388 protein-coding genes, 9 tRNA genes and 1 riboswitch (2 of these 398 cut by a window edge) are annotated in these 461,373 nt (G+C 41.3%); of the genes, 134 read left to right on the top strand and 263 right to left on the bottom strand.

Annotated features, from left to right (window positions below; genetic code table 11):
- Positions 1–1,228: the 3' portion of a hypothetical protein gene (locus BUC20_RS12855; RefSeq protein ID WP_143166777.1), read on the top strand. The gene continues 5 nt to the left of window position 1, outside the view; 1,228 of the gene's 1,233 nt are visible here — the last part of the coding sequence; its start codon lies beyond the left edge, outside the window; its stop codon occupies positions 1,226–1,228.
- Positions 1,229–1,307: 79 nt separating this feature from the next.
- Here the strand turns inward: BUC20_RS12855 and BUC20_RS12850 are convergent, their stop codons facing one another.
- From BUC20_RS12850 to BUC20_RS12820, 7 genes are all read right to left on the bottom strand, one after another.
- A complete protein-coding gene (locus BUC20_RS12850) occupies positions 1,308–3,494 on the bottom strand; it encodes an alpha-galactosidase (RefSeq protein WP_234994515.1) in 2,187 nt (728 codons plus the stop codon).
- 44 nt (positions 3,495–3,538) lie between these two features.
- Positions 3,539–3,856, bottom strand: coding sequence for a hypothetical protein (locus tag BUC20_RS12845; protein ID WP_073231385.1), 318 nt, complete (start codon positions 3,854–3,856; stop codon positions 3,539–3,541).
- Positions 3,857–3,884: 28 nt separating this feature from the next.
- Positions 3,885–5,438 (bottom strand): RagB/SusD family nutrient uptake outer membrane protein, encoded by a 1,554-nt coding sequence (locus BUC20_RS12840; protein ID WP_073231383.1) that lies wholly within the window; start codon positions 5,436–5,438, stop codon positions 3,885–3,887.
- A gap of 70 nt (positions 5,439–5,508) precedes the next feature.
- Positions 5,509–8,859: a TonB-dependent receptor gene (locus BUC20_RS12835; protein WP_159441095.1), complete on the bottom strand. Its 3,351-nt coding sequence runs from the start codon at positions 8,857–8,859 to the stop codon at positions 5,509–5,511.
- Positions 8,860–9,127: 268 nt separating this feature from the next.
- Positions 9,128–10,285, bottom strand: a complete 1,158-nt coding sequence (locus tag BUC20_RS12830; protein ID WP_073231379.1) for a FecR family protein — start codon at positions 10,283–10,285, stop codon at positions 9,128–9,130.
- A 74-nt stretch (positions 10,286–10,359) separates the two neighbouring features.
- Positions 10,360–10,938, bottom strand: coding sequence for an RNA polymerase sigma factor (locus BUC20_RS12825; protein WP_073231377.1), 579 nt, complete (start codon positions 10,936–10,938; stop codon positions 10,360–10,362).
- Between the two features lie 65 nt (positions 10,939–11,003).
- The gene (locus BUC20_RS12820) at positions 11,004–11,273 is read right to left on the bottom strand and encodes a hypothetical protein (RefSeq protein WP_084528802.1); all 270 of its coding nucleotides are present in this window, start codon (positions 11,271–11,273) and stop codon (positions 11,004–11,006) included.
- Between the two features lie 163 nt (positions 11,274–11,436).
- Between BUC20_RS12820 and idi the strand changes: the two genes are divergently transcribed.
- Positions 11,437–11,982, top strand: coding sequence for an isopentenyl-diphosphate Delta-isomerase (gene idi, locus BUC20_RS12815; protein ID WP_073231375.1), 546 nt, complete (start codon positions 11,437–11,439; stop codon positions 11,980–11,982).
- Here idi and corA read toward each other — a convergent pair.
- From corA to BUC20_RS12770, 9 genes are all read right to left on the bottom strand, one after another.
- Positions 11,953–12,849, bottom strand: coding sequence for a magnesium/cobalt transporter CorA (corA, locus tag BUC20_RS12810; RefSeq protein WP_073231374.1), 897 nt, complete (start codon positions 12,847–12,849; stop codon positions 11,953–11,955). The two genes, idi and corA, sit on opposite strands and share 30 nt — an antisense overlap.
- Positions 12,850–12,914: 65 nt before the next feature.
- On the bottom strand, positions 12,915–13,826 hold the full coding sequence (locus BUC20_RS12805; RefSeq protein ID WP_073231372.1) for a helix-turn-helix domain-containing protein: 912 nt from the start codon (positions 13,824–13,826) through the stop codon (positions 12,915–12,917).
- Between the two features lie 185 nt (positions 13,827–14,011).
- Positions 14,012–15,010: a discoidin domain-containing protein gene (locus tag BUC20_RS12800; RefSeq protein WP_084528800.1), complete on the bottom strand. Its 999-nt coding sequence runs from the start codon at positions 15,008–15,010 to the stop codon at positions 14,012–14,014.
- Positions 15,011–15,022: 12 nt separating this feature from the next.
- On the bottom strand, positions 15,023–16,168 hold the full coding sequence (locus BUC20_RS12795) for a DUF1735 and LamG domain-containing protein (protein ID WP_073231368.1): 1,146 nt from the start codon (positions 16,166–16,168) through the stop codon (positions 15,023–15,025).
- A gap of 39 nt (positions 16,169–16,207) precedes the next feature.
- On the bottom strand, positions 16,208–17,182 hold the full coding sequence (locus BUC20_RS12790; protein ID WP_073231366.1) for a glycoside hydrolase family 18: 975 nt from the start codon (positions 17,180–17,182) through the stop codon (positions 16,208–16,210).
- An 18-nt stretch (positions 17,183–17,200) separates the two neighbouring features.
- The gene (locus tag BUC20_RS12785; RefSeq protein ID WP_073231364.1) at positions 17,201–18,850 is read right to left on the bottom strand and encodes a RagB/SusD family nutrient uptake outer membrane protein; all 1,650 of its coding nucleotides are present in this window, start codon (positions 18,848–18,850) and stop codon (positions 17,201–17,203) included.
- A 10-nt stretch (positions 18,851–18,860) separates the two neighbouring features.
- Positions 18,861–22,163: a SusC/RagA family TonB-linked outer membrane protein gene (locus tag BUC20_RS12780; RefSeq protein ID WP_073231813.1), complete on the bottom strand. Its 3,303-nt coding sequence runs from the start codon at positions 22,161–22,163 to the stop codon at positions 18,861–18,863.
- 199 nt (positions 22,164–22,362) lie between these two features.
- Positions 22,363–23,556, bottom strand: coding sequence for a FecR family protein (locus BUC20_RS12775; protein WP_073231362.1), 1,194 nt, complete (start codon positions 23,554–23,556; stop codon positions 22,363–22,365).
- A gap of 90 nt (positions 23,557–23,646) precedes the next feature.
- Complete coding sequence (locus BUC20_RS12770) at positions 23,647–24,246, bottom strand: RNA polymerase sigma factor (protein WP_073231361.1); 600 nt, start codon at positions 24,244–24,246, stop codon at positions 23,647–23,649.
- 183 nt (positions 24,247–24,429) lie between these two features.
- On the opposite strand from BUC20_RS12770, the gene BUC20_RS12765 reads away from it, so the two are divergent.
- Together BUC20_RS12765 and BUC20_RS12760 are read left to right on the top strand one after the other, a co-directional pair.
- Complete coding sequence (locus tag BUC20_RS12765) at positions 24,430–25,119, top strand: OmpW/AlkL family protein (RefSeq protein ID WP_073231359.1); 690 nt, start codon at positions 24,430–24,432, stop codon at positions 25,117–25,119.
- A 112-nt stretch (positions 25,120–25,231) separates the two neighbouring features.
- Positions 25,232–25,504 (top strand): hypothetical protein, encoded by a 273-nt coding sequence (locus tag BUC20_RS12760; protein ID WP_143166776.1) that lies wholly within the window; start codon positions 25,232–25,234, stop codon positions 25,502–25,504.
- 14 nt (positions 25,505–25,518) lie between these two features.
- On the opposite strand, the gene BUC20_RS12755 is transcribed toward BUC20_RS12760, so the two are convergent.
- The 7 genes from BUC20_RS12755 to BUC20_RS12725 all read right to left on the bottom strand — a co-directional run bounded on the left by BUC20_RS12755 (position 25,519) and on the right by BUC20_RS12725 (position 30,770).
- On the bottom strand, positions 25,519–25,872 hold the full coding sequence (locus BUC20_RS12755) for a hypothetical protein (RefSeq protein ID WP_073231355.1): 354 nt from the start codon (positions 25,870–25,872) through the stop codon (positions 25,519–25,521).
- Positions 25,873–25,962: 90 nt separating this feature from the next.
- Positions 25,963–26,700: a helix-turn-helix transcriptional regulator gene (locus BUC20_RS12750; protein WP_073231353.1), complete on the bottom strand. Its 738-nt coding sequence runs from the start codon at positions 26,698–26,700 to the stop codon at positions 25,963–25,965.
- A gap of 5 nt (positions 26,701–26,705) precedes the next feature.
- Positions 26,706–27,572 (bottom strand): AadS family aminoglycoside 6-adenylyltransferase, encoded by an 867-nt coding sequence (locus BUC20_RS12745; RefSeq protein WP_073231812.1) that lies wholly within the window; start codon positions 27,570–27,572, stop codon positions 26,706–26,708.
- Between the two features lie 89 nt (positions 27,573–27,661).
- The gene (locus tag BUC20_RS12740; RefSeq protein ID WP_200800935.1) at positions 27,662–28,435 is read right to left on the bottom strand and encodes a type 1 glutamine amidotransferase domain-containing protein; all 774 of its coding nucleotides are present in this window, start codon (positions 28,433–28,435) and stop codon (positions 27,662–27,664) included.
- Between the two features lie 112 nt (positions 28,436–28,547).
- Positions 28,548–29,114 carry a Crp/Fnr family transcriptional regulator gene (locus tag BUC20_RS12735; RefSeq protein ID WP_073231351.1) on the bottom strand — a complete coding sequence of 189 codons (567 nt, stop codon included), beginning with the start codon at positions 29,112–29,114 and terminating at the stop codon, positions 28,548–28,550.
- A 46-nt stretch (positions 29,115–29,160) separates the two neighbouring features.
- The gene (locus BUC20_RS12730) at positions 29,161–29,985 is read right to left on the bottom strand and encodes a penicillin-binding transpeptidase domain-containing protein (protein ID WP_073231350.1); all 825 of its coding nucleotides are present in this window, start codon (positions 29,983–29,985) and stop codon (positions 29,161–29,163) included.
- A gap of 68 nt (positions 29,986–30,053) precedes the next feature.
- A complete protein-coding gene (locus BUC20_RS12725; protein WP_073231348.1) occupies positions 30,054–30,770 on the bottom strand; it encodes a hypothetical protein in 717 nt (238 codons plus the stop codon).
- Between the two features lie 113 nt (positions 30,771–30,883).
- On the opposite strand from BUC20_RS12725, the gene BUC20_RS12720 reads away from it, so the two are divergent.
- On the top strand, positions 30,884–31,189 hold the full coding sequence (locus BUC20_RS12720; protein ID WP_073231346.1) for a hypothetical protein: 306 nt from the start codon (positions 30,884–30,886) through the stop codon (positions 31,187–31,189).
- 8 nt (positions 31,190–31,197) lie between these two features.
- Here BUC20_RS12720 and BUC20_RS12715 read toward each other — a convergent pair whose 3' ends face one another.
- On the bottom strand, positions 31,198–31,713 hold the full coding sequence (locus BUC20_RS12715) for an SPFH domain-containing protein (protein ID WP_084528796.1): 516 nt from the start codon (positions 31,711–31,713) through the stop codon (positions 31,198–31,200).
- A 310-nt stretch (positions 31,714–32,023) separates the two neighbouring features.
- Positions 32,024–33,319 (bottom strand): esterase-like activity of phytase family protein, encoded by a 1,296-nt coding sequence (locus tag BUC20_RS12705; protein ID WP_073231340.1) that lies wholly within the window; start codon positions 33,317–33,319, stop codon positions 32,024–32,026.
- Positions 33,320–33,515: 196 nt separating this feature from the next.
- Between BUC20_RS12705 and BUC20_RS12700 the strand changes: the two genes are divergently transcribed.
- Positions 33,516–33,944, top strand: a complete 429-nt coding sequence (locus BUC20_RS12700) for an NUDIX hydrolase (protein ID WP_084528794.1) — start codon at positions 33,516–33,518, stop codon at positions 33,942–33,944.
- Here BUC20_RS12700 and BUC20_RS12695 read toward each other — a convergent pair.
- The 3 genes from BUC20_RS12695 to BUC20_RS12685 all read right to left on the bottom strand — a co-directional run bounded on the left by BUC20_RS12695 (position 33,931) and on the right by BUC20_RS12685 (position 38,078).
- Positions 33,931–36,321 (bottom strand): ABC transporter permease, encoded by a 2,391-nt coding sequence (locus tag BUC20_RS12695; RefSeq protein WP_073231338.1) that lies wholly within the window; start codon positions 36,319–36,321, stop codon positions 33,931–33,933. The genes BUC20_RS12700 and BUC20_RS12695 overlap by 14 nt on opposite strands.
- 376 nt (positions 36,322–36,697) lie before the next feature.
- Complete coding sequence (locus BUC20_RS12690) at positions 36,698–37,390, bottom strand: DUF2461 domain-containing protein (RefSeq protein WP_073231336.1); 693 nt, start codon at positions 37,388–37,390, stop codon at positions 36,698–36,700.
- A 25-nt stretch (positions 37,391–37,415) separates the two neighbouring features.
- Positions 37,416–38,078 (bottom strand): NAD-dependent epimerase/dehydratase family protein, encoded by a 663-nt coding sequence (locus BUC20_RS12685; RefSeq protein ID WP_073231334.1) that lies wholly within the window; start codon positions 38,076–38,078, stop codon positions 37,416–37,418.
- Between the two features lie 141 nt (positions 38,079–38,219).
- On the opposite strand from BUC20_RS12685, the gene BUC20_RS12680 reads away from it, so the two are divergent.
- Together BUC20_RS12680 and BUC20_RS12675 are read left to right on the top strand one after the other, a co-directional pair.
- The gene (locus BUC20_RS12680) at positions 38,220–38,489 is read left to right on the top strand and encodes a hypothetical protein (protein ID WP_073231333.1); all 270 of its coding nucleotides are present in this window, start codon (positions 38,220–38,222) and stop codon (positions 38,487–38,489) included.
- 404 nt (positions 38,490–38,893) lie between these two features.
- A complete protein-coding gene (locus tag BUC20_RS12675) occupies positions 38,894–39,124 on the top strand; it encodes a hypothetical protein (protein WP_073231331.1) in 231 nt (76 codons plus the stop codon).
- An 18-nt stretch (positions 39,125–39,142) separates the two neighbouring features.
- Here BUC20_RS12675 and BUC20_RS12670 read toward each other — a convergent pair whose 3' ends face one another.
- Complete coding sequence (locus BUC20_RS12670) at positions 39,143–41,182, bottom strand: sensor histidine kinase (protein ID WP_084528792.1); 2,040 nt, start codon at positions 41,180–41,182, stop codon at positions 39,143–39,145.
- 61 nt (positions 41,183–41,243) lie between these two features.
- Positions 41,244–43,106, bottom strand: coding sequence for a LuxR C-terminal-related transcriptional regulator (locus BUC20_RS12665; RefSeq protein WP_073231327.1), 1,863 nt, complete (start codon positions 43,104–43,106; stop codon positions 41,244–41,246).
- A gap of 204 nt (positions 43,107–43,310) precedes the next feature.
- On the opposite strand from BUC20_RS12665, the gene BUC20_RS12660 reads away from it, so the two are divergent.
- Positions 43,311–43,652 carry a magnetosome magnetite crystal formation protein family gene (locus BUC20_RS12660; protein ID WP_073231325.1) on the top strand — a complete coding sequence of 114 codons (342 nt, stop codon included), beginning with the start codon at positions 43,311–43,313 and terminating at the stop codon, positions 43,650–43,652.
- A gap of 17 nt (positions 43,653–43,669) precedes the next feature.
- Entirely contained in the window at positions 43,670–44,176 is a 507-nt protein-coding gene (gene tssD / locus BUC20_RS12655) for a type VI secretion system tube protein TssD (protein WP_073231323.1), read from the top strand.
- A 75-nt stretch (positions 44,177–44,251) separates the two neighbouring features.
- Here the strand turns inward: tssD (BUC20_RS12655) and BUC20_RS12650 are convergent, their stop codons facing one another.
- The 14 genes from BUC20_RS12650 to BUC20_RS12585 all read right to left on the bottom strand — a co-directional run bounded on the left by BUC20_RS12650 (position 44,252) and on the right by BUC20_RS12585 (position 57,904).
- On the bottom strand, positions 44,252–44,596 hold the full coding sequence (locus tag BUC20_RS12650) for a cupin domain-containing protein (RefSeq protein WP_073231321.1): 345 nt from the start codon (positions 44,594–44,596) through the stop codon (positions 44,252–44,254).
- Positions 44,571–45,050 carry a DoxX family protein gene (locus BUC20_RS12645; protein WP_200800934.1) on the bottom strand — a complete coding sequence of 160 codons (480 nt, stop codon included), beginning with the start codon at positions 45,048–45,050 and terminating at the stop codon, positions 44,571–44,573. The genes BUC20_RS12650 and BUC20_RS12645 overlap by 26 nt, the downstream gene beginning before the upstream one ends.
- Positions 45,051–45,121: 71 nt before the next feature.
- A complete protein-coding gene (locus BUC20_RS12640) occupies positions 45,122–45,913 on the bottom strand; it encodes an AraC family transcriptional regulator (RefSeq protein ID WP_073231317.1) in 792 nt (263 codons plus the stop codon).
- Between the two features lie 61 nt (positions 45,914–45,974).
- Positions 45,975–46,640 carry a hypothetical protein gene (locus BUC20_RS12635; RefSeq protein WP_073231315.1) on the bottom strand — a complete coding sequence of 222 codons (666 nt, stop codon included), beginning with the start codon at positions 46,638–46,640 and terminating at the stop codon, positions 45,975–45,977.
- A 6-nt stretch (positions 46,641–46,646) separates the two neighbouring features.
- Positions 46,647–49,460 carry an outer membrane beta-barrel protein gene (locus BUC20_RS12630; protein ID WP_084528790.1) on the bottom strand — a complete coding sequence of 938 codons (2,814 nt, stop codon included), beginning with the start codon at positions 49,458–49,460 and terminating at the stop codon, positions 46,647–46,649.
- Between the two features lie 88 nt (positions 49,461–49,548).
- Positions 49,549–50,235 carry a response regulator transcription factor gene (locus tag BUC20_RS12625; protein ID WP_073231311.1) on the bottom strand — a complete coding sequence of 229 codons (687 nt, stop codon included), beginning with the start codon at positions 50,233–50,235 and terminating at the stop codon, positions 49,549–49,551.
- The gene (locus tag BUC20_RS12620; RefSeq protein ID WP_159441094.1) at positions 50,232–51,545 is read right to left on the bottom strand and encodes a sensor histidine kinase; all 1,314 of its coding nucleotides are present in this window, start codon (positions 51,543–51,545) and stop codon (positions 50,232–50,234) included. The genes BUC20_RS12625 and BUC20_RS12620 overlap by 4 nt, the downstream gene beginning before the upstream one ends.
- 183 nt (positions 51,546–51,728) lie before the next feature.
- Complete coding sequence (locus BUC20_RS12615; RefSeq protein ID WP_073231308.1) at positions 51,729–52,700, bottom strand: 3-keto-disaccharide hydrolase; 972 nt, start codon at positions 52,698–52,700, stop codon at positions 51,729–51,731.
- A gap of 58 nt (positions 52,701–52,758) precedes the next feature.
- Positions 52,759–53,379, bottom strand: coding sequence for a hypothetical protein (locus BUC20_RS12610; RefSeq protein WP_073231306.1), 621 nt, complete (start codon positions 53,377–53,379; stop codon positions 52,759–52,761).
- A gap of 73 nt (positions 53,380–53,452) precedes the next feature.
- Positions 53,453–55,777 (bottom strand): multicopper oxidase domain-containing protein, encoded by a 2,325-nt coding sequence (locus BUC20_RS12605; RefSeq protein WP_234994512.1) that lies wholly within the window; start codon positions 55,775–55,777, stop codon positions 53,453–53,455.
- A gap of 3 nt (positions 55,778–55,780) precedes the next feature.
- A complete protein-coding gene (locus BUC20_RS12600) occupies positions 55,781–56,245 on the bottom strand; it encodes a heme-binding domain-containing protein (protein WP_073231304.1) in 465 nt (154 codons plus the stop codon).
- Between the two features lie 9 nt (positions 56,246–56,254).
- Complete coding sequence (locus BUC20_RS12595) at positions 56,255–56,824, bottom strand: DUF3347 domain-containing protein (protein ID WP_073231302.1); 570 nt, start codon at positions 56,822–56,824, stop codon at positions 56,255–56,257.
- Between the two features lie 34 nt (positions 56,825–56,858).
- Positions 56,859–57,335 (bottom strand): DUF3347 domain-containing protein, encoded by a 477-nt coding sequence (locus tag BUC20_RS12590; RefSeq protein WP_073231300.1) that lies wholly within the window; start codon positions 57,333–57,335, stop codon positions 56,859–56,861.
- A gap of 74 nt (positions 57,336–57,409) precedes the next feature.
- A complete protein-coding gene (locus BUC20_RS12585) occupies positions 57,410–57,904 on the bottom strand; it encodes a hypothetical protein (protein ID WP_073231298.1) in 495 nt (164 codons plus the stop codon).
- A 184-nt stretch (positions 57,905–58,088) separates the two neighbouring features.
- On the opposite strand from BUC20_RS12585, the gene BUC20_RS12580 reads away from it, so the two are divergent.
- From BUC20_RS12580 to BUC20_RS12545, 8 genes are all read left to right on the top strand, one after another.
- Positions 58,089–58,667, top strand: coding sequence for an RNA polymerase sigma factor (locus BUC20_RS12580; protein ID WP_073231296.1), 579 nt, complete (start codon positions 58,089–58,091; stop codon positions 58,665–58,667).
- Between the two features lie 95 nt (positions 58,668–58,762).
- Positions 58,763–61,153 carry a hypothetical protein gene (locus tag BUC20_RS12575; RefSeq protein ID WP_073231294.1) on the top strand — a complete coding sequence of 797 codons (2,391 nt, stop codon included), beginning with the start codon at positions 58,763–58,765 and terminating at the stop codon, positions 61,151–61,153.
- A gap of 82 nt (positions 61,154–61,235) precedes the next feature.
- Complete coding sequence (locus tag BUC20_RS12570; protein WP_073231292.1) at positions 61,236–62,381, top strand: FecR family protein; 1,146 nt, start codon at positions 61,236–61,238, stop codon at positions 62,379–62,381.
- Between the two features lie 158 nt (positions 62,382–62,539).
- Complete coding sequence (locus BUC20_RS12565; protein ID WP_084528788.1) at positions 62,540–65,872, top strand: TonB-dependent receptor; 3,333 nt, start codon at positions 62,540–62,542, stop codon at positions 65,870–65,872.
- A gap of 27 nt (positions 65,873–65,899) precedes the next feature.
- On the top strand, positions 65,900–67,546 hold the full coding sequence (locus tag BUC20_RS12560) for a RagB/SusD family nutrient uptake outer membrane protein (RefSeq protein ID WP_073231288.1): 1,647 nt from the start codon (positions 65,900–65,902) through the stop codon (positions 67,544–67,546).
- Between the two features lie 52 nt (positions 67,547–67,598).
- A complete protein-coding gene (locus BUC20_RS12555) occupies positions 67,599–69,254 on the top strand; it encodes a discoidin domain-containing protein (protein ID WP_084528786.1) in 1,656 nt (551 codons plus the stop codon).
- A gap of 130 nt (positions 69,255–69,384) precedes the next feature.
- Positions 69,385–70,347, top strand: a complete 963-nt coding sequence (locus BUC20_RS12550; protein WP_073231807.1) for an MBL fold metallo-hydrolase — start codon at positions 69,385–69,387, stop codon at positions 70,345–70,347.
- A gap of 55 nt (positions 70,348–70,402) precedes the next feature.
- The gene (locus BUC20_RS12545; RefSeq protein WP_073231286.1) at positions 70,403–73,681 is read left to right on the top strand and encodes a TonB-dependent receptor; all 3,279 of its coding nucleotides are present in this window, start codon (positions 70,403–70,405) and stop codon (positions 73,679–73,681) included.
- A 67-nt stretch (positions 73,682–73,748) separates the two neighbouring features.
- On the opposite strand, the gene BUC20_RS12540 is transcribed toward BUC20_RS12545, so the two are convergent.
- Entirely contained in the window at positions 73,749–74,393 is a 645-nt protein-coding gene (locus BUC20_RS12540; protein ID WP_073231284.1) for a bactofilin family protein, read from the bottom strand.
- Positions 74,394–74,431: 38 nt separating this feature from the next.
- On the opposite strand from BUC20_RS12540, the gene BUC20_RS12535 reads away from it, so the two are divergent.
- Positions 74,432–75,208: a hypothetical protein gene (locus BUC20_RS12535; RefSeq protein ID WP_073231282.1), complete on the top strand. Its 777-nt coding sequence runs from the start codon at positions 74,432–74,434 to the stop codon at positions 75,206–75,208.
- A 4-nt stretch (positions 75,209–75,212) separates the two neighbouring features.
- Here the strand turns inward: BUC20_RS12535 and BUC20_RS12530 are convergent, their stop codons facing one another.
- Positions 75,213–76,115, bottom strand: a complete 903-nt coding sequence (locus tag BUC20_RS12530) for a hypothetical protein (protein WP_073231280.1) — start codon at positions 76,113–76,115, stop codon at positions 75,213–75,215.
- Between the two features lie 135 nt (positions 76,116–76,250).
- Between BUC20_RS12530 and BUC20_RS12525 the strand changes: the two genes are divergently transcribed.
- From BUC20_RS12525 to BUC20_RS12515, 3 genes are all read left to right on the top strand, one after another.
- Positions 76,251–78,164 (top strand): SPFH domain-containing protein, encoded by a 1,914-nt coding sequence (locus BUC20_RS12525; RefSeq protein ID WP_073231278.1) that lies wholly within the window; start codon positions 76,251–76,253, stop codon positions 78,162–78,164.
- 10 nt (positions 78,165–78,174) lie between these two features.
- Positions 78,175–78,825 (top strand): carbonic anhydrase, encoded by a 651-nt coding sequence (locus BUC20_RS12520; protein ID WP_234994511.1) that lies wholly within the window; start codon positions 78,175–78,177, stop codon positions 78,823–78,825.
- Positions 78,826–78,959: 134 nt separating this feature from the next.
- Positions 78,960–81,137, top strand: a complete 2,178-nt coding sequence (locus BUC20_RS12515; RefSeq protein WP_073231276.1) for an outer membrane beta-barrel family protein — start codon at positions 78,960–78,962, stop codon at positions 81,135–81,137.
- Positions 81,138–81,198: 61 nt separating this feature from the next.
- Here BUC20_RS12515 and BUC20_RS12510 read toward each other — a convergent pair whose 3' ends face one another.
- From BUC20_RS12510 to BUC20_RS12480, 7 genes are all read right to left on the bottom strand, one after another.
- The gene (locus BUC20_RS12510) at positions 81,199–82,371 is read right to left on the bottom strand and encodes a DUF3095 domain-containing protein (RefSeq protein WP_073231274.1); all 1,173 of its coding nucleotides are present in this window, start codon (positions 82,369–82,371) and stop codon (positions 81,199–81,201) included.
- Positions 82,372–82,479: 108 nt separating this feature from the next.
- The gene (locus tag BUC20_RS12505; RefSeq protein ID WP_234994510.1) at positions 82,480–83,238 is read right to left on the bottom strand and encodes an SDR family oxidoreductase; all 759 of its coding nucleotides are present in this window, start codon (positions 83,236–83,238) and stop codon (positions 82,480–82,482) included.
- A 51-nt stretch (positions 83,239–83,289) separates the two neighbouring features.
- The gene (locus BUC20_RS12500) at positions 83,290–83,697 is read right to left on the bottom strand and encodes a helix-turn-helix domain-containing protein (RefSeq protein ID WP_073231270.1); all 408 of its coding nucleotides are present in this window, start codon (positions 83,695–83,697) and stop codon (positions 83,290–83,292) included.
- A 50-nt stretch (positions 83,698–83,747) separates the two neighbouring features.
- A complete protein-coding gene (locus BUC20_RS12495; protein ID WP_073231268.1) occupies positions 83,748–84,710 on the bottom strand; it encodes a TonB family protein in 963 nt (320 codons plus the stop codon).
- Positions 84,711–84,745: 35 nt separating this feature from the next.
- A complete protein-coding gene (locus BUC20_RS12490) occupies positions 84,746–85,387 on the bottom strand; it encodes a class I SAM-dependent methyltransferase (RefSeq protein ID WP_073231266.1) in 642 nt (213 codons plus the stop codon).
- A complete protein-coding gene (locus BUC20_RS12485) occupies positions 85,384–86,298 on the bottom strand; it encodes a UbiA prenyltransferase family protein (RefSeq protein WP_073231264.1) in 915 nt (304 codons plus the stop codon). Before BUC20_RS12485 ends, BUC20_RS12490 begins: the two co-directional genes overlap by 4 nt.
- A gap of 60 nt (positions 86,299–86,358) precedes the next feature.
- Positions 86,359–87,435: a lipase family protein gene (locus BUC20_RS12480; protein ID WP_073231262.1), complete on the bottom strand. Its 1,077-nt coding sequence runs from the start codon at positions 87,433–87,435 to the stop codon at positions 86,359–86,361.
- 167 nt (positions 87,436–87,602) lie between these two features.
- On the opposite strand from BUC20_RS12480, the gene BUC20_RS12475 reads away from it, so the two are divergent.
- Positions 87,603–88,391: a M12 family metallopeptidase gene (locus BUC20_RS12475; protein ID WP_143166775.1), complete on the top strand. Its 789-nt coding sequence runs from the start codon at positions 87,603–87,605 to the stop codon at positions 88,389–88,391.
- 119 nt (positions 88,392–88,510) lie between these two features.
- On the opposite strand, the gene BUC20_RS12470 is transcribed toward BUC20_RS12475, so the two are convergent.
- Positions 88,511–89,095, bottom strand: a complete 585-nt coding sequence (locus BUC20_RS12470; RefSeq protein WP_073231258.1) for a murein L,D-transpeptidase catalytic domain-containing protein — start codon at positions 89,093–89,095, stop codon at positions 88,511–88,513.
- 135 nt (positions 89,096–89,230) lie between these two features.
- Here BUC20_RS12470 and BUC20_RS12465 point away from each other — a divergent pair, with 135 nt between their 5' ends.
- The gene (locus BUC20_RS12465; RefSeq protein WP_073231256.1) at positions 89,231–89,710 is read left to right on the top strand and encodes a DinB family protein; all 480 of its coding nucleotides are present in this window, start codon (positions 89,231–89,233) and stop codon (positions 89,708–89,710) included.
- A gap of 61 nt (positions 89,711–89,771) precedes the next feature.
- Here the strand turns inward: BUC20_RS12465 and BUC20_RS12460 are convergent, their stop codons facing one another.
- Positions 89,772–92,537 carry a TonB-dependent receptor gene (locus BUC20_RS12460; RefSeq protein WP_073231254.1) on the bottom strand — a complete coding sequence of 922 codons (2,766 nt, stop codon included), beginning with the start codon at positions 92,535–92,537 and terminating at the stop codon, positions 89,772–89,774.
- Between the two features lie 543 nt (positions 92,538–93,080).
- Between BUC20_RS12460 and BUC20_RS12455 the strand changes: the two genes are divergently transcribed.
- Together BUC20_RS12455 and BUC20_RS12450 are read left to right on the top strand one after the other, a co-directional pair.
- Positions 93,081–96,149, top strand: coding sequence for a SusC/RagA family TonB-linked outer membrane protein (locus BUC20_RS12455; RefSeq protein ID WP_073231252.1), 3,069 nt, complete (start codon positions 93,081–93,083; stop codon positions 96,147–96,149).
- 16 nt (positions 96,150–96,165) lie between these two features.
- Complete coding sequence (locus tag BUC20_RS12450; protein WP_073231250.1) at positions 96,166–97,677, top strand: RagB/SusD family nutrient uptake outer membrane protein; 1,512 nt, start codon at positions 96,166–96,168, stop codon at positions 97,675–97,677.
- Between the two features lie 133 nt (positions 97,678–97,810).
- Here the strand turns inward: BUC20_RS12450 and BUC20_RS12445 are convergent, their stop codons facing one another.
- From BUC20_RS12445 to BUC20_RS12430, 5 genes are all read right to left on the bottom strand, one after another.
- Positions 97,811–99,043, bottom strand: coding sequence for a BamA/TamA family outer membrane protein (locus BUC20_RS12445; protein ID WP_073231248.1), 1,233 nt, complete (start codon positions 99,041–99,043; stop codon positions 97,811–97,813).
- Positions 99,044–99,138: 95 nt separating this feature from the next.
- A complete protein-coding gene (locus BUC20_RS12440) occupies positions 99,139–99,996 on the bottom strand; it encodes a hypothetical protein (RefSeq protein WP_073231246.1) in 858 nt (285 codons plus the stop codon).
- Between the two features lie 115 nt (positions 99,997–100,111).
- A complete protein-coding gene (locus BUC20_RS34280) occupies positions 100,112–100,234 on the bottom strand; it encodes a DUF7832 domain-containing protein (RefSeq protein WP_262497415.1) in 123 nt (40 codons plus the stop codon).
- Positions 100,235–100,256: 22 nt separating this feature from the next.
- Complete coding sequence (locus tag BUC20_RS12435; RefSeq protein ID WP_143166774.1) at positions 100,257–102,602, bottom strand: glycoside hydrolase; 2,346 nt, start codon at positions 102,600–102,602, stop codon at positions 100,257–100,259.
- Positions 102,603–102,612: 10 nt separating this feature from the next.
- On the bottom strand, positions 102,613–103,224 hold the full coding sequence (locus BUC20_RS12430) for an SMI1/KNR4 family protein (RefSeq protein WP_073231244.1): 612 nt from the start codon (positions 103,222–103,224) through the stop codon (positions 102,613–102,615).
- A 118-nt stretch (positions 103,225–103,342) separates the two neighbouring features.
- Between BUC20_RS12430 and BUC20_RS12425 the strand changes: the two genes are divergently transcribed.
- On the top strand, positions 103,343–104,323 hold the full coding sequence (locus tag BUC20_RS12425) for a helix-turn-helix domain-containing protein (protein WP_073231243.1): 981 nt from the start codon (positions 103,343–103,345) through the stop codon (positions 104,321–104,323).
- Positions 104,324–104,325: 2 nt separating this feature from the next.
- Complete coding sequence (locus tag BUC20_RS12420; RefSeq protein ID WP_073231241.1) at positions 104,326–105,327, top strand: helix-turn-helix transcriptional regulator; 1,002 nt, start codon at positions 104,326–104,328, stop codon at positions 105,325–105,327.
- Here BUC20_RS12420 and BUC20_RS12415 read toward each other — a convergent pair.
- The 3 genes from BUC20_RS12415 to BUC20_RS12405 all read right to left on the bottom strand — a co-directional run bounded on the left by BUC20_RS12415 (position 105,324) and on the right by BUC20_RS12405 (position 106,536).
- The gene (locus BUC20_RS12415) at positions 105,324–105,635 is read right to left on the bottom strand and encodes a CBS domain-containing protein (protein WP_073231239.1); all 312 of its coding nucleotides are present in this window, start codon (positions 105,633–105,635) and stop codon (positions 105,324–105,326) included. The two genes, BUC20_RS12420 and BUC20_RS12415, sit on opposite strands and share 4 nt — an antisense overlap.
- Before the next feature lie 112 nt (positions 105,636–105,747).
- Positions 105,748–106,194: a hypothetical protein gene (locus tag BUC20_RS12410; RefSeq protein WP_073231237.1), complete on the bottom strand. Its 447-nt coding sequence runs from the start codon at positions 106,192–106,194 to the stop codon at positions 105,748–105,750.
- Between the two features lie 102 nt (positions 106,195–106,296).
- On the bottom strand, positions 106,297–106,536 hold the full coding sequence (locus tag BUC20_RS12405; protein WP_073231235.1) for a hypothetical protein: 240 nt from the start codon (positions 106,534–106,536) through the stop codon (positions 106,297–106,299).
- Between the two features lie 113 nt (positions 106,537–106,649).
- Here BUC20_RS12405 and BUC20_RS12400 point away from each other — a divergent pair, with 113 nt between their 5' ends.
- The 3 genes from BUC20_RS12400 (at position 106,650) to BUC20_RS12390 (ending at position 110,281) form a co-directional block, all read left to right on the top strand.
- Positions 106,650–106,955, top strand: coding sequence for an isochorismate lyase (locus tag BUC20_RS12400; protein ID WP_073231234.1), 306 nt, complete (start codon positions 106,650–106,652; stop codon positions 106,953–106,955).
- The gene (locus BUC20_RS12395) at positions 106,952–107,290 is read left to right on the top strand and encodes a hypothetical protein (protein WP_143166773.1); all 339 of its coding nucleotides are present in this window, start codon (positions 106,952–106,954) and stop codon (positions 107,288–107,290) included. The genes BUC20_RS12400 and BUC20_RS12395 overlap by 4 nt, the downstream gene beginning before the upstream one ends.
- A 105-nt stretch (positions 107,291–107,395) precedes the next feature.
- Entirely contained in the window at positions 107,396–110,281 is a 2,886-nt protein-coding gene (locus tag BUC20_RS12390) for a TonB-dependent receptor (protein WP_073231230.1), read from the top strand.
- Between the two features lie 56 nt (positions 110,282–110,337).
- On the opposite strand, the gene BUC20_RS12385 is transcribed toward BUC20_RS12390, so the two are convergent.
- On the bottom strand, positions 110,338–111,306 hold the full coding sequence (locus BUC20_RS12385) for a helix-turn-helix transcriptional regulator (RefSeq protein WP_073231228.1): 969 nt from the start codon (positions 111,304–111,306) through the stop codon (positions 110,338–110,340).
- A gap of 79 nt (positions 111,307–111,385) precedes the next feature.
- Between BUC20_RS12385 and BUC20_RS12380 the strand changes: the two genes are divergently transcribed.
- The 10 genes from BUC20_RS12380 to BUC20_RS12335 all read left to right on the top strand — a co-directional run bounded on the left by BUC20_RS12380 (position 111,386) and on the right by BUC20_RS12335 (position 126,600).
- Positions 111,386–112,018 (top strand): CatA-like O-acetyltransferase, encoded by a 633-nt coding sequence (locus BUC20_RS12380; protein WP_073231804.1) that lies wholly within the window; start codon positions 111,386–111,388, stop codon positions 112,016–112,018.
- Positions 112,019–112,118: 100 nt separating this feature from the next.
- Positions 112,119–112,796, top strand: a complete 678-nt coding sequence (locus BUC20_RS12375) for a hypothetical protein (RefSeq protein ID WP_073231226.1) — start codon at positions 112,119–112,121, stop codon at positions 112,794–112,796.
- A 36-nt stretch (positions 112,797–112,832) separates the two neighbouring features.
- Positions 112,833–113,879: an efflux RND transporter periplasmic adaptor subunit gene (locus BUC20_RS12370; protein WP_084528776.1), complete on the top strand. Its 1,047-nt coding sequence runs from the start codon at positions 112,833–112,835 to the stop codon at positions 113,877–113,879.
- Positions 113,880–113,926: 47 nt separating this feature from the next.
- Positions 113,927–117,055, top strand: coding sequence for an efflux RND transporter permease subunit (locus BUC20_RS12365; RefSeq protein WP_073231803.1), 3,129 nt, complete (start codon positions 113,927–113,929; stop codon positions 117,053–117,055).
- 97 nt (positions 117,056–117,152) lie between these two features.
- Positions 117,153–118,433: a TolC family protein gene (locus BUC20_RS12360; protein ID WP_073231223.1), complete on the top strand. Its 1,281-nt coding sequence runs from the start codon at positions 117,153–117,155 to the stop codon at positions 118,431–118,433.
- Between the two features lie 174 nt (positions 118,434–118,607).
- Positions 118,608–119,510: a helix-turn-helix domain-containing protein gene (locus BUC20_RS12355; protein ID WP_143166772.1), complete on the top strand. Its 903-nt coding sequence runs from the start codon at positions 118,608–118,610 to the stop codon at positions 119,508–119,510.
- Positions 119,511–119,696: 186 nt separating this feature from the next.
- On the top strand, positions 119,697–121,901 hold the full coding sequence (locus BUC20_RS12350; protein WP_073231220.1) for a peptidase domain-containing ABC transporter: 2,205 nt from the start codon (positions 119,697–119,699) through the stop codon (positions 121,899–121,901).
- 26 nt (positions 121,902–121,927) lie between these two features.
- The gene (locus tag BUC20_RS12345) at positions 121,928–123,238 is read left to right on the top strand and encodes a beta-barrel domain-containing protein (protein ID WP_073231218.1); all 1,311 of its coding nucleotides are present in this window, start codon (positions 121,928–121,930) and stop codon (positions 123,236–123,238) included.
- Positions 123,239–123,296: 58 nt separating this feature from the next.
- A complete protein-coding gene (locus BUC20_RS12340) occupies positions 123,297–124,340 on the top strand; it encodes a hypothetical protein (RefSeq protein ID WP_073231217.1) in 1,044 nt (347 codons plus the stop codon).
- A gap of 433 nt (positions 124,341–124,773) precedes the next feature.
- Complete coding sequence (locus BUC20_RS12335; protein ID WP_073231215.1) at positions 124,774–126,600, top strand: M60 family metallopeptidase; 1,827 nt, start codon at positions 124,774–124,776, stop codon at positions 126,598–126,600.
- Positions 126,601–126,688: 88 nt separating this feature from the next.
- On the opposite strand, the gene BUC20_RS12330 is transcribed toward BUC20_RS12335, so the two are convergent.
- Entirely contained in the window at positions 126,689–127,447 is a 759-nt protein-coding gene (locus tag BUC20_RS12330; protein ID WP_073231214.1) for an MBL fold metallo-hydrolase, read from the bottom strand.
- Between the two features lie 96 nt (positions 127,448–127,543).
- On the opposite strand from BUC20_RS12330, the gene BUC20_RS12325 reads away from it, so the two are divergent.
- The gene (locus BUC20_RS12325) at positions 127,544–127,927 is read left to right on the top strand and encodes a winged helix-turn-helix transcriptional regulator (protein ID WP_073231212.1); all 384 of its coding nucleotides are present in this window, start codon (positions 127,544–127,546) and stop codon (positions 127,925–127,927) included.
- Here BUC20_RS12325 and BUC20_RS12320 read toward each other — a convergent pair.
- Genes BUC20_RS12320 through BUC20_RS12310 form a run of 3 tightly spaced genes read right to left on the bottom strand, consistent with a single transcriptional unit; the run spans position 127,901 to position 131,887 of the window.
- The gene (locus tag BUC20_RS12320; RefSeq protein WP_073231211.1) at positions 127,901–129,490 is read right to left on the bottom strand and encodes an MFS transporter; all 1,590 of its coding nucleotides are present in this window, start codon (positions 129,488–129,490) and stop codon (positions 127,901–127,903) included. The two genes, BUC20_RS12325 and BUC20_RS12320, sit on opposite strands and share 27 nt — an antisense overlap.
- A 2-nt stretch (positions 129,491–129,492) precedes the next feature.
- Positions 129,493–130,545, bottom strand: a complete 1,053-nt coding sequence (locus BUC20_RS12315; RefSeq protein WP_073231209.1) for an HlyD family secretion protein — start codon at positions 130,543–130,545, stop codon at positions 129,493–129,495.
- Positions 130,546–130,555: 10 nt separating this feature from the next.
- Positions 130,556–131,887, bottom strand: coding sequence for a TolC family protein (locus tag BUC20_RS12310; protein WP_073231802.1), 1,332 nt, complete (start codon positions 131,885–131,887; stop codon positions 130,556–130,558).
- Between the two features lie 88 nt (positions 131,888–131,975).
- On the opposite strand from BUC20_RS12310, the gene BUC20_RS12305 reads away from it, so the two are divergent.
- The gene (locus BUC20_RS12305) at positions 131,976–132,785 is read left to right on the top strand and encodes an AraC family transcriptional regulator (protein WP_073231208.1); all 810 of its coding nucleotides are present in this window, start codon (positions 131,976–131,978) and stop codon (positions 132,783–132,785) included.
- A gap of 3 nt (positions 132,786–132,788) precedes the next feature.
- On the opposite strand, the gene BUC20_RS12300 is transcribed toward BUC20_RS12305, so the two are convergent.
- The 3 genes from BUC20_RS12300 to BUC20_RS12290 all read right to left on the bottom strand — a co-directional run bounded on the left by BUC20_RS12300 (position 132,789) and on the right by BUC20_RS12290 (position 138,241).
- Complete coding sequence (locus tag BUC20_RS12300; RefSeq protein WP_073231206.1) at positions 132,789–134,999, bottom strand: beta-N-acetylhexosaminidase; 2,211 nt, start codon at positions 134,997–134,999, stop codon at positions 132,789–132,791.
- A 155-nt stretch (positions 135,000–135,154) separates the two neighbouring features.
- On the bottom strand, positions 135,155–137,290 hold the full coding sequence (locus BUC20_RS12295; protein ID WP_073231204.1) for a response regulator: 2,136 nt from the start codon (positions 137,288–137,290) through the stop codon (positions 135,155–135,157).
- A gap of 126 nt (positions 137,291–137,416) precedes the next feature.
- Positions 137,417–138,241 carry a hypothetical protein gene (locus tag BUC20_RS12290; protein WP_084528772.1) on the bottom strand — a complete coding sequence of 275 codons (825 nt, stop codon included), beginning with the start codon at positions 138,239–138,241 and terminating at the stop codon, positions 137,417–137,419.
- Positions 138,242–138,292: 51 nt separating this feature from the next.
- Here BUC20_RS12290 and BUC20_RS12285 point away from each other — a divergent pair, with 51 nt between their 5' ends.
- Positions 138,293–138,781, top strand: a complete 489-nt coding sequence (locus BUC20_RS12285) for a GNAT family N-acetyltransferase (protein WP_073231202.1) — start codon at positions 138,293–138,295, stop codon at positions 138,779–138,781.
- Positions 138,781–139,257: a MarR family winged helix-turn-helix transcriptional regulator gene (locus BUC20_RS12280; protein WP_073231200.1), complete on the top strand. Its 477-nt coding sequence runs from the start codon at positions 138,781–138,783 to the stop codon at positions 139,255–139,257. The genes BUC20_RS12285 and BUC20_RS12280 overlap by 1 nt, the downstream gene beginning before the upstream one ends.
- Before the next feature lie 15 nt (positions 139,258–139,272).
- On the opposite strand, the gene BUC20_RS12275 is transcribed toward BUC20_RS12280, so the two are convergent.
- From BUC20_RS12275 to pepE, 5 genes are read right to left on the bottom strand one after another with little or no spacing between them, the layout of a single operon-like run.
- A complete protein-coding gene (locus BUC20_RS12275; RefSeq protein WP_073231198.1) occupies positions 139,273–140,451 on the bottom strand; it encodes an NRAMP family divalent metal transporter in 1,179 nt (392 codons plus the stop codon).
- On the bottom strand, positions 140,448–141,248 hold the full coding sequence (locus BUC20_RS12270) for a LamB/YcsF family protein (RefSeq protein ID WP_073231197.1): 801 nt from the start codon (positions 141,246–141,248) through the stop codon (positions 140,448–140,450). The genes BUC20_RS12275 and BUC20_RS12270 overlap by 4 nt, the downstream gene beginning before the upstream one ends.
- Positions 141,241–142,209, bottom strand: a complete 969-nt coding sequence (locus BUC20_RS12265) for a 5-oxoprolinase subunit C family protein (protein WP_073231195.1) — start codon at positions 142,207–142,209, stop codon at positions 141,241–141,243. The genes BUC20_RS12270 and BUC20_RS12265 overlap by 8 nt, the downstream gene beginning before the upstream one ends.
- On the bottom strand, positions 142,199–142,915 hold the full coding sequence (gene pxpB, locus BUC20_RS12260) for a 5-oxoprolinase subunit PxpB (protein WP_073231194.1): 717 nt from the start codon (positions 142,913–142,915) through the stop codon (positions 142,199–142,201). Before pxpB ends, BUC20_RS12265 begins: the two co-directional genes overlap by 11 nt.
- 58 nt (positions 142,916–142,973) lie before the next feature.
- Entirely contained in the window at positions 142,974–143,681 is a 708-nt protein-coding gene (gene pepE, locus BUC20_RS12255; protein WP_234994508.1) for a dipeptidase PepE, read from the bottom strand.
- 149 nt (positions 143,682–143,830) lie between these two features.
- Here pepE and BUC20_RS12250 point away from each other — a divergent pair, with 149 nt between their 5' ends.
- Complete coding sequence (locus tag BUC20_RS12250; protein ID WP_073231192.1) at positions 143,831–144,634, top strand: glycoside hydrolase family 16 protein; 804 nt, start codon at positions 143,831–143,833, stop codon at positions 144,632–144,634.
- A gap of 65 nt (positions 144,635–144,699) precedes the next feature.
- Here the strand turns inward: BUC20_RS12250 and purL are convergent, their stop codons facing one another.
- Complete coding sequence (gene purL / locus BUC20_RS12245) at positions 144,700–148,365, bottom strand: phosphoribosylformylglycinamidine synthase (RefSeq protein ID WP_073231799.1); 3,666 nt, start codon at positions 148,363–148,365, stop codon at positions 144,700–144,702.
- A 210-nt stretch (positions 148,366–148,575) separates the two neighbouring features.
- On the opposite strand from purL, the gene BUC20_RS12240 reads away from it, so the two are divergent.
- Together BUC20_RS12240 and BUC20_RS12235 are read left to right on the top strand one after the other, a co-directional pair.
- A complete protein-coding gene (locus BUC20_RS12240; protein WP_073231190.1) occupies positions 148,576–150,168 on the top strand; it encodes a hypothetical protein in 1,593 nt (530 codons plus the stop codon).
- A gap of 8 nt (positions 150,169–150,176) precedes the next feature.
- Positions 150,177–150,593, top strand: coding sequence for an immunity 70 family protein (locus BUC20_RS12235; RefSeq protein ID WP_073231188.1), 417 nt, complete (start codon positions 150,177–150,179; stop codon positions 150,591–150,593).
- 62 nt (positions 150,594–150,655) lie between these two features.
- On the opposite strand, the gene BUC20_RS12230 is transcribed toward BUC20_RS12235, so the two are convergent.
- From BUC20_RS12230 to BUC20_RS12165, 14 genes are all read right to left on the bottom strand, one after another.
- A complete protein-coding gene (locus BUC20_RS12230; protein ID WP_073231186.1) occupies positions 150,656–151,156 on the bottom strand; it encodes a hypothetical protein in 501 nt (166 codons plus the stop codon).
- A gap of 27 nt (positions 151,157–151,183) precedes the next feature.
- Positions 151,184–151,834: a hypothetical protein gene (locus BUC20_RS12225; protein ID WP_073231184.1), complete on the bottom strand. Its 651-nt coding sequence runs from the start codon at positions 151,832–151,834 to the stop codon at positions 151,184–151,186.
- A 211-nt stretch (positions 151,835–152,045) separates the two neighbouring features.
- Positions 152,046–152,807 carry a glucosamine-6-phosphate deaminase gene (locus tag BUC20_RS12220; RefSeq protein ID WP_317042778.1) on the bottom strand — a complete coding sequence of 254 codons (762 nt, stop codon included), beginning with the start codon at positions 152,805–152,807 and terminating at the stop codon, positions 152,046–152,048.
- 10 nt (positions 152,808–152,817) lie between these two features.
- Positions 152,818–154,005, bottom strand: coding sequence for an N-acetylglucosamine-6-phosphate deacetylase (nagA, locus tag BUC20_RS12215; protein ID WP_073231798.1), 1,188 nt, complete (start codon positions 154,003–154,005; stop codon positions 152,818–152,820).
- A complete protein-coding gene (locus BUC20_RS12210) occupies positions 153,992–156,571 on the bottom strand; it encodes a family 20 glycosylhydrolase (protein WP_143166771.1) in 2,580 nt (859 codons plus the stop codon). The genes nagA and BUC20_RS12210 overlap by 14 nt, the downstream gene beginning before the upstream one ends.
- 31 nt (positions 156,572–156,602) lie before the next feature.
- Positions 156,603–158,150: a beta-N-acetylhexosaminidase gene (locus tag BUC20_RS12205; RefSeq protein ID WP_073231178.1), complete on the bottom strand. Its 1,548-nt coding sequence runs from the start codon at positions 158,148–158,150 to the stop codon at positions 156,603–156,605.
- A 50-nt stretch (positions 158,151–158,200) separates the two neighbouring features.
- On the bottom strand, positions 158,201–159,709 hold the full coding sequence (locus BUC20_RS12200; protein ID WP_143166770.1) for a CBM96 family carbohydrate-binding protein: 1,509 nt from the start codon (positions 159,707–159,709) through the stop codon (positions 158,201–158,203).
- A 12-nt stretch (positions 159,710–159,721) separates the two neighbouring features.
- Positions 159,722–161,179 (bottom strand): RagB/SusD family nutrient uptake outer membrane protein, encoded by a 1,458-nt coding sequence (locus tag BUC20_RS12195; RefSeq protein WP_073231175.1) that lies wholly within the window; start codon positions 161,177–161,179, stop codon positions 159,722–159,724.
- Between the two features lie 4 nt (positions 161,180–161,183).
- Positions 161,184–164,276, bottom strand: a complete 3,093-nt coding sequence (locus BUC20_RS12190; RefSeq protein ID WP_073231173.1) for a SusC/RagA family TonB-linked outer membrane protein — start codon at positions 164,274–164,276, stop codon at positions 161,184–161,186.
- A gap of 137 nt (positions 164,277–164,413) precedes the next feature.
- Positions 164,414–165,193: a family 16 glycosylhydrolase gene (locus BUC20_RS12185; RefSeq protein WP_073231171.1), complete on the bottom strand. Its 780-nt coding sequence runs from the start codon at positions 165,191–165,193 to the stop codon at positions 164,414–164,416.
- Positions 165,194–165,306: 113 nt separating this feature from the next.
- Entirely contained in the window at positions 165,307–165,984 is a 678-nt protein-coding gene (locus BUC20_RS12180; protein ID WP_073231170.1) for a carbohydrate-binding family 9-like protein, read from the bottom strand.
- Between the two features lie 36 nt (positions 165,985–166,020).
- A complete protein-coding gene (locus BUC20_RS12175) occupies positions 166,021–167,307 on the bottom strand; it encodes a sugar MFS transporter (protein ID WP_073231167.1) in 1,287 nt (428 codons plus the stop codon).
- A gap of 111 nt (positions 167,308–167,418) precedes the next feature.
- Positions 167,419–168,480 carry a LacI family DNA-binding transcriptional regulator gene (locus BUC20_RS12170; protein ID WP_073231166.1) on the bottom strand — a complete coding sequence of 354 codons (1,062 nt, stop codon included), beginning with the start codon at positions 168,478–168,480 and terminating at the stop codon, positions 167,419–167,421.
- A gap of 153 nt (positions 168,481–168,633) precedes the next feature.
- Positions 168,634–168,710 (bottom strand) — tRNA-His (locus BUC20_RS12165).
- Between the two features lie 177 nt (positions 168,711–168,887).
- Here BUC20_RS12165 and rnhA point away from each other — a divergent pair.
- Positions 168,888–169,361 carry a ribonuclease HI gene (rnhA, locus tag BUC20_RS12160; RefSeq protein ID WP_073231164.1) on the top strand — a complete coding sequence of 158 codons (474 nt, stop codon included), beginning with the start codon at positions 168,888–168,890 and terminating at the stop codon, positions 169,359–169,361.
- An 18-nt stretch (positions 169,362–169,379) separates the two neighbouring features.
- Here rnhA and fbp read toward each other — a convergent pair whose 3' ends face one another.
- The 3 genes from fbp to BUC20_RS12145 are packed head-to-tail and all read right to left on the bottom strand — an operon-like array spanning position 169,380 to position 171,644.
- Positions 169,380–170,435, bottom strand: coding sequence for a class 1 fructose-bisphosphatase (gene fbp / locus BUC20_RS12155; RefSeq protein WP_073231163.1), 1,056 nt, complete (start codon positions 170,433–170,435; stop codon positions 169,380–169,382).
- A gap of 22 nt (positions 170,436–170,457) precedes the next feature.
- Positions 170,458–170,949: a metallophosphoesterase family protein gene (locus BUC20_RS12150; RefSeq protein WP_073231161.1), complete on the bottom strand. Its 492-nt coding sequence runs from the start codon at positions 170,947–170,949 to the stop codon at positions 170,458–170,460.
- Positions 170,950–170,993: 44 nt separating this feature from the next.
- Positions 170,994–171,644 (bottom strand): tRNA1(Val) (adenine(37)-N6)-methyltransferase, encoded by a 651-nt coding sequence (locus tag BUC20_RS12145; RefSeq protein ID WP_234994506.1) that lies wholly within the window; start codon positions 171,642–171,644, stop codon positions 170,994–170,996.
- A gap of 929 nt (positions 171,645–172,573) precedes the next feature.
- Here BUC20_RS12145 and BUC20_RS12140 point away from each other — a divergent pair.
- Positions 172,574–174,760 (top strand): glutamine synthetase III family protein, encoded by a 2,187-nt coding sequence (locus tag BUC20_RS12140; protein ID WP_073231159.1) that lies wholly within the window; start codon positions 172,574–172,576, stop codon positions 174,758–174,760.
- A gap of 117 nt (positions 174,761–174,877) precedes the next feature.
- Entirely contained in the window at positions 174,878–176,059 is a 1,182-nt protein-coding gene (locus BUC20_RS12135; RefSeq protein ID WP_073231158.1) for an AIR synthase related protein, read from the top strand.
- Positions 176,060–176,589: 530 nt separating this feature from the next.
- On the opposite strand, the gene BUC20_RS12125 is transcribed toward BUC20_RS12135, so the two are convergent.
- From BUC20_RS12125 to BUC20_RS12110, 3 genes are all read right to left on the bottom strand, one after another.
- Positions 176,590–176,925: a hypothetical protein gene (locus BUC20_RS12125; RefSeq protein ID WP_143166769.1), complete on the bottom strand. Its 336-nt coding sequence runs from the start codon at positions 176,923–176,925 to the stop codon at positions 176,590–176,592.
- A 368-nt stretch (positions 176,926–177,293) separates the two neighbouring features.
- Positions 177,294–179,456 (bottom strand): S46 family peptidase, encoded by a 2,163-nt coding sequence (locus BUC20_RS12115; protein ID WP_073231152.1) that lies wholly within the window; start codon positions 179,454–179,456, stop codon positions 177,294–177,296.
- Between the two features lie 65 nt (positions 179,457–179,521).
- Positions 179,522–180,742 (bottom strand): MFS transporter, encoded by a 1,221-nt coding sequence (locus BUC20_RS12110; RefSeq protein ID WP_073231150.1) that lies wholly within the window; start codon positions 180,740–180,742, stop codon positions 179,522–179,524.
- A 95-nt stretch (positions 180,743–180,837) separates the two neighbouring features.
- Between BUC20_RS12110 and BUC20_RS12105 the strand changes: the two genes are divergently transcribed.
- Positions 180,838–181,710: a LysR substrate-binding domain-containing protein gene (locus BUC20_RS12105; RefSeq protein WP_073231149.1), complete on the top strand. Its 873-nt coding sequence runs from the start codon at positions 180,838–180,840 to the stop codon at positions 181,708–181,710.
- Positions 181,711–181,819: 109 nt separating this feature from the next.
- Here the strand turns inward: BUC20_RS12105 and BUC20_RS12100 are convergent, their stop codons facing one another.
- The 11 genes from BUC20_RS12100 to BUC20_RS12050 all read right to left on the bottom strand — a co-directional run bounded on the left by BUC20_RS12100 (position 181,820) and on the right by BUC20_RS12050 (position 194,363).
- Positions 181,820–182,941: a metallophosphoesterase gene (locus BUC20_RS12100; RefSeq protein ID WP_073231147.1), complete on the bottom strand. Its 1,122-nt coding sequence runs from the start codon at positions 182,939–182,941 to the stop codon at positions 181,820–181,822.
- A gap of 6 nt (positions 182,942–182,947) precedes the next feature.
- Positions 182,948–184,414, bottom strand: coding sequence for a RagB/SusD family nutrient uptake outer membrane protein (locus BUC20_RS12095; RefSeq protein WP_073231146.1), 1,467 nt, complete (start codon positions 184,412–184,414; stop codon positions 182,948–182,950).
- 20 nt (positions 184,415–184,434) lie between these two features.
- Positions 184,435–187,665, bottom strand: coding sequence for a SusC/RagA family TonB-linked outer membrane protein (locus BUC20_RS12090; protein ID WP_159441093.1), 3,231 nt, complete (start codon positions 187,663–187,665; stop codon positions 184,435–184,437).
- 317 nt (positions 187,666–187,982) lie between these two features.
- Complete coding sequence (locus BUC20_RS12085; protein ID WP_073231142.1) at positions 187,983–189,131, bottom strand: FecR family protein; 1,149 nt, start codon at positions 189,129–189,131, stop codon at positions 187,983–187,985.
- Positions 189,132–189,200: 69 nt separating this feature from the next.
- Entirely contained in the window at positions 189,201–189,779 is a 579-nt protein-coding gene (locus tag BUC20_RS12080; RefSeq protein ID WP_073231140.1) for an RNA polymerase sigma factor, read from the bottom strand.
- A 125-nt stretch (positions 189,780–189,904) separates the two neighbouring features.
- Positions 189,905–190,411 carry a ClbS/DfsB family four-helix bundle protein gene (locus BUC20_RS12075; protein ID WP_073231139.1) on the bottom strand — a complete coding sequence of 169 codons (507 nt, stop codon included), beginning with the start codon at positions 190,409–190,411 and terminating at the stop codon, positions 189,905–189,907.
- A gap of 24 nt (positions 190,412–190,435) precedes the next feature.
- A complete protein-coding gene (locus BUC20_RS12070; RefSeq protein ID WP_073231137.1) occupies positions 190,436–191,785 on the bottom strand; it encodes an MBL fold metallo-hydrolase in 1,350 nt (449 codons plus the stop codon).
- Positions 191,786–191,871: 86 nt separating this feature from the next.
- On the bottom strand, positions 191,872–192,285 hold the full coding sequence (locus tag BUC20_RS12065) for a DUF6691 family protein (protein WP_073231136.1): 414 nt from the start codon (positions 192,283–192,285) through the stop codon (positions 191,872–191,874).
- Positions 192,286–192,298: 13 nt separating this feature from the next.
- Positions 192,299–192,856, bottom strand: coding sequence for a YeeE/YedE family protein (locus BUC20_RS12060; RefSeq protein ID WP_084528768.1), 558 nt, complete (start codon positions 192,854–192,856; stop codon positions 192,299–192,301).
- A 4-nt stretch (positions 192,857–192,860) separates the two neighbouring features.
- Positions 192,861–193,652, bottom strand: a complete 792-nt coding sequence (locus BUC20_RS12055; RefSeq protein WP_073231134.1) for a sulfite exporter TauE/SafE family protein — start codon at positions 193,650–193,652, stop codon at positions 192,861–192,863.
- Between the two features lie 63 nt (positions 193,653–193,715).
- Positions 193,716–194,363, bottom strand: a complete 648-nt coding sequence (locus tag BUC20_RS12050) for a Crp/Fnr family transcriptional regulator (protein WP_073231132.1) — start codon at positions 194,361–194,363, stop codon at positions 193,716–193,718.
- Between the two features lie 75 nt (positions 194,364–194,438).
- Between BUC20_RS12050 and BUC20_RS12045 the strand changes: the two genes are divergently transcribed.
- The 3 genes from BUC20_RS12045 to BUC20_RS12035 all read left to right on the top strand — a co-directional run bounded on the left by BUC20_RS12045 (position 194,439) and on the right by BUC20_RS12035 (position 199,039).
- The gene (locus BUC20_RS12045) at positions 194,439–195,302 is read left to right on the top strand and encodes a helix-turn-helix domain-containing protein (protein WP_084528766.1); all 864 of its coding nucleotides are present in this window, start codon (positions 194,439–194,441) and stop codon (positions 195,300–195,302) included.
- Positions 195,303–195,367: 65 nt separating this feature from the next.
- On the top strand, positions 195,368–195,946 hold the full coding sequence (locus BUC20_RS12040; protein ID WP_073231130.1) for a DUF417 family protein: 579 nt from the start codon (positions 195,368–195,370) through the stop codon (positions 195,944–195,946).
- Positions 195,947–196,051: 105 nt separating this feature from the next.
- Entirely contained in the window at positions 196,052–199,039 is a 2,988-nt protein-coding gene (locus BUC20_RS12035) for a glycoside hydrolase domain-containing protein (RefSeq protein WP_073231128.1), read from the top strand.
- 77 nt (positions 199,040–199,116) lie between these two features.
- Here BUC20_RS12035 and BUC20_RS12030 read toward each other — a convergent pair whose 3' ends face one another.
- Positions 199,117–202,491: a TonB-dependent receptor gene (locus BUC20_RS12030; RefSeq protein WP_073231127.1), complete on the bottom strand. Its 3,375-nt coding sequence runs from the start codon at positions 202,489–202,491 to the stop codon at positions 199,117–199,119.
- 332 nt (positions 202,492–202,823) lie between these two features.
- Between BUC20_RS12030 and lpdA the strand changes: the two genes are divergently transcribed.
- From lpdA to BUC20_RS12015, 3 genes are all read left to right on the top strand, one after another.
- Positions 202,824–204,212, top strand: coding sequence for a dihydrolipoyl dehydrogenase (lpdA, locus tag BUC20_RS12025; RefSeq protein WP_073231125.1), 1,389 nt, complete (start codon positions 202,824–202,826; stop codon positions 204,210–204,212).
- 82 nt (positions 204,213–204,294) lie between these two features.
- Entirely contained in the window at positions 204,295–205,134 is an 840-nt protein-coding gene (locus BUC20_RS12020; protein WP_073231795.1) for an MBL fold metallo-hydrolase, read from the top strand.
- Positions 205,135–205,421: 287 nt separating this feature from the next.
- Entirely contained in the window at positions 205,422–205,751 is a 330-nt protein-coding gene (locus BUC20_RS12015) for a YegP family protein (protein WP_073231123.1), read from the top strand.
- Positions 205,752–205,823: 72 nt separating this feature from the next.
- Here BUC20_RS12015 and BUC20_RS12010 read toward each other — a convergent pair whose 3' ends face one another.
- Positions 205,824–205,967, bottom strand: a complete 144-nt coding sequence (locus BUC20_RS12010) for a helix-turn-helix domain-containing protein (RefSeq protein WP_084528764.1) — start codon at positions 205,965–205,967, stop codon at positions 205,824–205,826.
- A gap of 476 nt (positions 205,968–206,443) precedes the next feature.
- On the opposite strand from BUC20_RS12010, the gene BUC20_RS12005 reads away from it, so the two are divergent.
- Both BUC20_RS12005 and BUC20_RS12000 read left to right on the top strand, forming a co-directional pair.
- Complete coding sequence (locus BUC20_RS12005) at positions 206,444–207,304, top strand: sigma-70 family RNA polymerase sigma factor (RefSeq protein WP_062547391.1); 861 nt, start codon at positions 206,444–206,446, stop codon at positions 207,302–207,304.
- A 107-nt stretch (positions 207,305–207,411) separates the two neighbouring features.
- The gene (locus BUC20_RS12000; protein ID WP_073231120.1) at positions 207,412–208,860 is read left to right on the top strand and encodes a glyceraldehyde-3-phosphate dehydrogenase; all 1,449 of its coding nucleotides are present in this window, start codon (positions 207,412–207,414) and stop codon (positions 208,858–208,860) included.
- Between the two features lie 70 nt (positions 208,861–208,930).
- Here BUC20_RS12000 and BUC20_RS11995 read toward each other — a convergent pair whose 3' ends face one another.
- Positions 208,931–209,914, bottom strand: coding sequence for a potassium channel beta subunit family protein (locus tag BUC20_RS11995; RefSeq protein ID WP_073231118.1), 984 nt, complete (start codon positions 209,912–209,914; stop codon positions 208,931–208,933).
- 144 nt (positions 209,915–210,058) lie between these two features.
- Here BUC20_RS11995 and BUC20_RS11990 point away from each other — a divergent pair, with 144 nt between their 5' ends.
- Complete coding sequence (locus BUC20_RS11990) at positions 210,059–211,021, top strand: M20/M25/M40 family metallo-hydrolase (RefSeq protein ID WP_073231116.1); 963 nt, start codon at positions 210,059–210,061, stop codon at positions 211,019–211,021.
- A 3-nt stretch (positions 211,022–211,024) separates the two neighbouring features.
- On the opposite strand, the gene BUC20_RS11985 is transcribed toward BUC20_RS11990, so the two are convergent.
- The 5 genes from BUC20_RS11985 to BUC20_RS11965 form a co-directional block, all read right to left on the bottom strand.
- Positions 211,025–211,291, bottom strand: a complete 267-nt coding sequence (locus BUC20_RS11985; protein ID WP_200800933.1) for a hypothetical protein — start codon at positions 211,289–211,291, stop codon at positions 211,025–211,027.
- Positions 211,292–211,438: 147 nt separating this feature from the next.
- Entirely contained in the window at positions 211,439–213,088 is a 1,650-nt protein-coding gene (locus BUC20_RS11980) for a S41 family peptidase (RefSeq protein WP_073231112.1), read from the bottom strand.
- Between the two features lie 87 nt (positions 213,089–213,175).
- Complete coding sequence (locus BUC20_RS11975) at positions 213,176–213,784, bottom strand: HAD hydrolase-like protein (protein ID WP_073231111.1); 609 nt, start codon at positions 213,782–213,784, stop codon at positions 213,176–213,178.
- A 17-nt stretch (positions 213,785–213,801) separates the two neighbouring features.
- Positions 213,802–214,296 (bottom strand): ATP-grasp domain-containing protein, encoded by a 495-nt coding sequence (locus tag BUC20_RS11970; protein ID WP_073231109.1) that lies wholly within the window; start codon positions 214,294–214,296, stop codon positions 213,802–213,804.
- A 9-nt stretch (positions 214,297–214,305) separates the two neighbouring features.
- Positions 214,306–214,956 (bottom strand): ABC transporter ATP-binding protein, encoded by a 651-nt coding sequence (locus BUC20_RS11965; protein ID WP_073231107.1) that lies wholly within the window; start codon positions 214,954–214,956, stop codon positions 214,306–214,308.
- 65 nt (positions 214,957–215,021) lie between these two features.
- Between BUC20_RS11965 and sucC the strand changes: the two genes are divergently transcribed.
- Complete coding sequence (gene sucC, locus BUC20_RS11960; RefSeq protein WP_073231105.1) at positions 215,022–216,212, top strand: ADP-forming succinate--CoA ligase subunit beta; 1,191 nt, start codon at positions 215,022–215,024, stop codon at positions 216,210–216,212.
- A gap of 426 nt (positions 216,213–216,638) precedes the next feature.
- Here sucC and BUC20_RS11955 read toward each other — a convergent pair whose 3' ends face one another.
- On the bottom strand, positions 216,639–217,973 hold the full coding sequence (locus BUC20_RS11955; protein ID WP_073231103.1) for a sensor histidine kinase: 1,335 nt from the start codon (positions 217,971–217,973) through the stop codon (positions 216,639–216,641).
- Positions 217,974–218,115: 142 nt separating this feature from the next.
- Between BUC20_RS11955 and asnS the strand changes: the two genes are divergently transcribed.
- Positions 218,116–219,564: an asparagine--tRNA ligase gene (gene asnS, locus BUC20_RS11950; RefSeq protein ID WP_073231101.1), complete on the top strand. Its 1,449-nt coding sequence runs from the start codon at positions 218,116–218,118 to the stop codon at positions 219,562–219,564.
- An 849-nt stretch (positions 219,565–220,413) separates the two neighbouring features.
- On the opposite strand, the gene BUC20_RS11945 is transcribed toward asnS, so the two are convergent.
- Positions 220,414–222,072: an FMN-binding glutamate synthase family protein gene (locus tag BUC20_RS11945; protein WP_073231100.1), complete on the bottom strand. Its 1,659-nt coding sequence runs from the start codon at positions 222,070–222,072 to the stop codon at positions 220,414–220,416.
- Between the two features lie 77 nt (positions 222,073–222,149).
- Here BUC20_RS11945 and BUC20_RS11940 point away from each other — a divergent pair, with 77 nt between their 5' ends.
- Complete coding sequence (locus BUC20_RS11940) at positions 222,150–222,770, top strand: L-threonylcarbamoyladenylate synthase (protein ID WP_073231098.1); 621 nt, start codon at positions 222,150–222,152, stop codon at positions 222,768–222,770.
- Between the two features lie 39 nt (positions 222,771–222,809).
- Entirely contained in the window at positions 222,810–223,997 is a 1,188-nt protein-coding gene (gene nhaA, locus BUC20_RS11935) for a Na+/H+ antiporter NhaA (RefSeq protein ID WP_073231096.1), read from the top strand.
- On the opposite strand, the gene trpA is transcribed toward nhaA, so the two are convergent.
- The 4 genes from trpA to trpD all read right to left on the bottom strand — a co-directional run bounded on the left by trpA (position 223,987) and on the right by trpD (position 227,670).
- A complete protein-coding gene (gene trpA, locus BUC20_RS11930) occupies positions 223,987–224,754 on the bottom strand; it encodes a tryptophan synthase subunit alpha (RefSeq protein ID WP_073231094.1) in 768 nt (255 codons plus the stop codon). The two genes, nhaA and trpA, sit on opposite strands and share 11 nt — an antisense overlap.
- Before the next feature lie 8 nt (positions 224,755–224,762).
- Positions 224,763–225,944 (bottom strand): tryptophan synthase subunit beta, encoded by a 1,182-nt coding sequence (trpB, locus tag BUC20_RS11925; RefSeq protein WP_073231092.1) that lies wholly within the window; start codon positions 225,942–225,944, stop codon positions 224,763–224,765.
- Between the two features lie 83 nt (positions 225,945–226,027).
- Positions 226,028–226,684 (bottom strand): phosphoribosylanthranilate isomerase, encoded by a 657-nt coding sequence (locus tag BUC20_RS11920; RefSeq protein WP_073231090.1) that lies wholly within the window; start codon positions 226,682–226,684, stop codon positions 226,028–226,030.
- The gene (trpD, locus tag BUC20_RS11915; protein ID WP_073231088.1) at positions 226,684–227,670 is read right to left on the bottom strand and encodes an anthranilate phosphoribosyltransferase; all 987 of its coding nucleotides are present in this window, start codon (positions 227,668–227,670) and stop codon (positions 226,684–226,686) included. Before trpD ends, BUC20_RS11920 begins: the two co-directional genes overlap by 1 nt.
- Before the next feature lie 199 nt (positions 227,671–227,869).
- On the opposite strand from trpD, the gene BUC20_RS11910 reads away from it, so the two are divergent.
- Positions 227,870–228,814, top strand: a complete 945-nt coding sequence (locus BUC20_RS11910) for an ion channel (RefSeq protein ID WP_073231086.1) — start codon at positions 227,870–227,872, stop codon at positions 228,812–228,814.
- Positions 228,815–229,371: 557 nt separating this feature from the next.
- Here the strand turns inward: BUC20_RS11910 and BUC20_RS11905 are convergent.
- Positions 229,372–230,187, bottom strand: coding sequence for an SDR family oxidoreductase (locus BUC20_RS11905; protein WP_073231084.1), 816 nt, complete (start codon positions 230,185–230,187; stop codon positions 229,372–229,374).
- 5 nt (positions 230,188–230,192) lie between these two features.
- Positions 230,193–230,810 carry a recombination mediator RecR gene (gene recR / locus BUC20_RS11900; protein ID WP_073231083.1) on the bottom strand — a complete coding sequence of 206 codons (618 nt, stop codon included), beginning with the start codon at positions 230,808–230,810 and terminating at the stop codon, positions 230,193–230,195.
- Between the two features lie 78 nt (positions 230,811–230,888).
- Here recR and BUC20_RS11895 point away from each other — a divergent pair, with 78 nt between their 5' ends.
- Complete coding sequence (locus tag BUC20_RS11895; RefSeq protein ID WP_073231081.1) at positions 230,889–232,397, top strand: sodium:solute symporter; 1,509 nt, start codon at positions 230,889–230,891, stop codon at positions 232,395–232,397.
- 18 nt (positions 232,398–232,415) lie between these two features.
- The gene (locus BUC20_RS11890; RefSeq protein WP_073231079.1) at positions 232,416–233,123 is read left to right on the top strand and encodes an LOG family protein; all 708 of its coding nucleotides are present in this window, start codon (positions 232,416–232,418) and stop codon (positions 233,121–233,123) included.
- A gap of 335 nt (positions 233,124–233,458) precedes the next feature.
- Here the strand turns inward: BUC20_RS11890 and BUC20_RS11885 are convergent, their stop codons facing one another.
- Positions 233,459–234,049, bottom strand: coding sequence for a DUF502 domain-containing protein (locus BUC20_RS11885; protein WP_073231077.1), 591 nt, complete (start codon positions 234,047–234,049; stop codon positions 233,459–233,461).
- 9 nt (positions 234,050–234,058) lie between these two features.
- Positions 234,059–236,518 (bottom strand): bifunctional UDP-N-acetylmuramoyl-tripeptide:D-alanyl-D-alanine ligase/alanine racemase, encoded by a 2,460-nt coding sequence (locus BUC20_RS11880; protein WP_073231076.1) that lies wholly within the window; start codon positions 236,516–236,518, stop codon positions 234,059–234,061.
- 504 nt (positions 236,519–237,022) lie between these two features.
- On the opposite strand from BUC20_RS11880, the gene BUC20_RS11875 reads away from it, so the two are divergent.
- The 6 genes from BUC20_RS11875 to BUC20_RS11845 all read left to right on the top strand — a co-directional run bounded on the left by BUC20_RS11875 (position 237,023) and on the right by BUC20_RS11845 (position 241,108).
- A complete protein-coding gene (locus BUC20_RS11875) occupies positions 237,023–237,859 on the top strand; it encodes a GNAT family N-acetyltransferase (RefSeq protein ID WP_073231074.1) in 837 nt (278 codons plus the stop codon).
- A 76-nt stretch (positions 237,860–237,935) separates the two neighbouring features.
- Entirely contained in the window at positions 237,936–239,372 is a 1,437-nt protein-coding gene (locus BUC20_RS11870) for an aminotransferase-like domain-containing protein (protein ID WP_073231072.1), read from the top strand.
- A gap of 67 nt (positions 239,373–239,439) precedes the next feature.
- Positions 239,440–239,928: a regulatory protein RecX gene (locus tag BUC20_RS11865; RefSeq protein ID WP_073231071.1), complete on the top strand. Its 489-nt coding sequence runs from the start codon at positions 239,440–239,442 to the stop codon at positions 239,926–239,928.
- 137 nt (positions 239,929–240,065) lie between these two features.
- Positions 240,066–240,138 (top strand) — tRNA-Gly (locus BUC20_RS11860).
- Between the two features lie 49 nt (positions 240,139–240,187).
- Positions 240,188–240,272, top strand: a tRNA-Leu gene (locus BUC20_RS11855).
- A 197-nt stretch (positions 240,273–240,469) separates the two neighbouring features.
- Entirely contained in the window at positions 240,470–241,108 is a 639-nt protein-coding gene (locus tag BUC20_RS11845; RefSeq protein ID WP_073231067.1) for a class I SAM-dependent methyltransferase, read from the top strand.
- A gap of 323 nt (positions 241,109–241,431) precedes the next feature.
- Here the strand turns inward: BUC20_RS11845 and BUC20_RS11835 are convergent, their stop codons facing one another.
- Entirely contained in the window at positions 241,432–242,502 is a 1,071-nt protein-coding gene (locus BUC20_RS11835) for a WG repeat-containing protein (RefSeq protein WP_073231063.1), read from the bottom strand.
- Positions 242,503–242,530: 28 nt separating this feature from the next.
- Positions 242,531–243,310, bottom strand: a complete 780-nt coding sequence (locus BUC20_RS11830; RefSeq protein WP_073231062.1) for a hypothetical protein — start codon at positions 243,308–243,310, stop codon at positions 242,531–242,533.
- Between the two features lie 171 nt (positions 243,311–243,481).
- On the opposite strand from BUC20_RS11830, the gene BUC20_RS11825 reads away from it, so the two are divergent.
- Entirely contained in the window at positions 243,482–243,826 is a 345-nt protein-coding gene (locus tag BUC20_RS11825) for a hypothetical protein (protein ID WP_200800932.1), read from the top strand.
- Between the two features lie 42 nt (positions 243,827–243,868).
- Here the strand turns inward: BUC20_RS11825 and BUC20_RS11820 are convergent, their stop codons facing one another.
- Entirely contained in the window at positions 243,869–244,987 is a 1,119-nt protein-coding gene (locus BUC20_RS11820) for a hypothetical protein (RefSeq protein WP_073231060.1), read from the bottom strand.
- A gap of 79 nt (positions 244,988–245,066) precedes the next feature.
- On the bottom strand, positions 245,067–246,077 hold the full coding sequence (locus BUC20_RS11815) for an AraC family transcriptional regulator (RefSeq protein ID WP_073231059.1): 1,011 nt from the start codon (positions 246,075–246,077) through the stop codon (positions 245,067–245,069).
- A 200-nt stretch (positions 246,078–246,277) separates the two neighbouring features.
- On the opposite strand from BUC20_RS11815, the gene BUC20_RS11810 reads away from it, so the two are divergent.
- Positions 246,278–246,673 carry a nuclear transport factor 2 family protein gene (locus tag BUC20_RS11810; RefSeq protein ID WP_073231057.1) on the top strand — a complete coding sequence of 132 codons (396 nt, stop codon included), beginning with the start codon at positions 246,278–246,280 and terminating at the stop codon, positions 246,671–246,673.
- Positions 246,674–246,788: 115 nt separating this feature from the next.
- On the opposite strand, the gene BUC20_RS11805 is transcribed toward BUC20_RS11810, so the two are convergent.
- Entirely contained in the window at positions 246,789–247,187 is a 399-nt protein-coding gene (locus BUC20_RS11805; protein ID WP_073231056.1) for a hypothetical protein, read from the bottom strand.
- Between the two features lie 5 nt (positions 247,188–247,192).
- The gene (locus tag BUC20_RS11800; RefSeq protein WP_073231054.1) at positions 247,193–248,602 is read right to left on the bottom strand and encodes an MFS transporter; all 1,410 of its coding nucleotides are present in this window, start codon (positions 248,600–248,602) and stop codon (positions 247,193–247,195) included.
- A gap of 85 nt (positions 248,603–248,687) precedes the next feature.
- Here BUC20_RS11800 and BUC20_RS11795 point away from each other — a divergent pair, with 85 nt between their 5' ends.
- The 3 genes from BUC20_RS11795 to BUC20_RS34170 all read left to right on the top strand — a co-directional run bounded on the left by BUC20_RS11795 (position 248,688) and on the right by BUC20_RS34170 (position 252,864).
- Entirely contained in the window at positions 248,688–249,545 is an 858-nt protein-coding gene (locus tag BUC20_RS11795) for an AraC family transcriptional regulator (protein WP_073231052.1), read from the top strand.
- Between the two features lie 114 nt (positions 249,546–249,659).
- The gene (locus tag BUC20_RS34175) at positions 249,660–251,792 is read left to right on the top strand and encodes a chemotaxis protein CheB (RefSeq protein WP_234994505.1); all 2,133 of its coding nucleotides are present in this window, start codon (positions 249,660–249,662) and stop codon (positions 251,790–251,792) included.
- Positions 251,731–252,864 carry an ATP-binding protein gene (locus tag BUC20_RS34170; RefSeq protein ID WP_234994504.1) on the top strand — a complete coding sequence of 378 codons (1,134 nt, stop codon included), beginning with the start codon at positions 251,731–251,733 and terminating at the stop codon, positions 252,862–252,864. The genes BUC20_RS34175 and BUC20_RS34170 overlap by 62 nt, the downstream gene beginning before the upstream one ends.
- Before the next feature lie 18 nt (positions 252,865–252,882).
- On the opposite strand, the gene BUC20_RS11785 is transcribed toward BUC20_RS34170, so the two are convergent.
- From BUC20_RS11785 to BUC20_RS11770, 4 genes are all read right to left on the bottom strand, one after another.
- Complete coding sequence (locus BUC20_RS11785; RefSeq protein ID WP_143166767.1) at positions 252,883–255,576, bottom strand: TonB-dependent receptor; 2,694 nt, start codon at positions 255,574–255,576, stop codon at positions 252,883–252,885.
- Complete coding sequence (locus BUC20_RS11780) at positions 255,569–256,534, bottom strand: FecR family protein (RefSeq protein WP_143166766.1); 966 nt, start codon at positions 256,532–256,534, stop codon at positions 255,569–255,571. Before BUC20_RS11780 ends, BUC20_RS11785 begins: the two co-directional genes overlap by 8 nt.
- 180 nt (positions 256,535–256,714) lie before the next feature.
- The gene (locus tag BUC20_RS11775; RefSeq protein WP_073231047.1) at positions 256,715–257,296 is read right to left on the bottom strand and encodes an RNA polymerase sigma-70 factor; all 582 of its coding nucleotides are present in this window, start codon (positions 257,294–257,296) and stop codon (positions 256,715–256,717) included.
- 191 nt (positions 257,297–257,487) lie between these two features.
- Positions 257,488–257,841 (bottom strand): hypothetical protein, encoded by a 354-nt coding sequence (locus BUC20_RS11770; RefSeq protein WP_073231046.1) that lies wholly within the window; start codon positions 257,839–257,841, stop codon positions 257,488–257,490.
- A gap of 131 nt (positions 257,842–257,972) precedes the next feature.
- Between BUC20_RS11770 and BUC20_RS11765 the strand changes: the two genes are divergently transcribed.
- The 3 genes from BUC20_RS11765 to BUC20_RS11755 all read left to right on the top strand — a co-directional run bounded on the left by BUC20_RS11765 (position 257,973) and on the right by BUC20_RS11755 (position 259,201).
- Positions 257,973–258,839, top strand: coding sequence for a helix-turn-helix domain-containing protein (locus BUC20_RS11765; protein ID WP_159441092.1), 867 nt, complete (start codon positions 257,973–257,975; stop codon positions 258,837–258,839).
- Between the two features lie 154 nt (positions 258,840–258,993).
- A tRNA-Gly gene (locus tag BUC20_RS11760) sits at positions 258,994–259,066 on the top strand.
- A gap of 50 nt (positions 259,067–259,116) precedes the next feature.
- Positions 259,117–259,201: transfer RNA gene (locus tag BUC20_RS11755), tRNA-Leu, on the top strand.
- Between the two features lie 59 nt (positions 259,202–259,260).
- Here the strand turns inward: BUC20_RS11755 and BUC20_RS11750 are convergent.
- From BUC20_RS11750 to BUC20_RS11745, 3 genes are all read right to left on the bottom strand, one after another.
- Entirely contained in the window at positions 259,261–259,989 is a 729-nt protein-coding gene (locus BUC20_RS11750; protein WP_073231043.1) for a siderophore-interacting protein, read from the bottom strand.
- Between the two features lie 3 nt (positions 259,990–259,992).
- Complete coding sequence (locus BUC20_RS33900; RefSeq protein WP_159441091.1) at positions 259,993–260,169, bottom strand: hypothetical protein; 177 nt, start codon at positions 260,167–260,169, stop codon at positions 259,993–259,995.
- Positions 260,170–260,249: 80 nt separating this feature from the next.
- Entirely contained in the window at positions 260,250–261,104 is an 855-nt protein-coding gene (locus BUC20_RS11745; RefSeq protein WP_073231041.1) for a helix-turn-helix domain-containing protein, read from the bottom strand.
- Positions 261,105–261,319: 215 nt separating this feature from the next.
- Here BUC20_RS11745 and BUC20_RS11740 point away from each other — a divergent pair, with 215 nt between their 5' ends.
- Complete coding sequence (locus BUC20_RS11740; protein ID WP_073231039.1) at positions 261,320–262,885, top strand: serine hydrolase; 1,566 nt, start codon at positions 261,320–261,322, stop codon at positions 262,883–262,885.
- 228 nt (positions 262,886–263,113) lie between these two features.
- Here the strand turns inward: BUC20_RS11740 and BUC20_RS11735 are convergent, their stop codons facing one another.
- Complete coding sequence (locus BUC20_RS11735; protein WP_073231037.1) at positions 263,114–264,307, bottom strand: outer membrane protein assembly factor BamB family protein; 1,194 nt, start codon at positions 264,305–264,307, stop codon at positions 263,114–263,116.
- Positions 264,308–264,382: 75 nt separating this feature from the next.
- Between BUC20_RS11735 and BUC20_RS11730 the strand changes: the two genes are divergently transcribed.
- The gene (locus tag BUC20_RS11730) at positions 264,383–265,054 is read left to right on the top strand and encodes an O-methyltransferase (protein ID WP_073231035.1); all 672 of its coding nucleotides are present in this window, start codon (positions 264,383–264,385) and stop codon (positions 265,052–265,054) included.
- A gap of 57 nt (positions 265,055–265,111) precedes the next feature.
- Positions 265,112–266,299, top strand: coding sequence for a hypothetical protein (locus BUC20_RS11725; protein ID WP_073231034.1), 1,188 nt, complete (start codon positions 265,112–265,114; stop codon positions 266,297–266,299).
- Between the two features lie 11 nt (positions 266,300–266,310).
- Here the strand turns inward: BUC20_RS11725 and BUC20_RS11720 are convergent, their stop codons facing one another.
- The 15 genes from BUC20_RS11720 to hxlB form a co-directional block, all read right to left on the bottom strand.
- A complete protein-coding gene (locus BUC20_RS11720; protein ID WP_073231032.1) occupies positions 266,311–266,631 on the bottom strand; it encodes a hypothetical protein in 321 nt (106 codons plus the stop codon).
- A 17-nt stretch (positions 266,632–266,648) separates the two neighbouring features.
- The gene (locus BUC20_RS11715) at positions 266,649–267,026 is read right to left on the bottom strand and encodes a hypothetical protein (RefSeq protein WP_143166765.1); all 378 of its coding nucleotides are present in this window, start codon (positions 267,024–267,026) and stop codon (positions 266,649–266,651) included.
- A 20-nt stretch (positions 267,027–267,046) separates the two neighbouring features.
- On the bottom strand, positions 267,047–267,511 hold the full coding sequence (locus tag BUC20_RS11710; protein ID WP_073231029.1) for a hypothetical protein: 465 nt from the start codon (positions 267,509–267,511) through the stop codon (positions 267,047–267,049).
- Positions 267,512–267,528: 17 nt separating this feature from the next.
- Positions 267,529–268,005, bottom strand: coding sequence for a hypothetical protein (locus tag BUC20_RS11705; protein WP_143166764.1), 477 nt, complete (start codon positions 268,003–268,005; stop codon positions 267,529–267,531).
- A gap of 249 nt (positions 268,006–268,254) precedes the next feature.
- Positions 268,255–269,481: a hypothetical protein gene (locus BUC20_RS11700; protein ID WP_073231026.1), complete on the bottom strand. Its 1,227-nt coding sequence runs from the start codon at positions 269,479–269,481 to the stop codon at positions 268,255–268,257.
- 108 nt (positions 269,482–269,589) lie between these two features.
- The gene (locus BUC20_RS11695; RefSeq protein WP_073231793.1) at positions 269,590–269,964 is read right to left on the bottom strand and encodes a glyoxalase superfamily protein; all 375 of its coding nucleotides are present in this window, start codon (positions 269,962–269,964) and stop codon (positions 269,590–269,592) included.
- Positions 269,965–269,989: 25 nt separating this feature from the next.
- Positions 269,990–271,165 carry a DUF418 domain-containing protein gene (locus BUC20_RS11690; RefSeq protein WP_200800931.1) on the bottom strand — a complete coding sequence of 392 codons (1,176 nt, stop codon included), beginning with the start codon at positions 271,163–271,165 and terminating at the stop codon, positions 269,990–269,992.
- 64 nt (positions 271,166–271,229) lie between these two features.
- Complete coding sequence (locus BUC20_RS11685; RefSeq protein ID WP_073231025.1) at positions 271,230–271,787, bottom strand: hypothetical protein; 558 nt, start codon at positions 271,785–271,787, stop codon at positions 271,230–271,232.
- A gap of 30 nt (positions 271,788–271,817) precedes the next feature.
- The gene (locus BUC20_RS11680) at positions 271,818–272,327 is read right to left on the bottom strand and encodes a DUF302 domain-containing protein (RefSeq protein ID WP_073231791.1); all 510 of its coding nucleotides are present in this window, start codon (positions 272,325–272,327) and stop codon (positions 271,818–271,820) included.
- Between the two features lie 139 nt (positions 272,328–272,466).
- Positions 272,467–273,399 carry a helix-turn-helix domain-containing protein gene (locus tag BUC20_RS11675; RefSeq protein WP_073231023.1) on the bottom strand — a complete coding sequence of 311 codons (933 nt, stop codon included), beginning with the start codon at positions 273,397–273,399 and terminating at the stop codon, positions 272,467–272,469.
- A 98-nt stretch (positions 273,400–273,497) separates the two neighbouring features.
- Positions 273,498–274,217 carry a LytR/AlgR family response regulator transcription factor gene (locus tag BUC20_RS11670; RefSeq protein ID WP_073231021.1) on the bottom strand — a complete coding sequence of 240 codons (720 nt, stop codon included), beginning with the start codon at positions 274,215–274,217 and terminating at the stop codon, positions 273,498–273,500.
- Positions 274,214–275,257: a sensor histidine kinase gene (locus tag BUC20_RS11665; RefSeq protein WP_073231020.1), complete on the bottom strand. Its 1,044-nt coding sequence runs from the start codon at positions 275,255–275,257 to the stop codon at positions 274,214–274,216. The genes BUC20_RS11670 and BUC20_RS11665 overlap by 4 nt, the downstream gene beginning before the upstream one ends.
- Positions 275,257–276,663 (bottom strand): alpha/beta hydrolase family protein, encoded by a 1,407-nt coding sequence (locus tag BUC20_RS11660; RefSeq protein WP_073231018.1) that lies wholly within the window; start codon positions 276,661–276,663, stop codon positions 275,257–275,259. Before BUC20_RS11660 ends, BUC20_RS11665 begins: the two co-directional genes overlap by 1 nt.
- Before the next feature lie 197 nt (positions 276,664–276,860).
- Positions 276,861–277,496 carry a 3-hexulose-6-phosphate synthase gene (gene hxlA, locus BUC20_RS11655; protein WP_073231017.1) on the bottom strand — a complete coding sequence of 212 codons (636 nt, stop codon included), beginning with the start codon at positions 277,494–277,496 and terminating at the stop codon, positions 276,861–276,863.
- Between the two features lie 137 nt (positions 277,497–277,633).
- The gene (gene hxlB / locus BUC20_RS11650; RefSeq protein ID WP_073231015.1) at positions 277,634–278,209 is read right to left on the bottom strand and encodes a 6-phospho-3-hexuloisomerase; all 576 of its coding nucleotides are present in this window, start codon (positions 278,207–278,209) and stop codon (positions 277,634–277,636) included.
- A gap of 205 nt (positions 278,210–278,414) precedes the next feature.
- On the opposite strand from hxlB, the gene BUC20_RS11645 reads away from it, so the two are divergent.
- Positions 278,415–279,269 carry a helix-turn-helix domain-containing protein gene (locus BUC20_RS11645; protein WP_073231013.1) on the top strand — a complete coding sequence of 285 codons (855 nt, stop codon included), beginning with the start codon at positions 278,415–278,417 and terminating at the stop codon, positions 279,267–279,269.
- Here BUC20_RS11645 and BUC20_RS11640 read toward each other — a convergent pair.
- A complete protein-coding gene (locus BUC20_RS11640) occupies positions 279,246–279,848 on the bottom strand; it encodes a Crp/Fnr family transcriptional regulator (RefSeq protein ID WP_073231012.1) in 603 nt (200 codons plus the stop codon). The two genes, BUC20_RS11645 and BUC20_RS11640, sit on opposite strands and share 24 nt — an antisense overlap.
- Before the next feature lie 145 nt (positions 279,849–279,993).
- Here BUC20_RS11640 and sufB point away from each other — a divergent pair, with 145 nt between their 5' ends.
- The 7 genes from sufB to BUC20_RS11605 all read left to right on the top strand — a co-directional run bounded on the left by sufB (position 279,994) and on the right by BUC20_RS11605 (position 286,172).
- Complete coding sequence (sufB, locus tag BUC20_RS11635) at positions 279,994–281,439, top strand: Fe-S cluster assembly protein SufB (protein WP_073231010.1); 1,446 nt, start codon at positions 279,994–279,996, stop codon at positions 281,437–281,439.
- Between the two features lie 29 nt (positions 281,440–281,468).
- Entirely contained in the window at positions 281,469–282,233 is a 765-nt protein-coding gene (sufC, locus tag BUC20_RS11630; RefSeq protein WP_073231008.1) for a Fe-S cluster assembly ATPase SufC, read from the top strand.
- Between the two features lie 27 nt (positions 282,234–282,260).
- Positions 282,261–283,565, top strand: a complete 1,305-nt coding sequence (sufD, locus tag BUC20_RS11625) for a Fe-S cluster assembly protein SufD (protein WP_073231006.1) — start codon at positions 282,261–282,263, stop codon at positions 283,563–283,565.
- 1 nt (position 283,566) lies between these two features.
- On the top strand, positions 283,567–284,811 hold the full coding sequence (locus BUC20_RS11620; RefSeq protein WP_200800930.1) for a cysteine desulfurase: 1,245 nt from the start codon (positions 283,567–283,569) through the stop codon (positions 284,809–284,811).
- Positions 284,811–285,254, top strand: coding sequence for a SufE family protein (locus tag BUC20_RS11615; protein ID WP_073231004.1), 444 nt, complete (start codon positions 284,811–284,813; stop codon positions 285,252–285,254). The genes BUC20_RS11620 and BUC20_RS11615 overlap by 1 nt, the downstream gene beginning before the upstream one ends.
- 3 nt (positions 285,255–285,257) lie before the next feature.
- Entirely contained in the window at positions 285,258–285,572 is a 315-nt protein-coding gene (locus BUC20_RS11610) for an iron-sulfur cluster assembly protein (RefSeq protein WP_073231003.1), read from the top strand.
- Positions 285,573–285,707: 135 nt separating this feature from the next.
- Positions 285,708–286,172, top strand: a complete 465-nt coding sequence (locus BUC20_RS11605) for an RrF2 family transcriptional regulator (RefSeq protein WP_073231001.1) — start codon at positions 285,708–285,710, stop codon at positions 286,170–286,172.
- 4 nt (positions 286,173–286,176) lie between these two features.
- Here the strand turns inward: BUC20_RS11605 and BUC20_RS11600 are convergent, their stop codons facing one another.
- From BUC20_RS11600 to BUC20_RS11590, 3 genes are read right to left on the bottom strand one after another with little or no spacing between them, the layout of a single operon-like run.
- Positions 286,177–287,082, bottom strand: a complete 906-nt coding sequence (locus BUC20_RS11600) for a hypothetical protein (protein WP_073230999.1) — start codon at positions 287,080–287,082, stop codon at positions 286,177–286,179.
- An 11-nt stretch (positions 287,083–287,093) separates the two neighbouring features.
- The gene (locus tag BUC20_RS11595; protein ID WP_073230997.1) at positions 287,094–288,290 is read right to left on the bottom strand and encodes a family 16 glycosylhydrolase; all 1,197 of its coding nucleotides are present in this window, start codon (positions 288,288–288,290) and stop codon (positions 287,094–287,096) included.
- Between the two features lie 35 nt (positions 288,291–288,325).
- Complete coding sequence (locus BUC20_RS11590; protein ID WP_073230995.1) at positions 288,326–290,179, bottom strand: glycoside hydrolase family 30 beta sandwich domain-containing protein; 1,854 nt, start codon at positions 290,177–290,179, stop codon at positions 288,326–288,328.
- Positions 290,180–290,506: 327 nt separating this feature from the next.
- On the opposite strand from BUC20_RS11590, the gene BUC20_RS11585 reads away from it, so the two are divergent.
- Positions 290,507–290,577: transfer RNA gene (locus tag BUC20_RS11585), tRNA-Cys, on the top strand.
- Positions 290,578–290,723: 146 nt separating this feature from the next.
- Here BUC20_RS11585 and BUC20_RS11580 read toward each other — a convergent pair.
- The 9 genes from BUC20_RS11580 to BUC20_RS11540 form a co-directional block, all read right to left on the bottom strand.
- The gene (locus BUC20_RS11580) at positions 290,724–291,107 is read right to left on the bottom strand and encodes a VOC family protein (RefSeq protein ID WP_073230993.1); all 384 of its coding nucleotides are present in this window, start codon (positions 291,105–291,107) and stop codon (positions 290,724–290,726) included.
- Between the two features lie 4 nt (positions 291,108–291,111).
- Positions 291,112–292,134, bottom strand: a complete 1,023-nt coding sequence (locus BUC20_RS11575) for a WD40/YVTN/BNR-like repeat-containing protein (protein WP_073230991.1) — start codon at positions 292,132–292,134, stop codon at positions 291,112–291,114.
- Positions 292,135–292,566: a DUF2147 domain-containing protein gene (locus tag BUC20_RS11570; RefSeq protein WP_073230990.1), complete on the bottom strand. Its 432-nt coding sequence runs from the start codon at positions 292,564–292,566 to the stop codon at positions 292,135–292,137.
- A gap of 241 nt (positions 292,567–292,807) precedes the next feature.
- Complete coding sequence (locus BUC20_RS11565; RefSeq protein ID WP_159441090.1) at positions 292,808–294,544, bottom strand: sensor histidine kinase; 1,737 nt, start codon at positions 294,542–294,544, stop codon at positions 292,808–292,810.
- 116 nt (positions 294,545–294,660) lie between these two features.
- Entirely contained in the window at positions 294,661–295,413 is a 753-nt protein-coding gene (locus tag BUC20_RS11560) for a LytR/AlgR family response regulator transcription factor (RefSeq protein WP_073230986.1), read from the bottom strand.
- Entirely contained in the window at positions 295,394–296,518 is a 1,125-nt protein-coding gene (locus tag BUC20_RS11555) for a sensor histidine kinase (protein ID WP_073230984.1), read from the bottom strand. The genes BUC20_RS11560 and BUC20_RS11555 overlap by 20 nt, the downstream gene beginning before the upstream one ends.
- Before the next feature lie 8 nt (positions 296,519–296,526).
- A complete protein-coding gene (locus BUC20_RS11550) occupies positions 296,527–297,525 on the bottom strand; it encodes an NAD-dependent epimerase/dehydratase family protein (protein WP_073230983.1) in 999 nt (332 codons plus the stop codon).
- On the bottom strand, positions 297,526–298,320 hold the full coding sequence (locus tag BUC20_RS11545; RefSeq protein WP_073230981.1) for an SDR family NAD(P)-dependent oxidoreductase: 795 nt from the start codon (positions 298,318–298,320) through the stop codon (positions 297,526–297,528).
- 9 nt (positions 298,321–298,329) lie between these two features.
- Positions 298,330–298,896, bottom strand: coding sequence for a hypothetical protein (locus BUC20_RS11540; protein WP_073230979.1), 567 nt, complete (start codon positions 298,894–298,896; stop codon positions 298,330–298,332).
- A gap of 298 nt (positions 298,897–299,194) precedes the next feature.
- Here BUC20_RS11540 and BUC20_RS11535 point away from each other — a divergent pair, with 298 nt between their 5' ends.
- Positions 299,195–300,616 carry an inorganic phosphate transporter gene (locus tag BUC20_RS11535; protein WP_073231789.1) on the top strand — a complete coding sequence of 474 codons (1,422 nt, stop codon included), beginning with the start codon at positions 299,195–299,197 and terminating at the stop codon, positions 300,614–300,616.
- 41 nt (positions 300,617–300,657) lie between these two features.
- Positions 300,658–301,482 carry a universal stress protein gene (locus tag BUC20_RS11530; RefSeq protein WP_073230977.1) on the top strand — a complete coding sequence of 275 codons (825 nt, stop codon included), beginning with the start codon at positions 300,658–300,660 and terminating at the stop codon, positions 301,480–301,482.
- Positions 301,483–301,497: 15 nt separating this feature from the next.
- Here BUC20_RS11530 and BUC20_RS11525 read toward each other — a convergent pair whose 3' ends face one another.
- Complete coding sequence (locus BUC20_RS11525) at positions 301,498–301,704, bottom strand: SymE family type I addiction module toxin (protein ID WP_073230975.1); 207 nt, start codon at positions 301,702–301,704, stop codon at positions 301,498–301,500.
- Positions 301,705–302,052: 348 nt separating this feature from the next.
- On the opposite strand from BUC20_RS11525, the gene BUC20_RS11520 reads away from it, so the two are divergent.
- Positions 302,053–302,634: a YceI family protein gene (locus tag BUC20_RS11520; RefSeq protein ID WP_073231788.1), complete on the top strand. Its 582-nt coding sequence runs from the start codon at positions 302,053–302,055 to the stop codon at positions 302,632–302,634.
- 95 nt (positions 302,635–302,729) lie between these two features.
- On the opposite strand, the gene BUC20_RS11515 is transcribed toward BUC20_RS11520, so the two are convergent.
- Entirely contained in the window at positions 302,730–303,182 is a 453-nt protein-coding gene (locus BUC20_RS11515) for a DoxX family protein (protein WP_073231787.1), read from the bottom strand.
- A 591-nt stretch (positions 303,183–303,773) separates the two neighbouring features.
- Positions 303,774–304,304 (bottom strand): NAD(P)H-dependent oxidoreductase, encoded by a 531-nt coding sequence (locus BUC20_RS11510; protein ID WP_073230973.1) that lies wholly within the window; start codon positions 304,302–304,304, stop codon positions 303,774–303,776.
- 164 nt (positions 304,305–304,468) lie between these two features.
- Between BUC20_RS11510 and BUC20_RS11505 the strand changes: the two genes are divergently transcribed.
- Positions 304,469–304,822, top strand: a complete 354-nt coding sequence (locus BUC20_RS11505) for a winged helix-turn-helix transcriptional regulator (RefSeq protein ID WP_073230971.1) — start codon at positions 304,469–304,471, stop codon at positions 304,820–304,822.
- Positions 304,823–304,869: 47 nt separating this feature from the next.
- Here BUC20_RS11505 and BUC20_RS11500 read toward each other — a convergent pair.
- From BUC20_RS11500 to BUC20_RS11485, 4 genes are all read right to left on the bottom strand, one after another.
- Positions 304,870–304,953 (bottom strand) — tRNA-Leu (locus BUC20_RS11500).
- Positions 304,954–304,974: 21 nt separating this feature from the next.
- Entirely contained in the window at positions 304,975–305,739 is a 765-nt protein-coding gene (locus BUC20_RS11495; protein WP_073230969.1) for an MBL fold metallo-hydrolase, read from the bottom strand.
- A gap of 93 nt (positions 305,740–305,832) precedes the next feature.
- Positions 305,833–306,483: an outer membrane lipoprotein periplasmic chaperone LolA1 gene (locus BUC20_RS11490; protein ID WP_073230967.1), complete on the bottom strand. Its 651-nt coding sequence runs from the start codon at positions 306,481–306,483 to the stop codon at positions 305,833–305,835.
- An 18-nt stretch (positions 306,484–306,501) separates the two neighbouring features.
- A complete protein-coding gene (locus tag BUC20_RS11485; protein WP_073230965.1) occupies positions 306,502–309,105 on the bottom strand; it encodes an FtsK/SpoIIIE family DNA translocase in 2,604 nt (867 codons plus the stop codon).
- 321 nt (positions 309,106–309,426) lie between these two features.
- Here BUC20_RS11485 and BUC20_RS11480 point away from each other — a divergent pair, with 321 nt between their 5' ends.
- Complete coding sequence (locus BUC20_RS11480) at positions 309,427–310,077, top strand: ankyrin repeat domain-containing protein (RefSeq protein ID WP_073230963.1); 651 nt, start codon at positions 309,427–309,429, stop codon at positions 310,075–310,077.
- 14 nt (positions 310,078–310,091) lie between these two features.
- On the opposite strand, the gene BUC20_RS11475 is transcribed toward BUC20_RS11480, so the two are convergent.
- Genes BUC20_RS11475 through pyrF form a run of 4 tightly spaced genes read right to left on the bottom strand, consistent with a single transcriptional unit; the run spans position 310,092 to position 313,366 of the window.
- Entirely contained in the window at positions 310,092–310,316 is a 225-nt protein-coding gene (locus BUC20_RS11475; protein WP_073230962.1) for a PspC domain-containing protein, read from the bottom strand.
- A 1-nt stretch (position 310,317) separates the two neighbouring features.
- Positions 310,318–311,598, bottom strand: a complete 1,281-nt coding sequence (locus BUC20_RS11470) for a DUF2851 family protein (RefSeq protein ID WP_073230960.1) — start codon at positions 311,596–311,598, stop codon at positions 310,318–310,320.
- 44 nt (positions 311,599–311,642) lie between these two features.
- Positions 311,643–312,539 carry a DMT family transporter gene (locus BUC20_RS11465; RefSeq protein ID WP_073230959.1) on the bottom strand — a complete coding sequence of 299 codons (897 nt, stop codon included), beginning with the start codon at positions 312,537–312,539 and terminating at the stop codon, positions 311,643–311,645.
- On the bottom strand, positions 312,536–313,366 hold the full coding sequence (pyrF, locus tag BUC20_RS11460; RefSeq protein WP_073230957.1) for an orotidine-5'-phosphate decarboxylase: 831 nt from the start codon (positions 313,364–313,366) through the stop codon (positions 312,536–312,538). The genes BUC20_RS11465 and pyrF overlap by 4 nt, the downstream gene beginning before the upstream one ends.
- 272 nt (positions 313,367–313,638) lie before the next feature.
- On the opposite strand from pyrF, the gene rho reads away from it, so the two are divergent.
- Complete coding sequence (gene rho, locus BUC20_RS11455) at positions 313,639–315,318, top strand: transcription termination factor Rho (RefSeq protein WP_073230956.1); 1,680 nt, start codon at positions 313,639–313,641, stop codon at positions 315,316–315,318.
- Positions 315,319–315,337: 19 nt separating this feature from the next.
- A complete protein-coding gene (pssA, locus tag BUC20_RS11450) occupies positions 315,338–316,042 on the top strand; it encodes a CDP-diacylglycerol--serine O-phosphatidyltransferase (protein ID WP_073230954.1) in 705 nt (234 codons plus the stop codon).
- Here the strand turns inward: pssA and BUC20_RS11445 are convergent.
- Positions 316,039–316,416: an Hpt domain-containing protein gene (locus BUC20_RS11445; protein ID WP_073230952.1), complete on the bottom strand. Its 378-nt coding sequence runs from the start codon at positions 316,414–316,416 to the stop codon at positions 316,039–316,041. The genes pssA and BUC20_RS11445 overlap by 4 nt on opposite strands.
- 16 nt (positions 316,417–316,432) lie before the next feature.
- Complete coding sequence (gene folK, locus BUC20_RS11440; protein WP_073230951.1) at positions 316,433–316,927, bottom strand: 2-amino-4-hydroxy-6-hydroxymethyldihydropteridine diphosphokinase; 495 nt, start codon at positions 316,925–316,927, stop codon at positions 316,433–316,435.
- Positions 316,928–316,984: 57 nt separating this feature from the next.
- Here folK and sppA point away from each other — a divergent pair, with 57 nt between their 5' ends.
- The 5 genes from sppA to BUC20_RS11415 all read left to right on the top strand — a co-directional run bounded on the left by sppA (position 316,985) and on the right by BUC20_RS11415 (position 322,733).
- Positions 316,985–318,760: a signal peptide peptidase SppA gene (gene sppA, locus BUC20_RS11435; protein ID WP_073230949.1), complete on the top strand. Its 1,776-nt coding sequence runs from the start codon at positions 316,985–316,987 to the stop codon at positions 318,758–318,760.
- Between the two features lie 143 nt (positions 318,761–318,903).
- Entirely contained in the window at positions 318,904–320,580 is a 1,677-nt protein-coding gene (locus BUC20_RS11430) for a DNA polymerase/3'-5' exonuclease PolX (protein ID WP_073230947.1), read from the top strand.
- 19 nt (positions 320,581–320,599) lie between these two features.
- Positions 320,600–321,202: a DUF4254 domain-containing protein gene (locus tag BUC20_RS11425; protein WP_073230945.1), complete on the top strand. Its 603-nt coding sequence runs from the start codon at positions 320,600–320,602 to the stop codon at positions 321,200–321,202.
- 3 nt (positions 321,203–321,205) lie between these two features.
- Positions 321,206–322,270 carry a glycosyltransferase family 9 protein gene (locus BUC20_RS11420; RefSeq protein ID WP_073230943.1) on the top strand — a complete coding sequence of 355 codons (1,065 nt, stop codon included), beginning with the start codon at positions 321,206–321,208 and terminating at the stop codon, positions 322,268–322,270.
- Positions 322,230–322,733: a SixA phosphatase family protein gene (locus BUC20_RS11415; protein ID WP_073230942.1), complete on the top strand. Its 504-nt coding sequence runs from the start codon at positions 322,230–322,232 to the stop codon at positions 322,731–322,733. Before BUC20_RS11420 ends, BUC20_RS11415 begins: the two co-directional genes overlap by 41 nt.
- On the opposite strand, the gene BUC20_RS11410 is transcribed toward BUC20_RS11415, so the two are convergent.
- The 5 genes from BUC20_RS11410 to BUC20_RS11390 all read right to left on the bottom strand — a co-directional run bounded on the left by BUC20_RS11410 (position 322,730) and on the right by BUC20_RS11390 (position 327,596).
- Complete coding sequence (locus BUC20_RS11410; RefSeq protein ID WP_073230940.1) at positions 322,730–323,590, bottom strand: AMP nucleosidase; 861 nt, start codon at positions 323,588–323,590, stop codon at positions 322,730–322,732. The genes BUC20_RS11415 and BUC20_RS11410 overlap by 4 nt on opposite strands.
- A gap of 151 nt (positions 323,591–323,741) precedes the next feature.
- On the bottom strand, positions 323,742–324,983 hold the full coding sequence (gene clpX, locus BUC20_RS11405; protein WP_073230938.1) for an ATP-dependent Clp protease ATP-binding subunit ClpX: 1,242 nt from the start codon (positions 324,981–324,983) through the stop codon (positions 323,742–323,744).
- Positions 324,976–325,677 carry an ATP-dependent Clp endopeptidase proteolytic subunit ClpP gene (clpP, locus tag BUC20_RS11400; protein WP_069380235.1) on the bottom strand — a complete coding sequence of 234 codons (702 nt, stop codon included), beginning with the start codon at positions 325,675–325,677 and terminating at the stop codon, positions 324,976–324,978. The genes clpX and clpP overlap by 8 nt, the downstream gene beginning before the upstream one ends.
- 196 nt (positions 325,678–325,873) lie before the next feature.
- Positions 325,874–327,220, bottom strand: coding sequence for a trigger factor (tig, locus tag BUC20_RS11395; RefSeq protein ID WP_073230937.1), 1,347 nt, complete (start codon positions 327,218–327,220; stop codon positions 325,874–325,876).
- A gap of 294 nt (positions 327,221–327,514) precedes the next feature.
- Positions 327,515–327,596: transfer RNA gene (locus BUC20_RS11390), tRNA-Leu, on the bottom strand.
- 471 nt (positions 327,597–328,067) lie between these two features.
- Between BUC20_RS11390 and BUC20_RS11385 the strand changes: the two genes are divergently transcribed.
- On the top strand, positions 328,068–328,448 hold the full coding sequence (locus BUC20_RS11385; protein WP_073230935.1) for a nuclear transport factor 2 family protein: 381 nt from the start codon (positions 328,068–328,070) through the stop codon (positions 328,446–328,448).
- 38 nt (positions 328,449–328,486) lie between these two features.
- Here the strand turns inward: BUC20_RS11385 and BUC20_RS11380 are convergent.
- From BUC20_RS11380 to BUC20_RS11325, 12 genes are all read right to left on the bottom strand, one after another.
- A tRNA-Leu gene (locus BUC20_RS11380) sits at positions 328,487–328,568 on the bottom strand.
- A 177-nt stretch (positions 328,569–328,745) separates the two neighbouring features.
- Positions 328,746–329,543 (bottom strand): ABC transporter substrate-binding protein, encoded by a 798-nt coding sequence (locus tag BUC20_RS11375; protein ID WP_073230934.1) that lies wholly within the window; start codon positions 329,541–329,543, stop codon positions 328,746–328,748.
- Positions 329,544–329,557: 14 nt separating this feature from the next.
- Positions 329,558–331,936: an ABC transporter permease gene (locus BUC20_RS11370; protein ID WP_073230932.1), complete on the bottom strand. Its 2,379-nt coding sequence runs from the start codon at positions 331,934–331,936 to the stop codon at positions 329,558–329,560.
- Positions 331,937–331,954: 18 nt separating this feature from the next.
- On the bottom strand, positions 331,955–334,372 hold the full coding sequence (locus tag BUC20_RS11365) for an ABC transporter permease (protein WP_073230930.1): 2,418 nt from the start codon (positions 334,370–334,372) through the stop codon (positions 331,955–331,957).
- Between the two features lie 55 nt (positions 334,373–334,427).
- Positions 334,428–335,117: an ABC transporter ATP-binding protein gene (locus BUC20_RS11360; RefSeq protein ID WP_073230928.1), complete on the bottom strand. Its 690-nt coding sequence runs from the start codon at positions 335,115–335,117 to the stop codon at positions 334,428–334,430.
- A gap of 33 nt (positions 335,118–335,150) precedes the next feature.
- Entirely contained in the window at positions 335,151–337,550 is a 2,400-nt protein-coding gene (locus BUC20_RS11355; protein WP_073230927.1) for an ABC transporter permease, read from the bottom strand.
- Positions 337,551–337,570: 20 nt separating this feature from the next.
- Entirely contained in the window at positions 337,571–339,949 is a 2,379-nt protein-coding gene (locus tag BUC20_RS11350) for an ABC transporter permease (protein WP_073230925.1), read from the bottom strand.
- A gap of 24 nt (positions 339,950–339,973) precedes the next feature.
- Positions 339,974–342,355 (bottom strand): ABC transporter permease, encoded by a 2,382-nt coding sequence (locus tag BUC20_RS11345; protein ID WP_073230923.1) that lies wholly within the window; start codon positions 342,353–342,355, stop codon positions 339,974–339,976.
- Positions 342,356–342,379: 24 nt separating this feature from the next.
- Entirely contained in the window at positions 342,380–344,746 is a 2,367-nt protein-coding gene (locus tag BUC20_RS11340) for an ABC transporter permease (RefSeq protein WP_073230921.1), read from the bottom strand.
- Positions 344,747–344,768: 22 nt separating this feature from the next.
- Complete coding sequence (locus BUC20_RS11335; RefSeq protein ID WP_073230919.1) at positions 344,769–347,144, bottom strand: ABC transporter permease; 2,376 nt, start codon at positions 347,142–347,144, stop codon at positions 344,769–344,771.
- A gap of 5 nt (positions 347,145–347,149) precedes the next feature.
- The gene (locus tag BUC20_RS11330) at positions 347,150–347,848 is read right to left on the bottom strand and encodes an ABC transporter ATP-binding protein (RefSeq protein WP_073230917.1); all 699 of its coding nucleotides are present in this window, start codon (positions 347,846–347,848) and stop codon (positions 347,150–347,152) included.
- A gap of 101 nt (positions 347,849–347,949) precedes the next feature.
- On the bottom strand, positions 347,950–349,194 hold the full coding sequence (locus BUC20_RS11325) for an efflux RND transporter periplasmic adaptor subunit (protein WP_073231786.1): 1,245 nt from the start codon (positions 349,192–349,194) through the stop codon (positions 347,950–347,952).
- Between the two features lie 293 nt (positions 349,195–349,487).
- On the opposite strand from BUC20_RS11325, the gene BUC20_RS11320 reads away from it, so the two are divergent.
- Positions 349,488–350,858, top strand: a complete 1,371-nt coding sequence (locus tag BUC20_RS11320; RefSeq protein ID WP_073230915.1) for a sigma-54-dependent transcriptional regulator — start codon at positions 349,488–349,490, stop codon at positions 350,856–350,858.
- Positions 350,855–352,216 (top strand): ATP-binding protein, encoded by a 1,362-nt coding sequence (locus BUC20_RS11315; RefSeq protein WP_234994503.1) that lies wholly within the window; start codon positions 350,855–350,857, stop codon positions 352,214–352,216. Before BUC20_RS11320 ends, BUC20_RS11315 begins: the two co-directional genes overlap by 4 nt.
- Positions 352,217–352,223: 7 nt before the next feature.
- Here the strand turns inward: BUC20_RS11315 and BUC20_RS11310 are convergent, their stop codons facing one another.
- Entirely contained in the window at positions 352,224–353,495 is a 1,272-nt protein-coding gene (locus tag BUC20_RS11310; protein ID WP_073230914.1) for a glucose-1-phosphate adenylyltransferase, read from the bottom strand.
- Between the two features lie 14 nt (positions 353,496–353,509).
- Positions 353,510–354,916: a glycogen synthase gene (locus BUC20_RS11305; RefSeq protein ID WP_073230912.1), complete on the bottom strand. Its 1,407-nt coding sequence runs from the start codon at positions 354,914–354,916 to the stop codon at positions 353,510–353,512.
- Positions 354,917–355,498: 582 nt separating this feature from the next.
- On the opposite strand from BUC20_RS11305, the gene BUC20_RS11295 reads away from it, so the two are divergent.
- Together BUC20_RS11295 and BUC20_RS11290 are read left to right on the top strand one after the other, a co-directional pair.
- Entirely contained in the window at positions 355,499–356,479 is a 981-nt protein-coding gene (locus BUC20_RS11295; RefSeq protein WP_073230908.1) for a GlxA family transcriptional regulator, read from the top strand.
- Positions 356,480–356,580: 101 nt separating this feature from the next.
- Complete coding sequence (locus BUC20_RS11290; protein WP_084528762.1) at positions 356,581–357,297, top strand: DJ-1/PfpI family protein; 717 nt, start codon at positions 356,581–356,583, stop codon at positions 357,295–357,297.
- Positions 357,298–357,507: 210 nt separating this feature from the next.
- Here BUC20_RS11290 and BUC20_RS11285 read toward each other — a convergent pair whose 3' ends face one another.
- Genes BUC20_RS11285 through BUC20_RS11260 form a run of 6 tightly spaced genes read right to left on the bottom strand, consistent with a single transcriptional unit; the run spans position 357,508 to position 364,734 of the window.
- Entirely contained in the window at positions 357,508–358,761 is a 1,254-nt protein-coding gene (locus tag BUC20_RS11285) for a sulfate adenylyltransferase subunit 1 (protein ID WP_073230907.1), read from the bottom strand.
- A complete protein-coding gene (cysD, locus tag BUC20_RS11280) occupies positions 358,761–359,666 on the bottom strand; it encodes a sulfate adenylyltransferase subunit CysD (RefSeq protein ID WP_073230905.1) in 906 nt (301 codons plus the stop codon). The genes BUC20_RS11285 and cysD overlap by 1 nt, the downstream gene beginning before the upstream one ends.
- Before the next feature lie 10 nt (positions 359,667–359,676).
- On the bottom strand, positions 359,677–360,381 hold the full coding sequence (locus BUC20_RS11275) for a phosphoadenylyl-sulfate reductase (protein ID WP_073230904.1): 705 nt from the start codon (positions 360,379–360,381) through the stop codon (positions 359,677–359,679).
- A 2-nt stretch (positions 360,382–360,383) separates the two neighbouring features.
- Positions 360,384–361,853, bottom strand: a complete 1,470-nt coding sequence (locus tag BUC20_RS11270; RefSeq protein WP_073230902.1) for a TSUP family transporter — start codon at positions 361,851–361,853, stop codon at positions 360,384–360,386.
- 5 nt (positions 361,854–361,858) lie between these two features.
- The gene (cobA, locus tag BUC20_RS11265; RefSeq protein ID WP_073230900.1) at positions 361,859–362,647 is read right to left on the bottom strand and encodes a uroporphyrinogen-III C-methyltransferase; all 789 of its coding nucleotides are present in this window, start codon (positions 362,645–362,647) and stop codon (positions 361,859–361,861) included.
- Complete coding sequence (locus BUC20_RS11260) at positions 362,647–364,734, bottom strand: HEPN domain-containing protein (protein ID WP_073230899.1); 2,088 nt, start codon at positions 364,732–364,734, stop codon at positions 362,647–362,649. Before BUC20_RS11260 ends, cobA begins: the two co-directional genes overlap by 1 nt.
- Before the next feature lie 451 nt (positions 364,735–365,185).
- On the opposite strand from BUC20_RS11260, the gene BUC20_RS11255 reads away from it, so the two are divergent.
- Positions 365,186–366,373 carry a metallophosphoesterase gene (locus BUC20_RS11255; protein WP_073230897.1) on the top strand — a complete coding sequence of 396 codons (1,188 nt, stop codon included), beginning with the start codon at positions 365,186–365,188 and terminating at the stop codon, positions 366,371–366,373.
- 145 nt (positions 366,374–366,518) lie between these two features.
- Here the strand turns inward: BUC20_RS11255 and BUC20_RS11250 are convergent, their stop codons facing one another.
- Positions 366,519–367,682 (bottom strand): cysteine desulfurase family protein, encoded by a 1,164-nt coding sequence (locus BUC20_RS11250; protein WP_073230895.1) that lies wholly within the window; start codon positions 367,680–367,682, stop codon positions 366,519–366,521.
- 99 nt (positions 367,683–367,781) lie between these two features.
- A riboswitch (SAM riboswitch) is annotated at positions 367,782–367,885 on the bottom strand.
- 204 nt (positions 367,886–368,089) lie between these two features.
- Between BUC20_RS11250 and BUC20_RS11245 the strand changes: the two genes are divergently transcribed.
- From BUC20_RS11245 to BUC20_RS11230, 4 genes are all read left to right on the top strand, one after another.
- Entirely contained in the window at positions 368,090–368,815 is a 726-nt protein-coding gene (locus BUC20_RS11245; protein WP_073230894.1) for a CDP-alcohol phosphatidyltransferase family protein, read from the top strand.
- Positions 368,815–369,261 (top strand): GtrA family protein, encoded by a 447-nt coding sequence (locus tag BUC20_RS11240; protein ID WP_073230892.1) that lies wholly within the window; start codon positions 368,815–368,817, stop codon positions 369,259–369,261. Before BUC20_RS11245 ends, BUC20_RS11240 begins: the two co-directional genes overlap by 1 nt.
- Positions 369,262–369,365: 104 nt before the next feature.
- Positions 369,366–370,235, top strand: coding sequence for an AraC family transcriptional regulator (locus BUC20_RS11235; protein ID WP_073230890.1), 870 nt, complete (start codon positions 369,366–369,368; stop codon positions 370,233–370,235).
- Positions 370,236–370,246: 11 nt separating this feature from the next.
- A complete protein-coding gene (locus BUC20_RS11230; RefSeq protein WP_234994502.1) occupies positions 370,247–370,687 on the top strand; it encodes a DUF983 domain-containing protein in 441 nt (146 codons plus the stop codon).
- A gap of 57 nt (positions 370,688–370,744) precedes the next feature.
- On the opposite strand, the gene BUC20_RS11225 is transcribed toward BUC20_RS11230, so the two are convergent.
- Entirely contained in the window at positions 370,745–371,545 is an 801-nt protein-coding gene (locus BUC20_RS11225) for a helix-turn-helix transcriptional regulator (RefSeq protein ID WP_073230888.1), read from the bottom strand.
- 95 nt (positions 371,546–371,640) lie between these two features.
- Between BUC20_RS11225 and wrbA the strand changes: the two genes are divergently transcribed.
- Entirely contained in the window at positions 371,641–372,852 is a 1,212-nt protein-coding gene (gene wrbA, locus BUC20_RS11220; protein ID WP_234994501.1) for an NAD(P)H:quinone oxidoreductase, read from the top strand.
- Here the strand turns inward: wrbA and BUC20_RS11215 are convergent.
- The 18 genes from BUC20_RS11215 to BUC20_RS11135 form a co-directional block, all read right to left on the bottom strand.
- Entirely contained in the window at positions 372,833–373,300 is a 468-nt protein-coding gene (locus tag BUC20_RS11215) for a DUF1572 family protein (RefSeq protein WP_073230886.1), read from the bottom strand. The two genes, wrbA and BUC20_RS11215, sit on opposite strands and share 20 nt — an antisense overlap.
- A gap of 117 nt (positions 373,301–373,417) precedes the next feature.
- Positions 373,418–373,891 (bottom strand): acyl-CoA thioesterase, encoded by a 474-nt coding sequence (locus tag BUC20_RS11210; protein WP_073230884.1) that lies wholly within the window; start codon positions 373,889–373,891, stop codon positions 373,418–373,420.
- An 84-nt stretch (positions 373,892–373,975) separates the two neighbouring features.
- Positions 373,976–374,578, bottom strand: a complete 603-nt coding sequence (locus tag BUC20_RS34390; RefSeq protein ID WP_317042783.1) for a YeiH family protein — start codon at positions 374,576–374,578, stop codon at positions 373,976–373,978.
- Positions 374,579–374,598: 20 nt separating this feature from the next.
- Entirely contained in the window at positions 374,599–374,907 is a 309-nt protein-coding gene (locus BUC20_RS34385; RefSeq protein ID WP_317042784.1) for a hypothetical protein, read from the bottom strand.
- A gap of 72 nt (positions 374,908–374,979) precedes the next feature.
- Entirely contained in the window at positions 374,980–375,876 is an 897-nt protein-coding gene (locus BUC20_RS11200) for a LysR family transcriptional regulator (RefSeq protein WP_073230882.1), read from the bottom strand.
- Between the two features lie 72 nt (positions 375,877–375,948).
- Positions 375,949–376,593 carry a hypothetical protein gene (locus tag BUC20_RS11195; RefSeq protein ID WP_073230880.1) on the bottom strand — a complete coding sequence of 215 codons (645 nt, stop codon included), beginning with the start codon at positions 376,591–376,593 and terminating at the stop codon, positions 375,949–375,951.
- 62 nt (positions 376,594–376,655) lie between these two features.
- Entirely contained in the window at positions 376,656–377,051 is a 396-nt protein-coding gene (gene tssD / locus BUC20_RS11190; RefSeq protein ID WP_073230878.1) for a type VI secretion system tube protein TssD, read from the bottom strand.
- Between the two features lie 49 nt (positions 377,052–377,100).
- Positions 377,101–377,496 (bottom strand): type VI secretion system tube protein TssD, encoded by a 396-nt coding sequence (gene tssD, locus BUC20_RS11185; RefSeq protein ID WP_073230876.1) that lies wholly within the window; start codon positions 377,494–377,496, stop codon positions 377,101–377,103.
- 116 nt (positions 377,497–377,612) lie between these two features.
- Positions 377,613–378,008, bottom strand: coding sequence for a type VI secretion system tube protein TssD (tssD, locus tag BUC20_RS11180; RefSeq protein WP_073230874.1), 396 nt, complete (start codon positions 378,006–378,008; stop codon positions 377,613–377,615).
- Positions 378,009–378,047: 39 nt separating this feature from the next.
- Positions 378,048–378,443 carry a type VI secretion system tube protein TssD gene (gene tssD, locus BUC20_RS11175; protein WP_069377473.1) on the bottom strand — a complete coding sequence of 132 codons (396 nt, stop codon included), beginning with the start codon at positions 378,441–378,443 and terminating at the stop codon, positions 378,048–378,050.
- A gap of 178 nt (positions 378,444–378,621) precedes the next feature.
- Positions 378,622–379,191, bottom strand: a complete 570-nt coding sequence (locus BUC20_RS11170) for an NAD(P)H-dependent oxidoreductase (protein ID WP_073230872.1) — start codon at positions 379,189–379,191, stop codon at positions 378,622–378,624.
- Between the two features lie 145 nt (positions 379,192–379,336).
- On the bottom strand, positions 379,337–380,728 hold the full coding sequence (locus tag BUC20_RS11165) for a DUF5458 family protein (RefSeq protein ID WP_073230870.1): 1,392 nt from the start codon (positions 380,726–380,728) through the stop codon (positions 379,337–379,339).
- 38 nt (positions 380,729–380,766) lie between these two features.
- Positions 380,767–381,213 carry a hypothetical protein gene (locus BUC20_RS11160; protein WP_073230869.1) on the bottom strand — a complete coding sequence of 149 codons (447 nt, stop codon included), beginning with the start codon at positions 381,211–381,213 and terminating at the stop codon, positions 380,767–380,769.
- Between the two features lie 74 nt (positions 381,214–381,287).
- Positions 381,288–383,804 carry an ATP-dependent Clp protease ATP-binding subunit gene (locus BUC20_RS11155; RefSeq protein WP_073230864.1) on the bottom strand — a complete coding sequence of 839 codons (2,517 nt, stop codon included), beginning with the start codon at positions 383,802–383,804 and terminating at the stop codon, positions 381,288–381,290.
- 10 nt (positions 383,805–383,814) lie between these two features.
- Positions 383,815–386,172 (bottom strand): type VI secretion system protein TssR domain-containing protein, encoded by a 2,358-nt coding sequence (tssR, locus tag BUC20_RS11150; RefSeq protein WP_073230862.1) that lies wholly within the window; start codon positions 386,170–386,172, stop codon positions 383,815–383,817.
- Between the two features lie 8 nt (positions 386,173–386,180).
- On the bottom strand, positions 386,181–387,125 hold the full coding sequence (locus BUC20_RS11145; RefSeq protein ID WP_073230861.1) for a PKD domain-containing protein: 945 nt from the start codon (positions 387,123–387,125) through the stop codon (positions 386,181–386,183).
- Positions 387,126–387,155: 30 nt separating this feature from the next.
- Positions 387,156–387,644, bottom strand: coding sequence for a type VI secretion system transmembrane protein TssO (locus BUC20_RS11140; RefSeq protein ID WP_073230859.1), 489 nt, complete (start codon positions 387,642–387,644; stop codon positions 387,156–387,158).
- Between the two features lie 5 nt (positions 387,645–387,649).
- Entirely contained in the window at positions 387,650–388,168 is a 519-nt protein-coding gene (locus tag BUC20_RS11135) for a type VI secretion system TssO (protein WP_073230857.1), read from the bottom strand.
- Positions 388,169–388,320: 152 nt separating this feature from the next.
- On the opposite strand from BUC20_RS11135, the gene BUC20_RS11130 reads away from it, so the two are divergent.
- Together BUC20_RS11130 and BUC20_RS11125 are read left to right on the top strand one after the other, a co-directional pair.
- Positions 388,321–388,755: a GPW/gp25 family protein gene (locus BUC20_RS11130; protein ID WP_073230856.1), complete on the top strand. Its 435-nt coding sequence runs from the start codon at positions 388,321–388,323 to the stop codon at positions 388,753–388,755.
- Between the two features lie 83 nt (positions 388,756–388,838).
- Complete coding sequence (locus BUC20_RS11125) at positions 388,839–390,692, top strand: type VI secretion system baseplate subunit TssF (RefSeq protein ID WP_073230854.1); 1,854 nt, start codon at positions 388,839–388,841, stop codon at positions 390,690–390,692.
- Here the strand turns inward: BUC20_RS11125 and BUC20_RS11120 are convergent.
- Positions 390,689–391,627 (bottom strand): type VI secretion system baseplate subunit TssG, encoded by a 939-nt coding sequence (locus tag BUC20_RS11120; protein WP_073230852.1) that lies wholly within the window; start codon positions 391,625–391,627, stop codon positions 390,689–390,691. The genes BUC20_RS11125 and BUC20_RS11120 overlap by 4 nt on opposite strands.
- 119 nt (positions 391,628–391,746) lie before the next feature.
- On the opposite strand from BUC20_RS11120, the gene BUC20_RS11115 reads away from it, so the two are divergent.
- Both BUC20_RS11115 and BUC20_RS11110 read left to right on the top strand, forming a co-directional pair.
- Entirely contained in the window at positions 391,747–392,640 is an 894-nt protein-coding gene (locus tag BUC20_RS11115; RefSeq protein ID WP_073230850.1) for a TssN family type VI secretion system protein, read from the top strand.
- A 9-nt stretch (positions 392,641–392,649) separates the two neighbouring features.
- Complete coding sequence (locus BUC20_RS11110) at positions 392,650–393,807, top strand: hypothetical protein (RefSeq protein WP_073230848.1); 1,158 nt, start codon at positions 392,650–392,652, stop codon at positions 393,805–393,807.
- A 286-nt stretch (positions 393,808–394,093) separates the two neighbouring features.
- On the opposite strand, the gene BUC20_RS11105 is transcribed toward BUC20_RS11110, so the two are convergent.
- The 11 genes from BUC20_RS11105 to BUC20_RS11055 all read right to left on the bottom strand — a co-directional run bounded on the left by BUC20_RS11105 (position 394,094) and on the right by BUC20_RS11055 (position 409,303).
- A complete protein-coding gene (locus tag BUC20_RS11105; RefSeq protein WP_073230847.1) occupies positions 394,094–394,657 on the bottom strand; it encodes an NAD(P)H-dependent oxidoreductase in 564 nt (187 codons plus the stop codon).
- A gap of 72 nt (positions 394,658–394,729) precedes the next feature.
- Entirely contained in the window at positions 394,730–395,863 is a 1,134-nt protein-coding gene (locus tag BUC20_RS11100; protein WP_073230845.1) for a S1C family serine protease, read from the bottom strand.
- Between the two features lie 155 nt (positions 395,864–396,018).
- Positions 396,019–398,385 carry a PDZ domain-containing protein gene (locus BUC20_RS11095; RefSeq protein ID WP_073230843.1) on the bottom strand — a complete coding sequence of 789 codons (2,367 nt, stop codon included), beginning with the start codon at positions 398,383–398,385 and terminating at the stop codon, positions 396,019–396,021.
- Positions 398,386–398,408: 23 nt separating this feature from the next.
- A complete protein-coding gene (locus BUC20_RS11090) occupies positions 398,409–399,857 on the bottom strand; it encodes a RagB/SusD family nutrient uptake outer membrane protein (RefSeq protein WP_073230841.1) in 1,449 nt (482 codons plus the stop codon).
- A 19-nt stretch (positions 399,858–399,876) separates the two neighbouring features.
- Complete coding sequence (locus BUC20_RS11085; RefSeq protein ID WP_234994500.1) at positions 399,877–403,155, bottom strand: SusC/RagA family TonB-linked outer membrane protein; 3,279 nt, start codon at positions 403,153–403,155, stop codon at positions 399,877–399,879.
- 289 nt (positions 403,156–403,444) lie between these two features.
- The gene (locus tag BUC20_RS11080; RefSeq protein WP_073230838.1) at positions 403,445–404,602 is read right to left on the bottom strand and encodes a FecR family protein; all 1,158 of its coding nucleotides are present in this window, start codon (positions 404,600–404,602) and stop codon (positions 403,445–403,447) included.
- A 126-nt stretch (positions 404,603–404,728) separates the two neighbouring features.
- Entirely contained in the window at positions 404,729–405,316 is a 588-nt protein-coding gene (locus BUC20_RS11075) for an RNA polymerase sigma factor (protein WP_073230837.1), read from the bottom strand.
- 137 nt (positions 405,317–405,453) lie between these two features.
- Positions 405,454–406,269: a class I SAM-dependent methyltransferase gene (locus BUC20_RS11070; RefSeq protein ID WP_073230835.1), complete on the bottom strand. Its 816-nt coding sequence runs from the start codon at positions 406,267–406,269 to the stop codon at positions 405,454–405,456.
- 66 nt (positions 406,270–406,335) lie between these two features.
- Positions 406,336–406,770, bottom strand: a complete 435-nt coding sequence (locus BUC20_RS11065) for a SufE family protein (protein ID WP_073230833.1) — start codon at positions 406,768–406,770, stop codon at positions 406,336–406,338.
- A 26-nt stretch (positions 406,771–406,796) separates the two neighbouring features.
- Positions 406,797–408,050 carry an aminotransferase class V-fold PLP-dependent enzyme gene (locus BUC20_RS11060; RefSeq protein WP_073230831.1) on the bottom strand — a complete coding sequence of 418 codons (1,254 nt, stop codon included), beginning with the start codon at positions 408,048–408,050 and terminating at the stop codon, positions 406,797–406,799.
- Between the two features lie 320 nt (positions 408,051–408,370).
- The gene (locus tag BUC20_RS11055) at positions 408,371–409,303 is read right to left on the bottom strand and encodes an AraC family transcriptional regulator (RefSeq protein ID WP_073230829.1); all 933 of its coding nucleotides are present in this window, start codon (positions 409,301–409,303) and stop codon (positions 408,371–408,373) included.
- Between the two features lie 138 nt (positions 409,304–409,441).
- Here BUC20_RS11055 and BUC20_RS11050 point away from each other — a divergent pair, with 138 nt between their 5' ends.
- From BUC20_RS11050 to BUC20_RS11035, 4 genes are all read left to right on the top strand, one after another.
- The gene (locus BUC20_RS11050; RefSeq protein ID WP_073230827.1) at positions 409,442–410,947 is read left to right on the top strand and encodes an aldehyde dehydrogenase family protein; all 1,506 of its coding nucleotides are present in this window, start codon (positions 409,442–409,444) and stop codon (positions 410,945–410,947) included.
- Positions 410,948–411,014: 67 nt separating this feature from the next.
- On the top strand, positions 411,015–411,389 hold the full coding sequence (locus tag BUC20_RS11045) for a DUF779 domain-containing protein (RefSeq protein ID WP_073230825.1): 375 nt from the start codon (positions 411,015–411,017) through the stop codon (positions 411,387–411,389).
- A gap of 86 nt (positions 411,390–411,475) precedes the next feature.
- On the top strand, positions 411,476–411,736 hold the full coding sequence (locus tag BUC20_RS11040) for an Ada metal-binding domain-containing protein (RefSeq protein ID WP_073230823.1): 261 nt from the start codon (positions 411,476–411,478) through the stop codon (positions 411,734–411,736).
- Between the two features lie 31 nt (positions 411,737–411,767).
- A complete protein-coding gene (locus BUC20_RS11035; RefSeq protein ID WP_073230821.1) occupies positions 411,768–412,634 on the top strand; it encodes an ATP-grasp domain-containing protein in 867 nt (288 codons plus the stop codon).
- A gap of 103 nt (positions 412,635–412,737) precedes the next feature.
- Here the strand turns inward: BUC20_RS11035 and BUC20_RS11030 are convergent, their stop codons facing one another.
- The 5 genes from BUC20_RS11030 to BUC20_RS11010 all read right to left on the bottom strand — a co-directional run bounded on the left by BUC20_RS11030 (position 412,738) and on the right by BUC20_RS11010 (position 420,622).
- Positions 412,738–413,820 (bottom strand): TlpA disulfide reductase family protein, encoded by a 1,083-nt coding sequence (locus BUC20_RS11030; RefSeq protein ID WP_073230819.1) that lies wholly within the window; start codon positions 413,818–413,820, stop codon positions 412,738–412,740.
- Between the two features lie 12 nt (positions 413,821–413,832).
- The gene (locus BUC20_RS11025; protein WP_143166763.1) at positions 413,833–415,230 is read right to left on the bottom strand and encodes a RagB/SusD family nutrient uptake outer membrane protein; all 1,398 of its coding nucleotides are present in this window, start codon (positions 415,228–415,230) and stop codon (positions 413,833–413,835) included.
- Between the two features lie 4 nt (positions 415,231–415,234).
- On the bottom strand, positions 415,235–418,558 hold the full coding sequence (locus BUC20_RS11020) for a TonB-dependent receptor (RefSeq protein WP_159441089.1): 3,324 nt from the start codon (positions 418,556–418,558) through the stop codon (positions 415,235–415,237).
- 287 nt (positions 418,559–418,845) lie between these two features.
- Complete coding sequence (locus BUC20_RS11015; protein ID WP_073230813.1) at positions 418,846–419,979, bottom strand: FecR family protein; 1,134 nt, start codon at positions 419,977–419,979, stop codon at positions 418,846–418,848.
- Between the two features lie 73 nt (positions 419,980–420,052).
- Complete coding sequence (locus BUC20_RS11010) at positions 420,053–420,622, bottom strand: RNA polymerase sigma factor (protein ID WP_073230811.1); 570 nt, start codon at positions 420,620–420,622, stop codon at positions 420,053–420,055.
- Positions 420,623–420,932: 310 nt separating this feature from the next.
- Here BUC20_RS11010 and BUC20_RS11005 point away from each other — a divergent pair, with 310 nt between their 5' ends.
- Complete coding sequence (locus BUC20_RS11005; RefSeq protein ID WP_073230810.1) at positions 420,933–421,844, top strand: DNA-binding transcriptional response regulator; 912 nt, start codon at positions 420,933–420,935, stop codon at positions 421,842–421,844.
- Here the strand turns inward: BUC20_RS11005 and BUC20_RS11000 are convergent.
- From BUC20_RS11000 to BUC20_RS10935, 14 genes are all read right to left on the bottom strand, one after another.
- Complete coding sequence (locus BUC20_RS11000) at positions 421,816–422,322, bottom strand: hypothetical protein (protein ID WP_073230808.1); 507 nt, start codon at positions 422,320–422,322, stop codon at positions 421,816–421,818. The two genes, BUC20_RS11005 and BUC20_RS11000, sit on opposite strands and share 29 nt — an antisense overlap.
- The gene (locus BUC20_RS10995; protein WP_073230806.1) at positions 422,315–423,586 is read right to left on the bottom strand and encodes a phthiocerol/phthiodiolone dimycocerosyl transferase family protein; all 1,272 of its coding nucleotides are present in this window, start codon (positions 423,584–423,586) and stop codon (positions 422,315–422,317) included. Before BUC20_RS10995 ends, BUC20_RS11000 begins: the two co-directional genes overlap by 8 nt.
- The gene (locus tag BUC20_RS10990; RefSeq protein WP_200800929.1) at positions 423,583–424,839 is read right to left on the bottom strand and encodes a condensation domain-containing protein; all 1,257 of its coding nucleotides are present in this window, start codon (positions 424,837–424,839) and stop codon (positions 423,583–423,585) included. Before BUC20_RS10990 ends, BUC20_RS10995 begins: the two co-directional genes overlap by 4 nt.
- 17 nt (positions 424,840–424,856) lie before the next feature.
- A complete protein-coding gene (locus BUC20_RS10985; RefSeq protein WP_073230803.1) occupies positions 424,857–426,059 on the bottom strand; it encodes a glycosyltransferase in 1,203 nt (400 codons plus the stop codon).
- A 10-nt stretch (positions 426,060–426,069) separates the two neighbouring features.
- Positions 426,070–427,278, bottom strand: a complete 1,209-nt coding sequence (locus BUC20_RS10980; RefSeq protein WP_073230801.1) for a glycosyltransferase — start codon at positions 427,276–427,278, stop codon at positions 426,070–426,072.
- A gap of 12 nt (positions 427,279–427,290) precedes the next feature.
- Positions 427,291–428,052, bottom strand: a complete 762-nt coding sequence (locus tag BUC20_RS10975) for an alpha/beta fold hydrolase (protein WP_073230800.1) — start codon at positions 428,050–428,052, stop codon at positions 427,291–427,293.
- Positions 428,043–428,342 (bottom strand): acyl carrier protein, encoded by a 300-nt coding sequence (locus tag BUC20_RS10970; RefSeq protein ID WP_073230798.1) that lies wholly within the window; start codon positions 428,340–428,342, stop codon positions 428,043–428,045. The genes BUC20_RS10975 and BUC20_RS10970 overlap by 10 nt, the downstream gene beginning before the upstream one ends.
- Positions 428,330–432,628: a type I polyketide synthase gene (locus BUC20_RS10965; RefSeq protein WP_073230797.1), complete on the bottom strand. Its 4,299-nt coding sequence runs from the start codon at positions 432,626–432,628 to the stop codon at positions 428,330–428,332. Before BUC20_RS10965 ends, BUC20_RS10970 begins: the two co-directional genes overlap by 13 nt.
- A 2-nt stretch (positions 432,629–432,630) precedes the next feature.
- Positions 432,631–439,638 (bottom strand): type I polyketide synthase, encoded by a 7,008-nt coding sequence (locus BUC20_RS10960; protein ID WP_073230795.1) that lies wholly within the window; start codon positions 439,636–439,638, stop codon positions 432,631–432,633.
- A 512-nt stretch (positions 439,639–440,150) separates the two neighbouring features.
- The gene (locus BUC20_RS10955; RefSeq protein WP_073230793.1) at positions 440,151–441,053 is read right to left on the bottom strand and encodes a polysaccharide lyase; all 903 of its coding nucleotides are present in this window, start codon (positions 441,051–441,053) and stop codon (positions 440,151–440,153) included.
- Positions 441,054–441,297: 244 nt separating this feature from the next.
- A complete protein-coding gene (locus BUC20_RS10950; protein ID WP_073230791.1) occupies positions 441,298–442,284 on the bottom strand; it encodes a glycoside hydrolase family 43 protein in 987 nt (328 codons plus the stop codon).
- A gap of 42 nt (positions 442,285–442,326) precedes the next feature.
- Complete coding sequence (locus tag BUC20_RS10945) at positions 442,327–442,992, bottom strand: hypothetical protein (protein ID WP_073230789.1); 666 nt, start codon at positions 442,990–442,992, stop codon at positions 442,327–442,329.
- A 147-nt stretch (positions 442,993–443,139) separates the two neighbouring features.
- On the bottom strand, positions 443,140–445,602 hold the full coding sequence (locus BUC20_RS10940) for a TonB-dependent receptor (RefSeq protein ID WP_073230788.1): 2,463 nt from the start codon (positions 445,600–445,602) through the stop codon (positions 443,140–443,142).
- Positions 445,603–445,839: 237 nt separating this feature from the next.
- Positions 445,840–446,376, bottom strand: a complete 537-nt coding sequence (locus BUC20_RS10935) for a class I SAM-dependent methyltransferase (RefSeq protein WP_073230786.1) — start codon at positions 446,374–446,376, stop codon at positions 445,840–445,842.
- A 273-nt stretch (positions 446,377–446,649) separates the two neighbouring features.
- Between BUC20_RS10935 and BUC20_RS34450 the strand changes: the two genes are divergently transcribed.
- From BUC20_RS34450 to BUC20_RS10910, 6 genes are all read left to right on the top strand, one after another.
- A complete protein-coding gene (locus BUC20_RS34450) occupies positions 446,650–446,703 on the top strand; it encodes a hypothetical protein (protein ID WP_394334164.1) in 54 nt (17 codons plus the stop codon).
- 194 nt (positions 446,704–446,897) lie between these two features.
- Positions 446,898–447,389: a DUF6985 domain-containing protein gene (locus tag BUC20_RS10930; RefSeq protein WP_073230785.1), complete on the top strand. Its 492-nt coding sequence runs from the start codon at positions 446,898–446,900 to the stop codon at positions 447,387–447,389.
- Between the two features lie 46 nt (positions 447,390–447,435).
- The gene (gene dapB / locus BUC20_RS10925) at positions 447,436–448,248 is read left to right on the top strand and encodes a 4-hydroxy-tetrahydrodipicolinate reductase (RefSeq protein ID WP_073230783.1); all 813 of its coding nucleotides are present in this window, start codon (positions 447,436–447,438) and stop codon (positions 448,246–448,248) included.
- Between the two features lie 95 nt (positions 448,249–448,343).
- Positions 448,344–449,231, top strand: coding sequence for an oxidoreductase (locus BUC20_RS10920; protein ID WP_073230781.1), 888 nt, complete (start codon positions 448,344–448,346; stop codon positions 449,229–449,231).
- Between the two features lie 84 nt (positions 449,232–449,315).
- Entirely contained in the window at positions 449,316–450,134 is an 819-nt protein-coding gene (locus BUC20_RS10915; RefSeq protein WP_073230780.1) for a helix-turn-helix domain-containing protein, read from the top strand.
- A 52-nt stretch (positions 450,135–450,186) separates the two neighbouring features.
- Entirely contained in the window at positions 450,187–451,275 is a 1,089-nt protein-coding gene (locus tag BUC20_RS10910; protein WP_073230778.1) for a metallophosphoesterase, read from the top strand.
- A gap of 52 nt (positions 451,276–451,327) precedes the next feature.
- On the opposite strand, the gene BUC20_RS10905 is transcribed toward BUC20_RS10910, so the two are convergent.
- On the bottom strand, positions 451,328–451,942 hold the full coding sequence (locus tag BUC20_RS10905) for an alpha-ketoglutarate-dependent dioxygenase AlkB family protein (RefSeq protein ID WP_234994499.1): 615 nt from the start codon (positions 451,940–451,942) through the stop codon (positions 451,328–451,330).
- Positions 451,943–452,128: 186 nt separating this feature from the next.
- Between BUC20_RS10905 and BUC20_RS10900 the strand changes: the two genes are divergently transcribed.
- Positions 452,129–452,536: a transcriptional regulator gene (locus BUC20_RS10900; RefSeq protein WP_073230776.1), complete on the top strand. Its 408-nt coding sequence runs from the start codon at positions 452,129–452,131 to the stop codon at positions 452,534–452,536.
- 94 nt (positions 452,537–452,630) lie between these two features.
- Complete coding sequence (locus BUC20_RS10895; protein ID WP_073230774.1) at positions 452,631–453,197, top strand: sugar O-acetyltransferase; 567 nt, start codon at positions 452,631–452,633, stop codon at positions 453,195–453,197.
- A 42-nt stretch (positions 453,198–453,239) separates the two neighbouring features.
- On the opposite strand, the gene BUC20_RS10890 is transcribed toward BUC20_RS10895, so the two are convergent.
- The 5 genes in view from BUC20_RS10890 to BUC20_RS10870 are tightly spaced (at most 50 nt apart) and all read right to left on the bottom strand, a layout consistent with a single transcriptional unit that may run on beyond the window.
- Positions 453,240–455,072: an arylsulfatase gene (locus BUC20_RS10890; protein ID WP_073230773.1), complete on the bottom strand. Its 1,833-nt coding sequence runs from the start codon at positions 455,070–455,072 to the stop codon at positions 453,240–453,242.
- Positions 455,073–455,080: 8 nt separating this feature from the next.
- Complete coding sequence (locus BUC20_RS10885; protein WP_073230771.1) at positions 455,081–455,794, bottom strand: rhodanese-like domain-containing protein; 714 nt, start codon at positions 455,792–455,794, stop codon at positions 455,081–455,083.
- A gap of 50 nt (positions 455,795–455,844) precedes the next feature.
- On the bottom strand, positions 455,845–457,461 hold the full coding sequence (locus tag BUC20_RS10880) for an arylsulfatase (RefSeq protein ID WP_084528756.1): 1,617 nt from the start codon (positions 457,459–457,461) through the stop codon (positions 455,845–455,847).
- Between the two features lie 24 nt (positions 457,462–457,485).
- Entirely contained in the window at positions 457,486–459,036 is a 1,551-nt protein-coding gene (locus BUC20_RS10875) for a RagB/SusD family nutrient uptake outer membrane protein (protein WP_073230770.1), read from the bottom strand.
- A gap of 19 nt (positions 459,037–459,055) precedes the next feature.
- On the bottom strand, positions 459,056–461,373 hold the 3' portion of the coding sequence (locus tag BUC20_RS10870) for a SusC/RagA family TonB-linked outer membrane protein (RefSeq protein WP_084528754.1). The gene runs 892 nt beyond the window's last position; the window shows 2,318 of its 3,210 coding nt (coding positions 893–3,210); its start codon lies beyond the right edge, outside the window; its stop codon occupies positions 459,056–459,058.

Genomic DNA, 461,373 nt, shown 5'->3' with positions numbered 1-461,373 from the left:
GCACTTAAGAACTTTATCAATATTACTGGCTACCACTCTTCTTAACCTTTCCTGTCTGGAAAATAGGAATTCCAATAATGGTAATAAGGTTGATTTAAATATTAAAACGATACTATCCGATCAAATAGAAGCTGGGAATGATCAAACTTATGGGAGTTTCGATGAGTATGGAGAAAAAGATCTTAATGCTCTGGTATTGGTAGAAGACACCATATTAAATAACCACGGTTATAAAAAAATAGACCGAAAACTATTTAATCAGCGAATCGAAGTCATTTTTGGTAGAACAATAGATGGGAATTCAAAAAAATCATATATCAAAATAGACACATATATTGACAATATATGCAATAAAGAACTACTTTTCGCTCCATATTCTGGGGATGCTCAATACATTTATGTTGCAAAAAAAGAGCAATTCCTAACTAACTTCCACCCGCTGCCTAAGATTTTAGACTATCTAAAGTTATACCCTGAATTAGCCGAATTTGAAAAAAAAGACATTGAAATTTACGATGCAATAGAGGAAGAAACAACGCGCGCCTCTCAATGGAAAGATCACATAAAGGAGCTTCCCGGAGAACGTCAAAGAAACATCAAAACCTTGGTCCATCGTAACAAATACTTGTTCAACGATGATAAAGCTAGTCTGGACTGGCTCCTCAGGAATGATGATAGTTTTCTAGCACTTTTGTTAATTGGTTATGGCTATGACCAGGAACCAAGAATCAATAAAATGGTATTAGATTCCATTTACAATCTAAATACACAGACAAGTCCTACTTCAGAAGAAAAAATAGCTGATTTGTTCTTTGTTAAAGACTGTAATGGCAAATTAAAAATAAGAAAAGGCCTGTTAAAATATGTAGAGGATAATACCAGCTCGACGGACAATAGATTTATTTATGCCTTAAGCAGCTATCCATATTTTCTGTATTCTGAAGATTTGGATAAAGTCTTCGATGAAGAGCCTTCTAAAAAATTCAATGCAGTAGAGAAAGCAAAAATTGTAGCTTACATAGCTAATATAGAAAACCCGGCTATAGACAAATATAAAACATTTGAGTCTTCAGAGGTATGGACCAATGCAGCATCAACCTTATACAACTTGTCCGTTTCTCATCCTGAAATCATCAAATTAATAGAACAAAACAATTATTTCGGCCTGCCTAAGATGAAAGGTATTATAGGTAAATTAAAATTAGAAGGTCAAGGTGAACCAGAATAAAGATTAACAAACAGCCATAAAAAAACAGGTACGCCGACCAAAGCGTACCTGCAACCTTACCATTAAGAGCGTATATTTTTTATTCAATAACTACCCAGGTATAACTTTCCGGCTCCAGCGTGCAGGTATATTCTATTTCATAATTCCTGTTCAGGGTATAATTTTTCAGCCCTTTCCCCTTCTCCATTACCTTGGCCACGGTAGTTAATCCCGTATAATAAAGAGGGACCTTGATCGTTCTGGTAATTTTCTCTTTTAATGGATTGTACAACATCATCATTCCTTTATTTTTCAGCTTAGGGTTCACATGAAGTAAGCCATCCCAATCCCTGCCATCAGCTCTGCGCAAATGAATAATGTCTGAATTCAGAATATCGCGGTACTTCTTGTACCAGTCTATTACTCCAGCCACCATCACCCTCGTCTCTTCCGTATCATACAACCTTGGTCCACGATAACAGGCTTGAACACCTGCACCATAATACTGAGCCATCAGCTGCTCATAATCCTTCAGATGGTCTTTTAAAGGCTCCAGCACGGCTTCAGGCCCTCCACCCTGATACTTTGTCAACGGAACAAAACCCCAGCTCATGGAAGCCGTCTTTTCCCAGGTACCATCAAAGATATTCTGGCGGTTCAGGATCAACTGGTTTTCCCTTGGAAGAGAGAAGTTAACTTCCCGGTAGCCGATTCCGATTTTATGTGTACCATCCAGAAAGTACCAGTCTGGCGCATTGATATATACTCCTCTACCGTTTAGCCAGTGATACAATTCTTTCTGAATATTGATCTGCTTCCATTGAGAATCTTCCAGACCATGGTGTCCAGGGTGGGTTGTAGAAGCGCAGACATCTCCAGGATAAGGTCCGTCATTTTCCCAGATATCAAATCCTGTTTTCGAATAAAATGTTTTGATCTTATCGCGATACCCCAATCCCCATTTACTTCCAAAACATGGTGCATTTCCAAAAAAAGCACCTCCTGGTTTCCCCGTTTTCGGACTGATGACATCATCTTCATCGCTGATCTTTCTCGAGCTGAACAAGGAATAGCTACCGATAAACACCTTCTTTTCATGCGCATAATCAGCAAGTTCTTTCCATCTCTTAATATTTGTAGCACTGGTATCCTCCATATTGCAATGACTTCCAAAGCTCAGAATTAAGGCTTCATAACCTGTTGCAGCACATTGATCAATAGCCGTACGGACTTCTGTATCATTCTTGCTGACCAGATGCATGAATATCGGATTTGCCGTTGTCCATGGGGCAACGATATGGTACATTTTCCGGATTGCCAGTGCCCTTCTTTCCCTGTCGTAACTGTCCATCAGTAATTCATAAGTACGTACTGAGTTGAACGTTTCCCCCTTTTTCAATTCAATTCCGGATACTTTATCAGGATAAATTTCCAGTAAACAAGGGGTTTGATAATCGTAATTTACCTGCGATGTATAAGTTGAATCTACTTTCCAATGGGTGGTCTGATCGCTCAGATCATACCTCATGGCATTGTTAAAAGCATAATTCGTTTCAAAATAGATGCCCTGAGGTTTCGCCATTTTATCGAGTCCTCCGACCACCGCACTTTGTTCTTCTACCATTCCTAAGATCTCATTTACGACTCTTCCAACGGCAAAATCTTTATCCCCTTTATTATGGATAGATAGAGATTTGACAATTAAAGGAAGCCCGTCATAGAGCTCATAGTTTACACTGACTTCTAACCCTGATAATTCGGGCGCAACGGCGCGATAATGAAATGCAAGCACCTTTCCTGTTGGCTGATTGTGGTTTGATGCCCAGAATTTACTTTTCCAGTTCAATTGCGGAAGGATGGGTTTCACATCATAGGTCGTTAGCTTAAAATCCTGGTCACCAGGTGTAAAGCGGTCCAGCCATTCCGACAGGATATAAGCATTTTCTTTCTGCCCTTTCAATCCACCAATATGGTAAACTTTACCATTGATCGTAACTCTTGCTTCTGGTTTTACCGACCTCAGCAGTTGCTGCCCGTTCACCTGGTTCAGGTAATCAATACAGACTACATCCGGTGCAATTCTAAATGTTCTTTTGACCAGGCCGTTATCCAGTGTAACTTCCTTTTTGGCTTCATTTGTTTTAACCGCAGCGGTATAGCTCGTTGAATTTAACAGCCAGTCGGTTTTTGTCGGTTTTTGCGCCAGCAAAGATGATGCTGAAGCAAAGACTCCAAAACCAATCAGGGTGATCCCCCGCATGACCTGCTCAATGGTAATTGTTTTCATTCGTGTTTATTTGTGTTTGTGGTTTCCTGTTTTAATCTTTTCTATTATTGTACAGCAATTTCTCTGCTCGCTGTCTGACCAGCTACCGCTACTGTTACTTTGGCATTTGTATTTCCAAACATAATGGTCACTTTAGAGCTCCCCTGTCCGCTTGATATGGCAGCATCTCCGCTTACCGTCCATACATAAGTGCCATTGACATAATAAGTAGCAAAATCAACGCTGTTATTCTTCTTTACTTCCGAAGGGCCAGAGATCACCAGTGTCTTAGGCGCTTCATATCCACCCTCCTCATAATTCTTTTTGCAGGCACCAATTGTTAAGGTAACCAGCATTAATATTGCTATGAATAGATTTTTCATGTCTTGTTGAATTTATATAAATAATTACTTAATAACCAGTATTTTGAGTCAGGTTCTTATTCAGATCCCGTTCCTGTTGCGGAATCGGCCATAAATACCTGAAATCAGCCCAATTGCTAATGATCCAGTTGACACCGGGATTTCCAAGATGTTTATTTTCCAAAGCAGACTTTAGCGTCTTCCAGCGAACCAGATCTTCAAACCTTGCCGATTCTCCTGCCAGCTCAACTCTACGTTCATGGCGGATTTTATCCCTCATTGCATCCTTCGTTAAACCTAATGCAAGATCCGGATTGGTCAGACCAGCACGTTTGCGGATTTCTTTGATCGCAGCATAAACCGATGGATCCGGACCAACTGCTTCATTCTGTGCTTCAGCATAAGATAAATAGGCTTCTGCATTTCTGAGTACAATCCAGTTATAAGGAATCGTGTTTTTGGGAAGGGTATTGAGTACTTCGTTTGAAATGGTATACTTCTTCCATCCGTACATTGTTGGTGTCCAGGTCCTTTTCCATGGGATTCCGAAGTAATCAGAACCTGCATAATTGATGGTCGCGGCCATACGGGGATCTCTGTTCTGGTATTGAGTCAAGTCTGTTCTCACATCCCTGTTACCAAGGACAAATGGAGTACCGTCAGCATTGTCGTATTCGTTAACGAGGTTTTGTAGTACCTGTCCCCAGTTCCAGCCTCCCGGAGCAGAAGTTGCCTCCCCATTGTCCGTATAGCGGGTATTGATCTGAGAGCCAAAATCACCGGCATTATTTCCCCATTGGATCTCAAACAATGATTCCGGCAGGTTTTCTGTACCTGGTTTATTGAACAGGTCACTATAGCTGTTATTTAATCCATAGTTCAGATCCAAACAGGCTTTTGCCGATGCCGCAGCTGCTGTCCACATTTGATTGGACATCTCGACCCTGGCTTTTAGCACCAATGCCGCACCTTTTTTTACCCTGCCGATATCTACTCCTGTATGTTCTTTTGGAAGGTATTGAGCGGCAAAATTAAGGTCATCAAAAACAAGCTTCAGGACCTCTGCTTTAGCAGCTCTTGAAGGTAGAAGTACATCGTCTGAAGGCAGTTTCGTCATTAATGGAACATCTCCGTAACGCATCAGCAACCGCTGATACATAAAAGCCCTGAAGAACCTGCATTCGGCAAGTAATCTGTTCTTTAATGCTTCGTCCATTTCGATGCCCGGGATTTTTGCGATGGCTACATTTGCTCTCGCAATTGTTGCATAAGACGCGTTCCAGACCCTTCTTACATAACTGTTACTGCCTAATGCGGTTTCAATCCCGCTGGCTACTCCCCCATAGAGCGCAGGTGAGCCTTCACTGTCCCATCTTTCATCATCTGTTAGTACACTTTCCCAGATGTACACCCAGCCAAAGTTATCCTTACGGTACATGCTGCCATATACTGAGTTTGTAGCCAAAACAGCATCATTAGCCGTTTTATAGAAATTCTCCTCATTTACATTGTTTGGATCCTGCACATTCAGCAGGTCTTTTTTACATCCCCAGAAGCTAACTGCAAGGAGGAGGAGAAATATGTTGAAATAGTAAGTTTTCATTTGTTTCTAATTATTTTAAAGGTACTGAAGCTTGCTACGCAGGTTTCATCTTAATTTTTTGCTTTAATTATTAAAAAGTAACATTCAAACCAAGCGTAAAGGTCCGTGCCTGAGGATAGTTGATCGCATCTCTTCCAAAGGTGTCCTTTTGCTCAGGATCAAGCCCATAATACTTAGTGAAGGTCAGCAGGTTGTCTGCTCCGGCGTAAACCCGTAATGCCGAGATCTTAATTTTGCCAAGTAAAGACTGAGGAAGGGTATAGCCCAGTTCCACATGTCTTAACCTGATGTAAGAAGCGTCTTGTACAAAGTAGGAAGAAACTGTATTGGCAAGGTATTCACTTCCGGCAATCAGCCTAGGATGCTGGTTGGATGTTCCTTCTCCATGCCACCTGTTTAAAGCATAAGCATAGTTGTTGTTGTTTTGCAGGTAGTATTCAAAATAACCGTAACCATATTGCAGAAAGTCCTTTTTCAAATCTCCCTGAAGTAAAAAATTGAAGTCAAAACTTTTATAGTTTAGTCCGCCAGACAGGCCTAAAGTATACTTGGGAATGCTGTTGCCCAGAATCGTACGATCAGCTTCATCTACTTTTCCATTGCCATCAACATCCTCGAACCTGAGATCGCCTGGCTGGTCATTTACCCGATGTGGGTTTGCAGCAATTTCTGCGGCATTCTGCCATACACCAACAGACTTAAATCCAAAAATTGACCTGTACGGCCGGCCAATCTGATTCACATATTCACCTGCCGGGCCCAAGATTTGCTGATCCGTAAGCCCATTAAACCTCTGCAATTCATTTTGATTGTAAGAACCACTGAAACTAAGGTTATAGCCCAGGTCTGAATTGATCTTATCTTTCCAGCTGATAAACAATTCAATACCCCTGTTTTTTAGAATTCCTACGTTCTGATATTGTGTTCCCAAAACTCCTTCGTCAGTGGAGATCCCCGTGGTAGCCGGGATACTCACCTGTGTAAGCAGGTCCTCTGACTTTCTTTGGTAAGCATCCAGTGTGATATTTAAACGTTGATTCAACAGAGCCGCGTCAAAGCCAATATTAAGGAGCTTATTGGTTTCCCATCTGATGTTCTTATTGGGCATGCTGTTAAAAGATCCGATCTGTACTGCGTTATTGTTAAAAACGTATTTATCTTCAATCACCACATTGGAATTAAATCCAAAATCAGGTATCCCACTATTTCCGGTCAGACCATAACTCGCCCTGAACTTCAGATCATCAACTATAGTTTTTAAAGGACTAAAGAATTCTTCGGCTGAGATTCTCCAGCCCACAGAAGCAGATGGAAAAAATGCCCAGCGGTTATTAGGTGCAAATTTTGAAGATCCATCTCTTCTTGCTACAGCTTCGAACAGGTATTTTCCTTTATAATCGTAATTAATACGTCCGAAAACCGACCTGATCGCACTAGTCGTTGGGATAATTGAACTGTCATTAGGATCCATATGAGAAACCGTAACCCCAGTGGTGGCGTTTACGCCAATATTCAGAAAATCATTTGTGGGATATCCTCCAACACGGCTCATATACATCACATCCCAGTTTGACTTCTGCTCTTCGTAACCCGCAACCGCTTTCAGGTTATGGTCTTCGTTAAAAGTTTTATTAAATTCCAGGGTATTGGTAATCAGGTATCGGTCATTCTCAACATACAGCTCTTTAAAAGTCCTGTTTGCAGGTAAACGGCCGGCAGAAGCAATGAGTTCTCCTTCGTAGTTTCTAAACTCGTAGCTCGGATCAAAAGTTTTCCTGAGAGAGGTAGACCTTTCATAAGTAACATTGGAACGAAGCTTTAATGAGGGAATAAAACGGTATTCGGCATAGGCAGTAGCCAACAGGAAATTTTTCGGAGTATTGTTGTGATATCCAAGGGTAAGTTCCCTGTTTGCAACCGGGTTAAGTCCCATAGATACCGCTCCTGAAGGATCATATTTACTGTAAACACCCGGTCTGCCATCCGGAGTTCTCAAAGGAATGGTTGGCGAAAACGTCGTCGCATTTGTAAAACTTGCTCCTTCCTGGCTTTTGCTAAAGGTATATTGTGCCTGTATTCCCATGCTGAACTTTTCACCAACATGAGCATCCACTTTTGTCCTCACATTTAACCTTTTATACCAGGAATGGATGGCAATACCTTTCTCGTCCAGATAATTCGCAGATACCAGGTAATTCACTTTTGGGGCGCCACCGGAAACACCTACATAATGTTCCTGACGGATGCCTGTTTGTAGAATCTGATCCCTCCAGTTTGTTCCTTCGCCCATATTGCGGATCTGATCATCGCTAAACAAAGGCATTCTGCCGGAATTGATTCTGGCTTCATTTTGCAGTAAGGCATATTCTGTGGCGTTCAATAACCTCGGCATGTTAGCAGCTTCATTAAAACCTGCTTTATAAGAATAATTTAGTTTTGCTTCTCCTTTTTTTCCGCTTTTTGTAGTCACCATGATGACCCCATTGGCACCATTAGAACCATATATTGCAGCGGCAGAAGCATCTTTCAGAATGGTCACGGTCTCTACCTCATCGGGACTGATTAAATCAAGACTTCCCGCCGGCACCCCATCGATAACAATTAAAGGCGCATTATTGATAAAGGAACCTACTCCACGGATATTAATGGAAACCCCTGCTCCTGGCGCACCACCATCTCTGTAAATCTGCACTCCGGCTGCACGTCCCTGGATGGCCTGACCAATTCCTGTAGCACTCTGTCCTTTAAAGTCTTTCGCATCAATCTGTGTAACCGCAGCCGTCAGGTTTGCTTTTTTCTGTGCCCCATATCCTACGATTACCAGTTGTGCAAGCTCGGCAATATTTTCTTTGAGCTCTGCATTTACAGTCAGTTGCTGTCCGGATTTAACCGTGATCTCTTTCACTAACTTTTCAAATCCGATACTGCTGAATGAGATTTTATAACTTCCTTCAGGAACAGCCGGGAAACGGTAATTTCCGTTATTGTCTGTCATAGCCGTTTTAGACCAGGTACCATTTTCTATTTTAATGGTTACTCCCGGCAAAGCATCCCCTTTTTTAGGGTCCTTTACCTGTCCGCTTACCACTCCATCCGCATAGGTTACAGTGGATTCCTTTATGGCCTCTTTAGGTCTTACAATAATCGTCCTGTCGGTGATGCTGTAGGTTAAGGCTTTCCCTTCCAGACATTTTTCCATCACTTCGTCCAGAGAAGTACCGGAAAAGTCTACACTGATTCTGGTCGCTGTATTCAACATCCTTCCGGAAACAAGGATATTGTATCCGGTCTGACGCTTAATTTCGCGAAATACCCGCTCCAGGGAGGTATTTCGTTCCTTAAAGGATACTTTTTGTGCCTTCCCGATGGTGGCATTCACTTGCATAATGACAGCAATCAATAAAATAGCTGTGAGTTTCATAACCAGCAGAAATTTAGTCATGTAGGCGGAGCACCTACAATTTTTTATAGTATAATTTTTATACATTTGATTGTTTGGTTTAAGTTGATGGAATTGTTCGTACAATAAGAAATTGATTATAATCAAGCATATACAGAACCAGGAGGGCAATCCGGGTTCTGTTTTTTTTTGTTATAACCAAAGCTAAAATCAAGGAGATCTTTTGTGGTTCATATCTGGTTGTTTATTTGGTTTATATTGGTTTATTCTATTGTTGATGAGTATTGATCTAGGGCATTGCCGTAATTTGCTTCCCTTCTATCCGGAAATGCACATCCCCTGTCATCTCCAGCATTCTGAGCAATTCAGAAACCTTAACTGACCTGGATATGGTTCCCCAATAGGTATTCTTCCTGATCCCTTCAGTCGAGTATTTGATCTCTACATTATACCATCTTGATACCTTTTTCATAATGCTTTCCAGCTCTTCGTTATTAAACATAAAAGTGCCATCTTTCCAGGCCACCACATCACTGGTTTCTACAGGAACCACGCTCAGCTCCTCTCCTGAAAGCACAGATTGCTGATTAGGTTTAAGTATCCTGCGACTGGCGTTTTTTTGATTTCTGGTGATTGCTGAGACCGATACTGCGCCTTCCAGCAGGGTAGTCTTTACTGTCGGTTCATCTGCATATGCATTGACATCAAAATGGGTCCCTAAGACTTCTACGCTTTGCCTGTTCGTCTTGACGATAAAGGCTTTTGCTTTATTCCTGGCGACTTCAAAATAGGCTTGTCCGCTGAGCACAACCACACGTTTGTCGGTATGATCAAATGATACCGGAAATTTGATCGAAGAGGAAGCATTTAACCAGACTTTAGATCCATCCTGAAGGATGATCTGATGCTGGCCTCCACGAGGTGTTTCAACTGTATTGTAAGTGGAAATACCTGTTGTGGAATGGCCTTGATCCAGCACTTTATAAACCAGCTGACCGTCTGCAGTTTTAGCGATGCTGATGCCGGTCTGTTTGGCCAGCTCTCCATCAGAAACATCAGTTAAACTGATTCTTTTTCCATTTGCAAGTGTCAGCACCGCCTTATTACTACCCGGAAGAACGTCCTGAGCATAGGCGATCGTCTCATTTTTCAATGGATCTTTGTGCTCCAGATAATAGAATAATCCTGCACTAAAGACAAAAAGAACCGAAGCCACAACAGCAATACGCTGCCAAAGTATACGTTGTTTATTTTTTATCAGTATTGATTGTTTTTTTCTGATTTTGGCGAGGATCTCATTTCTGGTCTGCGTATAATCGGGCATAGGAGCTTCTTCCAGGTCCTTAAACTCCTGGTTATACCAGCTCTCCACCTGAGCAATCTCCTCAGTAGTACAGTCGCCTGCTAAATATTTATTCCATAAATCACGCGCCTGCTGGTTATTCATAAAGTTTCGGTATTTGGTCTTATGGTTAAGACAGGTCAGGAAAGCAGAAGTACCATTCGGATTGAAAAAAAAAATCAGGGATGGAGGAAAAGGTATAATAACGCCAGTCCGCCAAACTTTAACCTCAGGATCTTTATGGCCTTACTGATTTGATTTTTCACGGTACTATCTGCCAGCCCCAGTTGTTCTCCGATCTCTTTATAGGAAAGGTTCGATTTTCGGCTCAATTCAAATACTTCGCGCATTTTCTCTGGCAGCGCCGCAATTTCTTTTTCAATCAGTGCAGCAAGCTCATTTTCGCGAATGCGATTATCAGTGGTGTACTCGCCATTGAGAAGAAAGCTACCCAGGGAAGAGATGTATTTCTCTTTAATTTTTCCATGATCCAGATAGTTAAAAATCCGGTTACGGACAGCAGCATATAAATAGGAGGATAAGGAAGAACTGAGTTCCAACTCCTGCCCTTTTGTCCATAAGTTAACGAAGATTTCCTGGATAATGTCACTTACTTCGTCGTCGTTGTACAATATTTTACGGGCATGGCGATATAAGATACCCCAATATCTATCATAGATTTCCGTAAATGCATCATCGTTCCCCGACTTTAAAAGGGAGATCAGTTGCTGATCTGTGCAGGACTGGTATATTGACATTTTAATTCCCCCATGATAAATGTATTGATTATATCATTATTTGCCAGAAAAAAGATCAAATGCCTTTATTCCCAAACCCTGAAATCAGGTGTACAAAATCCGGTAATGATATCCAGTGCATCGTCAGCATGGTCTTTCAGCACTTCATTACCCGCAAAAATCGTTTCCTTCAATGAAGTAACATAGCTTTCTGCCCGTTGTTGCGTTCCACCTGCGTTTTTATACGCTATTAACAGATCACGGGTCTCATAGTTGAAACAATTGCCCTTCTCAATAAAGCTTTTTAATTTTTCAAATATCAATTGTTCTGTCATAGCCCCATAGTCTGCTTCCATAACACTGCATTCGAAGAACTTCTATCGATTCCACTAATGGCAGGTTTGCGAATATAATCATGATGCCCAATCCAACCAAGCGCCCTTCATTTTTAAATTATAATGAGGATATCCATGAATACTGAGTACTTTTGCGGGCAGCAGGAGCGTAAAGGAATAGTTTATGACAGAAGAAGAAGTAATACTGGTAAATGAAAATGATGAAGTTATAGGAACAATGCCTAAAATGGAAGCGCATCTTCAGGGTAAGCTTCACCGGGCATTCTCTGTTTTTATTTTTAACTCATCCGGACAACTCCTCCTGCAACAACGGGCAGTTGATAAATACCATTCTGCCAGAAAATGGACGAATACCTGCTGTAGTCACCCTAAACCTGAGGAAGAAACCGCTGATGCTGCTGTAAGAAGGTTGGACGAAGAAATGGGGATGCAGTGCAGGTTGACCCCTGTTTTTAATTTTTGCTATCAGGCAGAAGTTGGGAATGGCCTGATCGAAAATGAGTATGATCATGTATATTTCGGAACAACTGATCAGCTGCCACATCCCAATCCGGAAGAAGTCAGCGCTTTCAGATACATAGATATGGACGAGTTAAAAGCCGATCTGACTGAACATCCCGAAAACTACACGGCCTGGTTAAGAATATCATTCGAGCAGCTCTTGTTTCATCACAATTTATTAAAGCCATCCTTTTCTTTTAAACCATAGGTAAATCAATACCGTCACCAGTACCATCAATCCCATTACCCCCGGGTATCCCATTTTCCATTTCAATTCCGGCATAAATTCAAAATTCATTCCGTAAACTCCGACAATAAACGTCAATGGCATAAAGAAAACAGAGAAAATGGTCAGTACGCGCATGATCTCATTGGTTTTCTGCGAAGAAGCAGAGAAATAGATCGCCAGTAACTGATGGATATTTTCGGCCAGTGCATCAAACATATTCTGGAATTTCACATATTGATCCCGGATGTCCCTCGTGTTTACATCTCCATCTTTAGAATCTATGGCATCAATGATCTCAAATGAAAGGATCAGCATTCTTTTCAACAAATCGACTTTACGTTTCAGATAATATAACCCCTTTAACAAGGGGATTTTCTTAGGCCTGAGAAAGACAATCTCTTCATAATAGTCCACAGATTTTGACAGCTTACTTAGTGGGCTTTCATAAGTATTCAGACAAGCACTGATCAGGGAGTTCAGCAATTCCGTACTGTTACTACATTTTTCAGATTGCACCAGCTCGATTAAACGTTCAAATAAATCCAGCTTTCTCCTGTGGATAGTGAGAATGAACTTTTCTCCATAAAAGATCGCAATCTTATGCGTCATCAGCTGGACAGTATCCGCTTCGGCCACATCATTATCGGAGTGAATCCTGAAGATGATAAAAGAATAGTTTTCCATTCTTTCATATTTAGGAAGATGATCAGGTTGTAAACAATCATTGACCAGAGCAGGATGCAATTTGTATTTCTCTGCAATTTCTGCAAACTCCTCTGTAGAAGGATCATGGATATCAATCCATTCAAAGCCATTGTCTTTAGTGGTAGCGATATGATTCAGCATAATTATGATCAGGTGAAAGTTCAACAATAGCCCGGCCCAAATAGTTTGCCGGCATCACATAAATATCAGGACCTCAGGTTTGATTTAAATAAGTTGGGGCTTTCCCCTACTTGTTTCTTAAAGAAATTATTAAAATTCTGCGGATGTTCAAAACCTAAACTATAAGCTATTTCTGAGATGTCCCAATCGGTATACCTCAACAGGTTTTTAGCTTCTTTAACCATCTTTTCCTGAATTATTCTGGAGGTAGGTTTCCCGGTATACTTCTTAACACTGTTGTTCAGGTGATTGACATGTACACAAAGCTGCCTTGCAAAATCAGCAGGAGTTTTAAGCAACAGGGAATGACCTGGTGCATCAATTGGGAACTGACTTTCAAGCAAGTTGAGAAATTTATGAACCAGACGGTTTGGAAGGGTATTTCTTGCAGGCGGACAAGCATCTGACCGGATCTTAATGCTACTGTAAATGATCAGTTTCAGCGCACTTTCTATCATCTTATCTTTATGTTCAAAATTCTGCTGATACTCCGTTTGCATCAATTGAAAGTAATGCCGAAAGGCATCAAATTGTGCAGGATCTAAGAAAAGGAAAGGATAAGGGCTGTTTTCAAAGGTTACATACAAAGTATCCAGTTCCCTTTTTAGTTCAGTGCAGATGTATTGTTCATTGAAAAGACAAACATATCCTCCTTGTTCTTCAGAAACATTTTTCCAGCCAAATTTCAGGTCTGGCTTTGAGAAGAAAACGGCTGGCTGGTTGATTTCCACAGTCCCGTTATCGGTATTTAAAATTGCCTGCCCTGTGGTAAGACAGATCTTGTAATAATTTTTTCTGTTAAAAGGGATGCTTACGGCACACTGGTCACGTTTCAATACGTTAAAATGGCTGCCTGTACCATTTGAACATTGCAGATCAAACGGCAATGCCCTGTTCGTAGCCTGATAATAATGTATAAGGGTTTCTTGCTTATCCATAGCTCAAAATTACATATTCTGATCACTTTTTCCTTTTCATCATTGCCAATAAGATGATACAATCGATCATTCCTAAAATCAACATTCCCCAGTGATAAAGCTCCATTTCCACATCCTTCAAGGTTAAAAAATAAGATTTTTAAGAACAGACCGGAGCAAACCAGCCTGTTCTTAAAAAAATTGGCTTATTGTACTGCGTTTAGTTCCGCCATACCGGCATAGCTTCCATCTGTAGTCGTCGTAATATTAAACTTAAAATATCTGGCCTTTACAGGCGAAATAAATCTGACCATTTTAATCTCAGGGTTAGCAGCTGTTGAGCTGGAACTTGTAGCAGTTCCGTTATAGGTTCCCTGCGATTTCCAGGTTTTACCATCACTGCTCGACAATACTTCCATCGTGATGAAATTATCATTTTTGTATTCATAACTTGGAACGATAGGAAAGCCCTTAACCGTATTCTCGGTGGTCATATCCAGCTGCACCCAGGCAGGCAGCTTCCCATCAGAATCCCAGGCCGTTTCATTTTTACCATCCAGCACCCTTGCAATTCCATTACCAGAATAGCTTCCGCTTGCGGTAACGACCCAACCCGTACGCAGCAAAGTTGTTCCGGTCAACCCCGCATTAGAAGGGTCAACGTTATTAAATTTACTACTGATCAATACATAAATGGTACGGTAATTAGCGCTTGAACTAATTCCTTTATCATCGCTTGATACTTCGCTGATTACTAATGGAAGGATATAACCTTTATCATCTGTCAGTTTCACCCTGTCTGTCACCTGTAGTATCAAAGAATCTGCAGACACACTTGCTCCCGCTTTAATGTTCAGTTTTCCATCACCCTGAATTTTATAGTTTGTAGCGGGTAACAATACAAATTCAGTTTTGTTGCTGCTATTGTAAGCAGCAACAAGTGACTCATCTGAGGCCACCGTAAGCGAAACATCTTTCGAAGATTCCCTGGTCAGGTAACCGGCAAATTTCACAATCGAATCTCCACTTACCGCAACCGCTGTCCTGTTGAAGCTAAGCCTGATCTGATGAGGGTCTCCCCCATCTGCTTTAATAAATGCCAGCAGTTCTTTCGAATTTACGCTACCATCTTTCTTGCAGGATACCAGCACCCCACAGCAGATCATAGCTATGGAGATATATAGAATTGAATTATTTTTTTTCATGTCTTTTCTTTTTTATTTACACCTCACATCAGGCACCCATGTTACATTACCACTTGCAGTAGCATCATGTCCATGTCCGGTAACATCTTTGGCTACGTTTCCTGATCCTTCGTTAAATTTCCAGTAGGCAATCAAACCTTTACTGGCGGGATCTACTCCGCACATTCCATCCATGATCTCTGTTGGTGACAATGCTTTTGACCATAACCGGCATTCGCTTACCATCCCATCCAGATATCTGCCATTAGCAGAACTACCAATCAGGAAGCCTGTACCATAAGCTCCGGCACCTAAAGACTGGAGGATGTTAATGTTGTTACTGTCTGAAGTTGTACCAGCCAAAACCCCGTTGATATAGAGCTTCGTAGTAGATACATCATGTACCACCGCAACATGATACCAGGTTCCGGTAGCAAATTCCTGAGGAGCTGTTAAGGCAATTCCTCCGGCACGCTGAATCTGATTCGGTCTGATGGTTACATCTCCGAAACGCAATAGAAAGTGCTCTTCTATTCCCATAAAAGAGCTGATAAAAGGAGAAGAAGCTGCAAATTTGTTAACAAAAACCTTTCCTTCCATTGTTACCGTGCTCAGGCTGGTGTAAGCAGCAGCATTGGCATCCGTGAAGCTAGGCTTAAAATAGATGTTTTTTAAACTGGCCACCGCCTGTACAATCACTGGTTTAACAACATAGTAGATCGTTTTGCTGGATTCAAGCACCTTTCGGTCACTGTTCACACTCGTAATTGTAACGGGCATCATGTACGCAGATCCTGGTTTAAACCCCTTGATAGATTTCACCCTGAAACTGATCGCATCAGAAATATTGGTCCCCGCTTTAATCGTAACACTGCTGCCCGACAAGTCGTAATCACCTTCCGGAACAGGCAGGTAATTTTTCTCATTTAAGCGGTTATAAGTGGCAATTAAGCCAGGATCTGTCTGCAGGCTGGCCGTAATATCAGTAGTAGCCAGGTCAGAAGATGTAATGCTGACCCCTATGCTTGAAATTGTACCATCTTCGGCTGACAGCATACTTAGCGGGCTGACTTCCGTTCCGGTCAGGTAAATAACGTCTTTGTATTTCTCTTTTTTACAGCTTCCAAGAAGTAGTATGCCAAAAACAGAAGCATACAGTAATTTATAAATTGTCTTCATGATGATCTCTTTAATGATAATTAATATCCTGTTCAAAAATTACCGCACAGCAGGGTTCATAATCTGAATCGCCTGTCTGATAAATTTGTAATCCGGGTTATTGGCATATTCATACTCCATATGATAGCTCCCCATCCCTCCTTTTCTGCCCTGGGTAGGCTGCCAGTAAGCCATCCCCAATAAGGAAGGAATGGTGCCCCTGACAGGGTCAGTATAATTGATACCACCAACCCTCCAATGGTCTTCGAAATTTTCAGTGACCACAAATTTTTCCGGTGGAATTCCATAACCACGTGCAGTATTGTACCTTCCCTGCAGACTACCCGGAGATGAAGTATTATAGGCCTGAGAAACGTAATAATTGATGTAAGGCTCTACGCCCGCTGTCATATACCCATCTACAATTAAGAGCCTTCCGGTTCCTGATTTCGGTCCGAAGTAAGGAGAAAGCGCTTTAACCAATCTTTCCAATCCGCCTGGTTTAGCAAACAGACTATTTCTTTCACTGGCTTCGCCTGGTTCGTAATCGATATCCAGGCCATTCAGTTTATACTTGGAAACAGTATCGGAAAATGCTTTGGCTACTGCATCCACTCCCTCCTGCTCCGGCAAGCCTGAAAAGTTCTTCTTAATCAGGGCATCAAAACCGGAAATGAAATTCACCTGTGTTACGAGAATCCCCTTTTGTTCCTGAGCAAACCTCATTGCAGCCATCTGAGGAGAACCTTCCTGCGGAATACCGCCCCACAAGCTCACGATATCCATACTATCAGGTACGCTCTCCCATCTTTTCTCCATGGAAGGAAATTTACCATCACCACCGGATCCGCCCATCCATCCAAAAGCAATCTGATGATTACTTTTCTTATAGGCTCTGAGGTTGGCCAGGTATTCTTCTGTAGAGACAGGAGGCTTCTGTAATTGCAAAGCCTCCGGAGTATTCTGTTTCTTACATGATATTGCAGACAGCACAATCAGTAAGGGTAATATATAATTGAAAACTAAGTTCTTCATATCTTAAATATTTAAAGGTTAAGGTCTTTTATCCCACCATAGCGGAGTTCCTCCATGATCAGGACCTCCAAGAAGTGATATGCCCTGACTAACTGCAGCGCTGTTATTTAAGTATTCATTTTGCGGAAACGGACTTCTTCTGATTTGCTTATCAGAGCTGATCAGTCCGTTGCTGAGGTTGTTTACTACCGGAAATATCTTCGGAAAACCTGTACGACGGAATTCAGACCACGCCTCTTGCCCATCAGGATAAAGTGCGATCCATTTTTGAGTGATGATGCGCTCCAGGTTCACATTGAAACTGCTCCCGGCATTCCATTTGATGGTGATGGTACTCAGGTTCGGACTGTTGGCAGCAACACCATTTCCCGGAGTTTTAGGATCTGCATAAGCAGCTGGCTTACTTGTTCCATCATTGATATAGGTACTGGCGTCACCTGCAGCTTTCCCATCTCCACCAATGTTCTGGCTAAATGCGGTTTTGATCCCTGTTTCGTATAAAGCCTGGGCTGTACCACCGGCACTCCAGTTTCTCAATGCTGCCTCTGCACGAAGGAAGTAAACCTCTGCTGCAGTCATCCATTGAACAGGTGTATTTAATTTCACGTTTAGCGTTGAAAAAGAACTATAATCACGGCCAGAAAACCTGCTTCCATTACGGATGCCATGATAATCCTCTACTGAACCTGCCGGTAATGCACTTTTATTAAAAAGCAATCCGATACGGGGATCTTTAAAGCCTTTCAAAAATGACTCCATATTGGCGCCCATCCTGGTATCATTATAAGCATAGGTAATGGTGAATAAAGGATTTACAGTGCTTACCCCATTTACTTTTAATAAGGCATTATCATCATTCCCCAACATTACACCTGCACTGATGGCCTCTTCCGCAGCAAGTTGCGCTTTTGCAGGATTTACATTGGCAATCCGCATCGCCAGTCTGAGTTTTAAGGAGTTGGCAAACTTTAACCATTGTACAAAATCGCCTCCATAAATGAGGTCAAACTTAGCAAGTGGTTTGGCTCCCGGGTTTTTCTGAACAAAGTCTTTAAGTGTAGCAATTGCCACATTTAAATCTTCGAAGAAAGAATTATAAATCACCTCCTGAGCATCATAAGGGGTACTGATACTCCCTTTGCTGAATTTCAGATAGGGTAATGGTCCGTAAGTATCCGTAATCCTGTGCATGCCCATTACTTTAATGATCTGAGCTAATGCGTATGTACTTGGTGAAGAAAGTTCCGATCTTCCCTTAATGTCGAACCATGGTGACATCACATTGGTATAAGCATTGGCAAATGCGGCCCCATACCAGTCGGGAACCATGGCATAGGTACTGTTGTTGACGCCATTGTTGTTAAATGCATTAGAGGTGCCCTGATGTCCGGAATAAATATCCCCCATCAGGCTATAAATCAATTGGTAATTGTTTACATCCGCATTTTCTTTATTATTCAATACCGGGAAAATTTCCGTTTGCATTTGCGTAATGAATCCACCAAGGCCAAGGTTATCGTATTTTAATTGCTCATTGGTTGCCTTCCCCGGATCTGTATTGTGCTCCAGAAAGTTCTTGGTACAGGCACTCAAAAAAAGGAGTATAAACACGGGAAAACAGCGCAGGCTGATCCCGGTTTTTATAGTAGAGAATTTGTTGCTGTTCATAATTTTAAGTTTACAGGTTCACTTTTACGCTGAAGCCAATGCTTCTAAGACTAGGTAACATGAAATAATCTATCCCCTGAAAATAAGTTCCGGTAGAGGCAGTACTCTCCGGATCGAAAGGGGCTTTATTATAAAACATAAACAGGTTACGCCCGATCAGGGATACCGTCACGTCCTGTAATTTATTGCCAAATACTTTTGCCGGAATGGTATAACCCAAAGAAGCTTCTCTCAACCTGACATTGGTAGCGCTATAAACATATTGGGAAAGAACCCCGTTTCCAAGGCCAACCGTTTCATAATATTTTTTGGCATCCATAGGAAAACCATTCACGATTGCCCCTCCGTTGTCCCTGGCATCTGCACTGGCTTTCGAGGTCCCATACCCATCCATCAGGGCCTGAGTGGCGGAGACACCTACTCCACCAATCCTGCTGTCGATCAGGAAAGCAAGGTTGAAGTTTTTATAACTGAAACTATTCCTGAATCCAATATTATACCTCGGATTGGCATTACCGGCTTTCAATAAGTTGTTGTTGTCGATCGCGAGCGCTCCTGAGGAAAGCAGGATATAACCGTGATGATCAACGGCCAGTTTGTTCACATAGATGTCCCCGAAAGAACCTCCTTTTTCAATGAAAGACCGGTACGATCCGGTACCTCCCATATCAAATCTGTTATTTGTAAAAGGAACTCCGGTAATGGGATTAATATAATTCTCCACCAGTTCTTTCACTTTATTCCGGTTAAGGGTAAATGTGGCGGTGGAATTCCACTTCAACTGACCTATATTTCCCGAATATCCCAGGGCGGCTTCTATCCCTTTGTTGTTCACTTTACCTGCGTTTACATAATAATTGGCCACCCCACTTCCATCTGGTGCTTTAAAAGTAAACAACTGATTGAATGTATTTGAACTATACAGTGTCACATCTAAACTGATCGCATTGTTCAGGAATTTGGCATTAATACCAACTTCAGATGCCTTTGTTCTTTCCGGTTTCAGATTCGTCAGTGCCAGATTCGAATTTAAAGTAATTCCACTTGGACTTACGGGATAAGATTCCTGCGTAATAAACCTCGGCAGGGTATTTCCTACTTCACTGTAAGAGCCTCTTATCTTCAAAAAAGAAATGATGTTTTCGGGCATCTTAACCATATCGCTAATGATGGCAGACAAACCTACTGAAGGATAGAAAAAGGACAATTTATTGGTATTGGCCAATGCTGAAGACCATTCGTTCCTGGCAGTAAAATCAAGGAATATCCTGCTTTTATAATTTAATTGCGCATTTCCATAAATGGCCTGACTCTGATCGTAATAACCTTCCTGCAATCCTTGCGAGGGCAATACATTATTCAGATTAAACAAATTAGGGACAACAGCCAGACCGCCACCATTTCCATCTATACTATTTCCGGTAAGGTCATATCTGGTATTCGTTAAACTTGCACCGGCATTGACATTTAATCCAAAATTGCTGAATGTTTTATTGGCCGAAAGCAGGAAATCCGCGTAAGTCTGTTTTGTTCTTTCGTTGGCATTCAGATAAGAACCGTTGTTTGAGTTAGAAGCCAGCAAAGGTAAAGTTGAAGCATGATTTTTAATTTCGTTTACATTTGTGGTGTTGTCCATTCGAACCCTTGCAGAAGCACTTAGCCAGTCGAGCACCTTGTAATTCACTGATGCGCCTAGCATGTAGCGATCTTTATCATTTGTATTGGCATCCCTGTTCGTGATCCAATATGGGTTTTGCATGGAAATTCCCATATCGCCATATGGCCAGAACTGGGTCTTGAAATTACGTTCTGGATTGTACCTTTCGAAAGCTTTATACTTCTCGATATCATCCCCTCGTGGGAAAAGGTATAAGGGTACAATCGGGTTGAAATACTGTCCCTGCGAAATCATGTTCTGATTTTGCATCTTCATATACATCAGGTTCAAATCTACCGTCAGACGGTCGTCCAGAAAACTGGTTGTGTTATGTAAGGTAAGGTTGTAACGATCAAAAGTGTTGTTAGGGATAATTCCCCTCGCATTAGCGGATGCGGCAGAGAAATAGGTCTGGTTCTTTTCAGTTCCGGTAGACAAGCTAATGCTGTTACTTACGTTATGACCGGTCTGAAAAAAGTCTATCGGGTCAAACTTAGTAGGTTCGGCTAATTTAGCTCCCCAACTGTCAAATGTCCCTGGGCTGGAGCTGCCATAGGTATTCTGAAACTCAGGCATTACAAAAGGACGGTAAAAGTTGCTGCTGTTGGAAAAGCTGACACGGGTTTTCTCTGTGCTTCCTTTTTTAGTGGTAATCAGAATCACCCCATTGGCGGCCTGACTTCCATAAAGTGCGGCAGAAGCGGCCCCCGTAAGTACAGAAACGCTGACAAAATCCTCAGGATTAAGGCTGCTGATTCCATCTCCACTATCTCCTCCTCCATAAACACCTTTCGGATTGGTACTGGATTTAGAGAAAAGATTGGGAAGCGGGATTCCATCAAGTACATATAAGGCATTGTTATTGCCAAATATGGATTTATCACCACGCATCACTACCCTGGTAGAACCACCAATTCCTGAAGCACTGCTGTTGATGGTAATCCCGGCAACTTTACCAGACAAACTGTTGATAAAACTTGCATCGGGCACTCTTGTCAGTTCTTCAGATTTTATTTCCTGAACGTTGTAGGTGAGCGCTTTGGTAGATTTCTTAATTCCCATCGCGGTAACCACTATCTGTTCGAGTACATTGCCCTCTTCTTTGAGAATGATATTGATATGGTTTTGTTCTCCGAGTACATATTCCTGTCTGGCAAAGCCAATAAAGGAAAAACTGAGTACATCCCCTGGGTTTGCATCGAGACTAAAATTACCAGAACCATCTGTCGAGACGACTTTACGTGTCCTTTTATTCAATACAGATACACCAGGAATGGCCACGCCTGCGGTGTCTTTAACCACCCCTGTAATTTTAATATACATCAGGTTTGCTGCTGATGGCAACTGAGCATTAGCGATTGCTGTTTTTGGAGAAATCACAATGAATTTGTTGCTGATGCTATAATCCAGAGGTTGATCTTTTAAAATCAGGCTCATCGCATCTGTTAAAGTGGTGTTTTGAAGAGACACATCTATCCGGCCGATGTTCTTCAGGGTATTCCGTTCATAAATAAAACTGTATCCGCTCTGTTTTTCAATCTGGCTCAACACCGTTTCTATTTTGGTGTTCTTCAGCTTCAGACTGATCCTTTGAGAATAACTTTTAGCAGTGGCCATACTAATGGCAAGAAAAAGAAAGAGTACAGTAATTCTCATAACGAGCCAGGTTTTTGATTGTCTGAGTGCCTCAAAAAATTCAGTGAATTTTTTGTTCTTAGCATTTAATCGCATAAATTTGGTTAGTTAGGTTAAAAAATATTCCTTCGCGGGAACTATAATAAGGCCTTCAACTTTATAACCGGTTTGCCCGCCAGCAAATCGGTTTTTTAAGTATCAGACAGGGTAAGCTTGTTGATTATCTGGTTATTTTTATGGTTCTCCCTTCTATATTAAAATGAACTTTTTTAGTGAGCTCCAACAAACGGAGCAATTCAGTTAAGGATACGTTTCTTGGTAATTTCCCTACAAATTCTGCCTGCACATCTTCTGTATAAACGACCTTTACATCGTACCATTTCTCCACCTGCTTCATGAGCAAATCCAGATTAATGGCATCAGTACTAAAGAATCCGTTCTTCCAGGCAATCACCTGATTTACATTGACGCCATTAATAAGGCTGATATCCTCCTGATTTCTATTGATCTGTGCCTGCTGTCCGGGAATGATTTGCTCCTTCCGTGATCCTTTCTTGACCATCACAGCTCCTTCTAACAGCGTAGTATTGATCGATTTTTCTTCCTTATAGGCATTTACATTAAAATGTGTTCCCAATACCTGAACCTCAGCATCGTTATTGAGCTTTACCTTAAATGGTTTATGTGCATCTCTGGCGACTTCAAAATAAGCCTCTCCTATCAACTCAACTTTACGTTCAGTCCCCCCAAACAATGTTGGATATTTTAAAACCGTACCCGCATTTAGCCATACCCTTGTACCATCGGGAAGATTTACCTGGTATTGTCCACCGTTTGGTGTTTCTATGGTATTGAAAGAAGGTATACTTCCTTTTTCTTCTTTCAGGTGATAAACGAGCTGTCCATCAGAGGTTTTAGAGATAGAAATCCCATCCTGATGTACAAGTTCTCCGTTAGCCACTTCATCCAATACAATTTTACGTCCGTTACCAAGGGTAAGAACAGCCTTATTCCCACCTGCAGCAATATCTTTACCACTATATTTAGCAATTAAAGGCTGATCTGTAATCCCGGTTTTATAATAGAAGAACAAGCTGATGCCCAGACAAAACACAACAGCTGCAGCAACAGACCAGATCCTGAACCTGGAAAGCTTTACTGTTTTAGCCATAACTACCGGAGTTGTTGTATTTTCTTCAGCCTGAAATACATTACTTAGGATACGTTCCCGTATCTGTGGAGTAAATTCGTTTAAAAGGGATTCGTCTGCCTGATAAGCAGCTTCCATGAGTTCAAAGAGTGGATCATCGACATCCAGCTTTACCACATGCTCCATAAATTCTGCACGCTCTTCAGCAGTTGCAGTTTTATTATAGTATTTGCCGAACAAATAATCTAATCTTGAATATGACATTTGGTTAGAGTTTAAAAGCTACGCAAAAGCTGCTTTTAAACTAAAGACACATCCGGATCAAAAAAGTGGTAATGGGTTTTATTATTTTTTTCAAATAAATATCAACGGACTCAGGAGAACAATCAGCACGGCCTCATCCATATGGCGTTTAACATGTTCTTTAATGGCCTTGTTGGCAAGGAAGACATGCTTTCTTACGGTTTCAACAGATAGATTCAGCTGGGCAGCAACCTGTTCATATTTTAAGCGCTCAAACTTACAAAGCTGGTAAACCTTCTTTTGCTGAGCCGGTAAACTTTCGATGGCCTGGTCTATCAGCAACCGGAAACCTTCGTAAGAATCCTCCTCCTCTTCTATCATTACTTCCGCTCCGGTCTCCTTTTCTAATTTCCGGAAATTAACCTGAGCAGTTGCCTGCTTACGCAAATGATTCAGGGTATGGTTCCTGGATAGAATAAAGATGTAATTACTAAAACTCTTAATGTGAACCAGCTCTTCCCTTTTTAACCATACTTTAATGAAAACATCCTGAACGATTTCCTCTGTAACTTCTAATGATTCGGTTAGCTTATAGATGTACTGCCCTAAGGATTTATAGTAGGCATCAAACAAGATGGTAAAGGCGCGTTTATCACCATTACTGATCTGTCGGATCAGTTCCAGTTCATTTGGAATAGGTGAAATAGACAAGTTTGGTTGAGGTTTGTTTGGGGAAAGATAATTTATTTATACTGATCTGCAAAAAATATTATAATCATCTGATAAGCGGGGTTTTATGAAAGCAAACTGAGCAAGATCATTTTAAAAGCTGTTTTGAGGCATTTTTCTCCCTGTGCTCCTGTTATAGATTTGCTTCAAATAAATATTACTGATATGAAAAAGTTAATGGTAATTATGGCACTGATGATGGCCGGGTTTTACGTGTATCCTCAATCTTCCCAAACCGGAGAAAAATGGAGAGTCAGACTTAGAGGGCTGGCTGTTATCCCTCAGGAAAGCGCTTCAATTGGAGTCATTGGTGGCGATGCTAAAATTTCAAACTCCTTTATTCCGGAACTGGACTTCACGTATTTCTTTAACAAACATTTTGCAGCAGAGCTGATTCTCGGAACAACGAGGCACAAAGTGAGTACCGTAAATTCAGACTTAACTGCGATAGGTGCTTCAAGCACTGCAAACGTAAATCTGGGCAAGGTATGGTTGCTCCCTCCTACACTGACTTTACAATACCATTACCCTGTTGGAAAGTTTAATCCTTATCTCGGTGCTGGTATTAACTACACTATTTTCTACAGTGCAGATGAAGGTCCGGTAGTCAAGGGAATAGACTATAAAAATAAGTTCGCATTCGCTGCACAAGCAGGGTTTGACTATGACATTAGCAATAGACTGTTCATTAATGTTGACCTGAAGAAGATTTTCCTTTCCACAACAGCTAATGTGGATGGCTCAAACCTTACTCCTTCCGGAAGCCCTCAACTGGAACCTGTATTAAAAAACATTGAAGCAGATGTAAAAATCAGACCCTGGTTATTGGGTGTAGGAATTGGCTGCAAATTTTAGAAAAAAGAATCCTTTAGGTACTCATTCGAATTACCTTTCCGGTTTCTCCGGAAAGGTAATCTTCCGTTTTTTAAATTCATCTTATTTTTTATATTTTACAGCAAAAACAGGAATGAAATTTAAAATAACACCATTAAACATCGTTGGGGTACTGGCTGCCGGAACAGCAATTTTTTTCTACCTGACGCTCAAAAGTACCTATCCTAATATGAACCCAAAGGGTTTATACATCTATATTCTGGGCTTTCTTGCCCTCATCACTTTCATTATCGATCTGATACTCCGTTTTATATTTAAAGACATCAGACGGATATGGACAATTGAACTCATACTGATTGTCATCGTTTTGGCGCCTATCCTCTTTTTCAATCTGAAAGATCAGTAAAAAACATTCAGCTTTCATTTCGTTAATGTGATCTCCCTTGTTAACAGGAATAACCTGACAGAGAAGAATAAGGTGATGAGATAAACTATGGTAAGCACCAATACCTGTATTTCCGTAACGACAAAGCATAAAAACAAACAAAACAGGAACATCATAAGGTTCATCAGCATAGCCATCACTTTCACACTCTTTTCCATAGAACTAAGATTCAATACATTGAGAAATACACTTCCTAACATTCCCAGGGAAGCAGAAAAAAACCAGGTCTGTTGTTCCAAAGATCCCGGATTTTCGAGAAAGGTATACATCATGTGACCTATTGAAAACAGGAGTAACAAGATGATCATTGTTTTATAGGCAGTTTTCATGTGTGTCCGGGCTTAAGTATCATTGATTGAATGCTTCAGATACAAAAGTAACAGGCTATAAAAAAAGAATGTTTGTAGAAACACGACATCTTACCCCATGGAGGGGGCAGAGCCAGCATATTTTTTAAATTCCTTACTAAAATGGGCATGGTCGCAGTAGCCTAGATTCAGGGCTAAACTTAACAGCGATTGTTTAACCAACCTGTTTTCCAGCATGCGGTTGGCATATTGAAATCGGATGATATTGCTAAACTGTTTGGGGCTCAATCCAACATATTGTCTGAAATCTCTTTCCAACTGCCTTTCGGTAGTAAAGTTCTGTGCTGCAATTGACCTGACATCTGCAGTTCCATGACTTCCATAAATATATTGCAATACCAGGGAAAGACGGTGATTGGTTGGTTTGAGTATTTTAGCATAAAAAGTATCAAAACCATTTATAATGTCCTGATCCAACTGCTTTAAATCAGGCATTAATTTCTTTGACATTTCAGTACAACCATCTTTAAACAAATGTAAAGAGTCATGCTGCTGAAAGTTTGACAGGCATCCCGGTTTGAACCGGACTCCGATTAACCGGCATTCCAGAGGTATCGGGGTATGGACCGCATGTGTCATTACACCGCCAATATAAACCTTACCATGTTCCAGAATTACATTTTCAGATGGCACTGCAAATCTCTCTCCGGCATTTATAATCAGATCGACACAGCCATCCGGCAGCAAAGAATCAGAAAATTCACTTGCACTGTCTGATCTTAACTCCCAATAGGCCTCAATAAATTCATTTAAGCCATGCTGAGGTTTATAAAAGGTAAAGCCTGCCATCTCCTTTATTTTTCTGATCTATTTACAAAATCCAGGTATTTCCTGATATTTTGCTCCAGTTCTGTCGGATAAGGATACTGCAATTTATGCGCCAATTCCATTCCCAGCTCATGAACCAAATCCCCATAAGCGATTAACGCCTTCCAGTTGTCTTGCAGGTCACTTCCTGAAAAGGTCGCTTCGATCCTTTCCCACATTTCTGCGGACAAGTATTTCTTAAATAACCGGCCATGTTTATTGGTGGTCACCTTCCATTCATGATCAACTGCGATATACCACTCAATTATTGGAACCAGATAATCCGTACGCATATTGTTTTCGGACATAAATTTTGCATAGAAAATATCCTCTCTTGCCAGGCATTTGATCACATAGGTCATGTCCCACCAAAAGTCATTTAACTTCTGTTCAAATTCTGCTGACGAAGGTTTTTCGATCAGACTTACCTGGTGTGTTGCTGGTTTTAAACGGAGGGTGAGTTCATCTTTGTCCAGAATCACTTTATAGCCTATGTCCCAATCTTCAGGGAGTTCATCCGAGTTTACATCTTCCAGAAATTTGGGAATACTATACAGTTTAAAATCAACTTTTTCATAGTCATCGTACAATACCATCCGCATCGCATGCTTACCCTCAAATGCGGTTTCTGTTTCCGAGATCTTGGCAATCACCTGGCCAAATTCAGATAGCCAAAGGTCATCAGCAAGAACTTTTTGTAAGTCTGCAAACACCAATTCCACATCCAGGTCACTGAATTGGTCGACCGGAGCAAGAGGATTAACCAGGGAACTGGTTAGCAATACCGCCCTGACATTGTCATTACTGCTTGCCCAATCTGTGATTTGCTGAAGTTTTTGATCTCTGCTGTTCATCTGCTTATTACCGGTTAGGATTTCAAAAAAAAACACCTGAGCCAAAGGATCTTCCCAGGCTCAGGTGTTGATCTGCTATGAAAAGCAAGTTATAAATTTTCAAGGGCTTTCTTTACTCCTTCACCTACTGCTTTCGCCGATTGTGGATTTTGTCCGGTTACCAATCGCTGATCCGTAACCACATGTTCCTGCCATGGACCCGATTTCTCATAAATTCCGCCACGTTCTTTCAATAGATCTTCCAGTAAAAACGGAACTACCTTTTCCAATTTAACAGCAGTCTCTTCTTCATTCGTAAATCCGCTTACTTTTTTACCGTCGATCAGGAATTTCCCATTGCTCAGCCTGATGTTTACCAAACCGGCTGGTCCATGACAAACGGCGCTGACCACCCCATTGTTCTCATAAATTTTGCTGGCAATAGCGGCGATTTCCTGGTTATCAGGAAGGTCCCAAACCGCACCGTGTCCTCCTGCATAATATATCGCCAGATATTCTTCCGCTTTTATTTCCGAAGGTTTATGGCTATTGCTGATCTTTTGATGATCAACCTGATCTTCCCAAAATTCCTTGTTTACGGCATCTGAAAGGTCAAATCCATCCACTGGTGGATTACCCCCTTTAGGACTTACAAAATCTATTTCATAACCGGCTTCTTTTAATACTTTCCAGGCGTGGCTCACCTCTCCGAGGTAATAACCTGTAGCCTCACCGGTACTTCCTTTTTTGTCATGGCTGGTTACCACAAATAAGATTTTCTTTTTCATCTGATTAGATTTTAGGGTTTGCGCATTTGCTGTATTTACAGAGGAGAAAATGGCACAACATGCAAGAACCATCATTCCCTTTTTAATCATCTTCATCGTATTGAATTTAAATGCCACCTTTATTACAACAGATGACGGCACAAAGTTTCAATAAAAATAGAAGTGGCAAAAGGAAGCTGATCACAAAATTTATGTGATTACAATCACACTAAGGATGACTGAGCCGGCTCAATGTCTCTCTGGAAACGCCTATATAGGCCGCAAGCAAAGTTTTCGGCAAACGCTGCAACAACTTCGGATTCAATTTCAAAAACCGGTTATAGCGCTCCTGTGGATTTTTGTTAAGCAGGAACAAAATGCGTTGTTGCAAGGCAACATACCCGGCATGGGATTTCTTACGGAAAAAATTGGCCATCCCCTTCATCTCATTGCAAAGTAACTCTCTGTCTTCTGCTGAGATGACCAACAGCTCACTGTCTTCAATACAGTCTATATTAATGCTCGCCGGGATATGGTATACCAGGGATTGATAATCTGAGATCCACCAGTCTTCCATTGCAAACTGAAGGATGTGTACCTTTCCATCCTCATCAGTATGGTAAGCTTTAAGCAGCCCTTTGACTACCCAATAATCATGAAGTACTGTTGACCCCTCCTGCACCAGAAACTGATGTTTTTTGAGCTTTTTAACGCTGAATTTAGAAAGTACAACATCAAACTCTGCATCTGTTAATGCAATCATTTTTTCTATATGTTGGCGTAAGGCTAAGCTCATCTTCAAATCTATTTAATTTTTCAAAATAGAAGTACAAAATAAAAAGTTAATCAAATGCCTTCAAATCTCTCAGAATTTCCCTGGTGATTTCTTTTCTCAATTTACTGAAATTGGCGTTTGGTTTTCCAAGCTCCTTTCTTAGCCGGGTAGCGAAAAAATAAGGACGGTCTTTATTAACGATATAACCCACCCACCATCCAATATCCTGACCTTCGGTCCGCGTCCAGCCTGTTTTAGACCTCAGTACATACTCCGCATTACTTTCAGTGATCATTACTTTTTTCAGCAGCTCCGTATTTCTTTTTGAGAATGGGGTCTTACCTTCGTACAACTTCAGGAGAAAACTGATCTGATTTTCAGGACTAATTTTCATAGGGCCAAAATTCCAAAAATCATCTCCCTTTTCTGAAAGATCCAAATTCCCATATCCCGACTGTTTTAAATAGCTCAGATATACAGGACGTCTGATCTTTTTAGCAATTTCAATAAATGCCCAACCCGCAGATACTTCAAAGGCCTCCTTTACTGATATATCTCTATAAATCTCCGGACGGTATCCATACAAGGCGGTATCCGTTTTTCCCGGCCATGGGATAATTTCATTTTCATCCTTAATTGTTCCGGTCTCCAGTGCAATCAGCAAGTTGATGATTTTAAATGTAGAAGCGGACTGCATGGGTATTTTGGCATCGACAGCATCGCTATACAACCATTTTTTGCTTTTATAATCGTAAATCGTGATGCTGCCTTCGACTCCGTAAGTACGAAAAACTTTTTTCAATGCTTCCTGAGCATATCCCGCTACGACGAAATTCATAACCATAACCAATAAAAGAAATCTCTTTTTAAACCTGTTTTTGAATAAGGGCATAAGAATTTGATTAGTTTAGAATTTTCTATAAAATCAACACGATTTAAAATGAAACCATCATAAACCTGTTATGGAAATTTATCGATATTATTTTTTACAAAAGCATATAGGGTGTCCAGAAGCAATGACCTTTTTTCGTTAAAAAGATGATGTTGCGCTGTAAATTCCGGGGTCCAGCTAAGCACCTCTTCTTTTTCTAATATAGCTTTTTGCTGAGGAGCCTGCTCAATAGCAATCGTTCTTGCCTTAATTAAAGTCGTTGCCACTTCAGGCAATAACAATTGATTCTGAATCAGATCGGTTACCACATCCAAATGAAAATAGAGCGCAGATTCAAAGTCTTCCCAACCATCATAGCTGAGCCATTCCATCATCATCACCACACAAAACACTTCTGGTTCCAATTGACCTAACTGATCAGGATGCAGCCAGTATTCCCTGGTTAAGTTCTCTTTTTTTTCGACTGCAGCGGCAATTTTTTCCAAAGCTTCTTCTTTGCGGTCCCCACCCCTTCTGATCATGATTTCGGTAAGGGTAAAACATGCTGCTTCAATTCCTGTTAAGGTAGCGGCAACATCAAAATTGTTCCTTAATAAATGCGTTGAAGCCATCTCCGCAGAAACACCTGTCTTTTTAACGATCAGGTCCAGACGTTCCTCTCTAAAGCAATTTTCAGCCTCTTCTATATTTCCACCGGTTTTCTCAAGAAGGCTTAAACCCTGACTAATCCCTATAGGAATCCGATTCCTTAAAATTTCCAGTTTATGCTTATATATTTCCTTCATTTTTCAGACCATTAAGAGATTTTCGCTAAGGTAATTATTATCAATCTATCCGGAAATTTTCTTTTTTTCGCTATTTTGGGCATTCAATAAATGTCAGGTAAACAGCACAAATTATGGCACTGGATTTCCATCGGCTCGACAATAGCGATTACTTATTTGGACTCGACTCCAGTAAATACACCATGCTGGAAGAGCTCTTAGAGACCTTTCAGCACTGGACAGGACTCGCCATCGATCCCTATGCAGATCAGCGCTTATCCCTCGACCATCAAAAAGTACTGATCAGAATAATTGATGATTACGTTGCAAAAACAGACCTTAACAGGGACAAATTAAAAACAACAGTTATCCTGGAATTCAGAGGATTGTTAAGCTACACTTCAAACAACAACTGGGACATAGAACTTCTAGGGGATTAACATGAACGTTAATCCTGATACAAGTCCTTTATCTGAAGCCTCATCAATTTATAGCCCATATCCTTCATGTATCTTTCCATCTGTAATTTTAAATCAATACTCAGGGCATCGTAATCACTACCCACAATCAGCTTACTCCGGTTAAAAAAGAAATCTGCCACTTTTCTTTTGACAAATTCAGATAGCATTGCTTTTCTTTTAGCACCATCCCTATATAAATAGAACACTCTGGCAACAGTTTCAGCTGCAGTATTGAGTATCTCCCAATCCAATGAAAGGGTCAGATGAATCACTTCAGCAGTTTCTGTAGCTGCGCTAACTTTAAGTGTATCAATTCCGGGTAAGGTAGAGACGAAACCGCTAACCTGCTCAATTAAGGGAATACGAAAATGGGTTCCATGAACTACCGCTTTTTGAAATTTCCCAAATCTTTCAATGATCAGAATGGAATTTGGAGGTACACGAACGATACCCGCAGCCACAATAGCTACACCAACAATCAGCATAATGAAAAGATAACTCATGGAACGATTTCTTTTATAAAGGTTCTGCCCAATTTAAGCATTAATCAAACTGTTCGCTTGAAATCCCGAAATTTCAGGTAAAAACTAATGGTTCAGCAATTACAGCAACACCTTTTTGGGACGAATTGCCCTATTTACCTGTACAATAACTCCTTAAATTTAAACTGTTTTAAGGGACATGCCGAAACCCCTGAAAGCAGTAGGCAAAATTCTAAAGTTTTATTCTTTTTGATCTATAAAAGAAATATAAAAACCCAACCTGAGATCATCCAGGCTGGGTTTTTATATAAATTATTGTAGTTTTTCCTATTTACAACTTAATCTTCACAAAATACAACCTGTTCCGATCTACAGATTTAGTAAACGGTAAAATTTTCTGACTGAAAGTTCCGCCGGGTCCTGGAATCACCCCGAAGTCATCATCATTAGAAATTACCAGCGTATTCCCATTAATCAGGGCCAAACCTTCTGCTTTATCATGAGGGTAAATGGATGGCAACTCTGTTAAAAGATCCAGCACCTGAGATTTGCTTACCGGAACAATCCCTGCTGTAGTAAGACCTGCCTGATCCTTAAGCTCTTCAACCGTCTTATTATCAAATAGTTTACCATTAGGCCCGTTAGCAGAATCAGAAATATCAGTAGCCTTAGACAGATCTATCTTAAATACCCTTTTGAAGGCCGCAGCTCCGGTTAGCGCTCCGGCATATCCACCGTCCCTTTCCAGTGTCAAAAAGGTTGTTGCATTAACAGCTAAAATTTCACTTACACCTGTCAATGATGGGTTGTCCATTAAATAAACATATTGTTTGGTAGTCGCTGTAGCAATATCGAAAGTAAGGATCCTTAAGACAACAGAATTGGTTGTCGTTCCGTTAATAGAATTAGACATTGGCGACTGCATGATGCCTACCAGTGTTTTTCCATCCGGAGTAATGGTCAGCCCTTCCATCCCACGGTTTGCTTTGCGCTTTAGAAAGACTGCCGGAATACTTCTTCCACCAGTCCCGTTACCAAAAGGATTGATCCTTTCTATAGTGCGTCCATTAGCATCCACGTGTAAGAGGTGTGGCCCATACTCATCGCTGATCCAAAAACTGCCATCTGATGCCCTGACCAATCCTTCAGAATCTACTCCATCGATACTTGGACTAAGTATCGTCCCGGTCAGGTCAAGTGCTGTTTCTCCTGTAGATCCTGCTCCTTTCGGGTTAGGTAAACCATTTAATGGCTGGCCGGCGGCATTTTTAAGTTCGATGGTTTGCTCCAGAACCAGTTTTCCATCTTTCAAACGGAATTTTCCAATCTGAGGAACGAAATCAGCCTTGCCAAAAATCTTGATATCTGAACTAGGTCCTTCGGCATTTGGCCCACGGTCTGTTAACAGGTAAAATACATCCGGCGAGTTTGGGTCGATTGCCACCGCAGATCCGAATCCACCATTGTATACTTTCACTCCATTGGATGCTTCAATCAGCAATTTAGGATCAGAAGCCTCTGCCATATCCGGATAACTGACCTGAGGCTCCGTAGGGTCGTTGTGTTTTTTGCAGGAAGCAAAGAGTACCGCAAGGGCGAAAGAAGAAAGTAGTAGTGTTCTTTTCATAGTAAATTTTTATCTGTTTACAAAAAGAGCATCAGACTGTGAACAAATTGTTAAGCCCGGGATAAGTTGTATACCTCAGCATAAAAGAATAATCGTAAAATAATCCCCAGAGATGATATATTTACGGCAGAAGCCGGTTCAGCTCCTGAACCTGGCTGATAAAATAGTCAATGGATAGAAAACTGAAAAGATGATAATGAATACTGAAATTGTAAAATTACATACGGCAGGATTAGTGGTTCTGAAGGATCAAAAATTGCTACTTGCTTTTAGCGGAAATAAAAAAGCCTGGTACCTTCCGGGAGGTAAAATCGATGCCGGAGAAACATCAGTAGAAGCCATAATCAGAGAGGTAAAAGAAGAACTCAACCTCGAGCTTAATCGGGAAAAGCTGGTTTTATATCACCACATCACTGCCCCTGCCTATGGTGAGCACACCCACATTCAAATGGAGCAGGATTGTTTCTTTTATGACCTCACAGAAGAAATTGTACCCAGCAATGAAATTGACGAAGTAGCCTATTTTGATTTACAAACCTATTTGCAGGAACCCGCGCAGGTTCCCGGTGTCCTTATGCTTTTCCAAAGCCTGGAAAGAGATGGTCTGATAGCTACTCATATTTAAGGGCATCTATCGTGTTTGCTATAGCAGTTCTGTAGGACTTCACACTAACTGTAATTAAGGTAATGGTCATAGAAATCAGAAATGCAAATACAAATGGCCAGACGCTAAGATCTACCCGGTACGCATAGGCAGACAACCAATGCGAAACCAGCAAGTAAGCAATAGGCCATGCCAGTAAATTGGCGAGAAAAACCATAATCAGAAAGGAACCATTCAGCATTTTGACCAATTCCAGTGTCGAAGCACCCAGAACCTTTCTGATGGCTACTTCCCGTGTACGTTGTGCAGCGATAAATGAGATTAACCCGAACAAACCTATGAAGGAAATGAAAATGATTACCCCTGAAGCAATTTTAAAAAGTGTCCCTGTCAATTGCTCGGTCTGATAGTAACTATTGATATTATCGTTTAGAAAATTGGCATTGTAAATATAATTGGGATAGGTACTATTCCACAAACCGGCTATTTTCGTCATCGCTGATTTTAGTTGTTTGCTGTCCAGTTTAACAGCAAGTTGATAGTACTCTCCTTTTTGAGGATAAATGACCAGGGGCGAAATGCTTTCTTTAAGAGAAAGGTCGTTGTAATCTTTAACTACACCAGTAACCGGCATCAGAAATCCATTTGCTTTCAGCATTTTACCAATCACCTCCTGCGGATTTGAGATGTTCATCTTTTTTAGAAAAGTTTCATTTACCACACATCCATTGGTGGTATCACTCTTTATAAAAGCCTTACCCGCTATTAGCTTTAAATCAAACAACTTGAAATAGTTTTCATCTGCTTTAGCATTTCTAAGCTCAAAATCAACGTTCTTTTGACCATTATAGCTAAAATCAGTGCTGGTGATGTTATCTGAAGAAGGAGGCGTCTGACAAAAACTAATCATCTCTATTCCTGGAATTTGCATCAACCTTTCTCTAAAGGTATTGTATTTCGCCTGGCTTAAGCTATCGGTTGGCATTTCAACCATTGCGATTGCATCTTTATTGAATCCCAATGGTTTTTCACGTAAATATTTCATTTGGGACATAATAACCAATGTGCCAACAATCAGTACGATAGTAATGGTAAATTGCAACACGACCAGAATTTTCCGCAAGCTTAGTCCACTGGCATTTACAGTCACCTTATTTTTAATCGCTAAAACCGGGCTAAAGCCAGACATGATCATGGCAGGATAAAAACCAGCGAGGAAACTCACCAGCAAGATCATTCCCCCCATAAATAAAAAGATGACAGGTTCTCCGAATAAACTCAAAGGAGTGGGGTCTTTAAAAAGACTGCGCATCCCGGGAACCGCAATCTCGGTCAATATGCAGGCAATGAGCATTGCAACAGCGGTGATGACAAAGGTTTCGGTTAGAAATTGAACCACAAGCTCTTTACGTTTACCTCCTATCACTTTACGTACCCCTACTTCTTTAGAACGGTTAACCGACTGTGCGGTAGCCAGATTAATAAAGTTGATACAGGCGGTAAGAATTAAAAACAAGCCAATAATTCCCAACCCATAAATTTCTGTTTTGCTAATTCCTGCATCAGCAAAACTTCCATATTTCCCATCAAAATGGATATCGGCTAAAGGCTGCAATGCATTAGATTGCCTGCCTAAGGTCCGGCTTTCCGGATAATATTTTTGATTAAATTTTGCTAAAGGCTCTGTTAAATCTGCGATGTTCATCCCCTTTTTCAAGAGGGCATAACACTCCATATTTGAATTTACACCATCCCAGTTCACAAATTTCTTACTATTAAAAGTGGCATAACTGATCACAATCTTTAAGGGAAAGCTGCTGTTTGCCGGCATGTCTTTAAATACGGCGGTCACTTTTAAACTCTTTTGACTGCCCAGCATAAAGCTCTTTCCAATCGCCTTTTCTGTACTGCCAAAAAAACGGATGGCCGTACTTTCTGATAAAGCAGCGGTATTAGGTGCTGATAAAGCCTGTTGAGGTTTTCCCGATAGCCATGGAATATCAAAAATCTCGAAAAAATCAGGTTCTGTATAATATACTGGCTCATTGGCTTTTATAAAATCCAGCCCCTTGTCATCTTTTACATAAATAATTCCCCATTTTTTTATGATCCCTGCAACCTTTTCCAGGCCAGCCAATTCATTTCTTGCCGCTGGAATCAGGGGAAGTGGAATTCCTTTTGAATGATCGTCATAATTTGTATAGCTCCAATTGGTCACAAACCGATAAATCCGATCTGCATTTTTATACCCTTTATCAAAACTAAGCTGATAATTGATAAATATAAAAATGAGCAGGCAGGCCGCAATCCCAATGGATAAACCAGAAATATTGATCAGTGTATATCCTTTATTCTTCCAGAGATTGCGCCAGGCAATTTTAAGATTCAGTAGAAACATAATATTGGTTTTGAGACAAACAACCATTGCCATGCCAGAAACAAAACAACATACAACAGCCTAATTAACAGCAACATGTATTGATGAAACTCCAAGGATGTTCATTTTTGAACAACTATTGAACGATAGCGTACAGCGCTTATACCACTCCTCCTATATCCATTTAACATTTTTTAACTTTTCTTTAACACCTATTAACGCAACTGAGTTGTATTTTTGAGATTCAAAGTTGGTTTACTTTGAGGTTGATAATGGGTCGGAAGGCAAAGGCTTGGTCGCTGTTGCCCTAAGACAAAAATAACCAGGAGCCCCCTCCTGATTGTTTATATCCAAACGGGATAAAAGATGGATGTCTTTTATCCCGTTATTACAGGAACTAGCCGTTCCCATCTGTACTTAATACTTCACTCATATAATCAAAAAACGGGCGCATTTCCAGGAAAGTCTGCCCTACTGCATTTAAAAAACCTTCGGCCAATACCTCCTGATCTGAAAATGGTCTGATGAGCAGGAACTGTTTGTAGCGCAACAAATCAATTGCTTCATGTTCCAGATCAAACCCTTTAGGTTTGGTTTTTAGCTGCTCACCTTTCAATGTTCCAAAATTTGAAATAAAGGAAGGACTATTTATGATTTTTCTCAAAGGAGCATCATCAAAAGAAATGTCATCCCTGATGAGTTTAAGATCTGCAGCTGAAGGACCCCAGAAACCACCGGCAACAAAACTTCTTCCTTGTTCGATGTGGAAATAATATCCACCTCTGCGGAATTTGGTTGCCCGGGTAAAACCGCCTCCCCAATAGGTCTGGTAAGGTGTTTTGTCATGAGAGAAACGGACATCCCTGTAGATGCGGTATAAGGCTCTTTTCCCTGAAGGGGTTTCTATCAGATCATGGGTATTGAGTTGTGCCAGTAAAGCCTCAGTAAAGTCTTCCATAAGGATTTTTTCCTGCTGATATACCAACTTATGCTCATTGAACCAATCCCTGTTGTTGTTATTTTTCAATTGATCTAGAAAGTCGAAGCCAGACTGGTGTACGCGTAACGGTTTAGAAGAATAATTTGCCATAGGGCGGATAGAATGTATTTTAGGTTTATGCTTTAGCAAGCAATTTAATGTCTTTTATTTCGAGTATTTGTTTTGGATAACCTTTCAACACACTATTGATCATCGCCAATCCGACATCATGCATGGTACTTACCCGGTTCGGTATCAATAACTTTAGTAAAGGATACAGTAAGCTGAACGCCTTGTAAAAACTTTTAACATTTTGTTGCCCGGCTGATGGTTTCATAAAACCGGGGCGAAAATTATATACTTTTTTAAAAGGCAACCTCATCAATGCATTTTCAGTCTTCCCTTTTACGCGCGCCCACATGACACTTCCATTTTCAGAACTATCGCTGTGACTTCCCGACACATGACTAAAGACCATCTGAGGATTAAGCGTCAACAATTCTTCTGCAAAATGAACTGTGGTATGATAAGTAATATTACTATAATCTGACTCATTCATACCCACAGAACTTATCCCTGCACAATAAAAACAAGCATCGTATCCGCTTAACTGAGTTGAAAATTCATTCAGATCCAGAAAAGAGGGCACAATACATTCCTTAAGCTTAGGATGCTTCAGGGAGTTGGATTTACGGTTTACCATCAATACTTCCTTTACCTGTGGGTGTTCCAGGCAGTCCAGCAGTACCCCTTCACCTACCATACCGGTAGCTCCTGTCAGGATTACTTTTATTTCCATGATTCAATATACAAATAGGAAGCGAAACATTGAAAAAGTAAAATGGTGGCCTTATCAGTAATATTACAATGCGAACTCTGATTTTGAGCGTTTATTTTTATAGATTGATTAAAACACACTTATAAACCTAATTTACAAACCATGAAAATTACATTAGATCTAAAATCTATTATCATTGGATTTCTCGGTGCAGCTTTGCTCCTCTCTATCATCAGTTTCAAAAATAACGGTGATGAAAATGAGGGAAAATTTAAAACCGTCATGAACGAAACCGGAATAGTGATCCTTGATTCACAAACAGGTGCCTATATCGTCGCTCCTAATATGAGAGACGTTGGCAGAGTCCAATGGATCAAGGGCGACTTTTACAGTACGCACAAAACAGGAAAAGACAATAAAAAAGAAAACTAGGTATATGCTCTGTCCTGATATCCCTATGTAAACTTATCTCAGGAATTCTGGGAACTTCCTGTGAATTCTCCGGGGTTGGAAGGTAATTGGAAGGTATCTGAATGGTTATTGGGAGGTAGTTCCATAGTTGTTTTGCCTTTCAACTACCTCGTAACTACCTTCCAACCCCCTTCCAACACCGGAGCGTGTACGGCGCGTTCCCGGAGCGTATACCAATCTGGCCAGTCAGGACAAGCTTTAAACCCGAAAAAACACCGGTTAAATTTCACTGAAGTAAAATATAAGCCTGTTGCTAAAAATTAAGAATACAAACACCTGTAAATAAAAATATTTATTTTATAAATTAGCAAACAAATTAAACAATCAAACGTTATACAAAGTATAAATACCTAAAATATAAACTAATGAACTCATTTGACATTGAAGTAACAGTAAGCAACAAAAAAGAAACACTACAAGTCCTTCCTATTGAAAAAGAAAGCAGGTACAAGCTACTTAATGGGGAGAAAGAAGTAGGAACTGTATGGCCAGAAAACGGCAACAAAAGTGGTTTATGGAAGTCCGATGTATACATGACCCATCAACAGTTAATTGAAATCGGACAAAAAATTGCACAGCGTAACCTGTATGTATAATACATACAGGTTATTTTTTTAAAGGGGAAGTTCGATATAGAAGACCGAACCTTGATCAGGTTCACTTTCTACCCAGATCCGTCCTCCATGTGTTTCGATAATTTGTCTGGAGATCGCTAATCCAAGCCCATAAGGCTGCTCACCGGCAGTCCCTGATCTTTGTCCTTCTCCTGACATATCAAAGATTTTGGTTTTAATCGCTGCCGGGATACCGATTCCATGGTCTTTCACAGCAATTAAAACCGTTTCTTTTCTCTCCTTTATACTAACGGTGATCGTACTCGATTCCGGACTAAACTTAACTGCATTACCAATCAGGTTACTCATCACCCGCCACATTTTCTCTGTATTCAAGGATATGGTTACATGAACCGCATTCAAAATCAACTGTTGTTTTTTCGCTTCTGCCTTATGGCGTAGCAGATTCACACAATAATCCAGTAACACATATAAATCAACGGGTTCTTTCTGAAGGTTCTCAATCTTACTGTTCACCTTCAGCAGATCATTCACCAGAAGAAGAGAATTCTCACCTGATTTTTTAATCATCTCCAGCATAGTCAGGTCATCCTCCGGACGGTTTTGCTCTACCAGCATTAAATCTGCCATCGCCGTAATGTTTCCAACCGGGTTCCGGAGATCATGGGCAACGATCATCATCATCCTCACATTTTCTTCCTGACTTTGCTCCAGAGAACTCAGTGTCTTTTGCATATTGATGTTCTGTTCAGAAATCTGCTTATTTATTTTTTTGGAATGCCTCAGGTTATACCATATAAAAAAAAGAATAATCATCACCATGACCATACAAATCATAGCAGCAGACAAATAAACCGTTTTCAATTGATTGTCTTTGTTTAGCAAAGCCAAACGATACTTTTGCTCCGCGTCTTTAAATACCTTATCAATATCCAGATTTTTCAGCTCCCGCTCAGCTTTCATAAGGGAGTCACGGGAGGCGTAACTTTTCTGTAAAAATGGATAAGCCAAAAGAGGCTCGCCTTTCTGTTGATAATATTCATATTTCAGCTCCGCCCATTTTAACCTGATGGAATTATTCCTTTGTCCCAATCCGTATTTACCAGATAAATAATCCTGCAATTCATTCAATAGCTTTTCAGCAGCAATAAAATCGGAGCGCCTGATATACAGCTTTGCCAGTTTTGATTTAGCCGTTTGCGCATCCAGAACTTCAGAACCTTCCCCATCATTGATCGCAATACTGAGTTTCAAATATTTCTCTGCCTGCTTATCCTCTCCTTTTTTTGCGTAAACCCCTCCCAAATTTCCATATATCACTCCATTCGCGGCATCAACAAACGCTTTTCTTTTAGGAAAACGTGATTTATTGGCGGAAATAAAACTCAGGGCTTTATGATAATAGATGATGGCACTATCAGGCTGTTCAGATTGCTCAAAACATAAAGCAATTGCATTCAGGTAATTCTGTGGAAAGACAAAAAGGTAATCAAAACCAGCATTGCGCTTACAATCCTGATTTTCAACAAGCGCTGCTTTAAAAAAAGGAATGGCCTTTTGATATTCCTCCTGTATGTACCGGATCATCCCTAATTTATGACTAAAAGTGGAAAGCAGACAATCTTCCAGATTTTCATCTGCAAAGGTTCTTCCGTCATAAAAAGCTTTAAAAGCCTCAGTGTACCTCTTCTCTGCCATTAAAACCTCCCCATCAAAAAACAAAGCATTCGCATACTCATTCTTATAAATGATTTCTTTCCCCTTTAACAACCGAAATGTACTATCGGCATATAACCTTGCTTTAGGAATATTGGTCTCATGATTGAGGTAAAAATTAAATTGGTGTTCATATTTCCGGTAAACATCTTTAACTCCCGGATTCGGAAAAGCCCTATATGCTGAATCCAGATGAGCAACAGCACGTTTTTCCTGCCCATAACACGCATAAGTAGTGGCTTTATTGATCACCGAATCAAAATGCACCTGATGATTGGCGGGCTCTTTCGAAGCTTGTTTGCAGGAGAGCGCCAACAGAATACAAATTAAATACAGGAACAATGAGGTTATTCGGAAAGACATCAGTAGGTTTTATCTTTTGTTCATATCATAAATCATTCCATTGTCATTATGCTTTGTTTTTCTACTCCTGCGACCGGATGAAATTATCCAGACTTTCGTCCTTTTCCAGGCCAAACTTTTGCTTGATCCGGTAGCGTGCCATTCTAATGCTTTTAGGCTCAATGCTCAACCGGACTGATATTTCCTTGTTCGACATACCCATCAAAATATAAGAACAGTATTTCAGGTCAAGACGTGTAAGACTATGGTCTGATTTCTGCTGTAAGCGCTCGAAAAAGGCGGTATTTGTTTCGAAAAAGTCTGTTTTATGATCTTCAAACTCTTTATCCATCTTTTTCTGCTGATTGACAATCCGTTTGATCTGTTCATCAAGAGACAAGTGGCTATCAGTGCTCACTTTTCCTGATAACAAGCCCAGCAATTCATTTTTTTCCTCAATCTGTAAAGTACCTGCCAGCAGTTCTTTTTCTAAACGCTCTTGCCTTTCCTTCATCAGGACCTGCTCGGTCTGTAATTGAATCGCCTCCGCTTCCCTCAATTGTGCCCTTAATTCCGCTTCCTTCTTTTCCTGATCTACCAGTTTCTGTTTCCTTACTGAAGCCTTAAGTTTATAATTATAAGAACTGAGCAATAAAAGCAGGATCACCAGGCCTGTTATACCAAATATGAGGTAAAAGACATTCCTCTTTTTATTAAACGCAGCCTCTTGCTGTAAATAAGCTATTTTTTGTTCTCTTTTTTCAGATTGATACTGGGCATCTATCCGTTGAATGGCATTGATCTTTTCTTCATCAAAAGCTTCCTTTGTATAGGCAATATTCTTCTTCAGGTAATTCAGAGCAGCCGCAGGATCTCCTCTTTTTTCGGCGATGTTGGAGAGTGCCAAAAACATCCTGGCTTTGGTAACCGGCATTTGAATCACCTCTTCTTTAACCTTACTCAATCCCGTTAACAACATTCCTTCGGCCACATCATATTTCCCTTCTCTTAATGCATATTCACTACGCATCCCATAACAATTGAGCAAGACCTCATGAAGATTAGTTCTCGTAGCAATATCAACGGCTATGTCGATGTATTTCTCCGCACTGTCGCGGTAGGCGTTGGGGTAATGTTTGAAATAGCTGTTGGCCGTATTTAAAGCAATCGCAGCGGTATTGCTACGCACCAGCAAGCGTCCCGGTTGTCCTGCCGAAAGATCCAGGGCCTTCTTATAGAAATTCATAGCAGAATCCAGCAACACCCGCCTTCCTGTATCCAGCTTAAAACGATCATAGTAACTCTGGCCAAGGGTGAAGTATGCCGTATTCAATGGTTCAACCTGTTTGCTTTTTATGGCGGTATCATAGCATAAGAGTGCATATTTCCGCTGCTTAGCCGGATCATTTCCATAGCCATATATACTGGCCAGATAATGATAGACCAGATTTTCATATTCCGCAGCATTTTGTCCGTTAAAAAAGTTCAGTGCAGTCAGGAACTTAGCAATAGATTTGTCACTTTCATCATTAACCAGGTCCAGCCATCCATCTCTCATCGAAACAAAACCTTTGGCCAGCGGATCTTTAGTCCGGTTCGCATAGTATCTTGCACTATCCAGGCATTCGTATGCATTTTTCATGTCCTTTTTGCGGACATACAAATGAACAAGTGTAGCAAAAGTCATTGCCTTCCCTCTTCCATCCGTTAGCCTCGCCGCTACAGGTAATGCTTCATTTGCCAGTTTAATCGCCTGAGGCAAATCCTGCTCAAAATTAGCCTTCGCTAATTTACACATGGCCACAGTCCGGCCTTCATCAGAAAGATTTTTATGTAATAACAAACTCTTCAATGAATCTATATAGATCTTTTGTGCTTCCACTTTTGTTAAGAAAACCAGGAGAAAAGCACCTAGCAGGAATAATGATCTGGCAGGTAGTTGCATGAATCAAAAATAGAAAAAAGAAACGCTTTAAGAAACACTAACTATACATAAACAACTGAATAAAAACCATTTAAGATTTTTTAGTAGATGCATTGTAGTCGTCTGGCTCCGATATGGTAGTCATAACGTAGCCAGACTTTACTTGGACCGGGCAATCAGGGGACTTAATTTTGTACTGTACCCTACACTAATCTCTTAATAAACATGAAAAACAAAACTATGGCCATCCTGGCCTACATCACCATCATCGGCTGGATCGTTGCTTACCTGGAGTATAAGAAATCAGCAGAACAAAGTAAGCTGGTTAACTATCATTTGGGACAGGCCCTGGGCGTATTTATTGCTTATCTGGCCATTAGTCTGGCAGGCGGAATCATTTTAGCCATTATCCCATCCCTGGCAATCGTCTTTTATGTAGCCTTATTTATCCCTTTAATCCTTTTGTTGTTTGGTGTCATTACAGCCTTAAATGAAGTGGAACGTCCGGTTCCCCTGATCGGAAAGCTATTTGAAGGCCGGTTTAATTTCTCCACCAAAACAGTGTAAAATTTAAATCAAAAGCCATGAAAACCAAGCCAATTTATACCCTCATCTTTCTCCTGAGCCTCGCTGGTCCATTAAAAATCATTGCTCAGGAGAACAAGAGTGAGGTTATGCTAAAACTAACTGACCCTAAAGACAAAACAGTCCACACTTATCAGCTGAATAGCTTCAGCTACATGTTCTACAGGCCTTTTGATATACCAAATCAAAAACTATCACCTGAAAATGCCTGTACAATCAGTCTGGATCTTGCTCAGGATGTTGATCCCTTTTTGTTAAAATGGGTCTCAGGCGAACTAAAAGAAGCAGATGGACTGATCATCATTTCTGCAGGTTTGGAACGAAAGGCCAGAAGTGTGGCTTTCACTAATGGAATGGTCGCTAACATTGCGGAAAGCTTTATGAACGTAGATCGATCTTCTTCTGCCCAGTTGGCTATTTACATCAAGAGTCTTGTGATAGATCATGTAAAGATTTATACGGCAGTTGATGAACGGCCTGCGCCATCGGGCACACCTGTTCATTGAGGTCTCAAATATTTCCTTTACGGTTAAACAAACTTTCTGATCCGCATAAAAACCACACATGGTTGTTTTTATTGATTATTTTAGGATTACGACTTCTTCCGGAACTACAAACAACATGGTACACCCTGTTTTTGAAAAGGCAGAGTGGGAACTTCCTGGTGGCATATATAAATAATCACCGGCATGTAATTCATCTGCACCAAAGCGCACCTCCCCTTCCAGCACATAAATTTCCTCGCCTGCAGGATGACTATGATTAGGATAACCTGCACCTGCATCAAACTTCAACAGGAAGGTGAGCGGTCTGCGTGTGGCTTCATCCAACCGTAATGCTTTTGAAAATACATCTTTGGTATAAACCCCTTCTTCAGCCAAAGGGATCCAGTCTGTTTCGTTACTTTTTGTAATTTGCTTTTTCATACATATTAGCTTTTTTTGTGTTGTTTCCTTTTTTTAAGATCAGCTCGTCGATGCTCCAGCAGTATTGTGGCATTGTAGATAACAGAAAGGAGCCTGCGCTAAATGCAAACACAGAATAATCCAGCGGATCTTTGAGGCCAAAAGAGTAAGTCATGGCCAATGCGAATGCCAGGGTTAATCCTGCTGCACCTGCTGATGCCCATCGGGTTTGATACCCCATCAGTAATAGTAAAGCAAAGCCGCCCTCTAAAATGGTGCTTGCGATGGCAAAAAGCATAACCATGCTTTCGGGGAGAAATGAATTTACTTTTCCAGCATAGGCCAAGAAATTCGTCCAGCCGGAAGAATGTGTACATAACAGCCCTAGCCTGCTACTCACAGCAGATAAAAACCCTATTGCCAATGCAAATCGTAAGAGTAGTGTTGCGGTATCCTGATATCTTTTCATATTCATTCTGATCAGATATAAAGGTGCAACAAGCCCCTTCCTTAAAGAATAGAGAATTCCGGAAAAAGCATATAAGATTAATTCAAAACGGTCTCCTTGTAAGACTTTGGAGAGATCAGGGTATGTTTCTTGAAGAAATTAGAGAAGTAAAAAGGATCATTAAACCCCAATGCATAGGCCACCTCTTTCACAGATAGCCTCTCGTAGGTAAAGAGCCGTTTTGATTCAGATACAATCAATCCAAAGATCACGTTCTGTGCTGTTTTATTGGTATGAAGTTTTGAAAGCTCATTTAATTTCGCTTCCGTGGTCCCCAGAAGCGAAGCAATATCGTTCACAGACAGGTTGTGCTTAAAATTACCCAATACCGCTTCCAGAAAACGCAGGAATAATGCATCAGGCTTATAGATTTCATCTCCACGGTTAATTTTTGTCCGGTTGATCTCAATCAGGATCAGCTCAATCCGGCTATGCACAGAAATCAGGTATTGATAAGGTCTGCTTAATATTTCCTGTTCAATTTCAGCAAGCTCCTTCATGATCGTTGCTCCGTTTTCAACTTTAATGGCTTCGTTCATTGCAAAATGACAGAACAAGCCATTGTGAAAGATAAGTTCCATATCATGGTCGCCTTTGATAAAAAAATCGTAAGTGAACTCCAGAATGATGCCTTGTGCACCGTCCAGTTTTTTGAAATAATGGATTTGTCCGGAAGTAATGGTAATTACTGTGTTTTCAGAAAGCTCAAATTCATTTTCATCTACCACAATTGTTGCTGTACCTGACGTACAAAAAACCAAAACGTATTTCAAGATACGTTTTGGTTTTTTCAATTCGTTTATCTCCTTAAAGCTCTTTATTTCAATCATCTACCCGACATAAAAACAAGGTTGAATTTAGAAATAAAAACGCAGATCGGCTCCTCATTTGTTATTTCTTTTCTATGGGTAAATCTTTAGGGACAACCAGCTCTTCTGCCTTTACAGGTACATAATCAATTGAAGTTGCATAGGCTTTACCTGTTTTCATATCAAGGCCCAGAATAGCTCCCTCTTTAGAAAATATCCCAAAAGGGCCGATTTTAAATGGCAGCTCCTTAGTGATCCACATGGTAACATCCCCAGCTGCTACACTCTGACAGGTAAAACCTAAAATCTCCTTGGTTTTAGTACGCTGATTTTCTTTGCTGCCCTCCTTCTCATCGCGATTCTCTTTCTTGCCAATTTTAGAATTCATTACCTGCAGGGATTTCTTTCCGTCCTTTTCCAGGAGATTATAGGTCCCCTCAAAGGTACCATCACTATACATTCCTTTCTTGCCACCCTCAAACTCCATTTTTATCTTTACCCCATCCTCTCCTTCCTGTTCTCCGGGACTTACACGTTCAATTTTTGCCAGGTTCCCTTTAAAATAAAGGACTTCTTCTGAGGTAGAAAATTCAGGAATCATGTCCTTGAATTGTAATTGATCAGGTTTTAACGAAGCATGTAAATTTATACTTACCTCATAATTCACTTTACCCTGGGTTTTGTCCTGTGCACTTAAATTAAAGCCTATACCAAAGGTGGCTAACACGAACATCATTTTTGCTTTCATATGATTCTATTTTTTATTTGATTTTGGAAAATGTCTGAATTTGTAAACTGCAGAGAGCTGAAAATACCTGCCGAGGGCATTGTTTCTTTTATCTTCGATATACCCATTCCCTGTGATCCTGCTGACACTTTGATTCCGGTTCAGCAGGTCTCTCGCCTCCGCTTTTATAGAGAATTGTTTACCAATCTCCTTATTTAAGCCACTGTTTAAGACCATCACACTTGTGTTATAACCCTTGCTCAGGCCAGGAGTACTGAAACCATCTATACTACCTTCCAAAGACATTTTAAAAGGAAGGATAACAATGCTCTCCAAACTATAGCTCAACAGCCAGTTTTCTGCTGGTAAGCCTGTAAGCCTGGAAAATTTACGGGTATTCCAGGATGCACTGCCCCGGCCGCTAAGACTGACTTTATTACCCAGATAATAATTAACAGACAGCTCAGGGCTGACAGATAAAGTCTTAATATTGTTTAAGAGGTTGTCGTTCATGAGACTACTTTTTGAATAAGCCCCGTTGACCTCAGCTGTCAGTGAAGAACCATTTGCATCCAGCCTGATTGTTTTCCCCATGTTTAAACCATACCTGTAATTCCCCCTTACATTGACCGGGATAATCAGTTGCTTCCCCGTTGCAGCATCGGTAAGGGTATGATCTGTGATCTGCTGATTAAACCAGTTCAGGTTAAAAGAAGCATAAACAGAATTCCCTGACCCCAGTTGGAAAGAGTTAAAGACCAAAGATAAACGCTGATTCTTTTCCTGTTCCAGATCCGGATTACCTTTGCGGGTAAACAAAGGATCAATGTTGTCTTCAATGGGCTGCAGATTACTGACAGAAGGCATATTGGTTTCCATCGCATAATTCAACACCAGTTTTTCAGAAGCAGTCATTTTATAGGTAGCATAAGCAGAAGGTAAAAAGGCCCGGTAGTGCTGATCTACCTGGTAGTTTCTAAGCTGAGAGTTGCCCCGAACCTGACTTTGTTTGAAACCAGCACCAACTGTATAATTGAACTTCCTGTAGTTACCGGAGACCGATAATTTACTGTTATATTCAATTCTATCAGAAGTGAAATGATCTGATAAAGCAGCAACAGAATCGTCGTAATTGCCGTTCAACGCATTTTTATTATTTACCCGACGGAGGTATTTCCCATGACTGTAATAAAACTGCTGACCAGCCTGCAAAAGATATCTGGAGGACAGGGGCTCCGTATAAACCAGGTTGTTATTAAGGTTATAAATATCGCCGGTACTTAAAGTCTGCTGGTCGGTATTTTCTGTTGTTTTCCTGTTTTCTCCATAAAGGTTATTGGTAGATTGATTCAGGTAATTACCCTTGCTCTGAAAGTATTCAGGAGTCATTTCGAATACCAATGTCCTCCCTGCTTTCGTCAGCCGGTGCCTGAACAGCGTATTGCCACTAACCATATTGTTCCTTGACTTGCTTTTAAACAATTGGGTTCCGTCGTTTATTGGAATAGGATCCGCTCCTATGCTGACTGAACTGAACGTATTCCCTGAGTTTCTGTCAGAATTACTTAAATTAACACGGGGGCTGATTTTGATGGAACTGCGTTTGCTAAGCTTAACATCAGCACTCAAATCAATTCGCTTATTATTGGTATGATCTGTTTTTGTACCAGACTGTAAATAATTATAGGGCGACTGCAGCAGGAGGTATTGTCTTGAATTGTCGAACCGATCCTCTGTTTGGTTGTCATTAAAAAAGTAGCTGCTGCGAAGTTTAAACCGGTCAGACCAGTCGTTGTTAAAATTTAATCCGCCATATTTCGTGTCAGTGAGTCCGGAAGGACGGGCCATTTCCGCAAGCGCTTCACTGCTTCCTTCGATCTTAACAGATTTCATCTTCATCAATTCCGACAATGCAGATGGAGGCAGGCTGTTGAACATCTCCGGATTTTGAGTCAGTAGCTTGATCAGCTCGGTCGCACTGAAGCCTGATTTATTGACGTTATTGCCTTTGAGAATTAAAGACATCTGCGCTTCATTCACAAAGCTATTTACATTCAGCCCGGCTTCATAGCGACTTGCATCACCGAGTCCCCCATTTAAATTGCCAAAATATCCCCGCTTTCTGTTTTTCTTGGTAATGAGATTGATGGTCTTCATTTGTTTCCCGTCGGCGACTCCGGTAAATTCAGCCATATCGCTGTTTTTATCAAGAACCTGAACCTTTTGTATCATATCCGCAGGCAGGTTACGGGTTGCGACAGAAGGGTCACTACCAAAAAACTCTTTCCCATCTACCAATACCCGCTGCACCACCTCCCCCTGGGCTTTGATGGTTCCGGTTTTATCGATATTCACCCCCGGAAGCTTCCTCAACAAATCCTCTACTACCGCATTGTCTTTGGTTTTGAATTTTGTCGCATTGTACTCTATGGTATCACCCTTCATACCAACAGCGGGGCCATCATCCTTGATAACAACTTCCTTTAACTGAATTCCACGATCTGGCCGGAGATATACGGTACCTGGAAATGCAGGGAACTTACCCGTTGGAATGCTGAAATGAATCAATGTATCGACATAACCCACAGCGTGAACCTGAAGTTTATAATCTCCTTTTTGAACTTGATTAAATACAATTAAGCCCGTTGAATCAGTTAGCCCCAACTTGCTGATAGTGGAATCCTTGTGATCAACAACTTTAATGGTGATGTGCTTTAAAGCTCTGCCAGAGTTGGCATCAACAATAAACGACCTGAGATCCTGTTGTGAAAATGCAGGGCTAATCCATCCCAACAAGATCAGCATCATCAGCCCCCAAAATTTATTATTCTTACTCATCATGTCACAAAACTAGTGTGACAATTTTCTAACCTTGGTTAATGAACGTTGATATAACCTTAACAAAAGTTAGAAAAGAACCCCCAGAAGATTACACGATTAGTTTGTATCCTCTCCCCCGGACATTCACGATCTGTACGTTTACGTCCTGCGATAAGTATTTGCGAATTCTGGTGATATAGACATCCATACTGCGCGTATTGAAAAAACTATCGTCTCCCCAAAGCTCAATGAGCATTTCTTTTCTGGAGGTAATCTCATTTAAATGATTGGCCAGGCTTTTTAGAATTTCAGCTTCCCGCTGAGACATGCGCTGAACTTCACCACCAAAATGTAACTCCTGGCGATTGGAATCAAATATATAATTACCAAGATAATAAAGATCAGGAGTTGGATTTCCTGTGGTTCTGCTTCTTTTAAGTAAGACCTGAATACGCATCAACAATTCTTCCACACTAAATGGCTTCTTCATATAGTCGTCGGCTCCGGCATGAAAGCCCCTTAACACATCCTGGATTTCGCTTTTTGCAGTAAGTATGATCAGTGGAATATGCTTATTCCTGGTTCTGATCTCTTCGATCAGAGATAAACCATCCTTCTGCGGCATCATGATATCGATGATGCATAAATCCGGGTTAAAGCGCTGAAAATGATCCAAGCCTTCCAGTCCATTGCTGGCATGACTTACCTTATAACCTTTCATTTCCAGTGTTTCTTTGACTACCCCGGCAAGTATTGGCTCATCTTCGACCAATAACAACTTTACTTCATCATTCATTTCTTATTCAATTGGACGGTAAATACTGATCCTTTTTTTAATTGACTGACTACCCGAATCTCCCCCCCCATCTTTTCAACCAGGCTTTTCACATGACTGAGTCCCAATCCATACCCTTTGACCTCATGAATATTCCCCTGTGGAACACGGTAAAACTTATCAAAAATATAAGACTGATGCTCCTCACTGATTCCCATTCCGAAATCAGTGATACTAAAAAAATAATGCTTTGAATCCTGACTAACAGTAATTCCGATCAATTTGTCGTTTCCGGGAGTATATTTGATCGCATTGTCCAGCAGATTGGAAAGTACTGTTTTTAACGCATCCGGCCAGACGCTCACCAATTCATTAGGAACTTGCAAATCAAGCGTTATTTCTACCCCTTGCAACTCCATAAAGCGGGAAGAAACCACCTTTAGCAAGTCATGAAGGTAAATCATTTCTGGTTTTCCAAGTCCATGCTCACTATGCTCCATTTTGCTGAGTGAAAGTATTCCGTCAATCAGTCCCTGTAATTTATAGAGTTCATCTTTGCTTAATCTCAGGTATCGCTCTGTTTTTTCCTGATCTTTTAAACCATCAAAATTTAATAGTACATCATTGGTTGTACTCAGAATGGCCAGGGGTGTTTTAAGTTCATGACTGATATTGCTGATGAAATCATTTTTCATGTTCTCCAGTTTTTTCTGCCTGTAAATGATCCGGGCCAAAAGGGAGATGCATCCTGTAATCAGTACCACCAGCAAAAACGAAAGCACAATAGGCCATAAGATATTAACCAATAACAATTTACTTACTCCGGAAAACTCTGCGGCTACCACCTGATTTTTATTTTTCAGCTGAACAAGAATATTCCCGGGAGAAGGATTGATTTTAGTTCCTTTCTTAAGGATGGATAATCTGAAAGGAAGGGGAATTTTTCGGTTTTTAAGCTCTTCCCGATAGCTTTTATTCAACTCTGCGGGACTCAATTGAGAAAAGAAACTCATCGAAAGGACTTCAGACAAGAAACTGTTCATGCCCTCTGTTGGTTCCTTAACGGTAAATACAGTATCCGATTTAATAGGTTTTGACCCGGAAATTAATTTTTGCAGACTTTTGCGGTCAAGTTTTTCTAAATTCAGATTTGTTGTAGATAACTTAACAGAACTGGCCTCTCCAAATACTGCTTTTTTTCCTGCTAAGGAACTTAGAATTGCACTATCATAGGCTTTTTGTAAAGCATCAGTTGCCAGTTGTTCGAAGCTGACCTGCTGATTTACATAAGTAACGCGTAACCAGTATAATTGAAATATCAAAACTGCCATTGCAGTTGGGATAGTGATATACCATATGCGCTTAATAATAAAGTCCATTCACAAATATAAGCCAATGGACACTAAACAATTAGCTTGTTAACATTCGTTAACAAAACTGCAACAATCCTTAACTCAGAACTGAAGGTCTAAAAAGACCAGAAAGGATATGCTACCTATTCTGGTCTCTAAATTTTATTTCGCAGGCGTAATCACAATTTTCCTGAATTCAATCGGCCCATGATCTCCCTGAATATATAGCGGTCCCGCTTCACCTTCATTGCTATCCAGCGCACCTCCGGTGATTCCCGGAATCTCCTGGTTACTGATCACGGTCTTACCATTCGCCACCACGGTTACCATACGGCCAACCAGGGTAATATCGTAGCTTTGCCATTGGTCTGGCCCTAAAGCCGCAATTTCATTTGGCGGTAAGAAGCCATATATTCCGCTAAACAATACGCTTGAAGGATGTGCATCTTTTGGGCTATCTTCGATCTGTGCTTCATAACGGCCTCTTAGATAAACACCACTATTGCTGCCTTTCTGATACCTGAACTCTACATGCAATTTAAAGTCTGTAAACTTCTGCTCTGAGATGAGATTCGCACCAGACTGAGGGCTCGTCAAGACACCATTTTTAACTAACCATTGGTTTTTACCCAATGCCTTCCAACCACTAAGGTCCTTTCCATTGAACAGGTTTATTGGCTTAGCCCATGCAGTTACTGTTCTTTTTAATGCGGGTGCTTTTACGCCCTTCCAGGTATATTTTTTTCCTTCACTGCTCAGTAAAGTACCATGAATTTCAGTTCCAGACACTTCTCCTTCGATCACAAAATCCTGATCTCCGCTTTCCCATTGAGGTGGGATGGTGAAACTGAACTTCCCTTTATCAAAATTCACTTTTGCAATCGGACGGGCACTTCCGGATACCCCAACAAAATAACCAACCAATGTCTTATAACCGGAAAGTTTGACTTCCAGCCAGGAAGGAACAGGTTTTCCATTGTCGTCCATGGTAATGTCCCAGCGGCCGATTAAATCTTTTGCAGTCACTTCCTGCTGAAGACTGCTGATTGGGGAATGGTCTGCTGCAAATAACGTATTTGCCGACCCAAATGTTAACAGGCTGCTTAGCCCTAATAAGAGAAACTTTTGATGCATCTGATTAGAATGATTAGGTTATCGAAAGATAGGGTTTATTCAGTTTTTGCACAAGGCTTTATTTCTTCATTAACAATCTTAGGTCACTCAGGTCTTTTTTTAAACCCTTGATCAGCTCCGTTAATAATTCTACGGTTTGGTTATCCTGATTCAACAATCTGAAACTTTCCTCATCCGGAAGGTTGAGCCGCTTTTTGAGTACCAGAGGAATCTTATAACTTTCGGCTGTCAATGCACAGGCATATAAATACAAGCTCTCGATAAACTCAGACAAGGAACGTTCATAATAAAGTTTTAGTTTTTTATAACTTTTAGAACGTTTAAATACCAACATGTAGGGCCTGTAACGCAATGCCTGCACTGACATTAAGGGGTCTTCCAGATCCTCTACTTCATCTATCCCAAATCTTAAAGTCAGCTCCACTTTACAGTCAATCAGTCTTTGCTGGGCACTCAGGCAATTTTGTACAAATGGATCTTCAATTTTTTCAAAAAAGTCCAGGTGTTCAATCGCCTGTTCCCAGGGGTCGTTGAAATCTTTGGCGTAGGATTTCATCGATTTCTTAAAAGTCATGTAGTAGATGTATTCATAAAGATCCGAATGCATCTGGGTCAGCAACACCCCTAAACCTCTGATAAACAAGTCTAAATCATATGGGTCATTTCTGGAAATTTTCATACTGTTTTATTTTCTTAAGCCTCCCACAAGCGGGATTTAACTGAATTTTAAACTTAAAAATAAAAAAGCATACTTAATAACTTAATGTGATTCCTCCTCCATACCCCATATCGCTATCATAATGGGTAGACAAAGAGAAATACTTGGTCACGATATAACGGAAACCAGTCATGTATTCTTTGTCTGTATTGGCAGAAAAATTAAACCTTAACCTGTTTGTAATGGGAACATCTTCGCGTTTCAGCTGGAAACGCAGTTTGCCCTTACTATCCACCCTTGCTTCGGCTACGATCAACATGGGCAAGGTGTATTGGATACCTGCAGTCAGTGCTTTCCTGTTCTTCTGATTGCTCAGCTGCCCGAACATATTCTTCTCGCTTTCATCTCTTACCGGATTATAATGGTAATCAAAACCTATAAAAGGAAACAACCATTGTGTTTTGCCCAAATACTTACCGAAATAAGTTTCACTTTCCATACCGTGGTGTGCTTTGAATCCAAGCCTCCATTCTGTAGAAAGACGATAACGGGTATTTGCCACCATAAACTGCCCGTCACTTCCATTACTTTCCAGTCCGGCCATCCCCATCAGGTGAAACATCCGGTCATCACTGTTTAACCTCCTTTGTGCATACTTCGGATCTGGAATTTCAGGGTTTGGAGGAGAGTTTTCATAGCTGAATACCCTTCCCATCCCACTCATCATATGGTAAAGGATATGACAATGGAAGAACCAATCCCCACTTTCAGTTGCCGCGAATTCCAGGGTATCCGTTTCCATTGGCAAGATATCAAGTACATTTTTCAAAGGAGCGTATTCCCCCTGTCCGTTCAATACCCTGAAATCATGCCCATGTAAATGCATAGGATGGCGCATCATAGAGTTGTTGTAAAGGATAATTTTCACGTTTTCTCCTTTTTTGATCAGAATCCGGTCTGACTCCGAAACTGTTTTATTATCCAACGTCCAGACATAACGGTCCATATTTCCGGTGAGTTCAAATTTCAGCAACCTTTCCGGCCCTTTTCTTAAGGTCGTTTTTTCTGTAGCACGTAACATTCCATAATTCAGTGTCACAAGATCAGCAGCATCATCCGGACTTCCCATATCCATCCCCTTCATGTTTCCCATAGCCTTCATATCATGTCCTTTCTTTTCGGTCTTTTTCTTAGACTTAGCGGTTTCTTCTCCTGTAATTTCCGGATACATGACATTGTTCATGTCCATTTGCTGGTTACTCATTTCCATTCCTTCCATTGGAGCCATGCTCCCATCCATCTTCATCATGTCGTTCATCATCTTCATCCCTTCGAAATATTTCAGTTTTCCTAAAGGTTTTGCTGGCATTTTCATTCCGCTTCCCAACCATATAGAGGTAGAATTGGTACGGTCTTCGGCCGTCGATAAAAACTCATACTGCATGTTTTGGGGAATGGTAACGATCACATCATAAGTTTCAGAAGGAGAAATGATCAGCCGGTCTACCTCCACAGGTTCCACATCATTACCATCATTTCCCACCACAGTGATCTTGCCACCCGAATAGCTGAGCCAGAAATAAGTAGAAGCCCCACCGTTAATCATCCTCAGTCTGACCTTATCCCCAGCCTTAAATTGTGTATAACTAAGCGCAGGTTTCCCATTGCTCAGGAACTTTTCATAATAAACATCACTCACATCCATCGCGCTCATCCGCTTCCATTCATTGGTCAGTTTAGTTTTAAAATGTCCTTTTTGTATCGCTTCAGCATAGCTTTGGGTAGTTCCTTTTTTAATGGCAGACCAATCGTTCGCATTGTGTAAAAACCGCTCTACTTCCATAGGGTTCATGTCCGTCCAATCACTCAGTACCACGGGGATGGTCGGAATATCAGGTTCATTTACCTTATTAAAAATCAAAGCTCCATACATACCGCTTTGCTCCTGCAACTCTGTATGACTATGGTACCAATAGGTCCCATTTTGGATGACAGGAAACTTATAAACAAAGGTAGAATGAGGTTTGATCGGCATTTGCGTCAGATAAGGAACGCCATCATAGCGGTTCGGCAGGAAGACTCCATGCCAGTGGATCGAAGTTTCCATGTGCATGAGGTTGTGCACATAAACCACCGCGGTATCTCCTTCCGTAAAAGTCAACACAGGTCCCGGAATACTTCCATTAATGGCGATTGCTTTTTTCTCTTTACCTGAATAGTTAACCGTTGTATCGTTTACATACAAATCGTAACGCACTGATTTTGGCTGTGCTTTTACTTTTGAGCTGCTCTTGTCAAATGAGGGCTTTTTCAACTCCGGTTTCTGCGCTGGTTTTGCCGGCATCTGATGTCCTTCGTGTTGTGCAAAGAGCATTTGCGAAAAACCAAACATCAGTACCGCTATTAATATCTTTTTCATATCCTATTTGTTTAATGAAATGCTGTCTCTTGTTTTTTTCAGCCAATCCAGAACCAATGCCTTTTCCCTTAAAGACAGCATCGCATCTTTGTGTATGAGGGTATAAGATGATAAAGGCATACTGTTTTCTTCTACACTACCTTCGATAGACTTTAATTTACTTTTTTGTTTCCTGATAGAATAAGTCCCAAACCCGTTAAAATTCAATTCTTCTTTTCCGTCACTGATATGCTCCGCCATCCACCATCCAATAGGTTGAATATTCGTGTACCAGGGGTAATCAGTATTGTTGCTGTGACAATCATAACAGGCCTTTTTAAAAATGCCCTGCACGCTTTCCGGCATTTTGTAAACTTTGCTCATATCAGTTTCAGGAGCCTGCCCGCTCTTATTGCGGACAGGTCTGATCAACTGAATAATTAGAAATAAAGCGAATAAGGTCAATAGCACCACCTTTGTCCTTTTCATAAGTATGGTCTAATTAAGTTCTTCTTTTACTGATCCACAGTCAGGCATTGATTTTCCTAAATATGGATTCCGGATCTCTTTTACTTCACTAATCCAGTTCGCTCCCTTATTGTTATTATACATCGGGCAATGGTCAAAATATAACTTCTGTCCGGTTCCTACTGCCTTTGCCAGGTCATAGATATCCTGACTTAAGCTTTCAAAATGTTCTCTCTGATGGTGAATATTACCCACATTATCTCCGATATGTGCTGCATGCTCTTTCACAGTTCCTTCTATATCATTATAAACTTTAGCCTGATCAGCGCTTAAAGCAGATTTATCAAATGCATTGAGTGCTTTTGTCATGACTTTTCCCGCCTCGCCTGCGGCTTTATCATCATCTGCAACTAATGCGTTTTTTAATTGCAGATAGCCATTTATAATTCCATCTGCCGGAGCAGCTTTTGTTTGTGCTACAGGAGCGGTTGAAGTAGTGGTATCATTTTGTGCTGACGCTGTATTAGTCGTAGAACCGCTATTGCTGCATGCAGCAAGAAATAAGGTAGAAAGCAGTGTACTAAAGATGAATAGTTTCATTTTTATAAGATTAAGATAAGTTAATTTTTACAGATTATTTTAATGTTTCAGTTACTTTTCCGCAGGTCAGCATTGCGCTTCCGTAATAAGGATTTTTGATGGCAGACTCTTTGCTCAGCCAGTTTACCTTTTTCATCGGACAGTAGATCTTATAAATGGGATCAGCACTAAGCTTTACAGACTGTGCCAGCGCAAACATATGCTCGGAAAAGCCTGCAAAAGAAGTCCTTTGTTCTTTCAGATCTTTTGTGGCAGACAGAGCAGCAGCATCTTTAAGCAATGCTTTGCGATCAGACTCGGGAAGATCTTTTACATTGGCAGCCGATTTTGAAAACTCTTCGGCTTTAGTAGCTGCAAGAGCAGGATTACCCTTTACCAGGGCATCTTTGATCTCGTAATAAAGATCAAGTAACTGACCCGCTTTGGAGCCATTGTTATTAGTGTTCTGCGCAAAACCATTTTGCACAGAGAAGGTTGCAACAAAAGCAACGATAAGAAATATCTGTTTCATTTTAATAGAGTTTAATGTTAAAAAGCAAATAAGACGAGTAATTACCCGCCTGAAAACGCTGTTAAAACATCATCTCAAATCTGAAAACTTTGTACGGCAATCCTGATGTCAGGAATGGGGGGATGATAGTCCCTGGCAAGATGTTTGGGACGCAAGATTTCCAAAGAAGACACCGAAGCTTCTAAATGAAAGAAATTGGGATAAATGAGGGTAAAAAATGGCTGATAATGATTGAATTCTAAAACAGGAGGACTCAGTTTGTCAGCCCGTTCTATTTTTTGAACCTGATCTGTACAACAATCATCAGCTGTTTTTTCTGTTTCTGAAGAATGATGATGTTTTGAAGAATGATCATGATTTGAATGATGTTCATTTATTGAAGAAGAATGATCTTCTTTCTCACCATCTCCGTGATCATGATGATGATTTTCAACTTTCTGATCATGATGATGAGCTTCAGCTACTCCCATATTCATACCTACTGAACAGGCAAAACCTACTACCGTATTCAGAAGAAATACGATCAGTAAGAAGGCTGCCTTTCGCTGTATGCCGGAGTTTCTGTTCATCACATACAAAGTTAAATCAGTTCTCCAACAACATTTTACATAATTCCGCGAAAATTTTATATCCTATCCGGTATCTGAAACAGTAATTCCAGTATTATAGTCGGCCTGGGTAGCACACAATAAATTTGAAATCTTGTTGCATAAAAGAATATTAGTTCTAAATTCGAAAAGGGGAAAATTAATTATGGCCATTTACAGTCAACTGACAGATGCCGAATTATCGGGCTTGCTGAAGTCTGATGATCGCTCTGCTTTTACAGAAATTTACGATCGCTATAATAGCCTGCTCTACATTTACGCCTTCAAAAAATTAAAGGATAAAGAAGAGGCTCAAGACGTTGTCCAGGAAACATTTATCAAACTATGGAATAACCGGTCAGGCTTTCAACTCAGTACCAGTCTTGCCGGATATCTTTATACTGCCGTTAGAAACAGGTCTTTCGACCTTTTTGCTCATCATAAAATATCTGCCGTTTACATCAATTCCTTACAAAGTTTCCTCAATCATAATGAATCTGCAACAGACCACCTCATCAGGGAAAAAGAACTGACAATCTTAATAGAAAAGGAAATCAGTAACCTGCCTCCAAGGATGAAAGAAATCTTCGAAATGAGCAGGAAGGAATTTATGAGCCATAAAGAAATTGCTGACAAGCTCGGTCTTTCTGAACACACCATTACCACACAAATTAAAAGAGCGTTACGTATACTTCGGGTAAAGCTGGGAATCATTGTCTACCTGATGTTCTACATCAACAATTAATTTTTTCTGCTGTACCCCTTCTTCCTTTCCCGACCGTCTTGTTTAAAATTACCTGATACACAAAATGGTTCCATCAAAAATAGCTTAATCTTATCATGAATAACCTTACTCGTTTTTATCTGACATTTATACTCAGCCTATCTTTCTCTCTCAGTCTAAGTGCTCAATCGCTCTTACAAAATGCTTATTGGAAACTGGATCTTCTACAAGATGGCACACTTAAAGACCTTAAAATCAACAGAAATAAAAAATGGGAAAATATCCCCCTGCCTGAAAAGGAATATAAAGGCTTCAGGTGGTATCTGTCCGAACAAAACAAGGAAGAAAACATTGCTATCAAGCGCAGCTCCGAAAACACCTTTACAGGTAATTACAAAGACATTCATTTCCATCTTTCCTACGTTTTACTGGAAGATAAATTGCAAATCAACGCGATAGTAACTAATAATTCAGGAAAGGAATTCAGTCCCGAAAAATTAGGACTGAGAATGGGGATCAGTAATTACATGGAAAGCTATCCTCAATGGAATGATGTATATTTCCCCACATTACTCAGGGCTGAGAAAACACATTTCTGGGGTTACATGATGAATCCCAACGGGAATATACTTGGGCTTGCCTCCCCGGATCCAATTGCATCATGGAGTCTGAATTATAACTTTGGATATGGGAGCAAGGAAGTTTTCTTTTGGGGACACCGCATTTACAGCAGTAACCTGGATCTAATCAATACCGGACCTCTCCCACAGCGTCATCCTCAAAACAGCAGTTCTTTAAAACCCGGGCAAACAAAAAAATGGTCCTTTTACCTGGTGAACATTTCTACCTTGGAAGATGTTGCCAAAACGTTAACGAAAATCCACAAGGCTCCTTCATTTGAGATCAGACAAACGACTTTAGAAAAAGGTAAGCCATTTGAGGTAAAAGTATACAATAGTGGCACCAGTCAACTTAAACTAACCGCCCCCTCCGGTACAGTAAAAAATATCAAGGCAAAAACCATCAAATCAGGGATTGCTTTCTTCTCCGTTATCCCCTCAAATGAAACTGGAGTGTATACTTTAACAGCAAATCATCAAAACCGAATCACAGAGGCTAAGATTACCGTCAGTGAACCATGGGGATGGTATCTTCAAAAAGCAAGGGAAGCCGCATTAATTTACACTCAAAAGGCAAGTTGGAACTGTGAAAACTGGTATGGATTTTACTCCGCTTATCTGGCCCAGATTTATTACCCCAATGCCGAAAAATTAAAACAAAGTAATGAACAGTTTAGTAAGGTCATGAGCCTGATGTACGATACTGTAAATGCGGTACCTAAAAAGATCACCAATGCAAGTCGGATTCAGAATACCAGCACTACCATCGGTATTCTTGTAGATAAATACAGGGCATTGAAAAACATCAGCGATTTAAGTCTGGCAGCCAGACTTGCTGACCACGTCATCATTCCTTCACAGAGTGCAGATGGCGCTTACCGCAATGGACATACCCACTATACCAGCGTAATTTATATCGCGAAAAGCATACTGGAACTTGCAGAAGCAGAAAAGGAGCTGGGAAAAACAGATCTCTTTTGGAAAAACAATTATCAGAAGCATTATCTGTCTGCCAAAAAGGCTGTAGATCAGCTAATGCTGGGTATGTCTGCGATTGAAACAGAAGGCGAAGGTACTTTTGAAGATGGAATGATTTCCTGTACAGCATTACAAATTGCTGCTTTTGCCCTTTTACAGGACAACATAGAAGAGAGAAACCGATATACAAAAATGGCTGAGGATTTCATTAATTCTCACAGAAGTTTAACCCAGCTCATCGTTCCCGATAGTAGAATTCGGAATGGAACATTGAGGTTTTGGGAGGCTCAATATGATGTAATGCTCGGTAAAAACATGTTGAGCTCTCCCCATGGCTGGTCTGCCTGGAGAGCATATGCCACACATTATCTCTACCTTTTAACAGGTAAAGAAGATTACCTTATTCAAACCATGAATGCTGTGGGATCCTGCGCACAGACCATTGATTCAAAGTCAGGAAAACTCAGATGGGCATTTGTAATCGACCCTTACGTAAATACAGTACAATCAAGTGAGAATTTCCCAGGTACAAGTGAGGATAAATACAATAACAATCAGTTTAAAGCAGAAGAAGGAAAAACAAAGCCCATCATTATCGGTGAGCAATATGTTGATATGGTTTCAGACTGGTTTCAGGCAAACACCAGTGACAATGATGTTCATGAAATTTTCAAATGTATGGAAGAAGTTGCTCTTGGAAAAGCTTATGTCCTGGAAAGAAACGACGGAACATTGCTGACCTACAATTGCAGTGTCATAAAAAAAGGAAACTACTTGGTTTTGAATTCCGCAGACGACCGTCTTTTTAAAGCCCACTTCAACCTGAAAAAAAAGTGCAAGGTCAGTATACCAGGCTGGAAGCAGGAAACATCGATTCCTGCCGGAATAAGCTGGTTTAGCAAAAGATAATAAAATTTATTTTTCACCATTGTACCCCCTGACGCTGTATGATCCGTCATGGTTATAATCCGGATCAAAATATACACTTGACATGACCAAAAGAAACGCTGAGGAATTACTGGAAAGATACCGTATAGGAGACTGTACCGAAGAAGAAATGATATTGTTACGAAACTGGTTTCATCAACTGAATCAAAATGAAGTTACAGAATTAACCGATGAAGCGCTTTTGTCAGGACAGGAGAAGATGTGGGCCTCCATCTCAGAAAATACGAAACCACCATTCCGATTATGGCCACGAATCGCTGCTGCCGCAATGGTTTTCCTGACTCTATCTGTTGCTGTTTATTTTTATAAGGAATACCGTTCCACGCAGAACGAACAAAATGTTACCACAAATCAAATTCTGCCAGGTGGGAACAAAGCCGTCCTCACCTTAGCCAATGGCAAAAAAATCAGCCTGGACGACACTAAAAATGGGGAACTCCTGTTACAATCCGGAATAAAAATCTCGAAAACAACAGACGGCCAACTTGTGTATACCATTTTAAAAGAAGAAACTGGGGCTGCGCCGCTACAACCAGCAAGCTTTAACAAGATTGAAACACCAAGAGGGGGGCAATATCAGGTAAATCTATCTGATGGAACAATTGTCTGGCTAAACTCGGCATCCTCCTTAAAATACCAAACGGTATTCAATGGAAAAGAACGAAAAGTGGAACTCACCGGAGAAGGTTATTTTGAAGTAACTCATCAGGCAGGTAAACCCTTTGTTGTAAAAACAAACCGCCAACAGATTGCGGTTTTAGGCACACATTTTAATGTCAACGCTTATGAGGACGAACAGGCGATTAAAACTACTTTACTGGAGGGCCGTGTAAGTGTAGAAAGAAGCTTTGCTTCAGATGGCATGAAAACCGGACTCATTTATTTAAAACCCGGTCAGCAGTCTGTACTCACTGAAAAAGCAATTGAAGTTCAGGAAGTAGATACAAAAGCAGCGATAGACTGGAAAGATGGTCGTTTTATATTTAAAGAAGAAGACATCAAGAGTGTCATGCGCAAACTCGCCAGATGGTATGACATTGAGGTTGTCTATCAGGGTGATCTGGAAGGTCTTCATTTTGGTGGCAAAGTATCCAGATCAAAATCATTAAAAGATGCACTCAGAATATTAACCCTAACAGGCGATGTTCATTTTAAAGTTGAAGGAAGGAGGATAACCGTTATGCCATAACCTTTAACCAGGGCGCAAAAACGGAAAAGACCGGAAGTGCTGCAAACACTCCCGGAAAGAGTCTGGTTTATACTGCCCAACGATAATTATTGCGACAACTATCAACCAAACACGGGTGTCTGATCAAAAGGGCATCAAAACCTAAACCATTCAAATGTATGAAATTTTACGATTCTAATTCGTACGGGGATTCCTGTATGAGGAATAAGATTGTTCTGACCATGAAGTTAACCACCTTCCTAATTTTCGCGCTCTTTTTCCAGGTAAGTGCCGACACCCTGGCACAAAAAAACGTGACAATTATAGAGAAAAATGCCCCTCTCGAGAAAATTCTGGAAAAAATCAGTGAACAAAGCGGCTTCGACATTATTTATAATACCAGCAAACTAAAAAAAACCAGGGCAATAACCATCCATGTAAAAGACATGGCACTTGCTGCTGCCCTGGATCTTTGTTTCCGGGACCAGCCTATTGATTATTCTATCGAAGCAGCCACCATCATTATCAGAGATAGAAAAACACCTTTATCGATAGACCCCGAGATCTCAAAAGCGGAAGACATCAAGGGAAAAGTAATTGACGAAAGTGGTATCGGGCTTCCTGGTGCAACCATTAAAATTAAAGGAACAAACATAACTACGGTAACCAATTCAAGCGGATATTTCCTGCTTAAAAATGTCGAAGCGGGTGCCATCCTTCAAATCTCCTTTATTAGTTATGTAACGCAGGAAATTCTCGCCAATCCCAAATCAGAAATGCTGATCCAGCTACTTGCCGAAAGCGGGAGTTTAAATGAAGTAGTCATTTCCGGTTTTGGACAAACGCAGAAAAAAATCAGTGTAACTTCTTCCATTTCAACCATACAAACCAAGGAACTGAAACAAAGTCCGGTTTCCAACTTAAGTAATGCTCTGGCAGGGAGACTTCCTGGCTTAACCACAGTTCAATCTTCTGGAATTCCGGGATCTGACGGTTCTGCCATTTACATTCGCGGAATCAGCACCTATGGGGGCGGCAGGAGCCCACTCATTGTAATTGATGGTCTGCCAAGAGGTGATGCAAACTTTGGAGATATTGATGTAAATGAGGTGGCTTCCATCAGCATCCTGAAAGATGCAGCTTCTACTTCTTTGTATGGAATTCAGGGTGCAAACGGAGTAATCCTCGTAACTACCAAACGAGGTGCAATCCAGAAAACAAGCATTCAGTTTAATGCTCAGTATGGCCTGCAGAGTCCTCAACGTTTACCTGAACGCTTCAGCAGCTATCAGAAAGCGATGCTGGACAACCAGGGCTCCAAAAATGACAAAACCAACCTCATCTGGACTGATCAGGAGATAGAACTGTTCAGAAACCAATCGGATCCTTATACTTATCCTGACGTAAACTGGTATAAAACCATTTTCGAACCGAGCACTCCTCAGCAACAATACAATGCTAATATGAATGGCGGTAACAGTAACGTCAGATATTTTGTCTCCCTGGGTTATCTTAGTCAGGGGACCTTATTTAAGGGAGCAAATGACAACATTTACGGTGTCAAACAGAAATTTGACCGATACAATTTCAGGTCGAATATCGACATCAAAGCTACCGAAATGATGAATGTAAGGGTTGATCTGGGCTCAAGAATAGAACAAAGAACAGGTCCTGGCCCAGATTACAGTGGTGTCTTTAGTGCAGTAAATCTGATCCAGAACTATACCACACCAGTATTCAACCCCGACGGATCTTATGCCGCCGGCCGTGTTAATGCCTCAGATACCCGAAATCCATTGGGAGCAATCAAAGAAAGTGGATATTTCGACAATTTTGGACACAATACAAATGGAACGATAGAAATTAACCACAAACTGGACATCCTAACTCAGGGACTAAGTGCAAAAGCTTTATATACTTTCGAAAATTACGGTGCCATCAACTATAAGCAAACCCAGAGCTTTGATGCCTACAGGTACCGTAAAGATCCTATAACCGGGCAGGAAACCTATATTCCATTTTCACAAAAGTCATCCTTGACAAAAACCAATGAGGTATTGGGAAATAGGTACTATTATTACAATCTTCAAGTGCAGTATGACAGGACCTTTGGTAAACATGGGGTTTCAGCTTTAGCCCTATTCAACCGGAACTATACTTCTGTGAAGTCAGATTTGCCTAAGGCTTATGAAGGTTTTGTTGGCCACTTTGCCTACAATTTCGATTCCAGATATTTTGCCGAGTTCAATATGGGCTATAATGGTTCTGAAAACTTTCCTAAAGGAAACCGTTACGGATTCTTCCCTGCTGTATCCGCTGGATGGGTAATTTCTTCAGAGCCCTGGTTTAAATCGAAAACCATGAATTATTTAAAACTTCGGGGATCCTTCGGTTACGTAGGAAATGACAATATTATCGTCAACAATGTAGCCCAAAGATGGCTTTTCATTTCTGACTACACCAGAATTGATGGTTTTGATTTTGGGACCACTCCTCAATTCAATTCAGGATATAATGTAAACCGCACTGGGAATCCCAATGTAACCTGGGAACGTGCGCAGAAATCCAATATAGGTCTGGAGACAGGATTTTTCAATAATAAATTGAAATTAGAGGTTGACGTATTCAGAGAAAACAGAACAAATATATTAACGACTCCACAAACGATTCCTACCTATCTCGGCATCACAGGGCTCGCTGCAATTAACGTGGGAAAGGTTTTGAACCAAGGTTTTGAAGCCTCCCTGAATTTCAATACAAACGTAAAAAAGGTAAATGTCTTTGGATATGTAAACTGGACATACAATAAGAATAAAGTTCTGGCCAGAGATGAACCTGAACTTGCCTATCCTTACCAGGCACTTACAGGCCAGCCTGTAGGTTATCAGCTGGGATACATTTCGGAAGGCTTATTCAGAAATCAGGATGAAATTAATGCCGCTCCCAAACAAAGTTTTGCAGGGAGTGTAATTCCTGGTGACATACGTTATCGTGACATGAATAACGACAATGTCATTAATGAAAATGACCGGGTGGCTATACAAACCAATAATTTCCCAAACAATGTATTTGGAGCTTCACTAGGCTTTGGATGGAAAGGTTTTGATGTCAGTGTTCTGATTCAGGGATCCCTGAGCGGGAAAACCAATGTACCATACCTTGGTCCAAACCGTTTATCAGAAGTCTGGACTCCGGAAACAGCAGGTACAGCTACCTACCCATCTGTACATTACAGTCTGGCAGGTGGTCAGAACAATGCTCAGTTGAGTACTTTCTTTATCTATAGTTCCAACTACATAAAACTAAAAAACCTGGAACTTGGATATTCTCTTCCTAAGTCTGTCCTGCACAGATTAAAGATCAGCTCTTTCAGAATTTTTGCAAACGGACTGAACCTGGCCACCTGGGATAAGCTTCCGTATAAAGACTATGATCCTGAGCAGACCGCTAACGGAGCAGCCTTATATCCTACAATGAAAGTATACAACCTTGGTTTATCAATGAATTTCTAATCGGTGTAACCTCCAAATCTTTAAGACATGAAAAAACATCTTTATTCCATATATATTCTTCTGACAGTCCTTACCATTGTTTCCTGTAAAAAGAGTTTCCTGGATCGGGTCCCAAGTGACTATATCAATGAAAAAGAAGTCTTCGGTAACATAAATAATGCTGAAGGATTCATCAATAACATTTATAGTGCTATTCCTTCCTGGAACTATGCCAGTGGCAATTCTTACATTACCGGAGCAATGACAGATGAGGCCAGGCAAAGATGGGCAAACGGGGCTGTCCTGTTCAATACCGGCGCATGGAATCCGAGCAATTTCTCTCCACTAGGTGATGACTGGACCAATGCCAATATAAAAATCCGTGCCTGCAATATTTTCCTTGCAAATTTCGACAATATTCCAGAAGATCCTGATGACCCCAGCCGCAAAACCAGGATGAAAGGAGAAGCCCTGATGCTGCGCGGATTCTATCATTTTGTACTGTTCAGGGGTTGGGGAAAAATCCCTTTAAATGATAAACTGTTGTCGCCGGCAACAGATGGTGATGCTGTTTTCTTAAAAAGAAGCCCTTTAAATGAGGTCATTGAATTCATCGCTAATGACCTTGATGCAGCAATGTCACTACTTCCTGCCAAACACGAAAACACTGGACTTTGGGGACGTGCAACCAAAACGATTTGTCGGGCCATAAAATCCAGAATGTATCTTTATTATGCAAGCCCTCTCTTTAATCCTGCTAACGATCAGTCGCGCTGGCAAAAAGCAACAGATATGGCAAAAGATGCTCTTGATGCAGCAAAAAGCAATGGCTACTTACTGGAACCTAAATTCGCAGATGCTTTTCTTAAATATGCAAACACAGAATGTATCTGGGGAAGAAATATAGGAACAGGCTCCGGATCAGGCATAGATCAGGTAATGCAACCATTAGGTTATAGCGGCTGGTCAAATAGTGGTCCGATTCAGGATCTGGTAAACGATTTTGAAATGAAAAATGGATTACCAATCACCGAACCAGGTTCAAATTGGGATCCCAAACACCCCTATAAGGGTAGAGATCCGAGATTCTATGCAACCGTATTGTACCCAGGTGCCAGGTGGAAAAACAGAACTTTAAATATCTATACAAATGATAAAGACAATGCCAACGAACCAGGAACCAACTACTGGTGGAGAAAATATATGACAGAAGGGCTAAATCTTGCGAATGGAAGTGGCGGAGTAAATAAATCTTTTGCCATCTTCAGAACTGCAGAGTTATTACTGAACTATGCTGAGGCAAAGAATGAATTGGATGGGGTTGGTCAGGAAGTATATGCTGCGGTCAACGAAATTCGTAAACGCGCAGGTATGCCGGATCTGGCAACCGGTTTAAGCAAAGAAGGAATGCGAGCAGCCATCAGACATGAAAGACGTATTGAGATGGCTTTCGAAGGCATTCGATTTTGGGATGTCAGAAGATGGAAAATTGCTGAAGTAGTAGATAACAGACCTGTATTTGGAGTAAATTACACTCTCTCTTCTACAAACCCGACAGATACCACCTTCACTTATTTTGAAGCGCAAAAAAGGGTCTTTAATCCGGACAAGCATTATCTATTACCCGTTCCGCAGGCCGAGATTGATAAACTCAGAGGTAAAAATCCGGATTTTCAACAAACCGAAGGCTGGTAAACAAGATGAAATCAATGGCTTAAAATCTCAATAAAAACCTAACATAAACCTTATGAAAATTTCGAAAACAATGTTTTTGCTGGGCATCCTATGCACTGCATTTGTCGCCTGCAAGAAGTCAGATGTGCCAACTACAGGAACAGAAACACCTCCCCCTGAAACCACGCTATCAACAGGAACCTCTGGCCCTTCTCCCGGTAACTTCAGTTCAGACAGATCTTATAACTTAAATGTGATTTATTTTGTTCCCGCTGATGTAAATCCTGTTGTCAACTATCAAAAACGTCTGAGTGACCTCTTATTATGGGGCCAGAACTGGTATAAAGAACAAATGACCTTAAATGGTTACCCTAATAAAACTTTTGGTTTATTTACCGATGCTGCAAAGAAAAATGTCAGACTGATTATCATTCAGGGAACCAAAAGCAAGTCAGAATACAAATACGATGGTGGATCCGGAAACATTGTCACAGAAGTCAATGCTTTCTTTACGGCAAATCCAACACTTAAAACAGGAGATCATAACCTTATCATCGTTCCTGCCTATTTCATGAAAACAGATGGGACCCCAGGTGGAGGTGCATTTGGGCCTCCGTTCTATGGCATAGGAAAAACCTGTTTTGCGCTTGACTATGAAGAAATGGACCTGAAGCACCTGGGTGCTTCAGGTATCCTTGGAGATGCATTCAGTGTTTGGTTTGGTGGTTTAATGCACGAGTTAGGGCATGGACTCAACCTCCCTCACAACTGCCAGAAAGTTTCAGAAAATACAGACCCGCTGAAAGGAATGGCTTTAATGTGGGGTGGTAATGGCACCTTAGGGAAATCACCTACTTTCTTAACCGCTGCTGATGCGGCCGTATTAAATGTAAATCAAGTCTTTAACACAGACACAAAAACCTATTACGCTGCAGTGAATTCGGCCATTACAAGGGTTCATGCAGATTATGTGCCTGCTAAAGGAGCCATTGTTGTTTCCGGAAGGTTCAGTACAGATGGACAGGTAACCAGTGTCCTTTATTACAATGACCCGAACGTTAACAATGAAGGGACAGGTACAAATAAAGATTACAACGCAACCACATGGGAGTCTAAAACCATTGGAATAGATAGTTTTTATGTCGAAATGCCTATTTCAGAGTTAAAATATAAAACAGATGGAATGGTTTACGAACTTAAAGTTAAGCTCGTAAACGATAACGGCAATGTAAAAGAAACTGTTTATCCCTATGTATTTAATGCCGGTATTCCTGTGATTGACTTCGGACAGAAAGCCAGCCAGTATAACAGGAGCAACTGGTCCATCCTCAACTTCAGTTCCAATCAAACCAGTGGTGACGATGGTAAAGCATCAAACATCATTGATGGGAGTTTTAATAGCTCCTGGATATCCAGATGGAGTTCACCAGCCGCCGTTCATCCGCATTATGTAGCTATCGACATGAAGGCTCCATTACAAATCACCGGTTTTACCATTGCTATGGAATCCCGTTATGAGACAAAAAGTAAAGACATTGAATTACTTACCAGTACGGATGGAACAAATTGGTCGACTGCCGGAAACTATGTATTGAAACAAATTGCAGGACCTCAGCATGTTTATTTATCAGCAGCGAGAAATGCCAGGTATGTTAAGCTCGTGGTCAATTCCGCATGGAACGGAACTGGCGCCGCGAACATTGCTGAAATCGCCGCATTTAATGAATAGATAGACATAAAATGACCATAATAAAGATATTACCGCTCTCAGTTATAACCTTCGGTTAGGTTAAGTTTAAACAGGTATGCTGGTCACATACCTGTTTTTAGTATCTTTGGAACCCATTCCTTACCCGAATATGTTAATTAAAATACGTTACATTTTGTTTCTCCTGTTGATTACCGGATTTAATTCCTGGTCCCAACAGATAAATACCTCCTTTAAAATCGTTCCCCTTGGTGTTAAGGGTGGCGATGATGAAAGTAACCTCTCAGCCTACCTCCTTGCTCCTCTTCATAGCGACAACTATATTGCCCTTGATGCAGGAACAATTCATGCAGGTATTCAAAAAGCAATTCAAGGTGGCATCTTCAAAGGTTCAACTCAGGATGTACTTAAAAAACAAGTAAAGGGCTACCTCATCTCCCATGCCCATCTCGACCATCTGGCTGGCCTGATCATCAATTCCCCGGCCGATAGTTCCAAGAACATCTATTCCATGCCGAAAGTTTTAAACATCATCAGGGATAAATACTTTACCTGGGATGCCTGGGCAAATTTTGCCAATGAAGGAGAAAAACCACAACTCAAAAAATATACTTATACTCCTCTTGAAGAAGATCAGTCGCAAACTTTGGAGGGAACTGAAATGACCGTTCAGGCCTACATACTCAGTCATGGCAATCCTTATCAAAGCACGGCTTTTCTGGTAAAAGCAAAGGATAGTTATGTTTTATATTTGGGAGATACCGGCGCTGATGAGATCGAAAAGTCCGACAGGTTACATAAATTATGGCAAAAAGCCGCTCCATTAGTGAATTCAGGACAGTTAAAGGCGATATTTCTAGAAGTCTCCTTTCCAAATGAACAACCCGAAAATCAACTTTTTGGACACCTTACTCCAAAGCTTTTCTTTAAAGAGCTGCAGCAATTACAAAAACTAACTGATGCAACTGCTTTCAAAAAACTTTCCTTTATCATCACGCACCGCAAGCCGCCAATTTATAAAGAAGAAAGAATCAAAAAACAGTTAAAAGCAGCAAACGAGTTAAATTTAAAGTTAATTTTCCCACAACAAGGGCGGATGTTAATAATAAATTAACATGAAATTGCCTTAAGAACTGATTTCAAGAAGTAATTTTGCAGAAAAAAACTTCATGAAAAGAAATCTACTACTGATTTTGTTTACTGCTTTTTTGATGCTCAGCGGGCAATTCGTTCGGGCACAAAATGAAACTACAGCTTCCATCAATGGTACAGTCACAGATGCCCAGGGACCGATTGTCGGTGCCTCGGTTATTGCGGTTCACGAGCCATCAGGAACAAAATATGCCACCTCTACCAGATCCGACGGACGCTATAACCTTCCAGCCATGCGAATTGGTGGTCCTTATTCGATTACCGTTTCCTTTGTTGGTTATAAAAGCAATACCGACCGTGTAGAAAAACTGGCTCTGAGTCAGAACTCTACTTTAAATGTTAAATTGAGCGAAGATGCCAATAACCTTTCGGAAGTAACCGTTACGGCCACACAAAGCAAAGTCTTCAACTCCGGTAGAACAGGCGCAGCTCAAAACATCTCAAGAACAGCCATTCAGAACTTGCCTACGTTAAACAGGAGTTTTACGGATTTCGTGAAGCTTACTCCTCAGTTTTCAGTTCAGTTTGGAAGTCCGAGTTTTGCCGGAAGAAGTAATGTAGGTAATAACTTTACCGTAGATGGAGCCTTGTTTAACAATGCTTTTGGTTTACAGGGAACAATCGGTAGTCAAACCGGTTCTCAGCCAATTAACATGGATGCATTTGAAGAGATCAATGTAAACATTGCACCTTATGACATTCGTCAGAGTGGCTTCACAGGGGCAGCAATCAATGCTGTAACGAAAAGTGGAACCAATGAATTTCAGGGAACTTTAAACACTTACTTCAGAAATCAGGACCTGGTAAACGATTATAACTATGCAGGTTTAAAAGCACCGGTAACAAATTTCAGCCTGAAAGGCTATGGATTGACCTTAGGAGGACCGATCATCAAAAATAAATTGTTCTTCTTCTTAAGTGGTGAACTGGAAAGACGTACCGATCCGGGAACTGGCTTTGTGGCTTCCCGTGGTAGCAGTACCGGTCCAAATGTCTCTCAGGTTAAAGCCGAAGATTTAGATGCACTAACCGGCTTTTTACAAGGACTTGGTTATAATCCCGGACCGTACCAGAATTATGCACTGAATACCCGTAGTGATAAATTATCGGCAAAAGTAGATTACAACATCGACGATAAGAATACTTTAAGTTTAAAATACTTCTATTTCAGATCCTATAAAGACATCCTGCCAAGTAACAGCGGTGCACCGGCAAACAACCGTCAGCCATCCAGACAAGGACTTCCTTTCCAATCAGCAGGGTATGGCATCAACAACAACATGGACAACCTGAACCTGGAGTTCAGAACCCGCGTTAACAATAAGATCTCCAATCAGCTAACCGTTGGATTTAACAACATGAACGATTTCCGGGAATCTAAAGGTGGGAAACCATTTCCGCTTGTAGATATCATGAACTCCGACGGAACCTCGTCTACTGCTTTTGGTTACGAGCCATTCACAGCTTTCAACACCTTAAAAACCAAAGTGTATCAGGTGACGGACAACTTAAACATTTATGCAGGTCGTCATGAAATTACTCTTGGTTTTAACTACGAAGGATACAGAACTTTAAATGGTTTTGCCCCGAATTATTATGGTGCCTATTCATTTAAAAGCCTGGATGATTTTTACAACAGTGCCAAAAACGGAGTATCCAATGCCACCAATTATAACATTCAATATTCCGTGATGCCTGATGGTTCTTTCCCTTATGCCAAAACACAATCCAATATTTACGGTCTTTATGTGCAGGATGCCTTTACCATCAGCGATCAGTTTAAATTAACTGCCGGACTACGTGCAGATTTAACCGATATTTCTTCTTCTTCGACTTTAAGGAACGAGAATGTAGAAAACCTGAGCTTCGTAAACGGAGAGAAAATCGATGTCAGCAAATATCCTAAAGCATCGATATTATGGTCGCCAAGACTAGGCTTTAACTGGAATGTAAATAACGAAGGAAAAACACAGGTTCGTGGTGGAACAGGGTTATTTACAGGTCGCCCTCCATTGGTATGGATCTCCAATCAATCCAGCAATAATGGAGTTCAGTTTGGGTCAGAATCTATTAAAACGCCGACAAACCGTCCTTTTACGCCAGATGTTGATGCTTACAGAAATGTAAACAAATCTACTGCCGCCAATAATACAGCTTACAGCCTTGCTGTTACCCAGCCCAACTTTAAATTCATGCAGGTATGGCGCTCCAACCTGGCCATAGATCAGAAACTTCCCGGAGGTTTGAACGGAACACTTGAAGCTTTATATTCAAAAGACCTCAATTCTGTTTACTTCAGGAACGTGAACCTGAACACCAACGACTCAAAGCCATTGGTAGGTGCAGATAACCGTCCCGTTTATGGCAGTTCAAGGATGTATGGAGAAAATGCTCCAACTCCGGCAAAACCAAACATTTCTGAGGCCATCGTAATGACCAATACCAATAAAGGATACAGCTTCTCCCTGACAGGAACACTTTCTAAAGAGTTCAAAGGAGGATTTTTTGCAACCGCAGGTTATACCTATACCGATTCCCGTTCGGTAAATGATGGAGGAACAATTGCGCAATCCATGTGGAGAGACAGACAGGTTTCAGGAGATCCGAATTCGGATGCGATGTCTTACTCAACCTATATGGTAAAAAGCCGTTTCATCGCCTCTTTGGTTTATAGAAAAGAATACATTAATCATCTGGGAACAACCATCTCGATGTTCTATCAGTTACAGGATGGGTTCAGGTATTCCTATACGTATGCCGATGACCTGAACAATGATGGTCTAAAAGGCAATGACCTGATTTATGTGCCACGAGACAAATCAGAAATTCTATTGGTACCCGAAACTACCACTAAAATCACTGATCTGCGTACACCTGCTCAAATCTGGTCACAGTTAGACAGCTACATTAATCAGGATAGCTATCTGAATAAAAGAAGAGGCAAGTACGCGGAAAGAAATGGCCTTGTAGGAAATATGGTAGGTACATTAGACCTTCGTATTGCACAGGATTTATTTACCAGCATCAGCAGCAAAAAACACTCTTTACAAATCACATTTGATGTTTTCAATTTCGGAAACCTGCTCAACAAAACATGGGGTGTTCCTAAATTTGCAAACAGGGCAAACGGAATATTAAACTATAGAGGCATAGATGCAGAAACGGGTAAACCAACCTTCTCATTCCCTTACCTGGATGCAACGAGTACTTCGCCAATGGTCAGTACGTTCTCAAACAGCATTGACGAAACCGCAAGGTGGAGAATGCAGTTTGGTATCAAATACCGCTTCAACTAGTCATAAAAGATTATAGTAAAAAAGGTGATGGGGAATTTCCCTCATCACCTTTTTTATTTATACTGCACTAATCTATGAGCCGGTAAGGCTCACCTGAATAAAGGAGTTTTAAAAACTTTTCTTCATCAAAATAATTGTCCGGATGAAGAACCGAGGCATGAAGTTTATGTGGGCCATCTTTAATAGCTGAATCGACAATAGCCTTGACTTTCAGCCCTTTTTTACCAATAATATAATTGGCATTAGAAATCAGTTCATCCGCAATAATTTCTCCTTCGATGAGCGTATAATGCCCATCTTCTATCACACTTTTACATTCCAGATCACCACTGATATGTGTCTGATTATCATTCCCGGAAGCACCGAAAAGCACTTTACACGTGACATTACCTATGACAAAAAGGTGTCCATCTACGATGATATTCTTTGCCTGAAGATTCCCCATAACGATCAGAATCGCATAATCTTTAATAGTAACATCTCCTTCTGCCTGAACATCATCCTCCAGAATAATGATCTTATGCCCTTCTACTAAAAGAATGTCTTCGTAGTTTTCAATTGGTTTTTTATACCATAACACCTGGTGCGGGTCATCATCATATTCAGAAGCCACATCTAACATTTCACAAGCAGACTCAATGGACTCGCTCATCGTTTTATCCAATTGGTCTAAAGCCTCAAGAAATGCTGCTATAGAAATTTCTGTTTTCATGTTTATATAACGTAATATTGAGTAACCTTGTTTATCCAATGAAAAGATTTGCTTCAGTACTGCTATTACTTGCCTTTACCATCATTTCATCTTGTGTCCAAGATAATAAAAAAGGGCAGCAGGCCAAAAATAACTGCCAGCTGTCGGAAGTTACATTTTCCAAACCTGGAACAAAATATGCTGCAGGTAAAGTGAAAGCCCATTTTACTTATGATGTACAGGGAAGAATAAGCAAGGTTAGTGTGGACAGTACTTACGTACTTAATTACACCTACAGTCTGGCAAGAATTACAGAGGAAAAAACCTATCTGGGGAATGCCCCTATCCAGACATTTTATGAGTTAGACAACAAGCAAAGGATCATTTCCAGAACCAGTCCGAAATATGCGCCTGGGGTCACCATGAGTTATGTTTATGATAGCGAAGGTTATCTGGTCCAGACCAAAATGACCTCAACCAGGCATAAAGAGGTATATACTTCAAGGTTCATTTATAAGAATGGTAATGTAACCCGTATCATAAGAGATGATCTGTTTGGATATGCTGAGCTCTTCTTCGGTTATGGCACAACACTTTGCCCTGATAACTTTATAGCGATGGAAGTAGTCAATTTCCCCGAAGAATTTACTCAACCATTAAAAAATTACTTCGGAAAAGGCTTAAAGAACCTAATTGTCAAGGCTACCATTTCAGGAATCACCAGTGCCTATATCTATTATAAAGATGCTCAGGGAAATGTGATTCAGTTTACAGACAGCACACTACCTGAGCAGGCCCCTACCGTATTATCAGACCTTAAGTACAACTGCAATTAAGTTGCTACCTGTAATTGATTCTGTTCCCTTCGGTATCCTTCAGATAAGCCACTACGCTCCCTGGAAGTTCATTGCTTTCTATCGGAAAACTCACCGAATCTGCAACATAGTTTTTTGTGGTATTTGCCTTCTGAAAAATCTCAAACAAAGCAATGGGCTCCTGATTAAAACTGATACAGGTACTGATGAAATGCATTTCTTCGACCTTGTAATTTGCTTGTTTTAATTTCTCTCCAATGTCCTTTAAACGTGAAATAAAGTGTCGCTGACGGATAAAAGTATTGCTGTTCATGATGATAAAAACATAATCCGCATATGAGGTTATTTTCCCATAATACTTATGGTTATCTCCCCCACTCCTTTCAATAAAATACTCACCTGTAGATTCAGATTTATAAATTTCAACAGAGGAGCGCCAGATCCTTTCTTCATGAATCTTCTCCGGATTATCGGGCAGATTCCGGTTATAGGAATACCATAAACCAACCAGTTCATCCAGCAATTTTTGGTTGACTGTTGCTTTAGGAATGTCAATCTTTAAATCGTTAAAACTGAAAACCTCATCATGAGAATTGATAAAATCAATGTAGTTATCATAACCCAGCACCTGTACTATACGACTCAGCTTGCTCAGGCTGGGTTTGCTTAACGTAGTCAGATCTCTCTTGTTTTCGTAGGCTTTCAGCTTATTGATAATCAGATGCTCATACAAATAGTTCGCTCCAAACAGATCACTCTCTCTGTTTATGCGCTGTTTCTGGTCGCGTTCCTGCAGCAATCCGTTTAATTCTTCTACGATATAGCTCCATTCAGATTTAGAAACATCTTTCCAGCTCTTTTTCTTTAGAAAATTACTGGCCATAAAGTTCATCAGCTTCTCCAGGTGCAGCAAGTCTTCTTTATTCATAATAGGTTGATAAGGTTATTTATAATACTAATATAAGATTAAAATAGAGCGATATAATACTGATCTGAGACTTTTATATTTACTTATTTCATGAAGTTTGAGTTGAAAGAAAATTAACACTTAAAACCAACAACCATGGACTACTATCAAATCTTTCTGAACTACTGGTGGATCTCCGCCATGCTCTTCACCCTCTTATTCTACAAGTTTATCTTACGCGTGTTCCTGGGGATGGTCATCGTCCCTGAAAACAAAGTAGGAATGGTGACCAAGAAATTCGTGCTTTTTGGCCGCGACAAAGAATTGCCCGATGGCCGGATCATTGCCACCAAAGGCGAGGCGGGCTTCCAGGCCAAAGCACTCGCCCCCGGCCTTTACTGGGGAATGTGGCCCTGGCAGTATTCCGTAAGTATGCAGGGTTTCACCATTATCCCCGAGGGGAAAATAGGGCTGATTCTTGCCAATGATGGTGCAGAAATACCTACCGGCGCCATCCTTGGCCGTAGAGTCGAATCCGATAATTTTCAGGACGCAGAGAAGTTTCTGAACAACAACGGACAAAAAGGCCGTCAGACCTCTTACATCACCGCCGGGACCTACCGTATCAACGTCTTTGCCTTTACGGTAACCATCGCTGATATGGTCAACATCAAAGAAAACATGGTGGGGATTGTCACCACCCTCGACGGACTTCCTATTGAAGGCGGACAAATCGCAGGGAAGCAGGTTACCGGTCATAATAACTTTCAGGACATTGACATTTTTCTGAAGAACAATGGTAACCGTGGTTTGCAACCCAGCATCATTTTAGCCGGAAGTTACAACATCAACCCATGGGCAATCCAGATCGAAGAAATACCGATGACAGATGTGCCTATTGGCTTCGTGGGTGTAGTTATCAGTTACATAGGGGAAGATGGGAAGGACATTAGCGGGGAAAGCTTTAAACATGGCAACATCGTCAGCAAAGGGCAGCGTGGGGTCTGGATGGAAGCTTACGGACCCGGAAAGTACCCTTTCAATAAATACATTATGAAGGTGGAACTCGTCCCTACCACTAACCTTGTGCTCAACTGGGCGAATGCCAGGAACGAATCGCATCAGCTGGACAAGAACCTCAGTACCATCACTGTTCGTTCCAGGGATGGCTTTCCTTTTAACCTGGACGTTTCCCAGATCATCCATATCCCTGCAACGGAAGCACCCAAAGTCATCGCCCGATTTGGCAGCATGAGCAACCTGGTGAGTCAGGTGCTGGAACCCACCATTGGCAACTATTTCCGGAACTCTGCCCAGGACAGCGATGTGATCAGCTTCCTCATTACCCGTAAAGAAAGACAGCAATCGGCAAAAGAGCACATTAAGGCTGTATTAGACGATTACAATGTCAATGCCGTAGATACCCTGATCGGAGACATTCTTCCTCCGGAATCTTTGATGAAAACCCTGACTGACCGTAAGATTGCGGAAGAGGAACAAAAAACCTATCAGATCCAGAGAATGGCCCAGGAACAACGTCAGGGGATGGAAAAGGAAACCGCTATTGCGGATATGCAAAAGGAGATCGTGAAAGCACAGCAAAACGTAGAAATTGCCCAGCGTACCGCAGATGCGACCGTGAAAAAAGCAGAAGGTGATGCCAACAGCTTAAAACTACAGGTGGACGCTGAAGCTACCGCCACGAAAATGCGGGCAGGTGCTGAAGCAGAAGCTACCAAAGCCCGTGCTGGGGCACAGGCAGAAGCGACGAGAGTCAATGCCAGTGCCGATGCAGAGAAAATTGCGAAAACAGGTCTGGCCGAAGCCGAAAAGATCATGGCCATCGGTAAATCTACTGCCGACGCGTATGACTTACAGGTAAAAGCCATGGGTGGCGACAATTTTACGAGGTTCAAAATCACGGAGGAAATTGGAAAAGGAAGGATTAAAATCATACCTGATCTGATCGTTAGTGGTGGCAATGGCAGCGATGGAAGCCTGAGCGGCCTGATGGGAATGCAACTCATGCAAATGATGCAGCAGGAAAAAGGAAAAACCAGCGAACAATAAACGACAAAACATGGACATGCTCAATAAACAACTCCAGCTCATGGAATTCAATCCCGGACCAGCTCTGAGGATAACCCCCGACCTGGCCCTGCATTTACTCAGGGACGGACACGAACGCTTCCAAAAAGGACATTGTGCCCGTCCTGACTTATTGCAAAAGGTACAGGAAACAAAGGATGAACCCAAACCATTTGCAGCCATATTGAGCTGTATGGATTCAAGGGTTCCTGCAGAACTGATCTTCGACCAAAGCATTGGTGATATTTTCAATATCCGTGTGGCGGGAAATGTGGTCTCCCAACACGTCCTGGGTTCACTGGAATACACCGTTCTTGTGGCAGGAGCCAAACTGATCCTGGTGATGGGGCATACCGGTTGCGGTGCCGTAAAAAGTGCCTGCAACCATGTGATGATCGAAAACCTTTCCGGTTTGTTAAGAGAGGTAAAGATCAGCATCCCACAGGAACTGACTGAAAATGAAGATCGCAGTGGTGAAAATGAATCTTTCGTCAATAAAGTAGCGGTACTTAATGTATACCGCTCTGTGCAACAGATATTAGAACAGAGTAGTATCATCAGGCAATATGCAGATGCCGGGGAAATAAAAATTATCCCCGCCATATACGACCTCTCTATTGGTTGCGTCACCTTTTATCCCTAAAATATTACACATTTTTGAGGTTGATTTTTGCTTCATGAAGCAATTCCCTCTTTTTTAAAGAAAGTTTAATTGGAATTATGGTAAATTGCGCCTACACACCAAGCCATTTTTGAAACCTAAAACCAAATTAAACTTTGAAACAATTACTTGCTTTGCTTGCACTGATGATGCTCCATGTCCATCTTCATGCGCAAATTGACACGAACCTAAAAGAAATCCAAATCATCGCAGTTAAATCAACTGTCAAAAACAATTCCGACAAACTGGTTTATAATGTCGCCACCAGCATCACTGCCACCGGTACTGATGCTTTAAATGCCCTCAGTAAAGTTCCAGGCATAAAAATCAGTGATGGCTCTGTTGGCATCGCCGGAAAAGGCAATGTAAGGGTAATGATCAACGACCAGATCGTACAACTATCCGGCATTGAGCTTACCCGTTACCTGAAAACCATCCCTGCCGGACAAATCTCCAGGATAGAACTCATTAAGAATCCGGGAGCAAATTACGATGCCGAAGGAAATGCCGGGCTGATCAACATTGTGATGAAAAAAAGTAACCAGCAAGGTTATCAGGTCAATATCCAGACCAGTGGAAAACGATGGCTGCATAATCCGGCCAAAGTCTACAATACCCGGGGCTATCAGGCCGGAAATATTGCAGGAGACATCAGTTACAATTCCAATAAATTATCTGCCCGCGCAGGTATTAATTTTGACCGTTCTCACCTTTTGGAAGGCTTCCGCACCAATTTAAGCTACCCTAAACAAGCCTGGATGCAATCCGATACCGGCGACTATAAATACCGCAACCTCAGTTATGAAGCAGGGCTGGATTACAAACTCAGTCCGAAAGCATCCATAGGTTTAAATTATATGGGCGGAAAGAATACTTATGAAGGTTTCGACCATGTCTACAATACCTTTACTACGCCTGAAACCAATACACTGGATTCCAGCATCAGAACACTTGCTACCTATTATCCGATTTCAAGAATCAACGCGATCAACCTTCACAGTGTGATCAATTTTGATACCAGCGGCAGAAAACTGCTATTGAACGCAGATTATTTTAACCATTACCGTACGGATGTTTCGAATTTTGACAGCAAGAGCTACAGACCGGACGGAAGCCCAAATCCTTCCGGAAATACCAGGTTCTACGATACCAATAAACAAAACATCAACATCTATACTTTTAAAGCGGATGCCATCCTGCCCACTCGTTTTGCGCAGTTTGCTTTTGGCGGAAAGGTCAGTTTCATTGACAATTACAGCAATGCCTTTTATTATAACAAAAACACTCAGAATGAGTTGATTTATAATCCGGGACTGAGCAATGAATTTGATTATAAGGAGAATACCCAATCACTCTATGCAAGCATGAACGTAGACCACAATCAATGGAAGTACAAAATCGGCCTCCGTACAGAACTGACACAAACAAAAGGTTATTCTCATATCCTTAAACAGAACACGACCAATGATTACGTTAAATTCTTCCCTTCATTATCCATTGGTTATCAGCCAAGCATAAACCACAGCCTGGCTTTTAACTTTGGCAGACGCATCAACCGTCCGACGTTCTGGAATCTGAATCCTTATAAATCATTATATACTGCTTATAGCTATGGACAAGGTAACCCCTATCTTCAACCGGAATACAACAGTAATTTCGAAGTATCCCATAGCTATAAAAACATACTTAGCTCCTCACTGTTCTTTAACATGACAGACAATGGGTTCAGCAATGTGATCCTTGCCGATGCAGGGACCAATATCGTATATACCACTCCATTAAACTTCATCAAAACCTATCGCTACGGCATCTCAGAAAACCTGTCCATTCCACTAACTTCCTGGTTAGACAATAATAACCAGGTGACCCTTTCTTATACCCATGCGAAATCTAAAATGAGTAACATTAAAGATGTTAAAGGTTTTGGTCTATACCTGGCCAGCAACAATAACATTTACCTGAATGAACAAAAAACTTTAGCCGCAGCGGTCAACTTCTGGTACCAGTTCCCTGAAGTAGATCACATCAGCAGAACAGACAGTTATTATAAACTTGATCTTGGGATGAAAGCTTCTGCTTTTAAAAAGAAAGTAGACCTTGCGCTTACTTTTAATGATGTGTTCATGAGTAGTGCCCCGGCAATCACCACAACGGTAAACAACATTAAACAGACCTTCACCAATTTTCAACTGAACCGTTTTGCACTACTGAGTATCAGTTATCACTTCGGAAACAGCACAGCAAAATCCGGAGATAAAAACACAGGCAATGCAGAAGAGCGTCGCCGGTTGTAATGTATACACTAAACAGGAGCCGCTATCAGATGAGGCTCCTGTTTCTTTCTTTCCATAAAGATCAGGATGATGTGTTATTTTTAGAAGAAATGAGTTTTGCTTTCAGCTGACGGGCGGCCTGTGTATATCCACCCTCCGCTCCATCTACAAAATGAATATGACCATCTTTAAGGTCGCGTACATAACAGGACATTACGGAATCGCCGCTAATGTGAATGCCATATAAAATATCTCCCGCAGCTTCAAATTGATCCAGTACCTTTAACAGTACCAAACGTTGGGATTCATTGCCGGTGATCACTGTATTTATTCTCCCATCGATCACCAGCGTGTCTGACATTTCCACCAGCTTATTCAGGTAATTTTTACCACTTTCAGTTTGAAAATAAATATAGCCATACAGGTTAATCAACCAGCTTTTCAGGAGCTCCAGAAAGCGGATCTTTCCGATTCTGGCGCGCATTTCCACACTCAGTCTGTCAAAGCTTGACTTTAACTTAAGTTTGGCTACAGAAATCGGCTGTCGTTTTTGTGGAGGACCATAAATCTCATCAATCTGACGCATTACCCGGCTAAAGACCTGAGCAGGGGGTCTGCCTTCTCCCGCAACGACCAATAGCGTTACGATTTCCTGGCTGTTTTCAGGCGGATCGATTTTATCCCAGCGACATTGCATGCCGCTCAGGTCCAATTCTTCAGCAGGACCCAGTGTTGTGGCAAAGAGATAGTCTTCTGCTTTGATCAATTGTTCGGCAAAGCTCAATCCTTTTCCCAGGACTACAGGAATAGAGAAGGCTTCAGAAAGACTAAGTTTACTGATGTTCAATTCATAACCTTCCTTATAAATCTGTTGCACAGGCACTGTTCCAACGCGGAGTTCAAGGCTAAAATTATCAAAAGTATTGGACTGGTACAGTATCAGGCCCCTCATGGCATGCTCTACAATAGAAGGAGGAACAATAAATGTGGCGCCATCTCCACCAAAAAAGAAGGGGACAGTAACTCCGGACCTGAAAGCTAAGTTCAAGACCGTTACGATACTTCCTGTGGCGATCAGGTTTACAGTTTCATGCAGCCCATCCCTAACCGCCTGAGTAGACTTTTTAATGTCCGTAATGATCACGTGCCAGTCGGCCGGGATATCATGAAACAATTCTGCCTTTACTAAGAGGTCAGCAAGTGACATGCGGTTGGCAGGTAAATCATTGTAAAACTGATCTGTATTTTCAGGCATCCTTAAAAATAACCATCATCTTTTTAATTATGACAATTATTTATGCAAAAAACAGAGACAGGTTATCCTGCCTCTGTTTCATTGTATTACCTTCTCACTTTTATTGTATTATCTTGTTGTATACCCACCGTTTGCAAAAATGGTCTGTCCGGTAATCCACCAGCCATCGGTGACTAAAAATTCAACCAACGGGGCAATATCCCGAATGTCCGTTAAACCACCCAATGCTGAGGCTGATTTATGATAAGCAACCGCATCACTGGACTCCTGCCCGTAAAAGAAAGGGGTATCCATTGGTCCGGGGGCAACAGCCGTAACAGAAATCCCTCTTTCCCCGAACTCTTTGGAAGCCGCACGGGTAAAATGTTCTACCGGGGCTTTTGCTCCTGCATAAGTAGAATATAAACCAGTATATGCAGCGAGTAATGAAGTCACAATCGTACAAATTTTACCATTGTCATTGATTTTCTTGCCTGCTTCCTGAAGGAAGAAATAAGCAGATTTGGAATTGACCCCAAACATCACATCGTATTCGGCTTCAGTCGTTTCTGAAAATGGCTTTTTAAGGACCATACCAACTGTATTAATGGCGATATCAATACCTCCAAACTTTGCTATAGCCTCTTCAAAAAGCTTCGTTACATTGGCAGGAACCGTCAGGTCACCTTGTATCAGGATCGCTTCTGCACCAATTGCATGAATTTCCGACAGGGTTTTTTCGGCATCTTCCTTTGTGCTGTCGCTATTATAATGAATTACCACTTTGGCTCCTTTTTTTGCAAAATCAAGGCTCAGTAAGCCCCCCAGATTTTTGGCACCTCCGGCAATCAGTACCACTTTTCCTTTTAAATCATTTCTAGACATCATGTTTTTTTTAAGTTAAGACTGATGTAAAGGTCTGAAGAAGAAAAGGCTACATTATGGTGAACTTTTCGGTTTTTTCAGTGCCGAAGTTTTTTTTCTGAACTGTCCGGGTGTTTCTCCTGAATACTTTTTGAAGAATTTAGAGAAATTAGACGGATCGTAGGTCAGTCGGCGGGCAATTTCTGCAACTGGTAAAGCAGTATCTTTAAGGAGCTGCCTGGCCAGCTCCAGGATTTTAAAGTCGTAAAAATGACATGGATGATTTCCGCTGCTTTGCTGGATCACTGCGATCAGGTGCTGATGGGAAACACAAAGTTCTTTAGAGATCTCGCTCAATTCCATCATCTCTGTTGATTTACCCGAAACCAGGTCAGCTAAATGCTGGTCCAGAAAAGCAAAGTATTCAGCTGTCAGCTCTTCTACGCGACCGGATGTTTTTTTCAAATCATTGCTGGTTGTCATAAACTAAATTCTTTAAATACCAGCCCTAAGGTATGGCTATAATTTTTGAGTTAATCCAATACAAACCTTACCGGAAGGTTGCAGAGTAAATCGCTGGGAACACCTCTGTAATACCCTGTTTTCCAGAGCGGACTACGTTTTACCACTCTTAAAGCCTCTCTATCCAGCTCCGGATGAACTTTCTTTGTGACCCTCACGTTGATAACCTCTCCGGTTTTAAGCACCTTGAATGACAAGAGTACCGTTCCCTGAATTCCCTCTTCCTGACATTTTGAAGGATACTTAATGTTCCTCCCCAGAAATAAGGAAAGCGCCTTCTGGCCCCCCACAAACTCAGGAGATACCAGTAGTTCAGTATAATCATAGCTTTTCCCTTTATCATCAATGCTTTTTCCGGAAATCAACTTTCCATTAGCATAGGTTTCAGAATAGGTCGACTTTTCTCCGGTATTTTTTCCAGTCCAGATTCCGTCATACACCCCATCACTCACACTCCCTTCATCTGTAACCTCCTTAAAATCATCACCATAAATAAGATACTTACCTTTACCATTAACGACTAGATTTTTTCCTTTCATATCTTTGACCGTTTTGATGTACTCAGATCTCTGAACAGGTGTGCCTTCCTTTTTGTAAACTATAGTGGTATACAACTTCCCATTCGGATAATAAGTAGTCACCTCACCTTCCAGTTCATCATTAACATAATTACCTTCTTTCTCCTTATTTCCATTTTGATAATAAGAAACATAAGGCCCTTCATAGATCATCCGTTTATCCATTCTCGTCTGGCCTATGCTCTTCTTCTTCCCATTCATATAGTAATCATTCACCTGATATATACCGTTTCCGGATTTGGATGCAGTTACCACACGCTTGTAATCTGCGCTGTCTTTGTTCTTAACATAACCAACATTTTTTTTAATATAATAGGTGGTATCAGCCGGGACCTGTGCAACGGCATTCAAACAAAAAAACAACAGGACGGAAAGGAGAAAATTAAGTTTGTTCATAAAAGTATAGATAGCACGGATTAATTTCTGCTAATTTAAGAAATTTTATTCCCTTTACGGTAAACGAAGCCTTGGATGAAGCCTCCATAATAACCTTTACCTGCAATTTCCTGATAAGCGGCATTTTTAAAATAAGAATCCATATTGATCAGTTCCGATGCTTCTACAATTCCGATGAGCTTAAAAAAGACATACATCACTTTGAGAAAGGCTGATTTCCACCACCTTCCTTTTTGCTCATTGAGACTAAAATCCACAAACAGCCAGAGACCATTTTCTTTCAGCAAAAGATCCAGCTGATTAAACACCGTACCAGCTCTTTGTGCTGAAAAGTTATCAAACAAAAACGGGGTTAGCATCACGTCAAAACTTATTGAAGAAGAAAAATTTTCAATCCCCTGATTTATAAAATCAACCCGGTTAGTTCCCGGATTTCTATTCCTGGAAAGGGCAATCATATTTGCCGATATCTCCACATAAACGATATGTAATCCGGCAGGCTGGACTTTGGCCAGCTCTTCCAGAATCCATCCGGTTCCTCCCCCGACAATTAAAACCCTGCTGTTTTTGGGAATATATTTCAGCTGATCAATCTGGGCATTCACCTGAGATTTAAAAAAGACCATGCGGCTCAGCCTGTCATAGTAATTGGCGATATGATCGTAGTTATTCGTCATAGCGGCATGAATTGCATGCCAATAACTCCACAAATGGCTTTAAACAAAATCAGTCCGTCAATCACCATCAGGTAATATAAAATATTCTTCCTCCTGCGCATGGAATAAGCGATATAAATCGTCAGGAGGAAAGGGAGGATGTTCAATAAAGTTGGGATGGGACCAAAACCTTTATATCCGGCAAATATAAAAAGCGAGATCATGCCAATGATCAGTAAAGGGATCAGGATATAAAATATGGTCCGTCTTAAACCAAACCTGACCACAAATGTTTTCAGGTGTTTATTTGCATCGGTAGGATAATCCTTGATGTCGAATAAAATGGCATTCACCGTGCAGAACATCCAGTTTTTGATGAATAACCAGGTCCATAAAAGTGGATCATGATAACCGATTCCTGTCTCTATTTTCAGCATAATCAGTGGCAGCACATTTGCACAGCAGGCCCATACAAAGCCAATTACAAAAGCTTTTAACCAACCGGTATTCCGTAAATCGAAGTTCAGGAAGGACTTTGGCAGCAGCCGGTAATATAAGCCCCCCGCAAGGACAATAATTCCAATTGCCATCCAGTAGCTGCCGGGCAGGTTCAGAATATTGGAATAGTTTACATAGAGTAGCCTCAAGGCTAAAGCAATACACAATGTAAAAAGGATTCCCTGACTCCAGCTGATGAATACTTTATGCTTAAAATACCATTGGCTCCTTGGGTTATTCGGGGAAGGCTGAGCAGAAATCTTATGATAAGCATAAGTATAGTAGATCGTTGGTGCCAGGAATAACAACAGGTAATAATTCAGGGAATTATAAGGTAACCTGAGTTGCTGAGTGGCTTCCAGCGTAAGTGCCACCGCCAGCAGCCCCACAAAATAATTACCAAAGAAAACGAACCTGATGACTTTATTGCCCATTCATATTTTAATAACAATGCGATGTGCAGGCCAATTTCGGATATAAAATGAATATAATTACTATAAACTTCCCTGTTTATTCCTGATTGAGCAAGTATAGATAAGGAGGAAATTTGGAAATTTCTGATCATAACCCGGCTTTGGATACAGGATAACTGAAGTTCCTGTCCGGACATAATTGCTGCTGTTATAATATGCAGGAGCCTCATAATCCGGCAAATAAGTCTTTATTCTTTTCGCCATCTCCTCTCCTAACAATTTCTGATAGCGCTTCACGACTTTTCGGGAAGGATTCCGCACTTTGTTATACATCATATTGAGGATTAACCTTTTGAAAAAAGATTGTTTTTTAATCATACCCTCGATCAGGGGAACCGGACTTATTTCCGGAAAATCATCCAGCATCTGCACTGAAAAGGGGGTTTGAGGCACCCAGTCGGCTGCATTGATCACATTGTATGCCCAGCCATCCTGCGTTACAGATTCGTAACTATAGGCAAAATATAAGTTTCCTGGTTTTGGGGCTGCACTACAATAGGTTTTAAAACGGATATCTGAAGCCAAACGACCTTGTTTTTGTAAACTGTATAGATGCGCGGTAAGCAAATAACCAATCGCCCCTCCCTGGCTATGTCCCATGATGATAAAATCCCTCATGCCTGACTGATAACAGGAATCTATTTTGGGCAGCATATCTTCTGCGATAAAAGCAGTGCTGATCAGGAAGCCGGCAGGAACAGCTGCTTTAGGATCTGCCGACAACTCATATTTAAAGGTATGCTGAGCATCAATATTCAGTTCTCCTTTTGCAGGAACCATTGCCGCATACAGATTTGCCAGCCAGCTTTCGCTCTTTGCAGTAGAACCCCTGATGCACAACACTGCGGTGGTCCGGTCCTTCATCCACAATTCCCAGGCATTGTCCAATCCGATGGATTTACTTTGATAAGCCAATTTAGAATGTTCCGGTTTAGGAATAAGTTTTGCTTTTGAGGGTGCTTCAAATGAGGTGGACGACAAATAAATCAGCTCTCTGTATTCGGCCTTATCAAAGCCAGGTTTCAGGTGTTGTGCCCTTCCGGAAAAAACACCCCAACATAGAAAAAAGAAAACAGCTGTTAATTTTAGAACATTCATAGATCGGGAGCGCATAGACATTGAATTACTAAATTAGGGAAAAGAATACGGCTTTCCCAATTTGTTAAAATTTTGAATTGTTGACAAAAAAATATATCAAATTGGCAAATGTATCAAGAAAATTACCATATATTGAACTTAATACCGACCGAAAAACAAACCAATTTATGAAAATTACAAAAAACCTATTGTTCATTGCAGCTACGCTTTTAATCATGGCAGGCTGTAAAAAAAACACTGACAACGCCATTCAGGAAGAGAATCCGGTAGCAAAAACAGAATCAAACGCTCCTTTTTCATGTGAAATGAAGGTAGATTCACCTGATGGTAAACCTGTCACAGAATCTAACGGGCCGGCCAACAAAGTCTGGCCTAATGGAAGTACCATCAAAGTTAGATTTAGCGGAGGAACAGCTTATGTAAGGTCTAAAGTTCAGCAATATGCCAAAAGCTGGGAAACTTATGCCAACCTTACTTTTCAGTTTGTTGCAGACAATGCCGCAGCAGATATTAAAGTTGCTTTTGATGCAGGGGGGTCCTGGTCTTACATAGGAACAGATACCAAAAATAAAACCGTTTCTATGAACTATGGCTGGTTCAACAACAATACCAGCGATACAGAATTCAGAAGAACAGTAACCCACGAATTTGGCCATGCTTTAGGTCTGAACCACGAGCAGTCACACCCTGATGCCAATATTCCATGGAATACACAAGCTGTTTACAATTACTATATGGGCGCACCAAACTATTGGACTAAAGCTCAGGTAGATTACAATGTGCTTGCGGTTTCTTCAAGAACAGGATTGAACTATACAGCTTACGACAAAGCCTCAATCATGCACTACCCTGTTCAGGCTCAATTTACAACTAACAATGTAACTATTGCAGCGAACAACACTACCATTTCAGCAAACGACGCCTTATATATGACCAGCATTTATCCTGGCAGATAATCGTCAAATCTTATAACTAACTCATCCTAAAAATTCATTCGGTCTGTATGAAACCTTCAGTAGCTATTGCTGCTGAAGGTTTTTTATGCAACAGCAAGCCCTGGCATCCCAGATTGTGATCAGTTATAAATCCAAAGCAAAACAGGTTTACTCTTTTTCTTCAACAACTGATCAACCTTTCTCATCACCGCATCAGCAAGGACAGGACAGCCGGCACTTTGTCCGAATAAAGTAGCCGGATAAATTTCATGATCTGGGACAGGGGAATAAGAGTGAAGAACGACAATCCTTTTATAAGCATTGTCATTGCTCTTTTCAAGACCATGCATTTTATAATTCACATGGATTCCCCAATTGCTATATCCACGTTTTCCGATACGATATTTTCCGGGAGAAGTACAATTGCTTCCAATCGCATTGCTAAACACGGGTTTATTGGCCGTGCTTCCTCCTCCTACTCCATGTGCACAAAGACCAGCTATGACCACCTCCTTTTTCTTAAAGTCCCATACAAACAAGCGGTTCTTACCAGAATGAATACGCATATCTACAAGGATACATATTGAGGTATCCATGTTCTTCTTTTTTAAAAAAGCCTTTGCTTCAGCGATGGGAAACCTGGAGATAGCTGCCGGATCCTGTGCTGCAGCGGTAAAACCCAGCAGGAGACAAATGGAAATCAGGGAAAGCGTTTTATGGATCATTTCTTCGTGAAAGATTTATAACGATCGGGTTCAGTTTTAATTGTAAATCCTTGGTCATCATTCCACAATCGGTTCCTCTTCTTAATTATAACCGATAAATTTAAAGCGCAAATTACCCTCCTCATTCCTGAAATTATGAAACAATTATTCTCATCGCTCTCCAGTCAATCCAATGAAATAGAAAACACCTTATTGTTATTTAAACAGGAACAACTGACCTGGGTTCCCGAGACCTGGGATGGCATTCCCGGGGAGAGATTTTCAGCAATTGAACAGATCTGTCACATCAGAGATATAGAAACTGATGGATATCATCAGCGGATACAGGCCATCCTAACCGAAAACAACCCCGAATTAGCTTCAGTTGCAGGGTATGAACTGGCCATTCAGAGAGATTACAAAAACGCTGATTTAAAGGAAACGATTACGGCCTTTCAGGAAGCAAGAAAAAAGACCATAGCAATGATTGAAGCAATTGATGATGAGCAATGGAACAGACCAGCGTATTTTGAAGGCTATGGGAACATTACGCTTCGTTCTCTACTCCACTTCCTTTGCAGTCATGATCTGGAACATCTGGCCTCTCTGCGCTGGCTCCTTGGAAAAATGGGCTAAAGAAAAAGACCAGCACCATTTCAGATAACTGATCTGGCGCTGGTCTTCCTGATGGTTTTATTTAAAAGTTAAAGCCGATTCTTGCAAAAAAGCGCCTTCCATTTCCGCCCATCTGTACAGCATCAAATGGTCCGGCAGGTTCATTGTTATAGGCCCATCCTTTGGCTCCCGGAAGATAAGCAAGATCCGGATGTACATTGAACAGGTTATCAGCACCCAAAGAGATCCGGGCATATTTATTCAGTTTATAAGAGAAGTAAACATCACTGACCATTTTACCACTGTAGTTGTAAAGATCGGCAACTGAACCGGAACCATCATCTTTTGGTACTACAGGTGAAGTTCCGGTTCCATCGCCATACCCATAGATATCAACTTTTCCGAAATAGGTAAAACGCAACCCAACAGTCAGGTCCTGGTATCCATATTCCGGATTCAATGAGAACTTAGTTTTAGGTGCAGAAGCTAAAATGAATTTCTTTTCCCTTGAGCTCAGGAAGGTTTCTTTTAGGGCTTCTGTTCTGCCCAAAATGGTCGGATAATTTACCTTATCGATGTCCATGCTTTGAAAGTTTCCTGTAAATAAAAGTCTGTAGCGGTTGTCGCCGATCGTTTTATTATAGTCCAGGACCACATCCAAACCACGGTTAGTGGTGTTCACTGCATTGGCAAAAAACTGTGCAGTACCTACCCTCAATGCTTTTAATGCATCGGTAAATGAAGGATCAAGTGTTTCATCTGTTGCACTAAACTGTCCGGACAGTACCACCCGGTCTTTTACATTGATGATATAACCATCTACCGTAATGCTAAATTCCGGAACAGGTTTAAAGGTAAAGCCCAATCCTGCATTTTTTGAAGTTTCCTGTTTAAGGTTCGGGATTCCCGCGGCTTTGGTAATTGGACTGCTATTAGGAGCAATTTTCACTTCAGAAATGACAGCACCCTGCACATTGGTAAAGGTAGAGCTGTAGTTGATCTGTTGAAGTGATGGAGCACGGAATCCGGTACCTACCGAACCACGAATGTTAAAATTATCGGTGATCTTATAACGGGTAGCAAACTTAGTACTGAAATTATAGCCAAAATCACTGTAATGCTCCAGTCGGTTAGCAAAATTAATCAGCCATTTATCTGTTGCATCCAATTCGAAATCTACAAAAGCTCCGAATACCGATCTGTTGGAATTTGCAGCATCAGCTGGTTGAAAACCAGGAAAACCTTGTGAACCCGCAGCTTTAACTCCGGCAGGATCATAATTTTTATAGGAAGCCTCTTCCCCGGCAGAGATCTTATAGCGCTCATACCTGTATTCTGCACCAAAACCCAGGTTAAATCCGGAAAGGACCTGATCAAAACGCTTGCTGAAATTCAAGTTTGTTGTATTCTGTAAAAATTCAGACCCACCATCATCAAAAGAAGTTTTATCAGCACCTAATGAAGCATTGAAAGTTTTCTTACCATAAAAATGAAAATCATTGTTTCCGGTATTGTTGCTCAGGTCCCAGTTCCAGTCCTTGCCAAAGCTTCCTTTTAGCCCTGCGGCGAAAGCAAGGTCTTTAATGTGTGTTTCAATAAGTGGATTGTAATAAGATTCTCCATCAGGAGTGTTTACAATGATCCCTGACACCGGAATGATGCTGGTCCCATTGGTAGGAAAACGTTCCGGTCTGGACGAGAAATTACGGGTAAATGCATAAGCTTCCGACCCTTTATAACTATAACCGCCAAAACTATAAAAGGTAGTTCTGGCACTTGTCGGGATCTCACTGTTAAAAAAGATCGTTCCTCCTTCCGACGAGCCGTCGCCATTTGCTCTTCTTGGTGTATTTAAGGGTAATGCTTTAGGATTGGCAGTTGCCGTATCCTTTGTCTGACGATAGGTCTTTCCACTTTTGGAATAATCGCCGCTCAGGTTAAGGAACCCTGATTTTCCGATTTTCAGCCCATAATTGGCATCAAAAGTAAAAGCATTTCCATCAATCGTGTTCCCATGAGGATATTGAGCAGCAGCCACGCTTTTTTTACTGTTAAAGGCAGGATCATAATATCCCGAATAGCCGATATTGGCGGTAAACTCATCTACCGTTTTTTTCAGGACCAGGTTGATTACTCCTGCGATCGCATCAGAACCATACTGTGCCGAAGCTCCGTCGCGGAGTATTTCGACCCGCTCGATTGCTGCAGTCGGAATCGTACTGAGGTCTACTCCTGAATTCCCTCTGCCCCTTGTTCCAAATACAGATACGAAGGCTGTGGAATGACGACGTTTACCATTCACCAGTACCAGGGTCTGATCTGGCCCTAATCCTCTCAATGTACCCAGTTCCACATGATCCGCGCCATCAGAGCCGGATTGTTTGTTATAATTAAATGAAGGAGCAGCATAATTTAAGATATCAGTAAGTTCCAGCCGGCCGGTTGTAGCTGCAGTTTTACTGACGTTCACAATATCTACAGGAACTGCGGTTTCGAGCTTTACCCGTCCCGCAGATCGTGTTCCGATGAGCACGACTTCATCCAGCTGGGCGGTATTGCCTTCCATACTGACCTGAAATGTGGTATTCGTTCCAACCGGCAGGGTAACCGATTTATATCCTGTGTAACTGAACACCAATTGGTCTGTCGGCAGCCCTTCAATCGAGAACTGTCCGCCTGAATTGGTGCTCGTTCCCAGTTTACTTCCTTTGATGTATACAGATACACCAATTAAAGTTTCTTTGGTGGCTGCATCAGTCACCGTTCCGGTAATGGTCTTTTTTTGTGCAAATGTCAGTTCTGAGCCCAGAAATAGCAGGGCAATGAGGAGTAGGTTGATTTTTTTCATAGTGGTGGATGATGTTAAAAATAGGTTTAGATTTTCAACATAAAATACCAATTATTCTCAACAATACCATACACAATATTATTGGCACACAGTTGTTTGAAATAAAATTCGCAACAACATCTTCATTTCAGTTAAATGAAGTTCATTTGTGTTTTTCTTAGAAATCCTGATGTTTACCTCTGAAGGAATTTTACTATCCGCAGGGAATTCCCTGGCGGTCATCCAGCCCATCAGTCGTTTTATCTGATTTTTCATCACTCCTTCAGCACAAAGTGAGAATGCTTAAGATGGATATTAATTTCATTTTTCCTAAAATAATATCATAAAAATATTCTCTCTGCTACAATTCAACAAACCTAAAGCTCAACTATTTGCTCAAATTCCAAGAAAATTGGACTTTATCAAATTATAAACTATCTTAGGTTAAGGGCACCCGCCTGACAAACCAAATATTACACCTATAAAAGGCCAAAATTTAGCCTGGGTAAAACGCCATTGATTTCCTGTCCTAAAATCCTAATACCTAACCATACCTAACCAATTATGACAAGCAATTTTTTACTCAGAAATTCCGGAGTCGTTTTAAAAAACAGACCCGGTTTACAGACGCTGCAAAAAGCAGCGATGTCTCTTTTTATTCTACTGGTATCCTGTGTCACTGCCTATGCCCAATCTGTGGTGACCGGAACGGTGACCGACAAAGAGAATACCACCCTCATTGGAGTAACCGTTTCTGTTGAGGGAAAAAGCGTTAGAACGCTAACTGATGCCAATGGCAAATATGCCATAAATGTACCCGCAGATGGAAAAAAGCTAACTTTCAGCTATGTGGGAATGCAAACGCTAACCCTGGACATTGATGGAAAAAAAATCCTGAATGCAGTGCTCGCACAAGGTAATGAACTCAGTGAAGTGACCGTTGTCGGTTATGGCTCAGTGAAGAAAAGTGACCTTACCGGTGCTGTGGCCACCATCTCTGCAAAGGATTTCAACAAGGGTCCGCTCATCGCCCCGGATCAGTTGATGCAGGGTAAAGTTGCCGGTGTCCAGATGATCAATAACAGTGGGCAGCCTGGTGGTGCCACTACAGTAAAAATCCGGGGAAATACTGCCGTTACAGGAAGTGGGCAACCCTTATATGTAGTAGATGGAGTTGCCCTTTCGGGGAATTCAGCAAGACCAAGTGCCAGTCCGGCTTCGGTTGGTGGAGTTAAAGCTTCTCCCGGAGGAGGCATTGGTGCCGCGCCCGGAGGAAACCCACTGAGTTTTATCAATCCCAGTGATATTGCAACAATGGAAATCTTAAAGGACGCTTCTGCAACTGCAATTTATGGATCCAGAGCGGCTTTTGGAGTGGTTCTGATCACCACAAAAAGAGGTGCGAGCGGCGCAATGAAACTAGATGTTAATGCCTCAACAGGCGTGAGTAATATCATGAATCAGCTTGATGTTTTAGATGGAGATGAATACCGCTCTGCATTGAGCAAATACGGCTTGACTTCAGGTGATTATGGAAGCAATGTAAACGCTATGGATGCCATTATGCGTAGTGCTTACAACCAGAATTATTCTGTCGGGTTGAGTGGCGGGAACGATGCCAATACTTATCGTGCCTCTTTTGGGTACCAGGATCAACAGGGAATTATCCGGAAAACAGACCTCAAAAAATATACGGCTTCCTTTAATGGCAACTTCAAATTTCTGGACAGTAAAAAGCTGGGAATGGACGTAACCATGATCAGTAGCCAGTATGGCGAGAACATTGCCCCGATTACCAATGATGCCGGATTCACAGGCAGTTTAATCAGTCAGGCTTTAACATGGAATCCAACACGGCCTTTAAAAAATCCTGATGGCTCATTGTTCATAGAAAATGGCAGGATCATTAATCCGCTTGCTATGTCTGAAGCCTACAGTGATAAATCTAAAGTATCTTCTATCTTGGGAAGTATTTCCCCTTATTACAAGATTACCCCTTGGTTAGAATACCGTATGCTGGTGAGTCTTAATTACAGTTCTGGCGTGAGGAGAAGCTCGACCCGCAGCTTTATTAATATAGAAGGTGTTCAGGCAAAGCCTGCGGATAATTTTCCTGGAGGATACGCGAGTTATTCAAACAGTGAAGTCCTTACCCAACAATTCACCAATACGTTGAATTTCAATAAAGAAATCGCATCAAAACTGAATCTAAACGCCATCATTGGTTACGAATACTCCAATTTCGTCAACAAAGGAACAAATATGAGTGCCAGCGGATTTGGCGACATCCCAGTAGATTATACAGATGTTCTGCAGGCAACTCCTACAAATAACAGAAGGATGAGCTCCTTCAACGATCCCACTACTGAACTGCAATCGTATTTTGCCCGTGCCATCTTTAATTATGCTGGTAAGTATCTGTTGACAGCAACCATACGTGCCGATGGTTCTACCCGCTTTGGTTCCGACAACAGATATGGATATTTCCCCTCTTTCTCTGCCGCCTGGAACATGAGGAATGAAGATTTTCTTTCAAATGTAGAATGGCTGGATCAGTTGAAAGTTAGGGTAGGATATGGTAAAACCGGAAATCAGGAATTCCCCTCAGGTTCTTCGCAACGACGTTTTGCCTTTGGTTATGATCAGGGTGGACCAACCTTAAACATCATCAATAATGAAAACAAAAAACTGAAGTGGCAAGCAGATGAACAAATGAATATCGGTGCTGATTTCGGCTTTTTTAAAGGGAGGCTTAAGGGTTCAATCGATCTGTTCAGAAAAAAAACAACCGATCTTTTATTTCCAAAAACTCCTGAATATCCTGCAGCAAAGGATGGTTCAGTTACCTGGTTCAATTTACCAGGCACCATCCTGAATAAGGGGATTGAGCTGACTCTAAATGGCAGCATCATAGACCAGACAGATTTTTCGTGGTCCTTGGGAGGAAACGCCACCTTTCTCAAAAACAAAGTAACAGATTTCCCTACCTTCATTAATACCGGAGCTTTAAACGGACAAGGGCTGAGCGATGTGACCTTAGAAGTAATCCAGAAGGGATTACCAATGTTTGCAATGGTTACCCGACGCTATGAAGGCCTGGATGCAAATGGCTTCTCTAAATATACAGACGACGGCTATACCTATTACTATGTGGGCAACCCTAATCCTAGCGTTATTCTTGGTATCAGTACTGATTTCAGATACAAGAAGTTAACATTGGGATTAAACTTTAACGGATCGTTCGGGCAGGATATTTACAACAACACCGCTAATTCTGTATTACCAATTACCAATCTGGGAACGAGAAACATAGCTTCAGCATTGTTAAACTCTTCCATAAAAGAATCATTAGCAAATCCCATTGCAGCCTCTTCCCGCTATATTGAAAAAGGAAATTATTTAAAACTAGCGAATGCAACCCTTAATTATAATGTAGGAAATATAGGAAAGACCATAAAAGGACTAAATGTCTATGTGAACGGACAGAATCTTTTTGTAATGACTAAGTATTCTGGATTTGATCCGGAGGTAAATACCGATAAAAGTATCAACGGAATTCCTTCTGCCGGCATAGAATATGTCCCATATCCAACAGCCAGAACCTTCAATTTTGGGGTTAACTTTTCTCTTTAATTTAAATATTCGGAACATGAAAAACAACTATATAATTGCTTTGATGACAGTGTCACTATCATTCACGGCATGTACAAAATTAGATGAAAAACTTAATGGGCAAATTACACCGGTAGGTGTCGGTTCTGCCAATGTACCCGCACTGCTAAATGGTGCTTATAATTCTATGCGCGCTGGCTATCAGGGTCCTTACGGTTGGTGGGCATTACAAGAATTTCCAACTGATGAAGCCATCGTACCTACCCGTGGTGGAGATTGGGATGATAACGGAGCATGGAGAGCTTTGCATCTTCACCGATGGGCGGCAGATCATACACGCATCCATTCAGTATACCGCGATTTAAATGGGGTAAATTACGCAGCTACCAATATATTGCAATTTAGTCCAACACCACAGCAAGCGGCAGAAGCTCGTTTTCTCCGTGCCTTTTCTCAATTCTCTATTCTGGATGGATGGAATCAGGTACCTTATCGGGATCCGGGAGAAGATGTCACCCAATCCGCAAGGGTTAGAAAAGCACCTGAAGCAGTAGCTTATCTGATTGCCGAAATAAATGAAATTCTACCTTCACTTCCTACCTCCCCAATCACTGGAGCGACTAAAGATGCGGCAAAGATGTTACTCATGAAATCCTACCTCAACAAGGGCGCATTTTTAAATCGTGCGGCACCAACATTTGATCCCGCAGATATGGCCAAAGTCATTGCACTGGCGGATGAGATCATTGCCGGAGGAAAATTCTCTCTTAGCCCAAATTACTTCGATAATTTCGCGCCTACAAATGACCTACTGTCTAAAGAAAACATATTTACCAGCAAAAACTTAGGGGGTATAGATGCAGGTGGCTTAAATGCCATGTGGGTAGCTCCTTTGCACTATAACCAAAGTCCTAGTGGAAATAACGGTTTCTGTACCCTTTCCGATTTTTACAATAAATTTGAGGCTTCAGACTCACGCAGAGGTGGGGCATATGCCGGAGTAACAGATGTATCCGGTGTCCGTGTGGGCTTTCTGGTTGGTCAGCAGGTAAACAAAGATGGCGTATTGATCAAAAATCGTCTGGGAGAAAACCTGATCTTTACTCCTGATGTAAACATCATTGAGCGTGATCAGAAAAGGCTCGAAAATGCGGGAATCCGTGTGATCAAATATCCAATTGATTATAAAAACAATTCCTCAGGATTTCCTGATAATGACTGGGTATTTTACCGCTATTCAGATGTATTGTTGATGAAAGCAGAAGCCTTACTGAGAACCGGACAGGCTGCACTGGCCTTACCATTAGTTAACCAGGTGAGGACAACCCGGGGTGCCTCATCCTGGGGCAGTGTATCACTGGATCAATTGCTGGATGAACGTGGTCGTGAGTTCTTCTGGGAAGGTGTAAGAAGACAGGATCTGATTCGCTTCGGTAAGTTCTTAACGCCATGGCAGGAAAAACCAACCGACGATCCTAAATACCTGATTTTCCCAATTCCGGCAAATCAAATGGCAAACCCTAACTATACTCAGAACCCAGGGTATTAAATCATTGAATCGTTTCATGTTAAAAACCCGTGTTTTGAAATTCAAAACACGGGTTTTTAATATATATAAATGACCATTTAAAACGAGGTTCAGGAATTCCTTTTTTCACAAGGAAGCCGCAAAGGCAAGAATCTTAAAAAGCTTCCCCAAGACTAAAGCTAAAACTGTTGTAGCCTTTGCTCATCCCATAATCAACGCCAATATTAGTATTCGAACTCTTATTGAATTTTACACGAAGTCCCGTACCGACAGCAGGTTTCCAGGAGCTAAACATATCGCCCGAACCACTAACGGTATTGACATTTGCAAACACTACAAAGCCTAACAAACCATTATTGGTAATGTCCCTCCGGTATTCACTTTCCAGATAAAATAAGGATCTCCCACGGTAACGGTTCTGGTCTATCCCCCTACCCGACCGGTTAGCGGGATCCCAGCCGATACTGGGCAAATCAAGATAAGGAGTTTTATTTCCAAGAGTCGTCCAGAGGTAAGTCCAGAAGGCCAGGGTATTCTGCTGATCAGGTTTGGATGGATTCATAGAAAGATACTTTCTAACATCCAGGTACAATGAACTCCATGAATCATTGCTTCCCAAAAATTTGGGATTCACCCGATAAACCAGGTTGCCATACATCCCTGGAAGTGGATTAATAGAATTGTTCCTGGTATCGTAAAGTAAATTAAAGGTGATACCCGAAGAAAAAGAGTTACTACCCGTTCCGTATTCATAGTTTGTATACTGTTTCAGATTTACATTCGGATCTTCATTTTTTATATTAAAATGGTAATCCAGGTTATAACCCAATCCTGCAAAGAAATAAGGTCTGATCTGTTTCAACGCACTTTGGTAGAAACGAATATACTTGTAATCAACTAAAGCGGGCTCTGGTTGTAAGGCCTTGCTTCCCAATCCCCAGGTATATTGCGGGTAAACCAGAAAACGGGTATCTCCCTGAATGACCCATTTATTATCAGGTAACCATATGGTGCTGCGCAAGGGCAAACCAAAGCGGCTTTCCAGATTCCAGTAAGGAGTAAACGTAACAGAAGATAAGTTTGTGGTCTTTCTTGGTCCCAGGTACATGGCTGCAGTGGTACTGGTAACCAATGCACGGCCACTTCCACCAGGAACAGTACTACTTACCGGGAGTATAGAAAAATATATCTTTTTACCCCTTTCTTCCTTGATTTCCTTTGGCTTTATCTTAAACAATGACCTGGCCACATCGATCAGATCTTTCTGCGCCGAGGTGTCACTTTCAACCGTTTGCTGAGTAGCGATATTGCTAACATTCTGGGCATATAAACCACAGGGAGAGAACAACAAGAAAAATAAACCTGTTTTTACTAGAATTCGTTGCATAAGAAATAGCTGAATTATTTGTTATTCAATAAACGTGCCCTTATTGCAAGTTCAGCACTTCCATCTTCATAAAGATCAATGATAGGATAAAAAATCTACGCCTGCCTCATCATATGACTTACATAGCGTCCGCCATGAACATCAATATATAAAAACTGTATGTCGTTCAATTTCTGCAGCTCAAACAACTGTTCCTGGCTAAGTTTCGTATTCCTCAGTTTGATATGCCGCACAGGAAGTAATGCAGTGGAAACAAACAATGCAGCATAACTATGAAAAGGCGTAAATTCATCCTCGGGAAGATCATATAAATCCATCATATCCGAATAATCCAGGCTTTTTAAACCTTTAAAATTGTTGCTATTCGCTAAATTTTCAATGAAATGCTGATGTCCGTATCCGGCCTGCAGGGTTAAGTGTTTTAAAGGATGTTCCCCAATCTCAAAAAAAGATTTCCCGGGCGCGGAAGGTAATACCAACTCTTCCAGTACCGGCATTTTAGAAATCAATTTCGCAATCATTTCTTCTCCTTCCTCTCCACTACCCTCTATAATATTCAGGTTATGATCTCCGGGATCGGTAAGCTTAACTTTAAAACTTTTGAGCTGAGGAAAGCTTACACCAGAATTGGTAAGCCTTGTAAAATCCCAGCTCTTGGTCCCGTTGGCTCCTTCATCCGGCCCATCAAAACTAATGGAAATGAGCTGATCCGCATATTCCTGCGAGGTCAGTACATCCAGCAATCTACAAAATGCAAAGTTATATCCATCGCTGATTTCAGACATCAGCGTATTCGGATCATCATCATAACCATCTCCATAAAAAGAGACATCGAATAGTTCGCCAATCTGATAAAAAGAAAGTTTTGGAGAATAGCCAGGAAAATATGTTTTGCCTTCAGCAGTGGTATAACGATAGATTTCCTGTTGAAGCTGTTGTAATTTAGCAAGCATAATTAAGGGTTATTTCAGATTAAAATTTTTCCATTACTCAAAGCGGTGATCCATCCTTGATTTGATCAGATCATAATTGCTCCAGGAGTTTTCTACCCGGTAAAGGCTATCCTGATCAAGCATGTTTTTTGTCTTTTTGATATTCAGACATTCCGATATGGGTTGCCCCATTTATTTGCGGGAGGTCTTTCGGGAAATCGCCCCCATAATGCCAGGAAGCGTCGTCGTATTTTGCCATATGATCAGTTTTAAATATCCGGTTAAGGCTTGTACACATCAAAATTATTGCCAATTAAATCATGAATGATCAGTGTCTGCGGAAGAATTACCTGGTTCTTGTAAGTAAAAGAAACCTTTCCAAAATTCGCGATCACCTCGATCTGATTACCGAAAGTCGTTTTTTGAACCTGGCGATCTGCAGTCAGCCAGTCGAATGTACTCATCTCTGATTTGACTGCAATTTCATGTGTTTTTGAAAACACTTTTACATGTTTCGCGATGACTTCCTTAAACTTCAACCAGCTGTCATCATTGAGGTGATATAATGGCGGAACATTAAATAAGATTTCCTTTAGTTCTGTGTTTTTCAGTTCTGAAGGCACTTTCAAGCTCCCCCATTCCCAATGGTGAGAAGTGATCACGGCGTTGTTATACACCAGTTGAAATAAAGGAATATTAAAACGGTTATCATAGTAAAGATAACGATACTCTTCTTTCAACGCGGCCTGCATTCCATAACGATCAGGAACAGCTCCATTATTGGAGAAATACCCTCCGATGTAATATTTTGATGTTTTGTTTTTTCTCATGTCCGGATCATTCCAGGCAATCACAGGTGTAGTCATTCCATGACCATAGGCAATAACACCCGCAGCAAAATCATTTCCTACCTCTGAACCAATAACCAGCTGATAAGTATCCCTGATCCAGGCCATTCTTTGCAAACGTGCTTTGATGTCTTCCTCCTGACTGGTCATTCTTCCAGGTGTGTAATCATCCAGACTTTCCCCTGTGGCATCACAATCAATAAACCAGGAATTGAATACTTTGCCTGTATTACCCATTACTTCTGTCATCCTGTTTTTTACCGCCGGCATCGACAAGGTTGGATTGAGCTTTCGTCCTTTTCCCAGAAAACCCAAAGAGGGCTTTCCATTTTTATTCATTACAAAGGCATTGGTAAACAAGGTAGTATCAGAAAACTTTGCGGTAATCCAGCCTTCTTTTCCGGGTTGATGGATGCTATGATAGGAATCATAAGGACCGATTAAATATCCTTTTGCTACTGCCCGGGTTACAAACTCAGGATGAATTTCAGCAGGCATCCAGTCATTTAAGCCCAACCATGCTTTTTTTATTCCCGCAGCCTCCATTTCATCCAGCATTTTGGGCTGTGCTCCTCCCCAATCGGCTACCGGACGAAAAACCTCAGGATATGCGGCAATCAGTAACAGTTTATTTAAGCGGTAAAGTTCCGGTGCGTTGAGTTGATCAACACCTTTAGCGATCAGGCCTAAAGCCTCTTTACTCAGCTTTTTATTGCTCCAGGCCAATCCATTATAAAATTCCTTCCGCAGCAAGATTTCATTTATGGCCTGGGTCAATCCATTTTTCTGGTACTTTGTGATAAATTCTTCTTTTACAAATTCATTGAGCTGGTTTTCAAATTCCCTTCCTGACTCTCCCTTTGAAAACTGTCTGAACATATTTTTCGTAGGGTTCATTGACTTATCCCGCAATTGCTCCAGAATCATTTTTTTAAACAACTTCCAGTTGAGCACATCATTTGACACCAGGAATTTATCATTCCATACGTAGATATGAGGCGCGCCATATAATTTCCTGATATTGGGATTATCCGCTGCTTTTTGCTCCAGCGTAATGATGTTTCCTTTTTCTTCTACATATTTTTTATAAGTCTTCGCAATGGCTGTCGTACTGTTTGCAGTCAGGTAAATTCTGAAACCATACTGTTTATCAGATACGGTGGCTGGAAACTCATGGTTAAAGCTCAATCCCAATGTCCCCTTATTGTTCGCAAAGTTCAACTCGTTGTTGAACATATTCCTGATCACATAAACCAATGCTTTACCTCCCATATTTGCTGCAAAGAATTGCATAGACAAATCCTGGCTTCCACTTAAGGGGCCCGTTTTGGTCAGATGACTGATCCATAAGGAATCCTTCGCAGGAATATATTTCCCCTGATGCATTGGAATCGTCAGCGCGTCTATTTTCCCTTTCAACACAGGCCATGTAAACTCCGTGGTTTTACTTGCTTTTATGCTTACCTCTAAGTATTCAGGATGCAATTCAAGCGCTACCTGAATCCCTTTATCAGGATAACTCCATGATGCTCCTTTTCCAGCAGACACCAATCCGCTCAATACTTCTTTTTGAAGCGGAGCGGAAACCGGATACCGCTTTCCATCCACATCTACAACCACAATTGAAAACAATTCCGGGTTAACTTCTATTTTCTGCGTACCGTTTACCAGGTATAAAAGTTCTTTTTTCTGATTTGTATTTTGTCCGTAGGTAGCCAGTCCAACAAACAACAGGACCAGTAACATTCCTTTTCCTCCAGGCCTCTTCAATTTTCTCAATATTTTTTCTTTAGTTATTTTCAAATACACCACACCAGATTTCGTAATGATCACCTGCCCATTTCTTCATTTTCGGGAAGTACCATTTTGCAGCATTCTTTGCCAAACAGAATCCGTTATCATCATCAACGATTCCATCCTCCTCAAAATTGCTCAGTGCATGATGTAAAGCTGCACTACAAAGCAGAAACTGTGCAAAATCATCAGCAACCACATCTCCGTAGTCCCAATTTCCAGCTCCATGTTCCAGTCTCAGAATACCGTGTTCCGGCGCATCCATATTGATCAGGATTGGATCTGCGCCCTCATCGGCAAAAATGAAAGAACCTTTATCCCAGTCTTCCAGTTCTGATTTCGATGAAGAATCGTAATTGTATCCATCCTGAACATACTTTAAATTATCAATGCCATACATCACCGTTGGATTACCAGCAGTAAGGAAATAAAAATCCTCTGAAGGCGCAAAACTGCTGACATATTTTTTCAGGTCTTCCGGCAAAGCCCGGCCAAACTCTTTTTCCAGTCTCTCCACGTGTGCACTATTATCCGATAATCCAAAAGGCAATTCTTCTTCATCGTTCCAAAACTTTTTTATTTCCTCAATAGCTGCTTCTATAGTCATATTAAATTTAATTTCACTGGTTTGTATCTTCGACAAACATACATTATTCGGAAAAACATATCGCTATATTTGCGTAAAGGTTAATTTGACACCTGCAAAAACTTAATCGTACTCTTGAATGAAGGAAGTTGTTCACCAATATGGTGTAGAATTGGATTGGGTAGCAGATTTAGCCGCTCAATTAGATGGTTATGTGGAAGGAAACTGCATTCGGATTCCCGATGAAGTCCGACCTGGAAATCGTTATATACTCCCCATCAACGAGGATTTAACGGCCTTTATTATTGATGTTACTTACCGAAGGGACGTCATCTTTAAACTTAGAAATACCAGAACCGACTTTGTAGGGCTTTATTTCAACCTCACCGAGGGGGAGTCTATCCATATCATGGATAAGGTCTCCAGAACAGCCGGACGCTGGGGCTATAATCTGGCCATATTTGATGCAGAGATGAATGGGGATTTTCAGGTAAAATCAGGCTGTACCAGTTATATGATTGCCATTTTCATAAAAAAAACTGCACTGAAACAATACATTTCCAATATCCCTCAACATCAACAGATCGTAGAGTCAATATTCAACCCAAAGTTGAACACCATTGTGCGTTTTGACCGGATGAGCAATCAGGCCTGGTGGCTCATGAACGAATTACAAAAAGCTTCTCCTGAAGGTCCGCTGTATGATGTTTTTGTAACCGGAACTGTATATGGACTGATTGGAGACTACATGGACCAGCTCATCAATCAGGAGATCATCATCGGGCAGGTCATTGCCGAAGACCTGGTCAATATCGTAAATTCACAGGCTTTCCTAATCGAAAACATTGAAAACTCTTTCCCCGGAATAGCTGATCTTGCTGCTCGGGCGATGATGTCGGAAACAAAATATAAAAAGCTCTTCAAGAAAATCACCGGCGTAAGTCCCAATAGTTTTTTCCTCAGCAATAAGCTCTCTTTTGCAAAGGAAATGCTGGAAACAGGTCAATATACCATTTCAGAAATTTCAGATCAGTATAATTTCTTCAGCCCTTCACACCTGATTGAACAATTTAAAACCGCCTATGGTGTTCCCCCGAAGGAATACCTTACCCGATTATAGCCATGACAACTGAAAGAATAGCGTTTTTCTATCATTATACTTTAGGTCCGGAATGGCAGCAACAAATCGTTGAGAAACTAGGCGCCCGGCTCATCGACAATAAAATACTGATCATGCCCGAAGGAATTGCTTCCGGGGGTTCCATCTTTCTGGAGGTTTTACCGGGTCTGTCGGTCCTGCTGCTGGACATGACCTTTCATGTTCCTGTAGCCATTACCAGAATCCCCATAGACCACAATTATTACATGGTCTATTTTGATATTGGAGATGAAATTACCACACATATTGTAGAAGGCAGCATTCATAAAGCCGGATACCATTCCAAATTGGGAATGAGTTTTATGGATGCCAATTCAAAAGGAATTCTCATGCCTCCGATTGGGGAACGTTCGTACAGCCTGAGGTTATTTATTGAAAAAAGCTATTTAAAAGAATTGGGCGCTTCAACCAGAGACCTTTCCGTCAACAACCAGCTTTTCGATGAAAGTAAAAACACCCTGTTCTTCTATAGCCACATTGACAGCAGAAGTAAAGTCCTGCTCAACAGCCTGAAAGAACAACCTTTTACAAATCCCTCATTCGAATTAAAGCTCAAAAGTACTGCCTTATACCTTTTGGGCTACCTTGTGGAGCGGGTGAGTCGCTTTGAGCCCATCATTAACAAACTCTCTCAGCCCGACATCGACAATGTACTGAAAACATCACAGTACCTGCTGGATCATCTACTGGAAGAATTCCCAGGTTTACAAAAAATGGCGGAACTGGCGGGAATGTCGGTTTCGAAATACAAAACACTCTTTAAAAAGATACTGAAGGAAAGCCCGAATAACTTTTTCCTGAATGAGAAACTCCTGCTCGCCCAAAAATTATTGCAAAGTGGCAATTTCAACAGTGTACAGGAAATTGCCTATGAACTGGGTTATAGCAGCCCAAACTACTTTGCAAAAGTTTATAAGAAAATGTTTGGCCTGTTACCTGCAGAAGTACTGGTAAAGCAGAGTTAGCTGGAGAGGCTGGATTTCTGATGCAGCGACATCAGCGTCAGAATGGTACTCCGAAGATCGAAATTAAGCTTATGAAAAAGCAGTTCATGGTAATTTTGTCCATGAAAAAGGAAAGCGATTAAGTCGTCCAGGCAGACTACACCAATACAGGTATCGTTTTCACAGACCGGCAGCATCTGGTAATTGTTGTCGACCATAAGCTTGACCACTTCTGTCAGCAGCTGATCCGGATGTAATTTATGAAACACATCGCCATCCGGAACATATGGATAAGCGCTTCCATTGGTAATAATTGAGGAGATTGACATATATTATTTTTTTGCAGCCCAATGGGCTGAGAAACGAAAAAAGAAGAAGCAGGCATGCATAAAGCACACCCGCAATCCCCCTTTACTAATTGATAAAGAAACCCCTATCAGGTTATTTTTGCATGCTGAATACCAGGTAACCCTGATCTTTGGTATTGATCACTACGGTTCCACCTTTGGTTTCAAACTGCTGTCCAAGTTCTAAAAACTGAACAACCTTCATATCGTGCTCACCCGGCGCAATTTTAGAAGTAGAAATTTTGGCATCTTTCAACTTGTTCAGACCAGTTACGGTGTAAGTACCTGTCAGTTGGATGTTTTCTGGTTTTCCAGATAAGTTTGCAGTTTTTGCAGCCTGATCAAACGTAAGGCTAAGCCCGCTTACCGGAAATTTAACTGTTGCTGAATCTTTCCCCTGAGCATCAAACTCATGCATTTCGATCAATCTGTATTGCCCTGTTGGAAGCGTTGTTTCTTCCGGATTTTGATTATTGTCTTTTTTACATGCGGTAAATGCTGCGGCTATAACTACCAGTGTTGCTAAAAATTTGATTTTCATGATGTTCTTTTTTAAAATGATTAATTGTTTATTTTTTTTGTGTGTGATGTTTAATTTTTTAATTCTTTTGTTAGCATGATTAATACAGAATAATATCCGGTATTAATCCAGTCCGAGGTACTTTGCAATGAGTTGCTGATCTTTTTCCGGTTTGCTGGAAATTGATAAGGAAGTACTCTCCCCGATACAGATCACCCGCTTGCGTCCTTTTTCTTTAACCACTACAAAAAACCCGGCACTATCTACTTCATTGTGCTTCCCTGCCACCTCTGCATGGATCAGATCAGATGGAAATAAAATTGGATTTCCTTTAACGACGATATACTTTCTTAGTGACAACATATTTTGTTTCAATTATTTATGATACAAAAGTACGGGGCCCCGGAATCCCGGAATGGCAGGATCAGACTTTTAACTATTAAAATAAGACCAAATGAGATCTTATATTTGCAGATATGAAGACTGCAGCATCATGTGAAAACATGGAAGAGATCCGCAAGGAGATTGATGACCTGGACAGAAAGGTGATCAGACTGATAGGCCAGCGCTTTAAATACGTGCAGGCTGCCGCGAAATTTAAAAAAGACGAGAACTCGGTAAAAGCTCCGGAAAGGTTTAAAAGCATGTTGGAGAAAAGAAAGGAATGGGCAATAGAAGAAGGGCTCTCTCCTGATGCTATAGAAAAGATGTACCGGGACCTGGTCAACTATTTCATCTCCGAAGAATTGAAAAGCTGGAACAGGAATAGCTCTTCTGAATGATGGGCAAAGCAAATTCCGGGAAACAACAATTATTATTTTTTGGACTTCTTCTTGTCCTGTTAATATTGAGCATTAAAACAAATGTGATGGGCAATCTCTGGGGCCTCGGTACGGGCCAGGGTTATCTCATTCCTGAAGAAAGTTCTTTATTCAGGTTTAAGGTAAATCAAATGAATACAGGCTCAGGAGAATATTGGCTATATGCCGAAGATGAAAACAACTATTATTCTATGATGAGCCAATCTGGCAAAAAGCCCTACCTGTTGATCTCCAAAGAAAGCGCGGTAAACTGTGCGCATTTCAACAAACTTGATGTCAAAACCTGGTGTAAGTAAGTTAAAATCAACTCCATCCATTACAAGACATTTTTGTATCTAAATCCCTACTCCCAAAAATTCGTGTAATTTTTTTGTTATATTGCTGTATAAACCTACAACCTTATGAAAAAAAATTTACACAAAACCATTTTTCTGATCTTCTTCCTGATGCTCTCTGGTCAATTATTTGCCCAGGGCTTAAAAGGGAAGGTCACTGATTCTGCAGGCGCTGCTATTCCTGGTGCTACCATTCAGGTAGTTGGGTCTAAAATTGCCACTTCCACAGCTGGGGATGGGCAGTATGCTTTAAAATTCCCTGCAGCCGGGAATTATAAAATACGGGTATCCTTTACCGGATATGAGAGTTCCGAAACGGAAGTTCAAATAGACAATACCGTAAAAACTCAGGATTTCAGCCTTAGGGATGCCAAACAACTATTACTCGATGTTATTGTTGTTGGTTCCAGGTCGTCTGTTCCGAGAACCAATATTCAAAGTCTGGTTCCCGTAGATTTGATTACCAGTAAAGAGGTCCGGACTTTTGCCCAGGTAGATGTTACGCAAATCCTAAACTATGTTGCCCCGTCTTTCAGCTCCAACAGACAAACTGTTGCTGATGGAACCGACCACATTGACCCGGCTTCATTACGTGGTTTAGGCCCGGATCAGGTGCTGGTATTGGTCAATGGTAAGCGCAGACATACTACTGCTCTGGTCAATATCAATGGTACTTTTGGCCGTGGTACAGTTGGTACAGACATGAACTCCATCCCTGTTGCTGCCATCGAGCGAATCGAGGTATTACGTGACGGTGCTGCTGCACAATATGGTTCTGATGCCATTGCAGGGGTCATCAATGTGGTCTTAAAAAAAATCACTCCATATAGCTTTTCCACCTCTTTCGGTCAGTCTGATTCGAAAGCCATAGGCAGGGAATTTAATGATGGCCGGACATTCCAGGTAGATTTCAGCAAAGGCTGGGCCTTTAAGAATGACAGGGGATTTATCAATTTCGCAGGACAATATCTGCAGCGCGGTTTTACCAACCGTGGTGGTTTAGATACACGCCCTTTATTGTATTCTGCATCCCCAACCAAAGGACCAACAGAAACAGAAGTTGCTTTCCAGGCCAGATTTGCCAGTTTGAAAGCCGCAGATGATGCAAGAGCAGCAGCCAATGGCATGGATAGGAACAACATGCGGGTAGGAAATTCAGATTCCAAAAACGGTGGCTTCGTTCTGAATGGACAGTATAATTTCTCCGAAAATGCAGAACTGTACTTTGTCGCAGGGTATACCCATAAAACAGGAAGCGCTGCCGGGTTCTTCCGCTTACCTACTCAAGCCAGTCAGATTGACCTGACTATATACCCAAATGGATTCCTTCCACTCATTGATACCAAAATCAATGACCTTTCTTTTTCCCTTGGTTTGAAAGGCAAACTGGGCAGCTGGAATTATGACCTGAGCAATACCAGTGGAGAAAACAACATTGGATTCGACATCAATAATACGGTTAATGCTTCGCTCCCATTGGGAACAAGTCCGACTTCATTCTATGCGGGTAAACTTTTGTTCAGACAGAATACCTCAAATTTAGACCTGGATAAGAAATATACTTTTGACGGTGGTTTCCTGACCTCCTTAAATACGGCTGTTGGTGGAGAATTCCGGATAGACAATTATCAGATCAAACCCGGGGAAGAATTGTCCTATTCCTTTGGCCAACCTTCACAAAATATCCCTGGCAGAAAGTTGGGAGCGAACTTCACTGCCGCAGGTGCCCAGGTATTTCCAGGCTTCAAGCCCAGCAACGCCCTTAATAAATCCAGAAATAATGTGAGTGCGTATCTGGATTTTGAAGCTGAATTTGGCTCAAGAGTGATGCTTGAAGCTGCCGGACGTTATGAAAACTTTAGTGACTTTGGTTCCAATTTCTCCTATAAATTTGCAGGTAAAATAAAACTATTTGGAGAGATCTCATTACGCGGTGCTTATGCAACCGGTTTCAGGGCCCCATCTTTACACCAAAGTTATTTCAATAATGAGAGCACACAGTTTGTCAATTCAGTCCCTACTCAGGTATTAACTGTAAATAATGAGAATCCCATTGTTGCTCAATTTGGTGTAGGTGCATTGAAACCTGAAATCTCCAGATCGGGAAGCTTAGGATTGGCAGGAAGAATTGCGAAGACATTCACTTTTACCATTGACGCCTACAACATTGACATCGATGACAGAATTGTTTTCTCCAGTCAATATGCCCGCGAGCGTGATGCCTTATCTAATTTGATTCCCAATGGAGTGGTAAATACCATATTAAATACGGTTGATCCAAATGCCCAGGTGAATAGTGTTCAGTTTTTCACCAATGCCATCAAAACAAATACTGCCGGTTTAGATGTGGTATTGACCAACAGGTTTATCCTGGGTACTTCCAGCAGTCTGTTATTAAGTGTAGCAGGAAATCTGAACAAAACCATCGTAAGAGAGATTAAAGGCTCACCAAAAATCGAAAGTGACCCGACGCTTAAAGCGAAACTGTTTGATCGCCTGGAGCGTTCCCGCTTTGAAAGCTCTGTTCCTAAGAATAAACTGAACATTACAGCCAATTATACCGTAAACCAATTGAGCTTTGTAGCAAGAACCGTTCGCTTTGGGGAAGTTACCTTTCTGAATGCAGTTGATCCAAATATTCCGGCAAATGGCTTACCTGTACAGATGGATCAGGTTTTTGCCCCAAAATGGGTGACTGATTTCTCTGTAAGCTATGCCCCAAGTAAAGCGTTGACCCTGACTGTAGGTGCCAATAACATCTTTGATGTATATCCTGATAAATTATACATCGATCCCAGAAACAGTGAATACAATTTAAGCGGTGTTGCTGGCAGCAATTATGCTGGTGGATTAGACAATACCTCCAATGGAAGGTTCTTATATTCAAGGGCAGTAAGCCAGTTTGGATTTAGTGGCCGCTATGTATATGGCAAAATTGCCTGTACTTTTTAAGTTATAAAAAATCAATATCAGTAAGAGAAAACCGGTCTTCAAGCCGGTTTTCTCTTTTAAAGACGGAGGTTATGTTTTCCCGGAGAGTGACCATAATACTGTCCGAAAGCACGAATAAACGCAGAATCAGAAGTATAACCTATCATCGCCGCGATTTCTCCGATACTAAAGCCTCCGCCAGCCAGCAATACATATGCGTGGTTTAGCCTGAGTTGCTGGATATAACCAAAAACTGTAATTCCAAACAATTTTTTGAAACCTCTTTTTAACTTGAATTCATTTAACATAAAGCTCCTGCTGATCTCTCCCAGGGTCAATTGATGCAGAAAATTTTCAGACAGATAGGCTTTACAACTCATCAGCCGCTCTTTATCTACGGTTGAAATGTCATCCACTTTAACCTTATTATTTTGCAAATCATGGTTTAGTGTTAAAAGAACAAGTTCTTTTACTTTAGAGGTGATATAGCTTGTTTTTAATGCATCGGCAACGGGTGGGGTACTTAGGAGAGCCAGTGCGGTGTGCTGCCAATGGTCAATCTTTCTGTTCCGGTTAAATAATGAAAACGATTCATTTCCTGCAGTCCGGTCATAGATTTCCTGAAAGTTATCTCCGCACTCCGCAAGTATCTGCCTGAAAAACGCTGGTTTAAGCCCTATACATAAATACTCATATTTTTGTTGCTCAGGAAAAGTAAAGGTACTTACAGGATCTACACAATTCATTACATTAAAATGGCCCTTTTCCATAGACATCACTTCTTTAAACCCTGTAATTGAAGCGTCTGACTTACCCGATAGCTCAAAATGCAAACTTACATGCGTTGTGTCCTCCAGTTTATTGATCCTGACAGTAGTCTTAAAATCTGCATTAAAATGCAAAATGTCAAAATCCGAATTACGAAGGCTTTTTGTCTGACATTGGAATTTATCCTTTAAAGTTGCCGATGTTTCCTCTGCCTGAAATCCCTTAACAAATTCCCTTTTCAGCAATGTTGCGAATTCTTTTCCTTCGATTTGATACATAATCCGTTTGGGTAAATTTTAAATCCGTTCCTGCATATGGTCAGATCCGCTGATCATGCAATTTGTGCAAATGAAAAACATGAACAAATCTATAATAGATATTAAAACCTGGAAAAGAAAAGATCATTATTATTTCTTTAAGGAATTTGAACAGCCATTTTTTGGGGTCAACACAGCGCTGAATTGTACAGACGCTTATCATTATTGCAAAGCCAACCACATTCCTTTTTTTTTATTTTACCTGCATAAGTCGCTCAAGGCCATTCAACAAATCAAGGAATTTAAATACCGGATAGAACGGGATCTGGTATTCGAATACCAGCAAATTTCCGGCTCAGTAACTGTCCTGAGAGATGACGAAACCTTCGGCTTTGCCTATTTTGAATACTATGAGGACTTTTCTCTTTTTATGAAACAGACTAAAATCGCTATTAACGCTGTAAAAATGGAAAAAGGTTTAACCATGAGGCCCGAATTGAAGAACATTATTCACTATACCGTTCTTCCGGGAATTCAATTTTCCAGCATGCAACATGCTTATTCAACATCCGGTCAGGACTATATTCCAAAAATCGCATTCGGAAAATTTAACTTCCGGGAAGAGGAGGTTTTACTTCCACTTTCTATCCATGTACACCATGCACTATGTGACGGATTACATTTAGCCCAATATATCGACTGTTATCAGCAGGAAATGGATATTAAAAAGTAAAAATCACTCTTTTGGACCAATTTCCACCTTAAAACGCCCTTTCCAACGCTTGCTCAGTCCCTCATCTTTGTAGCATCATCGAACCTAAAAGAGAACTGCAATGAGGACTGAGCAATTACATCATAAAAAAATATTTATTATCGACGGCACTACCGACATCGGAAAAGACATTGTCCAGTCCTTTCTGTTGGAAAGTGCCACCGTTATTGTGCCCGCATTCAGCATGGAAAAGCTGATGCAGCTGGAAGCCTATGTAAAAGACATCAGGACCGGTAAACTCATTACCTTTTTGACAGATGTTATTTTCAACAGGACAACTGTAGTTTCTGAAATGCTGAAAAAGATCTTTATGGAGGTAGATCTGATTGTTACTATTGTCGAAAATGATACGAAAAGTTATTCCTTTTTCACTGATGTAGAAATATCGGAACTGAAGAAAACAACAGCAAACGAATTGACCCCATGTCTGATCTGTTCGCAGATTTTTCTTACCCACAAGAGAAATACCAGCTGTATGTACGTTGCCATGACGCAAAACTATACCCAGAAATCCCTCCGTCCGGCAGATCAGTTTCTCCTGAATGTACAAACGCACATCGCCGAACTTGTGTCTGAAGAAAGAAACAGGATTAAAACCAATTATTACCACTTATTTCTTGAAGAAGAAACACAAAACGCCTCAAAAGAAAGGGATGCTCCAGGACTGATCGGCAGGTACATACTGGATATTTTTTCAGAAGCCTATCCTCCTCATGAACAAGCTTTCATCTGCCTGTAACCCCATCCATAAAACATAAAATCATAAATATATATCATGACACGATTATCAAGAAATCCCCTATCCTTCCTGCTCATCGCAGCCCTAATGAGTAGCTGTGGGGCGGAGCAACATAAAGCAACGAATGTAACTGCTTCCAGGGTAAGCATTGCAGAAGTACAAATGCAGGAAAGTGAAGAGCAGTTCGATTACAGCGGATCAATAGAAGCCGACAATACCGTTTCCCTTGGATTCAGCATCCCCGGCAGGATCACTTCGATAGCAGTACAGGAAGGCCAGCACATCAGAAAAGGGCAATTACTGGCCAGCATAGAAACCAACGACTATCAAAGTGCATTAGAAATTGCCACAGCAGTTTACGATCAGGCAGCCGATAACTTTAAAAGGTTGAATGAGCTGTATCAGAAAGGAAGTCTGCCGGAAAGAGATTTTATTTCCGCAAAATCGGCAATGGCACAGGCCGGGGCCAACAAAAGCATGGCTGGCAAAAGAATGGCAGATACCAGGCTATACGCTCCTTTTACCGGCATTGTAACTGAAAAAATCACGGAAACCGGTGCTTCTGCCGCTCCGGGAGTACCGGTCCTGACCCTGGTAAAAACAGATCAGGTATATGCCAGGGCCTCGGTCACAGAAAGTGAAATCAGCAGCCTCTCTAAAGGGGTAAATGCCATAGTTGAGGTTCCTGTTCTGAACAAAAAGCTTACAGGTAAGATAACCATCATTAATCCAAGGGCCGAGACCTCCTCCAGGACTTATGAGGTCAAAATCAAAATAGACAACAATGAGGGGAAACTATTGCCCGGAATGATTGCCAATATCCGGATTGAAACCGGGAAGAAAAAAGAGACCATTGTTATTCCTGCGCAAGCCATTCTGAGGGATGCTGACCATATCAATTATGTTTTTATCACTAAAGACGGACAGACAGCTGTTAAAAAACGGATTACAACCTCCGGAGTCAACAGTGGGAATCAGGTAGTAATTATGTCCGGAATAAAGCCCGGAGATCAGCTCATTCTTAGCGGGCATACCAGGCTGGAAGATGGAAGCCCCATCAAGTTTGCCGGAGATACAAAGTAGTTTAAAAAAGAAAAATCGAACAGGTAATGACACATAAAAAAAGAAAAATGCATTATTTAGAAGCTGCAATGAAACATAAGCAGGTCGTACTTGTGGTCACGGCTTTGCTCCTCCTCATCGGCATATCTGCTTTGATCAATATGCCCAGAAGTGAAAACCCACGTATTGACATGCCTGTAGCAATGGTTTATGCCTTTTATCCTGGAGCAAATGAGCGTCAGGTGGAGCAGGAAGTGACCAAAAAGATAGAGCAATATTTATTCTCATTTGAGGAGGTAAAAAAGAAAAAAACCAAATCTGAGACCAGGGAGGGACAAACCTTCATCACCGTGGAAATGAATTCCGAAATCAAAGACAGGAAGAAATTCTGGCATACGATGCAACTGGATATGGACGCAAATTTACGTTCAAAACTTCCTCCCGGAGTGATCGGTCCGTTTGTCAACAGTAGTTTCAGTGAAGTAACTGCCATGATTCTGGCTGTTTCCTCCACTGAACGTAGTTATGCAGAAATTGAAAAATACCTGGACAAACTGGAAGATGGGCTGAAAATCATTCCGACCGTATCCAAGATCAACAGAAGCGGGGTACAGAAACAACAACTTTACCTCCATGTAAACGACCAGAAGTTACAACAATATGGTTTTGACCTCGCTGTGGTGATGAATGTGCTGAAACAGCAGAACATTACCGGATATTCCGGAGAACTGAATCCCGGATCCAGCAATATCATCCCCATTCATAGTAACAGCAGGTATAAATCGGAGAAAGAGGTTGCAGAGCAGATCATCTATACCACTCCGCAGGGAATTCTGGTCAGGTTGAAAGACATTGCTACCATAGAACGCCGTTTTGAGGAAAAATCAGCATATGTACGCATTGGCGAAGAACAGGCTATGGTTCTGTCTATCGACATGCAGGCAGGAAACAACATCGTTCAGTTTGGTAAAAAGCTGGAAGAAAAGATTGCGGAAATTCAGAAAACCTTCCCTTCGGATGTCAAGATCAAAACCGTAGTCAACCAGCCCGAAATTGTGGCCGACAGCATCAGCCATTTCATGATCGAATTCGGAATGGCTATCGTTGCAGTAATTGTAGTGGTGATGCTGTTATTGCCATTACGTGTAGCCACTGTTGCTTCCCTGGCAGCACCAATCTCCATCATCGTCACCTTTGGAGTGATGAACATGATGGGACTGGAATTACATCAGGTTACCCTTGCCGCATTGATCATTGTGATTGGAATGGTGGTGGATGACGCGATCGTGGTGGTTGATAATTACATTGAAAAACTAGACGAGGGCATCTCCCCCTGGACCGCCGCATGGCAATCGGCCAAACAGCTGTCTATCCCTATTCTTACCGCTACCCTGGCCATCATTTTTGCCTTTGCTCCATTGGCCTTTTTCCAGGAAGGAATCGCAAAAGATTTCTCTGCATCCTTACCGGTAACGGTCAGCATTGCCCTGATCAACTCGATTCTGGTGGCATTGCTCCTTACACCTTACATGTGCTACCTCTTTATCAAAAAAGGATTAAAACATAAAATGAGTGATCGTCCAATTAAAAAAAGTTTGCTGGACAGGTTACAAAATGGTTTTGACACTGCGGTGGAATGGGCTTTCAGATGGCCTAAGACCATTATGCTTTGCGGAATAGGCTCTATTCTGATGGCCGTTCTCATTGCCGGAAAAGTAGATCCTGAATTTTACCCTATCAGTGAGAGAAATCAGTTCAATATGGAAGTCTGGTTGCCTACAGGCTCATCACTTGAAAAAACAGAACAAGCAGTGAAGGAGCTTGAAAAAATCCTGAAGAAAGACGACCGTGTAGTGGATATTACCAGTTTCATAGGCATGAGCTCCCCCCGTTTTCATACCACCTATGCCCCGGTTACACCACGACGGAATTACGCGCAGATATTTATCAGTACAAAAAGCAATCAGGCATCCGACGATATGGTGAAAGATTATATTGATCAACTGGAAGGCTTCCTTCCCGATGGGAACATCAAGATGAAACAGCTCAGTTTTCAGGATGAAGCGCAGATCGCCATCAGGGTAATCGGGGATAATGAAAATGACCAGAAAAGAGTGGCAGAAAAAATCAGGCTAATCCTACAAAAGGCTGAAGGAACAAATTATGTCCGTCTGGATAGTGAAGAAGATTACTTCGGACTTAAGCTCAACATCAACGAAGATAAAGCGAACAGGCTGGGTATTTCCAATCAGGCCATTACACAAACCCTAGGTGCCGGGCTGACAGGATTCTCGGTCTCTACCCTTTGGGAGGGAGATAAACCCGTAGACATCTTTCTTCGTTATGACTCCGTCAGCCGGAAAAACACAGGTGCGCTGGAAAACCTGCACATCAGCTCCACCTATGGTGGCAAAGTTCCGTTAAAAGAAGTAGCCACACTTGAACCTGCGTGGCATACCGGAACACTGGTACACCGTAATGGCTTAAAGATGCTTTCCGTTCTTTCAGAAGCACAACTTGGAATTAAACCTTCCAGAATCATTAAAGCTGTAAAACCCGAAATTGAAAAGATAGCCCTTCCCAAAGGAATAACGCTTGGATATGGTGGTGATGAAGAAGCCAGTGCCGACAATCAGCCCGGGATGATGGTCTGCCTTGGGGTAAGTATCATTTTGATTTTCCTGACACTGTTGTTCCAGTTTAAACACCTTGGAAAATCACTGATCGTGCTGGCTACATTTCCACTGAGTTTACTCGGGGCATTTTTCGGGCTGTTCATTACCGGAAACCCACTCGGCCTTACTGCCTTCATGGGCATCATCAGCTTAATCGGAATTGTGGTCCGAAACGGAATTATCCTTGTTGACTATACAGACGAGCTCATCAGAGACCACCGTTATAAGATCAAAGCAGCCTCGCTGGCTGCTGCCAAACGCCGGATGAGACCGATCTTTCTCACCTCTTCGGCCGCGGCAGTTGGCGTATTCCCAATGATCCTGAGCAAATCACCAATGTGGGCGCCACTGGGAAGTGTGCTGGCCTTTGGTCTGATCGTATCCATGATCCTCACCCTGTTTGTGGTGCCTGTCCTGTACAACCAATTTATCCGACCGGAAAAAGAAGAGGAAAGTGCTTTAATCCAACCTGACCCGGAAGACGAAATCCTATATAAACCGATACACGGGGAAGTCCTTTAACAAACCCTTGAACTGCTGTCCTGAATGAGATGTTTTGATTGATTTATGATAAAACAGGGCAGCGGTATCAATGGGCCGATTTATTAAGCTATAAGATATGAATTTAAGAAAATACCTCTTTGCCCTGGGTGCTGTTGCCATGAGTATGACCTCCTTCAGCAGTATGGCTCAGGAAGGCATCATTTCCCTGACTGAAGCCAAAGAAATGGCATTGGAAAACAATAAAAAGATCAAAAGAATGCAGCAACAGGTGGAAGCCGCCAGATCTGCAAAGCTTGCAGCCCAAACTTTAGACAAGCCTGTTCTGGATGGAAAAATAAGTGGCCTGTATGTCGCTAAGCCATTCAACACCCTGCTGCCCGAATGGAGTGCAAGCAGTACCCTGGGATTAAACCAGGTCATCTATGCCGGCAGAAAGATCAGTTATACCAAGCAGAGCAGCGCCTCCATGCTGGACTTACAAAATGCGCAAAAGAGCCTTACCATAACAGAAGTCCTGCTTCAGACCGAAAGTGCCTACTGGCAACTGGTTAACATGAAGGAGAAAAGAGTGCTCGCCCAGGAATACATCAGGCTGTTGACCTCCTTGCTTAAGGACCTGAACAATTCTTACCAGGTAGGCTTAATTTACAAGAATGACCTCCTAAGGGTACAGGTTCAGCTGAATCAGGCTGAATTGAACCTGACTAAAGCCTTAAACGGGATCACCATGGCCAGATTAAACCTTGCTCAGCTAACCGGTATAGCAGAAAGTCATCTGGAAGTTAAAGATAATCCGGAGCAGGAACACGCCGTTGGCCTGATGGAAAACATCACCATTGCCACCGCAGCACGCCCTGAGATCCAAATGCTGAACAAGGCTGTTGAAATCCAGGAATTACAAAGTAAAATTCTGAACGCAGATCGGAAGCCTACTGTCGCACTAAGCGCAAATGGCCTCTATGCGGCTGGTAAAAAAATCAATTTTTCCAATGGAAATAATGGCATGGCTTCATTTTATGGACTACTGAGTGTCAACATTCCAATATTTGATTGGGGAAACCGGAAACAAAAAGTAAAAGAACAACAATTTAAGGCCAGTGCACAAAGACTGGAGCTGGATGAAGCCAAAGAAACGATCAATCTGGAGATTCAGCATTCCTATCTGGAACTGAAACAGTCCCTTCAGCAGATCGGACTCAGTCAAAAATCTTTGGTTCAGGCAGAGGAGAATTTAAGACTAAATAACGACAGGTTTAAGGCAGGTACAGTGATTGGTCAGGATGTATTGGAGGCACAGGTCCTATGGCAACAGGCACTTTCTGATATCATTGATGCAAAAACAGCTTTTAAACTGAGTGAATCCAGGTACAAAAAGGCGATTGGAACCTTGCAATAAGCTCTTGAGAACAAAAAATGTGACCTGCAGCAGATGGCTGCAGGCCGCTATTCATTGGAGCGCTATGATTATTAAAGTACGGCAAAAATTAAAGCAGGAAGTTCTATATTCGCCAGCAACTTCTTTCACTAGAAAGAAACTGACTCACTGAGGGAAAATTAATGCAGGAACAGGTTGAAGAATAATACGATCATCAAACACTCTATCGCAGACATGCTGGAGATTTTAGGAGAGCCTCCTCAATCCGATGGGCTGCATGTGTATTTTAACAATAGCAGCAGTACAGGGATCCCCTTCCCTTATCCTTACCGTGCCAATCATTATACGATTGTATTTATTATCTCAGGACAGTTAAAGGTACAGTTAAACCTGACCAGCTATGAACTCCGTGATGGCGACGTTATTGTGATTACGCCTAAGACTGTTATGCATATCCTTAAAATGGATGGAGACTTCCAGTTGATCGTGATCAATTTTACACTTGACTTTGCCCTGCAGAATACCATTAAGAAAAATGAAGTGAATTCCTTCGATTTTTATGCTTCCAATATGATCCAGAAGTTATCACTGAAGCCTGCCGAAATGGAACAGTTTGTACAGTATTCCACTTTACTATTGGAGAAAAACACCCATAAAAACCCTGCACTTTTCGGGGATGAGATTGTATCACTTATTTTTAACTTATTACTGTACGAATTGGCAGTTGTTTACAAAAACAACAATGCGGATATCCGGATAGAAATGTCCAGGAAAGAAGAACTGACCTTCCGGTTTTTAAAAATCCTGGAGCAAAATTTCAAAAGTCAGCGTAGTGTTCAGTTTTATGCGGATTCCTTATTTGTCACAAGAGGACATTTATCAAAAGTAGTAAAGGAGATCTCCGGAAAAACTGCCGGACAACTGATTGATGACGCCACCATTATGGAAGCAAGGTTATTACTCTCAGAACCAAGTTCCAGTATCGCCCAGATCGCGAATGAGTTACAATTTGGAGATCAATCTTTATTCGGCCGCTTTTTCAAAAAAAACACCGGATTTTCCCCTTCTGAATATCGAAACAAAAGAACTTCACTATAAAGCTCTTTATTTTATACCGATTATTAACTTCTTTTTTTAATACAGCAATTAAATTCTCAATAACGGGAATATTATTTGTTATAATAATCTTAATTTATATATATTTAAAACACTAAGTAAGATTGCCTCATATTATTCCTTATTGGTTAATCATTTAGATTTTAAACGTAATAAATGCTGTAGCCCTTGAAAAAATTTCCATTTTATAAACAACCGGATCAGATGGACTGCGGTCCAACATGCCTGCGCATGATTGCCAAACATTTTGGACGGAATTATAGTTTACAACGATTGCGTGAAATTTCAGGAATTAACCGGGAAGGGGTTTCCCTGTTGGGCATCAGCGAAGCTGCTGAAAAAATAGGCTTCCGGACTACCGGTGTAAGGATTAGTCTGGATCAGCTCTTAGAAGTAGAAATGCCTTGTATTTTACACTGGTCTCAAAACCATTTTGTTGTATTGTACAAGATCCCTTCAAAACCAAACTTAAAAGGGAAGAATTACCTGATTGCAGATCCGGCAAAAGGACTGATTGCCTATACCGAGCAGGAATTAAAAAAAAATTGGATCAGTACTTACAATGACGGGCAGGCGGAAGGAATCCTCCTGATGCTCTCTCCTGCTCCTGATTTTTATAATCAGGGAGGTGACCCTGATAAAGGACTGAGCTTAACTTACTTACTCAGTTATTTAGCCAAATATAAAAAGCTGATTGTCCAATTGTTTGTTGGATTGGGTGTAGGTAGTTTACTGCAATTAATTTTACCCTTTTTAACACAATCGCTGGTCGATGTGGGGATCAATTCCAGGAACCTGAACTTCGTTTATATCATCGTGATTGCACAGACGATGTTATTTTTAGGCCGGTTGAGTGTTGACTTTATCCGTTCCTGGATTTTACTGCACATCAGTACCAGGATCAACATCTCCATACTGACCGATTTCCTGATTAAAATCATGAAACTCCCTATGAGCTTTTTTGATACAAAAATGACCGGGGATATCATGCAGCGCATGACTGATCAGGGAAGGATTCAAAGCTTTTTGACGGGATCATCTTTAAATACCATTTTCTCGCTTTTCAATCTCGTTGTTTTCGCCTTTGTATTGATGTATTATAACGTCACGATCTTTATCATATTTCTAGTCAGCACTGTTGTTTACGTGTTATGGGTAGTTTTCTTTCTCAAAAAAAGAAGGGAACTTGATTTTAAGCGTTTTGACATCTCTTCTAAAAACCAAAGTAACATTGTCCAGCTGATCAGCGGAATGCAGGAAATTAAGCTGAACAATTGCGAGCAGCAAAAAAGATGGGAATGGGAAAGAATTCAGGCTTCGTTGTTTAAGTTCAGTGTTAAAAGTCTGGCATTGGGCCAGTATCAGCAGTTTGGAACTTTCTTCATCAATGAGGGTAAAAATATTCTGATTACGTTTATTGTCACTAAGTCAGTAATTGACGGGCAGCTAACCCTTGGTGCCATGATGGCCATACAGTATATAGTGGGCCAGCTGAACAGCCCGATAGAGCAGTTGTTAGGCTTTTTGCAACAGTTTCAGGATGCAAAAATCAGTTTGGAACGTTTAAATGAGATCCATGAACTTCAGGATGAAGAGCCGCTGGATCAGTCATTCATGCACGAACTTCCCTTAAATAAGGATGTTTCTTTTCAAAATTTAACGTTCAGCTATCCGGGAGCGGGTAATGAACCTGTATTACAAGACATTTCCCTGAGCATCCCTGAGGGAAAGACCACTGCAATTGTGGGGATGAGCGGTAGTGGTAAAACAACTATTCTAAAACTACTACTTCGGTTTTATGAGCCTCAAAAGGGTGATATCAAAGTAGGCAGTACTTATCTGAATCAGATCAGCTACCGGTATTGGAGGGGGAAATGTGGGATTGTGATGCAGGATGGCTTTATTTTTTCTGACACTATTGCCAGGAACATTGCCGTTGGCGATGAACACCCTGATATACCTAAATTACTTCATGCCATAAAAGTAGCCAATATCAATGGTTTTATTGAGGAGCTCCCCCTGGGTTTAAATACCAAAATCGGAGCTGCCGGAAATGGCATCAGCCAGGGACAACGGCAGCGGATGTTAATTGCCCGTGCGGTGTATAAAAATCCGGAGTACATCTTTTTTGATGAAGCGACCAATGCCCTCGATGCCAATAATGAAAAAACCATTATGGAGAATCTGGAAACCTTTTTTAAAGGCCGGACTGTAGTTGTGGTTGCCCATCGCCTGAGCACAGTTAGAAATGCAGACAACATCATCGTTCTGGACAAAGGCATGATCGTAGAACAGGGTACCCATGAGAAGTTAACCAATAATAAAGGTGAATATTATGAACTTGTAAGAAATCAATTGGAATTGGGCGCTTAATACCGTCTTTTGAATTTTTAAATACCATGGCAACAGAAAATATTGAAGAAACAGAAGAAAAGGTCACTCCGGGATTTGAAATCAATAGTGAAGAAGTTCAGGAGATCATTACGGCAGTTCCTTCATGGATATTGAGGGGAGGAAGTACCCTTGTATTTTTGATTTTAGCCTCCATCATCCTGGCATCGGCATTCATACAGTATCCTGATATCGTGAAAACGCGCCTGAAGGTAAATTCTCTGAATGCACCAAAACTGGTTTATGTAAAGCAAACGGGAAAGATCGTTTCCCTCCTTGTTAAAGAAGGCACGCAGGTGAAACAAAACGCTCCTCTTGCTTTTATGGAAAGTACAGCCAATCATCGTGACGTTCTTCAATTACTTCAAGCCCTAACGGAAATCAATACCCAACTGAACAAAAACGGGCTTGCAAAAGCGGTAACGTTAGAAAATTTACGCCTGGGCGAGTTGCAAGCTTCCTACCAGAACTTCTATCAGCAATACCTTCAATTTATCTCTACGCAAAACGGAGGGTATTACCTGAATCGTAAAAGGTATTTGCAGCAGGACCTACTGGAAATTGAAAAATTAAAGAGCCAGATTATGGTTCAGAGAAAGATTCAGGAGAAGGAGTACGCAAATATTGAACAGGAGTTTGAAGCTTATAAAAAACTCTATCAAAAAGGCGTGATCTCTGTTAATGAATATAAGCAACAGGAAAACAAATACCTGGCTGGAAAATATCCGCAGGAGCAAACGGTTACCTCGCTCATTAACAACAATACCACTTATGCCGCCAAGCAAAAGGAAATACTGGAGATTGACCATACCATTCAGGAAGAAAAGGCAAAATTTGTACAATCGCTGAGCAATATGATTACTGAGACCGATGGCTGGCTAAAGCTATACGTGTTAAGCGCACCGGTTGATGGCCTGGTCAGTTATGCAGGGATTGTCCAGGAAAATCAAACGGTAAATGCCAATCAGGAACTTTTCATCATCAACCCGGCGAACACCAATTTCTTTGGGGAAGTATACATTCCTCAGGACAATATGGGCAAGATCAGAGTCGGACAAAGAACATTGGTAAAAATGCGGAGCTTCCCTTTTGAACAATATGGCCTGATCCGCGGCAATGTAAATTACATCTCCGATGTCGCTTTTAAGGACAGTGTATTTATTGCCAAAATCGCTTTTGATGAATTTGAAAATAAAGATCCGGAACATAAGATCGTATTGAAAAACGGGATGCAGGCAGAAGTGGAAATCATTACCGAAGAGAGCTCGCTTTTGCGCAGGTTCACAAGAAGCATTACCAAGATGCTGAACAACAATTAAAATCAGATATGGAGAGATCAATTAGAAAACACTAAATTGAATCACAAAATATTCAGTGATGGAACCTACAGACGTAAAAATATCCCGTAAAAAGCCGATTTTCCCGGTTTCCGCTGCTTTGCAGAAATACCTTAAAAGCTACCAGCGGGAAGCCAAACTTCCGATTACTTATAACGACCTGTTGCTATTTGATGAGTCTTATCCCATCATGGATAAAAACGGAAAGGATACGCTTTGGGAAGGTCCGATATACCCCTCAGATCACCTTGAAAACCTGCATAATGGTTTAAAAGTCATCTACGCCAATTTAAAAGCATCGGGAAACCTGCGCATCGTTCAGCATAAATATATTGACAAGATTGAATATTGCACCTTTGGAAATACACACCCTTTCCGGATCAGGATTGTCAACCGTCTGAATGATGTATACGACTATTTTTATGTTAAAAAAGCAGATGCTTCCAGGATTTACGGACTGGAACTCGAAGAGATCTTATCTCCAAATCAAGTTAATTACCTGGTAGACAGAGAAACCCTGATCGAAGAACATATCGCAGGAATCCCCGGTGATGTTTTTGCGAAGACATACCTGTATAATCCCGAATATAACCAGACGCGCATTGCCAAAGAGTTTGTCAAATTTAATGAGCGTTGCCTGGTGATGTTACTTGGAGATATGAGGGCGTATAACTTTGTTGTACAGATCACTCCTGATTTTGACGACATCCAATTCAGAATCAGAGCCATTGACTTTGACCAACAGTTTTATGAAGGAAATGTAAAAGTGTACCTGCCTCAGTTTTTTAAGGAGAATTTTCCTTTTGTAAAATTATGCATGGAAGAGCTGACCGATAAGACCTTCCTACAATATCAACAGGAAGAAAAATCCTCCATATTACACCGTGTCCGCAGTGAAAGGCACCGTTTGGCAGACCTCAGAGATGTATCTAATGCAGATACCTTAACCACCATTGAAAACACCAATACTTTAAAAGCAGGTATGGCAGATCATTTTGCAGACCCAAATTACCTGGATTGTGAGACCATGACAGACATTATAGAGTTGAATGTGAAGAACATCATCCGGCAGGTAAAACTGTAAATCAACTGTATTTTAAAGGGTTACACAAACGTTTGCGTAGCCCTTGTATGACATTCAGGTTAAAACCCTTTTTATTCTGCCTGATTTGACTATTCAGACACAAGAGCCATTCCTCCGGCAATTCCGTACATTTTGCATTCAAATCAGCAATAAAAGAGTTGAATTACCACATTTCTGTTACATTCCTGCAATTCTTAAAGACTGAGGCTTCATGCCATGCTCAGTTTGAGAGTCCGCCCCTTATGCAAACGTTTGCGTTGAACTTAGAAAAAATCTTTGCGCACTTTATTTGTTCATTTGATTAAGCGCTGAACACCAAAACTTTAACACTCATCTTTGAGCAAATACCTTAAACTGACCATTTAAACCTGCAGGTATGAAATAAGGCAACCTAAACAACCAACAAAACCTAACCAATCAATCCCAAACTACTATGAACTCCAAATTCTTCAACTCCCTCTGGATCCTGGCCATCAGCATGATGCTTTTCAATGGCTGTAAGCAACAAAAAATACTTCCTGAACAAGCTGCCGGCATTGACAACAAACTGGCCAACAGCAATAATCCTAATATAAATACGACCATAGGAACAAACATTCAGGTCTTTAACGAATTGAAATCAGGTACAGCTGAAGCGACCCGTCTGGGCATTACTCCCTGGTCTGATTTCGAAGCTACAGGCTTTTATCTGGCGCCAAATGCCACGTTACAGGTCACAGTTGAACAACTTACCGGAACTGCCAAACCCAAAATCCTGGTTGGCACTTACTCCAGGTATGAAGTAAAAAACAACCCACAGGAGTTTTCGCTGAATGCGGGAACAAATAACATCACCGCCGATCAATACGGAGGACTGATCTGGGTCCGATTTGGTACTTCCGGAACCCCTTCTTCCAGTGCAAAGATCACTTTTGTAAGCGGGCATGAAAGAGTACCGGTATATATCAAAAACCAAACTACCGCGGCCGATTGGGCAATTCAGCTGTCGACCTATACCACTGCTCCGGATGTGGTTCTGGTAGGCGACAGGGTGTATCAGGTGTATTCCAGAACAAGGGCGGTCAACACTCAGACGCAGGATAACAATTATGTGCTGAACAAGGCCGATCAAACCATGGAAATCGAAGATTCCTTTAGTGGAATGGATGGTTCAGCAGCTCAGCATCAGCCTAATGTGAATCAACGGATGCTGATGACTGAAAATGATGGCTCAGGATGGATGTTTGCTACCTGGTACCGCACGGCGTATGTTACTGCCGCAGCATCTGCCGCTTTTACCCCAACGATTGGTACGGTTGACGGATGGGGACCATGGCATGAACTGGGCCATTTGCATCAGCAGGGCGCCTGGAAATGGAGCACACTGGGCGAAGTAACCGTAAACATCTACAGCCTGGCAGTTGAACGCGCCATGGGTGTAAGCCCTTCCAGACTTAAACGTGATAATGTCTGGCCGGCAGTTTCTACTTATTTAGCCAATACCAATCCGAGCAAAGATTTCAACAGTGATGCCATCATGACCAATGGCACCTGGGTAAGACTCGCAATGTTCCATCAGTTATGGATGGCATTTGGAGATAATTTCTACCGCCAGATCCATAAATTAACCCGTGTGGAACAACCAACTGTAAGTACAGATGCAGAAAAGATGCGTTATTTCATGCTAAAAGCCTGCGCCGCTTCCGGCCGCAACCTGAGTACCTTCTTCAGAAAATGGGGATTCCTTGTTAATGAAAGTGTATATACCGAAATCACAAACCTTGGGTTGCCGCAGCCTACTGTTGAACCAAGTACCTTAAGCGAAGATACTGGTATCGAATCTGGTGCTACCTATAAACTGATCTCTGCAGTAAACAATACCAGTCTGGTAGATGTCTCCGGAAGTGGCACTGCAAATGGCACCCTGGTTGCGCTTTGGAGCAACAATAGCCCAAGTACACTAAACCAACAATGGAAAGTCACAAGCGTTGGCAGTGGTTATTATAAATTACAACCACTTCATGCATTGACCAAAGTAATGGACGTTACCGGCGGAGCGAGCAGTAATGGAACTCAAATTCAACTTTACAATGACGAAGGTACAAATGGACAGAAATGGCTGATCAAAGATGTTGGGGCAGGTTATTACAACCTTAGTCCGGCATGTGCACCTGCTTCCCAACTGGATGTGAACGGAGGATTTACTGCCGGAGGAACCAAAATTCAAATATGGACAGCGGGTACCGCCAACTCACAAAAATTCAAGCTGATCAAGCAATAATTCAAATTAATAAGAACATCTATAAAGCCCTTATTTTATTAAATGGAGAAGCACCAGGTCAGCCTGGTGCTTTTTTTATCGCTTCATGTTAAAACAAAAAACGTCCGTCTTCCGGAACAAAACACCTTTCAGACAAATCCTCCTCTGCTAAAGCGGTCCGGATAAAATCTCTGGATTCGCTGGCATGGCTCACCGCTTCCAGGTGAACCACATAGATTTTTGAAGCAGGCATATACGCGGCAACTTTTAAAATATCCGAAGTATCCATCACGATCGGTTCCCCAACCACAAATCTGGCTGCTCCGCCATTCAACACAATACGTTCGGGCTGATATAAATCTAAGGCCGACCGAACTTCTTCACACCAGATCGTATCACCGGCAATATATACCATTTCCTGTTCATAACGGATCACATAACCGGAAACTACTCCCATCATTTTTCCGATCTCTCCAACGCCATGTTGTCCGCCGGTACGGTTGATCTGAATGCCATTCCAGATCAGCTCTTCTTCAATCGCCTGTACCCTGCTAAAACCATCCTGTATTACCGCTGCTATATCTGCAGGCTGACAAAACAGCGTGATGTCTTTTGGCAGCAATTCTTTGGCAAACTGATCCCAATGATCAGGATGGATATGGGTCAGAAGTACTGCATCTATTGTCGGAATCAAGAGTTCCAGCTCCTGCTCAGTAATTGGTAAATCTACTGTCGGAATACGGACTTCTGTTCCCGTCCTTTCAAAAGGAGGATAAAAATATTTAGGAGCGAACATTGGGTCAATCAGTATATTTTTCCCGTTTACACGGAGCACCTGCGTTGCATTGCGCAATAGTTGTAAGTTCATGATGTAATATTTAAATTTGATACGGCAAAGATTAAGTTATCTTTTCATACTACCCCGAAGTTCACCTTTTAGTAACCTGCTCACCATTTAGTAACCATGAATTATAAACAGTTCAGACATTGCGGCCTCGATGTGGCATTGACCATGTTATCCGGAAAATGGAAGCCCATCATTCTATATCATTTATTCCATCAGGAGCAGATCCGTTTTACAGACCTCTGGCGCATCATTCCTAAAGTGGCAAAAAAAGTATTGTTAGACCACCTGAAACAGATGGAAGCTCATGGACTGATCATCCGTACGGAAAAGAATACTTTCCCGCCGGAAGTTTATTATCAGATCTCTGAAAAAGGCAGAGCAATGGGACCAGCATTAACTGCGCTGGAACTATGGGCCAATGAATATGCCGCTGATGAGGTAAAGGACCTTCAGGACGACAAGAAAAAGAAATACCTAATAAGGAAGGAATCTCTTTCTTAGTACCAGGATCATCCTCTTCCCCCTGGGAGCGAGCAACAACACCATGATGAGTACCAATATTGCCCAGATGATCATTTCGTAATAATCCATGGAAGCACGTAAAAAAATCTGCTTACTGAGCATTTTATTCCAGATCCCGGAAGTTAGGCTATTGACCGTTTTGACGTCCTGTCCACCTAATGCCACATTTTCCCGGATCGCCTCCATGGTTTCATTCATGATCGGATTTAATACGGTGATACTTCCTCTGAATTTATCATAATGCGTGCTATTGTTAAACAACTGAAAATAATTGCTGATGGCAATACTCATGCAAAAACCAACAAAACGTACGCCGATTCCGATGAAAGAAACGGATCCGGCAAGCTGAGCAGGCACAGATGAAACGGTAAAAAGTACGATCGGCACAAACAAGCCCCCTGCTCCCAGCCCCTGGATAAAAAATGGCAGCAGAAAATCATGGGTATTTGAAACACTGGAAAACAGGAAATACAGCTGGATATGGTAAAGGAGTAAAGCGGAAAATCCGGCGATAATAAGGTACTTGCCAGAAGTTCCGTTCAGGATAAATCTCGAAGAGATGAGCATTCCCAAAACAATTCCCGCAATATTGATCAGCCAGATTGGGCTCAGGTGAACCGGATCAACCCCCAGGACTCCCTGTAAACAGGCATAAGCGTAGCCCGTTGTCCCTTTAAAAATATAATAGACCATCAGCAGTAATAAGCCATTTCTGAAATCGGCAAAACGAAACAACTTCAGGTTGATAAAGGGGCGTTTCAAATGAAACTGCCTGAGCACAAATAAAAACAAGGCGATCAGTACCGATAAGATGAGCATCCTGATTAAAGGGCTGTCCAGCCAGTTCAGTTGCTGACCATATATGAAAATATAACCACCGGCGGTGAAAATAAAAGCATAAAACAGGTAGCTGATCCAATCTATCTGATACAATGGAAACTTCTTTCTGAACCGCACATTATTGGTGAGAAGCAACAACAGGATTACGCCCGGAATTTCCATGAGGATCAATGCATAAAACAGGATATTGAAATTAAAATAATGAAGCAGCCAGCTGCACAATAAAGCACAGGCAGGAATACTCACCTGCAATGTCCCGTAAAAAACAGTATAACCTATGGTCCTGGCCCTCTGGACCTGCAGTCTTGAGAAAATCATATTCAGGCAAATGCTGCAGAATAAGGCACATACCGCCCCCTGTATAAACCTGCAGATCATAAATATTTCTATGCTCCTGCTTGCTTCACAAATGAAATAAGTTAAAGTATTGAGTCCGATGCCGAGCAAAAAATATCGTCTGGGCAGCAGGTACTTTACAAAGCGGTCGTCCAGGGGAAGGAAGGTCACCAGTGCTCCATACATGATCACCACTGAATATTGAACATCCGCCGGCTCCATTCCATAATAACCAGCGGTTTCTGCTGAATTGCTGAAATACAGGGCAAAGGTTCCCAAGGCAGGAAGTAATACCAGGAGGATCATCAAACGGATTAGCCACTCCGGAGCCCATGGCTTGAAAAATGGCAAAGCAAGTGCTGTCATGGTTATTCTTTATCGATGTAAACATTGGCATTCATTCCTGCAGATAACATCGATATTTTTAATCGCTGGTCGGTGAGTCTGATACGGATAGGGATGCGTTGTATGATTTTCACAAAGTTTCCCGTTGCATTATCCGGAGGCAACAAAGAATATCTTGAGCCCGTTGCAGGAGAGATCGATTCTATTTCTCCGTTGAACTTCTGCCCTGGAAAAGCATCCACCGTGATGGATGCTTTTTGCCCGGCCTTAAACGTACCAATCTGTGTTTCCTTGAAATTGGCCACGATCCATTTGCCACCTTCTTCATTCAAAATGAAGGTCATGGTTTGCCCAGGCTGAACAAGCTGGCCTTCCTGAATGTTCTTTTTTCCTACCCGGCCCTTATAGGGAGCGGTAATCACCGTATATCCGGATTCAAGTTCATTCCTGCTCCATACATATTGCCTTCTCTTTACTTCTGTCAGCGCCGAAATTTTCTGAGCTTTAACATCGTTAATTTTGGACAGGGATACTTTATGTGTATTGAGCATCGTCTGGTATTCAGAAGTCGCAATATCCAATGCGGTTTTCACATTATCAAAGTGTTGTTGCGTAACCGATTCCTGCTCAAGCAGGTTTTTGTAACGTTGAAATTCTGCTTGCTGACGGTTCATTTTTGCCCTGGCAGCATCGATTTGAGATTTACTCACTTCTGCATTACTCCTTAATGTCTGTTCATTGGCTTCCAGAATTCCAATCTGTGATTTCGCATTTTCAAGTGCAGCAGCGGATTCTTCCTTCTGTATGTTGTATTCACTGTTATCGATCAACACCAGGGTATCCCCTGCATTTACCTCCTGGTTTTCCTGAAAATAAATCTTCGAGATATACCCTCCGACTTTGGCATTCACCGGATTTACATATTCCTCTACCTGGGCATCATTTGTCTCCTCGTATTTAAACATGGCGAAAAGCAGGGAGGTTCCCCATACAATAAGCCCGCATGCCATTATGATTCCAATGATTTTGGTACCTGCAATAACTATTTTATCTGTTTTATGATTTTTATGATCCATGTTTTCCCCTTTAAATTTTCCCTACTGTTTTTAAGAGCTGATAATATTGAATTTGTGCATTTACTTCTGCCGTAGTGAGGTCAAATCTGGACTGAAGCAATTGAGTTTCCGTATCCAGCATATCGGTGAGTAAGGCCTGCTGATTGAAATAACTGTTCCTTAAAATCCTCAGGCTTTCCGTAGCCTGAAGGATGTTTTTTTTCGCTACCTCAATCCGCTTCAATGCCTCAGTATAATGTAACCAGGCTTTATTTACGGCTGTTCTGATTTCATCTTCCCTGATTTCATAAGCTAATCCCTGCTGTTTGGAGGAAATCGCTGCAGCTGTAGTTTTATGCTTGTTCAGGTAAAAATTGGAGATCGGCATCGTCAGTTTCAACCCCAGCTGACCAAAGCCCCAGAGTGCATCCGAATAAGGGTAAAACGAGCTTTGCGGATAATTATAATGGTAGGCACTAAACAGGCTGAGCTTTGGCAATACATTTGATTTCACTTGTTTAACATTTAAATCCTTTAATGCCCGTTCATTTGCAGAGAGTTTGATTTCAAATGAACTTTTAAGTGCGAGCGCAAGGTACTCCTGATAGCTCAATACTGAAGAAGGAGGATTTTCCATCTTTCCGGGATCCGGGGCTAAGCGAATACTATCAGCCTGCCCCATCATGATGTTTAACTGCTGACTGCCAAGGACAATGTTATTCTCAATTTCTGAGATCAGTAATTTCTGGTTAGAGACCTTCAGGTCTGCCCTCAGGACATCGCTTTTCAGCACAATCCCGTTTTGGTAGAGGTGGCTGATTTCTTTGAGTTGCTTCTCTTCATAGGCAATCTCCTGTAGCATCAGTGCTTTAAATTGATAATTCCTCAAAAGCTCAAAATAATAAACTGCACTCTTAAACTTCAAATCGGCCCCTGCAAGATCATGTTGATCGGCAGCCATTTCCAGCTGAATCTTTTTCAGTTGTATTTCCAGTTTTGTTTTCCCTCCATTGTACAGATTCAAGGCCGCCTCTCCCCCGATACTGTAGGATTGTGGAATCACCGGAACATTCTTTCCTTCCCGAAAAATACCGTCTTTGTACAGCATCATATCCGATACTCTGGAATAACTCCCTCCAACATTGAGCTCAGGAAGGCGGTCTATTCTGGCACTTTTCCATTGGGCTTCACTTTTTTTGACCTCCAGTTCTTTTGATTTTAGCTCCTTATTGTGTTTTTCCAATCGCGCCCAAACTTCGGGAAGCGTAACGGACTGTCCTCCCGACAGCCTCTGCTGGGCATTTCCCTCCTGCCAGCATTGCAGCAATCCCAGGAGGCATATTACAGTTAACTGATGTTTCATTTTTACTTTGATTTCTAATGCAAAACTATCGCCTGCAGGATTCAAAGGTTTTATATAATGAGCCAATAATTTACTAATTTTGGCCACAATGATCACATTAAAGGAATTTGAAAAAGAGATAGATCTGTATGATGAAACGATCTATATGATGAAGGAGCAGCTAGAACATCGTTTTCCGCCACATTACCATCTTAAAGCCCAACTACTTCTGGTTTCTGGTGGAATGGCCTATCTGAAAACTGCTGATCAGGAATATTATATCCCTTCACAGCATTATGTCTGGATTCCAAAAGGCGTGGTGCATCATGTTAAATTCAATACAAAAGAACTGACCATCTTTAATATTTACTTTCCGGATGAAAGCCAGTCGCCAACCGGATTTTATGAAGAACTTGGAATTTACCCGGTCAGCAATCTGCTGCGGGAAATGATCAGCTATGCCGAAAACTGGCAGGGACATGTATTTTTCGGAAGCTGGGAATATGAGTTTCTAAAGACGATGAAGCATTTGCTGGTCAATTCTCCGGGAGAAAGGTTTTCCATTCTGCTACCGACAACAGAAGACAAACGACTGCTGGACATTGCAGGCTATTTACAGGATCGCCTGCATGAACCACTCACCTTACCATTGGTGGCCACTCAGTTCGGACTTAGTGTACGAAACTTAACGCGGTTGTTTCAGCAACAGTTAAGAATTTCCTTCCTGCAGTATCTTAAAATGCTGAGGATGATCAAAGCAATGGAACTGCTGCTGAATGGGGAAAAAAATGTTAGTGAGATCGCATATGAAGTTGGTTACTCCAGTATTGCTGCCTTTAGCAATACCTTCCAGCAGTTGATTCATATGCGACCAAGCGATTTCCAGAAAGCGAATTCAGGTATGAAAGAGTCCCGTTGATGCTTAATTTTTTCTGATCATCACCACACCATTGCTGTCATTACTAACATCTCCGCGGACTTTTGCCTTGATGCTGAAAGCAGCTCCCGTTTCATAATTGCTGATCTCAAATTTGTACTCATTAGCCTCTTTCGTTCCACCTGTAAATCCGGGATGTACGTCTTCGGTTATCTTTTGTCCATTCTTAAATACCTCTACAGACTCGATATCCAGTCTTGATGTGCCTTCAGTAAACCAGAAAGAAAGTGTGTAAACTCCATTTGCATTGACCTTACCTGATCCATTCATTTCAAAAACAGCGAAATCTTTACCCTTTACTTTTGAAGGGTTCCAATCCGCAACGAAGTCTCCATATTTTTTGAACTTCTCATATTTCTCGGGGAAGTACAATGGCAAAGAATACTGATTGCTGTTCATTACCGTAATGGCATAAAAATCATTCAGTTTAGCAACGGTTACGGGGCCATTATATACTGCAGAATGAACATTTGCAGGAGTTCCATCAGTAGAATACCTGATTTCGGCTCCCTTTACCGTGTTTTCCAGTTTCAAGGTATACCCTTTATCTCCTTTCTCATTGCTGATCAGTTTAGGCTGAGGCAAGCGATAGCCATAACCAGCCTGGTCATAACGGTTGTAATGTGTGCTTTGGCGTTTCTCAAAGCCGGCCCAGCTTTGTTTTGCTACCGGTGTCCAACAAACTTCTGCCAATGCAGACATTCTTGGAAAAGTCAGGTAGTCAAAATATTTTTCAGAACGGTTCTCATTGATTTGCGGGAGTTCCTGGAGTATGGTTCCATGGATAAACTGATCTGACCATAAGGTTGCGGAGGCTCCCAGGATCAAAGGACGGTATTTTTCATCCATGCCTTTGAGCATTGGATTCAATTGATATACTTTCTCCAGGGAAATTGGTGGCAACCATCCTGCTGCTTTAATTTCTCCGGGAATACTGCTTTCAGCCACGTCAAAATAGCAATATCCAGTTAGTGACATTACAGAATAATGTCCTGCTTCTGCTGCCTTAAATGCTTTTTTTGTATCATGCCAAACCATTCCTACGGCTTTTTCTTTTAAGCCATCTTCGATGATTTCGTCCCAGCCAACAATGGTCTTTCCGTATTTTTTAACCATGGTTTGTACCCTTTGGTTAAAATATACCTGCAATTCTTTTTCTGTTTTCAACCCCAGTTCCTTCTTTTTCTTCTGACAATGAGGACATTCTTTCCAACGGTCGTAAACGGCTTCATCACCACCTATATGGATATATTTAGAAGGGAATATTTCGAATGTTTCTTTAAACACATCTGCTAAAAAATCGAAGGTCGATTCCCTGCCTACGCAATAAATGTCTTTGCTGATGAAATGCTGAGCAGGAACTTCATGTTGTTCTCCGGTACAGCTCAAATGCGGGTAAGCAGCAATAGAAGCAAGTGCATGTGCCGGCAGTTCAATTTCAGGAATGATGTCTACGTTTCTTAAGGTCGCATAAGCCACCATTTCCTTCATGTCTTCCTGGGTATAATACCCACCGGTTCTTTCCGGCCCTACTCCTCTCCAGGCACCTATGGAAGTTAGCTTAGGATATTTTTTGATCTCCATCCGCCATCCTGCGTCATCGGTCAGGTGAAGGTGAAGGGTATTCATTTTATACATGGCCATCATATCAATGAACCTTAATACATATTCTTTACCAAAAAAATAACGGGACACATCAAGCATCATTCCTCTCCATGGGTAGAGCGGGGCATCTTCTATGGATACACCTTTCACTTCCCAGTTCAACGACTTTTGTCTTTGTTTGTTATAGATTTCAGCCGGCAACAGCTGAAGCAGAGTCTGGATGCCATAAAACACACCTGCACTACTCTGCCCATTAATGCTGATCAGGTCTTTGTTCACATTCAGACGATAGCTTTCTTTATTGGCAGAGCCCGAATTCCCGGTGCTTAAAACAATTCCTTTTGTTGCCGATTTTGATTCCTCCGGCACAAAGTCGAAACCTGTTGCCGGAGATAGTGCTGCAGCAAGTAAGGCCGCCTGTCCTTTCAAACCTTTTTCAAAATAGATCTTTGTTTGTGGCCTGATCAGAAACGGATTTCCTTTTTCTTCGAGTTTCTGAGGAAGAGGAATAATGTTCAATTGTGCCAAAACCGGTGAGCCTGCAAATGCTATTGCAGCAATTAGGAGGAACCCTTTTAGTTTGTTTTTCATAACCTTCTTTGCTATCGTCAATCACAATTTTAGTGAAATTAAATACAAATACGACTAAAGAAAAACGACCTAATCGTACACAAACGGTTGCATTCTACATTGCAACCGTTTGCGTAATTTTTAAATCAATGATCGTGAGGCTTAAAATATCAGACTTAACTGATATAATCGAGTATTTTCTCCATCAATTCTGTTTCCGTAAAGGGCTTAATGATATAGTCATTAAGTCCGGCAGCGATGTAGCGGTCGTGAGATTCGCTGGTAATTTGTCCTGTAATCGCGATTACCGGCAATTGAGATTTGCTGACATCTTCCAGGGCACGGATTCTTTGAGTCAGTTCAATTCCGTCCATTTCCGGCATCTGAATGTCTGTAAGCACCATATCATACCTCTTTTGCTCCAGGAATGTCAATGCCTCCTGTCCGTCATTAGCGGTATCAAAGCTGATTCCCAGTTTCTTAAAGATCATTTTGATCACGAGCAGGTTCATTTCCGAATCGTCCACAACCAGCAGGTGAATGTTCTTAAAACGGTCACTATTGATCACAGGGGATTGTGCTCCTGCCAGCTCTTCAGTATCTTTCTGGGCAATGAGGTAAGGGATTTCCAGGCTGAATGTAGAACCTTTCCCCAGGCTGCTTTCAACAGATATTTTTCCTTTGTGCAATTCTACCAGCTTTTTACTGATTGGTAATCCCAATCCGGAACCTTTTTGCCAGTCACTGCGTTTTGAATTGATGACCTGTGAAAATTCATTAAAGATGAACGGGAGATTTTCATTCGAAATTCCTATTCCGGTATCTATGACCTTAATTAATAAAGTGGCCTGTTTTTCATCAGCTTTTTTAACACTCACATTAATGGTCACCTTTCCCTTGTCGGTAAACTTGATGGCATTGGCAGTCAGGTTCATGACAATTTGCTTTAGGCGGTAAGGATCTCCATCCAGCAACAAATCGGGTGCTGCTCCCTGTACCAATTCCAGAATCAGGCCCTTCTGATCTGCCAGGACCCTGGTGGTTTCTGCAATTTCTTTCAGAATTCTTTTATACCGGAAAGGTGTTTTGGCCAGGGATAGTTTTCCTGTTTCCAGTCTGGAGAAATCCAGCACCTCATTGACCGCTGATAACAACATAGAGGAAGAGTTATCCAAAAGTTTGGACATCGACCGCTGATCCTCGCTTAATGGCGTAGATTTCAATTGCTCAGACACACCTATGATAGCATTTAAAGGCGTTCTCATCTCATGACTGATGCTCGTAAAGAACCTGGATTTGATGACCACCTGTTCAGCAGCCAGCTGGTTTGCTTTAACGGTCTTATCATAGGCACTATAGAGCTTCCACATCAACAGAATGATGGCAAGGTAAGAAAGTATGCTGATTCCAAAATTGATCTGTCCTGACCTTCCTATCGCCTGAACTGAGCTGTTCGCCCGATCTTTCAGAGTCGCCTTCTTCTGCTCAGAATTAGCACTTTCCGCATTTCTGTATTCCTGGAACAACTGCTTAATATTTTGAAAGATATTTTCATTGAGTTTCAAGATCGATTCTTCTTTCTGACTGAGCTTTTTGCGGTTATTTTTTAAATCCTCGAACAGGTTATTGTAAAACCGCTCAATCCTTTCCAGTTGTTTTTTATTGTACTCGTCCACATTTGAGGGGCCCTGCTCGTAGGTCACTTCTGTTTTGAGTGTTTTTATTGAATCTTTATTTGTTTCTTTATTCAGGATTGCATTTTTCAAACGCTTAAAGAATTTCTCCTTTTTGACTACAGGCTCCGCCTTCAGCTGTTCCACTTTGGTCGTTTTCTTCAGTGTTGGTTTGGGAAAGGGCCGTAATTTTGGTACATCTCCCGTGATTTTAAGCAGTTCCACCTCTACATTTACATTATTGAGGGAATCTGTTAACTTCTTGATTTGTCCATACAGCATCATCTGCCCTTTCTTACTTTTGAGGTCCCCCACAATACTACCCGAAATATGACTGCTGTCCTCTACTGTCAAATCGTTTAATAAGCTGGAGATCAACCGGACTTCTTTAGTGTATTTTTTAAAGTATAGGGTATCCCACAGCGTGGTATACATTCTGAAATTATTCTCTGCAGTTTGCAGGCTCAGGGTAATGGTATCCAGTTTGGAGATTTGACGACTATTTCCTTCTAATTCTTTAAGACTTGACAACAATACCCGTTGTTCTGATCGCTGAACGACAGAATTTCGAAAAAGGAAAGCAATAAACAAAAGTATAATTACTGAAATGACGATGAAAGAGCGCTGCTTGTTTTTCATTGATGAGAAAAATGAACCTATAAAACTTGATGTAAAGACCCCTGGTTGTTTACCTTACAAAATTCAAAGTTAAACATAATTTATAATAACGCTAAAACAAGATAGTAATTATAGCCTCCTGAAAGTCTAGTGTATCTGATTGTTTACACCACAAAGCATATAACCCAGGATGGGTTGACATTTTTCGGCACAGGAAACATAAAAATGTCTCTCTTTACGATGCCCTGAGGCCGTTTCCCTGCCCCAGAAGAATTCAGCAATACTTAAAGGCTTTAATTGATGTATGGCAGCATAATTTAATAATTTTGGTGCACAGCAGTCGCCGGTACCTACAGGAATTCCCTTTTCCAGACTAAAAGCGCCTTCCAATGAGCGTTTTTCATTGTTGAAGTTATGAATTTCATACAGGGCATTCAATTTAGCAAGGATGCCATGAGAGACGATCCTTCTTTCCGCAATCTTCAGATACCACTCTTTAGACTCTTTGGGTAAAGTATCAATCAGGTCTGTTAAAGGATGCAGATCCAGATTCCCAAGGGAGACTTCCGCAACAAATTTATGCTCATCAACCAATGGAGGCACCCAGCCTGAGACATTCCAGACGCCATTGTGCCTTGAGGAAAATGCACGAAGAATCACTTCCTTCCCTTGCTGATCTTCGCAAACCAGGATGCCAAACATTCTGCCCCTCATCGCTGTATACAATCCATCTGTGGATAAACGCGGGTCAGCATCCTCCGGAGCGCTGTCAAAATCAATCCTCTTGTGTGTGGATAGTTGTTCCATAAGCGCATAGCAATGGGGAATGGCAAGTTCCGAAGGCAATTCATGCAGTTCCCCGCAATCCCTACAATAGCCAAAACAGGAAATCGCATCCTGTTCTTTTTTTGTTTCTTTATGTTCTCCTGATCCCGACAAGCAACAAAGATAAGTAAAAAAATAAAAATACATTTTGATATACGTAGTTAACTACGTAGTTTTGAATAACAAAAATAAATAAAGATGGAAGTCCTGATCAAACAAATCAAAAATGAATCTTCGGCGGCGGTAATTGATATCATCCTGCCCATTCAACAAATCGAGTTCAATGTTCCGATTACCTTAAATGATCAGCCCGATTTACTGGATATAGAAAATGTTTATTACCACAATGGGGGTGCGTTCTGGGGAGCAAGCGTAAATGAAGAACTGGCCGGAACCATTGCTTTATTAAAGTTCGACAATGATTTAGCTGCAATCAGAAAAATGTTTGTAAAGAAAGACTTCAGAGGGAAAGAGCTGGGTCTGGCACAGCGCCTGCTGGAAACACTGGTTCAATACTGCAAAGACAATGAAATCAAACACCTGTACCTTGGAACGGTTTCTGTATTACAGGCAGCCATGCGCTTTTACGAAAGAAATGGATTTGAGCAAATTGAAAAGTCGGCACTTCCAAAATCATTTCCCTTAATGAGTGCGGATAATGTGTTTTATCACCTGGCCATAAAATAATGAGTGTTATTGATGAATCCGGCATTCTTGCCATCTCTACAAGGCTCCTTAGGTTAAGCGATCAGTTCAGAAAGGATGGGGCATTAATTTATAAGAGTTACGATATAGATTTTGAGCCCAAATGGTTTGCAATCATCTATACCCTGCATCACAAAGGTGTTCTGGGCGTAGTAGACCTTGCTTCGGAAATCGGATATACCCATCCATCTACCATCAGCCTGCTCAAGGAACTGGAAAAACAAAAGCTTATCCGCTCAAAAAAAGATAAAAACGATGAACGGAAGCGCCTGATCCAGCTGAGCAGCAAAGGAGAAGAAATGGTGGTCAGGATGCAACCGGTATGGCAGTTGATGGTAAATGTTTTTGAAGAGATCACCAATACCGAGAATAACCTGCTCAAAGCCGTTATCGAGGTAGAGGAAAAGCTCAAACAACAGGGTTTTCTGCAAAGGGCATTACAGCTCGCTGCAAAATAAATATCCACCTGTTGGCTAACTGATCATTCCGTACAAAACTTTGACGCTCATGAAGGTCATGATCAGCACAACCAGTATTCCAAAACAGGTAAGCCAGACCGGGTGTTTATAATCTCCGATGATCCGGGTTTTGTAAGCGGCAAAAAGAATCGTAGCAAGTGTGATCGGCAAAATAAAACCATTCACTACTCCAGCCAGGATGAGGACTTTTACCGGTTGCCCTACCAGGATAAAGATAATCGTAGAAACGAGGATAAAGCCAATGATTACTTTATTCTCGTTTTTCTCGATTTTCGGACTAAAAGATTTCACAAAAGAGACTGAAGTATACGCAGAACCAATCACCGAAGTCACGGCAGCTGAAAACATCACCAGGCCAAATAAACGGTAACCAAGGTTCCCCGCAGCGAGCTGAAAGACTGAAGCCGTAGGATTTCCGGCATCTATGGCCAATCCCTTACTGATCACACCCAGCGAAGCCAGAAACAGAAATATACGTACTAATGAAGCGACAGAAATGCCCATCACCGCACTTGTACTCACCTGCGGCAAAGCATCCTTCCCCTTAATCCCGGCATCCAGCAAACGATGGCCACCAGAAAAAGTAATGTAACCTCCAACCGTGCCACCTACCAGTGTCACGATCGTGGCCAGATCTATTTTTTGGGGAACAAACGTTCTTAAAACTGCCTCTCCTACCGGAGGCGCAGAAGTAATCGCAATATAAATGATCACAATGATCATCACAAAACCCATGGCCTGGGCAAAGCGGTCCATTGCTTTTCCGGCTTCTCTGATAAGAAAAATAGCCACTGCAAGGGCAGCGGAGATGACTGCTCCGGTAGTTACTGAAACACCAAGCAAGGCATTTAATCCCAGTCCGGCTCCCGCAATATTACCTATATTGAAGGCCAGTCCACCCAAAACAATGAGTAAGGAGATAAAGCCGCCCAGTCCGGGAAGTAATATATTTGCGATATCCTGAGCTCTTTTTTCAGAAACTGCAATTACACGCCAGATGTTCAGCTGAACACCAATATCAATAATGATAGAGGTTAGAATGACAAATCCAAAGCTTGCACCGAGGGATTGGGTAAAGACCGTGGTCTGTGTTAAAAAGCCCGGACCAATGGCAGATGTGGCCATTAAAAATGCGGCGCCCATCAGGACACTCCTGTTTTTCATGATGTTCATTCTCCGGAATTATTAGCGGTAGTACGCGTTTGATGTGATGAGGACAATACAATCCCTTCTTCTTTAAAAGCAGCGTAAATGTTCGTTGCGAATGCTACTGCCGAGCTACCATCTCCATGAATGCAAATGGTATCGGCCTTAATCTTTACAGGCAAGCCTTGTTCTGAAAGCACTTCTCCTTCTTTGACCATATGGACTACCTGTGCGATGGCCAGGTGATGATCTGTAATCAGGGCGTTTGCCTGTCTTCTGGGAGTCAGAGTACCGTTTTGCTGATAGGTCCGATCCGCAAAAACTTCATTGGCCACCCTTAATCCTGCAGCCGATCCTGCAAGAATCAATTCAGAACCCGATAATCCATAGAGCACCAGTTCCGGATCAACCTTATAAACAGCTTCAGCTATTGCTGTAGCAAGTCCTTTATTGACCGCTGCCATGTTGTATAAGGCCCCATGAGGTTTCACATGTTTCATCGTCCCGCCCTCTGATTTCACAAATGAGGCCAGCGACCCAATCTGATAAACCACCATATCATAAGCCTCTTCCGGAGAAATAGCCATTTCCCTTCTGCCGAAGCCCTGCAAATCGGGCAAACCCGGATGTGCGCCAATGGCGACTCCATATTTCATCGCCAGACGGACTGTTTTTTTCATGACTGCAGGATCACCCGCGTGAAAACCACAGGCGATATTGGCTGATGAAACGAAAGGCAGTATCGCTTCATCATTTCCGATATGGAAAGCACCAAAGCTTTCCCCCATATCACAATTCAGATCTGCGGCAAAATAATCAGGCATGGAAGGGATATTTAAATGTTAATGTTTGTTTGAGTTGTTTCAGTTTCTGTTCTGCTGCAATCAACAGGGTAGTTGCCTCGGCTAAGGTAATTAATTCAAAGCTTAAAAGATCGCCGGATTGCAGTTGTGCGAGTTTAGCAAAATCAACACTTGCAACCTGCAAAATCCGGGGGTACCCTCCGGTGGTCTGATGATCCGCCATTAAGACGATCGGATTGCCTTCGGCAGTGACCTGAATTGTTCCAAAACTAACCGCAGCCGATAACATTTCCTCTTTTTTCCGAAGCTTTAGACCCGGCCCTTCCAGGCGATAGCCCATCCGGTCTGCTTCTTTGCTGATCTTAAATTTCTCTGTAAATAATGCCGCAATGCTTTTCTCAGAAAAACGTTCAAATTCAGGTCCCTTGATTACCCTAATGACATCATCCGCAGATTTCTGCTGATACATTTGAGTGCTTAGCGACCAGTTGTTATGAGCTGGTACCGCCGGAGCAGCAGATTTGAAGGGAATCTGATCCCCTGTTTTCAATGCCCTGCCTTCCCAACCACCAAATCCTGCACGAAGGTAAGTCGAATAACTCCCCAGCACTTGCGGCAGGTCGAAACCTCCATAAACACAAAGATAACTACGACAACCAGAAAGGGCCTGGCCAAAGGTGAGCACAGCACCCTTATTTACATATAACGGACGCCACATCTGAACAGGTATTCCATCCAGTTCAGGAGAAAGATCACCTCCGGTAATGGCAATCAGCTGGTCCTCTTCGAAAAGAATAACGGGACCCGATAAGGTACACTCTATTCCGGCTTCCATTTCTGTATTTCCCACAAGGAGGTTGCCCAGTTTCCATGCTCTGGCATCCATGGCACCACTTAAAATAATTCCATCTTTGCGGTATCCATATCTTCCGGCATCCTGGATACTGGTTAACAAACCAGGTTTTAAGATTTTAATTCCCATCCTTAGTTCTCCTCATTTTCTTAAACTCTGTCTCTGAAATCGCCACAAAACGGACCTGATCCCCGGATTTCAGTAATGCAGGGACTTCCCTGCTGACCTCAAACAGCTGAACCGGGCTCTGGCCGATGATCTGCCATCCTCCGGGGGTTTCAATAGGATAAATACCGGTTTGCTGACCTGCAATACCTACCGATCCTGCTGGTATTTTAGCCCTTGGGCTATCTTTCCTCGGTGCAGAAATCAGTTCATTCATTCCCCCGAGGTAAGGAAAGCCAGGAGCAAAACCAATCATGTAAACCAGATAATCCACACTGGTGTGGATGGCAATCACTTCTGCTGGGCTCATCTTATTATGACTGGCTACAAAACCCAGGTCCGGACCATATGCTCCGCCATAACATACCGGGATTTCTATGGTATTTTCTGCATGGATTTCTTCCTGTTCCATCAGTTCATTGAGCATTTCCCGGAGGAGTTCCAGCAATTTTGCATAGCTGATTATCCAGGGTTCATAATACACGGTAACCGTAGTAAAGGCAGGGACATATTCGATGAAACCCTCAAAACTATACTCGTCCAGCCAGGCTGCGATTGCCCGTACCTTTTTATTGATCACAGGGCTGATCTGATCACCTAATTGGATCACAATTGCGGAATCACCAAGCGGATAATATTGGAAGGAATCTGTATTTGGCTTTTTTTTCATTTATAAGATGGCCTCAAAACAAATATAACGATATAATACCGCCGAATTGATCCGGAGACTAAAATCTTAATATAGAACCGGAGCCCAGTTCATAAGGCTCCTGATCTTTTATGAAGATGCGGGATGCTTTGGTTCCTTCTGTAGTTACCTGATCATCTTTAACGCGGATCCAGCTTCCTTCTCTGAGCCCTACGACAGGAATTTCATTGAATACATGGAACTCCTTAATCCTTGTTTCTCTGGTTTCACCGTTGTGGGTACTCTTTGGGTCAGGATCCAGATAATGGGCATTGATATTAAAAGGAACTAGCCCCATTGTTGTAAAATCGGAAGGATAAACAATCGGCATGTCGTTCGTATTTTTCATATTCAGGCCACCGATATTACTTCCTGCACTTGTTCCAAGATAAGGCGTTCCTCCTTGTACAGCTGCTTTCAGGTCCTCCATCAGATTGAGGTGATGAAGTTGCTGCACCAATAAAAAAGTATTGCCACCTCCGGTAAAAAAGCCTTCGGCCTGCTGAATGGCTTCAACAGGATCAGTAAAGGTATGAAGCCCATGCACCTTAATGTTTAAAGAATGAAACGCCTCCCTGACCTTCTCTGTATACTCATCATGACTGATTCCTCCGGGACGTGCAAAGGGAATAAATACAATTTCAGAAATACCTTCAAAGAAAGACTTTAATTCGGGCTGCAGGTAGGCTAAGTATTCTTCGCCAAACATCGTAGAAGTACTTGCCAGTAATATTTGTTTCATCATCATCAGGTTTTGGTATACAATGTTAAACACTCCCTGCTGAGCTGTAAAATATATTCAGACATAAATTGGTAAAAATTGAACATTCCCGGCACTTGTAGTTAAGACTTAAAAAATAAGTCCTGCAAAATTATCAACCCTATAATCAACAAAAAATGAAAAAAATCTTTAGTATGGCAATTCTTGCCATTGTCCTCTTCTCCTGTAAGAAAGACTCAACTGCTGAAAATGCAGACCATCTTAAATCAGAAAGAGTAAATTCAAAATCAGCCGTAATCCCTGTGCCGGGGGCAACGATCATCAATTTCAGCGGATACAGCTGGCAGGTAAAAAATATCACTGATCTATCTGTGGGTGGTCCCGGACCAAATTATTGGGCCAACAGCAGTGTATGGGTAGATGCACAGGGACGATTACATTTAAGAATCAAAAGAGATGCCGCTACGGGAAGGTGGAATTGTGCTGAAGTCAGCTCTCTGCAGGAATTCGGCTACGGTTCTTATGTATGGAAAGTTGAAGGTGAGGTTGATAAGCTGGACAAGAATGTCATTTTAGGCTTGTTTAATTACAAATCCGGTGACGATGGACATCATGAGGTTGATATCGAATTTGCAAGGTGGGGTAATGCCGCATGGCCGAATTTCAATTACACCGTTTATCCGGCTTATGGAGATCCTGCAACACGCGTATTCAACACCTATGAGCTCGCCCTGAATGGAACTTATTCCACCTACAAGTTTTCCAGAAACAGTCAGAAGGTAACTTACAAAGCCTACCATGGACACAATGAACTGGAAGCAAATGCCTTTTATCCATGGAGCACTCCGGACTCCGGATTTCCGGTCAGCACAGAAGCTCTACCTGTACATATGAATTTATGGTTATTCCAGGGATTGGCTCCTTCAAACGGACAGGAAATAGAAATCATCATTCACTCCTTCCAGTTTACTCCTGCTTAAATTAGCGGATTAAAAATCCTCTGATATAAAAAGAGCAGCCTTTAGGGCTGCTCTTTCGTTATTTTTTATTTTCCGGTGTTTTCCAACCATTTTCTCGCATTCACAAAAGCTTCCATCCATGGTGTCACTTCATCTTTACGTCCCAGAGGATAGTTTGCCCAATGCCATTGGAATAAAGAACGCTCAATGTGAGGCATCATCACCAGGTGTCGTCCCGATTGATCACATAACATTGCGGTATTGTAATCAGATCCATTTGGATTGGCAGGATAGCTTTCGTAACCATATTTAGCTACGATACCGTATTGATCTTCTGCATATGGCAACTGGAATTTACCTTCTCCATGAGATACCCATACGCCTAACGTACTTCCTGCAAGACTGGATAACATTACGGAATTGTTTTCCTGTATGGTTAATGAGGTGAAAATACTCTCATGCTTCTGACTTTCGTTGTGCAGCATTTTAGGTTTTTCCTCATGATTTTTATTGATCAGACCCAATTCAACGAAAAGCTGACAACCATTACAGATCCCCACAGAAAGCGTATCCTCGCGTTTGAAGAAGTTCTCCAATGCCACCCTTGCTTTTTCGTTGTATAAAAATGCACCGGCCCAACCTTTGGCAGATCCCAATACATCCGAGTTAGAGAAACCTCCAACTGCACCGATAAACTGAATATCCTCCAATGTTTCACGACCTGAGATTAAATCGGTCATGTGTACATCCTTCACATCAAAACCTGCAAGGAACATCGCATTGGCAAGTTCACGTTCAGAGTTACTTCCTTTTTCTCTTAGAACAGCAGCTTTAGGCCTTGGTTTAGATTCGTCAATAACCGGTTTTTTACCATCAAACTGTAATGGGAAAGTATAGTTAAGGACATGATTTTTATAATTGTCAAATCTTTCTTTCGCTTTAACCGGACCAGATTGTTTCTGATCCAACAAGTAAGAAGTTTTGAACCATACATCACGTAAATGATCGATATCAAAAGCATGGCTTGCGGTTACATTTTTAACCGTTAAGGTAGCTTCACTTTTTACTTCACCAATTTTATGGTAAGCAACACCAGCATCTTTAAGTAATCCTTCTACACTTGCATCAGCCTGGAATACAATTCCAATATTTTCTGCAAACAGGACTTTGATCAGGTCTTCATTTCCTAAAGCGGAAAGATCGATCTCTGCACCAAGATTTCTGTCAGCGAAACAAAGCTCTAATAACGTGGTGATCAGTCCGCCACTTCCTATATCGTGACCAGCCTGAATTTTACCCGCTTTGATTAGTTCCTGAACGGTATTGAAAGCTGTTTTAAATGCTGCTGCATTCTTAACATCAGGAGTTTCGTTACCAATTCTGTTTAAGGTCTGCGCAAAAGAAGATCCTCCAAGTTTATACGCATCACCAGAAAGATTGATGTAATAAATCGATCCTCCATTTTTCTGAAGAACCGGCTCTACCACAGCAGTAATATCATCGCAATGGCCACCTGCAGAGATGATCACTGTACCTGGGGCGATTACTTCGCCGTCAGGATATTTTTGTTTCATGGACAGGGAATCTTTACCCGTTGGAATGTTAATTCCTAAGTCGATGGCAAATTCCGAACATGCTTTTACCGCTTCATATAAACGGGCATCTTCTCCTTCATTCTTACAAGCCCACATCCAGTTGGCAGAAAGCGAAACACTTTCCAATCCATCTTTTAAGGGAGCCCAAACAATATTAGAAAGAGATTCTGCAATTGCGTTACGGCTTCCTGCAGCTGCATCGATTAGTGCAGATAACGGAGCATGGCCAACAGAAGTAGCGATACCATCTTTTCCCTGGTAATCAAGCGCCATTACCCCACAGTTGTTTAATGGCAATTGTAATGGTCCTGCACATTGCTGTTTTGCTACCCTTCCGCCTACGCAACGGTCAACTTTATTTGTCAACCAGTCTTTGGACGCTACTGCCTCCAGTTGTAATACCTGTTCCAGGTAATTGTCCAGTTGATTAATATCGTAAGTTACAGGTTCGTATTTCCTGTCTACAGTTTTATCTTCCATCACCACTTTAGGTGAACTTCCGAACATATCTTTCAGCTCCAGATCCATAGGTTTCAGACCAGTGGTTTTAGAAGCGAAAGTAAAACGGTGATCACCAGTCACATCTCCAACAGTATACATTGGGCTGCGTTCGCGTTCAGCTATTTTATGTAAGGTATCAATATGGTCTTTTCCGATTACCAATCCCATACGTTCCTGAGATTCGTTTCCTATGATTTCTTTGGCAGAAAGTGTAGGATCACCAACAGGCAGTTTATCCAGGTCAATCAGACCACCAGTTTCTTCGACAAGTTCAGAAAGACAGTTTAAATGTCCTCCGGCACCATGATCATGAATAGAAACGATGGCATTTACATCGCTTTCCACCATTCCGCGAACGGTATTTGCCGCTCTTTTTTGCATCTCCGGATTGGAGCGTTGGATGGCATTTAGCTCAATGCTGGAACCCAGGGCTCCTGTATCTGCTGAAGACACTGCCGCACCTCCCATACCGATACGGTAGTTTTCACCACCCAGGATCACAATCTTATCTCCCGCTACTGGTTTATGTTTTTGCGCCTGATCTGCTTTACCATAGCCTACGCCACCTGCAAGCATGATCACTTTATCATATCCCAGTTTTCTGCCTTGTTCTTCATGCTCAAAGGTGAGCACTGAACCGGTAATCAGGGGTTGTCCGAATTTATTTCCAAAATCAGAAGCACCATTCGATGCTTTAATCAGGATGTCCATTGGGGTTTGGTATAACCATTTTCTTTCTTCTACTCCTTTTTCCCATGGACGGTCTTCGGTAAGTCTGGATAAGGCAGTCATATATACTGCAGTACCTGCTAGAGGCAATGAGCCTTGTCCACCTGCAAGCCTGTCTCTGATTTCTCCTCCTGATCCTGTTGCGGCACCGTTAAAGGGCTCCACAGTGGTTGGGAAGTTATGGGTTTCCGCTTTTATTGAAATCACGGAATCAAAATCTTTTAACTGATAATAATCAGGCACGTCTGCTCTTTTAGGAGCAAACTGCTGTACTCTTGGTCCTTTTACAAAGGCCACATTGTCTTTATATGCAGATACAATTCCGTTAGGGTTTAGTTCTGATGTTTTGCGGATCAGTTTAAACAAAGAAGAAGGTTGCTCCTGACCATCGATCACAAAAGTTCCGTTAAAGATTTTATGACGGCAATGTTCAGAGTTTACCTGAGAAAAACCGAATACCTCAGAGTCCGTCAGTTTACGTCCCAGATTTTCGGCCAGCTTATTTAAATAATCAACTTCTTCATCACTTAATGATAAACCTTCCTGTTTATCGTATGCTGCAATATCACTGATTTCCAGAATTGGTTCCGGTTGAACATTAGTTGTGAATACATCCTGTCCCAGTCCGTCGTACTTTTGAAACAACATATGGTCATAATTTGAAGCATCAGCAGTTGATTGTTCAAACTCTTCAATACGGATAATACCCTGAAGATCCATATTTTGGGTAATCTCTACGGCATTTGTACTCCATGGGGTCACCATTGCTGCCCTTGGGCCAACAAAGAATCCACTTAAAGATGTTTCCGATTTAACTTTTGCGCCTCCAAACAGCCAACTTAATTTTGAAATATCAGATGGTGTAAGGCTCCGGTTTATTTGCAAGACATAAATCTTGGCAGATGGGGTTTCGAAGAAAAAGATCATATTCATAAAGTGATGCAAAGATACTTTAAAAAGTAATAATGATGCAATTGAAAAGTATATTTCTACTGGATGTGCGCCTTATTATTTTAGGTCTTGTCTATATTTACACATGTACAGGTCCAAATATGGACAGCGGTATTGATAAATAATTTTTAAGCGCTTTTTTTAACTAAAAATCACATATTTTTATGGGGATTTCCATTCAGTCATATGAAGTATACCATAATAGCCCTGCTCTCCTTACTATCGTTATCAGCGTGTAAAAAAAAGAAAGAACTTCCTCCTATACAGAAAGAGACGCCCACGATTCCAGGAGAAGCTTCCACAACACACTTTGCAGAATATTTAGGTATTAATGCATTTGAATGGGATCTTTTGCAGCCTGCTTCCCCAGAAACAATAGACGAAACCAAATTTTCAGTCATCAAGTCATTTTCAGGAATACGCCATTATCTGGACTGGGAAAGGGTTGAACAGGCAGAAGGCAAGTATACTTTTAGCCCCTCTCATTCTGGTGGATGGGACTATGATAGGATGTATCAGCGAATGAAGGAGTCCGGACTCGATGTCATCATTGACATTAAAACCTGCCCCGACTGGTTACTTGATACTTATCCCGCGGATCAAAGGGATGCCGAAAATGTACCTGCGCCTTATGGATTAGACAGATTGGCCCCCGCCTCCTACATCATACAGGCCAGAGTAGCTTTTCAATTGGCGGCCAGATATGGCAGCAACAAAAATATAGATCCTTCTCTGGTAACGGTCAATACGGGCATAAGATGGGCCGGAGATCAAAGAAATGTTGCAAAGACAGGTCTTGGTCTGATTAAATATATTGAGTGCGACAATGAACGGGACAAATGGTGGAAAGGTAAAAAAGCACAACAAACAGCGGAAGAATATGCGGCTAATATGTCGGCATTTTATGACGGAAACAAAGGCAAGTTAGGAAAAAATGCAGGTGTTAAAACTGCTGATCCAAATATGATGGTTGTTATGGGAGGCCTGGCCAATGCTGATCCGAATTTTGTAATCAAAATGATCGAATGGTGCAGAAAGAACAGAGGATTAAAGGCAGATGGTTCTGTAGATTTATGCTTTGATATCATCAACTATCACCTTTATTCCAATGATGCAGATGAACACAATGAGGTCGCTACAATTGGTGTTGCTCCCGAACTTTCGATCATCGGAAAAATCGCTGATGATTTTATGGCTATGTCTAAAAAACATGCCAATAACATGCCTGTTTGGGTTACAGAGACAGGATATGATATTGGCCATAGCACCCCCCAGCGTGCGATTCCTATAGGCTCGAAGAACTCCCAGGTCACCCAGGCAGATTGGAATTTGCGTACAGCTCTTTTATATGCCAGAAAAAAAATAAAAAAATGTGTCTTTTACATGCTGGATGATGTTGATATCAATAGCACTATCCAATATTCTTCTTCAGGTTTCATGAATGCAAACGCTGTTAAAAGACCTGCTGCTGATTATATGCTGCAGACAAAAAAATTAATAGGAAACTATTTTTTCAGTTCAACGCTGAACAATGATCCTATAGTAGACTTATACAAATCAGATAAGAAGGAAATTTATGTGCTTACTATACCTGATCAAAAAGGGAGAACAGCAAAATATGAACTTAATCTGGGTGATGCAAAACAAGCCATCATCCATACACTCCAGATTGGAAAAGAAGAAATGCTTGCAAAAACAGTAAATACCATAAATGGAAAGCTGGTAATTGACGTAACAGAAACACCAATATTTGTAGAAAAAAAAACAGATAATAATTAATTTGACAAATGGCAACAGGACTTAGGATTGGTCCCATATTTTATAAAATAGGAACAGGAAGTCTCTTGCATTCTTTTTTCTCAACCATAGCCTATCGTCTGGAAGACAATAAATGGGGCTCAAAATTCCCATTCCTAATGAATGAACTATACCAGGGCGATTTATCTTTAGAAAACATTCCTAAAGCTAAAAAAGAGCTAAATGAAATCAGAGCATTATTCAGGGAGTATGCTCCGGATCGTATCATATGGGACATTGATGATTTAAAGCAGCAAGCTCCCTGGGGAAAAAACATTGCAGAAACCATCACCAGTTTATCGAACTACTTTATAACCAGCGATGGAAGACAATTTTTTGATGTTTTTGAAAAAGCATTGCAGACAGGCATAGACATTCAAAAACCGATCAGGATACAATCACTTTAGTTCAATTTTAAAACAGAGTGGTACTAAAGAGGCAATTTCTATGGATTACCTCTTTAGTGTGACTAATCGTCTGCTCCTCCCTCCGGATCAGTTTTTTGCAGTGTCAGGACAGGATTATCCTTGTTTCTGTCGGTATTTGTCTTGCTGAAAAAACCGATTTTCTGGAAAGCATACTCATTTTTTCTAATGATTTTCCTGAATTTTTTTACCGCTTTATAACCAGCTATCTTTTTGTACTTCATCTCATCCAGCAGTTCCTCAAATTCCATTCTGAAATTCAAGTCCCATACCGTTCGCTGAGTAAAATCAAAGGTTTTTTCAATAACGACCACGAGACCGGGGATACCCGCAATTACCGCCAATAAGTAAGTACTATCATATTTTCCTGAAACAAGAATTGCCGAACTGAAACTTGCTAATATAGAAAGCCAGAATAAAGAATGTGCAATTGTTGAATCCAGACGCTCCAATCTTTTCATTCTTCTGATCAAGCGGCAAAGATCTGCTTTTAAAGCGTCCTCCATCTCTGCATCGAAAAGCTCCTTTTCTGAAATATTCATCATAACAATCTAAATTGACAAGACACAGGATCAACCTTTAAAGAACGTTTCTCCTTTGATCAACCAGGAAAACCCAAAACTAATCAGTGCCCCCCATTCCAGCCAAAAGGTTAAATGCAGATGATCAGATACTTTGATCAGCTTGTCGGTAATAAAAATAAGGACGACAAAAATCAGCATCAAGACTGCACATACCCGATAGATCCGATTCCTTATGACTTTCTTTTTGGTCTTTGTTCCCTTTGATTTGGTAAAAAGAAAGAAGGAAATATAGGAAAGGGTAAGGAAGAAAACCGCAGCGCTAACATAATGTAAAATTTCCCGCAAGCTGTTTCCAGAAAGGCCAACAATAATACAAGCGGATTCTATAGGTTTAGATGTTGCAAAGAAGGCGATTCCAAAAGCACAAAAACCGGCAAGATTGGTTGCAAAATCGTCCAGGGCACTAAATCCTTTATAGCTGATCAGAAAAAGTCCAACAGCAGATAAGATGCCTACAAATAAAGCGCCGACGGAGGTATAATAGTAATGGCTAATGGAGGGCTGCATCACTTCACATCCAAAGATATAAGAGAAAATCAACAGCGCAAAAGGAAGTCCTATTCCAAGGATGCCAATGCTTCGACGGATAGTAAGAAACGAGATTAATTCCGGTTTAATACGGGTATTTTTAGTATTCATATCATTGTGTTTTTTGAACAAACCCTAATGATCATAAAGCTGATCATGACTAAACTATGCATTTGAACAAAAAACACAAATACCTAAAAATAAGTATTTTACAAAAAAAACATACGATATATATATATCCGGCCTTTATGGACCGGTAATCGATCACAACACAACAAATGATCACCACTGAAACAATTTCATTATTATGCTCAATTCCCCGCTATCGAATATATCTGCTGCTATCCATATCCAGAAAAAGTACTGCCCCGGTATGATTTCGTAATGCTGTGGACGGAAAATCACTCCCTATTGGCTTGGTTAAGGTATTTAGTATAGCCTGTGCTTTCGCTGATCCTGGCACTACACAATTGATAACGCTTGCACTCATTAGCGCAGGAATTGTTAAAGTTAAGGCCTGCGTAGGAACCTCTTCAAGACTAGCAAAACAACCATCATTAACCTGTTGCTGTCTGCAAGGTAAATCAAGTGTAACCACCTTTACCATTTCCGGATCAGTAAAATTGGCAACAGGTGGATCATTAAAGGCAAGATGCCCATTTTCACCTATTCCCATACAAACGATATCCACCGGATAATTTTCAAGCAATCTGGAATAACGGTTACATTCTGATTGAATGTCATCAACATTCCCATCCAGGTAGTGAACGGATTTAAAATTGAACTTATCAAATATGCGTTCTTTTAAAAAATTCCCAAACCTTTGCTCCGCATTTTCATCCAAATTGATGTATTCATCCATATGAAAAGCATTTACATGTTCCCATTTGACAGGCTCATAAAAAAGCGCAGTCAAAAATTCGTTTTGTGAAGGAGCTGCCGCGAATATGATATTAACAGCATCTTTATTTTTCAAAACAGCATCAATCTCTCTGGCAAGTCGACTCGCTGCCGCAGCTCCCATTAATTTTCTTGACTCGTAAATCCTAACCTTAGGTACGTTTGAATCTTTTTCTAACAACACTAGCTATAAATTAAATTGATTTTTCATATACACTTCTCCCAGATACGATCGTCCGGACAATATTTATCTCATGATCGAAGATGACAATATCCGAATCCTTGCCTGCCACCAGCGATCCTTTCCGATCGGCTATACCGATTATATTTGCCGGAGTAAGGGAAGCCATTTTAACAGCATCTTCCAATGTTGCATCAGCCATTGTCACCATGTTTCTCACTAACCTGTCCATCGTAGCTACACTACCTGCAAAGGCAGTCCTGTCTTTTAGCTTAGCCACGTTATCCTCAACAATAACCTCCAGGCCATCGCGTCGGCTACCAAGAATACTTGGTCCTGGCGGCATACCTGCAGCGCGCATCGCATCGGTAACCAATGCAGTGCGGTCTGCACCTTTTATTTTGAGAACCAGCTTAAGTAAAGGCGGAGGAAGATGAATACCATCTGCGATGATTTCTACAGTCATTGCATCAAGCAAATAGGCACTTTCAATTACTCCCGCATAACGGTATGCATTTCGCCTCGAAACCCCCGACATACAGGAATAAAAATGTGTAGCGTGCCTGAAACCTTTTTCAAATGCTGGCAATACTTCTTCATATATCGCATTGGTATGTGCAATAGATGGTAAGATTCCTCTTTCTGTAAGGTATTGGCCAAATTCCAAAGCCCCTTTAAGCTCTGGCGCAGCGCTCCAGCGTTTAATAGCTCCGGAACTGGCAACGATCTCCTGATATTCTGCCGGAACCGGCGCCCTGATATACCTTGGATCTTGTGCACCTCTTTGTTCCATGGAGAAATATGGTCCCTCAATGTGTATCCCTATAAACTGTGCGCCATTAACATTTCTGGCATCAGCAGCTTCATAAGTGCTCAAGGTATCCATCAAATCCTGATGCTCACTACTTAAGGTTGTAGGCATGAGTGCAGTGGTCCCATGTTTAGCATGTAATGCAGCAATGGCAAGAAAACCGTCGGGCTCATTATCCATAAAATCATGACCTCCGCCCCCATGAACATGTAAATCAATAAATCCTGGTCCAATATAATTTCCCATTGCATTGATTTCCAATGCATTTTCAACAGGAATATCCGAAGCGCTTACTTCCAATATCTTTCCTCCTTCGATAAGGATACATCCGCCATCAATCGTACGATGAGGAGTAATTATTTTACCATTATATATCTTAATCTTTTCCATTTTCTTCATTGTCATTTTGCGCTATCTTCCCTCCTCTCCCGAGCTTGTTGAATGCACGGAAACGAAGTTCTTTTAAGTGGCGGATCGGTTGTTGATACAGTTTACTTTTTATGGTTGGGACAGATCCATCTGTAGTATAGCGAATCTGAAATCCGGGAACATCCGTATTCACACTAACCATCCCATTCCGGAACATAACTGCTGGCGTAGGTATCCTATATCTATAACCTCCGGCATAATGATCCAACCGGCTCAACTCTCTTCCCACTGATGAACTGAATTTATACCAGTCTTGCTCGTACAATTTTTTAGCCTTTAAAGTATCTTGCAAAGTAGCCCATTCTGGTGCTGAAGCCCAGGCTCTTTCAGACAAGGCAAGAAGCCTTGGCAAATACATATACTCCAATCGTTCCGCAGTTTTTACAGTTTCCGTCCATAAAAGGCCTTGAATACCGTATATATTTTGCTTACCAACTTCGGTTAAAGGCTCAAATTGTTTGAGCATTGATTTAGGCAATGGCCTGTTCACGTAATCTGTGTGCTGATTTCTCAGGTAATCAAAGGGGATAAATTTGTAAGACTGTTCCAGATTGATAAAACCACCCCAATTGAATCCTGGCTCATCAAACTCCCGCACATAGCCCATATCAAAATAAAAATTGGTCACAAACGAAAGAATGACCTTGTATCCGGAATTTGCCAATCTATAAGCAAGATCCTCATTACCAGACATATTATTCCATACATTCACATGAAATTTTCTGTCAAGAAATAAAGGATTAGGCTGCCATTTTTTTTCTCCCTGAACAGTCGATTTTCTTAAAGCAGTTTCTTCCCAACCAGAGAGGTATAGTTTTCTTTTGTCCAGCATGGTTGCAATACGGCCGAAAAAATAGTCCCAAAGATCTGCGGCATTTTTAACTTCGGGATGCTTTACTTTAAACGCATTAACAGATGGAGACCTGGTCCATACACCAGCAGGCACTTCATCTCCACCATAATGTATGGTCTGCAATGGTGCCCCGGCTAGTTTATACATATCAATTATTTCATCAGTAACCGTTTCCAGAAAATTGTATACCGACGGCATGGACACATCCATCACATGATCATTCCATTGCTGCACCGAACGATAAACGGAGGAATCTGCCATATCTCTGAGCAGATAGGCTTTTGCGCTGGCGGTATCCCCGGATTTTATAATTCTATCGTATCTAGCCTGCATCGAAACGATGGCGGCACGGGCATGACCAGGTGTTTCTATTTCCGGAATAATATTGATGTGTCTTCTTGCTGCATATTTTAAAATCTCAATAAAGTCTGCTCTTGAATAAAAACCACTCCCAGAGGATTGTCCTGCAATTGGGCCGGATCCATAAGAAGGCATCAAGCTTTCCTGTTCGTTTAATCCATGCCCACGATTTGAACCCAGACTTGTCAGTTCGGGTAAAGCATTGATCTGTAATCTCCAGCCTTCATCGTCATTTAGATGGAGGTGAAGCGTAGTAAATTTGTATAAAGACAACAAGTCAATCAACTTCATGACTTCCTCTTTGGACTGAAAATTTCTCGCTACATCAAGCATTATCGCCCTAAACCCGAAAGAAGGACGATCTTCTACCTCTACACATTTCAGCATCAATACTTTCTTTTTTCCCTGAGCAACATATGCAGAAGGATCGAGAAGGACTTTTAACGATTGTATGCCGTAATGAATCTCCCGGGAGGTATTGGCAGAAATTACAATGCCAGATGGAGATACGCTGAGTCGATATCCATCTTTTTTGATCGAGGCGTCTTTTTTAAGCCTGATTGATTTAGCACTTTTATGATCAGGGCCGACTACAGGTCTTTTTCCCGTCAACCTTTTCAGCTCATCAGCAAACAATTGTGCTTCCGCATCGAATTCTGAATCAGGAACCAAAATAACAGCTTGGTCCAGTTTAAAATAGCCAGCTGTTTCTGTGTAAGAAAGTGGTGCTGGAAATATTTTAGGCTGATTACTGCTCCCAGTTTTTCCGCGTTCATTCAACAGATAACGCTGCTCCTGTGCTAGCTCCTTGTCTCCGGCAAATCTGTCCATTTTACGTTGATCTTTAGGAGTAGATATTTTAACATCGTTTAAAGGAATACCAATACCTGCAGCATTGTCCCAGACTAAATAAAACCCTTGAGGCGCATCACTGCTATTCACTACCCAGGAATTGGAAATAAACTGTTGAGCTAAGCTTTCTCCGGGAGCAGGCGACTTAAAGTCCTTACCCGGAGAAATATAGTACAGCCCACCATTTACATGCTTTATTTCCAACTGCTCCGAACCAGAAACACTGGTTACTCTTTTACCAAGATTAAAATAGATTTTCCAGCCCGCACTTGGAAAGGGTTGTTTTGTATTGTTCTTAATGCCGATTGAAAAAAGTGTCTGATCTTTCCCCAGGTAATGATTTTCGTAAACATGCCAGCGAATCTCCAGCTGATCTGCTCCTGGATACGACTGTCTGGCTGCGTGACCAGCTGTTCCAAAAACCAGCATCAGCAGTAGGTAACTATGTAATATTTTATACAATTTTCTTTTTTTTAATGGTCAATAAATAGCATTACTTAACTCTCTTCAGCCTGTCCAGCAATACCTTGATTTTCGCAGCTCTGAGCTCATTTTCCTGAGTTATTTCTGAAGGATACATCACCTCTGAATTGAGTTCGATAAACTTCTTATCAAGTTCTTTGCTGCGCAATGCTTCGAGTTCAGCAATTAGTGATTTAAGTTTTTCGTCATTCATTTCCGGAGCATTTGCCCTGGATTCTATCGACTGATAAGTCAGGTATTGTACACGAATGGCCGCCATCAAGCGGTAATGCTCAAACTCTTTTAGATTTTTACCAGGTTTAAGTTTTGCGAGTATCACAGATGCTTTTTGTGTACTATCTAACATTTGATCAATGCTTAAATCGGTGTTTATAGGTTTTCCTTGTGTAATCTCAAAAGGAACAGTTGAAACCGCTTTCCAAAATATTTTAGCATCGTTTTCATCAAAACCATATTGAGATTTGGCATAACCGTAAACGAAGTTTTCCGCATCAAGTGCTTTCCCTGATTTTATAGATTCGAGAAATGCTGCAATCAGCATATTAAATCCACTAATGGGATAAACACGTCGGATTGCATAAAGATCTACGATATCCCTGGTGGTTTCAAACACTGGCGAATACAATCCGGAGGTAGACCAGGAAGTCATAATGATCCCTTTATAACCCAGTCCTTTTGCCAATGGAACGAAATCTGAAATATTTTTAAAGTGCTTCGCCCATTGAGTAAGAAAGTAATTATCGGGATGACTCCTTATTGAAGGTGCCCCCCATACCTCAAACCCGCTCTGCATCAATTTTTCATGATCACCAAACATATTGATGTCCCATCCATAATTCCAATCAATAAAAATGGTTTCCTTTGGCAAACCTTTCAACGCCTCCGGATATTTCAACGCAATATCAGCCCAAAGAACCGGCCTTTTACCCAACCCAACGACCACATCGCAAAGCATCTTGATATAATCGCCATAGAGCCTTCCAATACCAACGGCTTTAATTTTCTTTTTTGATTCTTCTGAATGCCCCAATAGATAAGTCTCATCACCCCCAATATGGATATAAGGAGAATTATGCGTAGAAATCAGATCCCGGTAAAGCGTAGTAAAAAGTTTTTTTGCCTCAGTTTCGCGAATCGGATTAACCTGAGAGTAATCTTTCTGATCTTCTCTCAGGTCTTTGTATTTAGGATTTCTAAGAATGTATTCAACATGTCCGAAGCTCTGTTGAAGTGGAATGACATCAAGCTTTATGGAACTACAGTAAGCGATAAAAGCCTTTACTTCATCTCTTGTGTAAGCAAAACGATTGGGAATCAAAGGTTCATCCTGAAAAGGATAAGTTGCCTCCCATTCCATAACCAGCGTATTAATACCGCCCTTAGCCAATTGCAGCGCAAGTTTTTTAAGAGCTGGCATAGGAATGGCCTGAATACGCAGATCGAGATGAAATCCTCTCACCGGAAATGGTGAAACAGGATCGTTTAACTCTTTTTGAAATGCTTTTGCATACCCAAAAATGGCAGTTAAAAGCATCACAACAAATACTGTTCTTTTCATAATTTTTATTTTTCTTCCGAATATTATTTTAAGCAAATACCGGACAGGGTTTATTTAATTGCAATGTCCAGCTTTAATGCTGACTCAAAATAACCGCCGTTATGGTCTCTTGCTTCAAAAACGACCTGATCCGTATTGCCTGATCCGCCATATAAATATTTAATTGCTCCTTTAGCCATATCAGCTTGTGAAAAAGAAGCATTTGCAGCTAGTGGAATCCCATATTTAACCAAGAAACCAGCGGTTGGAACCTGTTTTACGGTGTAAGTAATGTTATGATCGATTGTTCCTTCCATTTTCAGGTTAGCCAGTGTTAAGGGCGTAATCTGCTCAATGGCAGAAACATTAAGCACATTGACCTGACCGAGCTTTAACAGTGTCTGCGGAGGCGAACTGATGCTGAGGTATGAACCGTAAAGTCCTGCAGAAAATTCTCTTGGACGAAGCTTAATGAAATTATCGACATTGTGTTTCAGGAATACATTGATAAAGGTTTCCTTGTTTGCATAAAGCTGACTCACTGCTGAGGTAACATCAAAAGAAACCCATCCGGTGGTTCCTCCCGGAACAGGCAATGTTGAAATTGGAACAGAATTATAAATCGGTGCATTGTTCCAGGTGATGGTATTTTCCGCCCAATCTTTATTTTCACCTAAATGAGCTGAAAATGAGAATGTAGTTGTAGGTGTTAACCCAGTGGTATACACATATACATACATTCTTGCAGCTCCGATTTTGTCACCAAAGCTTGGTTTTTCCAATGGATACTGCATTACACCAATACGACCAACAGTAGCATCTGCAGTGCTTACCGCTTTTAAGTCTATGGTTGCCAAATCATTGAAATTCGCATTTGAATTACCAGAACCACCACGAATGTAAACGTCTTTAGCTACATTGATTTTTTGTGTAATCACATTGCCACCAGGGTTAGCCTCATCAGGTTTATCATCCAGCAACCTGTAGAAAGTAAACTGCGCAGTAACCTGGGCTACACCGTTGTTAAATTCCAGATCCTGGGACCTAACCAATGCCGCCGTTGAGCCTAATGTTGAATTCTGATTAATGGTCAGCACGTATTGATCGGATGTATTCGATTTTCTGGTGTAATAAATATAGTTTCCATTAATGGTTTCTATTTTCTTTGTCTCATCGAGATTAAGATCCGTAGATTTTAACTTCCCTTTGATGATCAGATCGCCTAACAGGTTTTTGAGGATAACCGGAGGTACTTCGTTAACACTGGGATAGCCTATCGTTGCCAAAAGTTGTTTAACTCCTGGGTTCGTCAGGAACACCACAGTATAATCTTCCGGTTTGCCCAGCATATCCATCAGCCCCGCACGTTTCACTGCCGAAGCAAAGAGATCCAGTTCCGTTAAATCTGAACTGTGGTCTGCAAGCAGAAATTGTTGTATGGTTTGCGTCTTAAGGTTAGCACCAGCATTGGCTCCATCACTATCTTCGTTTTTCAATAGTTCAAGTTTGCTACAACCAACAATTGTGAGCATACACATACAGAGAAAAAGTACTTTTGAGTAAAGATTTAGTTTTTTCATCTTTAAATATTTTTATTGATAATATGAATTTTGATCCAACAGCGGATTTAACCTGATTTCGGTAAGGCTCAATGGCCACAGGAAATTTTCTGTCTGATTGAGTCCATTGATTGGCCCCATTACTTTAATTGCTTTACCTGTACGTACCAGATCAAACCATCTTTTGCCTTCGTAACAAAGTTCTCTCGCTCGTTCATCAAGGATAAGATCTTCTATTTGATCGGTATTAAATCCACTATAAGAAGCGTCTGTATATGTTGATGCTCCGGCTCTGGCTCTGATTTGATTAACCAGGGCCATTGCTCCAGGAATATTGCCAGTTTTATTAAGTGCTTCAGCACGTAACAAGATGATATCAGCAAGGCGATAAACGATAATGTTCTTATCATCCTGAGTGCCACGAACAAAACCCGATTTCTCAAAGAATTTAACAATACCCGAATTGGTGTCAAAATTCACCTTTGAACGCAAATCCATTGAGCTGAACTTACTGGACAGGTAACCACTGGCTTTGAAGAAAGGCTGGAAGCCAAGATCGCCGTAAACTGTAATCAAAAATGATCGTGTCGCGCGCTCTGCAAAATTGTAATCGATTTCGAATATTGATTCATTAGAAAACCCTTTGGTAAACATCTGGGCGTAAGCGGTATTGTCAATTAACGCCGGATTAATGTTATAATCTATAGTTGAAGATGCGCTGTAAAGCGAAGCCAGTGAATAGGTTGAATTCGTCAGGATTTTCTGAGAAGCAACAAGTGCGTTCTCATATTGATGGCGCCACATATAAAAATCCGTATACAAAGCATTCACTGCGGCCATTGTAAATTGAGCCCTGGTAGCTGAAGTGGTTGTATATGATGCAGGGATTGGTGCCAATGCTGCAGAATCAAGATCTGCCTGAATTCGGGCATACACCGCAGTAGTATCTGATCGTCCAATGCTTACACTTTGTTTCGCATCTAAAAAAGGTTCTGTTACCACAGGCAATTTACCCCAAATACGGGTCATGTAAAAATAACAGAAAGCACGAATGGCGAAGGCCTGTCCTCTCACACTATTGTATTCCGCATCTTTCCCCAGATAAAGTCCTTTTCCCTTCATTTCTAAGGTGTTCTTTAGAATTAAATTACTCTGATTAACCACCTGATAGAAAGCACTCCAGTTTGTAATGGGCAGACTTGAGTTTAGGTTATTTGTTAACAAATTCAAGGTTTGCGAACTCAATGCCAATGGATTTATCACCACATTATCAGCCCTCCCCTCTCCGTATAAAACAGATTCCGGAGCCATCGCTCCTTGCAAAAGGTTATACGCACCATACAAAGCTGCTGTGGCCTGAGGTGTTTCAGTCCAGAAATTCGAACTGGAATAAGAAGTCGTAGGGTCGATTTCTAAGGCCTTCTTACAACCGGATAAGAAAACCAACGTGATCAGCATAATGCTGTATATTTTATAATCTTTTCGTTTCATAATATTAAAGACTAAAATTCAATGACAAATTATATGTTCTGGTTCTAGGGAAAGATCCCCGGTCTATGCCAACTGCAAGTGCATTCGTTGATGAGCTGACTTCAGGATCATATCCTGTATAAGAACCAAAGGTCAGCAGGTTGACTACCGAAAATCCTACATTCGCATGGTTTATTCTTAACCTGCTTAACGCTTTTGCTGGAATTTTATAATTGAGCGCCAGATTTTGAATCCTGATAAACGAACCATCTTCAACAAATCTACTTGAGATCGCATTGTTTAACATCGGATCAGTTTTGACCAATCTTGGAACATCTGTTACATCTCCTTGTTTTCTCCACCTGCGAAGTTGATCTGTGGTAAAATTCTGATCGTAGGGTGTAGCGTCCAGATTTCTTTTCACCTCGTTAAACACATCGTTTCCAAAACTGTAAGTGATTAATGCAGAAAGCGTAAAGTTCTTGTAACTGAATTCATTCTGAAAACCTCCAGTAAAATCAGGATTTGGATCTCCAATTACCTGTAAATCGGAATCGTTAATGATACCATCTCCGTTTAGATCTTCCCAGATGACATCTCCACCTTTATAAATCGACCCATTTGCAGATCCCTGACGATAAGGAACAACAGCTCCGGCTGCATTCCGCTGATAAACATTGTCTGTATCATAGGCATACACACCCAAAGCTTTAAGCCCGTAAAATACTCCTGCGGTTTCGCCAACCCTGGCCATATTATAAATATTCGGACGATAATCCTGATTGCCAGGAAGAGACAGCACCTTATTTCTGTTTAGCGAGAAGGTGAACGTAGAATTCCATTTAAACGCTTTATCTATGTTGACAGTTGAAAGGGTAAATTCAAGGCCTTTATTTTCTAAACTGCCAAAGTTGGCAGGAACCGTCGCATAACCTGTTGTACCCGGAACAGCTACATCAAATAAAAGTCCGGTTGTCTTTTTCAGGTAAGCATCCGCAGTGAAACGAATTCTATCACTCAGAAACGAAAGATCAAAACCTATATTCGTTTGTTTAGTCGTTTCCCATTTTAACGATGCGTTTGGAACTCCGTTAGAAACAATAGCTACATTTCCTAAATAAGTACCCACAGTATTAAGTGAACCCTGCCATGCATAGTTGCCGATAGACTGGTTACCTGTTACACCAAAACTTCCACGGATCTTTGCATCTGAAATGAAACTGACTTTCTTAAACCAATCTTCCTCCGACAATCTCCAACCGGCCGAGAATGAAGGGAAATATCCAAATCTATTATCCGCTCCAAATCTTGAAGAACCATCTGCTCTCATAACCGCCGAGAAAAGATACTTTCCTTTGTAATCATAATTTGCCCTGGTAAAAAAAGAAAGCAGGCTGTTTTCTTCTATATTCTGATTATAAAGTGAAACAACCGATGTACCATTGATAGAGGTAATGGTTGCATCAATCAAGCCCCTGCCGATCACATTGACATTGTTGTCTGTGAATTTCTGATAAGATTGTCCAAGCAAAAAAGTAAGGTGATGGTCTTTAGACAGGGTGGTTCTGTAGTTTAAAGTATTTTCATTAATTAAAGAATAGTTTTTACCTGTTGTCAGATAAGATGAACTGATTTGACCTTGTGGTAAAAGTGTCTGAGGAGTGAAATTTGTTTCCTCTGTATTCGAATAATCAAACCCTAAAGTAGTTTTGAATTCCAGATCTTTCAAAATTTTAACCCTCAAATCTTGGTTTCCAAACATTCTCCACCTGTTGATTTTATTAGCTGCCAGCTGAGAAATCGCAATCGGGTTAGGTTTACTTCCCTCCAGAAGCGGGATAATCTGTCCTGTAATGGGATCATATGGAGCATAAACAGGCATTGTACTTAAAGCCTGATATATCGCACTCTGATTACTCAGTCCGCTGAGAATTCTATTGTAGTCATTGGTGGATACATTGAAATTCGTATTTCCGGAAATGGTCTTATTTACCGTGTAATAGACCTTTGCCGAACCGTAAGTTTGCTTAAATTTAGTATTGATGATAATAGGGTCTATATCTTTATAGCCGGCGCTGACAAAATAATTCATGTTGTTATCCTTAGAAGCCCCTTTGACGCTGACATCTGCTTTATATTGGTATGCCGTACGATACATCAGGTCCTGCCAATTGTTAGACTTAGAATAATACGGATGGAGGGAATCTATCACCGAAACTTTAGTCGTCTGCGCTCCGGTAAAATTATATATCGCATCTATAAATGCGCTTCTGAACTGTGACGCATTCAGCACACCAATTTTTCTGGTGATGTCAGCAACACTTCCATTCGCTGAAAACTGTATCTCTGGCTTTCTGGAATTCTTTCCACTTTTAGTAGTGATGATAATTACACCGTTAGATGCTCTGGAACCATATATAGATGCAGTTCCATCTTTCAGTACTTCTATCGACTCTATATCTTGCGGGTTAAGATCTGCCAAAGGACTGAAAGTAGAGGCATCATCAACCAATCCGCCACCGTAAGTATCTGCGTTTATGGGAACGCCATCTACAATATATAGTGGTTGACTACTTCCATTTACTGAAGATGCCCCACGAATTCTAACTGTGGCACCAGCACCAGGTTCACCAGAATTACTGGTGATTTGAAGTCCGGCAATCTTTCCCTGAAGACTCGAATTCACATCACCCAACGCATGGTTATCCATTTGCTTAGCCGAAATCGATCCGACAGCACCAGTTACTTCTTTAACCTTTTGAGTACCATACCCCACGTTTATAGTTACTTCAGAAAGCTGCTTGCCACTTTCAGCAAGTTTAATATCCAAGGTTTTACGGTCTCCGACATTAACAGTCTGGTTTTGGTAGCCAATATAGCTCAGCAAAATAACTGCTCCGGGACTTACTCCCAGACTAAACTTACCATTCTTATCTGTTGCGGTGCCTTTGTCTGTTCCTTGTACACGAATTGAAACACCTATAAGGCTTTCATTCGTTTTTGCATCAGTTACCTGCCCCGTTAAAGTAAATACGCTCCCTTTATCGGGATTGACCTGGGCAAAGGTACTTAGCATGGAAAATGCGACCATCAAGGTCATTAGGTATAATTTTTTCATTAGCGGTTTTATTTGGTTGATATATCAGATCAGCATAACCTGTAACGGTCCTGGCCTCTCCTACTTAGGTGTTGTAAATTACTAAACTAAAGACAACAAGACGTTTACGTACACGTCTTTAAGTCAAAAAATTTTTATCAGGGTGCTGGTGTAAACTTAAAATTCCTGATCACGATCTCGACTTCCTTTCCATCACCTGGTTCCATCCCACGGAAACACCAAAGATTCATTTTTACCGGCATTTTTTCTGTCGGTATCACAGCTGAAGGAGGTAAAAAAGTATGCGTAAAGAACATATTCGTATCATCGTTGTAAAAACCGTTCATACTTTTAACCACAACGGATTTATCAGACCAGATATAGCGGTGTGTGCTAGCTGTACCACCTGATTGTTTCCATTCTGTAGTGATACGCTGCTGCTTTCCATTGGTTCCGGCCGCGGGATACACACTATAATTTACATTAGGCTTCGACGCGTCTCCCCATCGCGCAAATTCTACGTCCAGCTCATTAAATCCATCGGGACCAGAATAATGAAAAAGTCCTATTACAACATTTTTATCTATTGTACTTACTGGTCCTTGGACCTGCCATTGGTAAGTACCATATCCAAAATTCTCTTTCGAAGTAATTCCTGCACATAACCATTTCGACGTCTTCTGATCATATGAAAGTTTAAGATGAAGCAGTCCAGCCGCATCCACCCAGGCATTCCGATCTCCCCAGGAATTAGGTCCTGGTCCCAATCCATTTCCATTTTTAACAATCCAGGTAAATCCACTGAATTTCAAAGTTGCAGATACAGCGGATGTTGATGTCGGTATAACAAGAGTGTCCGGTACTTTCTGTCTTGCGAACGCAGCAACATCTTGCTTGCAAGTCCATAGAAAAGGTAACAAAAGTAGAAATTTCTTCATCTTTTTTTTGGTTGTTTAGGTGATAAATGACAGACAGAAATCCAGTCCAAACAAAGATTACAACTATCTAAATGCTAATATATTAAATTAAACGGGTACGTACACGAATTTATTTAAAAAAAACCATATTTATCATTTAAATCACTTGATTCTGTCTGCACGGGCATAAATTGAATAGTTCCAAAATGGTCCGGGCTATGAAAATCAGGTGTTGGCGATACCACCTTATTCCAACATAAGAAGTGAGGATTTGGTAATCCATCCCCACATTTATAAAAATTAGCTCTAGCTGTAAGGCCGTCGAAATTTTGAATTTGATGGAATACAAACACATCTGCAGGTATACTCATCATCATCTCCCAGTTAAACTCCCCTTCCATCGCATCTGATTTTGTCCAGGTATGGATTTTTTGCACAACAGACTTCTGTAGTAAAGTTCTTTTATCCTTTTTACTGCCATAAGCCATTTTACCAATCCCAAGACAATTAAACTCAATGTTATAGTACTGATCAGACTGATCAAAAGCAATAAAGAATTCTACACAGTTATCGAGGTGTACCTCACTGTTAACCGGTCTTTCTATCGACTGGAAATAATCATTAGATATTGTGAATTTTAACAGGATGTGTTGCTCCCTGTGTGCGATAACAAAATCGGCTGTACAAATCGTAGTGATCTGAGGCCAGGAATCATTTGCTAATAGATGCCTGGGATAAGCAGCTAATTTTTCTGATAGCTGATCTGCTGAGGCGTTGGAATCTTCATTGAGGTGATAGACGTTTAAGTTCATTTTGAAATTTTATACCAAATAAAAAGGTGATTGACATTAACTAACCCAGCGCTCGAGTTTGTACCCCTTATAAGCATAAAACAGCAAGTAGACATAACATGGTAAAAGTACTAAATAAGCATTTTGCAAACCATAAATATCAGCGAGATGACCATATAAGAGTGGCATAACAGCATTTCCGGAAAGGCCCATAATCAGAATTGCAGCGCCGATTTTTATAAAACGGCCAAGTCGATCCATAGATAAAGGCCATATTCCAGCCCATATCATTGAATTTGCAAAGCCCAGCAATACAATAAACCATATAGAAATGTCCGCCTGATGCCCTAATATCGTAACGCGACCATTAAAGAAAACGATACATAAAGTAAATATGACACCCAGGATGATACAAATACGAAGGGCCAAAATCTGAGAGAGGTATTTTGGAATCAGCGAAATTCCCAGAATATAACCAACAATTGTTGCAGCAAGTGTATAAGAAGGAAATACCTTTGCTTCTAAAAGAGAAATATCCATTGAATGCGCATAACCGATAATGGTATCAACCGCAATTACCTGTGAACCTACATGAACAAATATGGCAAATGCGCCGAGGACAAGATGGGGGAACTGAAAGATATTACGCTTCCCTTTATTCGATTCGGCGGTAACCTCATCCTCCTCTTCTGTATTAATTTCAGGCAAAGAAGAAAAGCGCACCAGGAAACCCAGTAACACCAGAATTACACCGACACATGAATACGGAACAATAACTCTTCTGATCAGTTCATCAAGAATCGGCGCTCTTTCCACTGTCCCCATCGACTTTACTTTTTCAAATACTGCCTGATCAGAAGACTGGAGTATAACCGCAGCAAAAAGCAAGGGCGCGAGAATTCCCGCAAACTTATTGCAGATCCCCATAATGCTGAACCTCATTGCGGCACTTTTTTTCGGACCTAATATCGTTACATAGGGATTTGCTGCTGTTTGTAAAACTGCCAGCCCCGCCCCCAGCGTAAACAAACCAACTAAAAATAACATGTAATTACGCAATAGCGCAGCTGGTACAAATATAAATGCACCAATAGCCATCACGAAGAAACCAATCATCATACCATTCTTAAAACCATATTTTTTAAGCAGTAACGACGCCGGAAAGGAAATGAATAAATAGGAAATATAAAAAGCAAAAGCAACAAAATAAGACTCGAGATTATTGAGCTCACAGCAAATTTTGAAATACGGGATGAGCATTGCATTTATCCAGGTAACGAAACCGAAGACAAAAAACAGTACTGCAATGATATATAATGATTTATTATAAGTCTTCTTATCCATAAAGTTTGCTTAACGTTAACGTACACGAATAAACAAAACATTTATTGGAATTCCAAATAGGCTTGGTAAGATAACTACTTTTTAAAATGCAATATTAAATGAAATAACGACTTAATTGAGATAGAAATCACAATTTTCGCTTGTGATGATATCAATTGGCATAAAGTTGTTTTTTTCGCCAGATTTGGAATGTACAACAAACTGATATAAAGCCATTAGGCCTTTATACCCTTGTTCTCTGGGTTTTTGGCAAATCAGAAAATCAATATCACCTTTTTTAAGGAAGCTCAGGTTTTCTTCAGTGTAATCAAATCCGATCAGGATTCTGCGCTGATCCCCAGTCATTGCCAAATATTTGGCTACAGTTGAAACCCTGGAATTGGTTACGAAAATAGCAGCGATGTTGTGATTTTTTAAGACCTTCTCAAGTGAGTTGCTGATATAGGTATAGTCGGTCTGCTTGATATCAATTTTCAGGATCGTATTTTCAAGCTTTTTATCAGCAAAATAGTTCCTGAAACCTTGTTCCTTACGAAGTAAATGATGCTGATTGTCTATTTCCTGTGAGATGTTAACGACCAGAATCTCATCTTGCTTTTTAAGGAGGTATTTCATAAGGTGGGCAGAAAGGTAACCGCTTTGATATAGATCCGGACCGAAATAACTCAAGCTGTCATGTCCCTGTATATCTGAGTTGATAAATACATAAGGTATTTTTCTTATTTCAAGTTTTTTCACGAAATGTTCAGATTCTTCAATAAAACTTGGTGCCAAAAGAACACCTTGTATCAAGGAAAGATCGATCCGTTTGATCTGCTCAAGAAAGGAATTTTTATCATTAACATCATATAGATATTTCTGTAAGGTAATGCCGTAGGGACTAATCTCCGCTCCTGCCTGGTCAATACCAAGCAGTGGCGCCTCCCAATAATTTGTTTCCTCTGAAATCTTTGGAATAAGAACAGCAAAAACAACCTGCTTTTTTGAGGCCAGTCTTCTTGCGAGGATGTTAGGTTGATAGTCAAGCTCTTTAATAATCGCGTTCACTTTATCTTTAGTATTTTGTGATACCCCTTTGCGGTCATGAATCACACGGTCTACTGTTCCAATTGAAACATTTGCCCTTCTTGCTATTTCCTTTACACCTGTTAATTCAATATCTTTTGCTGACATATACTTAAAAAATTATTATAAAGATAACAGATTCTATTTTCAAAAATTCAAACAGCTCAGAATTGATAGGGTAAAGAATAGTTAAGCTTCAGTTTCGCAGCAGAAAAAAATTGCTATAAAAAAAAAGCAGTCTTCTCAGACTGCTTTCAAAACTGGGGTGGAATATGGGGCTCGAACCCACGACCCTCGGTACCACAAACCGATGCTCTAACCAACTGAGCTAAAACCACCATGTTTTTTTCAACGTCACAAAAGTACGATTAAAAACATTTTATTCAAATATTTTTAACATTTAGGTCACACTTTTCTTTTAATTACCTCTATTTCAGCAATTTTATTTTTCACACAAATATTAATTGCCCTTCATAAATTGCATTTAGAGCTTAAAAACATAGATTTGTCCTTATATGATCGAAATTTTTACTGACGGAGCAGCAAGTGGAAATCCAGGACCAGGAGGTTATGGGGTTATTTTACGTTCGGGTAACCACTATAAGGAGCTTAGTGGCGGCTTCCGCATGACCACCAATAACAGAATGGAGCTATTGGCAGTTATAGAGGGCTTAAATGCATTAAAAACCCCCGGGCAGGATGTTACTGTTGTTTCCGATTCTAAATACGTAGTAGACACTGTAGAGAAGAAATGGGTGTTTGGGTGGGTAAAGACGGGCTTTAAAGGAAAAAAGAACAAAGACCTTTGGATCCGCTTCCTTAATGTATATAAGTTACATCAGGTAAAGTTCACATGGATCAAAGGTCACAACGCCCATCCTGAGAATGAGCGTTGTGATGTATTGGCTGTAGCAGCCGGGAAAAACAGGGCTGCACTTGCTGTTGATGTTGAGTTTGAAAAAGAAAGAAATAAACAAACCTTATTATAGCTTGTTGATCTCTTTACATTATCCGGCTTGTCCTAACTTTTCAGGAACCACCGCATTTACATTTTTTTCTGCAGAGAATTCAGCCATCATACCTTCGGCCATGTTCACCATTTCTTTGGACCCAATGAAGATGGAGCTGCGCTGATGTAATTCTGTCGGTTCGATATCCAGAATTCTGTTAAAGCCATCCGAAGCTACACCACCTGCCTGTTCTACGATAAAAGCCATAGGATTACATTCGTACAATAACCTTAACTTTCCTTTTGGAGAACTGGCCGTAGTCGGATAGATATAAATCCCACCTTTGATCAGGTTTCTGTGGATATCACCTACCATTGAACCAATATACCTTGAAGTATATGGTCTGTTCGTTGCTTCATCATGAACCTGAACATATTTCAGGTATTTCTTTACACCCTCCGGAAAATGAACATAGTTACCTTCATTCAGGGAATAAATGTTTCCTCCTTCAGGAATTTTCATATTTGGATGAGATAAGCAAAACTCTCCTATAGATGGGTCTAAGGTGAACCCATTCACTCCTTTTCCTGTGGTGTACACCAACATTGTAGAAGAGCCATAGATGACATACCCTGCAGCAACCTGTTGTGTGCCTTTTTGTAATACATCTTCCAATGTAGCTTCTCCTTCAACAGATTTTCTACGGTAAATTGAAAAGATCGTACCAACAGCCACATTACAATCAATATTTGAAGAGCCATCTAAAGGGTCGATACAGACAATATACTTGGCATTTTTCGACACCGGAGAATCGATGCGTACAAAATCATCCTCTTCTTCCGTAGCCACAATACAGCATTCACCGCCACTGGTTAGCGCACTAATGAATTGAATATTCGCAAATACATCCAGTTTTTTCTGCCCTTCCCCCTGGATATTAACGGTTCCGGCATCTCCAAGAATGTCCACCAGACCTGCTTTATTCACCTCCCGGTTCACGATTTTTGATGCGATTCCTATGTCTCTCAGCAATCTGGAGAGTTCTCCTTTTGCATAGGAGAAGTCTGCTTGTTTTTCAATTATAAATTGGCCTAGTGTTTTAATGCCTGACATATTACTTAGTGTATTTTATACGTTATCTATTTCCTATTTCTATGGCCTCTAAGGTATGGATTTTTTCCTCCGAAATACAAAATCTAATTAATGTTTTCACCCGATGCCATCCCGAATTCCCCGCTGCACCGGGATTTATATGCAAACAATTAATTTTTTTATCGAACATTACTTTCAGGATATGGGAGTGACCAGTGATGAACAGCATCGGAGGCTTAGTGTATATTTCACCCCTTACATTAGGCGCATATTTCCCCGGATATCCACCGATATGGGTCATCCAAACGTCTACCTTTTCGCAATTAAACCGCAGGTGTTCCGGGAATTCTGAACGGATTTCTTTCCCATCGATATTCCCATAAACCCCTTTTAGTGGCTTAAAGGCAGCTAAGCGGTCGGCAACATCAGGCCCAAAGTCGCCCGCATGCCAGATTTCATCACATTCATCAAAGTGCTTAAAGACCGCATCGTCAAGAAAACCATGCGTATCGGAAATGAGTCCTATTTTTTTCAAAGTATAGCTTTTTTTGTTGATCAGGTAAAGCTATGGATATTGCATCAGAAGGCAAGAAAGAAATCTTTTAACAAAGTGCGGTAGGCTGCTGTATAAACACCTTCAGACTCATAGATATAAAAGGTTTCGCGTTCCAGCTCCCCCGCTAAGCCCGACAAACAAATGACCTGACGGATGACCGGTTTATGCTCATCCGAACAAATATCGATCTGTTTTCTCAGGAAAAGGTTAATATCAACCGCACTTTGCACGAGCAACTCCGCTTGTTTTACGGGTAAAATCACCCAAAAGCACCCCCCATCGCTCAATATTTCTGCTACTTTTATTAATAAAGATTCAAAAAATTGCGCGTCAGCATGTCTTGCAATACCTTTCCTGATTTCAGGATTTTTAAGGTCATTGACAAAATATGGAGGATTTGAAACAATAAGGTCGTACTTCCGATCCGTTTTATAGTCTTCAATGGCACTGAAATGAGCAGTGGTACGCTCGGAAAAAGCAGATCTGGCAAAATTGCCTGTCGCCGCCTTCGCAGCAGACTCATCAATCTCCACCGCATCAATATCCGCATCAGGAAATCGTTGAGCCAACATGAGCGCAATTACTCCGGTACCCGTACCTATATCAAGTACAAAACGCGGATTGGAATGCACAACAACCGCAGCAAGTAATACCCCGTCCGTATTGATTTTCATTGCACAACCAGATTGGTCTACCTCGAATTTTTTAAACCTGAAAACGCTTCCCATGATTGCAGCTGAAGTTTTGAAAATACCCGCAAAATAACATCATATATATATTATATATAAGGTAAGTTCCTTATGGAACGGGGCAAAGGTAAAAAACAACCATCAGGATCTTAGATCGGGGAGGAAATAAAATTCCTGATGGTCATTTAAGGTATAGCAGGAGATTATTAACCTTAAGAATTTAATCCCGCTATCATTAATTACCTGTCGTCGGTGCTACACCACCTGAACTGGTATACATCCAGATCAATATGATTAGGGGTCACATTAAAAAGGGCTGTATCATTTACAGAATTCAGGAGCACCCTCCCTGTCAAGATGCTCCCTCCTATCTGTCCTCTCCCCGGTTCATCCACCGGTTATATTATTCATTCCCTTCTATATTTATGACCGGGCTTTTGTCTTTCATTTTTTCAACAAGACTAAGGTCAGCCTATTTTTATGAATCCCCCAGGCTCCTTTATTATTCGCGGGGTTAGAGCTTGTATTTGTAGGAACTATCCTATTATTTGTTTTTACGCTTCACCTACAAGGTATATTAAAAGGTCCATCAAACTTCCAGAGACAACACCAAGCCAATCAGGCCTATACCGCTCAAAAGAAAAAGCTAAACACCATTTTAAAGGTCAATTCCACCTTATGATGGAAAAATCATTCACATTCCATAATCCGGGCGGATAAAGTTTAAATAATAGAAAAGCTACAAAAACCACCAACAAGCAACAGAATAAGCTTGTTTTCAAAAACACAACAGACAAAATCAGTAAAAACCTCAAATATTTCTTTGATTATTTCCTGACATTCGTATTTTTACAAACAATTCACAGAAAATACCAAACAAAAATTATATTTTTGACCAAATTTTAAACAAATAAATGAAAAGCTTAAGAACAATTGCATTAAAAGAGGCGCAATCAAGAATTTCACCGGAAGTAAAGTCTCCTTCGACTAAGATTTCTGAGTTTTTTGGCGTTAATGTTTTCGATAAGAAAAAAATGAAAGATTTCTTATCAAAAGAAGTGTTTGAGAAATTGATTTCTTCCATTGACCAGGGAGAGTTAATCAACCATGAGGATGCCAATCATATCGCTACAGCCATGAAAAGCTGGGCAATGGCTAAAGGTGCAACGCACTATACTCACTGGTTCCAACCACTAACAGGATCAACAGCTGAAAAACATGATGCTTTCTTTGAGCCTAGTAAAGATGGTGCAATTGAAGTATTTGCAGGAAGTGCTTTGGTTCAGCAAGAACCGGATGCATCCAGCTTCCCGAACGGTGGTATCCGTAATACTTTTGAGGCCCGCGGATATACTGCATGGGATCCTTCTTCTCCAGCTTTCATTATGGAAAGCAAAGCCGGTAAAACGCTTTGTATTCCTACCGTATTTGTTGCTTACACAGGTGAGGCTTTAGATTATAAAGCTCCTTTATTAAAAGCGCTTTCTGCTTTAGATAAAGCAGCAGTTGATGTTTGTCAGTATTTTGATAAAAGCATCACCAAGGTAAATGCATCTTTAGGTATTGAGCAGGAGTATTTCCTGGTAGACCTTGCCTTATATAATGCACGTCCGGATCTTGCCTTAACAGGCCGTGCCTTATTCGGACACATGTCTGCAAAAGGACAACAATTAGAAGATCACTACTTCGGATCAATTCCTGAGCGTGTATTCACCTATATGGTTGATTTTGAAAACGAGGCCCTGAAATTGGGTATTCCTTTGAAAACACGCCACAATGAGGTTGCTCCTTCTCAGTTTGAATGTGCACCAATCTATGAAGAAATCAACCTTGCGATTGACCACAATCAATTGTTGATGGACTTAATGGAGAAAGTTGCCTTAAGACATAACTTCAAAGTTTTATTACATGAGAAACCTTATGCAGGAATCAACGGATCAGGTAAACACAACAACTGGTCGTTGATCACTGATACTGGTAAAAACTTATTGTCGCCAGGAAAAACGCCTAAAAACAACTTAATGTTTTTAACGTTCTTTGTAAATACCATCAAAGCGGTTCATGAGCATGCAGACTTATTGAGAGCAAGTATCGCTTCAGTAAGTAATGATCACCGTCTGGGTGCTAACGAAGCCCCGCCAGCGATCATCTCTATCTTCCTTGGTTCACAACTTGCTGATGTATTAGACGAAATAGAGTCTTCACGCAGCATCATTAAAAAAGTTAAAAGCGAAGATTCACTATGGTTAGGTATCCCTAAGATCCCTCAGATCTCTTTCGACACGACCGACCGTAACCGTACTTCTCCATTTGCATTTACCGGAAACAAATTTGAGCTTAGAGCAGTAGGTTCTTCTGAAAACTCTTCTGCACCAATGACCGTTTTAAATGCAATCGTTGCAGATCAGTTAAATAAATTCAAAGTTGAAGTAGATAAACTGATTAAAAAAGGAGAGAAAAAAGATGTGGCTTTATTAACCATCATCAAAAAATACCTTAAAGAATCTAAAGACATTCGTTTTGAAGGAAATGGTTACAGTTTAGAATGGGAAGAAGAAGCTGCAAAACGTGGTTTGTCAAACATCAAAACTACACCTAAAGCTTTAGACGCTTATTTAACGGAAAAAACTGCTGAACTATTCACCAACACCAATGTATTCAGTAAACGTGAATTACATGCCCGTCATGAAATCTTATTGGAAAGTTATTTCAAGAAACTTCAGATCGAAGCAAGGGTAATTGGCGAAGTAGCAAACAGCATGATCATTCCTGCAACAATTGCTTACCAAAACACTTTAATTGAAAATGCAAAAGGATTAAAAGAGCTTGGTTTAGGTAAAGATGCATTGGAAACTCCACTGGCAATCATCAACAAAGTTTCAGAGCATTTGGGTATCCTTAAAACCAACATTGACAAGATGCTGGAAGAGCGTAAAAAAACCAATGCAATCGAGGACTCACGCGATAAAGCCATCGGCTATGATGAGAATGTTAAATCATACTTTGACACGATCCGTTACCATACAGATAAGTTAGAACAAATTGTGGATGACAGCGTTTGGCCTCTACCTAAGTTCAGAGAATTGTTGTTTTTAAAATAAACCAAACCTCCATAAACCATCTATTTTAGTTTTTATAACCCTTCAATTAATTTTGAAGGGTTATTTTTTTGCGCTTAACGCTTTAACATTCGGGCGTTTCCCTATCTTTGCAGCAACATGAGTGATAACAGGTACAACCAACGTGGCGTTTCTGCGTCAAAAGAAGATGTGCACCAAGCCATCAAGAATATAGATAAAGGTATTTTTCCGCAAGCCTTCTGTAAAATCATCCCGGATATTCTGGGAAATGATGATGCATTTTGCAACATTATGCATGCAGACGGAGCAGGCACAAAATCATCTCTGGCCTATGTTTACTGGAAAGAAACAGGCGACCTTTCGGTATGGAAAGGAATAGCCCAGGATGCCATCATCATGAATATTGATGACCTCATCTGTGTAGGTGCTACAGACCAGATCCTTTTATCCTCTACCATTGGACGCAACAAAAATCTGATTCCCGGAGAAGTAATTGCCGCGATCATCAATGGTACAGAAGAAATCCTGGCAGAATTAAGAGAACTGGGAATTTCTATTTACTCCACAGGTGGTGAGACTGCCGATGTTGGCGACCTTGTTCGTACCATCATTGTAGACTCTACTGTAACCTGCAGGATTGAAAGAGACAAGATCATCAGCAATGACAAAATCCAGTCGGGTGACGTGATTGTAGGGCTTTCTTCATATGGACAAGCCAGCTATGAAACCGAATATAATGGTGGAATGGGATCGAATGGATTAACTTCTGCCAGACATGATGTTTTTGAAAAATCTATCGCAAACAACTATCCGGAAAGTTTCGATCCATCAGTACCCTTTGATTTGGTATTCTCAGGAGGCAAAAAGCTGACTGATCTTATTAAGATTGATGAAGAGACAGAAGTAACCGCAGGTAAATTGGTACTTTCTCCTACCCGTACTTATGCACCTGTGATCAAGAAAATTCTGGAAGCACACAGAGATCAGATCCATGGCATCGTACATTGCAGTGGTGGGGCACAAACTAAAGTCCTTCACTTTGTAAATGATGATGTACATGTGATTAAAGATAACCTCTTTCCTATTCCTCCACTGTTTCAATTGATTCAGGAACAGTCTGGCACAGATTGGAAAGAAATGTATAAAGTGTTTAATATGGGACACAGAATGGAATTATACGTTCCTGAAGCGATTGCTCAGGAGATTATTGCCATTTCTGAAAGCTTTAATATTGATGCACAGATTATTGGCCGTGTAGAATCATCTGCGCAGAAGCAGGTTACGATTGAAAGCGAAAAAGGAACGTTTATATATAACTAGCTTAATTTATTTTTTGAAGAGACCGGCATTGTTTTAATGACCGGTCTTTTTTGTTTCCATTCCTTTTTATTTGCTCTTAAAAAAGAAAGCATTACTCTTCAAAGGCTGAAAACCTTGGGATGAAGGAGCGCAAAGCTTTCTAGGCTTTTTTTATTCCCATTCGTTTTGCTCTTAGAAAAGAAAGCATTATTCTTCAAAGGCTGAAAACCTTGCGCTGAAGGAGCGCAAAGCTTTCCAGGCTTCTTTGTTCCCATTCGTTTTGATTTGCTCTTAAAAAAGAAAGCATTACTCTTCAAAGGCTGAAAACCTTGCGCTGAAGGAGCGCAAAGCTTTCTGGGCCTTTTCAGAGAACGCATTCTTTTTTATAGAAATATTGCTCATTCCCACCGTAGTTTCCTGACAGGATGTAAACCTTCTTTTTGGTAAGGGGGAGGATTTTGGCAAGGGGCAGTCTAGAAAAGGCATATAAAACAAAAAAGGATCAAGCATTACTGCTCAATCCTTTTTGTTTACAGGAATAATAGATTTGTTTATTCCTGTTTTAAAATAGCACCATTATCTAATTTTTTCAATTCAGTTGCACTTATAATTTCAAATTTATAAGCGTTTTTCTCTTCTTCTACCACTAAAGAGGAACCGTCGATTTTATAGGTTCCCTGACGCATGATATCACCGCCTGTAAGAACACCTGCTCTTCCATCGGGATAGAGCGTCAGAATAAACTTATTGCCCATCATAGGGTTAGCAGGCGGCTCAACGTTGGTCTCTACGAAGGTCTTATCGACATCAATTTTCAACTTTTGTTGCGTACATGCAGTGATTCCAATACAGAATAACAACAGTAATGATAAACAGATCTTTTTCATAGGTGTATAATTGTTTTTTAGTATTTATGAATAAATAACTTAGTCTTCTACCTAAGTTAATCAATTGCATACAGAGCGCAAAACAAAGTAGGGTTAATATAGAAACCGGATAAATCAAATCACCTGACAAAGGATTTTTTTCTTCTAAAAGAAATGCCCCCAAAAAGCCAGACACTTTCTGGGGGCATTTCATAATGAGGATCTCCTTATTTATCATCCAGTAAGATTAGGGTAATTTAAAGCCCTGCAAGCCCTTAATCTGGAGCATGATTTCTCTTTTCCCAAAAAAATTGTTCCTCTTTGAAGGCCTTAGGAGATTTGCCCTTCAGCAAAGATCCGAGACTGAAAAGAGGAACAATTTTTCACTTTTACTTTCTTATGTCCAATTCTTTGATGATATTCTTAGCACCACCTAACACATCAATACACCACAATACATAGCGTACATCCACGCAGATCGTCCTTTTAAATTTCTTATCAAAAGCGATATCACCGCTCATTGCTTCCCAGTTACCATCAAAAGCAAGCCCGATCAGTTCACCGTTACCATTGATTACAGGAGAACCGGAGTTACCACCTGTAATGTCATTATTGGTAATAAAGCCTACCGTTAAAGTACCATCGTTACCATATTGGCCGAAGTTCTTTTTATTGTAGTTTTCGATCAGGTTAGCAGGAAGGTCAAACTCGCTGTCGCCAGGAACATACTTTTGCATGATGCCTTCGATGGTAGTCGTTGTTTTGTACGACATACCATCCTTTGGAGAATAGTCCTGTACATTCCCATAAGACAACCTCATGGTAGAGTTTGCATCAGGATACATAATTTTACCTGCATTTTTCTCCAGAATTGCTTTCAGGTAAAGGTTATCCAGTTCTGCTTTTTTAGTTTCGAAATCGGCAACCGTTGATCCGAAGTTTGCTTTTACGTAATCTGCGGGGAATAAGTTTACTGCATATTTGTATCCGGGATCAGCCTTAATTGCATCAAGACTTGGGTTAGAAGCGATAAATTTCTTCAGTTTCTCTGGTTTGATGAAATTACTGTTTTCCCATAGGTAATCAGCGTACTTTTCGAATGTTGTTTCAGGGTTTCCTGTCCAGTATTTCTCTGCAATTTCAGCAAAGAATTTAGGTTGGGATTTTGTGGGAACATCATGGTAGAAAGCAGCAAGAATCTTTGCGAAGATCTTTTTATCGGCAGCTTCTACATAAGTTTCTTCATAGCCTGCGATGGCAGCAGTGATTCCTGTTTTTACTTTTTCAGCAAAAGCGGCATCACCTTTTTTCTGGTCCATGGCAGTCCATGCGCGACCGATTGAAATGGCACTTGGCACCCAACCTGAAGCCATAAAGCCTTCATTGATATAGGTACGTTGAACTGAGATCGGATCGATATCTTTATAGATCTGTGCATATTGGTCCATTAAACCTGCAAATTCCGTTTTCTGAGCGGCCCATTCTGTAAATGCTTTTTCTTCTTTTCTTTTCGAGTCTGCGACTTTAAGCCTTTTCAGTTGTTCCGTCTGACCGATAAAGTATTTCCAGTAGTTTGCGATATTGGCATACTGAGAAGACAATTTCAAGCGGGTATCCACACTCTTATCCATTTCCTGTTTCCAGGCTTTCAGACGGATATCGCGCAGTTTTACGATGGTAGGGCTTACTTTTTCAGTTGCCAGATCCACTCCGTAAGAAGTTAAATATCTGTCTGTACGGCCAGGGTAACCATAAACGATAGAGAAATCACCGTTTTTCACTCCTTTGATAGAAACCGGAAGGAATTTTTTAGGTGCATAAGGAACATTTTCAGTTGTATATTTTGAAGGTTTATTGTCTTTACCTGCATACACTCTGAACACCGAGAAATCACCTGTCTGACGAGGCCATTCCCAGTTGTCTGTATCACCACCGAATTTACCGATATTCTGAGGAGGGGCTCCCACTAAACGTACATCATCAAAACGTTCGTAAACGAAAAGGATAAACTGGTTTGATTTATAAAAATCTTTTACGTTTGCTTCGATCGTTGGACCTGTTACTGCCGCTTTAGCAATGGCATTGAAGGCTTCGGTTATTTTAGATGCTTTCTCAGCACCTTTCAATCCTTTAGTTACTTCTTCAACTTTAGCCGTTACATCTTCCATTTTTATCAGGAAACGTACAAATAAGCCGTCGATAGGTTTTTCTTCGCCATAGTTTTTAGCGTAGAAACCATTGTCAAGAATGTTGTTTTGAGCTGTAGAGTTCGAAGCTATAGCATCATAACCACAGTGGTGATTGGTAAAGATCAATCCTTTATCAGAAACGATCTCACCAGTACAGAAACCACCGAAATGAACGATAGCATCTTTCAGACTGGAACCGTTTGCGTTGTAAAGGTCTTTTGCGGTTAGCTTAAAACCCTGTTTCTTCATTTGCTCATAGTTTTTTCCTATCAGCATCGGGATCCACATCCCTTCATCTGCCTTAGCTGTATTGGCAAAGGAGAACACCAATGCACACAGCAGCAGATAAACTGTTTTTTTCATGATATAATAAATTAGTTAGTGATACCACCAAAGTTAAGGAATTGGGATCAGTTATAGGGCAGGATTTACAAGCTAACCGTCTTTCTTTGGGAATATTTGCTCCTATAGATCAGGAAAGCGATGGTCGCGGTGATTCCTATCGTGCCTTCAATAAAGATGGCTGGCCTCGGGCCGATCAGGTTTGCCGTCCAGCCGATCAGCAGGCTACCGATAGGAATGATTCCCTGATAGGCCATTACATAATAACTAATCGCCCTGCCCCTCATTTCCGGAATAGCATGTGTTTGTATATACGTATTGATTGCTGAAGTTTGCGCCATCATTCCTACTCCTGCAAGCGTCATAAAGAATAAGGCAAATGGCAATTGAGGCGCATAAGCCAGAAACAGCAGGCTTCCGCCCAGGATTACACCTGCAATTGTCACCATTTTGATCAGGCCATTGCTATTTTTGAGGTTGGCCAGGTATATCGCACTGAGGATTGAGCCCAGACCTGCGGCACTTTCAAACCAGCTGAAGGTACGTGCATCACCATTAAAAATATCTTTTGCAAACATCGGCATCAAGGTATTAAATGGCATTACAAACAAGCTGCTCATTCCCAATACAAGGATCATACTGCTCAGGTCTTTATCGCCGGAGACATACTTAAATCCTTCTTCCAGCTCTGTCCAGATACTTTTCTCCGATTTTTCGATCACACTTACATTGAGTCGCATCATGAACAGGCAGATCAAAACCGGGATATAGCTCAGGAAGTTTCCAATGAAACAGATGTCTGTACCAAAGGCACTCAGGATGATGCCCGCCACTGCTGGTCCTGCAATGCGTGCGAAGTTCACCATCGTTGAGTTTAGCGCGATCGCATTTGGGAGGTCTTCTTTATCATCCACCATTTCTACCATCAGTGATTGGCGGCAGGTCATATCGAAGGCATTGATGACCCCCTGAATGAGGCTCAATATAATGATCAGCAAGATGTTATGGTAGCCAAAAAATATGATTCCCGCCAATGCTCCCGCCTGCATCATCGAGGCCAGTTGTGTGATCACCAGGATGCGGTAACGATCATGCCTGTCGACCAGGCTACCTGCGTAGGGCGAAAGCAGCAAAGACGGAATCAGACTTACAAAGCCTACCACTCCCAGCAATAGTGCCGATCCTGTCAGTTGGTACACCAACCAGCTCACTGCCGTCTTCTGCATCCAGGTTCCGATCAGGGAGATTGATTGTCCATAGAAAAACAGTTTGAAATTGCGGGATTTGAGGGATCTGAATAATGCCATAGGATCTATTGATGTGATGAATCAAATTTCGGCATAAAGAATATATTTGTAAAATTGATAATTTTAATGATATTGATTAGTTTTAACGATTGATTATGGAGCTTAGACAACTGAATTATTTCATCAAAGCGGCAGAGCTGCTGCATTTTACTGATGCTGCCGCAGCTTGTTTTGTGACACAATCAACCCTATCACAGCAGATCAAACAATTGGAAGAGGAATTGGGGATGCCACTCTTTGACCGCATTGGCAAACATGTACAACTCAGTGAAGCCGGAAAATTATTTTTCACCCACGCCAGGGACATTCTGCTGGAGGTTAAAAAGTCAAAGCAAGCCATTTTTGAATTGAATAATCTCCTGAACGGCGAATTGAGAATCGGCGTAACTTATGCTTTCAGCTCCCTGCTCCTGCCCTTCCTTACTCCTTTTTCCAGGAAGTATCCGGGGATTAAGCTCCATATAGAATCTGGCATTGCCGGAGAACTGGAAGTCAGGCTAAAGAATGCAGATCTGGATTTCATCCTTGCTTTCCACGAGCAGTCGGACAATGAAGGTTTGGATATGCAACTCTTGTTCACCTCCAGGATTAAGATGATTACTTCCAAAAATAACCCTTTGGCACAGCTGGATAAGATCTCATTAAAAGAATTGGGACAAACGGAAATGGTATTGGCCAATAAAGGTTTTAGTTCCAGGGATATGCTCGATCAGATCTTCAAAAAGAACAACATCGTTCCTAATATCAGAATTGAGATGAACGATACCCATTCCATTTTGTCTCTCGTAGATACAGGAAACTGGGTAACCATCATTAGTGAGAAAGCGATCAGCGGATGGAGTAACCTCGTTGCCATTCCAATCACCGGCAGAGAGCTCCATAAAGAGGCTTACATCATGTGGCAAAAGGGTGCATTCAGAAAAAAATCAGCAACTCTTTTTATTGAAGAGCTGCTGAAGATTATGTAGGAGAACGTACAAATTCGGTTTCTCTTTCATTTATATACTACAAGATAATACTTTTATTTATATTATTCAATATTTAAATCAAAGATTAAGATAAAAAATTTACGATCGGCTACTCTTTTGGGAGCGGCAATTTATGACCTGTCGTATTGACCTTATACCAGGTCTTCTTTTCGAATAAAGCGCCTTCATGTTTCCCATTATGTTGATCCACATCAATCCCCAGCACTTTTCCTTTGTAATAAAAGCCGACATTCGATTCGGTAATCGTATGCCCCACAATAATCGTTTTCACCTTATAAAGAGAAAGGGTCTGATCCACCTCAGCTTCTGTGGCTTTAGGCTCGACAAAATAGCCCCTATACCAGAATAAGGAAGAGCGTGTACCGTCAAAGAATGTCCTGACTACCGTATCTGTAAAAAGCTTTTTATCTTTTGCTTTATCATAATACGGGCGGCATCTGGTATTAATTTCATGCAGGCTCATTGCCAGTGTATTGATCACCGGGGCTACTCCAGCATGCATACAAAGGTTTTCTCCAATCTTTTCGATCAGATTTTTGCTCCTTAGCCAACGGCCGAGTTCCGTATCCGGACCATAAAGTTCTTTGTAATCCAGTCCCATCAGTTTTGCATTTTCAAAGTATTTAGGTTTTACATAACGCAGGTCACCGCTCAGGTTCATGATGTCATGATTTCCAAGAATGGTGTGCAGGTATCCTCCTTTTACCTTTGCATCCTGCTCCAGTTTATAAAGCAGCCAGATCGTTGCAGAAACTTCCTGACCGCGGTCAAACAGATCACCACAGATCACCAGATGTCCTTTACCAAAAGTCCAGTTGTACTGCTCATCCATCACCTTATTTGCCAGCAACAGCTTTCTGAAAGCCTCAAACTCTCCTTCAATATCTGAAAGTGCCAGTAATTTATCCGGTTGTTTAAATTCGGCAGGTTCATTCTTTAGTTCCGTCTGCATTTTTACAGAGAAATCCCATTCCGGATGATCAGAAAACTGAACCTTCAGCGGCACATCAGCTTTCTCTTTAAGGGTAAAGGTCTGCACCTTTACCCTCCTGACGCTATCTTCAGATATGATGTTCCTGACAACAATCCCCTCCTTTTGATAGAGCACATAAGGTCCGTCATTTTCATTTCTTTTCTTTGTCTCCTTAGGATCTGCCTGAAACACCAGGCTATTGATCAGTAGTGGCAATACCATCGACAGCAAATTCATATCTTATTATTTTTTTATATAACCTTCATTTTGTTCCATATTTGTATTGGCGTTCATTTCCGACAAGGGTATCGGCAAGATGGTTGTTAATGAAGTGTTTGGAATCGGAATCGTCAACCCTCCGGTACGGTATTTGGTAAAGCCCAGTTTATTTCGCGTAAGGTCAAACAGACGGTGACCTTCAAATGCAAATTCTTTACGGTTTTCAGCAAGGATCAGATCTTGCAGGGCCTGCCCGGTCTCTGTAGTGCTTGCTTTCGTGGCGTCTGCACGTTTCGCTATCACATCTAAGTCCGCTGCTGCGAGTGCATCTTTACCCTGTTTCGCTCTTGCCTCTGCACGAATCAGATAAACCTCAGAAAGACGGATCACCTTCACTCCTTCTTCATAAGTGGTGATGTTGTTGTACTTCGTGATTACGAAAGCCGGGTCCTCTCCTCCGCTGCTGCTTCTTTTACTTTTGGCCATAAAACTTCTGCGTACATCGGTGCTTTTGTACAAGTTGTACAGGTCGTCTGTAGCCAGACCATCTCCATAGCTTGCACCTTGTAGCAGGAAGCTTGATAACGCATTTTGTGCCAGGTTATTTGTCAAAGTATATTGTACTTCAAAAATACCCTCAGGATTATTCTGAGTTCTGAAATTTGTTGCGCCTGTTGCATAATTAGCATTGCTCAACAGGCTGTACCTGTTACTGGCAATTACATCTGTTGCCATTGCTTCTGCATTCAGCCAATCTCCCATATATAAATATACTCTTGCCAGAAGTGCTTTTGCGGCATAATGCGCAATATGTCCCCTGTTTGATGCACTGAAACCTACCGGAGCTGCTTCGGGAAGTAAAGTTATTGCCCTTTTCAGATCACTGACCACCTGGCCATATCCTTCTTTCACTGAATTTCGACGCGGCGAGATGATGTCCTCTTTACTCGTCCCACTTTCGGTCACTACCGGGACACCAATATGACTGGCATCAGGTGTTGCATTATATGGTGCGGCAAATAAGCGCAACAAATCAAAATGTGCCAATGCCCTTAGGGTATACACTTCACCGATCAGGTGTTGCATTTCTGCTTTCTGAGTTTCAGGAAGCACCAATTGTTGTCCCTTGGAAATGATGATATTGCTGTTCACCACGGTCTGGTATAAGATACCCCAGGCCCCCGAAGCACTGCCATCATTAGTGGTTAAGATGTTTTGATCATAACTGGTATACCTGTTGGAGTTTCTTCTGCTGATGTACATATTGTCGGCCATCAGATCAGGCAGTACGGTAAACGTACGGCCATAATAATCCGCACTTTGTAAGAGGCTATAAGTACCCATTACTGCAGCTTTTGTACTTGGCAAATCAATCACCACCATATTCACTGCAGTTTGTCCCTGAGGATCAATTGCAAGAAAATCCTTTTCACAAGCGCCAAAGGATAAAGCGACCATCAGTAATGGCAATATTTTATAAGAATGTTTCATCGTTTTCTGCTAAGCTGTAATTAAAATTTAAGATCAAGACCTATGAGTGCCGTTTTATAAACCGGTACATTTTTATCTGCCAGTCCGTCAATTCCTACTTCAGGATCGAAGCTGATTCGCTTGTCTTTGATATAGGTAAACAGGTTGTTTGCTCTGAAATAAATACGGGCACTGGAAAGTTTCGCCTGTTTAATCCAGTTCATTGGCAATTGATAGCCAAGGGATACATCACGAAGGCGGATATAATCTCCATCATAAAGGAAACGGGTAGAAGTCTGACTGGAAGGTCCTGACTGCGTTCCGGTGAACACCATTTTAGGCTGATCGGTCACATCTCCAGGGTTTCTCCACCTGTTTTCGTACGCATAACGCGTCATTTTAGTCGTAGGAGTAAAACCACCTGAACCATCAGAAGCGCTTGTTGCTCCATAATTATCATACACCTTATTTCCGAAGTTAAAATACAACTGGAAGCTCAGTGAGAACCCCTTATACGTAAACGAGTTTGTTAACCCCCCAAAGAAATCAGGCAATGCACTTCCCTGATTGAACTGGACAGCAGATCCGTATTTATTCGTCGTTGCTGTTTTAGTACCATCGGTATACCATAAAGCCTCTCCATTTGCAGGGTCCACACCAGCATAACCAACCATGTACAACTGATAAAAATCCCCCCCTTCAAACCGGTTGTATGGGCTGGAAACGATAGGACTGTTTAAGGTTGTAATCTTATTTTTTATAGTCGAGATGTTGAAGCTAGTAGTCCATCCAAAACCATTGTTTTCAGGCTTAAAGTTGATGCTGTTCAATTCCAGTTCGAGACCTGAATTTTTCATTGCACCAATATTGTCCGTATAGTTTCTCAGTCCATTTGTTGCTGAGATTGGTTTACTGAGTAATAAATCTGAGGTCGAACGGGTATAATATTCAAAGGTACCAGTCAGTCTGTTGTTCAGGACACCAAAGTCCATTGCCGCATTGAAAGGCTTATTTTTCTCCCAGGTCAACAGGTTATTTCCATAATTGGAGAAAACCAGACCCGGTGCATTGTCATAACTAGCACCGGTATACAATGCTCTGGATTCAAAATCCCCAATGTCCTGATTTCCATTTACACCATAACTAGTGCGCAAACGTAAATCTGAAATGACCTCCTGAGCTGCCATAAAGTTTTCTTTACTCAGGTTCCATGAAGCACCTACAGACCAGAAATTACCGAATCTTTTTTCCGAGCCAAAACGGGAAGAGCCATCACGACGTGCAGAGGCACTAAGGTAATATTTTGACTGATAGTCTATTGAGGCATTGAAGAACACCGAGTTGAGCGCACTGGCTGTACCAAAAGATTTTCCATCGGATAATATTGAGGCATTTTCAAGTGTAAACATATTTGGCAGAAAGTTCTTTTTAGTCAGGTCATTGCCAACTTTTACGACCTTTTGTGCTTCATAACCTAAATATGTTTTAAGACCTATATCACCAAAAGTTTCATTGAAACGAAGAATCGTTGTATTTACCCAATTCGTTGCGCGGGCTGTTGAAGAAGTTGCTCTTCCTCCATCCGTACGTGAAGTACCCACACCAGATTTATTATATTCCAGGCGTTCATCATAACCAAAGCTGATATTCGATTGGTTTTCGATAGATAAAGAAGGAATGATCTGATATTTTGCCAGGAAATTACCCAGCATCCCATAAGAACTTTTCTTATCAAAACTTTCCAGTACCTGAGCCATCGGGTTGTAACGGTTAAAATAGCTGAAATCGTAAGTACCATCATCGTTGTATGCCCTTAACCAGGGTTGATAAATGGTATACATACGTACCGGGTTTCCGAATGTCCCACCGTCAGCCTGACCTTCTGTTTTGCGGTAATTAATTTGAATTCCACCGCTGAATGAAAGGTTTTCCGTCGCCTGATTGCTCAGTTTTAGGTTAGCTGTACTTCTGGAGAATTCACTCCCAAGCAGCGCTGCTTTAGCCAGATAATGACTTCCTGAAAGATAAAATTTGGTTTTTTCGCTACCACCACTTGCAGAAAGGTCCACTTGGGTATGATTTCCTGTGCGCGTCAGCAAGTCAAACCAGTCGGTATTTACTGTAGGATCCACGGCATTATCTACTAATGCCTTATCAAAAAGAGCTACGTCATTTCCTTTATTTACCCATCCTTCTTTCAGCAGCTCCAGCATTTCCTGGGTATTTAACATTTTGTGGCCTTTGATATTGGTCACATTATTTGCTCCACGCTGCACAGAAGCGGTAATCACCGTTTTGCCTGAAACTCCGGTTTTTGTGGTGATGAGGATCACTCCATTTGCTGCCCTTGATCCATAGATCGAAGCTGCCGAGGCATCTTTTAAAACCGTTACTGTCTCCACATCAAAACTATTCAGGCTATTGATTTGTCCAGACTCCAGAGGGATCCCGTCTACTACATATAGCGGGCCACTACCCGCATTTACAGAACCTATACCGCGAATCCTTACATTTGGAACCGCCCCCGGCTGTCCGGATCCGTTTGAAGAAATCAAACCCGGAACATTTCCCTGTAAGGTCTCCTGAATGCTCACCCTTGGACTTCCATTCAGGACATCAGATTTCAGCGTCTTGGCAGATCCTGTAAAAGACGCTTTTGTCTGTGTACCATAGGCTACTACCATTACCTCTGCAAGGTCCTGGTTGGAGGGAACTAAAGTGATGTTTTTCAATACATCTCCTTTTTGTACTTCAACGACAGCAATATATTTTTCATATCCTACAAAAGTGGCAGTAAGGTTATACTTACCTGATTTTGAAAGGTTAAAGGTATATTCACCACTGGAATTCGTCTGGGTACTTTGTTTAAAGTCTGCTGCATTCAAAGTAATGCTTACTCCCGGAAGTGGCAATCCCATTTCGTCTACCACTTTTCCTTTCAGTACCATTGCCTGAAAACTACTTTCAGTGCTGGTTAATTCCTGGTCTTTTCTTCTCAGTAGGACATTGTTTCCAACGATCTTAAAAGTCAGCGGAAGCACCTTTGAAAATTCGTTCAAAACCGTTTCCAGAGCAACATTTTTCACTTCAATAGAGATTCTGGTCTGACGGACATCTTTATTGTCGTAAAAAAAGACATATCCGCTTTGTTTTTTGATGGATTCCAGCACCCTTTCCAAAGGCACATTTTTTTCCTTCAGACTGATCTGGCTGTATCCTTTTGCGCTGGCCTGCATCAGAGCCAGGAACAACAAGATGGAAGTCAACTTCATAATAAGTAGCAATTTAGGAGGCAGCCATGTCTTGGACATAGCTGTAGTAATAGCATTAAAATTCATACTTTTGTAATGTTTGGGTTAATACAGTAAATAGTTCGCAAAATTGTTTTGTCCCGGATTTTCCGGGAAGGGTTAACTCAGATATTCCGCAGTTGTGCTCGAACACTTCTGCGGTTTTTTTTATGATGATGCTTCTTTTCAGGAAGCGGAATCAATTCTGAATTACCCTGACCTGGGGTCAGTCTTTTTGTAGTCTTGTTTTCATGTCTTTTGTTTGTTTGGTGAGTATGGTTTGGTATTTATAAGTTGGTCTATTTTGTGACGGTAATTGTCTTTCCATCTACCCTGAAATGCACTTTAAAAAAGCTCAGGATATCCAGCACTTCAGACAGGTTAATATTGCGGTGAATCTCTCCTGAGAACTGTCTTTTAGGGAGGTTTCCTTCGTAATTCACCTGTACATCATACCATCTGGAAACAGACCTCATGACCGTTTGAAGGTCTGCATCTTTAAACAGGAACATACCGTTTTTCCAGGCGATCGCTTCCTCTTCATTTACATTGTTTACGTCCAGGTGATCTCCATGAAGTGCAGATTGCTGTCCGGGTTTCAGGATCAATTCCTTTACCGATGTGGCAGGACTGATCACTTTGACTGCACCTTCCAGTAGCGTTGTCTTTGTTCCTGGCTCATCATCATAAGAATTGATGTTAAAATGAGTCCCCAGTACCACTACAGTTTGTGTGGTGGTCAGGACTTCGAAAGGCATATTTGGGTTTGATTTAGCGACTTCAAAATACCCCTCTCCCGTTAAGCTTACCTGGCGTGCTTCTCCTGTAAATGCGGTTGGGTAGCGCAGCGATGATGCTGCATTCAGCCAGACCTTTGTGCCGTCAGGAAGGTTGATCTGATATTGTCCGCCTTTAGGGGTCGAAATCATATTCATTGCTCCAGTCTTAGCAGCTCCGGTTGAGGAAGAAGCCGTATACACCAGTTCACCATCTTTAGTTTTGGTGATCGTGATGCCCGATTGCTCAGCAAGCTTTCCGTTTCCAGCCTCATCAAGAGTAATCTGTTTGCCATCAGCCAGCGTCAGTGTCGCCTTATTTCCACCCGGAAGTATCACTGGTTTCAGATCTGAGTTTACTTTGGACAAGGGTCTTTCCAGAGGATTAAAGCGGGAAGTATTAAAGAAATATAAGGCCATGGATGCCAGCAGGACAATTGCCGCAGCAATCCTGATGACAGGCCATAAGCTGCGTTTTGGCACTATTGCTTCTTCTGCCTCATGAATAGGAAGCCTATTCCAGATGCGGTCGGTTGCGGCTTCCAGTTGAGTATTGGTCAGCAGATCGCCTCCCTCTTCTTCAAATTCCAGGTACCATGTTTCTACAATTGCCTTTTCTGCATCTGTACATTTTCCCGCTCTGTATTTTTCCAGTAATTCTTTTGCCTCCATGCGCTTTATCCGCTAATTAACCTATAGACGGTTAACTCTGAGCTTAGGCGTAAAAGAAAATGAAAATAATTAATGATGACTGATATACAGTAAAACAGTGAGTAAACCAAACTTACCTCTGAGGATCTTCAGGGCATTGTTCACGTGCTTTTTTACCGTCATTTCAGACAAATCCAATTTAGCCGCGATCTCCCGGTGCGATAGGTTCGCTTTCCGGCTCAGTTCAAAGACTTCTCTCATCTTAGGAGGCAATGCGCTGATTTCTTTTTCAATCAGGGCAGCCAGTTCATTTTCTCTCACCAGGTGATCTGTTACGGCTTCACTTTTGTCAATAAAATGCTGCAGCGAAACCATATAAGCAGATTCTACCTTTTTATGAGAGATCACATCAATAATCCGGTTTCTTATCGCCTGATAGAGGTATCCTGAGAGGTGTGTTTTTAGGAACATGTCTTCTCTTTTTGTCCAGAGTGTAGTAAAAAGCTCATGAACAACATCATCCGCTTCCTGTTGATTCCTCAGCCTGTTAAAGGCGTGAATATATAATAAGCCCTTGTATCGATTGTAAATTTCGGTAAAAGCAGTTTTGTCACCATCTTTAAGAAATGCAACTAAATCATGATCGGCTAAAGTCGTGTACAAGGTCATACTTCAGAATCAACCCCCTTTTTTGAAGATTCTGCTCAATATTAACTAAATTTTCTGTAAAAGCTTTAAGAAGCCCGTGTAATCAAATTGTTAAGACAAGCGCAACCAACTGACAAATAATCACATTACCTTAATTCCTTTTTCCATTTGCGGATGCGTCCTCTGGCATTTACATACGGTGAAGAGGTATTAAACTGAATCATCCGTCCTAAGGTCCATTTCTCATACCAGGCTTCACTGTAGAGTTCATCATTGCTTTTTTCCGCAATCATGGATAGCATTCTTTGTACGGCAAGGTCGAGTTTAACACTTATATTTTCCAGGCTGTGTCCTTCATAGTCGGCATAGAATTTTTGGGCCAGTTTCCCCAGTTCATTCCATTTATAGCCACTTTCAGGAAAGTCAACAGGCAGGCCTTCCCTTTTTCTTTCTTCCCATTTCAAGACCAGCTCTGCCCATCCACAAAGGTATGACAGTAGATTTACTACTGTCATTTTAGTCCCTTTTGCATGTCCTTCCAGTTCTGCTCTCTGAGCTTGTTCTTCCGAAATATTTTCTAATTCTCCCTTTAACTTTTGATAGGTCGTCCGGATTGCGGTTAAAAGCTCTTCTTTATGATTGGGAACTGCCATGGTATCATCTAAATTCTTTTAAACCTATTTTTCCGTTGAATTAAAATCCCGGACTGCTCCTCCTAAATCGTACACCGGAATCTTCGCACCAAATTCAGCGGCAATAATGCTGCTTCCTGCGGCACTCCTGCTCCCTCCAGCACAATGTACCACAATGGGTTTTTCGGCAGGAATTTCTTTGATGCGCTCCCTTAGTTCTCCAAGGGGAATATTCAGAGATTCTTTGAAGATGCTTTTCTTTTTCGCTTCATTCTCATTTCTGACATCAATTATAGTGAATTCATCAGGATTGGTGATGAAATATTCCAGCGGCATTACCGGCATAATAACATCCCCGGATTCTGTTACAAATGCCGATTCGATAAAAGTTTCATATCCTATACTTGCCGTCCTGCTGATGAGTTCCTGTAATTGTTCCTCATTGGCTGCTGTCAGGTAAAACTGTTCTCCAGGTTTAACAATACTTCCCAACCAGGTTTCAAACTTCTTTCCATAGACAATGTTGATTGCTCCCGGCAGATATCCTTCTTTAAAAAGATTTTCAGGGCGGGCATCAACCACTAAAATATCAGCATTCAACTGTTCAGGTTTGACCAAAACATTCACTTTGTCTATCCCTGTACTAAACTCGCTGGCTCCTTTTCGGTTGAGGTCAACATCAAAGCCAAAATATTTAGGGATGAAAGGCTGATCTGTTGTCAGTTCTTTTACAAAGTCTTCGATGGTCATTTCCTGTAAAGACCAGTTGCTTATTTTCTCTGCTCCAATAGTGCTGGAGTTCGCCGTGCTCAATGCTTTACCGCATAATGTTCCCGAACCATGAGCCGGATATACGATTACCTCATCCGCGAGCTTCATTAGTTTATCCCTTAACGAATGGTACATCTTCTGGGCAAGGTCTTCTCTTTTAGCCTGCAGGTTTCCTACGGATTCTCTCAGGTCTGGCCTTCCACAATCTCCGATAAACAGCGTATCTCCTGTAAATACAGCTTTATCTCTTCCATCATGATGTAATACGATAGAGATGCTGTCCGGAGAATGTCCGGGAGTGTGCAGGCTTTTTAGTTTAATTTTACCGAAACTGATTTCATCTCCTTCATCAAAGGGGCTAAAAGGATAAGATACACCAGTTAAACTATGTGCATAAATTGTGGCACCCGTAGTCTGGTGAATTTCCAGGTGACTACTTACAAAATCAGCATGGGGATGAGTTTCTATGACCCCAATAATTTTGGCTTCAAACTTCTTTGCGAATTCATAATAAGGCTCCGGATTGCGGGAAGGATCGATCAATATGATTTCCTGTTCACATTCACTAACTACGGCATAGCTATAATGGGCTAAAAATTCATCTTTAAATTGTTCTATAATCATCTTTATTCTTTTTAACGTAAAACCCTTTGTCTATGCAAATCTGTGCATTATCAATTGTTTATTTAGTGATAGAAGTCACACTTAACTCAATGAGGCAATTTATCTTTAATCAGGCCGTAAAGAAAAGTTCCCAGTAAAGCACCAATAATCACGATGGCCATGGTCAGGTAACCGTAACCAAGGTTAACAAACATGGGTCCCGGACATGCGCCCGTTAGTGCCCAACCCAGCCCAAATATGGTCCCTCCGATGAGGTACCTGGCATAAGGAGGTTCTTTATCCTTAAACAGGATGGGATGATGAGCCACATCTTTCCATTGCATTTTTTTAATCAGGAAAACAGCAATTATGCCAAGGACAACAGCTGTTCCGATAATTCCATACATCTGAAAAGACTGGAAGCGAAACATCTCATAGATCCTGAACCAGGATACTGCTTCAGATTTGGTCATGATGATGCCGAAAAGGATTCCGGCAAGTATATATTTTAGAGATTTCATATTTTTCAGCGTTTTATAAGATAAGGGGAAGGATCAGCCAGGTCATCAATAAGCCGCCAATAAAAAAGCCGATTACTGCCAGCAGGGAGGGAAACTGCAGGTTAGACAAACCAGAAATTGCATGTCCGGAAGTGCATCCACCTGCATATCTGGAACCAAAGCCAACCAGGAGTCCGCCAGATAATAACAGGCACCATACTTTAAAATCAGCCAATGCTTCCAGCGAGAACAGCTCTTCCGGATTGAGTGCTCCTTTAAAATGAATACCAAGCCCCCTCAGGTCATTGACCGTCGCTTCCGATAATTCCATGCCCTGTGGATTGCTCAGGAACTGCGCAGAGATCCAGCCTCCAATGATGGAGCCCAGTAAAAACAATAGATTCCAGCGCTGTGCTTTCCAGTCGAAATCAAAGAATTTAACTTTTTTACCTGCTCCTGCCATGCTGCAAATCGTTCTCAGATTGGACGAGAATCCAAAGGATTTGCCCCAGAAGATCAGTATGAGCATGATCAGTACGATCATTGTGCCAGAGAAATACCATGGCCAGGGTTGTCTGATAAAGTCCATCATAATGTTAAAGAATTTCTTTTAAGAGGATATAGATCCCCATGAGTAATACAAACCATCCAAAGCCGGTTTTTAATTTTTTACTATCCACCTTTGCACTCATTTTACCTCCGATAAATACTCCGGCAACAGCGATTGCTGTAATTTTAAGTAAAAATAGCCAGTCGATTTCAAAATGTCCAAGATCTCCTGAAAAACCGATTAAAGAATTGAGGGCGATGATAAAAAGTGAGGTTCCGATGGCTTCTTTCATTGGTAATCCTACTAAAACCACTAAGGTTGGGATCAGTAAGAATCCTCCGCCAGCGCCTAACAAACCCGTTGTTAAGCCTATACCTACACCATAAAGCAGTAATTTTGGTAAAAATATTTTCAGTTCCCGATTCCTTACCGGCTCCTCCTCTCTTCCATTTCTGATCATTGCAATGGCAGCGACCAGCATCAGGATGGCAAAAAGAACCATCATCAGCATTCTCTCTGTGAGTTCAAAATGGTCAAAGGTGGCGATGTGTTCAGGGATTGCAGGGATGAGAAATTTGCGGGTCAGCCATACTGTGCTGATCGAACTTGCTCCGAACATAAAGGCCGTTTTCAACTGAACCTGATCATTTTTATAGTTTTGCCAGGCACCAACCAGGCTTGTACAGCCCACCACAAACAGGGAATAGGAAGTAGACAACAGCGGTGGAATTCCAAAAAGATACACCAGAACCGGAACGGTCAGGATTGATCCTCCCCCTCCAACTAATCCCAATGATATACCAATCAGCGCTGAGGCCAGGTATGCAATAACTTCCATAAATTAAAATAATAAGCTTAGGACAAAGATGTAGATTCTTAGGATGAGAAACGGTGACTTTTGTCACCGGCCATTTAATAATTCTATATAGTTTCTATACAGGCGGATTTCTCCTCTTTGTTCCATCTTCTTAAGCAATCTGGAGATCACCTCTCTCGAGGAATTCAGGTCGGCAGCTATTTCCTGATGTGTTAAATTCAGCTCATTTCTTTTCAATTGCTCTCCTTGTTTTTTAAGGTAAAATCCCAGACGTTCATCCAGCCCCTGAAAGGCAATGCTATCGATCACGAGCAAAAGCTCTTCAAATCTCGATCTATAAGTTTCCATTACAAAATAATACCAGCTGGGATATAACTTCATTAATTCATCCATCAGCGCAATGGGCACCATTAAAATGGCACTGTCGTCAATTGCCTTCCCCATGATCTTACTGGATTCCTGTTTTGCAGCACAGATCATGGAAAGTGCACAGGCATCTCCGGGTTGGAGGTAATACATAAAAAATTCATTCCCATCTGTTCCTTCCCGATAGAGTTTTACCCGTCCTTTTACGATCAATACCGTAGACCTGAAATACTGACCTTTTTGCATCATCAGCTCCCCGGCTTCAAAGCTTTTCCCGATTACGGACGCGATTAATTTCTCTTTTAATGCGGGTTCAAACTGAGGAAATAATTCATTGATGTAATCATTAATGCGCTTCTGAGTCATGTTTTCTTATATTTTTCAACCTTTCCGGCCTTAAATGTATGATAAATTCTAAATTTGGTTTAAAACCATTCAAATTTGAAATCAGCCGCAAAAAAAGTTCTTTCTACCTCCGGAGATTGTTTGTTCTCTCTTCAAAACATAGTTCCGGGGGATTTGAGTCAGCCTGTTCAGTACTCCCGTTATACAATTCTCTTTATTGCAGGGGGTAAAGGTTCTTTTCAGGCAGACTTTGGGAACTTTTCTTTTGAAGGGCCGGTTATCTTTTTTGCAACTCCCTATCAGACCATTTATTTTAAGGACCAACCTTTGTCGGCAGTAACGATGCTACAGTTTCATGGTGATTTTTATTGCATAGAATACCATAAGGCAGAAGTGGCCTGTAATGGTCTGCTGTTCAACAATATCTTTCTGGAACCTTCCATTACCCTGCTGCCCGAAGAAGCACTTTCATTTTCAGGATTATTGGGGCAACTCCATGAAGAGCTTTGCAGGCAGACTCCCAATGAAGCTGTTCTTACTGCCTATTTGCAATTGTTTCTGGCCAAGGCCAGCCAGATTAAACTCAGCTCTTTCCCTGCTACTTTACCTAAAAAGGAATCTTTGCTGGAAGACTTCAAAATTGCATTGGAAGCCAATTTCCTGCAGATGCGTAAACCTGCTGACTATGCGGCACTACTCGGCTTGAGTCCAAATGCTTTTACCAAACGCTGTACCCGTTATTTTGGTAAATCGCCATCACATTTGATTCAGGAAAGGGTGATTTTAGAAGCGAAGAAAAAGCTTCACCTGAGCCGGCAAAGCATTAAGGAGATCGCCTATTCCTTAAATTTTAAAGATGAATATTATTTCAGCCGTTTCTTTAAAAAGATGACAAAAATCTCTCCTCAGGTCTTCCGTGAGAAAACAGGAATTTCCATTATGGCTGATTTGTCCATCTAATATCCTTTATCGTCCATGGCCGTTCCAGGCTTCGGGCGCTAGATTTGCAGGATAAAACAACGATCATGTCAAATCAAATCTCTTCCTTAGCCCGTTCTCTTTCCGGTTTATCCGCTTTAAGTATTCGTATGGTCCGCATTTCCATTGCCATTGTCCTGATCTGGATCGGAGGCCTGAAAGTTTACAATTATGAGGCCGAAGGAATTGTACCATTTGTTGCAAATTCTCCATTTATGTCTTTCTTTTATGCTCATCCTGAAGATTACAAACCTCATATGCAGAAAGAAGGCGAAGCAAATCCGGAAAAGATTGCCTGGCATGAAGCAAACCATACTTATCTGTTTTCTTATGGACTGGGTACCGTCCTCGTTATTTTTGGCATCTTACTGTTAATCAACAAATACAACCCCGGAATTGGGATGATTGGAGCCGGGATGGTGATCCTCATGTCTGTGGTGACTTTATCTTTTTTAATCACTACTACAGATTCCTGGGTCCCTGCATTGGGAGATCCTGACCATGGCTTCCCCCTACTTTCTGCCAGGGGCAGACTGGTGATCAAGGACCTCATTATGATGAGTGCCGCTTTTGTCGCCCTTTGTGATTCTGCCAAACAATACCTGATATTAAAGGGTTCAGAATGATACAATCCCGGGTATCACTGCTAATCAAACGATTGCGTTGATATATTTTCTATATGGAGATGAATAACTCCTAATTTTAAATATAAAATCAACATAACCCTTCGTATGAAAAAATATCTGGTACCCTTTGTTTTAATTTTCCTTGGCGGTAGTGCCAGCGCTCAGGAATTAAAATACAGCAATGGAAATGATGCCTGGAACCCAGACTCATTGGGCAATCACCGTGTAATTCTTAATGTCAGCAGCCCCGGAAAGGTCGCTAAAGCAATTATCCCATGGAGACGAAAGGACCTGCAGCCAGAGCAAAAAGAGATCTGGGTAGTGGATGCCAAAAGCAACCAGAAAGTAGCTTATGTAAAAGTTACTGAAATCAACAGAGAACAGGGAACCCTTTATTTTGAACCAAGCACCGGAGCGGGGACCTATTATGTCTATTACATGCCCTATAAGGTAGATGGCCGTTCCAATTATCCGAATGCGGGTTACTTGAAAAGATCGGTCAACAACAGTGACAGCTGGCCTAAATCTACTGCACAACTGGCCCAGGTTAAGATACAGGAAATCCAATCGATAAATGCGATGAACAGCTATTATCCGATGGAAGTAATTGCAACCTCAAAAGAAACCAAAGACCTGATTAAACAACATCCTGAAAAATCCTATTTTGTATTTCCGGAAGACCGTCTGAATCCGATAAAGATGACCACAGACCTTCCACAGCGATGGATTTTAAAAGGAATAAAAAGCAGTTTTACTGCAAGTGCTGCTAAAGGAGAAAACTTTGCTTTTCAACTGGGTATTTATCCGGTTAAAGCAGCACTCAACAATGTTGAAGTACGCTTTACTGATTTAAAAAGTAAAACTGGAGGGAGAATTCCTGCCCATCTCCTCTCCTGCCTGAATACAGATGGAACCAACTGGAACACCCAACCTTTACATAAAACCGTAAATGTAGCCAAAGACAAAATACAAGCCCTTTGGATCCTCGCCGATCTTCCAAAAAATATAGCTGCAGGCACCTATACCGGAACAGCAACCGTTTCTGCCAATGGGGAGAAGAGTACTGCAATACAGCTCAATATCCAGGTGAGTAATCAGGTTGCCCAGGAAGGCGGAATTAACGAACCCTGGAAACAAACACGCCTGACCTGGCTAAACTCTACCCTTGCACAAAAAAACGAGGTCATTGCGCCTTATATTCCTTTAGTCGTAAAGGACAAAACCATTTCCCTGCTGGGCAGACAGGTCTCATTAAATAAAGACGGTTTACCTGCACAGATACAGACCTTCTTTACGCCTGAGATGACAGAACTGTCTGCCATCCCAAAAGACATTCTGACCGAGCCGATCCACTTCCATGTGATCCGGACAAATCATAAAGACATCAGCTGGAAAAACGAACCTTTAACCTATACGGAAAAACAAGCCGGAACGGTACAATGGAATACGACCAATACTTCCGACAGCCTGACGATGCAGGTAAACGGTTCTCTGGAATTTGATGGCTTTCTTTCTTATACCGTCCAATTGATCGCCCGTGAGGACATCAGTCTCGAGGATGTTCGTTTGCACATCCCATTTACCCAGAACGCATCGAAATACATGATGGGCTTAGGACTTAAAGGAGGCCACAGACCCGATACCCTGAAATGGAAATGGGATGTCGCCAACAAAAACCAGGATGGTGCCTGGATCGGAGATGTTAACGCAGGTTTACAGTATTCTTTAAGAGACAATCATTATGTCCGCCCGCTCAACACGAATTTCTACCTGCAAAAGCCATTGATCCTGCCTGCTTCCTGGGGAAATGAAGGCAAAGGTGGAATCCAGGTGTTTAAGAAAGGGAATGCCATTCTTTCTGACAACTACAGTGGAGCGAGGACGATGAAAAAAGGAGATACCCTGAATTACAACTTCACTTTGCTCATCACCCCATTCCATACCATCAATACGGATTTTCAATGGAGCAACAGGTTTTATCATAAATATGATAACCTGGATACGATCAAAGCTACGGGAGCAACGCTGATCAATATCCACCACGCCACCCCAATCAATCCATTTATCAATTATCCTTTCATTGCCCATAAAGAGATGAAGTCTTATATCAATGAGGCACACCTGAAAGCACTTAAGGTGAAAATCTACAATACGGTAAGAGAGTTGTCTAACAGTGCTTACGAGACTTTCCCGCTACGTAGCCTTGGACATGAGATTTACTCACCTGGCAAAGGTGGTGGGTATTCCTGGCTACAGGAACATCTGGGTGAAGACTATATCGCGGCCTGGTATGTGCCTGAAATCAAAGATGCAGCAGTAGTGAACAGCGGCATGAGCAGGTGGCATAACTATTATGTGGAAGGCATGAACTGGCTGGTACAGAACGTGGGCATAGATGGCATCTACCTGGATGATGTGGCCTTTGACAGAACTACCATGAAACGGATCAAAAGGGTATTAACCAAAGATGGACACCCGGGAATTATTGACCTTCACTCTGCCAATCAATACAATAAGAGTGATGGTTTTAACAACAGTGCCAACCTTTACATGGAACACTTCCCCTACCTGAACCGCCTGTGGTTTGGAGAATATTTTTACTATGATAAGAATAGTCCGGACTTCTTCCTGACAGAGGTTTCAGGTATTCCTTTTGGTCTGATGGGAGAAATGTTGCAAGATGGAGGAAACGCCTGGAGAGGAATGATATATGGCATGACAAACAGGATGCCATGGAGCGATGGGGCTGATCCACGCCCGATCTGGAAAGCATGGGATAACTTTGGCATGCAGGGCAGCAAAATGATTGGCTACTGGGTGGAAAATAACCCGGTGAAAAGCAATAATGCGAATGTACCAGTCACGATTTATAAGAAAGATAAAAGTGTATTGGTAGCCCTGGCCAGCTGGGCCAATGAGGATACCAAGATCAAGTTGAATATTGACTGGAAAGCATTAGGAATTGATCCTGCGAAAGCGACGATTACTGCAGCAGAGATTAAGAACTTCCAACCTGCAGCGAGTTTTAAAGATCAGGAAGAGATAACGGTGCCGAAAGGAAAGGGCTGGATGCTGGTGATAAAAGAAAAATAATCTTCTGATGCCCTGTTAAAAAAAAGGATTGCTGATGATCAGCAATCCTTTTTTTATTTAAATGAATATGGTTTGTGTTAGTTAAAGTTATAACGAACACCAAATTGCATGTAGTAAGTAGAAAGGAAGGTTTGATTGTCGCTGAAAGATTTTTTCACTAACTCATCATCGAAGTCTGCCAATCTAAATGTTGGTTTAGTCGTACCTCCCATAGTGGCAGCATTAGCAGGTTGTAAAATACCCGGCGTATTTACTCTCTTCATAGTACCCCATTTTTTATTCAACAGGTTACCAAAATTCATAAAGTCTGCGGTAAACTGAAATGAGTTTTTCTTACCGGCAACATTTCTAAATACTTCCTGAACCAATTTCACATCAAAACGATGTAACCAAGGCATTTTCCCACCATTACGTTCTGAATATTGTCCCTGACGAGATTTCAGGTAATCATCCTGACCTACATAAGCGAAGAATGCATCACTTTGTTCCTGAGGAGTCCATGTTTTGCTTTTTCCATTACTTAAAGTAATTGTTTTAGCTGCAAATGTGATTTCGGAAGGATCTTTTGGAACATAGATCAAATCATTTGTTTGTCCGTCACGGTTAAAGTCTGAGCTATAAGCATAAGTGAACCTATCCTGAATAGACCCAACATAGAATACACTGATTGAAGTTGCAAGATTTTTCATATATTCTTTCCTATAAGAAAGGGACCCTACAATTCTGTCTGGCAATAGGTTACTGCTGTAACTTAATGAAGGAATATTGGAGTTTCCATCAGTCTGAGGAATTGACCATAAGTTTTGTAATTGATCACCTGCACCGTTACCGAAGTTACGGCCATCACTATGAGTATAAGCAACCATTGCAGAAAGTCCGTTACTGAACTGTTTCGTTAATTGTGCCGTAACAGACCAGTTATAACCACCTTTAGCATTATCCAATACTGTCGAGTTTAAAGCAGCAGCATCGTTTGTTACTCTTTTTCCATCTACAGTGATACTACCTTTAGGTTGTCCCGGATAAGGAAGCGTTCCTGAAGCAACAGGTTTTCCGTTAATTAAAGGATTAACGAATTTATCTGTATTAAAGTTAGGATAAACCAATCTGTTATCAGGATATCCACTGATACCTAATGCTTGTGGGTTCTGTAAATTGATGTTTCTCGCAATAGCTGAATTTAAATCTTTAGCATAGATACCTTCAATAGTAGCTACAACGCCACCTGGAAGTCTAAAATCAACAGCTAAATTACTTTTCCAGGTTCTAGGAGATTTAAAGTTTGGAGAAATCGCACTAACCGGGTTAGGAATCGAAGTTCCACCCGCTGGTGGTGTTGCTGGCAAATAAGCGTTTGGATTTGGATTGAAAGGTCCAGGAGTATTGTTCTGACCTTCGTAAGTTTGTGTAAATTGCAACATACCAGAGTCACCGGATTGGGAAACGATCCAAACAAATGGAACTACGCCTCTAAAGATACCAGAACCACCACGAATTTGTAATGAGCGGTCACCTAAAGCATCCCAGTTGAATCCAAATCTTGGAGACCAAATGATGTTTGATCCTGGCAATACTCCAGTATCCATTTTCTCGCCATTAGCAAAAGTAAGTGGAGTTACCAATGGGTTTGATTTGATTTCATCAACACCAGGGAAAGAGAATTTCTCTACCCTTACACCAGCAGTAACTTTAAATCTATCAGTTACGTTGAACTCATCCTGTAAATAGGCCGAATATTGGTTGAATTTAAAAGTAGGATAAGCCTGAGCAAAACCTGGAGACAGAGAATAAGTAATTGCATAATCCCTAGGTTTAGCACCATTTACAAAATCGGCCCAGTTATTAAAAGTATAATAGCTTGTTCCAAAACGTTGGAAACCATTTTGAGTTTTACTGAAATCAGCCTGAACACCCAAAGTAATGTTATGTTTTCCCAAAGCCATAGAGAAGTTATCCGTAAATGAATAGGTCTTCACATCTCTCAAGTTACCATAAGTAAATGGCTCATAACCAAAAGTTGTCAGAGGAACACCACTACCATCCAAAATGTCTACTAAAGGAAAGATACCGCTATCTGTTGAACGTGGATCATTTTGGTGCGTCCAGCTACCGCGTAATACGTTAGAGAACTTACTTCCAAAAGAAGAGTTCAATTCACCTGCAAAAGAATAAAGATTTGCATCTTGATAATAGTTCGAGTTAGAGAACCACAGTGCATTTTTATCTGTACGGCCTGTTCCGAAAGTATAACCAGCAAACGGACTTCTAGAAGTACTTACTCCTACCGGGCTTTTACTTTCAACTTGATTATAACGTAAATTTAAGCTGTGATCTTTGGAAATATTCCAATCCAAACGGGCCAATAACTTATCATTATTACTCTTATTGCTGTAACCCTGATATACTCCCGGGTCGTAGTTATATTTTGATTTCAAATAGCTGCTCACTTCGTTCATAAAAGCCTCAGTAGGACGGGCAACATTATCACTTGATCCAAAAGGGTTTGCTGGAGTAGCAGCAGTTCTGTTCTGGCCTGGAGTAACTTCTTTATTAAATTCAGCGTTCACAAAGAAGAACAATTTATCCTTAATGATTGGACCACCTAAACTTACACCATATTGCTTTTGGGCATAAGGCTGAACATTGGAAATAGTATAATCTCCAATTTTAGTTCCTTGGTGATCTTGATTTCTCATAACATAAAAAGCAGTAGCAGAGAAATCATTTGTACCTGAACGGGTTACTGCATTAATGGAACCACCTGTAAATCCAGACTGTCTTACGTCATAAGGTGTTACGTTTACAGAGATTTGCTCAAGTGCATCCAATGAAATCGGAGCACCACCTGCAGGAACATTTCCTCCAATACCAAACTGGTTGTTGAAGTTAGATCCATCCACAGTGAAGTTACTTTGACGATAGTTACCACCACCGATTGAGTTACCATTAGATTGAGGAGTTAATCTCGTAATGTCATTCACACTACGTGAGATACTTGGCAAATTCTGGATTTGCTGTCTGGTAACTGTCGTTGTAGTCCCGCTTCTGTTTGAATTTAAAACAGAGTTTGGATTACTGGAAACAATATTTACCTCTGCCAATGTTGAACTGTTATCAGATAAGGTAGTGTTCAACACATAAGGTTCTCCTAATTTTACAAAGATATTATCAAATGTTTGTGGCTCGAATCCTACGTAGGTAACGACTACCTTGTAAGGACCACCAACTCTTAGGTTAGAAAGTGTAAACCTTCCATCAGCGTTTGACGTTACTCCATAGGAAGTTCCTGTCGGTGTATGTACTGCTTTAATACTCGCACCAGGCAGTGGCGCTTTAGTGTCTTTTACAGTACCAGTCATGTTTGTAGTTGTCACCTGAGCCATTGCCGAAGAGAACGTTCCCGCAACAACTAAGATCATAACTACGAATTTAATTAGTAATGATTTCTTCATACTTTTTTTAATTACTTTTCGTTTTTTTATGATATTCCAATATTAAATATCGCGACAAAGGTAAATATTAATTTATCCAGCGCCTCGATTCCAATGTTAAATTATTATTAAATATCACAATATTTTTCAACATTTAACACTTTATTTAACATCTCTAACCTTCAGTTTACCAGTAAATTGTTTTTCGGTTAAAAACCGTTCTCCTTCATAAAAATGTAACATATTCAAATTATATGACCTAAAAGGGGCTTTCAAAAATCTTAGAAGCGTTATTAATGAACAATTTTTTTAATTTTGGCAATTACTTAAGTTAAAATTCCTTTATATAAGATATGAACTACGATGTAATTGTAATAGGCAGCGGTCCTGGTGGATATGTAGCTGCAATAAGAGCTTCTCAGTTAGGTTTGAAAACTGCAGTAGTAGAACGCGAATCTTTAGGCGGAATCTGCCTTAACTGGGGTTGTATCCCTACCAAAGCTTTATTAAAAAGTGCACAGGTTTTTGAATACATCAACCATGCTGCTGAATACGGAATCAAAACCGCTGAAGCAGAAGCTGATTTTGCAGCTGTGATTAAACGCAGCCGTGGTGTTGCCGATGGCATGAGCAAGGGCGTTCAATTCTTAATGAAGAAGAACAAAATTGACGTGATCATGGGTACCGGTAAAGCTAAGCCTGGAAACAAGGTAGAAGTGAAAGCTGCTGACGGAACACAGAAAGACTATACTGCAACCAGTATTATATTGGCTACAGGTGGCAGGTCAAGAGAATTACCTAACTTAAAACAAGACGGTAAAAAAATCATTGGTTACAGACAGGCAATGGTATTACCTGAACAACCAAAATCTATGGTTGTTGTTGGTTCCGGTGCTATCGGTGTGGAATTTGCTTACTTCTATGCTACTTTAGGAACGAAAGTTACCGTGGTTGAATTCATGGAAAACATCGTACCTGTGGAAGACGAAGACATCTCAAAACAACTGTTACGCAGCTTCAAAAAAGCAGGTATAGAAGTGATGACTTCTTCGAGCGTTGAATCTGTAGACACTTCTGGTGCGGGTTGTAAAGTTCAGGTAAAAACGGCCTCAGGTATGCAGACTTTAGAATGTGATATCGTTCTTTCTGCAGCTGGTGTAGTAGCCAACATTGAAAATATAGGTTTAGAAGAAACCGGCATCAAAACTGAAAAAGGTAAAGTTGTTGTGGATGAATTCTACAATACCAGCGTAAAAGGTTATTATGCAATTGGTGATATCGTTCCAGGTCAGGCTTTGGCTCACGTAGCTTCTGCAGAAGGAATCATTTGTGTAGAGAAAATCGCTGGCCATAAACCAGAGCCTTTAGACTATAACAACATCCCGGGATGTACTTATTGCAGTCCTGAAATCGCTTCTGTTGGTTATACTGAAAAAGCAGCAAAAGCTGCCGGATATGAATTGAAGATTGGTAAATTCCCATTCTCTGCTTCAGGTAAAGCCAGCGCTGCCGGTGCTAAAGATGGTTTTGTAAAAATGATCTACGATGCAAAATATGGAGAATTGCTTGGCGCACACATGATCGGTGCCAATGTAACAGAACTGATTGCTGAGATCGTAGTTGCCCGTAAACTGGAAACTACTGGTCATGAAGTGCTGAAATCTGTACACCCACACCCTACCATGAGTGAGGCGATTATGGAAGCAACTGCTGATGCTTACGGTGAAGTAATTCACTTGTAAATCATCAATGAAATACAAAAAACCTGTTGAGCTTTCAACAGGTTTTTTTTTACTTTTATATTTTCCCTTAACCCAATGCGATATGAACTTACATACAATTGATACCGGATTATTTAAACTAGACGGAGGTGCCATGTTTGGGGTAGTTCCGAAATCCATCTGGCAAAAAACAACTCCTGCAGATGCAAATAATATGTGTACCTGGGCCATGCGCTGTCTGTTGGTAGAAGATGGCGACCGCCTGATCCTGATCGACAATGGGATCGGCGACAAGCAGGATGAGAAGTTCATGGGACACTATTACCTCCACGGAGAAGATACACTGGACAAGTCTTTAGCTGCAAAAGGGTTCTCCAGGGATGACATTACAGATGTGTTTTTAACGCACCTTCATTTTGATCATTGTGGTGGTTCCATTGTACGCCAGGGAGAAAAACTTCGTCCTGCATTTAAAAATGCATTTTACTGGAGCAATGCCAAACACTGGGATTGGGCAGTAAATCCCAACGACAGAGAAAAAGCTTCTTTCCTGAAAGAGAACATCCTCCCCATCCAGGAAAGCGGACAGCTCCGTTTTGTGGAAGATGTAGAAGGTGTTTCCTTTCATGAAGGAATCAACATCCGCTTTGCTTATGGCCATACAGATGCAATGATGCTTCCCCAGATTCAATATAAAGGTAAAACGCTGGTGTATATGGCAGATCTGCTGCCTTCCGTAGGGCACATTCCTTTGCCTTATGTAATGGCTTATGACATGTTTCCGTTAACAACCCTGACAGAAAAGAAATCTTTCCTTCAGGAGGCCTCAGAGAAAGAATACATCCTCGTATTGGAACATGATGCAGTAAATGAGTGTTGTACACTTCAACAGACAGAAAAAGGCATCAAACTGGATCAGACATTTGAACTGGCCAGTATTTAATAAAATTGCTTCTTGTTGCCCTATACGCTCCCTATACGCTCCCTACACGCTCCGTGGTTGGGAGGTAGTTCGAAGGTTATTGAGAGGTATCTGAAAGGTTAAAGAACTATGGAACTACCTCTCAGATATCTTCCAGCTACCTCTCACCTACCTTCCAACCCCGAAGAACGGACAACCCCCAATAACCTTAACAGAAAAATAATGTTCCTGATTTTTGTTTAACCTTTGTTTTTTTATAAATTGGATGATTAATGTCAACCTAGAAAAAAAAACTTAAATAAACGATTATGGGAAAATTCGAGATCAAAACAAGAAAAAACGGTGAATTTCAGTTCGATTTGAAAGCTGGTAATGGCCAGGTTATCTTAACAAGTGAAGGTTATACCACCAAAAGCAATTGCAACAATGGGATTGAATCTGTTAAAAAGAACTCACAAGATGACAGTAAATTTGACAGAAAAACTTCTACCAATGGAAAGCCTTACTTCAACCTAAAGGCCACCAACGGACAAATCATTGGAACCAGTGAAATGTATGAATCTGAATCCAGCCGTGATAACGGCATTGAATCTGTTAAAAAGAATGCACCTGAGGCAGAAGTTGTAGACCTTACCTAGTCGGCATAAAGATAAATCAGCCTGTTGGTTATTGGTTTTCCGATAAACTGACAGGCTTTATTTTTTCTGCCTTTATTCTTCCAGGCGGCAGTATTCCAGAAGATCTCCGGGCTGACAGTCCAGTACTTCACAAATTGCATCCAGTGTTTCCAGGCGCACCGCCTTCGCTTTACGGGTTTTCAGGATAGAAAGGTTAGGTATTACAATGATTGCCATAATTATGCCCTTAACTTCTGCCCTTCATCTGATCAATGTCCTTTTTTAAACACATCGTAAAATTTCAAAAGCGGGTTTATACCTGAAAAATCATTCTGCCAAAATAATTCGCAGGTCTTTTTTCATTTCTTTTCAATATTCTGTCTTTGGCAGAACATTAACCCGTTCGAGTTAAAAATTCCGCTTTAGGAAATTTTTACTTTCTGACTTCTGCAAGACAATGCATATTTCTATGCAAACATAAGGCATTTATTATTAATATTCAAAATATATTTATTGATTTACAATAAATACATGACTTTAATCAATAAGAGCTCAAAATACTGACAAAAGTATTTTGGAATAATTATTGCTGTTAAAATATTGTAGAAATAACAGTTGTAAACTGTAACATTTTCAGGAATTTATGTTTTCAAATTGCCTTTAAATTCTTACTTTTGCACGTTCAAACACATAACGAGTACCAAAGCATATAAATGAGACAACTCAAAATCACGCAATCCATTACCAATCGCGAAAGTCAATCTTTAGACAAATACCTTCACGAAATTGGTAAAGTAGATTTAATCACCGCCGAAGAAGAAGTAATATTAGCAAGAAAAATACGCGAGGGAGATCAGGCCGCATTAGAACGTTTAACAAAGACTAACCTACGTTTCGTGGTTTCCGTGGCAAAACAATACCAAAATCAAGGTTTAACATTAGGAGATTTAATTAATGAGGGTAACCTGGGTTTAATTAAAGCTGCAAAACGTTTTGATGAAACTAAAGGTTTCAAGTTTATCTCTTATGCTGTTTGGTGGATTCGTCAATCTATATTGCAGGCTATTGCAGAGCAAAGCCGTATCGTTCGTTTGCCATTGAACCAGGTTGGTTCCCTAAGCAAAATCAGTAAAGCATTCTCTAAATTAGAGCAGGAATTCGAACGTGAGCCTTCTCCGGAAGAATTGGCAGATATTTTAGAAACTACGGTTGATAAGATCTCTGACACGCTGAGCAACTCAGGACGTCACGTATCTATGGATGCACCATTTGTTCAGGGTGAAGAAAACACACTATTAGATGTGTTGGAAAATCATGAGCCAAATACAGATAGCAGCCTGATCAATGAATCTCTTTCTGAAGAGATCAAACGCTCGTTATCTACACTAACGGAACGTGAACGTGAAATCATCGTTCTTTTCTTCGGATTAAGTACCAACCACCCACTGTCTCTTGAAGAGATCGGAGAGAAATTTAACTTAACCCGTGAGCGTGTCCGTCAGATTAAAGACAAAGCCTTACAACGCCTTCGTCATACCTCAAGAAGTAAAATCTTAAAATCTTACCTGGGATAAGCTAAAGCTAAATCCGCTGGCTAAGCGAAATTATATAAGTGAAAAAGATTGGGTACTCGCTCAATCTTTTTTACTTTTGTGCCATTCTAACTAAATATATTCCACGCATGCTAAAGAAATACCAATCCGAATTCCAAAGTTGGATTGAAAAAGAAAAAAAAGCGATTGAATTGATTAATGTTGTTGGCCAATTGTGGTTCGACAGATCTATTGAACTGGTACTATTCCGTAAACCTTTATTTGATGTTGGAAGCAGTGAAATACTTGCGCATCACCAATATGCAAAAGAAGTAAGCGGCAAAGACATCAGCATTTATGAAACGCTGGAACTTGCCGTTACCATCTCCAAATGCAATCTCGCGCCATCACGTGTTGACATTGGCAGACTAGCTTCAGAATGGCTGGAAGACAACAACAATTACCCTACAATGCACGACTTTGTAGTGAGTAAACTCAGCAAACACATCGGCAAAGACAAAATGAGCCTGAAACCTAAAGACGTTGTACTTTTTGGTTTCGGCAGAATCGGACGTATCGCTGCACGTGAACTGATCCTTCAGGCTGGTAAAGGTGAACAATTGCGCTTAAGGGCAATCGTTACCAGAAGCTATAGCGATGAGGAACTGATCAAACGTGGCGAACTGCTACGCACAGATTCAATCCATGGTCCTTTCAATGGAACAATTACCGAGGATTTTGAGAACAAAGCACTGATCATCAATGGTCAGACGATCTACTTCATTGAAGCAAAACAACCTGATGAAGTTGATTATACGCTGTACGACATCCACGATGCCCTATTGATTGACAATACAGGGATTTTCCGCGACCGCGAAGGTTTGGGCAGACACCTGAATGCCAAAGGAATCAGCAAGGTATTGTTAACTGCACCGGCAAAAGGAGACATTCCTAATGTAGTTGCAGGAATCAATGACGGACATATCGATTATGCCAATGAAACGATCTTATCGAACGCTTCTTGTACCACCAATGCCATCGTACCAGTATTGAAGCTGATTGATGATGCTTTCGGAATCGAAAAAGGACATATTGAAACGGTTCACTCTTACACGAATGACCAAAACCTGTTAGACAATTACCATAAAAAATATAGAAGAGGCCGTGCTGCAGCATTAAACCTGGTGATCACAGAAACCGGTGCAGATAAAGCAGTAGCAAAAGTAATCCCTCACCTGGGTGGAAAGCTAACCGGAAATGCAGTGCGTGTTCCTACACCTAACGTTTCTCTGGCCATCCTGAACCTATCATTGAACAAAGTGACTTCAAAAGAAGAAGTGAGCGAGATCTTAAGACAAGCTTCCCTTTTCGGAGACCTTTCTGAACAAATCGAATATTCGATCTCTAATGAACTGGTAAGTACGGATTTAATCGGAAACAGTCATGCGTCTATCATTGACGGACCTGCAACGATTATGGCAAAAGACAACAAATCAGTTGTACTTTATACCTGGTACGACAATGAGTACGGTTATACCAGACAGGTGATCCGTCTGGCTAAAAAATTAGCTGGTGTAGTAAGGTTAACTTATTACTAAGCGTTTTGAACTCATAAAAAAGGGTGGTGTTTACAAAGAAACACCACCCTTTTTCAGTTAAAGCTTTTTATTAAAACTGTGGCAAATGTGGCTTGGTCTGCATAATATCCTCAATATTCCCCAGTACCTCTTCTGTTAACAAAGGAAGCACTTCCAAAGTAGTCAGGTTCTCTTTTAACTGTGCCGTCTTCGAAGCGCCTAAAATCACGGTACTCACATTTGGATTTTTAAGGCACCAGGCTAATGAGAGCTTCGCCAAAGGCACGTTCAACTGGTCTGCCAGCCCTTGCAGCTTTTCTGCTTTTTTCAGCTTCTCTTCGTTTAAAACGGCATCTTTTAGCCATTCCATCCCTTTAAGTTCCAGGCGGGTATCTTTCGTGTTTCCGGAAGTATACTTACCAGACAATAAACCTGAAGCCAACGGCGACCAGATCGTTGTTCCCAATCCGTATTCTTTAAACAACAAGAGGTATTCATTCTCCATCTTATTCCTTTCCAGCAGGTTGTACTGAGGTTGTTCCATTGTAGGACCAATCAGATTGTACTGTTTAGCTACCCTGATCGCTTCCATAATTTCTGAAGCATTCCATTCTGAAGTTCCCCAGTACAGGATCTTTCCTTGCTGCAACAAAGTATTCATTGCCCATACGGTCTCTTCAATCGGCGTGTTTTTATCTGGCCTGTGGCAAAAATAAAGATCAAGATAATCTACCTGCAATCTTTTCAATGCAGCATTACACGCTTCGATCACGTGTTTACGGGATAAACCTACCCTATTCGGCCCTTTATTCTCTGTTCCAAAGAACACTTTGCTGGAAACCACAAAAGACTCCCGCTCCCATTTACGGGATTTAAGAATTTTACCCATCACTTCTTCCGACTTCCCTTCGGCATAGCCCTCTGCATTATCAAAAAAATTGACTCCTGCATCGTAAGCAATTCCCATTAATTCATCCGCAGTTTTATCACTGATCTGTTGTCCGAAAGTAAGCCAGCTTCCCAAAGAAAGCGCACTCACCTGTAATCCTGATTTACCTAAACGTCTATATTCCATTGATATCTTATTTTTAATGTAATGAGCTCAAATTACCTCATATTTTAAAAACATTCAGCGCTCATTTAAGTTTTGACAATCACATGTCGAAGCAGATATCAATGAATATAATTACCTTTAGCTCAACTGTAACCAGATAAAAAAATGAAAGCATACCTCCTATTCCCATTAATAGTACTGTTGAGTTGCAATACCGTAAAGAATCCTTCGCAGGCACAAACGGAACAGCAATATTCAAAAACAGAACTACAATTACTGAAAGATGTAGAGGTCCTCTCTTCGGATGCTTATCAAGGGCGTAAGACAGGCACTAAGGGCGCAGAAATGACGAGGGAATACCTGAGCAACAGATTTAAACAGATCGGCTTAAAACCCATCCCTTTGCTTTCTGGCTATGAACAGCTCTTCTCTTTCAAAAACAATAAAGGGGTAGAAATTTACGGAAAAAATATGCTGGCTTATATTCCAGGAAAAAATGAGCAGATCATCGTCATTTCGGCGCATTACGATCATGTAGGCGTGATGGACAATGAGGTTTATAACGGTGCAGACGACAATGCATCAGGAGTGGCTGCCTTATTACAGTTTGCAGAACATTTTAAGAAGAACAAACCGAATTATACGTTGGTCATTGCTGCTTTTGATGCGGAGGAAATGGGACTGAGGGGTTCCAGGGCATTTGTAGAAAAGCCGCCTATCCCCCTGGAAAAGATCAGAATGAACATCAACATGGATATGATCAGTCATAATGATAAAGGAGAGTTGTATGCTTGTGGCACTTATAAATACCCGGACTTAAAGAAGTATTTTATCACCACTGATCCTAAAATCAAAGTGTTACTTGGGCATGATGACCCTAAATCCGGTCATGAAGACTGGACGAATCAAAGTGACCAGGGCTCATTCAATGCAAAAAACATTCCTTTCATCTACTTCGGTGTGGAAGACCATAAAGATTACCATAAAGCATCGGATGAATATCAGAATATAAACAAAACGTTCTTTATCAATGCTGCTGCTTCCATTCAGGAAATCATCAATAACATTGATAAAGAACGTAGTACTCAATCTGTCATTAAAGACAAACTGCGGATGAAAAAACAGTAAGGCTTAAAATTCTATTGCCAATAAACTGCTCAAAGGAATATGAATTCCATTTTTCAATTGAATGTATTTCTCGGTTACTGACCATACGGTTGTCGAAACTGTTCTGGGCCCTTCTTTGGTGTTAAAAGAAATATCTGCTTTCGCTTTAAACTCATTTCCAAGCCGCTGTGCAGAGTTCAATTTATCCCTTAACTCTTCTGTATGGTTTTGATCAGCAGGTATGATCTGGCTGATGTCAATTGATTCTTTTTCGATTAATTCCCCTATCATAATAATAATGCCTTAATTCTAATTAAATATGCGTTTAAACAATTAAAATCGCAATAAAAACAGATACTTCAAAGTCATTTTTACATAATTGTGTAAATAGGCTTTTACAATCAAAAAAAACTACTGGTTAACAACAGTTTACCTTTTTCAATTTCTAACCCGACTTTTGATCATTCCTACAAATTCAGGGTCTTCTTTAGAAGGAGCCATCACCAATGGAGTCACTGAACCCGTTTTTTCTGTCTTTATAGCCGCCGAAGCTGAAGCCCTAGGAGTTCCCGAAAGCACAGCAACGGACTTTGCAAGGTATCCTTCCCGGACATCTCCGAATTCATACCTTGGATCATCAATGAAGTTAACATCAGGGTCTGTTGCCGCATCGTAATCCGCCGGCATTCCTTTAAAATAACCACCCTCTCCATTCTTGTTTTTAGTCTCAAACATAGCAAAAAACACATCATAGCGTTTCTGGATCCTGATCGGAAAGAAGCCAACCGGTTTACCATAAGTAGTGGTACCGACCAGTTTTACATTTAAATAAGGTTTTAAACTATTGATCACCAATTCACTGGCGGAAGCGGTGCGGCTGGATACAATAAACACGATATTGCTCACCGACCCAAGGCTACCTTTTTTACTGATTTTTGTGTTTTTATCTTCAGGGCCATAACCTTCATCAGCAAAGGTCAGGTTCCTTCCAAGGGCATTACTATAGATCACTTTATTGTTCACATCCAATACCGGTTGGTTGATCAGAATCCCTGCCTGCCCGTTTCGCATCGTACTATTGTAGTATTCCGTAAACATGATCTGTCCGTTAGCCGATGAAGGAGCAATCAGATTGGTCAGATACTCGGCTGTACTGATATAACCACCACCATTGTACCTTAAGTCGATCACAAGATCTTTGACACCCTCTCTCGAGAAATCAGCAAAGGCTGCATCCAATTCCGCTTTTGTATTGTTATCTAAAGTGGAGAACCTTGCAAAAGCTAGGTAACCGATTTTCTTTGTACCAGAGGTAAGCGTGACAGCTTTATAAACCGGACTGCTTTTATAGCTTGGTGTAGTCAAAGCCAGCGTTTTTGAAAAATCAGCTCCTTTTACGCCACCAGTGTATATGGTACCTGTTATAATTGCACTTGTCGCATCAACCGCATTTTTGGCATAGGTAATATCGGCACCAACCGGCACTCCGTTTATGGTTTTAATGAGCCATCCCCTTTGCACTCCGGCAGCGGCAGCAGGAGATCCGGGGTAAACAGCGGTAACAAATATGCTGTAAACAGCAGGCTCAGTATTATTTGTTCTATATCTTTCCACCCGAAGACCAACATCCTTGCCATTCCCTTCCGTATCTACTGCAGCCAAAGTACTGTGGAGACCAGCCGGCGCGTTAACGGTGGTTGCATCTTCAATAAAGGAATAATTTAAGTCTGTAAAACCAGGCGTATAATCCGGAGAAGCAGAGATCTTACCTATATTAAACAGGTTCTCCTCATAGTTAGCCAGATCAGTACTCAAATTTTTAAATCTTCTTGGTAAATACTCATCATAAGTTGGCAGGCTTGCATTCCAATAATAGATTTCTTTGGCATATAGAAATACAGAATCATTACTTAACTCCACTCTATCCGTAGTAGGAGTTTGTTTACTGTTACCTATCGCAGGAACGCTGATCTGCTTTTTTTTCTCAGGTTCCGGAGCTACTTTATTTTTTTTACAAGCTGCAAATCCCAGAGCTATGGTCATGGTGGCCAGAACTGCATATTTTCTGGTGAGTAGGTGTTTTATCATAGAGTTAATAGAGTTAGATCATAACAAATTTATGATAATTAAACCTCATTACCTCAACTCATTATGCGAATACTAACGTAATTATTTTTATAATAGTTTGCCAACCTCAAAAAAATCGACCCTGGCTTTGGCAGCACATTCCATATCCTTATCGGAATGACCAATAAGCACCAACTCCTCCGATTTCAAATCATGCCTATCCATGATCAGCTCCAATCCTGCTGCTGAGGGTTTATTCCCAATTTCTGCGCCAAAATAAACAACAAGATGGCTTTCCAAACCGTTCCATTCCATCTGTCTGATCTTGTTCAGCTGCATCACCGGATCTCCATCAACCAGAAGGAACAATTGTTTCCCCTGAGCTACAATTTCCTGCAGAAAGGTCAACACCTTATTAAAAATCAATAGCTTTAAAGGAAGCCTGGCATTCTGAAACAGCAGGTCATAATTCACCTGGTATTTCAATGGAATATCAAATTTCGCTGCCGTCTGCTCAAACATCCCTTCCGCTCCATCTGCCAGATATTTCTCCTGCATGAACTGAAGGATTTCTGTTGCATTCAACTGTTCTCCATATTCAATAAACTGCGCAAACAGGTAGTATACCTGTAACAGGTAATCTTTCTCAGGATAAAGAACGTCATCGAGTTCAAAAACAAAAGCCTGTTTTTCTTTTAAAAATTTTTCAGTTGTCATTAAGGTAATATGGGTAGTTAATTGATGGTAAATAAGACTGCTTCAAGTCCTCCCGGAATGGCTTTCGTATAAAAAACACCATTCAGCAAAGCTGAGGTGCCAAGGGTTAACTGCGCATCAGAAGGATCTGAAGGAAACAAAACGGCACCATTCTGATAGATGATCCAATCGCCGGATTGCTTTTCTGTACTCAGGTATTGGTCCAGACTACTGATTTCAGGAAGCAGTACCCGGATTCCGAATTCTTCAAACAGGACAATTGATTTAGAGAGGGCCTCAATTTCAAAAGTATGTAAAGGCAGTATCATTTCTACGCCTTCATCCAAACAGTTGTTTAACAAGTTATGTGCGATGGTATCGTCGTTTCTCTCCCCTAAGGAGTGCATCTGATAAGCATCAGACGAGAATGAAGGCATATCGCCATAATCTGCGAGTAATATATGGTCATTGACAAAAGCTTTCAGCAGTTTTAAAGCTGCAGCAGATTTGCCACCTGTAATTAATAGTTTCAAAATGTTATATTATATGATTAATCCGTCTTTCATGGTAACGACCCTGTCGCTGATTTTTGCCAGGCCTTCATTATGTGTCACGATGACAAAGGTTTGTTTAAAGTTATCCCTAAGGGTGATAAAGAATTCGTGTAAAGCATTTGCATTGGCAGAATCCAGGTTCCCGGAAGGTTCATCAGCCAATATGATGGCGGGATTGTTAATCAATGCCCTTGCTACTGCGATTCTTTGCTGTTCTCCTCCGGAAAGTTGATTCGGTTTATGTGTTGCACGGTCCTTCAGTCCTAACAGATCCAGCAGTTCCATTGCCCGTTGTTCCGCTTCCTTTTTACCGGTTTTTGCAATAAAAGCAGGAATACAAATGTTTTCCAGCGCACTGAATTCAGGCAACAGGTGATGGAATTGAAAAACAAAGCCTATATTTTTGTTACGAAAGATACTCAACAGCTCGCCCGACAGGAGATTTACTTTGGCACCATTTAATTGTACCGTCCCATGATCCGGCTTATCTAAGGTCCCCAATATATGTAACAATGTGCTTTTCCCCGCTCCGGAAGCACCAATAATACTCACAATTTCTCCTTTTGCCACTTCAAAATCCACCCCTTTCAGGATGGGTAAATTTCCGTAAGCTTTCTTAATACCTGTAGCTTTTAGCATAAATGCAAACTTACTGTTTTTAAAACCAATCTGAAATTGTAGATTTGGACAAATTTTTTCAGCAAATGAATATCCACGAATATCAAGGTAAAGAAATACTTAAAAGTTTTGGTGTAGCCGTACAAGAAGGCATTGTTGCCGACACGGTTGAGCAGGCTGTAGAAGCTGCTAAAAAAATGAAAACTGACTTCAATTCTGATTGGGTTGTGATTAAAGCACAAATCCATGCAGGCGGAAGAGGTAAAGGCGGAGGTGTAAAACTAGCCAAGAACCTTGATGAGGTTAAAGAAAGAGCTGCTGCGATCCTGGGCATGCAATTGGTAACCCCGCAAACTGGTCCTGAAGGTAAGAAAGTAAACAAAATTTTAGTTGCACAGGATGTTTATTATCCTGGAGCTTCAGAAACTAAAGAGTTCTATGTTGGTGTATTGTTAAACCGTGCAACGGGCAAAAACATCATTATGTATTCTACCGAAGGTGGAATGGATATTGAAGAAGTAGCAGAAAAAACACCTCATCTGATATTCAAAGAAGAGATTGACCCTAAAGTTGGTCTTCAAGGATTCCAGGCCCGTAAGGTAGCCTTCAATCTTGGATTGAGCGGAGCTGCTTTCAAAGAGATGGTGAAATTTGTGACTGCGCTTTACAAAGCGTATGACAGCATTGACTCTGCGATGTTTGAAATCAACCCGGTATTGAAAACTTCTGATGACAAAATCATCGCTGTAGATGCTAAAGTTGATTTAGATGAAAACGCATTGTTCCGTCATCCTGATTATGCAGCAATGCGTGATAAACTGGAAGAAGATCCAACAGATGTTGAAGCAAGCGAATCGAACTTAAACTATGTGAAATTAGATGGTAATGTTGGCTGTATGGTTAACGGTGCTGGTTTAGCTATGGCGACTATGGACATCATCAAAATTGCTGGTGGTGAGCCTGCTAACTTCCTTGACGTAGGTGGAACTGCAAACGCACAAACAGTAAAAGCTGGTTTTAACATCATCCTTAAAGACCCTAATGTAAAAGCGATCCTGATCAATATCTTTGGTGGTATTGTTCGTTGTGACCGTGTTGCTCAAGGTGTAATTGATGCTTACAAAGAAATCGGAGATATCCCTGTTCCAATCATCTGTCGCTTACAAGGTACAAATGCCGCTGAAGCTAAACAGTTAATTGATGAGTCAGGATTAAAAGTATATTCTGCAATCGCATTGAAAGATGCTGCTGCTTTAGTTACCAAAGTACTTTCTTAGTATCAGGTAATCAAACCAAAACAGAAAGGTCAATTGTTTATTCAATTGGCCTTTTTTTATGCCCTTATTTTTTGGATGAGGAAGGTCTAAAATACAAGAAGCCTCCAGTCATCCAACGGGAGGCTTCTTTAACCAAATATAAATTAAACGAGCTGACACAAATATAGAACTTAAAGACAAAAAACACAATTTATTTAAAAATAAAATCACAAAATCATAAAAACACACAAATAAATTACAATAATCAACCAATAAATCTATAAAACTGTCAAAAACACCAAAATAATATTAAAAAAAAATAACAAAAACAGTTATAAAAATCAAAATATAAATGAAAAACAAAAATAAATAGACGATAATTCAAAATTAACATAGAAAAAAGACATAAAAACAAATAAAAATCACACTAAACTCAATGAAACACAATTAAAAGCCATCCAATTTAAAGGAAACATAAAAAACAGAGCCTTTTTCCAGTTTACTTTCAAACCAAATTTTACCTTGTTGTTGTTCTGTAAACTCTTTACATAACAAAAGCCCCAGACCGATTCCTTTTTCGTTATTAGTGCCATAAGTAGCAGAAGCCTTAAGCTGGAACAGGCTTTCTTGTTTATCAGCCGAAATGCCGATTCCATTGTCAGAAATAATGATCAGTCCTTCTGCGTCCCTGTATCTGGTAGAAACTACAATCTCTCCTCCAATAGGTGTAAACTTTATCGCATTTGACACAAGGTTTCTGATCACCAGATGCAACATATCATGATCAGCCATTACGTTTAGCTGTCCGGCGGTTAAAACATTCAAACGTATCCCCTTTTTATCTGCTATTGACTTTTCAATCTTCAACCAGTTCTTCAGCGCATCATTCACATCCAATGATTTCAACTGAACAGTTGCACCCATCATCTGTGTCCTTGACCAGGACAACAAGTTCATCAGCATCTCTGAAGTATCCCGGGTAATCTCCAGCAATTGACCTTCTATAAAATGCTTCTCCCCCTCTTCCAGTCCAACAGAATTCAACAGTTCGAGATATCCCTGTATCGAACTCAATGGCATCCTCACATCGTGAGCTACAATAGAAAGCAGCCTGTCTTTTTCCTGATTCAGGTATTCCAGTTCGCGCTTCTGAAGAAGGATCTCTTCGTTCTGCACTTCAATTGCGTGGTTCCTCTCCTCTACCGAAGCACGCTCATGGTCATAATTCTTTCGCATATAGCTGATTGAAAAGAAAATCAGGGTAGCAGATACCACATAAGTCACTCCAAAATCAATGGTCCTCACGGTATTGTTGAGGTATAAATTGGGTGCCAGATGCGGAAAATACAATTCCACCACCAATACCCCCAGCACAATCAGCATATTAAAAGGCACCCAAAACACATATTGTTTCTTGGGAATAATGGTAATGATGATAAAAAAAGAAAGTGCAAAAAGTAAAATATTGGGCCCAAGAATTCCCGAATTATAGAAATAACAAAATACAAAAGCAAGGTTACATGCCAGACAAAAGATCATAATGCATAGCAAAGACCTTCTTTTAACCCTGGACAGGTAATAGAGTCCGACAATAAAAACCATGCATACACAGCAAAGCCAGGCCAGCTCCTTCAGGTTTACCGCATAGTTATATGGAGCTTCAACCAGCATGGCAAAGAAGGCAAAGATGCACATGGTATTAAAAATACGCTCTTCCAGAGAAAAACGATAGACATCACCAATGGCATTTTGCCAGAAGGAAAGTTTAAGATTTGGTAGCACGTTAATGAAGATTGAGAATGAAACGCAAACTTAATATATTAACATTCATAAAAAAAATCATTATACAATTGAATATAAGGCTGCTATTCCCTCTTATTTATTGAATGAAATCCTTATTTTTGAAGCTCTCCACAATAAAATCATGATAAAACGAGAAAAAGTAAAAAGCCTGTTAGAGACAGAGCAGTTCGACAGAGAAGTAACCGTTATGGGTTGGGTTCGTACCTTCCGTAACAATCAGTTTATTGCAATAAATGATGGTTCCTGCATGGGAAATATCCAGATTGTTGTTGACTTTAATAATACCCCTGAAGATTTATTAAAACGCATTACTACAGGAGCTGCCATATCCGTTACCGGAATTATCGTAGAGTCCGTTGGTAAAGGTCAGAGAGTTGATATAAAAGCAAATTCCATTGAAATATTAGGTGATAGCGATCCGGAAAAATTTCCGTTACAACCTAAGAAACACAGCTTGGAATTCCTGAGGGAAATTGCCCATTTACGTTTCCGCACCAATACCTTCAATGCAGTTTTCAAATTACGTCATGCCCTGGCTTTCGCGATTCATCAGTTTTATAATGACCGTGGTTTCGTCTACATGCATACCCCGGTAATTACGGCCTCTGATGCTGAAGGTGCAGGAGAAATGTTTAAAGTGACTACTTTAGACTTCGACAACACCCCACGTACAGAAGACGGTAAAGTAGATTTCTCACAGGATTTCTTTGCCCGCGCAACTAACCTTACCGTATCCGGTCAGCTGGAGGGCGAGCTTGCCGCCATGGCCTTTGGACAGATCTATACTTTCGGCCCTACATTCAGAGCTGAAAACTCAAATACCACCCGTCACCTTGCTGAATTCTGGATGGTTGAACCTGAGGTTGCTTTTGCCGACCTTGAAGACAACATGCAACTGGCAGAAGACATGATGAAATACGTCATCAGCTACGCCGTAAAAAACTGCAAAGAAGAAATAGAATTCCTGAACAACCGACTGCTGGAAGAGGAAAAAACCAAACCACAGAACGAGCGCAGTGAGCTCTCTTTAATTGAAAAATTAAACTTCTGCCTGGACAATGATTTCCAGCGCCTGACTTATACTGAAGCCATCGCAATCCTAAGGTCTTCAAAACCAAATCAAAAGAAACAATTCAAATACCTTATTGATGAATGGGGAGCAGACCTTCAATCGGAGCACGAACGCTACCTGGTAGAAAAACATTTCAAAAAGCCAGTGATCTTAACCGACTACCCTGCCGACATCAAGTCATTCTACATGCGTCAGAATGAACCAGATGCAGAAGGCAGAAAAACAGTAGCCGCAATGGACATCCTTTTCCCTGGAATCGGAGAAATGATCGGCGGATCAGCCAGAGAAGAACGTATGGATAAGCTTGTACAGAGAATGGAAGAACTGAACATCCCACAAGAAGAACTGTGGTGGTATTTAGACACCAGACGTTTTGGAACAGCTCCACATGCAGGATTCGGCTTAGGCTTCGAAAGACTTGTACTTTTTGTAAGTGGAATGACGAACATCAGAGATGTAATTGCTTTTCCACGTTTCCCGAGAAACGCTGAGTTTTAAAGCTCAACACCTATAAAAACGACCGGTTTCATTTAGTTGAAACCGGTCTTTTCTTTTAAACTGCTTTTTTTTTCTGTAAGTCGCTTTCTTTGCTATGTTGTTTTTTGTTATGTTGTTTTCTGTTAGGAGAAATTAAGTGTTACAAAAAAATCCCATCTCCTTTTCATCCCCGAATCTTTGCTGAAGGGCAAATATTCGAATGTCTTCAAAGCAGAGGGACATTTTTGTTAAAAAAAATGATTGCTCCTCAGCATGATGCAATTTGAGCGTATACCTTTCACATCGTTCAATTGACTAATGCACCTTCCCTCAATAAACATGTTACTCAACCTTTACATCACTCAATTAAACAGACCACCTTCCCTCTATAAACATGTTACTCAACCTTTGCATCACTCAATTGAGCAGACCACCCTCCCTCAATAAACATGTTATTCAACCTTTACATCACCCAATTGAGCAGCCAATACTCAATTAAAGACCATCTTCAACTTTAACCTAGCAAATTGAAAAATCTACCTATCCTAAATAAATACGCTATTCAACTTCAACACAATCCAATTAAAAAATCTACCGATCTTCAATTAAATACCCGACTCAACTTTAACACAACCCAATTGAACAACCCTGCCTCCCCTCACAACTCCTTTGAAATCTGCTAAGACCCGGGTCGAGGTTTAGCCTATGGAGCGAACCTTAAATCTATGCAGGATTTCTTCAACTACAGGAGTATACTCTGAAAAGGCATAGAAAGATTTTGCCGCGCCCTTCAGCGCAAAAGATTTCAGCCGCTGAAGAGTATCTCCTGTAGTTGAACAGAAAGAAGCAAGATGCCAAACAAGAGCGGAACTAACTTCCGGAAGTCAGGTTATCATTAAAGGAATTGGCATGTGCATAATCGACAATAGAGACCTTATAATCGGTAGGTGTAAAGCTGGAAGAAGTGCTCAATGCCATCCCCAATTCAAACCTCAACGGATATGGTGTTTTCAACAAACTACCTTCCGGGATATAAGGGAAGCTTTCCATATAAGACTGCATCACATTCGGGGCAATCCTTCTATTGATATAAGCCCTTGTCAACTGATAAGTATGGTGTAATCCTGCAGCACCAAGCAGCTCTACCGCACTTTGGACGGTCAGCTTATGGAAGTTAAACACCCTGACTCTTTTATCTTCTACAACCAGACCTTTCATTAAACTTGCGTCTTGCGTAGCTACTCCTGTAGGGCAGGTATTGCTATTACATTCCAGCGCCTGTATACAACCCAGTGCAAACATCATTCCTCTGGCAGAGTTACATAAATCGGCACCTAAGGCGATATTTTTTACCAGGTCAAATCCAGAAGAGATCTTTCCGGAGGCGATGATTTTGATGTGTTGCTTCAGATTAAACCCGGACAATACATCATATACAAAAGCAACGCCTTCTCTCAAAGGCATACCCACTGCGTTGGAGAATTCCTGAGGTGATGCACCTGTACCACCTTCACCACCATCAACAGTTACAAAATCAACATATGTACCCGTTTCCGACATGGCTTTACAGATGGCAAAGAACTCACTTCTTCTTCCGATGCAGAGTTTTATCCCTATCGGTTTACCACCTGAGAGTTCCCGCAGCTTTTGAACAAAAGCCACCAGCTCCAGTGGTGTTTTAAAGGCCGCATGTGCCGGGGGTGAGATCACGTCAAAACCTTCTTTCACCAATCTGATCCTGGCGATTTCCGGAGTCACTTTCTTAGCTGGCAGAATTCCACCATGACCTGGTTTTGCACCTTGTGAAAGCTTGATCTCGATCATCTTCACCTGGTCCGACTGTGAGCGTTCTGCGAAGGCATCATAATTAAAAGTACCGTCATGATGGCGACAGCCGAAGTAGCCTGTTCCTATTTGCCAGACCAGATCACCTCCCGGGTTTGCATGATAATCACTGATTCCACCTTCGCCGGTATTATGTGCAAAATTTCCCAGTTTAGCTCCTCCGTTTAACGCAAGGATAGCGTTCTGACTCAATGAGCCGAAACTCATGGCCGATATATTATAAATACTTGCAGAATAAGGCTTTGTACAGCCCGGACCACCTACCAGCACCCTTGGATCTTCATCAAGTTCCGTATGACTGATGGCAGCGATGCTATGGCTCAGCCATTCATACCCATTTTCATAAACATCCAGCTGGGTACCGAAAGGAATGGTATCATTCTCTTTTTTTGCTCTTTGATAGATCAGGGAGCGGTTTAACCTGCTGAAAGGTTTCCCATTGGTATCGCTTTCTACAAAATACTGATATACTTTTGGCCGCAGGTCTTCCATAAAATACCTTAGTCTGCCTACTACGGGGTAATTTCTTACGATGCTATGCTTGGGTTGGTAAAGGTCATAGACACCGAGGATTACAATCGGACCGATAAAGATGAAAGCCCAGTAAAACGGAGGCCAGGCGAGGCTGATCATGACCGTTGCGGTCACCAGAAATGCAGCAATTGCGATAAAAGCTTTTCTCATATGGTTTAATTTAATAAAAACATACTAATAGAACAATAATAAACATAATAAGGTATAAAGATTTTGTAATTTTACATATGCTTATCAAAATCTATCCTGAAAATCCGAATCCTAAAGCCATTGAACAAGCGGTTGAGGTCTTAAAAAAGGGAGGCATCATCATCTATCCTACCGATACGGTCTACGGACTGGGTTGTGACATTACCAATCAGAAAGCCATAGAAAAGATTTGCCGGTTGAGGGGAATCAAACCCGAGAAAGCTAACTTTTCTTTCATCTGCTCTGACCTCAGACACATTTCCGATTACATTAAGCCCATTGATACCACTACATTCAGGGTGTTAAAAAAGGCATTACCAGGACCATTCACGTTTATATTCAACGCGAATAATAACGTTCCGAAGCTACTTAGTTCCAATAAAAAGACGGTAGGTATCCGTGTTCCTGACAATGCTATTGCCCGTGAGATCGTGATGTTGCTGGGCAATCCCATTTTATCCACTTCGATCAAGGACGATGATGAGCTCATTGAATATTCCACAGATCCGGAATTGATCCATGAGAAATACGAAGACAAGGTAGACCTTGTGATTGATGGCGGATACGGTGATAATGAACCTTCTACCGTTGTAGATTGCACATCCGGTGAGTTTGAAATCATTCGTGAGGGTAAAGGGGATCTGGAAAGTTTCCTTTAATTTGTTGCCTAACTCCCCCTCGAATGGTATCTTTAGCACATGGCGAAACTATTCAATTTACAAGCATTCAGGGAATTTATCCGTTCAGGACAAATTGGGGGGATTATTCTTCTCATTTGTGTGGCCGTCTCTTTATTTATTGCAAATTCCTCTTACAGTGAAGGGTTCGCCAATCTATTAACCACTGATTTAGGCATTACCTTTGGTAACAACAGCTATTCTTTTACTGTTTCTGCATGGATCAACGATGCCTTAATGGCCATCTTTTTTCTGTTGGTAGGACTGGAAATCAAAAGAGAACTCGTGGAAGGGGAACTATCCTCGATCAAGAAGGCTTCCTTACCTGTGATTGCTGCTCTTGGAGGGATGATTGTTCCTGCCCTGATCTATTTTGCTTTTAACACAAACACGCCTACAGCTTCAGGATGGGGAATCCCGATGGCGACTGACATTGCTTTTGCACTGGCCATTATTTCCATGCTTGGCAAAAGCGTCCCTACCTCATTAAAGATCTTTCTGGCGGCTCTTGCCATTGTGGACGACCTTGGTGCCATCCTTGTCATTGCAGTATTTTATACCAATGAAGTTCATTTTGACTACCTTTTAATGGCGGCAGGTGTACTTGCGGTATTGTTTGTCTTTAACTACTTCAAAATAAAGCCTTTGTTTTTCTATCTTATCCCGGGTATATTTTTATGGTATTTCATCCACCATTCCGGAATCCATGCTACAATTGCGGGAGTTTTGCTGGCTTTTACGATTCCTTGTAATTCGACAAATGTAGAATCACCACTGGAGAAGCTGGAGCATTTGCTAAATGGCCCTGTAAACTATTTTATCATGCCTATTTTCGCACTGGCCAATACCAATATCACTTTTCAGAAAGAGATGCTTGGAGGGCTTGTTTCCCCCTTGGGGGCGGGAATTATCCTGGGTTTATTTGCCGGAAAAACAATAGGGGTTACGCTCTTTTCATGGTTGGCGGTAAGGCTAAAACTAGGTAGCTTACCATCCCGGTCCGGCTGGAAACATATCATTGGATTGGGTATGCTTGCCGGAATAGGATTTACCATGTCCATTTTTATTTCCCTATTGTCTTTCAGCGACGAGATGCATGTTACGGAGGCTAAATTTGCCATCCTTTGTGCTTCTGTAATTGCCGGATTAATTGGCTTTATTTACCTTAAATCGATCAAAACCAAGAAAGAAGTTACAACTACGACTTAAAGGTTTTCATAAAATCTTTTACGCTGCCAGCTACGTCATCAGCCTTCAGATTTTTAACGAAGGCACTGCCGATGATTGCTCCGTTTGCATACTGACAAGCCTTATCAAAGGTTTCTTTGCTGCTGATTCCAAAGCCTATCATTGTAGGATTATTGAGCTTCAGGTCTGCAATTCTGGAGAAATAAGCTTCTGTGCCTTCAGACACCTGCAGGTTTTGCCCTGTGGTAGCAGAGGAAGACAGCAGATAGATAAAGCCATTGCTTAAGCCATCAATCTTACGGATTCTTTCCGGAGAGGTCTGAGGAGTAACCAGGAAGATATTCGTCAGTCCGTTTTCTTTGAACGCACCGCTGTAAAGCTCTTCATATTCGATCATTGGAAGATCCGGAACAATACATCCATCTACACCTACTTCGGCGCATGATTTACAGAAGTTCTCTACCCCATATTGCAACATCGGGTTCACATATCCCATCAGCAATACCGGGATGCTCACTGTTTTACGAAGATCTTTCAATTGTTCAAACAACAGTTTCAGCGTCATTCCACCATCCAGGGCGGTTTTGCTGCTTGCCTGAATGATCGGACCATCTGCCACAGGATCAGAATATGGAAAACCGATTTCCAATAAGTCTGCGCCTGATCTTTCCAGCTCTTCTGCAATCGCAACGGTATCACCTAAGTTTGGATATCCTGCGGTATAATAGATGGATAATATATTTTTTTTCTCCTGAAATAACTTATTAATTCTGTTCATTGCTCTTCTTATAAATCAAAATACTTCATATAGGTATCCATGTCTTTATCTCCCCTTCCGGACAAACAAACAACTACATTTTCTTTACCTGTAAACTTCATTTTCTCTAAATACGCCAGGGCGTGTGCACTTTCAATTGCTGGGATAATTCCTTCCAGCTGTGTCAGTAATAAACCTGCCTGCAAGGATTCGTCGTCTGTTACAGAAACATACTCCCCTCTTAAGGTCTTGAACAAGTGTGCGTGCTGAGGACCTATTCCCGGATAATCAAGGCCTGCTGATACCGAATAAGGTTCGATCACCTGTCCATCTTCTGTTTGCATCAGGATGCTTCTGCTGCCATGTAACACCCCTTCCTTACCCAAAGAAGTTGTGGCTGCCGAATGTCCGCTATCTACTCCTTTTCCTGCTGCTTCTACGGCAATCAGTTTCACCTGCTCATCATTGATAAAATGGTAGAACATGCCCATTGCATTACTTCCTCCGCCTACACAGGCAAGTACATAATCTGGCTGATCATTCCCCGTTTGTTCAATCAGTTGCTTTTTTGTTTCTTCAGAAATGATCGATTGAAACAGGGCCACCATATCCGGATAAGGGTGTGGACCGACTACAGAGCCGATGATATAATGGGTATCAATGGGATTATTGATCCAGTCGCGCATGGCTTCATTGGTTGCATCTTTCAATGTTTTACTTCCTGAAGTTGCGGGAACCACTTTGGCACCTAACATTTTCATTCTTGCAACATTGGGTGCCTGACGTTTGATGTCAATCTCGCCCATATACACCACACACTCCAGTCCGCGCAACGCACAAACGGTAGCCGTTGCCACCCCATGTTGCCCTGCACCTGTCTCCGCGATGATGCGCTTTTTACCCAATCTTTCGGCCAGTAAGATCTGTCCGATGGTATTGTTGATCTTATGTGCACCGGTATGGTTCAGGTCTTCTCTTTTCAGGAAGATGTTTGCGTTGTAGCGTTGCGACAAGCGTTTAGCCAGGTATAAGGGAGAAGGTCTTCCAACATAATCTTTAAGCAATTGATGAAACTCCTTTTGAAAGTCTTCATCTTCGATAATTTTCAGGTAATTGGTTCTTAGTTCTTCCACATTGGGATATAACATTTCGGGAATGTAAGCTCCTCCGAAATCTCCAAAATAACCCTTCTCATTTACAAAATAGTTCATAATCCTGTTCTTATTTCTTTAGTATTCCGTTATCCATATGCTTAATAACGCTTTTCTTTTCCTACAATATTTCCTGGTGTTGTTTAAGATTTAACTCCTGACAACTCCTTTATAAATTCAATCAATTTACTGGTGTCTTTCAGCCCTGGTTCCAGTTCAAATCTGCTGTTGATATCAATTGCAAACAATCTTGGATCGGCAATTTCACTTAAAGCCACAGCACTTTCCGGACCGATTCCTCCACTTAAAAAATAAGGGACATCGAGTTCATATTTTTTCAGCAGGCTCCAGTCGAACTTTTTACCTGAGCCACCATGATCCGGTGTTTGTGTATCAAATAAAAAGTAATCTACCTTTCCTTCGTATTTATTCAGCTGCCGAAAATCAAAAGATGCATCAATACCAAATGATTTAATGATCTTAAAGTCTGGTTGCGTTGTTTTGATCTGCTGAGCCAACACCTCCGCATATTCCGGACTTTCCCCTCCATGCAGCTGCAGGGCATTCAGGCTATATTTCCGCACTAAATCCAGTACAACATCCGCTTCTTCGTTTACAAAAACACCTGTCCGCAGGATGCTTTCCGGCAATGCGTTCAGTGTCTCCGGAGCCAGTTCAGCTGCATATCTTTTAGAGCCCTTAAAGAAGATAAAGCCCATAAAGTCCGGCTGTAATGCTGCTACCTCCTTCATATTATCAGGATGCAGCATGCCACAGATTTTCAACAGCGGCTTTCCCATTACGACAGCAGGCTTTTAAAAGTATTCAATGCTCTTTTACTAAATAACGATTCCTCTGCTTCATAGAAACAATCTGCAAAAGTCTTACTGCTATCGATCGTTTGAATGGCAAGCGCTGCATTACACAACACCACATTGTTCTGTGCGTTCTCTCCTTCTCCATTCAGGACATTCATAAATATCTCTGCCGAAGAGGCTACGGTATCACCACCTTTGATCAATTGTTCATCGATCTCTTCAAAACCAAGGTCAGCTACTTTTCTCAGTGCCTCCCCGTTTTTGCTGAACGTTTTAAAGTCGCAGGTTAAAGAAACCTCATCAAAGCCATCCACTGCATGCAGAATGGTATAATTTTTATCCGTATCCTGATACAGGTAAGCATACAAACGTGCCAGCTCCAGGCTAAACACACCTACCAGTTGATTTTTCGGCTGTGCCGGATTACACATTGGTCCCAGCATATTGAAGAAAGTTTTCACCCCCAGTTCTTTCCTGATAGGTGCTACAGTTTTCATTGCCGGATTGAACAAAGGCGCATGAATAAAGCAGATTCCCGATTTATCCAGGCTTCTCTTTAAAACATCCTGATCACTTGTAAACTGGTAGCCTAAATACTCCATTACATTGGAAGATCCGCAGCCTGAAGAAACGCCATAGTTACCATGCTTAGCCACCTTATGCCCTGCCCCTGCCACCACGAATGAAGCAAGTGTAGAAATGTTAAACGTATCCTTTCCATCTCCACCTGTTCCGCAAAGATCGATCAGTTCATGATCCGAAAAATCAAGCTTTACACAAAGGTCCAGCATGGCATCACGAAAGCCCTGCAACTCCTCCACCGTAATGTTACGCATCCCGTAAACGGTAATAAAAGCAGCGATCTGGGAGGTATTAAACTCACCTAAAGCAATGGAAGTCAGGATTCGCTGTGCTTCAGCTCTGCTGAAGGTCTTGTTTTCAAATAAGTGGTTGAGTATTTTCTTCATGGGTATAAAACAAAAAAGGTTGCCTTAAGCAACCCTCAAAATATTTTTATGTAAAATAAAACGTTCAAAACAGGGGGTTACACTACGCTATTGCGTTGTGCCACCACCAAAGATTAAGTCCGTTTGTTTGTATCATCTAAAGCAAAGATGGAATAGTTTTTAATAATTGCAAAATTTTTCTTGAAATTAGTAAGAAATTATGGCATTATTCAAACGGAAATCACAAGTCGACGACGACTTAGGGTTTGGTACACAACCTGTTAGCGAAAACCAAAGATTAATGAATGCCGATGGTTCTTCCAACGTCCGGCGGACCGGCCTCCCTATTTTCAGAAGTTCAGACACTTATAACTGGCTGATTTCCATGTCCTGGAAAAAATTCCTGTTCATCATCCTTCTGGCCTACCTCGTGGTAAATACCCTCTTTGCCACTTTATATGTCTCCATAGGAATTGAGCACCTTAAAGGAGCTGATGGGATCAGTCCGAGAGATCATTTCTTCGATGCCTTTTTCTTTTCTGCCCAAACCATTTCTACAGTCGGATACGGACACATCAGTCCGGATGGTTTTGCCACCAGCTGTCTTGCCGCCTTTGAGTCCATGCTCGGCTTACTTGCTTTTGCCCTTGCCACGGGTTTATTGTACGGCCGTTTTTCCAGGCCCACAGCCAAAGTAGTCTACAGCCCTAACATGGTCATTGCCCCATACAAAGGAATTAAAGGGCTCATGTTCCGACTTGCCAATCTAAGAAACAACCAGCTCATCGAAATTGAAGTTCAGGTTGTCCTGTCCTATAACGAGTCTGTTGACGAAAAGAAAATCCGGCGATTTTACCCCTTGGAATTAGAAAGATCCAAAATCGGATTACTGACCTTAAGCTGGACCGTTGTCCACCCCATAGATGAAAACAGTCCCATCTTCGAAAAAACAGCAGAAGAGCTGGCTGAAGCAGAAGTAGAGATTCTGGTTTTATTAAAAGCCTTTGACGACACCTTCTCTCAAACGGTACATACCCGCACCTCTTACCGTGATGAAGACATTATCCACAACGCTAAATTCGCGAACATTTTCTCCAGGGACGACAATGGCAGGACCACTCTGGACCTTTCCCGAATTGGCAATACCGAAGTAGCATCATCATGATAATCCATTGATCAGAAATCAGAGGCAGGAGAAATTTAGTGTTACAAAAATATCCCATCTCCTTTTCATCCCCGAATCTTTGCTGAAGGGCAAATATTCGAATGTCTTCAAAGCAGAGGGACATTTTTGTTAAAGAAATGATTGCTCCTTCGCATGATGCAATTTGAACGCCTAAATTTTAACTCAATTGAATATTCACCTCCTATCACTCAAGTAAACATCAGACCTTCCCTTAAGACAATTAACATCCTCCCTATCCTAAATTGACCGTCCTGCTCAACCTTTTTATAAAAAATTGAACATCAACCCCTCTCTTAACTCAATTGAACACCCCTAAGCACCCTTCGCACAACTCCTTTGAAATTTGTTAATACCCGGGTCGAGGTTTAGCCTATGTAGTGAACCTTAAATCTATGCAGGATTTCTCAAATACCGGAGCATGCTCTGAAAAGGCATAGAAAGATTTTGCCGCGCCCTTCAGCGCAAAAGATTTCAGCCGCTGAAGAGCATCTCCGGTATTTGAAGAGAAAGCAGCAAGATACTAAGTAAGAGCGGAATTATTTAATAAGGGCGTTCTTCTCTTTAGTAAAGTGGTTAAACACCAGCTTATCTGCCAATGCGGGAAGCAGTTTATTGATCCATACCGTTAATTTCCCTTGTCCCGTCATGACCAGTGTGCGTTTTCTTGCGGCAATCCCATTGACAATGCGCTGAGCTACTTCATCCGCAGTCATCATTTTCCCCTCTTCCATACTCGTTTCACCATGCGCTGCTCCATCTTTAGCCAGGGCGGTTACACGGATATTAGAGGCGGTAAATCCGGGACAAGCCACCATTACATGTACGCCTGTTTTCAAGAGTTCAGTTCTCAGTGCTTCCATAAACCCATTCATGGCAAATTTAGATGCCGAGTACCCCGTTCGCCCTGGTAATCCGCGATATCCCGCAATAGAAGAGACACCAATTACGCTGCCTTTGGTTTTCAGGATTTCGGGTAATGCATATTTCGTACAGTATACTGTTCCCCAGAAATTTACATCCATTAAATTTTTCAGGACAGAAAGATCAAGGTCATTGAACAAAGCGCGCATGGATAGTCCGGCATTATTGACCAGGATATCGATTTTATCGAAGGTAATTAAAGCCTGTTTGACCAGCACTTCACAATCATGTTCTTTGCTTACATCTACCTGTACTGCTACTGCACGGATGCCATATTTATTTTCCAGCTCAGCAGTAATTTCGCAAAGAGTTACATATTGTCTGGCAGCCAGCACCAGATTGGCACCACGTTTGGCAAATTCTTCGGCACAAGCCTTTCCTATACCGGAAGATGCACCGGTAATGATGACTACCTTATTCTTAAAATCCATGCTTGTTATTTGATTAATGAGTTTTCATAAGGCACCCTTGTAACAATTGAGCGACCTAAAGTAATTTCATCTGCATATTCGAGTTCACCACCAAAAGCAATTCCACGGGCAATTGTCGTGATTGGAATCTGGAAATCTTTAAGGCGTTTGTATAAATAGAAAAGGGTGGTATCACCTTCCATTGTTGCACTCAGAGCCAGTATCACCTCTTTTACAGGCGTAGTAGCTACGCGTTGAACCAGTGAGTCGATAAACAGATCTGAAGGCCCTATGCCATCCATTGGAGAAATCAGTCCTCCCAACACATGGTACACGCCAAAATACTGACCTGTATTTTCCACTGCCATCACGTCACGGGTATCTTCGACCACACAGATCACTTCCTTGTCCCGTTTATTGGCGGTACAGATTTCACAGATGTGCTGGTCAGAGATATTATGACAGATCGTACAGTGCTTGATCTCCTGTCTGAGCCTGATAATGGCATTTCCGAAGTTCGATACTTCTTCTTGCTCCTTGTTCAATAAATGCAATACTAAGCGTAATGCCGTCTTTTGTCCAACTCCTGGCAACTTTGAAAATTCATTGACAGCGTCTTCAAGAAGTTTAGAAGAAAAGTTCATTTTACAAATTTATATTTATCTTCCGTTATTTGATTTTTAAAATTTGATTTTCTTACATTTAGCTGCTAAAAACATACTATGAGTCCAGCTATACTTTTGTCTTTTTTAATTGGTTATTTTCTGATCCTGATCATTATTGCGTTTGCAACTTCGAAAAAATCATCTGATAACTCCACCTTTTTTATTGCCAACAGAAACTCAAAATGGTACCTTGTGGCCTTTGGGATGATTGGAACCGCATTATCCGGAGTAACTTTCATTTCCGTTCCCGGGGAGGTTGGTGCCCCTTCCGGCAATCAGTTTCAGTATTTCCAGTTTGTGCTGGGTAATGCCATAGGGTTTATCATTATTGCGACGGTGCTCCTCCCCCTCTATTACCGGATGCGGCTGACCTCGATCTACAGTTATATCGAACAGAGACTGGGTTTCTACAGTTACAAAACTGCAGCTTCCATTTTTCTGATCTCCAGAACCATAGGATCGGCCTTCCGTCTGTACCTGGTGGTTATTGTGTTACAGCGTTTTATATTTGACAGTTATGGCATTCCTTTCTGGGCAACCGTATTGATCTCTCTGGGCTTAATCTGGTCATACACCTTTAAAGGCGGATTAAAAACAATTATCATCACGGATACACTGCAAACGTTCTTCCTTGTTTTATCTGTATTCCTTACTTTATATTTCATTTGCAGCAGCCTGGATATGGACATCCCTAAGGCATTTGAATCGATCAAAAACAGTGGTTACTCGAAGATTTTCTTCTATGAAGACTTCCTGACGAGCAATTTCCATTTCAGTAAGCAGTTGTTGGGCGGAATATTTGTTACCATTGCGATGACGGGATTAGATCAGGATCTGATGCAGAAAAATTTAAGTATGAAAACTATCGGTGAAGCCCAAAAGAACATGTTTACCTTTACTGCGGTTTTTGTAGTGCTGAACATTTTTTTCTTAAGTGTAGGTGCTTTATTATACATTTATGCCACTAAAAACGGAATTGAAATCCCACTGGATCACGTCACAGGAAAGCCAAGAACAGACTTCCTGTTTCCCGAAATTGCCCTTAATCACTTAACGGTAATCCCTGCCATCGTATTTATGCTCGGGTTAACTGCCGCAACTTTTGCCACTACAGACTCGGCATTAACTGCATTAACGACCTCTTTCTGTGTAGATTTTCTACACATGGACAAAGGAAATGATTCCAATTCTCAAGCATCTGTTAACAAAAGACATATTGTTCACGTTGCATTTTCGTTATTAATGTTCGTTGTGATCATCATATTTAATGCATTTAACGATGAATCGGTAGTAAAAGGAATATTTAAAGTTGCCTCTTATACTTATGGCCCACTTCTTGGGCTGTATAGTTTTGGTCTTTTTGTCAGAAAAAGAGGACTTCATGATAAATTAGTACCTTTAGTATGTATCATCTCACCGGCAATATGTTACCTCCTCAATGCCAACTCAGCTACCTTATTAGGCGGCTATGTATTTAGTGTTGAGCTGATTCTGGTTAATGGGATCATCACCTTTATCGGGCTGTTACTGATCAGCAAAAAAACAGATTTACAAACTAAATTTTAATACCTAAATATCTATAGAATGACAAGTGAAGAGAAAATAAGAAGTGCATTTGAAAATAAAAACTGGCAGGAAATAAAAGTTACTGATTCCTGGCAGATCTTTAAAATAATGGCCGAATTCGTAGACGGCTTCGAGAAATTAGCAAAAATCGGCCCTTGTGTATCCATTTTCGGATCAGCAAGAACAGCAGAAACAAATAAATATTATGAGATCGCTGTGGAATGCGGCAGGTTATTGACCGAACGTGGTTATGGAGTAATTACCGGTGGTGGCCCCGGAATCATGGAAGCAGGAAATAAAGGTGCCCATATGAATGGTGGAAAGTCAGTAGGTCTGAACATTGACCTTCCTTTCGAGCAGTTTCACAATAAATACATCGACCATAATAAGTTATTAGAGTTTGATTACTTCTTTATCAGGAAGGTGATGTTCATGAAGTACTCTCAGGGCTTCGTCGTATTGCCAGGTGGCATGGGAACAATGGATGAGCTTTTCGAGGCGATCACATTGATTCAAACCGGAAAGATTGCCAGATTCCCGATCGTATTGGTAGGTAAAGATTATTGGGGCGGCTTAGTAGACTGGATTAAAAACACCATGCTACAGAAAGAGCATAACATTCATGCAGAAGATTTAAACCTGTTCAGGTTAGTTGATACTGCCGAAGAAGCGGCTGAGCATATTTTCAGGTTCTATGATAAATATGTATTGAAACCGAATTTCTAACCTTACAAAGGAATGGCCTGGTGTCTTTCCTGTTTAATTTTACCGGCAACGCTTTACCTAGGTAAGGCGTTTTTTTTGTCCCCTCTTTTATTGCGAATTGTAGTGTTGCGAATGGCCTATTACGTATCGCGAATTGTGGTGTTGAATATTAAGTGTTGAATATTGAATATTGAGTGTTGAGTGTTGAGTGTTGAATATTGCTTATTACCTATTGACGAGAACCTTCATGTTAGCACTTAATTCAAAATAAAAAACATGTGGTTATGAGACGACATCCAAATATTTTGCCCTTCAGCAAAAGATTTGAGGAGACGAATAACTATATGTTTTTTATTTTAGAAATGACTAACACCCCCTGAAACTACGAGCTTCATTGCATCAGCAGCACTCATATTAAGCGGTTTAATTTTTTCGTTCTTCACAATATAAACCTGACCGGCAAAAGAATAAGAAAACGGGAAATACACAACTGCTTCTCCTGGAAGGCCAATATTTGCCAGATCACTTTGGGTCAGGAATCCTATCCGCTTAAGATCGCCTTCCACCTCTACCAGCACCGGGTTATTGAATTTCTTCTCATCCCCGACAAATGCTTCTGTAAGGTCTTTAATAGACGAATAGATAAATTTCAGTATTGGAAGTCTGTCCAGAATTTTAGTAAACCAATTGTACATTGGTTCAGTTACGAAGTTGGTTACAAAGATTCCTGCGACCAGGGTGATGGAGATGACCAGCAATAATCCAAGTCCTGGTATGTTTCTGCTCGCACCTGTTCTGGGGTCAACACCTAAAATATTGTTCACATTCAACCAGCTGTCTACTGTAGTAACAGCCCAGATTACAATAAAAATACTAAGCGCAATGGGCAATACAATCAGTAGCCCTTTAATGAGGTACCTTAGAAAAGCCCGACCAATTCTGTTCATCCTGCAAAACTACTCATAAAAATAGACCCGTTTTACCCTTTGTGAAATATTTGTTAAGATCTCATAAGGGATGGTACCGATCTGTTCTGCCAGGTCGGCGATGGTCAGCTCCCCATTGAAAACGATCACTTCATCTCCTGGTTTCACCGATAATCCTGTCACATCCAACATACACATATCCATGCAGATGCTCCCAATTGTAGGCACCAGTTTTCCATTAACCAGCATTTTGCCTGTCCCCTTTCCAAACCTTCGGTTATAGCCATCGGCATATCCGATTTTTACCGTTGCGGTCCTTCCACCATTGGGCATGATTCCATTCCTTCCATATCCAATCGTTTCATTTGGCTCTACCTCTATCACCTGGGTAACAGTAGTTTTCAGCACTACAGCCGCCTGCAACCCACGGTTTTTAGGGATACCACCATCATAGCCATAAAGACCTATTCCTATCCTTACCATGTCAAATTGAGCTTCCGGATGGCGGGTAATTCCTGAGGTATTGGAGATGTGCCAGATGAATTTATAATCTAAGCCTTCTGAAATTTTTTGGGCGAATGTATTGAATCTCTGGATCTGAAGTTTTGTAAAGGCATCATGGTGTTCATCTTCACTCGCAACAAGGTGTGAGAAAACGGAGACCACTTTAACTTTCCTGCTGCCATTGATTGTTTCCAGTAGCTCAGAAAGGTCTTTTTCTTCGAAACCAAGGCGGTTCATTCCGGTATTTACTTTCAGATGTACGGGATACTCATAGGTATCGGCGGGAAGGAAGCTGATGAAACTATTTAAGATATCCAGGTTATATATTTCCGGCTCCAGCTGATATTTTATGATGGCATCAAAGGCTGAAGGCTCCGGACTCATGACCATAATGGGCAAGGTGATCCCACCTTTTCTAAGCGCTACCCCTTCATCGGTATAAGCCACAGCAAGGTAATCTACTTTATGGTATTGGAGTACGTTGGCAATTTCGAAACTTCCGCTTCCATAAGAGAAAGCTTTCACCATCGCCATAATTTTCACTTTTGGCTTTAGCTTATTTCTATAAAACTGCAGGTTACCCGCAAGTGCATTGAGGTCAATTTCCAGTACCGTATCATGCACCTTTTGAGTGATCAGCTTACTGATTCTTTCAAATTCAAATTTTCTGGCCCCCTTTACCAGAATTGTTTCATTATTGAAATGAACGGCGGGGAAATGGTCTATAAAATCGGGTGTACTTTCAAAAAACGAGCTTTCCATCTCAAACAATTCTGCTGATGCAGAGATATGGGGGCCAATTCCAATCAGTCTGTTCAGGTTCTTTTGTTTCAATAAGGATGCGATTTCCGTATAGAGTTCTGTTTGATCTTTTCCTGTTTCATGTAAATCGGATAAGATTAATGTCTTTTTTGGGTGTTGATTTTGAAGGTTAAGAAAATCGAGGGCAATGGCCAGTGAAGAGATATCGGCACTATAGGAGTCATCGATCACCGAGCATTGGTTGATGCCGTTTTTTAGTTCCAGGCGCATGCCTACCCTCGTCAGTTTCTCCAGACGTGCATCGGCTTCTTCTGGTGAATAGCCCATAGACAACAAAGTTGCCCAGCAGATGATGCCATTTTCCACTGAAGCTCTGTCGGAAAAGGGAATTAAACATTCGATCTCTGCTCCTTTAAAGATTGCTCTCACATAATTACGGCCCTCAATAGGTTCAATAAAAGAGATCTGCAGGTCAGCTTTTTGCTTTGTACTCCAGGAGAATTTTCTTTGCCCCGGGAGCTCTGATACCGGAAGACCAAGCGTATATTCCGGAGCATAAATGAATACCTCCGCATCTTTAAAAAGCTTTAACTTTTCAAGAAGTTTATCTTTTGGGGAGGCAAAACCTTCATCATGTGCTTCTCCCAGATTTGTTAAGATGCCAATACCTGGCTTGATGATTTTCTGAAGGGCTTCCATTTCATTTTCCTTAGAAATCCCGGCTTCAAAAATCCCAAGGGTATGTTCTTCAGTGATGTTCCATACAGATAAGGGTACTCCAATCTGGGAATTAAAGCTTCTTGGGCTTCTGACAATATTAAAATCAGCAGCAAGCAGCTGATACAACCACTCTTTAACAACCGTTTTACCATTGCTGCCGGTGATGGCCAGTACCTGTAAATCGTACTGATCCCTATGGGCAATTGCAAGTGTTTGCAGGGCCAGCAGCACATTTTCTACCAGCAGGATATTGGCATCTCTGAATTTCTCCAGGTAGGCCTTATCACTAATGACAAAACTTCTGATCCCATTTGCATAAGCATCCTCCAAATATTCATGTCCATCTCTCTTGGAGCTCAAGGCAAAAAACAAAGAACTTTCAGGATCAATCACACTTCTGCTGTCAATTACCAACCTTGTGACTTTAAGCTCAGGATTAGAAATAAAGGATTTTGCCTGAATAATTTCCGCGAAATGATCAATCGTATAAATGGTGCTGCTCATGGCTTCAAAATTAAAACATTTATATTAAAAACTGATGCTATGATTGGTGGGTCAGGTCATTTTTCAGGTCATGACAGATCAGTACCAGTATTCGCTCAATATTGCTTTTTAAAGCTTTGTAAACCCTAATCAGGAATACCTGAAACCGGATGATTTTTTCTGTAAACCAATAGCTGTAAAACGCAGCGCCGGAATAGTTCAAAAAACAGCCTTCGAATTACTCAAAAGGCCATTTTTGGACCATTTCCAGACTGAGCTTAATACGGTTTTACCTATACACGCTCTAAGCTCGGTCTAAACTCGGTCTATACTCGGTGCAGACTCGGTCAGAAGCCTGTTAAAGGCGGGTAAGCAGCGAGGAAGAAATGAGCTTATTCTGAGTGTTCCCGGAAGCAGTTTAAAACCTGAAAAGAATCAGGTAAAAATCTTAACACATGAGCATCCGCAGCCTATCCTTTAAAGGAAAAATATATAATTTAGCGACCAATAAAGAAAGCCATCAATATGTTAGCATTTAAAAATTTATCGGATATATCTATTGTCACTTTACTGGAAACATTCAATGAATCCTTTTCCGATTATCTGGTGCCCCTGCAGCTCACAACAGAACAGTTAGAGCGGAAACTGATTTCTGATTCTATTGACCTGAGCTATTCTGCAGGAGTTTTTGAAGACGAAAAATTAATCGGTTTTATTTTACATGGTATAGGTGTAGTTCAGGGAGAAAAGGCCGCTTATAATGCAGGGACAGGAGTCATCCCATCAAAAAGAGGGCAGCAACTCACCAAACTGATGTATCAGTTTATAGTTCCTTCACTGGAAGCAGCAGGTATCAGAAACTGCTATCTCGAAGTGCTGGAGAAAAATGTTCCTGCAATAAAAAGTTATGAATCTGTAGGTTTTGAGGTTAACAGAACACTCAGCTGTTTTAAAGGAACTCCACAAATCCCAAAAAATGACCATCCATACCAGGTGACCAGGTTGAGCGGGATAGATTGGGACCAATGTTTTACTTTCTGGGATTGGCAACCCTCCTGGCAAAACTCAATTACTGCCTTAATGAATATCGGGGAAGGGAACAACAGTATCGGAATTTATCAGGATGAAAAACTGGTAGCCTATGCCAGTTATAATCCACAGAACAACCGGATTTCACAATTCGCTGTCGACAAAAATTATAGGAACAAAGGTTTGGGAAGCGCTTTATTCGAATATATTTACAAGGAACGTAATGCAGAAATATCGCTGATCAATGTGGACGCTAATGCTACAGAAACGATCACCTTCTTAAAATCAATTGGCCTTGAGGTTTTCATTACCCAATATGAAATGAAAAAATAAAGCGATTACCCTACTGGAAAAGCGGAAACCGATACAGATACAATTTGATTACATTTGATCAATACAGTTATCTGAGATGAACATAAAAGGCAATCAATTTTTATACCTGCAAATTGCAGACAGGCTGGAAAAACAGATCATAGATCAGGTACTGAAGGCAGGCGACAAACTGCCTTCAGTAAGAATGCTTTGCAGGGAACAGGGATTGAGTATGAGCACTGTAACACAAGCTTATTATGAACTTGAGAGCCGTTCTTTGATTGAAACACGGCCACGTTCCGGATATTTTGTTTCTCTCCCTCCTGTCAAACGCCTGGCCATCCCTGAAACGAGTAATCCTTCTGTCTTAAACAGCCCCTTATCGCCCGACGATCTTGTCAACCAGGTTTATCTTGACCGTGAAGATCCAAATAACACCCTTTTTTCACTGGGGATGCCACATGATGATTTCTTACCGATTGCCAAATTGAACAAGGGGATGGTGCAAGCCATGCGCAATCTTCCTGCAAGCGGCACCGGTTATGAGCTCACACAGGGAAATGAAAACCTCAGAAGGGAGATTGCAAAATGGTCATTCGGCTGGGCTGCAGATTTTACGGAGCATGACCTGATCACAACTTCAGGCTGTATGAATGCCATTTCCTACGCCCTCATGGCAACAACACAACCCGGAGATACCATTGCCATAGAAAGCCCTGCTTATTTTGGCATTTTGCAACTGGCAAAAAGCATGGGGCTTCAGGTATTGGAATTGCCGACCAATGCCATTACAGGAATTGAACTGGAAGCTTTAAAGAAGGTTCTTGCCACCAATAAGATCAAAGTATGCTTATTTGTGAGTAATTTCAACAATCCTTGTGGCTCCTCCATGCCCGATGAACATAAAAGGGAAGCGGTCAGGCTGCTGGAACATTATCACATTCCCCTGATCGAAGACGACATACATGGGGACCTCTATTTTAGCAAGAACAGGCCAACAACCTGCAAGACATACGATGAAAGTGGTTTAGTGCTTTATTGCAACTCTATTTCCAAGACACTGGCCCCGGGATACAGAGTGGGCTGGATTGCTCCCGGCCAATTTAAGGATCAGGTGCTGAAGCTGAAGCGCTACCAGGCCGTATCTTCTGTATCCCTGACTTCAGAAGTAGTTTCTACTTTTCTCAGAAACGGGAGGTATGAAAATCACCTGAGAAAATTACGACAATCTTTACACCACAACAGCATGAAATATAGTGCTGTTATCGCCGATTATTTCCCTGAAGGAACCAGGGTCAGTCAGCCACAAGGAGGATATTTTCTATGGCTGGAGCTGGATAAAAACATAGATACTGTTGAATTGTATCAGCGGGCACTTAAACAACAGATCAGTATCGCCCCTGGAAGGATGTTCAGTTTTCAGTCGCAGTTTGACCATTGCATGCGACTGAGTTTTGGCCTCCCCTGGACCTCTTTATTGGAAAAGAAGCTTCAACAATTGGGGAAGATCGCAACAAACATGCAGAAGCCTTAGTAAATTTGACTCAAAAACAACGCGTTTCCTGCGCTTGCTTGTTGCCGATTATGTAATATTGTAAGCATTGGAAACATCAGATAAAAAAACCGTCAGACTAGATAAAAAGACCGCTTTATTTAAGGCAGAGCATTATTGTGCCTATCAGGAACGCGCACAACAGGAAGTCCGGGATAAGCTTTATGATTTCGGATTGCATCACGATGAGGTAGAAGAACTGATTTCTGAACTCATCAGCACCAACTTTTTAAATGAGGAAAGGTTTGCCCAGGCCTTTGTATCCGGAAAGTTTAACATCAAGAAATGGGGCAAAATAAAAATCAAACAGGCGCTGAAACTGAAAAAAGTTCCGGAAAAGATGATTTTAAAAGCGTTGAACAAGATAGATTATGATGAATATTTGAAGGTCATCCTCCATTCTGCGGAGAAAAAGTCTGGATTGATCACTGAAAAAGACCCTTACAAAAGGAGAAATAAGCTCATCACACACCTCATGAGCAAGGGATTTGAAAATAATTTGATCATGGAAGTATTGAAGTCCAACAACTTATACTAAACCTTGAAATTATTTATAAAAAAAACTTGACAGGAAAATAAAAGTGTCTATATTTGCATTCCCAAACGAAACAAAGGGTATTACGAAATACACTTTGCTAGAATGGCAACATCGGATGATGTTAAAACCAAAATCATGCGAAAGTAGCTCAGTTGGTAGAGCACGACCTTGCCAAGGTCGGGGTCGCGAGTTCGAATCTCGTCTTTCGCTCTAAATGCCTTCATTAAATGAGGGCATTTAATTTAAAAGGTTAACACCTGCTCAGATGGTGGAACTGGTAGACACGCAGGACTTAAAATCCTGTGACCTTAAAAGTCGTGCGGGTTCGATTCCCGCTCTGAGTACTGAAGAGGCTTAATGACCTCGTAAAAAGCTAACAAGATGATTGTTAGCTTTTTTTTTATAAAATATAATCCCCAGTTCCCAAAGCCTCTGCTATTCTTTTTCCAAACCATTGCATGGCATGAGTTCGTAAATTCTTTTGAAATATTCTTATATTTCATTGTTATTGAGCTTTACATCTTCAAAATGAGGAAATAAAATGAATACACAGGACAAAGTATTAAGTTGTTACAATAAGGTAGCTGACGATTATGCGGCTGACCGTTGGGATGAACTCTCAAAGAAACATCTGGACCAACTGTTATTAAAGGAGTTTGCTGCCGTCAATAAAGACAAAGGGCCATGTGCCGACTTTGGTTGCGGTCCCGGACAAACAACAAGATTTTTGTATGATAACGGCTTAAAAGACATTGTCGGCATCGACCTGTCGCCGGCAATGGTTAGCGCAGCCCGGAAGCTATCTCCTGACATTAAATTTGAGACCGGGGACTTATTGAACATCGGCTACGCTGCTGAACATTTTATAAGTACTGTGGCCTTTTATTCCATCGTACATTTTGATACTGAACAAGTCAAAAAATGTTTCGGAGAAATAAACAGGGTAATGAAAGCCGGAGGGGACTTTTTATTTTCTTTTCATGCAGGAGATGAAATCGTTCATTTCGACAAGGCTCATGATAAAGAAATTGATATTGATTTGTACTTCTTTAAAACAGATGACATTATAAAATTGCTTTACGAAACGGGTTTTAATATCGTTGATGCCATAGAACGGCCTGCCCGTGAAGACATGAATTATCCAACCAGGCGTGCCTATATCTGGGCTGAAAAAAAATGATTTCACTACTCCTATTTATTCACAAACATGATTAAATAAGTGATCAATAGGACAACGATAACAGCCACAGCAAGAGCTATGGGAACCCACCATATGCGCATTTTGTTTGCTGACTTAACATGTAAAAAATACCCCAATACCAGTACTGGCATATTACAGACCGCCATAATATTTAGTTCAATAAATACCATAGGAATATGACTGCTACCATATTTAAAAGTATAATATAAATGTATTAAGCTTAGCAGCTGGATCAACGCAATTGCAGACGGAACTATCGATTTATTCATTGGGTATAAACCAGGGTTTATTTAAGTACAGCTTTAAGGTTTTGTAATATATATCCACCGCAGATGATGACTTTCAGACATTTCTAATATCAGGGCCTTGCCTTCACTAAATAAGTTTGCTTCAGGAAAAGCGGGAAGAAAAACCCAATCCCCTTTTTTATCGATATAACCGGATAATTTTCTTGTAAAACCGTTCTTTTTTATTTCTACTGTTGCTACAGCCAGGCCTTCTGAAAAATCAAGTGCAGTATCAAATTTAAAATCAATGATTTGTTTTCCTTTTCTATCAATATACCCGACTTTGGAGTCCTCATTTTCTACATACGCCATTCCTTCATGAAAATCCCCAACATTGCTATATTTAGGTTTGATCACAACATTGCCTTTTAAATCTATAAAACCCCATTTTTCAGATTCATCGCAAAATGCAATTAAGCCTTCTGAAATCGATGCAAGCACACTGTATTTTGGCTCGACCACAAATTTACCGGTTGCATCAATCACTCCCGACAAGCCTTCTCTTGTTTTCCGGGCAATCGCAAATCCCTCTTCAAAAGCCTCTATTTCGTCAAAATCCAAAGAAATGATTAATGCTCCTTTTTTATTTATCGCACCATACTTTTTCCCATCAGAGACCACCGCTACGCCGTTTTTGAATGGAAGTGTAACCATATATTTTCTATCGACAGGCAGCATCTCCTTACCATTTACGTCAATAAAACCATAGAAGCCCTTCCTTGCTACAAATACAAGTGAATCAGAAAACTCAGCGGCAACCCGGTAAATGGTATCTATGGCTAATTTTCCGGATGGGTTGATATAACCGTATTTTCCGGATTTCGTATAAATCTTCGCCCTGCCGTTCACAAAAAAACCGGGGAATTCGGAGGTACGTTTAAATTTAAAAGGCAATAAATTCCCCTTTTCATCAATATACTGATAGTAGTCATCTATACATACTAATGCCCGTTTTTCATGAAAAGGGCTTGCCGATTCAAAACTCAGCTGATTGAACAGCGTTTTATAATCTTTCTTATTTTGTGAATAAAGAAAAAGGGGCAAGAATGGGATGAATAAAAACAGGTACTTAATTGTTGATGTCATTTTAAAATTTTATGTTAATCCTCCTCAGTTATTCCTGCAAGCTGGTTACCACATCTTTTGTACTCAGTTCCACAGGCTTTCCCTCCGCTATACTTTGAACTGTTGCCAGCGACATGGTCTTTGTACTTATATTTCCAAATTTAACTCTCAAATGTGGTTTTCCTGCAATATAATAAGCGACATCAGGCATAAAGTCTGATTCCTGCTCTGGCTGTACCTGAATATTATTCCCGGTTATGCTGGTGATCTTGCCCGTATTGCGTTTTTTTGTCAGTATATTTCTGAGTGCAAGAGAAACGTTGATCTTTGTAACCTTATGAGGTTCCAGACGCATAAAGCAAAAATCATTTTCCGAATTGGATTTTCCCAGTCTACGGTCTTCATAGTAAATTTTTGCAGCAGTTGAACTAAAAGTCTTTGTTAAGCTGAGCCAGCCTTTATCTTTCTGCTGCAGAAAGAATTCATCAACAAATTTCTGAATTTCAAGGTTACCGACATAAACCACCAGATCATCAAAACTGATCCTGTAAAAAAAAAGGGAAGGAAAATCAGGTTCTAACTTTTCAATGATCTCCAAACGTTCAAACCGCTGATCATACCTCGCCACCCTATTTGTAGCATAAGTAATCTTAGTGCCTGCTTTTTCAAACTGGCATTTTACAGAACCCCCCTTTAACCCTTCGGGTTTGGAATATTTTAAAGTTAGCAGATAAGGCGCTCGTCCACACCTGGCCAGTGTATCAGTATGTTGGGCATTTGTTTTAGCATAAACAAAGAGTAGAAGGGAGATCACCAATGCCTTTTTCATAAAAAATCTTTTTTATTCATCTTATCTAATATAAAGAAAATATGACACCACCAGATGAAAAGATATAAGTTCCAAAGGGTAGTTACAAATTATTTTAGTCAAACACTTTGAAATACAAAGTACTTTTAATTATCTTTAATATACCGTTACAAATCTGAACTTAAAACAAAAATGACCATGACATCACCTGGCAATTTAACAACACAGCCCATTCATCGGGCTCCATTAACAAAACGAATGATACAGGGTGCAGCAATTGCTTTAATCCTCATTGTAATTTTTCTGCTTCGTGCCGGAGAACCGAACCCGGAATGGGGGAAGCTATGGAGGATTAAACCCTTAATCATAGTTCCTTTAGCCGGGGCATCAGCAGGAGTATTTTATTACCTTATGGATCATTTCCGTCAACAAGGAGGCTGGAAAAAGGTATTGGTTAATATACTTAGTTTGATGGTAGCTATCATTGCCCTATGGCTTGGCACTGTATTGGGCCTGAATGGTACCTATTGGAATTGATCAGCTTCAACTGATCAATTCCTCTCTGCATTACATCTGTCATCATTCTCCCTTTTTTACCAGATAAAGATGATTGGCATCATTAGAATATATGGCGTAATTCAGGTTTCTGCTTGTATAGTAATTCAGGTTAAAAGGAGATACATTCTCCCCACTTCCATGACTACGGTAATAGCGAATTACTCCTGTGTCGGCTTTCTCTTGTTCTATAATGAGATCAGATACTTTAATCTTCAGGCTATCCAGATTCAGGGGCAGGTTAAAATAAGCAGTACCTGACCAACCGGCGGTTGAAAAACCTGCCTGTCCCCCACCGATAGCATGACCATAACTCAACCACTCTGTTTTTTCAAAAAATTTAAGTTCAAAATTCTCCTCTTCTGCTGGTTGCCTGTCATTTGAGGTACGGAAAAAATCGTACCTCAATGCGCGAAGTTTGTCTGCATCATTTATATCGGCACCAAATGATTGCCTTCTGTAAAGCACCTGCCATATTCCACCTTTGAAGAAGAACATTTTATTTAAAGACCAGGATATCCCATTTTCTCCCGATTGATTTTCGGCCTCATAAAAGATATGTTTGGCATCCAGGCTAATCTCATGATCTGTTTTTTCCAGTTTTTCCGTAGTCCAGCTCAGATCCTGATTCAGGATTTTGATTCTTTTTTTCGTTTTATCTCCATTTAATGGCCAGGTATTATAATAATATCCTTCCTCCGAAGAAAGGTAAACAACATAAGCTCCAACAAATCCTGAACGCAGGCCTCCCCGTAAGGGATGATACAAAGAATCTGTTATTGTTCCTGATTTATCCAGTTTATAGTAATGGTAACCGGACTCCTTTTCTTTTTCTTCACGGTTAACCTCTACAATAATATCGTCGCCGACTCCATAAAATAGCCTTATCGGATTGGGAGTCCAATAATTTTCACTCTTAATGAGCAATTCAAATTTATATGCCGAGGACTGAACGTTAGTGCTCAGCGATTGATAATCCTTAAATTCCTCAGGAACTTCTCCCCCGCTCAGGAAAGAAATCTTTTTACCTCCTTTCTCATATGACCTCAACTCTTTACGATCTGCATTCCGGCATCCACAGCACAATAGCATTGGTAAAAGAAAAGACGTCATTACCCCTTGAAAGATAAATTTAATGTTCATTCCACAAAAATATAGTCCTGTTTGCTCAAAACAAGGTCCTATTGCTATTCGTAAGGGATAAAACGATGGATGCTGAAGATCATTTATTATTCGTTTGATAAACTGCCGGAGTGGTACCTGTCCAACGTTTAAACGAGCGGATGAAAGCAGGAATCTCATTATACCCTAACATATAGGAAACCTGTTTTATAGGATAAGATCCGGACTTCAGGTAATCTATTGCCAAAGATTTACGGGCATCATCTGCCAATTGCTGAAAATTAACTCCCTCCTCCTTTAACTTGCGCTGTAATGTCCTTGTGCTGATGTTAAAGTTTGAGGCGATTTGTTCCTGAGAGATAATTCCCAGATAAGAGTTGCTCATCAGATAATTGGAAATCCTCCTTTGTAAAGTTGCAGGTTCTTTCAGCGTCATTTCCGTAAAAGGCTGTAGCTTTTTCACTAAAAACCTTTGCATCTCAAAATTTGCAGAGAGTATTGGTTCATTCCAATAGCACTGATCAAAAGTAATGCTGTTCTCTCCGGCATTAAAGATTGGCGCACAGCGCATGACACGTGTATATTCATTCACCTCATCCTTAGCTATTGCATAGCTAACAGAAAGAGGAATGACTTTCTTTAAAAGCAGGCCATCGAGTTCATGGATCGCAAATACTATTAAAAAATCCAGGGTCTGCAGCAAGGCAGGGTGCTGCTCCCAATCTTCCAGCTGCGGAACAAACCGAATACTAAAAGTCTGCTCATCACTTGTTATTTTCAGGCAAAAAGCAGTAGTGATCAATGGGGTCAATGAAGCAGCAATGGTCAATGCATCGCCAACAGTACCACTCGCTTTGATAATTTCTCCAACAATCCCCAGTGCAGACAATTGCAGTGATTCTCCAAAATGCAAACCAAATAGCTGGTCTCTGGTTAAATGTAAGGCATTCAGCCAGACATCGTTCAGCTGCTTATCAGACAATACTTTCTCTTCATCTTTCAGTTCCTCCATGCTGACATTTGATAAACGGCACAATACCTCAGCCGGAATATCCCTTTGCACCGCATAGGCAAGCATGCTCATCACCAATTTCTTTACCTGGTCTTCCATCGTTTCAATTTATAACATGAAGATAACGCAATCCAGGCTATAAAAACGAGAAATGGCGCAAAATGGTAATCATCTGTCGCAGAAAGGTATCAACACCAACTCCCCTATTCCTGACCTTTGTTTCAACAACAATAAGAAAACTTCGATCATTTATTAAATAATAAGATCTATTAAAAACTAACCCATAAACAATAAAGAACATGAAAAACGAAGCAAAAAGAGTAGTTACAGCATTCCTTACAGCAGTACAAAACGGAGACAACGCGACACTGGCAGCCCTCTTGCATCCATCTGTAAGCTGGAACCAACCGGGAGAGAATCAGATCTCAGGCATCAAAAATTCTAACACTGAAGTATTTCAAATGGTTGGAAAAATGTTTGAACTTTCAGCCAATACCTTAAAGTTAACTGACATCACCTCTATCGGTGCAAATGGAAGCAAAGTCTCTTGTGTATTACGCTGGATCGCCAGTAAACCAAATGGCAGTACTATGGAAGTAGACAACATTGATGTCTATACCGTTGAGAACGGGCAAATCGTTAAGGCTGAAATCTTTTCTGCAGATCTGGAAAAGGAAAATCAATTTTGGGTTTAATAACTCTTCAAGGGTTTCAATATACCGCTGATGATCAAAACTTTTAAACCGCTCAATTAATCGTAAAAGGTGTCCTTATAAATCCGGACACCTTTTCTTTTTTTACCGGATTAAATTATGGCAGGAAAGTTTCATGCAAATCCAGCCATTGTAAATGGCCCTCTTCATTCCGAACAAACAAAGCCGTTGAAATCCGTTTATTATCTGCACCTCCCCCCACCTGGGTTTCTACATATTCCATCATTATTGCATCCTGCAGCTCAAAGCGCAGATTGATGTCCTTCACTTCCAATACAATTCCCGGTTTTGCGGCATACACAGAGGGCAGCCATTCTGCCAGGTCAGTACGGTTCTTAAATGCTCCTGTTGGGCTGATCATCCTGAAGTTTGTATGAAAACCACTCAATGCCAACATTTCTTCCTTTTCGTTAGGGCTCATCTCTCCCCTGAACCATTTTCCGATCTGCTCATGGAAATGAACAATTTCCTGGCTCGCCAATTCGTTTAAATTCATAATTATTAATATTTATTGTTTTTCAACTTTTTCAATTTTATCCCATAGTACAATGCAGCTAATTCCAGTGATCCCAATACCAGGAGTGCAATCATAAAAGCATTGGTAAAGCTACCTGCCAGCGGTAGAATACTGAAGAATAACGTTCCGATCACCGCAACACCAAGTGCGCTACCCAACTGGATCGCCGTGCTGACAATCCCAGCAGCCAGACCAGCTGTAGCAATAGGAATATCTGCCAGCACCAGGCGTACAACAACCGGCATCACAATCCCGTGCCCAACACCTGCACACAACAACGCTGCGTACAAAAGTGTCCCCGGCAAGGGATAATACCACAATACTCCTGCCGATAGGATGAATCCAATGCTCAATAAGGTTAACCCGATCGTCAGTACATGATCTTTATATTTTCTTGCCAATGCTGCGCTCAGCAAGGGACCGATAAAAAATCCTGCCGCATAAGGCAACACCGCTAAACCTGCTGATAACACCGTCCAATGAAAGCCACTTTGCAAATAGACAGGATAGATCATAAAAAAAGAAGCGGTATTGTTAAAAAGAAAAATAACGGCCAGACCGGTGACAAATTTCTTATCCTTAAATAACTTTAAATAAATCAGCGGATCCCTTCCTTCTGCGGTGACGCGTTTTTCTGTGCGTATAAACCAAAGCCCAAAAGGCAGGGACATCGCCATACAAACAAATACCCAGACTGGCCATCCTGCTTCCCTCCCTTTAATTAGCGGATAGATGAACAGAAACAAAGTAACCGAAATAAGGATCACACCCGGGATATCCAGCTTCGGTCTTTTCTCAGGTCGGTTTTCCGGGATAAAGATAAACGCCAGTACAATGGCCAGAATCCCGACAGGAACATTAATCAGGAAAACCGTTTCCCATGTTAGTCCAAAGGGTTGCCATTCCAGTAACATTCCTCCGCAAAGCTGTCCGGCAATGGAAGCCAGTCCGAAAGTAGCCCCAAACAACCCCATCGCCTTTGGCTGTTCTATATCCGGAAAAATCACTCTGATCGAGGAAAGTACCTGTGGCGCCAGCATCGCTGCTGCCAATCCCTGTAAAATACGGGCAGCAATCAATACCTCTGCATTAGGCGCCATTGCACAGGCCGCTGAGGTCAGCGTAAACAGACACATACCAGTCATAAAGATCCGCTTTCTGCCATAAATATCTCCTAAGCGTCCTCCGGTTACGACAAATACCGCATAAGCAGCACCATATCCGGTAACAATAAACTGCAGTTCAGCGCTATTCGCATGTAATCCCTGCTGCATCGCTGGTAATGCCACATTTACAATAAAGAAATCCAGAGGCGATAAAAAAGCACCCATTAACAATACGGCTAAGGCCTGCCACCTGGCAGGATAAGGTATTGAAGTATTACTTCCTGACATATAAATTATTTTAGGCCACAAAGGAAGCGCTAATGGCCGGGAGATAAATTGGACTTTAAAAGGATTATCCTGTACATTTGCCCTGATGTATACCAAGGAAAAAAAGCAGCCTTTTGACTTGTTTCTATTAGAAACAGATACCTGGAAGCGCCCTGCTTTGCAGCATGTGTTTGAATTGGTATACCTGATTTCAGGAATGGGAAAGGCATTGATCAACGGCAATACCCATGATTATGAGGACGGCAAAATATTCCTGCTCAGCCCGGAAGACAAATACTCATTTGAACCGGAATCCAGCACTCATTTTCTGTTTATACGCTTCAACGACTTATCGTTCTCCCAATTCAGCAATGAAGTAGAAGAACTGGAGTTCTGCGACTGGACAAAAAAGGCACAATATCTTTTTAATAACCTCCATGCCAAGGCAGGATGTGTATACCGCAATGCTGATGATGAACAATTTGGAAAAGTGCTGCTTTCGGCGATCATCAGGGAATATCAGCAGAAGGAAGCAGGTTACCTGCTGGTCATCCGCCAGTCTGTATCTACCCTGGTGAATATTCTTGCCCGTAATGTTTCCTTAAGCGAGCCTTCAAAACTGCGGAAGAAAACGCCCAAAAACGACATCATTCAAATTGTTGCTTACCTGCAACAATACATTGCTGAACCGGAACGTCTGAGAATAAAAGCAATTGCTGCTCATTTTAATTTTTCTCCAAATTACCTTGGCGAACTCTTCCGGGAGCGTACCGGCGAAAGCATTCAGGATTATGTAATCAACTACAGGCTCAAACTTGTAGAAACCAGGCTTGCCCATAGCAATATGCGCATCGCTGAAATCGCAGAAGAGCTCAACTTTACTGATGAGAGCTATTTATCCCGGTTATTTAAAAAACATAGAGGCATTACCCCCGGAGCTTACAGAAAGCAACTCAACAAATAGCTGAGGGCAAATAAACAACTCATTTGCAAAAATTTAGTGGTATATTTGATTATCTCCAATACCCATATTCCGGGAAACAGATCCGATACCCTAACTCATTCTCAAAATCATACCATGCCTACAATACAACCTCACCATATCATTGCAATTGGCGCATCCGCCGGTGGCCTGGAAGAAATCAACGCTTTCTTTGACCATACTCCTTCGGATGGGGTATCCTATATCATCATACAGCACCTATCTCCGGATTTTAAAAGCAGAATGGTGGAGTTACTGGCCAGACACAGCAAGCTTGAAGTGAAGCAGGCGGAAGAGGGCATGATGGTGGAATGTAATAAGGTATACCTGATTCCCAATGATCAATTGATGACGATTCATGACAACAGGTTGTATTTAACACAGAAAGAAAAGGAAAACACCCCCCATCTGACCATTAACCTGTTTTTTAGTTCTCTTGCTGCTAACAGTCAGGAGAAAGCAATTGGCATCATTCTTTCCGGATTCGGAGCTGATGGTACTGAAGGAATTAAAGCCATAAAAAATGTTGGCGGAATGGTAATTGCCAGAAATCCGGAAACAACTGCATACGGAAGTATGCCTTCCAAAGCTATTGCTACCGGAATGGTTGATTTCATTCTGGAACCGGAGCTGATGCCCAATGTGATTGAAGATTATATAGAACACGGAGGAGATTTGCTGTATGATAGTCAGGAAGACAAGAAAAACATCGTTTCAATTGTTGAGTTGATCAAAGAGAACTCTCTTCTAGATTTTTCAGAATATAAACAAACCACCATCATTAGAAGAACAAAGAGAAGAGCCGCTTTCAGCAATTTCCATACGCTTGGCGCCTACCTGGATTTTCTAAAAACAAATCCGGAGGAAGTGGAGGCACTGTCAAAAGATTTCCTGATTAGTGTCACTTCTTTTTTCAGGGATAAAGGTGCTTTCGACTATATAAAGAGTAAAGTATTACCTGAAATATTAGCTAAACTTGCTCCCGGAGAAGAGTTAAAAATATGGGTTGCAGGATGTGCCACCGGCGAAGAAGTCTATTCAATGGCGATTCTGATTGCAGAACTGCTGACCGGCAAATTTGCGGATACGGTGGTCAAAATTTTCGCTACAGATATAGACAGTGCGGCATTGGTTCATGCGGGTAAAGGGATTTATAGCCATGGAATTACAAAAGACGTATCTCCCGAGCGACTGGAGCAGTATTTTACCGAAGAGCGAAACAGCTACAAGGTAAAGTCAGAGATCCGAAAAATGGTAATTTTTGCTCAGCATGATCTCGTAAAGAATCCACCTTATTGTAATATGCACTTTATCAGTTGTCGTAATTTACTGATATATATGACCCCCATCCTGCAGAAAAAGATCTTTACGATGCTGCTTTTCGGGCTTAAAGTTGATGGGTACTTATTCCTGGGCTCGAGTGAAAATCCAATTCCCATCATTAAAAATCTGGAAGTGGCAGACAAAAAATGGAAAATCTATAAGAACCTGGAAACAAAACGGACGGTCCGTTTCGATACTTTTTCTCTTCCCGAGTTACTAGACACGAAACGTGCACCTTACCTCCTTTCCAGGGAAGAAGGTTCTAAAAACACCAACCACACCCTGGCCGAGGCAGTCAACAAAAGACTCACCGAAGAGCTGGATTACCTGGTGATTTGCATTGATGAAAATAATCATGTGGTAAAGACTTATGGTGATACAACCAAATATCTGCTCCAAAAGAACTTCAACTCCAATCTTACTGAACTTTTACCAAAAACACTTGCGGTTGCACTCAACACCTTAAAAACTAAAAGTCTTAAGACCAACAAAAAAGTAACGGTTAACGGAATAAAAATAAAACAAGGATCATCTACGCTAAGTGTCAGTCTCTCTCTTAGTCCCCTGCCGATCAAAAAAGAGGAACAATTGTTATTTATGGTCACCTTTAGTGAAGATAAATTAAAGAGCCGCTCTACTCAGAATGACATCGCATTTGATGAGAAGCTATACCTCAACCAGTATATTTTGAATATTGAAGAAGAGCTGAAAGAACTGAAGAACAAGCTTCACTCTGCTTACGAACAACTGGATGCTTCCAATGAAAACATGCAGTCTTTTAATGAAGAACTGCTTTCTGCAAATGAAGAAATGCAAAGTACCAATGAGGAAATGCAGTCTGTTAATGAAGAACTGGACACGATTAACTCCAATTACCATCAAGAACAAAGAGTTACTGGAAATTAATGACGATCTGAACAATTATTTCAGGAGCAACATTAACGGGCAGCTGTTTATTGACAATGAGCTGTTACTCATGAAATTTTCGCCGGGTACCGTAAAGCAAATCAATTTGTTAGAGAGTGATATCGGAAGGCCGATCAGTAACATTTCAACAAACATTAAATTTGAAACGATCATAGATGACATCAGGCAGGTACTGGTGGAGGGGAGCATCATTACCAAAGAAATTGAAACCAATAATGGCAAATGGTATCAGATCATGACCATGCCTTATATACAGGCTGACAATAAGAGTAATGGGGCAATTATTACCTTTAATGACATTACCGAATTGAAAAGAACCCAGCATGAACTGGACAAGAAAAACAAGAGTCTCTTACGCATCAATGCCGATCTTGACAACTTTGCAAATACCGCTTCACATGACCTTTTAGCGCCATTGGGTAATATAGAAGTCAGCATTAGCATGATGAACAGAAAGGTTACAGATCCTGATCTTAGTAAATTTTTAAGTATCATCAATTCCTCTATTAAAAAATTCCGGACCCTTATTGACGACATTGCCATCATTGCCAAACTGGAAAGTGACATGATTACCATGGAAATGGTTGACCTTGAAGAAATCATCGATAATATTGAATGGAGCCTGGACGATAAGATCAAACAGTCTGGTGCGGTCCTGATCAGAGATCTGAAAACAGATCATATTCTATTCTCAAAAAAGAACCTGAGGAGCATTTTATACAACCTGATTTCCAATGCAATTAAATTTAAAGGCGATCAGCCTCCGGTCATCAGGATTCAAACCTTCAGAGAAGAGGAAACGGTGATATTATCAGTAGAAGATAATGGAATCGGCATGTCCAAAGGAGATTTGGATCGCATTTTTGACATGTATGGCAGGCTCCATCAGGATGTTGAAGGCAGAGGCATCGGTCTGTATCTTGCTAAAAAGATAGTCGACGCAACCAGTGGCAACATTACGGTAGAAAGTGAACAAGGGAAAGGAAGTAAATTTACCATTAGCTTTAAAGCAGAGCCTGAATATTTAATGCTCAGCCCCCTACCTCATTAGCCAATGGTTTTACCCTGTTTAATTTTTCACCCTGCTTTGTTCCGTTTCCGTACCTCCGGTATTTCTTCTTTTGTTCTTCACAGCTGTTCCAAAACTATAGGTAAAGCCGAGGGTAAAGGCTTGGGAATTAAACCGGTTTCTAAAAGTAGAATACACTTTGGGAATGAAATTGGTTAATCCATCCGCTTTATAGGTATTAAAAACATCTCTGACATTGAATTTAAGAGAAGCCCTGTTCTGCATCAGCTTCTTTTGAAGCCCTGTATTGACCTGTCCAAAGGGATCCACTATTGCCTGTCCATTGGCCTGTTTACCTACATAGAAAAAGCTGAGTTCAGCACTCCATCCTCCGGGAAGGCTAAACTGATTTGAGGTATTCGTCTCAAAATAAGTAGAAGATTGATCGAGAACAGTGGAAAGCAATTGCCCTTTATATTTATTACTGACCACCTGTGCATAACAATTGATCATCCACCAGGAAAAAGGAGAAAGCGCCAGGTTTATGGACGCGCCAAGATAAGTCGCAGTTCCTATATTTCCTGTTCCATCAATAAAGATATTCCCCTCCTGTCTGACCACTTCATTTTGAAGATCTGAAATCCGGTTATAAAAAACAGCAGCACCGAACGAACTTTTATATTGATAACTAAGTTTATAATAATCTGCAAACTGCGGTCTTAAAAATGGGTTTCCTGTCGAATAAGTAAACTTATCCGAAGGCTGGGTGAAGGGATTCAGGTCTTTATAATACGGCCTTCCTATTCTTCTTCCATAAGAAGCGATCAGCAACTGGTTTCCAGCAGTATCCAGTCTATAAGATAAATAGGCTGTTGGGAAAAGATTGGTATAATGGTTTACAAAAGCAGAATCCGGGTGTAATACATTTCCTACCTGTTGCCCTTTTGAATTGGTATTTTCCAACCTTAGTCCTGCCTGAAACTCAAATCTTTTATGAACCTTATTAAAATTCAGGTAAGCGGCATTGATGTTTTCTTTATAAAGAAACTGATTGGAAAAGGTAAAATTAGGACTACTTAGCCCATTTACCACATCAAAATAACTGGCTTCATTGTCTGTATTTACATAGCTGCTTTTAAATCCCGTTTCCATTTTAGCTTTCCCTTTTAAAGGATGTGTATAATCTGCTTTTATAGCATAAATGCTGATGTCGGACGGCAAAGTACTGGTCATATTTTGCTGAATAGCCAAAGTTCCTCCTGGCAGATAGGTCGAATTTTGGAACAGCTCTCTGTTATTTGCATTATACTTCAGGTAATCCAGGTCTAATGAGAAAACTTTTCCGTTGCTGTCAAATTCGTGATTATAATTCAAACTGAGCCCTGCTTTATTGAAATGACTTTTACCACTATTATCAGCCAATACCGTAGAATCTAACTCACCCCGACCGTTATAGAGGTAATTCGATGAAGGTAGTTGCATGGTACCCGGAGAGAAACTTCCATTAAACACGATTCCCCAGGTAGTTTTTGGCGAAAGTTCATAATCCATTCCCAGTTTTAAATTGGTATTGTTATTCTTCGGTTTGATGAGGAGATTTTGTCTGAATATTGAACTTAACTTTCCCTGATCATCTGAGATTTCCCGTAACAGCTCCGTTTGCCTGAACCCTTGATTTAGGCCGTAGCTCACATTGGCAAAGACATTTACTTTATTGTGCCGGTAATTCATGTTCAGGCTCTCCGAAGTTTGTCCATAATGGGAAATACCATAATTTGCAGACAAGGTTCCATTGAAACCTTCCGCCTTCGATTTTTTGGTTTTGATATTGATCATACCTCCGTCTCCGGCGGCATCGTATTTTGCTGGTGGGGTATCCATGAGCTCAATCTGATCCAACAAAGAAGAAGGAACTGACCTCAGATAGCTGGCCAATTGAGTGCCGGACAAATAAGTTGGCTTTCCATCAATTAAAACCAGTACTCCGGGTTTTCCTTTGAAACTAATTTTTCCATTTGCATCCACGCTTACTCCTGGTGATTTTTCCAATACCTCCAGTGCATTTGCCCCATCATTGGAGATCAATGAACCTACATTAACGATGGTCCGGTCTATCTTCTGTTCAATAAAAGCTTTTTTTCCTGTAATGGTCACTTCTTTTAAACGGTTGGGTTTTGAACTCAGCACTAAATCCGGCAGCAGAATGACAGGTTGATCAGCCAGGCTTAAAGCAACAGATACACTATCCATTCCTACAGCAGAAACCAGGAGGAGATAATCTCCCTTTTCCTTTACCTTCATTTGAAAATTTCCGGCTATATCTGTGAGTTTTGAGTAAACCAGCTGATTTCCTTGTTTCAAAAGAATAGTACAAAGACTAATTCCTTCCTGGTCTCTCCCGATCACTCTCCCTTTAATTTCAAAATCAGCAGCCTTGTTCAATTCCAGAAGGATATTATGATCTACCTGACGAAAGGAAAAGAAAGTATTTTGAAGGATTTGTTTCAACGTTTCTTCAATTGTTCTCTTTTCTGTGATCAGGCTGAGGTGCTGCAATTTTGCTACCTCCGAACTGCGGTAGTAAAATCTGAGGGCAGTCTGGGCCTCTATCTTTTTAATGGCATCATTGAGGTTTTCATCGTTAAGCCCAATACTTACCATTTCTTTACTCATGTCCTGCCCTTTTCCAGGAATGGTCAATAACACAAATACGGCCGACAAGCAAAGGGTAATGATATACAGTTTACTACTCACAACCCTCCCCTTTTATCAGTATACTACCGTCTGGCTGCTTCACATAACTTGCCTTATTAAATGAGCAAATCACTTTAAGGATCTGATCCAGGTTCTCGCCATTTAAGGCCGTTCCTGTAAATCTGCAGTTTTGTAGCTTTTTATTTTCAAAACTGATATTCAGCTTAAATCTTTGTTCCAGTTTAATTGCAGCATCTGCAAAGCTGATGTCCTCAAAGCGTAGGCCTGTTTTCTGCCATTCTATTGCCTTCATTGCATCCACATTGGTTAATGCAAACTTATTTTCTGCGGTATTGAAGCTAATCTGTTGATTCGGTTTGATGATTCCCAATACTTCAGTACCGTTTGCTACGCTCACCTTTCCTTGTGTTACGGTAACCGTTACCCGATGTGATTGTGGATCTTCTTTGATGTTAAATGCTGTTCCAAGAACGGTGGTCTTCAGTTTTCCGGTATGGATAATAAATGGTTTATCCGGATCTTGTTTAATGTCAAAATAGGCTTCTCCACTGAGGTATACTTCACGCGTTTTGCCATCAAACTGTTTAGGGTAGCCGACTTTTGATCCTGCATTTACCCAAATCGTACTCCCATCAGCCAAAGTCAGCTGACGTTGCTGATCAGCAGGAACGCTCAAAGTAGTCAATTGAAGCGGGACCTTCGGCTTTCCAAAGAATGGGGTATAAGTGTAGAGAATGAAACCCAATACCAACACTGCTGCAGCAGCAGCCACCGAGGCCATCTGTGGCCATACACGTCTTTTTTGCAAGGCAGGTGTATATAAAGGCAAACCCTTTGCAATATAAAGCAGGTCTTCCTTAAACTCAGTTTCACTAAGTTCTGCAATTCCATTACCTTCCCGGCTTTCATACCAGCGGTCAAGAAAAGCAAGTTCCTCCCGACTGCAATTCTTGTCCCGATACTTTTTCAGCAAGGCTAACACTTCAGTCTCTTTCATTGGGATATCATCATTAGTTTCTTCATCTATCAGCAAGCCTAATAAGTTGATCTATTGATCTTTTGTAAAGGCCCGGGTTTTATTCCCCTTAACGGATACAATTGTTGCTCAGCTTGCTTTGTCTAAATTAGAGTCGGACAAGTTTCCTGTAGGGCGTAGAAAAAAATAATAAATTTTCGGTTACAGAATAAATGCAGTAAAGATTGCCATTCCAAGTTTCTTTCTTAGGATTTTAAGCGAATTATTGATCTGTTTTTTTACTGTTTTTTCGGACAGATCAAGTTCTGCAGCAATTTCTTTATGACTCAGGTTCCCCATTCGGCTCATCTCAAAGACCCTCCTCATTTTCTTTGGCAGTGCGGCAATCTCCTGTTCGATAATGGCGAGAAATTGTTTTTCCCGAATCACATAATCGGTGATGCCATCTTCCTGCTCGGAAAATTTCACTACCGATTCCAGGTACCTCGAAGCCACTTCCCGATGAGAGATCAAATCAAAAACCTTATACCTCACCGCAGTATATAAATATGCAGAAAGCGTGGTTTTCAATACTAGTTTATCCCGGTTATTCCAGAGGCTGATGAAAAGATCATGGACAATATCCCTGGAATCTTCCCTATGACGAAGTTTATTAAAAACGTGAATATACAATGCCCCATGATACCTGTTGTAAATTTCGGTATAGGCGATTTCATCACCGGCAGACAAGAGGGAACTCAGTTCCAGATCGCTCAATTGAATATATTCCTGTTTTACCTGCATATATTTTCCGGAGCGAATTTAGAATAATAACTTTGGAAACAAACATTCCATCAAATAAGACAAAAACTCAACTTAGTTGAACATTACATTGGCAAAGCATCAACTGATTTGATGATGATCAGGAAAAGCATCAATTTAATTGACGATTACCCCGCAAACATCAACCTAATTGATTATGATCTGGAAAAATGTCAATTTGTTTTGGTTAATGGGTGTTGCAGATAGATGATTACCAGATTCAGCGCTAAAAAAGGCAATTCAATTGCCGCCCCTTTAAGGTCTTTATTTAACAACTGCAAACAGATGATCATCAGGATTCCCGCTGCCATCAGGAAATTCCCCAAAAGAAAAGTCCTTGGAAAAAGAATGAGTATTGCACTCAACATCGTGACCACTCCGTTGATCATCACCCCTGTTTTACTGAAATTCCATTTCCCAAACATTTCCAGCATTTCGGGTTTAGCGTTCCACATTGCCCAGCCTTGTTTTAATCCCATAAAAACAGCGAATAAAATCAATGCAGCATTTATTATTTTAATGATCATGGCGATAGATTTTGTATAGATACTAACTTAAATTTACATAAAACAGGCTATTTATCACCAATGATATTGCACTTGATTTAAGTATTTTTGTGATAGCACAATTCTGACAGAGGAAACAAATGCGGTTAAATATGGAAGAAAAGGATTTTGAAGCTCATTTGTTTGAGGTAGAAGCTCCGCTAAACGGTGTTTTGAGTCATTTCTATCAATTCCAAACCTCAGCATCAGCAAAACCGGTGATCAAACACCTGTCTCCAAATTTCGAAATGTTATTGATTTTCAATTTTGGTACGCCTGTACGTATTTCCTTTAATGAACAAGAGCTGGGAACGGCAACCATCACCCGCACTGCCGCAATAGGCCCCTTAAGAAAGCTATTGAATTATGAACTGCAGCCCGGAAGCCATGCCATTGTAGCCAATTTCACACTTAATGGATTCTACAGGTTATTTAAACTTCCATTGAACGAACTTGGAACAGGAGAAGTTTTCGATCCGGACCTCCTGATTGACAAAAGCTGTTTTGCTGAGCTTTGGGAAGAATTGAATGAATTAGATGATTTACAGGAAAGAATTCATTTGCTCAGTTCTTACACTGCTCAATTTACTGAACCTGTTGATGCTGCATCTAAACCGCTACTGAAGCGTGTTTCTTATTTTCATAATCCCCTGGTTCAACCAGTCAAAGCCATTGCGGCTGAAACCAATCTAACCGTAAGAAGTATCCAGCTGCGTTTTCAAAAATATGTAGGATATTCACCAAAAGAACTGCTCAGATTTTTGAGGTTTAAAGATGTAGTTCAACAGATCTTGCATCAAAACGATGAAAAACTAAACCTGTTTGACCTGATTCATACCCATGGATACCATGACCAGAGCCATTTGATCAAGGATTTTAGACATTTTATGGGTACCACCCCACAGAAATTCATCAAAGAAATGGTTGGAAAGGGATTTTGCACACCTAAAAGCGATGGGTATCCTTCCGAAGAAAAGTAAATTCTTAGGCTAAACGACCTTAAAAACCTTTAGAAAGAGGTATTCGGAAAAAAAATATAAATTTTTATTGCTTGAAATCCAGTCTATTCGGTAAAATGTTCAAAAGAGAGTATGGAAAAATGAAAAGTATATCTATCTTCGTGACGTTATCAACGCGAAAGTAGCTCAGTTGGTAGAGCACGACCTTGCCAAGGTCGGGGTCGCGAGTTCGAATCTCGTCTTTCGCTCTAAATGCCTTCATTAAATGAAGGCATTTATTTTTAAAAGGTAATCACCTGCTCAGATGGTGGAACTGGTAGACACGCAGGACTTAAAATCCTGTGACCTTAAAAGTCGTGCGGGTTCGATTCCCGCTCTGAGTACTAATCTTTGTTACCATAAAAAAAAATCTGTAAGTGAGAAGCTTACAGATTTTTTTTTACTACAGACCAACACTCCCTTCAGCCCAATATCCTTGCAATTTTATATTCTTAGAACTGACACCGTACTTTTTTAATACAGATCGGAACTTTTGCACAGAAGCTACATTCCCGGTCAAATAAAACACAGATTGCTTAAATAGTTCAGGCTTGGCCCTTATCCAGGCTTCCAATACAATGAGCGCCTCCTTTCCAGGCTCCTCAGGCGTTTTGAGTACGGTTTTAACATCATATCCCCGTTCTTCGGCAATGTTTCTGTTGGCCTCGTTTAACTCAAAAATGCCTCTTGCCCATTGCTTGTTCTTATTGATCTCCCTAAGCAGTGCGACATAAAAACTGAGACTCGTCTCATCACCGAAAAAGAAATGAAACGTCTTATCTTTTTCATACAGCTTTTTTCCGCCGGGTGCGGATACTTTTAAACGCTCTCCTGGCAGTAACCGATCTGCCAGCTTGCTACCCGGACCATTACCGTGAATATGAAACAGAATTTCCAACACCCCCCTTTCCCGGTCAAAGGCCGAGGGTGTATAATGTCGTAATTCCCTGTCGCTGGTACGAAAAACCATAGAAGAGCCAGGATAAAAGTCGATATGGCTCAGTTCCCCGCGGAATATTATCCTCTTTATTTCAGGGCTGTACATGATCGTTTCAGTTACCTCTATATCGAGGTATTTGGAAGACAATAAATTCTCCATCTGATCGGCCACCCATTTAGGTACGTTAGGCATAACTTATTGATTATTGATAAAATGATTGGTGGCTTTTTGCAACTGGATTTGCGCGTTATCAGTCCTTTCACAGGCAGGGCCATTAAGGTAGGCACTGATGCCATATCCAAGTGCAGTGATCACAACCGCTACACCAATGAGTAGTTTCAGTTTATTGTCTTTGGGTACTTTCTCTTCCATTTTTTCTTCTTGTTTTGAGTAACACAAAGGTTGGAAGCTGGCCGGGTCGAATCAATGAACCATTCAAAGGAAGGTTTGGACTATTTACGGTAATTGCTTCGGAATTGCAAAGGAGGCATGCCCGCGATCTTACTGAAAAGGCGGATAAAATAGGGCGTATCTGCATATCCTAACAGATGAGAGATCTCTTTTACAGCGCTATTGGTATAAAAAAGCATCCGCTTGGCCTCGAGAATGATTTCCTGGTGTATCCAGTAACTGACCGGGTGACCTGTCCTATCTTTAACCACCTCATTCAGATAGGATGCTGAGATATTGAGCGCAGCAGCATATTCTGAAGGACTCTTCATCTCCCGGAAACTCAGCAATAACAGGCTCCTGAACTGCCTGGTGATCAGCTGTGGGCGATGTGCTGACGGTGCAGTCAGGCTTTTATTACCCATGCATGCTGCTACGAACATACAAATACAGACCTCAAGCATAGAAATAAGCGTCTGATCTTCTCTATTCAGATCAACCTGTTCGCCTAACCGCTTGAGTAGCAAAAAACTCTGATTGAACAATTCGCCTTTTGGCGCTGCTAACAGCACCGGCTTGTTCATGATCGCAAAGTCTGCCAGTACGGTACGAAAATCTTCTTTGATGCAGGCAGGGTCAAGCGCCAATACCCATGCTGTGGTATGGAGTGTAGAGACACCATAATGAACCTGGCCAGGAAGGATACAGTAGATCGCACAACCTGAAATCGTTATTTCCTGAAAATCCACAATGACCGTACTGGATCCGGATTGTTGAAACATCAACAGATAATTATCGTCACGATGTGCCTTGTTCCAATGCGAGATGTCAGGATACCGGTCAAGTTTAAGCAGCTGGAAGTTCTTGGCAGTCCGCTCATGCAAATGATAAACTGGAATTGGCGGCTTTTGTTTCATCTATATATTAAGCTCAGGCAAGGTAAGCCTTAATCGCCAAAAAAATCATAGACCAATCGCGGATAAGTATGGACAATTCCCGGTATCATGTAACATAAAAGACATCGCTTAGTCTTAAAAATAGCTCAATAACTATTCTTACAAATTAAAAACATTACGCATATTAGCTGTGGAGCTCAATACTAACAGAAAATCATAAATTCAATTAAGATTAAATGAACAAATCAAAATTAACACTTTCGCTTTTCCTCTTGTTTATGTTTTTCATCAACAAGAACTCTTTCGCTCAAATCTCTAATACAGAGGTTGATGTTCTTGTAGAAAATGCCATCAAAAAATTTAATGTTGCAGGTGCTGCAGTGGCTATTGTCAAAGATGGTAAGGTGGTTTATAAAAAGGGCTTCGGCACAAAATCTACGGAAACTAAACAGCCTGTTGATGAAAACACCAATTTTGCCATTGGGTCAAACAGTAAGGCATTTACCACGGCAGCACTGGCTATTTTAGTAGAAGAAGGGAAACTGAGCTGGACCGACAAAGTAAAAAAGTACATTCCTGAATTCAAGATGTACAACGATTATGTAACTGAGAATTTTAATATTCAGGATTTATTGACACACCGCAGCGGACTTGGTCTGGGGGCTGGTGATTTAATGCTTTTCCCGGATGGTTCAGATTTCACCATTAAAGATGTGGTCAGCAACTTTCAGTATTTTAAGCCTGTATCTGAATTCCGGACCCATTTTGATTATGACAACCAGCTTTATCTCGTGGCTGGAGAAGTGATTGCAAGGACAAGCGGAATGACCTGGGAAGATTTTGTGCAGAAACGTATTATGGCGCCCCTTGAAATGAAAGCTTCTTATAGCTCGCTGGCAGGGATGAAAGACAAAAGCAATTTGTCATCAGCACATTCTTCAGCATCCGGTGTAATAAAAAAAATAGGAACATTTGGAGACATGATGAATGGAGCAGCAGGTGGAATCTTTTCCAATGCCGATGACATGTCAAAATGGATGCTTGTTCAATTAAATAAAGGCAAATACGGATCAACATTACAATCAAATCTTTTCAGTCCTGAGAGTCAATATGAAATGTGGAAAATACATACTGTAGAAGACACAGATCCAAGCCCAAGGTACAACACCCGCTTTAGAGGTTACGGGTTGGGTTGGGAAATAGCAAATATCAAAGATCATCTGAGTGTTTCCCATACTGGTGGAATTCCCGGAATGCTTTCTATTGTGACCATGATTCCCGACTTAAATCTGGGCATCACTATCCTGACCAATACAGAAAACGGTGGTGTTGGTGTATTTTCGGCGGTCAGCCAAACCATTATTGACAGCTATCTGGGACTAGCCGATTTTGGATGGACTGACAAATACTATGCACATCTCAATTCGCAAAAAAATACGGGTGACGAGGTAGTCAAAAAAGTTTGGGAAACCGTAAAATCGGGCAAGAACAACAACCTGAAAAAGGAAGATTTTACAGGCGTTTATCAGGACAAGTGGTTTGGGAAAGTAGAAATATACCTGAAAGACAAGCAACTTTGGTTTAAATCATACCGGTCTCCGAAACTAACAGGGCAAATGCAATTTTATAAAGCCAATACTTTTGCCATAAAATGGGAATACAGGGATATGGAATGTGATGCTTTTGCGATGTTTTCGTTGGATGAAGAAGGAAAAGCTCAAGGGATAAAAATGAAAGGCATCTCCCCTAATATTGATTTTAGTTTTGATTTTCATGACCTGGACCTGGTAAGAATAAAATAAGCTGGGACCCCGTTGTATTTAGTCAGGTAATATTGCTAACCGAAGCTTTAGATTACCACAGACCAGTCCGGGTTTACGACAGGGGTTGATAGGGCCTGCTTCGGCTTAGCGCCCTTTTAACCCCATTTTTGATCCTGGTATAGCTCAGGCAAAAATTAGCCTTGTATAAAGGATGTATCAGACCTGAGTACCGGAAGGGAAGCCTTTTCTACTGTGGTTTATTAAGCTTCACTTTGCCCCTAACATTTCAATCCAGGTTACATTACGGGGGAAAGACGACTTCGGGGCGCGGATTTCATAATCAATGGAAAATGATCTGCTCTCCATATCAAAGCTAACGATGCCATTGTTACTTTGGTAAATTACCGTCTTAGGATCTATCTGTACAATATTGGAAATGGCTGTCTCCTGACCTGCTTGTTCAAATGAGGGAAAATCTGCACTAAACTCCTGCACTCCTGTTTTTTCATCTAGTACAAAGAACACCTGATCAGTATATGCATAGATCTTTCCTCCGATATTCTGGAAATAAGTGATCATCTGGTTGTTAAAAACGGATTCCCATTTTTTAGTACCATTAGCCGTATTTACGGCAACAATTGCAGTAGTATTGGTTTTTAAGTTTCCCCCAACCATATAAACTGTGTTTTCTCCGGTAAGCAGCTTGTCATAGCTTAACCCGTCAGGATATGGACTGATGAATTTCCACTTTAATTTTGAGTCCTGATCTGTTGCATATAATTCCTTAATTCCATCACTACTATAAATCAAAGTGCCATCGCTGGCTGGTTTGGCATTTAAAGGATGTTTTTTAAACCCTGTTTCCCATACGATTGAACCATTCTTCTGATCAAATTTATAAAGTACTTCCTGGTTATTGGTATACCCAAAATCTCCAATAAATAATGGCGGATAATTAGTATATGGACCTTTCAAAGGGGTTTTCCATAAATTGTTTCCATCCTCTTTGTTTAGTGCATATAACTGACTGTTTCTGGCAGAGAGGTAAATCCTGTCCTTACTGATGGCAGCAGATTGTCCATTTATTACATAAGAAGTATCTTCGAGTTTCGAGTTGATTAAATCCCTGGCAGATATCAATTGTTTTGACCATTTAACAGTGCCATTTCTGGCATTTAAAACAGTAACATTCCCTTTCGAAAAAGGAACATAGATCAAATCGTTTTCAATAGTGAATGTATTATCCCTGTTTTCAACTTCTCCAGGATTTTTATAGGTCCAGTTTACCTTTTTATCGTCAATATCGTAAGATGTAACTGTTCCATCTGCTCCGTAAATAATCAGGGCCCTGCTGTTGTTTTCCTGAACATTACTGTTTTGCTGATCCGTAGATGATGAACTACAAGAAACGAAGATTGCACAAACTATGGAAAGGCAAAAAGACCATTTGGATAAAATCATAGATAGGGTTTTATGTAAAAATGAGCTGGATTATTTCTAATTTTAGAATTATCAGAAAACAATATACATAAAACGATGAACGAAAATATATTTGGAAAAGTAGACCAGTACATTAGTGACCTTCTCGCTCCCGAGGACCAGATATTAAAGGACACCATTAAGTCTATTGACGAGGAAGGACTCCCCCAAATAAGTGTAACTCCAAATCATGGAAAGATGCTGCAGGTAATGGCCATCCTTTCTAATGCAAAAAGAATACTGGAATTAGGGACACTTGCAGGATACAGCACCATTTGGCTTGCCAGAGCTTTACCCGAAAACGGGCAGTTGATTACGCTGGAAGTGGATCAGCACCATTCGGATGTTGCCAGGAAAAACATTGAAAATGCCGGACTTTCTGACAAAGTAGATTTCAGGGTGGGAAAGGCGATGGAAATCCTGCCTCAATTAATTGAAAATAATGAGGGCCCTTTTGACCTTATTTTCATAGACGCAGACAAGCCACCCTATACAGAGTATTTTGAGTATGCATTAAAACTGTCGAGACCAGGAACAGTGATCATTTGCGACAATGTGATCCGTGAAGGCAAAGTACTGGATGAAAACACCAGCGACGAAAGAGTAAAAGGAGTTCAACGTTTTAACAAAATGCTTCAGCAAAACAAAAACGTAACAGCCACCATTATACAAACCGTTGGTGTAAAGGAGCATGATGGGATCGCTATTGCCGTTGTGAACAGGTCATAATAGACAAACAGCAGAAATCTATTGCTTATATTACAGAAATATTAATCGTCATCTAACATGTATAAACTCCTTATTTTATTCCTCAGTATCCCCCTATTCAGCATGGCACAAGACGATAAAGATGAACAACTATATCTCACAGCAGATCACGAGATCAGTAAAGAGAAAACAGCAATCAAATGTATTTTGAATGAGGATCTTTCAGTTGGTTACGTTAAATGTTATGACGGTATTAACGAAAACAATACGTTGCTCAAACAATTAAATAAAATGGTGCATGTAGATGATGCACTCAAACCAAATCAGTATAGCAACTATGTAAAATCGACAGGATATGAGCAATATCTGGTTGGCGACTTCAAAGATGGAAAACCTTATAACGGCTTTTTTAGAGCGGATAGAAAAAAGGTAAATGAATGGCTCCTGTTTGATTTTTACAAAGATGGAGTGCTGACCATGCAATGGTACAACAACCTGTTCCATACCATTGAGAGCGAAGACAACAGGCTAAATTTTATCACCCTGAATTCCGAAAGCACGTTCCTGAATGCTGAGTTGCAAGACGGGATGGAAATTATTCCTGCAACCATAAAACGCGGAGCTGGGGAAGTGGTCCGTTTTGTGAAAGACCGTAAAACTTCTTATATCATGCTTGGCCTGTACGCTGAAAACTATGGGGAAATGATCAAAATTACACCTGATGCACAAGGTTTTTTAATCAGCAGCGTACAACGGAGCAGTGCTAAAGTCAGCTTTAGTAATAATGGCCGGAAACTGGAGTATTTTGACAACCAGAATAAACTGGTGAATAAGGTTGAACTTATACATACGGAATTGAATGCGACAGAAAATATCGATCCTAAACAAATGATCATGTATTTTCAAAAGGGCAACAAAATCTATCAGGAGCAATTAAAAAATCCTAAGGACCAAAAGGAGGACCCTCAGGGAAAATACTACAGCCCGGCGCTTGAATGGGTAGCGCAAGCTATATTTAGTACTGCTGACTTCAACATCCCCAACTTTGTTGGCCTATTGGAAAATGATGGATGGAGAATAGGCAGACTGGGATACCATACGTTCATTGACGGTAAAGAAATTGGATTAAGGTATAGAAATGGTGATCAGGAAGGTACTTACAGCATGGACTTTTACGAAAAAGGAAAAATAAGCAGAGCAGAAGAATTGAGCATAAAAAATAAAACGCCCGATCAGATTGCTGAAATTCTTAAAATCATAAAATAGAATTTTACGTGTTATATCCTTTCCTGTGTTTTTATTCTTTTCCAAAGCACAAATCCTTTTCTACCAATCACAAGGCCCAAAACAACCATAAAAGCCAGGATAAACCACTTACCTCCGATTTTGTACATCAGCTCCGTTGCCTGGTTCATTTCATAAGTACCACCGGTTTGTTCCCAGTTTTTTAGCTTTAAAAAATTGACAATACCTACTGTGATAAAAAATAACCCGAATACAAAATAACTAATGGCTTTGATATAAGGTTCCCTTCTATTGCCCTGGTAGATGTGGTCTTCGGCAAAATGCCTGTCCTTTTGGTTGGTCTCGTTCTCCATATGCTGAAATGATTGATCTATTTGGATTTCATATGACCATAAATGTAAAGTACAGCGAGCAGTATAAATATGGCACCGAAAAATATGCCGGCTATCCACAACAAGACCTTCCCTTTAGTACCAATCTTAAAAGAGGTAATTACCTTGATCTGCTTTTTCTCAGTCCGGTAAAACTCATCCAGCCCATTGTTCCAACGTATATTGGGAATATCCTTATTACAATTGCTACAGCTCACTGAAGCTGTGATCTTTCTTGTATTGTGTATGTTATCGGTCTCGATCTGGACCTGATAAAAAGCCATCTCCATTTTGCCACTGGCTCCACATAGAGGGCAAAGGATGGAAGAAACAGGGAGCGTTTTGAGATACAGGTGATTTCGGTTTACTCGGATCATTTCTTTTTCTTTTACTCAAGTTAATCAGATAATCCCATAATCGAACTTAATTCATCATTTAGTCTTTGCAGAGGCCTGGCCGTAAAGAAACTTTGCCGGAGTAAAATGTTCTTCGTTTTTCCGTTTACATACATCACCAGCACAGCCGATACGCCTACTGTGATAAACGCACTTTTAAGTTTAGAGATCAGGAAATAGTCAAAATCATCAAAATTGTAGGTGATTTCAGAACTAAAGAAAAAGGATTGTTTGCGGATTTTACGACTTTGGGTATCGAAACTTATTTTACCTGTACTGCGAAGAATCCCCATTACTACTATAAAGGCCAAAAGAGCAGCACCCATATAAGCGCCTTTAGTGGTTCCGTATATCAAAGTGGCGATCATCGCGCCAAAGCCCAATACGGAAATAGTGTAAAAAAGGCCTTTTTGTACTTTTAAATGATAGATACCCCCTTCTTGCTCAAAGTATTTTAATGTTTGCATTTCTGTATTTTTTTAAGTTAAAAAGGCATTTCCTTTACTTGTATACCATTGTCTTTAGCATAGGTTTTGGCGATGTTCCATAGCTTATCATATTTCTCAGCGAAATTGGCATAGCTCTTTTCGTCAAGAGTCCGAATGGCTTGATTAATCGATTCGGCAGCAACATTCTTGTCTATCATTCTGGCGATTTCCAAATGGTCTGTCTTGTAGCTTTGTAAGACAAAAGTGTAAAGGTCTATAGAAGCGTCAATCATCGGTTTAGCTTCAGTTCCGGGATAAAGCCCTTTTACTTTCTCCAGATCTCGCTCTGCGGATGCGATGGAATAGTTTTGCAGGTATTTTTCACAGGAATTGAAACTGGCATTGTTCCCTCCACCTTTGATATATTTCTGATAAGTGTGGAAATAACTTCCACCAAATCGTGAAATCATATTGGTATTTAAAGCTGCTTTATCAAAGTATTCTTCTGGCCGGTGTATGAGATTGCAACTCATACTTATGGATAAAAAAAACAATAAAATTAATCTGTATTTCATAGTTTGATGGTATGAAACAAAATTGCAACCTTATCCGCTCTTTCTCCAAATGTATCCTTCCTACAGAACGCCTACATTTTAGGTGGAGGCGTATACAAAACATATACAAAAACCGATGATGTAAAAAGGGCCTGATTACTTTTTTTAAGTAATCAGGCCCTTTTTAATGTTCAGAAACCTCAGTCTCCCTGCACGATAAGTAAGAATCTATTGAATGAATTTACTCCCTGTTACTGTTCCAAATAATACCATCAAGTCAAAACTTTTCACAAAATCACTCACTCTGGAATCAATTTCTTTTAGTTTTCCATTTTCTATCGCTCTGCCTATAGGTCGCAAATCAAAAACAGCCCATTCCTGATCGTTCACCTGATCATAGAATGATTTAAATACCTTAAGATCCGGATCTTCCTTTACATTATAAGGCTTCACTGAAATGCTATTATCAATTGATCTCATGTCATTCCATGTGCCGTTTTTACCAAAAATCAGGATATGCAACGTTTTCTTTCCCGCAGCAGCGGCAAGATGATCTGCAAGATTACCTATTTCAAAATATCCATTTACATCATTGGTACGTGCAACATGATTTGCTCCAAATTTAAACAACAGGTTAGGAATATTGATCGAGTCCTTTCCAATGTAAGATGAAACATAGTTCATCATATTCTTTTTCATCAAGTTTAGGCGCACTTCATGATTCCCATCCAACATAGGACGACTAGCCTTCAAATCAAGTAACATCCTTTTACTCTGACTATTGTCATTCCTAAAGGTATACAGCAGGGTGTCGATAGATCCGGGAGTCATTTTATAGTAACTCAGGTTCGTCCAGTTTTTTATGATATCAGTATAAAGTAGCCGATCATGATTTCCATACTCAATAGATTTTTGTATCGCCAGTTTCTTGTTGGCTGGTATTTTAGAAACTGCGGATAGTTCTTCGAAAAATAATCCATTAGACATAAAGGCAATTTCATTTAGTCCCCAGATGTCAACTTTATCAGCAATCAGTTTTCTTGCCAGCTTCATTTCCGCATCCCAGCTAAAAAAAGACAAATCATATGGCCACTTCCGAAAGTGTTCAGTATCTCCCGCCAGATTCGCTGTAACTTTTTTCAGTCGTTTTGCAGAATATGGATCAATTTCTACCACAAAGGCCTTGGGCTTAAGGATCTCAGCGACTTTTCCCGTAAAGACAGGTATTTCGGCTTCACCATGCTGCTCACCAATCATTAAAAATTGAACTTTTTGTATTTCCTTTTTCAGTATATCCCAACCTGGCCCTTTGAATTCGCCATTATTATAATTGAAAGTGTTTTTCTTAATCAGGCTATTTAAAGACAGACTGTCCTTGGTTTGGGCCTGACTGCTTATTGCGAAGAAAGAAAATAAAAACGGAAAAGATAGTCTAGGTAGGGTACTAAGTTTCATTTAAATAACAGGTTATAGTTCGTATTCAAATGTATAATTAAAAACGAATTCTAAGCCCTGTTTTTCCAGTCATCTACTTAATTCATAGAAAAACACAGAAAATCACCCCTAAGATAGGGTTGTCATTTCTTCCGAAAATGTAAGTCTGTTTCCAAAAGGGTCATGTACCGTCATCATAATTCCATTGCTGTTCCATTCCGGCACTTCCAACCCCGGACGGTTATACTTATAATTCTGATCAATGAGCTGCTGATGGAATTCCCTTAATCTTGTAAAATCATCAATAGAGACATGCGCTCCGGGACTTGCATCACCATGGTGTTCTGATAAATGAAGAATTACATCACGCAGGGAAATCTGCATATAGATTGGCGTATGATCGGGCTTATGTTCCCAATCTATCTTAAAACCAAGCCAGTTGATATAAAATTCGAGCGCCTTATGGGAATCAAAAATCCGGATAATAGGAATGACAACAGACATAATATTTTTAGAGATTGATTTATTCTTACTGATTTTTTTGTTTTCTGAGTGGCAGATGCTGACCATAGCTTAACTGTCGCCATACCCATTCTACGGGGCCGTAATTAAAATAGCTCAGCCAGCATTTGCTGATCAATATCTGTGAGGCAAAAACCAATACGGCCATTAATGCATAAAACCAATAGGGTTGAGTATTAAACAATCCCAATCCAACATTTAAGAACAGTAATGTTGCAATCACGTTTTGTGCCATATAATTCGTCAGGGTTAGTTTACCCATAAACTGTAACCCATTAAAAACAGCCTTCAGTTTACCGCTGATGTAAAGCCAGCAGATACCAGACATGATACTCAGCATGGTACATAAAATGGTCCAATACCCCGGTTTAAAGAATTTCAGTAAAGTAAACTCTTGTGCGACCGCAATCTTTGTCCCAACATTTAAGACAATTGCAGCAGCAAGACTTACCCAAAACAAGGTGATCAATTGCTTTTTAAACGCTGTCAGATGATCAAAGAAACCAACGCGCTGGGCTGCGAAGCCCAGTAACATACAGGCGAACATCATGATCCGTACAGATATTGCATATTGAGGGTTGATCATCTCCAGAAAATAGGTTCCTTTAAGGTTCATCACAAAAATATCAATCCAGTTATGGCTGTAAAAGAGCGGCAAAATTTTCTCCATCTCTTTCTGGAAATCATAATTATTCAGGGAGGCCAGGTAAGCTGCAATAAAGGGAAGGATAAGGAGTAAAACCAGACTTGTCCTGAAGGCCATTTTAGCGGAAGCCTTGTAAAACACCAGCAATAGCAAACCCAGAATCGCGTAGTCTTTTAAAATGTCACCAAACCAGAAGGCAGAATTGATGAAGGCAAGAACGAATAGCCAGAACATTCGTTTAGAAAAAAATAAGATTGGATTTTTGCCTTTTTTTGCAATGTTGTTCATTAAAATCGCAAAACCATAACCAAACAGTACGCTGAGCAATGTCCAGGATTTTGCAGCAAAAAAGTATTTATTGACCAGCATTAAAATATCTGAGACTTTATCAGGCGCATGTTTTACTTCTTTTCCAAGCCCAAAGTAATCCACGTAATTACCAATTGCTACTCCAAGCAATGCCCATGCCCGCAGAATGTCTACAATAACAATCCTCTCCTTAGGCTTAACAGGCTGAACAACTGAATTTTCCATCATAATAAATATAAAAATATTTAAACGATTTTCCCTTTAAGGGAAAGAAAATAATACAAAAAGGCAGTTATACTACAGGAAGATAACGCTCAGGCAATACGGTCGGATCATAAGGTTTAACAAAGCCAACATGTCTGGCATATAAAAAGAGAAATAATAAACCTGAGGCCATCATGACCGCAAGACCGTATTGGCTTATTGCCAATGCAGCCAGAAAAGCCAGCACTACAAATGCCATCAATATGATCAGTCCAATGAACACAAAGCTCCTCCCCTGACTAAACTTTATCGAATGACTAAGCCCCTTAGAGATCAATCGATCATGTAAACCAAGTACCCAATTCCGGTAATCCAGGTCCTGGGAATTCATTTTCTGAACCAGTTTATTACTTTTAAGGGGATCGCGGCTGACACTCTTGAGCTGAAGCTTAGCGCTATTGGAAAAACTAATGACGATGCTGTACCAATTCGCTTCTGCAACAAACAGCTTGACCCCTCTGATCTCTTCATAGCGATAATAATGTTGTTCCTCTGCTCCCGCTTTCTGTAAAGAATACCGGATTCCCGCATCTTCCAAAATGGCAAAAGCCCGTTTATTTGTTACAGAAATATACTCGTATTCCATTCCGGTCTGCTGTCTGGTAAATATCGTTTGCTATAGATTCGTTTTTGCAGCGGCATTCACTACCGCGGCCATTACTGATTCCATCGTTTTTTTAATGCCTTTACTCTTCTCTGTTAATCCATGTCTTTCTGCAATCCAGTTGACATCATTGTAATTCAGCCAAACCTTACCTGTCTCATCTTCCCAAACCAATACTTTTAAAGGTAAATCAAGTCCAGAAATTTGCTGGTCCTGCATCAATATGGTTCCCGCTTTTGGATTTCCGAAGAACAACAGCTCGGTTGGCCTCAGTGCCAAACCATCTTTTTCCGCATTTTTTGCATGGTCCATTCTCAGAAAAACCGTCATTCCTTTTGATTCCACAATCGAAACCAACCGATCCATGCTTTCTTTAACGGAATAATGGCTTTGAACACTGACTATTCCTTTAGATCGTTTTTCTTCAGTTTTTACTCCAGGCACAGCCTTTTGACTGTCCTGAGCAAATGAGAGCTGTATAATAAATATAGCAAGTAATAATAATCCGGTCTTTTTATTCATTTCAGGTATGAAGATCAACAATATTAGAGAAAAAACAATATTTTCATCTTCATGATCAGGACTTTGACAGGCCATTTGATGATAAAAAAACCGGGCGCAAAATACAGATCATACAGCATGTCATACAAATCTCTAAGGTCTAAACGCGATGCTGCTCCTTACGGTACGATACCGGTGAAAGTCCGGTATGTTTTTTAAAGTAATTACTGAAGTGTGCATACTCCGAAAAGCCCAGAAGAAAGGCCATCTCCTTGATCGAAATTGCGGAGTGCTGCAATAATGATTTTGCCTCAGCAATTGTTTTTTCGGCAATCCAGGTACCAATGGCTTTTCCTGTTTTACTTTTCACTACGTTGCTCAAATAGTTAGGATGCAGGTTTTGTGCATCGGCATACTCCTGAACCCGAAATGCCTGAATAACCTTACCTGTACTTAAATCCCGATAGTGTTTTTCGAGCGTCTGTTTGAAACTTTTTACAATCTGAGAACTTCGGTTTCCCTCATAAATTGGATTATAATCCTTCCAGAAATATTCTTTTATTTTCAGGAGCAAGACCACAAACAGATTGCCAATCATTCGGTTTCTATAGGGGGAACTGCCAAAATATTCTTTCCGGATCTGCAGATACAACTGCTCAAATTCGGAGAAGGATTCCGGGCTCAGTACCCTGGGCAGCACCGTTTCGGCAAGTAAAAAGGGAAACTCCTCAAACACATCCGGATGTACATTTTCTTTTAGAAATGATTCGCTCAGCGTGATCAGGCAAACTTCACTGAGCTGTTCCCATTCGTGGGATTTATAATGACCGGGATTGGTAAAATAAATCGTTCCCGGGATGGTATTAAAAATAAGATCGTCGGTCGTATATTTTCCATAGGCTTCTTTCACGAATACAAAAGAGAAAAAGTTGGCCCGGTATACCGGAGATTTAAAAGGAAGGTCCAGGTGAATATCCTGTAAGTTATGAATGGTGAAGTCAGTTTTTTCATCAATCTGATCTACAGGCAATCCAAAATGAAGGTATTGCGTTAACAAGGAATTAAAGACCGGTTTTTTTTCTGTTTCTTTCATTTGACAAGTACCGAACAAGGCTAAGCATCCATCTTCAAGCGTAAATTAACAACAAATTTTCAGAATCACCTTCCGTTAATCCCAAAAAGCCCTTCCGTTTACAAGCTGAAAAGTTCTTTGATCCGATGTACCTGTCTGCGGGAAACTTCAATTGTCTCCCCGCTGCTCAGTTTCAGCTTAAGGCTTCCGCTAAACCATTCCACCACATCAACAATAAACCGGACGTTCACCATCTGCTGACGGTTTACCCGGATAAACTGCTGATCATCCAGTGTATCTTCTATCTGCTGCAAAGAGCGCAGCACCAGCGGACTGTTGTTTTCAAAATGAACTTGCGTATAGTTCCCTTTCGATTCAAAAAAACGTACATCATTTAAAGTGACAAACCAACATTTAGCTCCATCTTTCAAAAAAATCCGGTCGTTCAGGCCCAGCTTATCCCTTTTTAAGGTAAGCCTGACCTTGGTTAGCTGAGACATCACTTTTGCAATGGCCTGCCCCAGCCTTTCGGGAGCGATGGGTTTCAGCAAATAGTCCATTGTATTATATTCAAAGGCCTGAAGGGCGTATTGATCATAAGCAGTGGTAAATATCACCATTGGAACCTTGTCCAGTCCCTGAAGAATCTCAAATCCGTTTTTTCCGGGAAGATGGATGTCCAAAAAGATCAGATCAGGGTTTAAATCTCTGATCATTTCAATCGCCTCCTCTGCGTTCCCTGCTTCTCCGATCAATCCGATCTCCGGAAAGTCTTTCAACAGCTCATTCAGCTCAATACGGGCAAGCCTGGAGTCCTCTATAATTATCGCTTTGATCATGTACTTCTTTTTATATTGATGACCACAACAACCTCAGGGGATTCCTCTGTAATGGAAATTCCCGCCCGATCGCCATAGATCAGCCCCAAACGTTCAATGATATTTTTAATTCCCAGTCCGAGGTTATCTTCCAGCTCCTCTTTACGTTTTAATGAACCTGTATTTCTAACCGTTAAAAGAATTTCCTGATTCAGCATACCCACCTGAACATCAATTCTCCCTCCTTCAACGCTGGAGGAAATCCCATGTTTGACTGCATTTTCTACCAGTAGTTGTAACACCATGGGAGGAATCTTTTGCTGCAAAAGTGTTTCATCTGCAGAGATGCTAAAAGTTAACCTTTCTTCATACTGTATTTTTACAAGTTCGAGGTACTGCCTCAGAATACCAATCTCTTCGGCAATGGTAATCTCGATATCCTCTGCATGCTGCAAGGCATAACGGAGGACTTCAGAAAACTTGGTCAGCATCTGCCTTGCCAGCTGATGATCTTCCAGAATCAATGCCCGGATATTATTGAGTGCATTGAAAATAAAATGAGGATTCACCTGTGCTTTTAGATTCTCCAACTGGATATTTTTGATCTCGGCTTCCATTTTCCACTTTTCAATTTCCTGATGGTGATATTTTCTCATCAAATGATAACCAAGATAACACAGCGTCCAGATCAGCAGGATTGCCGTTGTGGGGAAGAGATTATGTAGAATATTTCTGAAACTGAAACGATACTGATCCGCAAAAGAGAAGAAGATGAGCGCCATCAAACCAAGCCACATCAGGGAAAGCAGTACCGTAGCAATCAGGAGATTGCCAATGAATGATTTCATGGACAGGTTAAAGGCGATTTTTTTTCTCTTTAAATAATAGCGGTATAAGGTGGTGAGGATAAAGCCCCCGATGCCAATGGAAATGAAGTTTCGCCACACTACCGCACGGGGTAAATCCGTGGTAAAGTATTGCAGCATAAAATTCATAAAGCCGATTAATATCCAGGCGCTGATCTGAAGTATCCAAAACCAGGAAGGCTCTTTTCCCTTCACTATAACCGGTTGATCCAGGTGCTCACTTTAGTTAATGCCTCAGGATTGAAAGTCTCCGTCAGCACGGCATATTCTTCAAAACTACCAGTAACTGCTTTTTGGAAAAAGTGATTTAGGTTAGGCATAGGCACAATTTCAAAATGCTTGTTTCCAGCCTTTTCGAGTGCCGATTTTATACCCGCCAAATTAGGCTCCGATTTTACCTGCAGATCCAGTGTGCCATTTAACGCCAGTGTAGGACATTTTACTTTGGCAATATAATCCGCAGCATTAAACTTCGCAAAATAACGGAACCATGGCCCCAGAGCACGTTTGGAAGCTTTGGCAATCATAGCATCAGCTAAAGTACGGTCGTTATTTTTCAGATAGGCTGCCAATCCTTTATTAAAAGCACTATCTATCTTATGCTGCAGGACTTCAGTAGACGAGTCGGGGTTGTCCAGAATAGCAGAAAACACGACTCCGTTGATATAAGCACCCATCACAATGGTATCATCAGAATTTTGCGTTACTTTCTTCATATCCTCACTTTGTTGCCTCATCACCTGACTGGAAGCAATACCAGGTCCGGCAAGTAATACCATAAACTTAACCGCTTTGTTTCTGGCGGCAACGATTGGTGCGATCATCCCACCTTCACTATGTCCGACCAGTCCGAGGCTTAGCTTTTTCAAATCAGGTCTGGAACCGATGAAATTTACCGCAGCTTCCACATCATCCGCAAAATCGGCAGTTGTGGCCTGAAAGAAATTCCCGGTAGATTTTGCCGTTCCACGATCGTCATATCTCAATACTGCAATTCCATTTCTTGTCAGCCAATCACTCAGCACCAGAAAAGGGCGATGATTGAACTCCACAATCTCTTCGTCCCGGTTTTGTGCTCCGGATCCTGTAATCAATATGACGATTTTCGAAGCTTTTCCATTGGAGGGCAAGGTCAGTGTTCCTGCCAGTTGGTGTCCGCCTTTGGGATTAGTAAAGAGGACTTCCTCCTGTTGATAAGGAAAATCCTTTGGATCCTGAGGTCTGGCAACCTTAACTACCTTTGCAGAAGACTGATCCGGACTAAGTACCATTGGAAATTTATAGGTTCCCTGTTGAAAAGTTCCTGATATTTTATTACTATCTGCCTGATGGATGCCTTCAAATCTAATTTTAAGCTGATCATAAGTGAGTACTAAGCGGTTTTCCGAAAACTCCACTTTATCAATGACCATCCCCATAGCTCCCTGATCCGGGCTATCCATCGTAGCAGCATACCCCTGCTCCCCCTTTTTCAGGTGAAAGATAACAGGCAAAGCCTTTCCCGGAATGTTTAATTTTCCATACCAATCACCTGCTATATCTTGTGCAAATGAAAAAGAAACGAATAAAGTAAGACTTAGTGTAGCAATAATTCTTTTCATAATTTGTTTGAGTTATTTCATCAAATGTTAGCATAAGAAAGCAACCAGTTTCCTGAATTGTGATGAACGGTTGTATTAAAGGAGGAATGGCAGGAGTCTTGTTTTTCAGTAACGAATCTAAGAAATAGTCAGGATTAAAAAAAAAGCCACCTGAAGATAATTCTTCAGGCGGCCGGTTTCAACAATTAATTTATAAATTATGCTACCGCATCAATGGCTTCACGTAAGCTCTTCGCTGCTGCTGCAGGATCTTCAGCACCATAGATAGCTGCGCCTGCTACTGCTACTATAGCACCTGCTTTTATGACTGCTGCTACATTATTGATATTTACACCCCCTGCAATAGAAACAGGTACTCCAGCTTTTGCAGCTTCATCAATCAATACCTGGATGGAATATCCTGCTGTCCATTGCTCATCTAAACCAGCATGTAATTCAACAAACTCAGCACCTAATGCAATCGCTTCCTGAGCACGCTTCACACGGTCAGCCACCCCGATTGTATCGACAACTACGCCTTTGCCATGTGCTTTTCCTGCTTTGATTGCACCAGCAATGGTGGCATCACCGGCAGCACCTAAAACAGTTACCAGATCAGCACCTGCTTTAAAGGCGATGTCAGCCTCCAGTTCTCCGGCATCCATTGTTTTTAAATCCGCAAAGACCAGTTTATCCGGATATGCAGCTTTCATTGCGGTTACCACAGCCAGACCTTCCTGTTTGATTAATGGGGTACCCAATTCAATAATATCAATATAAGGAGCGATTTTAGCGACCAATGCCAATGCTTCTGTTGTGCTCAATAAATCTATTGCTACTTGTAATTTTGCCATAATATGATTTGTTTTTATTTCTATTTAAGTTCTTTTTTAATTCCAGATGGTTATTACACCAGTTCTTACTATTGCTATTCCAGACGACTAATATTTTAGCGGTTGTTGCTCCGGATTCTTGTGATTACAGATGGTTGTTATTCCAGATTTGCATGTCTTTTCCAGAGCTGCTCTGCAGGAATCCCTTTTTCTGCCCACATGGTTTGAAAGATTGCATCGGTTAGCAGCCACAATCCCTGTTCAAATAAACTGCCTGCATATTGTGCAGAAATACTTTTGCCATGATCTTCTTTCTGTGCCGCAGGAATGATAATCGTATGGGCCGCTAATTTTGCCAATGGCGATGTTAAAGTGGTAGAAAATGCAAGGACCTTCGCTCCTGCTTTAACAGCCTTTTCTGCAGCGGTTAAAACGGAGCTGGTGGTCCCTGATCCAGAGGCCACAATCAGCAAGTCTCCCGCTCCAATTGCCGGAGCCGTAATTTCGCCAACCACGAATACCTGCAATCCAAAATGCATCAGGCGCATCGCAGCGGCCTTCAAGGCAAGTCCCGATCGACCTGCAGCACTTAGAAATATCCGCTCTGACTGATACACAAAAGGAATAAACGCAGCCACCTGTCTATAGTCAGTCTTAGCAGATAGTTCCAGCTGTTCTTTTAAAATCAACTCCAGATTTGTCCTGATTTCATTTGAAAATTCCTGTTCTTCCATTTTTTTCTGTTTCTGATGGCGCAAAGGTATCTTCCCCATTTCCCTCTGCCCTTATACATTCTGCGCATTATATGGGACAATCCGGAAAAAATACAGCGCTATCATCATGAAAATGCCATAAAAAAAGGCCCTTTGGAAATAAGTCCACCTGAATGTCCAGATAGTCCAATGCCTCAGCGAAGGATATCTTATCTTTGAATCCTTAATGAAAGAACACACCTTACCTGGATTAGAAAAATCCCTGATCTATATCAGGAACCTGGAAAATTGTCCACCGAGTTACCTCAACGATCCGGGAAGAAAAGATTTCTTTGAAATCGTCTGGTTAAAAGATGAATATCCTTTACACGCGACCAAAGAAGGAGAAGAACTGGGAGACTGGATTTACCTTATTCCTCCTTACCGTGTGCATCAATTGAATAAAGCCGGAAAAAACGGAGTATTACTTTCTTTCAAAAGAGACTTTCTTGGAGAAGAAGACAAAGAGTTTTACCTGGATATCTTTAAGATTTTCAATATTCAGGGTGAGTTTTCTTTCCTGCCACTCCAATTTGAAAATGCAGCGGAGCTGGAAAAGATCTATGCACTCATGGAGGAAGAGTACCTGCTTCAACAAAACAACTTCTCTATCTTAAAAGCGATGTTGAAGGTGTTCCTGTTGAAATTAATTCGCATTAAGGAGCATGTTTTTACCAGTCAGGATCTCAATCAAAAGAGAGTGTATGAATTTATGCTGCTCCTGGAAGACAATTACCTTCAGGAACGGAATGCAGATTTTTATGCAGCAAGCTTAAACCTGAGTGCGAAACGCCTGAACCAAGTGCTAAAAGAAAAACTCCAAAAGACAAGTATGCAACTGATCCACGACCGGATCATACTTGAAGCAAAAAGAAAGATCATTCATAGTGAACAGTCCCTAAAACAGATTGCTTATGACCTGAATTTCACGGACCGCCCCTATTTCAGCAGGTTTTTCAAGAAACAAACGGGACAATCTCCTGAAGAATTTCAGAAACATGCCAGAAACCATATAGAATCAAAATTCAATACCCTCGTCTAAATGCTGTTCATCTACCTGCTTCCTGATCCTGTTGATCAATTGCGGACTTACCCCCAGATAGCTGGCCACATCATTCAGAGGAACCCTTAAAGCGATATCCGGCTGATCATTGATAAATTCCTCGTAACGCAGCGAAGGTTCCATTTCCAGGTAAGCATTCCTGATCTGGTTTTTCTCCATCAATAACTCCTGGATAATTTCATCAATCAGTGCCTTAAGGTAAGGCAACTGCTGATACAATTTCATCAGGTTTTTCTTAGAAATGACCAATACCTGCACATTACAAACTGCCTGAATCTGTTCTGGGGCGGGAACTTCATGATTAAAGCTGTTTAAAAGCGTACAAAACTGGTTCTGAGTCAAAAGATAACGAGTCAGTTCCCGGCCTTCTTTCTGCTGTAGCGAAATCCGCAGAATCCCATCACAGATAAAGAAAAGTTCTGTGCAGACCTTCATTCCCTCAAAAAGATAACTCCCCTCAGGAAAGGTTTTATACTCAAACTCAGTTGAAATCAATTCCTGGTCTGCTTCGGGGATTGGCTTGTATAATTGGAGAAAAGAGATCAGTTGATTTGACATTAATTCAAATATCTATTTTTTTTATCATAAAACATTATCTGTAAATCTTACATTTCACTGTTTATACTCTTTTGTATAAACAGTGAAAGAGCCTTATCTTTGTATGGTAAATTATTGCGATAATCATAGTTAAAACACCGATATCATGAATGAAGATTTAAATATGCTTGAGCAAACCGCACTAAATGATTATAAGTACGGTTTTGTGACAGATATTGATACGGATATAATTCCTAAAGGATTGAATGAGGCTGTTGTTGAGCTCATTTCAAAAAAGAAGAACGAGCCGGAATGGATGCTGAACTGGCGACTTAAAGCCTATGCACACTGGCTGAAGATGGAAGAACCCACATGGCCAAATGTCAAATATCCACCTATCAATTATCAGGACATCATTTATTATGCTGCCCCGAAAAAGAAAGAGCAACTGAATAGCCTCGATGAGGTAGACCCGGAGTTGCTGCGTACCTTTGAAAAACTGGGCATCTCATTAAATGAACAGAAAAGGCTGACTGGTGTTGCCGTAGACGTAGTAATGGACAGTGTTTCTATTGCCACCTCTTTCAAAGAGCAACTTGCCGAAATAGGAGTAATTTTTTGCTCCATCAGCGAAGCCATACAAAAACATCCTGATCTGGTAAAAAAATACCTGGGTTCCGTAGTACCGATGACAGACAATTACTTTTCTGCCCTGAATTCTGCGGTATTTACAGACGGATCCTTCTGCTATATTCCTAAGGGAGTACGTTGCCCTATGGAATTGTCGACTTATTTCCGCATCAATGCAGAAAACTCAGGTCAGTTTGAAAGAACGCTGATCATAGCAGAAGAGGAAAGTTATGTGAGCTACCTGGAAGGCTGTACTGCACCAATGCGTGACGAAAACCAGTTGCATGCTGCTGTAGTTGAACTGGTGGCCATGAAAAAAGCAGAGATCAAATACTCTACTGTTCAAAACTGGTATCCGGGAGATAAAGACGGACAGGGAGGTATCTACAACTTTGTCACCAAAAGGGGCATGTGCCAGGGTGATCATTCCAAAATTTCCTGGACACAGGTGGAAACCGGATCTGCCATCACCTGGAAATATCCAAGTGTGATCCTTAAAGGAGACCATTCTATCGGGGAGTTTTATTCAGTTGCATTTACCAATCACCACCAGCAGGCAGATACCGGAACAAAAATGATTCACCTGGGAAAAAACACCCGCAGCAGGATCGTTTCCAAAGGCATCTCCGCCGGACAAAGTCAGAACAGTTACCGGGGTTTGGTTCGTGCCGCTAAAGGAGCAACCAATGCACGTAATTATTCGCAATGCGACTCCCTCCTGCTAGGCGATAAATGTGGTGCACACACTTTCCCTTATATAGAAGTAAAGAATAAAACAGCCATTGTAGAGCACGAAGCAACGACCTCCAAGATCGGAGAAGATCAATTATTTTACTGCAGACAACGCGGTATTGATGCGGAAACCGCTGTAGCCCTGATTGTCAATGGCTTTGCGAAAGAAGTGATGAACCAGTTGCCTATGGAATTTGCAATAGAGGCCCAAAAACTACTTGCCATCAGTATGGAAGGCAGTGTAGGATAATTAATTACCCATATAAAATTTTACAAGACATGTTATCAATCAAAAATATACACGCAAATATTGAAGGCAAGGAAATACTGAAAGGAATTAATCTCGACATCAAAGCGGGAGAAGTTCATGCCATTATGGGACCCAACGGGTCTGGTAAAAGCACCCTTGCCTCTGTACTTGCAGGAAGAGAAGAATATGAAGTAACTGAAGGTGAAGTAACCTTCCTGGAAAAAGATTTACTGGAACTTTCTACAGAAGACAGGGCACGTGAAGGGCTTTTTCTTGCCTTTCAATACCCGGTGGAAATTCCCGGAGTAAGTACCACCAACTTTATCAAAGCTGCGGTAAATGAGAAACGCAAGTACCAGGGTGAAGAACCATTGGATGCCGTTGCTTTCTTAAAAATGATGAAACAAAAAATGGCTTTGGTAGAGATCGACCAGTCTTTATTAAGCCGTTCCATCAACGAAGGTTTCTCCGGTGGGGAAAAGAAAAGAAATGAAGTTTTTCAGATGGCCATGCTGGAACCTAAACTGGCAATCCTTGATGAAACCGATTCCGGACTGGACATTGATGCTTTACGCATTGTCGCCAATGGCATCAACAAACTGAGGAATGAAAATCGTGCTATTTTGCTCATCACCCACTATCAGCGCCTGCTGGATTATATTCAGCCCGACTTTGTCCATGTCCTTTACAATGGAAAGATTGTGAAATCAGGAACAAAAGAACTGGCATTGGAACTGGAAGAAAGAGGGTACGATTTTATTACTGATGAAGCAGATTTAGCAGCAAGTCTGTAAGCCGATCATCATCAAAAAAGAAAGATAATGACGAATGTAAATTATTTTAAAGATCAATTTGAGCAGCTTCAGGACTCCGCTCCTGAAAGTACTATAACTGAGCTCAGGACTGATGGATTTAATACCTTCAACAAATCAGGCTTACCAACCTTAAAGTTGGAAGAATGGAAATATACCAATATCAGCAGTTTATTCGATAAAGATTACCAGTTTGCAAATGCCCCTCAACAACTGAATGCTGATGATCTGGATGAGATCCGCTTAGCAGGTCATGAAGCAGCAAATGAACTCGTTTTTGTAAACGGACGTTTTATTCCGGCGCTTTCTACGATCCGCAGTGCAGCATCCCAACTGGTCATCTTACCTTTGGAAGAAGCGGCAAAAGGAAGCCATCAGGCACTGGTTAAAAAACACCTTGGTCAAAGCAGTGTATACCTGAAAGACGGGATCCATGCATTGAATACTTCCTTTATTCAGGATGGCATGTTCATTCTGGTCCCTAAAGGGCAGCAACTGGAACAACCGGTTTATATCTACCATATTTCTGATGCAAGGCAACAAAACACGCTTTCTCAGCCCCGCAGCTTAATCATTGTGGAGGAAAATGCAAAATTACAGCTGACCGAAACCTATACCACATTGGGTACTGCAGAAAGCTTTACCAATGAGGTCCTGGAAATGGTGGTGAAGGAGAATGCTTTTGTAGAATATTATAAAATTCAGCACGATGGCTTAAATGCGAGCCAGGTAGGCAGCACACACATTCACCAGGTGGGAAAAAGTTATGTACACACGGTAGTGGTTTCTCTGAACGGAGGGGTAATCCGGAATAACCTGAACCTGGTATTGGATGCAGAAGGCAATGAAACCCATCTTTATGGATTGTATCTTTTAAAGGGTAACAGCCACGTAGACAACCATACTTTAGTGGATAATAAACGTCCAAACTGCTTTAGCAACCAGCTTTATAAAGGAATTGCAGATGATAGTTCTACCGGTGTTTTTAGTGGAAGAATAATCGTACAACCTGATGCGCAAAAGACAAATGCTTATCAATCCAACAAAAACATCATCTTATCCGACAAGGCAACGATCAACACCAAACCCCAGCTCGAGATTTTTGCGGATGATGTGAAATGTTCCCATGGCTGTACGGTTGGTCAGCTGGATGAAGAGGCGTTGTTCTATTTAAGGGCAAGGGGAATTCCAAAAGCAGCGGCTGAGGTATTGCTGCTAGAAGCTTATGCAGCAGATATCCTGGCTCAGATTAAACCGGAGGCTTTGCGCAATCATGTAGCAGAACTGATTTACGAACACTTATCTATATCATAACATGACACAGATAGATTCCATATCCCTGGATTTAGACCTGCAGGCAATCAGGTCCCAATTTCCTATTTTAAGCAGAACAATAAATGATAAACCGCTGGTCTATCTGGATAATGCAGCCACCTCCCAAAAGCCACGATGCGTAATTGATACGTTGAGCGATTATTATGGCCGGTACAACGCAAACATCCACCGCGGTATTCATACGCTTGCAGAAGAAGCCACATTAGCTTATGAGGCCACACGCTTTACAGCACAGGAGTTTATTGGAGCAGCATCTGCTGAGGAAATCATTTTCAGCAGGGGAACCACGGAAGGAATCAATCTGGTCGCTTATACCTGGGGCCGCCAGCATATTTCAGCAGGAGATGAAATTCTGATCTCCGGAATGGAGCACCATTCCAATATTGTGCCATGGCAAATCCTTTGTCAGGAGAAGAATGCGGTTTTAAAGGTGATCCCGGTTACGGATGAGGGAGAACTCTCTATGGAAGTATACAAAAGCCTCTTATCTGAAAAAACGAAACTGGTTTCCATCGTTCAGGTATCTAATGCACTTGGAACAGTTAATCCTGTAAAAGAGATGATTGATGCCGCACATGCAGTTGGGGCAAAAGTACTGGTAGACGGGGCACAGTCTGCTGTGCATCTGGACATTGATGTGCAAGACTTAGATTGTGATTTTTTCGCCTTCTCTGGTCATAAAGTATACGCTCCTACCGGAATCGGGGTACTTTATGGTAAAAAGGAGCTTCTGGAGAGCATGCCGGTATTTCATGGCGGCGGAGAAATGATCAAAGAAGTAAGCTTTGAAGAAACGACCTACAATGACCTTCCTTACAAATACGAAGCAGGAACACCAAATATTGCCGATACCATCGCTTTAAAAACGGCATTGGATTTCATCCAGAACATCGGCAAAGCGACGATCAGAAAGCATGAAAACGAGTTGCTCGCTTATGCCACTACACAGCTGGAGAGTATTCCTGGTTTGAGAATCATTGGAAAAGCTAAAGAAAAGGTCAGCCTTGTTTCTTTTGTCGTTAAGGGGATCCATCCGCAAGATATTGGCATTCTGCTGGACAACCTTGGCATTGCGGTAAGAACAGGCCACCATTGTACCCAGCCATTAATGAAACGTTTTGGCATTCCGGGTACGGTAAGGGCGTCTTTTGCAATGTACAACACCAAAGAAGAAATAGATATCCTGATTGCAGGTATGCACAAATCCATTAAAATGTTATCCTGATGAGCCAGCAAGCCATTCTTGAAATAGAGAAAGAAATTATAGAAGATTTTGCCCTGTTTGACAGCTGGGAAGATAAATATGAATACATCATTGACCTGGGAAAGAAGCTCCCGGTTCTTGATGAAGAACATAAAATTGCAGACAACAAAATTAAAGGTTGCCAGTCTACCGTTTGGCTGGTCGCTGCTTATGAAGATGGCCGCGTGTTTTTTAAAGCAGACAGTGATGCAGTGATCGTAAAGGGTTTGGTGAGCATGCTTATCAAAGTATTATCAGGACATCGCCCTGAAGAAATCCTGGAAGCTAAACTGGATTTTATACGGGAGATTGGAATGATGACCCATTTGGCGCAAACCCGCTCTAACGGATTGTTATCTATGATCAAACAAATGAAAAACTATGCATTGGCTTACCAAACCCTTCAGGGATTAGAGAACAAATAGACCATGAACACAGAAGAACTAAAACAAAAAGTAATTGACTGCCTGCAGACCATATATGACCCTGAAATACCGGTAAGCATCTATGAACTTGGGTTGATATACGAGACAGAAGTGATGGCTCCGTTTAACAATGTACAAATCGTCATGACGCTGACTGCTCCAGGTTGCCCTGCAGCACAGGACATTCCTGTTGAAGTGGAACAGAAAGTAAGACAGATTGAAGGGGTAAACGAAGTCTCTGTAGAAGTGACCTGGACACCGCCATGGAATAAAGACATGATGTCTGAAGCGGCCAGGCTGGAATTGGGAATGATGTAAACAACGATCGAGAAAAACAATATATATACTGGTGAAACCTGCGCAGCAAGCTTCATAACCATTAAAAAACAAATATTATACTGATGAAACCTGCGCAGCAAGCTTCATTACCATTAAAAAACAAATATTATACTGATGAAAATTACAGCCCAGGAAGAATATGGTTTAAGGGTACTCCTTCGGATTGCCAGGCATGAAAATGCAGAGGGCATCAGTATTCCTGCGCTCAGCGAAGCAGAGGGTCTTTCTCCTGCCTATGTGGCCAAATTAACCAGAATGTTGCGCATGTCAGGATACATCAACAGTACACCGGGATATAAAGGGGGATATGTCCTTGCACAACCTGCCGATCAGGTCAATATCAATAAGGTACTGAAAGTTCTTGGGGGTGCTTTGTTCAATAAAGCTTTTTGCGAAGAATACCCGGGAACCGTAAAGCTTTGTACGAACTCTATCGATTGTTCCGTTCGTTCCTTGTGGCAAATGATCCAGTTTACGGTAGATCAGTTGTTAGACAAAGTTTCCTTACAGGACCTGATCAATCCGGAACAGGAGTCCAGTCTGTTGCTGGAATCTCTCTTAAAGCAAAACGCGAAGTAACCACCTATTTGAGGCTAAAAACAACACCAGCCCCAATGGCTTTTATTTTGCGTACTGCCCCGTTAAACTGAGATTCCCGCTCCCGGCCATCTGCCAGGAAGAGCTGATCGATTCCATTACCCGTTTCGGCATAACGGTGTTCTCCTCTTAAATAAATGGAGCACCTGGAATTGATGCTAAAGTTAAGGCGTAATAATACCTGAGTTTCAAAACCTTTGGCAATATGTTTGAAACTCAGCGGATGGTTAAAGGCGTCTATCAGGTTCCAATCGGCCAGTCCGGTATAATTCAATTGCTGATAACTGAATCCGGCATTCAGGTTAATCCTCCGGGTCCTTGCCAGCTCCATATCAAGCCCAACAACGGGACCATTCCACTTAGACTGATAAGTGCTGTTTAATTCCCTTCCCCCTTTCTCTTCCTCAAAATTCTTTAAGGAAAGCGACTGACTGTTATTTGCATAACCTGCATAAGGTATCACATCCAGCATTTCATGAAGCCTGACCGCATAAGCCAAAGTTGCAGCATAACGCAAACGATGGCCTTCATTACTTTTCAGAAAGGCACTGTAGGTTACCTGAGTTCTATCATCTGCAGCATAATCATGATCTGTAGCACTGCCACTTCGGATGAAAGCTTTGTGGTAACTGCCCTTAAAATAAATATGGGACCAGATGTTCAATTCTACATCCAGCCCCATACCCAGTCCTTTTAGCTTTGTCCAGATTACTTCTGATAAAACATTGGGATTTTGTCCGTTGCTGTTCCCGGCAATTGACCATTTAAAATCCTCGGAGCTGTCATCACCATAAAAAGCAAAGATCCACCTGCTTCGTTGCTCCTGACCTGATTGTCCATAAACAAAAAAGCAGCAAAACAGAAGAAACAGGCAAACCAGGTATCTTTTCATGGTGAGAATCGTTATAAGCTAAAAGCCTCCCATCCTGAGACAGTTGCCCTGTTGCAAGTCATTGCAGTAGTGCCGTTTTCAGAGGAGATATAACGCCCGTTATTCCCCCTAAGGGATATTTTCCCATCAGGATTGACGATCCAATCGAACTTTTCCCAATCACTGATGGTTGTTCTGCTACAGGTAATCGCTGCTGCTCCATTTTCTGAGGACACATACTTATTCATGCTCCTCAACGCAACCTTACCGCCCCCGGCATCTACAATAGTGAATTTCTCCCAGTCTTGTGAAGTTGTGCGGTCACAAACCATTGGTCCTGTTCCATTCAACCCACTCACAAATAAATTATTGATCCCTTTCAGGGAAATGGTCTGACCAATTGGCGCGTTAGATGATCCTTCTGTAAGCTGATAAACCTTTACATAATCTACGAGCATACTTGCCGGCAAGCGGCTTTCGTCAATGGTCTGACCTGGAAGATTCCCTCCTACAGCCAGATTAAGCAACAAAAAGAAAGGATCATGAAACTCTTCTGTTCCATTGATGTTATTTTCAATATTGGCCACATGAAATTGTACATTGTCTACAAACCAGGTAATGGAGCCAGGTGTCCAGTCTACGCGGTATACATGGAAATTTGTTGGTGTCGTATTCGTATTTCCTCCATAATAGGTATAAGCTGTATTGAACCAATGCATGGTCCCCAATACGGTACTGGAAGTATTCGTGTTTTCCATAATGTCAATTTCTCCGCATTTAGGCCAGGGATTGGTCCCGATATTGGCGCCCAACATCCAGAATGCGGGCCATTGCCCTTGTCCCTGGGGTAGTTTAATCCTCGCTTCGAATCTTCCGTACTTAAACTCCCGTTTGCCTCTGCTGATCAATCGTGCAGAAGTATATGGCAAGCCACCAACACTTTGTTTCCTTGCCGTGATCACCAGGTTACCACCGGTAACAGTTGCATTCTCTGCCTGGTAAAATTGCTTTTCATTATTGCCCCAGCCACCACCACCGGTTTCGAAGCTCCAGTTGTTCGTGTTGACTGCATTCCCATCGAATTCATCCGACCAGACCTGCTGATAGGTTAAAGCCCTTGGGGCGGTGAGTTGCTCTTCTGCCGTACCGGCAGGTTTCAGGTCCTTTTTACAGGCAGGCAGAATTTGTGAAACTGCCAGCAGGCAGATCATCAGGTTTAGTTTTCTCATTGTTTTTAGGGTTTGATGATTAGATTTGGTTATGATTAGTTTAGACTAAATGCTTCCCATCCTGAAATTGAAGCTCTGGTACAAGTCATTGCATTTACACCGTTTTCAGAAGAAACGTACAGGCCATTATTTCCACGGAGGGATATTTTCCCGTCTGCATTTACGACCCAGTCGAATTTCTCCCAATCTTCTATGGTAGCTCTGCTGCAGCTCAATGGAGCAAGCCCATTTTCAGAAGAAACGTATTTGTTCATACTTCTCAGCGCAATTTTCCCTCCGCCTGCATCGACTACTGTGAATTTCTCCCAATCCCCGGCGCTGGTCCTGTTACACCACATTGAGGATGCTCCATTTTCTCCGCTGACAAATTGATTATTAATGCCTTTAAGCAAAATGACCTGACCTATAGGTGCCGTTCCGGGGTTTCCGGATGTTGAGCCCGACCATTTGAAGGTTGCAACAGCTCCCGCCGGAAGTGTATAACTGAACGACTGGGTACCCCATTTCACTTTAAAAGTGCCACTGCCTGATCCGCTATTGGAAACGATCAGCACCTTGGTTCCATCTGCATTCTTAAACGCCACATTCTGAAAACTTCCGGCAATATTAGAGCTGATCCTTGTTGCTCCGGGTCTGGCAAACTTCGAAGCATGGGCAATAATATAATAGGAAACATTTCTGGATATGCTACTGCCGTTAATCGTTAAGGCTCCTTCGCAAGTACTACAGCCACCACTGGTATGTGGACCATAATTTTGATCAGCTGCAAGATTCCATTCCAACACATTGCGGCTCCAATTCCTTGTTGCACCAATAATCAGCGTATTTACATGCCACTGCAGATCCCCTGCGAAATTACTGGGGCCTCCCACCCACTGTTCTGTGAAATAGATATTTTTATTGGGATAGGCATTGTGGACATCCGTTAAGGCACTGATATTTCCACCGTAAAGGTGAAAAGCAGAACCGTCTACATAATTTCTTGCAGCGGCATCATTTAATATGGCAATCGGATAATCCGGACGATCCGCATTGTGATCGTAGGAAATGATTTTTGTGCTGATGTTATTGGCATTAAACTGAGGGCCGAGATTGTTCCTGATAAATGTAGCCTGCTCTGAGGCCTGCATGAGCATACTTGGATTATTGTAAGGATTTAAAGGTTCATTCTGAGGGGTAATTGCATCGATGGTAATACCCTGGGCGCGCATCGCAAGAATGTATTTAACAAAATACCTGGCATAGGCATCGTAATAAGCCGTATTCAGGCTTCCTCCTACATAATTACCATTGGTTTTCATCCACCTTGGGGCAGTCCATGGGCTTCCAAGAATTTTAATAGAAGGATTGATGGCGATAATACTTTTCAGTACCGGAATCAGATCTGTCATCTCGGGAGCAATACTGAAATTGTTGAGGTTATTGTCTGTTTGTCCCGCAGCCACTTCATTATAGGTAAAAGGGTTGGCACTGAGGTCGGATGCTCCGATCGTAACCCTCAGGTAACTGATCCCGATATTATTTCCGGAAGTAGCGAACAACTCCTGTAATAAATTATTCTTTTGCGTCGCTCCCAGGCCATTAATGAGGGAGGCACTTGCACCGGTCAGCGTAAATCCGAAGCCATCAATTCCCTGATAGTTGATATTTTCGTCAATAACAATGGTATTGGGGTTTGTTCCTGCATCCGCGGCGAAGCTGACGTTATTCTGGGATTGTAATAATTTGCTTTTGTCTGTTGTGGTCATCCAGATGCTGACAGACTCGTTTGCCCGGACAATTGTTTTTTCATTCAAATCTAAATTGGAGTTGGACCGCAGTTCCTTCTTACAGGAAAACAACACTGCACAAAGCATGGCGCAGCCTGTTAAAATCAGACTTTTTTTCATAGGGATGAATATATTTGGTTACTCAAATCTATATCAGCCGATAAAAAACTGTACATATTGCCGGGCCTACACAACCACTACAGAAAGGGCAAAAGCACCAGATCTCAAGATACAAAGGGCCTACTTACCTACTACACACAAAACATAAGCTACTCATAAACAACAGCTTGAATTCAATACATTCTAAATGTAACCTATTAATTACCAACCGGCTTATCCTGACAAATTATTCTTTCATTATACCTCTGGTAAGAAAAGTAAAATAAAGACTACTAATTTAGTATACTTTATATATATTTGCTGCTGTAAATGATTCAATCATTAAATAGTCATGTGGCCGAGTGGTTAGGTATGGGTCTGCAAAACCTTCAACGGCGGTTCGAATCCGCCCATGACGTCATCAAAAGCCTGCCTTCGGCGGGCTTTTATTTTGGGCATAAAAAAACGGGGATACAGCTTCCAGCCACATCCCCGTCATCTAAATTAACGCTCTCATATATAAGACGATCAAATCATCTGTTTATTGCATCCTTCGTTAAAAATTTTATTTTTCATAGAATTCAATTGGCAATTGATCCGGGTCTGCAATAAATGTGAACCGCTTTCCGGTAAACTCATCAATTCTGATGGGCTCTGATGCTACTGCTTTTTGTTTCAATGTGGCTACAACAGAGTCTAAATCATCCACCTCGAATGCAAGATGCCTTAAACCGGCCGCTTCAGGCCTCGATGGCCTTTCCGGAGGATCAGGAAAAGAGAAAAGCTCTATAATGTATTCGCCATTTAAGGCAAGGTCCAGTTTATATGATTTTCTTTCTTCCCGATATACTTCCCTCATGATGGTAAGACCCAGGACATCCGTATAAAAAGCTTTTGAAATGTTATAATCAGTGCAAATAATTGCAATATGGTGAACTTTACTTAACATGATTTTATTTTGCAGTGATCACTAACTGATAAATCTGGCCTTTATTTCCTGCCAGCAGGATCAAATCGCCTTTTTTTGATTTCTGAACAACATTCAGGTTCATTCCGGAAATATTATACCAGTATTTGCCCCCATCAGAAGAAACGTCTATCCCGGAAGTCCCTGCTGCGATTAAGGTCTTTTCACTGAGATACGCTACTCCTGAACGGTAGCCATCCACTGGCTTAGCCGGTTTAGTCCATGTTTTTCCACCATTATTGGTCAGCAAAACATTGTTCTCATTTTCCTTATCTTTCAGGTAGTTTCCACCAACAACCACGCCTTTATCTTCGTTAAAAAAGGACATGGAAAAGGGCCCGGTACTACTTTCTCCCTGTAGAATCGGACATTCGAAGATTTGCCAGGTAGAGCCAAAATTACTGGAATAATAGATATTTGAAACCTTACCTCCTGTAGCAATCCATACTTTTCCGTTTCCTTTCACCTGTATCGTAGATCCGCTTGCTGCAAAAGCTGCTTCACCAAGGCCCATTTTAGCCTGCAGGTTATCTGAAATATCATTCCAGGATGCTCCTCCATCCAGTGTTCTAAAAAGCTGCATTTTGCTATTGATAGGATCACCAAAGACAATCCCTCGCTGATCATTCCAAAAATCCATTCCATCTAAAAATATAGCGGTATCCAGATTTTTATAACTCTCTTTCCAGGTTTTACCTCCATCTATGGTCATCAGGATATAAGCCGGCGAACCTGCATTTACCGCAATTGCCTTATCTGCATCAAAAGCTTCGATATCTCTAAAATCCAGTTTCTCATAACCTGTTGGTTTGATCCAGTCCCAGGTTTTTCCTCCGTCTACTGTTTTGCCAATATGACCATTACTTCCACTTACCCATGCCACCTGATCAGAGACAATACTCATTCCCCTTAAACTCGTGTTTGCTCCTGATGTTAATGGAATCAGGTCGTAAGTTTGTGCAAAACCGAATAATGGAAAGAATAATAAACAATAAATTAGTCGCTTCATCTATTTAACTCGTTTCCAGGTGTCAGATCTACCAATCAATGAGATACCAATGTAACCCCTAACGTTAAGGTCACCATTTGGCTTAATGTTCATGTTACAGCTGTATGTTTTTCCGGTTTTTGGATCGTAAATCTTTCCATCAACCCATTTTCCATCGTCATAAACGAAATCTTTTAACATTTCAAGACCTAATATTGGTCTTGTTTTTAAATTTGCATCCGGATTTTTCACATCTAACTTAGCTTGTCCTTTTTCATCTTTCGGCGCTTTCAACCAAATGATTTTACCGAAAAACTTATCTCCCTTTTTGGAGACATCTATGTGTGCTTCACCTGAAGAATTAGCCCATTTGCCCAGAATGGCATCACTTGTTTGGGCAAATCCTGAAAAGGAAATTGCTGCGAATAAAAGTAATAACGAAATGTATCTCATATCTCATGTTTTAAATGTACCTAAAGTTACTAATTACCCGATAGAATAAGAAACATCGAAAAAATTACTCCTATTTTAATGCCGATACAGGGTCCCGCCTGGCAGTAATGCATAACCTTACACTTACAGTTAAAAAAGTAACCAGGATGGAAACCAGTATTATCAACACCAAAGATCAGACAGTCAGGTCAATACAAAAAAACAAAACCTGATAACCGTTTAGGCTTACCCTTCTGTAAGGTTATTCTGCTTTCTGATATGGAATATCAAATTTAAAATGACATCCTTTCCCCGCTTCGCTTTCTACACTAATATGGCCATTTTGAAGGTCTATGAGCTGTTTGCAAATATATAAGCCCAATCCGGTTCCAGGCTTGCCTGCCGAGCGGTTTGCCTGATAATACCTGGTAAACAACTTCCCTTGCTGTTCCTTTGGAATTCCTATCCCCGTATCAATGATGCTCACATTCAGGCTTTCGATCTGTTCATTAATACTTTTCAAATCCACTTTTACCACTACCCCACCCTGATCTGTGTACTTCAACGCATTATTCAATAGGTTGATCATGATTTGCTTTAAGCGGAAGGGATCACCTTTTACCATGATCTCTTCATCTCCGCCGAATTCGGCCGTTAGTGAGATCTGCTTTCTTTCCGCAGTAAAGCTCATTGCAGCAATGGTATCTTTAATTTCTACACCAGGCTGGAAAGTAACCACATTAAGCGCAGCCTCCTTTTGGTTATCAATTTTGCTGACATCAAGAATATCATTCACCGTATTGATCAACATACTAGAAGATAGGTTAATCGAATTCAGTTTCTTTTTCTGATCATCAGAAAGTGGCGTTCTGTTCAGCAAATAAATAATCCCGGTAATGGTGGTCAATGGATTTCTGATCTCGTGGCTCATAATCGCCAGCATTTCGGATTTTTGTTCCGCAAGCGCAACTGCCCTTTCGTTCTCCCGGATATAATTATCTTCCGCCATTCCCGCTTTCCGGATGTAAATGATCAATAAAATAATAAATAGCAATACCATCAGGACTGCAACCCCGGTGAAGTTATTCATATCATCGGTTGCCGATTGGTACTGATTCAACATTTCAGTCCTTGTTTTCTCCCAGTCGTTGAGGTGAATGTCTTTCAATTCCTGAACAAGCTGATGAAGCTGGATGACAAGACTTAGATTTGCAGAGATCAGTTGTTGGTTAGATTTCGCCAGTCGCCCGTTCTCTTCATTTAGTTTTCTAAGCAGGTTTTCCTGTGAGTTATTTTGCTTCCTAATGACAGAACGGCTGATGGAATCACGGATTTGTTTTTCCCTGCTTACGGTCACTACTTTTACCGATTGCCCGTTCTCCTGCTTATTTACAATTGCATCCTGTAACCGTTTGAAAAGTCCCTTTTTATTGGGCTGAGGCTTGATTACTCTTACAGAAGTATCTGCTTTCCCGGTACTTCTCTTAACCGTACTTTTCAACTGATACTTTTCTATAAGGTCATCCGAAGCTTTTCCTGTAATATTTTGAATGGTGGTAATTCTTAATAAGGAATCAAAGTTATGTTTCAATCCAAAAACTTCATTGGAGATCTGTAATTTTTGTTCAAAAGATTTTCCGATTTTTTCTTTGCTGGCTGATAGATTTCTTGTGCTATCCAGGTCATATTTTCTCAAAATGGCTCCAATCTGATTGAAAGTATTGTTCAGTTTGGTCTTATAATCTTCTAATTTTTCGTTCTTCCCGTATAAAATAGCCTGCTGAAAATCACTTTCTGCACCATTCAGATCTAATAAAATATTACTGATCTCCTGAGCCTGCGAGTGTCCTCTTAAATTATCACTTAATGTATGTAATTTCTGAAAAATAGAGTGTCTGAGTAATAGGGAGCCTGCAGCAATGAGAAAAGTAAAGATCAGGAACAGGATGAAAAGTTTACGGAGATTCTTTGAGGTTTCACCGGATTTATTGATTGGCATAGATTTCATTAAATTTTCCTCCAAAAATATGATGGAGTGCAAATTTATCAATAATTATCATGTATAAAGGAAGAAACATCAGGAAATCAATCTAATGGATATCCCGAAGAAGCAATTTATCCTTCCAGCCAGCTCTTAAAACTACTCACTCTTTCTCTGCTGATGATGGCTTCCGTCTCGGTTGGAGGGAATAACTGAATCACCAACCGGCTGTTGTAATAGGTAGTGATCTTTTTAATGGCATCAACATGAATAATCAGCTGTCTGTTTATTCGGAAGAACAGGTTTTTATCCAGCATTTTTTCAATCTGATCCAATGAATAGTCGAGCGGGATCTTTTGATTGGTCTGTGTTGTTGCCCAGGTCAGCCCTTCTGAAAAATGGATATAAGCAATCTCCTTTGCTTTTACATAAACCAGTTGATTGTTGACCTTCCCCATAAATCTGGTATGCTCTCTTTTAAAGAACTCTTCTGCAATTTTGGAGATATTTACAGCCGGCTCAGGAGCTACTTTAAAATATTCAAATTTCTCCAGGGCTCTTTTCAGGTCTTTTATAGCGATTGGTTTCATCAGATAATCTACACTGTAAACTTTAAAAGCCTGGAGTGCAAAACTGTCATAAGCGGTTGTAAATATGATTGGTGTCCTGATATCCACCTGATCAAACATCTCGAAACAATTACCATCAGAAAGCTGGATATCCATAAAGATCAGATCCACCGTGCCGGCCGACTGCCTGAACCAATTTATTCCTTCTTCAATGGATTCAATAACGGCAACTACCTCTAAAACAGGCACACACTGCTGCAATAAATGAATCAGCCTTTCCGCGTTGTGTGTTTCATCCTCAAATACGATAATCTTCATGGGTCGTTATAATAGGGATTTTGACAATAAACAACTCTTTTGTTTCTTTAATTTCAATTCTTTTTTCACTGGTTAGTTCGTACCTCTTCGCAATATTATCAAGGCCCAGGCCGGTCGAGTTCTGAACAACCATTCTTTTCCTCAGGTCATTTGTAACGACCAGAAATCCATCTTCATCTCTGATCCGGATATGCAGCGGATCATTCGCAGAAAAACGGTTGTGCTTCACCGCATTTTCGACCAGCATTTGTAAGGTTGCAGGAGGAATAAGACCAATATACTTTATATTTTCATTGATTTGAATGTCAAATTCAATACTACTTTGATGCCTGATCCTGATCAGAAAAGAATAGGATTCCAGAAACTCAAGTTCCGTTTCAATAGAAACCAGGTTTTCAAATTTCTTATCCAGGATGTAACGATAACTCCTGGCAAGCTGCGTGATGTACTCGGCAGACAGATCCGGACTTTTATACACCAGATTGGTCAATACACTTAAGGAATTAAAGAAGAAATGTGGGTCTATCTGGCTTTTCAGCACATCATATTTGGCCTGAATATTCTCGCGCATCAGTCTTTCGCTATTGAGCTGTGATTCCTTCCAGTTTTTATAATAAAACACAATCCCATTATAGCCCAGCAACAACAGATAGAACATGAAAATCCCGAAAAAGAGATCGTAACTAAGTGAGCTGAAGCTTTCCCAGGCGTCGTAACGATGAAATAAGACGATGTCAAAAACAGAGTAAGATAACCCAAACAAAAAGGAGGCTATCAGTCCATAAACAAGTAATGCAAAGCATAACAGTAACAATCGCCTGGAAACATTTTCTTTTGAGGTATACCTTTCAATAAATCCGGCAAGTAAGATTGCTCCTTCCCAAACCAGCAGTCCAAAGACCACATACATCACGCTAAATGCCTGCCCCCGAAAAAGAAAAGTACTAAAATTATGAGGGAAGGTCAGGTCAAAGGATTTAAAAACGACACTGAAGAGGTATAAAATCAGGATCCTCAATCCGTAAACAAACCATTTACTTTGGAAAACCGATTCCATCTTAGCTGTATTCATCTTCATAAACATGGCATAGGTAAACTTGTCCATACAATTGCTTAACAATAATCATTTTCCCGGAACCATTTTAGTGCATTCTCTATTGCATTTTCTATAGGAGTATACTTCAGCATCAACTCTCTTTCAGATTTCTTTCCCAAATAATAATTGGATAAACACAGCATATAAGCGGAAGAATAGGTCAATTTTCGTGGAACCGGACTAAAAATCCCAGACAATGTACCCATTATTCCTCCTATTTTTAAAACAAATTCAGGTATTCTGATCAAGATTGGATCTTGGCCGGACACTTGGTTTAACAGATTAAAAAACTCTTTATAAGATAAATTCTCTCCGGCCATCAAATAGCAATCTCCAATTTTCCCGATCTCTAAAGCGCTTATAATTCCCGAACAGACATCTTTGATGTGTACAAAGTTTTTCCCTCCCGGAGGATAAAATACCAGGCGCTTATTGATACCATGCAGGATCAGTTTTCCGGAACTTGGTTTTGCATCATATTCCCCAACCATAAAAGTAGGATTGATGATGACCGCTGGTAATTTCGCCCGCTCCACCTGCTCCAGAACATATTGTTGCGCAATATACTTACTATTGATATACCCTGAATTTACGTAAAGCAAGGCAAAAGAGTTCAATTCAGTACCCGGCTTACTCTTGTTACCTGGGCCAATGGTGTTTGCTGTACTGATATGAATCAGTCTTTCCACCTGGTGTGCCAGACAAGCCTTAACCACATTTTTCGTTCCGGTTACATTGACCTGTTCGTATTCTTTAAAAGTAATGCCCCATTGCCCCGTTACAGAAGCAGTGTGCACTACAAAATCACAACCTTCCACAGCTTTCATCACTTCCTCTTCTTTACTGATATCCCCGTAAAAAATCTCAGATGGAATATCTGAAATCACGGACACATTTGCTGAAGGCCGGATCATCAGCTTTACTTCATATCCTTTTCTGAATAATTCTCTTGCGACATTAGATCCTAAAAATCCATTCGCTCCTGTAATTAAGACTTTTTTGTTTTTTTGCTGCATCTATTTAATTGCCATTTCTTTTTTTACTGCACCCGATACAATTCTAAGTTTTGTCTCCGTAGGAATCATACTCATCAAAAAATGGTTGATGCGATTCCAAAACCCCGGGATGATCACTCCCTTTCCTGCCAATGTTTGCCTGAGCGCAATTCTTACGATTTCCTTTGTCGTAAGCAAGCCCATTCTTCCTTTCATTCCCTGTTCTACGATTCGGGTAGAAACACCGGAATTGGTCATAATGGGGCCAGGATAAACCACACTCACTGAGACTCCTGTACCTTGTAACTCCTCCCTCAACCCCAATGAAAAGGAAGAGACGAAAGCTTTTGAAGCAGGATATACTGTTTTATAAGCTATCGGGGTAAAAGCAGCCATACTGGAGATGTTCAGAATATAACTTTTTTCATGTTTTAACAACTGGGGCAAGAGCGTTTGGGTAACCAGGACCGTTCCCCGGACATTGAGCTGAATAATCCGGTCAATAGATTCGATGGTACTTTCCATGATGGAAACTGTTCCTCCGATTCCTGCATTATTAATAAGGAAAGTGATGTCAAAATCAGACATCAGCTCATGGAGGGTTTTAACCAATAAAATGCTATCAGTTAAATCAAATTCGATGGCTTTAACATCTACCCCATATTCCATCATCAAATGGGCAGCAAGGGAAAAGGTATTGCTTCCGGGAAGTGCGATCATAATGACATTCATTCCCATTGCTGCACATTGGATAGAAAACTCCCTCCCCAATCCTGAACTTGCGCCGGTAATCAGCGTATATCCCGTGTGATCCATGTCCTGATTTTAGATGCGAACAAATAATCCGGCAACTGCAGGAACGAGATATCGGGTTACTGCTTCGAACCTCAGCTCTTCTGCCGGTTCTTTTTGCTCCGTTTCATAACATCTGAAATCCTGAATAAACCTTTTGATTCCCGAAGACTCCAGCGTTTTATTAACGCGTTCTCTAATCAGTTCCATTTGTTGCTGATGGTTACCTGAGATCGCTCTTTTGCTCAGGTTTTCCAGTAGATAAATGTTCACTTCGTCCAGGTCATTTATAATCAGGAAAGAAGATAGCGCCCTTAACAGGCTAGTCAATAAGAGCAATTCCATTGTGGAACTCTCGAAGCTATGGTAATAGACTTCGGCTTTACCATAGACGCTGTTTTTCTGTGGATTGCCAGCTAACCAGGCACCTTCTGTTTTTTGAGAAAAATGCGTAAACAACAGAAACAGATCAGAATCTTCCAGTTCATAACCGGCAACCAATGACGTTACTTTGTATAATGTTTTTTGTAATTCTGCTAAGTCCAGGGCATCACCCATGATCAGCACATTTGTTTTGTTTTCAAAATTACCTGTTAACATAAGTCTTTGTTTAATAGGGTCTAACTATAATACAAAGCTGTATATCTGTGAGGTAAGAAAAGACAAATAACTGATGAAGCGTAGATATTTCATGATGAGCTGTAAAATTTCATGGTTCAACTCAAAGACCATCACAGATCTTCATTTCATTACTTTATCCAAAAAGCACCTTCCTCAATAGAAAACGGCCAACGATTTCATAACAATTACTTAACACCAAAAACTCTTTAAATCAACGACTTATATGGTTATTTGAGCATCAATCAAATAACCGCATATCTGCAAGATGATCAACATTATGCCTGTACTCTTAAATCTTACACTCCCATTTTTAGGTGCCATTGACTTAAGCACACCACTCCTTCTCGTCTTTATCGTCTGTATACTGGCTGTGATCGGTTTTGAATTTGTAAATGGCTTTCATGATACCGCAAATGCAGTAGCCACAGTGATCTACACCAAAGCCTTAAAACCAGTGATTGCTATTCCATGGTCCGGATTCTGGAATTTCTTAGGCGTATTCAGTGGTGGCATTGCTGTAGCTATGGGTATATTAAAACTCGTTCCGCTGGATAGCTTAATGACGCTTCCTGTAACTGTCGGGGCTTGCCTTGTATTATCTGTTTTACTCGCTTCCATCGCCTGGAACCTGGGTACCTGGTATCTGGGGATCCCCTGCTCCAGCTCCCATACATTGATTGGGGCAATGATTGGTGCGGGATTGGCTTTTACCTGGTATTATGGCGGTGCGGGAGTGAATTGGGGCAAAGCTGAAGAAATCGGCTTGTCACTGATCCTCTCTCCTGTTGTTGGTTTTGGCTTTGCGATGCTGCTCATGTATTTTTTCAAACATATCCTTAAATACAATGCATTATTCCATATTCCACAGGGTGAGGACGACCGCCCTCCAATCGTCATCAGGATCCTGCTGATCATCACCTGTACCCTGGTTAGTTTTTTTCACGGAAGTAATGACGGTCAGAAAGGCGTAGGTCTGTTTATGTTGATTTTAATCGCTTTCGTACCTGCTAAGTTTGCAGTTAACCATTCGATTTCAAATGAGAAAGTGCTGCAGGAATTAAATCAGACCGAGCAGGTTTTGAAAAAAGCATCAGGAACAACTGCAACTCAAACAGCAACCTTCCATAAATTAATTGACGACATCGAAAATACGAAACGTCATCTTGCACTGAAAAACGAGCAAGACAAAGAAAAGACTTACCGCTTCCGTAAAGAAGTAGAAAATGTGGTTCATTCTATAAAGAACATCACTGCAGACAAATCCATTCCGCTATCTGCAGAAGACCAGCATGTATTGTCTGAATCTGCAATAGGTTTAAAAAAGCTGACTGATTTCGCTCCAATTTGGGTGATTGCCATTATATCTGTCTCCCTTGGTCTTGGAACCATGATTGGCTGGAAAAGAATTGTGGTTACAATCGGAGAAAAGATCGGTAATGAGCATTTAAATTACGCACAGGGAGTTACTTCAGAAATTGTTGCCGCCTCGACTATTGGACTAAGTACGGGGCTCGGACTTCCGGTGAGTACCACACATGTATTGTCCAGTGGAATTGCCGGGGCCATGGTAGCCTCAGGAGGTAAAGGCAACCTGAACAGCAATACCCTAAAAAACATTGGCCTCGCCTGGATCCTCACCCTTCCGGTATCAATCGCATTATCTCTTTTATTATTCATGTTTTTCCATCTGTTTGTTTAATAGTATTGGATTATATTTAATGACCTCTTAACCTGAAAAAAATGAAACAAATACTTGTTGCCACAGATTTTTCAAATAGTGCAAGCAACGCAATGGCCTATGCCATGACCCTGGCCAGGATCCTGCAGATGGAGATCGTTGCCATACATGCCATCCATCCTACTGAGGGTATCAATAACAGTACCTACAATGCCATTTTCATCGAAGATTATTACCAAAATAAGAGGGATGCTTTAAAAGAATGGACTGCTGCTTTCAGTAAGGAAAAAGGCAATACCGGAGTAAAGGTCAGTAGTATTTGTGATGTAGGCTTTTTAAAAACAGTGATTGGAAAACATGTGAAAAATAACCCTGTTGAATTACTCGTGATGGGAATTACAGGTTCAACGGGAATCAGTGGTATTGTTGGCAGCAATGCCAGCATGATTGTCACCAAGTTAAAAATCCCAACGTTGATCATTCCGCTTGAGAGCATCTTTCCTACAGAACCATTGATTACCCTTGCCACGGATTATGAAACCCGCTTATCATCAAAAGATGTAAATGCACTTAATGAGATGATCAGGGGATTCAATTCCAAAAGGATACAGGTTGTTTATGTGGCAGAAAAATCCGACCAGGCGCATATCAAAACAGGAGAACGCAGAATCAGAAAATTAATTGACCCAGGTACAGACCTGAATTTTAATTATATCAGTGACAGTAGCGCAAGCCATGGAATTATGGAGTTCATTACAGAGAGCCACACGGATATCCTTTGTCTCGTCAAACATCACCATAACATCTTATATCGCCTGTTTACCCGGAGCACCGTTAACCAGGTGATGAACAAGTCCGTTAAAGCGATTCTTGTACTACATGAGTAACCGGATACTTTCCGGTTACTCGACCAACCTGATGATCAACATCTTTTCTTCAGCAGTAACCGTTACATAATGTGCCGGAGTAAAGCCTAAGTCATTAAGCCATTTGCCACAAAGCTTAATCTCTGAAACCGTTTTTTGGCTCAGACGGTTCTGCCGGATCTGAGGTTGAATTTTTAAGCTCCTGGTCTGTTGTTTTTCAGCGCTGTTTTCTTTTCGTTCCATAATTATTTTCTATATAAATCAAGACACAGGCTAATATAAGAAAATAATAAACATTAAATTAACTATTAAATAAATAATTACCTCAAAAGAACACGAACACTTCGGATTAGCCCTCAGAACACCCGTAGTACCATGCCACAATTGAACACCTTAAAAAGGGCGATAGCCGTTCCATAAAGGATCAGCTAAAATAATCTATAAATCAAGTAGATTATTTTCATTTCTTATCATAGATCAATGATTTGACAGCGGCAATTCACTCAATTTGCATCAAATATTAAAATAATTAAACGTCTGCACCTGTTTTAACGGATGAAGGCCATACCCAACTCAAAAAAACAAAAGATTATGAAAAAGTTATTCTTATTGGCTGCAGTTCTAAGCACTGCCCTTTTCGCCTTCAAAGCTGTCGCACCTGCAACCTGGGACGCGGACACCTCACATTCAAAATTAGGATTTGTAGTTACCCACTTACTGATCACTGATGTAGAAGGATCGTTCAAAAACTTCCAGTCAACGGTTATTGCTTCAAAACCAGATTTCTCTGATGCCGTAGTAGAATTAACTGCAGATGTAAATTCGGTAAATACAGGTGATGATAAAAGAGATGAGCATTTAAAAGGTGCCGATTTTTTTGATGTGGAGAAATATCCCAAATTGACATTCAAAAGTACTTCAGTGAAAAAAGTTTCTGCTAACAAATTCAAAGTAAACGGAAACTTAAGCTTTCATGGTGTGACTAAAGCAGTCACTTTAGATGCGACATTAAGAGGTGTAACTACCAACCCAATGTCTAAAAAACCAACTGCAGGTTTCAAAGTAACCGGAACAATTAAAAGAGCCGATTTCAAACTTGGAACTAAATATCCAAATGCCATGTTAAGTGACGAAGTAACCTTAAATGCCAATACTGAATTTGTGAAAAAGTAATTTCTGTTTCTGAGCTACTCAGAAAGAAACAAAAAGGAGGAGTCTGAAGATGTCCTCCTTTTTTATTTAACGCAGTTTTTTCAATTCCTCCGGAACTAACTTTCGGGCAATTTTTCTGAAAAGTACTCATCCAGACTCCATTTATATCCGGACATTGTGCTAAGTAAAAGGGAAGCTCCACTTACTGCAAATACAGAGTAATTCAACGGAGCTTTCAAGCCTAAGGACATGGCCATACATAATCCAAAGCTCAATGTAAGCAAGAAACTTCCGAAAGCAGCTACACGCGTTTTCAGACCAATAATCAACATTAGCCCAAAAAGAACCTCAGCAATTGTAGCTATTCCCCCCATGACATTAGCCATAGGCCGCTCTAAAAATGGCATTAAAGTATTCGTATAGTCTACAAAATTATCCCAGTTGCCCCATCCGACATTCTTACTGCCCGCCGGCCCCAACCAGCCAATTCGATCTAGTACAGGAACAATAAAGCCAATACCAAGGGCTAATCTTAAGTAGAACTGCGGAAATTTATGATTTATCTTCATCGTTGTTATTTTTTGAATCTTCTTTGGATGATGATATAAAGGTAACCTGAGAAAGCTATAGAAAAACTTAATCTGGGTTAAGAAAATATGTTCATGGAAATCATGCAATCCATGATACCTCATCACCACATTTACCCTATAAATTAAAAAAAAGATAAAAAAAGCTTAAATCAACAAATAATTAATAATTAAACACTTTTATTACCTGAAATTATTTTATTTACCGTTATTATACGTACATTGTTATGAACTAATATTAAAAAATTATGAAAACAAAATCAAACAATTTACTTACCAGAAGTCAGATGAAAAACATTACAGGTGGTCAGCTAATTCAGAAATTATGTGACGAGTGTGGTCTTCGTGCTAACTGGTGTGCATTTAATCCCTGTGTTCATTTACCGGAGTATGATCCAATATTACAACCAGTTCCTAAACCTGGATCCGGCTCTCTTAAGCCTTAATTTCCTCTAAATCCCGCTCTCATTTGAACCAATGAGAACATAGGATTGCAATGAATATTTTCATATTTAAAAGGGATTAAAGACTCAATCTCTTTTAAATATGAAAATTGCCTGCCGAATCTATTTTTTAGATATTTTCGATAAAGGTGATATAATTCCCGGCACTTTCTTCTATTCTTTCTATAGTGGCATTATGCTCTGCTCCATAAAATGCAAATAGTGATTTATAATCTGCTTTTACATAATCAAATGTAACTTCAAATGGAGCTGTAAGCTGTTTCAGCGTATATTTATACCTTCCTGATGGGCGATAATCCTCTTCATTTATGCCGGCTGCAATACCCAAAGCAATTTTCTTTCCCCTTAGCTTATAGTCACTCCCCTTACCATATGCCCATCCATGGCTTAAGACTTCGTCTAACCATTTTTTGAAAAAAGGCGGACAATTAAACCAATAGAAAGGAAATTGAAAGATAATCTTCTCATGCATTTCCAATAGTCTTTGTTCTTTCTCCACATCTATTTTTTCATCCGGATACAAGCGATGTAATTCATGCACTACATACTTTTCGGGATCTTTCTTTAATTCTTCAACCCATCTTTTATTGATCACTGAATTTTCAAGATCAGAGTGAATGACAATCACCAATGTTTTCATCCTATAATTTTTATGAGTTATTTCTTTAGATTTGTTTGCACAAAGATGGAATCCCTGGACTTTCGGAACAATAAGGGGCTAATTAATCCCTTAGTGATAATTTTATCACCATTCATTAACAGATCCGTCTATTTACATTTATCCATCTAAACAGACAAAAGCTTATGTATCAGCGAAAAATTCCAATTGATTATGAATGTGGCCTCAGTGTGGCAATGGAAGTGGTCGGTTCAAAATGGAAATTTTGTATCCTTGATGAGGTTTCAAAAGGAATAAAACGTCCGAAAGACCTGGTCAATGCCATCAATGGAATTACCAAAAGGGTGTTGCAAAAACAATTGCGGGAACTGGAATTACATGGGTTATTAGAAAAAACAATCTATACCGAAGTTCCTTTACGGGTGGAATATCATCTGACAGCATCCGGAAGGTCACTTTTACCTTTGGTGTCGGCTGTTGACCAATGGGGAATGGGTTTTTCATCTCAGTTAAAGACGATATTAGAAACAGAAGAATAAAGAAAAAGCCGTGTAACATCAAAATTTCGATATTAACACGACTTTTGTACCCAAGAGGAGATTCGAACTCCCACACCGTTGCCGGCGCCAGCCCCTCAAGCTGGTGCGTCTACCAATTTCGCCACCTGGGTATTTGTTCTGCAAATATATATTTATTCACAGAATATACTCAACCCATCATAGGCTAATTTCACATTTTCCGGTAATTCTTTTTCTACCTCTTCATGTAATCCTAAATTATGACTGATATGAGTGAGATAAGTCATCTCTGCACCGATCTTCTGAGCAAAATCAACCGCTTCTTTTAATGTAAAATGAGAAATATGTTCTTCATGCTGTAAAGCGTTGACTACTAAAACCTTCGTCCCTTTAACTCTCTCAATTGTTTCCTCAGAGATTGTTTTTGCATCTGTGATATAAGTAAAATCATGGATCCTAAAACCCAGTATCGGTAACTTATAATGCATGATATTTAATGGAATGATCTCCGTTTTACCGATTTGAAAAACTTCATCGGAAATCGTATGCATATCAATTTGTGGTAGCCCGGGATAATGCACTTCAGCAAAAATATAAGAAAATTCCTTCCTCAGCGCTTGCTGAACACGTTCAGTAGCATAGATGTCAATGTTCTTCTTCAGCAAATAGTTAAAGGGTCTGATGTCATCTAAACCCGCCACATGGTCCTTATGTTCATGGGTGTACAGGATGGCATCCAGGTCTTTTACATTGGCCCTCAACATCTGGTACCTGAAATCAGGACCGCTATCAATAACGATCGTCTTATCTCCCATTTCCAGCAATACTGAAACCCTTAAGCGCTTGTTTTTATGGTCTGTAGACTGGCAAACCACACAATTGCAGGTGATGACAGGAATGCCCTGGGAAGTACCTGTTCCTAAAAATGTAACTTTCAAAATAGATGAATTGAGACCATATTTTCAAAAATAACAAAAAAAGGGTTTAAACAAATTGCTTAAACCCTTTTTAAAATTTTAATCGTTATACGGCTACCTCAGGTCTACCACTTCTACTCCAGGGTACTTCTTTGTATCAAAAGAAAAGGTACTTTCCGGCACTTTAACGTTAGGAATCATCTTTTTCACATTGTAAGTGTATTTGTTTCCACTTTTATCGAAAATCACCACACTTCCAATTTGTTTTGCTGTTTTATCAATGCCCAACCGAATTTTAAAGTACGATTTGGTCACATCTATCGGAGCCAGATCAATCATTTGATAAACCTTTCCTCCTACTTTGGTATCACCTGTATAAGTATATTTAAAGCCTTTTTCATAAACCGTAAATATCTTGGCAGGATTTAATGCATCTCCGTTATTGTCGGCATTGGTTACCTGAACCTCTTTATCTTCTTTCAAATAAGTCCACTGACTTTTACCATCACTGATCAATTCCTGATTGGTCATGGTTACGTTGTACTTATTTGTTTTTGCTTTCACAATCAATGTTCCCTGCTGGGTTTCCTTAATTTTTGCTTGTGGATTGTCCAAAACAAAAGTAAACTCAGTTTTCACCACATCATATGAACGATACTTCTTACTTACATCGGCTAATATGGCTTTGGCCTTAGTATCTGTCTGTGCATAAGAAGCACCTGCAAAACCTGCTGCAACCAACAATGACAATATCATCTTTTTCATCTTTTCTCTAATTACGTGTTAATCGTTATTGAGATTATTCAAGAACTGTTCCAAAGCATAATCATCAGGGATCAGAACCTCCCTGGCCTTACTACCTTCAAACGGGCCTACTACTCCGGCAGCTTCCAGCTGATCAATGATTCTGCCAGCCCTATTGTAACCTAACTTCAACTTCCTCTGGATCAAAGAAGTAGAACCTTGCTGATGCATTACAATTAAGCGCGCAGCATCCTCAAACATGGCATCACGATCATGCGGATCAAAGTCCAGTTTAGCCGATTCAGCCGCTTCATCGATGTATTCAGGAAGCTGATAAGCCTCTGGATAGCCTCTTTGGTTACCAATAAATTCTGAAATACGATCCACCTCAGGTGTATCAACGAAAGCACACTGCAACCTGATCAGGTCATTTCCGGTCGACAACAACATATCTCCTCTACCAATCAGCTGATCTGCACCTCCACTGTCAAGGATCGTTCTGGAGTCAATCTTCGACAATACCCTAAAGGCCAGCCTGGCAGGGAAGTTTGCCTTAATTGTACCCGTGATGATGTTCACTGAAGGCCTTTGTGTAGCCAGCACCAGGTGAATTCCTACCGCACGTGCCAACTGAGCCAAACGGGCAATTGGTGTCTCTACCTCTTTACCTGCAGTCATCATTAAATCCGCAAACTCATCCACAATCAGTACAATGTATGGAAGGAACCTATGTGAATTGTTAGGGTTTAGTTTTCTTTTGATAAACTTCTCATTGTACTCTTTCAGGTTTCTTACCTGCGCATCTTTTAACAGATCATAACGCTGATCCATTTCAATACAAAGCGAGTTTAAGGTATTGATTACTTTCTTGGTATCTGTAATGATCGCATCCGCTTCTCCAGGAAGCTTGGCAAGGAAGTGACGTTCAATTTTATTGAACAGCGTAAGCTCCACTTTCTTAGGATCCACCAATACAAACTTCAATTGGGAAGGATGCTTTTTATACAACAGGGATACCAAAATTGAGTTGATCCCCACCGATTTACCTTGTCCTGTAGCCCCCGCCACCAATAAATGGGGCATTTTAGCCAAATCACCAATATAAACTTCATTGGAAATTGTTTTACCCATTGCAATTGGTAAATCCATAGTTGTAGTCTGGAATTTTTCCGTTGCCAGGATACTTCTCATAGAAACCATTTCCGGATGCAGGTTAGGCACCTCAATACCGATGGTTCCTTTTCCAGGCATTGGGGCAATGATCCTGATTCCCAATGCAGCTAAACTTAGTGCAATATCATCTTCAAGGTTCTTAATTTTTGAAATCCTTACCCCTGGTGCAGGAATGATCTCATATAGAGTCACTGTCGGACCAATAGTTGCCTTGATTTTATCAATCTCAATATTGTAGTGGTTTAAGGTTTCTACAATTTTATTCTTATTCGCTTCCAGCTCATCTGCATTAACAGAGATCTTGTTCGAACCATAATTCTCTAAAAGGTCCAGGTGCGGATATTTATAACTGGAAAGGTCCAGTGTAGGATCATAATTTCCGAATTGCTCTACCAGCTCCTCAGATTTCATTTCCTCTTCTGATTTCTCTATGGTCAGTTCCAGCTCAGGTACCTCTTCGGCGACAGGCGTAATTTCCATCGGAAGAGAAGTCACTACCGGTGGTACGACAGGTGGAACCGGAGGCACTACCGGTGGAGGCGTATTCATCACGTTTAACGGATGGGTTGGTGTTGTAAACTCAGGAACAATTTCTTTTTCCAGTTCGCGTTCCTCACGTTCTTCAAACCTTGAAGGAGTAAGCACCACATTTTGTTCTTTCTTTTTCTCCCTTGCCAAACGGTCGTTTAACGTAAACTCAACCGGCTCAGAACGAACTTCATTTTCGATTTCTATATCTTCAGGAACATCAGGAATGATGGCTTCTTCCCTTTTCCTTTGTGGTATTTTAAAGTCGATGTTATAGGCAATGATGAGAATAGATAGTCCCAGAAAAACGATCAGTCCTGCCACTCCGGCCTTACCGATCTGTGCAGTCAGTAATTTATTGGTCCAGTAACCAAATTCGCCTTCCAGAAAATGTGGGGCATCACTGAGAAAGGAATGCGCAAAACCCAGGGTCAGAGAGATAAATAGTAAAAAGAACAGGCTATAGCCTAATGTTTTCTCTATGGAGAATATTCTCACCTTAAACAGCAGGCGGTAACCGATCACAAAGAATACAAAAATGAATAAGAAAGATGCCAGACCGAACCATTCATAAATAAACTGGTGCGACAATAATGCACCTATTTTACCCAGCCAGTTGGACACAACCGGAGTGATATTTACCTGCTGAAGTTCTTCATAAGTTTTAAAAAGATTGCCCCATCCACCGTTTGCATCAATCACATAACTATGGTCTTCCTGCCAGGTAAAAAGGTAGGAAGTAAATGCAATCAGAAAATACAGCGACATGATGACAAATACCAACCCTATGATCTTAAACAGTCTGCCATTCTGAAAATCAAGACGCGGCATGATGTTAAATCTCTCCTTGACTGGTCTGGTGGTTGTTGACTTTGAACCAGGCTTATCTCCTGACTCGTTTTTAAATGAATTTGACCTGAATTGATTTCCCCTTACCGACATTTTTCGTTACTAATATTATAATCAACAAATATAAAACATATAGTTGTATGTACTAAGTTATTATAAATACATTTAAACGCATGCTTATTAAATAAAATATATTCCTGCCCTAATCCCATGCTCTGATAAAAATAAAGCATCCTGATTAAACCATTTAACACCATTGCAGTCATACAGATAGCGTTTAAGTTTTAATTAGTTATAAATTTTGTTTTAAGGGATTCCCCTCTGCTATTTTTTAGTTGAGGGGATTTTTTTTACGTCAATATCATTTTAAATTTGTTAATTTATTTCTGTATTTTAAGACATCTAAACTTAACAATGGACATCTCTCAGCTTGAAACATTAATAGAAACGGACAAAAAACAAGAGATTTCTGATCTGCTGACCAGACATCCGGAACTGACGACGAAAGAAACCAGTCATGGGGTATCGCCTCTTTTATTGGCTTGTTATTACAAAAAACCGGTCATTGCAGGATTAATTGCAGGCTTTTCAAAGAGCATCACTCTATTTGAAGCCTGTGCTTTAGGAAAATTCCAGGAAACAGCCCGCCTGATTGAGGAGGATCCTCAAACGATCAACTCTTTCTCCAGAGATGGCTTTACTCCTCTTGGTTTAGCGGCTTACTTTGGACATGAGGAAATTACCAGGCTATTGATCTCCAAAGGCGCTTCCGTAAATACTGCAGCAAACAATGGCTTCAATGTCTTTCCTATTCATTCGGCCGTGGCAGCTAAAAGTTATAACATTACCAAAATGCTTTTAGAAGCCGGTGCTGAAGTAAATGTAAAACAGCAGGCAGGATTTACGGCATTACATGCCGCTGCACAAACCGGAAATATTGAACTCATCATCCTATTGCTCGAATATTCCGCAGACTTAAACGTAAGAATGGAGGGTGGAAAGCTACCTGCAGACCTTGCAGAAGAAAAGGGTTTCCCTGAAATTGCAGCTATTCTTAAGATTTAATGACCATAACCAACCTAATCAGCATCCCATATCCTCAATCTGATCTTTTTGATGTAATGTCTGACATCCAGCACCAATGCTGCAAGGATATAAAATATGATAGGAAAGCCCACCGCCAAAAACGAAGAGTATATAAAGAACAACCTTATTTTGCTGATCGACATATCCAGTCGTTCAGCAAGATAGGTACATACCCCAAAACTCTGCTTTTCAAAAAATGTAATGATTCGTTGGAACATGTTATTTGTTTAATATCTTAATTCCGATACCACAATTTAAGCATTTTTTTTGAGCACAATAGTATTTATTTAATTGAAGTACCGCCTGCGAAAAAAAAGCACTTTCAACGATAAGCCCTGAGGACTTATACCAGCCGATAATCGTATTGTTTTCTGGGGGAATAAGTTCTAAAAATTTTATTGCCCGGCTAATCAGTTGAGGCTGATCCGCATATTTACCATAGGAAAACAAAAACAGGCAAATGGCATTAATGATCAGGTGATGAACCGAGCTGATCCCCAATTGTAATTTCACCTCTTTTGTCTCTTTTTGAAAATGATAATGTTTTATCCAATAAGGATTAACCGGAAGTTCAGCCAGGAGCTTAATCAGATCTGACAGCTCTTCTATCTCCAGAATTTTAGAGAATAAACGATCGGACTTCAACACCAGTGCGCTAAACTGTGCCAATCGCAGTGTGGGAAAATTCTGAGGCCTCATCCTCAAAAACCGCCATGCCCCTACTCCTATTGGCTTCAAGCCATATTTCTTTTTCAGGAAAGCATATTCCTTTTTTAGTTTTCTGGGATACTCATCTTTGAAAGATCCCGATAAAAATCCTGCCTGGCCGAATACCAGTGCCTCTACCTGCAAAGGATGATCAAGATGCTTTCTAAGCACCTGTAAGGGTAACGCACTTGCCAGAAGTTCAAAGGGGATTTCGTTCACCTTGAATCCAAAGCTCTTGGCCATAAAGCAATAAAAAGCACTTTCCCAATCACCGGTCAGTCTGGATAATTTATCTAAAACCAATGCGGATTTTTGTTCTAAACGCTCCACCATCATCCTCGATAAAAATCCATTGACAACCACTGCTTCTATTTCACCGATCTGTTTTTCGCAGGGAAATTTGTGAATGGAATTAACGAGCTGATGATAATGATCCAACAGGTGTTCCGGATAAAGATTTTTCAGGACCAGTACCGGAATCTGACTCCCATCCTTTCGGTAAATAGGCTGATCATGCTCATGGACCACATGTAAAATCACCGCATCATATGCCGGATCCTGCTGATGTCCATGTACCAACCAATCTGAGGATTTGAGGTGAATCTCCACATCACCAATCCAATAAGTACCACCGATGGAGAGCTTAGCCTGGTTAAAGTCAGGGCCGGCATCTGTATTAGAAATTCCCGGGTTCAATATCCGCAGTTGTTCCCCGGCTACACAAAACAGGTCCAGGGTCTTATACAACCGGAATTTCCAGATAAAATGCAGAAAATGCTCAGAGAAGTTCATCAGGACTAATTTAACTCAAAAGAATTAAATTATCACAATAAGCATCATGATTTTTGTTTTTTATAGTTTGTGATCACTACACCAAGGATAATCAGCACCGTTGCAATCAGGATATCAATGGTGATGATTTCATCGAGAATCAGCCAGCCCAGGAATAAGGCGATTACCGTGTTAAAATAGGTTAAGATGGAAACTTCTGTTGCTGTAACCCTTTTTAAGGCATAGTGGTAACAGAAAAAAGTAAATACAGAACCAAAAACGGCCAGATAAGTCACTGCCAGCAAACTGCGTCCTGTCCAGTTTTCTACTGCGATCTGATCGGAAAACACAAACGCAAGGACAAACTGAACAACAGCAGAGAAAACAAACTGGTAAAACAAATCCAGAAAGATATGATCAGATTTATGGTTGTTCTTTTTTACATAGACCGTACCGATGGTCCAGCCACTAATGGCAAAACAAAGGAACATGATGCCCGTTTTATAATTCGGATCCAGCAATTCACTAATGCCCTCCCTGAAAATGAAAGCTACACCCATAAAACCTATGATCACGCCCAAAAACCCTTTCCAGGAAGGTTTTTGTAATCCTACAAGCACACAGGCGATAAATACAACCAGTGGATTTAAGGCATTGAGTAATGAGGTTAGTCCACTGGGAATGGTCTGTTCGGCAACGGTAGTCATTCCATTCGCCATCACAATCATTAGTGTTGACAAAATCATTTGCCTTCTGAAATAAGACCAGCCTTTCCAAACCAGTTCTTTTTTTCTAAGCAGAATGACCAATAGAATCAAGGAGGCAATCGTTTGCCGCATTGCAGCGACAAACCAGGGTGGAATGGTTTCCACTGCCACCCTGATCCCGAGATAAGTTGTACCCCAAACAATGGCAACGACCAATAAAGCACCAATGAGCTTTAAATCCGTCTTTTGGGTCATATTAATTTCGCAGATGTCAGAATCTGCTCCATCTCCTGTTGTAATTTCAATGCTTCAGCTCTGGCGCGTTCCGCAAAATCTTCTCCATTACTTGCGTAAATGATTCCTCTTGCTGAATTTACCAATAGGCCACATTCTTTATTCAATCCGTATTCACAAACATCAGCAAGACTTCCTCCCTGAGCACCAACTCCCGGTACCAATAGAAAGTTATCCGGAGCCAGTCTTCTGATGTTTTCAAACTCAGCTCCGCGGGTTGCACCCACCACATACATGAGTTGCTCACTATCTGCCCACTGAGAAGAAATACGGATCACCTCTTCATAAAGTTTTCCTTCAGGAGTCTGGTGCAGCTGGAAATCGCTATGGCCTGCATTAGAAGTCAAGGCCAGCAGGATCACCCATTTATCTTTATGATTAAGGAAAGGACCAACAGAATCTTTTCCCATATATGGCGCTACGGTAATGGCATCAAAACTCATCTCAGACTTTGCTTCATTGAAAAAAGCATCAGCATACATGGCAGAAGTATTTCCAATATCCCCTCTTTTTGCATCAGCAATGGTAAAGATATCTTTAGGAATATATTGCCAGGTTTTGATCAGCGTTTCCCATCCTTTCAATCCCATAGATTCAAAGAAAGCAGTGTTGGGTTTATAAGCAACACACAGATCTTTAGTCGCATCTATGATCTGTTTATTGAATTCCAAAACCGGATTTTCATATTTTAAGAGGTGTTTAGGGATATTCTCCAGTACGGGGTCTAAGCCAACACACAAAAAAGATTTTTTTAATTGAATCTGCTCAAATAGCTGTTTTTTATTCATCTATGGGTAATTTTGTGTGCAAATATGCCAATTTTCGGATGGATTTCCGGCCTCTTATAAAACTTTTAAATGTAATTTTTATAAACATTTTTAAGTTTTCCTTGGAGATTAATTTACAAATACATACAATTGTAGCGTAATTCCCTAAAGTTTATCTGACCATTCCAGAAAATCCCAATAAAATTTTGTTCCATACCATCTTTTATAAACGCATTTTTTGCTCTGTTCATTGGATAAATACTTTTTTTTAAAAAATTCTCTACACCTACATAATGTTTAATAAAACAGAATTAAATGAAAAACTCACTGCCGAATTGCGTGAGATTGCTAAAACTCAAGGTATCCTAAATGCTGATGAGTTGCGTAAAGCTGAACTGGTTGAAATTATCGCTCAAATCACAGAACAGCAACAAGCTGTTGAACCGGTTGATGCTGAAGCACCTGCAAAAGCAACAAAAACGAAAGCTGTAAAAGAAAGCGCTCCTGAAAAAACGACTCGAAAAAGGATCAGAATAACGCCTAAAGAGGAAGAAGAAAGCAAGAACAACAACTTTAACAGGGCGTCTTTATTTGACGATGCACCTATTCCTGCAGAAGCGGTTAAAGAAGAGAAGAAAGTACCGGCAACGGCTAAAGCACTTGCTGAACACTTCGCTCCGGCTCCGGAAGTCATTTCTGAAGTTAAAGAAGAAGCCGTTGCAGTTCCTGCTCCGGAAATCAAGAAACACCGTCCGGTAAGAGAGGACAACAGGGCTCCGAAAACCCCGAATAACAACAATACCGGAAACAGTAACGGAAATCAGAAACAAAACGAAAACAGCTATTCAAACCTGGATTTCGACAATACCATCACCAACGAAGGGGTATTGGAAATTATGCCTGATGGTTATGGTTTCTTAAGATCTGCGGATTACAATTACCTGTCTTCGCCAGATGATATTTATGTGTCTCAGTCACAAATTAAATTATTCGGTCTAAAAACCGGTGATACCGTAAAAGGAAGCATCCGTCCACCAAAAGAAGGTGAGAAATACTTTCCATTGGTAAGGGTAGAAACCATCAACGGACGTTTACCTGCTGATGTAAGGGACCGTGTTCCTTTTGACTACCTGACTCCATTATTCCCTACAGAAAGGTTAAACCTTTTCACAGAAAGCAATAACTACTCCACCAGGATCATCGACTTATTTACCCCAATAGGTAAAGGACAACGTGGTCTGATCGTCGCTCAGCCTAAAACCGGTAAAACCAATTTACTGAAAGAAGTAGCCAATGCGATTGCAAAAAACCACCCCGAAGTTTACCTGATCATCCTGTTGATCGATGAGCGTCCGGAAGAGGTAACTGATATGGCAAGAAGTGTAAGGGCAGAAGTAATTGCTTCCACCTTTGATGAGCCTGCAGAAAGACACGTAAAAATTGCAAACATTGTCCTTGAAAAAGCTAAACGTCTGGTAGAATGTGGCCATGATGTGGTGATTCTTTTAGATTCGATCACAAGATTAGCCAGAGCTTACAATACCACCGCTCCTGCTTCAGGAAAAATCTTATCAGGTGGTGTTGATGCAAATGCATTACACAAACCTAAGCGTTTCTTCGGTGCTGCACGTAACATCGAAAGAGGTGGTTCATTAACGATTCTTGCCACCGCATTAACAGATACTGGTTCTAAAATGGATGAGGTCATCTTTGAAGAATTTAAAGGTACCGGTAACATGGAGCTTCAGCTGGATCGTAAGTTATCTAACAAACGTATCTTCCCTGCCATTGACATCACCGCTTCAAGTACACGTAGAGATGATTTACTGCACGACAGAGACACCTTACAACGTGTTTGGATCCTACGTAACCACCTTGCTGACATGAATGCACAGGAAGCGATGGAATTCGTACAACAACAGATCAGAAATACGAAGACAAACGAAGAGTTCTTAATTTCCATGAATAGCTAATTGTTCAGAAAAGCTTTAAATGATAATTAAACAGATCCCCAATGCCATTACTTCCGCGAACCTGTTCACCGGATGTATTGGTATTGTTTTCGCTTTTAATCAGGACTTAAGATCTGCCGCGCTGTGCATTCTTATTTCCCTGATCATCGACTTTTTTGATGGTTTTGCTGCCCGGCTGCTAAATGTAAGCGGCCCGATGGGTAAAGAACTGGATTCCCTTGCAGACATGGTGAGCTTTGGTGTATTGCCATCGGTCATCCTGTTTCATATGGCACCCAAAGCTTTTTTTGGCTATACCGACTTCCCTGTTCTTTCCTATCTGGCGTTTTTTATAGCCGTATTTTCGGCCTACCGACTGGCAAAGTTCAACCTGGATACAAGGCAAACTGATAAATTTATTGGCGTTCCTACACCAGCAATTTCCGCAGTAATCGCCTCAGTACCCTTCATTTTCGAAAGTGATACATTTTATTTTGACAGCTCAACGACTACGGTCTTGCTATACCTGGCTTTTATTCCCCTGGCATGCTACCTGTTGATCAGTGAGATTCAACTAATTGCCCTGAAATTCAAGAAGTTTGGTTTTGCTGAAAATAAGTTCAGGTATATTTTAATGATCTCTTCGGTTTTGCTGCTGCTGATCTTCAAATTTGTAGGAATCCCGCTTATTCTGGTACTCTATATCATATTATCAATCATAGAACAAAAAACGGCTAAAATTTAAAGCCGTTTTTCCAGTTCAGCTTTAGCCTCATCAAGTTGTCTGTACAAGACCTGTACAAATTCATTGATCTCGTTAAATGCTTTTGGCAATTCTTCCACATTGTTCAGCTCCCGGGCATTGCGCTCCATCATCTGCATGTGGTCTTTGGCATCATTACGACCTACGTAAGCAAACGTAGGTTTTATTTTATGCGCACAGCTCGATGCACGGGCCCAATCCTTATCTGTAATGGCTTTCTCCAGATCCGCTACATAGGCAGGTGTCTGAGCCTTAAACAAATCCAGCATTTCTATAATAAACTCGGCACTATCTCCAGACATGTCCCTCAGGTACGAAAGATCCAGAGGCTCGTTATTTTTAATTGGGTCGATCATTGAACAAAATTAATAATTAAATTTTTGTTACAGTTAAATTATCATCTAAGATACCTAATATTTCTGATACCGTCTTCCCGAAAACAGGATGAATTACTGTCCCTGCAATTTCCGCTAATGGTGCCAGAACAAACTTTCTGTATTGCATCTGAGGATGAGGCACCTGCAGTTCAGAACCCAGGTCAATCACCATATCTCCAAAAAGAATCAGGTCAATATCAATTAACCGGGAACCCCATTTTTCTTTTCGGATCCGTCCGAGTTCCTCCTCAATTTTCAATATTTCCCGCAAAACTTCCAAAGGCGATAAAAGCGTCTCTACCCCAACAGCTAAATTTAGAAACGAGGGCTGGTCTTCTTTTCCCCAGGCCGCAGTTTCATAAACTGAAGACTGTGCAAACACCATACCTACCCTATTCCCGATTTGCGCAATTGCATCTGTCAGAAGCTTTTCCCGATCCCCTAAATTACTTCCCAGTAACAAATAAACATTTTTACTATCCAACTGCATATAAAAGCCTCAGGCATTTTTTTACCTATATTTACAAATTAAATATTTAACCGTCAAATGAAAGAATTTTTTAAGTATGTTTTTGCAACTGTCGTAGGAGTCATATTGTCTATATGCTTGTTTATGGTGCTGATGATTGCCATTGTGGTGGGTATCGTTTCTTCGATTGGCGATGATAAAAGCGTTGCTGTGGACAACAATACGGTACTCTATCTCAACCTGGACCAGGCCGTAACCGAACGCACCTTTAGTGATCCCCTGTCCGATCTTCCTATTATAGGAGACGAAGGACAAAAAAGTATTGGATTTACAGATGTCATCAAAGCCCTGAAAGAAGCGAAAACAGACGACAACATAAAATGTATTTACCTGAACGTAAGCTCTCCCTCTGCCGGATTTGCAAATATGAAAGAGATCAGAGATGCGCTTCTTGACTTTAAAACCAGCAAAAAGAAAATTATCGCCTACAGTGAAGTATATACGCAGGGCGCCTATTATTTAGCTTCCGCAGCGGATAAAGTATATTTAAATCCCGAAGGAGCACTCGAGTTTAAAGGTTTGAGCTCGCAACTGGTTTTCTTTAAAGGAGCCCTTGACAAACTTGGAATAGAAGCCCAGATCATCAGGGTGGGTACTTACAAAAGTGCAGTAGAGCCATTTATCTCAGATAAGATGAGTGATAAAAACCGCGAACAGGTGACTGCTTACCTGAATGGATTATACGCGACTTTCTTAACTGACATTTCCAAAAGCAGGAATATCAATAAAGACAGCCTTTTCCAGATCGCTGACCATTATAAAATCCAGCAACCAAAAGATGCGGAAAAATATAAAATGGTGGATGGGTTAAAATATAAAGACGAGATTCTTGACGAACTAAAATCCCTTAGTGGAATAGAGAAAAAAAACAACCTTTCTACCATTACCATTAATGATTATGCCAAAAATGTAATCATGTCCGGAAAAGGGAATACCAACAAAACCAAAATTGCCGTGATCTATGCCAATGGTGATATCATGGGCGGAGAAGGCAGCAATGACCAGATTGGCTCAGAAAGAATTTCCAGAGCGATCAGGAAAGCCAGAACTGATTCAAACATCAAAGCCATTGTGTTAAGGGTTAACTCACCAGGAGGCAGTGCATTGGCCTCAGACGTGATCTGGAGAGAAGTGGTCTTGACGAAAAAAGTAAAACCGGTAATTGCTTCATTTGGTAATGTAGCGGCCTCCGGAGGTTATTATATTGCCTGTGGTGCCGACTCGATCTTTGTTCAGCCCAATACCATTACGGGGTCAATTGGTGTTTTTGGGATGATTCCAAACTTCCAGAAGCTGATGAATAAAGAACTTGGGATTACTTTCGATGGTGTAAAAACCGGACAGTATGCAGACATCATGAGCGTTAACCGCCCAATGACCCCAGGAGAAAGACTGATCGTACAGAATGGTGTAAACCGCACATACGATGCTTTTATCAGTCGTGTAGCCGATGGACGTAAGAAAAGTAAAAGTTATATAGACAGCATCGCTGGCGGACGTGTATGGGTGGGAACTGATGCCGTAAGAATCGGACTTGCAGATAGAACAGGTAGTTTCAACGATGCCATTTTAGCTGCAGCTAAAAAAGCGAAAGTACAAGAATACAGAGTTGTGGAATACCCGGAAATGATCGACCCGATCAAAGCGTTACTGGAAAACTCTACCGATAAAATCAAAACCCATTATGCAAAACAGGAACTGGGTTCCAATTACCTGATTTATCAGCAGATCAAATCTGCCATTGCCAAATCAGGCATACAGGCGAGAATGCCATTTGACATTACGGTACAGTAATTTTACCACCATAAAAAAGGTGCCTGAAAGATTTTCCCTATGGCAGGGATAATTTTTCAGGCACCTTTTTCGTTCCGGACAAAAAAGTAAAGGCATTCCAAATAATCGGAAAACCGCAGCTTTTTATTTAATTTAGCCCTCCCATGGAAAACAAGACCATTGCACGCAATTTGCGCCTGCTTTCTCAATTGATGGAGTTACACAATGAGAACCCTTTTAAGATTAAATCAGTAGCGAATGCTGCTTTTAAAGTAGATAAACTACCATATGCTGTTCAGGGCAAAAGCCTGGAAGAAATCGCACAGATAGACGGACTTGGAAAGAGCATTTCTTCTAAAGTCTGGGAACTGCTGGAAACAGGTACCATGACTGATTTAAAAGACATTCTGGCCGAAACTCCTGAGGGCATTGTTGAAATGCTGGGGATCAAAGGGATTGGTCCTAAAAAGATCGGTGTCATCTGGAAGGACCTGGCCATTGAAAATATCGGAGAACTCTATTATGCCTGTAATGAGAACCGTCTTATCGAAGCCAAAGGCTTTGGTTTAAAAACCCAGGAAGAGATTAAAAAGATCATTGAGTTCAGAATGGCCGGACAAGGAAAATTCCTTTATGCCCATGCGGAAAGCACTGTAAACACCTTATACGCGGCACTCGCCGTTTGGTTAAATACCATTAGCGGAGAACCGTTACTGGGGATTGCCGGGGAATACCGTCGTTGTATGGAAATCATTGAGGGTGTCCCCTTCCTGATTGGCGCAGATCAGATTGCAGAAGTTCAGGAACAAATCAGCTCATTTGAAGCCCTTGCTTTTGAAGAACAAGGTGATGGCTCTTTTGCAGCAACCAGTACTTCCGGATTAAAAGTACAATTACACATCGTTCCAAAAGAAGATTTTTACCTGAACTGGTTTAAACTCACCGGAAACGAACAACACGTAACCGAAGTCCTGGCCCTGGCAGGCTCTGGTCCCTTTGAAGATGAGTTATCCATTTATAAAGCAGCTGGTCTGGCTTTCGTAGCTCCTGAATTAAGAGAAGGACTTGATGAAATTCAGTTGGCAAAAGAAGATAAACTTCCGGAACTGATCACTTACGAAGACCTGAAAGGGAGTTTACACAACCACTCTACCTGGAGCGATGGGGTGCATACCTTAGCACAAATGGCTACATTCTGTAAGGACAACCTGAAAATGGAATATTTCGGAATTTGCGATCACTCCAAATCTGCATTTTATGCAAACGGATTGAACGAGCAGCGATTGTATGCCCAACATCAGGAAATTGATGCCTTAAATGCTAAACTTGCACCATTTAAAATCTTCAAAGGAATTGAAAGTGACATCTTAAATGACGGATCACTGGACTATAGTGATGATATCCTGAAGACCTTCGACTTTGTCGTAGCCTCCGTACACAGCAATTTACGTATGGACGAAGAAAAGGCTACTGCGCGACTAATTAAAGCGATTGAGAACCCTTATACCACCATTTTAGGCCACCCTACCGGAAGGTTGTTATTGAGCAGAAAGGGTTATCCAATCGATTTTGCAAAAGTAATCGATGCCTGTGCTGCAAATCAGGTGGTGATAGAGATCAATGCCAATCCCTTACGTTTAGATCTGGATTGGCGCTGGCACCGCTATGCTCTTGAAAAAGGGGTATTGCTTTCTATCAATCCCGATGCGCACCGTATGGAAGGATTCCATGACATGCACTACGGAACACTCATCGGAAGAAAGGGTGGCTTAACCGCAGTACAATGCCTCAATGCCATGTCCCTTCAAGATATCTCAGAATACTTCAGCAATAAAAAATAGTTATCCTTACCTTTGATCCATGATTAGTAAGCTTTGCAATACGATATTTCAGGATGCGATTAATGATTATCACATTCACAACAACATCGACCAACCGATCCAAAATACTTACAAAATAAGTACCATTGAACACCTGCTGTATTTGAAATGCTGGATAGATACGGTACAATGGCATATGGAAGATGTGGTCCGTAATCCTGAGATAGATCCGGTAGAAGGTTTGCAATGGAAACGCCGTATTGATGCTTCCAATCAGGAACGGACTGATGTGGTAGAATATATTGACAGCTTCTTTCTGGAAGAGTTTAAGGACATCACTCCTTCTCCTGCGGCAAAGATCAATTCTGAAAGCCCGGCATGGGTAATCGACAGATTGTCCATTCTTGCGTTAAAAGTCTACCATATGCGCGAAGAAAGTCAGCGTGTTGATGCTTCCGAAGAACACAAACAGAATTGCACGACTAAACTTAACATTCTGTTAAACCAACAGACCGATCTTTCTGCTAGCTTAGATGACCTGATCGCTGATATTAAAACCGGAGCAAAGTACATGAAGGTTTACAAACAAATGAAAATGTACAATGACCCGAGTCTGAATCCGGTGCTTTACAACCAAAAATAATTAATGCCTAAAGAAACTGCTAAAATATTAGTAATCCGTTTCTCCGCAATGGGGGATGTAGCGATGACTGCCCCCATTTTAAAAGAATTCAATCAGCATTACCCTGACATCCCTCTGCTTTACGTTAGCCGGGAGCTTTTCAAACCTTTCTTTAATGAGGTCAGCAACCTGAGCTTTATTTCATTTGACCCTAAAAAAAAACATAAAGGTTTTTTAGGCATCTTCAGGCTGTTTAGAGAAATAAACAAGCATAAGATTACGGCAGTAGCCGATTTACACCAAAACCTGAGGAGCAGAATCTTAAGTTTATTATTCTTCTTCAAGGGGGTGAAACTGGTAACGATCGACAAAGGTCGAAAAGGGAAATCGGAGCTGACCCGAAAAGAAAACAAAATTCTGGCCCCTCTTCCATTAACAGTGGAAAGGTATGCAGCGGTCTTCAAAAAACTAGGATATCCATTTACCCTTTCCAATACCTTAAAACCTGCTCTGCCAGCTTTGCTGACAGGAGAAATATTTCCCGCAAAAACAAAAAAATGGATTGGGGTAAGTCCCTTTGCCCAACATCTGCAAAAAGTCTATCCCCTGCATAAAATGGAAGCTGTGGTTTACCAGCTTGCCAATTTAGGCCATCAGCTATTTATCCTGGGAGGAACACTGGAAGAAGAGCAAATTGCAGACGGCTGGGCAGCAAAACATGAAAATGTACGCTCTCTGGTCAGAAAGATTAAACTGGAAGAAGAGTTAAAGTTGATCTCCAATCTGGATGTCATGCTCAGTATGGACTCTTCGGGAATGCACCTCGCTTCTTTAAAGAATATCCCTGTCGTATCTGTGTGGGGAGCAACACATCCATATGCCGGATTTATGGGCTATGGGCAATCTATCAATGATGCCGTTCAGATTGACCTGTATTGCAGGCCATGTTCCGTTTACGGAAATGTTCCCTGCTATAGAGGAGATTTTGCCTGCATGAACAATTTAGCCGAATCAACTGTTGTTAATAGTGTAATAAATAAACTCAATAATGGCGAAGCAACTTCTCTTAGTACGGCACGGAAAATCTGAATGGGGAAATAGTCATCTTTCAGACTTCGACAGGCCTTTAAATTCCAGGGGACTGAGAAATGCTCCGGAAATGGCAACCCGGATCCTTCACAAAGACCAGGTTCCACAGCTTGTGGTTAGCAGTCCCGCTTTACGCGCACTCACTACCGCGAAAAATTTTGCAGAGGTCTGGAACAAACCTTTGAGCCAGATTCAGGAGGAAACCTCCATTTATGAAGCCAATGTCACCGCCTTATTAAAGGTAGTGAATAAGCTGAGTGATAAACACGAAAGGGTTGCTTTGTTTGGTCACAATCCAGGGCTTACAGATTTCGCCAATTACCTGAGTAATGCGAATATCTATAACGTCCCTACATGTGGTACAGTGCTGATATCGTTTCCATTTGAAAAATGGGAACAGATAAGCCACCATACCGGAAATCTATTAGAATTTGATTATCCTAAAAGTGCTGATGAAGATTAAAAGTGTAAGTGTTTCACTGTTAACCCATTATTGATCAGTTGTTTTAAGGAATCAATTCCAATTTTCAAGTGTGTTTCCACGTAATTACTGGTGACATTGCTATCACTTTCTGCCGTTTTTACACCTTCGGGAATCATTGGCTGATCAGAAACCAGCAATAACGCTCCGGTTGGAATCTTATTGGCAAATCCTGTGGTAAAAATTGTTGCAGTTTCCATATCAACAGCCATGGCACGTAAACTTTTCAGGTATTTCTTAAAGTTCTTATCATGCTCCCAGACCCTGCGGTTGGTGGTATAACAAGTTCCTGTCCAATAATCCCTGGAATGGTCACGAATGGTGGTAGAGATTGCTTTCTGCAGGGCGAAGGCAGGCAATGCAGGTACTTCAGCAGGAAAGTAATCGTTTGAAGTACCTTCTCCCCTGATTGCTGCAATTGGAAGGATCAGATCACCGAGTTGGTTTTTCTTCTTCAATCCACCACATTTCCCAAGGAATAACACTGCTTTAGGGCTGATCGCTGTAAGCAGGTCCATCATAGTAGCTGCCATAGGACTACCCATTCCAAAATTGATAATCGTAATTCCGTTAGCGGTTACACTTTGCATTGGTTTATCCAGACCTACGATAGGTGCATTGTCATGCCATTCAGAAAACATCTGTACATACTTGCTAAAGTTTGTCAACAGGATATATTGTCCGAATTCTTCCAATGGCCTGCCCGTATATCTTGGCAACCAATTCTTTACGATATCGCCTTTAGATTTCAAACCTGATTTTACTGCAGATTCTACTTCTTTTACTTTCTTTACTTTTTTTTCATTTCCGTCTTTGTTTACTTCTAGTTCTTCGTTCATATATATTCTCCTTTTCTATTATTAATCATTATTTCTGTTGTTCACAGTATCCTCCTCAGAAGGAGGTTCGCGGCTATCGGGAGGTGTTACCCGGATCAGATCCTAAAATAACAAGTTAAAAAAAATCCCCGTAAAACGGGGATTAAATTTTTTAAGCTGCTTTTAACTTTTTAAAGTCGGCCTTTTCAAATTTCTCCACCGCGTAGTCGAGCGTAATGCTCAGCTCCTTTATGCTCGGATCGGAAGGAATGTCAAACATGGCATCCAGCATAATTGCTTCGCAAATTGAGCGTAAGCCCCTTGCTCCCAGTTTGTATTCCATTGCTTTGTCCACAATAAAATCTAGTACGTCATCTTCAAAAACCAATTTCACCCCTTCAAATTCAAACAACTTCACGTACTGACGGAACAAAGAGTTCTTAGGTTCTGTCAGGATATTACGTAAGGCCTGTTTGTCCAATGGGTTAAGGTGTGTCAATACCGGCACACGACCGATCAGTTCAGGAATCAAACCAAAAGATTTTAAATCCTGAGGGGTAATGTACTTGTAAAGGTTTTTAAGGTCAAGCTCTGCATCGTCCTTTTTTACTTTATAACCAACAGCCTGTGTACGTAGTCTGTTTGCAATTTTACGTTCAATACCATCAAATGCACCTCCACAGATGAACAGGATATTGTTCGTATTTACAGGAATCATTTTCTGATCCGGGTGTTTACGTCCTCCCTGAGGCGGAACATTTACTACAGTCCCCTCTAAGATCTTCAATAAGGCCTGTTGCACGCCTTCTCCCGATACATCTCTGGTGATAGAAGGGTTATCGCTTTTACGCGCAACTTTATCTACCTCATCGATATAAACGATTCCGCGTTCTGCAGAAGCCACATCATAATCCGCAGCCTGAAGGAGGCGGGTCAGAATGCTCTCTACATCTTCACCTACATAACCTGCTTCGGTCAATACCGTCGCATCGCAGATACAGAAAGGAACATGCAGGATTTTAGCAATCGTTTTGGCCAGTAAGGTTTTTCCGGTACCGGTTTCTCCTACCAGCATGATGTTCGATTTTTCAATCTCAACTTCATCCTCCTGGTTTATCTTCTGGCCTAATCTCTTATAGTGGTTATAAACCGCTACAGAAAGGACTTTCTTAGCGTCATCCTGACCAATAACGTACTGGTCAATATGTGCTTTGATTTCCATAGGCTTCAATAAGGTAATTGAAGAGTCTAAAGATTTCGCTTTCTTACTCCCAAGCTCCTGTACCAGGAGTTGATTGGCCTGGGTCACACATTTATCGCAAATGTAAGCATCCAGACCTTCAATAAGCATTAAAGTATCCTGCTTACCTGAGCCACAAAAAGAGCAACGAGATTCTTTATTTTGTTTAGCCATTATTTTCTTTGTTATTCGCTCCCAGCACTTCATCAATCATTCCAAAGCTTTTCGCTTCGTCAGCTTTCATCCAGTAATCACGGTCTGAAGCTTTTTCTACCCATTCGTAAGATTGTCCGGAATGGTTTGAAATGATATCATATAATTCTTTCTTTAATTTCAGCATCTCTCTTAAGTTGATCTCCATATCTGAAGCAACTCCCTGTGCACCACCTGAAGGTTGGTGAATCATCACACGTGAGTGTGGCAATGCAGCACGTTTTCCTTTAGCACCTGCTACCAATAGCACTGCTCCCATAGAAGCTGCCATACCGGTACAGATGGTCGCCACATCCGGTGTGATGTATTGCATGGTATCATAGATACCTAAACCTGCGTATACAGAACCACCTGGTGAGTTGATATAAATCTGAATGTCCCTGTTGTTATCTGTAGATTGTAAAAACAACAACTGAGCCTGTATAATGTTCGCGTTACCATCATAAATGGCATCACCTAAAAAGATGATACGGTCCATCATTAAACGAGAAAACACATCCATTTGTGCCACGTTCAGCTGACGCTCTTCAATGATGTAAGGAGTCATACTTTTAGGAGAGTTATTGGTAGCACCAATAAAACGATCCACGTTTAAACCATTAATACGATGGTGTTTAACTGCGTATTTTCTAAATTCGTCTTTGTCTATTTTCATCAGTATGTCTATTTTTCTTTGTCAGTACGTCTGTTTCTATTTAATTATCTACCTAATTTTTACCAAATTAATTAAACTAAATTGGTTATTTATTGTGGTATTGTAAAATTCTCGAATCTCTTTATATAAACAAGGCGGCCTTAATAAAGCCGCCTTATCTGTAATTATAAACTAAAAGTATCGGGTTTTCCCTGAATTACTTCAATTCTATAAATTTATTATAAGCTATTTCTTTTTGGTCTAAAGTGGCAACTGATTGAATGTATTCAAAAACTTTAATTGCTTTCACTTCATCAAAAATGCGGTTTGCGTTGTCTTTCTCTTTCAGGAAAGTAGCAGTGTATTGTGCCAACTGATCTTCCGGCATCGGACTTGGGCTGTACATTCTGAACTGTGCGTCTAAACGTTGTTTAGCAGTTTCGAATACATCCTCATATTTAATTTCGATGCTGTTATCTTTAATCAGTTTGTTCTCGATTAAAGTCCATTTAAGGTTTTTAGCGAAATCATCATATCCTTCTGCAAGCTCAGCTTCAGTTAATTTTTCGTTTGTAGCTTTTAACCACTTACGTAAAAACTCATCAGGCAATTCCATTTTCACACTTTCAATTAGTTTCGTGTACATGTCGTTCTGCAATTTGCGGTCTGCATCTTGTTTGAACATGCTTTCTACTTCCTCAGTGATTTTAGCGGTAAAACCAGCTTCGTCAGTCACTACACCTTCACCAAATAATTTATCAAAGAACTCCTGGTTTAAATCAGACTCCTCTAAACGGTTTACATTTTTAACCGTTACCTGGAATTTAGATTGTAATTCTTTTGCATCTTCTTCAGCAATGTTTAACAATTTGGCGATGATCACCTCATTCTTATCAAAAGCTTTCTGAACATCAAGCTCAACTACATCATCCTTTTTTAAACCGATTAAAGATTTTAAGATCTTTTTATCAGCTACCTGATCTAAGCGAATAGAACCGGTACTGTTGATGCCACCTTCAAAAATTGAACCATCAGCAGAAAGTTGTGCTAATTCGGCATAAAGAACGTCATCATCTGCCGAAACTTCCGGGTTTGTCATTTTGCCATAGCTTCTTCTGATATTTTTGATACGTGAAGCTAAAGTTTCTTCGTCTGCTTTAACGTTAAATTGAGTGAATTTATCTTTGGCCGTGATTTTCACATCTACCTCTGGTGCAAGACCCAATTCATAGTCAAACTCAAACTCATCTGTATTGTCCCATTTGAATTCTTTAGTATCATCCATTACCGGTAAAGGCTGTCCAAGGATTTCAACTTTATTATCAGTAAGGTGTTTGTTTAACGTTTCGCTCAACAGGGTATTGATTTCTTCCACCAAAATGCTTCTGCCATACATTTTCTTGATATGTGCTGCAGGAACCATTCCTTTACGAAAACCAGGAAGGTTTGCTTTTTTAGCTTGCTCTTTTATAGATTTATCAACCTTTTCAGTATAATCTTCAGGTGAAATTTTAATCTTTACAACTGCATTTAAGTCGTTAATTTTTTCCTGTGTAATGTTCATCTTTCTGAATCAATAATTATTAGTGTCTTTATACAAAAAATCCCCCGTGTGGCGGAGGAAATTTATTGCGGAAGAATTGACTTCCAATCCATCGCTCAAATTTCCCTTTCGAGGGCGCAAATATATTCTTTTTTGTTGATTTCAAAGTGTATAATTTAAAAAATTATGTCTGTAGATTGTCTGAATCTCATGGACCTACACTAAAAAAAAGAGGTTGATTTCGATCTGCTCAGGCCAGCTGAATTTTGCCTTATAAAAGAAAAACAGTCCTTTTGAGACTGTTTTCAGTTGTTGTGCGGAAGAAGGGACTCGAACCCCCACGCCGTGAAGCGCCAGATCCTAAGTCTGGTGCGGCTACCAATTACGCCACTTCCGCAGTTAGGATTTATTTATTTCGGATTGCAAAGATAGAATAGTTTTTTAAAAATCCCAATAAAATCAAAATATTGTACGATTTTTATTAAAACCCATTGGATTAGGTTTATGATAAGGGTTTCTTTCGGCTTTTACTCCTGTTGGGCAATAAGTAAATACAAATTTGTCAGCATCGATCCAATTTAAGCTTCATTTTTTTTGTAAGGTCAAAGCCGTATAAGACAATGTCTATATGCAATGGGTATAGGCTCCGTACACGCTCCGGGATTGGAAGGGGGTTGGAAAGTAGTTACGAGGTAGCTGGAAGGTTAAACAACCTACCAACTACCTGCCAATAACCTTTGAATTACCTCTCACCTACCTTCCAATCCCGGAGAATCCAGGGCTTTATCCAGTTATTACGACCATAAGTTTACCCTTTTCTCATCCACACAAATTCATGGTTAATTTCTAAATTTAAATAAAAACTAAAATGGAAACGGCAGAAGAAGAATTAATTCAATTTGAAAAACAATGGAACAAAGCCATTGTAGGAAACAATGTGGATGAAATCGCTAAATTCATGTCAGCCGACTGGATCATTGTTGGTTCTGATGGCATCACCACCAAATCCGCATTTCTGGATTCGGTAAGATCCGGGGTTGTAAAGCACAACCGGATGGATGCTGAAGAAATGACAGTTAAAGTTTATGAAAACACAGGCATTGTGATCAGCCTAGGAACAAGTGCAGGAGCCTATAACGATCAGTCTTTCGAGTTATACGAGTGGTCTTCCAGTACCTACATTAAGAAAGACCAAAAATGGCAGTGCATATCAACGATGGTTACGGCGGCCACCCAAAAAACAGCTTAAAATAAAAAACCCGATCTAATGGATCGGGTTTAATTACGTGCGGAAGAAGGGACTCGAACCCCCACGCCGTGAAGCGCCAGATCCTAAGTCTGGTGCGGCTACCAATTACGCCACTTCCGCAGTTAGGATGTTATTGTTTTGGATTGCAAAGATAGATATTGTTTCTAAATCTCAAAACTCTTTTACATTTAATTTCAGCGTTTAAAGCTAACATATTGATCTTATATGCTTTAAATTTCAATCTTTTTTTTCAAAGCAAGCCTCCCTTCTGATTTTGTCAGGAGAAAGAAGCTACTCTTAATACAATTCTTTCTGAAATTGAAATAGATATTGAACTGCCTTGACCAACCTGCTGCCATACCAGGAAAACATTTCTCCATCCACCAGCATTACTTTTGCCTCCGGAATTACCGTTCTGATTTCCTCCAGGTGTTTCTCTTTAAAAGGATAAGGTTCTGAAGAAAGGAAGATCAGCTCCGGTTTTAACAATGCCAGTTCATTCAAATCCATTTCAGGATACCTGTTTTCTCTGATCACATTGTTAAGTCCGTTCATGGCCAGCATATGGTTGATAAAGGTGTTTCTGCCTGCAAACATATACGGGTTTTTCCAGATCAGATAAGCCACACTTTTATTCAGGTTGTTTTCCAGCGCCAAAGTTTGTAAATCATTAAAACCTGCATTGATCAAATGATTCAGATAAGCCGCTTCAGGCATCCTGTCCACCAGTTCTCCGATTTGAATGATGGTGTTCTTGGCATCCTCCAGGTCATAAATATCACTCATCCAAACGGGAAGGTCTTTCATGAGTTCTTCTATCTGCGATTGTTCATTTTCTTCCTTATTCCCGATGATCAGATCCGGCTTTAAGCTACGGATCAGCTCCAGATTCAACTTCTTGGTCCCTCCTATTTTAGTTTTCTCTTTAGACTTCGATTCCGGATGAACACAAAATTTAGTAATTCCAATAATCTCTGAATCCAGGCCCAGGTCAAACAATAATTCTGTTTGAGAAGGAACCAGGGAAATGATCCTTTTTGGCGGATAGCTGATGTGGATAGTTCGGTTAAGCTGATCTGTAAAACTGCGTTGCATTTTACAAAGATAAGCTACTCATACTTTAATGCGTCAACAGGATTTCCTTTTGCAGCACGGTAAGCCTGCCAGCTTACGGTCAGCAGTGCAATGACCACAATCAGGATTCCTGTTTGCACAAATACCATCCAGCCGATGGAAATGTGATAATCAAACTTATTCAGCCAACTGTTCATGAGGAGATAAGCAACAGGCATCGAAATCAGCAATGCCACCAGTACTGTTTTCACAAAGTTAAAAGACAATAGCCCTACGATCCCCTGCACCGATGCCCCCAGTACCTTCCGCACGCCGATTTCTTTTGTACGTTGCTCTGCACTAAAGGCTGATAAACCAAAAAGACCAAGACAGGAGATAAATATAGCCAGCCCTCCAAATAGATTAGATAAAGTAACCATAGTTGCTTCATCTTTTATTTTCTCTGCGACAAGCTGATCGAGAAACCTGACATCTACAGGAAAATCAGGATTGATTTCTTTTGTGATCTGACCGATCATTTCCACATTATCTTTTAAATCATTATCCGTATTTAAGCGCATCGTGATCACATCACTGTTATTGGGATTATAGGCAATGATCATTGGCTTTTCCCGCTTTGCAGGATCACCCCAGGTAATGTCTTCAAACACACCTACCACCTGCCTCTTGACATCCTGAAAAACCACAGTCTGTCCAACCGGTTTTTTAAGTCCCATCATTTTCACTGCCGTCTGACTCAGCATCACTGCCACACTATCAGAGCCCAATCCTTTTTTAAAATCCCGGCCTTCGGAAAGTTTGAGCCCATTCGTTTTCACAAAATCATAACCAGTGTAAATCTGGTTCACAGACATTTTTTTATCTCCTTCAGACATCCCTTCCCATTCCATCCCGGTGCTATTAGAATTCTGCTGAGAAATACTTCCCGACGACTGGCACATGGACGTGATTGCTCCCGATGCCAGTAGCCTTTCTTTCAAAAGGTCATATTTAAGATAGAGGTTACCTTCATGAGGCATTTCCACCAATGCATTGACCTGGTATCCCAGGGGCTTCTTTCTCAGATAGGCCAACTGATCGTACATGATTAATGTCGCTATGATGAGCAGCACGGCAAAGCCAAACTGAACAACCACCAAAACCTGTCTGAAATTTAAAGAGAAACTACTTTTGAGCCCGACCGTTTTCTTTAAGGTTTGAACAGGATTAAAACCGGAGAGGTAGAAGGCCGGATAACTTCCTGCTACAATCCCCGTAAAGAGAATCAACAGGAACACTCCAATCCAGTTCAAAGGATCTCCATAGGCAATGTGTAATTCCGCAGAGACCAGCTGATTAAATTTCGGCAAACTCAACTCTACCAAAACAACCGCAATCACAACGCTAACCAGCGTGAGTAATAAAGACTCCATCAGAAACTGAGACACCAAAGAAGATCTGGAAGCGCCAATGGTCTTCTTAATTCCCACCTCTTTCGCCCTCTTCTGAGACCTTGCCGTGGAAAGGTTCATAAAATTGATACAGGCAATAACCAAAATACTCAGAGCCAATATCCCAAAAGTTCTCACCCGGTCAATCTGCCCACCATCTACCTTTCCATTCAGAAACCTGTCATACAGATGGAGCTTTACCAGTGGATAAGCAAAAGGTTCAGCTTCTGAAAAAGAACTTGGTGCATGTTTTCTGCTGAGGTTCTTTATCTTCTCATTGAACAAGCCCACATCGGTTCCTTTTTTAAGGGTAAACAAGGTGAAATAGGAATAATTGTGCCAGTTAGGTTCAATTACCCAGGTATTCAGCTGCTCGTACAACTTCCAGGAATTCAGACAATCAAAATCATAACTTGTATTCGGAGGTAAATCTTCGATTACGGCGGTTACTTTTACTTCGACCTGATTTTCAAACTTTAATCCGCGGTTTAAAACATCTGTACTGCCAAACAATTTACGGGCAGTACCCGCGGTCAGCACTATGGAATTAGGAGCATCCAATGCTTTAGCCAGATTTCCATGAAGCACTTTAAAATCAAAGATCTTCAGCAGCTCCGGATCTGCATAACGTCCATTAACCTTAAAGGAATTTTTTCCGTTCGCCAGCAAGCGCTTAGATGCCCACAATATCCTGCTGATATTTTCAACCTCAGGCATTTCCTCTTTTAATACCGCAGCAATCGTATTAGGGGATTGATTTCCTGTCGAGCGGATATGATGATCAGCGCCATAAAAATTAAACATCAGCTGGTAAGTATCACCCGACTTTTTAAAGCCCCGGTCGAAATTCCATTCATAGGATACATACAGCAATAACATCAGACAAGCGGCTAAACCAATTGCCAGACCACTGATATTGATCAATGATGCCATTTTATTCCTTAACAGATTCCTTAACGCGATTTTAAAATTCAGGAGATACATGGTATGTGTTTAAATTGGTTATTCATATTTTAAAGCATTCACCGGGTCACTTACTGCAGCTTTCTTTGCCTGAAGGCTTACCGTTAACAAGGCAACTGTCAGCGACAGTAATGTGGCCAGGATAAAGGGAAAAACGGGCATATCAATGCGATAAGCAAATCCGGACAGCCACTTATTGGTCAGAACATAGGCAATTGGCCAGCTGATGACATTGGCAAACAAAACCAATATCAGGAAGGAACGGTTGAGCATCCTGATGATCTGAAGGTCAGAAGCACCAAGGATTTTGCGAATAGCAATCTCTTTCGTTCTTCTTTTGGACACAAATGCTGCCAGGGCAAATAAACCGAGCAAAGAAAGTGCAACTGAAATGAAGCTGAATACAGTTACCATTTCAATAAAACGGCGATCTGCTTTCAAAGCATCCTGAAATGCACTTTCCGCGGCTGTATAAACCATCGGATAATCAGGATACTTTTTTTTCCATTCTGCTTCAATCAAGGAAATGGTCTGCTGGTAGTTTTCATTTTCAAAACGGATCAGTAAATTGTTTGTACTTGAGGTTCCACCCCTTGAGGAGGCTTTATAAATGGTGGGCAGTATTTCTTTGTCAAATCCTTCATTATGGTAATCTTTGATGATTCCGACGACCTGAAATGTATGTTTTTCACCTTCGTCTTTCAGCACATACTGTTGTCCTAACATATGGCCTCCCAGCAATTTCGCCGCCGCTTCATTTAACACTACCGCATTTAGGGTGTCCTGTGCATAAGCCCTTGAAAATAGCCGGCCGACAACAAGTTGTGTTCCCAGTGCCTGAAGCGCATCCATGGTAACGGTTACGGTATTAAGTTTATAATCCTTTGATTTATAGGTAATTTCCCTTGGCACATTGAACACATTCCCCATTACCTGAGTAGTGGTGGCCACATACTTAACTCCTGGCACGCGTCTGATTTTTTCAGCAAGGTCTTCCTGATAAGAAGTCTTGATGTTGATGAGCCGGTCTGGTTCAAAACCCGGATTCTTATGCGCCACGTAACTGCTTTGCAAGAACATGACCCCAATCCCAATGATAAAAGTAACTGCAATAACAAACTGTAAGACCAACAGGCCGTTTCTCAATGCTACCCCTTTTAACCCCCGTTCATAAGTTCCTTTTAGTACATCAACAGGATTACAGTTGCTGAGGACAAGTGCAGGGTAAAATCCTGAAAGCAGCGTAACTACAACAAAAACAGCACCTAATTGTATCATCAAAGACCAAAGCCTGCTATTATTCCAGAAGGTCATTTCTATTTCAAAGTGCCGTCCAAAAACAGGAAGTAAAAGTTCAGTTAATGCGATGCTAATGACCAGAGCAACGGAACTCAAAATGGCAGCTTCCAATAGAAACTGCATCAACAAACTTCTTTTATAGGCTCCAAGAACTTTCTTGACTCCGACTTCTTTGGCTCGTTGAACAGACTGCACCGTGGCCAGATTTACGAAATTAATGACAGATACGAGCAACAAAAACACGGTCAGGCCAATAATCGGCTTGACCTTTTCCAACCAGCTTTTGGAAAGTGGTGGATCGGCATGTACCTGTTGTAAAGGAACTACCTTTAACCCAGGAAACATTTCTCCCTTATAATAATCATCGTAGGATGTTTTGAGCGCTGCAAAAGTTGATTTTTTATAATCAATATAAGTTTTTTGAACAGCCTTAGCTACTGCAGTAGTATCGATCTGATCTCCAGCCAATGCATAAACCTGACAGTAATTTGTAGAGCCCGGACCTTCCGGATCTTTTTCTCTTTCTCCACTATGCAGGACCGCGCCGAAAGACAAACTTTCAGGAGTGGAAGGATCAGCAATCAGCCCTTTAACCTGATAAGTTTTACCTTCATCTGAACTCCATCTCAGGACCTTTACATGTTTGCCCAATACATCCAGGGTTCCAAACAACTTTTTTGCTGCACTTTCTTTCAATACCATTGTATTGGGTTCAGAAACCGCAGTTTTCTGAACCCCCTTCAGAAATTTATAAGGGAAGACCTTAAAAAAAAGCGAGTCAACCTCCAGTAAATCATTCATCAAGATCGGCTCAGACTGGCCAATTTTAATGGCAGTCCCATTCCTCCACAGAACACTTACTTTCGTCACCTGCCTGAACTGAGGAATACTTTTCTTCAATAAACCTGCAATTTTTGAATCTATTCCATATTGCCAGTGCTGCTTTCCGTCAGGACTAAAAAAATCATGTCTTTCCCTTACCTGATAAACGTTGCTCAATCCGGAATCCCAGCGGTCATAATCCTGTTCATGATTAATGTACATCAATAACAACAGAAAAGAGGTCAGGCCGAATACCAGCCCCAGAACATTTACCACTGCGTAACCTCTGTTTTTCAAAAGGTTACGAAATGCAATTTTCAAATTCAGTTTAAACATATCAGCTTTTAATCATTAAGTAAAAAACCGCTCATCAAAAGGATTTAACAGGACATTAAATCACCTGTTGCAGGGAAAGATCTTCTTTGATCACACCATCCAGCAAATGCAAAATCCGACTTCCATAAGCTGCATTCACCTCTGAGTGGGTGACCTGAATAATCGTAATGTTCTCTTCTTCGTTCAGCTTCTTAAACAATTCCATAATCTGTAGTGCCTGTGGCGATTGCAGGTTACCTGTAGGTTCATCTGCCAGAATGATAGAGGGCTGCGCCACTAAAGCTCTTGCAATCCCTACTAACTGTTGTTGTCCGCCAGAAAGCTGGTTGGGAAACAGGTCTTTTTTAGCGACCATATTAAATCGGTCCAGCACATCAGCAACCCTGCTTTTACGCTCCGCACTACTTACCTTTTTATACAATAAAGGTGCTTCAATATTCTCCGCCACAGTCATTTCATCGATCAGGTGATAAGCCTGAAACACAAAACCGATATGATTCCTGTATAACTCAATTCGCTTACGCTCATTTAAAGAAACCACATCCTCTCCCATAAACTCATAGGCACCATAAGTCGGTTCTTCCAACATTCCAAGGATATTCAGCAAGGTAGATTTCCCCGCTCCGGAAGGTCCCATAATCGACACAAATTCTCCTTGTTTAATGCTTGTACTGACATGGCGAAGGATATAACTTTTAACTCCTTTATTCGCGTAATACTTCTCTATATTTTTAAGCTCTATCATCTTGGTATGTTTTAATTTTTAATTCTTAAGGGATTATTCATATTTAAGGGCATCAATCGGGTTTGTATTTGCAGCTTTATAAGAGCGCAGACTAACGGTAATCAAAGTAATCACAACGGATAATACCATGGCCATCATAAATGGCCAGATGCTGATATCTATGCGATAAACAAATCCATTGAGCCATTTCGAAACGAAAATATAAGCCAGAGGCCAGGCCACAAGGTTGGCAATCAACACCATCCATAAAAAGGAACGGTTTAACATTTTAACCAGTTCCAAAGTAGAAGCCCCCAGGACTTTCCGGATGGCAATTTCCCTTGTCTTCTGTGTAGCGATAAACGATACCAGGCCAAATAAGCCGATGAAAGAAATAAAGATCACGACTCCTGCAAACACTTTAAACAGCACGCCCATTACCTGCTCGGTTTTATAAAAATTCTGAATATTATCATCCAGAAACTGAGCTTCATAAACATCATCAGGGAAAGCCGCATTCCATTCCTGTTCTACCTTTTTAATGGTGGTCATCATTTCCTTTACATCCATCTTGATGGCCATTGCAGCGTATGCATGTTTATCAGAAAAAATAGCGATTGGAGAAATGGTGCTTTTAAAGGTCATGTTGTTGAAATCTTTTACCACCCCTACAATTTTCCTCTCGCCGCCGCCGTCACCTAAACTGATCATCTTTCCGATCGCATCCGAGGGATTTGCAACACCTAAAGTTTTCAATAACTGTTCATTCACCATAAACTCTTTCAGGGTATCGCTTTTTGATAAATTTCTACCTGCAATCAGTTCCAAATTAAAAGTCTTCAGGTAGTTTTCATCTGCCATTTTGATGTTCAACTGAGTCTTCTCATCTTCAGGACGACGGTCGTATTTAAAACTGATCGTTCTGTTACCGGACGAAATTGGCGCCGCACTTGTAAGACTGATATCATGCACTCCAGGTAATTGAAGCAACCGCTCTCTAAGTGGTTCATATTTCAATCTGCTGAGGCTATCTCCTGGAATATTGACCATGGAAATTGCTTTTGTATCGAATCCAAGAGATTTCTCCCTCATATACTCCATCTGCCTGACCACCACCAGTGTAGCAATAATCAAGACTGCGGTAATGGCAAATTGTGCAACCACCAGGACCTTCCTCAATCCCAATCCACCTGCACTGGCCGAGCTGATCTTATTCTTTATCGCTAATGCCGGACTAAATCCTGACATGATCAAGGCAGGGTAAAGTCCTGCAAGGAAACTCACCGATACGATCAAAATGAACATAAACACAAAAATAACCGGCTCGGTAAAAAGATGAAAAGAGACATTTATCTCCATCAAACTTTCCATCTTAGGAATGACCAACTCTGTCAGCACACAGGCAAAACCCAAAGAAATCAGGGTTATTAAAGCGGTTTCACTGAGAAATTGCACAATGAGTTGCTTCCTTCTGCTTCCCATAACCTTTCTGATCCCGACTTCTTTAGAGCGGCTGATTGCTTGTGCAGTAGCCAGATTGACAAAGTTGATGCATGCGGTAATCAGTAGAAAAAGCCCAATTACCCCCAGACCAATCAGTTCTTTATAAGCCACCGTTTTGTACCTGAAATTACTATAGCGTGCGTCATGGTGTACTTCAGAAAGCGGTTGAAAATAATGTTTCTCTTTGGCTGGCGACTTCTCCGTGTAATGTTTATCGATAAACTGTTTCAATGGTTTGTCCAGATCGGCAGGCTTCAGTCCTTCTTTCAATAAACCATAACCTTCTGATCTGTTTGTTACCCAGCCCCATTCTTTACCGAATTTATCATCAAAAGAAGCATAAGAAAAGACAACCTTAAAGGGAAAACTGCTGTTCTCCGGAAAATCCTTAAAAACTCCTGTCACCTTATAATCGGCCTTATTGTCGTAGCGGATACTTTTACCAATTGCATTTCTCCAGTTTCCAAAGTATTTTACCGCTGTCTTTTCCGAAAGCGTCACCATATTTGGCTGCGACAGCGCCTGTTCCGGTTTTCCGGAAAGCCATTCAATTTTAAAAATCTCAAAAAACTGAGGTTCTACATAGAAAATGTCCTGTTTTAATTTAATATCAGCACCACCTTCTTCATTCCTGATTTTCAAAATGCCTCCACCCTGATGAACAGCAGCAACTTTCTCAAATTCAGAGAAATCATTCCGCATTGCCGGAATCAGGGGAATCGGAACCCCACTGGTAAAAAACTCTCCTTCCGGATATACCCATGAAGAAACAACCCTGTAAATCCGGTCCCTTTTTTCTTCGCTCTTGTCAAAGCTCAGCTGAAATTTCAGGAAAATGAAAATCAGCAGGCAACCCGCCAATCCAATAGATAATCCAACAATATTGATTGCAGTATATCCTTTGTATTTCCAAAGGTTACGCAAAGCGATCTTAAGGTTTAATCTGAACATATCTTTAGCAATTAATTAGTTTATTCATATTTTAAAGCATCAACAGGATTTGCCTTCACCGCTTTTCGTGCCTGAATACTTACGGTGAACACAGTGAGAACCGTACTGATCAGGGCAGCAAATACAAATGGCAAAATGGGCACCTCAATTCTGTAAGCAAAAGTATCCAGCCATTTTTTCGCAATGATATAGGCTATTGGCCAGCCAATGAGGTTGGCAATTAAAACTACCCGGATAAAAAAACTATTCAATAAGCCGAGCACCTGAAAGTCTGTTGCCCCTAAAATCTTTCTGACTGCGATTTCTTTCCTCCGGTTATTTGTACTGAAAGCAGAAAAGGCAAATAAGCCAAGAACAGCGATAAAGATGGTTAGTACTGCCGCACAATAGAAAACCGCCTGCAGTTGCTCCTGCTTTTTAAACAACCTGCCATACAACTCGTCCAGGAATTCGTATCTGAAGTCCTCCCCATCGAGCTTATTCAAATCCTTCCAGTTTGCTTTTAAGGTGGCGAGAACCGCAGCCATCTTGTCCTGATCCGCATTGACCATCAACATGTACTTATCGGTGCTGGCGATACAAGGATTCTTAATGGTATAAACCGTTGGTTCCACAGCCGTTTCAAAGCCCTGCGCTTTAAAATCTTTAATCACCCCAACAATTCTGTAATCCATATTACATCCTCTGATGGTCTTCCCGATTGGGTTGACAATCCCATAGGCAGAAACCGCACTTTCATTCAATACCATCGAATTTACCGTATCTGTGTTAAAGCTTTTGGAGAAAAACCTACCTTCCTTAATTTTCAGATTAAGCGTTTCGAAGTAATCAAAATCTACCGTAATCATATCTAAGCCCTGTTCCCTTCCTTCAAAAGAATAGGTATTCTTTGCAGCTTTGGAGCCATCTGGAATATTTGAAGCCACCGTAAAAGAATTTACACCTGGTATTTCCTTTACCTTTGCCCTTAGTTGTTCGAAGTTCACACGCTTAAACCAGGCCGTATTTTGAATAAAAACCACTTGCGCGGGTTTAAAGCCTGTATCTTCCGTCTTCATGTATTTCAGCTGAGTGCTCACAATCAATAGACCCGCAATAAATACAATCGCTACACTAAACTGTGTCACCAATAATGCGTTTCTCAGCCATAGGGTCTTATAGCTGGTTTGCAAATTCCCTTTTAAGACCTCTGCAGGCCTGAAACCAGATAACACCAATGCCGGGTAAACGCCCGAAATCAGTGTAATCACGATTAAAATAGCTGGCAATTGCCAGACCAGAGCCCCATTCCCTTTCCATAACGACAAAGAGGTTTCAAACAAGCCATTAAAATAAGGAAGGAACAATTCGGCCAATGCCAATCCAATCACCAGTGCCAAAAGACACTGCATCAGAATTTCAATCAGAAACTGAAAGATCAGGTTCATGCGAAAAGCCCCGAGTACTTTTTTGACGCCAACTTCTTTTGCTCTCCTGTTCGTCTGTGCAATGGTCAGATTGGTGAAATTTATACAGGCGATCACCAGCACCAGTAAGCCTAAAACCCCTAATGCCAGTACAATTTTATAATTGGTACTGTTTCCCGAAACAGGCCTTAAATGTAAGTTATCCAGAGGATCTAAAAAGATAACTGATCTTCCCGAAATCACCCTGTCATCCGTTGTCATCCCATTTTTGATCAGTTCTTTTTTAAACAAGCCGTCTATCTTTTGTTCTAGCTGAGCGATATCTGCACCTTCTTTAACTTCAATATAGGTCTGATAATTCAAAGCTTTAGGATCCTGATTTGCGCCAATATCATTTAAAATCACCATGGCATCAAACTTTAAACTGGAATGATCCGTACGATAGTTAATGATACCCTGGATGTTTGCCGATTGCCCGAGGTCTTTTGGCCCCATGGCCACCAGTTGGGGATAAATCGGTTTCTTGCGGGGGAACAAGACATCGGCAAACTCCTGAGGCACATATAAATCATAGCCATCTGCAGCTGGCTTTTTTAATCCGTTATCCGGCCACAAATGGAACATTTTTGCCATTTCATAATCCACAGAGAGTACATTTTTACCATAAATCCTCCCCGCATCAGTACTAAAGGCAAATTCAAATCCCGTTTTCTTACTTCTTCCAACATTTTCAATCTCCGGACAGGCATCTTTCATTAACTGCGCCAGTGAGGCCGGGGTATAATTCGTCTTCCCATCCGGCAAACTTCTTCCAACCAGATAAATCCTGCTATGGTTCGGAATATGATGGTCAAACGTTGTTTCAAAGCTAACATAGATCACTACCATAATAAATGCTGCCAGTGCAATGGCTAAACCACCAATATTAATTGCAGTATAGCCTTTATTCTTCCAAAGGTTCCGCAAAGCGATTTTAAGATTCAGTCTGAACATTTCTATCTGTATTTTCGTAAGTACCTATTCATATTTTAATCCATCAACCGGATTGGATTTCAGCACTTTTGCCGATTGTATGCTAAGTGTAAGGATGGCAATCAGCAGGGATAAACCCATTGCCGTTGCAAAAGGCCAGATAGATATGCCAACACGGAATTCATAGGCCGACAACCACCTGGTCATGATGATATAAGCAAGTGGAAATCCAATCAGGTTGGCAATTCCAACGAGCTTCATAAAATCTTTATTTAACAAAGAAAGGACATCCATTGCCCCGGCTCCTAAAACTTTGCGGATACTGATTTCTTTTTTACGTTGCTCAGCCATATACAAGGTCAGCCCCAATAATCCCAGACAGGAAATAAACACAGCAAAACCACCAAACCAATTGGCCAGTGTTCCCAACAACTGTTCATTTTGAAATTTCAACTTAAATTCATCATCTACAAAATTTCGCTCCACCGGAAAATCGGGGTTCAATCTTTTCGTCACTTCATCAATTTTCTGAACAGCGCTGCTGATATTACCTCCGGGGTTTAAACGGACAAGGGCGAAATTAAGGTTCACCGTCCAGTCAAAAATAACCATGGGTGCCGCCTGTTGGTAAGGGGAACCGACTACAATATCTTTGATCACCCCAATAATCGTGACCTGATCTTTCCCCATACTGATGACCTTTCCGATCGGATCTTTCAATCCCATTACCTTGATTGCAGATTCATTCACCATTACATTTAAGCTGTCATGATGCTTCGGAGAGAATTCTCTTCCCAAACTCAATTTGCCGCCAATGGTCTTCACAAAATCGAGTCCGGCACAGCGGTAGTTGAAATAAACCAGTTCCTTCTTGCTTTTTCCCGGCCAGTTCATGTCAAATGTCCGGTGTCCATCCCAGTTCATGCCTGAGCTGAAATAGGTCACACTACTCACTACTCCTGATTTGATCAGCTCGTCTTTTAAGACATTCATACTTTCTTTATTACCCAACCCTCCCTTCTTGCCCAGATTTCCCTGAAGTGGAATTTCAATCAGCCCGGCCTTTTCGTAACCAATGGATTTGTTCTTCACATAATTTAACTGCTGATAAACGATGATCGTGCAAATGATCAGACACACTGCAAATACAAACTGGGCAACAACCAGCACTTTTCTGATCGAAACAGAGGAAGTGCCCACCAGATTAAATCCCTTTAAGACCTTAACAGGCTCAAATGAAGAAAGGTAAAATGCAGGATAACTACCTGCAATAAAGCCCGTAAAAAGGGTAAGGGAACACAAAACTGTCCAGAATTTCCAGTTGCCATAATCAAGAACAAGTTCAATATGGAGTAGCCTGTTGAAATAAGGCAGTGTGATTTCCATTAAAACAAAGGCCAATAACATTGCAATAAAAGAAAGTAATACCGACTCTACCAAAAACTGGTTGATGAGTGATTTTCTGGATGAACCGATTGCTTTGCGGACGCCCACTTCTTTGGCGCGCTTCTGCGACCTTGCTGTAGAAAGGTTCATGAAATTCACACAGGCAATCAGCAGGATACAAAAAGCAATGCCCACAAAAATTTTAACCTGATCAATTCTCCCTCCTACCGATTTCCCATTTTCAAAACGGCTATACAAATGCCATTTAGAAAAAGGATGTATAATGGCCTCTGCCAATGAGCCCTTTTCATGCCTTTTGAAGATGCCTTTCATTTCTGCACTCACCTGATTAAAAAAACTATTGTCTTCCAGCTGAACCAGCGTTAAAACAAAATGACTTCCCCATCCGGCATCTTTAAACCAGGGAAATTGTTTTTCATAAGCTGCCCAGGGCATCAGGTAGTCAAATTGAATAGAATTAGTTTCCGGCAGATCAGCAATCACCGCCTCCACTTTTAGCAGTTGTGAATTTTCCAGCTTTAATGTTTTATTGATGGGATCTTCATTTCCAAACAGGCTCTTTGCAGTACTTTCTGTCAAAATTATTCCGTTTACCGCCTGCAAAGCTTTTTCCGGGTTTCCTTTAAGAAACTTATAATCCAGTATTTTAAGGAATTCCTGATCGGCAAAAACCGCTTGTTTCCTAAAGCTCTTCTCCCCATTGGCGATCAATAGCGGGGCAGGATTAGTCGAACAGGAGGCCCTTGATACGCCTGCAATCTGCTGTCCAACCTCCTTTGCCATTGCGGGAGGGGTCCATGGCCAGCTCAGTATTTCATTTGGCGTTTTCGTATTGTTAAATACCACATAGGTTTTATCATAATTGCTAAACTGTCTGTTATAGCTCCATTCGTGAGCCACATACAAAAGCAACAACATGCAACTGGCCAAACCAATCGCTAAGCCACCGACGTTAATCAGGGTATAGCCTTTGTTTTTCCAAAGGTTCCGCAAAGCGATTTTAAGATTCAGTCTGAACATAAACACAGTGTATATTTGGTTAACTTATTCATATTTTAAAGCATCAACTGGATTGGATTTAACCACGCGAACCGATTGTGCAGTCACCGTAATCAACGCAATGATCAAGGATAAAAAGATGGCAATAGCAAAAGGCAAAACAGATATACTTACCCTGAATTCATATGCAGAAAGCCATTTATAGACCACCACATAGGCCAGTGGACAAGCGATCAGATTAGCAATCAGTACCAGTTTAATAAAATCTTTATTTAACAGCGCAAGTATATTTGCAGTGCTTGCACCCAGTACCTTTCTGATTCCAATTTCTTTTTTCCTTTGTTCTGCGGTGAACAATGCCAGTCCCAACAAGCCCAGGCAGGAGATGAAGATGGCGAAACCACCAAACCAATTAGCCAGGGTCCCAAGCAACTGCTCGTCATCAAATTTTTGTTTGAACACTTCATCTACAAATTTCCGGTCGACAGGAAAATCCGGATTAAACGATTTGAATACTTCATCGATTTTCTGAACGGAACTGCTGACATTCTGTGCAGGATTTAACCTGGCTACCGCGGATGTCATTATTCCCATATCATAATACACCACCATTGGCGCTGCCCTCTGATAAGGAGAAGCCATCACAAAATCTTTGATCACCCCTATAATCGTAAATGATTTTCCCCACAATTTCAGGCTTGCCCCTATGGGTTGTCTGAAGCCCATTAGTTTGACCGCAGCTTCATTGATCAGCACTTTAGCGGAATCATTAAACTGAGCTGAAAACTCTCTTCCGGCAAGCACAGAAGTACCAATTGTCTTTACAAAATCATAGCCCGAACTGCGGTAGTTGAACAACACATCTTCCTTAGGCTTTTTGCCAGCCCACTCCACTCCAAAAGTTGCATCCCCTTCTTCATTCATTCCCTTACTAAAGAAAGTAACCTCCGTAACCGCTCCCGTTTTCAGTAAACGTTCTTTTAGAAGCTGCATTTTTGCCGGATCTTTGAGTAATACTCCCTGTAGCGGGACTTCCATCAAACCGGCTTTATTATAGCCTACCGGCTTATCCTTAATGTAATTTAATTGCTGATAGATCACTGCAGTACACACCATCAGACAAGCTGCAAAGACGAACTGAAAAACTACCAGTACCTTTCTTACAGAAAGAGATGAATTCACCGCTATATTAAAGCCTTTCAGAACTTTAACCGGCTCAAAGGAAGAAAGATAAAAAGCAGGATAACTCCCGGCAATAAATCCGGTAAAAAAAGTCAGACTTAGCAGTACTGACCAGAATTTCCAGTTCTGGTATTCTATGACCAGAGTGGTGTGTAGCAATCCATTAAAATAAGGCAGGCTGATTTCCATTAAGACAAAAGCAACCAGCATCCCCAGGAAGGAAAGCAATACAGACTCCAGCATAAACTGACTGATCAGTGATTTCCTTGAAGAACCTATTGCTTTGCGGACTCCGACTTCCTTTGCCCTTTTTTCTGATCTAGCAGTAGAGAGGTTCATGAAATTAACACAGGCAATCAGCAGGATGCAAAAAGCAAGGATAAAAAAGATGCGGATCTGATCAATCTTTCCGCCAACAGAAACGCCATTTTCAAAAGTGCTGTACAGATGCCATTTGGACAATGGATGCATAAATGCTTCGCTATTGGACCCTTGTTCATTCCTTTTATAGATTCCTTTTAGCTGCTGATTTACCGAACCAAAGAAACGATTGTCTTTTAGCTGAACCAGTGTTAAACAGAAATTCATTCCCCAATTGGAGTTCCGTATGATCTGGTTTTGTTTTTCAAGTAAAGCCCAGGGCAGGAGATAATCAAACTGCACACTGCTATTCCCGGGAACATCTGCAATTACGGCTTCTACTTTTAGTACTTCCGTATTCTCAAATTTCACCATCTTATTGATTGGATCTTCCATGCCAAAAAGACGTTTGGCCATCCCCTCCGTTAAAACAACCGAATTTAGCTCCTGTAATACTTTATCGCGGTTTCCCCTGATCATTTTAAAATCCAGGATCTTTAAAAATGCCGCATCGGCAAAGATGGCCGCGCTTTTAAATCGTTGTTGCCCATGGCTGATTAGCCTCTGCTCCGGAAAAGTGGACCTGGAAGCATATGCTATTCCCGGAACCTTTTCCTTAATTTCCCTTGCCATCAAGCCTGGTGTCCAGATCCAGGTTTCCAGTTTAGCGGAAGTAAAAGCGTTGTTATAGACTACATATGTTTTTTCGTAATTGCTAAACTGTTTATCATAGCTCCATTTATACCCCACATAAAGCAGCAGAATCATGCAGCTGGCCAGACCTATCGCCAGACCACCCACATTAATCAAGGTATAACCTTTGTTTTTCCAAAGGTTCCGTAAAGCTATTTTAAAATTCAGTCTGAACATTTACTATCTTTTTAGAAATGGTTTATTCGTATTTTAAAGCATCAATAGGATTAGATTTCGCCACCTTAACCGATTGTGCACTTACCGTAAGCAAGGCAATCAGTAAGGATAAACCAATCGCTATCGCAAAAGGAATAAAGGAGATACCAACCCTGAACTCAAACGCTGATAACCATTGGTTAATCAGGATATAAGCCAGAGGAAAAGCAATCAGATTGGCAATTGCGACCAGCTTAATGAAATCTCTGTTCAGCAAGGTCAAAATATTCATCATACTTGCACCGAGCACTTTACGGATACTGATTTCTTTTTTACGTTGTTCGGCCATAAATAAACTCAATCCTAACAGCCCCAGACAGGAAATGAAAATAGAAAAACCACCGAACCAGTTGGCCAGAATGCCCAGAACTTTTTCATTCTGAAACTTGGCTTCAAAACTATCACTCAAAAAGGTAGCCTCGACCGGAAAATCAGGGTTCATCTCTTTCACCAGTGTTTTAATCTGCTGCATGGAAGTACCGATACTTTGTGAAGGATTCAAACGTAATACGAGAACGCCTTCCCCATCTGCACTGGAATTAAGCATCATCATCATAGGAGTTACCGTCTGGTAAGGTGTTTCCATCACAAAATCTTTCATCACCCCGATGATCGTCTTCTTATCACCACCCCAATCAATCACTGTTCCTACCGGGTTGGATAAGCTCATCACTTTCGCCGCAGTTTCATTGATAATGACATTCGCACTGTCTGCATATTGAGCTGAAAATTCTCTGCCCAGCACCATCTTTGTTCCTAAAGTGTTTACAAAATCATAATAGGCAAACCTGAAATTAACCAGAACTTCCTCCTTCGGATTTTTTCCGGGCCAGCTCACGCCAGAGGTATTGTTCCCTCCCATGCTTAAGCTCCTGCTAAATACACTGGCATTGGTTACCGCACCAGATTTCAGCACCCGCTCTCTGAGTAATTTCATCCTTCCATCATTCTGTAATCTCCCTTCAATTGGGATTTCCACCAATCCTGCTCTATTGTATCCCACAGGTTTATTCTTAATGAAATTCAATTGCTGGTAAATAACTACGGTGCATATGATTAAACAAACTGCAAATACAAACTGAAAGACCACCAGCACTTTTCTGATCGACAAGGATGAATTCCCAGGTAGATTAAGGCCTTTCAAGACCCTCACCGGATTAAAAGAAGAGAGGTAAAATGCGGGATAACTACCAGCCACCAAACCGGTAAACAGCGTCAGGCCGATCAATACTGACCAAAACTTCCAGTCCTGATAATTGATCGTCAGCTGTGTGCTTAAAATACCATTAAAATAGGAAAGACTAATCTCCATTAACGTAAATGCCACGATCATCCCAAAGAAAGAAAGCAATACAGATTCCAGCATAAACTGAGCAATTAATGACTTCCTTGCTGCACCAATCGCCTTTCGTACCCCTACTTCTTTCGCACGTTTCTCAGATCTTGCGGTAGAGAGGTTCATAAAATTGATGCAGGCAATCAACAGGATACTAAATGCAAGCAACAAGAAGATGCGAAGGTTATCAATTTTACCACCAACGGATTTTCCATTCTCATATTTATCGTATAAATGCCATTTTGATAAAGGATGGATCGAAGCTACAGACCTGATTTCTTTGATATTCCGCTTATAAATACCGGCAATTTCTGCATTTACCTTTTCGAAAAAGCTATTGTCCTGAAGCTGTATTGCGGTAAGGCAATAATTATTACCCCAATTCCCTTCACTTCCCTTTACCCATGGATTTCCCTTTACAAACATTTCCCATGAACCGAGGTAGTCAAACTGAATACTACTGGTAACCGGTACATTTTCAATCACGCCTTCCACAATAAGGTCTTCAGTCCCGCCAAGTTTCACGACCTTATTTATTGGATTTTCGTTTCCAAACAGGATTTTAGCCAGACGCTCCGTCAGGACTACAGAGTTGGGCTGTCTCAGCATCTGATCTCTGTTTCCCTGCAGCACTTTATAGTCAAAGATTTTAAGAAAAGCAGTATCCGCGAAAACTACATTTTTTTTGAAATGCTGATTGTTGTAACTAATCAGAAATTCTGCTGGATACGTTGACCTTGAAGCCCTGGATATTCCTGGTATTTTAGTGCGCAGCTCATCAGCCATCACTCCCGGAGTCCAGGGATAGCTTACAATTTGTTCTCCGTTTGGCTGATTGTTATAAACTACATAAGTACGGTCGTAACCACTGGTATGTTTATCAAAGCTCCATTCATAAGCCACATACAACAACAGAATCATACAACTGGCCAGACCTATCGCCAGTCCGCCAACATTGATCAAAGTATATCCTTTGTTTTTCCAAAGGTTGCGCAGGGCGATTTTAAGGTTGAGTCTGAACATGATAATTAAATAAGTTCTTCTGTACGGTTTTTATTGATTTTTTCAGAAATCACATGTCCGTCTTTTAAGTTGATGATGCGGTTAGAAAAACTGGCATCATGGGAAGAGTGGGTCACCATCACAATGGTTGTTCCTGTTTCATTCAATTCGCAAAGCAGCTCCATCACCTCATTACCATGAGAACTGTCCAGGTTTCCGGTAGGCTCATCCGCAAGGACCAGCTTAGGCTTGGTCACCAATGCACGGGCAACGGCTACACGCTGTTGTTGCCCTCCTGATAGTTGCTGAGGAAAGTGGCCACTCCTGTTTACAATGTTCATCCTTTCGATGATCTCGTTCACCAGGCGTTTACGTTCTGTAGCCGGAACTTTGTTATAGATCAGCGGAAGTTCTATGTTTTCAAAAACGGTCAGCTCATCAATCAGGTTGAAGTTCTGGAAAACGAATCCCATGTTACGTTTTCTGAAATTGGAACGTTCCTTATCGTTCAGCTTTAACAGCTCTGTATCGATGAACTTATAACTGCCACTTTCAGGCTTATCCAATAAACCCATTACATTTAATAAAGTGGATTTACCGCAGCCCGAAGGTCCCATAATCGAGACAAATTCGCCTTCCTTAACATGAAGGTTTATCCCATTTAAAGCAGTAGTCTCAATTTCTTCAGTTTTATAAACTTTTTCCAGGTTTTCAATTTTTATCATGGCTATATTTTTATCCGTTTAAGCTTTCTTTAATTAAGGTTGGTACCCGGATCAACGCAATAATCCTGGGCACCCTAACCTAAATTTATGTCTTTAATGCACTATTTACTAATTTCTATAATATCATACTGGTTAAACTGATCGTAAGATGAAGTAATTACCTCCTCCTCTTTCTGTAATCCTTCCAGTACTTCATAGTACAGGTAGTTTTTACGTCCGATCTTCACATTTCTCTTCGTGGCTTTACCATTTTTCACTACAAATACCCAGGTTCCTCCCGTGCTTTGGAAAAATTGTCCCTGAGAGATCAGCAATGATTTACTGTTGTCTGAAAGGGTAAGTTTCACCTGCATCGATAATCCTCTTCTCAGTTCATCAGGAGATTTTCCCTCGAACACCAGCTCTACCTGAAACTGTCCGGCAGTAACCTCAGGGATTACCTTTCTTACCGTTAATTTATAGGTCTTGCCATTAAATTCTACATTGGCACTCTGTCCTTCTTTCACCCTGTTGATGTAATACTCATCTACGCCTGCCTGTAACTTATACCCTTGCAATACATCAATTTTTCCCAGCATCTCATTTGGGGCATAAGACTTACCGGTCACGGGATCGTAAGAAGATAAACGTCCGGCCACAGGAGCCTTAATGGTCATGTTCTCAATGTTCTGTCTGATGGTTTCCAGACTTTCGTTCATCCTGCCAATGGAGATGTCAATTTGCTTTAACTGCATGACCCTACCTTGATTCTCTTGTTTCACTGCTTGTTTCAAAATCGTTTTTCTGCCCTGGAAGTATTCGTAATCCTGGCTTGAAACATTAAACTCTTCCCGTGTGATGACATTTTTTGAGAATAAAGTGCTGTCAATCTTATATTTCCTGCTCGCAGTTCTCAAACTATTTTCAATCACCATCATATCCTGGCTCATCACCCTTTGGTTTTGCTCCAGGTCCAGACGTAGTTTTCTCAATTGATTGATTTGTTCTGTAATACTTGTTTCGCTGGAAGTATAGTTGGATAAAGCATTCGGGTTGGTGATTCTCAGTAATGGTGTTCCTTTAACTACCGATGCACCGTTTTCTGTAAAGATCTCTGCCACGGTACCTCCTTCAGGGGAACTTACAATCACAGAGGTTAAAGGTACCACGCTCGCATTTAACAATACGACATCTTCAAAATCACCATACTGAACTTTGCTGACCGTGATTTTCTCTGCATCTGCTTTATACACCTTGTTTAAAGACAAGCTATATCCATAAGCCACAAGCCCCACTAAAACCACAGCACCGGCAATGGTTAATATTGTTTTCTTACTGAACCTTTTTTTCTTTATGATCTTATCCATTTTTGTATTACGCTTAGTGAACATCCATAAGCTAAGGGTATGCCAATCAGAAAAAATATAATTATATAGCTAATTATCAGCAAGTTAAATCAACACCCCATCAAAAAGCGTTCATAATCGGACACTAGCTGTACAGCATCGAACAGTTTCTCTTATTTTTGAGCACTGCCAATAATTCAAGCGATGAATCCGGGCATCCTGATGCGCCAACGGTTAGCTCAGGATTCATGGATCTGACCGGCTAATTAAAATGAATCATAAGAAACCAAATAGTACAGTTTAAATTCACAAAAATGATAGATGCAAATGTTTTAGTGATCGATGACGATGATGACATCTTATTGAGCGCCCGTTTATTCTTAAAACAACATTTCAATCAGGTCGTTACCTGTAAATCCCCTAAGGAAATCAATGTATTGCTCAGCCACAATGAGGTCGACATTATCCTGCTGGATATGAACTATCAAAAAGGTGCAAGCAACGGTCGCGAGGGATTATATTGGCTGGAACACATCCTTTCCATTGATAAAGATTACGTCGTGATCTTAATGACGGCTTATGGGAATGTAGAACTCGCCGTTCAGGCCATAAAAAAAGGAGCCACAGATTTTATTCTTAAACCCTGGGAAAATGAAAAGCTTTTTGCCACATTGTCGGCAGCATCCCGCTTAAGACAATCCAACAAAAAGGTAAAGAAACTCGAAAAGATTCATTCCTCTTTACAGAAGGATCAGGCCAGGCAGTTTGAACATATTGTTGGAAATTCAGCCCCAATTAAACACCTGCAAAACACCCTTGTTAAAGTTGCCCCCACAGATGCCAATGTATTGATATTAGGAGAAAACGGGACGGGGAAACAAGTTTTCGCCTACGAATTACACAAACACTCCCTTCGGAAGAACCACATCTTCATGCATGTGGATCTCGGTTCCCTAAATGAAAACCTTTTTGAAAGTGAACTCTTTGGTTACGCAAAAGGGGCATTTACAGATGCCAAAGATGATAAACCCGGCAGGTTTGAACTTGCAGACGGGGGAACGATATTTTTGGATGAGATCGGAAACTTATCCCAGCCTTTACAAGCGAAATTATTAAGCGTATTGCAAAACCGGACCGTCACCCGTTTAGGGGAAAGTAAGGAACGCAAAGTAAATGTAAGGTTGATCACTGCGACCAATATGCCGCTGAATGAAATGGTCGCTAAAGGGACATTCCGACAGGATTTATTGTTCCGGATCAATACGGTAGAGCTCTTGCTTCCAGGACTGGCACAACGTGGAGAAGACATTATCCTCCTGGCCAACCACTTTCTGCATAGCTTCAGTACCAAATACCATAAAAGCCTTTATAAGTTCGAAGCGAAGGCAGAAAGCTTGTTATTGGGCTATCACTGGCCAGGAAATGTACGGGAACTGCAGCATGTAATTGAACGCGCGGTGATCATGGCCGATGGCATGGAGATCAGTGCCGGCGACTTACAACTGAGCCCCCAGAAGTTCGGAGGAAATTCTGTCATCCAACCAGAAATGGGCCTGGAAGAAATGGAAAAGCTCATGGTTCAGAAGGCTATTGACAAACATAAAGGGAACATTTCAAGAGCTGCCCTTGAGCTGGGCCTTACCCGCGCAGCCTTATACAGGCGCATAGAAAAATTTGACCTATGATCTTTTATAACCGTTTTACCTTCCGCCTGATCAGCAGACTGGTGCTGATTAATGTTCTGGGTATCCTTTTGTACTACCTGATCAAAAAAACAGAACTGTGGTTTACCATTGCGGGATTGTGTATCCTGCTGATTTCGGCATTACTGAACTTATACTTCTATATCAATCAGATCCGGGAAGACATCAAGCGCTTTATCCTGGCGGTAAAAACCAGGGACAGCACACTGAATTTCCGGAATAAAGCCACAAAAGGAAGTTTTCCGGAGCTGTATGAATCTTTCAACGACATCATACAAACCCAAAAGGACATACAGCTGGAGAAAGATTCCATGTTCCAGCTGATCAAGACCATCCTGGAACAGGTTCCGGTTGGTGTAATTGTAATCAAAGACAATGTACAGGATCCCAAACAAACAGAAATTGTATTTTTCAATCAGGCAGCAACCAATCTGTTGGGCATCCCAACCTACAAATACTGGCACCGTGTAGCAAAACACAGCCCTGATTTCTCTAAAGAAATCGATGCCATTGGTAAGGGCGGAAAGCGCTTTATGGAACTGAAGATACAGGACAAACTCATCCAGCTATCAACGGAAGTGATTCCATTGAATCTGTACATGACGGATTATACCATCATCTCCTTTCAAAATATTAAGGATGAGATCGAACAAAAAGAAAGTGAAGCCTGGAACAGGTTAATCGGCGTAATTTCACATGAGATCCTCAATTCCATTACCCCTATCAGCTCTTTATCTGATACGGTGAATAGCATGATTGCCAACAAAGAGACCTTAAGTCATGAAGATCTGGAAGATTTAAAGCCCGCTATAAAGACAATTAAAAGAAGATCTGAAGGCCTCCTGGATTTTGTAAAAGACTACCGTCTGATTGCAGAGCTTCCTACACCAGACCTGGAATACCATACCATCGGAGAGATCCTGCAACACATTAAAGTACTGATGCAGCCATTTGCCAGCGGCAGAAATATCATCCTTAAAGTAGAGCAGACTTCTTCTAAAATCACCATACAAATGGACCTTAAGCTCGTGGAACAAGCTTTGATTAATCTGGTCACGAATAGTATTTATGCTTTAGACGAAGTAGAACATCCTGTTATTGAAATCAACTACCGGTTAGACCAGAATAAGTTGTACCTGGAAGTCAGCGATAATGGAAAAGGAATTGATACAGAGTTGATTGAAAAAATATTTGTGCCCTTCTTTACTACCAGAAAAAATGGTTCGGGTATTGGCCTGACCATTACCCGAAACATTATGAAGATGCACCATGGAAGCCTTGAAGTGAACTCTATCCCTTTTGAAAAGACGGTATTTTCACTGGTCTTCCGATACCAGTAATTGAAAATTAAATTACAGTTCCATCTGGAATGACTGCTCCCTTCTTGACCACAACAATTCCGTCCTTTACGGTATAAAGGGCGTGATCGCTATCGGGAAGATGCACACCTCCAATAATCTGAACATCATTTCCAATCCTGCAGTTTTTATCTAAGATCGCATTGGTGATGACGCATCTGTCGCCAATGCCAATCCATGGCTTTTTATTTTGCAGGTCAACTTCCATCTCTTCAAGAACCTGGTATTTATCACTACCCATGATGTAACAGCTGTCAATGGTTGTTTCTTTACCTATCCTTGCACGAATACCAATCACGGAATGCTTGATGCTTGCGGCATGTAAAATACAACCCTCTGCGATGATTGCCTTATCCAGCGTTGTTCCCAGAATTTTAGAAGGCGGCAACATACGCGGACGCGTAAAAATGCTATGATGGCTATCAAAAAGATTGAACTTAGGCAGGTCATCGGTAAGACCCAGATTGGCATCAAAGAAAGAAGAGATATTTCCGATATCGGTCCAATACCCGTCATACTGATAACTCAGCACATCATAGGTATTTAACATTCTTGGAATAATCTCCTTTCCGAAATCCTTTTCATCTGCATTCTCCGCAAATATCTTAATCAGCAGGTCCCTGTTAAAAATATAAATCCCCATCGATGCAAGGTGCTCACGCCCCTCTGCACGCATCTCTTCTCCGGTATCAGAAGTCCAGTCGGCCAAGAGTGAAGCAGCAGGTTTCTCTATAAACGAAGTAATGATGTTTTGCTCATTGGATTTCAGGATCCCAAATTCAGGAGCTTCTTTTGCAGTCACAGGTATCGTTGCCAGTGTAATCTGTACGCCACTTTCAATATGTGCATTCACCATTTTGTTAAAATCCATCTGATACAACTGATCACCGGATAAAATGAGCACATACTCAAATTCATGATTTAACAAATGATGCATGGTCTGCCTCACTGCATCGGCAGTACCCTGAAACCAGGTTGGGTTATCAGGCGTTTGCTCAGCGGCTAAAATGTCCACAAAAGCAGCACTGAAATGGCTAAAATGATAGGTGTTCTTAATGTGCTTATTCAGTGATGCTGAATTAAATTGCGTAAGAACGAACATGCGGTGTATGCCTGAGTTTAAGCAGTTTGAAATGGGAATATCAACCAGCCTGTATTTTCCGGCTATAGGAACCGCTGGTTTAGAGCGCGTTTGTGTAAGTGGGGACAACCTCGATCCCTGGCCACCACCAAGGATGACCGCCAATACTTTATCAGTCATAGCTATTCAGTTTATTATATTTGGTACAAGTCAATGTATTGTTGTGCCGCTCTATCCCATGAGTGGTCTAATTGCATCATATATTTACGGATCTCCTTCAGGTGTTTTTCATCGTAGTAAAGCTCATAAGCCCTTCCTATCGCATGCCCCACATCCCAAACACTGGTCTGATCATGACAAATGCCAAAACCTCCATCACCAATGTCAATCACCGTATCCTTTAATCCTCCTACCCTCCGCACAATCGGAACAGTCCCATAACGCAAAGCATACATCTGGTTTAACCCACATGGCTCCACCCTGCTCGGCATCAGCAGAAAATCTGCCCCCGCATAAATCTGATGGGACAGCTGCTCATTATAACCAATATAAGCATTATAATTTCCCGGGAAAGCTTCTTTCAACTGCATTAACCGTCCTTCTACCTGCGGATCACCAGAACCTAAAACCAATACATTTACACCGCCATTAGCCTGTAATAACGCATTGTAGAATATGTCAGGTAAGAGGTCGGCTCCCTTTTCTCCAACCAACCGCCCTATGAAAGTAAACAGCGGTTTCAGAGGATCTAAATTGAAAACACGACATAGGGCCTCTTTGTTTGCCTTTTTTCCATTTTCTACCGTTCTGATCGCATATTTCTTTTCCAGCATAGGATCATTCTGCGGATCCCAGACCTCATTGTCAATTCCATTCAGAATTCCGGCAGACTTCGCCCGCTCCTGTGCCAGTAAATCTTCAAGACCATTTGCCTTAAAACTGATCTCTTCCAGGTAACTTGGAGATACCGTAGTGACCCTCCAGGCACATTTGATAGCCGATGCCAATGGATTTATTGAACCCCGCCAATCCAGCTGACCGGATTTCCATAAGTCGAACGGAGGAACATAGTGAAGCTTATCCCAACCAAACTGCCCCTGGTATTGGGCATTGTGAATCGTGAGAATAGTAGGAACCGTACTCAGCTTTTTGAACTGATGGCAATAAGCCATCATAAATGGAACCAATCCGGTATGGTGATCGTGACAATGAACAACATCAGGACGATGCTCCCATTGCGTAATCCAGTCGAGCACCGCAATCTGATAAGCAAGAAAACGCTCCGTATCGTCGTCATATCCGTAGACATTCGGCCGGTCCAGCAATCCGGAAATATGAACAAGGTAAAGGTCGAAACCTAACTTGTTCGTTTTTTCCCTGAAAATACGTACAGGAAAATTGTGGAACCCCAATTTCCCCCATCCATCATAAACCACCTCAAACTCGTTCTCCTGCATGAATTTTGTCTGGTATGCAGGCATCACCACCTTCGCAACATGGCCAAGCTTGTTCTGGTATTTCGGCAAAGCGCCAACAACATCTCCCAGACCTCCTACTTTGGCAATAGGATAACATTCTGCACTCAGGTGTATAATCTCCATAGTTTTATTTGGGGGTTAAAAAGTATCTTAAATTAGGGAATAACAGGAAGAATGGCAATTATTACAGAAAATTATTTCTTAAAAAAGATGTGCTATTCAAAGACTGAAATCTTTTGCACCGAAGAGGTGCAAAATTTTCTAGGTCTTTTCACAGCACAATCTTTTTTAAGGAATAAATATTTTACTCGGAATAAAGCTGGGAAAAGGGAAAAAAGCAGGGCGCAGAGCAGGGTTTTATGGAAAGGGTTTAGAAGTAGGGCGTCATTGCAACAGTATTAAGCAGGGTTTTATGGCAAGGGTTTAGAACAGGGCGTCATTGCAACAGTATTAAGCAAGGTTTCATGACAAGGAGTTAGAACAGGGCGTTATTGTAACAGTATTAAGCAGGGTTTTATGGCAAGGGTTTAGAACAGGGCGTCATTGCAACAGTATTAAGCAAGGACTTATTCATAAATATCTAAATCAGCATATCACAAAACCAATGCGATCATTCAAGGATCTGCATTTGGCAGAAATCGACGTAAAGTTGTCATTGCAGACGAATCAGGTCAACCGTACCTTTGTGGCGTAATAAAAAGATCAATGGAGAAGCGATTAATTGTTATTGTGGCGATGCCTGATGCCTTAACACTTGACATTATAGGTCCGGCAGACGTGTTTACCGGAGCGAATCATTTTTTACCTCCGGAAATAAATAGAGAGATAGAATATGAAGTGCTTACGGTATCGGCTACAGAAGATCTGGAGATCAGCACAAGAAGTGGCATCGTCATCCGAAGTAAGAGTAGCATCTATCAGGTCAGTCAAAAAATTGACACTTTGCTAATTGCAGGATTCCCAAGTCACAGAGAGTGGAAACGTTATCCGAAATTGGTAGAATGGATAAGGTTGCATGCACCTGAAATCCGGAGAGTAGGTTCTGTATGTATAGGTGCATTTGTTTTAGCCGAAGCTGGTTTGCTAAGGAACAGACGGGCAACAACACATTGGATGAATTGTCAGGAATTGCACAATTCCTATGAGGAGATCAATGTCAATGCTGATCCGATCTTTGTTAAGGATGGAAATATCTATACTTCCGCAGGAGCATCAGCAGGAATCGATCTCGCACTGGCATTAGTAGAAGAGGATCAGGGGCCTGAGGTGGCCTTAACAATCGCACGGTATCTGGTACTCTATCTCCGTAGGCCAGGCAACCAGTCACAGTTCAGCAACCTGCTGAGTCAGCAGCTCTCCAGCAAAAAGCCCATCAGAGATCTGCAATTATGGATTGCTGATCACCTCAGAGAAGATCTGAATGTAGAAGGCCTATCCGGCAGGCTCGCCATGAGTCCAAGGAATTTCGCCAGGGTATTCCGCCTGGAAACCGGATTTACTCCTGCACGATACATCGAAAAACTACGTGTAGAATCAGGCCGGAGGTTTCTGGAGGAAACAGGACTGTCTCTGGAAGAGATTGCCGGGAAGTGTGGATTTGGCAGTGCTGATACGATGAGGAGAGCCTTTTTACGCCACCTGGATACCAGCCCTTCCTATTACCGGAATCTATTTGGTGCTACTTAAACCTTAAGTTCAGCATAATGGGCTTTGAATAGCCAAAACGATGGTTTTTAACCATTGTATTACCCTTGTATTGTCTAATAATTTATATAACAATTAAAAACATGAAATCAGTAAAAACACTTGTAACCATCGCCTCAATTGTCGGATCCACTATAGCCAGTCAGGCACAAAGTCCGACGGCTCCTCTGGTAGAGATGAAAAAAGCAAAAAAGACCATCAATGTTGCTTTTCTGATCTACGATCAGGTAGAAGCAATGGACTTAAATGGCCCCATAGATGTCTTCACAAAAGCGAATGTAATGGACCCCACTTATAAACTATATACGGTATCAGCATCCAGCAAACATCTTACGCCTTCAGAAGGTGGGACGGTAATGATGCAATCTACTTATTCATTTGAAAATGCACCTCAGGCTGACATCCTGATTGTTCCTGGCGCAGCGCCCCAGGTAATCAGCAATACCGTCAACAACCAGCCTGAACTTTTTAAATGGATCAACAAACAAAATGAAAAAACAAAAATAACCATGTCTGTTTGTACTGGCGCTTTACTATTGTCAAATGCCGGAGTCCTGGATGGAAAGAAAGCCACAACCCATTACCTGGAACTAGACGAGCTTAGAAAAAACACAAAAATAGAAATCGTTGAAAAGGTCCGCTTTGTGGAAGATGGCAAAGTAATCACCGCAGCAGGAATCACCTCAGGATTAGACGGATCTCTCCACCTGATAGAACGCATCAACGGAAAAGAATTAGCTGATCAGATTGGAAAAATTATGGTCTATAACAGGAACGGCGATATGTCTTTCATGGAGTAATCATCCCATAAAAAAAGAAGCGTTCTAAGAAAAGGCATAGGAAGATTTACGCTCCTTCAGCGTAAAAGATTCCAGCCTTTGATTAGTAATGCTTCTTTTTTTAAGTAAAATTTCTAATAACAGGTCAGGATTTCTAATAAAAGACCAACATTTCCAACAATAGAATAGTCACTTCTAATAATAGCCTGCAATGTCTAACCATAAAATCCCTTAATAATCTGCAACCGCCCTGAACATCAATGCTGCAACGGTCAAATTAGTCCTGCTGTCAATCAAAATTGCTGCACCATTCGCTTTATTATCGGTATAAAGGTCAAAAGCCAACTCATCAGCAGTCTTAATCACCACCCGACCTATATCATTGAGCTTAAAATCAACTGCATTTTCCTTCTCCAAAGTATTGATATCGACTTTATAAACGATCTCATTGATCTTTGCTTTCGTTACCTTGCTATTGTGCTGCAGCAGGTATGTAATGCTTTCATCCAAAGGACGCGCATCCATCCAGCAAACATCTGCTTCAATCAATTTTGAGTTCTGTGGCAAATGGTCTGCATTTACCAACACATCACCCCTGCTGATGTCTACATTATCTTTCAAATGAAGGGTAACAGATTGTCCGGCATGTACTTCTTCCGGTCTCTGGTCAAAGATTTCAATCCGTTCAATGACAGAACTGCTTCCTGATGGTAACACAGTTACCCTGTCATTAACTTTAAAAGAACCGCTAAGCACTCTTCCCGCATAACCTCTGTAATCGTGAAGCTCGTCAGTTTGCGGCCTTACTACCCATTGAACAGGCATTCTGGCAAGGTTATAACTTTGCTTATCTTCTACATCAACCGTTTCCAGAAAATGTAATAAACTACGTCCCTGATACCATTCCATATGTTTGGATTCATGAACGATATTGTCTCCTTTTAAGGCACTCACCGGAATAAAGGTCACTTCCTTCAGCTTAAGCTCATCGGCAAGTGTTTTATATTTTTCGGTGATGGCATTAAAAACGGTCTCACTGTAATCTACCATGTCCATTTTATTCAGGGCAACCACCACATGTTCGATACCGAGTAAAGAAACAAGGTAAGAATGCCTGATGGTTTGTTCTACGACTCCGTTTCTGGCATCGATTAAGATGATCGCCAATTTGGCAGTAGAAGCACCGGTTACCATGTTACGGGTATACTGAATATGACCTGGGGTATCTGCAATGATAAACTTACGCTTATCGGTTTGGAAATATTTATAAGCCACATCAATCGTGATCCCTTGTTCTCTTTCCGCTCTTAAACCATCAGTAAGGATGGCCAGGTCAATCGTACCGTCGTCGTTCTTACGGTTGGATTGCTGTAAGGCCTCCAGTTGATCGGCTAAGATGGAATCTGTATCGTAAAGCAGTCTTCCGATAAGTGTGCTCTTTCCGTCATCCACACTTCCTGCTGTAAAAAATTTCAATAAATTCATTAAAAATACCCTCCTTTTTTGCGGTCTTCCATAGCAGCTTCGGATACTTTATCGTCCATGCGGGCTCCACGTTCACTAATTTTTGATGCACTGATTTCGGCAATGATATCTCCTATTTCGTCTGCTTCAGATTCCACTGCGGCAGTACAGCTCATATCTCCTACTGTACGGAAACGAACTTTTTTATTTTCAACGATATCCTCTTCATCCATATTCAGGAATGGGGAGGCTGCCATCAGTTGTCCGTTTCTAGTGATACAATCTCTGTAATGGGCGAAATAGATAGAAGGAAGGTCTATGTTTTCTCTTTTCACATAGTTCCATACATCAAGTTCGGTCCAGTTGCTGATCGGGAATACCCTTACGTTTTCTCCTTTATGGATCTTACCGTTATAGATATTCCAAAGCTCCGGGCGCTGACGTTTAGGATCCCATTGTCCGAATTCATCCCTTACTGAGAAGATTCTTTCTTTCGCCCTTGCTTTTTCTTCGTCTCTTCTCGCTCCACCAATACAGGCGTCAAAACCGTGTTTTTCAATGGTATCCAGAAGGGTTACCGTTTGCAACGCATTTCTGCTGGCATTTTTCCCCGTCTGCTCTACCACTTTGCCCTGGTCAATAGATTCCTGAACATGACCGATGATGAGTTTCTCTCCCAACCGTTCCACCATTTTATCGCGGTAGGCGATCGTCTCTTCAAAGTTATGTCCGGTATCAATGTGTACCAGTGGAAAAGGAAACTTTCCCGGACGGAATGCTTTTTCAGCAAGCCTCACCAGGGTGATAGAATCTTTACCTCCGGAGAACAACAATGCTGGTTTTTCAAATTGCCCTGCTACTTCACGTAAAATGTGAATCGCCTCGGCCTCCAGTTCGTCTAAATAATCTAAATTATACTTACTCATTTTCTTTTAATTACGAAGTGGCATGTAAACCACATTCTTTCTTTGATTGATCTTCCCACCACCAGCGGCCGGCTCTGAAATCTTCGCCTTCCCGTACTGCTCTCGTACAAGGGGCACATCCTATGCTCGGAAATCCTTTATCGTGCAAGGTATTGTATACAATGTTGTGTTTTTTAATGTAGGCTTTGATCTCTTCCAGCGACCAGAAGAAGATGGGATGGAATTTTAACAAGTCATTTTGTGCATCCCATTCTATATTCGCCATATCATGTCTGTTCAGGGATTGCTCTGAACGGATTCCTGTAATCCAGCAATCTTTACCTGCCAACGCCCTTTTCAGAGGTTCCAGTTTACGGATATGACAACATTCTTTTCTGTTTTCCACGCTTTCATAGAAGCTGCTTGGTCCTTTCGCATTCACCATCTCCTGCAAGGCTTCTGCCTGAGGATGATAGGCCAGGATTGGCTTTTTATAATTCTCCAGTGTCCGGTTCCATACATAATAAGTTTCCGGGAAGAGCCTGCCTGTTTCCAGGGTAAACACTTCGATGGGAATATCATTGGAAAAGATCATATGTGTGATCACCTGATCCTCCCATCCGAAACTGGTGGAAAACACAATTTTTCCAGGATAAGTGATGGCAAAATACCTCAGCGCTTCCACAGGATCTTTATCTTTTATTTGTGCTGCTATTTCTGCTAAATCTACTTTCATGACTATACTAGTTTAAGGATAAAATTGACAATGCTGCGAAGGCTGACCAATACCACCAGCACGCCTACCGACACCATGATCGTCTTCACGGAGATCTTATTGGAAACCCTTGCTGCAATCGGGGAAGCCAAAGCACTTCCAATCACTAAACCGGCAACAGCTTCCCAATGGGCACCATTTAACATCGTGATAAAGGTCAGCGAGCTCATCAATGCAATGAAGAAACGGGTAATTTTCACCGTTCCCAAAGAGAACCTTGGGTTTCTTCCTCCTGCAATTAAGCTCGACAATACGATGGATCCCCATCCGCCGCCGCCAACAGCATCAATAAATCCACCAAACAATCCCAATAAAGAGATCTTTTTTATTTTTCCTTTAGGATCTTTGTGTTTACGGTTTACCTTAAAGGCTTTCGACAAAATCACCCCTCCAAGAATCAAGGTATACAAAGACACCAGAGGTTTGGTATAATGACTGTAATGCTCCAGGGAAGACAATAGGTATGCACCTGTTACCGCACCCACAATTCCCGGAATCAATAAGATCCGGAACAGCTTCCAGTTCACATTTCCAAAACGGTAATGCATCCATCCGGCGATCCCGTTACTTAATATTTCCGATAAATGCACCCCCATGCTCGCCGATGCGGGTGGAACACCCATCGCCAGAGAGAAAGAAGTAGAGGTTACCCCATACGACATCCCAATGGCACCATCGATCATGGCAAAGATAAATCCACCAATCAGGAACCAGTAAAACATCGGGTTCAGCTGAGTGATGTAAGCCTGAAATTCAGGTTCCTTATGCCAGAAAGCGGTAATCACAATTCCAAAAGAAAAGACGATAGAGGTCCAGATCAACCATTTAAAGTTTTTCTTCACCTTATCTTCCTTACTTTCTTTCAGCAGGATGGCAGTTACCTCGTTCAGCTTTTTAACTTTCGATGTAAAGTTCCCGTTTAAAGTATTTCTCAATGCCTGCATGTGCTGCAGCGTATCATTCAATTCTTCCGGCAAATTATCGTTCAGCACCTCTTTTAACCGCTTTGCAATGGTTGGTGATTTCCCGTTGGTAGAGATCGCAATCTTAAGGTCTCCCTTTTTTACGATGGAGCCCAGGTAAAAATTGCAAAGCTCAGGTTTATCCGCAAAGTTCACCAACAGGTTGCGCTGGTCTGCTTCTACCCGGATTTGCTGATTGAGGGCTTCATTGTTTGTTGCCGCAACCACCAGGTCTGCATCGTCCAGATCCGCCGGGCTAAACTCCCTTTGCACCAAGCTTACCTTTTCGTAACCTTTGGCCAGTTCTTCCAGTTCAGGCAGAATCTCCAGGGCAATGACCGTTACCTTCGCCTCCGGACTATTCGCTAATATGGCCAACAATTTCTCCAGTCCCACCGGTCCTGCACCAATCAGCAACGTATGTATCGTATTCAACTTGATGAAGACAGGAAATAATTGGTTGCCTTCCATATGGTCTATTGCTCCTCTTTAAGCGCGTTGAAAAATTCCCTGATCGGCAGGAAAGAGGGATGTAAGGAAACTACCTCGCCAAACACAAGTAAAGCAGGTGCTTCAATTCCTTTTTCTTCCACTACTTCCACAATCGTATCTACAATGCCAATGGCAAGTTTCTCATTTTCTGTGGAGCCGCTTTGAATCGCCGCAACCGGTAGCTGCCCTTTCCCTTCGTTTTGGAAAAGCTTCACAATCTCTTTCAGCTTGCCCAGGCCCATCAACACAACGACTGTTGCTTTAGATCTGGCGGCTTCATAAAGGTCATTGGAGATCTTTCCTGAGGTTGTGGTTCCTGTTACCACCCAGAAGCTTTCACTTAATCCTCTATGTGTAACCGGAATTTGTTGTAAGCCTGGTACAGAGATCGAGCTCGATAAACCCGGAACAACAGTTACCGGAATGCTGTAACCAGCTGCGAAATCCAGTTCTTCATATCCCCTGCCAAAGACAAAAGGATCGCCACCTTTCAGGCGTACCACATGCCCGTAATTGAGTGCGTAATCTACCATTAGTTTATTGATCGCATCCTGAGCATAAGAATGTTCTCCGGAGCGCTTTCCTACATAAACCTTGATGGCATCGGGGCTTGCATAATCCAATATGCCTTCATTCACTAAGGCATCGTACAATACGACATCTGCAGATTTCAAGGCATTTGCCCCTCTCATAGTGATCAATTCAGGATCACCAGGTCCGGCACCTACCAGGGTAATCCTGGGTTCTTTATGATTTATATTTTGAGTGCTCATTAGATTTTCTCCTCTCTTTTTGCAGTAATCTGATTATAAAAGTTATTCACTTCATTTAAATAAGCCGTAGCAAATTCTTCTGAAGGTTCGTTTTTGTTGATCTGCAGAACCAGTTCATTAAAGGTACTTTGCAGTTTAACCTCGCCTGTTTCTACATAGTTTGTATCAAACTCGCGGATCACGCCAATTTGCGTACTGCTGTTTATTCCTTTATCCAGTAACAAGGCTTTAGCGCTGTTTACAAAAACGGCATAGGTATGGTAAATCGCATCAGCCCATGCTCCGGCGGCATAAGAAGCTTTTGCCCATTCCAGTTTTTCACCTGCTTCGAGCAATAGGGTCGCCACGAGGTCGATCACTACTCCGGCACACTCTCCAACGCCGATAGCGGTATTAAAGGTTTCTTCATGCCCCCAGTCTACATATTCTTCATCTTTCAGATTGGTCAGATCGGCCAGTGGTTTAAGCAACTGGTAAAAATAATCTTTCCCCTGTCTGTCGTAATACTGGTGGAAACTTTCGCTGCCCTCCCCATTTGCACTGAAATCATTTAAGATCGTTCTCAATACCGATGTTGCACGTTTTGAAGGGGCTTTAATTACTCTTTCCGCCACTCTTCCAATTCCATCACCAACAGTACCACCACCCAGCATTACCTGTACTGCAGGCACCACTTTTCCGTTGGCTTTTACCGAACTTCCATGAAATCCAATATGCGCAAGGCCATGCTGACCGCAGGAATTCATACAACCACTGATCTTGATTTTGATTTCTTTATCATAGATCAGTTCCGGGAATTCTTCATAGATCACTTCTTCCAATGCTACAGAGAGCGACATGCTATTGGAAATACCAAGGTTACAGGTATCTGTTCCCGGGCAGGTCGTCACATCTCCGATACTGTCAAATCCCGGAGTCGCAAAATCCAATGCTTTCAGTTCTAAATATAATGAAGGTAAAGCACCTTCTCTAACAAATTTCAATAATAAGCCCTGATTTTGAGTGATGCGGATCTCATCGGCAACATAAGGGGATATTCCTTCCACCAGTTTACGCGCACGATCCGTTTTGATATCTCCCACAGGGACTTTAACATACACACCATAAAAACCTTTTTGCTTTTGCTCCACCACATTGGTTGCGCGCCAGTGTTGGTATTCCAGGGTATCAACAATATCAAGGTGAGGATAGTCCAGCAATGCCGGAGGTTCCGGCAAAGGAACAGTATCCCTGTCGATAGGATAGGATTTAGATTTATTGGCAATTCTTTCTTCGTCGATCAGTCTCAACAATTCTTCCAGGCCTAGCTTCTGAACCAGATATTTCAGGCGGGCTTTGTTACGGTTGGTACGTTCTCCATAGCGGTCAAACACCCTTAACACAGACTCTGCATAAGGAATGATCTGATCTTCCGGAAGGAAATCATGTACAAAGCTGGCCAGAAAAGGTTGTGCACCCAGACCACCACCAAGCATCACTTTAAAACCGCGTTCTCCTTTTTCGTTTATTTTAGGGATAAAACCGAGATCATGAATATAGCTGTATGCCGTATCCTTTTCATCGGAGGAGAAAGAAAACTTGATCTTTCTACCCATCTCCTGACAAATCGGATTCCTCAGGAAGTAAGTAAAGAAAGCGTGGGCATATGGAGAAACATCAAACAGTTCATTGGGGTTAATTCCCGAATCAGGCGAAGAGGTTACATTTCTCACCGTGTTACCACAGGCCTCACGAATGGTCACATCGTCGCGTTCCAGCTCCTGCCATAGTTGCGGAGTCCTGTCTAAACTCACGTAATGAATCTGAATGTCCTGCCTGGTGGTTAAGTGTAAATTTCCACTTCCATACTCATCAGAAACATCAGCAATACGTAAGAGTTGTTTAAAGGTTACTTTTCCAAAAGGCAATTTAATACGTACCATTTGTACGCCAGGCTGTCTTTGTCCGTAAACACCACGGGCTAAGCGCAGGCTTCTAAATTTCTCCTCATGGATTTTCCCTTCACGGAAGTCCCTGATCTTTTTCTCCAGATCAATAATATCCTTTTCAACAACAGGATTTTCTAACTCTGTTCTAAAACTTTGCATAGTACGTTTGGTCTTATTTGAAAAAAGCTCCTTCTGTCTGGGAGACTGAAGAAGCTTTTAAATATTTTTTATTCTCTACAGCCGAAATCACTACCTACACATGCAGTGGGTAAACATCAGATTTCCGTTGTAAATTGTTTGGTTCATACAGCAAATATATAAAGTATATAGGTTTAGTAGTACATTGCTTTTGTAAAAAATATGCAATAAACTGTATTACAGTGATTTAATTTCTAAACCAGGCAAACAAAAAACCTTGTTTTTTACTTATTAGCTCCTGATTGGCACCAACTTAAGCCTCGTTGAAGCTGAGTTATTGCAGGTCAGACATCAATTTAAAGATCAACAGCGGGATAAATTCATTACCGCAATCATCTTAACAATGTCAAATTGGTTTTGATACGCCTGAAATCAAGACTGATACAGTACTTTTATTTTGTTTAAAATAGCTATGAAGAGAAAAATCAATCTTTTACCTTTTGCTGTTATCGCAGCATTTGTATTTTTATTAAACTGGTACGTGCTCTCCGGAATCCAGACTTTAACTGTCAGCACCTGGCTTAGCCCGGTTTTCTGGGCTTTCATTATTTTCATTACCGTTTCCCTGGCCTATTCTATCCAAAGGATGCGGGACAATGGGATGGACATCTTCTTTAAAATCACCACCCATACTTTCCTTGTTTTGCTGGCCAGTGAGCTGGTTTTCATCATCGTTTTATTTCTTGGTGATGGTTACCGCCTCATCACCGGAGGGGCTAGAAATGTTTACTGGGTAGAGTTTGGCCTGGTCCTCTTTGGAATTACGGTGCTGATTTTCTTATATGGCATCATCAGGGGTAAATATGCTTATCGTGTGATTAAGCATACATTATACTTCGATGATCTTCCTGATAATTTTGATGGCTTTACCATCACCCAGATCTCTGATGTACATTCCGGCAGCTTCAAGAATGCTAAAGCGGTACAAAAAGGGATAGACCTGATTAAAGCCCAAAACTCAGATGTTTTTGTATTTACCGGCGATCTGGTCAACAATAAAGCAGAAGAGATCGTTCCCTGGATGGGACATTTCTCGCAGGTAAAAGCCCCCTACGGCCAGTTTTCTATTCTTGGAAACCACGATTATGGAGACTATGTAAAATGGGAAAATGAAACCGTTAAACAAGCCAATTTACAGGACTTAAAAAGACATCACGGAGAAATGGGATACCGTCTTTTACTGGACGAACATGTTGAGCTGGAAAAGGATGGCCAAAAGATCATCCTTGCCGGTGTTGAAAACTGGGGTATTGGATTTGGAGAACGTGGCGACCTTAAAAAAGCACTGAACAATGTTGATCCTCAAAGCTTTAAAGTTCTGCTTTCCCATGACCCCACCCACTGGGATTCGGAAGTAAAAAAATGGCCTTCTAAAATTCAGCTGACCTTATCCGGCCATACCCACGGGATGCAGTTTGGAATGGAGGCCTTTGGGATCAAATGGAGCCCGGTTAAGTATAGATATGCACATTGGGCAGGCATCACCAGCGAAAACGGCAGATACCTGAACATCAATAGGGGATTCGGTTTCCTTGGCTTCTCCGGAAGGGTTGGCATCTGGCCGGAAATCACGGTCATCGAGTTAAAAAAATCAAGATAATTGATGATGGGCCCGGATGATCAGAATTATCCGGGCTTTTCATTTTCCTTTTAAGGTGACTGGTCCTTCTATGAATTCAACAGGCTGTACTGACTTTAATATACCCTGCTGATTTAAGTTTCAATAAGCCCTGCTGATTGCAGCTTTAATAAGCTTCGCTGATTTCCAGCAATGATTCTTTAACATATAAGCTGGCCAGCTTTTCAACAGCATAATCAATTTCCTCTTCGGTATTGTAACGACTGAAAGAAAAACGGAGTGTCGGTCTCCTAAAATCATAACCCAATGCTGAAAGCACATGCGACCCTGAACCCGAATGGCTGTTGCAGGCACTCCCTCCTGATGCCGAGATCTGATGCTGATCGAGATAATGTAATGGACTGATACCACTTTTAAGGTCGGGCAGAGATACACTCAAAACACTATTCAATGTTCCCTGATTTTGTGCAGAATTCCCGTTAAATGAAATCCCGGAAATTTTATCCCTCAGCTTGAAAATCATTCTTTCCTTTAGTTTAATCAGATGTTTCTGATGAGCAGACTGGTTTCTGTAGGCAATTTCCAGAGCCTTAGCCAGACCCACAATTCCGGTGACGTTTTCTGTCCCTGCCCTTTGTTTATATTCCTGGGCACCACCATTGATCAATGGCAGCAATTCCAATGCAGTATTCCGGTACAGGAAGCCTACTCCTTTTGGTCCATGAAATTTATGTGCAGAACCGACCAGAAAATCAACATTTAAAGATTGGGTATCGTACCGGTACTGTCCCATCGATTGAACGGTATCTGAATGAAAAACAGCCCGGTACTTGCTACAGACCGCAGCAATGGATTCAATATCATTCAGGTTACCGATCTCATTGTTCCCATGCATTAAGGAAACAAAAACACGCTCATTAGTGGCAAGAAGCTCTTCCAGATGAGTCAGAGAAAGATTTCCACTTTGATCGTGTTTCAAATAAACAATCCGGATTTCTCCGTTCTTTTCCAAAGCCCTCAAGGTATGGAGTACGGCATGGTGCTCAAATGGGCTGGTAATGGCCAGGCGGATACCATTCGCACGGATAGCCGAAAGGATCGCTGTATTGTCGGCTTCAGAGCCTCCGGAAGTAAAAACAATATTTCCCGGCGCCGCATTTAACAGATCTGCAATGATTCCTCTGGATTGCTCAATGGCTACCCTTGCTTCCCTCCCATGGAAATGAGAAGAAGAAGGATTTCCGAAGTTTTCAAATAAGTAAGGCTCCATAGCCAAAAATACTTCTCTGTTTAATGGTGTTGTTGCAGCGTTGTCTAGATAAATTCTCATTTTAATGGGTTTAATAGATTAATAAAAATCTACTTAATCAGTTTCGAGAAATAAGGCAATGGATGAGTCAAAGAGAAACCGCAAGCATGGGTTTCAAACAACTTATCTCTTCCGCATTTATAGCGGACAGGAATTAGCACCTTATTATTCAACAGGTTGCTAAGACATCACAGGGCCTTTCCCTCAGTCTTTCTGGATAAGTAAATAAATGTAAGAACAGTTACTGTCAGCAAAGATATGATAAAGACTACTAATTTCATAGACTTTTTGAAAAAATATTATAAATCAAAGAATTTCAGTCATCCAAATGCTACATCTACCTAACATTTAACTTTTTTTTCCTTAAAGTCAGGATTCATTTACATATTTTTGCGGGATATTCTAAAAGAATATCATACACAGCCTGAATGGAAGAAAACAAATTGAGAGAAGAAGTGCGTCCGGCAACCGGCGACAACAGTATTTTAAAAAGAATATTCCAGGATAGAAAGCGAACTAATATTTTAAGTGGTGTAGAACAAAGCACCATCTCCTATCTCGTAAAACGTATTCCTGCCTTTATCACCTCCGATATGCTCACCTTTATCGGGACTGCAGGCTCCTTACTTGTCCTTACCGGCTTTATCCTTGCCACTTATGTCAGCAGGGAATATTTATTACTTGGTGTCCTTGGCCTGGCCATTAACTGGTTTGGAGATTCACTGGACGGCAGGATCGCTTATTACAGAAATATCCCCCGCAAATGGTATGGTTTCTCTTTAGACATCATTATGGACTGGGTCAGTACCGTTCTGATTGGCTTAGGGTACCTCGTTTATGCGAGAAATGAATATGAACTCATTGCCTTTGTTTTTGTGGTCCTTTATGGATGGGCGATGATCATTTCACAGCTCCGTTATAAAATCACCGACATTTACAGCATTGATGCAGGGCTTGTGGGCCCCACAGAGATCAGAATTATCCTGGCGGTGATCATCATTCTGGAAGTCTTCTTCGGACATTTAATAGAATATTTTGCTGCAATAATCTGTATTGTCTTATTTATTATTAATTTCATTGATACCAGGAAATTGTTAAAACTTGGTGACATGAGAGATAAAGCAGAACGGGAAGCAAAGAAAAACGGCATTTAATGAGTAAAATGAAATCTGTATATGTTTTTGCGAAGGCACAGGTTTCAGCTTTTTTAGGCGGAATTCTCGATTACGGGATCATGATTGCCTGTACAGAACTACTCCACATCCATTATACCATTTCTATTGCCATTGGTGGCGTGATTGGCGCAGTGGTCAACTTCTCCATCAACCGGTACTGGACTTTTAATGCCAACCAGGCCAATAGTTCACCGGTAGGCTTCCAGCTGGCAAAATTCATCTTTGTGGTGGCCGGAAGTATCGCACTCAAATCTTCCGGGACCTATCTTTTCAGCAATCTGCTCCGCCTTGATTATAAGATCAGCAGGATCATCGTAGATATCATCGTTTCTTTAGGTTTTAACTATGTTTTACAGAAGTACTGGGTATTTAAAAAAACGGCAGCAGAATTAAAAACACCACAAAAGGAAGAGATAAAGGCCTAATCTGACTATTTCCACAAGCGCAACAAAAATCAAATCAGTAAAAAGTACCATTTTATGGAGAATTAATACCGCTTGGAAATCAGCACTAAGCAGTATCTTTGTATATGAAAAATGATATCCCTGTTTACGACATCAGTACTTTTGAGGAATACAAAAATGCCGGTATCCTTGTCAGCAGGTTTGGGCATTATTCCAGACAGTATCTACACCTGCATTCTGCACACCGCCACTCTTTTTACCATTTGGTTTATTTTACAAATGGCAGTGGCAGTCAGACTATAGATTTCCAGAACTATCCGGTAATACCTGGTTTGATTTACTTCATGACTCCGGGGCAAGTTCACAGCTGGTCCTTTGACACGGAAGTAGATGGTTACATCATCAATTTTTCTGAGGATTACTTCAAGTCCTTTTTATACAACCCGCTGTATCTGGAGAATTTCAGCTTCTTTGATGAACATTCCGGAGATGCGGTACTGGTATTGCCTGATGAGGCCAGGGAAAAGGTTGCGGCGCTCTTTGAAGAGATTCTCAATGAAGGAAAAGAAGCAAGGGCATTTGATGCAGACCTGGTCAGAATCTTGATGTTAAACATCTTTATTCAGGTATCCAGAGGACTGAGCTTAAAGCAACAGACGCAAACCAATTCCTATAACCAAACCCTGTTGAAAAGCTTTAAAAAATTAATTGAAACCAATTTCATTGAATTGAGGTTTCCTAAACAATATGCGGAGTTGTTATACATTACTCCAAACCACTTAAATGCGCTATGTAACGACCTGTTGGGTATCCCTGCAGGACAACTGATCCGGGACCGGGTAATTTTAGAAGCCAAGCGGCTGTTGATCAACATGGAACTTTCAATCGCAGAAATTTCGGAGAAACTCGCTTTTAGTGACCACTCCTATTTCATCAAATTCTTTAAAAAACAGGTGGGAACAACACCAGATAAATTCAGAAAACAAGACAATTAAAACACACAGATATGAGCAGCACAGATCAATTAAATCATACACCACACGTTTCTCAATGGTATGGCATTACACATTCAAAATGCCCAAGATGCCGGGAAGGTAAGGTTTTCACCGGAGCTACCTATGGCTTTAAAGTGCAAAAAATGAATGAACGTTGTCCGCATTGCGATTTAAAATTTGAACGCGAACCCGGATATTTTTATGTAGCCATGTTCGTGAGTTATGCAATGAATGTTGCAGAAATGATCTCTATGAGTGTTGCAGCATATGTTTTAGGATTGCCATTAACTTATGAAAACCTATGGTATTATGTAGGTATCCTGTTGGTAGGTGTATTTCTATTCTCACCATTCAATTACCGGTATTCCAGAATGGTGCTGTTATATTGGTTATCACCGGGATTAAACTATGATCCTTCAAAAGTAAATAAACAAGCCACACCGGTTCAATAATTCAATAACTCTCAGGAGTAAAAAGGTCGACAGGTAATTTCCTGCTGACCTTTCTTTTTAGGGCACCATCATTTCCTGAGGACGGAGGCCCAAGACCTTATAAAAGGTATTGCTGAAGGTAGAAACACTATCGTATCCTACTTTTATCGCTACACTCTTCACATTCTCACCAGATACAGAAAGCAGCTCTACTGCCTTGATGATTTTATACAATTTGATATACCCGGCTACCGTAATCCCGATATCCTGTTTAAACAGGCGTTCCATTGTTCTGGCAGAAAGGTTAAAACGCGCAGCAACTTCCGGTATTTTAAGCTCATTGGCCATGTCCCCTCCTGTTTCCACACATTCGGTCAGGTAATCGATCATGCTGGCAATCCTGGGGTCCTGAGGAACCGGAAGCACCAATGGCAAAGCCGAATTGAAGGTCAGGGGTAAAATCCCGATCAGGGCCTTCAGAAAATCCAGCTCCAATGTATCTTCTTCTTCCAGTCGCGACCATTGCTCCGTAAACAGGATCATTTCTCTCAGCACCTTAGAAGTATGGAAGATATTCAAATCCCGAAAAAAGGGGTTATCTGCAGTTTTACTTAAAAAAATACAACGCAGATAGACCTGTTTTACAGGACTGGATGTACGGTGTACCAATCCGGGAGGAATCCAGGCACAGTGATGGGTAGGCAGCAAATAGGTCCTTTCGGCAGTATGCAGGTATTGCACTCCCTTTTCTACAAAAATCAACTGTCCCATGTGGTGTGCATGCCATTCATCAGAAAACTTCCAGTCGGCCTCATGCCATACGTAAGCTTCCTTTTGTACCGCATCAACCGTTAAATGGCAAAACCTTGCTCGTTCCATTTGTCGTATATTAACATGTTATTGGCAAATATAGACATTTGAAGACAGATGCTTTTCCGGACCTTTGTGCTTATAAATCTTAAATCAATCATCACATGGATTCTGTAAATTCAATGCGCATCAAAACAGGTATTTTAATATTCTTATCCCTGTTTAGTGGCTCATTATTAAAAGCACAAAGCAAAATGACAACTCCACCTTCAGAAATAAAGGTTCTGGTTCTTTTCAATACAGAGAGCGGCGGAACTTATAAAATGGCAAAAGAGATCGCTGCCGGGATAGAAAAATTACCCGGAGCAAAGGCGGTATTGAAACAGGTTCCGAGAATCAAACCATTGGAAAATGAGGCAAAGCAGGCTTTCGCTAATATTCCCTATGCCACGATCAATGAATTACCCGAATACGATGGCATTGCTTTCGGTTCTGCTGTTCATTTCGGAAACATGTCTGCGGATATGCGTTATTTTCTGGATCAGTCTGTTGGCCTCTGGACTGCCCATAAACTGGAAGGAAAACCAGCAACCGTATTTATGTCGGCCGGAAGTGGCGCAGGCAGAGAAGGCGCAATATTGTCTTTCTGGAACACGCTGGCGGTACATGGGATGACAATTGTTTCCCCTGGAATCATGGGTACTTCAGAAATCGACAAATCTATTCCACAGGGAAATACGGTTTTTGGCGCATCTTCACTGGCCGGTGCCCCGGACGGCAACAGGCCTTCAAAAGGAGAATTGCACATTGCCTCATTACAAGGTTATGCCCTGGCAAAAGCAGCAAAAGGCTATCAGCTTACAAAAACAGAAGTTAATCCTTCCAATACTCCACTGATGCCTGCAAGCCCAAAGACCAGTCGCATTGAAGCAAAATTAAAAGCACTAAACATCGTACTTCCTGATGCACCTGCCCCGGTAGGAAACTACAAACCTTTCAGGATTTCCGGCAAACAGATATTCATCAATCAAATTGCCTTAAAAGCAGGAAAAGTGGAACATCCGGGAATGGTAGGCACTGAGGTGACTGAGGAACAGGCAAAGCTGGCTACCCGTCAGACCTTGTTAAACGTACTTGCAGTACTCAAACAAGCTGCAGGCGGAGACCTCGACAATGTGAAACAGGCCGTACAACTCACCGGCTTCTTTTATACCGCTGCCGGCTACACCAAACATGCAGTGCTGATGAATGAAGCCTCCAACCTATTGGTAGAAATTCTTGGCGAGAGCGGAATGCACACCAGGGCTACTGTAGGCGCTTCCTCCCTGCCAATGAACTCTTCTGTGGAGATCCAGGCTATTTTTGAACTGGAGTAACTGCAGTGCCCAACAACCTTCTATGGTAGTTGATCTGACCGGTATGATAGGCCAGATGAGCCAGTAAATAAGACAACATAAAGTCAATTGTCTGGCCTTCATATACGTCTTTGATCACTTTAGGATAAGGAGCTTGTAAATCCTCAATGCGTTTAACGCTCTCTACCACTTCCGCTTTCAGGGCATACAACTCTTTTAACAGACCTTCATAGCTGAACCTTCTGGCATTAAACTCCGCATCTCTGTCGCGCTGATAAGGGAAACCAGCAAGTGGTTCCGTTACAAAAGTCTTTAAGTTCCCAATCAGGTGCTGGGCAAGATGCCCTGCAGAGTTACTGATCATCGGGGCAACCAGCCAGATTTCCTCCGGATGGGCGTAAGCCTCCATTTCAGTTATTAGTCTTTGTAAATCTCTATCGTAAATATGGATATAATCGTTCTGATTCATGTCTTTTTATGCTTACTCAAAAATGGTTAAAAAAAGAGATTTTGTAAACAGGGAAAGCCCTGAATAAACAATATAGAGGCATTCTTAATTAACGTCATCTTTTTTTCTGATCAAACCTTATTCGTTGAAATAATACTGCATTTCCTGATTGATCTCCTTCCTCATATCGGCCAGTCGGATGGCATATTTCTGCAATGCTTTCTCCTCCTCCGTTTCCGGCACCCATTCCGGAACGGGCACTGTCTTCCCGGCATCATCTACGGCGGCAAAGACAATCACACAATGTGTGGCTTTTGTTTCTACTTTACTCTTAGGATTGATGGTCATGATGTCTACACCAATGTGCATACTCGTTCTTCCTGTATACAGGATTCGGGCCTGGACCTCCACAATGTCACCGATATGAATCGGGTTCACAAAACGAATCCCTCCAACATATACCGTTACGCAATACTGACTGCTATATTTCACTGCACAGGTATAAGCAGTCTGGTCAATCCATTTCATCACCGCCCCACCATGAACCTTACCACCAAAATTTACATCTCCAGGTTCGCTTAAAAAGCGAAAAGTGACCATATTTTTCTGCATAACTATCCGAATAAAGGTTAAAACTTAATATTCTAAATTTCCCTTATTTAATGCTTTTATCCTAAATAAAAACAAACTCTTTTGTTAAACGAAGCTCATAATTACCCATAATGAAGCACAGGAAATCGCGATCCACAAGATCAACCCCTGCAAAAAAGGCTTAAATCCGACTACACGGACCACCTTAAAGGACAAACCGCTTCCAATCAGGAACAAGGTCAGCGTCAGTCCGGATTTCGCAATCATCACCATATACGGTGCGATAAACTGAACAACAGGCAGAAAAGTATTCGCCAGCATGGCAAGAATAAACAGGCCGATAAAATAGGGCAACTGAATCTTATTCTGGTTACTTTTAAACAGAAAGGCTGTTCCCAATGCTACCGGGATAATCCATAAAGCACGGGCCAGCTTCACTGTTGTGGCGACTTGCAAAGCCTCCTCCCCGTACTTACTGGCTGCTCCTACAACAGAGCTGGTATCATGGATGGCAATCGCGCACCACATCCCAAACTGGCCTTGTGATAAACCCAATAAATGGCCAACAGCAGGGAAAAGAAATAAGGCCAGGGAATTCAGTATAAATACAATGCCCAGAGCCACAGAAATCTGTTTTTCTCCTGCGTTCATGACCGGTGACAATGCGGCGATCGCACTACCTCCACAAATGGCCGTACCTGAGGAGATCAGGTAAGAAGTTTTACGCTCTATTTTGAAAACTTTCCCAGGATAAAGCCCAGCAGCAATACCCCAAAAATCGAAACCACGGTAAATAAAAGTCCTTCCTTTCCAACCTTCATTGCCGAAAAGACATTCATCCCAAAACCCAGCCCTACAACCGAGACTTTTAACAGCAAATTCGTAGCTTTCTGATTGAACTGAAGAAAAGGATGTTTCATCAGTTGTGCAAAGATCAATCCCATTAACAGCGCCAGCGGAGCCGCCATAAAAGGCAACAGACAAAATAACGCACCTAGCACAAAAACAATTCTTCGGGTATTCAAACTCAGTTCCATAATCTCTTTAATTGATGGAACAAAGGTGCGGATCATCCCCTTGCAGGTCAAATTGCTAATATTAATCCCCCATTACTTCAAGTTATAGAACAAACGGGCATGGCGCAGAAATACTTCAGACAAACCGTCCAGGATTCCCTGAAGGTGAATGAAATAGAAATAACGTTCAATGCTTAGTCCTGCCACATCAATGATGTGCAGACTTCCGTTCTGCAGTTCCTTGCTCAGGGCATGGATAGAGATAAAGGCCAGACAGGAGGAGTTCATCAGGTAAGACTTAATGCTTTCGGTACTCCCCAGCTGGATTTCCATCTTAAGGTCGGCCATTTTCAAACCCAGCTCTTTCAGGGCATGGTCTATCACTTCTCTCGTTCCCGAACCTTGTTCCCGCATGACAAAAGATTGCAATTTCAAGGCATCCGGTGCCAATACCCCTTTTCTTGCAAGTGGATGGTCTTTGCTGCAAACCAATACGATCTCATCTTTTATAAATTCGGTATAACTGATTTCCTGATTCCTGGATTTACCCTCTACAATCCCAAAATCAATCTCTTTGTCCAGCAAAGCCTTTTCAATCTGTTCTGTATTTCCATTGACCAGGTTCAGCCTGATGTCTTCAAACTTCTTTTTAAATCCTGCCAATAAGGGGGCAACGATATAATGTGCGATGGTGGTACTTGCCCCAAGGCTTAATGAACCCTCTTTCTTATGAACCAGAGAGTTCATGTCAAAATCAATGTTCCGGTAAATGGCAAACAGGGTTTCGGTATGACTGAGCAATAGGTTTCCTGCTGAAGTCAGCTGAATGGAATTCCCTTTACGTTCGAATAACTTGTTGTTATACTGCTGCTCCAATTCATGAATATGCTTGGTAACAGCAGGTTGCGTAATAAACAAGGCACTTGCAGCCTTAGTGAAGCTGAGGCGCTTGGCTACAGTATAAAACACTTCTAAACGAAAATCGGCCATTTTACTAGTTTTAATTTCCCTGAACAGAAAATCCAAACTTAGCAAAATCCTTTAATGAATCCTTCCTGAAGCTTATTTTCTATTCCTTTTAAGCACAATTTCCGTGGCATCACTGGCATAGCTGCTGATGCTGCTGGCGTAACCTTTTAACCTGGCCAGTTCTGAAACCAGCTCATCCGAATAATTCAGGATGGCCATCCTGGCTTCTTCCTGCTGCTCTTTATTGACCGCATTGGTAAAGAAATGACCGATGGTCGTTTTTGGATCTACCCAAACCCTTCTGTAATAATCGACCTGTGGAGAAAAAACCGTGGTATAGGCATCATCCGGGAAAGGGGCTTTCCCGAGTTTTTGATCAAGTGCCGTTTCCAGTGCTTTAATCTGTGGCTTGGAAAACACCTTCAATTCAACCAAACGGATAGTGCTGTCACTAAGTTCATAATGAATGATCGCCCTATTGACAGAATCCCCTTGTTTTCCGGCCAGATTTACCCCATTAAATTTTAACATACTGGAATCTGAACTTTCAAACACGCCATAATTAGCGAAAGACAAGTTTGCAGCCCGGTCATCTTTAAGCTTCAGTCCCGTTGGTTTAATCAGATCAGCAATCTTTTCTTTAAAGGTGATATTTGAAAGATCAAAAGGAACAGGCGCTGTATTTTTACAGGAACAACTGATCAGTATAATCAGGAAGAGGTAAATCAGGTTTTTCATGGAACAGTTTAGGGTGCAAAAAAAAGCCAGTCAAACAAGACTGGCTTCGGTTTATGTTGCGATTAAGCCTTTGGCCAATCGTTGGTATGCTCTGCATTACCCAATTTCAATTTTCTTGCAGAAATGACAAAGCTAAGTGTCATTGGTGTTTTATCATTCACTGCAATTCCTTCGTTGTATTGAATGATATAACCATCCTCAAATGAAAGTTCTTTCATTTTTGCATCTTCTTCACCTTTTTTGAAGATGATGGTACCTGATAATGGTTTATACTGGTTGTTTACCATTGATTCGATTACTGAAGTATCTTCTGTTGATTCTACTTCAATATGAATTGATCCACCGTAAACACCTGAAGACGGACGACCTTTTGCGTCAACATCTCTGTTTAAAGAAAAACTGCATTGCAGTACATCGAATTCTTTAGATCCTAAAGTCAATCTGGTTTTAAAAGCCATGATAGTATTGTTTTAATGTTGTTTTTAATGTGGTTAATAAAATCGGGTATTACGCTTTCGGCCAGTCGTTGGTGTGCTCAGCATTGCCAAGCTTCAATTTACGGGCAGAAATCTGGAATTTTAAAGTCATTGGGTTATCGCCAACAATATTGATTCCTTCAGAATACTTAACAATATATCCATCTTCAAAATGAAGTTCTTTCATCTTGGCGTCTTCTTCTGTTTTTTTAATCAGAAGTGTACCTGTTAAAGGTTTGTATTGGTTGTTTACCATTGACTCTACAATTGAAGTGTCTTCTGTCGATTCAATCTCTATGTTGATTGTTCCGCCATACACTCCGGAAGAAGGTCTTCCTTTTGCATCTACATCACGGTTTAGGGAATAAGAACAATGAAGTACATCGTACTCCTTGCCCGAAAAGTTTAATCTTGCTTTGAAAGCCATAACTTTAATTTTTGGGTGAAATATTTATTTATTACCCGCAATAATAACAAAAAATCTGCCAATAAAAAAGCAGGACCGTTATTTGGCCCTGCTGAATGTTTTTTGAAAGCCTGAGCTTATGCTTTTGGCCAGTCGTTTACATGCTCTGCATTACCGATTTTCAATTTGCGAGCAGAAATCACAAAACTCAATGTCATTGGTGTATTGTCGTTAACGGCAATACCCTCATTGTACTGGATGATGTAGCTGTCTTCGAAAGACAATTCCTTCATCTTTGCATCTTCTTCACCTTTTTTGAAGATGATCGTGCCTGAAAGTGGCTTGTACTGGTTGTTCACCATAGATTCAATCACTGAAGTATCTTCTGTTGATTCTACCTGAAGGTGAATTGTTCCACCATAAACGCCTGATGACGGACGACCTTTTGCGTCTACGTCCCTGTTCAATGAAAAGCTGCACTGCAACACATCGAATTCTTTTGAACCTAAGTTCAGTCTGGTTTTAAATGCCATGATAATGTTTTTTTAAATGTTAAACTTCCTTAATTTGAATTATGCCTTTGGCCAGTCGTTGGTGTGCTCAGCGTTGCCGAGTTTCAATTTACGGGCAGAGATCTGGAATTTCAAGGTCATTGGGTTATCGCCAACGATGTTGATTCCTTCGGAATATTTCACAATATATCCGTCTTCAAAATGAACTTCCTTCATCTTGGCATCTTCTTCTGATTTTTTAATCAGTAAAGTACCGGTTAAAGGTTTGTACTGGTTGTTTACCATTGCTTCGATGACAGAGGTGTCTTCAGTTGATTCGATCTCGATATCGATCGTTCCACCATACACTCCGGAAGAAGGTCTTCCTTTTGCATCTACATCACGGTTTAGGGAATAGGCACAGTGAAGTACATCGTACTCCTTGCCCGAAAAGTCTAATCTTGCTTTGAAAGCCATAACTTTTGGTTTTAGGGTTGTTATTTAATTAACTACCCAAATAACAACAAAAATTTTGCCATTAACAACTAATAATCAACAAGATATCAAAAAAAATTAAAAATATTTACAAAAGCTGATTTTAAGGACAACAATCGGTTTCCCCCGAAACAATTGCAATCCGGCCTTTAGCATGGTCTTACATTATTTTCGACCCAAAGCTCTCTAATTTTCTCAACCATTTTTTACTGTAGTCATTCTCAAGAGAATACAACTGCCCGATAGTACTGGTATGTACCGGATGAAAACGACAATTTTCAAAAACGTTTCTTTTTATAGACAAATAGGTGACTTTCTTGTCTTGTTTCCAATACTCAAAAGTTTCTTCATCAAGAATGGAGATGATCCTTGCCGATTTGCCACTAAAGTTATTGCTGACGTTCTGGAATTTAGACACAAACACCTGGTCTGGCATAAAGAGCCTGTCGAAGAAGCCTTTGATCCTGGTAGGGATGGACGACAGGTATACCGGGCAGAATAAAACGACATGGTTAGCCCACATGATCAGATCCAGTGCACGTTTCAAATCAGGTTCCAGTTCAGGAACGCGGTTATTGAATTGTTTATTCGAATTAAAGATCAGATCAATAATTATAAGTTCTTTCACATGTGCTCCGGCCTCCAGGGCTCCCTTATGGTATGCCTGGATCAGGTGGCTTGTAGCAGCAGTCTTTTCAGGATCACCATTGATGATCAATACTTGTTTCATTTATTCCCCGGCCTAAGTAAACATTGAGCTGCTAAATTATAAAGAAATTGTTAAGTCAGGAAATGCAATTTGGGTATAAAAAAAAATCCGGAGCAGATTTATTGAATCTGTCCGGATATTGTTTAAAAAAGAAAAAAATTATTACCTATTGCTGTGCATATTCTGAGCTCCAGGTTGTTTCTTCATCCTCCCCTTTCTGACCATCCAGTTTCACAACGAAACTTTTTGCAGGGAAATAAGGAGTAATGTGAATGTCCAGATGGATTTTGTCTTTCTGTACTTCGTCACGTTCGAAACGCATGATCTTAAAACGTTCGATCAGACGCTCAGGACCCTGGATACCATCCAGGAATTTCACGATCTGTCCGCGAAGGTCCTGTTCTGTTTTAGAAGTCCAGTTTTCAAAGGCTCTTCTGTTCAGGAAGTCAAACAATACTTTGGTCACATAGTCAAACACACGTACTACAGAATAAGTCTGCAGACCGATGTTGTCACCGTTGAATAAGGTTTTAGCCGAGAAGGCCATTACTTTACCATATTCATTTACCATAGGTACCAGGCCAATACGCTCCAGGTGAGAGATTTCGCTTTTCTTCAGGTCGAATTTCACACCATCTACATCATTGATCGCACCATGTTTCTTACCTGCTGTCACCTGTGACATCAGGGTATAATACATCTTACCAGCCAAAGCTGCAGATCCAGGAACTGTTAAATCGTCTTCCTCACCTACTTCAGCAACTTTCCCTCTGCCTACCAACCAGTTACAGGTCATGATCGTGTTTGATTTGAATGCATCACCGCCGGTCAGGTTAGCCGCCGTAAACAAGTCAATCACATCATCCGGCTGATCAAGATCCGCGAAGTCGGTAACCAGCATTGCTTTATTTTCATAAGCAATCTTGCTCCATTTCTCTACTACTTTATTAGAACCCATGTATCCCGGGATCACCATTAAAGAGTAGTTCTCACGAAGATCCAGTCTGTCGTATTTTTGTTTCAGCTCATCGCTCACATAGTCGATAAACCTTGGATTGTCCAGATCTTTGATCTGGTCCATAGAAGCATTCATCATGATCACATTCTTCACTTTGTCTGCCTCTGTATTTTGATAGAACAAGTTTACTGAACGGTAAGCCTGCTCCAGTTCTTTTGTGCTTTCTAATGCAGCAGCGATGTTCTTATTCAGATTTTGCTCCGCATTTTTTAGTTTCTCTGTGCTTTTATCTACCATAGAAGCTACAGAATCAGAATCCTCCAATACATCAATCCAAAGCTGGATTTTCTTTTTCAGTTCTTCTCTTTCCTTTTTCTTTTCATCACCGGTCAGGAAGATCTGCTTTCTTGCTTTTCTTTCCGGGTTTAAGTTTTGTAAGCCATCTACTGTTGCTTCCAACAGATCAAAACCACCTACTCTTGCCAGTTTATCCAAACTCTCCTGAAGGGAAAGTTTCTCCTTACTTTGCTTTTCCGCCGGCTTGAATGCCGTTCCCTGTGATGAATCCTGTCCTATTTTTTGTTCTTCTGGAGTTGCCATGCTAATATTTTTAAGTCGTTCTTCTTGGAATCACTGAATTATTTATTCTCTTCTAATTCAGCAACAAAATTTTTCAAAGCACTGATAAAAGCACTTTTCGTCTCTTCATCATCAAGTGTAGCCTTCAGGGTTTTGTTTGATTTCAGCTGTTTGATCACATTCAGAGACATTTCCTTTTCAATGTTTACATTGCTCAGGTGTGTACTTTGGGTGATGATATTTTTCACCGCAAAATCACCCAGATTGCTGAAATGAAGGGTTTCAGGTGCAGTAGAGCCATCTTCTCTTTCGAATGCTACATTTACCTTTGGTTTATAGTGGTTAAAAACCTCCTGAACAGTTTTCAAACCCTCTACTTTTTCCGGTTTGATCGGCTCATTATCAGTCAGCTTTTGTATAAATAAAGTTTTATTATAGGCAATGTCTGCAAACGCTTCGGAGGTATCTATTTTTCTTTCGTTACCACCAATTTCATAGTTAAACATAGTATTGATATTTAAGGGTTTAAGATCTTTTTTTTACTAAAAATATTGAATTTAATTAAGAAAACATTATTTACTTATATTTTGTTTTCCAGTTCAGTGACAGGGCTTTGCTCGATAATTTCCCATTCCAGGCGTTCCTCATTTTCATGTTTTTTAATCACGATCAGGTTTCCTTTTTTCAGCGCTCCTGAAATGATGTATTTTGAGATCGGTCTTCTCAGCTCATTCCTGATCACTCCGGAAAGCTGTCTTGCACCATACTTAGGCGTAAAACCACTCAAAGCCAGCATTTTGATTGCTTCGGGTTCGATCTCAAACGCAATACCTTGTTTGTCCAGTGCATCGATTAAGCTTTTCAGTTGTATCTCAAAAATGCGGACCACATTGTGCTCTGAGATCGGAGCAAATGGCACAATCTCCGATAAACGGGCTAAAAATTCCGGCCTGAAATGCCTGGCCATAATTTCCATCAGCTGTTGTGAGGTCGGGATTTCTCCTTTGGCCACCTGCTCGGCAATCCATTCACTTCCGATGTTGGAAGTAAACAAGATCAGGGAATTGGAGAAGTCACCTTCTTTTCCCAGCCTGTCATGCATGTGTCCTTCATCCAGAATCTGCAGGAAAGTATCAAATACAGAAGGGTGTGCTTTTTCGATCTCATCGAACAGCAATACCGAATAAGGTTGTTGTCTGATTTTGTTCACCAGCAAACCGCCCTCTTCATATCCTACATATCCCGGAGGCGCACCATACAGCAGGGCTGCAGAATGCTCTTCCTTGAATTCAGACATGTCAAAACGGATCATTGCTTTCTCATCATTGAAAAGAAACTCTGCAATAGATTTTGCCAGTTCTGTTTTACCCGTTCCTGTTGGCCCAAGTAAGAAGAACGAACCGATCGGCTGTCCTTTTTTGTTCAGTCCGCTTCGTGATTCCAGAATCGCATCAGAAACAGCTCTTAAAGCCTGATCCTGTCCTACTACCCTTCTCTTCAGGAACTGCTCCATATTCAGGAGTTTTTCTTTTTCCTGAGCCTGGATTTTTCCTAAAGGAATTCCGGTTTTATAAGAAACGATAGAAGCGATGTCCTGCTTGTGTACCTCATCAGTTTTTTGTTCTGCCAGCACTTTTAATGCAGCCAGGTTCTTGCTCAGGTAATCGTGGTACTCCTCAATCGTTTCAAAGGCTTCTACCTGCGTTTCATCGGTCAGCTGACCAAGTAACACCGGACTTACCTTATCCTGCATCTGACTGTACAACCACCTATAATCTGCCAGGCGGATTTCCTCTTCTTCTTCCGAAGTTTCCAGCTCTCCTAATCTGACAGACAATTCTTCCAGAACTTTATCGGAAGTATCGTTCATCATTTTCATGGCAGCCATCGTTCTGTCCAGTAAGTCGAAGGCCGAATCCGGCAGACGACGGTCTTTCATATAACGTTTTGCCAGCCTCACACATTCCGGAATGGAGTCCGGCTGAATTTTCAGCTGGTGGTGCTCCTCATATTTTTCCTTCAGTTTCTCCAGCATCTTAATTGCCGAAGCCTCATTCGGTTCATTTACCTGTAGTACTTCAAACCTTCTGCTGAAAGCCTGTTCAGGTTCTATAATTTTACGGTATTCATCAATTGTGGTGGCACCGATCACGGTGATTTCTCCCCTGGCCAGTTCCGGTTTCAGCAAATTGCCTACCCCACCGCCAATAGGTCCTTTATTATCCAGCAAAGTATGGATCTCATCGATAAACAATACCGCTTTATCAAATTGCTTGATCTCTTTCAGGATGTTCTTCAGGCGGTCTTCAATCTCGCCCTTATAAGAAGCACCTGCGATTAAAGAACCCAGGTCCAGTTCAAAAAGCTGTACCCCTTTTAACAATTCAGGAACATTATCTGCAATGATATCCTGGGCAAAACCATCTACCAATGCCGTTTTACCAACCCCTGCATCACCGGTAATGATCACATTTGGTTTGGTCCTCCGGCAAAGAATCTCCATGATCATCCTTGCTTCCCTGTCCCTGCCAATGATCGGATCTGTTTTTCCATCTCTGGCCATCGCAATCCGGTCAATGCAATATTTATGAAGGGCAGATGCCGCTCCCGAAGATTTTGCTTCTTTTCCTGCGGCTCCCCCAGGTGAAACCACCTGTTGAATCTCTTCATCTTTGATGTACAAATCCAGCAACTCTCTTTCCTTGATCGGGAATGATTTCAACTCATCAGGTTTAAACCCTATCGTTGGCTTACACAATGCCGTAAGGACACATACCGGAGTAATCAGATCCAGCCCAAGCTTAATCCTGATGTGATCGGCTTCCTCAAAAACCTTAGCAATTTCAGGACTTCCCTTTACCTCATCGGCAGCAGTTGCTGTTTTATCCAGTTCTTCAATTCTTACTTCCGCCCATTCGCTGATGTATTCATCATCTTTTCCTATGGATGATAAAAACTGTCTCAATCCCACATCCTTATGCATCAAACCTTTTAAAAGGTGTGCCGCAGTAAATTCCGGATTATGGTACTCCTTAGCCAGGGACTGTGCAACCCTAATCGCTAATTTTACTGATTCACTGATATTTGTAAGACTCATAATTTAAATACTAAGGGTTTTCTTTTTCAACAGGTGCAATAAAATTCTGCTCCGTAACATAGTAATAAGTCTTTCCGTTGGAGATGAACTGCTGACCAACCTGAGTACTTCTCTTGATGCGCTCACTTGAGCTGATCAGAAATTTCAGATAGTTCTCAAAATCCAGCTGAGGCATTTTGCTTTTCTTTTTCAGATCAATCACGGTATATTTGTTCAACAGCTCATTTTGTATCGGCAATCCGGTTACAGTTCTGAAATATCTGGCCAGGCTCATTTTTCTGATGTCACTTTTAGAGATATCCATATCCAGGAGCTGACGTTGGATGTTGATGTAATTTTTTACCAGTTTACTTCTGAAAGACGACTGGTCCGGCTGAAGGTTCTGACCGATCATCAAAGAGAAGATATCGTTCAGTTGCTTAAATTCCATCGTATTCAGGACTACCGAATACTGCAGCAACGATTTATTCTTAGCTACAATATCTTCAGGCACAGAATTGGTCATGTAATATTTAAATGCATTGTGCGGCATTTTATCTGCCACATCACCATATACAGGTGCTTCTAACTGCGATTCTACGGTAACAGACAGGTTTTTACGCTCTATACCCGTTAAACGGAAGGCACTGTCCAGAGAGCTGATCTGGTTGTTGATGTCAAAATCTGTTTCTTTAATGAAACGTTTCAAGGCAATGTTCATCGATTCAGCAGAACTTACAGATCCTTTTGTCGGGAAAACCACCCCACCCTGAACCAAACTGTTTTTAGGGTAATCCAGGTAATAAGAAATAGAATCCAGCTTGCTTGTATTGTAAGCCTGAGTGCTGTTCAATCCTTCTCCTTTTACCAAAAATCTTTTCTTTCTGTCTGCCGCATATACTGCTGCATCAGAAACTATTTTTTTAGACTGCAGCACGAAGTTGTTGAACAGCTGATCATAATCGCTATACATCTGGATGGCCAGTAGTCTTGCGTCTACCTGTGCAAAGTCTTCTGTCAGCTGATTCACGCGGTAAGCCGTCGAAGTTTCATTTCCGGTACTTCCGATCAATACGATCAGGTTGGTTTCATTGTGATGATTTTTCAACAGGTTTAACCCTGCTTTAATCCCATCATAAACCGGTTGATGTGTAATCCTGCCATTACATCCTTCTGTTTTTTTCGCTTCTTTTGAAAGGAAGGTCATCAGTGTTCTGTAATCCGGCGATAAAGCAGGTGAGCTCAGAATCCCGGTAGTTGCGCAGCTCACACCGTCCCGGTATACTACCGCTCCATAACTTAAATTGTGTTTTTTACCATACTCATTGAAAACATTCTCAAATGATTGAATGGTGTTCGTCAGTCCGGAAAAATACCTCGTCATCGGGCTTCCGCCATCCACCACAAAGACCACATTGATCTTATGGATATTCTTTCTTAAATCAAGATAGCTCAGGTAAGGCAATGCCGAACCGCTGATCGTGATTAACTTATTGTCTGATTTATTGTAAACATCAGCCGCTGTACCCAGCACCAAACGTCCGTTAGCTTCATCAGCAACCACAGGTGAACTCCTCAGGATCAAATCATTGGCATCTAAAAGCGGATCCATATGTACCCCATGAAGGGCAAAAGCAACAGAGTCACTTTGCTCATAGGAGTTGATTTGCAACGGAGAGATGAACAACCTGTTTCCCCAGTTGTGAACCGCATCAGCAGCAATCCATCCATAAACGCTTTTTCTGGCACTGTCAGCTACCAGCTGATCTTCATTTCCGATCAGGTATTTCTTTCCATCTTCAGATTTTTTGAAGATATAAGTGATTTCATGAAGCCTTATTTTCGCAGAACGTTGTTTCAATTCCGGAGAGTTGTAAACGAAAGCTGAATCCGTATTGTCATAATAGAACCTGGATTCTGTCATCGGCATTTTTCCATTGATTACTGCAATAGATTTTTCAGGATATCCAGATTTTTTATTGGAGTAAGAGCGTTGCCAAAGCAATAGTTTAGACTTTGGAATCCAGCCATAGCTGATTGCACTTTTTTTATCACTGATTTTTCTGCCTCTGATCATTCCTGCTTTATATTTGATCAGCTTTAAATACCCATTTTCTTCCTGGGACACATAAAAAGGCTCCATGAAATTCAATTTTTTCATGATCAGACTTCCACCCGGAGCAGTAGTGGTATAGTTTTCGTCCCTGTCGGAAAACACAATCCATGGTAATTTGGTGGCTTTACCTTCCGAACTTAAATCGGTAATTGCAGATGGCTTTTCAAAAGCCTTGGGCATATATTTTACTTTCTTCCCAAAAGCTGCCGGCGATTGTGCCATAACAAAAGCAGCCTGGGTGATGAGTACTAAGAGGGTGATAATTCGTTTCATAGAGATGGTTATTTTACGGTCTTGGCTGAATGTTGTTTGATATTTACCAGAATGGCACAATTAGAAGTAGGGCTGATGGTCAATTGTGCTTCGTCTACAACGATCTCACCACCAAAGGTTAATCCCATACAATAAGAGTAAAAGTCGCTGGACTTTTTAACGTTATCCTGTTCTACAGCAACAGTAACTTTTTCATTGTTACACATGTACTTACGTGTCAGGTAATAATAGTTGGTATTGAAATCAGCACCATTGGCAATTGCCTGAAGCCTTGCTCTGATGTCGTCAATCACTTTACGTTCCCCTTCTCCAGGCAATACCAGCTCGGTATCAATTACTGCATTCGGATCGGTAATAAAAATGGTGTGATACACTGGTCTGTGACCTTTATCCGTACTTAATTTCACCATATATTGTCCAGGGGAGTGGAAAGTATACAATGCGGTTCTTCCTTTCACATCAACACGTCCGGTTTCTCCGAAAGCCCATTCATATAAACTGGCTTTACCTTCGGCTTCCAGCCTTACTTCCTCATTCACCAGACCTGATGTAGGTCCGCTAATGCTAAGCAGCGTGTCAATGGCAGCAACCACAGTATCTCTCACATTCACCGGAAATTGCTCACGCAACTCTCCGTCAACAGTAAGCCTTACAATATAAGAACCGGATTTTAAATAACGGTAGCTTCCATTTTGTGTATTTGATTTGGCACCATTACCAAATTCCCATAGCCATTTCTTGGCGTTTTTTGTATTGTCTGTAAATACGAGGTCTTCATTTAAGTACATCTCATCTTTTAAGATCCTTGCATCAACATTGCGTTTGTCAAAGACAGAACTTTTAAAGAAAAAGATAATTGCTGCGAGAACGAGTATTGCAATAAATATATACAGGAATATATATCCCTGCGAATTACTGCTCACTGATTTTCCATTGGTAGTCGTGTCGGCCATATTCTTGTGGTTTGATTATTTTTTATTTGGTTATTTCTGGTTGCCCATGGTTTGTTTCAACTGGCTGGTAGATAGCTTGCAATCTTTCAAAGAATTGTTTGCCCGTTCCATATCGTTGTTATTGCCTTTCAGTTCTCTTCTGTCATAAAACAGGTCGGTATACAATTGTGAAGCCTGAAGAAACGTTTTATAACGTACATCTGAAGCTCTCCGCTCGTAATTGGATTTGATGGAATTCAAGGAACTCTTAATGTCATTTTCAAGGAAAACGGCCTGTACACTTGGATCAAACCTCATGATTTGTTTGTAGGTAGAATCTACGGTAGGGCGTTGGTCTTTTACGGTTTCTTCAAATTCAGCATTCGCAGATAACTTATCCGCTAAATCCTGTTTGGAAACCATTCTTCCGTCTCCATAATCATGGAAAAGACCATAGCTCAATAAGGATGCGGTAAACAGGAAGATTCCAATAAAAAATAAAAACTGCTCTCTTCTCTCTTTTATACTTAGCTTAATCATCGTTCTTATTTAAAAATTCCTGAATTTAATTTCTTGGCTGCTGCCTGATTTGTTCTGAGGCAAGATTCAAGCTGACTTTTAATATTTGCGATCTGAAATTTTGTTCCAAATAAAGAATCCTGAATCCCAGCCATCTGTGCGACATCATCCGTCATCTTTTTATAAAGTTGAAAACTGCCGTCCTGAGACTTCTGTTCCTTGATGATTTCCTTGATTCTAAAGTTTTTGTTCTGAATATCTTCCAGGATGATGGCCTGGTTGTTCATTTCGGCAGATCCAATAGTAGTATACTTGGAAAGTTGTTGAAAGCGCTGTAAGATCATATCGAAATTGGTATTGATCTCTTTTCTCTTGGCCAGCAGCATATCCGTTTGTTTAACTTCTTTTTCCAGCAATTGGTATTCGAATTTTGAGGCTACAAAAAACAGGTATACACAAAGGAGTGCGAAAGAAGTAAGCAGGATAAAATTTAAGACAAAGAGCCGATAAGATTTACTGAGTTCCTGAGCATTGATTGGTTTCATAGTGGGATGGTTGATTTGGCATCGAGTGCATTAAGTTTTTAAATACGAAAACATTTTTTTTATAATTTTCTTATAACGTCTCCCTATTTCATTTTTTGGACGTAATATTGATTAACCTTTTACCAATTATTGTTCCATTTAAGCACAACGCGATGTCCGATTTCACCTACAATAAACCATTTCGATTAAAAAACATCTTTGAAAACAAGGATTTGGCGGAGGCAGATATTGGTAAATCCATCTCTCAAAACATCGAACTGATCATTTTTACGAGGTATGGGGAACATCGGCACAACCGTAATTTTGGCTGCGAAATATGGGACCTGGACTTTGAATTAATAGTTAGCGAAACCACCTGGGAAGAAAAATTCAGACAATCGCTGCTCCGTTCCATCACCAATTATGAGCCCAGGCTGTATCAGGTCGAGGTTGAAATTAAAATGAGTGAGGTAGAGAAGATATTTTCCATCAGGAATGTTACAGAAATTAAGAAAAAGGTAGATATCTCTATCTGGGGAAAAATGAATATAACAGGAGAAAAATATTATTTCAACACCGGTCTGTTTCTAAGTCCATTATCCAGCTAAGCCAAATTGTTCTATTTTAAGGATACTATGCACACAATTATAGACAGTCCTATTATTCCATCAAATTAATCATTCTCCAAAAGATGAAAAACATATTTTACTCTTCAAAAGACGAAATCCGAAATAGAATTCTTAAAAATGCCCGTGACTACTGGGGAATAAAGAATACCAATGATTTTGATCCTTTGGTGAAACTGATCATAGAAGCATTGAGCACTGAAATTTTCAATGTTTCCAATGATGTTAAAAATCTGGAAAACAGAATACTCGATAAAATCTCCCGCATCCTCGCTTCAGATACCTTAACTTCTGCCCTTCCTGCCCATGCTATCCTGCATGCAAGGCCATTTGAACCTATAGAGAGCATAGACACTAAAACCCAGTTTTTTCACCGGAAAAAGCTAAAAGATAAAAACGAATCCAATAAAGAAAATGCCATAGACGTATTCTTCAGCCCTTTGAAACCGGTCAAAGTTTTCAATGCCGGGGTTACTTATCTGGCCAATGGAAACAACCTTTTTCAGATCGATGGTCAGCACAATAAATTATTACTGAGCAGTACCATTCCGGGAAATTCACTGGAAAGCAATACCATATATATAGGCGTGGAAGTGAGTCCCGGACTGAGCACCTTTAAAGGGATGAGCTTTTATTTTGACTGGAGGAACTATGTGGTCAATGACCATACCTACGATCTGCTTTCACTTTCCAAATGGACCATTAAAGACACACCAGTTAACATTTCACTCAATAAATTCCATATAGAACCGGAAAATAATTTCCAGTCGCCTTTTGAAAAACACGATGTCCTGAACCTGCTCAACGAAGATGTTCAGGCGTTTTATTCCAGCCGTTTTTTAACGCTGGATGATGAAAATATTTTCCTTCCACACCCCTATTTACAACTTTACCCAAAGGAATTTGAAAATGTATTTCAACCCGGAAGTCTGGTGAGTTTCAAAAAACCGGTCCTTTGGTTTAAGGTACAGCTTCCTGCAGCGATATCAGATGTCATGCTGGATGAGCTTCACATTTCTACAAACGCCTTTCCGGTGGTCAATAAAAGGATATTTGACATCAAACACCGCCTAAAAATGATGACCAATATCATCCCGGTAAAATTACAGGACCATGAGCAGTTTTTATCGGTTCATACCCTGAGTGATAAATTAGGAAATACCTATACGGAAATCCCTCATACCCATTACGACGACCGGAATGTGGGCTCTTTTTCTATCCGCTATGGTGGTTCAGAACGTTTTGACGGAAGGAATGCGAAAGAGGTGGTCGACTATCTTTTCGAGCTCTTAAGGGATGAAAAAGCGGCTTTTTCTGCTTATGGTTCCGATTTTTTAAACAGCTCATTAAAAGACCTGGAGCAGAACATCTCCATCATTGAACAAAAAACAAAGGCACAGCTGAGCATGATCAAAGAGCTGTTAAACTATATCATAGTGAAACCATTGAACAATGCAGACATCATGTTTCTGGAATTCTGGACCACCAATGCAGAAATGGGAAACCAGATCCGTTCAGGAAGTCACCTCCAATCCTTTGAAAGCAGTAAAGTCATGCCGGAGAGTTTGTTTCTTTTGAGCAACTCCAAGGGTGGGCGTTCCAGGTTAAACGCAGGAAACAGGGTTCAGGCTTATAAATACGGTCTTACGACTGGCAACAGGCTGGTCACTCAATCTGATATTGTCAATTTCTGTTTCTACGAGCTGGGAAATAAAATAAAGGCGGTTAATATCCGTAAAGGGCTCATGGCAACCCCTAACCCAAAAGAAGGTTTCATCAAAACGACAGATATTGTCATCACCCCCAGTCAGCAGAACGAATTGAGCAGGGACGAATGGAAATCCATGCTGGAACTGACCAAGTCGAAGCTTGAAATCCGAAGCACCATGAATATCCATTACCGGTTGATCCTCGATTAGAGGTATACCGTAAAGCCCAGATAAGCATTTTGGCTATCTGCACCTAAAGATCCAACCCGGTTAGAAGAGCTGGCAAGCAGGTTTACCTTCACTTCAGTCTCTACCGGGACCAGATAAGACACGGCAAGATCTATGATGCGGGAATGGGCAGTGCCTGGCATAAAATTCAGTAAACGCTGCGTATCTGTAGGTCCGATATTAATGATCATTTCCTCCTCATCGGTTTGAAAACTATTGCCGATGATGGAGTTGATGCCAAGCGCACCGAAGCCCAGTTTGAACTGCATATGTTCGTCGATTAACTTAGGCTTAACATTCGATTGCTTCATCACCACTTCCACCTGAGTCTTAAAAAGGACAGAAAGCAACTGCCCAAGGAAATTGGTGTCATTGCGTTTCTGATGGATAACCGGTAACAGGTGCATCCAGATGATACTTTGTTCTTTATCAAATAATTCAAATTCTTTCCATTCTGCGGCAAAGATTCTGGTGAGGTCACTATAAGTTGTTTTCTTGTCCAGCCTGTTCTCATAAAGTTCCAGAATTGTCCTCAGCTGATTCAGCTCCGCCTCGAAGGGCATAAAGAATTTTCTGGCATCTTTTTCTTCTGCTCTCCTAAATTGAACATCTTCAACCATTTGCTCTTCAGACATTCCTGAACTTCCGGTAGGTGGGTTATGAAAAAGACCTTCCGGCAACATGTCATATAAGCCTTCCTGATTGCTTTCTATATTGATACAATCTTTACGCTTACTATCGGAATAATAAAAGAGATGTCCTCCGATTTCCTTTGCAAATGCTCTTTTTCTTGGCCCAACAGGAAGTACGGCAATCTGATCGGCTTCAAACTCCCCCGATTCAATCAGTTCTGCTGCCAAAGCTGTAGCCTTGTAATCCGTCAGAAGATCATTTTTCAAATGTAAACTCTCTTTCATATATTTATTTACCGTATACTTAAACTAAGGTACTCTAATAATTATACCATTTTTATATTAAAAAATTTAAGGTACTATATTTGTTAACAGAATAAGCATAAAACATCAAATACTATTTAATGGACGTTCAATCATTTTTTATTCGTTATTTACTCTTTCCTTTAATTTTCATTGTATCTGCTGCCCTACTCTCTATTGTCAATAAGAAAAATCAATTTCTAAACAACAAAAGACTGATAGTAAGCATACTAGTCCTCAGCATATTGCTTGCTCTCCCCGGGTTTCTGGGCTTTTTAAGCTTTGATTTTATGCCATTTGGATACATTATCTGCCAAATCTATTTTATAGGACTCGGAATCCTTTTTGTATACCTGTTTACAAAATACTATCCTAAAGAATTGCTCGAGAGAAAGTTCTTTGTAATATTTGCGATATTAATTAGCTGTCTGCTCAGTTTCTACCTTTTCCAGCTGGCTTTCAACTGGCTTAGCGACATTCATTTTGGCATCTGGGCAGCAACCAGTCTGGTTACCTTCTTTGTTCCTGTGATCTTCTGGTGGGCTTATGTTGCCCTGATCAGTATCCCTACAGAAATCTACAAAATCTGGCAATACCCTTCCAGTCCTTTGAACATCAACCTGGATCACCTTGACTTTGACCGTATGCTGGTTCTTGAACTGGAATTATATAAAAGCACGAACGATCCTGAACCTTTAAAAGTAAAAGCAAAAGCACCGGAAAACATGGTGTTTGGTGATTGGTTCTATAAATTTATAGAAGATTATAACCTGAAATTCCCTAAAGCCCCGGTTAAATATATGGGCGAGGATCTCGAATCTTTTAAATGGATCTTTTTCATCAAAACATCATTCTTTAAGAAAAACATATTTATTGACCCTGAGCTGGACATCATCAACAATGGCATTACCGAGAAAATGACCATTTATGCAAAGAGAGTATCTGAAAACGCTAATAAACCAGAAAAAATAGGTGATGAATCTATTTTTATATAACCAAAGACTATGATTTCACCATTAAAATATAAACCCGTTAACTGGGTGGATGGCATGAAGCTTTCCAGCAATCATTTTATTGCTACAGATCAATTTAACCAGGACTTTGTCAGAGATGCAAGTTCTGTATTCATTAGTAATTTTAATTACGGCCTGCTTCCTCCTTTTGCCGGACAACGTCAATCTCATGATATTGAAATCATCGAAAAGGCAACCAACCACATTGAGGTTAAAGTAAGGCATTGTAATGCCATTACGGCGGAAGGTTGCAGAATCGATATTGAAAGCTCTTCTAACTTTGAAGATCAGCTGACTTACAGTCAATATTTCAGCAGCGAGAACATAGACCATTCCAGGGTAACGTTGTATAACATCCTGTTGATTGTGAATCCTTTTGAACGTGTTCCTGCAGGTAATCCGGATCCGGAAGACAATCCGCCAAGGTATCCTGATATTGCAAAAAAATACAGCATTACCATTCTGCCTGCCTCAGAGATGGCACCAAAAGCGTCTGACAGCTATCACCTGACCATCGGGCAGCTGATTCAGGAAAGCGGCAGGATTACCATTAACCATAACTACATCCCGCCAAGCAGCAGTGTGATCAGTCATCCGGGCTTAACAAGATATTATGAACTGTATAGCAGCCTCATCAATGATCTGCAGCTGGCGGCCTTTAAAATCATCGATAAGACCACAGGAAAAGATTCCATCACCCCTCTGGGTAAAAATATCCGCCTGCTTTCAGAAAAACTGCTGGACTATATTGCCCAGATTTTCTTTAATTACAGGAATTTCGGCTATCAGCAATCTCCGGTCTACATTGTAGGTTATTGCTCAAACCTTGCCCATGTTTTCTTTACAGGAATAAAACTGGTAGAGTCAAAAGAAAGAGAAGAAATGCTGAAGTATTTCTACGAATGGAGAGATGTAACACCTGGAAACTTTGAAGAAATCCTGGCCAGGATGATCGAAATGGTTTACGACCACCAGAACATCTTTGCATCCATGTCTATGACTGAAGAGTTTTTAAAAGTAATGGTTGCTCTTTGGAACAAATTGGGTATGCTGGAATATATTGGTCAGCGCAAAGAAAACATTGTGGTTGCAGAACAACAGGTGGTACAACAGGTTCAAACGAAAAGAAGCTGGACATTGCTGGACTAAAATCCATTTAGAACCATATTATTTTACCTCATATTTAATCCCGTTGAATTTGCTTCAACGGGATTTTTTTATGCCTTTTCAAAACGGTTTTATGCAGACGGGAAACAAGGAAAAGACAGCTTGCAGGAAAGCTCGTTTTATGCTCAATTCTTACTCGTTGCTTACCCGCCTTTAACACGCTTCTGACCGAGTCTGCACCGAGTATAGACCGAGCTTAGACCGAGGTTAGAGCGAGGTTAGAGCGTGTATAGGTAAAACCGTACTAAGCCCTGTTCCGGGGCAAAATTTATTTTGGCCCAAGCGACTCCAGATAACCTCTTCTGGTCTCTTCATCACAGGTGATCACAGAGGGAAAAAACCGGTGTTCAACAATATTCATTCCTGTAAAACCAAAGGTGTTTTCAGCCACGATTCTCATCGCATCAAAGATTCCTTTGTCGATATAATTCTGTTCTTCTGATCCAACTGTGTTGATAATAAAAAGATCTTTCCCCTTTAACATTTGCTCCAATCCGTTCGCTCCATAGCGGTAAGCAAAACCATAACTCAGGATCCGGTCGAAATATCCTTTCAGCATCGCAGGCATCCCCGTCCACCAGATTGGATGAATAAGTGTGATCCGCTCCGCCCAAAGAAAATGTTCCTGCTCCATAAGGATATCTTCTGCCACCGCTCCGGACTTGAAAGACAGGAGATCACCGGGACTTAAGACCGGATTGAAGTTTAAAGCATACAAGTCACGGATTCTGGTTTGATGTCCTGCTGCTTGTGCGTAATGATTCACAGACTCCTTAATCGCATGGTTAAGGCTCGCTGGATTTGGATGGCAATAAATGATCAGGTGATTCATAGTTCCTTAAATTTGTTAAGACAAACCTATGGAGCACGCAAGCCCTGGTATAGTAAGAAAACGAAATCAGGCTCAGTATACCCTGATCAAACAAACATAGTTTTTTAATACTTTAACCTGATCCTGTAATTCTTTACCTGACAACGGAGAAACAGATTCCATCTTTGTCACTTTGGGCAGTTTTGCATACAATCTCATTAAATAAGCCGACTTCAACGCATAATTGACATTCTCTGTTCTTACGCCAGCAGCCTTTAATTTAGCGGTTGTGATCCCAACTACATTTCCTTCTTTATTAAAAAGTGGTCCGCCGCTATTTCCTGGCTGAAGGGGGACTGAAATCTGATAATACCTTACATCATCTGCAATACCAGAGGTAGAACTAATGATTCCATCGGTAACCTTATAATTGCTGCCCATTACATCATTTAAGGGATACCCTATCGTAAAAACTTTTGAACCGATATCCAGGTTTTCAGCGATATGATAAGGAATGGAACTCAGGCCCTTGAATTTTTCATCTGTGATCTGAAGTAAGGCCACATCATTTTTCGAATCCTCTGATAAGTTTTTCGCCTTATAGATGAATGTTCCGGCTTCATTTGAAACGGTTACCTCAATATTTGAGGCATTCCCGACCACATGTGCGTTTGTAGCGATAATTCCCTCTGCAGTCAGAAAGAAGCCACTACCGGATGATCTGGAATGATCCTTTTTGAAAATCACTTCATTATCCGCTGCAGGATATATTTTAATAAAATAGTCCTGACGTTTCTCTAAGGTTTTCTGATCCTTTAATTCAATGGTCAACAGCACTTCAGTTTCCATATCCAGATCAGCAAATGTTTCGTATGGTGTTTTATCACTCATATACCACTTAGCTGAATACAATCCCTTCATTGAGCCTGGTTCAAAGCTCGCCTTTACTTCTCCTTTTTTCCAGTTGGGCACTTCAGTGTCCAGAATGATTGCTTTATAGATATTTCCACGTTTTACAATCCCAATTTTATAATACGGCATTCCATCTCTCTGCCTGCTTTTATAGATTCCCTCAATCGGATCAGGCTTTTTTTTATTCAGATACGACCTGACCGCATCTTCTGTTAATCCTGTTAACTCAGGTTTCGGCACCTTCTTTTCAGCCGATTGCCCAAACACGAATAACGCATTGAACAGTAAAAGTAAAAATGTCAACTGCTTTTTCATTTCTGTTAGGTCTAATTCAAATTGTATTTAGCTAAAGATCAGCATAAAATTGAATTTTCGATGGCATTTGCCAAATGGACAAATAACCTAAATAACTGAAATAAAATTAGTTAACATTTTTACGTAGATACATTATAGATGTTTATCCCTTCGTTTTATTTTAAAGGGATTTCGATTTTTTTCATAGATTGATTCCTAAAGACTTCTACCGTTCCTTTCTGACTTAGCTGTAATCCCATCTCAACAGTTTTCAGATCTTTCATATCTTTCACCATAGTATCATTAAATTTCAGGATCACATCATTAGGCTGTAACTTTCCATAAAGGATACTTTTCTTTGGAACTTCCAGGATCAGCACTCCGGTTTCCGTAGACATTCCCGTTGCAGAGCGTTCTCCAAGGGTATTCAGGTTTTTCACCTTTGCCCCTAAAAAGTCGTAGCTATCCTGACCTTCAGTTTTCATCTCCGAAATCAATACCGGTAATTTCACAGGAGTGACCAAAGCTTTCAAGGCAGGGGATTTCACACCAAATTCATTCATTGGAAAATTCTTAAAACCTAATTTAAGTGCAGGAGAACCTGGTTTCACCCTGTAGTCTCCAACCGCTGCATTTACAAATACAGGATCTCCATATGCAGAATGTGCATCGGTACCTGTTTTTTGGGCAGCTTCAAGGGCCTGCTGATCCGGAAAAAGATTGGCATCAACTTCCTTACCCCAGTCATTCACACGGATAGGGAAATAATTCCGGGTCACAATGTTATGTCTGAAGACATCTTCGCTGTTATCAAACCAGACATGGGGATGAAAAGAATTGTTCAGGATCACATTGTTCTCTACTGTTCTGAAGAAGCCTTCGCGAAGCTTCAATCCCCCATTCAGGCAAACATTATTATAGATCTTATAGTTTGAGGAACCATCGTCCAGGTCTATGTCCCATCCATGGTCACAACGAAAACGATTGTCATGAATAACAATTGGTTTGATCACATCTGCGGTGATCAATGCAGGGTTATCCTTGGCAATACCCGCCATCACCTGATAATCCGGATGCCAGTAGCGGTCACGGCCCCAGGAATTAAATGCACCATGATCCCCGGATTCCAGCACGGTATTATAAACATCGTTGTACTCGATCAAATGACCGCCCCAGGTACCTTCACTTACATTTATTCCGGCTCTTGGCACATCATAAATGGTATTATGGCTCACTTTAATGTCCATAGACATGGAAATCTCCACTCCTGCTACCTGTTTTTCTACGCTCCCCAAACCGTACATCAGCGTATTTTCTACCGTACAATCTGAAGGATAGTTATTCGTTTGCGGGCCCGGTTTACGGTCGATGTCCTTTAACGGCACAAACTGCCCATATTCAAAACTTGGAGAACGGACAGCCTTAGGATCTCCCACAAAACAAACTCCGCTTGCTCCCGCAAATGCAATATGACAACCTGAAACCAGGTTATTTCTATTGTAATTACTCATAAATACCGCATTGCCACCAACCGTGTTGAAAAAGCATTCCTTAACCACAACTTGCTCTGCACCTTCCATCACAACGGCTCCTCCACGATAAATCGTCCAGTCGCTACGCAAGAGGGGCTCTTTTGTTTCCATGAAAGTCCTGAGTGTATGACTGAGCTCCATCCCTTCAATCCTGATGTTCTTCACCGGTTGTTCTGCTGTTCCGCGAAATTCAAAGAGTGATTTTAGCTGTGGGACTTCCACACGTGCTTTGCTCAGATCAGTTCCTTTCCGGGGATAGAAATAAAGCATCTTTTCTCTTTTATTGAAATACCATTCTCCCAGGGTATCCAGCTCTTCGAAAACATTTTCTACATAACGGTATTTATCATGCATTCCCATCTGACGGTTGTTTTGAAAACCACCTTCAAGTTTCAGCTTCCCATCTGCATCCTTTCCGGAAATCAGGTACTGATAACCTCCCCATTCGTGTTTATGAAGGGCATGAACAAATCCTCCTTCCGGATGAGCCCAGCCCTTTACCCTTTCCGGACTGATGGCATCAGCAGCAGCGCCCCCAAAAAACCGGATGTCCGGATTGTAGTTGGGGTACCTCGCCATGCGTTGTTGTTTTCCATTTACAAACAGCTGATCAAAGGAAATATCCGGAGCTACTTTAGCGCTTTTGATCCCTCCTTTACCGCTTTCCCATTTCAGCTGCAATAACTGGGCACCACTTACTTTCACCTGCTCTCCCGGGTAGGATTTATAGGTTACGGTTTCCTTAGCCTGACGGGAGTCCAGAGCCGTAAATATTACCGGAGCACTCAGGTAATAAGTTCCCCCGCGAACATAAACAGTGACTGCTCCCTTTGCAGACCTAAGCGCCATTTGTGCCCTTTTAAAAGTGGCAAAAGGTTTTTCTTTGCTACCCGGATTTTTGTCATTCCCTTTACTGGAAATATAAAAGTCTTTAGCGAAGCTATTGCTGCTCAAAAATAAAGTCAGCAGGCAGCTGAGTAAAGTGATCCGGGGCCTTATCGTTCGTTTCATAAATCAACAGGATTATTTTATAATTATTTATAGGATGGGTTTTGTGCAATGTTATTGTTCACTATTTCCTTGTCAGGAATCAACCAGGTCTGGTTATATGTACCAATCGGATTGATCAGCCCTGCACCTCTTCTGTTTTGAATGTTTTGCAGGGTATTCGTTCTTTTCAAATCAAACCAGGTACTTCCTTCCAGAGAAAGTTCCCATTTCCGTTCCATCCAGGCTGCTTCTCTGAACTGCTGCTGCGAAAGTCCGCTTAAATCGGGCACGTTCGTTACATTCGCCTTATCCACACGGGCACGTTTTCTGATTTCATTGATATAGGTATAGGCCCCTGCAGGTCCGTTTACTTCATTTTCGGCTTCTGCGGCAATCAGATACATTTCAGCCAGCCTAAGGTAAGGAAAAGTATAACTCACAACCGCTCTTGAAGAAGTGGTTCCGGAAGCTACCCCCGATACATCGGCAAATTTCCGGAAGAAAGGATTCAAAGTGGTGCCATTCGGACCGCCGTAGTTTTGAACAATCCCCCATTCTTTTCTCTGGTCTCCGGTAGCAAAACTATTGATAAACCAGTCTGCAGGAACAAGAATCGGATTATAAGTAGCCGCAGTTAAGGTCAGCCCATGTACCGGATTTCCACCCAGACCAGGCACATATAACTGCTCCCAGATGGATTCGGAAGTATATACCGTTTTATGAAAAACTGAAGCAAAATCATTTACCAGCTGAAACTTTCCGGAACTGATTACCGCTACTGCTTTCTCCTTTGCATTGGCAAAGTATTGTGTTTGCTTTAAAGGATTTCCAGCCATGGTTAAGTAAACTTTAGCCAATAATGCAGTAGAAACCAATTTATAAACCCGCCCCTGAGCAGTAGCTGATTCGGGAAGATTAGCCTCGGCATAAGTCAGGTCGTCAAGGATCAATTTATAAATTTCTGTCTGCGCGGTTCTTGGCATCTGTAAATTGGCGTAATCTGTAGCTGGCTTGACAGGCATAGGAACATCACCATACAGCTGTACCAAATAAAAATAAGCATAAGCCCTTAGAAAGCGAGCCTCCGCCATCAGTTGTTTTTTCTTGAGTTCTTCCAGAGGTCCTTTAGGCAGTGCTTCCAGAACAAAGTTTGCATTTTTTATGATGGAAAATGCGTTACCCCAGGCATCCCTGGTATTGTAATAAAAATCTGCAGGAGCATTCTGGTACATCGGGAGTGCCTGTTCAGCAGCCGTTGAGGGTGTGCCATAAATATCAGTACACATCTCCAGCATCATGGCTGTGTTTCCTGAGTATAGCGGCAGGCCTGAATAAATTCCTGTTACTGCAAGTTCATAACTATCCGGGTTCTTAAAAAACCTGTCCGGGGGAATAGATGTTTTAGGATCTTCTTCCAATGCCTTTTTACATCCGGAAATGACCATAGCCATCATCATTAAAATAAGCAGAGCGTAGGTGATATATCGTTTCATGATTTCTTCTTCTAAATGATTAAAAATTAACTTTCACACCAGTCGTTATTGATTTTGTGGAGGGATAGTTTCCCCTGTCCCATCCGTTCACGCTGGATGTTGCCCAGGAAACCTCAGGATCATAGCCGGAATAGTTGGTGATGGTAAAGTAGTTCTGAGCACTGGCATAAAGACGAATCGAAGCAATGTTCAGGGCCTTCAGTAATTTCGGGGAGAAGGTATACCCCAATGTGATGTCCCTGAGTTTCAGGTAAGAACCATTTTCAACCCAAAGGCTATTGGCATAATCTCTGGTGTACTTCATGCTGCCATCTGAGGGCTTATCACCGGTATTACTTGTTCCAGGCCCTCTCCACCGGGCATCAAAAGCTTCCTGTGTTGGTGTCCACAAACCATTCAAGGTCTGGTTATACTTCCTGAACTCATTGACAATCTTGTTCCCAAAAGAACCTACAAACAGTAAACTCAGGTCAAAACTTTTATAGCTAAAGTTGTTGTTAAAACCGAAAGTAAACTTAGGTGTCATATTAGCTAAAACATGTTGGTCCGAATCGTCTACTTTTCCGTCGCCATTGTAATCCAGAAATTTATACTCTCCTGCGCGTTTTTGAGGTTCCCCGTTCGCCACAGCTTCAGCATCAGTCTGGTATACCCCTGTTACCGTTTGCCCATAGAAGGAATGCATTGGCTTGCCGAGGATCATTGGAAACCAATTCCCTCCTGTACCCACCTCTTTATAAGTGAGTGGACTCCCATTTGCAGCATTTCCTAAATTTGTCACTTTATTGATATTATGGGAAAAAGTCAGGGAAGAGGACCATTTAAAATTTTCGGTTTCTATATTTCTGGTCGTCAATTGAAATTCAAATCCACGGTTTTGTACAGCGCCCAGATTTTGGAGCACATCACTGAAACCAGAGGATGAAGGCAGGTCTACTTTCAACAACAGGTCATTCGTTTTCTTATCATAATAATCCGCCGTAAGCTGGATTCTATTTTGGAATAAACCTAAATCAACACCCAGGTCAAGCTCTTTAGTGGTTTCCCATTTCAGGTTTTTATTGGGCATAGATTTCAATACATATCCCAATACGGGTTGGTTATTAAAAATTGGATTTACTGCCGATACCTGCGCAAGCGTTTGATAGGGATCTATCGCCTGACTGCCGGAAGCCCCATAACTTACCCTCAGTTTCAGGTTAGAGATTGAAGGATTATTTTTCAGAAAATTTTCCTCAGATATTTTCCAGGCCAGAGCTGCAGAGGGGAAAAAGGCATATTTGTTATTTTCTCCAAAAACAGAAGAACCATCATACCTTCCGGTAAAAGTAGCAAAGTACCTGCCCATATAATCATAATTGATTCTGCCGAGATAAGAAAGCAGGTTTCTTTCCTGAAAGGAGGTCTCCGGCAAGGCCTTATTTGCGGCACCCTGGATGTTGTTATTTAAGTAATCATCCGAAACAAACCCTTTAGCCTCTTTACTATCCAACCCTTCCTTTTTATCATACTGATAACTAAATCCTGCCAGTACATCAAAATGATGATCGCCAATGACCTTATTATAGTTCAGGGTATTTTCATTTACAAAGGAGGAATTGTTGCTGTAACTTTTTGAGGCTACGCCTGCAGGCTGCCCGAAAGTGATGCTTGGCGGATTGTATACATCTACTTTATTATTATTCGCATCTATACTCACACTACTCTTTAGCTTCAGGTCTTTAATCACCTCATAGGTGACCGATGCACTTCCTAAAATCCTTAGTGTATTATTGGGATTGTATTGTTCCCTGGCCACACCTACGGGATTTGTTTGTCCCCAGCTCACTCCAGTAAAAACAGTGTACTTCCCATTTGCATCGTATACCCCCTGAGTTGGCGGCATCACCATCGTCTGAAAAGGTACACCTCCGAAATCTGCACCGGTATAGTTTGCCTGTTTATACCTGTCCTGCACAATCGATAAATTTGTATTGAATTTTAGTTTCTCATTCAATTGATGATCCAGGTTAATCCTGGAAGAAAACCTCCTGTAGTTTGAATTCTCGATGATTCCATTCTGATCGAAGTACCCCAGCGAAGTATAATATTTTGTATTTTCAGAACCTCCTGAGAAAGACAAAGTATGGTTTTGAACGGGGGCCGTTTTATAGACCAGTGATTGCCAGTCTGTGCCTTTTCCTAATCCTCTGATTTGCTCATCAGTATAAGGTAAGGGTTTACCATCATTGGCAGCCACTTCATTCTGGAGTTGCCCGTATTCCGAAGCGTCGATCAGGTCTTTTCTTTTTCTGAGGTCCTGAAAACCATAATAACCATCATAATTCACCCGCAACTTCCCGCTTTTTCCGCTTTTCGTAGTGATCATAATGACTCCATTCGCTCCCCGGGATCCATAGATTGCTGTGGAAGATGCATCTTTCAACACATCAATCGTAGCAATATCATCCATATTCAGCTGTGCAGAAACCCCCTGAGATAAAATCCCGTCAATCACATACAAAGGCGCATTGTCCGCCCCGATGGAGTTGGTTCCCCTGATGGCAATTTTCATTCCTTCACCTGGCTGACCAGATCCCTGATTCACCTGTACACCAGCCATTTGTCCTTGTAAAGCCTGAGCCACATTGGAAACGCCTTTTACCTGGGTGATCTTTTCTGAACCGATAGAGGATACCGATCCTGTCAGGTCTGTTTTTTTCACTGCTCCATAACCAACCACAACCACCGACTCGAGTTGTGCAGGCTCTTCTTCCAGAATGATGTCCGGAAGCGCACTCCCTTCTACTTTTATTTCTCTCTTTTTAAAGCCTATAAAACTGAATATCAGAAAATCTCCGGGGTTTGCGTTGAGAGAAAACTGCCCCTGTGTATCGGTACTGGTCCCCTTTCCGGAGATGCCCTTTACCGTGACACTTACGCCCGGTAGTGGCTGTCCTTTTCCATCCAGCACCCTTCCCTTTACCTCAACCGCAAGGACAACTGCAGTATTTAGCGGGTCCTGAACAGTTTCCTTTTCCACTATGGCTATATTTTTACCGATCACTTTAAACGTTAAAGGCAAATCTTTAAGGCATTGCATTAAAGCTTCATTGATAGACGCATTTTTCAGCTTTACAGAAACATTTACACGGCTTGCATCATAGTTTTTGATGAAGAAAACGTAATCCGTTTGTTTTTCTATCAGCCGGAATACTTTGTCCAGGGTGGTATTCCGTTCATTCAGGCTGACCTGGCTATATCCTTTTGCACTTGCATACATCAGGCTTATCATCATCAGGAAAGTAGTTAATTTCATGACTATAAGTATTTTTCGTAGATGCCATGTTTTGGGCACAACTAGGTTAAAAGCATTTATTTTCATACTTTTGAGTGTTTGGGTTAATACAAGAATTCGTTTTCCAATTGATTTTTTATTCCTGATTTCATCAGAAATATGGGGTTAACTCAAATACTTACCGTAGAAGTACGTCCAATACTTCTGCGGTTTTTTTTGTGCTCACCCTAACGGTAGGTCACCGTGTCCTGAGTGTTCTTTTCATGTGTAAATTTGGTTTAGATTTGGTTGTTGGTTGTTTGTTGGTTGTTTATTTAAACTTTTTAGCCGAAGGAGACAGAATGCTCATTTTTTTTCCTTCGATCTTAAAATTAACTTTCGAAAAGCTGAGAAGTTCCAGGGTCTGTGCAAGGCTGGTATTCCGGTGTACTTTCCCGGAAAATAAAGTCGGAGGGATGTCCCCTGCATAAATTACCTCTACATCATACCATCTGGACAACTGACGCATCAGCGTCTGAAGGCTGGCATTTTTAAACATAAAATATCCTTCTTTCCAGGCGGTTGCCATCTCAGTATCTGCTTCATCTACCTTTATCGTATTTCCTTTAAGCACCGCCTGCTGCCCTGGTTTAAGTATAGCCTGATGTCCGGATTCCTTTACCTTAACACTTCCCTCCAGTAAAGTGGTCCGGATTCCATTTTCATCCGGATAGGCATTCACATTAAAATGTGTTCCCAGGACTTCGACCTCTTGCTTATTGCTCATCAGACGAAAAGGTTTCCCTAAATCCCGGGCGACTTCAAAATAGCCTTCCCCTCTCAGTTCTACCCTTCTTTCTTTGGCAACGAAACGTGTAGGGTATTTCAGGGATGAAGAGGCATTCAGCCAAACTCTGGTGCCATCGGGTAAATTAACCTGATACTGCCCTCCCTTCGGGGTTTCGATGGTATTGTAACCGACCGGAGCATTTTCATTTTCAGCAATGGAAGGATTGATAGAATAAATCAATTGTCCGTCTGCAGTTTTACTGATGTTGATTCCTGCCTGTTCGGCAATTTTTCCGGCTCCTACATCTGTCAATACCACTTTCTCTCCATTGGCCAGGGTAAGTACCGCTTTATTTCCACCTGCCGGAATATCCTGTACATATTGCTTCGCTTTTTGCAGGGCATTCGGTTGCTCAGCTGTTTTATAGAAATAAGTTCCGGCAGCGATGAAAAGCAATACCGCAGCCGCAGCTGTTATGCGGTACCAGATTTTAGATGGTGCTTTCTTTTCCGAGAGCCCGGCCCTTTTAAGTGTTCCTTCCCAGATCTCTTTATCCAGGTGTTCAAAATCCTGTTCTTGTGTCAGCATTTTTCCGGAAGCCTCCCTGATATACCAATGGTCTACCCATGCCCTTTCTTCCGGACTTGCGGTTCCATTATTATATTTATCAATAAGTTCCTGTGCTTCCTGCTCGTTCATAGTTTTAGGATTTAAGGGGGAGTTTGCGGCTTCCTTTAAATAAAACACATGAAAGATGAACGGGGGGTATCCGGTATAAAAAAATATTTCTGAACGGGGATGGTCTTAAGATCCGGTTATAAAAAATCAACGGAGAAAAGTAAGGAGCAATACCGCAGCACCTCCTGATTCCTTCAGGCGGTGTTTGATCGACCTGATAGAATTGTGCATCTGCTTTTTGACCGTTTCTTCTGAGGTTCCCAATCGTTCTGCAATCTCTTTGTAAGTAAGATTTTCCTTCCGGCTCAATTCAAAAACTTCCTTCATTCTTGGAGGGAGGCCTTGAATCTCTTTTTCTATTGCTGCGGCGAGATCACGCTCATTCAGCTGATCCATAGTTGCGGTACTTGCCTCCGTGATAAATCCGGATAAAGAATTTAAATAAGCGGTTTGGAATTTATTTTTCCGGATCAGGTTCAACACCTTGTTTTTTGCCATCACATACAAATATCCGGAAAGATTTAACTGATCGGGAACCCGATCAGAATTGATCCATAGTGCACTGAATAACTCCTGAATGACATCTTTTGATTCTTCCTCATCCAATAACATTTTATATACATGACCATACATGATCCGCCAATACCTATCGTAGATTTCTGTAAATGCGTCTTGATTTCCCTTTTTTAAAAGAGCCACCAATTCCTGATCAGAAAGCCTGTGCTGAATTGTCATTCGTTATTTATCCCCGAACGAATATAGGAAAAAACACCACTATTTATAGGGAATACCCAATTCAGTTATGCTAAAAGCCATGGAAATTAACCATGCCGGAGCTCAGTATCCGGCATGGTTACCCCTCTGGAATAAGGTTATTTTATGGCAGTCGTTACGATGGCTTCCAATGGTACCGTCAGGTCTTTTGCTCCGAAACGTTCCGCCAGGCGCCCTGCCAGAACTTCTATTAATTCCGGTAAAATTCCGGCACTCCGTTCCGTAATCCCTACAGATACAGGTGTGCCTTCCAGCAATCCTTTTGCTGCACTAAAGGCATTGGGACTATATCCGTTTACTTTTAACAAAGCGGTATCAACATGACCGAAACCTCCTTTGCTGAGGTCCATTTTAATTAATCCCGGATCGAAATAAGAAAATGGGATGTCATAAAAGTTTGGTGGGTTTTGAGGGAAATATTCATCCAATAATTCCTTCACCATTTGAACAGCGATATTTGCAGACATCATGTTCCAGCTATTGAAGATCAGCGTTCCTCCTTTTTTCAACACACGGAAAGCTTCCTGATTGGCTTTCACCTTATCGCTGTAAAACATCACCCCAAATTGTGCAACGATACAGTCGAAAGACCCGTCTTCAAAAGGCAGTGCCATTGAATCCGCTACCGCCCATTTAACTCCGGCTGTTTCCCTGACCATTTCTTTTGCCAGGCTCAGCATTGCCGGGTTGAGGTCTGTAGCCACCAGGGTAGCGCCCTGGGGCAGTACCTTCAGGAGATGGTTGGTTACTCTTCCGGTTCCGCAGGCGATCTCCAGTACGCTGGAAGGCTTTAATTTCTCGACCCGCTGAGCCATATCGATAGCATAAGATTCGAAAAGCAGGGGGCCCAGATGTTCTTCATAATTAATCGGGATATTCCCCGAAAATGAGGTTGTTTTTGTTGCAGTGTTCATACAATAGGGTTTTGGTTTTTAAGAATGTTTCGTTTAACAAGCACTATAAGTTTCATTCAATAAGCACTATATGGCACAGTTCGCTGCCACTAATTTTCCTTCCGATGCCAGGGTTTGTATTCCATTGATCATCGCCAGTATTCCATTGGATTTATTAGGGGTAAGGTGCTCTTTGAGGTTAATTTTATCGATAAAATAAAGCGATGAATCTGCGATTTCCGTGATGAGATGCCCCGACAATACATAAAGAACCAATGCGATCAATCCTTTGGTAATAAAAGCATCACTATCTGCGGTTATAAAAAGACGACCCTCTTTCTCTTCACTATGTACCCATACCATCGCCTGGCAGCTCCAGATCAGATTTGAATCCCTGCGGTAGGCAGCATCCATTGCCGGGAGCTCCTTCCCCATCTGAATGATACATTTATATTTTTCGAGCCAACTCTCCATCTTGCTGAACCTCACGATCAGCTCATCCTGTCGTTGATTAATAGTCATAATTGATTTTTTATGTGAACAATAGTTTATGATTTCAAGATGCTGATGGCATTTTTCAACCCCGAGATAAAATCCTCTATTTCTGTATGGGTGTTGTAAAGCGCCAGGGAAGCGCGGACGGTTCCCTTGATGTTGAAGATTTTCATCAGCGGTTGTGTACAATGGTGCCCCGTCCGGACGGCAATCCCCTGTTGATTTAACAATTCTCCGATATCCGAATTGTGATGACCGGAAATGACAAAAGATGCTGCTCCGGCATGGTTCTTTGCGTTCCCTATCAGTCTGAGCTCCTCAATTTCTGTTAATGATCCGATCAGATGGGCGGTCAGCTCATGCTCATAAGCCGCAATTTCAGGCATTCCAATTGCCTCCAGATAGTCAACCGCCACGCCTAAACCTATGGCAGAAGAAATAGCAGGAGTACCAGCCTCAAACTTATAAGGAAGGCGGTTATAAGTACTCCGTTCAAAAGTAACCTCTTTGATCATATCGCCTCCCCCCTGGTGAGGTGGCATTGCTTCGAGCCAGGTTTCTTTGGCATAGAGTACCCCAATTCCGGTGGGTCCATACATCTTATGGCCGGAGAATACCATAAAATCAACATCCAGCTCCTGTACATCTATAGCCATATGAGCAATCGCCTGTGCTGCATCCAGCAACACAGGTATGTTTTGCCGGTGAGCCATCTTTATAATTTCTTTTACGGGATTGACCGTACCCAGGGTATTGGAAACATAAGTAACGGAAACCAGCTTTACCTTTTCATTCAGCATTGACCTGAAGGCATCCATATTCAGTTCTCCTGAGGCATCAATCGGTACTACCCGAAGCTCCACCCCATTCTCTTGTCCGAAGATTTGCCAGGGGACAATGTTTGCATGGTGTTCCATGGCCGAGATCAGGACCACATCGCCCTTTTTCAGAAACTTTTTGTTAAAACAGTAGGCCATCATGTTAATGCCATCGGTGGTGCCCTTATTAAAGATGATTTCATGGGAATACCTTGCATTGATAAACCGGGCGATTTTCACACGGGATCCTTCATAAGCCAAAGTTGCCTTCTGGCTCAGGTGATGAACTCCTCTGTGAATGTTACTATTATAACACTGATAATACTCATCTACAGCATGAATGACACTTAATGGCTTCTGGGTCGTTGCGGCATTATCGAGATAAATTAATGGTCCCCCGTTTACTTTTTGATGAAGAACAGGGAATTCTGAGCGGATCTTGGAAAGATCCTTGTAAATGGAATTACAAACAATTTCATTGGGATTCATGAGGCGATAATTTTAGTTAATTCATTAATTATAAACAGAAGTGCTTATTCATAAAAAAGGAATCACTAAAACCAATACACATCAGAAATTAAAGCACTTAGCAATTTTCTTCAAAAAATCACTCCTTAAAAAAAAGAGGAACTTTTATGAAATATTTTTATCTAAAGTTAAATATTCATTCCTAAAAGTGTGCCATTCAATCTGTTCATTGATGGTTTCCGTCCAAATTATAGTTAAAAAGGTCGAATTGCGCCAGCGCTTTCAGGAATATTTTACCCCTGAAAAACAGGCTTTGCAACTCTGAACAAAAAAAACAGAAGTTAATTTTTCAGACTGTGCATGGCAATGAGCTGAAGCTGGTAATTTCCGGGAGTAACACCAACTACTTTTTTGAATGCACGGATAAAATAATTTGCATCGCTAAAACCAAGTTCATAGCTGATTGCACTTACTTTTGCTCTTGGATTGCTCAGCAGCTGCTTTGCCCGGCTGATCTTCTCTGAGAGGATAAAGTCGTTGGGGCTAATTCCAAGTTCCCGTTTAAACAACCTGTAAAAACTGGCCTTGCTCATGCAGGCTTTATCTGTCAGGCTATTGATATTGATCTTTTCATTCAGGTTTGCCCTGATGTAATTGACGACATAAGTTAATGGATTCCGGTTGACATTGCCTGTTTCTCGCGACAGGGATTTCAGGTTCTGGTTTTGCATGATACGAACCAGCAGCTCTTTCAGTGTGAGGTCAGCAAGAATATCCTTTGAGCCGGTTCTTTCAGAACAAATTCTCACGACTTTATTGATCAGGGCGGCGATTTCCTCATTGTTTTGAAAATGGTAGTCCTCATAATTCAACATCCACTTACTGCCAGGATCATCTTTCGGAAAAAACTCATTCAGGTAACTGATCGTTTTTTTGATCTGTTCCTGATCTATAGCCAATGCAATGCATTGTGTAGGATTCTCATTGGTCGCCTCCGGAAAATCAATATTCATTGATAATGAAGGTGGGATAATCACCGTCTGACCCGGATAATAATCAAACTCTGCCCTTTCCTGTAAATGCATTACCTTTTTTCCTCTCAGCATACTGGTGATCACAAAATCGTTAAAACTCAGGGGTACATTATACGATTCCCTATACGTTTCAAAAACATTCAACTCACAGCTTTCCAGGGTATAAGCAGTCCTGTTCTCCACAAGGGTTAATAAACTTTCTGTTCTGCTGAGGCTTAATGGATCTGGTCTGTGCTGCATGTCATTATGATTTGGTAGTGCTATACAATGAAACAATTATACTACCTGGCGATGTGTCTATGCCCTAGGTTTGTATAAGCAGGGATGAACCTACAGAAATAAATATACTTCATAAATCATTAAAAAGACGATATATTCATGGAAAATCAAGTAAAAAGACCGTCATTTAAACCACAATACGACAATTTTATTGGTGGCAAATTTGTAGCTCCTGTGAAGGGAATCTATTTTGAAAACATTTCTCCAATTGATGGAAAAGTATTTACAAAAGCAGCCAGGTCCAGCAAAGAAGATGTGGAACTGGCCCTTGATGCAGCTCATGATGCCTTCAAAACCTGGAGTAAAAGTTCCCCTACCTACAGAAGTAATATCCTGCTGCAGGTGGCACAAAAAATAGAAGATAATTTAGAATACCTGGCAACAGTAGAAAGTATAGATAACGGCAAGGCCATCCGCGAAACCCTGGCAGCAGACTTACCATTGGTGGTGGATCATTTCAGGTATTTTGCAGGGGTCATCAGAGGAGATGAAGGCTCCATTTCAGAGCATGATGAACATACGGTCAGCATTGCTTTACATGAACCTATCGGTGTGGTTGCACAGATTATCCCATGGAATTTCCCTTTACTCATGGCCACCTGGAAAATTGCACCTGCCCTCGCTGCAGGTTGCTGTACGGTAGTTAAGCCTGCAGAGCAAACCCCGGTTTCAATTATCATTCTAATGGAGCTGATTGGCGATATCCTGCCTCCGGGTGTACTGAACATCGTAAACGGATACGGAATAGAAGTGGGAAAACCATTGGCCACCTCTTCCAGAATTTCCAAAGTCGCGTTTACGGGGAGTACCACTTCCGGACGTTTGATCATGCAATATGCCGCAGAAAACATCATTCCTTCGACAATGGAGCTGGGTGGCAAATCCCCAAACATTTTCTTTGAATCTGTAGCAGCGGAGGATGATGCCTTCTTTGACAAAGCCGTAGAAGGGGCAGTCATGTTTGCTTTAAACCAGGGAGAGATTTGTACCTGTCCTTCCCGCTTGCTGATTCAGGAAAGCATTTACGATAAATTTATTGCCCGTGTTATTGAGCGGACCAAAGCAATTAAAATAGCTCATCCACTGGATAAGACCAGTATGATGGGAGCCCAGACCTCTAATGAGCAGTATCAAAAAATCCTTTCCTATCTGGCCATTGGTAAGGAAGAAGGTGCAGAAGTGCTCACAGGCGGATCAGCTAATAAACTGGAAGGTGATCTCGAAACCGGCTATTACATTGAGCCAACAATTTTAAAGGGACACAACAAAATGCGCATCTTTCAGGAAGAGATTTTCGGACCTGTAGTGTGTGTAACCACCTTCAAAACTGTAGAAGAAGCGATAGAAATTGCCAATGATACGTTATACGGTCTGGGTGCCGGAGTATGGACCCGTGATGCCCACCAGCTGTACCAGGTGCCAAGAGCCATACAGGCCGGCCGTATCTGGGTAAACCAATACCATGCCTACCCTGCCCATGCACCTTTTGGTGGATACAAGAAATCCGGCTTCGGCAGGGAAAATCATAAAATGATGTTAGATCATTACCGCAGTACAAAGAACATGTTGATCTCTTATGATAAAAACAAATTAGGATTTTTTTAATGGTTGAAGTTCATTCCCGGGTTAACGGTGTTAATCCGGGAGTTTTTAATCCAATTTATCAAATAACATGAGCATCAAAAGAATCGACAGCACAGAAAAAGCCAGGGAAGTCATCACAAAATTAAAGGAAGAGTATGGAGAACTGATGTTCCATCAAAGTGGTGGTTGCTGTGAGGGCTCTTATCCGCATTGCTTTGAAAAAGGAGGCTTCCTCATTGGCTCCAATGATATCTGCATCGGAGAGATCGAAGGTTGTAAATTCTATATGGCCGGAGATCAGTTTGAATATTGGAAACATACCCACCTTACCCTGGATGTGATCTCCGGACGCGCTGCCAGTTTTTCTCTTGAATCTACCCTGGATATGGGTTTTCTGATTCATTCCAGACTATTTACTGAAGAAGAGCTCAAAGACCTGGAACCGGTTATTCCTATGGATTAAACCGCAAGATCCGGGTTGATACTCCGCTATTTATGCCATATCTTGCCTCAAATTGCTAACTCTTATCGCATTATTTCCAATAATAAATGATCCTTCACTTCAATCTTGGTCCTGATCCCGATGAACGGAAAAGACAGCTCTCTTCCTTAATCAGGGCAGGAAAGATCAGCCTTGGAGGATATAAAAAGAACAAAATATATGGTCTGCTGAATTGCCCCTCAGGGAAACGCATGAAAGTAGAAAACAGGGTTTTCTTCAAAGATGAAAATGAGGCCCTGCAGGCCGGTTACAGACCCTGTGCCCGCTGCCTTCCGGAAGCCTACAAAATATGGAAATCAGCCCATTAATGATATCTTTACCACCTAATCCATTTTTTATATGAAGATCGCTTATGTTTCTTATCAGATCCAGGAAAAATACACCTCAGCTACCGTAGATGAGGATAAAACCTTATTAGATTTTTTAACCGGCAAAGGACTTTCCATAGAACGCGTGATATGGAATGATCCGGCAGCAGATTGGAAAAACTATGATGTCGCCATCATTAAATCCCCATGGGATTACCATGAAAACATCAACGAGTTTAAACAATGGCTGGACCATCTGCAGTCATTGAACGTAAAACTCCTGAACCCTTACGAACGGGTGAGGTGGAATATGGACAAGCATTATCTTGGCGAAATTGCAGATTCTGGCTTAGCCGTAATCCCTTCTATCTTCCTTGAAAGAGGTGATTCTCTGGATCTGAATGCACTGACCGCGCATTTTAATACCGAAAAACTAATCATCAAGCCCTGCATCAGTGCCGGAGCTAAAAACACGTATATCTTAACGGTACAAAACCTCGCTGATCATGAAGCTCAGATCAATGAATTGCTACAGGAAGAAGCTTTTGTTGCACAGCCTTTTATGTCCGAAATTCACGATGGAGAATGGTCTTTCCTGTTCTTTAACGGAACTTATAGCCATAGCCTGCTGAAAACACCAAAAGACGGTGATTTTAGGGTACAGAGTTACCATGGCGGCAGTGTGAACCCACAGGAAGGTGTAGGCAAACACATTCAGAGTGCCACAGCCTACGTTGAGCAGTATGCAAAAGGTTGTTTATATGCCAGAGTTGATGGATTGATCGTAAACGGGGAATTAAGCCTGATGGAGCTGGAACTCATTGAGCCATATCTGTTTTTAGATACCCATCCTGAAGCTTCAGAGAATTATTATAAGGCTTTGTTGGTCAACCTGTAAATAGCTTGCATGAATCATAAATGGCCTGTATAAAGCCATGAATAATCTGCATAAAAAAAGCTGTCTGAGTAATCAGACAGCTTTTTTTATGCTATTTAAATTGCTATTTCATCAATTCTTTCAGTTTCTCATGTAAGGCTTCTCCTCTTAGATTTCTGGCAATAATAACTCCATCAGGATTTACCAGATAGTTGGCAGGAATTCCCTGGATGCCATAATAAGTAGAGACTTCATTCTTCCATCCTTTCAAATCAGACAACTGAGTCCAGGGCATTTTATCCTCAACCACTGCTTTCTTCCATTTATCAGCATTGTCATCCAGAGAGACGCCCAAAACAGTAAAGCCCTTATCTTTAAACTGGTCATATGCTTTCAATACATTAGGATTCTCTCCTCTGCATGGTCCGCACCAGCTTGCCCAAAAATCCACCAATACGTACTTCCCTTTAAAAGAAGAAAAACTAACCGGCTTGCCATCCATATCATTCTGAGTAAAATCAATCATCTTCTTTCCATTACTTCCTTTCTCCAGTACAGCTAACATCGCTTCCATCTTTTTTCCACTTTCGGTCGCTTTTAATCCTGCATCCAGCGACTGAAAAAGACTTTGTAACTCCGCATAATCAGTACTGGAACCAAGATCTTTTATATTGACCAGACTCACATAGCTTTTGGGATGCTGAGTAATAAATGCTTTGTTCACCATATCTGATTCCTTATAGCTTTTAAAAAATTCGGTTTCTATCTTTGCGATAGCAGCAGCGTCTTTTGCCTTTTCCGCCTTTTCATACTCGCTGTAAAGTTGCTTCTGTTTTTTTCCCAGATCTTTTTTGCTCAGACGTAAAACATTTGACTCTTGTTGCGTCTTCCCTCCCGAGATCAGCATATCTTCGGGTGCATTTACATTGCCTTTAATACTTACCGGAGCATTCTCCACATACAATTCAAACTGCAATCCTTTCCTGTCAGTCAGGTAAATGCGGGTAGGTTCCTTAACACTACCTTTATAGTTAAAAACGCCATTTTTAATGGCAACAGAATCACTTCCGCCCAAACCGTAAATGTACATATGAGGACTTTTCAATCCTTCAATTTTTCCGTTGATGGTATAACCATCTTTCTTTACCTGTGCAGTTGCGAACAGGCAAATGCTGCTTAAGCTTAATAAAATGATATTCTTTTTCATATTCAGGGGGTTTTAGTATCCAGGGTTCTGTTTAATTAAATAATTTGAAGCATCAACACTCACTTGTGGTATGGGAAGAATGAGTTTATTTTCGTCTGTAAGGCTTTGTTTTACAGCTGCGGCCTGCAGGTCTCCATTTTTGATGTAACGAACAATATCGTACCAATCTTCTCCTGATTCTCCTCCCAGTTCCAGTTCTTTCTCTTTCCTGATCAGGTTAAGCAGATCTTTCTGTCCGGATGCGGTTACTTCCGGGTTGCCTCGTTTGGTATGAAGGGTATTCAATACTTTAAGGGCATCCTCTAAATTCCCGCCGGCTCTTCTGGTTTCTGCCTCTGCATAAATCAGGTACACCTCTGCCAAACGCAAATAATATTCGGTATCATTTCTACTGCCTTCCACACCCGTACTGAACTTTCCATTACCTCGCCATTTCAGCAAATCCACGGGATCTGTAGGAGTTCTCACAATAATCGATTTTCTGGCATCCTGCCTTAATAATTCGGTATACCGGCTGGTAAGTTTATATCCCCCATCGATCCAGTAATAGGATTTCCCATTTTCATAATAAAGGTTGTTGTTATTGGCAAAAGTAATGGAGGCCAGTAATACCTCATCAGCATTGTATTTTTCCTTTGTAAATAGGTTGACGAAATCTGCAGACAATACAGCCGGACCAGACATCACCTCCTTTGCCAGGATCGCTGCTTCAGCATATTTTTTTTCATATAATAAGACCCTTGCTTTTAAAGCTTTTGCAGCCAGCTTGGTCGCATAACCTTTCATCACTCCGGTCTTGTACTCCGGACAATCACTGATTGCTGCATCCAGATCTGCAAGGATAAATTCATATGATGCTTTGACACCTGACCGGGCAGCTACAGGCGAATTCGGAACATCTTTGATCTCAATTCCGTAAGGAGAGGCCATATCCCAGAACTGACCGAAAAGACGCAGGATGTAAAAATGTCCCAATGCACGAAGAAACTTTGCTTCGGCAATGATCTGTGCCTTGCGAGGATCTGTAACGGTCAGTGCACCTGTTTTCAGGATGACGAAGTTTGCCGTTTGAATCAGCTGATAGGGCCCACCATAAAGGTTACTGTTCAGGTTAGCATTGTTGGGAGGAACATTATTGTTAAGATAAACAGCACTGGACACCCGGGTTTCAGTTACATTCAGCCCCATCATCCCCACAAAAAATGGGGTCTGATTGGCCATTGGTTCATCCCGCAGGCTATAGTAGGCACCTGCCAATAATTTTTCAGCGGAGGGAATATCGACAACAACAGTACTTTCATCCAGCTTGTTATCCGGCTTAAGGTCTGTTACATCTGTTAATTTACAAGCCTGCAATCCCATGAAAAGCATGCCGCTTAAAACGATCAATATAGTTTTCGTTTTCATCATTTCTTTAAAATTTAAGATTAACACCAAACGTTATGCTTTGAGTAGTTGGGTAAGTAGCAGTATCCCTTCCATGATCCGTAAATGTATTTTCACTGTTCACTTCAGGATCCAGCCCTTTATACTTTGTCCAGGTAAATAAATTTGTCATTCCTGTGAATAACCGCAGCTGCTGAATGTGCATCTTTTTTAACAGTGCACTGTTAAAAAGATAACTCAGCTGTACGTTCTTTAACCTTAGAAAAGAAGTATCTTCAATAAAACGGTCCGTGTTCGTATCAATATTCTGTGCAGGGCCATTCACCATATTTCTCGGTTGTTGGGTATTTGTATTTTCAGGAGTCCATCCGTTAAGCACCAACGAAGAGACATTGTAGCGGTAACCACTGAAGATATCATTGTTCTGTTCCCTGGAAACCTTACTTCCTACGTCAAACTGGAGCAGTGTACTCAATTCCAGTTGGCCATATCTGAAAGTATTGTTCCAGCCCCCGAAATATTTGGGATTTTGAGAATAGCCGAGAATAGCCCTGTCTTTGGTATCGATCCTGCCATCTCCATTGATATCCACATACCTGACATCTCCGGGAGCCGTCTGGGAAGTCTGATAAAATGCCCCTGGGTTCCCCGTTGCAAGCCTCGCGTTGGCATTTAATGCATCTATTTCCGCCTGATTCTGATAAAGCCCATTTGTCCGGTATCCTCTGATTCCATTCAAAGGAAGCCCTTCAGTCAGAAGAAGCGTACCATATAATGCTGTTCCATAGGTCTTTTCAACTTTGTTTTTATTAAAGCTGATGTTGAAATCAGAGATCCAGGTAAACTGACCAGTGTTTATGGGAATAGCCGATATGGTAAACTCCCAGCCCTGATTGCTTACATCTCCAATATTCTTGTTTTGAAAGCTATAACCATTGGACGAAGGAATACTAGGCCCGGTAATCATGCCCTCAGTATATTTTCTATAATAATTGATGGTGGCTTTTAGTCTCGACTTAAAAAAACTCAGCTCCAGTGCAGCATCTGTTTGTGTCGTTCCTTCCCAACGAATGTCCGGATTAGGCTGCCCACTATCAGGGTTTGCCCTGAGCCCGTTCACCCCATTATAAAAATAACCGGTGTTAAACAAAGTCAGGAAGCCAAAACTTCCAAATGCTGAAGTTCCTGTTTTCCCTCTGGTCAGCCTTAACTTTGCATCATCAATAAAGCTGAAGCCTTTCATAAAGTTTTCCTGCGAGAATCTCCATGCCAAACCTACTGAAGGAAAATATCCCCATTGATTTTCAGGCCCGAATTTGGTAGAGTTATCTGCCCGTCCGCTTAGGGTCAGGTAGTACTTTCGATCGTAATTGTAATTTGCACGAAGGAAAAAAGATTCCAACCCGCTGCTTTCCCCTCCGCTACTATAACTGTTTATTGTTCCCGCAGAACCGAGGTTATTCAGGACTTCATCATTAGGAAAATTAATGCTGTTTACTTCATTGAAATTACTTCTGTTTAAAGTCCAGGAAGCTCCTGCTACGGCATCTACATGATGTTTGTCATAAGCTTTGATGAAACTGAGGGTATTGTCAAATATCCTGTTGGTGTATTGAAAATTTTTATCCGTTCTTGATCCTTTTTGGTTCTCATTAATTACGGCGAGCATCCAGCTTGGCGTATAAGAAAATCCTGTATTCCGGTTCACATCATAGGAAAGAGATGACCTCGCCTTTAAGCCCGGGATGATTTCCAGCTCAGCATATAATGATGCCAGTAATCTTTGACTTTCATTGATATCAGTAGCCATTCTGCGGGCAACAGGGTTATCGCTAAAACCGTCATTCGCATAAGATCCATCAGGATTGTGGATTGGGATATCAGGCCTGTAATTTGCCACACCATAGTTCATATAGCTCGTTGGTGAACCACCGGTTTGCTTACTGAAACTATAATTCAGGTTTGTTCCTATTTTTAAAAGATTAAAGAACCTTGATTCCACGTTTGCCCGTAGCGAGTAGCGCTTAAACCCTGTATTGATCAGTACTCCTTTCTGGTCGGTTAAGCCGGAAGAAAATCCATAATTGGTTTGACCATCTTTGGATGCCCCCATAACGCTCAGGTTCAGGTTCTGGATCAGGCCCTTCTGAATCACGGCCCTTTGCCAGTCAGTACTTGCAGTTCCCGGAAAACCTTTTCCTTCAACAGGAGCTCCTGCTTTTTCATAGGTTTCTGTCATGAATTTTATATATTCCGGACCAGACAGTGCATCCAGAAATTTGTACTGACGATCGGTGGAAACGTCATAATTAAAGCTAAAAACGGGCTGGTCCCCTGCTCTTCCCCGTTTGGTCGTGACGATAACCACCCCATTTGCAGCTCTGGAACCATAAATAGCCGTTGCGGTAGCATCTTTTAGCACTTCTATATTCTCCACATCATTCATGTCTATTCCTGCCAGTGGATCCATAAGTCCGCTTGCGGGAACAAAACGTGCAGCATCTGTTCCACCCCCATTAAACAACTGGACCGGAATCCCATCAATCACAAACAAGGGGTCATTCACTCCACTTGCAGTCGACAAGCCTCTGATTCTGATCGATGCTCCTGCACCAGGATTTCCGTTAGGTCTGCTCACCTGAACACCGGCAGCCCGTCCTGCAAGCGCCTGTGTAAAATTAGTGGCCACCTGTTTTCTCATTTCATCTCCGCCAATAGTGGCCACAGTACCTACAAGATCCTTTCTTTTGGTTGTTCCATAACCAACCACCACTACTGCTTCCAGCCTTTCCTGACTTTCAGCCAGGGTAATCCTGATATTATTTTCTCCTTTTATCGAAACTTCCTTAGTCTGGTAACCTAAATAGGACACTAATAATACCGCGTTTTCCTCTACCTGCTCCAGGCTAAACTCACCACGGCCATTTGTCTTGGTTACTTTATTAGTGCCTTTGACCTTTACACTTGCGCCCGGCAAGGGAAGACCTTTTTCATCCAGTACAAGCCCATGAATGTCTATCGCCTTAAGATAACCAACCAGGCGGTCAAGGAATGTTTTGTTTACGGTCTGAATGACAATGGTCTTATCTTTAATCGAATAAGATAAGTCACTGGTCGCAAGGGACTCTTTCAATACTTTTTCCAGCGTTTCATTCCGGAAAGAAACATCTATATTTTTAACCTGCTGAATTTGTGTGGATTGCCATAACACATCATAACCAGTCTGTTTCCTGATTTCATTAAAGATATATTTCAGGGAGGCATCCTTTTTATTTATCGTAATCCGTTGTGCAAATCCACTGGCATTCACCTGTAACAGGATACCGGTCATTAAAATGATAACTAACTTCATCACTAAAAGAAGTTTAGGGGGTAGCCATAGTTTGGGCATACCAAGGTTAAAAGCATTTATTTTCATACTTTTGGTTTGTTTTGGGTTAATACATGAATAGTTCTCTAAAACTTTTTTTCCGGTATTACCGGAGGGGTTAACTCAAAATTATAGCGCATCCCGAGTGCAATCGGGGTGTGCTTTTTCAAGTTACCCGCGATACTTAAGTCTGGCCCTGTAGTTGTTTTTTCATTGTTGGTTGTTTATGGTTTGTTGATATTTATTTGAACTTACGATACCTGGTGGTTTCAGGGCATCACCGTAATTTTTCTTCCTTCAATTTTAAAATGAACTGCATTTGTGAGTTCAAGCATTTCCAGTACTTTGGAGACATTTTCAAATTTGTTCACTGTTCCTCCAAACACCTGCTGAGCTGAGGTCTTTCCTTCGTATACCACTTCCACATCATACCATCTGGCGATCTTTCTCATGATACTCTCGATCCTTTCGTCATTAAACATGAACCATCCCTTTTTCCAGGCAACCTCATATTCCGGGTCAACTGTGATTACGCGAATGGGAACCGTTTTTTTATCATTCCAGGCCTGTTGGTTAGGGTTAAGCACCATAGCATGTGTTGTTTCAGGATAACTGACACCTACCTTACCTTCCAATAAAGTGGTTTTAGTAAACGGCTCGTTGTCATAAGCATTGACATTAAAATGGGTCCCCAACACTTCTACCTTTGCCCGGTCGGTCTGCACAATAAAAGGTGTTTTCTTAGGGAACTGTTTGGTCACTTCAAAATATGCCTCACCTTTCAACAGCACTTCCCGCTGTGTTGCTGAGAATGCAGTGGGATATACCAATGAAGAAGCCGCATTAAGCCAAACCTTAGTCCCATCGGGAAGAATGATCTGATATTGTCCACCTTTGGGAGTGGTTATGGTATTATTGCCAGCTTGTTTTTCCGCAGTCTTCTTTCCGCTCAGTACATATACCAGCTGACCATCCCGGGTTTTCGTTACCTTAATTCCAGATTCCTCCGCAATAGTTCCATTAACTGCATCTGTTAATGAGATCTTCCGGCCGTCTGCCAGCGTAAGCACAGCCCTGTTTCCTCCAATACCGATATCGTTATGCCGATAGGAAATCGCCTGCAGTTTTTGATCTGACCGGAAAATAAAGAAGATGCCAATGCTCAGCACCAGAAATACGACTGCTGCGGCAATCATTCGGGGCCACAACTTCATTGAAGAAGAGCGATCCATATGTCTGTTCAGTCCCTCCAGCCCAAGGAGATATTCCTGCTCTATTTCCTGAGGATTAAGGTCAGTAGCTTCAGGTTCATATTTAAGATACCAGCTTTCTACGATGGCTTTTTCTTCATCTGTAGCTATTCCTGAATTGTACTTATCTAATAAATCTGTTGCTTTTTTCATTGAATTGTGCTCCCTAAATATGGTGGGCTGTAAACAAATGACACCTAAGTCAGGGGCATAGAGTAGATGATTTTTAAAAAAAGATTAAAAAGATATTTACTCCTAACTTTTCTCTTAAAATACGGAGTGCATTTCTAACCTGGGTACGAACCGTGTGCGGACTCAGGTCAAGCTCCAGGGCAATCTCATTATGGCTCATCTCCAGGTTACGGCTCATTTCAAAAATCAAGCGCATCTGTGGAGGCAGAGCGGCAACCTCCTGCTCAACAAGTTGAATCAGTTCCTTTTCCCGAAGCGTCTCTTCCGTAATGTTACTTCCCTGTTCCATAAAGGTCTTTAGGGAAAGGCTGTAATTATCCCGCACTTTTTGATTTCTATACAGATTCAGAATCCTGTTGCGTACCGAGGTATACAGATAGGAAGCCAGGCTTCCATTCAAATGAAATGAACTGCGGTTGTCCCAGAGGTTAATAAACAACTCCTGAATGATGTCTCTGATTTCCTCCTGATCGGGCAGTCGCCGGTAAGCATGACTATAAAGAAGAGGTTGGTAACGTTTGTAAATTTCTGTAAGCGCTCCTTTTTCCCCATGCCTTAACATGACGATTAATTCCTGATCAGAAAAAGTATGGTAAACCTTCATTAATTGAATACGGATGCATCTCTGACACAAAATGATCCAGAATAATATTTCCCCCGTTCAATTATAGCGAATTATTTTTGAAATGCGATCATTACAAATGATCCAAAAGATCGCCTGGAACCATATCATCTAAACAAAAGTTACCTCATTTAGAATCTTCGAAAACAAAACTGCTGAATTTTTGTAAAACGGCTAGATGAAATACTTTAATAAAAAAATATCTCAATAGTTAATTAATTAAATTATAATACACATATTAGCCCACGTACAGAAAACAAAAAAGAACCCTTTACTAATTTTAAAACCTAAAATGGAAAAAACAGTGTTAATATTTGATGATGAGCACATACAAAACAATGTACTAAAGAAGAATCTATCTGATTTACTAACCGGGTATCAATTTGAAGCCTACAGTACCGCTTCAGAAATTGATTATGCTCTGGAAAACAGATTCTGCACACTGGTGATTTTAAATATCAGGATGGATAAATCAGGGATTAATGGAATCGAGATTATAAATAAAATATTTGAGCTAAATCCAATAGCCCATGTATTGTTAATGTCACCTGATAAAGAAATATATGATGGTGTTTTAGCCACTGCTCTGAAAACCGGTAAGATCATAGACATTATTACTAAAGAACCGGAAACTTCTGATACTGCAAAATTCCTGCAACCAATTATAGTAAAATATTACCTTCGTCTTTCCGAAGATATTTCCATTCTGAACACAAGCTTACTACAGAATTATTCTGATGCAAAGAATGAAACAGATCCCAATAAAAAGGGATTATTATTTGAAAGGTTCATCTGTTTATTTTTTGGCTTCCTGGGATACAGAGATATTCAAAAAAGAAAGATTGATCTTTCCAGAAACGAATTGGACTTATCTATCAGAAACGAAACAATAGATCCATTCCTAAACAAATTCGGGAAATATATCCTCATTGAGTGCAAAAACCAGCCGGGATATCATATTGGAAAGAATGATTTTATCATTTTCAATACTAAACTAAAAAACTCCAATGGCCTGTCCGAACTTGGTATTATTGCAACTACTGGTGGCTTTGCAAAAACGACATACCTGGAAGCGATGAGAGAATCAGGTAATTCCAACAAGGTGTTGTTCCTATCGAACGTAGAATTTCTACGCCTGATTCAATCTGACAATAAAATAGAAGAATTCAAGAAGATCATTGATGAGCAACACTCAACTCCTTAACCTTCTTCACCGGCCAAAGGGTAGATATGATCGTTAACGTACCTGCTACTGCGCCCAGAATTAAAGAAATAATAGCGGCATCAAAACCATAGCCTTCCGGTACAGTCAATTGTACAAAAAGCGTGGCCAGGAACATTACTGTTAAAGAAGCAGCGCCATTAACCCCTGCCATCTTAAACATGAACTTATTCTTGGTAAAGTTATCCGGAAGAACAAAACCCGCCTTTCCTTCTTCAGATAAAATGATGGTCTTCCTCAGCATGTCAAAGGTGATGATGAAAGGCAGAAACAAGGCCATAGGCAATAGGAAACGGGCAAAGCAATATTCGCCCTGAAACAAATAAACAGGTCCCAGGTTCCGCAACGTCAGGTAGGGAATTATGGTATTGAAAATAATATTGGGGACGATATAAAGCAGCAGTTTCTTTTGTACAAACTTCCTGAACACCATATCGTCCTGTTTTTTAGTATTAAGCATAACTCAGGGTAACTTCTGCCATCAATAATTCCATTGCTTTATCTTTAATTGCTTTTGCTTCTTCTTCAGGAAGGAAAGCATCATTAGAGAGAAAAGTAAAATCCATTCTCTTTTTAAAAGTACAAACCACCAATGTATTCGCATTTCTCCATGGGAAACCCACATTGGGGCAATACAATCTTTCTATGGTAAAAGAATCATATTTATCAGCAATTCTAAGCCTGCCCATATTGGAAAGGGTAACGTCATGTCCCCCCTCTGTTGCTTTCAGGTATTTTACCATCTTGTCTACAGAGGAATGGAAGTACTCGCTCATGATCAATAGTTCATGCACTTTCATGGCAGCAATCTTCTTTTTCAGCTCTTCCTTTATTTGTTTTGCTTTCGCCCAGAAACTCAGTCCTTTCTCTTTAGAAAGGGAAAGTTCCGCGATTGGTGCAAAGGCAAACATTTCATCCTTTTTAATCTCCGTAACGAAGTTTCTCACATCTACCGGACAAATTACTTTGCCTTGTGCTTTACTCCCTCGGACCGACTGAAAGGCTTCTAAAAAAGCCACACATAGGGCAGCATGCAAACTCGCACCACTTTCTTTACAGGCACTTACAATTGCCGCTGTATCTTCTACGTCCAGTCTCCAGTTGATCAGGTATCCTTCTCCTTCCGGATGTTTATTTCTGGCAGATTTCAGCATAAAGAACAACTTCGCCAGGACTGCAAAAAACTTCGTTTTTAAAACCTTTGCAGGGGTACTCTTAAATGAGGGCGACAACAATTCTTCGATCGAGTGGAAAGGCAGATACGGAGTCAGTTCCTGCTCGGGATGGTCCAATAGCTGCAGCAGTTCCGACATCAACGCCACAAAAGTAGTTCCGTCACAGATACAATGCGGACAAACCAGCAGCAGATCAGAAACTTCTGCTCCCTTAATCCAAACCAGCCTTGCCATAGGCAGATTGTCGCCGTCAAACAGCTTTTTCCATTCTATTTTAGATTGTGTAATCCAGTCTTCCTCCCCAACTCTTTCCACCACCCTCACCGGAATTTGCGCCAGGTTATTGCTCGATACAAAATGAGGTACACCGGCAGCATCTTCCTTTATCCGGGTCCGCAATAATGGATGTTTTTGCTGGATCTTAGACAGCGCAATCCGCAGGTTTTCCCTGGAGATTGTTCCGGAGATGGTTACCGGAAAAACACAGTTGAGCGGTGTTTCGGCATCCACATACATGATTCTTTCGCCAATGATCAGTTTTCTTCTCATAGTTTATTGATGATTTCCATTAGTTTTTGCTGTATTTCCAGGGCTTCGGTATAAGGAATGAATCCTTCGCTGGCAATGAAGGTAAAATCCATTTGCCCGCGGTAAGTAGAGGTAACCAGTGTGGTGGTATTTCCTAACGGGCCAATCACCGATGGGCTGAATATGGTTTCGAGTTCAAAGTTTTTGTACTGGTGGGCAATGTCGATTTTCCCAAGGTTGGAAAACATACAGTCGTTACTTGATTTCCCATATTTTAAAAATTCCGTGAACCTGTTTAAGGAAGCATGGGATTCTTCCATCATCATGATGGTATCATACGCATCCAGTTTGGCCGTTTTCCGGTCTATATCTTCCTGCATCTTCCTGGCATTGCCGAAGAAATCCAGTTGCTGATCTGCAGAGACCACGAACATCAGTCCAAAAGCAAAGATGTTGTCTCTTTTGATTCTTGGTGCAAATCTGCGGATGTCTACCGGACAGGAAATCTTATTGTGAAAACCCGCTTTTCTCACCTCCTGAAAAGCCTGCAATACCGCTGCACAAAGCACGGTATTGACGGTTACTTTTTCCGCTTTACATTTGAGCATCAAACGGTCGCTGAGTTCCTTTTCCAGCTTCCAATGCACCATATAATCTTTCTTGCGTTCTACCAGGTGTTTTTTCAGCGGAACGATCCAAAGCGCAAAGGTCGCTACCCCACCAATCAGCTTTGCCTTGATGATTTTCTTCCTGTTTTTTAAAATCTCCGCAGGAATGATGTCCTGTATGCTCATGATCGGATCTTCCTTGCCAATGTTCACCGTACCATCGTCCAGCAGGAGCAGCAATTCTGCTAAAATGGCCATGGCAGAACCACCGTCACAAAGGCAATGGTGAATCACCAGGATCATCTCTGAAACCTCAGCCCCCCTGATCCAGACCACCCGCATTAAAGGTCCTTTACGGGTATCAAATACCTTAGACCATTCCTGCATAGATTCCTTTTCCCAATCCTCATCTCCCCTTCTTTCTGTAATGCGGACCGGAATCCGGGCAACAACAGCATCCTCAACCACAAACCAGGGCATTCCCTTTTCATCATTTTCTACCGATGCATTCAATAAAGGATGTTTCTCCTGAAGTTTTCTTAAGGCATGGTGCAGGCTTTCCTCCGGAAAAGATCCTTTGATCTTTATCGGAATAACCGCATTAAAAGGAAGGTCCCCATTCCCGTGGAGCATGCGCTCAGCAAACAGCAATTTTCTTCTCATCATCGTCTCCTGATATCTGGTTAAACTACCTGTAATACCTGTTCCGCAGCAGCAAACTCTTCCAGCAACTGAACAGCCTTATCATTTCCTCCGGCAGCAATAAATGTTTCTTTAACTTTTAATGCTGCATTTCGGTACTGAGGGTTTTCCAGCAGCTCAAAAACAGCCTTTTTAAGGTCTTCAACACGCAGACGCTTGTAACGGATTTTGATGCCGCAACCTGCATTTTCAATCAGCTTGGCAGTATGAAAATGGTCATAAGCAATTGGCGTAATCAGCATCGGCAGACCGTTCATGAAAGTATCGTTCACGGTATTGAATCCACCATGACAAATCACCATATCCATCATCGGCATCAGCTCTGCCTGAGGCACAAAACCATTGACAATAAAATTGTCCGGCCATTGCTCAAAAATATCAGGGTTAGTTGCCGCAATGATCGTAACCGGGGCATCTGCAAAAGCATCGATCAGCTTCTGAAAGAAAGCCGCCCTGATGTCAACCAATAAGGTTCCAAGGGAAACGAACACTTTCGGAGTGGTCGCTTTTTCCAATCGTGCCCAATCAAAATCGGCATGGTTTGGCCTTCCTTTAACAGGGCCGACGAATTTCATATGTGGTTCCGGGTTTTCAATTCCTGCAAATTCAGGAGAAGTAAACACCAGGTTGAGCTTACGTGAATGGATCACAATGTCATCGCCATACACCTTAAACTCGCGTTGTAAACCTTTAACCAGGTTTTCCTGCCATTCAAATATTTTAGGAGCACTATTTGCCGTATCACCCATGACATCGGGAGGTACCGGAGTAGTAGTTACACTTGGAATCCCCCTGATATGGGCCAGTAAAGCACCTGCAAAAGTGATACAATCGTTTACGATCACATCCGGCTGCCAGGCATCTACAAATCTCCCCAGCCCTTTCATCATGATACGTGCTACAGGGACATAGGTTTCTTCCAGGGCAAGCTTCATCACTTCAGGACCTGAACAACCAGGTCCATCATCCTGACGCTTCAGGATCTTTTGAAGTTCTTCCTGATACTCGGCAAGATCGGCCTCAGGATAGATATACTCACCCCCTTCAGGGATATGTGTGGCTGCAACAGGAATCACACCAAGCCATTTTACTTCATGACCACGGGCAATTAAACTGGCGCCAATACTTAATGTCGGACTGATATGACCAAAAAACGGAGGGACAACGAATAAAAACTTAGACATAATTTCTTTTTTAATTATTTAACACCACTACTACAGGTTCCTTAGCCAGCTCCACCAACAGGTCGGCTGCTTTTTCGGTTCCTCCTGCCCTGCTGAAAGAGCCACTGATCTCGATTGCCGCTTGTTTAAAGCTGGCATTACTTAATATTTCTGTCACCGATTCTTTGAGGTGTTTTGCTTTGAAACGGTTAAAGTTTAACCTTAATCCTGCACCTACACGAACCACCCTGCCTGCTACATGTGACTGATCGTAAGCAATAGGTACGACCACCATTGGTAAACCATGTGTTAAGGTTTCACAAACCGTATTGTGGCCCCCATGACAAACAACGGCATCCAGATGGGGCAGCAATTCCAGCTGAGGAACACTGCGCTGAACGATAAAGTTGTCCGGCCATTGTTCAAATAATTCGGGGTCAGAAACCACCACAACGGTTAAAGGTTCATTTTCAAAAGCCTCTATTACTTTTTCAAAAAAGCTTTTTTTATGCTCATGATCGAAGGTGGTCCCAATGCTCACCAATATCTTCTGATTGCCGGGAACGCTGTTTAATTTTTCCCAGTCGAAAGCAGGCTGCTCGGTTCTCTGATGAATGACCGGTCCAACAAAACGGTAACATTCCGGCAGTTCCATTTCTCCAAAAAACTCGCTGGAAGTGAGTACCATGGTCAGTTCTTCTGAGCAGGCAATCGCTGTTTCCAGGTCTATTCCAAATTCCTTTTGCAGGGCGATGATCTGGTTGATCTCCCATTCATGAACCTTTGGAAGCTCATCCATGACCTTAATTGCGGCCGGTGCGGTCACTGAAGTGGCATAACTGTAACCCTTGTTTGCCGCCGCAATGGCTCCGGAAAACATCTGATGATCAGTAATGACCAAATCTGGCTTAAAGCGGTCCAGCCAATCGGAAATCCCTTCATAACTATGTCTGTTTAAAGGGATCAGGACCTCTTCGTATAAAAATTTAATGCTATCTATTCCGTAAACGATCTTCTTGGTGATGATGTCCAGGTACTTTTCACTTTCCTGTTTTTGAAGGTCATTCTCTGCATATTCAATCAGCAACAATTCTCCACCTTTTGGAAGTTTTGAGGCTAAAGCAGCGTCTAAAGTAATCCAACCTACCTGGTGCCCGCGTTGCAGCAATACTGCACCGATGCTGAGGGTTGGATTGATGTGTCCTGTTAAAGGGGGAACTACAAATACAAATCTTGCCATAGGGCGATTTATTTAATTCTTAAAAAATGATTCCATTAGGTTTCCAATACTTGCCGGCTGCTGGATAGGCACATTATGGTCGCCATCTACTTCCAGCATCTCCACTCTCTTTATTTTCTTTTTTAATTTCTTACCCGCTTCCAGACAATTGGAGTCCGCACCATACAAGAGCAATGTTTCCTGCGAAATTTCACCGATCTCCGCGGCACTGAAGAAATCACGCTCCCTGATCATATCACTTTTGATGCTCGTTTCATGAAACAGGTATTCATACATGCGGTGGTTTTTCTCCATCTGCCTTTTGCCCATTTTCGATTTGGTGGTATCGGCAAAGTTCTGGACATAATATTCCAGAAACTCCCTGCTGTATTCATCAATGATGTCACGGGTTTTATCGTCGTTAGGATCCGGTGCTTCAATGATGGCGAGTTTTTTGATCTTATCCGGAAATCGGGCCGCCATTTTCAGGGAGATCAGTCCACCGAAACTATAACCTGCCAGGTGCACTGAGGATAATTCCAGCCTTTCCAGCAGCTCCGACAAGTCATCGGTCATGCTGTTCAGGTCGTATCCATCCGCAATCTTTTCGCTCATGCCATGACTTTTCAGGTCATACATGACCACATGAAAATGCTTCGCCAGAATAGGGGCGATATTAAAATAGTAAATAGAGAGGTTGCTGAACATGCCATGAACCAGGAGCACCGTTTCGGCTGCTCCTTTATTCAGTTCCTGAACATGTACGCCCCGGCTTTTTACGTTAATTATTGGCATTCTTCGATGTAATTAACAATAGTGCCCAGGTTCAGGTTGATCAGTTCGTCCAGGTCCATGTTCGACAACCAGCCGGTAAAATCAATCTGCTCTCCAAAATGGTTCTTTATTTTCTCTGAGAAAGACACAATCTCTATGCTGTCCATCTCCAGGTCTTTGGTAAAAGAACTTTCCATCGTGATGTCCATTTCTTCCACAAATTCTTCGCCGATCACTTCAGTGATAAATTGTTTCATTAGATCAAAGATCTCGCTGCTGTTTAGTTTCGCTGTTGATATTATAGTGTCCATCCGATGATATAGTTTTTATGTTTAATAGTTTTAATGATGATGTCTTTTATTCTTAATTCTTCGCCATTGACCTCTTCGATCACATAGGCTCTTGGGTTTCCCTGTAAACCTTTCCCCAGGAATTTACCATAAGCTTCTTTTGCCACCCAGAAACGGGTAGCCCATTCGGCTTTATCTTTATCAGCGAGTAAAACCTGCTCTTCTGCAGAAAACACCAACTCGTAGAAGCCTTCACTTCGTTCTTCAATACGCTCAATGTCGATCCCTACAGGGCGGTTATAACGGGCAATACCTACTGCATCGGTTCCTTTATGCGCAATGGAGATCTCTATCCCATCCGTCATCGGTCCGTGGAGGTAAGGTTTATGCACTTCGTCCGACCTGATTTCAAAAGAGATCGGATAGCAGGCTTCCTGTTTTTCCTGGTTCAGCAGGTTTCTAACAGCATCTTTTACCGCCACACGACTGATGATCCATTCTTTTCTTTTATTCGGCAAGAGGGATAAATGGTGTTTTTTCTCGTCCTGATTAAAATAGCGCTTCAAGATGAAATCCCAGGAAACCACGCGGGTATAGGCATTATGGAACAGGAATACTCCCGGTGCCACTTCTTCCGACAAGCGGTTGTGTAATGGCGACATGGATACTTTCCATAGCGCTTCATCAATTTCCAGCCTTCTGTTTTGCCAGCCGCTGATGATCGCCCAAACCTGGTTGTCCCTTTTCATCACAAAGTCGGCCGTTGCAAATTCTTCATTGAGTTCCGTCAGTACGCAGGTACATTCAAAAACCCCCTGCTGGTCCATCATCTCGCCAAAGAATTCTATTTCCTGGATTTTAACCGGGAAAGCGATCCGGTCTTTGGTCAGGGTCAGCTGTAGCCATAACCCGAACAATTGTCCGGCATTGTCCAGCAATGAACCTTTTCCTGCGCCACCTTCAATCATTCCGGTGATGCCTTTTTCCCCAACTTTGATCAGCTCCCTGATGCCTTGATAACCCGGTCCGTGGAACATGTGCTCTTCATAAATCTGAGTAGCTGTCCTTTCGATATTTAAGGATTCCCCAATGTCAAAGCTCCGCTTAGGTGCTGCGGTAGCAGTGCTGTTGAGCAATACTTCGGCATTGGCAAAACGTTCGAGGTTGAGGTATACCAGATGTTCAGCTTTCCACTCTCCGGTAATCGTTTCGCGGAAGGGCTTCGCCACATTCATCCATTGAAACACCTTGATGTTCCCGATCTTATGTACACGCTCGGCTGGGGCCTGTTCTGCAGCGATCTCTCCAAACATTTCGAAGATCATCGTCATCGGAATTACAGGGTCCATATCGTCCACACAATGCCAGCCTTTAGGCTGCCTGAGCAGGGAATGATCCACGAGGTAAGGACAATTTTCAAGTGTGATGTCCATTGCCTTTGTAAAAGGAACCCTAACCGGGGTTACCACCAGCGGCATTACCGCTGGTGAAGTCCCGGTTGTCGGAGCGTACGCATTGAGCGTAAATGGTTTATTCTGAAAAAGCTGCAGCAGTTCCGATTGGATCCCAATCATTTCTTCTACATTTTCATTAAAAGCCCTCATTAAAGGATGGGCAACATCTTCCATAATGGCTTCCCTGCGGGGAGCCTTGTTTTCCTGCTGGAGTGCCAGATTTTTTAATCCGTTCAGGTTACTGATCAAAGGCAGGCCAAGTTGTAGCTTTAGTCCTTTTTTAAGGAGGGGCTCCTGCAGTTTATCGTAGCCCATGAATTTCATCCCGGCCTCTTTGCCTTCTACAAACAAAGCAGCCAGGACCCTTTGCAGTTGGGCAACACCAGACCTCAGCGCGGTATTTGAAGATACGGTGCTGCAGCTTTTACCTTTTAAGGTATCATCAATAAATCCGATCAGCCCTCCGGAGCCCACCTGAATAAACAGTCTGGCTCCTTCCTCGTATAGTTTCTCCGTCAGTTCACGGAAACGCACCGGCTTAATGAGGTGTTCCACGCTGAGCTGCCTGATCGCTTCAAAACCTTCCGGATATAGCTCCAGGGTTGTAGCAGACCATAAAGGGAATTTGGTTTTTCGGAATTGCATTTTGCTCATTCCTTCCAGCATCACTTCCAGTTTATCTTCCACAAAAGGAGAATGGAAACCAGATTGAAAAGGAAGAATCTGATGGAAGATCTGTTTTGCCTTTAGTATGGGAACCAATTGCTCTAATGCCGTATTGCTTCCACAAAGGATCACCTGCTGCGGACAATTGTCATTGGAAAGGTACAGCTGTTCAATATCCTGCATGATGGGTTGCAATTGTTCTATGCCACATCCCACGGCAATAAACCTGGAATCTTTCAGTTCAAAAGTTTCCGGGTTCAGGTAATTGAGCAATTGTAATACAGAAGATTCTTCTGCCAGCTCTGATGACCTTGCGGCCAGCCATTCGCCTAAGCTATGCCCTGCATTCATTTCCGGCAATACGCCCAATTGCTTGAGTGCAGTATCCAGTACACTGCTTTTATTTAATATTTTTAGTGCCTCATTAAGTAAGCCTTCAGCTTTGCTGTTGTTGTCTTGCGGAATGTTAAAATATTCAGCTACGCTGTTTACCTCTCCACCTGCAAGGCCATCCAGTCCCGGAAATACAAAGGCTATTTTACCACCTTTGCTTAAAAGGGGCTCATTGCTGTACCAGATGTCTTGTTTATTACGCCATGGCAGATTTTTGCCTGCAATTTTCAGGGCTTTTTTTAAGCGCTCCGGGCTGGGATCAAATACAGCGATGCGGTATGTTCCATTTCCCGGGTTTCGGTCATTGGTTTCCAAAGCAAGTATCAGTTCTTCATGACTTTCCCTTGCCAGCAACAACACTTCATCTGTTGCTGCCTTTTTGACTTCCGCAGTACTTAACTGCTGAGCTTCCAATGGAAGGTATCCTTCCAGTACCACATGGGCATTGATGCCGCCAAAACCAAAAGCATTTACACCTGCAATCTTCGGCAAGCCGGAGGCTTCCCAGTTCTGAGCTTCCTGAACCGGTTGAAAGCGGCTGTCCTTAAACACAGCCAATGGTTCCTCACAATGAAGTGTTGGAGGAAGAATCCCGTGATACAAGGCCAGGGAAGCTTTGATCAAACCTGCAATCCCCGCAGCAGGCATGGCATGTCCGATATTGGATTTTACCGTTCCTATTCCCGCTTTTGGCAAAGACTCATCCTTACCAAAAAATTGGGAAAGGGTCTCTATTTCTGTTTTATCTCCAAGTGGAGTTCCTGTTCCATGTGCTTCGATATAGCCGATCTTTCCGGCTTCCAGTCCTGAATTTCCCCAGGCCTGAGCAATGGCTTTCAGCTGTCCTTTTACAGAAGGGCTCATCACACTTGTCCCGCTGCCATCACTGCTGACCCCAACTCCTTTTAATACTGAATAGATCTTATCCTGATCCCTGACCGCATCTTCCAGACGTTTGAGTACCACAAAACCGCAACCTTCTCCGATCAGCAATCCATCGGCATGTGCATCAAAAGGGCTGATTTTACCTCTTTTAGATAAAGCGCCCAGCTGACTGAAGATACTCCAGAAAGCAGCATTCTGCCCTACATGCACTCCTCCTGCAATCATCAGATCACATCGGCCACTATTCAGTTCCTGTACGGCCTGGTCTATCGCAATTAAAGAGCTGGCACAAGCCGCATCCAGGGTATAGGCCGCTCCACCAAGGTTCAGCCTGTTGGCCACCAATGAAGCCACCAGATTTGGAATCAGTCCCATTGCCGTATCAGGTCCGAAACGTCCTTTACGCAATTGGTATTCTTTTTTTATGTTTTCAATTTCGGCTCCTGATAAATCGGGCATCAGCTCTTTCAATAAATGAACGATCTGCTCCCCGGTCCTCACGATCTCGATAGCCCTTGTCGCACCCGGACCAGAATAATTCCCTTTACCAATGATGATTCCTGTTTTTTCAAGAATGTGGTTCTTGTCCAACACGCCCGCATCGCCCAGTGCTTTATGCACCAGGCTCAGCGTTAGCAAATGATCGGGTTCCGTTCCCTCTACTGCAAGGGGAAGGATTCCAAAATCCGAAGGGTCAAACACGAATTCTGGAATAAATCCTCCCCTATTGCAATAGAATCGATCTACCCCCGTAGCGCCGGAATCAAAATGTACAGGATCAATTCTGTCGGCCGGTACGGTCTGCGTAGAATCTACCTTATTGATTATATTTTGCCAGAAGGTCTCTACATCTTCCGCACCCGGGAAAATGCAGGACATTCCAATGATGGCGATGTCCGTCTTTTTCATGGCTACCAGTTGTTACCTGCCATGATGAGCACCTGACTCTCATTACCATATTTCATTTCATTCAGGAAAGTCTCCATTCCTTCATCCAGAGGGATCATGGAAATTCCACGTCGTTCATATTCTTTCTCTAAAGAAGGAGATACCATTCCGGCACCTTTCCATGGCCCCCAGTTGATAGAAAGTACTTTTCCTTTGATCTTCTCTTTCAGTTCCCAGGCATACCTGTCCATTACACTGTTTGCAGCAGCATAATCTGTTTGTCCGCGGTTTCCATAAACAGAAGCGATACTGGAGAACAGGATGACGAATTGTGTGTCTGCCCTGAGCTGTTCTGCAAGTACTCTCAAAGGAGTCACCTTGGTTTCAAAAACTCTTTTAAAAGAATCCAGTGTTTTCGCGTGGAAGAGCTTGTCTTCCAGCAAACCAGCACCATGAACAACCCCGTCAATCCTTCCGTATTCCTCATAAACATTACTGATCAAAGTGCTTAAACCTTGCTCATCACGAAGGTCCAGTGCTTCATAGGAAACGATAGATCCGGTCAGTTCCAAAGCAGCAATGGTCTGAAGAATCTGGTTATTTTTATAAATCCTGGAGGTTTCCTGTTCTATTTCTGCCGGTTTTTTAAGTACACCGAGTTTAACAAGGTAGGCTCTGATTTCTTCTTTCGTTTTTAAGAAAGAGAATTGTTCCAGTCCGTTCGTTCTCGGATCAGGAGAACGGCCAACCAGGATATAACGGCAAGGGTAATCCTTGGCAAAACGCATCATCAGCTCTGAAGTGATGCCCTGTGCACCGCCCAACACCAGTACTACCGCATCTTTATCCAGTTGGATATGGGAATCTTCCAGTCCGGTGATCAGTTCAGAAGGGATCAGTTCCAGTGTTTGCCGGCCATCTCCGTTATAAATCACTTCCGAAGGATCGTCAGGATTTAATATTTCATTCAGCGTGATGTCTGCCACCGCTTTAGGGCTTTGTTTTATAGCCAGACTAACCACCCTGAATTTGGTTTGTTCATATTCCTTATCCAAACTTTTAAACAGTCCTGAATATCCTTGAAAACGTCTCAAAGTAGTCGTATCAGCCTGTTGGCTCATATGACTTTTGGTATCAGAAATAAAGTATACCCACTTCAGCTCTTCCAGATCCAGTTGTTTGATCAGGGCAATGTGATCAATGATCTCCGTTTGTTTAACAGAATCAAACATATTGAGAATCAGCAATCCCTGATATCCTTTAAGGTCATCGTTGATGGATACGATATCTACGATGGCCCCTTGTTTTTCAAAAGCTTTTTTGATGGCAATGGCCTGAGGTCCTTCATCATCAGTTACCGCAAACTTTTGTCCTTTAAGGGCGGCAAGTTCTGTATTCAGCAATTCAGATGGTGTCAGTTCAAAGCGGAGGCGCGACAAGCTTTCGGCTGGTACCTGTACACTTTCGCCAATAATCTGCTGAGCAGAAATCACTGTTTCCTGGCTTTCTGTTTCAATTTCTGAAATCCAGTTGACCAGGCCATTCAAGGTTTTAATTGCAGCCAGTTTTTCCATCAGGTCATCTCCGGCATCTTCGCCTTTGCTGAATCCGATTTTGATTTTCAACTCGCCGATGATCTCCATCCGTTTGATCGAATCGATACTCAAGTCAGCTTCCAGGTCAAGATCCATTCCCAGCATATCCTGAGGGTAGCCGGTTTTTTCACTCACAACCAATAAAATAGCAGATTTGATGTCTTCCGCAGTTAGCTTAACTACAGTTCCTGAGGGAGCAGGAGTTTCCGGTTCAGGAATCACTTCCGATACCGGACTATTTTCTTTGATCCAGTTGACCAGACCATTTAAAGTTTTAATGGCCGCCAACTGTTCCATAAAGGTGTCTTCGTTTTTATCCGCCTGACTAAAACCTCCCAGCTCTGTACGCAACGCACCGATAATTTCCATACGCTTAATCGAGTCAATGCTCAGGTCGGCTTCCAGGTCCATCTCCATACCCAGCATCTCCTGCGGATATCCTGTTTTATCGCTCACAATCTGCATCAATACCATTTTCACATCGATCTGTACCCGGACAGGTTTTGTTGCAGTCACCTGAGGTGCTGCAATTACTGCCGCCGGAATAACATGTTGAGCGGTGGACTCTACTCTGTTTACTATGGGTTGAAAAGCAACAGGATTTCCCTGTGGAACATGTTGTCCAAGGAAAGTCAACATGACATCACGCTGTGCCTGAATCATCATTTTCATGCTGTTCAGGTATTCCTGCATCATCAGTTCAGCTCCATTGGACGGGGTATTTATGATTTCGGTTCTTCCTTCTATATTTTTCATCTTGAGTGGTTCTATGATTGGTAATGCACCATACGCAGGAAGTTTTCCTACAGTAGGGATGGCATGCTGTCCGTTAACAGACCATACCGTCGGACTTTTCTTGTATTGTCCGGGTTCATCCAGGTTCAGCATTGTTCCTTCACGGCCTTCAAAAAGTTTTTCTACTTTCACAGTCCTTCCGGTGGCCAGATAAGTCGCAATGGTGCATAACAAATGGGTGATTTTGTTGTGTCCGTTGTCTTCTGCATATAACAGCAGTTCATCTTTGGACAGACAGGCTTTGACCAATGAGGTTAATACTTTTCCAGGTCCTACTTCGATAAAGATTCTTGCGCCATCAGCATACATCTGCTGTACCTGCGCTACAAATTTCACCGGTTTCACCAGGTGTTCCGTTAACCTTTCTTTAATGGCCTCTGCATTTACAGGATAGATTTCTGCAGTGGTATTTGACCATACCGGCAAGCTCAGGTCATTAAAGTTTACCTGGCTCAATACCGACTTGTAGTTCTCTTTTGATTTCTCTACCAGCGGGCTATGGAACGCACAGGCCACCTCCAGCGGCCGGAAAGATACTTTCTCTTTCTTCAAGGTCTCTGATAGCTTTTTGATGGCAGGAGTTGTTCCGGCCAGTACCTGTTGAGTCGGGGAATTGAAGTTTACCGCATAAACATCTGCTACACCGTCGATCCATTTGGACAGATCTTCCTGATTCCCATTCACGGCAATCATGGCTCCCGTGTCTTCTCCTTCTACGGCATCCAGGATGGACTTCGCACGCTGCTCACTTAAGAACACCAGCTGATCTTCATCAAAAGCACCCGCAAAACACAAGGCAGGCAATTCGCCATAGCTATGTCCCGCAACCATATCGGGTTCCATTCCCAGCTCTTTCAGGAAATTCGCCAGTGCGAGGTCAACAATCCCCAGAAGTGGCTGTGCCATACGGGTATCCTTAATCCTGTCTTTCTGTGCTTTCAGCGATGCTTCATCAAAAACCGTATTGGGAAAGAGCACTTTTTCATACTCAGGTCTTCCTTTCAGCAGCTTGCGCATTGCCGGAAAGATGACAAAAAGATCTCTTGCCATATTGATCCGCTGACTTCCCTGACCAGGGAACATAAATGCGACCTTTCCTTCTTTCTTTTTCGTGATGTAAGTATCCTTACTTTCCACACCAGACAGGGCCAGGTCGATTTTCATGATCAGGTCTTCAGGTCTGTCGGCCACAATACTGAGTTGTACCGGTTTCCCGTTCTCCAGTGCCAGACTATAGGCAATATCTTTAAGGCTGATATTGTCATTGTCGTCCAGCAGATTTTTGACTACGCTTAACCTCGACTTGGCCTCTTCATAGGTATTGCCCCTGAAGACAAAAAGTTCCGAAGGCCATGATTTTAATGCAGGAAGCTCATCAGAAACCTGATGGTTACTTTCTATAACCGCGTGGAAGTTTGTTCCACCAAAGCCAAAGGCACTCACACCGGCATATCTTTTTTCTTCCATCCATAATCCGGCTTCGGTATGGAAAGCGAAAGGACTTGTGGCTCCGTTATAATAGCTATTCGGTGTTTTCAGATTGATGGTGGGTGGTTTAATCCCGTAATAAGCCGCTAAGGTTGCTTTGATCAATCCCGCCAGTCCGGCAGCACATTTGGTATGTCCGATCTGCGTTTTCACTGAACCCAGATGGGTTTGATTGGCAACCGCACCGGATTGATTCAACATGTCCGTTAAAGCGCTTAATTCTGTTCTGTCTCCTACCACAGTACCTGTACCATGAGCTTCAACCAATCCCAAGAGGGATGGGGATATTCCTGCCTGTTCATAAGCACGTTCCAGTGCTTTTACCTGTCCGGATTTCCGGGGTGCAGTTAAGCCAAGGCTCTTTCCATCACTGGAACCACCAATCCCCTGAATCACCGCGTAGACGGTGTCACCGTCCCTCAATGCGTCATCGTGTCTTTTCAGAACCAGCATTGCCACCCCTTCACCAAGGGCAATACCGTCTGCTTCCGCATCAAAAGTGGCACACCGTCCTTTACGGGACAAAGCATGCGTACTTGAGAACATCAAATAATCATTTATTCCATTATGCAGGTCTGCTCCTCCTGCGAGGACCATATCTGATTTTTCTAAGAACAACTCCTGACAAGCCAGGTCTATTGCCGCAAGCGAAGAAGCGCAGGCGGCATCTACAGTGAAGTTCCGTCCACCAAGGTTCAACCTGTTGGTGATCCTTCCTGAGATCACATTGGCCAGGATTCCCGGAAAGGAATCTTCTGTCATCTTTGGCAATGCAGCATCCAGCTCTTCCGGCATTTCACCGAAAACCTGTTTAGAGAAACACCTGAAGCTATAGCTGTTGGCCAGGTCATTTCCACCTTCGGCACCGATGATCACGGATACATTTTCGGCATTGAAACTGCCATCTTTATATCCGGCATGTTCCATCGCCTGTCTGGCCACCATCAGGCTCAGCAACTGAGTAGGCTCAATCGCGGCAAGCGATTGCGGAGGGATTCCATATTCCAGCGGATCGAAATCAATTTTAGGAATAAAGCCGCCCCACTTAGAATGAGACATGTCTGCGGCGGTAGATGCAGGATCATAGTATAATGCTTTATTCCAGCGCTCATCAGGAACTTCAGTTACTTCGTCTGTTCCGAGAATGATGTTGCGCCAATATTCTTCTATATTTTTCGCTCCGGGGAAAATACAAGCCATCCCGACGATAGCGACATTTAATGATTTTTCTTTTGATTCCGGAGGGCTTGATAAAACAGCCTGTTGAATGTGCGCGAAGTTGCCATCAGCCACTTCTTTATGCAAGTCAAGAACAGAGACGATCTCGTTACACATGGAGGCCACCTGTCCGATCATATACATTCCAAGCGTCAGTTGTTCCTTTTCATCAATTGTCACCAACTGATCACCCCTGCGTTCAATTCCCTTAGCAGCAATACGTAGTCTGCCCACATTCAGGGTTTCCAGCTTTGCCCAGATCTCTTTTTTATCGATTCCTTCTTTTTGAAGTTTTTCCTTTTCTTCATTAAAGAAAGTGGCAAAAGGAGAATTCAGACACCTGGTTTCATGGCCAGGAGCAGTTTCCAGTAAAATGGTATCGGCCGATAACCTGGCTTGTTCCTGAAACTGATCACCTATGGCACCTGTGCTTACGGCTTCTTTGGTATAGAGATAGGAAGTTCCCATCAATACGCCAACCTTCACTCCTTTTGCGGCTAAAGGTGCAGCCATTACTGCAATGAATGCAGTAGAAAGGCTATCGTGGATGCCACCGGCAAAAAACACACTGATTTGTTCCGGATGATCTTCCTTCAGCAGACGTTCGATTTGTTTCTCCCAAAGTACCATACTCGATAATGGGCCAACATGCCCGCCACATTCCCTTCCTTCAAAGACAAACCTTTTAGCACCTTCTTTCAGGAACATATCCAACAGCGAGGCGGAAGGAACATGTAAAAAAGTTTTGATGCCTAATTTCTCTAAGGGCTTGGCCTGTGAGGGTCTGCCACCGGCGATCAATACCACCGGAGGCATTTGCTCCTTAATGTATTCGATCTGTTCGTCACGCAGTTCGGCTGGGGCAAAACCAAGAATGCCCACTCCCCAGGTTTTTTCTCCTGCGAGTCTTTTCGTTTCTGCGATCAGATTTTTCGCTGTTTCTCCTTTTAATAAAGAAAGCGCAACAAAAGGAAGTGCTCCCGCTTCTGCAACAGCATTGGCAAAAGGGGCCACATCGCTCACCCTGGTCATCGGGCCTTGTGCAATCGGATAGGTAATGTTCAGCTCTTTGGCCAGGGCATTACCTGCGCTGATCACATTCAGTGATTTGGCCTGGTTCAAATGCCCATAAACCGCTTCTTCGATACCAAACACCAGTTTATTGAGTTTTCTATAACGTGTTTCCAGATCAGTTGCCAATGCAATATCCTGTCCCATAGGAAGGAAGCTTTTTTCAAGATCGAAATCCTCAAAATACTTTTCCAGGTCTTTTGCAGTAGCATTTGCCTCCAGTGCCGGAGAATTTGGCCGTACCAATACGCGGAAATCACCGATCAGACGGGTTTCATTTCCACTTAGTTTTTCACAAACCAGTTTGATTGCCTTAGGAAGGGTACTTTCAGGAAAGAGGGCCAGTTGACTGTCCAATACTACTCCTGTTGCCCCTGAGGCGATTAAAGCAGCAGCGGTATGGATGCCCACACCTCCCTGAACATAGATGTCTATATTTTTTATTTCTTTAACAATGCGCTGAAAAAGGACGTATGAAGATTCATAGCCAACTTTTCCGGCACCTTCGTTGCCTTTTACAATAATACCGGCAGCACCTTCTGCCTGTGCTTTCCTTGCTTCATGGACATCGTGAACCTGGTAAAACAGCTTCACCTGTTCCGGCCTTGTCCACTTCATGCCATAGGGCAATACGACCATTGTTACCTGTACAGGCAAAATGACGTTGTTCATATCTTCCGAAACAAGGCAAACGCCAAATTCCCCGGAGGATCTTTGTGTTAACTGTTCAAGTGCTTCAGCAGCCCTGGCCTGATCTCTTCCGAGATGGAGTACAGGAAAAGCCTTTGCATTTGATAAAGAGAGTGCGAGATTTACATCAGGCCTTTCAAATGGAGTTATTCCAATAATTAAGGGAGTTTTCATATGTGTTGAGGGGGATGATTAGGGATTCAACTTTTCGAGCAATTCCACAGGTATTGAGAACAATAACCTATAGAAACAGGATTTTTAAAGAGAAAACACCTTGATTTTTATTCAAAGTAGCTCTATATCAAGAAAATCATTAGTTTTCGGACAATATTTCAATAGGGATTTCAAAAACTTAATGAAAAGCTATAATCCTATGCTTTTGTGATAGCAAAATTACTACTATAATCACGCAGAGTTACAAAATCACCAAAAATGAACAAAAAGAACAAGCTCAAAAAGCCTCAAAACAATAGAAAACAAGCTATAACTTAATAAGTAATTAACGCTAAGAATAAATAAGGTAATAAAGTGACTTTAATTTCGTTTTGCTGCGTTTATATTCAGAAAATATTGAGGTGTTATAAGATCCGGGATCTGGATTTTTATTTGGGGGATCATACAAAAGGCCCACTCAACTTCATAGTTGAGCAGGCCTTTCATCTGTTAAAGCTTTTAGCCGACCAGGATTAATTGATCTTGTTGACCGCTAAATTATCATAATAAATATAATCCGTGGTGCTGGTTTTCCAGTAGTCCTGACTTCCACCTCTAAACGTATGGAAGGTCAGGTTGTTGATCAGCCTTTTACTATCATTGGTTGTCCAGCGGATATCCGTATCCAGAATTGTCGTCCCATCAATGATGATCTGAGCGCGGCCATTTGTACTTGATCCGCTATTGCTTTTGATGTACATATGAACATGGTACCATACTCCTTTTTGCAAGGCACCTGAAGCAGGAAAACGTTGGGTATAGGTATCACCATATTCCGTAGGCTGATCTTTATGGTAAACATAGGGCTGGAAGAATACCCGGTTTGGATTGCTGTCCGGAGAATACCACATTAATCTTAAACTGCCTCCATTTCCATCCCAGCCCGGATCACCGCCTGTATTTCCTTCACCTACAGAAAATCCAAATCCGATCTTACCTCCCCTGCTAAAATTAAACTGGCTATGAAATTTAACGTCGAAATCCAGTTCGTAAGCACTGCCATCAGTAATGTCTACATTGGTCACCATCCCACCTGCTCCGGATAACTGATTAGGTAATAAGGTTACCCTCATTCCATTTGTTCCGTCCTTGCCATTAGCGATGAGGGCACGGGATTGTTGCCAGCCAGAAACATTCCCAAAATCCGAAGATGCCTGGGCAGAGGTGTAAGCAGAGCCATTGGTCCGGCTATCCCAATTCAGGTTGAGGCTGGGTACAACTGCCGCAGCACTGAGCTCGGAACGCTTCTGGTCTGCACTTACCTCTTCCTGCCCTCCTTCTATAGATTTAGTTTCTTTTTTACAGGACGTAACAGCTAATACTGCAAGAAGTAAAATGCCTGCGGTAAATTGTCTTTGTTTGGTTTGGTTTTTCATTGCTTTGTTTTTAGGGTTTATGATTTGGTTGGTAAATTAAAACATCCGGTTAAGTAAATTTAACATAGTTTTAATCTAAAAAACAAACACAAACAACTGAAAAACAGATGATTACAAAATAAGCGATACGCTTTAAGCACGAACATATTACCCTGATAAACAGCAGAAAAGCACCATTGGGAAAGCTTCCCCTTCATTTATAAAAACGGGCAATACGCTTACAGGACAAGAAATATTTTTTAATTTATTTTATGGGGTTACCACTTACCCCTTCAAAAGTAATTTTGACAGGCTTGATGTATCCTTTTGCATCAAATTCCATCCGGTCTATACAGGTGACGCGATGGTTTCCGTCGGTTTCCCCAAGCGGTCTTCTGTGGTAAACCATATAGTAATCATTTTTCTTAGGATGTTTGATCACAGAATGATGTCCGGCTCCCGTAGCTACATTGGGATCCTGCTGAAGCACTTTACCAATTCTTTTAAATGGCCCCAAAGGAGAATCAGATATGGCATAAGCAACTGAATAGTCGGGACCAGTCCAACCGCCTTCAGACCACATAAAATAATATTTACCATCCCTTATAAACATATAGGGACCTTCCACATAGTTTTCAGGAGTAATTTCCTTGAAAACAGTGCCATCGGAAAAGGGAATAAATCCGGAGAAATCATCGTTCAATTTAGCCATATTACAATGCTTCCATCCCCCATAAATCAGGTAATGCTGTCCATCTTTATCTTTAAACACAAACTGATCGATTGGCTGGGCACCATTATGAAATTTATCAACTAAGGGTTTGCCAAGATGGTCTTTAAAAGGCCCTTCAGGTCGATCAGCAACGCCCACACCAATTCCGCCAATTTCCTGGTCGCTTTGAATGTCATTTGCTCCAAACAGCAGGTAATACTTATGATCCTTCTTTATAATCGAAGGGGCCCAAACCGCTTTCTTTGCCCATTTAAATCCCGCAGTATCTAATATTGAAGGATGTTTCTTCCAGCTGAGCAGATCTTTGGAAGAAAAAGCATCCAGAAAAACCTGCTTTTCATATTTATCAGAAAAGGTAGGGTAAATCCAGAAAGTCCGGTCAAATACCGCTCCTTCCGGATCTGCATACCATCCCGGAAAAACCGGATTTCCGGAACGTTTGACTAACTTTTCCGGTTTCTGACTATAAACAGAAATGGCCGACAGAGAACAGAAAATAAGGATCAGAATTGCGCGCATTACCAATGATTTTTTTCTAAGATAAAGATCCTTTAACAAAAATTATCCTGCCAGTTGGATTTTCTCGAATTGCAACTTTTTACCCTCCAGGATTTTAAACGTATAAATGACATTATGCTCCCCTTCACTGACATAGTTTCCTTCCTCATCTTTAGCCTTATTGGAAAAGGCCATATTTAACTGAAGTGTCTGATCTTCGGGATTAAATTGAGCATACAACTGGTATCGGTAATCCTCCCCCATAAATTCAGGGCTTTTACTTTCCAGTGACTGAATTAAAATCGCTGATTTTATCTTCAGGATACATTTAACGAAGTCCTTATTGAAAATCCGGGTATAATACTGATCAAAGTCTGTTTCCCTGAAAGTCTCAGGATTCGGAACTTTAGCCTTTCTCTCGATCCAGTCTGCCTCAGACAGATCACAAACTGGCCAAAGCTCAGTGTTGTCCCCATTAATCGGGAAATTGAAATAGGTTTTTAATTTTAACAGGTCTTTTTGATAAACTGCAGTCCTGAAGTTTTTAAAATCATCAACCCAGGTTTGTACCTCCGGATATTTAGAATTCAACTCTGCTGACTTTGTGGTATCTCCCAGGCTGAGGGTTGCAGTGGCTTTCTCTTCTGCCTGTTTTTTTGTCCCTTCACCATTACAGGAGGTAAAAAGGTAAACCAAACTCATTGCAGCAATTGCTTTAATCATTTTCATGGAACATAATTGGTTTCATCAGTATCTATTTTTGAAGTGATGAAAGCATATCATGTTATTCATGATGCTTTCATCAGGCCTAATTTACATAGATAATGATCGTCAAAATTTCCCTGATCACCAAAGGTTATCAAAAAACCCAGTCATTTATCTACCAGATTTCACACGTTTCCCTTCAGCTTCAGAGCTACTTGAACGCTGACGGGCACCTTTAATATCCTTGCTTCCAAAACGATAGGTACAGGTTAGTCGAAACACCTGACTCTCCCATCTCTCGTTAACAACATAATTTTGGGAAGGAATGGCACTTGTAATCTGGCTCTTCTGCAGTTTAAAAATATCATTGGCAGAAAACTTAATGCTGAGTTTATTGTCCATAAATGATTTACTGGCCCCCATATCAATCCCATACTGAGGCGCAATCAACAAGGTGCCATACACCTGTTTTGATTGATAATATCCCGACCATTCAAATTTGGTGGAAGTGTTTAAAGTAATCGTCTGACTGGTATTCAGGTTAAATGACGTTCTTCCGCTTTCGTATGGAAGTCCCAACAGATTTGGCGTCCTGAACTTGTTATAATATACAGTCAGGTTGTTATTACTACTCCACCATTTGGTGATCTGTATCGGGTAACTCATGTTCATATTGTAGGAATCCTGTTTGGCCAGATTCTGAACAGAGATAAAAATCGTCTTTTTGGCCGTATCAGTAAGTAATACTTCAGACATCACATCATTGGTATGGCTATATCCGAAAGTCACATTTAAATTCTTTTTAAAGGAATAAGAGAACTCAAAAGAATTGGTGTATTGGGGTTTCAAAAATGGATTCCCTTGTCTGAAGGAATATAAATCCACATAGTAAATAAAAGGGTTAAGAGAACCATAATCCGGACGGTCAATCCTACGGCTGTAAGAAAAACCAATATCATGATCTTTAGACAACTCCTGATTGATAAATACGCTCGGAAAGAGATTGAGGTAATCTCTTTTTACCACTTTCTGCTCTGTCACAGAGTTCCCCTTAGAGTTTGTTTGTTCCAGTCTCAGGCCAAGTTGTACAGTCGTGCTTTTAAATTTCCTGTTTATGTTCGCATAAGCAGCATTGATATTTTCATCATATAGGAACTGATTGCTTTTACCTTTATCATTAGCCCATTCGTTATTGACAAAGTTCTCAAACAGGAAGTTATTATCTGTCTGAACAAAACTTGTTTTCAGGCCAAGGTCTAATTTCATCTCTTTATTAACCGGTAAGGTATAGTCAACCTTAGCACCCCATATTTTTACGATGGAGGGAGAAGCATTCCTGAAAATATAAGCAGGTTTCAAGGGCTGTCCCGTTGCATTTTTGTACATATTGTTAAAAACACTGTTTTGCACTCCACTGTAACGGGAATAATCCATATCTGCACTGATCTCCTGACCAAGTGTATCGAGCGTTCCTTTATAATTCAGGTTGTAGGTAATTCCTGTATATTTTCGTGTATTCGTATTGGGCGCAACTACCGAAGAATCTGTCTTTCCTGGCTGATCACCGATCAGGGTAAGTACATTGGCCGCTTCATCACCATTGGTATGATAACCATTCAGAAAGAAGCCAAGGGTATGATGATCGTTGATAAAATAATCCATGCCCGCTTTATAATTCCTGTTTATTCTTTTCACATCACTATGACTGGTCTGATCAAAATAAGTCTGATCTGTAGAAGTTCCGTTTACCCTCGCAATATCGGTTTCCTGGAAGCGGTTATTTAAGCTATAACTGCCATTTCCAAAAACATTGAACTTTTTGGCTCTGTGGTTCAGGTCCAAACCGCCATTAACCTTATAATCTGCACCATAACCGGCTCCGGCAAATACAGAACCATTGGTTCCATAATTTCTGTTTTTCTTTAGTTTGATGTTGATGATCCCCGAGTTTCCCGCAGCATCATATTTAGCAGATGGATTGGTGATCAACTCAATTGACTGGATTGCAGTCCCTTCTGTGGAACGGAGCAGATTGGCCAGTTGATCGGCAGACAAATAAGTGGGTTTTCCATCCAGCATTACGTTTACGCCCTGCTTTCCTCTCAGAGAGATTTTACCATCTTTATCTACCGTTACACCAGGTGCTTTCTGCAAAATTTCCAGCGCTGTATTTCCGGAAGCCAACACACTATTCTCAATATTCAACACGGTTTTATCAATCTGACGTTCTATTAATGGCTTCTGTTTAACGATCTCCACTCCTTTTAGCTGTTGTGCATCTGCCGCCAACTGCACTTGTCCAACCTGGTGCGACTGCTTTTCGGCACCAATGGAATAGGGTCCTTTAAACGTTTTCTTATACCCTACCACATAAATGGCAACCAAATACTTTCCTGCATTCAAGCCCTTAAACTCATAAGTTCCATTATCTCCGGTTAAGGTTCCTTTTACCGCAGTAGAGTCTTTTGCATTCAGTAAGCTGATGCTTGCATAGGGAAATGCTTTCTGAGTTTCATCCAGGACCTTACCGGATATCTCCCCGTTTGTAGCTGCTGTTTGTGCCTTAGTTTCGCTTAAAAGCAGGAAAGCAATACCTAAGATGAGAAAGAATGAATTATATATTTGCGTTTTCATATGGACATAATTTTTCCACATACGCTGCTAAGCATATTCTGAACATATGTGAATGGGTTGGTGATTATGGTTGTCTGAATATAAGACAGTCACCTAAAGCAAAAGGTTACAGGAAAACGGGAAATATTTTGATTATTTTATAAAAAAGCTGCTCAACTTCAACAAATAATCAATTTATACACAACCAATTACTTCGTTAAAAAAACAAAATCAGATCTCAAGAAGTATGGATAGGTGTTATTTTTCTGCGTAATAAACAAAGGCGGGAGGAAGATTTAGCAAGGTAAACTCACAATGTACATTTTCAAAGTTTCTTTTGATCAGCGCAAGGTCTGTTTTGCAATATTGAAACTGAATGTAACAACCACCGGGTTTTAACAACTGATAACAATCATTCATTAGTCTTCCCTTTTTTAGTCCGCCCATATTGGCCAATGGAAGCCCGGAGATGATATAATCTACACTTCCTTCCCTGAAATACCGGGTAATGTTCATCACATCATCATGAATGGGAACGAAACGATGGTCTTCTTCTTTTTTAAGTTCATCAAAAAGAATGTTATTCATCTCAAATCCAGACAGTTTTGATTGTGGACTCATCTTATCCAGCAGATGTCCGGTGATGCTACCCTTCCCTGCCCCAAGTTCTACAATCTGAAGTGAATTTTCAAAATCAATAAATTGCATCATTTTTTTTGCTAGAAAAGGAGAACTTTCTATGATAGATCCCGTCTGCACAATATTCCGATACGCTTCTCTTACAAATACAAACATGAATCACAGTTAAAGGTACCAGCCGGCGCAGGTACCAGATAAAAAAAGCCGGACGATTTGAATTTACAAATTTATCCGGCTTTATGAAATATTCCTTAAAAGTTAATCGACAATATGAACAGATGATCACACTGGATTCCAGACTTAATATACGGTTAACAATTGCATTACCTAACTCTTGCTTAGGTCATAGCCTACCTTTGTCGCTATGAATACGACTTATTCGGTTAAACAACTCGCCAGGCTGCCGGGGTCAGCGTCAGAACGCTACACTTGTATGATCAGCTTGGTTTATTAAAGCCAAAGCTAAGCACAGCCGCAGGTTAGCCTTCCTGATCCTGAATCTGACAAATGTCATTTCTCATTATTTTTTCTCCAATATCATTCCTCTCTTCAGACGAAACCCTATATTGTATTTACTTATAAAACAATATAAATCGAAGAGATGAAACCATCAGGTATACCAGCAATGAATATGCCTGTGATAGCTTCATAAGCGATAAAATTCAAATTATATACCAATGAAAAAACATAAATTCTGGGGAGAAATTGAGGAAGACTGGGCAGGCTTTTCAGCAGAAAAGACTTTCAATATCCCACATTTTGAACAGCAAAATGTAACCTTATTTTTGGGAGAAGAGTTTGATGAAGATGGAGAAGAAATAGATACCCCTCCCAGCCCTGAAGAGCTGGATGCATACGAAGCCACCTTTTCCAGCTTTCTGGAGCACCTGGATACCATCATCGTAGCAATCAAAGAGCAATCTTTCGCCCGGTATCAGAAATTGTACGCCCATTATTTCGAAGATCAGACCAAATCCGGAGAAGCTCCGCTAAACATCAACACTCCTGGAAAACATTTTCAGCATTTAAAAGAAATCCTGTATATCCGCATCCTGAGCGATCATACCCTGCAAATCCCGATCAGGTATGGGATAGATACAGAACATGGCCTGGAAATAAGACTTGAAAACAACAAAATCGTAGCGATGGCAGGAATAGCTGAAACCTAAAATCAGCAATTCCAGAAAAAACATCAATAAATTCAACTGAACATATATGTCAAATCAACCAAAAATAAAAGTATGCATCGCCGGAGCAACCGGATGGGCAGGATCAGAGCTTGCCAAAGCAATTACAGGTACCGCAGACCTTGAGCTCGTTTCCGCAATTTCCCGCCAGCATGCAGGTAAAAATTTAAACGAGGTACTGGACCTGAAAGGCAGCAATATTCCCGTTTTTGCAACCATAGAAGAAGCCTTAACAATTCCATGTGATGTTCTGGTAGAATATACAAAACCTGATGTTGCCAAACATCATATCCTGACTGCCCTTGCAAAAGGGGTAAATGTAGTGGTGGGTACCTCCGGACTGAGTGATCAGGATTATGAAGAAATAGGCGTTAAAGCACAGGAACATCAGCAATCTGTGCTTGCAGTAGGAAATTTCGCCATCAGTGTAGTACTCTTAAATAAATTCGCAGAAATAGCTGCGCAATATATGTCTAACTGGGAAATCATTGATTATGCCAGCGCCGGAAAAATTGACGCTCCAAGTGGCAGTGCCAGAGAGTTGGCCTACCGCTTGTCACAGGTTAAAAAACAAGAGTTACAGGTATCCATTGAAAACACCAAAGGCGTAAAAGAAACCAGAGGAGCAGACTTGAATGGCACTCAGGTGCACTCCCTCAGACTTCCGGGTTATGTCATTGCTTTAGAAACCATATTTGGCATGCCAGATGAGAAACTCATCCTGAAACACGAAGCCGGAAACAGCTCAAAACCCTATGTAACAGGTGCTTTTCTTGCCATCAGAAAGGTCAGCTCCTTTACCGGACTAAAAAGAGGTTTGGACACGGTAATGGACTTGTAAAGAAACCTGAGCTTCTCAACAAAGCAGATTGAGCTTTTTAACAAAGCGCCCCTCTGGAATCCTGTATACCTTTGCTTTACTCAAATTCAGAAACAATGACAAAAGTTTGGTTTATTACAGGTAGTTCCAGAGGATTGGGACGAAGCCTCACAGCGGCGGTACTGGCCAATGGCGATTATGTTGCCGCGACAGCCAGGAAACCAGAACAATTAAATGACCTGGTTGAAAAATATCCGGGTCAGATTTATCCTATACAACTTGATGTTACAGAATACGATGAGGTCTATCAATCTGTGGTTGCAGCTGTAGCCCATTTCGGAAGAATTGATGTCCTGGTGAACAATGCCGGATTTGGCATCACAGGGGCTGCAGAAGCGTTCACGGATCACCAGGTCCGCAGTCAGCTGGAAACCAATCTGTATGCACCTATAGAAGTTACGCGTGCAGTATTGCCCTATATGCGCAAACAAGGCTCAGGAAGAATTCTTCAGATCAGCTCTGTCGGCGGACGTGTGGGCGGACCAGGTCTGACCATGTATCAGGCTGCAAAATTTGGATTGGGTGGTTTTTCAGAAGCATTGGCTAAGGAAGTTGCCCCTCTGGGTATTCATGTGACTTGTATAGAGCCCGGTGGGTTCCGCACAGATTGGGGTGCTGAATCCATGAGTTTTGCCCGCGAAATCGAAGGCTACGCAGCTACGGTGGGCCGCATGTCAGAATTTCTGAAAAGTGGCAGCTATATTCCTATGGGAGATCCTGATAAAGCAGCAAAAGTGATGATCGACCTGGTGGATCATCCAAAACCGCCCATACACCTGATTCTTGGCAGTGAAGCCATCTCCATCGTCAAAGGTTCAGAACTGGCAAAAAAAGCGGAACTTGAGCAATGGGAAAACATCAGCATTTCTACAGATCACAGTGAGGCCATAAATTTTCTGGAAACGGCCGAAGGGAAAGTCATCTCAGAACTCAAGAATTACTAAACAACGGCCTTGCAAAATCGGGCTGTCCAAAAGACATTTTCAGGATAGCCCGATTCTGTTTACTTTTATATAGGATTAATTCAGATGCCCGAACAAGAAGAAAAAAAGAAACATCCGGATATTATGTTTGCCTGCTATACACAAAAAAGCAGGTCCGGAGAGCAATTCATTGCCGAGCATAGCCTGGGCTACAATATCTCCGGAACAATGGAGATCTTTGTTGATGGTAAAACACAGGTATTTAAAGAAGGTGACCTCCGTTTTTGCAGAAGAAACCGCCTGGCCAGGTTTTCGAAAGAGCCCGTTCCAGGAGGAGTATTTAAATCGGTAACCATCTTTCTGGGTCAGCAGCTGTTACGCAGCATCTGTGCAGAACACCAGCTTCAGGCCAAAGGACTTTACTGCGGAGAAAGTGCCCTGCTGATCAAACCCAATCCATTGTTCAGAAATTACATGGCTTCCCTGACTCCCTACCTGGATGCGGACAAGCCCCTTAATAAGGCTTTGACCGCTTTAAAGGTAAAAGAAGCTGTCATGATTTTAATGGAAACCAATCCGGCATTGCAGGATGTACTTTTTGATTTCAATGAGCCTGGTAAAATTGATCTGGAAGCCTACATGACCGAGCATTATAAGTTTAATGTGGACCTGAACAGATATGCGTACCTGACAGGAAGAAGTCTGGCAACCTTTAAAAGGGATTTCGAAAAGATATTCAATGCCTCGCCCAACAAATGGCTTCAACAACAACGCTTAAAAGACGCTTACTTTTTAATCAGTGAAAAGGGAGTGAAAGTATCCGATGTTTATCTTGAAGTCGGTTTTAAAGACCTTTCTCATTTCTCCTTCGCTTTTAAGAAAATTTATGGCATTACCCCTTCCAAACTCAGCTTACAGATCTAATGATGAAAGCTCCTTAAAACAATAGCCCTGATTTCCTGTTCCAGATATATATATGCGCAAATTTTTACAGAAGCTGCTTACCGGATCCATCATCAGACTGGCCAATAAATATTCCTCCAGACCGGACAGGCAGCGTGTGCATGAAGCCTTAACCACCTTATTTAATAAAATCCAGAAAGAACCGGGAAAACGTGGTCAGCTGATCGACTTTGATCTTAATGCCAAACTCATCATCTTTTCCGATCAGCATAAAGGCAGTAGAAATTACAGTGATGATTTTGCGCTCTCGGAAAGAAACTACCTCGCCGCGCTTAGCTATTACAATGAGCAGAACTATCTTTTTTGCAGTTTGGGCGATAGCGAAGAACTTTGGAAGAACACACTTCTTGGGGTGATCAGGAACAATAAAGCGACTTTTGAGCAGGAGAAACTATTCCTGAAAAGAAATGCTTTCATTAAGATATTTGGAAATCATGACCTCTATTGGGACAATGATCCGCTTGCAGGCTTTACCCTTGAGAAGGTTTACGGACAAAAAATAAAGATTTATGAAGGGGTGATCCTGCGGATCCCGGTTAAAGACCAATTGTTGTCGATATTTATGACCCATGGCCACCAGGGAGACCTGCAAAGCGACGGAAACTGGTTTAGTAAATGGTTTGTTTCCAACATCTGGGGGCCACTTCAGGCTTATCTGCGGATCAATCCCAATACTCCTGCCTACGACAATCAGTTAAAGTCTGCACACAATGCCATCATGTACGACTGGACCGCGCAGCAAACAGGATTAGCCCTGATTACCGGGCATACCCATCAACCCGTATTCAATTCATTAACCCACCTGGAACGGACCTATATCCGACTGGAAGCAGCTAAGAAAAAAGGAGCGCAGGCCGAAATTCAAAAGATAGAAGCGGAATTAACTGCAGGAAAAATCAGTGGTGACACTTCTCCAAGGCTCGACTATTCAAAAAACACCTACTTCAATACAGGTTGCTGTTGTTTCAACGATGGCGACATTACCGGAATAGAGTTGGAAGGAGGCAAAATCAAACTGATCAAATGGAAATTTAATCCGGAATCCGGTCCTACCCGCATTGTTCTTGAAGAAACCGAATTAGAACACCTGCTTGATGTTTGAGATGCTCCGGAATCAATTCGCAGATCTGTATACTTTTAAATTACTTCCCTGCTTAAATTACGACCCTGAAAGTCAGGTTCAGTCTTTCTGTCATCGGTTTCGTTGATTTTGCAATTCTATGGTTCCAGTTGACTTGTAAATCGCCCTTCATGATCATCAATGAGCCATGTTCCAGCCTGATGGAATATTTCAGACTATGGTCCGCTTTATTGCGGATATCAAAACTACGTACCTGACCAAAGGTAACTGAGGCAATCACGGGATGAGTACCCAAAGCCTTTTCATTATCGCTATGCCAGGCCACAGAATCGTTGCCATCCCGGTAATAATTTAAAAGCACACTGTTAAAAGAAATTCCGGCAATCAACTCTACTTTCTTACGGATCATGAGCAGGTCTGCTGTCCTGGGCAAAGGAGCTGATTTCCCCAATACCGTATAATTATAAGCCTCAGGATCTCCATACCATGCAGTCAGTCTGGGTGTAACAACCTCCTTATCATACATTTTCACCACTCTCTGTTTCCATAATGAATCTTTTATCAGGCGCTCCATCAAAGCCTTACCTTCTCCCGCTTCAAAAAATTCAGCACGATAATCCAATAACGATACCGGAAGCCCAGGCGTCTGTCCTTCTTCTTTAAAAAAGCTTAACTGCTCCATCTTCATTCCTCTTAAAATTCAGTTAACTTACAAAACCTTGCTTCAGCTATGCAATTCAGTTATGCAATTTACTAAAAATATTAGTAAACAAAACAACATAAGTTGTCAAAATTTCCCCTTCTAATTGTCGCATTTACACAGCCCTTCTTTTCGTTTCAACCTTTAAGTTTGTGTAGACTAAAACAAAAGACAATGGAAAAATATCATTTAGACAGGGACCTGAAGATCTTTTATGTAACTGCCAGCTCTTTTCCGGAAGGGATTCCGGCAGCTTACGATCAATTAACCACGCTTGTTCCCTTAAATAAAGACCGGATACTTTACGGAGTTTCCCGTCCGGAAACCGGTCCGATAATTTACAGGGCAGGTTTGGAAGAATTATATGAAGGGGAAGCAGAAAAATACGGATGCGAATCTCTGATTCTGAAGAAAGGAACTTACATCAGTTCCATTTTAAAGGATTACATGAAAGCGCCGCAGCTTATTGGTTGTGAATTCAGAGACTTGCTGGATACACCTGGATTAGATCCGCAAGGATATTGCGTAGAGGTGTACCTTAGTGATGTTGAAGTTCGCTGTATGGTTAAGCTGGAGAGTTAAGCCCCGCAACAAAAAGCAGCTGATTTTCAATTAAATGCAATGAATTCGGGCAATTAACATTGCTCTGCTCATAAAATCCTGCTATCTTGATTGCATGAGAACAGAGAAAGAGAAAATGATTGCAGGTGAGCCTTATCTCGCAGGAGATGAAACGCTTGTAAAAGAGCGCTTGCATTGTAAGCAGCTCTTATATGAACTAAATATCAAAGAATACATTTTAAGCGAAAAAGGGAAGGCGGTTTTAGCAAAGCTGATCCCTAATGCACCTAAAAGTCTATACATAGAACCCCCATTCTTTTGTGATTACGGGTACAATATTTTCTGTGGAGAGAATGTGTATTTTAACGTGAATTGTGTGGTGTTGGACGGGATGCCAGTTAAGATTGGCAGCAATGTATTTTTTGCACCCGGTGTGCAGCTGTATACCGCTTCACATCCATTGGATGCAGAATTAAGAAAAAGCGTAGAATTTTCCAAGCCCATTACTATTGGTGATGATTGCTGGATCGGTGGCGGAACAATTGTTTGCCCGGGAGTAACGATTGGAAACAGGTGTGTGATTGGCGCAGGCTCCGTAGTTACGAAAGATATTCCTGATGATTCGCTTGCTGTAGGTAATCCAGCAAGGGTCAAAAGAAAAATCGTTCCTGAAAATAAATAAAGAAGAGGCTGTCAGACGACAGCCTTTCTTAGTTTAGGTGGTTTAGTAGTTCTTGTGCAACCTGGCGTTGTACACATCATCCCAGGTGATGTACGGATAGAGGTTGAATTTCTTTGCCTGAACTTCGAACAAGGCTTTCAGTTCTTCCAGCTTTGCCGGGTTCTTCTTCGACAGGTCAATCCGTTCATTAAAATCTTCGTTCAGGTTATACAACTCCCAGACATTCTGAACATAGTTTTTCGGAAGCCCTTCTTTGTCATTTGATAAATCCAGCAAATCCGGGTGATAGGAAAGTGCAGCCTTCCAGCCATCTTTATAAATTGACCTTGCCCCAAAAATATAATAATGCTGAATGCGATGTTGCGAAGCCGCTTTTGCATCATCAAAAGAATAAACCAGTGATGTCCCCTGAATAGAATCCTGTTTAATGCCCCTGATGTATTCCGGCGCTTTAATTCCGGTATACTCCAATGTGGTTGGCAGTAAATCGATAACATGACCATACTGAGTCCTGATCGTTCCTTTGTCTTTGATGCCTTTAGGATAATAAACAATCAAAGGGTTTCTTGTTCCTCCTTCAGAATTCGCATCCTGTTTCCACTGTTTAAAAGGGGTATTCAGGGCCTGTGCCCAACCCAAAGGATAGTTCCCCTGGATAGATTTTGGCGTTCCGATCTCTCCCGAAGCTTCCAGGTTATGCTTAATAATTTCCTGTTGGCTCAGCTTATTTGTGGCTCCTCTGGGTAAGTCTATTGTCCCGCTAAAAGTTCCTTCCTTACTCGCTCCATTATCCCCGATGATCACAAAGACCAGTGTATTCTCCAATTGCTTCGATGCTTTCAGGTAATTGATTACCCGTCCAACCTCATGATCGGTATAGCTCAGGTAACCGGCATAAATCTCCATAAAGCGGGTATATAATTTCCGTTCATCTTCAGGCAGTTTATTCCAGGCTTTTATATTTGAATTGCGCGCTGGCAATACGGCATTCGCAGGAATGATGCCCAGTTGTTTTTGTCTTTTGAATACCTCTTCCCTGAAAACATCCCAGCCTTTATCGAATTTACCTTTATAGCGGTCGCTCCATTCTGTGGCCACCTGATGTGGGGAATGAGTGGCGCCGGGTGCATAATACAGAAAAAAAGGTTTTCCGGACTTCGCCTTTTGCTGTCTTTCAATAAAACTGATGGCCTTATCGGTGATCTGCTCATTCAGGTGCCTGCCATCCGGCTGTACATGTGCATTGTCTTCTACCAGATCAGGCTTATACTGATCCGTTGCAGAACCGAGGAAGCCAAAGAAATGGTCAAAGCCTTTTCCCGTTGGCCATCGGTCAAAAGGACCGGCATCGGTAGCATCCTCATCAGGGGTCAATCCATATTTTCCGACAGCAAAGGTATTGTATCCGCTTTCGCGTAGAATCTCTGCGACAGTGCCTTTATCCGAAGGAATACGGCCATCATAACCGGGAAAACCTGCCGACATGGCAATGTGGGCAAATCCTCCCATATGCACCGAATGGCTGTTCCTTCCCGTCAACAGGGCCGATCTGGTAGGTGCACAGATCGCAGTGGTGTGAAAATTGGTATAGGTCAGCCCCTGATGAGCCAGACTGTCAAATGTAGGGGTATTGATTACTCCTCCAAGCGTACTGGTCGCTCCAAAGCCTACATCATCCAACAGGATCCACAATACATTGGGTGCTCCCGCAGGGGCTTTAACCGGCTTTGTCCAGGACTCCTTTGAATCGGCAAATGTCCTGCCAACCACTCCCTGAAAAGGCTGTTGCTGTTGTGTGATATTTTGTGCGTACCCTTCTGAGTAGCTAAGCCCGGTGCCCAAAAGCAGCCAGGCCAGAATTGATCCTTTGTTCATTGCTATGCTTATTTAGTTCCTTTTGCCAATTTTGATTGTTGTTGGGCAACCAAGTTTTCGATCTCTGTAGTGGTAGACTGCCCTGCTTTCTTCCATATTTGCTTTTTACCCTGATAAAGTACAAGTGTGGGCAGTTGATTAATCTTAAGCACTTTGAGGAGCTCCGTTTGATCATCGGCTTCGATCCGTACAATCTTTGCAGCAAATCCGGTCTTCTTCTCTAAAGAATCCAGAACCGGAATCAGTTTTTTGCAGGCACCGCAATATTTCGAACCAAAATCGACCAGTACAAATGCAGAAGATCCCGTCAGTGTATGAAACTGTGCAAGCGAAAGCGCAACGCCCTTTTTTGCATTATTTACGATTGGATATCCGGAGCCAATCCAATTGGCAATCCCACCAGGAAGTACAATCACTTCTTTGAACCCTTTTTCACGAAGTTTTTTTGCCAGTGCCACACTCCGGCCATTGGCAATCGAATAAACAAAAGTGGGTTTGTCCTTAGACAGCAGGGCGATGTCCTTTTCATGTGTAGCGGCAGCCGGGTCAATATTGATTGCACCCGCCAAATGGTTCTGTGCAAATTCTTCACTACTTCTGGCATCCAGAATCTGCGCATCTGCTGCTTTAGCTTTGGTCGCTAATGAGGAAAGGGATTGTGCCTTTAGAACCCCTCCCAGAGGAATCAAAAGGATCAGTAAAAGATGTCTTAAATGTTTCATTTTTTTATCAGTATTTAGCTTATGATAGTTTCGTTTTTATGGGTTGATGATCATTTGATTCTATTCCAGTCCTGAACCCCAACACTTCTGGCCCATTCCAGGTATTTTTTTTCTAGTTGTTTTACCTTTTCCGGATATTTCCCGGCAAGGTCCTGCGTTTCCGTACGGTCCGTCTTCAGGTTGTACAACTCCCATGGTGCATTGAGTTCGGCAACGAGTTTCCAATCCTGTTCACGAACGGCCCTGCTTCCTTCATGCTCCCAAAAAAGAGCCCTCCCTTTGTTCCCCTTTTCGCCCTTTAAAGCAGTCAGGAGGCTACGTCCCGGCAATGCGGTTAATGAATCACCTTTAAACAGTAAAGGATATCTTGTACCTGTCAGTTCCAGAATGCCGGGTAAAATATCGATCAGGTGAGCAGGTTCTTCATTTAAAGATCCGGAAGGGATTAACCCCGGATACCAGGCAATAAAAGGAGAAGAGATCCCACCTTCATGGGTGTTTTTCTTAAAAAGACGGAACGGGGTGTTGCTTGCATTTCCCCATGGCGCTTCATAGCTGTCAATAGAATTTACGCTGCCCGGAGTTCCATTTTTTTGAGTCACATAGTTCCAGTTTTTCACTTCATCGGCACTACCCCCATTATCGGAAAGAAAAAGAATCAAGGTATTTTTATCTCTTTTGATCTCCTTGATTTTAGCCAGGATCTGTCCTATTCCTGCATCCATTCTGTCAATCATAGCAGCATAAATCGCCATGCGTGTATCCCACATTTCTTTTTCTTCTGCAGACAGTCTTTTCCATTCTTTCACATTTCCGAAGCGCGGCGATAATGCCCATTCCTTTTTCAGGATACCCGAAGCCCTGAGTTTTTTATAACGTTCCTGCCTTAGTTCATCCCAGCCGGATAAATACCGGCCTTTATACTTTGCAATATCTTCCGGCAAGGCCTGAATCGGCCAATGAGGTGCATTATAGGCTACATACAGAAAAAAAGGATTGGGCTGATCCTTGATCTCATCCAAAGATTTCAGGGCAAAATTGGTAATGGCCTGAGTTAAATACAGGGAAGTATCCTGACGTTTCAGTTCCTTTCCGTTCAGTTGAAAAGTAACCGTTCTTCCATCATTATACAGGGGCTGTGAATTGAAATAGCTGCTGCCATTATTTTGCAGGGTAAAGGATTTATCAAATCCCCTATTCAGTGCAAAGGCCGAAGGAACCAGTCCCACATGCCATTTTCCGGAAACGATGGTCTGGTACCCCTGTGGCTTTAACAACTCTGCAATTGTAGCGCTATGTTTACTCAAATATCCCTGATAGGCTTCAGTTCCTTTATCCTGAACCATATCTCCAATTCCGGCCTGATGCGGGTAAAGCCCCGTTAACAATGAAGCCCGGGAGGGGCAGCACCTCCCTGCATTGTAAAACTGGTTGAAAATGACCCCTTCTTTTGCCAACTTGTTTAAAGAAGGTGTGTGGATCTCCGAACCAAATGCACCAATATCAGAGAAGCCAAGATCATCAGCAAGAATGATCAGGACATTTGGTCTGGATGGCAATTTTCCAGATGAGTGTAGTTCCGGTGCTAAACTTCCCCCTTGAGTAAATCCAGAGCAAATGTTCAATCCAAAGAACAAGACAGTTAAAAAGTTAATTCGCTGGTTCATGATTCCTGTTGTTTAGATGAAGACCTACCATCCCGGGTTTTGAATCAACTTTCGGTTCAAATCAATTTCCTGTTGAGGAATCGGGAACAGCAGGTGTTTGGGAACAGATATATTGACCTTTCCGACTTTTTTCAGTGCATCTTCCAGAATGATCTTGCCGGAAGCATCTTTCTCCCTGATCAGGTCAAACCAGCGCTGATTTTCCCATACCAGTTCCAGTCGGCGGTCAAGGTAAATGGCAGCTCTGAGCTGATTTTTATCCAGTCCGGAAACAGGAGTCAAACCTGCGCGCTCCCTTACCCGGTTATACGCGGCATAGGCTTTGGCAGTAGGCCCATTGGTCTCATTTTCTGCTTCTGCCAGATTGAGTAACACTTCAGAATACCTGATGATGGGCACATTGGCGGCAGATTCACTTAAGTTTGAGGATTGATTGGGATCCCAATATTTATTGAGATAAGGAATGGAATCACCAGGAATGGTCTTGTCATTTAAGTCGCCATACCATTTCCCATCACTTCCCAGAAACCGGGTCACAAAGCTGCCGTTTTTCTTTCTCTTATCGTTTGCTTCGTAAAGCTTGTAAATGCTGAAAAACTTATCTGTTCCCTGTGTATAAAACCTTACCTGATCTGTATACGAACCCTGTATTCCCGGAACACCTGAGCGTGCCCCTCTGGGTGCCTGATTGTTTCCCTGACCTAAGGAATTGGATTTAAACTGTGCAGAAAAGATGTGTTCCTTCCCGTTTTTAAAAGCCGGAAGAAATACTTCTGCATAGTTTGTAAACAGATCATAATTGAAAGGACTGGATCCGGGGCCATAAGGAAAAGGACCGGTTACTTCTTCTGCCCTCGCTACCGCTTCTGTCCATTTGCCTTGTGTTAAATATACTTTAGACAACAAGGATTTAGCTGCCCCGGCGGTAGCTCTGCCGATATCCGACCCCGTGTAACCCACTGGCAATACTGCCGCAGCATCAGTAAAATCCTGCTCAATCTGTATATAAACCTCTGCCACGGTATTACGGGCAATCTGAAAATCTGAGATCGTTACCCCTGTCTGATCGTGCAAAATCAATGGAACACCACCGAATAAACGAACCAGGTTGAAATAATATAAAGCCCTCAGGAGTTTCGCCTCTCCTACCAATCTGGTTTTTAAAGCCGCTGTTAAGGCGGGATCTGCAATCTCCGGCACCTTATCTATCGCGATATTTGCCTTTTTTATCCCTGCATAATGTTGTTGCCACAATTGAAGCACCCTCAATCCTGTGGAAGAATGATTGAGTACCGCCTGAGAACGGACATCAGCATTGGTAGCGCCTGGTCCCGGATCAATATCATCCGACATGAAGTCCATTCCCGTAGCAAATAAAGTGTTATACGGAGTTTGAACAGAAGGCCCTCCAGAGTTTAAAAGAAAGTATGCAGCATTAACCGCATTTACGGCATCTGCTTTTGTTTTATAATACTCATCTGCTGTGATAAACGTGCCGGGATCTTCTTTGAGTTTGGCACAGGAAGCAAACAGGCTAAGCATGAGAATTAAGGAAAAGTATTTGAGATTATTCATGGTTTGATCTGATCTGGAGTTAAAAGGAAAGGGAGGCACCTGCCATAAAGGTTCTGCTGTTGGGATAAACCCCGTTATCTACACCAGAATTGATGGCCGACTGACCATTAAAATTTGCTTCAGGATCATAACCGGTATAATTGGTCCATGTCCAAAGGTTCTGTGCAGAGAGGTAAAACCTCAGGTTCCTCAGACTGGCCTTGTTTAAGACTTTTTGAGGTAAGGTATAACCAAGAGAAAGGTTCTTCAGGCGCAGGTAAGAAGCATCTTCAATAAAACGGTCTGCAATGGTCACTGCCGGATCAGTATAGGCACTATGCACATCTGTATTGGTATTTGTTGCCGAATAACGGTTCAGTAAAGTGCGGGGTGCATTCGTATACCCCGTTCCCAACTCCAAAGTACCCCGGTTCTGGTTGTACAGTTTGTTTCCGTAAGAAGTTTGAAAGAAGACAGAAAGATCAAATCCCCGGAAACTGAAATTGTTTGTTAAGCCAGCTGTAAATAGTGGTTGATTGGAAACAATAAACCTGTCGCCGGCCTGGGTAATGACCCCATCGCCATTTTTATCGACATATTGTTGTCCGCCTGCAGCTTTATTGGAAGAAGGAGTTAAAGCTTTCCCGGGAGCTGTCCCTGCCGGAATCAATCCATTTGTTTTATAGGCAATGAAAGAGCCAATCGGATAACCTACGGCAGCAATGGAGGGCAATGAACTGTCCGGAATGATCTGGCTTACACCATCCAGACTGAGCACCTTGTTTCTGTTGACCGCAAAAATCACATTCGTTCCCCATTTAAAATCTCCAACCAGGTTTTTCGTGTTGATGCCCAGTTCAAAACCTTTATTCTCTACTGCTCCGATATTCTGGTAAATCTGACTTTGGAGAGTCGAAAAATCCAGTAAGCCACTTGTGGCAGGCACCGTAATGTTGTACAACAGGTCTGTTGTCTTCTTATAATATACATCCGAAACCAGGTTGATTCGGCTATTGAATAAAGACAGGTCAACGCCAAGGTTATACTGCGCTGTTTTTTCCCAGGTCAGGTTAGGATTGGCATTGGTTCCCGGGGCAAAACCGGATACATTACTGCCATTAAAATTATACCGGTAAAAAGTTTCCCTGGCAAAGGACTGGTAGGCTGGTATTTCCTGATTTCCCGTCAGTCCGGCACTAAAACGAAGTTTTAAGTTCGAAATGGCGGTATTGTTTTTCAGAAAATCTTCTTCGCTTACATTCCAGGCGATGGCTGCAGATGGAAAGGTTCCCCACTGATGGCCATCGGAGAACCGGGACGATCCGTCTGCACGGAGGGTCAGGGTTAAGAGGTATTTGTTGGCATAGCCATAATTTATCCTCGCCAGAAAAGAGTTTAAAGCAGTTGCATAGGCCGAGGATCCGGGTGTTTGAGAAACAATCCCTGAAGAAAGGTCATTAAAGCTCGTTTCATCTGAAGCAAAACCAGCAGCAGCAGCAATGGCACCTTTGGTCACCGCAGATTCCTGGGTGAAGCCAATTAAAGCGTTCAGGTTGTGTATGTCATTGATCTTCTTTGTGTAACTCAGGGTGTTTTCATTGAGCCATCGGGTCGTAAACAAAGTTCCCACCTGCCCAAGTCCGGAGAGTCCGCTACCTTCGTATACAGTAGAGGGTAAATACCTGTTTTGCTTATTATCGACAATCAAAATCCCTGCAGAAACCTTGGCTTGTAAACCTTCAATGATCCGGTAATCTGCAGAAGCATTTCCCAAAACCAGATTGGTCCGGCTTTCATTCAGCTGGTTGTACAAGGTATTTATCGGATTTCCATACGCCCCTTCAAACGGGCTCTTCAGGTAAAAAGAACCATCAGGATTATAAAGAGGAACTGCCGGCGACATCAATAATATATTTGGCACCACCGACTGTGGGGCGATTTGTGCTTTGGAATTGCTACCGGCAATATAGGAGACGATTTTCAGGCGTTCATTGTATTGATGTTCTACATTCAAGCGGCCTGAATAACGGGTAAAATCGGTATGCTGCAACACCCCCTCCTGCTTGAAATAATTTCCTGAAAGCGCAAACTTTGTTTTTTCAGAACCTGTTAACACAGAAATATTATGACTTTGTATCGGTGCTGTACGGAATGCAGCGGCCTGCCAGTCTGTCCCTGTTCCCAATGCATCAAGCTGAGCCTGGGTATAAAAGGGTGTTTTCCCTGCATTGATCAGTGCATCATTCCTTAAAGCCCCCCATTCCGCAGCATTGAGCAGAGGAAGTGTCTTCACTACTTTTTGACTGCCATAATAGCTGTCAAAGGCAATAGCCGACTTTCCTGCCGTTCCTTTTTTTG

The organism is Pedobacter caeni (genome assembly GCF_900129215.1).
GTDB classification, from domain to species: Bacteria; Bacteroidota; Bacteroidia; order Sphingobacteriales; family Sphingobacteriaceae; genus Pedobacter; species Pedobacter caeni.
This window is presented reverse-complemented; position numbering and strand designations above follow the sequence as displayed.

Excerpts from the sequence above, each read along its gene's own strand:
- BUC20_RS12850 (WP_234994515.1), bottom strand. The coding sequence starts at position 3,494 with ATGAAAACAATTACCATTGAGCAGGTCATGCGGGGGATCACCCTGATT.
- BUC20_RS12845 (WP_073231385.1), bottom strand. The coding sequence starts at position 3,856 with ATGAAAAATCTATTCATAGCAATATTAATGCTGGTTACCTTAACAATT.
- BUC20_RS12840 (WP_073231383.1), bottom strand. The coding sequence starts at position 5,438 with ATGAAAACTTACTATTTCAACATATTTCTCCTCCTCCTTGCAGTTAGC.
- BUC20_RS12835 (WP_159441095.1), bottom strand. The coding sequence starts at position 8,859 with ATGAAACTCACAGCTATTTTATTGATTGCTGTCATTATGCAAGTGAAT.
- BUC20_RS12830 (WP_073231379.1), bottom strand. The coding sequence starts at position 10,285 with ATGAATAACCAGCAGGCGCGTGATTTATGGAATAAATATTTAGCAGGC.
- BUC20_RS12825 (WP_073231377.1), bottom strand. The coding sequence starts at position 10,938 with ATGTCAATATACCAGTCCTGCACAGATCAGCAACTGATCTCCCTTTTA.
- BUC20_RS12820 (WP_084528802.1), bottom strand. The coding sequence starts at position 11,273 with ATGGAAGCAGACTATGGGGCTATGACAGAACAATTGATATTTGAAAAA.
- idi (WP_073231375.1), top strand. The coding sequence starts at position 11,437 with ATGACAGAAGAAGAAGTAATACTGGTAAATGAAAATGATGAAGTTATA.
- corA (WP_073231374.1), bottom strand. The coding sequence starts at position 12,849 with ATGCTGAATCATATCGCTACCACTAAAGACAATGGCTTTGAATGGATT.
- BUC20_RS12805 (WP_073231372.1), bottom strand. The coding sequence starts at position 13,826 with ATGGATAAGCAAGAAACCCTTATACATTATTATCAGGCTACGAACAGG.
- BUC20_RS12800 (WP_084528800.1), bottom strand. The coding sequence starts at position 15,010 with ATGAAAAAAAATAATTCAATTCTATATATCTCCATAGCTATGATCTGC.
- BUC20_RS12795 (WP_073231368.1), bottom strand. The coding sequence starts at position 16,168 with ATGAAGACAATTTATAAATTACTGTATGCTTCTGTTTTTGGCATACTA.
- BUC20_RS12790 (WP_073231366.1), bottom strand. The coding sequence starts at position 17,182 with ATGAAGAACTTAGTTTTCAATTATATATTACCCTTACTGATTGTGCTG.
- BUC20_RS12785 (WP_073231364.1), bottom strand. The coding sequence starts at position 18,850 with ATGAACAGCAACAAATTCTCTACTATAAAAACCGGGATCAGCCTGCGC.
- BUC20_RS12780 (WP_073231813.1), bottom strand. The coding sequence starts at position 22,163 with ATGAGAATTACTGTACTCTTTCTTTTTCTTGCCATTAGTATGGCCACT.
- BUC20_RS12775 (WP_073231362.1), bottom strand. The coding sequence starts at position 23,556 with ATGTCATATTCAAGATTAGATTATTTGTTCGGCAAATACTATAATAAA.
- BUC20_RS12765 (WP_073231359.1), top strand. The coding sequence starts at position 24,430 with ATGAAAAAGTTAATGGTAATTATGGCACTGATGATGGCCGGGTTTTAC.
- BUC20_RS12760 (WP_143166776.1), top strand. The coding sequence starts at position 25,232 with ATGAAATTTAAAATAACACCATTAAACATCGTTGGGGTACTGGCTGCC.
- BUC20_RS12755 (WP_073231355.1), bottom strand. The coding sequence starts at position 25,872 with ATGAAAACTGCCTATAAAACAATGATCATCTTGTTACTCCTGTTTTCA.
- BUC20_RS12750 (WP_073231353.1), bottom strand. The coding sequence starts at position 26,700 with ATGGCAGGCTTTACCTTTTATAAACCTCAGCATGGCTTAAATGAATTT.
- BUC20_RS12745 (WP_073231812.1), bottom strand. The coding sequence starts at position 27,572 with ATGAACAGCAGAGATCAAAAACTTCAGCAAATCACAGATTGGGCAAGC.
- BUC20_RS12740 (WP_200800935.1), bottom strand. The coding sequence starts at position 28,435 with ATGAAGATGATTAAAAAGGGAATGATGGTTCTTGCATGTTGTGCCATT.
- BUC20_RS12735 (WP_073231351.1), bottom strand. The coding sequence starts at position 29,114 with ATGAGCTTAGCCTTACGCCAACATATAGAAAAAATGATTGCATTAACA.
- BUC20_RS12730 (WP_073231350.1), bottom strand. The coding sequence starts at position 29,985 with ATGCCCTTATTCAAAAACAGGTTTAAAAAGAGATTTCTTTTATTGGTT.
- BUC20_RS12725 (WP_073231348.1), bottom strand. The coding sequence starts at position 30,770 with ATGAAGGAAATATATAAGCATAAACTGGAAATTTTAAGGAATCGGATT.
- BUC20_RS12720 (WP_073231346.1), top strand. The coding sequence starts at position 30,884 with ATGGCACTGGATTTCCATCGGCTCGACAATAGCGATTACTTATTTGGA.
- BUC20_RS12715 (WP_084528796.1), bottom strand. The coding sequence starts at position 31,713 with ATGAGTTATCTTTTCATTATGCTGATTGTTGGTGTAGCTATTGTGGCT.
- BUC20_RS12705 (WP_073231340.1), bottom strand. The coding sequence starts at position 33,319 with ATGAAAAGAACACTACTACTTTCTTCTTTCGCCCTTGCGGTACTCTTT.
- BUC20_RS12700 (WP_084528794.1), top strand. The coding sequence starts at position 33,516 with ATGAATACTGAAATTGTAAAATTACATACGGCAGGATTAGTGGTTCTG.
- BUC20_RS12695 (WP_073231338.1), bottom strand. The coding sequence starts at position 36,321 with ATGTTTCTACTGAATCTTAAAATTGCCTGGCGCAATCTCTGGAAGAAT.
- BUC20_RS12690 (WP_073231336.1), bottom strand. The coding sequence starts at position 37,390 with ATGGCAAATTATTCTTCTAAACCGTTACGCGTACACCAGTCTGGCTTC.
- BUC20_RS12685 (WP_073231334.1), bottom strand. The coding sequence starts at position 38,078 with ATGGAAATAAAAGTAATCCTGACAGGAGCTACCGGTATGGTAGGTGAA.
- BUC20_RS12680 (WP_073231333.1), top strand. The coding sequence starts at position 38,220 with ATGAAAATTACATTAGATCTAAAATCTATTATCATTGGATTTCTCGGT.
- BUC20_RS12675 (WP_073231331.1), top strand. The coding sequence starts at position 38,894 with ATGAACTCATTTGACATTGAAGTAACAGTAAGCAACAAAAAAGAAACA.
- BUC20_RS12670 (WP_084528792.1), bottom strand. The coding sequence starts at position 41,182 with ATGTCTTTCCGAATAACCTCATTGTTCCTGTATTTAATTTGTATTCTG.
- BUC20_RS12665 (WP_073231327.1), bottom strand. The coding sequence starts at position 43,106 with ATGCAACTACCTGCCAGATCATTATTCCTGCTAGGTGCTTTTCTCCTG.
- BUC20_RS12660 (WP_073231325.1), top strand. The coding sequence starts at position 43,311 with ATGAAAAACAAAACTATGGCCATCCTGGCCTACATCACCATCATCGGC.
- tssD (WP_073231323.1), top strand. The coding sequence starts at position 43,670 with ATGAAAACCAAGCCAATTTATACCCTCATCTTTCTCCTGAGCCTCGCT.
- BUC20_RS12650 (WP_073231321.1), bottom strand. The coding sequence starts at position 44,596 with ATGAAAAAGCAAATTACAAAAAGTAACGAAACAGACTGGATCCCTTTG.
- BUC20_RS12645 (WP_200800934.1), bottom strand. The coding sequence starts at position 45,050 with ATGAATATGAAAAGATATCAGGATACCGCAACACTACTCTTACGATTT.
- BUC20_RS12640 (WP_073231317.1), bottom strand. The coding sequence starts at position 45,913 with ATGATTGAAATAAAGAGCTTTAAGGAGATAAACGAATTGAAAAAACCA.
- BUC20_RS12635 (WP_073231315.1), bottom strand. The coding sequence starts at position 46,640 with ATGAAAGCAAAAATGATGTTCGTGTTAGCCACCTTTGGTATAGGCTTT.
- BUC20_RS12630 (WP_084528790.1), bottom strand. The coding sequence starts at position 49,460 with ATGATGAGTAAGAATAATAAATTTTGGGGGCTGATGATGCTGATCTTG.
- BUC20_RS12625 (WP_073231311.1), bottom strand. The coding sequence starts at position 50,235 with ATGAATGATGAAGTAAAGTTGTTATTGGTCGAAGATGAGCCAATACTT.
- BUC20_RS12620 (WP_159441094.1), bottom strand. The coding sequence starts at position 51,545 with ATGGCAGTTTTGATATTTCAATTATACTGGTTACGCGTTACTTATGTA.
- BUC20_RS12615 (WP_073231308.1), bottom strand. The coding sequence starts at position 52,700 with ATGCATCAAAAGTTTCTCTTATTAGGGCTAAGCAGCCTGTTAACATTT.
- BUC20_RS12610 (WP_073231306.1), bottom strand. The coding sequence starts at position 53,379 with ATGAAAATTTCCAGAAATGACCCATATGATTTAGACTTGTTTATCAGA.
- BUC20_RS12605 (WP_234994512.1), bottom strand. The coding sequence starts at position 55,777 with ATGAAAAAGATATTAATAGCGGTACTGATGTTTGGTTTTTCGCAAATG.
- BUC20_RS12600 (WP_073231304.1), bottom strand. The coding sequence starts at position 56,245 with ATGAAAAGGACAAAGGTGGTGCTATTGACCTTATTCGCTTTATTTCTA.
- BUC20_RS12595 (WP_073231302.1), bottom strand. The coding sequence starts at position 56,824 with ATGAAACTATTCATCTTTAGTACACTGCTTTCTACCTTATTTCTTGCT.
- BUC20_RS12590 (WP_073231300.1), bottom strand. The coding sequence starts at position 57,335 with ATGAAACAGATATTTCTTATCGTTGCTTTTGTTGCAACCTTCTCTGTG.
- BUC20_RS12585 (WP_073231298.1), bottom strand. The coding sequence starts at position 57,904 with ATGAACAGAAACTCCGGCATACAGCGAAAGGCAGCCTTCTTACTGATC.
- BUC20_RS12580 (WP_073231296.1), top strand. The coding sequence starts at position 58,089 with ATGGCCATTTACAGTCAACTGACAGATGCCGAATTATCGGGCTTGCTG.
- BUC20_RS12575 (WP_073231294.1), top strand. The coding sequence starts at position 58,763 with ATGAATAACCTTACTCGTTTTTATCTGACATTTATACTCAGCCTATCT.
- BUC20_RS12570 (WP_073231292.1), top strand. The coding sequence starts at position 61,236 with ATGACCAAAAGAAACGCTGAGGAATTACTGGAAAGATACCGTATAGGA.
- BUC20_RS12565 (WP_084528788.1), top strand. The coding sequence starts at position 62,540 with ATGAAATTTTACGATTCTAATTCGTACGGGGATTCCTGTATGAGGAAT.
- BUC20_RS12560 (WP_073231288.1), top strand. The coding sequence starts at position 65,900 with ATGAAAAAACATCTTTATTCCATATATATTCTTCTGACAGTCCTTACC.
- BUC20_RS12555 (WP_084528786.1), top strand. The coding sequence starts at position 67,599 with ATGAAAATTTCGAAAACAATGTTTTTGCTGGGCATCCTATGCACTGCA.
- BUC20_RS12550 (WP_073231807.1), top strand. The coding sequence starts at position 69,385 with ATGTTAATTAAAATACGTTACATTTTGTTTCTCCTGTTGATTACCGGA.
- BUC20_RS12545 (WP_073231286.1), top strand. The coding sequence starts at position 70,403 with ATGAAAAGAAATCTACTACTGATTTTGTTTACTGCTTTTTTGATGCTC.
- BUC20_RS12540 (WP_073231284.1), bottom strand. The coding sequence starts at position 74,393 with ATGAAAACAGAAATTTCTATAGCAGCATTTCTTGAGGCTTTAGACCAA.
- BUC20_RS12535 (WP_073231282.1), top strand. The coding sequence starts at position 74,432 with ATGAAAAGATTTGCTTCAGTACTGCTATTACTTGCCTTTACCATCATT.
- BUC20_RS12530 (WP_073231280.1), bottom strand. The coding sequence starts at position 76,115 with ATGAATAAAGAAGACTTGCTGCACCTGGAGAAGCTGATGAACTTTATG.
- BUC20_RS12525 (WP_073231278.1), top strand. The coding sequence starts at position 76,251 with ATGGACTACTATCAAATCTTTCTGAACTACTGGTGGATCTCCGCCATG.
- BUC20_RS12520 (WP_234994511.1), top strand. The coding sequence starts at position 78,175 with ATGGACATGCTCAATAAACAACTCCAGCTCATGGAATTCAATCCCGGA.
- BUC20_RS12510 (WP_073231274.1), bottom strand. The coding sequence starts at position 82,371 with ATGCCTGAAAATACAGATCAGTTTTACAATGATTTACCTGCCAACCGC.
- BUC20_RS12505 (WP_234994510.1), bottom strand. The coding sequence starts at position 83,238 with ATGATGTCTAGAAATGATTTAAAAGGAAAAGTGGTACTGATTGCCGGA.
- BUC20_RS12500 (WP_073231270.1), bottom strand. The coding sequence starts at position 83,697 with ATGACAACCAGCAATGATTTGAAAAAAACATCCGGTCGCGTAGAAGAG.
- BUC20_RS12495 (WP_073231268.1), bottom strand. The coding sequence starts at position 84,710 with ATGAACAAACTTAATTTTCTCCTTTCCGTCCTGTTGTTTTTTTGTTTG.
- BUC20_RS12490 (WP_073231266.1), bottom strand. The coding sequence starts at position 85,387 with ATGACGAATAACTACGATCATATCGCCAATTACTATGACAGGCTGAGC.
- BUC20_RS12485 (WP_073231264.1), bottom strand. The coding sequence starts at position 86,298 with ATGGGCAATAAAGTCATCAGGTTCGTTTTCTTTGGTAATTATTTTGTG.
- BUC20_RS12480 (WP_073231262.1), bottom strand. The coding sequence starts at position 87,435 with ATGAATGTTCTAAAATTAACAGCTGTTTTCTTTTTTCTATGTTGGGGT.
- BUC20_RS12475 (WP_143166775.1), top strand. The coding sequence starts at position 87,603 with ATGAAAATTACAAAAAACCTATTGTTCATTGCAGCTACGCTTTTAATC.
- BUC20_RS12470 (WP_073231258.1), bottom strand. The coding sequence starts at position 89,095 with ATGATCCATAAAACGCTTTCCCTGATTTCCATTTGTCTCCTGCTGGGT.
- BUC20_RS12465 (WP_073231256.1), top strand. The coding sequence starts at position 89,231 with ATGAAACAATTATTCTCATCGCTCTCCAGTCAATCCAATGAAATAGAA.
- BUC20_RS12460 (WP_073231254.1), bottom strand. The coding sequence starts at position 92,537 with ATGAAAAAAATCAACCTACTCCTCATTGCCCTGCTATTTCTGGGCTCA.
- BUC20_RS12455 (WP_073231252.1), top strand. The coding sequence starts at position 93,081 with ATGACAAGCAATTTTTTACTCAGAAATTCCGGAGTCGTTTTAAAAAAC.
- BUC20_RS12450 (WP_073231250.1), top strand. The coding sequence starts at position 96,166 with ATGAAAAACAACTATATAATTGCTTTGATGACAGTGTCACTATCATTC.
- BUC20_RS12445 (WP_073231248.1), bottom strand. The coding sequence starts at position 99,043 with ATGCAACGAATTCTAGTAAAAACAGGTTTATTTTTCTTGTTGTTCTCT.
- BUC20_RS12440 (WP_073231246.1), bottom strand. The coding sequence starts at position 99,996 with ATGCTTGCTAAATTACAACAGCTTCAACAGGAAATCTATCGTTATACC.
- BUC20_RS34280 (WP_262497415.1), bottom strand. The coding sequence starts at position 100,234 with ATGGCAAAATACGACGACGCTTCCTGGCATTATGGGGGCGATTTCCCG.
- BUC20_RS12430 (WP_073231244.1), bottom strand. The coding sequence starts at position 103,224 with ATGACTATAGAAGCAGCTATTGAGGAAATAAAAAAGTTTTGGAACGAT.
- BUC20_RS12425 (WP_073231243.1), top strand. The coding sequence starts at position 103,343 with ATGAAGGAAGTTGTTCACCAATATGGTGTAGAATTGGATTGGGTAGCA.
- BUC20_RS12420 (WP_073231241.1), top strand. The coding sequence starts at position 104,326 with ATGACAACTGAAAGAATAGCGTTTTTCTATCATTATACTTTAGGTCCG.
- BUC20_RS12415 (WP_073231239.1), bottom strand. The coding sequence starts at position 105,635 with ATGTCAATCTCCTCAATTATTACCAATGGAAGCGCTTATCCATATGTT.
- BUC20_RS12410 (WP_073231237.1), bottom strand. The coding sequence starts at position 106,194 with ATGAAAATCAAATTTTTAGCAACACTGGTAGTTATAGCCGCAGCATTT.
- BUC20_RS12405 (WP_073231235.1), bottom strand. The coding sequence starts at position 106,536 with ATGTTGTCACTAAGAAAGTATATCGTCGTTAAAGGAAATCCAATTTTA.
- BUC20_RS12400 (WP_073231234.1), top strand. The coding sequence starts at position 106,650 with ATGAAGACTGCAGCATCATGTGAAAACATGGAAGAGATCCGCAAGGAG.
- BUC20_RS12395 (WP_143166773.1), top strand. The coding sequence starts at position 106,952 with ATGATGGGCAAAGCAAATTCCGGGAAACAACAATTATTATTTTTTGGA.
- BUC20_RS12390 (WP_073231230.1), top strand. The coding sequence starts at position 107,396 with ATGAAAAAAAATTTACACAAAACCATTTTTCTGATCTTCTTCCTGATG.
- BUC20_RS12385 (WP_073231228.1), bottom strand. The coding sequence starts at position 111,306 with ATGTATCAAATCGAAGGAAAAGAATTCGCAACATTGCTGAAAAGGGAA.
- BUC20_RS12380 (WP_073231804.1), top strand. The coding sequence starts at position 111,386 with ATGAACAAATCTATAATAGATATTAAAACCTGGAAAAGAAAAGATCAT.
- BUC20_RS12375 (WP_073231226.1), top strand. The coding sequence starts at position 112,119 with ATGAGGACTGAGCAATTACATCATAAAAAAATATTTATTATCGACGGC.
- BUC20_RS12370 (WP_084528776.1), top strand. The coding sequence starts at position 112,833 with ATGACACGATTATCAAGAAATCCCCTATCCTTCCTGCTCATCGCAGCC.
- BUC20_RS12365 (WP_073231803.1), top strand. The coding sequence starts at position 113,927 with ATGCATTATTTAGAAGCTGCAATGAAACATAAGCAGGTCGTACTTGTG.
- BUC20_RS12360 (WP_073231223.1), top strand. The coding sequence starts at position 117,153 with ATGAATTTAAGAAAATACCTCTTTGCCCTGGGTGCTGTTGCCATGAGT.
- BUC20_RS12345 (WP_073231218.1), top strand. The coding sequence starts at position 121,928 with ATGGCAACAGAAAATATTGAAGAAACAGAAGAAAAGGTCACTCCGGGA.
- BUC20_RS12340 (WP_073231217.1), top strand. The coding sequence starts at position 123,297 with ATGGAACCTACAGACGTAAAAATATCCCGTAAAAAGCCGATTTTCCCG.
- BUC20_RS12335 (WP_073231215.1), top strand. The coding sequence starts at position 124,774 with ATGAACTCCAAATTCTTCAACTCCCTCTGGATCCTGGCCATCAGCATG.
- BUC20_RS12330 (WP_073231214.1), bottom strand. The coding sequence starts at position 127,447 with ATGAACTTACAACTATTGCGCAATGCAACGCAGGTGCTCCGTGTAAAC.
- BUC20_RS12325 (WP_073231212.1), top strand. The coding sequence starts at position 127,544 with ATGAATTATAAACAGTTCAGACATTGCGGCCTCGATGTGGCATTGACC.
- BUC20_RS12320 (WP_073231211.1), bottom strand. The coding sequence starts at position 129,490 with ATGACAGCACTTGCTTTGCCATTTTTCAAGCCATGGGCTCCGGAGTGG.
- BUC20_RS12315 (WP_073231209.1), bottom strand. The coding sequence starts at position 130,545 with ATGGATCATAAAAATCATAAAACAGATAAAATAGTTATTGCAGGTACC.
- BUC20_RS12310 (WP_073231802.1), bottom strand. The coding sequence starts at position 131,887 with ATGAAACATCAGTTAACTGTAATATGCCTCCTGGGATTGCTGCAATGC.
- BUC20_RS12305 (WP_073231208.1), top strand. The coding sequence starts at position 131,976 with ATGATCACATTAAAGGAATTTGAAAAAGAGATAGATCTGTATGATGAA.
- BUC20_RS12300 (WP_073231206.1), bottom strand. The coding sequence starts at position 134,999 with ATGAAAAACAAACTAAAAGGGTTCCTCCTAATTGCTGCAATAGCATTT.
- BUC20_RS12295 (WP_073231204.1), bottom strand. The coding sequence starts at position 137,290 with ATGAAAAACAAGCAGCGCTCTTTCATCGTCATTTCAGTAATTATACTT.
- BUC20_RS12290 (WP_084528772.1), bottom strand. The coding sequence starts at position 138,241 with ATGTATTTTTATTTTTTTACTTATCTTTGTTGCTTGTCGGGATCAGGA.
- BUC20_RS12285 (WP_073231202.1), top strand. The coding sequence starts at position 138,293 with ATGGAAGTCCTGATCAAACAAATCAAAAATGAATCTTCGGCGGCGGTA.
- BUC20_RS12280 (WP_073231200.1), top strand. The coding sequence starts at position 138,781 with ATGAGTGTTATTGATGAATCCGGCATTCTTGCCATCTCTACAAGGCTC.
- BUC20_RS12275 (WP_073231198.1), bottom strand. The coding sequence starts at position 140,451 with ATGAACATCATGAAAAACAGGAGTGTCCTGATGGGCGCCGCATTTTTA.
- BUC20_RS12270 (WP_073231197.1), bottom strand. The coding sequence starts at position 141,248 with ATGCCTGATTATTTTGCCGCAGATCTGAATTGTGATATGGGGGAAAGC.
- BUC20_RS12265 (WP_073231195.1), bottom strand. The coding sequence starts at position 142,209 with ATGGGAATTAAAATCTTAAAACCTGGTTTGTTAACCAGTATCCAGGAT.
- pxpB (WP_073231194.1), bottom strand. The coding sequence starts at position 142,915 with ATGAAAAAAAAGCCAAATACAGATTCCTTCCAATATTATCCGCTTGGT.
- pepE (WP_234994508.1), bottom strand. The coding sequence starts at position 143,681 with ATGATGATGAAACAAATATTACTGGCAAGTACTTCTACGATGTTTGGC.
- BUC20_RS12250 (WP_073231192.1), top strand. The coding sequence starts at position 143,831 with ATGAAAAAAATCTTTAGTATGGCAATTCTTGCCATTGTCCTCTTCTCC.
- purL (WP_073231799.1), bottom strand. The coding sequence starts at position 148,365 with ATGATCTTTTTCTTCGAAACCCCATCTGCCAAGATTTATGTCTTGCAA.
- BUC20_RS12240 (WP_073231190.1), top strand. The coding sequence starts at position 148,576 with ATGAAGTATACCATAATAGCCCTGCTCTCCTTACTATCGTTATCAGCG.
- BUC20_RS12235 (WP_073231188.1), top strand. The coding sequence starts at position 150,177 with ATGGCAACAGGACTTAGGATTGGTCCCATATTTTATAAAATAGGAACA.
- BUC20_RS12230 (WP_073231186.1), bottom strand. The coding sequence starts at position 151,156 with ATGATGAATATTTCAGAAAAGGAGCTTTTCGATGCAGAGATGGAGGAC.
- BUC20_RS12225 (WP_073231184.1), bottom strand. The coding sequence starts at position 151,834 with ATGAATACTAAAAATACCCGTATTAAACCGGAATTAATCTCGTTTCTT.
- nagA (WP_073231798.1), bottom strand. The coding sequence starts at position 154,005 with ATGGAAAAGATTAAGATATATAATGGTAAAATAATTACTCCTCATCGT.
- BUC20_RS12205 (WP_073231178.1), bottom strand. The coding sequence starts at position 158,150 with ATGAAAAGAACAGTATTTGTTGTGATGCTTTTAACTGCCATTTTTGGG.
- BUC20_RS12200 (WP_143166770.1), bottom strand. The coding sequence starts at position 159,709 with ATGAAAAAACTAAATCTTTACTCAAAAGTACTTTTTCTCTGTATGTGT.
- BUC20_RS12195 (WP_073231175.1), bottom strand. The coding sequence starts at position 161,179 with ATGAAACGAAAAGATTATAAAATATACAGCATTATGCTGATCACGTTG.
- BUC20_RS12190 (WP_073231173.1), bottom strand. The coding sequence starts at position 164,276 with ATGAAAAAATTATACCTAATGACCTTGATGGTCGCATTTTCCATGCTA.
- BUC20_RS12185 (WP_073231171.1), bottom strand. The coding sequence starts at position 165,193 with ATGAAGAAATTTCTACTTTTGTTACCTTTTCTATGGACTTGCAAGCAA.
- BUC20_RS12180 (WP_073231170.1), bottom strand. The coding sequence starts at position 165,984 with ATGAACTTAAACGTCTATCACCTCAATGAAGATTCCAACGCCTCAGCA.
- BUC20_RS12175 (WP_073231167.1), bottom strand. The coding sequence starts at position 167,307 with ATGGATAAGAAGACTTATAATAAATCATTATATATCATTGCAGTACTG.
- BUC20_RS12170 (WP_073231166.1), bottom strand. The coding sequence starts at position 168,480 with ATGTCAGCAAAAGATATTGAATTAACAGGTGTAAAGGAAATAGCAAGA.
- rnhA (WP_073231164.1), top strand. The coding sequence starts at position 168,888 with ATGATCGAAATTTTTACTGACGGAGCAGCAAGTGGAAATCCAGGACCA.
- fbp (WP_073231163.1), bottom strand. The coding sequence starts at position 170,435 with ATGTCAGGCATTAAAACACTAGGCCAATTTATAATTGAAAAACAAGCA.
- BUC20_RS12145 (WP_234994506.1), bottom strand. The coding sequence starts at position 171,644 with ATGAAAATCAATACGGACGGGGTATTACTTGCTGCGGTTGTTGTGCAT.
- BUC20_RS12140 (WP_073231159.1), top strand. The coding sequence starts at position 172,574 with ATGAAAAGCTTAAGAACAATTGCATTAAAAGAGGCGCAATCAAGAATT.
- BUC20_RS12135 (WP_073231158.1), top strand. The coding sequence starts at position 174,878 with ATGAGTGATAACAGGTACAACCAACGTGGCGTTTCTGCGTCAAAAGAA.
- BUC20_RS12125 (WP_143166769.1), bottom strand. The coding sequence starts at position 176,925 with ATGAAAAAGATCTGTTTATCATTACTGTTGTTATTCTGTATTGGAATC.
- BUC20_RS12115 (WP_073231152.1), bottom strand. The coding sequence starts at position 179,456 with ATGAAAAAAACAGTTTATCTGCTGCTGTGTGCATTGGTGTTCTCCTTT.
- BUC20_RS12110 (WP_073231150.1), bottom strand. The coding sequence starts at position 180,742 with ATGGCATTATTCAGATCCCTCAAATCCCGCAATTTCAAACTGTTTTTC.
- BUC20_RS12105 (WP_073231149.1), top strand. The coding sequence starts at position 180,838 with ATGGAGCTTAGACAACTGAATTATTTCATCAAAGCGGCAGAGCTGCTG.
- BUC20_RS12100 (WP_073231147.1), bottom strand. The coding sequence starts at position 182,941 with ATGAATTTGCTGTCGATGGTATTGCCACTACTGATCAATAGCCTGGTG.
- BUC20_RS12095 (WP_073231146.1), bottom strand. The coding sequence starts at position 184,414 with ATGAAACATTCTTATAAAATATTGCCATTACTGATGGTCGCTTTATCC.
- BUC20_RS12090 (WP_159441093.1), bottom strand. The coding sequence starts at position 187,665 with ATGAAGTTGACTTCCATCTTGTTGTTCCTGGCTCTGATGCAGGCCAGC.
- BUC20_RS12085 (WP_073231142.1), bottom strand. The coding sequence starts at position 189,131 with ATGGAGGCAAAAGAATTACTGGAAAAATACAGAGCGGGAAAATGTACA.
- BUC20_RS12080 (WP_073231140.1), bottom strand. The coding sequence starts at position 189,779 with ATGACCTTGTACACGACTTTAGCCGATCATGATTTAGTTGCATTTCTT.
- BUC20_RS12075 (WP_073231139.1), bottom strand. The coding sequence starts at position 190,411 with ATGGCAGTTCCCAATCATAAAGAAGAGCTTTTAACCGCAATCCGGACG.
- BUC20_RS12070 (WP_073231137.1), bottom strand. The coding sequence starts at position 191,785 with ATGATTATAGAACAATTTAAAGATGAATTTTTAGCCCATTATAGCTAT.
- BUC20_RS12065 (WP_073231136.1), bottom strand. The coding sequence starts at position 192,285 with ATGAAATCTCTAAAATATATACTTGCCGGAATCCTTTTCGGCATCATC.
- BUC20_RS12060 (WP_084528768.1), bottom strand. The coding sequence starts at position 192,856 with ATGATGGACTTTATCAGACAACCCTGGCCATGGTATTTCTCTGGCACA.
- BUC20_RS12055 (WP_073231134.1), bottom strand. The coding sequence starts at position 193,652 with ATGGAAGTTATTGCATACCTGGCCTCAGCGCTGATTGGTATATCATTG.
- BUC20_RS12050 (WP_073231132.1), bottom strand. The coding sequence starts at position 194,363 with ATGACTCAGAAGCGCATTAATGATTACATCAATGAATTATTTCCTCAG.
- BUC20_RS12040 (WP_073231130.1), top strand. The coding sequence starts at position 195,368 with ATGTCAAATCAAATCTCTTCCTTAGCCCGTTCTCTTTCCGGTTTATCC.
- BUC20_RS12035 (WP_073231128.1), top strand. The coding sequence starts at position 196,052 with ATGAAAAAATATCTGGTACCCTTTGTTTTAATTTTCCTTGGCGGTAGT.
- BUC20_RS12030 (WP_073231127.1), bottom strand. The coding sequence starts at position 202,491 with ATGAAGAAATCATTACTAATTAAATTCGTAGTTATGATCTTAGTTGTT.
- lpdA (WP_073231125.1), top strand. The coding sequence starts at position 202,824 with ATGAACTACGATGTAATTGTAATAGGCAGCGGTCCTGGTGGATATGTA.
- BUC20_RS12020 (WP_073231795.1), top strand. The coding sequence starts at position 204,295 with ATGAACTTACATACAATTGATACCGGATTATTTAAACTAGACGGAGGT.
- BUC20_RS12015 (WP_073231123.1), top strand. The coding sequence starts at position 205,422 with ATGGGAAAATTCGAGATCAAAACAAGAAAAAACGGTGAATTTCAGTTC.
- BUC20_RS12010 (WP_084528764.1), bottom strand. The coding sequence starts at position 205,967 with ATGGCAATCATTGTAATACCTAACCTTTCTATCCTGAAAACCCGTAAA.
- BUC20_RS12005 (WP_062547391.1), top strand. The coding sequence starts at position 206,444 with ATGAGACAACTCAAAATCACGCAATCCATTACCAATCGCGAAAGTCAA.
- BUC20_RS12000 (WP_073231120.1), top strand. The coding sequence starts at position 207,412 with ATGCTAAAGAAATACCAATCCGAATTCCAAAGTTGGATTGAAAAAGAA.
- BUC20_RS11995 (WP_073231118.1), bottom strand. The coding sequence starts at position 209,914 with ATGGAATATAGACGTTTAGGTAAATCAGGATTACAGGTGAGTGCGCTT.
- BUC20_RS11990 (WP_073231116.1), top strand. The coding sequence starts at position 210,059 with ATGAAAGCATACCTCCTATTCCCATTAATAGTACTGTTGAGTTGCAAT.
- BUC20_RS11985 (WP_200800933.1), bottom strand. The coding sequence starts at position 211,291 with ATGATAGGGGAATTAATCGAAAAAGAATCAATTGACATCAGCCAGATC.
- BUC20_RS11980 (WP_073231112.1), bottom strand. The coding sequence starts at position 213,088 with ATGATAAAACACCTACTCACCAGAAAATATGCAGTTCTGGCCACCATG.
- BUC20_RS11975 (WP_073231111.1), bottom strand. The coding sequence starts at position 213,784 with ATGACAACTGAAAAATTTTTAAAAGAAAAACAGGCTTTTGTTTTTGAA.
- BUC20_RS11965 (WP_073231107.1), bottom strand. The coding sequence starts at position 214,956 with ATGCTAAAAGCTACAGGTATTAAGAAAGCTTACGGAAATTTACCCATC.
- sucC (WP_073231105.1), top strand. The coding sequence starts at position 215,022 with ATGAATATCCACGAATATCAAGGTAAAGAAATACTTAAAAGTTTTGGT.
- asnS (WP_073231101.1), top strand. The coding sequence starts at position 218,116 with ATGATAAAACGAGAAAAAGTAAAAAGCCTGTTAGAGACAGAGCAGTTC.
- BUC20_RS11945 (WP_073231100.1), bottom strand. The coding sequence starts at position 222,072 with ATGAGAAAAGCTTTTATCGCAATTGCTGCATTTCTGGTGACCGCAACG.
- BUC20_RS11940 (WP_073231098.1), top strand. The coding sequence starts at position 222,150 with ATGCTTATCAAAATCTATCCTGAAAATCCGAATCCTAAAGCCATTGAA.
- nhaA (WP_073231096.1), top strand. The coding sequence starts at position 222,810 with ATGGCGAAACTATTCAATTTACAAGCATTCAGGGAATTTATCCGTTCA.
- trpA (WP_073231094.1), bottom strand. The coding sequence starts at position 224,754 with ATGAACAGAATTAATAAGTTATTTCAGGAGAAAAAAAATATATTATCC.
- trpB (WP_073231092.1), bottom strand. The coding sequence starts at position 225,944 with ATGAACTATTTTGTAAATGAGAAGGGTTATTTTGGAGATTTCGGAGGA.
- BUC20_RS11920 (WP_073231090.1), bottom strand. The coding sequence starts at position 226,684 with ATGGGAAAGCCGCTGTTGAAAATCTGTGGCATGCTGCATCCTGATAAT.
- trpD (WP_073231088.1), bottom strand. The coding sequence starts at position 227,670 with ATGAAGAAAATACTCAACCACTTATTTGAAAACAAGACCTTCAGCAGA.
- BUC20_RS11910 (WP_073231086.1), top strand. The coding sequence starts at position 227,870 with ATGGCATTATTCAAACGGAAATCACAAGTCGACGACGACTTAGGGTTT.
- BUC20_RS11905 (WP_073231084.1), bottom strand. The coding sequence starts at position 230,187 with ATGGATTTTAAGAATAAGGTAGTCATCATTACCGGTGCATCTTCCGGT.
- recR (WP_073231083.1), bottom strand. The coding sequence starts at position 230,810 with ATGAACTTTTCTTCTAAACTTCTTGAAGACGCTGTCAATGAATTTTCA.
- BUC20_RS11895 (WP_073231081.1), top strand. The coding sequence starts at position 230,889 with ATGAGTCCAGCTATACTTTTGTCTTTTTTAATTGGTTATTTTCTGATC.
- BUC20_RS11890 (WP_073231079.1), top strand. The coding sequence starts at position 232,416 with ATGACAAGTGAAGAGAAAATAAGAAGTGCATTTGAAAATAAAAACTGG.
- BUC20_RS11885 (WP_073231077.1), bottom strand. The coding sequence starts at position 234,049 with ATGAACAGAATTGGTCGGGCTTTTCTAAGGTACCTCATTAAAGGGCTA.
- BUC20_RS11880 (WP_073231076.1), bottom strand. The coding sequence starts at position 236,518 with ATGAGCAGCACCATTTATACGATTGATCATTTCGCGGAAATTATTCAG.
- BUC20_RS11875 (WP_073231074.1), top strand. The coding sequence starts at position 237,023 with ATGTTAGCATTTAAAAATTTATCGGATATATCTATTGTCACTTTACTG.
- BUC20_RS11870 (WP_073231072.1), top strand. The coding sequence starts at position 237,936 with ATGAACATAAAAGGCAATCAATTTTTATACCTGCAAATTGCAGACAGG.
- BUC20_RS11845 (WP_073231067.1), top strand. The coding sequence starts at position 240,470 with ATGAATACACAGGACAAAGTATTAAGTTGTTACAATAAGGTAGCTGAC.
- BUC20_RS11835 (WP_073231063.1), bottom strand. The coding sequence starts at position 242,502 with ATGACATCAACAATTAAGTACCTGTTTTTATTCATCCCATTCTTGCCC.
- BUC20_RS11830 (WP_073231062.1), bottom strand. The coding sequence starts at position 243,310 with ATGAAAAAGGCATTGGTGATCTCCCTTCTACTCTTTGTTTATGCTAAA.
- BUC20_RS11825 (WP_200800932.1), top strand. The coding sequence starts at position 243,482 with ATGACCATGACATCACCTGGCAATTTAACAACACAGCCCATTCATCGG.
- BUC20_RS11820 (WP_073231060.1), bottom strand. The coding sequence starts at position 244,987 with ATGAACATTAAATTTATCTTTCAAGGGGTAATGACGTCTTTTCTTTTA.
- BUC20_RS11815 (WP_073231059.1), bottom strand. The coding sequence starts at position 246,077 with ATGGAAGACCAGGTAAAGAAATTGGTGATGAGCATGCTTGCCTATGCG.
- BUC20_RS11810 (WP_073231057.1), top strand. The coding sequence starts at position 246,278 with ATGAAAAACGAAGCAAAAAGAGTAGTTACAGCATTCCTTACAGCAGTA.
- BUC20_RS11805 (WP_073231056.1), bottom strand. The coding sequence starts at position 247,187 with ATGAATTTAAACGAATTGGCGAGCCAGGAAATTGTTCATTTCCATGAG.
- BUC20_RS11800 (WP_073231054.1), bottom strand. The coding sequence starts at position 248,602 with ATGTCAGGAAGTAATACTTCAATACCTTATCCTGCCAGGTGGCAGGCC.
- BUC20_RS11795 (WP_073231052.1), top strand. The coding sequence starts at position 248,688 with ATGTATACCAAGGAAAAAAAGCAGCCTTTTGACTTGTTTCTATTAGAA.
- BUC20_RS34175 (WP_234994505.1), top strand. The coding sequence starts at position 249,660 with ATGCCTACAATACAACCTCACCATATCATTGCAATTGGCGCATCCGCC.
- BUC20_RS34170 (WP_234994504.1), top strand. The coding sequence starts at position 251,731 with ATGAAGAACTGGACACGATTAACTCCAATTACCATCAAGAACAAAGAG.
- BUC20_RS11780 (WP_143166766.1), bottom strand. The coding sequence starts at position 256,534 with ATGAAAGAGACTGAAGTGTTAGCCTTGCTGAAAAAGTATCGGGACAAG.
- BUC20_RS11775 (WP_073231047.1), bottom strand. The coding sequence starts at position 257,296 with ATGCAGGTAAAACAGGAATATATTCAATTGAGCGATCTGGAACTGAGT.
- BUC20_RS11770 (WP_073231046.1), bottom strand. The coding sequence starts at position 257,841 with ATGATCATTAAAATAATAAATGCTGCATTGATTTTATTCGCTGTTTTT.
- BUC20_RS11765 (WP_159441092.1), top strand. The coding sequence starts at position 257,973 with ATGGAAGAAAAGGATTTTGAAGCTCATTTGTTTGAGGTAGAAGCTCCG.
- BUC20_RS11750 (WP_073231043.1), bottom strand. The coding sequence starts at position 259,989 with ATGCCTAACGTACCTAAATGGGTGGCCGATCAGATGGAGAATTTATTG.
- BUC20_RS33900 (WP_159441091.1), bottom strand. The coding sequence starts at position 260,169 with ATGGAAGAGAAAGTACCCAAAGACAATAAACTGAAACTACTCATTGGT.
- BUC20_RS11745 (WP_073231041.1), bottom strand. The coding sequence starts at position 261,104 with ATGAAACAAAAGCCGCCAATTCCAGTTTATCATTTGCATGAGCGGACT.
- BUC20_RS11740 (WP_073231039.1), top strand. The coding sequence starts at position 261,320 with ATGAACAAATCAAAATTAACACTTTCGCTTTTCCTCTTGTTTATGTTT.
- BUC20_RS11735 (WP_073231037.1), bottom strand. The coding sequence starts at position 264,307 with ATGATTTTATCCAAATGGTCTTTTTGCCTTTCCATAGTTTGTGCAATC.
- BUC20_RS11730 (WP_073231035.1), top strand. The coding sequence starts at position 264,383 with ATGAACGAAAATATATTTGGAAAAGTAGACCAGTACATTAGTGACCTT.
- BUC20_RS11725 (WP_073231034.1), top strand. The coding sequence starts at position 265,112 with ATGTATAAACTCCTTATTTTATTCCTCAGTATCCCCCTATTCAGCATG.
- BUC20_RS11720 (WP_073231032.1), bottom strand. The coding sequence starts at position 266,631 with ATGGAGAACGAGACCAACCAAAAGGACAGGCATTTTGCCGAAGACCAC.
- BUC20_RS11715 (WP_143166765.1), bottom strand. The coding sequence starts at position 267,026 with ATGATCCGAGTAAACCGAAATCACCTGTATCTCAAAACGCTCCCTGTT.
- BUC20_RS11710 (WP_073231029.1), bottom strand. The coding sequence starts at position 267,511 with ATGCAAACATTAAAATACTTTGAGCAAGAAGGGGGTATCTATCATTTA.
- BUC20_RS11705 (WP_143166764.1), bottom strand. The coding sequence starts at position 268,005 with ATGAGTTGCAATCTCATACACCGGCCAGAAGAATACTTTGATAAAGCA.
- BUC20_RS11700 (WP_073231026.1), bottom strand. The coding sequence starts at position 269,481 with ATGAAACTTAGTACCCTACCTAGACTATCTTTTCCGTTTTTATTTTCT.
- BUC20_RS11695 (WP_073231793.1), bottom strand. The coding sequence starts at position 269,964 with ATGTCTGTTGTCATTCCTATTATCCGGATTTTTGATTCCCATAAGGCG.
- BUC20_RS11690 (WP_200800931.1), bottom strand. The coding sequence starts at position 271,165 with ATGATGGAAAATTCAGTTGTTCAGCCTGTTAAGCCTAAGGAGAGGATT.
- BUC20_RS11685 (WP_073231025.1), bottom strand. The coding sequence starts at position 271,787 with ATGGAATACGAGTATATTTCTGTAACAAATAAACGGGCTTTTGCCATT.
- BUC20_RS11680 (WP_073231791.1), bottom strand. The coding sequence starts at position 272,327 with ATGAATAAAAAGACCGGATTATTATTACTTGCTATATTTATTATACAG.
- BUC20_RS11675 (WP_073231023.1), bottom strand. The coding sequence starts at position 273,399 with ATGAAAGAAACAGAAAAAAAACCGGTCTTTAATTCCTTGTTAACGCAA.
- BUC20_RS11670 (WP_073231021.1), bottom strand. The coding sequence starts at position 274,217 with ATGATCAAAGCGATAATTATAGAGGACTCCAGGCTTGCCCGTATTGAG.
- BUC20_RS11660 (WP_073231018.1), bottom strand. The coding sequence starts at position 276,663 with ATGAAAAGAATTATTGCTACACTAAGTCTTACTTTATTCGTTTCTTTT.
- hxlA (WP_073231017.1), bottom strand. The coding sequence starts at position 277,496 with ATGGCAAAATTACAAGTAGCAATAGATTTATTGAGCACAACAGAAGCA.
- hxlB (WP_073231015.1), bottom strand. The coding sequence starts at position 278,209 with ATGGAAGAACAGGAATTTTCAAATGAAATCAGGACAAATCTGGAGTTG.
- BUC20_RS11645 (WP_073231013.1), top strand. The coding sequence starts at position 278,415 with ATGAAAGAACACACCTTACCTGGATTAGAAAAATCCCTGATCTATATC.
- BUC20_RS11640 (WP_073231012.1), bottom strand. The coding sequence starts at position 279,848 with ATGTCAAATCAACTGATCTCTTTTCTCCAATTATACAAGCCAATCCCC.
- sufB (WP_073231010.1), top strand. The coding sequence starts at position 279,994 with ATGAATGAAGATTTAAATATGCTTGAGCAAACCGCACTAAATGATTAT.
- sufC (WP_073231008.1), top strand. The coding sequence starts at position 281,469 with ATGTTATCAATCAAAAATATACACGCAAATATTGAAGGCAAGGAAATA.
- sufD (WP_073231006.1), top strand. The coding sequence starts at position 282,261 with ATGACGAATGTAAATTATTTTAAAGATCAATTTGAGCAGCTTCAGGAC.
- BUC20_RS11620 (WP_200800930.1), top strand. The coding sequence starts at position 283,567 with ATGACACAGATAGATTCCATATCCCTGGATTTAGACCTGCAGGCAATC.
- BUC20_RS11615 (WP_073231004.1), top strand. The coding sequence starts at position 284,811 with ATGAGCCAGCAAGCCATTCTTGAAATAGAGAAAGAAATTATAGAAGAT.
- BUC20_RS11610 (WP_073231003.1), top strand. The coding sequence starts at position 285,258 with ATGAACACAGAAGAACTAAAACAAAAAGTAATTGACTGCCTGCAGACC.
- BUC20_RS11605 (WP_073231001.1), top strand. The coding sequence starts at position 285,708 with ATGAAAATTACAGCCCAGGAAGAATATGGTTTAAGGGTACTCCTTCGG.
- BUC20_RS11600 (WP_073230999.1), bottom strand. The coding sequence starts at position 287,082 with ATGAAAAGATACCTGGTTTGCCTGTTTCTTCTGTTTTGCTGCTTTTTT.
- BUC20_RS11595 (WP_073230997.1), bottom strand. The coding sequence starts at position 288,290 with ATGAGAAAACTAAACCTGATGATCTGCCTGCTGGCAGTTTCACAAATT.
- BUC20_RS11590 (WP_073230995.1), bottom strand. The coding sequence starts at position 290,179 with ATGAAAAAAAGTCTGATTTTAACAGGCTGCGCCATGCTTTGTGCAGTG.
- BUC20_RS11580 (WP_073230993.1), bottom strand. The coding sequence starts at position 291,107 with ATGTTAAGTAAAGTTCACCATATTGCAATTATTTGCACTGATTATAAC.
- BUC20_RS11575 (WP_073230991.1), bottom strand. The coding sequence starts at position 292,134 with ATGAAGCGACTAATTTATTGTTTATTATTCTTTCCATTATTCGGTTTT.
- BUC20_RS11570 (WP_073230990.1), bottom strand. The coding sequence starts at position 292,566 with ATGAGATACATTTCGTTATTACTTTTATTCGCAGCAATTTCCTTTTCA.
- BUC20_RS11565 (WP_159441090.1), bottom strand. The coding sequence starts at position 294,544 with ATGCCAATCAATAAATCCGGTGAAACCTCAAAGAATCTCCGTAAACTT.
- BUC20_RS11560 (WP_073230986.1), bottom strand. The coding sequence starts at position 295,413 with ATGAAGATTATCGTATTTGAGGATGAAACACACAACGCGGAAAGGCTG.
- BUC20_RS11555 (WP_073230984.1), bottom strand. The coding sequence starts at position 296,518 with ATGGACAAGTTTACCTATGCCATGTTTATGAAGATGAATACAGCTAAG.
- BUC20_RS11550 (WP_073230983.1), bottom strand. The coding sequence starts at position 297,525 with ATGCAGCAAAAAAACAAAAAAGTCTTAATTACAGGAGCGAATGGATTT.
- BUC20_RS11545 (WP_073230981.1), bottom strand. The coding sequence starts at position 298,320 with ATGGATCACACGGGATATACGCTGATTACCGGCGCAAGTTCAGGATTG.
- BUC20_RS11540 (WP_073230979.1), bottom strand. The coding sequence starts at position 298,896 with ATGTTAACAGGTAATTTTGAAAACAAAACAAATGTGCTGATCATGGGT.
- BUC20_RS11535 (WP_073231789.1), top strand. The coding sequence starts at position 299,195 with ATGCCTGTACTCTTAAATCTTACACTCCCATTTTTAGGTGCCATTGAC.
- BUC20_RS11530 (WP_073230977.1), top strand. The coding sequence starts at position 300,658 with ATGAAACAAATACTTGTTGCCACAGATTTTTCAAATAGTGCAAGCAAC.
- BUC20_RS11525 (WP_073230975.1), bottom strand. The coding sequence starts at position 301,704 with ATGGAACGAAAAGAAAACAGCGCTGAAAAACAACAGACCAGGAGCTTA.
- BUC20_RS11520 (WP_073231788.1), top strand. The coding sequence starts at position 302,053 with ATGAAAAAGTTATTCTTATTGGCTGCAGTTCTAAGCACTGCCCTTTTC.
- BUC20_RS11515 (WP_073231787.1), bottom strand. The coding sequence starts at position 303,182 with ATGAAGATAAATCATAAATTTCCGCAGTTCTACTTAAGATTAGCCCTT.
- BUC20_RS11510 (WP_073230973.1), bottom strand. The coding sequence starts at position 304,304 with ATGAAAACATTGGTGATTGTCATTCACTCTGATCTTGAAAATTCAGTG.
- BUC20_RS11505 (WP_073230971.1), top strand. The coding sequence starts at position 304,469 with ATGTATCAGCGAAAAATTCCAATTGATTATGAATGTGGCCTCAGTGTG.
- BUC20_RS11490 (WP_073230967.1), bottom strand. The coding sequence starts at position 306,483 with ATGAAAAAGATGATATTGTCATTGTTGGTTGCAGCAGGTTTTGCAGGT.
- BUC20_RS11485 (WP_073230965.1), bottom strand. The coding sequence starts at position 309,105 with ATGTCGGTAAGGGGAAATCAATTCAGGTCAAATTCATTTAAAAACGAG.
- BUC20_RS11480 (WP_073230963.1), top strand. The coding sequence starts at position 309,427 with ATGGACATCTCTCAGCTTGAAACATTAATAGAAACGGACAAAAAACAA.
- BUC20_RS11475 (WP_073230962.1), bottom strand. The coding sequence starts at position 310,316 with ATGTTCCAACGAATCATTACATTTTTTGAAAAGCAGAGTTTTGGGGTA.
- BUC20_RS11470 (WP_073230960.1), bottom strand. The coding sequence starts at position 311,598 with ATGAACTTCTCTGAGCATTTTCTGCATTTTATCTGGAAATTCCGGTTG.
- BUC20_RS11465 (WP_073230959.1), bottom strand. The coding sequence starts at position 312,539 with ATGACCCAAAAGACGGATTTAAAGCTCATTGGTGCTTTATTGGTCGTT.
- pyrF (WP_073230957.1), bottom strand. The coding sequence starts at position 313,366 with ATGAATAAAAAACAGCTATTTGAGCAGATTCAATTAAAAAAATCTTTT.
- rho (WP_073230956.1), top strand. The coding sequence starts at position 313,639 with ATGTTTAATAAAACAGAATTAAATGAAAAACTCACTGCCGAATTGCGT.
- pssA (WP_073230954.1), top strand. The coding sequence starts at position 315,338 with ATGATAATTAAACAGATCCCCAATGCCATTACTTCCGCGAACCTGTTC.
- BUC20_RS11445 (WP_073230952.1), bottom strand. The coding sequence starts at position 316,416 with ATGATCGACCCAATTAAAAATAACGAGCCTCTGGATCTTTCGTACCTG.
- folK (WP_073230951.1), bottom strand. The coding sequence starts at position 316,927 with ATGCAGTTGGATAGTAAAAATGTTTATTTGTTACTGGGAAGTAATTTA.
- sppA (WP_073230949.1), top strand. The coding sequence starts at position 316,985 with ATGAAAGAATTTTTTAAGTATGTTTTTGCAACTGTCGTAGGAGTCATA.
- BUC20_RS11430 (WP_073230947.1), top strand. The coding sequence starts at position 318,904 with ATGGAAAACAAGACCATTGCACGCAATTTGCGCCTGCTTTCTCAATTG.
- BUC20_RS11425 (WP_073230945.1), top strand. The coding sequence starts at position 320,600 with ATGATTAGTAAGCTTTGCAATACGATATTTCAGGATGCGATTAATGAT.
- BUC20_RS11420 (WP_073230943.1), top strand. The coding sequence starts at position 321,206 with ATGCCTAAAGAAACTGCTAAAATATTAGTAATCCGTTTCTCCGCAATG.
- BUC20_RS11415 (WP_073230942.1), top strand. The coding sequence starts at position 322,230 with ATGGCGAAGCAACTTCTCTTAGTACGGCACGGAAAATCTGAATGGGGA.
- BUC20_RS11410 (WP_073230940.1), bottom strand. The coding sequence starts at position 323,590 with ATGAACGAAGAACTAGAAGTAAACAAAGACGGAAATGAAAAAAAAGTA.
- clpX (WP_073230938.1), bottom strand. The coding sequence starts at position 324,983 with ATGGCTAAACAAAATAAAGAATCTCGTTGCTCTTTTTGTGGCTCAGGT.
- clpP (WP_069380235.1), bottom strand. The coding sequence starts at position 325,677 with ATGAAAATAGACAAAGACGAATTTAGAAAATACGCAGTTAAACACCAT.
- tig (WP_073230937.1), bottom strand. The coding sequence starts at position 327,220 with ATGAACATTACACAGGAAAAAATTAACGACTTAAATGCAGTTGTAAAG.
- BUC20_RS11385 (WP_073230935.1), top strand. The coding sequence starts at position 328,068 with ATGGAAACGGCAGAAGAAGAATTAATTCAATTTGAAAAACAATGGAAC.
- BUC20_RS11375 (WP_073230934.1), bottom strand. The coding sequence starts at position 329,543 with ATGCAACGCAGTTTTACAGATCAGCTTAACCGAACTATCCACATCAGC.
- BUC20_RS11370 (WP_073230932.1), bottom strand. The coding sequence starts at position 331,936 with ATGTATCTCCTGAATTTTAAAATCGCGTTAAGGAATCTGTTAAGGAAT.
- BUC20_RS11365 (WP_073230930.1), bottom strand. The coding sequence starts at position 334,372 with ATGTTTAAACTGAATTTGAAAATTGCATTTCGTAACCTTTTGAAAAAC.
- BUC20_RS11360 (WP_073230928.1), bottom strand. The coding sequence starts at position 335,117 with ATGATAGAGCTTAAAAATATAGAGAAGTATTACGCGAATAAAGGAGTT.
- BUC20_RS11355 (WP_073230927.1), bottom strand. The coding sequence starts at position 337,550 with ATGTTCAGATTAAACCTTAAGATCGCTTTGCGTAACCTTTGGAAATAC.
- BUC20_RS11350 (WP_073230925.1), bottom strand. The coding sequence starts at position 339,949 with ATGTTCAGACTGAATCTTAAAATCGCTTTGCGGAACCTTTGGAAGAAT.
- BUC20_RS11345 (WP_073230923.1), bottom strand. The coding sequence starts at position 342,355 with ATGTTCAGACTGAATCTTAAAATCGCTTTGCGGAACCTTTGGAAAAAC.
- BUC20_RS11340 (WP_073230921.1), bottom strand. The coding sequence starts at position 344,746 with ATGTTCAGACTGAATTTTAAAATAGCTTTACGGAACCTTTGGAAAAAC.
- BUC20_RS11335 (WP_073230919.1), bottom strand. The coding sequence starts at position 347,144 with ATGTTCAGACTCAACCTTAAAATCGCCCTGCGCAACCTTTGGAAAAAC.
- BUC20_RS11330 (WP_073230917.1), bottom strand. The coding sequence starts at position 347,848 with ATGATAAAAATTGAAAACCTGGAAAAAGTTTATAAAACTGAAGAAATT.
- BUC20_RS11325 (WP_073231786.1), bottom strand. The coding sequence starts at position 349,194 with ATGGATAAGATCATAAAGAAAAAAAGGTTCAGTAAGAAAACAATATTA.
- BUC20_RS11320 (WP_073230915.1), top strand. The coding sequence starts at position 349,488 with ATGATAGATGCAAATGTTTTAGTGATCGATGACGATGATGACATCTTA.
- BUC20_RS11315 (WP_234994503.1), top strand. The coding sequence starts at position 350,855 with ATGATCTTTTATAACCGTTTTACCTTCCGCCTGATCAGCAGACTGGTG.
- BUC20_RS11310 (WP_073230914.1), bottom strand. The coding sequence starts at position 353,495 with ATGACTGATAAAGTATTGGCGGTCATCCTTGGTGGTGGCCAGGGATCG.
- BUC20_RS11305 (WP_073230912.1), bottom strand. The coding sequence starts at position 354,916 with ATGGAGATTATACACCTGAGTGCAGAATGTTATCCTATTGCCAAAGTA.
- BUC20_RS11295 (WP_073230908.1), top strand. The coding sequence starts at position 355,499 with ATGGAGAAGCGATTAATTGTTATTGTGGCGATGCCTGATGCCTTAACA.
- BUC20_RS11290 (WP_084528762.1), top strand. The coding sequence starts at position 356,581 with ATGAAATCAGTAAAAACACTTGTAACCATCGCCTCAATTGTCGGATCC.
- BUC20_RS11285 (WP_073230907.1), bottom strand. The coding sequence starts at position 358,761 with ATGAATTTATTGAAATTTTTTACAGCAGGAAGTGTGGATGACGGAAAG.
- cysD (WP_073230905.1), bottom strand. The coding sequence starts at position 359,666 with ATGAGTAAGTATAATTTAGATTATTTAGACGAACTGGAGGCCGAGGCG.
- BUC20_RS11275 (WP_073230904.1), bottom strand. The coding sequence starts at position 360,381 with ATGAAAGTAGATTTAGCAGAAATAGCAGCACAAATAAAAGATAAAGAT.
- BUC20_RS11270 (WP_073230902.1), bottom strand. The coding sequence starts at position 361,853 with ATGGAAGGCAACCAATTATTTCCTGTCTTCATCAAGTTGAATACGATA.
- cobA (WP_073230900.1), bottom strand. The coding sequence starts at position 362,647 with ATGAGCACTCAAAATATAAATCATAAAGAACCCAGGATTACCCTGGTA.
- BUC20_RS11260 (WP_073230899.1), bottom strand. The coding sequence starts at position 364,734 with ATGCAAAGTTTTAGAACAGAGTTAGAAAATCCTGTTGTTGAAAAGGAT.
- BUC20_RS11255 (WP_073230897.1), top strand. The coding sequence starts at position 365,186 with ATGAAGAGAAAAATCAATCTTTTACCTTTTGCTGTTATCGCAGCATTT.
- BUC20_RS11250 (WP_073230895.1), bottom strand. The coding sequence starts at position 367,682 with ATGAGAATTTATCTAGACAACGCTGCAACAACACCATTAAACAGAGAA.
- BUC20_RS11245 (WP_073230894.1), top strand. The coding sequence starts at position 368,090 with ATGGAAGAAAACAAATTGAGAGAAGAAGTGCGTCCGGCAACCGGCGAC.
- BUC20_RS11240 (WP_073230892.1), top strand. The coding sequence starts at position 368,815 with ATGAGTAAAATGAAATCTGTATATGTTTTTGCGAAGGCACAGGTTTCA.
- BUC20_RS11235 (WP_073230890.1), top strand. The coding sequence starts at position 369,366 with ATGAAAAATGATATCCCTGTTTACGACATCAGTACTTTTGAGGAATAC.
- BUC20_RS11230 (WP_234994502.1), top strand. The coding sequence starts at position 370,247 with ATGAGCAGCACAGATCAATTAAATCATACACCACACGTTTCTCAATGG.
- BUC20_RS11225 (WP_073230888.1), bottom strand. The coding sequence starts at position 371,545 with ATGGAACGAGCAAGGTTTTGCCATTTAACGGTTGATGCGGTACAAAAG.
- wrbA (WP_234994501.1), top strand. The coding sequence starts at position 371,641 with ATGGATTCTGTAAATTCAATGCGCATCAAAACAGGTATTTTAATATTC.
- BUC20_RS11215 (WP_073230886.1), bottom strand. The coding sequence starts at position 373,300 with ATGAATCAGAACGATTATATCCATATTTACGATAGAGATTTACAAAGA.
- BUC20_RS11210 (WP_073230884.1), bottom strand. The coding sequence starts at position 373,891 with ATGCAGAAAAATATGGTCACTTTTCGCTTTTTAAGCGAACCTGGAGAT.
- BUC20_RS34385 (WP_317042784.1), bottom strand. The coding sequence starts at position 374,907 with ATGGAACTGAGTTTGAATACCCGAAGAATTGTTTTTGTGCTAGGTGCG.
- BUC20_RS11200 (WP_073230882.1), bottom strand. The coding sequence starts at position 375,876 with ATGGCCGATTTTCGTTTAGAAGTGTTTTATACTGTAGCCAAGCGCCTC.
- BUC20_RS11195 (WP_073230880.1), bottom strand. The coding sequence starts at position 376,593 with ATGAAAAACCTGATTTACCTCTTCCTGATTATACTGATCAGTTGTTCC.
- tssD (WP_073230878.1), bottom strand. The coding sequence starts at position 377,051 with ATGGCTTTTAAAACCAGATTGACTTTAGGATCTAAAGAATTCGATGTA.
- tssD (WP_073230876.1), bottom strand. The coding sequence starts at position 377,496 with ATGGCTTTCAAAGCAAGATTAAACTTTTCGGGCAAGGAGTACGATGTA.
- tssD (WP_073230874.1), bottom strand. The coding sequence starts at position 378,008 with ATGGCATTTAAAACCAGACTGAACTTAGGTTCAAAAGAATTCGATGTG.
- tssD (WP_069377473.1), bottom strand. The coding sequence starts at position 378,443 with ATGGCTTTCAAAGCAAGATTAGACTTTTCGGGCAAGGAGTACGATGTA.
- BUC20_RS11170 (WP_073230872.1), bottom strand. The coding sequence starts at position 379,191 with ATGAAACAAGTATTGATCATCAATGGTGATCCTGAAAAGACTGCTGCT.
- BUC20_RS11165 (WP_073230870.1), bottom strand. The coding sequence starts at position 380,728 with ATGGCAACTCCAGAAGAACAAAAAATAGGACAGGATTCATCACAGGGA.
- BUC20_RS11160 (WP_073230869.1), bottom strand. The coding sequence starts at position 381,213 with ATGTTTAACTATGAAATTGGTGGTAACGAAAGAAAAATAGATACCTCC.
- BUC20_RS11155 (WP_073230864.1), bottom strand. The coding sequence starts at position 383,804 with ATGAGTCTTACAAATATCAGTGAATCAGTAAAATTAGCGATTAGGGTT.
- tssR (WP_073230862.1), bottom strand. The coding sequence starts at position 386,172 with ATGAAACGAATTATCACCCTCTTAGTACTCATCACCCAGGCTGCTTTT.
- BUC20_RS11145 (WP_073230861.1), bottom strand. The coding sequence starts at position 387,125 with ATGGCCGACACGACTACCAATGGAAAATCAGTGAGCAGTAATTCGCAG.
- BUC20_RS11140 (WP_073230859.1), bottom strand. The coding sequence starts at position 387,644 with ATGATTAAGCTAAGTATAAAAGAGAGAAGAGAGCAGTTTTTATTTTTT.
- BUC20_RS11135 (WP_073230857.1), bottom strand. The coding sequence starts at position 388,168 with ATGAAACCAATCAATGCTCAGGAACTCAGTAAATCTTATCGGCTCTTT.
- BUC20_RS11130 (WP_073230856.1), top strand. The coding sequence starts at position 388,321 with ATGTCCGATTTCACCTACAATAAACCATTTCGATTAAAAAACATCTTT.
- BUC20_RS11125 (WP_073230854.1), top strand. The coding sequence starts at position 388,839 with ATGAAAAACATATTTTACTCTTCAAAAGACGAAATCCGAAATAGAATT.
- BUC20_RS11120 (WP_073230852.1), bottom strand. The coding sequence starts at position 391,627 with ATGAAAGAGAGTTTACATTTGAAAAATGATCTTCTGACGGATTACAAG.
- BUC20_RS11115 (WP_073230850.1), top strand. The coding sequence starts at position 391,747 with ATGGACGTTCAATCATTTTTTATTCGTTATTTACTCTTTCCTTTAATT.
- BUC20_RS11110 (WP_073230848.1), top strand. The coding sequence starts at position 392,650 with ATGATTTCACCATTAAAATATAAACCCGTTAACTGGGTGGATGGCATG.
- BUC20_RS11105 (WP_073230847.1), bottom strand. The coding sequence starts at position 394,657 with ATGAATCACCTGATCATTTATTGCCATCCAAATCCAGCGAGCCTTAAC.
- BUC20_RS11100 (WP_073230845.1), bottom strand. The coding sequence starts at position 395,863 with ATGAAAAAGCAGTTGACATTTTTACTTTTACTGTTCAATGCGTTATTC.
- BUC20_RS11095 (WP_073230843.1), bottom strand. The coding sequence starts at position 398,385 with ATGAAACGAACGATAAGGCCCCGGATCACTTTACTCAGCTGCCTGCTG.
- BUC20_RS11090 (WP_073230841.1), bottom strand. The coding sequence starts at position 399,857 with ATGAAACGATATATCACCTACGCTCTGCTTATTTTAATGATGATGGCT.
- BUC20_RS11085 (WP_234994500.1), bottom strand. The coding sequence starts at position 403,155 with ATGAAATTAACTACTTTCCTGATGATGATAAGCCTGATGTATGCAAGT.
- BUC20_RS11080 (WP_073230838.1), bottom strand. The coding sequence starts at position 404,602 with ATGAACGAGCAGGAAGCACAGGAACTTATTGATAAATATAATAATGGA.
- BUC20_RS11075 (WP_073230837.1), bottom strand. The coding sequence starts at position 405,316 with ATGACAATTCAGCACAGGCTTTCTGATCAGGAATTGGTGGCTCTTTTA.
- BUC20_RS11070 (WP_073230835.1), bottom strand. The coding sequence starts at position 406,269 with ATGAACACTGCAACAAAAACAACCTCATTTTCGGGGAATATCCCGATT.
- BUC20_RS11065 (WP_073230833.1), bottom strand. The coding sequence starts at position 406,770 with ATGACTATTAATCAACGACAGGATGAGCTGATCGTGAGGTTCAGCAAG.
- BUC20_RS11060 (WP_073230831.1), bottom strand. The coding sequence starts at position 408,050 with ATGAATCCCAATGAAATTGTTTGTAATTCCATTTACAAGGATCTTTCC.
- BUC20_RS11055 (WP_073230829.1), bottom strand. The coding sequence starts at position 409,303 with ATGCAGCACAGACCAGATCCATTAAGCCTCAGCAGAACAGAAAGTTTA.
- BUC20_RS11050 (WP_073230827.1), top strand. The coding sequence starts at position 409,442 with ATGGAAAATCAAGTAAAAAGACCGTCATTTAAACCACAATACGACAAT.
- BUC20_RS11045 (WP_073230825.1), top strand. The coding sequence starts at position 411,015 with ATGAGCATCAAAAGAATCGACAGCACAGAAAAAGCCAGGGAAGTCATC.
- BUC20_RS11040 (WP_073230823.1), top strand. The coding sequence starts at position 411,476 with ATGATCCTTCACTTCAATCTTGGTCCTGATCCCGATGAACGGAAAAGA.
- BUC20_RS11035 (WP_073230821.1), top strand. The coding sequence starts at position 411,768 with ATGAAGATCGCTTATGTTTCTTATCAGATCCAGGAAAAATACACCTCA.
- BUC20_RS11030 (WP_073230819.1), bottom strand. The coding sequence starts at position 413,820 with ATGAAAAAGAATATCATTTTATTAAGCTTAAGCAGCATTTGCCTGTTC.
- BUC20_RS11025 (WP_143166763.1), bottom strand. The coding sequence starts at position 415,230 with ATGATGAAAACGAAAACTATATTGATCGTTTTAAGCGGCATGCTTTTC.
- BUC20_RS11020 (WP_159441089.1), bottom strand. The coding sequence starts at position 418,558 with ATGAAGTTAGTTATCATTTTAATGACCGGTATCCTGTTACAGGTGAAT.
- BUC20_RS11015 (WP_073230813.1), bottom strand. The coding sequence starts at position 419,979 with ATGAAAAAAGCAACAGATTTATTAGATAAGTACAATTCAGGAATAGCT.
- BUC20_RS11010 (WP_073230811.1), bottom strand. The coding sequence starts at position 420,622 with ATGAAGGTTTACCATACTTTTTCTGATCAGGAATTAATCGTCATGTTA.
- BUC20_RS11005 (WP_073230810.1), top strand. The coding sequence starts at position 420,933 with ATGGAAAAAACAGTGTTAATATTTGATGATGAGCACATACAAAACAAT.
- BUC20_RS11000 (WP_073230808.1), bottom strand. The coding sequence starts at position 422,322 with ATGCTTAATACTAAAAAACAGGACGATATGGTGTTCAGGAAGTTTGTA.
- BUC20_RS10995 (WP_073230806.1), bottom strand. The coding sequence starts at position 423,586 with ATGAGAAGAAAACTGATCATTGGCGAAAGAATCATGTATGTGGATGCC.
- BUC20_RS10990 (WP_200800929.1), bottom strand. The coding sequence starts at position 424,839 with ATGATGAGAAGAAAATTGCTGTTTGCTGAGCGCATGCTCCACGGGAAT.
- BUC20_RS10985 (WP_073230803.1), bottom strand. The coding sequence starts at position 426,059 with ATGTCTAAGTTTTTATTCGTTGTCCCTCCGTTTTTTGGTCATATCAGT.
- BUC20_RS10980 (WP_073230801.1), bottom strand. The coding sequence starts at position 427,278 with ATGGCAAGATTTGTATTTGTAGTTCCCCCTTTAACAGGACACATCAAT.
- BUC20_RS10975 (WP_073230800.1), bottom strand. The coding sequence starts at position 428,052 with ATGCCAATAATTAACGTAAAAAGCCGGGGCGTACATGTTCAGGAACTG.
- BUC20_RS10970 (WP_073230798.1), bottom strand. The coding sequence starts at position 428,342 with ATGGACACTATAATATCAACAGCGAAACTAAACAGCAGCGAGATCTTT.
- BUC20_RS10965 (WP_073230797.1), bottom strand. The coding sequence starts at position 432,628 with ATGAAAAAGACGGACATCGCCATCATTGGAATGTCCTGCATTTTCCCG.
- BUC20_RS10960 (WP_073230795.1), bottom strand. The coding sequence starts at position 439,638 with ATGAAAACTCCCTTAATTATTGGAATAACTCCATTTGAAAGGCCTGAT.
- BUC20_RS10955 (WP_073230793.1), bottom strand. The coding sequence starts at position 441,053 with ATGAAAAACCAAACCAAACAAAGACAATTTACCGCAGGCATTTTACTT.
- BUC20_RS10950 (WP_073230791.1), bottom strand. The coding sequence starts at position 442,284 with ATGCGCGCAATTCTGATCCTTATTTTCTGTTCTCTGTCGGCCATTTCT.
- BUC20_RS10945 (WP_073230789.1), bottom strand. The coding sequence starts at position 442,992 with ATGAAAATGATTAAAGCAATTGCTGCAATGAGTTTGGTTTACCTTTTT.
- BUC20_RS10940 (WP_073230788.1), bottom strand. The coding sequence starts at position 445,602 with ATGAAAACGCAAATATATAATTCATTCTTTCTCATCTTAGGTATTGCT.
- BUC20_RS10935 (WP_073230786.1), bottom strand. The coding sequence starts at position 446,376 with ATGTTTGTATTTGTAAGAGAAGCGTATCGGAATATTGTGCAGACGGGA.
- BUC20_RS10930 (WP_073230785.1), top strand. The coding sequence starts at position 446,898 with ATGAAAAAACATAAATTCTGGGGAGAAATTGAGGAAGACTGGGCAGGC.
- dapB (WP_073230783.1), top strand. The coding sequence starts at position 447,436 with ATGTCAAATCAACCAAAAATAAAAGTATGCATCGCCGGAGCAACCGGA.
- BUC20_RS10920 (WP_073230781.1), top strand. The coding sequence starts at position 448,344 with ATGACAAAAGTTTGGTTTATTACAGGTAGTTCCAGAGGATTGGGACGA.
- BUC20_RS10915 (WP_073230780.1), top strand. The coding sequence starts at position 449,316 with ATGCCCGAACAAGAAGAAAAAAAGAAACATCCGGATATTATGTTTGCC.
- BUC20_RS10910 (WP_073230778.1), top strand. The coding sequence starts at position 450,187 with ATGCGCAAATTTTTACAGAAGCTGCTTACCGGATCCATCATCAGACTG.
- BUC20_RS10905 (WP_234994499.1), bottom strand. The coding sequence starts at position 451,942 with ATGAAGATGGAGCAGTTAAGCTTTTTTAAAGAAGAAGGACAGACGCCT.
- BUC20_RS10900 (WP_073230776.1), top strand. The coding sequence starts at position 452,129 with ATGGAAAAATATCATTTAGACAGGGACCTGAAGATCTTTTATGTAACT.
- BUC20_RS10895 (WP_073230774.1), top strand. The coding sequence starts at position 452,631 with ATGAGAACAGAGAAAGAGAAAATGATTGCAGGTGAGCCTTATCTCGCA.
- BUC20_RS10890 (WP_073230773.1), bottom strand. The coding sequence starts at position 455,072 with ATGAACAAAGGATCAATTCTGGCCTGGCTGCTTTTGGGCACCGGGCTT.
- BUC20_RS10885 (WP_073230771.1), bottom strand. The coding sequence starts at position 455,794 with ATGAAACATTTAAGACATCTTTTACTGATCCTTTTGATTCCTCTGGGA.
- BUC20_RS10880 (WP_084528756.1), bottom strand. The coding sequence starts at position 457,461 with ATGAACCAGCGAATTAACTTTTTAACTGTCTTGTTCTTTGGATTGAAC.
- BUC20_RS10875 (WP_073230770.1), bottom strand. The coding sequence starts at position 459,036 with ATGAATAATCTCAAATACTTTTCCTTAATTCTCATGCTTAGCCTGTTT.